General features: G+C 56.5%; 443 protein-coding genes, 6 tRNA genes, 10 pseudogenes and 1 riboswitch (2 of these 460 running past the window's edge). Of the genes and pseudogenes, 192 read left to right on the top strand and 267 right to left on the bottom strand.

The window, feature by feature from the left end; all coding sequences use genetic code 11:
- The 6 genes from HB779_RS10060 to coxB form a co-directional block, all read right to left on the bottom strand.
- Positions 1–655, bottom strand: the 5' portion of a protein-coding gene (locus HB779_RS10060) for a cytochrome c oxidase subunit 3 (RefSeq protein WP_188345561.1). 224 nt of this gene lie to the left of the window's left edge; only the first 655 of its 879 coding nucleotides appear in the window; its start codon is at positions 653–655; its stop codon lies off the left edge, out of view.
- 58 nt (positions 656–713) lie between these two features.
- Positions 714–1,352, bottom strand: a complete 639-nt coding sequence (locus HB779_RS10055) for a cytochrome c oxidase assembly protein (RefSeq protein ID WP_244642514.1) — start codon at positions 1,350–1,352, stop codon at positions 714–716.
- Positions 1,352–1,507 carry a hypothetical protein gene (locus HB779_RS10050; RefSeq protein WP_188345560.1) on the bottom strand — a complete coding sequence of 52 codons (156 nt, stop codon included), beginning with the start codon at positions 1,505–1,507 and terminating at the stop codon, positions 1,352–1,354. Before HB779_RS10050 ends, HB779_RS10055 begins: the two co-directional genes overlap by 1 nt.
- Position 1,508: 1 nt before the next feature.
- Entirely contained in the window at positions 1,509–2,453 is a 945-nt protein-coding gene (gene cyoE, locus HB779_RS10045; protein ID WP_188345559.1) for a heme o synthase, read from the bottom strand.
- Between the two features lie 77 nt (positions 2,454–2,530).
- The gene (ctaD, locus tag HB779_RS10040) at positions 2,531–4,183 is read right to left on the bottom strand and encodes a cytochrome c oxidase subunit I (protein WP_188345558.1); all 1,653 of its coding nucleotides are present in this window, start codon (positions 4,181–4,183) and stop codon (positions 2,531–2,533) included.
- Positions 4,184–4,221: 38 nt separating this feature from the next.
- The gene (coxB, locus tag HB779_RS10035) at positions 4,222–5,064 is read right to left on the bottom strand and encodes a cytochrome c oxidase subunit II (RefSeq protein ID WP_188345863.1); all 843 of its coding nucleotides are present in this window, start codon (positions 5,062–5,064) and stop codon (positions 4,222–4,224) included.
- A gap of 384 nt (positions 5,065–5,448) precedes the next feature.
- On the opposite strand from coxB, the gene HB779_RS10030 reads away from it, so the two are divergent.
- Together HB779_RS10030 and tldD are read left to right on the top strand one after the other, a co-directional pair.
- Complete coding sequence (locus HB779_RS10030) at positions 5,449–5,967, top strand: invasion associated locus B family protein (RefSeq protein WP_244642513.1); 519 nt, start codon at positions 5,449–5,451, stop codon at positions 5,965–5,967.
- Positions 5,968–6,047: 80 nt separating this feature from the next.
- Positions 6,048–7,460, top strand: coding sequence for a metalloprotease TldD (tldD, locus tag HB779_RS10025; protein ID WP_188345556.1), 1,413 nt, complete (start codon positions 6,048–6,050; stop codon positions 7,458–7,460).
- A 10-nt stretch (positions 7,461–7,470) separates the two neighbouring features.
- Here the strand turns inward: tldD and HB779_RS10020 are convergent, their stop codons facing one another.
- The 6 genes from HB779_RS10020 to HB779_RS09995 form a co-directional block, all read right to left on the bottom strand.
- The gene (locus tag HB779_RS10020) at positions 7,471–8,700 is read right to left on the bottom strand and encodes a class I SAM-dependent RNA methyltransferase (RefSeq protein WP_188345555.1); all 1,230 of its coding nucleotides are present in this window, start codon (positions 8,698–8,700) and stop codon (positions 7,471–7,473) included.
- Between the two features lie 7 nt (positions 8,701–8,707).
- A complete protein-coding gene (locus tag HB779_RS10015; protein ID WP_244642512.1) occupies positions 8,708–9,454 on the bottom strand; it encodes a TlyA family RNA methyltransferase in 747 nt (248 codons plus the stop codon).
- A 6-nt stretch (positions 9,455–9,460) separates the two neighbouring features.
- Positions 9,461–11,380 (bottom strand): 1-deoxy-D-xylulose-5-phosphate synthase, encoded by a 1,920-nt coding sequence (dxs, locus tag HB779_RS10010; RefSeq protein ID WP_244642511.1) that lies wholly within the window; start codon positions 11,378–11,380, stop codon positions 9,461–9,463.
- Positions 11,381–11,485: 105 nt separating this feature from the next.
- Entirely contained in the window at positions 11,486–12,409 is a 924-nt protein-coding gene (locus HB779_RS10005) for a pirin family protein (RefSeq protein ID WP_188345554.1), read from the bottom strand.
- 64 nt (positions 12,410–12,473) lie between these two features.
- Positions 12,474–12,728: an exodeoxyribonuclease VII small subunit gene (locus tag HB779_RS10000; RefSeq protein ID WP_188345553.1), complete on the bottom strand. Its 255-nt coding sequence runs from the start codon at positions 12,726–12,728 to the stop codon at positions 12,474–12,476.
- Between the two features lie 4 nt (positions 12,729–12,732).
- A complete protein-coding gene (locus HB779_RS09995) occupies positions 12,733–13,659 on the bottom strand; it encodes a histone deacetylase family protein (protein ID WP_188345552.1) in 927 nt (308 codons plus the stop codon).
- 245 nt (positions 13,660–13,904) lie between these two features.
- On the opposite strand from HB779_RS09995, the gene HB779_RS09990 reads away from it, so the two are divergent.
- The 4 genes from HB779_RS09990 to HB779_RS09975 are packed head-to-tail and all read left to right on the top strand — an operon-like array spanning position 13,905 to position 16,280.
- The gene (locus tag HB779_RS09990; RefSeq protein ID WP_188345551.1) at positions 13,905–14,672 is read left to right on the top strand and encodes a hypothetical protein; all 768 of its coding nucleotides are present in this window, start codon (positions 13,905–13,907) and stop codon (positions 14,670–14,672) included.
- Positions 14,673–14,686: 14 nt separating this feature from the next.
- Positions 14,687–14,932, top strand: coding sequence for a hypothetical protein (locus HB779_RS09985; RefSeq protein WP_188345550.1), 246 nt, complete (start codon positions 14,687–14,689; stop codon positions 14,930–14,932).
- 5 nt (positions 14,933–14,937) lie between these two features.
- The gene (locus HB779_RS09980; protein ID WP_188345549.1) at positions 14,938–15,594 is read left to right on the top strand and encodes a hypothetical protein; all 657 of its coding nucleotides are present in this window, start codon (positions 14,938–14,940) and stop codon (positions 15,592–15,594) included.
- A complete protein-coding gene (locus tag HB779_RS09975) occupies positions 15,591–16,280 on the top strand; it encodes a hypothetical protein (protein ID WP_188345548.1) in 690 nt (229 codons plus the stop codon). Before HB779_RS09980 ends, HB779_RS09975 begins: the two co-directional genes overlap by 4 nt.
- Before the next feature lie 12 nt (positions 16,281–16,292).
- Here HB779_RS09975 and HB779_RS09970 read toward each other — a convergent pair whose 3' ends face one another.
- The gene (locus tag HB779_RS09970) at positions 16,293–17,576 is read right to left on the bottom strand and encodes a cystathionine gamma-synthase family protein (RefSeq protein WP_188345547.1); all 1,284 of its coding nucleotides are present in this window, start codon (positions 17,574–17,576) and stop codon (positions 16,293–16,295) included.
- 126 nt (positions 17,577–17,702) lie between these two features.
- Here HB779_RS09970 and HB779_RS09965 point away from each other — a divergent pair, with 126 nt between their 5' ends.
- On the top strand, positions 17,703–18,161 hold the full coding sequence (locus HB779_RS09965) for an Lrp/AsnC family transcriptional regulator (RefSeq protein WP_188345546.1): 459 nt from the start codon (positions 17,703–17,705) through the stop codon (positions 18,159–18,161).
- Between the two features lie 16 nt (positions 18,162–18,177).
- Here the strand turns inward: HB779_RS09965 and ribB are convergent, their stop codons facing one another.
- Together ribB and aroC are read right to left on the bottom strand one after the other, a co-directional pair.
- On the bottom strand, positions 18,178–19,281 hold the full coding sequence (ribB, locus tag HB779_RS09960; RefSeq protein ID WP_188345545.1) for a 3,4-dihydroxy-2-butanone-4-phosphate synthase: 1,104 nt from the start codon (positions 19,279–19,281) through the stop codon (positions 18,178–18,180).
- A gap of 15 nt (positions 19,282–19,296) precedes the next feature.
- Positions 19,297–20,391 (bottom strand): chorismate synthase, encoded by a 1,095-nt coding sequence (gene aroC, locus HB779_RS09955; RefSeq protein ID WP_188345544.1) that lies wholly within the window; start codon positions 20,389–20,391, stop codon positions 19,297–19,299.
- 170 nt (positions 20,392–20,561) lie between these two features.
- Between aroC and HB779_RS09950 the strand changes: the two genes are divergently transcribed.
- Positions 20,562–20,816 (top strand): DUF1344 domain-containing protein, encoded by a 255-nt coding sequence (locus HB779_RS09950; RefSeq protein WP_188345543.1) that lies wholly within the window; start codon positions 20,562–20,564, stop codon positions 20,814–20,816.
- A 16-nt stretch (positions 20,817–20,832) separates the two neighbouring features.
- Here HB779_RS09950 and HB779_RS09945 read toward each other — a convergent pair whose 3' ends face one another.
- The 4 genes from HB779_RS09945 to HB779_RS09930 all read right to left on the bottom strand — a co-directional run bounded on the left by HB779_RS09945 (position 20,833) and on the right by HB779_RS09930 (position 23,786).
- Positions 20,833–21,423 (bottom strand): histidine phosphatase family protein, encoded by a 591-nt coding sequence (locus HB779_RS09945; RefSeq protein WP_188345860.1) that lies wholly within the window; start codon positions 21,421–21,423, stop codon positions 20,833–20,835.
- A gap of 14 nt (positions 21,424–21,437) precedes the next feature.
- On the bottom strand, positions 21,438–22,256 hold the full coding sequence (gene fabI / locus HB779_RS09940) for an enoyl-ACP reductase FabI (RefSeq protein ID WP_188345542.1): 819 nt from the start codon (positions 22,254–22,256) through the stop codon (positions 21,438–21,440).
- Between the two features lie 110 nt (positions 22,257–22,366).
- On the bottom strand, positions 22,367–23,287 hold the full coding sequence (locus HB779_RS09935; protein ID WP_188345541.1) for a DnaJ C-terminal domain-containing protein: 921 nt from the start codon (positions 23,285–23,287) through the stop codon (positions 22,367–22,369).
- Between the two features lie 148 nt (positions 23,288–23,435).
- Complete coding sequence (locus HB779_RS09930; RefSeq protein ID WP_188345540.1) at positions 23,436–23,786, bottom strand: RT0821/Lpp0805 family surface protein; 351 nt, start codon at positions 23,784–23,786, stop codon at positions 23,436–23,438.
- A 144-nt stretch (positions 23,787–23,930) separates the two neighbouring features.
- Here HB779_RS09930 and pdxH point away from each other — a divergent pair, with 144 nt between their 5' ends.
- Positions 23,931–24,551 carry a pyridoxamine 5'-phosphate oxidase gene (pdxH, locus tag HB779_RS09925; RefSeq protein WP_188345539.1) on the top strand — a complete coding sequence of 207 codons (621 nt, stop codon included), beginning with the start codon at positions 23,931–23,933 and terminating at the stop codon, positions 24,549–24,551.
- Between the two features lie 10 nt (positions 24,552–24,561).
- On the opposite strand, the gene HB779_RS09920 is transcribed toward pdxH, so the two are convergent.
- Both HB779_RS09920 and HB779_RS09915 read right to left on the bottom strand, forming a co-directional pair.
- Positions 24,562–25,314, bottom strand: a complete 753-nt coding sequence (locus tag HB779_RS09920; RefSeq protein WP_188345538.1) for a crotonase/enoyl-CoA hydratase family protein — start codon at positions 25,312–25,314, stop codon at positions 24,562–24,564.
- A 10-nt stretch (positions 25,315–25,324) separates the two neighbouring features.
- A complete protein-coding gene (locus tag HB779_RS09915; protein WP_188345537.1) occupies positions 25,325–27,097 on the bottom strand; it encodes an acyl-CoA dehydrogenase in 1,773 nt (590 codons plus the stop codon).
- A 288-nt stretch (positions 27,098–27,385) separates the two neighbouring features.
- On the opposite strand from HB779_RS09915, the gene HB779_RS09910 reads away from it, so the two are divergent.
- On the top strand, positions 27,386–28,645 hold the full coding sequence (locus HB779_RS09910; protein ID WP_244642510.1) for a glycoside hydrolase family 25 protein: 1,260 nt from the start codon (positions 27,386–27,388) through the stop codon (positions 28,643–28,645).
- A 175-nt stretch (positions 28,646–28,820) separates the two neighbouring features.
- On the opposite strand, the gene HB779_RS09905 is transcribed toward HB779_RS09910, so the two are convergent.
- The 5 genes from HB779_RS09905 to HB779_RS09885 all read right to left on the bottom strand — a co-directional run bounded on the left by HB779_RS09905 (position 28,821) and on the right by HB779_RS09885 (position 33,217).
- Entirely contained in the window at positions 28,821–29,639 is an 819-nt protein-coding gene (locus HB779_RS09905) for a calcium-binding protein (protein ID WP_188345535.1), read from the bottom strand.
- A complete protein-coding gene (locus HB779_RS09900) occupies positions 29,623–30,561 on the bottom strand; it encodes a calcium-binding protein (protein ID WP_188345534.1) in 939 nt (312 codons plus the stop codon). The genes HB779_RS09905 and HB779_RS09900 overlap by 17 nt, the downstream gene beginning before the upstream one ends.
- A gap of 72 nt (positions 30,562–30,633) precedes the next feature.
- On the bottom strand, positions 30,634–31,689 hold the full coding sequence (locus tag HB779_RS25655; RefSeq protein WP_305848991.1) for a calcium-binding protein: 1,056 nt from the start codon (positions 31,687–31,689) through the stop codon (positions 30,634–30,636).
- 180 nt (positions 31,690–31,869) lie between these two features.
- Positions 31,870–32,049: a hypothetical protein gene (locus HB779_RS09890; RefSeq protein WP_188345532.1), complete on the bottom strand. Its 180-nt coding sequence runs from the start codon at positions 32,047–32,049 to the stop codon at positions 31,870–31,872.
- A 238-nt stretch (positions 32,050–32,287) separates the two neighbouring features.
- Positions 32,288–33,217: an ornithine cyclodeaminase family protein gene (locus HB779_RS09885; RefSeq protein WP_188345531.1), complete on the bottom strand. Its 930-nt coding sequence runs from the start codon at positions 33,215–33,217 to the stop codon at positions 32,288–32,290.
- Between the two features lie 160 nt (positions 33,218–33,377).
- Between HB779_RS09885 and HB779_RS09880 the strand changes: the two genes are divergently transcribed.
- Both HB779_RS09880 and HB779_RS09875 read left to right on the top strand, forming a co-directional pair.
- Positions 33,378–34,124 carry a nucleotidyltransferase domain-containing protein gene (locus HB779_RS09880; RefSeq protein ID WP_188345530.1) on the top strand — a complete coding sequence of 249 codons (747 nt, stop codon included), beginning with the start codon at positions 33,378–33,380 and terminating at the stop codon, positions 34,122–34,124.
- A gap of 194 nt (positions 34,125–34,318) precedes the next feature.
- Positions 34,319–35,941: pseudogene (locus HB779_RS09875) on the top strand (peptidoglycan D,D-transpeptidase FtsI family protein); the annotation flags it as partial.
- On the opposite strand, the gene HB779_RS09870 reads toward HB779_RS09875, so the two are convergent.
- Entirely contained in the window at positions 35,938–36,462 is a 525-nt protein-coding gene (locus tag HB779_RS09870; protein ID WP_188345528.1) for a GNAT family N-acetyltransferase, read from the bottom strand. The pseudogene HB779_RS09875 and the gene HB779_RS09870 sit on opposite strands and share 4 nt — an antisense overlap.
- 6 nt (positions 36,463–36,468) lie before the next feature.
- Positions 36,469–37,038, bottom strand: coding sequence for a helix-turn-helix domain-containing protein (locus HB779_RS09865; RefSeq protein WP_188345527.1), 570 nt, complete (start codon positions 37,036–37,038; stop codon positions 36,469–36,471).
- A 448-nt stretch (positions 37,039–37,486) separates the two neighbouring features.
- Between HB779_RS09865 and HB779_RS09860 the strand changes: the two genes are divergently transcribed.
- The 5 genes and pseudogenes from HB779_RS09860 to HB779_RS09840 all read left to right on the top strand — a co-directional run bounded on the left by HB779_RS09860 (position 37,487) and on the right by HB779_RS09840 (position 41,542).
- Complete coding sequence (locus tag HB779_RS09860; RefSeq protein WP_188345526.1) at positions 37,487–39,028, top strand: sodium:proton antiporter; 1,542 nt, start codon at positions 37,487–37,489, stop codon at positions 39,026–39,028.
- Between the two features lie 54 nt (positions 39,029–39,082).
- Positions 39,083–39,481 (top strand): VOC family protein, encoded by a 399-nt coding sequence (locus HB779_RS09855; RefSeq protein ID WP_188345525.1) that lies wholly within the window; start codon positions 39,083–39,085, stop codon positions 39,479–39,481.
- A gap of 79 nt (positions 39,482–39,560) precedes the next feature.
- Positions 39,561–40,424, top strand: coding sequence for a protein-L-isoaspartate O-methyltransferase (locus tag HB779_RS09850; protein WP_188345524.1), 864 nt, complete (start codon positions 39,561–39,563; stop codon positions 40,422–40,424).
- On the top strand, positions 40,393–40,818 hold the full coding sequence (locus HB779_RS09845; protein ID WP_210302615.1) for a DUF4440 domain-containing protein: 426 nt from the start codon (positions 40,393–40,395) through the stop codon (positions 40,816–40,818). The genes HB779_RS09850 and HB779_RS09845 overlap by 32 nt, the downstream gene beginning before the upstream one ends.
- A 90-nt stretch (positions 40,819–40,908) precedes the next feature.
- Positions 40,909–41,542 (top strand): annotated as a pseudogene (locus HB779_RS09840) (LysE family translocator).
- Here HB779_RS09840 and HB779_RS09835 read toward each other — a convergent pair.
- From HB779_RS09835 to HB779_RS09825, 3 genes are all read right to left on the bottom strand, one after another.
- Positions 41,543–41,980, bottom strand: a complete 438-nt coding sequence (locus HB779_RS09835; protein ID WP_188345523.1) for a VOC family protein — start codon at positions 41,978–41,980, stop codon at positions 41,543–41,545.
- Between the two features lie 54 nt (positions 41,981–42,034).
- A complete protein-coding gene (blaOXA, locus tag HB779_RS09830; protein WP_188345858.1) occupies positions 42,035–42,814 on the bottom strand; it encodes a class D beta-lactamase in 780 nt (259 codons plus the stop codon).
- Between the two features lie 185 nt (positions 42,815–42,999).
- The gene (locus HB779_RS09825; protein WP_188345522.1) at positions 43,000–43,578 is read right to left on the bottom strand and encodes a TetR/AcrR family transcriptional regulator; all 579 of its coding nucleotides are present in this window, start codon (positions 43,576–43,578) and stop codon (positions 43,000–43,002) included.
- Between the two features lie 224 nt (positions 43,579–43,802).
- Between HB779_RS09825 and HB779_RS09820 the strand changes: the two genes are divergently transcribed.
- Positions 43,803–44,636 (top strand): SDR family oxidoreductase, encoded by an 834-nt coding sequence (locus tag HB779_RS09820; protein WP_188345521.1) that lies wholly within the window; start codon positions 43,803–43,805, stop codon positions 44,634–44,636.
- A 214-nt stretch (positions 44,637–44,850) separates the two neighbouring features.
- Here the strand turns inward: HB779_RS09820 and HB779_RS09815 are convergent, their stop codons facing one another.
- Together HB779_RS09815 and purD are read right to left on the bottom strand one after the other, a co-directional pair.
- Positions 44,851–46,296: a TolC family outer membrane protein gene (locus tag HB779_RS09815; protein WP_188345520.1), complete on the bottom strand. Its 1,446-nt coding sequence runs from the start codon at positions 46,294–46,296 to the stop codon at positions 44,851–44,853.
- Between the two features lie 50 nt (positions 46,297–46,346).
- Entirely contained in the window at positions 46,347–47,630 is a 1,284-nt protein-coding gene (gene purD, locus HB779_RS09810; RefSeq protein WP_188345519.1) for a phosphoribosylamine--glycine ligase, read from the bottom strand.
- 426 nt (positions 47,631–48,056) lie between these two features.
- On the opposite strand from purD, the gene ubiA reads away from it, so the two are divergent.
- Positions 48,057–49,067, top strand: coding sequence for a 4-hydroxybenzoate octaprenyltransferase (gene ubiA, locus HB779_RS09805; RefSeq protein WP_188345518.1), 1,011 nt, complete (start codon positions 48,057–48,059; stop codon positions 49,065–49,067).
- On the opposite strand, the gene HB779_RS09800 is transcribed toward ubiA, so the two are convergent.
- From HB779_RS09800 to HB779_RS09785, 4 genes are all read right to left on the bottom strand, one after another.
- A complete protein-coding gene (locus tag HB779_RS09800) occupies positions 49,064–50,359 on the bottom strand; it encodes an aminotransferase class V-fold PLP-dependent enzyme (RefSeq protein WP_188345517.1) in 1,296 nt (431 codons plus the stop codon). The two genes, ubiA and HB779_RS09800, sit on opposite strands and share 4 nt — an antisense overlap.
- A 92-nt stretch (positions 50,360–50,451) precedes the next feature.
- Entirely contained in the window at positions 50,452–51,024 is a 573-nt protein-coding gene (locus tag HB779_RS09795; protein ID WP_188345516.1) for a DUF6101 family protein, read from the bottom strand.
- A gap of 286 nt (positions 51,025–51,310) precedes the next feature.
- Positions 51,311–52,726: an FAD-binding oxidoreductase gene (locus HB779_RS09790; RefSeq protein ID WP_188345515.1), complete on the bottom strand. Its 1,416-nt coding sequence runs from the start codon at positions 52,724–52,726 to the stop codon at positions 51,311–51,313.
- Positions 52,723–53,706 (bottom strand): L-threonylcarbamoyladenylate synthase, encoded by a 984-nt coding sequence (locus tag HB779_RS09785; RefSeq protein ID WP_188345857.1) that lies wholly within the window; start codon positions 53,704–53,706, stop codon positions 52,723–52,725. The genes HB779_RS09790 and HB779_RS09785 overlap by 4 nt, the downstream gene beginning before the upstream one ends.
- A gap of 177 nt (positions 53,707–53,883) precedes the next feature.
- Here HB779_RS09785 and HB779_RS09780 point away from each other — a divergent pair, with 177 nt between their 5' ends.
- From HB779_RS09780 to HB779_RS09770, 3 genes are all read left to right on the top strand, one after another.
- Entirely contained in the window at positions 53,884–54,300 is a 417-nt protein-coding gene (locus HB779_RS09780) for a hypothetical protein (RefSeq protein WP_188345514.1), read from the top strand.
- 178 nt (positions 54,301–54,478) lie between these two features.
- Positions 54,479–55,267, top strand: a complete 789-nt coding sequence (locus tag HB779_RS09775) for a thioredoxin family protein (protein WP_210302627.1) — start codon at positions 54,479–54,481, stop codon at positions 55,265–55,267.
- Between the two features lie 42 nt (positions 55,268–55,309).
- Positions 55,310–55,594, top strand: a complete 285-nt coding sequence (locus HB779_RS09770; protein WP_188345512.1) for a hypothetical protein — start codon at positions 55,310–55,312, stop codon at positions 55,592–55,594.
- Between the two features lie 44 nt (positions 55,595–55,638).
- Here the strand turns inward: HB779_RS09770 and glyS are convergent, their stop codons facing one another.
- From glyS to HB779_RS09745, 5 genes are all read right to left on the bottom strand, one after another.
- A complete protein-coding gene (gene glyS, locus HB779_RS09765) occupies positions 55,639–57,933 on the bottom strand; it encodes a glycine--tRNA ligase subunit beta (RefSeq protein WP_188345511.1) in 2,295 nt (764 codons plus the stop codon).
- Positions 57,934–57,998: 65 nt separating this feature from the next.
- Complete coding sequence (locus HB779_RS09760) at positions 57,999–58,481, bottom strand: endonuclease domain-containing protein (RefSeq protein WP_188345510.1); 483 nt, start codon at positions 58,479–58,481, stop codon at positions 57,999–58,001.
- Positions 58,482–58,490: 9 nt separating this feature from the next.
- Complete coding sequence (locus HB779_RS09755) at positions 58,491–59,456, bottom strand: glycine--tRNA ligase subunit alpha (protein WP_188345856.1); 966 nt, start codon at positions 59,454–59,456, stop codon at positions 58,491–58,493.
- A gap of 183 nt (positions 59,457–59,639) precedes the next feature.
- Positions 59,640–61,457 (bottom strand): tetratricopeptide repeat protein, encoded by a 1,818-nt coding sequence (locus tag HB779_RS09750; RefSeq protein ID WP_188345509.1) that lies wholly within the window; start codon positions 61,455–61,457, stop codon positions 59,640–59,642.
- A gap of 146 nt (positions 61,458–61,603) precedes the next feature.
- Positions 61,604–62,620 carry a polyprenyl synthetase family protein gene (locus HB779_RS09745; protein ID WP_188345508.1) on the bottom strand — a complete coding sequence of 339 codons (1,017 nt, stop codon included), beginning with the start codon at positions 62,618–62,620 and terminating at the stop codon, positions 61,604–61,606.
- Positions 62,621–62,819: 199 nt separating this feature from the next.
- On the opposite strand from HB779_RS09745, the gene HB779_RS09740 reads away from it, so the two are divergent.
- The 7 genes and pseudogenes from HB779_RS09740 to moaB all read left to right on the top strand — a co-directional run bounded on the left by HB779_RS09740 (position 62,820) and on the right by moaB (position 67,107).
- Positions 62,820–63,380: a chorismate mutase gene (locus HB779_RS09740; protein ID WP_188345507.1), complete on the top strand. Its 561-nt coding sequence runs from the start codon at positions 62,820–62,822 to the stop codon at positions 63,378–63,380.
- 48 nt (positions 63,381–63,428) lie between these two features.
- Positions 63,429–63,650, top strand: a complete 222-nt coding sequence (locus HB779_RS09735; RefSeq protein WP_188345506.1) for a DUF2007 domain-containing protein — start codon at positions 63,429–63,431, stop codon at positions 63,648–63,650.
- Positions 63,651–63,653: 3 nt separating this feature from the next.
- A complete protein-coding gene (locus tag HB779_RS09730) occupies positions 63,654–64,427 on the top strand; it encodes a tRNA1(Val) (adenine(37)-N6)-methyltransferase (RefSeq protein WP_188345505.1) in 774 nt (257 codons plus the stop codon).
- Positions 64,428–64,506: 79 nt separating this feature from the next.
- Positions 64,507–65,376 (top strand): S49 family peptidase, encoded by an 870-nt coding sequence (locus HB779_RS09725; protein WP_188345504.1) that lies wholly within the window; start codon positions 64,507–64,509, stop codon positions 65,374–65,376.
- A 101-nt stretch (positions 65,377–65,477) separates the two neighbouring features.
- A pseudogene (locus HB779_RS09720) lies at positions 65,478–65,662 on the top strand (hypothetical protein).
- Positions 65,663–65,668: 6 nt separating this feature from the next.
- Positions 65,669–66,553 (top strand): 4-(cytidine 5'-diphospho)-2-C-methyl-D-erythritol kinase, encoded by an 885-nt coding sequence (locus HB779_RS09715; protein WP_188345503.1) that lies wholly within the window; start codon positions 65,669–65,671, stop codon positions 66,551–66,553.
- Positions 66,554–66,555: 2 nt separating this feature from the next.
- Positions 66,556–67,107, top strand: coding sequence for a molybdenum cofactor biosynthesis protein B (moaB, locus tag HB779_RS09710; protein ID WP_188345502.1), 552 nt, complete (start codon positions 66,556–66,558; stop codon positions 67,105–67,107).
- A 6-nt stretch (positions 67,108–67,113) separates the two neighbouring features.
- On the opposite strand, the gene HB779_RS25720 is transcribed toward moaB, so the two are convergent.
- Positions 67,114–67,419, bottom strand: coding sequence for a hypothetical protein (locus HB779_RS25720; protein WP_371823902.1), 306 nt, complete (start codon positions 67,417–67,419; stop codon positions 67,114–67,116).
- A gap of 346 nt (positions 67,420–67,765) precedes the next feature.
- Between HB779_RS25720 and HB779_RS09700 the strand changes: the two genes are divergently transcribed.
- A complete protein-coding gene (locus HB779_RS09700) occupies positions 67,766–68,917 on the top strand; it encodes a PA0069 family radical SAM protein (RefSeq protein ID WP_188345501.1) in 1,152 nt (383 codons plus the stop codon).
- Positions 68,918–69,043: 126 nt separating this feature from the next.
- Positions 69,044–69,709 (top strand): ribonuclease HII, encoded by a 666-nt coding sequence (locus tag HB779_RS09695; protein WP_188345500.1) that lies wholly within the window; start codon positions 69,044–69,046, stop codon positions 69,707–69,709.
- Positions 69,710–70,284: 575 nt separating this feature from the next.
- On the opposite strand, the gene HB779_RS09690 is transcribed toward HB779_RS09695, so the two are convergent.
- The 9 genes and pseudogenes from HB779_RS09690 to HB779_RS09650 form a co-directional block, all read right to left on the bottom strand.
- Positions 70,285–70,764, bottom strand: a complete 480-nt coding sequence (locus tag HB779_RS09690; RefSeq protein ID WP_188345499.1) for a F0F1 ATP synthase subunit B — start codon at positions 70,762–70,764, stop codon at positions 70,285–70,287.
- An 11-nt stretch (positions 70,765–70,775) separates the two neighbouring features.
- Positions 70,776–71,401 (bottom strand): annotated as a pseudogene (locus HB779_RS09685) (F0F1 ATP synthase subunit B).
- Positions 71,402–71,495: 94 nt separating this feature from the next.
- On the bottom strand, positions 71,496–71,723 hold the full coding sequence (locus tag HB779_RS09680) for a F0F1 ATP synthase subunit C (RefSeq protein ID WP_008125314.1): 228 nt from the start codon (positions 71,721–71,723) through the stop codon (positions 71,496–71,498).
- Positions 71,724–71,796: 73 nt separating this feature from the next.
- Complete coding sequence (locus HB779_RS09675) at positions 71,797–72,549, bottom strand: F0F1 ATP synthase subunit A (RefSeq protein ID WP_188345498.1); 753 nt, start codon at positions 72,547–72,549, stop codon at positions 71,797–71,799.
- Between the two features lie 35 nt (positions 72,550–72,584).
- Positions 72,585–72,995 carry an AtpZ/AtpI family protein gene (locus HB779_RS09670; protein ID WP_244642506.1) on the bottom strand — a complete coding sequence of 137 codons (411 nt, stop codon included), beginning with the start codon at positions 72,993–72,995 and terminating at the stop codon, positions 72,585–72,587.
- A 641-nt stretch (positions 72,996–73,636) separates the two neighbouring features.
- Positions 73,637–74,752, bottom strand: coding sequence for a cell wall hydrolase (locus HB779_RS09665; RefSeq protein ID WP_188345496.1), 1,116 nt, complete (start codon positions 74,750–74,752; stop codon positions 73,637–73,639).
- Between the two features lie 251 nt (positions 74,753–75,003).
- Positions 75,004–76,476: a ribosome biogenesis GTPase Der gene (gene der / locus HB779_RS09660; RefSeq protein WP_188345495.1), complete on the bottom strand. Its 1,473-nt coding sequence runs from the start codon at positions 76,474–76,476 to the stop codon at positions 75,004–75,006.
- Positions 76,477–76,493: 17 nt separating this feature from the next.
- Positions 76,494–77,174 (bottom strand): tetratricopeptide repeat protein, encoded by a 681-nt coding sequence (locus tag HB779_RS09655; RefSeq protein WP_188345494.1) that lies wholly within the window; start codon positions 77,172–77,174, stop codon positions 76,494–76,496.
- A gap of 155 nt (positions 77,175–77,329) precedes the next feature.
- On the bottom strand, positions 77,330–77,911 hold the full coding sequence (locus HB779_RS09650; RefSeq protein WP_188345493.1) for an NnrU family protein: 582 nt from the start codon (positions 77,909–77,911) through the stop codon (positions 77,330–77,332).
- Between the two features lie 148 nt (positions 77,912–78,059).
- Here HB779_RS09650 and HB779_RS09645 point away from each other — a divergent pair, with 148 nt between their 5' ends.
- The gene (locus HB779_RS09645; RefSeq protein WP_188345492.1) at positions 78,060–79,100 is read left to right on the top strand and encodes a polysaccharide deacetylase family protein; all 1,041 of its coding nucleotides are present in this window, start codon (positions 78,060–78,062) and stop codon (positions 79,098–79,100) included.
- Here HB779_RS09645 and HB779_RS09640 read toward each other — a convergent pair.
- The 5 genes from HB779_RS09640 to HB779_RS09620 form a co-directional block, all read right to left on the bottom strand.
- A complete protein-coding gene (locus tag HB779_RS09640) occupies positions 79,097–79,531 on the bottom strand; it encodes a type II toxin-antitoxin system HicB family antitoxin (RefSeq protein WP_188345491.1) in 435 nt (144 codons plus the stop codon). The two genes, HB779_RS09645 and HB779_RS09640, sit on opposite strands and share 4 nt — an antisense overlap.
- 360 nt (positions 79,532–79,891) lie before the next feature.
- Complete coding sequence (gene sbmA, locus HB779_RS09635; protein ID WP_188345490.1) at positions 79,892–81,142, bottom strand: peptide antibiotic transporter SbmA; 1,251 nt, start codon at positions 81,140–81,142, stop codon at positions 79,892–79,894.
- A gap of 109 nt (positions 81,143–81,251) precedes the next feature.
- Positions 81,252–82,403, bottom strand: coding sequence for a YbfB/YjiJ family MFS transporter (locus HB779_RS09630; protein WP_188345489.1), 1,152 nt, complete (start codon positions 82,401–82,403; stop codon positions 81,252–81,254).
- A gap of 102 nt (positions 82,404–82,505) precedes the next feature.
- The gene (locus HB779_RS09625) at positions 82,506–83,093 is read right to left on the bottom strand and encodes a class I SAM-dependent methyltransferase (protein WP_188345488.1); all 588 of its coding nucleotides are present in this window, start codon (positions 83,091–83,093) and stop codon (positions 82,506–82,508) included.
- 128 nt (positions 83,094–83,221) lie between these two features.
- Positions 83,222–84,244, bottom strand: a complete 1,023-nt coding sequence (locus HB779_RS09620; protein ID WP_188345487.1) for a HAMP domain-containing sensor histidine kinase — start codon at positions 84,242–84,244, stop codon at positions 83,222–83,224.
- Between the two features lie 392 nt (positions 84,245–84,636).
- Here HB779_RS09620 and HB779_RS09615 point away from each other — a divergent pair, with 392 nt between their 5' ends.
- Together HB779_RS09615 and HB779_RS09610 are read left to right on the top strand one after the other, a co-directional pair.
- Positions 84,637–84,999, top strand: coding sequence for a helix-turn-helix transcriptional regulator (locus tag HB779_RS09615; protein WP_188345486.1), 363 nt, complete (start codon positions 84,637–84,639; stop codon positions 84,997–84,999).
- Complete coding sequence (locus tag HB779_RS09610) at positions 84,996–85,472, top strand: SRPBCC family protein (RefSeq protein ID WP_188345485.1); 477 nt, start codon at positions 84,996–84,998, stop codon at positions 85,470–85,472. The genes HB779_RS09615 and HB779_RS09610 overlap by 4 nt, the downstream gene beginning before the upstream one ends.
- 60 nt (positions 85,473–85,532) lie before the next feature.
- Here HB779_RS09610 and HB779_RS09605 read toward each other — a convergent pair whose 3' ends face one another.
- Both HB779_RS09605 and HB779_RS09600 read right to left on the bottom strand, forming a co-directional pair.
- Entirely contained in the window at positions 85,533–86,123 is a 591-nt protein-coding gene (locus HB779_RS09605; protein WP_188345484.1) for a 2'-5' RNA ligase family protein, read from the bottom strand.
- Between the two features lie 134 nt (positions 86,124–86,257).
- Positions 86,258–87,247, bottom strand: a complete 990-nt coding sequence (locus tag HB779_RS09600) for a zinc-dependent alcohol dehydrogenase family protein (RefSeq protein WP_188345483.1) — start codon at positions 87,245–87,247, stop codon at positions 86,258–86,260.
- A 102-nt stretch (positions 87,248–87,349) separates the two neighbouring features.
- On the opposite strand from HB779_RS09600, the gene HB779_RS09595 reads away from it, so the two are divergent.
- Positions 87,350–88,249: a LysR substrate-binding domain-containing protein gene (locus tag HB779_RS09595; protein ID WP_188345482.1), complete on the top strand. Its 900-nt coding sequence runs from the start codon at positions 87,350–87,352 to the stop codon at positions 88,247–88,249.
- 6 nt (positions 88,250–88,255) lie between these two features.
- On the opposite strand, the gene HB779_RS09590 is transcribed toward HB779_RS09595, so the two are convergent.
- From HB779_RS09590 to HB779_RS09560, 7 genes are all read right to left on the bottom strand, one after another.
- The gene (locus HB779_RS09590; protein WP_188345481.1) at positions 88,256–89,404 is read right to left on the bottom strand and encodes a serine hydrolase; all 1,149 of its coding nucleotides are present in this window, start codon (positions 89,402–89,404) and stop codon (positions 88,256–88,258) included.
- A 146-nt stretch (positions 89,405–89,550) separates the two neighbouring features.
- Entirely contained in the window at positions 89,551–89,967 is a 417-nt protein-coding gene (locus HB779_RS09585) for a GFA family protein (protein WP_188345480.1), read from the bottom strand.
- 31 nt (positions 89,968–89,998) lie between these two features.
- Positions 89,999–90,766 carry a thioredoxin family protein gene (locus HB779_RS09580; RefSeq protein ID WP_188345479.1) on the bottom strand — a complete coding sequence of 256 codons (768 nt, stop codon included), beginning with the start codon at positions 90,764–90,766 and terminating at the stop codon, positions 89,999–90,001.
- 83 nt (positions 90,767–90,849) lie between these two features.
- Entirely contained in the window at positions 90,850–91,332 is a 483-nt protein-coding gene (locus tag HB779_RS09575) for an SRPBCC domain-containing protein (RefSeq protein ID WP_188345478.1), read from the bottom strand.
- Positions 91,329–91,658 carry a helix-turn-helix transcriptional regulator gene (locus HB779_RS09570; protein ID WP_188345477.1) on the bottom strand — a complete coding sequence of 110 codons (330 nt, stop codon included), beginning with the start codon at positions 91,656–91,658 and terminating at the stop codon, positions 91,329–91,331. Before HB779_RS09570 ends, HB779_RS09575 begins: the two co-directional genes overlap by 4 nt.
- Before the next feature lie 37 nt (positions 91,659–91,695).
- Positions 91,696–92,409, bottom strand: a complete 714-nt coding sequence (locus HB779_RS09565) for a hypothetical protein (RefSeq protein ID WP_188345476.1) — start codon at positions 92,407–92,409, stop codon at positions 91,696–91,698.
- A gap of 147 nt (positions 92,410–92,556) precedes the next feature.
- Positions 92,557–92,787: a hypothetical protein gene (locus tag HB779_RS09560; RefSeq protein ID WP_188345475.1), complete on the bottom strand. Its 231-nt coding sequence runs from the start codon at positions 92,785–92,787 to the stop codon at positions 92,557–92,559.
- 130 nt (positions 92,788–92,917) lie between these two features.
- On the opposite strand from HB779_RS09560, the gene HB779_RS09555 reads away from it, so the two are divergent.
- Positions 92,918–93,502: a TetR/AcrR family transcriptional regulator gene (locus HB779_RS09555; RefSeq protein ID WP_188345474.1), complete on the top strand. Its 585-nt coding sequence runs from the start codon at positions 92,918–92,920 to the stop codon at positions 93,500–93,502.
- Positions 93,503–93,550: 48 nt separating this feature from the next.
- Here HB779_RS09555 and HB779_RS09550 read toward each other — a convergent pair whose 3' ends face one another.
- Positions 93,551–94,333, bottom strand: coding sequence for a hypothetical protein (locus HB779_RS09550; protein WP_188345473.1), 783 nt, complete (start codon positions 94,331–94,333; stop codon positions 93,551–93,553).
- A gap of 187 nt (positions 94,334–94,520) precedes the next feature.
- Complete coding sequence (locus HB779_RS09545; protein ID WP_188345472.1) at positions 94,521–95,114, bottom strand: TetR/AcrR family transcriptional regulator; 594 nt, start codon at positions 95,112–95,114, stop codon at positions 94,521–94,523.
- 158 nt (positions 95,115–95,272) lie between these two features.
- Here HB779_RS09545 and HB779_RS09540 point away from each other — a divergent pair, with 158 nt between their 5' ends.
- Positions 95,273–95,671 (top strand): RidA family protein, encoded by a 399-nt coding sequence (locus tag HB779_RS09540; RefSeq protein ID WP_188345471.1) that lies wholly within the window; start codon positions 95,273–95,275, stop codon positions 95,669–95,671.
- A 44-nt stretch (positions 95,672–95,715) separates the two neighbouring features.
- Here HB779_RS09540 and HB779_RS09535 read toward each other — a convergent pair whose 3' ends face one another.
- Positions 95,716–96,612 carry a LysR family transcriptional regulator gene (locus tag HB779_RS09535; protein ID WP_188345470.1) on the bottom strand — a complete coding sequence of 299 codons (897 nt, stop codon included), beginning with the start codon at positions 96,610–96,612 and terminating at the stop codon, positions 95,716–95,718.
- 275 nt (positions 96,613–96,887) lie between these two features.
- Between HB779_RS09535 and HB779_RS09530 the strand changes: the two genes are divergently transcribed.
- Entirely contained in the window at positions 96,888–97,622 is a 735-nt protein-coding gene (locus HB779_RS09530; RefSeq protein ID WP_188345469.1) for an SDR family NAD(P)-dependent oxidoreductase, read from the top strand.
- Between the two features lie 134 nt (positions 97,623–97,756).
- A complete protein-coding gene (locus HB779_RS09525) occupies positions 97,757–98,359 on the top strand; it encodes an NADPH-dependent F420 reductase (RefSeq protein ID WP_188345468.1) in 603 nt (200 codons plus the stop codon).
- Positions 98,360–98,831: 472 nt separating this feature from the next.
- On the opposite strand, the gene HB779_RS09520 is transcribed toward HB779_RS09525, so the two are convergent.
- The 8 genes from HB779_RS09520 to HB779_RS09485 form a co-directional block, all read right to left on the bottom strand.
- On the bottom strand, positions 98,832–101,882 hold the full coding sequence (locus HB779_RS09520; RefSeq protein ID WP_188345467.1) for an AAA family ATPase: 3,051 nt from the start codon (positions 101,880–101,882) through the stop codon (positions 98,832–98,834).
- A gap of 684 nt (positions 101,883–102,566) precedes the next feature.
- Positions 102,567–103,424, bottom strand: coding sequence for a hypothetical protein (locus HB779_RS09515; RefSeq protein ID WP_188345466.1), 858 nt, complete (start codon positions 103,422–103,424; stop codon positions 102,567–102,569).
- Positions 103,421–105,094, bottom strand: a complete 1,674-nt coding sequence (locus HB779_RS09510; protein WP_188345465.1) for an AAA family ATPase — start codon at positions 105,092–105,094, stop codon at positions 103,421–103,423. The genes HB779_RS09515 and HB779_RS09510 overlap by 4 nt, the downstream gene beginning before the upstream one ends.
- A 1-nt stretch (position 105,095) precedes the next feature.
- Positions 105,096–106,649 carry a restriction endonuclease subunit S gene (locus HB779_RS09505; RefSeq protein ID WP_188345464.1) on the bottom strand — a complete coding sequence of 518 codons (1,554 nt, stop codon included), beginning with the start codon at positions 106,647–106,649 and terminating at the stop codon, positions 105,096–105,098.
- Positions 106,646–108,061 (bottom strand): N-6 DNA methylase, encoded by a 1,416-nt coding sequence (locus HB779_RS09500; protein WP_188345463.1) that lies wholly within the window; start codon positions 108,059–108,061, stop codon positions 106,646–106,648. Before HB779_RS09500 ends, HB779_RS09505 begins: the two co-directional genes overlap by 4 nt.
- Before the next feature lie 156 nt (positions 108,062–108,217).
- Entirely contained in the window at positions 108,218–108,811 is a 594-nt protein-coding gene (locus HB779_RS09495) for a DUF6088 family protein (protein WP_188345462.1), read from the bottom strand.
- 60 nt (positions 108,812–108,871) lie between these two features.
- The gene (locus HB779_RS09490) at positions 108,872–109,744 is read right to left on the bottom strand and encodes a nucleotidyl transferase AbiEii/AbiGii toxin family protein (RefSeq protein WP_188345461.1); all 873 of its coding nucleotides are present in this window, start codon (positions 109,742–109,744) and stop codon (positions 108,872–108,874) included.
- Positions 109,737–110,342, bottom strand: coding sequence for a type IV toxin-antitoxin system AbiEi family antitoxin domain-containing protein (locus tag HB779_RS09485; RefSeq protein ID WP_244642505.1), 606 nt, complete (start codon positions 110,340–110,342; stop codon positions 109,737–109,739). The genes HB779_RS09490 and HB779_RS09485 overlap by 8 nt, the downstream gene beginning before the upstream one ends.
- Before the next feature lie 195 nt (positions 110,343–110,537).
- Here HB779_RS09485 and HB779_RS09480 point away from each other — a divergent pair, with 195 nt between their 5' ends.
- The 6 genes and pseudogenes from HB779_RS09480 to HB779_RS09455 all read left to right on the top strand — a co-directional run bounded on the left by HB779_RS09480 (position 110,538) and on the right by HB779_RS09455 (position 121,372).
- Positions 110,538–110,879: a helix-turn-helix domain-containing protein gene (locus HB779_RS09480; RefSeq protein WP_244642596.1), complete on the top strand. Its 342-nt coding sequence runs from the start codon at positions 110,538–110,540 to the stop codon at positions 110,877–110,879.
- A gap of 195 nt (positions 110,880–111,074) precedes the next feature.
- A pseudogene (locus HB779_RS09475) lies at positions 111,075–112,269 on the top strand (DUF932 domain-containing protein).
- A 175-nt stretch (positions 112,270–112,444) separates the two neighbouring features.
- Positions 112,445–114,580 (top strand): ParB/RepB/Spo0J family partition protein, encoded by a 2,136-nt coding sequence (locus HB779_RS09470; protein WP_188345458.1) that lies wholly within the window; start codon positions 112,445–112,447, stop codon positions 114,578–114,580.
- 304 nt (positions 114,581–114,884) lie between these two features.
- On the top strand, positions 114,885–119,075 hold the full coding sequence (locus HB779_RS09465) for a strawberry notch family protein (protein WP_244642504.1): 4,191 nt from the start codon (positions 114,885–114,887) through the stop codon (positions 119,073–119,075).
- A complete protein-coding gene (locus tag HB779_RS09460; protein ID WP_188345457.1) occupies positions 119,075–120,121 on the top strand; it encodes a toprim domain-containing protein in 1,047 nt (348 codons plus the stop codon). The genes HB779_RS09465 and HB779_RS09460 overlap by 1 nt, the downstream gene beginning before the upstream one ends.
- A gap of 315 nt (positions 120,122–120,436) precedes the next feature.
- Positions 120,437–121,372, top strand: coding sequence for a DUF2493 domain-containing protein (locus HB779_RS09455; RefSeq protein ID WP_188345456.1), 936 nt, complete (start codon positions 120,437–120,439; stop codon positions 121,370–121,372).
- Positions 121,373–121,386: 14 nt separating this feature from the next.
- Here HB779_RS09455 and HB779_RS09450 read toward each other — a convergent pair.
- Positions 121,387–121,944: pseudogene (locus HB779_RS09450) on the bottom strand (flavin reductase family protein); the annotation flags it as partial.
- A gap of 334 nt (positions 121,945–122,278) precedes the next feature.
- Here HB779_RS09450 and HB779_RS09445 point away from each other — a divergent pair.
- The 31 genes and pseudogenes from HB779_RS09445 (at position 122,279) to HB779_RS09300 (ending at position 146,192) form a co-directional block, all read left to right on the top strand.
- Positions 122,279–122,446 carry a hypothetical protein gene (locus HB779_RS09445; protein ID WP_188345455.1) on the top strand — a complete coding sequence of 56 codons (168 nt, stop codon included), beginning with the start codon at positions 122,279–122,281 and terminating at the stop codon, positions 122,444–122,446.
- 144 nt (positions 122,447–122,590) lie between these two features.
- Complete coding sequence (locus HB779_RS09440; protein ID WP_188345454.1) at positions 122,591–123,031, top strand: hypothetical protein; 441 nt, start codon at positions 122,591–122,593, stop codon at positions 123,029–123,031.
- Between the two features lie 610 nt (positions 123,032–123,641).
- The gene (locus HB779_RS09435) at positions 123,642–123,971 is read left to right on the top strand and encodes a DUF736 domain-containing protein (protein ID WP_188345453.1); all 330 of its coding nucleotides are present in this window, start codon (positions 123,642–123,644) and stop codon (positions 123,969–123,971) included.
- A gap of 189 nt (positions 123,972–124,160) precedes the next feature.
- Positions 124,161–124,406, top strand: a complete 246-nt coding sequence (locus HB779_RS09430) for a hypothetical protein (protein WP_188345452.1) — start codon at positions 124,161–124,163, stop codon at positions 124,404–124,406.
- 123 nt (positions 124,407–124,529) lie between these two features.
- Positions 124,530–124,796, top strand: coding sequence for a DNA -binding domain-containing protein (locus HB779_RS09425; RefSeq protein ID WP_188345451.1), 267 nt, complete (start codon positions 124,530–124,532; stop codon positions 124,794–124,796).
- Between the two features lie 96 nt (positions 124,797–124,892).
- Positions 124,893–125,219 (top strand): transcriptional regulator domain-containing protein, encoded by a 327-nt coding sequence (locus HB779_RS25410; protein ID WP_371823901.1) that lies wholly within the window; start codon positions 124,893–124,895, stop codon positions 125,217–125,219.
- 154 nt (positions 125,220–125,373) lie between these two features.
- Positions 125,374–125,688, top strand: a complete 315-nt coding sequence (locus tag HB779_RS25405) for a DUF2285 domain-containing protein (RefSeq protein WP_371823918.1) — start codon at positions 125,374–125,376, stop codon at positions 125,686–125,688.
- A 140-nt stretch (positions 125,689–125,828) separates the two neighbouring features.
- Positions 125,829–126,110, top strand: coding sequence for an AlpA family transcriptional regulator (locus HB779_RS09415; RefSeq protein WP_188345449.1), 282 nt, complete (start codon positions 125,829–125,831; stop codon positions 126,108–126,110).
- A 20-nt stretch (positions 126,111–126,130) separates the two neighbouring features.
- Positions 126,131–127,255 carry a replication initiator protein A gene (locus HB779_RS09410; protein WP_188345448.1) on the top strand — a complete coding sequence of 375 codons (1,125 nt, stop codon included), beginning with the start codon at positions 126,131–126,133 and terminating at the stop codon, positions 127,253–127,255.
- On the top strand, positions 127,252–127,890 hold the full coding sequence (gene parA, locus HB779_RS09405; protein WP_188345447.1) for a ParA family partition ATPase: 639 nt from the start codon (positions 127,252–127,254) through the stop codon (positions 127,888–127,890). Before HB779_RS09410 ends, parA begins: the two co-directional genes overlap by 4 nt.
- Positions 127,887–128,141 carry a hypothetical protein gene (locus tag HB779_RS09400; protein ID WP_188345446.1) on the top strand — a complete coding sequence of 85 codons (255 nt, stop codon included), beginning with the start codon at positions 127,887–127,889 and terminating at the stop codon, positions 128,139–128,141. The genes parA and HB779_RS09400 overlap by 4 nt, the downstream gene beginning before the upstream one ends.
- Positions 128,138–128,656, top strand: a complete 519-nt coding sequence (locus HB779_RS09395) for a DUF2840 domain-containing protein (protein ID WP_188345445.1) — start codon at positions 128,138–128,140, stop codon at positions 128,654–128,656. The genes HB779_RS09400 and HB779_RS09395 overlap by 4 nt, the downstream gene beginning before the upstream one ends.
- A complete protein-coding gene (locus HB779_RS09390; protein WP_188345444.1) occupies positions 128,653–129,198 on the top strand; it encodes a S26 family signal peptidase in 546 nt (181 codons plus the stop codon). Before HB779_RS09395 ends, HB779_RS09390 begins: the two co-directional genes overlap by 4 nt.
- A 46-nt stretch (positions 129,199–129,244) precedes the next feature.
- A complete protein-coding gene (locus HB779_RS09385; RefSeq protein ID WP_188345443.1) occupies positions 129,245–129,580 on the top strand; it encodes a DUF736 domain-containing protein in 336 nt (111 codons plus the stop codon).
- 4 nt (positions 129,581–129,584) lie between these two features.
- Positions 129,585–130,361 (top strand): lytic transglycosylase domain-containing protein, encoded by a 777-nt coding sequence (locus tag HB779_RS09380; protein ID WP_188345442.1) that lies wholly within the window; start codon positions 129,585–129,587, stop codon positions 130,359–130,361.
- Positions 130,362–130,608: 247 nt separating this feature from the next.
- Positions 130,609–132,366: a DUF3363 domain-containing protein gene (locus HB779_RS09375; RefSeq protein WP_188345441.1), complete on the top strand. Its 1,758-nt coding sequence runs from the start codon at positions 130,609–130,611 to the stop codon at positions 132,364–132,366.
- A 28-nt stretch (positions 132,367–132,394) separates the two neighbouring features.
- On the top strand, positions 132,395–134,386 hold the full coding sequence (locus tag HB779_RS09370; protein ID WP_188345440.1) for a conjugal transfer protein TraG: 1,992 nt from the start codon (positions 132,395–132,397) through the stop codon (positions 134,384–134,386).
- 9 nt (positions 134,387–134,395) lie between these two features.
- Positions 134,396–134,833 carry a ribbon-helix-helix protein, CopG family gene (locus tag HB779_RS09365; RefSeq protein WP_188345439.1) on the top strand — a complete coding sequence of 146 codons (438 nt, stop codon included), beginning with the start codon at positions 134,396–134,398 and terminating at the stop codon, positions 134,831–134,833.
- 83 nt (positions 134,834–134,916) lie between these two features.
- A complete protein-coding gene (locus HB779_RS09360) occupies positions 134,917–135,171 on the top strand; it encodes a hypothetical protein (RefSeq protein ID WP_188345438.1) in 255 nt (84 codons plus the stop codon).
- Positions 135,172–135,202: 31 nt separating this feature from the next.
- The gene (locus HB779_RS09355) at positions 135,203–135,961 is read left to right on the top strand and encodes a hypothetical protein (RefSeq protein ID WP_188345437.1); all 759 of its coding nucleotides are present in this window, start codon (positions 135,203–135,205) and stop codon (positions 135,959–135,961) included.
- Between the two features lie 481 nt (positions 135,962–136,442).
- Positions 136,443–137,426, top strand: a pseudogene (gene trbB, locus HB779_RS09350) (P-type conjugative transfer ATPase TrbB).
- Entirely contained in the window at positions 137,423–137,755 is a 333-nt protein-coding gene (locus tag HB779_RS09345; RefSeq protein ID WP_188345436.1) for a TrbC/VirB2 family protein, read from the top strand. The pseudogene trbB and the gene HB779_RS09345 overlap by 4 nt, the downstream one beginning before the upstream one ends.
- The gene (locus tag HB779_RS09340; RefSeq protein ID WP_188345435.1) at positions 137,755–138,036 is read left to right on the top strand and encodes a VirB3 family type IV secretion system protein; all 282 of its coding nucleotides are present in this window, start codon (positions 137,755–137,757) and stop codon (positions 138,034–138,036) included. Before HB779_RS09345 ends, HB779_RS09340 begins: the two co-directional genes overlap by 1 nt.
- A 12-nt stretch (positions 138,037–138,048) precedes the next feature.
- Entirely contained in the window at positions 138,049–140,517 is a 2,469-nt protein-coding gene (gene trbE / locus HB779_RS09335) for a conjugal transfer protein TrbE (RefSeq protein WP_188345434.1), read from the top strand.
- The gene (trbJ, locus tag HB779_RS09330) at positions 140,514–141,278 is read left to right on the top strand and encodes a P-type conjugative transfer protein TrbJ (RefSeq protein WP_188345433.1); all 765 of its coding nucleotides are present in this window, start codon (positions 140,514–140,516) and stop codon (positions 141,276–141,278) included. The genes trbE and trbJ overlap by 4 nt, the downstream gene beginning before the upstream one ends.
- A gap of 10 nt (positions 141,279–141,288) precedes the next feature.
- Positions 141,289–141,642 carry a putative entry exclusion protein TrbK-alt gene (trbK-alt, locus tag HB779_RS09325; protein WP_188345432.1) on the top strand — a complete coding sequence of 118 codons (354 nt, stop codon included), beginning with the start codon at positions 141,289–141,291 and terminating at the stop codon, positions 141,640–141,642.
- A 4-nt stretch (positions 141,643–141,646) separates the two neighbouring features.
- Complete coding sequence (trbL, locus tag HB779_RS09320) at positions 141,647–142,954, top strand: P-type conjugative transfer protein TrbL (protein WP_188345431.1); 1,308 nt, start codon at positions 141,647–141,649, stop codon at positions 142,952–142,954.
- Positions 142,954–143,643: a conjugal transfer protein TrbF gene (gene trbF, locus HB779_RS09315; protein WP_188345430.1), complete on the top strand. Its 690-nt coding sequence runs from the start codon at positions 142,954–142,956 to the stop codon at positions 143,641–143,643. The genes trbL and trbF overlap by 1 nt, the downstream gene beginning before the upstream one ends.
- Positions 143,640–144,689 (top strand): P-type conjugative transfer protein TrbG, encoded by a 1,050-nt coding sequence (gene trbG, locus HB779_RS09310; protein WP_188345429.1) that lies wholly within the window; start codon positions 143,640–143,642, stop codon positions 144,687–144,689. The genes trbF and trbG overlap by 4 nt, the downstream gene beginning before the upstream one ends.
- Positions 144,686–145,924: a TrbI/VirB10 family protein gene (locus HB779_RS09305; protein ID WP_188345428.1), complete on the top strand. Its 1,239-nt coding sequence runs from the start codon at positions 144,686–144,688 to the stop codon at positions 145,922–145,924. Before trbG ends, HB779_RS09305 begins: the two co-directional genes overlap by 4 nt.
- A gap of 1 nt (position 145,925) precedes the next feature.
- Positions 145,926–146,192, top strand: coding sequence for a DUF2274 domain-containing protein (locus tag HB779_RS09300; RefSeq protein WP_188345427.1), 267 nt, complete (start codon positions 145,926–145,928; stop codon positions 146,190–146,192).
- On the opposite strand, the gene HB779_RS09295 is transcribed toward HB779_RS09300, so the two are convergent.
- From HB779_RS09295 to HB779_RS09245, 11 genes are all read right to left on the bottom strand, one after another.
- On the bottom strand, positions 146,098–147,105 hold the full coding sequence (locus HB779_RS09295) for a LysR family transcriptional regulator (protein WP_244642502.1): 1,008 nt from the start codon (positions 147,103–147,105) through the stop codon (positions 146,098–146,100). The genes HB779_RS09300 and HB779_RS09295 overlap by 95 nt on opposite strands.
- A 9-nt stretch (positions 147,106–147,114) precedes the next feature.
- Positions 147,115–147,678, bottom strand: a complete 564-nt coding sequence (phnN, locus tag HB779_RS09290) for a phosphonate metabolism protein/1,5-bisphosphokinase (PRPP-forming) PhnN (protein ID WP_188345426.1) — start codon at positions 147,676–147,678, stop codon at positions 147,115–147,117.
- Between the two features lie 5 nt (positions 147,679–147,683).
- A complete protein-coding gene (locus HB779_RS09285; RefSeq protein ID WP_244642501.1) occupies positions 147,684–148,439 on the bottom strand; it encodes a DUF1045 domain-containing protein in 756 nt (251 codons plus the stop codon).
- Positions 148,436–149,281 (bottom strand): carbohydrate ABC transporter permease, encoded by an 846-nt coding sequence (locus HB779_RS09280; RefSeq protein WP_188345424.1) that lies wholly within the window; start codon positions 149,279–149,281, stop codon positions 148,436–148,438. Before HB779_RS09280 ends, HB779_RS09285 begins: the two co-directional genes overlap by 4 nt.
- A complete protein-coding gene (locus HB779_RS09275) occupies positions 149,278–150,234 on the bottom strand; it encodes a carbohydrate ABC transporter permease (protein ID WP_244642500.1) in 957 nt (318 codons plus the stop codon). The genes HB779_RS09280 and HB779_RS09275 overlap by 4 nt, the downstream gene beginning before the upstream one ends.
- Complete coding sequence (locus HB779_RS09270; RefSeq protein ID WP_188345423.1) at positions 150,231–151,406, bottom strand: ABC transporter ATP-binding protein; 1,176 nt, start codon at positions 151,404–151,406, stop codon at positions 150,231–150,233. Before HB779_RS09270 ends, HB779_RS09275 begins: the two co-directional genes overlap by 4 nt.
- A gap of 56 nt (positions 151,407–151,462) precedes the next feature.
- Positions 151,463–152,521, bottom strand: a complete 1,059-nt coding sequence (locus tag HB779_RS09265; RefSeq protein ID WP_188345422.1) for a succinylglutamate desuccinylase/aspartoacylase family protein — start codon at positions 152,519–152,521, stop codon at positions 151,463–151,465.
- Between the two features lie 51 nt (positions 152,522–152,572).
- Entirely contained in the window at positions 152,573–153,670 is a 1,098-nt protein-coding gene (locus HB779_RS09260) for a hypothetical protein (protein WP_188345421.1), read from the bottom strand.
- A gap of 71 nt (positions 153,671–153,741) precedes the next feature.
- Positions 153,742–155,010 carry an extracellular solute-binding protein gene (locus tag HB779_RS09255; protein ID WP_188345420.1) on the bottom strand — a complete coding sequence of 423 codons (1,269 nt, stop codon included), beginning with the start codon at positions 155,008–155,010 and terminating at the stop codon, positions 153,742–153,744.
- Between the two features lie 91 nt (positions 155,011–155,101).
- The gene (locus HB779_RS09250; RefSeq protein WP_188345419.1) at positions 155,102–156,355 is read right to left on the bottom strand and encodes an extracellular solute-binding protein; all 1,254 of its coding nucleotides are present in this window, start codon (positions 156,353–156,355) and stop codon (positions 155,102–155,104) included.
- A gap of 10 nt (positions 156,356–156,365) precedes the next feature.
- Positions 156,366–157,187: an aminotransferase class I/II-fold pyridoxal phosphate-dependent enzyme gene (locus HB779_RS09245; protein WP_256440638.1), complete on the bottom strand. Its 822-nt coding sequence runs from the start codon at positions 157,185–157,187 to the stop codon at positions 156,366–156,368.
- A 447-nt stretch (positions 157,188–157,634) separates the two neighbouring features.
- Here HB779_RS09245 and phnF point away from each other — a divergent pair, with 447 nt between their 5' ends.
- Both phnF and HB779_RS09235 read left to right on the top strand, forming a co-directional pair.
- On the top strand, positions 157,635–158,369 hold the full coding sequence (gene phnF, locus HB779_RS09240; protein WP_188345417.1) for a phosphonate metabolism transcriptional regulator PhnF: 735 nt from the start codon (positions 157,635–157,637) through the stop codon (positions 158,367–158,369).
- Positions 158,370–158,410: 41 nt separating this feature from the next.
- Complete coding sequence (locus tag HB779_RS09235; RefSeq protein ID WP_188345416.1) at positions 158,411–159,283, top strand: phosphonopyruvate hydrolase; 873 nt, start codon at positions 158,411–158,413, stop codon at positions 159,281–159,283.
- 53 nt (positions 159,284–159,336) lie between these two features.
- Here HB779_RS09235 and HB779_RS09230 read toward each other — a convergent pair whose 3' ends face one another.
- On the bottom strand, positions 159,337–159,501 hold the full coding sequence (locus tag HB779_RS09230) for a hypothetical protein (RefSeq protein ID WP_188345415.1): 165 nt from the start codon (positions 159,499–159,501) through the stop codon (positions 159,337–159,339).
- An 895-nt stretch (positions 159,502–160,396) separates the two neighbouring features.
- On the opposite strand from HB779_RS09230, the gene HB779_RS09225 reads away from it, so the two are divergent.
- Positions 160,397–160,693, top strand: coding sequence for an AlpA family transcriptional regulator (locus HB779_RS09225; RefSeq protein ID WP_188345414.1), 297 nt, complete (start codon positions 160,397–160,399; stop codon positions 160,691–160,693).
- Here HB779_RS09225 and HB779_RS09220 read toward each other — a convergent pair.
- The 8 genes and pseudogenes from HB779_RS09220 to katA all read right to left on the bottom strand — a co-directional run bounded on the left by HB779_RS09220 (position 160,647) and on the right by katA (position 168,712).
- On the bottom strand, positions 160,647–161,903 hold the full coding sequence (locus HB779_RS09220; RefSeq protein ID WP_188345413.1) for a site-specific integrase: 1,257 nt from the start codon (positions 161,901–161,903) through the stop codon (positions 160,647–160,649). The genes HB779_RS09225 and HB779_RS09220 overlap by 47 nt on opposite strands.
- Positions 161,904–162,195: 292 nt before the next feature.
- Positions 162,196–163,759, bottom strand: a pseudogene (gene guaA / locus HB779_RS09215) (glutamine-hydrolyzing GMP synthase).
- 253 nt (positions 163,760–164,012) lie between these two features.
- The gene (locus HB779_RS09210) at positions 164,013–164,342 is read right to left on the bottom strand and encodes a type II toxin-antitoxin system HicB family antitoxin (RefSeq protein WP_188345412.1); all 330 of its coding nucleotides are present in this window, start codon (positions 164,340–164,342) and stop codon (positions 164,013–164,015) included.
- A complete protein-coding gene (locus tag HB779_RS09205) occupies positions 164,339–164,599 on the bottom strand; it encodes a type II toxin-antitoxin system HicA family toxin (RefSeq protein WP_188345411.1) in 261 nt (86 codons plus the stop codon). The genes HB779_RS09210 and HB779_RS09205 overlap by 4 nt, the downstream gene beginning before the upstream one ends.
- A gap of 59 nt (positions 164,600–164,658) precedes the next feature.
- Positions 164,659–165,303, bottom strand: a complete 645-nt coding sequence (locus HB779_RS09200) for a 5'-methylthioadenosine/S-adenosylhomocysteine nucleosidase (RefSeq protein WP_188345410.1) — start codon at positions 165,301–165,303, stop codon at positions 164,659–164,661.
- A gap of 1 nt (position 165,304) precedes the next feature.
- A complete protein-coding gene (locus HB779_RS09195) occupies positions 165,305–165,763 on the bottom strand; it encodes a TspO/MBR family protein (protein WP_188345409.1) in 459 nt (152 codons plus the stop codon).
- Positions 165,764–165,811: 48 nt separating this feature from the next.
- Positions 165,812–167,101, bottom strand: coding sequence for an RsmB/NOP family class I SAM-dependent RNA methyltransferase (locus HB779_RS09190; protein ID WP_188345408.1), 1,290 nt, complete (start codon positions 167,099–167,101; stop codon positions 165,812–165,814).
- Between the two features lie 114 nt (positions 167,102–167,215).
- Positions 167,216–168,712, bottom strand: coding sequence for a catalase KatA (gene katA / locus HB779_RS09185; protein WP_188345407.1), 1,497 nt, complete (start codon positions 168,710–168,712; stop codon positions 167,216–167,218).
- A gap of 145 nt (positions 168,713–168,857) precedes the next feature.
- Here katA and HB779_RS09180 point away from each other — a divergent pair, with 145 nt between their 5' ends.
- Entirely contained in the window at positions 168,858–169,787 is a 930-nt protein-coding gene (locus HB779_RS09180; RefSeq protein WP_188345406.1) for a hydrogen peroxide-inducible genes activator, read from the top strand.
- A gap of 177 nt (positions 169,788–169,964) precedes the next feature.
- Here the strand turns inward: HB779_RS09180 and HB779_RS09175 are convergent, their stop codons facing one another.
- Both HB779_RS09175 and HB779_RS09170 read right to left on the bottom strand, forming a co-directional pair.
- Positions 169,965–170,390, bottom strand: coding sequence for an MAPEG family protein (locus tag HB779_RS09175; protein WP_188345405.1), 426 nt, complete (start codon positions 170,388–170,390; stop codon positions 169,965–169,967).
- Positions 170,391–170,721: 331 nt separating this feature from the next.
- Complete coding sequence (locus HB779_RS09170; RefSeq protein ID WP_188345404.1) at positions 170,722–171,624, bottom strand: LysR family transcriptional regulator; 903 nt, start codon at positions 171,622–171,624, stop codon at positions 170,722–170,724.
- 106 nt (positions 171,625–171,730) lie between these two features.
- Between HB779_RS09170 and HB779_RS09165 the strand changes: the two genes are divergently transcribed.
- Positions 171,731–172,789: an SDR family oxidoreductase gene (locus HB779_RS09165; protein ID WP_188345403.1), complete on the top strand. Its 1,059-nt coding sequence runs from the start codon at positions 171,731–171,733 to the stop codon at positions 172,787–172,789.
- 11 nt (positions 172,790–172,800) lie between these two features.
- On the opposite strand, the gene HB779_RS09160 is transcribed toward HB779_RS09165, so the two are convergent.
- From HB779_RS09160 to HB779_RS09145, 4 genes are all read right to left on the bottom strand, one after another.
- Positions 172,801–174,990: a mechanosensitive ion channel family protein gene (locus tag HB779_RS09160; RefSeq protein WP_188345402.1), complete on the bottom strand. Its 2,190-nt coding sequence runs from the start codon at positions 174,988–174,990 to the stop codon at positions 172,801–172,803.
- Positions 174,991–175,115: 125 nt separating this feature from the next.
- Positions 175,116–175,652, bottom strand: a complete 537-nt coding sequence (locus HB779_RS09155) for a DinB family protein (protein ID WP_188345401.1) — start codon at positions 175,650–175,652, stop codon at positions 175,116–175,118.
- A 16-nt stretch (positions 175,653–175,668) separates the two neighbouring features.
- Positions 175,669–177,174, bottom strand: coding sequence for an IMP dehydrogenase (gene guaB, locus HB779_RS09150; RefSeq protein WP_188345400.1), 1,506 nt, complete (start codon positions 177,172–177,174; stop codon positions 175,669–175,671).
- Positions 177,175–177,349: 175 nt separating this feature from the next.
- A complete protein-coding gene (locus HB779_RS09145; RefSeq protein WP_188345399.1) occupies positions 177,350–177,769 on the bottom strand; it encodes a lysozyme inhibitor LprI family protein in 420 nt (139 codons plus the stop codon).
- Positions 177,770–177,949: 180 nt separating this feature from the next.
- On the opposite strand from HB779_RS09145, the gene HB779_RS09140 reads away from it, so the two are divergent.
- A complete protein-coding gene (locus tag HB779_RS09140) occupies positions 177,950–179,266 on the top strand; it encodes a chloride channel protein (RefSeq protein ID WP_188345852.1) in 1,317 nt (438 codons plus the stop codon).
- On the opposite strand, the gene HB779_RS09135 is transcribed toward HB779_RS09140, so the two are convergent.
- On the bottom strand, positions 179,251–180,234 hold the full coding sequence (locus tag HB779_RS09135; RefSeq protein ID WP_188345398.1) for an MBL fold metallo-hydrolase: 984 nt from the start codon (positions 180,232–180,234) through the stop codon (positions 179,251–179,253). The genes HB779_RS09140 and HB779_RS09135 overlap by 16 nt on opposite strands.
- 250 nt (positions 180,235–180,484) lie before the next feature.
- Here HB779_RS09135 and HB779_RS09130 point away from each other — a divergent pair, with 250 nt between their 5' ends.
- Positions 180,485–181,897 carry an MFS transporter gene (locus HB779_RS09130; RefSeq protein ID WP_188345397.1) on the top strand — a complete coding sequence of 471 codons (1,413 nt, stop codon included), beginning with the start codon at positions 180,485–180,487 and terminating at the stop codon, positions 181,895–181,897.
- A gap of 8 nt (positions 181,898–181,905) precedes the next feature.
- Here the strand turns inward: HB779_RS09130 and HB779_RS09125 are convergent, their stop codons facing one another.
- Together HB779_RS09125 and HB779_RS09120 are read right to left on the bottom strand one after the other, a co-directional pair.
- Positions 181,906–182,619: an RlmE family RNA methyltransferase gene (locus HB779_RS09125; RefSeq protein ID WP_188345396.1), complete on the bottom strand. Its 714-nt coding sequence runs from the start codon at positions 182,617–182,619 to the stop codon at positions 181,906–181,908.
- A gap of 20 nt (positions 182,620–182,639) precedes the next feature.
- Positions 182,640–184,109, bottom strand: a complete 1,470-nt coding sequence (locus HB779_RS09120; protein ID WP_188345395.1) for a Ppx/GppA phosphatase family protein — start codon at positions 184,107–184,109, stop codon at positions 182,640–182,642.
- Between the two features lie 308 nt (positions 184,110–184,417).
- Between HB779_RS09120 and HB779_RS09115 the strand changes: the two genes are divergently transcribed.
- A tRNA-Gln gene (locus HB779_RS09115) sits at positions 184,418–184,491 on the top strand.
- A gap of 43 nt (positions 184,492–184,534) precedes the next feature.
- Here HB779_RS09115 and HB779_RS25400 read toward each other — a convergent pair.
- The gene (locus HB779_RS25400; RefSeq protein WP_244642498.1) at positions 184,535–184,768 is read right to left on the bottom strand and encodes an N-acetyltransferase; all 234 of its coding nucleotides are present in this window, start codon (positions 184,766–184,768) and stop codon (positions 184,535–184,537) included.
- A gap of 1,004 nt (positions 184,769–185,772) precedes the next feature.
- Here HB779_RS25400 and HB779_RS09105 point away from each other — a divergent pair.
- Complete coding sequence (locus HB779_RS09105; protein WP_188345394.1) at positions 185,773–186,402, top strand: hypothetical protein; 630 nt, start codon at positions 185,773–185,775, stop codon at positions 186,400–186,402.
- Positions 186,403–186,575: 173 nt separating this feature from the next.
- Positions 186,576–187,514 (top strand): glycosyltransferase family 2 protein, encoded by a 939-nt coding sequence (locus tag HB779_RS09100; RefSeq protein WP_244642497.1) that lies wholly within the window; start codon positions 186,576–186,578, stop codon positions 187,512–187,514.
- A gap of 46 nt (positions 187,515–187,560) precedes the next feature.
- Here the strand turns inward: HB779_RS09100 and HB779_RS09095 are convergent, their stop codons facing one another.
- Complete coding sequence (locus HB779_RS09095) at positions 187,561–188,307, bottom strand: ABC transporter ATP-binding protein (RefSeq protein ID WP_188345393.1); 747 nt, start codon at positions 188,305–188,307, stop codon at positions 187,561–187,563.
- A gap of 35 nt (positions 188,308–188,342) precedes the next feature.
- Complete coding sequence (locus HB779_RS09090; protein WP_244642496.1) at positions 188,343–189,155, bottom strand: ABC transporter permease; 813 nt, start codon at positions 189,153–189,155, stop codon at positions 188,343–188,345.
- Between the two features lie 208 nt (positions 189,156–189,363).
- Here HB779_RS09090 and rfbA point away from each other — a divergent pair, with 208 nt between their 5' ends.
- The 5 genes from rfbA to HB779_RS09065 all read left to right on the top strand — a co-directional run bounded on the left by rfbA (position 189,364) and on the right by HB779_RS09065 (position 194,271).
- The gene (gene rfbA / locus HB779_RS09085; RefSeq protein WP_188345392.1) at positions 189,364–190,248 is read left to right on the top strand and encodes a glucose-1-phosphate thymidylyltransferase RfbA; all 885 of its coding nucleotides are present in this window, start codon (positions 189,364–189,366) and stop codon (positions 190,246–190,248) included.
- Complete coding sequence (rfbC, locus tag HB779_RS09080; protein ID WP_188345391.1) at positions 190,241–190,813, top strand: dTDP-4-dehydrorhamnose 3,5-epimerase; 573 nt, start codon at positions 190,241–190,243, stop codon at positions 190,811–190,813. The genes rfbA and rfbC overlap by 8 nt, the downstream gene beginning before the upstream one ends.
- Complete coding sequence (gene rfbB, locus HB779_RS09075; protein ID WP_188345390.1) at positions 190,813–191,883, top strand: dTDP-glucose 4,6-dehydratase; 1,071 nt, start codon at positions 190,813–190,815, stop codon at positions 191,881–191,883. Before rfbC ends, rfbB begins: the two co-directional genes overlap by 1 nt.
- Positions 191,880–192,764 carry a dTDP-4-dehydrorhamnose reductase gene (rfbD, locus tag HB779_RS09070; protein WP_188345389.1) on the top strand — a complete coding sequence of 295 codons (885 nt, stop codon included), beginning with the start codon at positions 191,880–191,882 and terminating at the stop codon, positions 192,762–192,764. Before rfbB ends, rfbD begins: the two co-directional genes overlap by 4 nt.
- 82 nt (positions 192,765–192,846) lie before the next feature.
- Positions 192,847–194,271 carry a phosphomannomutase gene (locus HB779_RS09065; RefSeq protein WP_188345388.1) on the top strand — a complete coding sequence of 475 codons (1,425 nt, stop codon included), beginning with the start codon at positions 192,847–192,849 and terminating at the stop codon, positions 194,269–194,271.
- A gap of 44 nt (positions 194,272–194,315) precedes the next feature.
- Here the strand turns inward: HB779_RS09065 and HB779_RS09060 are convergent, their stop codons facing one another.
- Positions 194,316–194,915 carry an NADPH-dependent F420 reductase gene (locus tag HB779_RS09060; protein WP_188345387.1) on the bottom strand — a complete coding sequence of 200 codons (600 nt, stop codon included), beginning with the start codon at positions 194,913–194,915 and terminating at the stop codon, positions 194,316–194,318.
- A gap of 119 nt (positions 194,916–195,034) precedes the next feature.
- On the opposite strand from HB779_RS09060, the gene HB779_RS09055 reads away from it, so the two are divergent.
- Entirely contained in the window at positions 195,035–195,964 is a 930-nt protein-coding gene (locus HB779_RS09055; protein ID WP_188345849.1) for a LysR family transcriptional regulator, read from the top strand.
- Between the two features lie 35 nt (positions 195,965–195,999).
- Here HB779_RS09055 and HB779_RS09050 read toward each other — a convergent pair whose 3' ends face one another.
- Complete coding sequence (locus HB779_RS09050; RefSeq protein ID WP_188345386.1) at positions 196,000–196,200, bottom strand: hypothetical protein; 201 nt, start codon at positions 196,198–196,200, stop codon at positions 196,000–196,002.
- Positions 196,201–196,571: 371 nt separating this feature from the next.
- Between HB779_RS09050 and HB779_RS09045 the strand changes: the two genes are divergently transcribed.
- Positions 196,572–196,838, top strand: coding sequence for a hypothetical protein (locus HB779_RS09045; protein WP_188345385.1), 267 nt, complete (start codon positions 196,572–196,574; stop codon positions 196,836–196,838).
- A gap of 45 nt (positions 196,839–196,883) precedes the next feature.
- Positions 196,884–197,015 (top strand): hypothetical protein, encoded by a 132-nt coding sequence (locus tag HB779_RS25575; protein WP_256440636.1) that lies wholly within the window; start codon positions 196,884–196,886, stop codon positions 197,013–197,015.
- Positions 197,016–197,089: 74 nt separating this feature from the next.
- Here the strand turns inward: HB779_RS25575 and HB779_RS09040 are convergent, their stop codons facing one another.
- The gene (locus HB779_RS09040) at positions 197,090–197,662 is read right to left on the bottom strand and encodes a dihydrofolate reductase family protein (protein WP_188345384.1); all 573 of its coding nucleotides are present in this window, start codon (positions 197,660–197,662) and stop codon (positions 197,090–197,092) included.
- Between the two features lie 266 nt (positions 197,663–197,928).
- Between HB779_RS09040 and HB779_RS09035 the strand changes: the two genes are divergently transcribed.
- The 6 genes from HB779_RS09035 (at position 197,929) to HB779_RS09010 (ending at position 201,966) form a co-directional block, all read left to right on the top strand.
- On the top strand, positions 197,929–198,126 hold the full coding sequence (locus tag HB779_RS09035) for a hypothetical protein (protein WP_188345383.1): 198 nt from the start codon (positions 197,929–197,931) through the stop codon (positions 198,124–198,126).
- A 50-nt stretch (positions 198,127–198,176) separates the two neighbouring features.
- Entirely contained in the window at positions 198,177–198,443 is a 267-nt protein-coding gene (locus HB779_RS09030) for a hypothetical protein (RefSeq protein WP_244642495.1), read from the top strand.
- Between the two features lie 366 nt (positions 198,444–198,809).
- Positions 198,810–199,019: a cold-shock protein gene (locus HB779_RS09025; protein WP_091881096.1), complete on the top strand. Its 210-nt coding sequence runs from the start codon at positions 198,810–198,812 to the stop codon at positions 199,017–199,019.
- Positions 199,020–199,276: 257 nt separating this feature from the next.
- Positions 199,277–200,533, top strand: a complete 1,257-nt coding sequence (locus HB779_RS09020; protein WP_188345382.1) for a D-amino acid dehydrogenase — start codon at positions 199,277–199,279, stop codon at positions 200,531–200,533.
- Positions 200,534–201,221: 688 nt separating this feature from the next.
- Positions 201,222–201,428, top strand: a complete 207-nt coding sequence (locus HB779_RS09015; protein ID WP_188345381.1) for a hypothetical protein — start codon at positions 201,222–201,224, stop codon at positions 201,426–201,428.
- A gap of 208 nt (positions 201,429–201,636) precedes the next feature.
- Complete coding sequence (locus HB779_RS09010; RefSeq protein WP_188345380.1) at positions 201,637–201,966, top strand: RcnB family protein; 330 nt, start codon at positions 201,637–201,639, stop codon at positions 201,964–201,966.
- A 51-nt stretch (positions 201,967–202,017) separates the two neighbouring features.
- Here the strand turns inward: HB779_RS09010 and pbpC are convergent, their stop codons facing one another.
- The 3 genes from pbpC to HB779_RS08995 all read right to left on the bottom strand — a co-directional run bounded on the left by pbpC (position 202,018) and on the right by HB779_RS08995 (position 210,724).
- Positions 202,018–204,102: a penicillin-binding protein 1C gene (gene pbpC, locus HB779_RS09005; protein WP_188345379.1), complete on the bottom strand. Its 2,085-nt coding sequence runs from the start codon at positions 204,100–204,102 to the stop codon at positions 202,018–202,020.
- A 202-nt stretch (positions 204,103–204,304) separates the two neighbouring features.
- Positions 204,305–209,752, bottom strand: a complete 5,448-nt coding sequence (locus HB779_RS09000; RefSeq protein WP_188345847.1) for an alpha-2-macroglobulin family protein — start codon at positions 209,750–209,752, stop codon at positions 204,305–204,307.
- A 75-nt stretch (positions 209,753–209,827) separates the two neighbouring features.
- Positions 209,828–210,724 (bottom strand): LysR substrate-binding domain-containing protein, encoded by an 897-nt coding sequence (locus HB779_RS08995; RefSeq protein ID WP_188345378.1) that lies wholly within the window; start codon positions 210,722–210,724, stop codon positions 209,828–209,830.
- A gap of 110 nt (positions 210,725–210,834) precedes the next feature.
- On the opposite strand from HB779_RS08995, the gene HB779_RS25330 reads away from it, so the two are divergent.
- Entirely contained in the window at positions 210,835–211,026 is a 192-nt protein-coding gene (locus tag HB779_RS25330; RefSeq protein ID WP_210302614.1) for a hypothetical protein, read from the top strand.
- A gap of 59 nt (positions 211,027–211,085) precedes the next feature.
- Here HB779_RS25330 and HB779_RS08990 read toward each other — a convergent pair whose 3' ends face one another.
- From HB779_RS08990 to urtA, 13 genes and pseudogenes are all read right to left on the bottom strand, one after another.
- On the bottom strand, positions 211,086–214,583 hold the full coding sequence (locus tag HB779_RS08990) for an autotransporter domain-containing protein (protein WP_188345377.1): 3,498 nt from the start codon (positions 214,581–214,583) through the stop codon (positions 211,086–211,088).
- A 363-nt stretch (positions 214,584–214,946) separates the two neighbouring features.
- Positions 214,947–216,602: an OFA family MFS transporter gene (locus HB779_RS08985; protein WP_188345376.1), complete on the bottom strand. Its 1,656-nt coding sequence runs from the start codon at positions 216,600–216,602 to the stop codon at positions 214,947–214,949.
- 164 nt (positions 216,603–216,766) lie between these two features.
- Complete coding sequence (locus HB779_RS08980; RefSeq protein WP_188345375.1) at positions 216,767–217,015, bottom strand: formate dehydrogenase subunit delta; 249 nt, start codon at positions 217,013–217,015, stop codon at positions 216,767–216,769.
- On the bottom strand, positions 217,008–217,940 hold the full coding sequence (gene fdhD, locus HB779_RS08975; protein WP_188345374.1) for a formate dehydrogenase accessory sulfurtransferase FdhD: 933 nt from the start codon (positions 217,938–217,940) through the stop codon (positions 217,008–217,010). Before fdhD ends, HB779_RS08980 begins: the two co-directional genes overlap by 8 nt.
- Positions 217,941–217,942: 2 nt before the next feature.
- A complete protein-coding gene (gene fdhF / locus HB779_RS08970) occupies positions 217,943–220,828 on the bottom strand; it encodes a formate dehydrogenase subunit alpha (protein ID WP_188345373.1) in 2,886 nt (961 codons plus the stop codon).
- 9 nt (positions 220,829–220,837) lie between these two features.
- Entirely contained in the window at positions 220,838–222,394 is a 1,557-nt protein-coding gene (locus HB779_RS08965; RefSeq protein WP_188345372.1) for an NADH-quinone oxidoreductase subunit NuoF, read from the bottom strand.
- Positions 222,391–222,864, bottom strand: coding sequence for a formate dehydrogenase subunit gamma (locus HB779_RS08960; RefSeq protein WP_188345371.1), 474 nt, complete (start codon positions 222,862–222,864; stop codon positions 222,391–222,393). The genes HB779_RS08965 and HB779_RS08960 overlap by 4 nt, the downstream gene beginning before the upstream one ends.
- A gap of 102 nt (positions 222,865–222,966) precedes the next feature.
- Positions 222,967–223,863, bottom strand: coding sequence for a LysR family transcriptional regulator (locus HB779_RS08955; RefSeq protein ID WP_188345370.1), 897 nt, complete (start codon positions 223,861–223,863; stop codon positions 222,967–222,969).
- 66 nt (positions 223,864–223,929) lie between these two features.
- The gene (gene urtE, locus HB779_RS08950; RefSeq protein ID WP_188345369.1) at positions 223,930–224,625 is read right to left on the bottom strand and encodes an urea ABC transporter ATP-binding subunit UrtE; all 696 of its coding nucleotides are present in this window, start codon (positions 224,623–224,625) and stop codon (positions 223,930–223,932) included.
- A 21-nt stretch (positions 224,626–224,646) separates the two neighbouring features.
- Positions 224,647–225,393 carry an urea ABC transporter ATP-binding protein UrtD gene (urtD, locus tag HB779_RS08945; RefSeq protein WP_188345368.1) on the bottom strand — a complete coding sequence of 249 codons (747 nt, stop codon included), beginning with the start codon at positions 225,391–225,393 and terminating at the stop codon, positions 224,647–224,649.
- A gap of 4 nt (positions 225,394–225,397) precedes the next feature.
- Complete coding sequence (gene urtC, locus HB779_RS08940; RefSeq protein ID WP_188345367.1) at positions 225,398–226,585, bottom strand: urea ABC transporter permease subunit UrtC; 1,188 nt, start codon at positions 226,583–226,585, stop codon at positions 225,398–225,400.
- Positions 226,582–228,205, bottom strand: a pseudogene (urtB, locus tag HB779_RS08935) (urea ABC transporter permease subunit UrtB). Before urtB ends, urtC begins: the two are co-directional and overlap by 4 nt.
- A 116-nt stretch (positions 228,206–228,321) precedes the next feature.
- Positions 228,322–229,626, bottom strand: a complete 1,305-nt coding sequence (gene urtA / locus HB779_RS08930; RefSeq protein WP_188345366.1) for an urea ABC transporter substrate-binding protein — start codon at positions 229,624–229,626, stop codon at positions 228,322–228,324.
- A gap of 314 nt (positions 229,627–229,940) precedes the next feature.
- Between urtA and HB779_RS08925 the strand changes: the two genes are divergently transcribed.
- Both HB779_RS08925 and HB779_RS08920 read left to right on the top strand, forming a co-directional pair.
- Positions 229,941–230,279, top strand: coding sequence for a TIGR01244 family sulfur transferase (locus HB779_RS08925; RefSeq protein ID WP_188345365.1), 339 nt, complete (start codon positions 229,941–229,943; stop codon positions 230,277–230,279).
- 84 nt (positions 230,280–230,363) lie between these two features.
- The gene (locus HB779_RS08920) at positions 230,364–231,656 is read left to right on the top strand and encodes an aminotransferase (protein WP_188345364.1); all 1,293 of its coding nucleotides are present in this window, start codon (positions 230,364–230,366) and stop codon (positions 231,654–231,656) included.
- A gap of 7 nt (positions 231,657–231,663) precedes the next feature.
- On the opposite strand, the gene HB779_RS08915 is transcribed toward HB779_RS08920, so the two are convergent.
- Both HB779_RS08915 and HB779_RS08910 read right to left on the bottom strand, forming a co-directional pair.
- Positions 231,664–232,515 carry an MBL fold metallo-hydrolase gene (locus tag HB779_RS08915; protein ID WP_188345363.1) on the bottom strand — a complete coding sequence of 284 codons (852 nt, stop codon included), beginning with the start codon at positions 232,513–232,515 and terminating at the stop codon, positions 231,664–231,666.
- Between the two features lie 2 nt (positions 232,516–232,517).
- Positions 232,518–233,708, bottom strand: a complete 1,191-nt coding sequence (locus HB779_RS08910) for an acyl-CoA dehydrogenase (protein WP_188345362.1) — start codon at positions 233,706–233,708, stop codon at positions 232,518–232,520.
- Positions 233,709–233,848: 140 nt separating this feature from the next.
- On the opposite strand from HB779_RS08910, the gene mutL reads away from it, so the two are divergent.
- The 3 genes from mutL (at position 233,849) to HB779_RS08895 (ending at position 236,475) form a co-directional block, all read left to right on the top strand.
- On the top strand, positions 233,849–235,714 hold the full coding sequence (mutL, locus tag HB779_RS08905; RefSeq protein ID WP_188345361.1) for a DNA mismatch repair endonuclease MutL: 1,866 nt from the start codon (positions 233,849–233,851) through the stop codon (positions 235,712–235,714).
- A gap of 65 nt (positions 235,715–235,779) precedes the next feature.
- Entirely contained in the window at positions 235,780–236,016 is a 237-nt protein-coding gene (locus HB779_RS08900) for a DUF2093 domain-containing protein (RefSeq protein ID WP_188345360.1), read from the top strand.
- A 3-nt stretch (positions 236,017–236,019) separates the two neighbouring features.
- A complete protein-coding gene (locus HB779_RS08895) occupies positions 236,020–236,475 on the top strand; it encodes a hypothetical protein (RefSeq protein ID WP_188345359.1) in 456 nt (151 codons plus the stop codon).
- On the opposite strand, the gene lpxK is transcribed toward HB779_RS08895, so the two are convergent.
- From lpxK to HB779_RS08865, 6 genes are read right to left on the bottom strand one after another with little or no spacing between them, the layout of a single operon-like run.
- Complete coding sequence (gene lpxK, locus HB779_RS08890; protein ID WP_188345358.1) at positions 236,470–237,501, bottom strand: tetraacyldisaccharide 4'-kinase; 1,032 nt, start codon at positions 237,499–237,501, stop codon at positions 236,470–236,472. The two genes, HB779_RS08895 and lpxK, sit on opposite strands and share 6 nt — an antisense overlap.
- Entirely contained in the window at positions 237,498–238,820 is a 1,323-nt protein-coding gene (waaA, locus tag HB779_RS08885; protein ID WP_188345357.1) for a lipid IV(A) 3-deoxy-D-manno-octulosonic acid transferase, read from the bottom strand. Before waaA ends, lpxK begins: the two co-directional genes overlap by 4 nt.
- Positions 238,817–239,590 (bottom strand): lysophospholipid acyltransferase family protein, encoded by a 774-nt coding sequence (locus HB779_RS08880; RefSeq protein ID WP_188345356.1) that lies wholly within the window; start codon positions 239,588–239,590, stop codon positions 238,817–238,819. Before HB779_RS08880 ends, waaA begins: the two co-directional genes overlap by 4 nt.
- Before the next feature lie 28 nt (positions 239,591–239,618).
- Positions 239,619–239,867, bottom strand: coding sequence for a DUF4170 domain-containing protein (locus HB779_RS08875; protein WP_188345355.1), 249 nt, complete (start codon positions 239,865–239,867; stop codon positions 239,619–239,621).
- 48 nt (positions 239,868–239,915) lie between these two features.
- Complete coding sequence (locus tag HB779_RS08870) at positions 239,916–240,725, bottom strand: 3'(2'),5'-bisphosphate nucleotidase CysQ (protein ID WP_188345354.1); 810 nt, start codon at positions 240,723–240,725, stop codon at positions 239,916–239,918.
- The gene (locus tag HB779_RS08865) at positions 240,712–242,055 is read right to left on the bottom strand and encodes a TldD/PmbA family protein (protein ID WP_188345353.1); all 1,344 of its coding nucleotides are present in this window, start codon (positions 242,053–242,055) and stop codon (positions 240,712–240,714) included. The genes HB779_RS08870 and HB779_RS08865 overlap by 14 nt, the downstream gene beginning before the upstream one ends.
- Positions 242,056–242,198: 143 nt before the next feature.
- On the opposite strand from HB779_RS08865, the gene HB779_RS08860 reads away from it, so the two are divergent.
- Complete coding sequence (locus HB779_RS08860) at positions 242,199–244,028, top strand: monovalent cation:proton antiporter-2 (CPA2) family protein (RefSeq protein ID WP_188345352.1); 1,830 nt, start codon at positions 242,199–242,201, stop codon at positions 244,026–244,028.
- A 2-nt stretch (positions 244,029–244,030) separates the two neighbouring features.
- Here HB779_RS08860 and HB779_RS08855 read toward each other — a convergent pair whose 3' ends face one another.
- Genes HB779_RS08855 through HB779_RS08835 form a run of 5 tightly spaced genes read right to left on the bottom strand, consistent with a single transcriptional unit; the run spans position 244,031 to position 250,251 of the window.
- Positions 244,031–244,924 (bottom strand): patatin-like phospholipase family protein, encoded by an 894-nt coding sequence (locus HB779_RS08855; protein WP_188345351.1) that lies wholly within the window; start codon positions 244,922–244,924, stop codon positions 244,031–244,033.
- A gap of 34 nt (positions 244,925–244,958) precedes the next feature.
- Entirely contained in the window at positions 244,959–246,278 is a 1,320-nt protein-coding gene (locus HB779_RS08850) for a pitrilysin family protein (protein ID WP_188345350.1), read from the bottom strand.
- Complete coding sequence (locus HB779_RS08845) at positions 246,275–247,741, bottom strand: pitrilysin family protein (protein ID WP_188345349.1); 1,467 nt, start codon at positions 247,739–247,741, stop codon at positions 246,275–246,277. The genes HB779_RS08850 and HB779_RS08845 overlap by 4 nt, the downstream gene beginning before the upstream one ends.
- Before the next feature lie 39 nt (positions 247,742–247,780).
- Entirely contained in the window at positions 247,781–248,338 is a 558-nt protein-coding gene (rsmD, locus tag HB779_RS08840; RefSeq protein WP_188345348.1) for a 16S rRNA (guanine(966)-N(2))-methyltransferase RsmD, read from the bottom strand.
- 11 nt (positions 248,339–248,349) lie between these two features.
- Complete coding sequence (locus HB779_RS08835) at positions 248,350–250,251, bottom strand: pseudouridine synthase (protein WP_188345347.1); 1,902 nt, start codon at positions 250,249–250,251, stop codon at positions 248,350–248,352.
- 108 nt (positions 250,252–250,359) lie between these two features.
- Here HB779_RS08835 and HB779_RS08830 point away from each other — a divergent pair, with 108 nt between their 5' ends.
- Positions 250,360–250,791, top strand: a complete 432-nt coding sequence (locus tag HB779_RS08830) for a nucleoside deaminase (RefSeq protein WP_188345846.1) — start codon at positions 250,360–250,362, stop codon at positions 250,789–250,791.
- A 58-nt stretch (positions 250,792–250,849) separates the two neighbouring features.
- Here the strand turns inward: HB779_RS08830 and HB779_RS08825 are convergent, their stop codons facing one another.
- From HB779_RS08825 to HB779_RS08795, 7 genes and pseudogenes are all read right to left on the bottom strand, one after another.
- A complete protein-coding gene (locus HB779_RS08825) occupies positions 250,850–251,836 on the bottom strand; it encodes a DUF4105 domain-containing protein (protein ID WP_188345346.1) in 987 nt (328 codons plus the stop codon).
- A 143-nt stretch (positions 251,837–251,979) separates the two neighbouring features.
- Positions 251,980–252,638: pseudogene (locus HB779_RS08820) on the bottom strand (hypothetical protein).
- A 192-nt stretch (positions 252,639–252,830) separates the two neighbouring features.
- Complete coding sequence (ileS, locus tag HB779_RS08815; protein WP_188345345.1) at positions 252,831–255,749, bottom strand: isoleucine--tRNA ligase; 2,919 nt, start codon at positions 255,747–255,749, stop codon at positions 252,831–252,833.
- A 283-nt stretch (positions 255,750–256,032) separates the two neighbouring features.
- Entirely contained in the window at positions 256,033–256,878 is an 846-nt protein-coding gene (locus tag HB779_RS08810; RefSeq protein WP_188345344.1) for a MipA/OmpV family protein, read from the bottom strand.
- 104 nt (positions 256,879–256,982) lie between these two features.
- Positions 256,983–257,963 (bottom strand): bifunctional riboflavin kinase/FAD synthetase, encoded by a 981-nt coding sequence (locus HB779_RS08805; protein ID WP_188345343.1) that lies wholly within the window; start codon positions 257,961–257,963, stop codon positions 256,983–256,985.
- Between the two features lie 12 nt (positions 257,964–257,975).
- The gene (locus HB779_RS08800) at positions 257,976–258,824 is read right to left on the bottom strand and encodes a TIGR01459 family HAD-type hydrolase (RefSeq protein WP_188345845.1); all 849 of its coding nucleotides are present in this window, start codon (positions 258,822–258,824) and stop codon (positions 257,976–257,978) included.
- Between the two features lie 129 nt (positions 258,825–258,953).
- Positions 258,954–259,286 carry a helix-turn-helix domain-containing protein gene (locus HB779_RS08795; protein ID WP_188345342.1) on the bottom strand — a complete coding sequence of 111 codons (333 nt, stop codon included), beginning with the start codon at positions 259,284–259,286 and terminating at the stop codon, positions 258,954–258,956.
- A gap of 134 nt (positions 259,287–259,420) precedes the next feature.
- On the opposite strand from HB779_RS08795, the gene HB779_RS08790 reads away from it, so the two are divergent.
- From HB779_RS08790 to HB779_RS08775, 4 genes are all read left to right on the top strand, one after another.
- Positions 259,421–260,125, top strand: coding sequence for a glutathione S-transferase family protein (locus HB779_RS08790; RefSeq protein WP_188345341.1), 705 nt, complete (start codon positions 259,421–259,423; stop codon positions 260,123–260,125).
- Positions 260,126–260,256: 131 nt separating this feature from the next.
- Complete coding sequence (locus tag HB779_RS08785; RefSeq protein ID WP_188345340.1) at positions 260,257–261,285, top strand: cation diffusion facilitator family transporter; 1,029 nt, start codon at positions 260,257–260,259, stop codon at positions 261,283–261,285.
- Complete coding sequence (locus HB779_RS08780) at positions 261,285–261,587, top strand: helix-turn-helix transcriptional regulator (RefSeq protein WP_188345339.1); 303 nt, start codon at positions 261,285–261,287, stop codon at positions 261,585–261,587. The genes HB779_RS08785 and HB779_RS08780 overlap by 1 nt, the downstream gene beginning before the upstream one ends.
- 85 nt (positions 261,588–261,672) lie before the next feature.
- Positions 261,673–262,917 carry an MFS transporter gene (locus HB779_RS08775; RefSeq protein ID WP_188345338.1) on the top strand — a complete coding sequence of 415 codons (1,245 nt, stop codon included), beginning with the start codon at positions 261,673–261,675 and terminating at the stop codon, positions 262,915–262,917.
- A 49-nt stretch (positions 262,918–262,966) separates the two neighbouring features.
- Here HB779_RS08775 and HB779_RS08770 read toward each other — a convergent pair whose 3' ends face one another.
- Positions 262,967–263,983: a zinc-binding alcohol dehydrogenase family protein gene (locus HB779_RS08770; protein WP_188345337.1), complete on the bottom strand. Its 1,017-nt coding sequence runs from the start codon at positions 263,981–263,983 to the stop codon at positions 262,967–262,969.
- Positions 263,984–264,083: 100 nt separating this feature from the next.
- Between HB779_RS08770 and HB779_RS08765 the strand changes: the two genes are divergently transcribed.
- The 3 genes from HB779_RS08765 (at position 264,084) to groL (ending at position 266,720) form a co-directional block, all read left to right on the top strand.
- On the top strand, positions 264,084–264,458 hold the full coding sequence (locus HB779_RS08765; RefSeq protein WP_188345336.1) for a helix-turn-helix domain-containing protein: 375 nt from the start codon (positions 264,084–264,086) through the stop codon (positions 264,456–264,458).
- Between the two features lie 252 nt (positions 264,459–264,710).
- Entirely contained in the window at positions 264,711–265,007 is a 297-nt protein-coding gene (gene groES / locus HB779_RS08760; RefSeq protein ID WP_115055216.1) for a co-chaperone GroES, read from the top strand.
- Between the two features lie 66 nt (positions 265,008–265,073).
- Positions 265,074–266,720 carry a chaperonin GroEL gene (groL, locus tag HB779_RS08755; protein WP_188345335.1) on the top strand — a complete coding sequence of 549 codons (1,647 nt, stop codon included), beginning with the start codon at positions 265,074–265,076 and terminating at the stop codon, positions 266,718–266,720.
- 180 nt (positions 266,721–266,900) lie between these two features.
- Here groL and HB779_RS08750 read toward each other — a convergent pair whose 3' ends face one another.
- Positions 266,901–267,308 (bottom strand): helix-turn-helix domain-containing protein, encoded by a 408-nt coding sequence (locus HB779_RS08750; RefSeq protein ID WP_188345334.1) that lies wholly within the window; start codon positions 267,306–267,308, stop codon positions 266,901–266,903.
- A gap of 92 nt (positions 267,309–267,400) precedes the next feature.
- Here HB779_RS08750 and HB779_RS08745 point away from each other — a divergent pair, with 92 nt between their 5' ends.
- On the top strand, positions 267,401–267,961 hold the full coding sequence (locus HB779_RS08745) for an NADPH-dependent FMN reductase (protein ID WP_188345333.1): 561 nt from the start codon (positions 267,401–267,403) through the stop codon (positions 267,959–267,961).
- 68 nt (positions 267,962–268,029) lie between these two features.
- Positions 268,030–268,710, top strand: a complete 681-nt coding sequence (locus HB779_RS08740) for a glutathione S-transferase family protein (protein WP_188345332.1) — start codon at positions 268,030–268,032, stop codon at positions 268,708–268,710.
- A 10-nt stretch (positions 268,711–268,720) separates the two neighbouring features.
- On the opposite strand, the gene HB779_RS08735 is transcribed toward HB779_RS08740, so the two are convergent.
- Positions 268,721–269,074: a VOC family protein gene (locus HB779_RS08735; RefSeq protein WP_188345331.1), complete on the bottom strand. Its 354-nt coding sequence runs from the start codon at positions 269,072–269,074 to the stop codon at positions 268,721–268,723.
- A gap of 9 nt (positions 269,075–269,083) precedes the next feature.
- Positions 269,084–269,491: an SRPBCC family protein gene (locus HB779_RS08730; protein WP_188345330.1), complete on the bottom strand. Its 408-nt coding sequence runs from the start codon at positions 269,489–269,491 to the stop codon at positions 269,084–269,086.
- A 231-nt stretch (positions 269,492–269,722) separates the two neighbouring features.
- On the opposite strand from HB779_RS08730, the gene fumC reads away from it, so the two are divergent.
- On the top strand, positions 269,723–271,114 hold the full coding sequence (fumC, locus tag HB779_RS08725) for a class II fumarate hydratase (protein ID WP_188345329.1): 1,392 nt from the start codon (positions 269,723–269,725) through the stop codon (positions 271,112–271,114).
- 104 nt (positions 271,115–271,218) lie between these two features.
- Complete coding sequence (locus tag HB779_RS08720) at positions 271,219–271,635, top strand: DoxX family protein (protein ID WP_188345328.1); 417 nt, start codon at positions 271,219–271,221, stop codon at positions 271,633–271,635.
- 68 nt (positions 271,636–271,703) lie between these two features.
- Here HB779_RS08720 and msrA read toward each other — a convergent pair whose 3' ends face one another.
- The 6 genes from msrA to HB779_RS08690 form a co-directional block, all read right to left on the bottom strand.
- Positions 271,704–272,390: a peptide-methionine (S)-S-oxide reductase MsrA gene (msrA, locus tag HB779_RS08715; protein ID WP_188345327.1), complete on the bottom strand. Its 687-nt coding sequence runs from the start codon at positions 272,388–272,390 to the stop codon at positions 271,704–271,706.
- 20 nt (positions 272,391–272,410) lie between these two features.
- Positions 272,411–272,905, bottom strand: a complete 495-nt coding sequence (gene msrB, locus HB779_RS08710) for a peptide-methionine (R)-S-oxide reductase MsrB (protein WP_188345326.1) — start codon at positions 272,903–272,905, stop codon at positions 272,411–272,413.
- Positions 272,906–273,018: 113 nt separating this feature from the next.
- A complete protein-coding gene (hisG, locus tag HB779_RS08705) occupies positions 273,019–273,717 on the bottom strand; it encodes an ATP phosphoribosyltransferase (protein WP_188345325.1) in 699 nt (232 codons plus the stop codon).
- The gene (locus HB779_RS08700) at positions 273,714–274,844 is read right to left on the bottom strand and encodes an ATP phosphoribosyltransferase regulatory subunit (protein ID WP_188345324.1); all 1,131 of its coding nucleotides are present in this window, start codon (positions 274,842–274,844) and stop codon (positions 273,714–273,716) included. The genes hisG and HB779_RS08700 overlap by 4 nt, the downstream gene beginning before the upstream one ends.
- A gap of 6 nt (positions 274,845–274,850) precedes the next feature.
- On the bottom strand, positions 274,851–276,362 hold the full coding sequence (gene hisS / locus HB779_RS08695; protein ID WP_188345323.1) for a histidine--tRNA ligase: 1,512 nt from the start codon (positions 276,360–276,362) through the stop codon (positions 274,851–274,853).
- Between the two features lie 152 nt (positions 276,363–276,514).
- Positions 276,515–277,162, bottom strand: a complete 648-nt coding sequence (locus HB779_RS08690; RefSeq protein WP_188345322.1) for a DNA-3-methyladenine glycosylase I — start codon at positions 277,160–277,162, stop codon at positions 276,515–276,517.
- Between the two features lie 197 nt (positions 277,163–277,359).
- Between HB779_RS08690 and HB779_RS08685 the strand changes: the two genes are divergently transcribed.
- Positions 277,360–278,148 (top strand): L,D-transpeptidase, encoded by a 789-nt coding sequence (locus tag HB779_RS08685; RefSeq protein WP_188345321.1) that lies wholly within the window; start codon positions 277,360–277,362, stop codon positions 278,146–278,148.
- Positions 278,149–278,231: 83 nt separating this feature from the next.
- Here the strand turns inward: HB779_RS08685 and glcF are convergent, their stop codons facing one another.
- The 5 genes from glcF to HB779_RS08660 form a co-directional block, all read right to left on the bottom strand.
- A complete protein-coding gene (gene glcF, locus HB779_RS08680; protein WP_188345320.1) occupies positions 278,232–279,557 on the bottom strand; it encodes a glycolate oxidase subunit GlcF in 1,326 nt (441 codons plus the stop codon).
- Position 279,558: 1 nt separating this feature from the next.
- A complete protein-coding gene (locus HB779_RS08675) occupies positions 279,559–280,770 on the bottom strand; it encodes an FAD-binding protein (RefSeq protein ID WP_188345319.1) in 1,212 nt (403 codons plus the stop codon).
- Between the two features lies 1 nt (position 280,771).
- On the bottom strand, positions 280,772–281,341 hold the full coding sequence (locus HB779_RS08670) for an ASCH domain-containing protein (RefSeq protein ID WP_188345318.1): 570 nt from the start codon (positions 281,339–281,341) through the stop codon (positions 280,772–280,774).
- 3 nt (positions 281,342–281,344) lie between these two features.
- On the bottom strand, positions 281,345–282,841 hold the full coding sequence (locus HB779_RS08665; RefSeq protein WP_188345317.1) for an FAD-linked oxidase C-terminal domain-containing protein: 1,497 nt from the start codon (positions 282,839–282,841) through the stop codon (positions 281,345–281,347).
- 155 nt (positions 282,842–282,996) lie between these two features.
- The gene (locus HB779_RS08660; RefSeq protein ID WP_244642494.1) at positions 282,997–284,301 is read right to left on the bottom strand and encodes a DUF3422 family protein; all 1,305 of its coding nucleotides are present in this window, start codon (positions 284,299–284,301) and stop codon (positions 282,997–282,999) included.
- A 214-nt stretch (positions 284,302–284,515) separates the two neighbouring features.
- On the opposite strand from HB779_RS08660, the gene HB779_RS08655 reads away from it, so the two are divergent.
- The gene (locus tag HB779_RS08655) at positions 284,516–285,298 is read left to right on the top strand and encodes an FCD domain-containing protein (RefSeq protein WP_188345316.1); all 783 of its coding nucleotides are present in this window, start codon (positions 284,516–284,518) and stop codon (positions 285,296–285,298) included.
- Positions 285,295–286,032, top strand: coding sequence for a metallophosphoesterase family protein (locus HB779_RS08650; RefSeq protein ID WP_188345315.1), 738 nt, complete (start codon positions 285,295–285,297; stop codon positions 286,030–286,032). The genes HB779_RS08655 and HB779_RS08650 overlap by 4 nt, the downstream gene beginning before the upstream one ends.
- Positions 286,033–286,035: 3 nt before the next feature.
- Here the strand turns inward: HB779_RS08650 and HB779_RS08645 are convergent, their stop codons facing one another.
- Both HB779_RS08645 and HB779_RS08640 read right to left on the bottom strand, forming a co-directional pair.
- Complete coding sequence (locus tag HB779_RS08645; RefSeq protein ID WP_188345314.1) at positions 286,036–286,176, bottom strand: hypothetical protein; 141 nt, start codon at positions 286,174–286,176, stop codon at positions 286,036–286,038.
- Between the two features lie 177 nt (positions 286,177–286,353).
- A complete protein-coding gene (locus HB779_RS08640) occupies positions 286,354–287,052 on the bottom strand; it encodes a type 1 glutamine amidotransferase (protein WP_188345843.1) in 699 nt (232 codons plus the stop codon).
- 72 nt (positions 287,053–287,124) lie between these two features.
- On the opposite strand from HB779_RS08640, the gene HB779_RS08635 reads away from it, so the two are divergent.
- A complete protein-coding gene (locus HB779_RS08635) occupies positions 287,125–287,739 on the top strand; it encodes a hypothetical protein (protein WP_188345313.1) in 615 nt (204 codons plus the stop codon).
- A 12-nt stretch (positions 287,740–287,751) separates the two neighbouring features.
- Here the strand turns inward: HB779_RS08635 and HB779_RS08630 are convergent, their stop codons facing one another.
- On the bottom strand, positions 287,752–288,279 hold the full coding sequence (locus HB779_RS08630) for a GNAT family N-acetyltransferase (RefSeq protein WP_188345312.1): 528 nt from the start codon (positions 288,277–288,279) through the stop codon (positions 287,752–287,754).
- An 82-nt stretch (positions 288,280–288,361) separates the two neighbouring features.
- The gene (locus HB779_RS08625) at positions 288,362–289,261 is read right to left on the bottom strand and encodes a DMT family transporter (protein ID WP_188345311.1); all 900 of its coding nucleotides are present in this window, start codon (positions 289,259–289,261) and stop codon (positions 288,362–288,364) included.
- A gap of 132 nt (positions 289,262–289,393) precedes the next feature.
- On the opposite strand from HB779_RS08625, the gene HB779_RS08620 reads away from it, so the two are divergent.
- From HB779_RS08620 to HB779_RS08595, 6 genes are all read left to right on the top strand, one after another.
- Complete coding sequence (locus HB779_RS08620) at positions 289,394–289,831, top strand: Lrp/AsnC family transcriptional regulator (RefSeq protein WP_188345310.1); 438 nt, start codon at positions 289,394–289,396, stop codon at positions 289,829–289,831.
- A gap of 48 nt (positions 289,832–289,879) precedes the next feature.
- The gene (locus HB779_RS08615; protein ID WP_244642493.1) at positions 289,880–290,614 is read left to right on the top strand and encodes a 16S rRNA (uracil(1498)-N(3))-methyltransferase; all 735 of its coding nucleotides are present in this window, start codon (positions 289,880–289,882) and stop codon (positions 290,612–290,614) included.
- 107 nt (positions 290,615–290,721) lie between these two features.
- Entirely contained in the window at positions 290,722–292,095 is a 1,374-nt protein-coding gene (locus HB779_RS08610; RefSeq protein ID WP_188345309.1) for a glutamate--cysteine ligase, read from the top strand.
- An 11-nt stretch (positions 292,096–292,106) separates the two neighbouring features.
- Positions 292,107–292,850, top strand: a complete 744-nt coding sequence (locus tag HB779_RS08605; RefSeq protein WP_188345308.1) for an SDR family oxidoreductase — start codon at positions 292,107–292,109, stop codon at positions 292,848–292,850.
- 74 nt (positions 292,851–292,924) lie between these two features.
- Positions 292,925–293,863, top strand: coding sequence for a phosphoribosylaminoimidazolesuccinocarboxamide synthase (locus tag HB779_RS08600; protein ID WP_188345307.1), 939 nt, complete (start codon positions 292,925–292,927; stop codon positions 293,861–293,863).
- A gap of 274 nt (positions 293,864–294,137) precedes the next feature.
- Positions 294,138–295,121: a DUF937 domain-containing protein gene (locus HB779_RS08595; RefSeq protein WP_188345306.1), complete on the top strand. Its 984-nt coding sequence runs from the start codon at positions 294,138–294,140 to the stop codon at positions 295,119–295,121.
- A gap of 106 nt (positions 295,122–295,227) precedes the next feature.
- Here HB779_RS08595 and HB779_RS08590 read toward each other — a convergent pair whose 3' ends face one another.
- Entirely contained in the window at positions 295,228–295,515 is a 288-nt protein-coding gene (locus HB779_RS08590) for a DUF1127 domain-containing protein (RefSeq protein ID WP_188345305.1), read from the bottom strand.
- A gap of 204 nt (positions 295,516–295,719) precedes the next feature.
- Here HB779_RS08590 and HB779_RS08585 point away from each other — a divergent pair, with 204 nt between their 5' ends.
- Entirely contained in the window at positions 295,720–296,676 is a 957-nt protein-coding gene (locus HB779_RS08585) for a LysR substrate-binding domain-containing protein (protein ID WP_188345304.1), read from the top strand.
- Between the two features lie 6 nt (positions 296,677–296,682).
- On the opposite strand, the gene HB779_RS08580 is transcribed toward HB779_RS08585, so the two are convergent.
- On the bottom strand, positions 296,683–297,261 hold the full coding sequence (locus tag HB779_RS08580; RefSeq protein WP_188345303.1) for a DUF2585 domain-containing protein: 579 nt from the start codon (positions 297,259–297,261) through the stop codon (positions 296,683–296,685).
- A gap of 96 nt (positions 297,262–297,357) precedes the next feature.
- On the opposite strand from HB779_RS08580, the gene xseA reads away from it, so the two are divergent.
- Together xseA and HB779_RS08570 are read left to right on the top strand one after the other, a co-directional pair.
- Entirely contained in the window at positions 297,358–298,941 is a 1,584-nt protein-coding gene (gene xseA, locus HB779_RS08575; RefSeq protein ID WP_188345302.1) for an exodeoxyribonuclease VII large subunit, read from the top strand.
- 133 nt (positions 298,942–299,074) lie between these two features.
- A complete protein-coding gene (locus HB779_RS08570; RefSeq protein ID WP_188345301.1) occupies positions 299,075–300,154 on the top strand; it encodes an esterase-like activity of phytase family protein in 1,080 nt (359 codons plus the stop codon).
- A 4-nt stretch (positions 300,155–300,158) separates the two neighbouring features.
- Here HB779_RS08570 and HB779_RS08565 read toward each other — a convergent pair whose 3' ends face one another.
- From HB779_RS08565 to HB779_RS08555, 3 genes are read right to left on the bottom strand one after another with little or no spacing between them, the layout of a single operon-like run.
- Positions 300,159–301,256 (bottom strand): ABC transporter substrate-binding protein, encoded by a 1,098-nt coding sequence (locus HB779_RS08565; RefSeq protein ID WP_188345300.1) that lies wholly within the window; start codon positions 301,254–301,256, stop codon positions 300,159–300,161.
- A complete protein-coding gene (locus HB779_RS08560; protein ID WP_188345299.1) occupies positions 301,253–302,641 on the bottom strand; it encodes a sensor histidine kinase in 1,389 nt (462 codons plus the stop codon). Before HB779_RS08560 ends, HB779_RS08565 begins: the two co-directional genes overlap by 4 nt.
- Positions 302,628–303,305: a response regulator transcription factor gene (locus HB779_RS08555; protein ID WP_188345298.1), complete on the bottom strand. Its 678-nt coding sequence runs from the start codon at positions 303,303–303,305 to the stop codon at positions 302,628–302,630. The genes HB779_RS08560 and HB779_RS08555 overlap by 14 nt, the downstream gene beginning before the upstream one ends.
- A 169-nt stretch (positions 303,306–303,474) precedes the next feature.
- Here HB779_RS08555 and HB779_RS08550 point away from each other — a divergent pair, with 169 nt between their 5' ends.
- Positions 303,475–303,921: an acetyltransferase gene (locus HB779_RS08550; protein WP_244642492.1), complete on the top strand. Its 447-nt coding sequence runs from the start codon at positions 303,475–303,477 to the stop codon at positions 303,919–303,921.
- Positions 303,922–304,033: 112 nt separating this feature from the next.
- Here HB779_RS08550 and HB779_RS08545 read toward each other — a convergent pair.
- Positions 304,034–304,110, bottom strand: a tRNA-His gene (locus HB779_RS08545).
- A gap of 223 nt (positions 304,111–304,333) precedes the next feature.
- Positions 304,334–304,789, bottom strand: a complete 456-nt coding sequence (locus HB779_RS08540; RefSeq protein ID WP_188345297.1) for a phasin — start codon at positions 304,787–304,789, stop codon at positions 304,334–304,336.
- Positions 304,790–305,081: 292 nt separating this feature from the next.
- Between HB779_RS08540 and HB779_RS08535 the strand changes: the two genes are divergently transcribed.
- Complete coding sequence (locus HB779_RS08535) at positions 305,082–308,300, top strand: PAS domain S-box protein (protein WP_188345296.1); 3,219 nt, start codon at positions 305,082–305,084, stop codon at positions 308,298–308,300.
- A 294-nt stretch (positions 308,301–308,594) separates the two neighbouring features.
- On the top strand, positions 308,595–310,538 hold the full coding sequence (locus HB779_RS08530; RefSeq protein ID WP_188345295.1) for an AsmA-like C-terminal region-containing protein: 1,944 nt from the start codon (positions 308,595–308,597) through the stop codon (positions 310,536–310,538).
- A gap of 11 nt (positions 310,539–310,549) precedes the next feature.
- Here the strand turns inward: HB779_RS08530 and HB779_RS08525 are convergent, their stop codons facing one another.
- From HB779_RS08525 to HB779_RS08500, 6 genes are all read right to left on the bottom strand, one after another.
- The gene (locus HB779_RS08525) at positions 310,550–311,368 is read right to left on the bottom strand and encodes an ABC transporter permease (RefSeq protein WP_188345294.1); all 819 of its coding nucleotides are present in this window, start codon (positions 311,366–311,368) and stop codon (positions 310,550–310,552) included.
- 1 nt (position 311,369) lies between these two features.
- Positions 311,370–312,281: an ABC transporter permease subunit gene (locus tag HB779_RS08520; protein ID WP_188345293.1), complete on the bottom strand. Its 912-nt coding sequence runs from the start codon at positions 312,279–312,281 to the stop codon at positions 311,370–311,372.
- Positions 312,282–312,294: 13 nt separating this feature from the next.
- Positions 312,295–313,440 (bottom strand): ABC transporter ATP-binding protein, encoded by a 1,146-nt coding sequence (locus tag HB779_RS08515; RefSeq protein ID WP_188345292.1) that lies wholly within the window; start codon positions 313,438–313,440, stop codon positions 312,295–312,297.
- Between the two features lie 69 nt (positions 313,441–313,509).
- A complete protein-coding gene (locus HB779_RS08510) occupies positions 313,510–314,601 on the bottom strand; it encodes a polyamine ABC transporter substrate-binding protein (RefSeq protein ID WP_188345291.1) in 1,092 nt (363 codons plus the stop codon).
- Between the two features lie 166 nt (positions 314,602–314,767).
- Complete coding sequence (locus HB779_RS08505; protein ID WP_371823900.1) at positions 314,768–315,715, bottom strand: DMT family transporter; 948 nt, start codon at positions 315,713–315,715, stop codon at positions 314,768–314,770.
- Between the two features lie 100 nt (positions 315,716–315,815).
- A complete protein-coding gene (locus tag HB779_RS08500; RefSeq protein WP_188345290.1) occupies positions 315,816–317,237 on the bottom strand; it encodes a short-chain fatty acyl-CoA regulator family protein in 1,422 nt (473 codons plus the stop codon).
- Between the two features lie 248 nt (positions 317,238–317,485).
- On the opposite strand from HB779_RS08500, the gene aceA reads away from it, so the two are divergent.
- The 4 genes from aceA (at position 317,486) to HB779_RS08480 (ending at position 322,240) form a co-directional block, all read left to right on the top strand.
- Positions 317,486–318,775 carry an isocitrate lyase gene (aceA, locus tag HB779_RS08495; protein WP_188345289.1) on the top strand — a complete coding sequence of 430 codons (1,290 nt, stop codon included), beginning with the start codon at positions 317,486–317,488 and terminating at the stop codon, positions 318,773–318,775.
- A 126-nt stretch (positions 318,776–318,901) separates the two neighbouring features.
- Positions 318,902–319,135, top strand: a complete 234-nt coding sequence (locus tag HB779_RS08490) for a hypothetical protein (protein WP_027230260.1) — start codon at positions 318,902–318,904, stop codon at positions 319,133–319,135.
- Between the two features lie 184 nt (positions 319,136–319,319).
- Positions 319,320–320,753, top strand: coding sequence for a glutamine synthetase family protein (locus tag HB779_RS08485; RefSeq protein ID WP_188345288.1), 1,434 nt, complete (start codon positions 319,320–319,322; stop codon positions 320,751–320,753).
- A gap of 200 nt (positions 320,754–320,953) precedes the next feature.
- Complete coding sequence (locus HB779_RS08480) at positions 320,954–322,240, top strand: FAD-binding oxidoreductase (RefSeq protein WP_188345287.1); 1,287 nt, start codon at positions 320,954–320,956, stop codon at positions 322,238–322,240.
- A 78-nt stretch (positions 322,241–322,318) separates the two neighbouring features.
- Here the strand turns inward: HB779_RS08480 and HB779_RS08475 are convergent, their stop codons facing one another.
- Together HB779_RS08475 and HB779_RS08470 are read right to left on the bottom strand one after the other, a co-directional pair.
- Positions 322,319–323,038 (bottom strand): YiiX/YebB-like N1pC/P60 family cysteine hydrolase, encoded by a 720-nt coding sequence (locus HB779_RS08475; RefSeq protein WP_188345286.1) that lies wholly within the window; start codon positions 323,036–323,038, stop codon positions 322,319–322,321.
- A 1-nt stretch (position 323,039) separates the two neighbouring features.
- The gene (locus HB779_RS08470; RefSeq protein ID WP_188345285.1) at positions 323,040–324,164 is read right to left on the bottom strand and encodes a beta-ketoacyl-ACP synthase III; all 1,125 of its coding nucleotides are present in this window, start codon (positions 324,162–324,164) and stop codon (positions 323,040–323,042) included.
- A gap of 138 nt (positions 324,165–324,302) precedes the next feature.
- On the opposite strand from HB779_RS08470, the gene HB779_RS08465 reads away from it, so the two are divergent.
- Positions 324,303–325,907: an inorganic phosphate transporter gene (locus HB779_RS08465; protein WP_188345284.1), complete on the top strand. Its 1,605-nt coding sequence runs from the start codon at positions 324,303–324,305 to the stop codon at positions 325,905–325,907.
- Between the two features lie 59 nt (positions 325,908–325,966).
- Here HB779_RS08465 and HB779_RS08460 read toward each other — a convergent pair whose 3' ends face one another.
- From HB779_RS08460 to HB779_RS08450, 3 genes are all read right to left on the bottom strand, one after another.
- Entirely contained in the window at positions 325,967–326,809 is an 843-nt protein-coding gene (locus HB779_RS08460) for an oxidoreductase (protein ID WP_188345283.1), read from the bottom strand.
- A gap of 295 nt (positions 326,810–327,104) precedes the next feature.
- Positions 327,105–327,854, bottom strand: coding sequence for an SDR family oxidoreductase (locus HB779_RS08455; RefSeq protein ID WP_188345282.1), 750 nt, complete (start codon positions 327,852–327,854; stop codon positions 327,105–327,107).
- Between the two features lie 56 nt (positions 327,855–327,910).
- On the bottom strand, positions 327,911–329,386 hold the full coding sequence (locus HB779_RS08450) for an aldehyde dehydrogenase family protein (protein WP_188345281.1): 1,476 nt from the start codon (positions 329,384–329,386) through the stop codon (positions 327,911–327,913).
- A 157-nt stretch (positions 329,387–329,543) separates the two neighbouring features.
- On the opposite strand from HB779_RS08450, the gene zwf reads away from it, so the two are divergent.
- The 3 genes from zwf to edd are packed head-to-tail and all read left to right on the top strand — an operon-like array spanning position 329,544 to position 333,558.
- On the top strand, positions 329,544–331,013 hold the full coding sequence (gene zwf, locus HB779_RS08445) for a glucose-6-phosphate dehydrogenase (protein WP_188345280.1): 1,470 nt from the start codon (positions 329,544–329,546) through the stop codon (positions 331,011–331,013).
- A gap of 17 nt (positions 331,014–331,030) precedes the next feature.
- A complete protein-coding gene (pgl, locus tag HB779_RS08440; protein ID WP_188345279.1) occupies positions 331,031–331,729 on the top strand; it encodes a 6-phosphogluconolactonase in 699 nt (232 codons plus the stop codon).
- Between the two features lie 11 nt (positions 331,730–331,740).
- Positions 331,741–333,558 (top strand): phosphogluconate dehydratase, encoded by a 1,818-nt coding sequence (gene edd, locus HB779_RS08435; protein WP_188345278.1) that lies wholly within the window; start codon positions 331,741–331,743, stop codon positions 333,556–333,558.
- Here the strand turns inward: edd and HB779_RS08430 are convergent, their stop codons facing one another.
- On the bottom strand, positions 333,559–334,521 hold the full coding sequence (locus tag HB779_RS08430) for a GlxA family transcriptional regulator (RefSeq protein ID WP_188345277.1): 963 nt from the start codon (positions 334,519–334,521) through the stop codon (positions 333,559–333,561).
- A 37-nt stretch (positions 334,522–334,558) separates the two neighbouring features.
- Positions 334,559–335,458 (bottom strand): bifunctional methylenetetrahydrofolate dehydrogenase/methenyltetrahydrofolate cyclohydrolase FolD, encoded by a 900-nt coding sequence (gene folD / locus HB779_RS08425; protein WP_188345276.1) that lies wholly within the window; start codon positions 335,456–335,458, stop codon positions 334,559–334,561.
- 210 nt (positions 335,459–335,668) lie between these two features.
- Between folD and HB779_RS08420 the strand changes: the two genes are divergently transcribed.
- Entirely contained in the window at positions 335,669–336,922 is a 1,254-nt protein-coding gene (locus HB779_RS08420; RefSeq protein WP_188345275.1) for a sarcosine oxidase subunit beta family protein, read from the top strand.
- On the opposite strand, the gene HB779_RS08415 is transcribed toward HB779_RS08420, so the two are convergent.
- Positions 336,919–339,051 (bottom strand): GumC family protein, encoded by a 2,133-nt coding sequence (locus tag HB779_RS08415; RefSeq protein ID WP_188345274.1) that lies wholly within the window; start codon positions 339,049–339,051, stop codon positions 336,919–336,921. The two genes, HB779_RS08420 and HB779_RS08415, sit on opposite strands and share 4 nt — an antisense overlap.
- 245 nt (positions 339,052–339,296) lie before the next feature.
- Between HB779_RS08415 and proC the strand changes: the two genes are divergently transcribed.
- From proC to HB779_RS08395, 4 genes are all read left to right on the top strand, one after another.
- Entirely contained in the window at positions 339,297–340,112 is an 816-nt protein-coding gene (gene proC, locus HB779_RS08410; protein WP_188345273.1) for a pyrroline-5-carboxylate reductase, read from the top strand.
- 64 nt (positions 340,113–340,176) lie between these two features.
- A complete protein-coding gene (locus HB779_RS08405) occupies positions 340,177–340,983 on the top strand; it encodes an urease accessory protein UreD (protein WP_188345272.1) in 807 nt (268 codons plus the stop codon).
- Between the two features lie 36 nt (positions 340,984–341,019).
- On the top strand, positions 341,020–341,322 hold the full coding sequence (locus HB779_RS08400; protein WP_188345271.1) for an urease subunit gamma: 303 nt from the start codon (positions 341,020–341,022) through the stop codon (positions 341,320–341,322).
- A gap of 12 nt (positions 341,323–341,334) precedes the next feature.
- Positions 341,335–341,640: an urease subunit beta gene (locus tag HB779_RS08395; RefSeq protein WP_188345270.1), complete on the top strand. Its 306-nt coding sequence runs from the start codon at positions 341,335–341,337 to the stop codon at positions 341,638–341,640.
- Positions 341,641–341,744: 104 nt separating this feature from the next.
- Here HB779_RS08395 and HB779_RS08390 read toward each other — a convergent pair whose 3' ends face one another.
- Positions 341,745–342,119 (bottom strand): hypothetical protein, encoded by a 375-nt coding sequence (locus HB779_RS08390; RefSeq protein WP_244642491.1) that lies wholly within the window; start codon positions 342,117–342,119, stop codon positions 341,745–341,747.
- A 196-nt stretch (positions 342,120–342,315) separates the two neighbouring features.
- Between HB779_RS08390 and ureC the strand changes: the two genes are divergently transcribed.
- From ureC to ureG, 4 genes are read left to right on the top strand one after another with little or no spacing between them, the layout of a single operon-like run.
- A complete protein-coding gene (gene ureC / locus HB779_RS08385) occupies positions 342,316–344,028 on the top strand; it encodes an urease subunit alpha (protein ID WP_188345268.1) in 1,713 nt (570 codons plus the stop codon).
- Between the two features lie 13 nt (positions 344,029–344,041).
- Positions 344,042–344,551 carry an urease accessory protein UreE gene (locus HB779_RS08380; RefSeq protein WP_188345267.1) on the top strand — a complete coding sequence of 170 codons (510 nt, stop codon included), beginning with the start codon at positions 344,042–344,044 and terminating at the stop codon, positions 344,549–344,551.
- Positions 344,487–345,212 carry an urease accessory protein UreF gene (locus HB779_RS08375; RefSeq protein WP_371823899.1) on the top strand — a complete coding sequence of 242 codons (726 nt, stop codon included), beginning with the start codon at positions 344,487–344,489 and terminating at the stop codon, positions 345,210–345,212. The genes HB779_RS08380 and HB779_RS08375 overlap by 65 nt, the downstream gene beginning before the upstream one ends.
- Positions 345,209–345,832 (top strand): urease accessory protein UreG, encoded by a 624-nt coding sequence (gene ureG, locus HB779_RS08370; RefSeq protein WP_188345266.1) that lies wholly within the window; start codon positions 345,209–345,211, stop codon positions 345,830–345,832. The genes HB779_RS08375 and ureG overlap by 4 nt, the downstream gene beginning before the upstream one ends.
- Here ureG and HB779_RS08365 read toward each other — a convergent pair.
- The 6 genes from HB779_RS08365 to HB779_RS08340 all read right to left on the bottom strand — a co-directional run bounded on the left by HB779_RS08365 (position 345,829) and on the right by HB779_RS08340 (position 351,708).
- Positions 345,829–346,848, bottom strand: a complete 1,020-nt coding sequence (locus tag HB779_RS08365; RefSeq protein ID WP_188345265.1) for an LLM class flavin-dependent oxidoreductase — start codon at positions 346,846–346,848, stop codon at positions 345,829–345,831. The two genes, ureG and HB779_RS08365, sit on opposite strands and share 4 nt — an antisense overlap.
- Before the next feature lie 125 nt (positions 346,849–346,973).
- A complete protein-coding gene (locus HB779_RS08360; RefSeq protein WP_188345264.1) occupies positions 346,974–347,183 on the bottom strand; it encodes a hypothetical protein in 210 nt (69 codons plus the stop codon).
- 337 nt (positions 347,184–347,520) lie between these two features.
- A complete protein-coding gene (locus HB779_RS08355) occupies positions 347,521–347,913 on the bottom strand; it encodes a hypothetical protein (RefSeq protein WP_188345263.1) in 393 nt (130 codons plus the stop codon).
- 779 nt (positions 347,914–348,692) lie between these two features.
- Positions 348,693–349,949: a glycerate kinase gene (locus HB779_RS08350; protein WP_371823898.1), complete on the bottom strand. Its 1,257-nt coding sequence runs from the start codon at positions 349,947–349,949 to the stop codon at positions 348,693–348,695.
- A 5-nt stretch (positions 349,950–349,954) separates the two neighbouring features.
- Positions 349,955–350,266, bottom strand: a complete 312-nt coding sequence (locus HB779_RS08345) for a Dabb family protein (protein WP_188345261.1) — start codon at positions 350,264–350,266, stop codon at positions 349,955–349,957.
- A 146-nt stretch (positions 350,267–350,412) separates the two neighbouring features.
- Complete coding sequence (locus tag HB779_RS08340) at positions 350,413–351,708, bottom strand: amidase (protein WP_244642490.1); 1,296 nt, start codon at positions 351,706–351,708, stop codon at positions 350,413–350,415.
- 191 nt (positions 351,709–351,899) lie between these two features.
- Here HB779_RS08340 and HB779_RS08335 point away from each other — a divergent pair, with 191 nt between their 5' ends.
- A complete protein-coding gene (locus tag HB779_RS08335; protein ID WP_188345260.1) occupies positions 351,900–352,043 on the top strand; it encodes a DUF1127 domain-containing protein in 144 nt (47 codons plus the stop codon).
- A 55-nt stretch (positions 352,044–352,098) separates the two neighbouring features.
- On the opposite strand, the gene HB779_RS08330 is transcribed toward HB779_RS08335, so the two are convergent.
- The 4 genes from HB779_RS08330 to HB779_RS08315 form a co-directional block, all read right to left on the bottom strand.
- Positions 352,099–352,944, bottom strand: a complete 846-nt coding sequence (locus tag HB779_RS08330) for a MipA/OmpV family protein (protein WP_188345259.1) — start codon at positions 352,942–352,944, stop codon at positions 352,099–352,101.
- Positions 352,945–353,185: 241 nt separating this feature from the next.
- Positions 353,186–353,902 carry a Stf0 family sulfotransferase gene (locus HB779_RS08325; protein ID WP_188345258.1) on the bottom strand — a complete coding sequence of 239 codons (717 nt, stop codon included), beginning with the start codon at positions 353,900–353,902 and terminating at the stop codon, positions 353,186–353,188.
- A 235-nt stretch (positions 353,903–354,137) separates the two neighbouring features.
- Positions 354,138–354,821: a class I SAM-dependent methyltransferase gene (locus HB779_RS08320; protein WP_188345257.1), complete on the bottom strand. Its 684-nt coding sequence runs from the start codon at positions 354,819–354,821 to the stop codon at positions 354,138–354,140.
- 380 nt (positions 354,822–355,201) lie between these two features.
- Positions 355,202–355,277: transfer RNA gene (locus HB779_RS08315), tRNA-Phe, on the bottom strand.
- 192 nt (positions 355,278–355,469) lie between these two features.
- On the opposite strand from HB779_RS08315, the gene HB779_RS08310 reads away from it, so the two are divergent.
- Complete coding sequence (locus HB779_RS08310) at positions 355,470–356,555, top strand: Gfo/Idh/MocA family protein (protein ID WP_188345256.1); 1,086 nt, start codon at positions 355,470–355,472, stop codon at positions 356,553–356,555.
- Positions 356,556–356,586: 31 nt separating this feature from the next.
- Here the strand turns inward: HB779_RS08310 and yacG are convergent, their stop codons facing one another.
- From yacG to HB779_RS25395, 9 genes are all read right to left on the bottom strand, one after another.
- Positions 356,587–356,796 (bottom strand): DNA gyrase inhibitor YacG, encoded by a 210-nt coding sequence (gene yacG, locus HB779_RS08305; protein WP_371823897.1) that lies wholly within the window; start codon positions 356,794–356,796, stop codon positions 356,587–356,589.
- A 13-nt stretch (positions 356,797–356,809) separates the two neighbouring features.
- Positions 356,810–357,436: a Maf-like protein gene (locus tag HB779_RS08300; RefSeq protein ID WP_188345254.1), complete on the bottom strand. Its 627-nt coding sequence runs from the start codon at positions 357,434–357,436 to the stop codon at positions 356,810–356,812.
- A gap of 57 nt (positions 357,437–357,493) precedes the next feature.
- The gene (infA, locus tag HB779_RS08295) at positions 357,494–357,712 is read right to left on the bottom strand and encodes a translation initiation factor IF-1 (RefSeq protein ID WP_188345253.1); all 219 of its coding nucleotides are present in this window, start codon (positions 357,710–357,712) and stop codon (positions 357,494–357,496) included.
- A 137-nt stretch (positions 357,713–357,849) separates the two neighbouring features.
- A complete protein-coding gene (locus HB779_RS08290; RefSeq protein ID WP_188345837.1) occupies positions 357,850–358,317 on the bottom strand; it encodes a low molecular weight phosphatase family protein in 468 nt (155 codons plus the stop codon).
- Between the two features lie 8 nt (positions 358,318–358,325).
- Entirely contained in the window at positions 358,326–358,811 is a 486-nt protein-coding gene (locus HB779_RS08285; RefSeq protein WP_188345252.1) for a UPF0262 family protein, read from the bottom strand.
- Between the two features lie 7 nt (positions 358,812–358,818).
- A complete protein-coding gene (hisD, locus tag HB779_RS08280) occupies positions 358,819–360,111 on the bottom strand; it encodes a histidinol dehydrogenase (RefSeq protein ID WP_188345251.1) in 1,293 nt (430 codons plus the stop codon).
- A gap of 21 nt (positions 360,112–360,132) precedes the next feature.
- Positions 360,133–360,570 carry a DUF2948 family protein gene (locus HB779_RS08275; protein WP_188345250.1) on the bottom strand — a complete coding sequence of 146 codons (438 nt, stop codon included), beginning with the start codon at positions 360,568–360,570 and terminating at the stop codon, positions 360,133–360,135.
- Between the two features lie 119 nt (positions 360,571–360,689).
- A complete protein-coding gene (gene murA / locus HB779_RS08270; protein WP_188345249.1) occupies positions 360,690–361,979 on the bottom strand; it encodes a UDP-N-acetylglucosamine 1-carboxyvinyltransferase in 1,290 nt (429 codons plus the stop codon).
- Between the two features lie 117 nt (positions 361,980–362,096).
- Positions 362,097–362,294 carry a hypothetical protein gene (locus tag HB779_RS25395; RefSeq protein WP_244642489.1) on the bottom strand — a complete coding sequence of 66 codons (198 nt, stop codon included), beginning with the start codon at positions 362,292–362,294 and terminating at the stop codon, positions 362,097–362,099.
- A gap of 154 nt (positions 362,295–362,448) precedes the next feature.
- Here HB779_RS25395 and HB779_RS08265 point away from each other — a divergent pair.
- Positions 362,449–362,523, top strand: a tRNA-Thr gene (locus HB779_RS08265).
- 289 nt (positions 362,524–362,812) lie between these two features.
- On the opposite strand, the gene HB779_RS08260 is transcribed toward HB779_RS08265, so the two are convergent.
- The 17 genes from HB779_RS08260 to HB779_RS08180 form a co-directional block, all read right to left on the bottom strand.
- Positions 362,813–363,826, bottom strand: a complete 1,014-nt coding sequence (locus tag HB779_RS08260; RefSeq protein WP_188345248.1) for a type VI immunity family protein — start codon at positions 363,824–363,826, stop codon at positions 362,813–362,815.
- Between the two features lie 19 nt (positions 363,827–363,845).
- Positions 363,846–364,883: a PAAR-like domain-containing protein gene (locus tag HB779_RS08255; protein WP_188345247.1), complete on the bottom strand. Its 1,038-nt coding sequence runs from the start codon at positions 364,881–364,883 to the stop codon at positions 363,846–363,848.
- Complete coding sequence (locus HB779_RS08250) at positions 364,880–365,917, bottom strand: hypothetical protein (RefSeq protein WP_188345246.1); 1,038 nt, start codon at positions 365,915–365,917, stop codon at positions 364,880–364,882. Before HB779_RS08250 ends, HB779_RS08255 begins: the two co-directional genes overlap by 4 nt.
- A complete protein-coding gene (locus tag HB779_RS08245) occupies positions 365,917–366,939 on the bottom strand; it encodes a DUF2169 domain-containing protein (protein WP_188345245.1) in 1,023 nt (340 codons plus the stop codon). Before HB779_RS08245 ends, HB779_RS08250 begins: the two co-directional genes overlap by 1 nt.
- Before the next feature lie 11 nt (positions 366,940–366,950).
- Positions 366,951–367,202: a hypothetical protein gene (locus tag HB779_RS08240; RefSeq protein WP_188345244.1), complete on the bottom strand. Its 252-nt coding sequence runs from the start codon at positions 367,200–367,202 to the stop codon at positions 366,951–366,953.
- Between the two features lie 232 nt (positions 367,203–367,434).
- The gene (locus HB779_RS25390; RefSeq protein WP_244642488.1) at positions 367,435–368,415 is read right to left on the bottom strand and encodes a hypothetical protein; all 981 of its coding nucleotides are present in this window, start codon (positions 368,413–368,415) and stop codon (positions 367,435–367,437) included.
- Between the two features lie 206 nt (positions 368,416–368,621).
- Entirely contained in the window at positions 368,622–369,263 is a 642-nt protein-coding gene (locus HB779_RS08230) for a hypothetical protein (RefSeq protein WP_188345243.1), read from the bottom strand.
- A 193-nt stretch (positions 369,264–369,456) separates the two neighbouring features.
- The gene (locus HB779_RS08225; RefSeq protein WP_210302613.1) at positions 369,457–370,179 is read right to left on the bottom strand and encodes a GAD-like domain-containing protein; all 723 of its coding nucleotides are present in this window, start codon (positions 370,177–370,179) and stop codon (positions 369,457–369,459) included.
- A gap of 37 nt (positions 370,180–370,216) precedes the next feature.
- Positions 370,217–370,954 (bottom strand): PoNe immunity protein domain-containing protein, encoded by a 738-nt coding sequence (locus HB779_RS08220; protein WP_188345241.1) that lies wholly within the window; start codon positions 370,952–370,954, stop codon positions 370,217–370,219.
- 100 nt (positions 370,955–371,054) lie between these two features.
- Positions 371,055–371,477 carry a hypothetical protein gene (locus HB779_RS08215; protein WP_188345240.1) on the bottom strand — a complete coding sequence of 141 codons (423 nt, stop codon included), beginning with the start codon at positions 371,475–371,477 and terminating at the stop codon, positions 371,055–371,057.
- Between the two features lies 1 nt (position 371,478).
- Positions 371,479–371,871, bottom strand: a complete 393-nt coding sequence (locus HB779_RS08210) for a hypothetical protein (protein WP_188345239.1) — start codon at positions 371,869–371,871, stop codon at positions 371,479–371,481.
- Between the two features lie 3 nt (positions 371,872–371,874).
- A complete protein-coding gene (locus HB779_RS08205; protein WP_188345238.1) occupies positions 371,875–373,092 on the bottom strand; it encodes a DNA/RNA non-specific endonuclease in 1,218 nt (405 codons plus the stop codon).
- Between the two features lie 2 nt (positions 373,093–373,094).
- A complete protein-coding gene (locus HB779_RS08200; RefSeq protein WP_188345237.1) occupies positions 373,095–373,481 on the bottom strand; it encodes a hypothetical protein in 387 nt (128 codons plus the stop codon).
- A gap of 10 nt (positions 373,482–373,491) precedes the next feature.
- Complete coding sequence (locus HB779_RS08195) at positions 373,492–375,621, bottom strand: type VI secretion system Vgr family protein (protein ID WP_188345236.1); 2,130 nt, start codon at positions 375,619–375,621, stop codon at positions 373,492–373,494.
- Between the two features lie 445 nt (positions 375,622–376,066).
- Positions 376,067–377,071, bottom strand: coding sequence for a glycosyltransferase family 2 protein (locus tag HB779_RS08190; protein WP_188345235.1), 1,005 nt, complete (start codon positions 377,069–377,071; stop codon positions 376,067–376,069).
- A gap of 2 nt (positions 377,072–377,073) precedes the next feature.
- Positions 377,074–377,775 carry a polysaccharide deacetylase family protein gene (locus tag HB779_RS08185; protein ID WP_188345234.1) on the bottom strand — a complete coding sequence of 234 codons (702 nt, stop codon included), beginning with the start codon at positions 377,773–377,775 and terminating at the stop codon, positions 377,074–377,076.
- Between the two features lie 383 nt (positions 377,776–378,158).
- Positions 378,159–378,344 carry a hypothetical protein gene (locus HB779_RS08180; RefSeq protein WP_188345233.1) on the bottom strand — a complete coding sequence of 62 codons (186 nt, stop codon included), beginning with the start codon at positions 378,342–378,344 and terminating at the stop codon, positions 378,159–378,161.
- A gap of 146 nt (positions 378,345–378,490) precedes the next feature.
- Between HB779_RS08180 and HB779_RS08175 the strand changes: the two genes are divergently transcribed.
- A complete protein-coding gene (locus tag HB779_RS08175) occupies positions 378,491–378,979 on the top strand; it encodes an MgtC/SapB family protein (RefSeq protein WP_188345232.1) in 489 nt (162 codons plus the stop codon).
- A 13-nt stretch (positions 378,980–378,992) separates the two neighbouring features.
- Here the strand turns inward: HB779_RS08175 and galE are convergent, their stop codons facing one another.
- Positions 378,993–379,985 carry a UDP-glucose 4-epimerase GalE gene (gene galE / locus HB779_RS08170; protein ID WP_188345231.1) on the bottom strand — a complete coding sequence of 331 codons (993 nt, stop codon included), beginning with the start codon at positions 379,983–379,985 and terminating at the stop codon, positions 378,993–378,995.
- Between the two features lie 154 nt (positions 379,986–380,139).
- Between galE and alc the strand changes: the two genes are divergently transcribed.
- Together alc and hemA are read left to right on the top strand one after the other, a co-directional pair.
- Positions 380,140–381,150 carry an allantoicase gene (alc, locus tag HB779_RS08165; protein WP_188345230.1) on the top strand — a complete coding sequence of 337 codons (1,011 nt, stop codon included), beginning with the start codon at positions 380,140–380,142 and terminating at the stop codon, positions 381,148–381,150.
- A gap of 123 nt (positions 381,151–381,273) precedes the next feature.
- Complete coding sequence (gene hemA / locus HB779_RS08160) at positions 381,274–382,551, top strand: 5-aminolevulinate synthase (RefSeq protein WP_188345229.1); 1,278 nt, start codon at positions 381,274–381,276, stop codon at positions 382,549–382,551.
- Between the two features lie 55 nt (positions 382,552–382,606).
- Here the strand turns inward: hemA and HB779_RS08155 are convergent, their stop codons facing one another.
- From HB779_RS08155 to mscL, 3 genes are all read right to left on the bottom strand, one after another.
- Entirely contained in the window at positions 382,607–383,659 is a 1,053-nt protein-coding gene (locus HB779_RS08155; protein ID WP_188345228.1) for an AbrB family transcriptional regulator, read from the bottom strand.
- Complete coding sequence (locus HB779_RS08150; protein ID WP_188345227.1) at positions 383,656–384,822, bottom strand: pyridoxal phosphate-dependent aminotransferase; 1,167 nt, start codon at positions 384,820–384,822, stop codon at positions 383,656–383,658. The genes HB779_RS08155 and HB779_RS08150 overlap by 4 nt, the downstream gene beginning before the upstream one ends.
- A 172-nt stretch (positions 384,823–384,994) precedes the next feature.
- A complete protein-coding gene (mscL, locus tag HB779_RS08145; protein ID WP_188345226.1) occupies positions 384,995–385,408 on the bottom strand; it encodes a large conductance mechanosensitive channel protein MscL in 414 nt (137 codons plus the stop codon).
- A 224-nt stretch (positions 385,409–385,632) separates the two neighbouring features.
- On the opposite strand from mscL, the gene HB779_RS08140 reads away from it, so the two are divergent.
- On the top strand, positions 385,633–389,127 hold the full coding sequence (locus HB779_RS08140) for a PAS-domain containing protein (protein WP_188345225.1): 3,495 nt from the start codon (positions 385,633–385,635) through the stop codon (positions 389,125–389,127).
- Between the two features lie 6 nt (positions 389,128–389,133).
- Here HB779_RS08140 and HB779_RS08135 read toward each other — a convergent pair whose 3' ends face one another.
- A complete protein-coding gene (locus HB779_RS08135) occupies positions 389,134–389,802 on the bottom strand; it encodes a response regulator transcription factor (protein ID WP_188345224.1) in 669 nt (222 codons plus the stop codon).
- Between the two features lie 228 nt (positions 389,803–390,030).
- Between HB779_RS08135 and pip the strand changes: the two genes are divergently transcribed.
- Positions 390,031–390,981: a prolyl aminopeptidase gene (gene pip, locus HB779_RS08130; RefSeq protein WP_188345223.1), complete on the top strand. Its 951-nt coding sequence runs from the start codon at positions 390,031–390,033 to the stop codon at positions 390,979–390,981.
- A 48-nt stretch (positions 390,982–391,029) separates the two neighbouring features.
- Here the strand turns inward: pip and HB779_RS08125 are convergent, their stop codons facing one another.
- Together HB779_RS08125 and HB779_RS08120 are read right to left on the bottom strand one after the other, a co-directional pair.
- Positions 391,030–391,473, bottom strand: coding sequence for a VOC family protein (locus tag HB779_RS08125; protein WP_188345222.1), 444 nt, complete (start codon positions 391,471–391,473; stop codon positions 391,030–391,032).
- Positions 391,474–391,617: 144 nt separating this feature from the next.
- The gene (locus tag HB779_RS08120; protein ID WP_188345221.1) at positions 391,618–392,070 is read right to left on the bottom strand and encodes a hypothetical protein; all 453 of its coding nucleotides are present in this window, start codon (positions 392,068–392,070) and stop codon (positions 391,618–391,620) included.
- A 132-nt stretch (positions 392,071–392,202) separates the two neighbouring features.
- Here HB779_RS08120 and HB779_RS08115 point away from each other — a divergent pair, with 132 nt between their 5' ends.
- The 3 genes from HB779_RS08115 (at position 392,203) to HB779_RS08105 (ending at position 394,821) form a co-directional block, all read left to right on the top strand.
- On the top strand, positions 392,203–392,550 hold the full coding sequence (locus HB779_RS08115; RefSeq protein WP_188345220.1) for a DUF952 domain-containing protein: 348 nt from the start codon (positions 392,203–392,205) through the stop codon (positions 392,548–392,550).
- Positions 392,547–393,644, top strand: a complete 1,098-nt coding sequence (locus HB779_RS08110) for a quinone-dependent dihydroorotate dehydrogenase (protein ID WP_188345219.1) — start codon at positions 392,547–392,549, stop codon at positions 393,642–393,644. Before HB779_RS08115 ends, HB779_RS08110 begins: the two co-directional genes overlap by 4 nt.
- A 100-nt stretch (positions 393,645–393,744) precedes the next feature.
- Positions 393,745–394,821 (top strand): D-alanine--D-alanine ligase family protein, encoded by a 1,077-nt coding sequence (locus tag HB779_RS08105; protein WP_188345218.1) that lies wholly within the window; start codon positions 393,745–393,747, stop codon positions 394,819–394,821.
- Positions 394,822–394,831: 10 nt separating this feature from the next.
- Here HB779_RS08105 and HB779_RS08100 read toward each other — a convergent pair whose 3' ends face one another.
- The 6 genes from HB779_RS08100 to HB779_RS08075 form a co-directional block, all read right to left on the bottom strand.
- Entirely contained in the window at positions 394,832–396,187 is a 1,356-nt protein-coding gene (locus HB779_RS08100) for an MATE family efflux transporter (protein WP_188345217.1), read from the bottom strand.
- A gap of 107 nt (positions 396,188–396,294) precedes the next feature.
- On the bottom strand, positions 396,295–396,543 hold the full coding sequence (locus HB779_RS25385) for a CAP domain-containing protein (RefSeq protein WP_244642487.1): 249 nt from the start codon (positions 396,541–396,543) through the stop codon (positions 396,295–396,297).
- A 332-nt stretch (positions 396,544–396,875) separates the two neighbouring features.
- Positions 396,876–397,142, bottom strand: a complete 267-nt coding sequence (locus HB779_RS08090) for a DUF6460 domain-containing protein (protein WP_188345216.1) — start codon at positions 397,140–397,142, stop codon at positions 396,876–396,878.
- Between the two features lie 148 nt (positions 397,143–397,290).
- Positions 397,291–397,364, bottom strand: a tRNA-Gly gene (locus HB779_RS08085).
- A gap of 98 nt (positions 397,365–397,462) precedes the next feature.
- A complete protein-coding gene (locus tag HB779_RS08080) occupies positions 397,463–397,771 on the bottom strand; it encodes a hypothetical protein (RefSeq protein ID WP_188345215.1) in 309 nt (102 codons plus the stop codon).
- Positions 397,772–397,865: 94 nt separating this feature from the next.
- Entirely contained in the window at positions 397,866–398,957 is a 1,092-nt protein-coding gene (locus HB779_RS08075) for a 2'-deoxycytidine 5'-triphosphate deaminase (RefSeq protein WP_188345214.1), read from the bottom strand.
- A gap of 83 nt (positions 398,958–399,040) precedes the next feature.
- Positions 399,041–399,120: riboswitch (SAM riboswitch) on the top strand.
- 63 nt (positions 399,121–399,183) lie between these two features.
- Here HB779_RS08075 and HB779_RS08070 point away from each other — a divergent pair.
- From HB779_RS08070 to HB779_RS08060, 3 genes are all read left to right on the top strand, one after another.
- Complete coding sequence (locus tag HB779_RS08070) at positions 399,184–400,371, top strand: O-succinylhomoserine sulfhydrylase (RefSeq protein WP_188345213.1); 1,188 nt, start codon at positions 399,184–399,186, stop codon at positions 400,369–400,371.
- Between the two features lie 169 nt (positions 400,372–400,540).
- Positions 400,541–400,933, top strand: a complete 393-nt coding sequence (gene apaG, locus HB779_RS08065; protein ID WP_188345835.1) for a Co2+/Mg2+ efflux protein ApaG — start codon at positions 400,541–400,543, stop codon at positions 400,931–400,933.
- Positions 400,933–401,241 (top strand): hypothetical protein, encoded by a 309-nt coding sequence (locus tag HB779_RS08060; protein WP_188345212.1) that lies wholly within the window; start codon positions 400,933–400,935, stop codon positions 401,239–401,241. The genes apaG and HB779_RS08060 overlap by 1 nt, the downstream gene beginning before the upstream one ends.
- An 8-nt stretch (positions 401,242–401,249) precedes the next feature.
- Here the strand turns inward: HB779_RS08060 and HB779_RS08055 are convergent, their stop codons facing one another.
- The 4 genes from HB779_RS08055 to HB779_RS08040 are packed head-to-tail and all read right to left on the bottom strand — an operon-like array spanning position 401,250 to position 404,645.
- Entirely contained in the window at positions 401,250–401,462 is a 213-nt protein-coding gene (locus HB779_RS08055) for an alkylphosphonate utilization protein (RefSeq protein WP_371823896.1), read from the bottom strand.
- Positions 401,463–401,488: 26 nt separating this feature from the next.
- On the bottom strand, positions 401,489–402,490 hold the full coding sequence (locus HB779_RS08050; protein WP_188345211.1) for an Hsp33 family molecular chaperone: 1,002 nt from the start codon (positions 402,488–402,490) through the stop codon (positions 401,489–401,491).
- 1 nt (position 402,491) lies between these two features.
- Positions 402,492–403,430 carry an ornithine carbamoyltransferase gene (gene argF / locus HB779_RS08045; RefSeq protein ID WP_188345210.1) on the bottom strand — a complete coding sequence of 313 codons (939 nt, stop codon included), beginning with the start codon at positions 403,428–403,430 and terminating at the stop codon, positions 402,492–402,494.
- Between the two features lie 9 nt (positions 403,431–403,439).
- A complete protein-coding gene (locus tag HB779_RS08040) occupies positions 403,440–404,645 on the bottom strand; it encodes an aspartate aminotransferase family protein (protein WP_188345209.1) in 1,206 nt (401 codons plus the stop codon).
- Between the two features lie 483 nt (positions 404,646–405,128).
- On the opposite strand from HB779_RS08040, the gene HB779_RS08035 reads away from it, so the two are divergent.
- A complete protein-coding gene (locus HB779_RS08035; RefSeq protein ID WP_188345208.1) occupies positions 405,129–405,656 on the top strand; it encodes a GcrA family cell cycle regulator in 528 nt (175 codons plus the stop codon).
- A 51-nt stretch (positions 405,657–405,707) separates the two neighbouring features.
- On the opposite strand, the gene phoR is transcribed toward HB779_RS08035, so the two are convergent.
- Positions 405,708–406,985 carry a phosphate regulon sensor histidine kinase PhoR gene (gene phoR / locus HB779_RS08030; RefSeq protein ID WP_188345207.1) on the bottom strand — a complete coding sequence of 426 codons (1,278 nt, stop codon included), beginning with the start codon at positions 406,983–406,985 and terminating at the stop codon, positions 405,708–405,710.
- A 96-nt stretch (positions 406,986–407,081) separates the two neighbouring features.
- Here phoR and ppk2 point away from each other — a divergent pair, with 96 nt between their 5' ends.
- Positions 407,082–407,990: a polyphosphate kinase 2 gene (gene ppk2 / locus HB779_RS08025; RefSeq protein ID WP_244642486.1), complete on the top strand. Its 909-nt coding sequence runs from the start codon at positions 407,082–407,084 to the stop codon at positions 407,988–407,990.
- A 256-nt stretch (positions 407,991–408,246) separates the two neighbouring features.
- On the opposite strand, the gene HB779_RS08020 is transcribed toward ppk2, so the two are convergent.
- A complete protein-coding gene (locus HB779_RS08020; protein ID WP_188345205.1) occupies positions 408,247–410,070 on the bottom strand; it encodes a glycosyltransferase in 1,824 nt (607 codons plus the stop codon).
- Between the two features lie 162 nt (positions 410,071–410,232).
- Between HB779_RS08020 and HB779_RS08015 the strand changes: the two genes are divergently transcribed.
- From HB779_RS08015 to HB779_RS08005, 3 genes are all read left to right on the top strand, one after another.
- Positions 410,233–411,270, top strand: a complete 1,038-nt coding sequence (locus tag HB779_RS08015) for a transporter substrate-binding domain-containing protein (RefSeq protein ID WP_244642485.1) — start codon at positions 410,233–410,235, stop codon at positions 411,268–411,270.
- A 109-nt stretch (positions 411,271–411,379) separates the two neighbouring features.
- Positions 411,380–413,038: a lysine--tRNA ligase gene (locus HB779_RS08010; RefSeq protein ID WP_188345204.1), complete on the top strand. Its 1,659-nt coding sequence runs from the start codon at positions 411,380–411,382 to the stop codon at positions 413,036–413,038.
- Between the two features lie 35 nt (positions 413,039–413,073).
- Positions 413,074–413,457: a VOC family protein gene (locus HB779_RS08005; protein ID WP_188345203.1), complete on the top strand. Its 384-nt coding sequence runs from the start codon at positions 413,074–413,076 to the stop codon at positions 413,455–413,457.
- 10 nt (positions 413,458–413,467) lie between these two features.
- Here HB779_RS08005 and HB779_RS08000 read toward each other — a convergent pair whose 3' ends face one another.
- The 6 genes from HB779_RS08000 to HB779_RS07975 all read right to left on the bottom strand — a co-directional run bounded on the left by HB779_RS08000 (position 413,468) and on the right by HB779_RS07975 (position 421,786).
- Positions 413,468–414,346, bottom strand: a complete 879-nt coding sequence (locus HB779_RS08000; RefSeq protein ID WP_188345202.1) for a thermonuclease family protein — start codon at positions 414,344–414,346, stop codon at positions 413,468–413,470.
- 15 nt (positions 414,347–414,361) lie between these two features.
- Positions 414,362–415,006: a helix-turn-helix transcriptional regulator gene (locus HB779_RS07995; protein ID WP_188345201.1), complete on the bottom strand. Its 645-nt coding sequence runs from the start codon at positions 415,004–415,006 to the stop codon at positions 414,362–414,364.
- Between the two features lie 274 nt (positions 415,007–415,280).
- A complete protein-coding gene (locus tag HB779_RS07990) occupies positions 415,281–417,503 on the bottom strand; it encodes a 3-hydroxyacyl-CoA dehydrogenase NAD-binding domain-containing protein (RefSeq protein WP_188345200.1) in 2,223 nt (740 codons plus the stop codon).
- A 13-nt stretch (positions 417,504–417,516) separates the two neighbouring features.
- Positions 417,517–418,725: an acetyl-CoA C-acetyltransferase gene (locus HB779_RS07985; protein ID WP_188345199.1), complete on the bottom strand. Its 1,209-nt coding sequence runs from the start codon at positions 418,723–418,725 to the stop codon at positions 417,517–417,519.
- A 26-nt stretch (positions 418,726–418,751) separates the two neighbouring features.
- Positions 418,752–419,924, bottom strand: coding sequence for an acyl-CoA dehydrogenase family protein (locus tag HB779_RS07980; protein ID WP_188345198.1), 1,173 nt, complete (start codon positions 419,922–419,924; stop codon positions 418,752–418,754).
- A gap of 68 nt (positions 419,925–419,992) precedes the next feature.
- Positions 419,993–421,786, bottom strand: coding sequence for an acyl-CoA dehydrogenase C-terminal domain-containing protein (locus HB779_RS07975; protein WP_188345197.1), 1,794 nt, complete (start codon positions 421,784–421,786; stop codon positions 419,993–419,995).
- Positions 421,787–422,132: 346 nt separating this feature from the next.
- On the opposite strand from HB779_RS07975, the gene HB779_RS07970 reads away from it, so the two are divergent.
- From HB779_RS07970 to HB779_RS07955, 4 genes are all read left to right on the top strand, one after another.
- Complete coding sequence (locus HB779_RS07970) at positions 422,133–422,723, top strand: demethoxyubiquinone hydroxylase family protein (protein WP_188345196.1); 591 nt, start codon at positions 422,133–422,135, stop codon at positions 422,721–422,723.
- A gap of 288 nt (positions 422,724–423,011) precedes the next feature.
- Positions 423,012–426,464 carry an SEL1-like repeat protein gene (locus HB779_RS07965; RefSeq protein WP_188345195.1) on the top strand — a complete coding sequence of 1,151 codons (3,453 nt, stop codon included), beginning with the start codon at positions 423,012–423,014 and terminating at the stop codon, positions 426,462–426,464.
- A gap of 233 nt (positions 426,465–426,697) precedes the next feature.
- Entirely contained in the window at positions 426,698–427,633 is a 936-nt protein-coding gene (locus HB779_RS07960; RefSeq protein WP_188345194.1) for a sulfite exporter TauE/SafE family protein, read from the top strand.
- Positions 427,630–428,430, top strand: a complete 801-nt coding sequence (locus HB779_RS07955; protein WP_188345193.1) for a TIGR02186 family protein — start codon at positions 427,630–427,632, stop codon at positions 428,428–428,430. Before HB779_RS07960 ends, HB779_RS07955 begins: the two co-directional genes overlap by 4 nt.
- Here HB779_RS07955 and HB779_RS07950 read toward each other — a convergent pair.
- Positions 428,427–429,338: a methyltransferase domain-containing protein gene (locus tag HB779_RS07950; RefSeq protein WP_188345192.1), complete on the bottom strand. Its 912-nt coding sequence runs from the start codon at positions 429,336–429,338 to the stop codon at positions 428,427–428,429. The genes HB779_RS07955 and HB779_RS07950 overlap by 4 nt on opposite strands.
- 6 nt (positions 429,339–429,344) lie before the next feature.
- Positions 429,345–430,457, bottom strand: a complete 1,113-nt coding sequence (locus HB779_RS07945; protein WP_188345191.1) for a hypothetical protein — start codon at positions 430,455–430,457, stop codon at positions 429,345–429,347.
- 309 nt (positions 430,458–430,766) lie between these two features.
- Between HB779_RS07945 and HB779_RS07940 the strand changes: the two genes are divergently transcribed.
- Positions 430,767–431,729 carry a nitronate monooxygenase family protein gene (locus tag HB779_RS07940; RefSeq protein ID WP_188345190.1) on the top strand — a complete coding sequence of 321 codons (963 nt, stop codon included), beginning with the start codon at positions 430,767–430,769 and terminating at the stop codon, positions 431,727–431,729.
- On the opposite strand, the gene HB779_RS07935 is transcribed toward HB779_RS07940, so the two are convergent.
- Positions 431,726–432,235: a GNAT family N-acetyltransferase gene (locus HB779_RS07935; protein ID WP_305848990.1), complete on the bottom strand. Its 510-nt coding sequence runs from the start codon at positions 432,233–432,235 to the stop codon at positions 431,726–431,728. The two genes, HB779_RS07940 and HB779_RS07935, sit on opposite strands and share 4 nt — an antisense overlap.
- Before the next feature lie 38 nt (positions 432,236–432,273).
- On the opposite strand from HB779_RS07935, the gene HB779_RS07930 reads away from it, so the two are divergent.
- Positions 432,274–432,843, top strand: coding sequence for an XRE family transcriptional regulator (locus tag HB779_RS07930; RefSeq protein WP_188345188.1), 570 nt, complete (start codon positions 432,274–432,276; stop codon positions 432,841–432,843).
- 22 nt (positions 432,844–432,865) lie between these two features.
- On the opposite strand, the gene HB779_RS07925 is transcribed toward HB779_RS07930, so the two are convergent.
- A complete protein-coding gene (locus HB779_RS07925) occupies positions 432,866–433,795 on the bottom strand; it encodes a DMT family transporter (RefSeq protein WP_188345187.1) in 930 nt (309 codons plus the stop codon).
- Between the two features lie 97 nt (positions 433,796–433,892).
- Here HB779_RS07925 and HB779_RS07920 point away from each other — a divergent pair, with 97 nt between their 5' ends.
- Positions 433,893–434,372 (top strand): Lrp/AsnC family transcriptional regulator, encoded by a 480-nt coding sequence (locus HB779_RS07920; RefSeq protein ID WP_188345186.1) that lies wholly within the window; start codon positions 433,893–433,895, stop codon positions 434,370–434,372.
- Between the two features lie 12 nt (positions 434,373–434,384).
- Here HB779_RS07920 and HB779_RS07915 read toward each other — a convergent pair whose 3' ends face one another.
- The 3 genes from HB779_RS07915 to HB779_RS07905 form a co-directional block, all read right to left on the bottom strand.
- A complete protein-coding gene (locus HB779_RS07915) occupies positions 434,385–435,185 on the bottom strand; it encodes a xanthine dehydrogenase family protein subunit M (protein WP_188345185.1) in 801 nt (266 codons plus the stop codon).
- Between the two features lie 12 nt (positions 435,186–435,197).
- A complete protein-coding gene (locus HB779_RS07910) occupies positions 435,198–437,543 on the bottom strand; it encodes a xanthine dehydrogenase family protein molybdopterin-binding subunit (protein ID WP_188345184.1) in 2,346 nt (781 codons plus the stop codon).
- Between the two features lie 87 nt (positions 437,544–437,630).
- Positions 437,631–438,119: a (2Fe-2S)-binding protein gene (locus tag HB779_RS07905; protein ID WP_188345183.1), complete on the bottom strand. Its 489-nt coding sequence runs from the start codon at positions 438,117–438,119 to the stop codon at positions 437,631–437,633.
- A gap of 279 nt (positions 438,120–438,398) precedes the next feature.
- Between HB779_RS07905 and HB779_RS07900 the strand changes: the two genes are divergently transcribed.
- From HB779_RS07900 to HB779_RS07880, 5 genes are all read left to right on the top strand, one after another.
- A tRNA-Thr gene (locus HB779_RS07900) sits at positions 438,399–438,474 on the top strand.
- A gap of 154 nt (positions 438,475–438,628) precedes the next feature.
- Entirely contained in the window at positions 438,629–439,273 is a 645-nt protein-coding gene (locus HB779_RS07895; protein WP_188345182.1) for a hypothetical protein, read from the top strand.
- A complete protein-coding gene (locus tag HB779_RS07890) occupies positions 439,255–439,938 on the top strand; it encodes a hypothetical protein (protein ID WP_188345181.1) in 684 nt (227 codons plus the stop codon). The genes HB779_RS07895 and HB779_RS07890 overlap by 19 nt, the downstream gene beginning before the upstream one ends.
- Before the next feature lie 110 nt (positions 439,939–440,048).
- Positions 440,049–440,666 carry a hypothetical protein gene (locus HB779_RS07885; RefSeq protein ID WP_188345180.1) on the top strand — a complete coding sequence of 206 codons (618 nt, stop codon included), beginning with the start codon at positions 440,049–440,051 and terminating at the stop codon, positions 440,664–440,666.
- A gap of 104 nt (positions 440,667–440,770) precedes the next feature.
- Complete coding sequence (locus HB779_RS07880) at positions 440,771–441,265, top strand: MrcB family domain-containing protein (RefSeq protein WP_188345179.1); 495 nt, start codon at positions 440,771–440,773, stop codon at positions 441,263–441,265.
- On the opposite strand, the gene HB779_RS07875 is transcribed toward HB779_RS07880, so the two are convergent.
- Positions 441,224–441,990 (bottom strand): IS5 family transposase gene (locus HB779_RS07875; protein WP_371823908.1). Its coding sequence is split into 2 segments (ribosomal slippage): positions 441,224–441,669 and positions 441,669–441,990, totalling 768 coding nucleotides; the frame shifts between segments, so codons are not numbered across the junction. The genes HB779_RS07880 and HB779_RS07875 overlap by 42 nt on opposite strands.
- Positions 441,991–442,290: 300 nt before the next feature.
- Here HB779_RS07875 and HB779_RS07870 point away from each other — a divergent pair.
- Positions 442,291–442,716: a protein NO VEIN domain-containing protein gene (locus HB779_RS07870; protein WP_188345178.1), complete on the top strand. Its 426-nt coding sequence runs from the start codon at positions 442,291–442,293 to the stop codon at positions 442,714–442,716.
- Positions 442,717–442,936: 220 nt separating this feature from the next.
- Here the strand turns inward: HB779_RS07870 and HB779_RS07865 are convergent, their stop codons facing one another.
- Positions 442,937–443,149 (bottom strand): helix-turn-helix domain-containing protein, encoded by a 213-nt coding sequence (locus HB779_RS07865; protein ID WP_188345177.1) that lies wholly within the window; start codon positions 443,147–443,149, stop codon positions 442,937–442,939.
- 96 nt (positions 443,150–443,245) lie between these two features.
- On the opposite strand from HB779_RS07865, the gene HB779_RS07860 reads away from it, so the two are divergent.
- Complete coding sequence (locus HB779_RS07860; RefSeq protein WP_188345176.1) at positions 443,246–443,572, top strand: hypothetical protein; 327 nt, start codon at positions 443,246–443,248, stop codon at positions 443,570–443,572.
- A 137-nt stretch (positions 443,573–443,709) separates the two neighbouring features.
- Here the strand turns inward: HB779_RS07860 and HB779_RS07855 are convergent, their stop codons facing one another.
- Positions 443,710–444,288, bottom strand: a complete 579-nt coding sequence (locus tag HB779_RS07855) for a TetR/AcrR family transcriptional regulator (protein ID WP_188345175.1) — start codon at positions 444,286–444,288, stop codon at positions 443,710–443,712.
- A 140-nt stretch (positions 444,289–444,428) separates the two neighbouring features.
- Between HB779_RS07855 and HB779_RS07850 the strand changes: the two genes are divergently transcribed.
- Both HB779_RS07850 and HB779_RS07845 read left to right on the top strand, forming a co-directional pair.
- Complete coding sequence (locus tag HB779_RS07850; protein ID WP_188345174.1) at positions 444,429–444,986, top strand: DUF308 domain-containing protein; 558 nt, start codon at positions 444,429–444,431, stop codon at positions 444,984–444,986.
- Between the two features lie 260 nt (positions 444,987–445,246).
- A complete protein-coding gene (locus tag HB779_RS07845; RefSeq protein ID WP_188345173.1) occupies positions 445,247–447,043 on the top strand; it encodes a M23 family metallopeptidase in 1,797 nt (598 codons plus the stop codon).
- Between the two features lie 177 nt (positions 447,044–447,220).
- Here the strand turns inward: HB779_RS07845 and HB779_RS07840 are convergent, their stop codons facing one another.
- The gene (locus HB779_RS07840; protein ID WP_188345172.1) at positions 447,221–448,225 is read right to left on the bottom strand and encodes an aldo/keto reductase; all 1,005 of its coding nucleotides are present in this window, start codon (positions 448,223–448,225) and stop codon (positions 447,221–447,223) included.
- 116 nt (positions 448,226–448,341) lie between these two features.
- Here HB779_RS07840 and HB779_RS07835 point away from each other — a divergent pair, with 116 nt between their 5' ends.
- A complete protein-coding gene (locus HB779_RS07835) occupies positions 448,342–449,247 on the top strand; it encodes a LysR family transcriptional regulator (protein WP_188345171.1) in 906 nt (301 codons plus the stop codon).
- 59 nt (positions 449,248–449,306) lie between these two features.
- Here HB779_RS07835 and HB779_RS07830 read toward each other — a convergent pair whose 3' ends face one another.
- Positions 449,307–450,503 carry a diaminopropionate ammonia-lyase gene (locus tag HB779_RS07830; RefSeq protein WP_188345170.1) on the bottom strand — a complete coding sequence of 399 codons (1,197 nt, stop codon included), beginning with the start codon at positions 450,501–450,503 and terminating at the stop codon, positions 449,307–449,309.
- Between the two features lie 103 nt (positions 450,504–450,606).
- Between HB779_RS07830 and HB779_RS07825 the strand changes: the two genes are divergently transcribed.
- On the top strand, positions 450,607–451,080 hold the full coding sequence (locus tag HB779_RS07825; protein WP_188345169.1) for an Lrp/AsnC family transcriptional regulator: 474 nt from the start codon (positions 450,607–450,609) through the stop codon (positions 451,078–451,080).
- Positions 451,081–451,089: 9 nt separating this feature from the next.
- Here HB779_RS07825 and HB779_RS07820 read toward each other — a convergent pair whose 3' ends face one another.
- From HB779_RS07820 to HB779_RS07810, 3 genes are all read right to left on the bottom strand, one after another.
- Positions 451,090–451,938 carry an alpha/beta fold hydrolase gene (locus HB779_RS07820; RefSeq protein ID WP_188345168.1) on the bottom strand — a complete coding sequence of 283 codons (849 nt, stop codon included), beginning with the start codon at positions 451,936–451,938 and terminating at the stop codon, positions 451,090–451,092.
- A gap of 134 nt (positions 451,939–452,072) precedes the next feature.
- Positions 452,073–452,897 (bottom strand): DUF2189 domain-containing protein, encoded by an 825-nt coding sequence (locus HB779_RS07815; protein WP_188345167.1) that lies wholly within the window; start codon positions 452,895–452,897, stop codon positions 452,073–452,075.
- 170 nt (positions 452,898–453,067) lie between these two features.
- Positions 453,068–454,606 (bottom strand): MDR family MFS transporter, encoded by a 1,539-nt coding sequence (locus HB779_RS07810; protein ID WP_188345166.1) that lies wholly within the window; start codon positions 454,604–454,606, stop codon positions 453,068–453,070.
- 119 nt (positions 454,607–454,725) lie between these two features.
- Here HB779_RS07810 and HB779_RS07805 point away from each other — a divergent pair, with 119 nt between their 5' ends.
- Entirely contained in the window at positions 454,726–455,262 is a 537-nt protein-coding gene (locus tag HB779_RS07805) for a MarR family winged helix-turn-helix transcriptional regulator (protein ID WP_188345165.1), read from the top strand.
- 9 nt (positions 455,263–455,271) lie between these two features.
- Here HB779_RS07805 and HB779_RS07800 read toward each other — a convergent pair whose 3' ends face one another.
- Positions 455,272–456,252 (bottom strand): AI-2E family transporter, encoded by a 981-nt coding sequence (locus HB779_RS07800; protein ID WP_244642484.1) that lies wholly within the window; start codon positions 456,250–456,252, stop codon positions 455,272–455,274.
- Between the two features lie 213 nt (positions 456,253–456,465).
- Between HB779_RS07800 and HB779_RS07795 the strand changes: the two genes are divergently transcribed.
- Positions 456,466–457,848: an efflux RND transporter periplasmic adaptor subunit gene (locus HB779_RS07795; RefSeq protein WP_188345164.1), complete on the top strand. Its 1,383-nt coding sequence runs from the start codon at positions 456,466–456,468 to the stop codon at positions 457,846–457,848.
- Positions 457,845–457,914: the 5' portion of an efflux RND transporter permease subunit gene (locus HB779_RS07790; RefSeq protein WP_188345163.1), read on the top strand. Its footprint extends 3,041 nt past the window's final position; only the first 70 of its 3,111 coding nucleotides appear in the window; it begins with the start codon at positions 457,845–457,847; its stop codon lies beyond the right edge, outside the window. Before HB779_RS07795 ends, HB779_RS07790 begins: the two co-directional genes overlap by 4 nt.

Raw genomic sequence — 457,914 nt, 5'->3', positions numbered from 1 at the left:
TCGCGCCATAGATCGAGTCTTTGAACGCGAACGGTGCATGCACGTACTCGTAGCCCTGTACGAAGGAAAAGAGCATGCCGAGCATCACAGTCAAAGTCAGACCGGTAATCAAGCCCTTACGGTCCTTGTGGATCAGCGCATGGTGCGCCCAGGTTACCGTCGTACCGGATAGTAGCAGGATGATCGTATTGTAGAGCGGCAGGTGCAACGGGTCGAGAACCTCAATGCCCTTGGGCGGCCAAATACCACCCGTGAAGGCGGTGCGGGCAACCTGCTCTACTTCTGCCGGGTAAAGACTGGCATCGAAGAACGCCCAGAACCATGCAACGAAGAACATGACTTCCGATGCGATGAACATGATCATGCCGTAGCGCAGATGCAAAGAAACCACGCGGGTATGGTGACCTTCCTTGCTCTCCTTGATCGTATCCGACCACCAGCCGAACATGGTGTAGAGCACGATGGCAAGACCGATCAGGAACAGCCACGGCTGTGCCAGATTATGCCCGAACAGCGGCAGTTCACCGCCATTGTGATAACGCATGTAAGCAATACCACCGATGGCCATGACAAACGCACCGACCGAGCCAAGGAACGGCCAAGGGCTTGGGTCGATAATATGGTAGTCGTGGTTCTTTTGGTGCGCTTCGGCCATTTTAACCCCCGCAAGTTCTGTTCATCTGTTTAGCCGCTGACGGATCGTCAGAGCAAGTTTAGAGCTGTCCTGATGCCTTGTCTTTCTTCACGTCCGCACTGGCAGCAACTGGTGCCGGCATCGCGATTGGAAAGAATGTATAGGACAGGGTGATGGTATTGACGCCCTTGAGTTCAGGCGAGTTGACGATATCCGGATCGACAAAGAAAACGACCGGCATCTGCATGTCTTCGCCCGGCTTCAAAACCGTATCGGTGAAGCAGAAGCATTCAACCTTGTTGAAATAGGCACCCGCAGCTTGCGGGGTCACGTTGAACGCAGCACGTCCAGCGGTTGGCTTGTCCAGAATGTTCTTTGCTTCGTAATGAATGAGCTTGGTTTCACCAATATTCATCGTCACGTCACGCTGCACCGGTTTGAACTGCCATGGCAATCCATCCGAGGTATTTGCGTCAAAGCGTACGGTGATCTTCTTGTCGAGGATCGTATCCGACATCTGCTCAACACGCTGCGTCGTACCGCCATATCCTGTGACCTGACAGAACATCGCGTAGAGGGGGACGGCGGCAAAAGCCATGCCGACCATACCAAAGAAAAACGCCAGGCACGAAATCGCAATCGTCGTATCGGAAACACGGCGTTTCACCGGTACCGGCTCCCCTGCATCTGGTGTCTGGTTTTCCATCGGATCACTCATCACATTTGCCGGTCGAGAATTCTTGCGCCGAGTTTGGCCCAGGTGCCGACATAGACAAGAATAACAAAAGCGGCCAATGCCAAAGCCAGCGCAATCGAGCGGCTGCGCTGCGCCCGCTTCTGCTTCGGTGTCAGTGTAACGCGATCATCGCTCATGTCAGGCACCTGCCAGTAAAAGTGCTTTGCGCACAAGAATCTCGCCGAGAAGCACGGCATAGAGGCTGAAAAGATAGAAGATCGAGAAGGCAAACATCTTCTTGGCCGGTTTGATCATCGGCGCGCCGACCGGCGCACGCCAAACAACCCATGCATAGAAAATGAACAGGGCACCGACGGCAATCGAAAATACGCCGTAGACACTACCGGCAAATCCCATGACCCAAGGCAGGACGGCAACCGGAGCAACCAGAAGCGTATAGAGGAATATCTGGAATTTTGTCGATGCCTCGCCCCAGACATTGGGCATCATCGGGATCTTGGCCTTTTCATAATCATCGGACATGAACAGCGACAGCGCCCAGAAATGCGGCGGCGTCCACAGGAAGATGATGAGGAAAAGGACAACGCTTTCGATGCTGACCGAGTTGGTCACCGCAGCCCAGCCGATCATCGGAGGAAATGCACCTGCAGCACCGCCAATGACAATGTTTTGCGGCGTCGAGCGCTTCAGCCACATTGTATAAATGACGGCATAAAAGAAAATCGTGAAGGCCAGCAGGAAAGCCGCCAGTTCATTGACGAAAAGGCCCATCGTGACAACGGAGAAAGCCGACAGCAGCAGACCGAAGGTCAGCACTTCTTCACGGCTAATCCGGCCAGCAGGAATAGGCCTGTTGGCAGTGCGCTTCATGACCGCATCGATATCGGAATCGTACCACATATTCAGCGCGCCGGATGCGCCTGCGCCAACAGCGATGCAAAGAATGGCGATAACGCCGAGAATTGGATTGATATGGCCCGGTGCGGCCATCAGGCCGACAAAGCCGGTAAACACCACCAGCGACATCACACGCGGCTTGAGCAACGCAATATAGTCCGATGCATTGGCTTCTGACAGCTCAATGACGGTATCTACAGTTGCATTTTTCTCAATCAGGGACATTCGCTCAGTCTTGTTTCTATCGTAGCATTTTGAAGAAGCCCGGACCGCTGAGTGCAGCGGTCCGGAGTTTTATGGTCTTACTTGATACGTGGAAGCTGTTCCCACTGATGGAAGGGCGGAGGTGAAGACAACTGCCATTCGAGAGTGGTCGCACCTGGACCCCAAGGATTGGCACCGGCTTCACGCTTCTTGGCAAAAGCTTCGAAGACGCCGAAGAGGAAGATCAGGACAGCAACACCGGAGATGTAGGAACCGATCGACGACACTTCGTTCCAGCCTGCAAATGCATCGGGATAGTCGATGTAGCGACGCGGCATGCCAGCAAGGCCAAGGAAATGCTGCGGGAAAAACACCAGATTAACGCCGATGAACATAACCCAGAAATGTGTGTGGGCGATGGTGTGGTTATACATGTAACCGGTCATCTTCGGGAACCAGTAGTACCAGCCCGCGAAAATACCGAACACAGCACCCAGCGACAGCACGTAATGGAAGTGTGCAATCACATAGTAAGTATCATGCATAGCGCGATCGAGACCGGCATTGGCGAGCTGCACGCCCGTCACACCACCAACGGTGAACAGGAAGATGAAGCCAATTGCCCAAACCATAGGCGGTTTGAATTCGATCGAACCGCCCCACATCGTGGCAATCCATGAGAAGATCTTCACGCCTGTTGGAACAGCGATAACCATCGTTGCGAAGACGAAATAGCGCTGCGTGTCGAGCGACAGACCCACGGTATACATATGATGCGCCCAGACGATGAAGCCGACAACACCAATCGCGACCATCGCGTAAGCCATTCCGAGGTAACCGAAAATCGGCTTGCGCGAGAATGTCGAAACGATGTGGCTGACGATGCCGAACGCCGGCAGGATCATGATGTACACTTCAGGGTGACCGAAGAACCAGAACAGATGCTGGAACAGGATCGGGTCGCCGCCGCCTTCAGGAGCGAAGAACGTCGTTCCGAAGTTACGGTCGGTCAGCAGCATGGTAATGCCACCTGCCAAAACAGGCAGAGCCAACAGCAGCAGGAATGCGGTGATCAATACCGACCAGGCAAACAACGGCATCTTATGCAGTGTCATGCCGGGTGCACGCATGTTGAAGATCGTGGTGATGAAGTTGATCGCACCCAGGATCGAAGAGGCACCGGCAATGTGCAGCGACAGGATAGCAAAATCCATCGCAGGACCGGGCTGACCCGATGTCGAATAGGGCGGATAGATCGTCCAGCCACCACCCGTACCGTAACCACCGGCAGGACCGGGGACGAACATCGACAAAAGCAGTAGAAGGAGCGCAGGCGGGAGCAGCCAGAACGAAATGTTGTTCATGCGCGGGAAAGCCATGTCAGGCGCACCGATCATGATCGGCACCATCCAGTTGGCAAAACCACCGATCAGCGCAGGCATGACCATGAAGAAGATCATGACCAGACCATGTGCTGTCGAGAACACATTGTACATCTGCTTGCCACCATCGATGGCGGCATCACCCTGGAAGCCGTAAACCATCGACGCAAGACCACTGAATATCTGGATGCCGGGCTGTTGCAGCTCGGCACGCATAGCGATCGAAAGGCTGCCACCGATGATACCGGCAATGATCGCGAAGATCAGATAGAGCGTGCCGATATCCTTGTGGTTGGTCGAATAAACCCAGCGCGTCCAGCCTGTCGGCTTGTGAGCGGCATGGTCATCGTGAGCTGCAGAACCTGCCATCAAAGTGCTCCCGTTCCTCAATAATTCGCGTTACCGGCTTAGTTGCCAGCTACGGATACATTCTTGTTTGTTTCGATTGCTGCAGTGAGCGCCTTGTAAGCACCCGGCAGGTCTTTTCCAGCTGAAGCGAACCAAGCATCATACTGGCTCTGCGAAACAACGTGGATCGCGATCGGCATGAATGCGTGATCCTTGCCGCAAATCTGCGAGCACTGACCGTAATACATGCCTTCCTTGTCTGCCTTGAACCAAGTCTCGTTGCTGCGACCTGTGACGGCATCCATTTTCACGCCGAATGCCGGCATCGAGAAGGAGTGGATCACGTCGGCGCCGGTAACGAGCAGACGAACAGTCGTGTTCACAGGAACAACCATCTCGTTGTCGACGGCCAGCAGCCGTGGATAAGCCTTGCGGTCTTCTTTGCCTGCAGCTGCACGGTCAGTGTCTTTGAGCATAACGGAGTCAAACGAAACAGGCGCATCAGCCTGGTACTCATATCCCCAGTACCACTGGTACCCCGTAGCCTTGATCGTCATCTTGGCTTCTTCCGGCGAGTACTGCGCCGTCAAAAGCTGAAAGGATGGAATTGCCAGGAACAGAAGAATAACCACGGGACCGACAGTCCAGACAACCTCTACGGCCGTGTTGTGGCTGGTCTTTGACGGAACAGGGTTGCGACTGGCGCGATAACGCACCATCACCCAGGCCAGAAGGGCCATCACGAACAGTGTAATCGGGACAATGAACCACAATGTGTAGCGCTCGAACCAGATGATCTGCTCCATGATGGCAGAACCAGCAGGCTGGAACGTCATCTGCCAAGGCTCGGGCTGCGCAGCATATGCAGTACCGGCACTCAACAGGCCACCCAGGACACCCATCAGCGTGACAATATTCTTCTTCACCTAGAAATCTCCCGAATGAAGCTTCAATTCCATACGTTAATACCGGGCGTTAGGATGGCCCGGTCATATGCCGCGTTCAAATCACACATTAGCCCACATCGCAAGGAAGGCGAACGTGATGTCGTGCGGCATTTTTGCGCGCAGCTTGCCGTCTGTGGATGACAGCATCTTGTAAACATGCATCTTTTTTAGCATTCGCAGCGGTTTTACTGCATACAGAACCGGATGGCTCACAATCCGGCCATTTTTGCGCTACAGGACAGATAGTAGAACCGCTGTATGCTGGGGAGTGTTTCAGCGGCATTCTTTTCATCCGGGCTGTGGCGGTTTAACGTCTGGATGATTCGTTTTGGAGCCTACATGTCCTCTTTCGCGCTACGTAGCATCGCCCTTGGTCTGCTCTCTCTCTCGTTTGCCGGTTTTTCCGGCGGTGCGATGGCAGCGCAGCAAAGCGGCACCGTCAAATCCACCCACGGCGCATGGTCCATCCTTTGCGATACACCAGCGGGCGCAAAATCAGAGCAATGTGCGCTGATTCAGAATGTCGTGGCGGCTGACCGCCCCGAGATGGGTCTTTCGGTTGTGGTTCTCAAAACCGCCGACAACAAAGCGAAAATCCTGCGCGTGCTGGCACCCCTCGGTGTCCTCTTGCCAAATGGCCTTGGGCTGAACGTGGACGGCAAGGATATCGGCCGCGCCTATTTCGTTCGCTGCTTTGAAGATGGCTGCTACGCTGAAGTCATTTTAGAAGATCAGCTGGTCCAGACCTTCAAAACCGGCAAAGCCGCGACCTTCATCGTTTTCCAGACACCGGAAGAAGGTATCGGCATTCCCGTCGAACTCAATGGTTTTGGCGAAGGTTTCGACGCTCTTCCCTGAGCTTTCAACAAATTATCAGTTGTCGCGGGCCGGGCGAGGCCCTACATCCGCTTCACAGATATCTGAACGGATGAACAACCATGAAAAGCCTGATCGACAGTTTTGACGCTCCACGCGAAAAAATCCTCGAAACCGTCAAGCAAAGCCTTGATGGCGCCGATGATGGCGAGCTTTTCATCGAATATCGAGAATCGGAAGGCCTGAGCTTCGACAATGGCCGCCTGAAGAATGGTACTTTCAATCAAGACCAGGGTTTTGGTTTGCGGGCTGTGGCCGGTGAAGCAGTCGGTTACGCCCATGCGGGCGAGCTTTCGCTTGGCGCGCTCAAGCGCGCTGCGGACGCAGCGTCAGCTGTGCGCACCGGATACACGGGTGCTTACACCGCTGCGCCTCCCGGAACGAACCGTAGCCTTTATGGCGATGAAAACCCCATCGGTTCACCCAGTTTTGAAGCCAAGGTGCATTTGCTGCAGGAAATCGATGCTTATCTGCGGGCCAAAGATCCCAAGGTGCGGCAGGTTTCGGTTTCGCTGGCCGGATCATGGCAGCAGGTGGAAATCCTGCGCGCCGACGGTCATTTTGTCCGTGATATCCGGCCAATGGTTCGTCTCAATGTTTCTGTGGTTGTCGGCGACGGCGACAGGCAAGAAAGCGGTTCGTACGGCGCTGGCGGACGTAAGGGCTTTGGTGAATTCATTACCACAGAGAAGTGGCAGCACGCGGCCGACGAGGCGTTGCGTCAGGCACTGGTCAATCTGGAAGCGATCCCTGCCCCGGCCGGAACATTTGATATCGTCCTGTCCAATGGCTGGCCGGGTGTGATGCTGCACGAGGCAGTCGGTCACGGTCTTGAAGGCGACTTTAACCGCAAGAAGACATCAGCATTTGCCGGGCTGCTGGGCCAAAAAGTTGCGTCCAAAGGTGTGACGGTTGTCGATGACGGCACGATTTCCGAACGTCGCGGCTCCCTGACAGTCGATGATGAGGGCATGCCGACCAACAAGACGGTCCTCATTGAGGACGGTATTCTCGTTGGCTACATGCAGGACCGGCAGAACGCCCGTCTGATGGGTATGCAGCCAACCGGCAATGGACGGCGCGAATCCTATGCCCATGCGCCGATGCCACGCATGACCAACACCTATATGCTCGATGGCGACAAAACACCGGAAGAAATCATCGCTTCGGTCAAAAACGGTATCTATGCCGTTTCATTCGGTGGCGGTCAGGTCGATATTACCTCCGGCAAATTCGTCTTTGGTTGCACCGAAGCCTACATGATCGAGAACGGCAAGATCGGCGCGCCGGTCAAAGGTGCAATGCTGATTGGCAATGGTCCCGATGCCATGCAACGCATCTCGATGATCGGCAACGATCTGCAGCTTGATACCGGGATGGGCAATTGCGGCAAGGGCGGGCAATGGGTGCCTGTCGGCGTTGGCCAGCCACATCTGCGTATGGACCAGATGACTGTGGGTGGAACGGCGGTCTAACCGCCCTTCCCTATTTCTTCGACAACAGGACTACCGTTTCAACGTGCGATGACCAGAGGAACTGGTCAATCGGCACCACGCGGTCAATCTTGTACCCACCTTTGACGAGAATGCTGAGGTCGCGACCCAAAGTAACCGGGTTGCAGGAAACAGCAGCAACTTTCGGTACCGATGATTTGGCGATCTCGATGGCCTGTGCTTCGGCACCGGCACGCGGCGGGTCAAAGACGAGACCGGTGAAGGGCGCCAGTTCGCGTGCCAGAAATGGCCTGCGAAACAGATCACGGCGCTCGACACTGACTGGTTTCAGTCCCTGCACATGGCGCGCACCACGATCCAGCGCATCGAGCGCCATCTGATCACTTTCCACCGCGTGGACTGAGGATTTTTCCGCAATTCTGAAGGCAAATGTGCCGGATCCACAGAACAGATCGATGGACTTCTTGGCTTTGCCGAGATGCGCCGCTACCAGCGCCGACATCGCTTCTTCAGCCTCTGCCGTTGCCTGCAAAAATCCACCGGGCGGAATAAAAACCGGCACCTTGCCGAAATGCACCATCGGCTTTCTTGGTTCGACGATGATTTCACCCTCGAAGCTCAACCGGGCGAAACCTTTTTTGAGCACGAGAGTCGTGAGAGCCTGCCGTTTGGCAGAATCCGGCGCCCCACATCCTGAAGCGGTGATGTCGAGCCCTGAAGTCGTTGCCGTAACAGTCAGTTTGAACGGCTTCATGCCACCGCCAAGAACTGCAACAAGATCGCGCAGATCATCCAGACGCGAGACAATCTCGGGGACAGTCACCGCACATTCTGTAATATCGATCAACTCATGGCTTTGATGCCTGTTAAAGCCAAGCACAGCGCCATGCTCGCTGGTGCGAACAGCAAAAACCGCGCGACGGCGGGTTTGCGGCGCACAGGCGAACAGCGGATCAAGTTTGAACTGCAAGCCGCGGCCACCAAGGGCTTCCTGAACCAGTAAGCGCTTCCAGTCCTGATAGGCACTCTCCTGCCAATGCTGCAAAGCACAACCACCGCACTCTTCGAAATGACGGCAGGCAGGTTCGATACGCTCCGGCGATGCTTCAAGCAAAGCCATCATCGTTGCGCGGCCATTTTCCAGCGCGACATTGGCAATTTCGCCCGGCAAAGAGAAAGGTACGTAGGCGCTGCCTGCCGCCGTTGCGGCAATGCCATCGCCACCGGCGCCCATCCGCTCAATTGTTACGCGCGTGCTCATCAGCTCTTCAATCTTTTCTCTTCAAACCGGCCAGAAGATATTCGCGATTGCCATCGCCGCCCTCTATGGGCGAAGGGCATAGCCCCAGAACTTTCCAGCCCGGCAATCCATCCAGCCAGTTCCTTAGAGCATTTGCAACGCGTTCGCCATCCATTGGATCGCGTAAAATGCCGCCCTTGCCAATCGCCTCACGCCCGGCCTCGAACTGCGGTTTGACCAGAAGAACACAGTGGCTGCCCGGCTCTGCCAATTCCAGTGCTGGTGGCAGGGCGAGTTTCAGTGAAATGAAACTGACATCAGACACCACCAAATTGATCGTTCGACCGCCGAGATGATCACGAGATAGCTCGCGCGCATTCAGCGCCTCCAGATTGGTAACCCGGGAATCAGTGCGCAAACTGGGGTGGAGCTGGTCATGGCCAACATCGACGGCCGTAACATGCACCGCTCCGCGCTCAAGCAATACTTGCGTAAATCCGCCGGTTGAGGCGCCAATGTCCAACGCCGAGACACCATTCGCATCAATGGAAAAATGATCGAGCCCGGCGATCAGCTTCAACGCCGCACGCGAAACATAGCCGCTTGCCGGATCATCAACGGTGATGACGGCAGCGTCACCAAAGGTAGCTCCGGGCTTGGTTATGATGGATCCTTCAACGGTCACTGTGCCGCGCACAATGGCATCGCGCGCCCGCGAACGGCTGGCAAACTGACCCTTTTCTACAAGTAACTGATCCAGACGCATCACAGACATGCCGGCTCAGGCGCGAGCCGGAGCGGCCAGATACTCGCGGCCAAGAGCACCAAAAACAGCCTGAATGATGCCTGCGCTATCAAGTCCGGAACGCGCATACATGGCTTCCGGCTTGGCATGATCGAGATAAACATCCGGTAGTGTGAGTGCGCGCACCCGCAAACCATGATCCAGAAGAGCATCGCGGCTGAGAAAATGCAGTACGTGCGAGGCAAAGCCGCCTATTGCGCCCTCTTCCACAGTCACAAGGACCTGATGCTCACGCGCCAGACGGCGAATCATGTCCTCGTCGAGCGGCTTGGCAAAACGGGCATCGGCAACAGTCGTCGAAAGTCCTGCGGCATCAAGCTCATCGGCAGCAGCCAAACATTCCTGCAAGCGCGTGCCAAAAGACAAAAGCGCAACTTTTGACCCTTCGCGGACAATCCTGCCCTTGCCAATCTGAAGTATTTGGCCCCGCTCCGGCATATCGACACCAACGCCATCACCCCGGGGATAACGGAAGGAAATTGGGCCTTCATCATACTCTGCGGCTGTGCGCACCATATGGCGCAATTCCGCTTCGTCCGACGCCGCCATAACGACAAAGCCCGGCAAAGCTGCAAGAAAACCCGTATCGAAAGAGCCTGCATGGGTGGCACCATCGGCACCCACAAGCCCTGCCCGGTCGATCGGAAACCGAACCGGCAGGTTCTGCAACGACACATCGTGCACGACCTGATCATAGCCGCGTTGCAGGAAGGTCGAATAGATTGCCGCAAAGGGCTTGAAGCCTTCCGTTGCCAATCCTGCGGCAAATGTCACTGCATGTTGTTCAGCAATACCGACATCAAAAACCCGGCTGGGAAAAGCTTCACCAAAGAGATCGAGCCCTGTACCGCCCGGCATGGCGGCAGTGACAGCAACGATTTTGTCGTCGTGCCGCGCTTCTTCAATCAGGCTTGTCGCGAAGACTTTGGTATAGCTCGGCGCATTGGCAGGCGGTTTGGCCTGCGCACCGGTGATCACATCGAACTTGTTGACACCATGATATTTGTCGGCAGCCGCTTCAGCCGGGGCGTAGCCTTTGCCCTTTTGCGTAACCACATGAATGAGCACCGGGCCATCCATCGTATCGCGGACGTTTTTCAGAACTGGCAGGAGATGGTCCAGATTGTGCCCGTCGATGGGCCCGACATAGTAGAAGCCCAGCTCTTCGAACATCGTGCCGCCGGTCCAGAAACCCCGGGCATATTCTTCCGAAAGGCGGGCTTTTTCCTGCAGGAATTTCGGCAGTTTCTTGGCAAGCTGTTTGGCTGTTTCGCGGAACGAACGGTAGGTCTTGCCTGAGACCAGGCGGGCCAGATAAGCGCTCATCGCACCCGTCGGCGGCGCAATCGACATGTCGTTGTCATTGAGAATAACGACAAGCCGCGCATCGAGCGCGCCGGCATTGTTCATCGCTTCGTAAGCCATGCCCGCTGACATGGCGCCATCGCCGATCACCGAAATCACATTGCGCTTGATGCCGGAAAGATCACTTGCCACCGCCATACCCAATCCGGCTGATATGGATGTGGACGAATGCGCCGCGCCGAAGGGATCATATTCACTTTCGCTGCGCTTGGTGAAACCGGAGAGACCACCCTCCTGCCGCAGGGTGCGGATACGGTCGCGCCGACCGGTCAGAATCTTGTGCGGATAGGCCTGATGGCCGACATCCCAGATAACCCTGTCATGCGGTGTATCAAAAACATGATGCAAGGCGACGGTTAGCTCGACGACACCCAGTCCGGCACCAAGATGGCCGCCCGTGGTGGAAACCGCATCAACCAGTTCCATGCGCAATTCCTGCGCCAGCTGTGGCAAGTCCGATTCCGGCAAATGGCGCAAATCCGAGGGGATTTTAACGCAATCAAGCAGCGGTGTTTCAAAATTCTTGGCCAAAGCACAGGTTCCAGTTCCAAGGTCAAATCTTGCCAGAGGGCTGGCGCCGTTTCCTAGAGGAATTCCAGTCAAGCAGCAAGAAAAACAGCTTTCTCCCCGCCCATGTCAATTTTCAGGCAGTGGTATAAATTCTTCTTCGTCGCCCGGCACGATATCGAAGCGGCCTGAGCGCCATTCTTCCTTCGCCTGTTCGATCCGCTCTTTCGATGATGAAACAAAGTTCCACCAGATATAACGCTTGGACGGCAACGTAGCGCCGCCAAACAGCATGAAATGCGCGCCTTGCGGTGCCGAAATGATAATCTCGTCGCCTGCCCGGAACGCCAGCAGGCGATCCGCCGGAAAGCTTTCGCCAGCAATTTCCACGGATCCGTCCAGTGTATAGATGGCGCGCTCCTCCGCAGCATCCGCCGGTATCTGGATATGGCCGCCGGGCTGCAGGCGGATATCAACATACAGCGTTTCGGCATGCTGTTTGACCGAAGAACCAACACCATGGAACGTGCCCATGACAACACGGCCTTCAAAACCGGCTTCGTGCAAAACCGGCAGGTCACCCGCTCCGGTATTGGCAAAGGTTGGATCAATTTCTTCAAGATGATCAGGCAGCGCCAGCCAGGTTTGCAAACCCGATATGGGCAAGGGCTTGGTGCGCAACTCTTCCGGCGAGCGCTCGGAATGGACGATGCCGCGGCCTGCCGTCATCAGATTAACGTCCCCGGGGCGAATGACCATTTCGGTGCCAAGGCTATCGCGGTGGCGGATATTGCCATCGAAGAGATAGGTTACCGTTGAAAGACCGATATGCGGATGCGGGCGCACGTCGAGCGCGTCGGTGGGACGCAAGATCGCGGGGCCCATACGGTCGAAGAAAATGAACGGGCCAACCAGGCGGCGCTTGGCTGTTGGCAAGGCGCGGCGAACCTGCAAGCCGCCAACATCGCTCGTGCGCGGAATGACCAGCGTTTCTATGGAATCAACCGCAGTTGCATCGCCGGGTTCCGGGTCTTTACCGGGAAAAAAGCTCATCAACACCGCTCCGTTTCAACAGAACCGTATGATAGCTTTTCGCAGCAGGTCTGAACAGCGCGCTCTATTCCGGATCGAGCGGCTCGGTACCCACTGGCTGGCCATCGCGGCCCAGACGGATTTTCTCCACCTTATCTTCGGCGGCGCGCAGCAGCGTATCGCAATGTTTCTTCAATGCTTCGCCGCGTTCATAAATACGGATTGACTGCTCAAGCGGCACATCGCCGCGCTCAAGATCATCAACGATCTTTTCCAGCTGATCGAGTGCCTGCTCGAAGCTCATGGCGGCGATATCGGAATTGGTCTGCACGTCAGCCATGGTTTCAACCTTTCATCAAACGTTGGATATGCGCGCCTGCGGAAAGCGACATTCCCTTGAGGTCGTAGCCCCCTTCCAGCAGGCTGACAAGCCGGTTCGATGCATACTTCCCAGCTCTTTCCAGCAAAACGCCGGTCGCCCAGTCAAAATCATCCTCATCCAGATTGATCTCAGCCAGCGGATCACGGTGATGCGCGTCGAAGCCAGCCGAAATGATGATCAGATCCGGCTTGAAACGATCAAGGGACGGCAAAATGCGCGAATTGAAGGCCTCGCGGAAATCATCGCTGCCGGTCTGGGGAGCAAGAGGCGCGTTGACGATATTCCCCGCGCCAATTTCGTCTTTCGCACCTGTTCCGGGATAGAGCGGCATCTGGTGCGTTGAACAATAGAGCACCGAAGGGTCGTCCCAGAAGATATCCTGCGTGCCGTTGCCGTGATGCACGTCCCAATCAACGATAGCCACGCGCTCGGCGCCGTGGGCCTTTTGGGCATGGCGCGCCGCAATGGCCGCATTGTTGAACAGACAGAAGCCCATCGCCCGGTCCCGTTCCGCATGGTGCCCCGGGGGACGCGAGGCAACGAAGACATTGTCGGCCCTGCCCGCAAAAACATCATCCACCGCCGCATTGGCTGCACCGATGGCAGTCAGCGCCGCCTCCCAGCTTTTGGGACTGACTGACGTGTCCGCATCAACCCGCGTGATTCCCTCATCCGGAATGGCTTGCCGCACCCGCTCAAGGTAGTTTTCCGGATGGGCATAGAGGATTGTTGCTTCATCCCCGAGCGGCGCAAGAATGCGGTCCAAAGGATCAAATGCGTCGCTCTCCAGCACCTTGTTGAGGGCGCGCAAACGGTCCGGCCTTTCGGGATGACCGGTTGGCGTCAGATGTTCAAGATAGATCGGATGCGAATAAAGACGGGTGACCATATCGGCTTTCTGCAACGGGGTTGAATATCCGCACAGCCTCACGGCCGCGCCGATGGAATTTGCATCAAGCCTCAAGCTCAGCACAAGAGGCAAAAGCGCGAACGGGCTTTATTGCAGCAATCTCGATCCGGTATCGCCCCTCAGTCTTGATGTAAATCCGGCGGGATTTATCAAAACACCAACCAATGTCTAATTGACGATTACCTCCTCAATGTAGGAATATTATCCTTTTAAGGATAGTATTCATGACATTATCAGGTGACCCTTCTCCCAGAAATCTCCGCCTTCAATGGCACATTTCCGCCAACGACCTTCAGCTGAAGGCACTCAAAGCCGCTCCATTCAGTGAGGCCCGCCGTGAGCAATACCGGCAGCTTGAGCATGAACGCGCATTGCTACTGGCTGAGCTTAAGCTTGGGGCGGAAGTGGATCTGTTGCGGAAGTTTGATCCTGATCAGCCGCGCGTTCCTGCTGGTAATCCAGATGGGGGACAGTGGACGGGTGGTGGGGCTGGGAACGACGGCACTCTCTCTATCGACGATCCATATGGGGCTCAGTCTTACCCCGGCGTTGCAAAGCCATTTGTCAACGTTAAGCCGTTGATTAATATGGGACGTGCATTCTTTCGACGAACCACTCCAGCATTTCGCGCGTTGGACTCCCTTATCCAACTCCTTCCCGATCCTGAGCTTGCCCTTCCTCTTCACGAGGCACTTAATCAATACAACACTGCTGTTGCACAAAACGACAGCGACAGTGTCGCCGCAATTAGCTTTCGCGCTTGGGGATTTGAACAAACCAAAACGCCAGAAAAAGTTCTGGCAACCACAAAAGAGCTGGCACGAGATGACGTCGGAAGACTTTGTCCAAAATACTGGACTGTGCAGACGCAAACAGACCTTGCGGCCTTCTCGGCTGGATCTGTTGCAAATTATTATTCACCAGCCACCTACGGAACCGCTGTGCATAGCCGCCTTGAACATCAAATAAAATCGATGAACGATCCGATTTAAAAACAGAATTGTCCATGATGAAGTCTGTATTTGAAATACCCGATAAGATAAGGCGAGGTAAGAAAGGCAGCATTCGTATTGATGTTCTTGAAAAAGTTCACCAACAGATGGTCTGCGTTTACGATATAAAAACTGGTCGAAGCGGCCTTAGTCCAGCGCGTATTGGTGAAATTTCAAAATCGGTCGCAAAGCACTTCGGAGCGGCTAATTTTACGATCATTGAAATCAGACCAAACTCAAGTATCAACGGATCCTATTGAAGACAATGACAACTGTCGCGCAAGTCCGTCGAGCGGTTCAACCTCTCATACAGCGAAATCAAGATCTGGAATCTATCGGGAGGTTTATCTTCATTAAACCTGTCGAACACATCTGGCGCGGAGTCTACCTCGAAAGTAGCCGCGATCCCAACGAATTCGTACCCCATACGGCTGTAGGATTGCTCATTCCTGCCAGATCAACAGTCGATCTCGGGACCGGGCAGCAATTGTTCAAAAGCGTATATGGCCCAATAGACTTTGGAAAACCTCAATGGGATGTCAGTCGGCCGGAGACTGTCACACGCATGTTGGAGATGATTGAGGACGAAGCCCTGCCTCAACTACGACCGATACAAACATTCAGTGACTACATGGCATTTGTATACCGAAGCTACTCTTGGGTTGATGGGCCAAGAAGAATCCCATTTAATAAGATTCTTGTTTATGCGGCTGAAGGAGAGCTCGATTCTTGCTTACGAGAGATCGAGGAAAACGAAGATAGTTTTGCCTATATTTCCAAGATCGCACCTGAATTCCGCCAGTTCCTTATAAAAAGGGACTATATAGAGCTTGCGCGCATTCTTCACGAATGGGAGGCACAGTCAGTCAAAGTTTTTAAACTAGAGAAAATTTGGAAACCAGCGCCCTTCCCGTTTGAATGACCACAGTCGCGCAGGTCAAACAAGTTGTTCAACCCCTTCTCCAGCGCCATTCCGATTTGGCGTTGGTCGGACGATATCTCATCCTTAAACCAGTAACTCATTTCGTCCGCGGTGTATTTATTGACCGCAGTATCGATCCAAAATCTTTCATGCCGTCTGTCAGCGTCTGCTTGACATTTGACGGCAGCGATTCTGATGGCATCGGTTGGGGCAACCGGCTCAATTATTTTCACTTTGAGGCCCTGGACCCCAAGCTTATCGATATAAAAGAAAACGTCTATGGTTTTGCCAACTGGGGTGTCGATCGCCCCGAGACTGTTGAACTCATGCTGCTATTTATTGAAGCGGCGCTGCGGCAACTGCGGGACCTCATCACTTTTGAACAACTGGTCGCTTTTGCATCGAAGAATGAAAACAACTTTCATCCATTCAAGATCAAATATTACGCGCGACTTCTCATGGCAGTTGCGGCCGGTGATTTTGATGCCGCAGTGGAGATCATCAGCCAAAGTGCTGGACTTCGAAGGGCAATGGATGCCGAACACCCATCCTTCTGTCCCGCACTCTTTGCTCGGGACCGGCTGGAGCTCTCGAGGTTTTTGCAGACCATGGAGGCAACGACAATCAAGAATCTAAAACTCGAAAAATTCTGGGAGCCCACGCCGTTTCCGCTTGAGCTCCCCTAATATTTCGAACGGTTACGCCACTGCCAAAGCTTGCGTCAAATCGGCGATCAAATCGTCCGGGTGTTCGATGCCGATGGACAGCCGGATGGTCGAATCCAGCACGCCGATCCTCTGGCGCACATCCATCGGCACACCCGAATGGGTCATTGTCGCGGGATGACTGGCAAGAGATTCGGTTCCTCCGAGGCTGACGGCCAGTTTGAATATCTGCAGGGCATTCAGGAACTTGAAGGCTGGCGGTTGACCGCCGTGAATATCGAACGAAAAGGTCGAACCTGCGCCGGTACACTGTGCCGCAAAGGTGCGGCCAAGCGGTGAATTCGCATCATTATAGGGCAAATAGTGGATCTTCTCGACCTTTGAATGATCACGCAGGAAATCCGCCACCGCCAAGGCGTTGTTGTTGGCCTTTTCCATACGGATGCTGAGGGTTTCGAGTGAGCGGCCAAGCATCCAGCAGGAATGCGGATCAAGTTGCGTACCGATGGCACCGCGTAGAGCCTTGACCTGCTTCATGACGGCTTTTGAACCCAAGGCAGCCCCGGCAATCAGATCGGAATGGCCGCCGACATACTTTGTCAGCGAGTAGAGAGAGATATCAGCGCCATGTTCAATCGGGCGCTGAAATACCGGTCCGAGCAAAGTGTTGTCACAGGCGATCACAGGTGGATGCCCCTGCTTCTTGCCAATGGCATCGGCAATGCGGCGGATCATGGCTACATCGACCAAGCTGTTGGTCGGATTGGCAGGGGTCTCGATCAAAATCATCGAAACACGGCCCTTGGTCATCGCTTCATCGGCGGCGGCCTGCACGGACGCTTCATTCACGCCATCGGCAAAACCGACAGCAGCCACGCCCATGTTCAGGAATGTCCTGGCGAGCAGGGTTTCCGTGCCGCCATAGAGCGGCTGCGAATGCAGAACGCAATCGCCGGGGCGGACAAAAGCCAGCAAGGTCGTGGCGATGGCTGACATGCCGGATGAAAACAGTGCGCAGCTTTCCGTGCGTTCGTAGACAGCCAACCGGTCCTCGACGATCTCACTGTTGGGGTGGTTGAAGCGCGAATAGACGAGACCCGCGCCAACGCCCGCTGGTGGCTCCTTGCGGCCGGAAACGAAATCGAAGAAGTCACGGCCTTCCTCAGCCGATTTGAACACAAAGGTCGACGTGAGAAAAACCGGCGGCTTCACAGCACCTTCCGACAGCTCCGGATCGTAGCCGTAGTTCAGCATCAATGTTTCAGGATGCAGCTTGTGATTACCGATATGGGTTTTGGAAGGATGGGGAGCGACCATGCGAATCTCCTCGCGTCAATGTTAAGTCCGTTGCCAAGCAAATTATATCAAACTGTGCGATCAATCCTTGCTATTTGCGATCAAATTGAATTGAGTTCAGCAAACAATTGCCACGAATGAGAGATTATGACGCAGAAAATTGCTGACGACACCGATCGCCGGATTTTGAGAGAATTGCAGGCCGATGCCCGCATCACCAACAACGAATTGGCAGAGCGGATTGGGCTGTCGGCTTCGCCCTGTTTGCGTCGCTTGCGGCGGATGGAAGAGGCGGGAATTATCCGGGGTTATACGACACTCGTTGACCCCATCATTCAAGGCTGGACCATGGCTGCGATAGCAACCGTGCGCCTCAGCCGGCAGCATGAAGATGAAATTGTTATGTTTGAAGAAGCCATTCGCGGCTGGGACGAGGTGCTCGAATGCCACCTCGTCACCGGCTCACGCGATTATGTGCTGAAGGTGATGAGCGCCGGACTGGAACAGTACGAGCGCTTCATCAAGGAAAAGATCGCGCGGCTGAAATGCGTCGCCTCTATCGAGACGAGTTTCATCATGAATACGATCAAGGAACGGCGGATTTAAACTACCCACCGCCGGTTCAAATAATATCCGTCTTGGTGATCTGGATGCCAAAGCCTTCCAGACCGACATAGTGCCTTTCACGGGAAGACAGAAGCCGGATCGAGGTGATGCCAAGATCCTTCAGTATCTGTGCACCGAGGCCGATCTGCCGCCATTCTTCATCGCGCACTTTGGCTTCCGCATGGGCTTCGCGATCCTGCAGATTGGCGCGGTTGCGATCATCGTCACGGCCAACGCCAACAGAGCCTTCGCGCAGATAGACGATAACGCCGCGTTTCTCCTCGGCGATGCGTTTCATGATGCTGTCGAGCGTGTTCCTATTGCCAAACACATCGCTCAGAATATCTTCACGCTGCAGCCGCACAGGGACATCTTCGCCATCGCGGATATCACCGTAAACAATCGCTGCGTGGTGCATCGGTTCCCATGGCAGCGCGTAGGTGATTGCTTTGGCTGTTCCGGCACAGGTATCAATTTCATACTCGCCAATGCGCTCGATCAGCGTTTCCTTGCGCTGGCGATAGGCAATGAGGTCGGCAACTGTCACCTGATGCAGATTGTGCGTCTCGGCAAAGCTTGCCACCTGCGGGCCGCGCATGACCGAACCATCGTCGTTCACAAGCTCGCAGATTACCCCAACGGGCGGCAGGCCAGCCAGCTTGCACAAGTCGACGGCGGCTTCCGTATGGCCGGAACGCATCAGCACACCGCCTTCGCGCGCCACCAGCGGAAAAATATGACCGGGGCGGACGAAATCCACCGCGCCAGCATTGGGATTGGCGAGATTGCGGACAGTCAATGTGCGGTCATCAGCCGAAATACCCGTGGTTGTTCCGTGCTTGTAATCGACCGTCACTGTGAACGCAGTGGAATGCGGCGCATCATTGTCGGCGACCATCGGCGCGAGGTTGAGGCGTTTGGCATGTTCGCGCGGCATGGGTGTGCAGACGATCCCGGATGTGTACCGGACGATGAACGCCATTTTCTCCGGGGTACAATGAACAGCGGCAACGATCAGATCGCCTTCGTTCTCGCGTCCATCATCGTCCATGACGACGACGATTTCTCCGCGTTCGAACGCGCGCAGCGCATCGACGACCCGTTTTTGATTGTAAGCCATGTATGCGCCTCTTGATTAAATACGGCCGGTCTGGCCACGATGTCTGAGATAGTGATCGGCAATCGCACAGGCAACCATAGCCTCGCCGATTGGAACGGCACGAATGCCGACGCACGGATCGTGCCGGCCCTTGGTCATCACATCAACCTGCTTGCCATCCGCATCAATGCTCTGGCGCGGCGTCAGGATCGAGGAGGTCGGCTTGACCGCAAAGCGCGCCACTACCGGCGCACCGCTGGAAATACCGCCAAGGATACCGCCCGCGTGATTCGACAGGAAGAACGGCTTGCCATCATTGCCGGTACGCATCTGATCGGCGTTTTCCTCACCGCTCAGTTTAGCCGACTCGAAACCATCGCCGATCTCGACACCCTTCACGGCATTGATGGACATGAGATAGCTGGCAATATCCTGATCGAGCTTGCCATAAACCGGTGCACCCAGTCCGGCCGGGACATTCTCTGCAACAATCTCGACAACAGCCCCAATTGACGAACCAGCCTTGCGGATGCCGTCGAGATATTTGGCAAAAGTATCGACCGATCCCGGATCCGGTGTGAAGAACGGGTTGTTGTTCACTTCGTCCCAGTCCCAGCGGTCACGATCTATGGTGTGAATGCCCATGCCAACCAGCGCACCGCGCACGACCAGACCGGGTACGACCTTGCGGGCAATGGCGCCAGCGGCAACCCGCGCCGCCGTTTCGCGGGCAGACGAACGCCCACCGCCACGATAATCGCGGATGCCGTATTTCACATCGTAGGTGTAGTCGGCATGGCCCGGACGGTACTGGCGGGCAATATCGCCATAATCCTTGGACCGCTGGTCCGTATTCTCGATCATCATCGAGATCGGCGTGCCGGTGGAAATCATCGTCACGCCGTCTTCCTGCAGCATAAAGCCGGAGAGAACACGCACCTGATCCGGCTCACGCCGTTGCGTCGTATATTTCGACTGGCCGGGCTTGCGCTTGTCGAGATAGGCCTGAATTTCCGCTTCCGAAAAACTGATACCGGGCGGGCAACCATCAACCACGCAACCAAGCGCGATTCCGTGGCTTTCACCCCAAGTGGTGACACGAAAAAGATGACCAAAAGTGTTATGCGACATGAGGCTACCCGAGGTTATGTCAGGGGGTTTTATGGGCGTTTACGCCTGTGGTCAAACCCGCCGCTGAAATTCCTTCTTCCGTTACGAAAAAAGCAATTGTTTTGCCACAAATGAACGCTTTAACATGACCAACAAATCAGCCGGTCGATTTTGATCAAGAGGATATCAAAATGCGTTTCATCGTCGCAGCATTCATGTTTGTCGCTTCCCTGTTTCCGGTAGGCGCCCTGGCGGACGATGCTAAGGGTACAATCACCAAGATCGACGCGGACAATTCCACGATCACTCTCGATGATGGCAAGGTCTACAAACTGCCAGGTGAATTCGATTTCAGCGCCATCGAACAGGGCATGAAGGTCACGCTGATGTTCGATCTGGTCAATAAAGAACGCTTCATCACCGACATCGAAGAGACGGTCGAATAAGTATTCGGACAGGCGATTAAAGCCAGGTTAGACGACCTTCTTCAAAGTGTAGAATGTGGTCCTGCGTGATCGGGAGGTTAGCGGCGTCATGCCCGTCCAACCCCTCAACCATCTGGAAAATTGTTCTGAGGCATCCACCATGGGTAACGCACACTGTGGGGCCTTTAACCTCTGACAGCCAGTCCGCCACACGGGCGCCGAGCATTGCATAGCTTTCAGCGGTTTTTCCCGGCGGGACAAAATTCCACTTGTCTTTGGCCCGCGCCATCACAAGTTCAGGCGATTTGGCTTCGATGTCTTCCATCATATAACCCTGCCAGTCGCCGAAATTGACCTCCATAAGGCGGTCATCCGTGCGGTAAGCTTTGGGATCAACATCCATGCGGGTCCTGATCCGCTCCATCGTATCACGGGTGCGGCGCAAAGGGCTGGCGACAAAGTCAAAGCCCTCACCATTCCCAATCAAGGATTTCAGCAAATCACCATTGCGATCGGCCTGTTTCCGGCCGCGCGCGTTTATATCAACGTCTTCCTGCCCCTGAATTCGCTCGGACACATTCCAGTCCGTCTCGCCGTGACGCGAGAAATAAATAATCGTGTCAGGCAAATGCACTTTGGGGATTAATCCTTGACGACTGAGATATCAGGAGCGTCCACAGCTTTCATGCCCACGACATGATAGCCGCTATCGGCATGGTGAATTTCGCCTGTTACCGAGCGGGAAAGATCGGAAAGGAAATACAGACCGGCGTCGCCGACTTCTTCAATGGTCACGGTACGGCGCAGCGGCGCGTTGTACTCGTTCCATTTGAGAATATAGCGGAAATCGCCGATACCGGAGGCTGCAAGTGTCTTGATCGGACCGGCAGAGATTGCATTGACGCGGATATTGTCCGGGCCGAGATCCACCGCCAGATATTTGACGCTGGCTTCAAGCGCGGCCTTGGCAACACCCATGACGTTGTAGTTCGGCATGACTTTTTCAGCGCCGTAATAGGTCAGCGTCAGGATCGAACCGCCATCGGTCATCAGCTTTTCAGCGCGTTTGGCAACGGCTGTCAGCGAAAATACCGAAATCAGCATGGTTTTGGTGAAATTGGCTTCCGATGTATCGACATAGCGGCCTGTCAGCTCATCCTTGTCGGAAAAGCCGATGGCATGAACCAGAAAGTCGATCTTGCCCCACTTTTCTTCCAGTGTTGCAAAGCATGCATCGATGGTCGCAGCATCCGAAACATCGCAATGGCCACAAAGAAATGCGCCCAATTCCTCAGCCAGAGGCTCGACGCGTTTCTTCAAGGCATCGCCCTGATAGGTAAAAGCAAGTTCGGCACCGGCATCATGCGCCGCCTTGGCAATGCCCCAGGCGATCGACCGATTATTGGCAACGCCCATAATAAGTCCGCGTTTACCTTGCATCAAACCAGTTTTGGCGGTCATTTACCAACCCTTCACGAAAGACATATGATTGATTTGCGGTATCGCACAGCCCGCGCCGGGCTTCAAGCATCGTGTCAGTTTCGTCAAGGATTTTCGGGAACCGTTGATTTTCAGAGACTCGAATCGCGCAGAAATGCTTCCAATGCGGCATCACCATGCTCGGGCAACATGACGCGAACATGAACAAACAGATCGCCATGCCCATCTGTTTTTTTCGGCAATCCCTTGCCTTTCAGGCGTAAAACCCTGTCAGAACTGGTCCAAGGCGCTATTTTTACCGCTACACGGCCACTCAAAGTCTCGACTTCCTGCCGCGAGCCAAGCGCGGCATCCTTCAAGGACACCGGCAAATCGAGATGCAGGTCCTGACCTTCCACCCTGAATTTTGGATGTGGCTTAAAACGGATTGTTACCAATGCATCGCCCGGCGTGCCACCTGAAACCGCCTCGCCCTGTCCTTTCAGGCGAATCGTTTGACCGTTTTCGACCTGTGCAGGCAGTTTGATTGCCAGTCTTTTGCCATTCGGGAAGACTGCTTCGACCTTTTCAGCCCCGGCCGCCTGTTCGAGAGTGATATCAATGGTCGCCTGAATATCCGTGCCCTTGCGCGGAGCGCCGCGCCGGGCGCCACCGCCGCCGAAGGCACCTGCGCCTTCACCAAACAGGCTGCTTAGAATATCTTCGGCACCAAAGCCCGAACTGCCGCTGCGATAATCAAAACCACCCGGACGCGGCCCGCGGGCACCGCCGAAGCCAGCAAACGGGTCTCCGCCGCCGGAGAAACCCTCGAAGCCCTGTGGAGCCCTCTGTTTGCCCTCTGCGTCGATTTCGCCGCGATCAAACTGCCCCCGGCGATCCTTGTCGCCGATGATTTCATAGGCCTGATTGATTTCCGAGAAATTTGCCTGCGCCTTCGGATCATCCTGATTTTGATCGGGATGATATTTTTTGGCGAGCTTGCGAAACGCCGACTTTATTTCTTCAGGCTTCGCCGTCTTGGCGACGCCCAGCACGGTATATGGATCGCGCATGTGTGTGCCTTTCCTCGCATAGAACGGAAGTGCATTGGGAGTGTTCGCCCGTTATATGCTCACCAATAGGAAGAAATTCCAGACTTTCCGTCAAGAAATCTGCGAATATCTCGCGATTCGATCAGAATTATCACTCAATCGCAGATAATCACATCGGGGCGAAGGATTTCAATGCCCACTGACCGCCGTTCTGCATGCAGGTCTCACCCTTGTAGAGCATGACGCCATCAAAAGATTCGCGTGATGTCTGGAATTCGCGGCAAAGGCCCGCATCGGTCTTTTTCTCGGCAATGGCTGTGATAGTGCCCTGACTGCCGGTTTCCGGGTTTGACCACGGCACAGGCTTGTTGCCCCATTCCGTGAAGTTCAAGGCCGAGACAATGTTGCGGACTGTTGACTGGTCTGCCGCACCTTTGGCATCAGCCTGAGGCGCTGGAGCGACCGAACCGGTGACGGTCGCCTTGTCAGGAACCGCATTCTCAATGCTGAAACTTTTCATGGCACAGCCAGAAAGAAGAAAAAGCGCAAAAACAGCCGCGAACGGCGCTGTCCGCACCGTAATTTTCGCCCTGTTGTTCTTGATATCTGGTATTGCCAGTGCCAAACGCATATCTCTCTTTAACAAGCTCAATCAGGTATGACTATGGGTGAAATGAAGTTAACAACCGATGACTTTACCGAAAAAAGCGAACCTTTCGCCCTCTTCGATGAATGGCTGAAGGACGCGGTGAAGACCGAACCCAACGATCCCAATGCTGTAGCGCTCGCCACAGTGGACGCGGATGGATTACCAGATGTTCGCATGGTTCTTCTTAAAGGATTTGATGAACAAGGCTTTGTTTTCTATACAAATTTTGAAAGTCAAAAGGGTCAGGAAATTCTTGGTTCTATGAAAGCTGCCATGTGTTTTCACTGGAAAACACTGCGCCGTCAAGTGCGTATCCGGGGACCGGTGGAGATTGTCAGCGACGCGGAAGCCGACGCCTACTACAAGACACGCCCGCGCGGAAGCCGTATCGGTGCCTGGGCATCAAAGCAGTCACGCCCGCTCGAAAGCCGCTTTGCCCTGGAAAAGGCGGTGGCTGAATACACCGCCCGTTATGCCATTGGCGAAATACCGCGTCCGGAACATTGGTCCGGCTTTCGCATACGCCCGACTTCGTTCGAATTCTGGCACGACCGGCCATTTCGGCTGCACGACCGTGTTGTCTTCAGTCGCGAGGCGGCGGAAGGCGATTGGGGCAAAACCCGCCTTTACCCCTAAAACGCGCGCTTTAGCCTTTCTTGCGCGTCAGAAAAGCCATCAGGGCGTTACGGGCCTCCTCTGATTGAAGCCGCTCAGCAAAATGACCGGCTTCAAGCTTGATGCGTTCCACGGTTTCGGCGCGCGGCATGCGCAACAGATCGCGCGAAATCTGCATGGCTTCCGGCGGCTTGGCGGCAATTTCTGTCGCCACGGCCAGAACGGTGCTTTCGAGTTGATCAGCCTCGACGATCTTGTAGACGAGACCGGCTTCTTTGGCTTCCGCAGCGCTCAGACCGGTGCCGACGGCGAGAAAGGCAAACGCCTGCTGACGGCCCATCAATGCGGGGCCGAGCAGGCTGGAACCAGCCTCGGGCACAAGGCCAAGATCAACGAACGGCGTCTTGAACAGGGATTGCGGCGTGGCAAATGTCAGGTCGCAATGGAAGTTGAGCGTGGTGCCGATACCAATCGCCAAACCATCGACACCGGCAACAACCGGTTTCTTGCCATTCGCTAAAGCAATAAGAAAATCAAAGACTTCAGTTCCCATAGTCCCCGAAGTGGTAAAAGCCATGAAGTCCTGCAGATCATTGCCGGACGAGAAGGCACCGGGCACGCCGAAGAAGACATTGGCGCGGATTTCCGGGTTCGCATCGGCATCAACGAGCGCCTTGGTCATGGCCGCATACATGGCGCGGGTCAGGGCGTTCTTCTTGTCCGGCCGGTTCATGCGAATGACCTGCACGGCGCCATGACGCTCGATAACAATATGATCTGACATGGTTTTTCCTTTATTGGAGAGCCGCACGGGCACCGCGCAAGCTCGGCGCACCATGGAGGACGCGATCTTTCAGTGCCGACGTTTCATTGAGAAGATTTTCGGCAAAGAATCGCGCCAGAACTGTACGCCCGGCATTGTCTCCGCCCAGCGCACCCTTGGCGAGATAGGTCGCACCGGCGGCCAGACCAAACAGGCGCAGATAAGGCGTTGCACCAGCCAGCGCATCGCTGATCTTACCGTCAGCAAGGGTTTGCTGCAGCCAAAGCGTGGCGGCTTCGAGATCGTCGAGCCCGGCCTGCAGACGCTGGCCTGTTTCGCCGAAGTCAGCGCTGTTGCTGGCCGACACGGCTTCAGCGACGGCGCGCAGTTCGGCAATGTAATCCTTCACATGGCTTCCGCCGCTAAGTGGCAGTTTTCTTTGAACAAGATCAATGGCTTGAATGCCGTTTGTACCCTCATAGATCGGCGCTATCCGGGCATCGCGCAGGAACTGCGCTGCGCCCGTCTCTTCGATAAAACCCATACCGCCATGGATCTGGATACCGATTGAGGCAACATCAACGCCGATATCCGTCGAAAACGCCTTGGCAACCGGGGTCAGAAGATTGGCACGGTCGGCCCAGTGCCGGTTATCCTCGCCGGAAGCGGTCCTTGCCATGTCCAAAGCATGGGCGCAGGCATAGGAGATCGAACGCGCAGCGCCGGTTAAACCCTTCATTGTCAACAGGTTACGCTGCACATCGGGGTGTTCGATGATCGGGCTCATGCCCTCATCTGTCCAACCCGGCGCGCGCATCTGGCGGCGCTCCTGCGCATAAGACAGCGACTTCTGATACGCGGCTTCGGCGACTGCAACGCCCTGAATACCGACTGCAAGGCGGGCATTGTTCATCATGGTGAACATGCAGGCCAGCCCGCGATTTTCCTCGCCGATCAGCCAGCCGATAGCGCCGGGTGTACCGGATTTCGGGAAGTCGTCGCCATAGATCATGGTACAGGTTGGCGAGCCATGAATGCCCATCTTATGCTCGACACCGCTACAGAACACGTCGTTGCGGTTCCCAAGCGAGCCGTCAGCGTTCACAAAGAATTTGGGCACCAGAAACAGCGAGATTCCCTTGGTTCCGGCAGGGGCGTCCGGCAGACGCGCCAGCACCAAATGTATAATGTTATCAGTAAGATCGTGCTCACCATAGGTGATAAAAATCTTCTGTCCGAAGATGCGGTAGGTGCCATCATCCAGCCGCTCGGCACGGGTGCGCAGGGCGCCCACGTCGGAGCCTGCTTGCGGTTCGGTGAGGTTCATCGTGCCCATCCATTCGCCGGAAACCAGCTTCGGCAGATAGGTTTGTTTCAGTTCATCCGTAGCATGGGCTTCCAGCGCTTCAATCGCGCCGAGCGTCAGGGTCGGTCCGATACCGAAAGCCATGGAGCCGGAGTTCCACATCTCCAGCGCGGCAATGGCCAGCATCATCGGCAGGCCCTGCCCGCCAAATTCCTCTTTGCCCGTCAGAGCATTCCAGCCAGCGCCAACCCATTCATTATAAACGTCTTTCCAACCCGGAGGCATGGTGACTTCCGCATTCTTCAGCGGCGTTCCATGTTTGTCGCCGACTTCCAGCAACGGCGCAACGCGGGTCGAAGCGAACTTTCCGGCTTCCTCCAGAATGGCATCGACCAGATCATCGGAAAGGTCGCCAAAACGCCCCGCGGCGATGGCCTCATCCAGTCCGGCAATTTTCTTGAGAGTATGTGCGATTTCGTCGACGGGCGCCCGGTACATTGATCACATGTCTCCTCATCCAGTGATGGCGCGACATTGCAATTCCCAAACGGTCAAGGCAAGTGGATTTTTACGTAAACGTAAGAAAAACCGCCGTCCAAGTCTTTCACCGGTTATTTCCAAGTCACTCACGTCAGTGATTTCCACCTTTTCGCCACAATTGGGCGGGCCTTGCCGTGAAAAAGGTCCCTGTACCCGATGGTTTACTGCTTTTTAACCATAGTAAACGACGCTGTTCTTTCGGGCTTTTGCGACAACTCAACAACGAGGTGTGAGGGGAACCAACATTTGACGATCCGCACACAGGTTTTTGCCTTTGCTGCCATTGTCACTGCGCTCCTTTCCAGCGCCTCCTCCCGCGCGGACTCGCAATTCCAGACGCCCTGGTCCAATCAGGATCGCGCTATCGTTCTCGATGGCTATGAACACAATTCCTTCGATCTGCCAGAGATCGTAAAAGACCCGCGTGTCGCCGCCTTTATCCACAAAGGCTCGGACGGCATGCCGGCCAATTATCATTGCAGCCGCATTGCCGATGTCAAGGATCAGGAAATCTGCCGTCGCATCTGGCGCAACTATGCCGTGTCGCGTGAGCTTTATCACACGCGCCGCGCACTGGCGAAGGCACTGGGACTCAAATGGGGCTCCTACCACCTCGCCCGTCCCGGTAATCCGATCGAACAGGCCAACCATTTTATCGACTATGCCGAACCGGCCAGCGACGAACTGATGGCGATCGATATCGAAGACAATGACCCGGCGAAATTCATGTCGCTGCAGGACGGTCAGATATTTGTCGAGCAGATCAAGTTGCGCACCGGCCGCTATCCCGTTCTCTATACCAATGGCACGACGGCAAAATACATTGCCGATCACCGGCTGGAATATCCGGTGCTCTCACGCCTGCAACTTTGGTATGCACGTTATGAGACCGACATCGCCCCACATTTTCCGAAGGGCAACTGGCAGGACTATGCATTGTGGCAATTCACCTCGCAAAACAATTGCACGAAGACGCGCTGTCCCTATCGCCCGGCGGGCACCAACCGGGATATCGACGTGAACATTGCGGATATGAGCGTGGCGCAGCTGAAACAGGCGTGGCCGTTCGATAATCTGGTTCCTGCCATACTGCCGGATGACATGCCGATGCCGGGCGAGCGTCCAACAGCACCGGACGACATCCTGATGGCCTCAATGGAACCGCCGTTGCTTGATTATCGCGCTCTGTTGCAGATACCGCAGATGCTTGCCAGTGCAACGGCGCGCCTGTTTGCCGATGGTCAGGATTATTTTGATCATATGAGCGAAACCCCGGAGACCATCGATACAATGCTGACGGCGTCAGTCACGAACAGCCCACCCAGCCAGAAGCCACTCAAGCTGACTGTGGACACCGTCCGCGCGAGCTTGCAGAAACCGGTGGAGAAATCTGACCACCCTGACAGCAGGCTTGTCGCCAGCATGGTAGGTTTCTGTTTTGATGAAATCGGCAGCATCCATGTGGACTGGCCGGATTATATGCAGACTACTTTAGCTCGAAATTGAGCTGCATTCCCATTATGCGTGGTTCGTGGTTCGACAAGCTCACCATGAGGGAGAGTGATGATTGCAGGGAGTCATATTCTGCAATGCAGATGATGTGCGGGTTCTGTAATGTTGCCGATTAGTTTTGCAGCCCACCCATCTCCCTCATGGTGAGCTTGTCGAACCACTCGCAGCGCTAACTGAACATCACGTCGTCCGCAGACAGATCAGCCAGCGTCACCCCTTCGATAAGGATGCCATTGGTGTCGCCATCGAAGCTGACATAGACACCTGCGGCAGTATCGTGGGAGGCAGCCAGAAAGCTGTCGAAATCGTGGATGCCGGTGCTGCTCGAAGCAAATCCGCGCAGGCTGATCACATCGCCGCCCGCCGTATCAAAGTCGGTAATGTGGTCGATGCCGCCGTTCAGGCGGGCTGTGGCTTCATCCCAGACGAAAGTATCGGCACCACTGCCGCCATTCAGCGTATCGGCGCCGATCCCGCCATCGAGGATGTCCGACTCCAGACCACCATAAAGGGTGTCATTACCAGCGCCGCCTTCCAGCGTGTCGGTATAGATGCTGGGAATGCCCGAAACACCGTAGTCCCCGTCAAGGATATCATTGCCGTCGCCGCCAATCAAATGATCCGCACCGCTACCGCCGTAAAGCACATCATCGCCGCCACGGCCATCCATATAATCATTGCCGCTCGGTCCGCCCTTATAAGAGTCATAACTTGCGAACTGATCGTTGCCATCGCCGCCATATAGCGTGACACCGTTATAGCCGGTGGTCACCGTTACCTTGAACTCTTCGATCGTGGCGTAGGGTGCAGCGTCGAATACGAAGCCTTGATCCGGCGCGTGGAAATCAATGACAGCCTTGTCGTAGCCCTCACCGCCATCCAAAACGCCCACCATGCCCTCGGAATACACGTAAAATGTATCGTCTCCAGCGCCGCCATGCATGTCTGCACCGCCGCCCAGATACACTTCCTCACTGCCATCGACCAAAGAGTCGTTGCCGTTGCCCCCCCTCAAGCGTGGCCCAGCCGCCGCCACTTTCAAGATAATCGTTGCCTTCACCGCCTTCGAGATGATCCGTGCCGCCACCGCCATAAAGGCTATCGCTCCCGTCACCACCCATCAAATGGTCGTCTCCGGCGCCTCCATACAGGCTGTCGATACCGCCGCCGCCTTTGATAATATCATCACCATCGGCCCCTTCGAGCCGGTCATTGCCGTCACCGCCGTTGAGATTGTCGTTGCCGATGCCGCCGTCGATCTGATCATCACCGCGCCCGCCCGCTAGGCTGTCATTGCCCGCGTCGCCCCAAATCCGGTCATTGCCGTCACCGCCATCAATGTAATCATTACCGGCGTCGCCATGCAGTTCCTCATTGCCGCCGCCGCCGAACAGCATATCGCGGCCATTGCCGCCAAACACGACGTCATTGCCATTGCCGCCTTCGACACGGTCGTCGCCCGCGCCGGTATGAACATTGATTTCGCCGATTGTGGTGGCGATGATCCGGTCATTGCCACTGCCGGTGGTGAGTTCCAGCCGTTCGATATCCACAAAATAGAGATGATTGGCAGCAATTGCCGGATCGCCAAAACTGCCGTGGCCACTGGAACCGTTGAAGGTAAATCCGGCACTCTTGCCGGAAAGATCAACGGCCAGCGTGTCGAACCCGGCACCGCCACGTGCCGCGCCGCCAACGCCATTGAAAACAAGCCGGTCGTCACCATCTCCGCCCGTCAGCTGGTCGAAACCGCTTGAGGTGGTCAGCGTATCATTGCCTGCGCCGCCATCGACAATATCGTCACCCGCGCCGCCGTCCACGACATCATTGCCGCCGAGAGCCCAGATGCGATCGCTTTCATCCGTTCCGTTTAGAGTATCACTTGCTCCAGTACCGATAATCTTCGCCATAGCATCCGTCCTCCCAAATGCCTCGTGAAACGTTGCGCCCGCCCCAGGTTTGGGACGGGCGCAATCTCAAACTCAACTGAAGGTCACGTCGTCATGCGACAGGTCCGCCACCGTAACGTGGTCGATGAAGAAACCGTTCGTGTCACTGCCATCGAAGCTGACAAAGACGCCGCCTGCCGTGTCATGCGAGGCCGCAATGAAGCTGTCAAAATCGTGGATCTGACTAAAATTATGCAGATTGATCACATCGCCGCCATTCGTATCGAAATCAGTGATGTGATCGACGCCATTGCTGGAGCCCGAGGCAAATTCAAATACATCCGCGCCTGTTCCGCCGCTCAGGGTGTCATTGCCTTCACCGCCGCTCAGATGGTCGATGCCGCTGCCGCCCTTGATGGCGTCATCACCCGCGCCGCCAAGCAGGATGTCATTGCCATCACCGCCATTGATGGCATCGTTGCCGGTTCCGCTGTCGATCATGTCATCGCCGCGGCCGCCACCGAGATTGTCATTGCCTTCGCCGCCCCAGATGCTGTCGTTGCCGTTGCCGCCTTCAATCTTGTCGTTACCGCCTTCGCCGAACAGCGAGTCGTTGCCGCCGCCACCGAGCAACACATCCTTGCCATCGCCGCCCCAGATACTGTCATTGCCATTGCCGCCCTCAACATGGTCGGTACCGGCGCCGGTATGCACATTGATCTGGTCGAAGGTGGTTGCGATGATCGTGTTGTTGCCATCGCCGGTTGCAAGTTCCAGGCGCTCGACATCGACGAAATAGAAATGATGAGCGGCCACTGTCGGGTCGCCAAAGCTGGCATGGCCGCTGGTGCTGTTGAATGTGAATGCATCATTCTTGCCGGAAAGATCGATTACGAGCGAGTCAACGCCCGCGCCGCCACGGGCCGCACCGCCGACGCCATTGAACACCAGCTTGTCATCGCCGTCGCCGCCGTCAAGCTGGTCAAAACCGCTTGAACTGGTCAGAACGTCATTGCCGGCACCGCCATCGATGATGTCGTCACCGTCGCCGCCATCCACGTGATCATTCCCGGCGAGAGCCCAAATCCGGTCGCCCTCGCTGGTTCCGGCCAGCGTATCACCCGCACCTGTTCCTACGATCTTTGTCATTGCCTTCATCCTCGTTGTCGGCGTCACACGCCAGAGCCACAGTTTTTCATTTTACGCGTCCTGCACGAGCACTTTTCGCGCAGGAATCCTCACCCAGCACCGATCATCCGCTGCTTCACTCCACACAAATACCGGCAGCGGCAAAGGGGAGCTTATCCCCTTGACGGTGTTGTCAGTTGTTCAAAGGATGGGGCTGTTCTGAAGAGATGAAACCGTGCACGTCATGCCGTCGCTGCCACAGGGAACATCATCCCCGAGACCATCGTCGGGATGATGATTGCCGTCAAAACCGCTGGAATTACCGCTCTTGTCCGTCCCTTGCAGCGCGTTGCCAGCGCCAGTGTCCACCATCTCCGCCATTGCACCCACCCCCCGAAAACTGACGGAAAGGAAGCATAAGAAATGTGAATTCGCAAGTAACTATCAGCAACAGAACGCTCTATTAATTTAGTTGTACTTTAGTGATTAAATAATACTTCAAAAATAGAAATAATATGGTTTGATCTTTGAATTGTATTGAGCGACAGCTTGGTAAGTGTCTGCTTTCATATAAAAAATTCATACCCAATATTCTCATCTATTCCGCTGACAAAAGACTTTACCGGTTAAGGGCGAGAATACGCGCCGCCACCAGGACCTCGGTTCCGGCAAGGCCGGTGGAGCAGAACAGAGTGATGTCATTGGCGCTGCTACGGGCAGGCATTTTGCCAGAGACAATGTCCGCCAGATCCACCATGCGCGCATAGGCTGGCGACCCTGCGAGGAAGAAGGGCGGGTTATAAGCCGCATTCTGTTCCGGCGAGTCCGTTGCGATGGTATTGGCACGCTCGGCGACGTCGAGGCCCAATTCGTGCGCATGGACAAGCTTCGGACCGACCGTGTTGATGTGCGCACCCGGCTTCAACCATGCAGCCTCAACCACTGGCGTCGTGCTCTTGGTTGCACAGATGACGATATCGGCACCCTCCACTGCTTCGCGCGCCGTCGCAACCGTCTGAATCTTTATATTAAGAAGCTCACCCATCTCGGCAGCAAATGCATTGCGGTTTTCTTCGCTGCGGCTGAAGACTCGCACAGATTGCAATGTACGCACGCAAGCCGCCGCCTCCAGCTGGGTGCGGGCCTGAACTCCGCTACCGATAATGCCGACGCTCCCGGCATCCGGTGCGCTCATATGGCGGATGGCAACGCCGCCGATGGCGCCGGTACGGATATTGCCAAGTCGTGACCCAAGGATGATGCCTTGAAGCTCGGCATTATCCGCCGACCACACCGCCACAATCTGTGTCTGCTGCGGGCCCTTGAAGGTGTCGTAAACACGAAACCCGGCAAGCGGCGCATTGCCGACCGTGCCGCCGATGGTGAAGGTGAAGACGAGATTGCCGTGCGGAGCGAAAGATACATTGTGGCGAGGCGGCGCGACAATTTCACCACGCGCCTTGGCAGCGAACGCCGCTTCCACTGCCTCGATGGCCACTGGCATGATCGACGTTCCCGCCAGATCCTCGTCTCTCAATACACGTGTCATGTCCATCTCCGCTCATCGCCGGTCCCTTCTACCGCCTCAAGTGCGGTTGAGGAAAAGCACTTTTTCGTGGAGCGGCCATCTTTGAAAATGCCCATGTCTCGTCACTGGAGCCGTCCGGAAAATTCAACTAAGTCTGTGCTCGAGAATGGAGAGAGGCGATATGGGCAACAATACACAGATTGAAAATGCGCTGGCGGCGGCCAGACATGTGCTCGCTTTGCGTTATGAAGGCGCGGCCTGCGCCTTCGCTGCTGGGTCCATCATACGTGGCGAGGGCACGGCGTCCTCGGATATCGATCTCGTGGTGGTGTTCGACCGGGTGGACAGGGCTTGGCGCGAGTCCTTTGTGGACCATGGCTTTCCGGTGGAAGCCTTTGTGCATGATCCTGAAACACTTGCCTGGTTCATCAACAATGATGCGAAGAGCGGCCATCCCCTGATGCTCGATATGATTGCTTCCGGGACGTTGATGGGAACGGATGTCGTCCGCGCTGATACACTGCAGGCGGCGGCGAGAAGCCAGCTTGCCGCTGGGCCACGGCCGTTTGCGGGCGAACACTGCGATAGTATCCGCTATCAGATCACTGACCTGCTCGACGATTTGCGGGGCGAGCGCAGCCCTGCTGAAATCAGGGCTATCGCGGCACAACTCTATCAGCCCCTCGCCGATCTTGTGCTGCTTGGCCGTGGCACATGGTCCGGCAAGGGCAAATGGATACCAAAACTTCTCGGCAAGCTGGATCAGGAATTGGCGCAGGGTTTTGATGATGCGTTCCGGATGGCTGCAAACGGGGAGTGTGCGGCTATTGTTGGATTCGTCGAACGCGAACTCGCGCCACATGGCGGGCCTTACTTTGCCGGAGACAAGCGTATGGCACTGGCAGAAATGCGGCACAGGCCTGACTGAACACCCTCAACATCCGCTATACGCAACTTTGTTTTCAAAAAGTTATTCACGCTAAAATTCATAATTTACGACCTGTTAGGGTTAACTGGATATTTCCGGAATAATGAGAATTGGAGCGGTACAAAGGATGCTAAATTGGGCATATCCGCCACAATTCGCACATTTGCATCGAGACCATGATCAAAAGCAGACCACGCGCCCAGAACCGCATCCTCATAATCATGGCCTGTTTTATCGGGATTTTCAGCATTATCGGCGGACGGCTGGTCTTTTACGGCATGAAGGATGAAGCGGCCGATTATACCGGCCCAACAGGCTCGATAATGGCTGCCCGTCCGGATATTCTCGACCGCAACGGCGAAGTGCTGGCGACGGATATCAAGACCATGTCGCTCTATGCCGAGCCCCGTAAGATCATCGATCCCGACGAAGCCTTCGAGCTGCTCTCAACCGTACTGCCCGATCTCAATTTCGAACAGACCTATAGCCGTCTGAAGGGCGAGGCCGGGTTTGCCTGGCTGAGGCGCGGCCTGACACCCAAACTCAAAAGCCAGATCATGGCCCTCGGCATTCCCGGCATCGGGTTTCGCACGGAAACATCGCGCATTTATCCCGGCGGGCCGACTGCCGCGCATATTCTCGGCCTCGTCAATGTCGACAATCAGGGCATTGCCGGGATGGAGAAATATATTGACGGGCAAGGCCTGACCGATTTGCGCGCTGCCGGTCTTGCCCATGGCCGCTCGCTGGAACCGGTCAGGCTCTCCGTCGATCTGCGCGTGCAGCATGTGGTGCGTGATGTTCTGGTCAATGCCGTCGAACGTTATCGCGCCATTGCCGCAGGCGCCGTGGTGCTGGATGTCAGCACGGGCGAAGTGCTGGCAATGGCTTCCATACCGGATTTCAACCCGAACAATCCATTCAATGCGCTGGAAAAGGATCGTCTCAACCGCATGTCTGCCGGTGTTTACGAGATGGGATCGACGATCAAGAGCTTTACCACCGCGATGGCGCTGGATTCCGGCCTGGCGACGCTGAACAGTACATTTGATGCCACCCGCCCGATCACCATCGGCCGCCAGACCATCCATGACTTTCACGGCAAGCGGCGGGTGCTGACGCTGCCGGAGGTGTTCCTGTTTTCCTCGAATATCGGTTCGGCAAAGGAAGCGGATATGGTGGGCATCGAGGGTCACCGCGAATTCCTGCAACGGCTGGGTCTGCTTGATCCGATGAAAACAGAGCTGCCCGAGGTTGCAAAACCGTTTTCTCCCAAAGTATGGAAAAAGGTGCATTCGATCACAATTTCCTTCGGCCATGGCATGGCAACCACGCCCTTGCAGACGGCCGTTGGCGCAGCGGCGCTGATGAATGGCGGCTTGCTCCTACCGCCAACCTTCCTGCCGCGCAGCGCAGAAGAGGCAAAGAAGCTGGCAAAGCGGGTTGTGAGCCAACGGACGAGTGATGATTTGCGCTATCTCTATCGCCTCAATGCGCAGAAAGGCACCGGTGGATCGGCCAGCCGCACCCAGGTTCCGGGCTATCGCGTTGGCGGCAAGACGGGTACGGCAGAAAAAGTCATCAACGGGCGTTATTCGAAGGAAGTGCGCTTCAACACCTTCATCGCCGCCTACCCGATTGAAAATCCGCGCTATGTGGTCTTGACGATTATCGATGAGCCCAAGCCCGTCGACGGACAGGCGGCAGCGGGTGCTGGTCTCAACGCAGCGCCGATGGCCGCAGAAATCATCCGCCGTTCCGCCAATATACTGGGCGTCATGCCGTCGTTCGAGGAAGCGTGCCGGGATTCCTGTTAAAGTGTTTTGTACATGATGGTCGTCGCATCGAGATGGCCATGATGCGCGTCACGGCAGTAGCCGGGGATGATGCCAGCGGTCTGATAACCCAGATCCGTGTAAAGCGGCTCAGCCGTGTCGCCCGTGCGGGTGTCGAGTGTGATCAGGTCCCGGCCAAGTTCACGCGCCAGATGTTCAAGCTCGGCCATAAGCGCCTTGGCGATGCCGCGGCGGCGAAAATCCGGATGCACCATCAGTTTGCGTATCTCCGCCCGGTGCGGCTGATTGGGCGGCGTGTCATAATCCAGCTGACCAGCTCCGGCGATGCTTCCCCCTGCCCGCACGACCAGTAGAATGCGCTTGCCGCCACGCAGAGCTGGCAGCACGTTGTCGCGCCACAAGGCCTCGCTGTCCTCCACTGAAAACGGCAGGATGAAACCGATGCTGGCGCCGTCCTGCACGCAGGCACGCAGCAGCATGCCCAAATCCTTGATATGGTGAGAAAGGTTGTCAGCGGTAAAAATCTCGATGTCAGTGGTCATGGGGCCTCAAAGGATAAAAAGCATGTAGCGCGCCGATTGCCCCGATGTGGCAAAGGCACTGGGGCCAAAGAGCTGGTAGCGCAGGCAATCGCCCGGGTGCAGATCGTGCGTTTGGCCGTTGACTGTTACCTGCAGCCGCCCTTCAAGCATTACCAGATGGTGTTCCAGACCCGGCCGTGGCGGCTGTTCATAGGTGATGCGTGCGCCGGGATCGATCTCGCATTCCAGCGCCTCGCCTGCCAGCGTCTGGGCCGGCGGGGACACGGAACGGCGGCGGAAGCCGACGCTTTGATCGGTCCAGACCGGCTGCGCCGCATGGCGGATCAGCGGCACGAAATCGTCCTCCACCATATGCATCAGCCGCGACAGGGTGAGGCCGTAAGCAGCGCAAAGTTTGCCCAGCACATTGGCTGTGGGGCTCACCTCGGCATTTTCCAGCCGGGATAGTGTGGCACGGCTGACAGCGCTACGCTTGGCAAGCTCATCCAGCGACCATTCCCGTTCCGCCCGCAAACCCTTGAGGCGCCGGGCAATCAATTGGTCGATAGTGTCGGTATCTGCCGCTGCTGTTTCCATATATGGGAAATTATCTCTATAATGAGATATAGTCAATCTGCGAAAGCATTTTGACGAATAAAGGCTTCCCTCTTTATTCAACAGATGATGGCGCTTGGCGGTTGCCAATAAACCAATTGCGCCGGGCTCCAAAGGGAACCCGGCGCAATCGCTATTCTTCAAATTGGTCAGTATAAACTGCCGGCTCTTTGGTCAGGTCAAACCCCAAACCGTTCGAACCGAATGTTCAATATTTTCCTGTATTTAACAGCTTTATAAAAATGTACAGCCGGAGAAGAGCACAACAGGACGGCTGTGAATAATGACTTTAAATCATGGCATGAATGCCTCACGGGAATATCTAACGTTCCGCCATGCAGCAGTGTACACGGCCGCACTCAAATAAAACCGTTGCAACGCGCGGCTCCAACGATCACAGATATCACATCGACCCGGGGGAAATCAGCTGATGGCGCTGTTCGAAAACATGCTGGTTCTGATGCTGGTGGCAATCATTTTCCTCCAGCTCTCCCGAACGCTTGCAGTGCCCTACCCGACCATGCTGGCCGTGGCAGGTGTTATAGTCGCTTCGCTGCCATGGGCACCGGATATTTCCATCGACCCACAGCTTGCCATGGCGCTTTTCATCGCCCCGGCGCTGCTTGATGCGGCCTATGACCTGCCGCCACGCACCATCCGCCGCGACTGGGTACCGCTGGTGTCGCTGGCTGTGTGGGTGGTGATTCTCACGACCGCTGCAGTGGCATGGGTTGGCGTATCCATCGGCGGCCTGCCGCTCGCCGCCGCCATTGCACTGGGCGCTATCGTTGCGCCGCCCGATGCCGCAGCCGCAGCCGCCATGTTGGGACGGTTTGCCCTGCCACGGCGGGCGGTGGCGATTTTGCAGGGTGAAAGCCTGCTCAACGACGCCACATCGCTGCTGATTTTCAGTGCGGCCGTCGGAGTTGCCATGGGTGCAAGCACCCTTCTGCATCTCATTCCGCTGCTGATTATTGCCGTGCCGGGCGGTCTTCTTTTCGGATTTGTCTCCGCCAGAATAGCGATGCTGTTTTCCCGGCATCTGGCGGGAACGCTTGGGGGCACCCTGTTTGAATTCGTGGCGGTGTTCGGCACGTGGATCATTGCCGAGCACCTGCACCTTTCGGCGATTCTTGCTGTCGTGGCCTTTGCAATGACCACCGCTCATTATGTGCCTGCCCGGCAGGCGCCACGGGCCCGGCTGCATTCCTATTCCGTCTGGCAGGCCTCGGTGTTTCTGCTCAATGTGCTCGCTTTCCTGCTCATGGGATTGCAGGCGCGCGCCATCGTTCTGGACCTTGCTCGGGAAGAGCTGTCCTTCGCGCTGATGTTTGCGGGCATTGTGTTCGTCACAGTTGTGCTGGTGCGCATTGCCTGGGTGCTCACCTATAACCGGCTGGTGCACTACCTGCTCTCATCGGAAAGCCGGATTCCGCGCCCGCCCCTACGGATGAGCCTTGTAGTGTCATGGTGCGGCATGCGCGGGCTGGTGACATTGGCGACGGCGCTGGCGCTGCCCGCCGCCTTTCCATCGCGTGAACTGATTGTGCTGAGCGCGCTGGCCGTGGTGCTTGGCTCGCTCATCGTGCAGGGGCTGACGCTCGGGCCGCTGATCCGTCTGCTGGGTTTCAAGCCGGATACCTCGCTCGAGACCGACCTTGCCAAAGCCCGGGTCACGCTGCTCGACACAGCCATTCGGGTGCTGGACAAGCGCGATGACAATGTGGCGAACCGTCTGCGCGAAACCTATGAAGAGGCGCGGGCTCTGGCTGCGGACGGGCGCAATCCACGGGCAGTCAGCCAGACCGACCAATTGCAATTGACGATGATTGCAGCCAAGCGGGAAAAACTCGCAGCCATGCGTCACAGCGGCGCCATTGACGATGATGTTTTCCATGCGCTGGAGCAGGATCTCGACTTTGCCGAACTCGCTGCACTGCCACCGGAAAAACTGGAGATCATCGACGGCTGATCCATATCCCGTTTCTGCCCGCCATTTTTTGTTCAACACCGGAAGGCTCGTCCCATGCTTCATCACATTTCATTTGGCGTCAGCGACCTTGACCGCGCGGCGGTGTTTTATGATGCGGCCCTTGCGCCGCTCGGATATGTCAGGGTCTGGGAGGATATCCGCCTAGGCGAGCCGGATCAGGCCGTTGGGTATGGGCTTCCCGGCGGCGGTGACAAGCTGGCACTGAAACACCGGCCGGAGGGTCAGCGCCCGCCCGGCCCCGGCTTTCACCTCGCCTTTGCTGCGCCGAACCGGCAGGCTATCGATGCATTTCACGCTGCTGCGCTGGCACACGGCGGCAAGGACAATGGCGGGCCCGGCCTGCGGCCCGACTATGGCCCGCATTACTATGCTGCCTTTGTGATCGAGCCGGACGGGCATCATATCGAAGCGGTTTTTAATGCGTCCGCGTAATAGGCGCTTGCCATGAAATCCCACCGCTGCGCAAAATCAGCAGCAGAATGAGTTTGGAACACAGGAGCCGTTTTTGCTGATGACCCCAGACGAACTCAAGATCGTACGCCGCGCCTATGCCATGCAAATTTCCGCCGCTGCCCGTATCACCAACAAGCGCATTGAGGATGCTTTCGCTACGGTGCCGAGAGAGGCATTTCTTGGGCCGGGTCCGTGGCCCATTCTCCGCAGGCTCAAAGAATATGTCCGGACACCGTCAGCCGATCCGGTTTATCTCTATACGAATGACCTTGTCGGCATTCTGCCGGAGCGGCACATCAACAATGGTCAGCCTTCGTTGCACGCATATCTGCTTTGGCAAGCCGCGCCGCGCAACGGCGAGCACGTGGTGCATATCGGTGCCGGAGTCGGCTATTTCACGGCCATCATGGCAGAGCTTGCAGGCCCAACCGGCCGTGTGACGGCAATCGAGTTCAACCCGGAACTGGCTGCCCGTGCTGCGGTCAATTTGGCTCCGTATCCGAATGTATCAGTGATTCAGGGTGATGGCAGCAGCGTTGCCTTCGACGACGCTGATGTCATCTATGTCAATGCCGGAGCAACCCGTCCCACCGAAACATGGCTCGACAGGCTGAAGGATGGCGGGCGGCTGATCCTCCCGTTGACCACGAACGAAGGATTCAGCCGAAGTGATGCCAATATACGCCGGCACGGCGCGGTGTTTCTGATCACCCGTGCGGCGGAAAAATTCCTGGCGCAATGGATATCACCCGTGTCGATCTTTCCATGCGAAGGCATGCGCGATGCGGAATCGGAAAAAGCGCTCGCCACTGCATTCAAATCAGGGGATTACCGGCGCATGACGCGGCTTTACAGGACCGGTGATATCGCGGCAGAACAATGTTGGCTGCATGCATCTGATTGGTGTCTTGCATATGAGTGATACCCCGAAAGATATCGCGCACCTGTTGCAGTTGCTTGAAGAGCGACTCCTTGACCAGGCCGTACGCAAAACGCCCCTGATCGTAAACCACCTGCTGGCGGACGATTTTATCGAATTTGGCACCTCCGGAGGTGTGTACAACAAACAGGAAATCGTTGACGCACTTGCAAATGAACCCATGGAGAATGCACCAATCCTTTCAGCATCCGATTTTGCCGTTCGCACACTCGCAGAAGGCATTATTCAGGTGACCTATCGCAGTGTTCGCAGAGTTCGCGATACCGGACAGGAACGGCATTCATTGCGAAGTTCGATCTGGAAGTTTATCGGCGGCCGCTGGCAGATGATATTTCATCAGGGCACCTGGATACCTCAAGCCCGCGATAAGATATGAGCGCGCAACAAGTACGCCACTTGCCTCCCTTACCAAGGCATTGTTTATAGTCTGTATTGAATTTACCGGGATTGCAGGGGGAGCCACGACATGCCGTCTACCGAATTGCTTATCGCCTTTCTCGCCACCACGGCGATCTTTGCCTATATCCCCGGCCCGGCCATGCTTTATGCGGCGGCGCAGACCATTGCGCGGGGGCGCTGGTCAGGGTTGATGGCGGCATTGGGCATTCATCTGGGCGGCTATGTGCATGTGTTCGCTGCTGCAGCCGGATTGTCCGTGCTGTTTCACGCGGTGCCGCTGCTCTATCTCGTGGTCAAATTCTGCGGTGCGGCCTATCTGGTCTGGCTCGGCATTTCGCTGTTTCGCGCCAAGGCACATGGCGATGTTGCCGTGCCCGGTGTTGAACCCAAATCCGGACGCCGCGCCTTTTTCGAAAGCATCAGCGTCGAGATCCTCAATCCCAAGACAGCGATTTTCTTCATGGCGTTCCTGCCGCAATTCATCGATGCGTCCGCAGCGTTTCCCGTCTGGCTGCAGTTCGTTATCCTTGGAACCATCGTCAATCTGATGTTCTCCTCAGCGGATATCGTCTGCGTGTTTCTGGCCGGGGTGATGATTGCGCGGCTGCGGCGCTCCAGCCACGCGCAGCGTCTGATGCAACGCGCCGGCGGCACAGGTGCTGGTTGGGCTCGGTGTCCACCTTGCCCTGCAGAAGAGCTGATCAGCCGCGCCCATCGGGATAAACCGCAGGTCCCTTAAGCTCGATCTTGTTGTCGAACGGGTCGCGGAAATAGAATGAATGGCCCATGCCGCGTGCGCCGCCATGCATGGCCTCACGCTCGATTTCCACATGATGGGCGGCGAGATGAGCGCGCAACGCATCATGATCGAACGGGCTGGTGGCAATGCAGACATGATCGACATTACGCCCGCTCGCGACCGGCGGGACCGCACTTTCCGCGCCCGGATGGGTGATATCCCACAGCACGATCAAGGCCGACCCGCACCAGACCTGCTCCATGCCGAGAGCCGGATAGGTATAGCCAAGCTGGCAGCCGAGCACGCCTTGATAGAAGGCGAGCGCTTTCGCCATGTCGTCAACGAGAAAGACCACGTGGTCGATCCCGACGAGGGAAAACGGAATGCTCGCTGAAGTCATGGCAATCTCCGTGGATGGTCGCCGTGTCGAAATGCACGGTATCGCGTCCCATTCCTATCTATCCAGTATCGTCGGCAGTTCCTGCAAAAACGCATCGCGAGCGCGATAGCCGGCAGTCTGCGTATCTTTCTTGTCATCCTGAATGAGCCGTGCAAACACCACGACGTGCTTGCCCTTCACCGCCCATCCGACAAACCAGCCATAGGCGCGGGCTTCGTCAGGCGTTCCGTCCTTCTTTCGGGGAAACGCTGTTCCTGTCTTGCCATGTACATCCCAATCATTGGGGAGATGCCAGACCTCCACGATCTGGTTCGTCATGTCGTAAGCCTGCGGGGTCACGGGCAATTGCCGGTTGACGAACTTGCGCAGAAAAGCAACCTGCTCCAACGGCGAAATCTTCAACGAGGAACTTAACCAGGCCCGGTCAAGACCATTGTTCTTGCCGGGATCGCCCGAAACATCCGCATTGCCATATTCAAACTTCCTCGCATAGGCGTGCAGGCGCTTTTCGCCCAAAAACTGTGTCACCTGCCGCGAAAACCAAACAACGGAATATTTCATCCACCGCTCCGGATCTGTCGTCTGACGCCAGTTTTCACCGCCCCAATCGGCATATCCCTCGCGATACGGCAGTTCCGGCGTATGGGCATCTTTAAGGAAGCCGGAATCATACCCCATCAGGCTGAGCGCGATCTTGAACGTCGATGCCGGTGTGACAAGTTCACTGCAATAGCCCTGCCGGACGACAGTGTTCCCGGTTGCGGCATCGGCAATGACGGTGCAGATTGTCCGCGATTGGGATAAGGCTGGCCCAGCGCCCAGTCCAATCATCATTGCGGCTGTCAAAGACCAAAATTTCAGTCCGGCGGTGGTTTGCGGCATCAAAAAACAACTCCAGTTTCCACGCGCAATTTCCCGGCTCAATTTGTTCGCAAAATGACCGATCCGCCCAACAGAATATTACCCCCGGCAGATTGTAAATATCCCGCCCGAGACGAAAGCTACGGGGACCGCATATTTTACCCCTGCTGTGGAGAGGAAGACCCGGTCAACCCGGCCAGAACATCGCTCAAAATCTCCTGCGACAGGGTTTCATCGGCCACGGCGCGAGCGATGACAAGACCGCCAACCATCGAGGCGATTGTCTGGATAGCCTGCTGGCGGGCGGATTTATCCTCCGGCCAGGGAAATTGCATCGCCATCTGATCGATAAAAGCCGAGAGATGGCAGGTCAACGGTTCGCGCACGCCCGGCTCCCGGCTGATTTCGGGCGCCAATGCGGCAATCAGACAGCCATCGCCGGGGGTGTCGCGGTGCGAAGGGCTGAGGTAACTGTTGATGAAGCTGTTCTTCCCCTCCTCGCTCGGCTCGATGGTTTCAAGCTTGCTCAACGCCTTCTGCGACGTGTGCCGCATGCTTTCGGCCATCAGCTCTTCCTTGGAAGCGAAGTGATTGTAGAACGGGCCGTGGGTCAGACCCGTTGCCTTCATGATTTCACCGAGACTGACACCGGAAAAGCCGCGCTCGCGAAACAGCCGCGCGGCCTGCTCCAATATGCGTTCATGTTTTTCTGCGGTTTCTGCGGCGGGGTAGCGCATGGGTTTTCCAATTTTCTGACCGGGTATCTTGACACCAAGCATGATAGTCGTCATGTATAGAAAATTCAAGCATGATGATCATCATGTTTAGTGAACAATGTGCAACAGATCGACAGGACACCTCTCTTCCGGCCACCCGGAAGCGCGATTGCGGAGCTTTGACCGGCAATTTCGCTCCCAATGCCGGTTCCGAACGCCTGCCAGAACACTGGATTGGAATGACAATGACAAACACCACTGAAAAGACGTCGACACACAAAGCGGGCGGCAAAGAGGGTACAGCACTCGTGACGGGTGCTTCTGCCGGACTTGGCAAAATCTATGCGGACAGGCTAGCTGGACGTGGCTACGACCTCATCCTTGTTGCCCGCCGGGAAGACCGGCTGGAAGCTTTGGCTGAAGAATTGCGTGGCCGCTACGGCGTGAATATCGCTACGATTATGGCCGATCTGGCCAACTCCGGTGATCTCGACAAAGTTGCCAAGACATTATCCACCAGCGAAACCATCACCATGCTCGTCAACAATGCCGGTACGTCAACGCTCGGCAGCCTTGGCGATACGCCGCTTGCCAATGTGGATTCGATGACCGATGTAAATATTACGGCACTCGTCCGGCTCAGTCTTGCGGCACTCCCGGCTTTCAAGCGGCGCGGCCGTGGCACCATTATCAACCTTGGCTCCATTCTCAGTTTCCACACCCTGCCGCACAGCAGTGCCTATAGCGGCACCAAGGGTTACGTGATGAATTTCACCCGTGGATTGCAACAGGAAGTGGCTGAAACCAATGTGCGCGTGCAGCTCGTCCTGCCAGCCGCGACAGCGACGGATATATGGGAACTCTCCGGCGTGCCGCTGGACAGACTGGATCCGACCACGGTCATGGATCCGGAAGCCTGTGTCGATGCTGCACTTGCGGGTCTCGATCAGGGGGAATTGATCACCCTGCCATCGCTCGAAGATATAGAACTGTTCAATGAATATGATGCAGCGCGCTTGAAGCTGCTGTCCGCTACGCAGCGCAGCGCACCCGCCACACGCTATACCGTTGGTAAATAAGGCATGGGCTAAAACAAAATTCGGAGCGTCCTCTGGGCGCTCCGAATTGTATCTTGCAATACCTGCATGCGTGGTTCGACAAGCTCACCATGAGGGAGAGTGAGGGTTGCAGTGTGTTCACATTCTGCAATGCTGATGACCAGCCTGCAGCCAACCCATATCCCTCATGGTGAGCTTGTCGAACCACGCACTCTGGAAATACAGCTTTTAAGAATTACCGGCCGTCTGGGGTTTTGACACCGCCCCATTTGTCCTCGACGGCTTGATAATGCTCTTCCGGCTTGTATTCGGCGACCTGCAAACCCACGCCCTTGGCGGTCAGACGGCCCAAGGCTGAAACAACCTGATAGCTGTAGACAACGCTGTCGCGCTCGGCCTGCACCAATGCCAATTGAGCGGTGATAACCGTGCCCTGTGCTTCCAGCACGTTCAGCGTGGTGCGCTGGCCGACTTTGCGCTCTTCAATAACGCCTTGCAGCGCCAGTTGCGCCGCCGACACCACCGACCTCTGCGCGGCGATGGAAGCACGCGCCGCCTCAAGGCTTGCCCACGCCGATGCCAAGGTCTGACGGACGCTGTCTGACGACACGTCCACTTCGACACGCCGTTGCGCCAGACTTTCCTTGGACTGGCGAACAGTTGCAGCGGTCTTGCCGGCGCCATAGATCGGAATCGTTACATTAAGCGAAGCCGAGCCCAGTGTATTGTTCGGCGTCACCTTGGTCCTGCCCTGGAAAATATCGGTGCGGGTGACTGTGCCGGTCAGATCGGCGGATGGAAGCAGTGCGCCCTCATTGACCTTGACCTTGTATCCGGCGGAATCGGTGTTGAATTTTGCCGAGCCGATCGACGGATGGTTGGCCTGCGCAATCGAATAGGCTTGCGTGAGCGATTTTGGCAGCGACTTGGCTGGAGCGGCGGCCGACAGCGATCCCGGCGTGGAACCGGTCGTCTGGATATAGGTTGCCTCAGCGATTTTCACATTGGCGCGGGCGGTGTTGCGGTCGTTAACAGCGGTTGCCTGCGATGCTTCAGCCTGCGCGACGTCGGTGCGTGTTCCCTCGCCCACATCAAAACGCGCACGGTTTGACCGCACCTGTTCATTCAGGAAGGCCAGGTTCTTTTCGCGCAAGGCGACGATCTGGCGGTTGAGGTACACATCCATATAGGCCTGAACGGCAGTCAAAAGGATCGTCTGTTCGCTGCCGCGCAGATCCTCACGCGCCGCCAGCACACCGGTTTTGGCTGCGGCAACATTGTTCTTGGTCTGAAAACCATCGAACAGCATCTGGTTGACCTGCAGCGTATCCGTCGCCGTACCCCGCGTTCCGGCATCCTGGCCATCAACCTTCGAACGGGTCAACCCAGCCTTGACCTGCCCATTTACCGTGGGACGATAGCCGGATTTGGCAATGGCAACGTTCTCGTCCGTCACGCGCACGCCGGCACGGTTGGCGTTCAGAGTGGAATTGTTCTGATAGGCCTTCGACATGGCACCAAAGATCGTTTCGGCCATGGAGGGCGTCGCCGTCAGAACCGAAGTCATCAGCAGGATCGCAGTAAGGCTTCGCTTGGCTGTTATGGACACGGTCAATTTCTCCGACAGTTTGAACACGGACTCGCGCTGGCCGAACCGTTCGTTCCGATTTGAAAGAGACATTGCGCTCCGAACCGCCGATGTCAATGTTGAAAACCGGTTCAACGGTGTTTTTACAACGCTTCACCCTTTTCGCGTGCAATGGCGCGCCAGCCAATATCCCTGCGGTAAAAGCCCTCAGGCCAGTCTATTTTCGCAATTGCAGCATAGGCAGCGTTCTGTGCTTCCTCAACCGTTTTGCCGCTCGCCGTGACATTAAGGACACGCCCGCCATTGGCAATAAGGTCGCCATTCTTTTGCGCGGTGCCCGCATGGAAAATCTGCACGCCGTCCGGCTGCGCTGCATCGGCACCGCGAATAGTGCTGCCCTTTTCCGGTGCAGCGGGATAACCGCGGGCGGCCATGACGACGGTCAGAGCGGGATCGTCATACCAGCGCACCGACATCTGATCGAGCGCGCCATCGGCAGCAGCTTTCAGGAGCAGCAGCACATCGTCCTTCAGCCGCAGCATCAGCACCTGTGTTTCCGGATCGCCAAAGCGGGTATTGTATTCGATGAGCTTCGGACCGTCCTTGGTGATCATCAGACCGGCAAACAGCACGCCGCTGAACGGTGCGCCGATTTCCGCCATACCGCGCATGGTCGGTTCAATCAGTTCGCGCATCGTGCGGTCGATGATTGCCTGTGTCATGACGGGTGCGGGCGAATAGGCACCCATGCCGCCAGTATTGGCACCGGTATCGCCATCGCCAACGCGCTTGTGATCCTGCGCCGTGCCAAATGGCAGCGCGGTCTTGCCATCACAGAGGCAGAAGAAGCTGGCTTCCTCACCGTCGAGAAACTCTTCCACCACCACTTCCGCACCCGCTCCGCCAAAGGCACCGTCGAAACAGGCATCCACCGCGTCAAGCGCTTCCTGCACCGTCATGGCAACGACGACGCCTTTGCCTGCCGCCAGACCATCGGCCTTGACCACAATCGGCGCGCCCTGCTTTTCCACATAGGCGCGGGCGGCGGCAGCATCGGTGAAGCGGCCATAGGCACCGGTCGGGATATTGAAACGGGCGCAGAGATCTTTGGTGAAACCCTTGGAGCCTTCGAGTTGCGCAGCAGCTTTGGACGGGCCGAACACGGAAATACCCGCCGCGCGCAGATCATCGGCGATACCGGCGACCAGCGGCGCTTCCGGGCCTACAACGACGAAATCGATGGCCTTGTCCTTGCAGAAGGCAACAATGGCCGCGTGATCGGCTGGATCGAGCGCCACACACTCGGCTTCGCGCGCGATGCCTGGGTTGCCCGGCGCGCAGTAAAGCTTGGTCAACACGGGCGATGCCGCGATCTTCCAGGCGAGAGCGTGCTCGCGGCCACCGGAACCAATCAGCAGGACGTTCATCGTTTTATGCTCCGCGCATGAGGGAATTGCTGTTCGGTATGGCCTTGAGGCCAAGGGGTCAAGCATGCAATCGCACATTTGCCCGGAAAAGGTGTTTGATGCGTGGGTTGAGCAGCTCTGATTTGCACTGTCTTCACAAGCTATTCTCTCTCCGTCATCCTAGGGCTTGACCCGAGGACCCACGACAAAGGGGCAAGAACTTAATACCAGCCTCAATGGGATCCAGTTATTTGGGCCATGGTGTCATCTGCCAATAAGGATACACATCACTGGAATACACCGAGCAAACTTCCCTCTCGGCACTCCTCAGCCATGGGTCCTCGGGTCAAGCCCGAGGATGAAGGAGAGAGAGGAGCCATCAAAGTTAGAAAGCCAAATCCTGCAATATTTACTTGACTGGCGAAGCGCTCGCTGCAAGGTCACGGCATGACATCAGAAAAAGATATTATCCAGTCGACGCAGGCGCGGGGCCGCGTTTTCGATGCGCCCTCGGGGCATTGGGTTTACCGGGTTTTGCCCGCATGGATATGGCCCTACGCGCAGCTGGCGCGCTGGGACCGGCCCATCGGCTGGATATTGCTGCTCTGGCCCTGCTGGTGGTCGGTGGCATTGGCGTCAAGCGCCGGTGCCAAGGTCGGCGATCCCATCTGGTCTATCATTCCCTCGCCGTATCATCTGGTGCTGTTTCTGATCGGCGCGATTGCCATGCGCGGCGCGGGCTGCACCTATAATGATCTTGCCGACGAGGATATTGACAATCAGGTGGCCCGCACCCGTTCGCGGCCGCTGCCATCCGGACAGGTTACTCGCAAACAGGCCAAAATTTTCATAGCGCTTCAAGCGCTTGTGGGTTTGCTGGTGGTCATCCAGTTCAACCGTTTCACCATTCTGCTTTCCATTGCCTCGCTGGTGATCGTTGCGATCTATCCCTTCATGAAGCGTATCACCAACCTGCCGCAGCTGGTGCTGGGTCTTGCCTTTTCCTGGGGCGCGCTGGTGGGCTGGTCCGCGCATTTCGGCGCTCCGGCAACCTTGAAGGACTTTCTACCGCCGCTGCTGCTCTATGCGGGATCAATCCTGTGGGTTATCGGCTATGACACGATCTACGCCCATCAGGACAAGGAAGACGACGCTCTTGTGGGCGTTGGTTCAACTGCACGGCTGTTCGGCAGCCGCACCCGCGAAGCGCTGATGGTGCTGTATGGCGGCTCACTGGTGCTGTTCCTCTGGGCCTTTGCCGTGGCTGAGGTGCCCATGCCCGCTGTTGCGGGACTTCTGGCTGCGGGTGCGCATATGTACCGCCAGATCATGGTGCTCGATATTGACGATCCGGCACAGTGTCTGCGGCTGTTCCACTCGAACAAAACCGTTGGCTGGCTGATTTTCGCCGGGCTGGTGCTCGGCGCGCTGTGGACCGTGGTCAAGCCGTTTTTCTAGCTTGAACTGATCGCGTTCAAACCTTCCACCAGCTGGTCAAGCTCGGCCTCGGTGGTATAAAGCGCGGGGGAAACGCGCAGGCACTGGCCTTTGGCTATGCCGGCGCGGCGTACTGTCAACACCTTGTGCTGGTCGCGCAACGCCACCATCAAAGCGTTGTTGTCGTCCTTGCTGATTTTCCCCTTGACGCGGAACGAGGTGATACCGGCATGCATGGCAGCGTCATCCGGCGTCAGGATTTCAATCGTATCGATGGCGCGGGCTTTTTTGACCCAGTAATTGCGAAGATAGGTCAGCCGCGCCTGCTTGCGCTTCGAGCTGATCATCGCGTGCAGATCCAGCGCCGCCGGAACGGTGAGGGTCGCGGCGAAATTGGTCGTTCCGGTGTGAATGCGCGAGCGGATATCGTCCTTTGGCCAATCTTCATCGGCGAGGTCGCGGTCAATATCGGCGAGCCGGTCCTTGCGGATATAGAAGAAACCCATGCCGATTGGTGCACCGATCCACTTGTGCAGATTGAACCCAACGAAATCGGCGCCGAGATCAGCAACGTTAAAATCCATCTGCCCCCAGGAATGAGCCGCGTCCACCACCACGTCAACGCCCCGTGAACGGGCCATATCGGCGATTTCGCGGATCGGCATAACCAGACCGGTGCGATGGGAAAGATGCGTGAGCATCAGCAGCCTGGCCTTTGGCGTTGCTTCCAGCACGGCGCGGTAGGCCTCAAGCACGGCTTCCCTGGTTGCCGGCTCGGGAATGGCAAAGGTCTTGACCTCGACGCCGCGACGGGGTGCCAGCGCATTCATCGCATATTGCATCGAGTCATAGTCGAGATCGGAATAGATCACCGCATCGCCCGGCTGCAGCTTGTTATAGCCGGTAATGAGAACTTGCAGGGCTTCCGTTGCACCGCGTGTCAGCGCAATTTCCTCAGGCGCGGCACCGACTGCGGCGGCGACACGATTGCACACATCCTCGGCATCTTTGCCAAAGGCATTGCGGGCATAGACCGTATTCTGCCTGTTCACACGCTGGGTATTTTCCAGATAGGCCTGCAGCACCGGACGGGCCATGATGCCCCAATAGCCGTTTTCCAGATTGGCGATGGACCGGTCGACGTCATAGAGATCGCCGACAGCCGCCCAATAGGCTTTGTCAGTGGCAATCGCAGCGTCGTCTACTGAGGGAAGCGCAACTGTCTCAGCGGCCGACGCTTTTGCAACTGTCGCTGCGGCAATGGCCGTTACCGCGCTGCCAAGCAGGAAATGACGGCGTTCAATGCCCGACATCTGACAATCCCTTCATACGTTGTTTCATTGGAATCCTGATTAGGACCCTAATGTCACAACTGCATGAAGGGAATGACGATGAGCGGGATGGTTCAGCGGCGGCCAGAAGCGATGATTTCTTCACCGCCAACAACCAGACGCAGGCCGAGATCACCCATCTTGCGGCGCGCAAGGAAGCGCGGACGGCGGCGGCGCGGTTCACGGCCCTGACGCCGCTCCATGGGTTCGCCCACGGCAACCGGTCCGATACTCTGTTCAAGCTGCCGGGCTTCGCCGTCTTCTTCAACCATCATCATCGGCAGTTTGAACAGGGATGACCAGGCACGCCAGTCGGCGGCAATGTCATTGAGGTCATGTGCTACCAGCAATGGCACGGACAGGTGCGGATCGCTGTGCATGAGTTCGAGCGTCACGGTGATATCGCCAAGCTCATCTTCGGCGGCACGGGCCGTAACACCCAGAAAGGCGCAGGCCGGCAAAGCCAGCGATACCGGGAGGTGGCTGTTTGGCAGCACACGCTTGACCACGGCACCCCGCTCGTGCAGCGAGAAGGTGATGTCGCCCCGATCATCACGCGTGGCGTAGGTTACGGTCTGTGGCAGGTGGAATGGGTCAAGCCGGAATTCCCGACCTGCCCAAACCGGCTTTGCTCCGGCTTTTTTCATGTGACGCCTTCTGTCGATCCTGAGAGCCGGTTTTCCGGTCTTCTCTTTGGTATTTCCCTGTAGAAGCGGACCAATTTTTTCTGGTCTCGTATGGGGAAACAATAGGCGCCAATCCCCCCGCTTCCGCTTAATGAACGCGGTTAACCGTTTGTCATCGCGGGGAATGGTTATCGAAATTCGACCATCGGTAAGGTTTCAAAAAGAGAGATAAACAAAGACTTACGGGGAGGTTCGATTTGCATCGAAACGCCTCCCCGCCTCCAATAAACGCTGGTCCTTTGGTTTGTCAGATCACCTTGCCGGGATTCATGATACCGGCAGGGTCGAAGGATGTTTTGATACGGCGCATCAGATCCAGCGCCACCGGCGACTTGGTCTCGGACAGTTCCTTGCGCTTCAGCTGACCAATGCCATGCTCAGCGGAGAAAGAACCTTTATAGGCACGGACGATGGCGTGGACGCGGGCATTGACCTCGCTCCAGCGGACAAGGAAGGCTTCCTTGTCGGCACCGACAGGCTGGGTGATATTATAATGCAGGTTGCCATCACCCATATGGCCAAAGGAAACGATGCGGGCGCCGGGGATCATCTCGAGCACAGCCGCATCGGCTTCGGCGATGAATTCCGGAATGCGCGCAACCGGCACCGATATGTCGTGTTTGATCGAGCCGCCCTCGGGTTTCTGCGCCATCGACATGGCTTCACGCATGTGCCAGAAGGATTTTTCCTGGGCTGTGCTGTCAGCAATCGTTGCGTCTTCGACAAGCCCGGCTTCAAAAGCTTCCGTGAGAATAGCTTCGATGGTCTCGCGCGCATCTTCAGCGGAACGCGACGAAGAAATATCGATCAGCACATACCATTTGTGGACACCCTGCAACGGATCGCGCACGCCTTCAGTGTGGGCAACCGAGAACTCCACGCCGACGCGCGGCATCAATTCGAAGCCCGTCAGCGCCGGACCCGCATGGCTTTGCGCCAATGCCAGCAGTTTCAACGCATCGCCAGGACTGTTCAGCCCGGCATAGGCGACGCCCTTGCCCTTGGGCAATGGAAACAGCTTCATCACAGCAGCGGTGATGACGCCGAGTGTGCCTTCCGCACCGACGAACAGATCTTTCAGATCGTAGCCCGTGTTGTCTTTCTTGACGTAGCGCAGGTCATTGAGCACCTCGCCGGTGGGCAAAACCACTTCCACACCCAGGCAAAGCTCGCGCGTATTGCCATAGGCGAGCACCGCTGTACCGCCGGCATTGGAGGATAGATTGCCGCCAATCTGGCACGAGCCTTCCGAACCCAGCGACAGCGGAAACAGACGCCCGGCCTGTTCAGCGGCTTCCTGCAGCTTTTGCAGGACGACACCGGCCTCAACGATAATGAGGTTGCCCGCGGGCTCAACCGCGCGGATCTTGTTGAGACGCGACAGGGAGAGAATAACCTGCTGGCCCGATGCATCCGGCATCTGCCCACCGACAAGCCCGGTATTGCCGCCTTGGGGCACAATGCCCGTGCCGGTTTCCGTGGCGAGTTTGAGGATGGCCTGAACTTCTTCAACTTCGGAAGGACGCAGGACCAGTGTGGTCTTGCCACCAAACTTTTCGCGCGGTTCGATCAGATAAGGCTCGATGTCATGCGGATCGCGCAGGGCATTCTTTTCGCCGACAATGGCGATGAAGCGGGCGACAAGGTCTGGCGTCAGGGTCATTTGATCTGTTCCAACTCTGCAATGGGAGGGACACGCGGCGCCGCAGCGCGGACAAGACGGTCGTTGATAGCCTCGCCCAGTCCATTGAACGGGATCGGTTCGACGGCGATGACAGCACTGCCGAGACGATCGAGGCGTTTCATATAGTCAAAGAGATTGGCGGCCGCTTCACGCAGATTGCCGGTCTCGCTGAGGTTGAGATGTGCGGCGGCTGCCTGGGCGTTGATTGCGCGGGTCGGTCCGAAGGCAAGCAGTGCCTCGCCGTGACGAACCTCGTGCACATTGAGCCGCACACCTGCAGCAGGGGCATAGTGCGAGGCGAGCATACCAGGCGCTTCGATGGCCGCGCGCTGATCCATGCGCTGCAGCTTTTGGCCAATGACAGCCTCGACGTCTTCAGCGGCAAGCCCGCCCGGACGCAACAGCAGCACCGCATCGCCATCCACCTTGACGATGGTCGATTCCAGACCGACCTCGGAGGGGCCTGCATCAAGAATGAGAGCAATCTTTGCACCGAGATCATCGGCAACGGCCTGTGCGCTGGTGCCGCTGATCTTGCCTGATGTATTGGCACTGGGAGCGGCCAGCGGGTGGCCGAGTGCGGCGATGATCTTGCCGGCAATGCCGCGCGGCATGCGTAGCGCCACCGTCTCAAGTCCGGCTGCGACGAGCGGATGAATGTGCGTATCGGGGCGCAGCGGCAGGACCAAGGTCAGCGGTCCCGGCCAGAACGCATCCATCAACTTGCGCGACAGGGGATCAATCAATGCATAGCGCCCGGCCATGGCGATATCCGAGACATGGCAGATCAGCGGATTGAAATGCGGCCTGCCCTTCGCTTCGAAGATACCGGCAACCGCATCGCCATTGGTGGCATCGGCGGCAAGGCCATAGACGGTTTCAGTCGGGATAGCCACGAGTTTGCCTGCAGCCAGTGTCCTGGCGGCTTGCAGGATCGATCGTTCGTCTGATGTTATCATCTCGGCCAAGGGCGCGTCTCCGGTAGGCGGTATTGCCTACACGATGCGCGGGGCCTGCTGCAAGTAGAGGCTGATGAACTCACCGTATGAGGTGATGCGTAAAATTGAATCTGTCGATGGTAAAACTTGGCAAGGTTTGGCTGATATGGATGGGCGGTCAACAAGGATCACACCCGCATGTTCCGCCGTTTGCTTGCCACAACTGCCGCCGTTCTCGTCGCTTCCTTTGCCGTTGCGCAGGCGGGAGAATCGATCAAGCTTAAGGGACCGTTCGCCCGGCCGAACTCGGTTTCCTATGTCGGCTATGACAGTTTCGATGCCAACGGCAACCCCATCTGCACGCCATGCATCGAGCAGAAGGCCAAGGAAGCAGCCAAGCTGCAAGCCTATCTGGAACGGCGGGAACGCTCGCGCCAATATATGGCCCGCCTGCAGGGCAATGGTCCGAAGCCTGACTCTCTCGTTGCCACTGCCAATGCGGCCACCCTGCCTGCTGCAAATGCAACACCGGTTGCACAAGCCCCGGCGCTGGCAAAACCGGCTACCGGATTGCTCGCCGTCGGCGCCACTCCGTTGCGCGCCAGCATGGAATAGCTGAACCAACGCAATCTTCCACCATCTTGCCTGTGTTGCCGTCTGATCCTCCGGGGATTGGTTCGGCCATGAGCGATTTCGTATCATCGCGGTTTGCCACTCTTGACCGACCTCCTTTTCAGATGTATTTAACCAATAAGTTATTTAACTAATAGGTAATACAAAGGAGGACATGATGTTGCAGCACCAGACGGTTTCCCGCGATGAATGGCTTGAGGCACGCACCACCCTGCTTGCCAAGGAAAAAGCCTTTACCAAAAGGCGCGATCAATTGAGCGCCGACCAACGCTCCCTGCCCTGGGTCAGGATCGAAAAGGAATACACGTTCGACAGTCCGTCAGGGAAAGTGACATTGGCCGATCTGTTCAATGGGCGCAGCCAGTTGTTCATCAAGCACTTCATGATGGGTCCCGGCCAAACCCAGCATTGCGTCGGATGCTCGCTCGAAGTCGATCATCTCACGGGTATTCTCGTGCACCTGCAAAATCACGACGTGTCCTATGTCGCCATCGCGCGGGCGCCCATTCAGGAGATCGAAATTCTGCGCCGCCGCATGGGTTGGCAATTCCCGTGGGTCTCGTCCTTCAACAGTGACTTCAATTACGATTTCAACGTGTCGTTCACACCGGAAGATATCGCCAAGGGCAAGACCTATTATAATTTCCGTGAGGCCGATATCGGCATGGAGGAGCTTTCCGGCGACAGTATTTTCTACAAGGAAGAAGACGGTCAGATCTACCACACCTATTCGACCTTTGGCCGCGGCGGTGAACAATTCCTCGGTATCTACCGGTTTCTCGACGTGATGCCGAAAGGCCGCAATGAAAACGGCCCGCACCACGCGCTGGGTGATTGGGTGCGCCCGCACGACATGTATGGCAAGGGCGGTACTGTCGAGGCTACCGGCCGGTTCCATCCGGAAGGCTGTGGCTGTACAGTGCACAGCAATGAAGAAGCGCTGGCCTGATCCGGATCGACGGGAGGAACGGCAATGTGCTGTGCAATTGCAATGTTGGTTATCGCAATAGCAGCCGCATGGCGGCGCGGCCTAAAAGCCATAGTCGGCTGGCAGCCCTTGGCAAAGCGGGTGGCGATTGTTGCGGCATTGGCAACACTACTGATTTCGAGTGCAACGCTGGCAGCACATCACTACGAGCATTATGCCGCAAGGGCGCAGATACATGACCGCAGCGTGCTGGCGGAAATTCTCGCGCAGCCCATCTGCACCACGCGCTCGCCGGACGCGCATGCCAGCGGGCTTGCCTCAACTGCGCAGGCACCTACAATCAGGTGAGCGCAGAAGAAGACAGGCGCGAAGTTTTCACGCCTGTCTCTTGATTACCCAGCGATTTTCGAGAAATCCGCCACGGTATTGGTGGCGGTGCGGATGCGCGCGAGCAGGGCAAGCCGATTGGCCCGAATCTCGGGATTCTCGTCATTCACCAGCACTTCTTCAAAAAATGAATCAACCGGTTCACGCAAAACGCTAAGTGCGATCATCGCACCGGAAAAGTCTTGCTTTTGAATCGCTTGCGCCGCGTCGTTCTCAGCCTGATTCACGGCCGCATACAGCTTCTTTTCCGCATCAAGCTGGAACAGCCCGGCGTCAACCGTAGCGGCAACGGCAGTGCCCTTTTTCTCTTCAGCGGCAAGAATATTGGCTGCGCGCTTGGTTCCGGCCAGAAGGTTTTTGCCGTCTTCCGCATTGAGAAAAACCACCAGCGCTTCAACCCGGCGGGCAATGAGCAGCAGGTTATCGGCACCCTCCGTCAGCACAGCATCGATGAGATCGTGACGGGCGCCGAGGTCACGCAGATGCACTTTCAGGCGTTCATGGAAGAAGCCGAGAAGATCGCGCAGAACAGGTTGGGCGTGCTGCGAAACCTCGCCGCGCACCTTCTTCTCATAACCGGAAATGGCATTGGCGACGTCTTCTTCGCCGTCAACATCACCGGAATGTTGCGCTGCCTGATGCTCTTCAAAATGCTCGATATGCTTTTCGACCGCGTCCTCACGCAACTGCGCAAAGGCAGCCTGGAAAACCGGCATAAGCTCGATCTGCCAGTCGCTCGACAGCAGCAAACGAATGACGCCGAGCGCCGCGCGGCGCAGGGCATAGGGGTCTTTGGAGCCCGTCGGTTTTTCATCGATCGCCCAGAACCCGACCAGCGTGTCGATCTTGTCGGCGAGCGCGACGGCAACCGAAACGGGATCGCCCGGCACATTGTCCGACGGCCCCTGAGGCTTGTAATGTTCCTCAAGCGCCGCCGCCACGGATGGATGCTCGTTCTGCAGCAGGGCATATTTGCGGCCCATGCCGCCCTGCAGTTCAGGGAACTCACCGACAATCTCGGTGGTCAAATCCGCCTTGGCCAAAACCGCAGCGCGAGCGGCAAGCGCCGGATCGGCACCCACAAGAGGCGCGAGATCGCGTGCCAGCGCTTTGATACGGGTCACACGTTCGCCCTGTGTGCCGAGCTTGGCATGGAATGTAACATTGAGCGCATCGAGCCGCGCCATGCGCTGGTCGAGCGGCTTCTTCAAATCAAGATCAAAGCGAATGGCGGCTGCGGCCAGTTTTTCCATATCCGGCAAATCGTGCTGATCGGTGTTCCAGAAATAGAGCGCATCGGACAGGCGAGCGCGCACAACCTTGCCATTGCCATAGGCGATTTCCTGGCCGCCATCGCTTGCAACAATGTTGGAGACGAGGATGAATTTGTTGGAAAGTTTGTCTGTCTCACCGGACCTGCGGGTTACGAAGCATTTCTGATTGGTCTTGATGGTCAGGCGGACAACTTCAGGCGGGATGGCGAGGAATTTCTCCTCGAACTCGCCCATCAGCACCACTGGCCACTCGACGAGGCCCGACACTTCTTCGAGCAGACCTTCGTCTTCGACCAGTTCCAGGCCGGAGGCAAAGGCGATGTTCTGGGCATCGGCGAGGATGATCTCCTTGCGCCGGTCGGCATCCAGAACGACCTTGGCCTTTTCCAGCTTGGCGACATAATCATCAAAGCGGCGGACGGTGATCGGCTCCCCGTCACTGAGGAAGCGGTGACCATAGGTGACATTGCCGGAACGCACGCCGCTGACTTCGAAATCGACAATAACGGGCTCTTCGGTTTCCGGGCCGAATGTGCAGACAATGGACTGAAGCGGGCGCACCCAGCGCAAGCTGCCCGCCTTGGCCGAAGCTTTGCCCCAGCGCATGGATGTCGGCCACGGAAACTCACGAATGATCTTCGGTAGCAGTTCCGCAATGATCTCTTCCGCCGCACGCCCGCGTTTGGTCAGATGTGCGACGTAAAAATCGCCCTTTTTCGGATCGGTGTGAACGTGGGCTTCGGAAATGTCATTAAGGCCTGCCGAGCGCAGAAAGCCAGCAATCGCCTGCTCCGGAGCGTTGACGCTTGGGCCCTTGCGATCTTCGTGCACGTCTTTCGAACGCGCTGTCAGGCCGCGAATATCCAATGTCAGACGGCGCGGCGTCCAATACTCGCCAGCGGCCTCATAGGTCAGCCCGGCCTCAACGAGACCATCGGTAACAAGCTTCTTCAGATCACCCGCCGCCTTGCGCTGCATGCGGGCGGGTATTTCTTCGGAACGAAGTTCAAGTAAAAGATCAGGCATAGTGGCTCCTGCCCTCAATGGGGTTCCAAATTTCGGGGGAGAAGAATTTTTTAGGCAGCATATTGTCACCCCCCACCCGCACCTTCGGTGCGACCTCCCCCATCAAAGGGGGAGGTGGCGATGCCATTGCCACGGTCACCCTCCCCTCGATGGGGAGGGTCGGACCGCAGGTCCGGGGTGGGGTGAAGGATCATCTGTTCCTGAACAATCGCATAAATCGTATCAAGCACGCTATCGAGTTCAGTGCGCACTTCATGAGTCCAGAAGCGCAGCACACGATAACCGTTCCGTGCAAGCCAAGCCGTTCTTTTGGCATCATGGCGGCGTTGCGGTTCGCGTCCATGCTGAAATCCATCCACCTCGATCACCAGCTTAAGCCGATGCGAGAGGAAATCTGCACAATAGGGACCAATGGGAGCCTGCCGTCTAAAATGCGAACCGGCCAATGGAATACGCCAAAGATGACGCCAAAGTTTTCTCTCTTCGTCGGTCATAGCCACCCGCAACTTTCGGGCAGATGCAGTCTTGAAAAGTGAGATATCCGGCATTCCGATCGCTCACATATTATCCGGTTTGCCGTTACCGCTGCCCGCGTCAACCGGCTGATAATTCACGCCACCGGCTTCCGTCAAAAGGAAGGCCTCGCCGCATTGCTGGGCAAGATTGCGCACGCGCAGGATGTAGCTCTGCCGTTCGGTCACCGAGATCACGCCGCGCGCATCGAGCAGATTGAACGCATGCGAAGCCTTGATGCACTGGTCATAGGCGGGCAGCACCATCTTATGCATCGGACTGTTTTCGCCTTCCTTTGGCGCCCCGGCGCGTAAAAGCGCAGCGCATTCGGCTTCTGCATCTTCAAAATGCCGCAACAGGACCGCCGTGTTGGCGTGCTCGAAATTGTGCCGCGAATATTCCTGCTCGGCCTGCAGGAAGACATCGCCATAGGTGACCTTTTCGTCGCCCTCAAGACCGTTGAAATTCAGATCGTAGACATTGTCGACACCCTGCACATACATGGCAAGGCGCTCCAGACCATAGGTCAGTTCGCCCGAAACCGGTGAACATTCAATGCCGCAGACCTGCTGGAAATAGGTGAATTGCGAGACTTCCATGCCATCGCACCAGCATTCCCAGCCGAGACCCCATGCACCCAGCGTCGGGCTTGCCCAATCGTCTTCCACAAAGCGGATATCATGCAGCAGAAGATCAAGGCCAATGGCACGCAGCGAGCCAAGATAAAGCTCCTGCAGGTTGGCGGGCGATGGCTTCATAATCACCTGATACTGGTAATAATGCTGCAGGCGATTGGGGTTTTCACCATAACGGCCATCCTTGGGACGGCGCGACGGCTGCACATAGGCAGCCTTCCATGGCTTGGGACCAAGTGAGCGCAATGTCGTCGCCGGATGGAACGTACCCGCGCCGACTTCCATGTCATAGGGCTGCAGGATAACGCAACCGTGCTGTGCCCAATAATGATGGAGCGTCAGGATGAGACCCTGGAAAGAACGGGTCGGGTGCATATGATCGGGCAGTGGGACGGTCACAGGACAGGCCTTTTTGACGAACGGGAATGGAGTGCACGTCCTAAAACGTGGCGTGTAGCCGGTCAAGCGAAAGGAAGACGCAGCGGATGCTTTCGCAAACGCTGAAGGTAGGACCGGCGGGGAGCGGCGGATAGTCCACCACTCCCTCGGGAGAAACGATCAGCCCTTGTTGCCGGGTACTGGCGCTGGCGCTGGTTCAGGCGCAGGTGCGACGGGCGGCTTGGGATCTTCAGTGCCATTCTTGGCAACGCCCGGCTGTTTTTCGTCGGGAAGGCCGTTTTTCAGCTTGTCCTCGATCTTGACCAGATCTTCCGGTTCCGGCTTGGAATCGCGGGCGTGGCTCCACTGGAATGTTGCTTCCAGCTTGCGGCCCACACGCCAATAGGCATCGCCCAAATGATCGTTGATCGTCGGGTCCTGCGGCAGCAGCTTGATCGCCAGTTCGAGCTGTGTAACGGCATCGGCGTAGTTGCCCAGCCGGTAATAAGCCCAGCCGAGAGAGTCGACGATGTAGCCATCCTGCGGACGCGAAGCGACGGCCTTCTTGATCAGATCCAGACCCTGTTCCAGCTTCATGTTCATGTCGATCCACATATAGCCGAGATAGTTCTGCACCTGGGGCTGATCGGGATAAAGTTCGAGAGCCTTGGTGAAATTCGGCTCCGCCTTGTCCCATTGCTTCAGCCGCTCATAGGAGATGCCGCGCTGATAGAAGAGCATCCAGTCGTTCCGAACCGGCGTCTTGATTGAGGCAACGGCCTTGTCATAGGTCTCGGCTGCCTTGGCGAAATTCTTGTCCTGCGCATAAATGCTGCCGATGGCAAGGTACGTGCGCAAGTCATCCGGATTGGCTGCAAGCAGGCCATCCAGATGCGCGATTGCCTCGTCATGCTTCTTGAGAATAGCGAGATTGATGGCAATCTGCATCTCAGCATCGCGGCTATAGGCGGAATCGGCGGGAATGCGCTTGAAGTAGTCGACAGCCTTTTCCGGCTGTTCAAGCTTGGCGCTGATATCGCCGATCTGGAACAGGGTCGCGTCATGTTCGGGACGCAATGGCAAGGCCATCTGCAGGTAAAGCTTGGAAAAAGCTTCGGCGCCGCTACGGTTGATGGCTGTTGCGAGCGTATAAAGCACTTCGGCTGCGCCCTGCTGCGGGGTCTGTACCAGCGGCTTCACGCTTTTGGCTGCCGAGAGCTGCTTGCCGAATTCAGCCAGCACCATACGGCCCGAAAGCACTTCCGACGCGTCCTTGATCAATGTTTCTGCACCGGCCTTGTCGCCATTGCGCATTTTAAACGAGGCATAGGCTTCGACCAGACGTTCGTAAGTATCGGGCGCAGCGGCAAGGCTTGGGCGGTCCTCAAGCGCGCTCTGGTAGAACGCAGCCGCCTTGTCCTTCTGGCCAGCCATATCGGCGATAAGCGCTGAGTTGTAAATCTTGAACAGCGCGAAACCATCCGGTCCCTTCAGCTTGCTGATCATTGCAATGGCGTCATTGGGCTTGCCAGCGCCGGCCTTGGCCCAGGCGGAGATCAAACCGGTGATCATTTTGTCGAGATCAGACTGCAGCGATAGCATCATCAGGTTTTCAACCTTCTGATACTGCTTCTTGTTCATCGCATCGATGCCAAGAGCCAGACGCGAGAAACGCTCGATCTCGGGAACGGATTTCAATTCCTCGGCGATTGGAAGCGCTTCCTTGAACTGACCATCGGTCAAAAGTACGAGGAGAAGGCTCTGGCGCAGCTCCGCATTCTTAGGATCATAGGCCAGCGCCTGCCGGTAATAGGAAATGGCGCCGTCGAAATCGTTGCTGCGCTCGGCGGTGCGCGCGGACAGGAAGGCTCCGGACAGGGTTCCGGCATTGGGGACAGCTTCTTTCCCGGTGGCGGCGGAGACGGGAATGACGCCCACAGCCAAGGCAGCAGCAAGTGTTGCGCCCATAACGGAGCTGAGCAATTTACTGCGCTGCATATCCAAAATCCCTCTTCATTGTCGTCATACTGAAATGATCACCCGAATCCTCAGGAAAAGCATGGCCTCTTTTCGGTCCTCTCTCAAGTTTCATTGAAAGATTTCGCGATAAAGTCCAAGCGGACTGGATGCAGCGGTCAGAATTATCAATTCACCCGGCTGATGCAGAAATCGATAACCTCCAGAAGCGCGTCCTTCTGCGGCGACTGGTCAAGCGGTGCCAGCGCATCACGGGCAATGCCGCCGAAATGCCGGGCCCGCTGGATCGTATCGCTGAGCGCCCCGTAGCGCGTCATCAATCCCTTGGCCTTTTCCAGCCCCTTGTCGTCATTGGAGCCGTTTTCCAGCGCGTCTTTCCAGAACAGACGCTCTTCCGCCGTGCCCCGGCGATAGGTGAGAATAACAGGCAGTGTGATCTTGCCTTCGCGGAAATCATCACCGGTGTTCTTGCCGAGATCCTTGGCATTGCCGCCATAATCCAGCGCATCGTCAACCAGCTGGAAGGCAAGGCCGAGATTGAGGCCGTAGGAGCGCAGCGCCTGACGATCTGTCTTCGAGGAGGAGGCAATGATCGGGCCGACTTCGGCGGCAGCTGAAAACAGCGCCGCAGTCTTGGCCTTGATCACAGATAAATATTCATCTTCGGTCGTTTCGAGATTTTTGGCGGCGGCGAGTTGCATGACTTCGCCTTCGGCAATCACCGAGGCGGAGGTGGCGAGCACATCGAGCGCTTCAAGCGAGCCGACATCCACCATCATCTTGAAAGCCTGACCGAGCAGGAAATCGCCGACGAGAACGCTGGCCTGATTGCCCCAGATCATGCGAGCCGTGCTTTTGCCACGGCGCAGATCACTTTCATCCACCACATCATCATGCAGCAGCGTTGCCGTGTGCATAAACTCGACGCTGGTGGCGAGCTTGACGTGACCATCGCCCTCATAGCCGAACATGCGGGCCGCAGCGAGGGTGATCATCGGGCGCAGGCGCTTGCCGCCGGAAGAGATCAGATGGTTCGCCACTTCGGGAATCATTTCGACGTCCGAACCGGCTTTTGACAGGATAAGCTCGTTGACACGGGCCATGTCGGCCTTGGTAAGATCGATCAGCGGTTGTACTGATCCCGTGCTGTTCTTCTTATCGTCCAGACTGACAACAACGCCCAAAACGAAACTCCTAAACTTCTCGCAGAATGCGGCGACACCTTATTTTGTGAGGGTATAACCCGCAAGCGGCGAATTGGCGCGCAAAAATGTTCGGGTTACAAATTCGTGATAGGCCTCGCCCCTATTCCTGCAACTTCATGCCCCCAAACTGGTGTGCCGTAGATAGGGCACACAGAGTAATTTTGAAAGGACCTGTCCCATGAAACTGACAAGCCGCTGCGTGATCGTTCTGGCTCTGGCAATGAACTCCACCCCGGTCCTTGCCCAGTCACCCTCTTTCGAAAAACTTGCGGAAGTCGTCGCCGGGCGGTTGCAATTTGCTGACAAGGTTGCCCTGTCCAAATGGGATTCTGGCCGCCCCGTCGAAGACAAGGAACAGGAAGCGAAGGTCATATCCGGTGCCGCCGCCCTGCCCGGCGCCGACAAGCTCGATCCGGCGCTGCTCCAGCTTTTCTTCACCAGCCAGATTGAAGCAAACAAGCTCATCCAGTATTCACTGTTGGCCGGATGGCACCGCGACGGCGGCGCGCCGAATACTCCAAGACCGGATCTGGTGAAAGAAATCCGGCCCGCCCTCAGCCAGTTGAGCGAAAAGCTTGTGCACGAACTGGACGGGGTTTCCGGCATGCGGGATGCCAAGGATTGCCCGGCTGCTCTGGCAAAGGCAGCCGGCGAAGTGGTGAGGGCGGAGAAGCTTGATGCATTGCACGCCATAGCGCTTGACCGGGCGCTGGCCGGTCTCTGCATTGTGAAAAAATAGTGAGAACCTATATAAGAATTCGCAACCGCGAACCGAAGGGGGACTTCCATGATCGAAATCGTCCGCACGAATGACCTGGTTCTCATTTCCTTTGTCGAATCATTGCTGAAAGATGCCGGTATCAGTCATTTTGTCACCGATTCGAACATGAGCATTCTGGAAGGCTCTGTCGGCGCCATCGCGCGCCGAGTCCTCGTCGATTCTGACCGGGAAGCTGAAGCCCGGCAATTGCTGAAAGATGCCTGCCTCGAGCGTGAGTTGCGTACCTGATTTATGCCGTCATCCGATACTCCCCATACGCTGGATGCATTTCATCGCGGACGTTTTCATCTGCTGCAACCAGCGCTCAAAGGCCACCGGTCGGGCGTCGATGCAATGGTGCTCGCCAGTGTGGTGCCCAATGATTTTTCCGGCCGCGTGGCTGATCTTGGAGCCGGTGCCGGGGCGGCGGGATTTGCCGTGCTTTCCCGCTGCACCAAGGCCAGTGCGGTTCTGATCGAGCGCTCCGACCTGATGGCGGATTTTGCCCGCAAATCTCTGGCGCTTCCTGAAAACAAAAGTATCGCGGAGCGCGCGGAAGTGGTGGTGGCGGACGTCACGCTGACCGGCAAGGCACGCGGCGCGGCAGGGCTTGCCGATAACAGCTTTGATTATGTCATCATGAACCCGCCCTTCAATCTACCGACTGATCGGGCCACGCCGGACCCGGTCAAGGCGGAAGCCCATGTGATGACCGATGGCATGATGGAGCAATGGATCCGTACCGCCGCCGCCATTGTCAAACCGGGAGGATCGCTCGCCATCATCGCCCGCCCAACCTCCATGGCCGAATTGCTCGAAGCCCTGCAACGACGATTTGGCGGGCTGGTGATCGTGCCTGTACAGCCAAGGCCGCAGGATGCCGCGATACGCATCATCATCCGCGGCATTCGCGGCAGCCGTGCCGGATTGACGCTGGCCCCCGCGCTGATCATGCATGGCGAGACGGGCAATGGCTTTACCGAGCGCGCCACGGCCATAAACAACGGTTTGTCGGGGCTTTTTTAGCATTTCAGGCCCGTTGCCATTGTGATTTGCCATGTATCGCCTACATGCTCAACACTGCAACAGGTGCAAGGAGAAAGCATTGGCCCGATTGATCAGAAAATTACTGCCGCGCCGCTGGCGCCCCGATTTTGTGGAGATACCGGTGGTTCGCCTGCATGGCGCCATCATGTCTGGCGGCGGTCAATTCCGGCAGAATCTTTCTCTGGCATCGACTGCTTCTGTGCTGGAAAAAGCCTTTGAAGATAAAGATTCGCCAGCGGTAGCGATCTCGATCAATTCGCCCGGCGGCTCACCGGTGCAATCGCGGCTGATCTACCGGCGTATCCGCGATCTGGCCGCCGAAAAGAACAAGAAGGTCTATGTCTTCGTCGAGGATGTCGCCGCCTCCGGCGGTTACCTGATAGCTGTTGCCGGGGATGAGATCATCGCCGACCCCTCTTCTATCGTTGGCTCGATTGGCGTGGTTTCGGCTAGTTTTGGTTTTACCGAGCTGATCAAGAAAATTGGTGTGGAACGGCGTGTCCATACGGCAGGCAAGAACAAGGCGACGCTTGATCCGTTCAAGCCGGAAAACAAGGCGGATATCGACCATCTGAAGGCATTGCAGCTGGAAATCCACGAGACTTTCATCGATCTGGTGAAAGAGCGGCGCGGTGATAAACTCACCGACAGCATCGATCTTTTCACCGGTCAGTTCTGGACCGGCGTTCGCAGCGTCGAACTCGGGCTCATTGATGGTCTCGGCGACATGCGCTCGTATCTGCAGTCGCAATATGGCCCCAAAACCAAGCTAAAGCTGATTTCACAGCCGCGCGGTCTGTTTGGCCGGAGAATTCCATCCGCCAGCACAAGGATCGAAGGCTTGAGCGCCGGTCTTGCCAGCAATTTGGCCAATGGTCTGGTGGACGCCGCCGAAGAACGGGCGCTGTGGTCGCGTTTCGGGCTTTAAGGCGGACACCCATAAATCGGCTCAGGATTTTTTGGCAAGGCCAAAACTCCGTGCTATTGATGCGGGCGAGGAATATTACCGGTAGTTGAGGTTTACGCACGATGCCACAATTGATCTTTTTGCCATTGTCGGCGCCGCCGCCTATTACGGTTACCGTTCGTTCAAAAAGGAAGCGCAACGCGTGTCACAGCGCGTGCGCGAGGCCGAGAAAGAAAAGCAGAATAGCGCGCAGGGGACCTTGGTTCAGGATCCTGAAACCGGTGAATATCGCCTGCGCAAAGATTGAGCCCCGATGCTCGCCAGTCCTGATCACACCATCAGCCTGATCGCCCCGGCCAAGGTCAACCTTGCGCTGCATGTGACCGGCAGGCGCAGCGATGGATATCATCTGCTCGACAGTCTGGTGGTTTTTGCGCGGTTTGGCGACCGGGTAACCGTGACCAAAGCCGCCAGTGATGCGTTTTCCATATCCGGTCCCTATGGTGAGGGACTGCCCGACGACGCCACAAATCTCGTGCTTAAGGCGCGCGATGCCTTGCGCCAGCACTATCCGGCGCAGGCCGCCCCTGTTGCCATCCATCTGGAAAAACATCTGCCTGTGGCCTCCGGCATCGGCGGTGGCTCCAGCGACGCGGCCACGGCGATGCGCGCACTTGCTTCATTGTGGAATATCGGAGCCAGTCTCACCGAGCTGGCAGCCATTGGTCTGCCAATGGGCGCCGATATTCCGATGTGCCTCTATGGTGAGGCGCTGATTGCGCGCGGTATCGGCGAAGAAATCGAACGGCTGGCCAGTTTTCCCAGCCTGCCCATGGTTCTTGTCAACAATGGTGTGACGATCAGCACGCCGCAGGTTTTTGCCGCACTCGCCCGGCGCGACAATCCGCCTTTGCCGGCCCTGCCCGCATTGACCAGCGTTGATGATGTTTGCAGCTATCTGGACCAGACAGCCAACCATCTGTTTAGCGCGACCCAAATGCTAGCGCCCTCGATCAATGACAGTATGCAGGCCCTGCGCGATACCAATCCGCGCCTTGTGCGCATGTCCGGCTCCGGCGGCACTTGTTTTGCAATTTACCCCAGCGACAGCGCTGCAGAGGCAGCAGCGACAGAACTGCGCAAACGCCAGCCCGACTGGTTTGTTGTCGCAAGCACCAGCAGCATCGAAGGGAACTGAACTTGGCCCGCATTGACGAAACGCGCCCCTTCGTGCCGGTTGGCATCGCCGTCCTGACCGTTTCCGATACACGGACGCTCGAAGACGACAAATCCGGCACGACACTTGCCGACCGCATCACCGCAGCGGGCCATCGCCTTGCCGCGCGCGCCATTGTCACGGATGATCGCGACAAGATACGCGGTCAGGTGCTGGCATGGACCGAAAGCCCGGAGATTGACGTTGTTATCACCACGGGCGGCACTGGCTTTACCGGCCGGGATGTGACACCCGAAGCGCTGGAACCCATTTTCGAAAAGCGCATGGACGGCTTTTCCGAAGTGTTCCACCGCATTTCCTATGACAAGATCGGCACGTCGACGATCCAGTCCCGCGCCACGGGCGGGGTGGTCAATGCGACTTTTGTCTTTGTGCTGCCCGGCTCCCCCGGCGCCTGCAAGGATGCATGGGATAATATTCTGCAGTTTCAGCTGGATTACCGGTCGATGCCGTGCAATTTCGTCGAGATCATGCCACGGCTGGACGAGCATCTGAAGCGTGGCGGAAAGAGCTGATGCAGCTTACTTCAATGCCGCCGGAATGATTTCCGCGCGCAGGCGTTTCATGGCGAGGCCCCGCGCCAGATCGACGGCATTTTTCCCTGGGCTCGACAGGGCCATCGCCTGACGCTTTGAAATCAGCAGACCATCGGCCAGCGGATTGCCCGGCGAAAAGACACGGGCAAAAAGCGGCCGCCGATGCGCGTGCGAGCGGGTGAAGCAGGCCGGGCCCTGCATGCGCTCCACATGTACCGCCATTGCTTCGATCCAGCCATCCACCAGACGTGCGCCGGGCTCCAGAAACAGAGATCCAGTCACTGCGTGCACGGCGCAACCCGTCGATCAATGTCTGGTCCTGCAGGAAAATACAACCGGCCGCGTCGGCCACCCGATGGGTCTGGTCCATCGAGCCGCGATCGACAATGATCACATCGCTGAGCAACCCCTCGACAGCTCCGCCAACCAGTCCGCCGAGCGTTCTGGCCAAGGGTTCATCCGCATTGCGGGTTTCAATCAGAACCGAGATCATCAATTCCAGTTATAGTATTATGATTGAAATTTCCATCACCCTTTTTATGTAAATTGTTCTTGCTTTGTTCTCATAACTTGCTAGGAATACATTCATGTTGCGATAGCGACGAGCGACTCAGCTCCCCTCCCAAGGAGAATGCCGATGAACATCATGGTGCAAGCGGACAAGGCGGCTTTCGGGCAAGGCCGGACGGAGCATGCCAATGCTGTTGTCGAGGAAGCCGGCCTGCGGATTAATCACGAGCGCCGCCGCGGACGTGGCGCGGGCATGAACCCATCCGGCCGGTTTGAGCCCGAAACCCGACATGTTTTTGACGATGGCTGGGAGACGCTTGAAGATTTGCCGGCGTTCAAAACCGAAGTGCAGATCGAGAAGCCGCGCACGATCATCACGCGCAACGATTCCCCCGATGTCGGGTTTGACCGATCGATCAACCCCTATCGCGGCTGCGAACATGGCTGCATCTACTGCTTTGCCCGGCCCACACATAGCTATATGGGGTTTTCCGCTGGCCTCGACTTTGAGTCGAAACTGTTTGCCAAGCCGGATGCAGCCAAGATGCTCGACCGGGAATTGTCCAAGCCGGGTTATACGGCAAAATCCATCGCGATTGGCACCAATACAGACCCGTATCAGCCGATCGAGAAGAAATGGCGCATCATGCGCGAGATCCTGCAGGTGCTGGAGGAGCACCAGCATCCGGTTAGTATCGTGACCAAATCAGCGCTTATCCTGCGGGATCAGGATATTCTGGCGCGCATGGCGGAAAAGGGTCTCGTCAAGGTTTTCCTGTCAGTGACGTCGCTGGATGGCAAGCTGGCACGGACGATGGAGCCACGCGCCTCGACACCGACGCGCCGGTTGCAGGCCCTGCGCAGCCTTTCCGATGCCGGCATACCGACAGGGTCTTTGGTGGCCCCGATCATTCCCGGTCTCAATGATCATGAGATCGAGCGCATTCTCGACAGCGTCTATGCCATGGGCGCGCGCCAGGCTGGCTATGTGCTGCTTCGCCTGCCGCTGGAAGTAAGCCCTATTTTCAAGGAATGGCTGCTGCGCAACTATCCCGACCGCTACCGGCATGTGCTGTCACTGATACGCTCCATGCGCGGCGGCAAAGACTATGACGCGGAATGGGGCAAGCGCATGCGCGGCGAAGGTCCCTATGCCTGGCAGATCGAGCGGCGTTTCGAGATTGCCGCCAAACGCATCGGCCTCAATCTGGCCAGACAGCGACTGCGCACGGACCTGTTTGTGCCAACACCCAAGAGCGAGCAATTGTCGTTGTTTTAAGCGGCAACGGCTCGGTCATCCCCTTCCGTCAGGCGACCCCCATCCCCCTGACGGACGCTCTGATGCTCGCCCCATCGCATCAGGGCCTTGCAGAGAATCAGAACGAATGCGAGTCTGCCCCGCAACATGGCTCGATCGCGTTCTGATTCTCTGCTTCTTCCTCTCGACCCTGGCAAACCGGATTTTGCCACGGAGCGGCGGCTTTTGCGCGACGGCGTGCCGTTTGTCGTCGGGATTGATGAGGCAGGACGCGGGCCGCTGGCAGGACCTGTTGTGGCTGCAGCTGTTATTCTCGACCCGAAGAAAATCCCCGACGGGCTTGATGATTCCAAACGCCTGACCGCCAAACGGCGCGAGGAGCTGTTCGATATTATTCTGGCTACCGCGCTCGCATCCGGCATTGCCAGTGTGTCAGCGCCATCCATCGACGCCAGCGATATTCTGAAGGCCGCTCTCGAGGCCATGCGGCGTGCCACCTGCGGCCTTGCGGTTCTGCCGGGCCATGCACTCATTGACGGACGCGATGTGCCACGCGGCCTTCCCTGCCCCGGCACGGCCATGATCAAGGGCGACCAGCGATCGGTCTCGATTGCCGCTGCATCCATTCTTGCCAAAGTCAGCCGCGACCGCATGATGGCGCAGGCTGGCCGCTGTTACCCTCTCTATGGGCTGGAAACGCATGCGGGCTACGGAACCGAATTCCACCGCAACGCCATGGAAACCCACGGGCCGGTTGTTGGCCTGCACCGCTTCAGTTTTGCCCCTTTGAAGAATCGGGAAGTGGTGGGTTAAACAACACATCTGATCCCCGTTTGCTGGAACGATATTTTCTGCTGCAAAACCAGAGTGCGTGGTTCGCCCTTCGGTAAACTCAGGAATCTCACCATGAGGGGTGGATGTTGCTCCCTCTTCGTCATGATAAAACACCCCTTTCTGCGATCCTAGGGCACCTCTTTTTCCGTCATCCTCGGGCTTGACCCGAGGACCCAAGGCAAAGGAGCACAAACCTATCCACACACATGATGTGGTCCAGCAGAGAAATGAAGTAAATTTAGGCTTAGTTTAGCTCAGCAATCTGGAATACATTCAGCGAGCTGAAACTATGGTACTCCTTTGCCGTGGGTCCTCGGGTCAAGCCCGAGGATGACGGAAAAAGAAGTGCCCCGGGCTCCCTGTGCTTTATGATGCCAGAAAGGGATCAACCAGCACTTTCCCTCATGGTGAGCTTCCTGAGCTTGCCGAAGGGCGAACCACGCACGATCGTTCTGCAATCATTCTCCATTCCGAATGGGATTAGGAGAGCCACCATAGACCTAAAAGAAAAAGCCGCCTTGCGGCGGCTTCATCCAATTCAATTTTTGCCAAAATCAGTTCAGGCGCGATTTTACTTCGCTCAGCGACGACTTGAACAGGTCGGACGAAACCTTCGTGTCAACCTTATCCTTCAAAAGACGGCTTGCAGCGGCGACAGCGATATCCACAGCAGAAGCGCGGACTTCGTTGACAGCCTCGGTCTCGGCCTGGGCGATCTTCTGCTCGGCAAGCTTGTTGCGGCGGGCAACATATTCTTCGGTCTTCTGCTTGGTTTCCTCAAGGATGGCATGGGCTTCGCGCTGCGCGGCGGCAACGATCTCGCCAGCTTCCTTTTCGGCTTCCTTGCGCTTGCGCTGATATTCGGCCAGCAGGGACTGTGCTTCTTCACGCAGGCGGCGGGCTTCTTCCAGCTCATCCCGGATACGGTCGGCACGGCCGTCAAGCGACTTGCCAACAGTGCCCGGAACCTTCAGATATACCAACAGCGCCAGGAAAATAACCAGACCAACCAGGGCCCAAAATGTTGCGTCCATAATGGTTCTCCTTAGCCGCGAACAGCTTTGACCGCAGCGGAAACGCTTGCCTTGTCGACAGTTCCACCGATGATCTTCTTGACGATTTCAGTCGCGGTTTCCTCGGCAATAGCGCCGACACCAGCCATGGCTTTGTCCTTGATGGAGGCAATGCTCGCTTCGGCTTCAGCCAGCTTCTTTTCAGGGCTGCGGAGATCTCCGCAGTTTCAGCATCGGCCTTTGCCTTGGATTCGTCACGGGCGGTCTGAGCGATACTGCCGGCCTTTTGCTGGGCTTCGGCCAGTTCCTGCTCATAGGCGGCAAGCGCCTCATCCGATTCCTGCTTCATGCGGGCAGCCTGATCAAGATCGGTGGCGATACGATCGCGGCGCGTCTCGATGATGCCGCCGATACGCGGCAGAACCACGCGCGACAGGAACAGGTAGAAAAATGCGAATGTCAGCGCCAGCCAGAGCAGCTGTGAAGCAAAGTGGCTGGAATCAAAGGGCGGGAAAACACCTTTGTGCGCCACACCCGTTTCGGAGTGGGTCGCGGTAGCGTGAGCATCAGGCGCGGCACCCGGTGCAGCCGTTTCGGCATGCGCAGGCGTCTCGGTCTGAGCGGTTGTGGATGCGGCTTGAGCCGAAGACACAAACATATGTTGTCCCCTTGGTTCGGGCATTTCCCGATCTGCTGACTATAAATGTTATACTGGCCGCGCAAAGCGCAGCCAGTATGAAGTTGTCTGCTGATTAAACAGCGAACAGAAGCAGAAGAGCGATGAGCAGCGAGAAGATGCCCAGAGCTTCAGTAACGGCGAAGCCGAATACCAGACGGCCGAACTGGCCATCAGCTGCGGATGGATTGCGCAATGCACCGGAGAGGTAGCTGCCGAAAATGTTGCCAAGGCCGAGGGCCGTTCCGGCCATACCAAAACAAGCGAGACCTGCACCGATGTACTTTGCTGCTACGGGATCCATGTTAAACTCCTTTGGATAGAATAGGTTATTGGTAGATTACGTTTGGCGGAGGCCCCGCCGGCGAAGTTTTTTCTTAGTGACCACCAGGATGCACTGCATCATTCAGGTACATGCATGTCAGCACCGTGAAGACGTAGGCCTGCAGGAAAGCCACCAAAAATTCGAGACCGGTTATCGCGACAGTCATGATAAGCGGCAGGATTGCGCCACCGATGCCGATTGCACCCAGACTGCTCAGCGACACCACGAAACCAGCAAACACTTTCAGCGTAATGTGGCCAGCAAGCATGTTGGCGAACAAACGTACGGAAAGGCTGATCGGGCGGGACAGGAAAGAAATGATTTCAATCGGCACCACGAGAATAAGCAGCAGAGCCGGCACGCCCGAGGGCACAAACACCCCAAGGAACTTGAAGCCATGCTTGGCAAACCCATAGACGAGAACCGTACCGATCACGAGAACAGCCAAAGCGAACGTGACGATGATCTGGCTGGTGATGGTGTAGAAATAGGGGAACAGTCCGAGCATGTTGGCCGTCAATACGAATATGAACAGCGAGAAGACGAACGGGAAGAACTTCATCCCGGCAGATCCGGCCGAATCACGCAGCGTCGAAGCCACGAACTCATAGGCCATCTCGGAAACCGACTGCAGACGCGTCGGGATGAGGCCGCGATTGGAAGAAGTCAGATAGAGAAATGCCGACGCGACAGCCACCGTAGCAACCATGAAGGCTGACGAATTGGTGAAGGACAGATCAATTCCACCGACATCAATGGGAATCCATCGTGCAATCTGGAATTGATGGATCGGATCGTTGGCCACGCTAACCTCGTCTATATCGTTCCATGCCCGCAGGCTTATTCCGGTTTCTCGCGGTCCTTGCCCTTGTCAGGCTCAAAACCACGGTTTTCCGCCACATGTCCTGCAGAGCGCAGGATATTCAGCGTTCCGGCACAAAAACCAAGGAGGAGCAGAATGATCAGCCCCCATGGTGACGTGCCCAAAAATCGGTCAGTTAACCAGCCCAACCCCGCCCCCACCAGAACGCCTGCGATAAACTCGCTCGACAATTTCATGGCCTGCGCGACACCGGAGGCGGTCCCCGTCCCCTCGTCTTTCGAACTGATCTTCCGGCCAACACCCTTGGAAGCAAGTTTTGCTTCCAGATCGCGGCTGCGGTTTTCCAGTTCAACCGAAGTCAGCGGCTTTCCGGCATCCGGCGTGTTACCGACAGAACCTGACTGATCGGGGTCGTTTCCCGTGGCCAATGGCATGTCCTTTACACGCTGAATGCAGGGCTTCACCCCCGCTTCGAAGTCGCGCGCAACATATTGTTACGACCCGCGCTAGTCAAGGCGCAGAAGCAGAACTCTCCAAGGTAATTTTCGTGGTCAATTTCAATATGTTAGGTAAATATGACTTTATGTCTCACCTCTGGGGGCAAAAATCCCCGCCCGAATCCTGTGGATAGGAGAAGCGCCGGGCACGGATGTGAGAGGCAATCCGTCAGCGCAGCAAAGCGATTTCCAACTATATGCCTAGTCCAACTCAACCTTGCGTTTCTTGCGGACGCTTCCCAAGCCCACAATAAATAGCGATGCACGCAGACAACATAATAGCGATTTGAGGGCGAAGCAGAAAGCACCGAGCCAGCCGGTGCATCGGGACGATAGGCCTCCCGACCTTGGCAAGGGCCTTGCTCTCAAACTTGGAGGTGAACTATGTGGCGTCTGCCATTTAGCATCACCCTGATATTGAAAAGAACCCGGAGCAGCTGGTCACTGAGCTTCCGGGTTCATTTCACATAGCAGGAACGAGGGGTGGGCGAGAGCCTATCCCTCACTCCAAGAGCGATAATAGCAGTTTTTGCTCAGCTTCCAAGTGGCCTAAGGTCGAAGACCGGCGACGCTCAGATCCAGCCGCCGCCATAGGTGCGGTAGAAGACATGCATGCCGATTTTGTCGACGCGCTTCATCGTGTGGGCCCAGTTCGGCCGGACATAGGTAGCGTGGTAATGGGTGGCGGAGCCGACCTCGGGCAGGAAAATGCGACCGGCGGTGACAGCCATGGCGATTTCCTGCGCCATCTTCCAATATCTTGGCTCGGTGACAACCAGCTTGCGGCCCTCGCAGGCAAAGGAGAACTGGCAGCGGTTGATCCAGTCATCATTCTGGTAAACGACGCCGCAAATCGTCTTCGGATAGGCCGGGTTGCGGACGCGGTTGAGAATAACCTGCGCAACGGCGGCCTGCCCCTTCAAGCTTTCGCTTCTCGCCTCAAAATAAATGCCCGTCGCCAGGCATTTTTGTTCTTCCTTGGTGAAAACAACGGGAGGCAATGGTGATGCCAGCCAGGCGTGGTCGCCTGCGCCCAGTTGCGGAATGAACCGGCCGGGTTGTTTTGGTTCATTCAGGATGTTGTCGAAGGGCGAGGTCTTGGCATAGTCGGGCGCAGCGGGCGCATAACCCAGCGCCAGAACATCCGGCGTGTTGCTGGTGATGAGGCTTGCCAGCATCGGCGAAATCTGCGGATCAGCTTTGGCAGGCGCGCGGTTATGGAAAGCCAGCGCAATCTGGATTTCCTTGCCTGCGATTTTCGGCTTCGCAAAAGCCATCTCGACTTCGATGCCATGCGTTGGGCGGATCAGCATGCTTGAGCGCTGCAGAATCGATCCGGCGCTGAATGCCTTTGGTGGCGCTTTTTTGCTGATGGTAACGATACGGCCCTGCTTTTCAGCGCGGTTGATGCGCTCTTCGTCGGGTGTCGCATCGGGAGATTTTTGCGTGCCATTGACGACGATCGGGCCAATGCCCGGAGCATTGATGCCGCTTGCTGGAATGCCCGATGTGATTGCCTTGTCATCGACGAAGGACATGTTGGCTTTCTGGATGGAACCGGCAGGGGACTTTTCCAGATAGGCAGTCCAGCGGCCATTGCCCGATTCGGAGCCCGACAACATGCTGGCCATATCCTGATAGGCAACAACGGTCGGCGATAACAGATAGATCGCCGCTCCGATGATCATCGGACCCGTAAAGTTCCTGTTTGTCCGATTCTTTCGCCGGGGGCTGGATGCCCGAAAAAACGCAGAAAAACGCACGCCGATACCCCACTCACAACCGAACACTACTGGCCATAAAAATGAAGCATTAACCTTGATGGAGAGTTAACGGGCTTGGGAAAGAACGCGCGGAATAGCGCCTTCTATACCCAAAACGACAAACGCCCCCAAGCTGGACTTGAAGGCGCTGGCAAATATTGGCAGTCGGAAAACGTTCAGCGCTTCTTCTTTGCGCGTCCGGCAAAGGGATTGTCGGAGGTGCGAAGGACCAGCCGCAGCGGCACACCGGGCATATCAAACGTCTCGCGCAGACCATTGGAGAGGTAGCGCACATAGGACGTCGGGAACGCTTCCGGGCGCGAGCAGGAGATAACAAAGCCCGGCGGGCGGGTCTTCACCTGTGTGATGTACTTGATCTTGAGACGGCGGCCGGCCACGGCCGGCGGCGGGTGATGCGTGGTCACACCCTCGATCCAGCGGTTGAGGCGGCCGGTGGAAATACGGCGGTTCCAGATCTCGTCGGTGGAGGCAACGGCGGCCATCAGCTTGTCGATGCCCTGATTGCGTTCGCCGGAAATCGGCACGGCGCGAATGCCGCGAATCTGCGGCAGCAGGCGCTCGGTCTTTTCGCGCAGGTCAGCCAGAACCATTTGACGGTTCTCGACCAAATCCCACTTGTTGAAAGCGATGATCGGCGCACGGCCTTCCCGGATAATCAGATCGGCGATCTGCAAATCCTGCTTTTCGAAGGGGATCGTCGCATCAAGCACGATGATGACCACTTCGGCAAAGCGGATAGCGCGGAGCGCATCACCAACCGAGAGCTTTTCGAGTTTGCCCTGAACGCGCGACTTACGGCGCAGACCGGCGGTGTCGAAGAGCTTGATCTTGCGGCCCTTCCATTCCCAATCGACGGAAATCGAATCGCGGGTAATACCCGCTTCCGGTCCGGTCAGCAGGCGGTCTTCGCCGAGCATGGTGTTGACCAGCGTCGACTTGCCGGCATTCGGGCGGCCAACAATGGCAATGCGCAGAGGCTTGTTTGAATCGTATTCCGGGATGTCTTCGGCATCTGGATCGTCAATATCATCGCCGATCAGATCGTCTTTTGGTCCGGCAACGGCCGGAATAGTGACCGCAACAGCATCACTGTCGGCGTCTTTGGTCTCATACTCGTCCGGAAAGACGCGTTCTTCGCCCAAGGCTTCGACAATCGCGTCGCGCAAATCAGGGAAACCCTGGCCGTGCTCTGCAGAAATCGGGCACGGTTCACCAAGACCCAGCTGATAAGAATCGTACATGCCGGATTCGGCGCCGCGCGCTTCAGCCTTGTTGGCCACGAGGATCACTGTCTTGCCCGAACGGCGGACAAGATCGGCAAAGGTCACGTCAGCAGGCGTAATGCCGGCCTTGGCATCAACGATGAACAAAATGACATCCGCTTCGCCAATCGCCAGTTCCGTCTGGGCGCGCATGCGGCCTTCCAGCGAATCGCTAGGCACTTCTTCCAGACCAGCCGTGTCGATAACATCGAACTTCAGATCATAGAGTTTGGCGGCATGCACACGACGGTCGCGCGTAACGCCCGGAAGGTCATCCACCAGCGCAATCTTGCGGCCGACAAGCCGGTTGAACAGGGTGGACTTACCGACATTCGGACGGCCGATAATGGCGAGGGTGAAGCTCAAAGACTCAAATTCCTGTGTTAGCCGGCTGCCGCAGCAGGTGCTGCGCCGGTGCTGCGCAGCATGTCGAGCATCGTGTCGGCAAACTGGCGAATATTGGCGGGAGCGGCCTGATCATCGGAAATCTGTTTGAACAGTTTTTCCGCATCACCGCCGCGACCAGCTTTCCATGCCGCAAGACCCAGAGCCTCGCGAGCGGAGTGGCGCATCGGATTGCCATCATTTGACAGCGATTCAACGCGGCTGGCGACATCATCATAGGTGCCGGTATCAACGAGCAGCAGAGCTGCGCGCAGCTTGGCAAGATCGCGAATAGATTGAGGCACCGCCGTATCGGCAGAGACCTTGTCGAAGGCAGCAACGGCGGCAGCCGGGTCGCCCTTCTGCGCCTGAACGCCGGCGGCCCGCATACGCGCCAGCACCGGATAGGCGCCGTAGCCGTTCTTTTCCAGATCATCGAGGGTTTTCAGCGCCTCGTCATTCTTGCCGTCGCGGACAAGGTTGAGGGCAGCCAGAAATTCATCACCGGATTTGGATGCCTGCTTCTCGGTCCAGTATTCGTAAAAGGCAAAGATGCCCGTACCGACAACCAGAGCAACAGCAGCGCCAATGAACAGGCCGCCAAAACGCTTCCACGCCGCCCGCATTTTGTCGGAGCGCAGTTCCTCATTTACCTCACGGAAAAAGCCGTCGTCAGTCATAGTGCCTCATCGGTGCCCTTCAGGGGCCTGCCTTGAATGAAATATGGACACGCAAGGCAGCATTCGCCGCTCCGCGCGCACAGAGTTAAGGGGCTTTTAGTCGGAAAATCACCGGGATGTAAGGGCTAAGTGAAAAATACCCCGTGACGGCACATTTAAATCGGTGAAACGCCGATCAGCCAAGCATGCAGTTTCCACACGAAGAGGATGTAGAGAACCACACCGGCGATAATTGCCACGACGTCATTGGATACCGGTCCCGGTACGATAATCGTCTGGGTAATGCCTGCCCGCTCCTGCCGCTTGATGGCGATCCGGTCCGCGACGGCCCACGCGAGGAAAGACAGGAACAAAATCAGCGAGGCAAGATCGCCATTGGCCAACACATGCGCCAGCGCCCAGATTTTGACGGCAAGGAGCATGGGATGTTTGAGGATCGGCTTGAGTTTTCCGGGCTTGAAGTTGGAAATCATCAGCGAAATAAACGAAAACAGCATGAGCAGCAGGGTGATGTGTTTCATCCATACAGGCGGTTCATAGATGAACGGCGAATAGGGCCGCGCTAAAATCCAGCCCCAGATGATCAAACCCAGACCAAGCAGGGAAACAAGGGAATAAAGACCCTTCCACGCGTTTTCACCCCATGCAGCGATCTTGGCCAGACGCCAGCGCGGCGCAACAATGCGCACGGAATGAATACCGAGAAAAACGACAATACCCAGAATCAGTACCAGCATGACGCTCTCCACCGCTGTTGAACGCAGACTATAGCGCCTTTAGAACAGTTCCAAGGCACGCCCTTGCGGTGGATCGACGCGTCCGATGATCGCCACAATTGGCCTGTAGCGAGAAGCATCTCTCCCATTGATTGTGTTGTGCCTGCCTATGCGTCTGTTTTCCCGAGTCCTCGTTGCGTCCCTTGCCATTTCGGCATGTGCGCCCGCCTATGCGGGTGACGATAACGGCTTGCGGGGTTCCATCGGCAGCAAACCGCAATATGTGCTGATCTCGTTTGATAATTCCGGCAGCAATGCCCTGTGGGAGCGTAGCCGGGCATTGGCGGAACGCTCCAACGCAAAATTCACCTACTTTCTCTCCTGTGTCTTTCTGATCGACCGCAGCGACCGCAAGACCTATCAGGCGCCGGGCGAAACTTCCGGCCGTTCCAATATCGGCTATGCCGCCTCGAAGGACGATATCGCCAAGCGGCTCGACAATATCTGGCGGGCGCACAATGAGGGCAACGAGATTGCCAGCCATGCCTGCGGCCATTTCGATGGACGGACATGGACAAAGGCGGATTGGGTGCGCGAGTTCACCACTTACAAGCAGGTGCTGCGCAGCGCCTGGGCCAAATATGGCGGCGATCCCGAGCCTGAAGGCTGGAAGAGCTTTGTTGACAAGGATGTGCGCGGGTTTCGCGCTCCTTACCTCTCGGCAAGCCCCGCGCTTTTGTCCGCTTTGAAAGAAATGGGCTATGCCTTTGATGCCAGCAGCGTTTCCAAGGGCCCTGCCCTGCCGGTGCATGCGGGCGGGCTGTATCAGTTTGCCCTGCCGACCATCAGCGAAGGCCCGGAACACCGCCCTGTAGTCGCGATGGATTACAACATGTTTGTGCGCCATTCCGGCGGTTTCGAGCGGGCAGACCATCTGAATGAGTTTGAAAACCGCGCCTATGATGCGTTCAAGGGCGCTTTTGAACGCCAGTACAACGGCGCGCGCATTCCTTTCCAGATCGGCATTCATTTCACGCTAATGAATGGCGACGCCTATTGGCGGGCACTGGAACGCTTTACTGCCGAGGTCTGCATCAAGCCGGAGGTGCGTTGCACGACCTATAGCGATTACCTCAAGCAAACCGGCGCCGAAGCGCCGGTCACGGGGGCTGCACTCAACAGTCCAAAGGTTTCGGGCAGCGGGATTTAAGCGGCATCAAGAACGGAAATCAGTATTTTCTTGCCCAGCGCCGCCAATGCCGCCTCAAGCAACGGCAATTTGGTGGGATGATCGGGATCAAGAATGCGCCTCGCTTCTGTTTCACCTTTACCCAGCTGGCGGGCGAGCTCGGATTTCGAAAGCCCTGATGACTTGAATGCAGCTATAACCGCCAATTTCAGAGCGTCGGTGGCCTCCACCGGAATTTCTGCCATGCCCTTGCTCCGGCCAGCGCTTGGCATAGGCGGATCTTTGCCATAGGCCAGATAGCCGCGCAGCGCCAATCCCAGAGCCTCGGTGGCATTTTCGCGTGCCTCGCAGAGGTCTCCGCCATGGGTGAGAGCCTCCGGAACATCGGGAAATGTCACCAGAAAACCTCCGTCAGGGTCAGCTTCGATCTTGGCGCGATAGGAATATTGCATCATCTGTTCCCGGTCTTTGTTTCAACCAACGCCCAATTGCTTCCTGATGAGCCTGACATAGCCCGGTGTTAGTTCTCCGGATTTAACGGTGGTAAATCTGTCACCCAATCGAACACGATAATGGGAGCCTTTACCCCGGTTCTCCACCACTTCGAACGTCATCTCTAATCGTCTGGCTATATCGCGAAGTTCACGCAACAAGGCTTCTCTTTTCATGCCTATGTCTTTCATGCCAACTATCGCACATTTTTGTGTGATAAGCAAAGACTACAATGACATGGATGAAGGGCACCGATCTATGGAACGTTGGTATGAGAAAATAAGAGGCGGCGCTATTTAAGCGCCGCCAGCTTGTGGCAGTTAATGCTCAACACCGGTTTCAAGATAGTGCTGATCGATAGATGGAAGGGGTTCGTCATAGATGACAGCTTCGAAAGCCCTCAGACGTTTATAAATTGACAAAAGCTCAACGATTGTTGACCACGATGCGACGAGATATTGAAATGAACTTCTTACTTGTTCAAAAACGTTCATTATTTGCGTCATGAGACCAAGTGTTAGTTTTCCAGCGGCAATCGACGGAATAAGCACCAACAACGAAAACAGATTGTCGGTCCAAGTATAAAGAAAGCTAGCTGCATTGAAATATAGATAGTTGAAATACAAACGAAAGTAATTTTTACGAACGTTTGCAAATAGCTCTGCTACCGTTGGTGGCTGCGCTCTATTCTCATCATCCTCACCATAAACAAGTTCTTTTCTGTATGCAGCTTCAACACGCTGATTCTTAAATTCCAACCCCGGTAGCTTGTAACCAACGAGCGCTAGAAAAATAGTACCAAACACAGACCATCCTATTGCAGCAAAAACCAGCGCGTAGGGTATCTCACCAATTATTGGAAGCTCCGTTACATCTTTGGAGAGAACAAACAGAACGGGCAAAAAAGCGATCAGCGTCATTAGAGCCCTTACAAGACTAACGCCTAGCCCCTCAACGGTTCTCGAAAATCTCATCGTGTCGTCTTGAACACGTTGTGATGCACCTTCGATATGTCGGAGTTTTTGCCAATGCTCCATGTAAAAATCATTCATTGCTGTTCGCCAACGAAAAACATAATGGCTGACAAAAAACGCGTTAAGCGAACCAACTGCGATAGCAAGAAGCGCGATGCCGGTAATGTCTACGAGACCAAGATAAAACTGCTTTGCCGTCACAGGTGCTGTTTTAGCCAAAGCAGCCTGAATAAGATCATAATAGGGGCCGTACCAAGCATTGAACGCAACGCTCACTTGAACGGAAAAATACGTTACAAAGATAATGAGTGCCGATCCTAAAACGGACCATTGCTGCCATTTATGTGGACTATAAAATGCCCAAAACCCATAAAAGGCGAAAACAACGACGATGTAGTAAACATAAAACCAAAGGAACGGTGTCGATAGAAAAAGTGGAATGCCGCTAATCGCTGGCGCATCTGGTGCCGCAGGCGGCAGTCCAAAATGGGCACCAAAATTTCGCCCACCGAAGTACCATAATAATACCGCTGCAAGCGACCAGAGTACCGCAGATGTGAAAAACAGCTTTGGCTTGGGGAAAAATGAGACAAACACGGTGGCGGGTTCCTCGTATAAATGACGTCAAATCAGAGTTGATTTGGTCTGAGACTACCACCACGAATAGGGCAAAGCGTGTGCAGCAGCAATTAAATTGCTGTAATATTCAACGCCCGGCAAGAAACGCAAAAACAGCGCCAATGACGAGGCTTGCCGCTGCCGCAAGGGTCGCTGCGGTAAAATTCCCCGTGGTATTGGCGAGATAGCCGCCAACCAGCGGTCCGATGATCTGGCCGATACCGAAGGCGGCAGTCATGACCGCCATGACGCGGCGCGGTGATTGCGGCAGGATCGACCGGCCGGCCTGAAAGCCAAAGGCGGTAATCACGATGAAGGTGAGGCCCAGAAGCACGCCGCCGAGCAGTGGCCCGACAGGCACGGGCAACACCACGCTGGCCGCGACACCAGCCGCCTGTATCAGGCAGCCCAACGCCACCGCGACAAAGGGGCCGACGCGGCGCAGCACTGGTGTCCATAACCAGACAGATATGGCGGCAGTCGCACCGGTAAGCAGCCAGACCATTGCCTCCATAAATGTGCCGCCATGGCTGTTACGGATAATGGCGATCAGGAATGTGGCCGTGATGATGTATCCGAAACCAAAAATGCCATATGTGATATTGATCTTGATGAAATCCGCCGTCCAGCGCACCGGCGGTTCCTTTACCACCGTTCCGGTTCGCAAGGGGCCTTCCGGGATAAGCCAGAAAACCGCCAGCAAGCCGAGAAAGGAGAAGATCGCAGCGGCGATCCAGTCCATGCGCCAGCTTAATCCCATGATATCACTGGCGGCTACGAACACGGCTGACAGCGCGATACCAGCACCGACACCGGCAAAATGCAGAGCCTGCAAATCCTGCCGGTTGGCAGCGGCAAGATGGCTGAAGACGATGGTGGCGCCAAGGACCAGCATGAAAGCACTGACAATCCCTGCGAAAAAGCGCAGGACTGCGACCTCAAAAACGTTGTTGCTCAGCCCCACCACGAGGCAAAGCATCGCGCTTACCGCCAGCGAAATGAGGACAACCCGGCGTTCGATGCCCGATGCCCAGCCATAACCAGCGACAATGGCACCAAGGAGATAGCCGATATAATTGGCTGATGCGATGACCCCGGCTGCGGCCGGGGTGAAGTAAAGGTCTTGCATCATCGCAGGCAGAACCGGCGTAAAAATAAAGCGGCCAATGCCCATGGCAACGGCCATGGTGACGAAACCGCCAAGAGCAAAGCGAACGGGGGAATATGCCTGCGAACTCATGCGCCGGACATTATCGCTGCATTGCAACATGACAAGACAATAAATTTGATGGACCCGTCACCATTGGTGATCAATCGCTGCTCGATCCTATGAGCGCGGATATCAGATGCTGACAGGTGCCGTCACACCCCGGCGGCTGATTCTATATACCGCAGCGGGTGGAAGGTTGCGGAAAGCGCGGCCAATACAGACGGATTCCAAATCCAGCTGCTCAAGCACCGCCTTGGGCACAGGGCAGCGAAAACCATAGGTGAACTGGTAATAGGCGCCGTCAGGGCGAAGATTGCTGAAAGCACCACCGAGAATAGCGGCGACCTTATCCGAGGTCATGCTGAGAAGCGGCAGGCCGCTAACGACCGCACCCGCAGGTTGCATGTCAAAGAATTCGTGCAGATCGAGCTGGGCCGCATCCATTTGCAGGATGCGCATGCCGGGAAAGCGCGACTGCAGCAATCGGGCGAATTCAGCGCCATATTCGATAAGCGTCAAATCCTTGGGGCGAACACCCCGGGCCAGCAAAGCATCGGTAAACACACCCGTGCCCGGTCCAAGCTCCAGTACTGGGCCGGAAGTGGAGGAAATTTCACTGGTGATCAGTCTGGCGAGGGCTGCACCCGATGGCGCGATGGCGCTGACGCGAAACGGATCGCTGAGCAAAGCCCGCAGGAAAGTCAAAACGCTACCCGTCATAAAAATTCATGCTCCAACGTTTTTAACGCAGCCCGCTTATTACGCGCCAGAATTGTGGGAAGATTGCGGAAATTCTCAGCGACAAAGATATCCACAGCAGTTTCTTCAGGCAGCATGTAGAGATCACATCACGATATTACAGATGCGGATGCGAATTTGATAGTGAAACAGGCACCTCCACCCGGTGCCTGCGTCACAATAACCTTTCCCCCATGCAACTGCACGGCTTCCCGCACAAGATTGAGGCCACGACCCGCGCCGCGACCCCGCCCGCGCAGGCGGTAAAAGGGTTCGAAAATCAGGTTTCGTTGTCCCGGAGGAATGCCCCGCCCTTCGTCCTCAACGGAAATGCTGGCCGGATTGGCAACGCGGATGGTGATCGTGCCTTTGCGCCCGCCATGTTGGATGGCGTTCTGCACGAGATTGATCATGGCCCGTTCGAGTGCCCTCTCATCCCCGTTCACCCTCGCCCGGTTCGTATTGGGCTCAAGCGATAGGGCATAACCGGCCGAAACGGCCATCGGTGCAAGTTGAGATGCCACCCGTCGGCTTAAGGCAAGCAGATCAACCGCTGCAAATTGTGCACTGGCGTGGCTGAGACGCTGCAGGTCCAGCAATTGTTCAGCGAGGATGGCAAGATGCGCGACACCTTCGAGCAAACGGACGTCGGCTGCGCCGGGCGGTAACGATTCCAGCCGGGTTTGCAAAACAGCAATGGGCATGGTCAGCTCACGTGCTGCATCGAGCAGAAAGCGTTTGTGACTGTTATAGCCAATATCGAGCTGCGCGAGTGCCGTGTTGATGGCATTCACCAGCGGCGTGACCTCGCGTGGCACTCCATCCAGCCGCAGACGGGCGCCGCGTTCATTGATATCGATACGCGCCGCTTCGGCCGCCACGTTTGCCAGACCGATATGGGCGCGGCGCACCACAAAATGAGTGATCAGGAACATAGCAAAAGCGATCAGAAGCACATCAGGAAAAACCACGCGCGCCAACACCGCGCCGGGAGCATCCACAGCTCGCAAGAGCCCCGTGCACGCCAGGGTGCCGATGACCAATGTAATGCAAACGACCAGCATCACGCCCTGCATCAGAAGCAGGCGTTTCATCAGATGCCATGTCAGAGAATGCGGCCTGGCATCATCCATCAGACGAAGCACATGAATAGATGCGTAACGCCGGCGTGGATTTTATCATCGATGCTGCAGAGCGGATCTTCCACCAACAAAATTCGCAACACTTTGAACCAATCAATACAGGGTTTCAGACACGTCAGCAGAAATACCGGGCTTGCACTTGCGTGTCGCAAGGATCGGAAGTGGCCCGCATCCAGTTCCCAAAGCCCGGCATATCTGTTCGTGCCGTAAATTAAGCGATGCACATTGCACAAAGGTTGCGCCGTGACGGCCTGCGATTCCGTATGGTGTTTCTCTCGGGCACTCCCGGTGCATAAAATAACACTAAGGTATTGCCCTAAGTTTTAATCCGATTTATCGTGGCCTTGAAAAGCAGATGCAACACAATCGGAAAAGCCGCCACCATGACGCCGCGCACCGCCCTTCCAGATCCAGCTATCCCTCCGATTGATGCGGTATTTCGCGCGCTGGCTGATCCGACCCGGCGGCATGTGCTGGAGCGCCTGAACAGAAGTCCGGCTTCGGTGAGTGAACTCGCCTCGCCTTTCGATATGGCGCTGCCATCTTTCGTTGAACATTTGCGGGTTCTGGAAGGCTGCGGCCTCGTGCACTCGCGCAAAACAGGCCGCGTGCGGACTTATCAGATCGCCCCGGCCCGCCTGAAAATGGCCGAGGACTGGCTGAGCGAACAGCGGGCGCTGTGGGAGCGCCGTCTCGATCAGCTCGATGATTATCTGTTGACCCTCAAGGAGGAGGAAAAACCATGACACGATTGCCCAAACCCGATCCGAAACTTGATCTTGTGCTTGAACGCACGGTCGATGTGCCGCCCGAACTGGTCTGGAAGGCCTGGACCATGCCCGAGCACGTGGCACAATGGTTCACGCCAAAACCCTGGCACATCCCGGAATGCGAGATTGACCTGCGCCCCGGCGGCATTTTCCGTACCGTGATGCAGTCACCAGAAGGCGAGCAGGCCATCAATCTCTTCTGCTATCTCGATATCGTGCCGAATGAGCGGCTGGTATGGACCAATGCGCTGCTTCCCGGTTATCGCCCGTCCAGCCAGCCATTCATCACCGCAATCACCACCTTCGAACCGCATGGCAACGGTACGAAATACACCGCGATGGCGATGCATGTAGACGAAGCCACCCGGCAAAAGCATGAAGATATGGGCTTTTACGATGGCTGGGGCACGGTGCTTGATCAGGTCAGGGATTATGTGAAGACGATCTAAGCAAGCTATTGATGGCGGCAGTCCCGTAACCAGCGAAGCTGCGGGACTGCCAGCCTGACTTCAATGCAATGTCCAGCGGTCCAGTATTTCGTATTCGGACAATCCCCGTTTGCTATGGATAAGGAAAAACTCATTCACCTTGAAACGGATGGGCTCAATCTCCTGCTGTGTAACGAAGCGTTGGTCGTAGAGGAGCGTTAGATGCGGGCAGTAATCACCCATCCTCGTCCGCAAACCGTTAGCGATCATGGCTGATCCGAGCCGCTGATAAAGTTGTCGGACACCGTCACCTTCCCCGAGCAGCACAAACGGGCAGTGGTTTCTCTTACCACCTGGAAAGCTGCGGGCCCTATCGAAGGTGAGCTCGAACGGCGTCATGGCCACCGCATTGCCTGCCAGCCTGGCCGCAAGCACTTCCTGGGACCGCAGGCGCTCACGATCACTCACCCATAGCAACGAGACATGAAACCGATCCTCGCTGATATATCCCCGGGCATCCAAGTTTAAAGCGCTGACGAGCTGCGTCCTTCGTGTGCTCACGCGATCAGAAATTGAAGATCCAGTCATCAGACCGAAGAACATCCGGTCCGCATTTTCAGGTTGCCACGGCCTATTCGCCCAGCCATCGTTCAAATCAAACTCATGTTGCATGTGCGTACTCCTGCAACGGGCATGAGAAATGAAGGAAACAAATTAGAACAAAATATGAACATTGACAAGATGGAGGGTGCGCGTGCCGTCCACAACATCACAAAAATTGCGCTGCTTTAGACGGCACTCGGTCTTCAAACCGTCACGACAATCTTGCCGAATTGCTGGTTCGACTCGAGATAGCGGTGCGCCTCGACAATCTGTTCAAACGGAAAGATCCTGGCGATGACCGGCTTAAGCGAACCTGTCGCCAGACCGTTGAGAATGAATGTCTTGGCAGCGGCAAGCCGCCCTGCATCCTGTGTGATTTCGTAAACACGATAGCCGCGCAATATCAGGCTCTTTTTCAACACCGTGAACAGTGGAAAAGGAGTCGCTTCAGGGCTCAAGCCACCATATTCAAGCAGAATGCCGCCAACCGACATCGCCGCTGTCAGCGCTTCAAATATCGGTCCGCCAATGGGATCGAACACCACGCGCACTCCATCAGGGCCAGCAATCTCGTGCAGCCGCGTTTCGAGATTTTCTTCCGCCAAGGCAATGACATGCGCAGCACCGGCGTCGAGCAAGGCCTGCTTCTTTTCCGATGTCCGGGTCACCGCGATAGCTGTCGCACCAGCCATATTGGCAATCTGGATAGCAGCAAGCCCGACACTGCTGGAGGCAGCGGTGATAACGACAAAATCGTCGGGACAAATGTTTGCGATATCGACCAGCGCGCCGTAAGCGGTGAGATATTGCATCCAGACCGCCGCCGCCGTTTCCCAGCCAAGTGACGGCGGATGCTTGATGACAAGCGCCTCGGGATAGGTGGCAAGCTCGCCATAGGCTGGCCAGCGGAACATCTGGACCGGCGGCACAACACTGACCGCATCGCCCGCTGCAAAGTCCGTCACACCCTCGCCCACTGCCGCGACGATGCCTGCTGCTTCAAGGCCAAGACCGGAGGGCAAAGGCGGGTTCTCGATATAAGTGCCTGAACGCATCAGGCTCTCGGCCCGGTTCAGACCGATTGCCTTGACGCGGATTTGCACCTCGCCCGGACCGGGCAAAGGAATATCGATATCTTCGATGCGCAACACATCAGGGCCACCACGCTCATGAAAGCGAACAACACGGCTCATCGTCATAACTCCAAAATAATTGAACTGAATGAGCTATGACAGCGCGGGATAACGGGATAAATGGGTGTATAAGCACAACAGTCGAAACTGAGAGTTTTGAATATGGACCGTCTCGTCAGCATGTCCGTGTTTGTCAGAGCCGTCGATCTAGGCTCGTTCGCGGCAGCAGCCGATGCGCTCAGCCTGTCAGCACCGATGATCGGCAAACATGTCCGCTTTCTGGAAGAGCGCCTTGGCATGCGCCTGCTCAACCGCACTACGCGCCGCCAGAGCCTGACAGATTTTGGACGTGCCTATTACGACCGCTGCCGTATTGTGCTGGCTGAAGCGGACGCTGCGGATGCATTGGCAGCCGATCACCTGACCGAGCCACGCGGCAAACTGCGCGTCACCATGCCTGTTCACTTCGGACGGCGCTGTGTTGCCCCGGTTTTGATGGAGCTGGCACAGCGATATCCGGCGCTGGAACTCGATTTGTCATTGAGCGACCGCTTTTCCGATCTTGCCGAGGATGGTTATGATCTGGCGATCCGCACCGGCGAACTTGAAGACAAGGCCGGACTGATCGCGCGCCGTGTCGCCCGCCAGCGCATGATTGTTTGCGCCTCACCTTCTTATATCGAGAAGCATGGCAGTCCCGAACAAATAGAGGATCTAAGCAGACACAGGGCCGTTGTCTATCACCGGTCCGGCCGGCTTCGCCCGTGGGTGTTTCAACATGAGGACCAGCCTCCGATAGAGGTCATGCCGGTCTCCCGGCTGAGAATCGACGATCTGGATGCTGTGGCCGACGCCGCATCGATCGGCTTGGGGCTGGCGTGGCTGCCAAGCTGGCTGGTGCGCGAGCGGCTTCGGACAGGTACACTGGTCCAGCTTTTGCGGCATGAGCCGGAACTGCCCTATGACTGCCACGCCCTATGGCTGCAGACACCGCATCTGCCGCTGAAAGTGCGGTTTGCAGTCGATGCATTGGCAGCGGCTTTACCTAAGATGATGGATTGAAAACAGTTACGTACCCAAAGCCTGCCACATGGCGTGGATGATGCGAAACGAGCGCTCGTCGCCAATAAACGAAAAGCGCATTTTGTTCATGGCATAGGCAAAGGTCGTACGCGCATCCATGTCGATAAGAATGAAGGAACCGCCGCCGCCAGCCCAGAACAGACTGTTGGGATTGGGGGGCGCAAGGGTCAAAATCGGACTGGGAAGACCAAAACCCAAACCAAAGCGCACCTCCATGTTGCGCATGACCAGATCAGGGCCATCGATCTGCTGTTCCAGCGCTTTGCGGCAACCCGCTTCAGACAGGAGGCGCTTGCCTTTGGCCACGCCGCCATTGGCGAGCAGGGCATGAATTTCCGCGATGGAACGGGCATTGCCATGCCCGTTGACGGACGGGATTTCGGTACCCCGCCACGCACGGGTGCGGGTGGATGCAACCTCAGTCTGCGTGTCGATCCATGTGATTTTCTGCACATCGCTCATTTCAACACCCGCAGCGCTGGGCACAGAACCCGACGGCACGAGATCGGCGACGCGGTCATCCTCCGTTTCCGGCAAACCGATGGAAAAGTCGGCACCCAGCGGCTCGGCGATCTCCTCGCGGAAAACGGTTCCAAGGCTCTTACCGGTGATGCGGCGCACCACTTCGCCGATGAGAAATCCGAATGTATAGACGTGATAGCCCGATGCCGTTCCCGGCTCCCACAGGGGCGCTTGTGCAGCGAGCATCGACGTTACCTTTTCCCAGTCATAAAAATCCTGGCCGCTCACTGCCGGATGCCAGCCTGACAGGCCCGACGTGTGGCTCATCAGCTGGGCAACAGTGATCCCGCCCTTGCCGTTTGCTGCAAATTCCGGCCAGTATTTGGCCACAGGCAGAGAAAAATCGAGTTCACCCCGGTCTGCCAGAAGCAACGCGGTCAGCGCCGTCATGGTCTTGGTGGTGGAGTAGACATTGACAATGGTATCGCTCTTCCACGGCCTTGTTTTCGTCTCGTCGGCATACCCGCCCCAAAGGTCGATAACTGTCTCGCCTTCGACAGTTGCGCAGAATGAAGCACCGATTTCTTCGCCATTGGCGAAGTTGGCTTCGAAGGCTTCCCGTGCAGCGGAGAATTTCTCGTGAGCGAATCCGCCGATGCTGCCATATGTCATATCTGCCCCCAAACCTGCCCGCTCGAGAACATTTGCCCCGGCGCGAGGCGGAAACTACACCCGCATTCCGCGCCCTGACAATTCTTGAACGGAACTCATTTGTCCCCATCTAAGAAGGAGAGAGGCTTTCCCGACATCGCCGCGTTTCAGGCTGACGGCATTTTGTCGAATTTCGGCAGGGCCGGATCAAGATGATCCCACGCATAACCACGCATGGCGTAGGTCACCGCTTGCGGCTTGTAGCGGCTCGGATCATCAAGGCTTGCGGCATGGATCGTGAAGAAATCCGGCATCGCGGCGAAGGTCAGATAGACCGGTGAACCGCAGGTGGGGCAAAAGGCGTGTGTCTTGATGTTACCGCTGTCACCAGCAACGTCCCACTGTGTCGCCTTGCCTTCGAGTTTCACATTCCGCTTGTCCGGGAATGTCAGATACGAACCATGTCCCGTACCACTCCTGCCCTGACAGTCGAGACACTGGCAATCATTCATGAAGATGGGTTCCGCCGCTATTTCATAATGGATCGCGCCGCAGGTGCAGCCGCCGGTATAGGTCTTGCTCATGTCTGTTCTCCTCCTCTAAAAACGTGGGCTCTCAGCCTTGTGTGTATTCATCGTGGCGACGCCACCAGACGCCATTTTCGTTGCGTCCTTTTGGTGCGCGGTCGAACCATTGGTACATGCCCCACAGACCGTCCACGCCGCGCGAATAGGACGAATAGGTGTGGTAGACGACACCATCCTCCAGCACGAAGGTACTGATTCCAGGGCGCTCGCGCGCATAGGTTGCCGTGTCGGTTCCGGACATTGCTGCAAACGTTGCGGTTCCATCCGGCGTTGTGCGTGAGGCGATTTCGACGACCGGTTCCTCGCGCTCGTAATTGTATTCGACGGTACCGTTGCGCTGTGCTTCTTCGGTCAGCGAAACATTGAAATCGAAATTGAAATCGCTGCCGTAAGAAGAGGCCCATGGGAATGTCCAGCCCATGCGCTGTTTGTATCCTTGAAGCTTCTCCAGCGGCGCACGCGATATCGCCATCAGTGTCACGTCGTGGTTTGCCAGATGCACCACGAAACCATCGAAGCCATCGGCAATGGAAGAACAGGACGGGCAGCCAGCTTTGTAATCCGGACCGAACATGAAGTGATAGACGAGAAGCTGCGAGCGCCCTTGAAAGAGGTCCGGCAGCGATGCCTTTCCTGCCTCGGTCTCGAACTGGTAAGTCTTGTCGATCCGGACCCACGGCAATTCCTGCCGCCGCTGTGCCAGCGCATCGCTGCGCCGCGTCAAATCTTTCTCTGCTTTGAGCAGCTCAATTCGGGCAGCAAGCCACTCTTCACGCGAAACCACAGGGTTTTGCATGGTAACCTCCTCTTGTTAAGGCTGTCTCTTTTAACCGTTGGCTTCGGCACCAACGGCCAATGTCATCAGGTCTTTGACTGGGATTAGTGCAGTTTTTTCGACGAGACCTGTTCGTCGACGATAGCGCCAAGACGCGGGACGACCTTCTTCCAGCCATCACTCATACTGTTGAATGCCGTATTATTCCTTGGCAGCACGAAGCCGGAATGGACGAGGCGGACGCGCGTACCATTCTCGACTTTGGAAAGGGTCCACGTGACTATGGTTTCGAGGCGTGAACCATATCCGACATTGCCGTCGTGTCCGCCCTTCCAGGCGTAGACGAACCGTTCATTCAGTGCCACTCCCAACACTTCACAGCGAATGATGCCGTCCCATGCGCCAGACGGGGTGGTCTTGTAGGTGAAGTGATTACCCTTAACGGCTTCAAACCCTGTGGGTTCCATCAGCCAGCGGCCGATCAGTTCGCCAGATGTGAGCGCCTTCCAGATCGTTTCCGGAGCATGCGGAAAGACCTCGTCAACCACAATGTCCTGCGTGTGGGGTTTCAATACGGTCTCATTCATGGATCAATCTCCTTCAGGAGGCTTCGAAGATCGGCGAACCGGTCGCGCCAGAAGACGCCGTAGTGCCCCATCCAATCGACCAGCGGGGCAAGACCTTCCGGCTCGGCGCGATAATACACCTTGCGACCCTCCGGCCGCTCAATCACCAATCCGGCCTGTTTCAGCGATTTGAGATGCTGGGATATGGCACCCTGGGTTACGCCGCTCCCCTGCGTCAATTCAACGACGGTTATTTCGTCAGATTTCACAACACGCTCGAACAGGGCCCGGCGGGTGGGGTCAGCAAGGGTGCGTAAAACGGTGGTGATGGTGGCGGTTTCGATCATGCATTTCAATTAGCCTATGCTAATCAATTAGTCAATTCTAATTTGTCAGAGGCTCGACCTGCCCGTCTGCAAACACCATCAGAATCTTTTGAAAGCCGGACGAAATGCCGGACTGTAAATAGGCCTGCCTATATGTCTCGATATATGTCGGTCCTTCCGCACAGGCGAGAACGAGCCATCGCTCACTCGCCAACTCCTCAGACCGAGGGCTAGCGGTTGCCGTACCGACATGCAGGAGCAGGGATTGTGTGAGGTTCAGGAGAATATCTGCGTCCGAGTCGGGATTGTGCACGAAACCGATCACCTTCTCCGCTGGTGCCAAAACGCCTTTTACAAAGCGAATACGGACCTGATTCCCGTGGATTGTGTCCTTGATCTCCACCGGCAGAGACGGGCGCGTAAAACAGTCCCAGACAAGGCTTTCCAACATGGCGGTCGTCTTCGAGGCCAACCGAATGGGTGCGGTGACAGTTACAATCACGGCATTGCCGTCCGGGACGAACTTTGACAGCGAGATTTGCAAACGCGCAACAAGCCGCAGTGCGACTTTGTCGAACCGCAAACGCGGTTTTGCGGAATTTTCCGATTCAGCAAGTGTCTGAGATATGGCCGCAATGTCGACGGCGATGCGTTTATCAGCGATTGTCAGACAGGTATCAGCCTCACCACTGTCACCCTTTTGCCAAGGCACCGAAAAGCGCTTGGCGACTGCCTCGATAGCGGCCTGTTTCCGTCTCTCCAATGATGTCATGGGCGCATCCATTCAGACAGCTTGCATTGCCGCTTGATCATTTCAAGCGATCATATCGTGCTGATCCGGGAAAAGAGAGACGCCCGATGAAAAGCGAATGGCTCTGAACTGCTTCAGAGCCATTCGCTTCATGGAGAGTATGGAGCTTTAGTTTATGCCGCCAATGGCCTGTGTTGCTGCAAAACCGGTAAAGCCAAGGCGAGGCTCCTTTGCCAGGGCTTCATGCCGGATTACCGGCTTGGCATTCCTGTCATGAATACCGGTCTTGAATGCATAGGCCGTGTTGGTTTTATAGCTTGCAGTCTGCGTGCCAGGTCCGGTCGTTGAGCAGGCTGCGAGAGAAAGGACAATACCTGCGGTGAGAAGTAAGCGCGTCATGGGAACACCCCTCCTTGGGGTTGAATGTGTAGATTGGTAAAGACGGTTGCACTGCAATTGCATTACGACTATAATATCACATTACGATCATAATGCAATAGCGTTTGCGCTATGCAATCGGGAGGCCCGGATGCGTTACGAAAAAGGACATAAGGAAAATACCCGCCAGCAGATCACCGAGGTAGCTGCAGAGCAGTTCAGGGATCAGGGCGTCTCGGCGGTTGGGCTTGCTGCCATCATGGCCGATGCTGGCCTGACCAACGGGGCGTTTTACACCCACTTTTCGTCAAAGAATGATCTGGTCAGGGAATGCGTTGAACGCACACTGGATGCACAGTACGAGTCCATGGCACGAACCATCGGTCAAAACGACCTGGAAACAATTTTACGCCAGTATTTGAGCCCGAGCCACCGCGATGACCGCGGCCATGGCTGTCCGTCTGCCGCTCTCCTGCCGGAGATCAGCCGCCAGTCACCCGAGACGAGGCATGCTTATACGGTTCGTTTCAATGCAGTGGTGGATCTGATCGCTAGGCATTTAAAGGGGCGGGAGCCTGAGGATGCCAACCATACCGCTCGATCGATATTTGCCCTGGTTGTGGGATCGCTGCAGCTCGCACGCGCCGTGGATGATCCTGCACTTTCCGATGACATTCTCGAAGGCGCCATTGCGACGGTCCTGAAGCTGGCGCGAAATCCATCAGCTACGCAGTAACCAGCGTGTACAAAGCCTGCCTTTGAAGAATGGGGCCGCGACCGTCTCTTACTGCGCTCCGACCGGCCGGGACGGATAAACAGGCGGCACCTGCGCAGATTTGGGTGCGCTGGATATCGCGCCTGTCGCCATGCTCGAAATGCCGGAACGGGATTTTCCCGCAATCAGCAGGTCTTCGTGCACCCAGCCGATCATATCGGTGGCTGGCACCACAATACGGTGCCACTTGCCGGTTTTGCTGTAGGAACGCATTTCACGGCCCTTCTCGACAGTACCCACTGGATCGGATTTATCCCAAGCATTGCGCCGCAGGGTGAGCCTTTCCCTGGCGTAAACGACTGAGGGCGCCATATTGGGCATGTTGATGCCGCGTGGCAGATGAATACTGGTTTTTTCAGTAGTGCCCACCGCAACATGCGGGCGCTGCAGCAGCGGCACGGACTGCAGTGCAGCCTGCTGCACTGGCTTCGTTGCCACAGGATTTTGCGGTTGTACGCCGACCGAAACGGATGGACGCGGTATAGGAGCAGTGGAAGTGCTGACGCGGCTATTGTCCTGGCGAGGCTCGCTTTTTGCAGACTGTTTCACATCTACATCCGGCGCCGCTGGCGCTGGCTTGCTGATGCGCGTGGCGGGTTGATCGAACCATCGAGTGAAGTTTGTCAGCGTGCTTTTGTGCTGCGTCACGCCCCATACGCCCAGAATGCCGATTCCAACGATGGCTGCCAGAGCCACCAACGAGCCGTTTGAAGATTTGCGCGACGAAGACCGCGAAGACGATCGCTTCGGCGAACGCGATGATGAACGGGTGCTACGCTTTTTGCTGGCCATAAAGATCCTGCCCTCTTCAGCCCGGTGATGATGGGGCTTCGTCAAAGTCGGGTTTGATAACATTCGCGAGCGCCGAATCGCGACGCTATCAAATGTGACAGGGCTTTCTTGGTATTTCGTTACCGGCTGCAAACGCCGTGATATACCGGACCGGGTAGCAGGCTCCGGTGAAGCCGATAATGCGGGGTCATTTCGGTTTTGCAAGCAGACCGGTGGCCAAATGCCGGAAGGCCTCAACGGCTTTTGGTAAAACCTCTTTCGGATTTCCACTGGCCGCAATCCACAGCGCCGCGTTGAGTGCGGCGCCATTGATGAGCCGGGCTGCGGCCTCTGCGTCCACGGGCTTGAGAACTCCTTGCGCGATCAGCCGCTCAACAGTTTCTTTCGTCACCTGCAAGCAATTGTTCTGACTTGGCCATTGTGAGGGATCCCCCAGAACAGCCGGCCCATCAAGCAAGACAATCCGCTGGACTTCGGGATTGAGCGCCATCTCGATATAGGCTGCGCCCTCAGCCAGCAGGCCGTTCCAATCGTCTCCTACGCGAGCGCCAATCTCCTGCGCCTGCGAAGCCATCTCAACATCGATCTGTTGAACGACGGCTGCCAGAAGTCCACGCTTGTCCCCGAAATTGTGGTAAAGCGCGCCGCGGGTCAGACCGACGTCGGCCGTCAGCTCATCCATGGAAGCAGCAGAATATCCCTTTTCGGCAAAGGCCTTTCGTGCGGCACCGATCAGCTTTGCGCGGTTCGCTTCCATCGTTTCAACGCGTCGCTTCGCCATCTTTGCCCTCGTTCACATATTTCACATACGTGCCGTATATGGATTGACATACGACACGTATATTCCTATATCGCATACACAACGTATGTCAAACCGTGCGCGGCGAGAGCCTTGATATCCCCTTGCGCACCCAACAATGATGACAAGGAAATCATAGGATGACGCAACGCGAGGCGATTTTTCCAGCAAACCGGCATGCACTTTATGAGGCACATGGCTATTCAGCCGCGATACGCTCCGGCGACCTGCTCTTTGTTTCAGGACAAGTTGGCAGCCGTCCCGACGGGACGCCTGAACCGGATTTCGGACGTCAGGTCGAATTGGCCTTCGACAACCTGAGGGCAACGCTGGAAGCGGCCGGCTGCTCCTTCGCCGATCTCGTCGATGTGACCACGTTTCACACAGACCCGGAAAACCAGTTCGAGACGATCATGGCCGTCAAAAACCGGCTCTTCAGTGCCCCGCCCTATCCCAACTGGACGGCGATAGGCGTGAACTGGCTTGCCGGTTTCGATTTCGAGATCAAGGTGATCGCCCGGATTCCCGAAGCGGCATAACGCATTGATCATCCGCTAAAACGGCGGCTCCAGTCCGCTGGGCGTCAGTCGCGTGATATGGAGAGCCCCGAGAGAAGCGGAGCGTATGCGGCGAACCTGCGGGATACGAACTCCGTGAAGAGCCGCACGCGCTTCGTCTTGCGCGTCTCCCCCTGCGTGAGAAGCCAGAGCGTTCCGTACATGTGCAGGTCGGTGCCTGGCACCCGCACCAGCAGGGGGTCGGCATCTCCGACGAAGCACGGCAGTGTCGTGATCCCGAGCCCCTGCCGTACAGCAACGATCTGCGCCTCGGCATCCGTGACCCTGAATGGAGCACCCGTGGTGCGAACTTCACCCGCGCTGGCCCAATCCGGAATTCCATGCATGCTTATGACAATCCACCGGATGGGATCAGGCGCACTGGCACGCCATGCTGCTAGTCGATCCCGGGACATGTAAACGCCGCCGAACACCTCCGGTCCCTTCAGGCCGTGAAGATTGAGCGGCAAGGTTTTGCGGTCGTAGACAACGCGGATCGCCACGTCGGCCTCTCGGTTGGTCAGATTTGCCAGATCGCCGGACGACAGGATTTCCATCTCAATGTCCGGATGCAGCCGCGCGAAATCAGCGAAGTCCGGCATGAGCAGGTGGGTTGCAAGAGGCGGTGGCAATGTCACCCGCAGGAGCCCGCGCACGCTTTGGTCGCGCCCGAAGACGCGCGTCTCCAGCTGGTGCGACGACGCTTCCATCTGGTTCGCAAGCTCAAGGACCTCCTCGCCCGCAGTCGTCAGACGGTAGCCCGAAGGCAGTTTTTCGAACATGTGCGCCCCGAGGCGTTCCTCAAGCTGAGCGATGCGCCGCAGCACGGTCGAGTGATACACGCCCAAGCCCTCGGCGGCAGCCCGCACGGAGCCTCCGCGCGCTACGGCAAGAAAATAGCGAATGTCATCCCAGTCAGTCATGGTGCAATCCTGCACCGCGCGGTGCACCTTCCAAAGCCCATATCTAACGTATCGTACAACAGTACGGGTGATCATCATAGCTTGTGTCGACGAGTTTGGCCCAATTCCCAAGGGCGGGCAGCGATCATCGCAATAGGCGCCAATCGTCCAACCGGATCAAATTTGCACCACTGATGTGCGCCCTTCCCCACTCAACAAGTGATGCCACCGAACCCATTTCGAGGGTCTCGGGGACGACCCCGAACAACCAAAGGCAGAGCCTAGAAGGAGAAATCATGGGAAAGCTTGAAGGTAAGGTTGCCGTCATCACGGGTGGATCGAGCGGCATGGCGCTGGCGAGCGCCAGGCGATTCGTTGAAGAAGGCGCCTATGTTTTCATCACGGGCCGGAGACAGGAGGTGCTGGACGAGGCCGTCAAACTGATCGGCCGGAACGTGACTGGTGTGCGCGGCGACGCGGCCAATCTCGATGACCTCGACCGCCTGTTCGATACAGTCAAGCGGGTAAAGGGCAGGATCGACATCCTGTACGCGAGCGCCGGCATCGGCGAAGCCGTCCTTCTGGGCGAGATCACCGAGCAGCATTTCGATGCGACCTTCGGCCTGAATACGCGTGGCACACTGTTCACGGTGCAAAAGGCGTTGCCGCTGTTCAATGATGGCGGATCGATCTTCATGACCGGATCAGTTGCTTCGGTGAAAGGTTTTCCTGGTTACAGCGTGTATGCGGCGAGCAAGGCGGCGTTGCACGCATTCGCACGTGGATGGCTCAACGAGTTGAAGGGCAGGAATATCCGGGTGAACGTGCTGCACCCGGGGCCGATCGCCACACCGATGCAGGACGAAATTCTTACTGAGGAGGCGAAGCTGATGTTCGAATCCCTGATACCGCGAGGAAAGATGGGGCGTCCTGAGGAAATTGCGACGGCCGCGCTGTTTCTTGCTTCAGACGATTCGAGCTTCGTGAACGGGCTGGAGTTGTCCGTCGACGGAGGTTTCTCGGCCATCTGAAATCGCGCCCGAACGAGGGAAGCGGCTGACCGGCGGAACGCCTGCGCGAAGATCACCACACAGCAGAACGGATAACCCCGCGCCGTTGAAGACCGGGCAATCAAAGCAATATCAACACAAATCGGAGAAGTATTATGAGCTATGCAATTGTAGGATTCGGTTCGATAGGCCAAGCTCTCGCCCACGCCTTCGCCCGTAAAAACATCAAGGTGGCCGTTGCAAGCCGCCAGCCGCCTGAGGCCTTGGCGCCGCAGGCCCGGGCGATTGGACCCACGGTCATCGCCAAGTCGCTGCAAGATGCACTCGAGGCCGACACAATCATCCTGGCGGTGCCGTTCGGGGAGCATCGCGAGGTTGCGAAGGCCCTGCCGAGCTGGGAAGGCAAGACAATCATCGACGCGACGAACGGGTTTGGCGTTCTCCTTGAAGAGCTGGACGGCGTCCCGTCCTCCGCCTTCGTCGCGAAGGCTTTCACCGGCGCCAAGCTCGTGAAAGGTTTCAATCACCTGGTTGCGGCCACATTGGCTATCGATCCGGTCGTCGAGGGCGGACACCGGGTCGTCTTTCTGTCGAGCGACGACGAGGACGCGATCGCTCCCGTGGCGGCCTTGGCCAAACAACTCGGGTTCGCACCTGTCAATCTAGGAAAGCTCAACGAGGGTGGCGCGCTGGTGCACGCACGTGGCCGCATTTGGGGCCAGCTGATCTTCCAGGATTTGTTCAAGAAGGAACAGTAATCAATCTGCGACCTCGTGATCGATGCCAAGAACTGGTCGCGCGTTAACTGCTTCGAGCAGCGCGCGACCGGATATTTGAAAGCCACAAGTCGCGAAAATGGGAGACGCCCGACAAATCTGCGGTCGCCTGGAATCTATCGAGTGCTACGCTCCGACACTATTCCACGCTATTCCCATTCACTCCCACTCGATTGTTCAAACTGCATATAACCAATTGAAATCACTGCTAAATTTATTCTGCCAGCGACAAAATTCCGACACGGGGACCGTCAAAAAACTACGCTTTTGATTTTAAAGGGAAAATTGCCAAAAAAATATTTTCGGCGTTTCACCAACTATCGCGGTCAATCGGCGAATTCCTGCATTCTAAAGCGCCGCTCGCCGCGTCTACATTATCTCTAAAAGGGCCGTCAGAAGCAATATCCCCAATTGCACCAGCGGGCTCGAGATGCCCAAGATTGCTGACTGAGGTTTAATCCAATGCCGCCTGCACCAGCGCAATCGTAGCCCTCAATGTAGATGAGTCTAGCCCCCCGCGCTCATCATCGACGGAGGTAAAAAGGTTTCGGCCAAGCGCAAAACCGTTAGCCTCGTACCACCGTAGTTTCCACTCCCAACCCCTCCGGTAGTCCTCACGATGTAACATCCCTAGATGTTCCCAAACAATGAGATCGCCATCAGGCGTGACGAACGAGAAATCCGGTCGTAGCCGCCCAGCCTCCGCCTCCCCTTCAAGTACACGCTCGTAGTCATAGTCGATGCTCGATTGGAACAGCATATTCGCGATGACGAGTTCAGATTTGCTGCGAACGAGATGGCCCTTCTCGGTGCGATGGATGAGGTTCTCAGCGTAGGGCACTTCAGCCTCGACCCGACGAAGCACACCTTGAAAGAGGTTGGTATTACGACGAGCCGTTTCCGACCGTTCCGGTCGAGTGTAGTCGAATAGGATCGATGCATTATCTCCCTCGATCAGAAGCACAAGCTGGCGCCGTGACCGTGTGAGCGCGGTATAAAGAAGCTCCCGCGACAGAGGGCGGCAATTCTTCGGCAGAACTACAAAAACCTTTTGAAACTCACTTCCTTGCGACTTGTGAACCGTAATCGCGTAGGCAAGTTCGAGCGGACCCGACCCCCCTGGAAAATCGCGACCGCTATAACCGAATGTCAAGTTCGGCCTGCCTGCGAACAGGACATTTAGCCAAGGTGATTTGCCGCCGGCCACAAGCCCGACTTCGCCATTCGCCACATAATGTTTGTCCGATTCAGAACCGTCGTAAGCATCGCGCCACTGGTTCGAGACTTGTATCACCTTGTCCCTGATAACGACGCTCTCATCGCCCAGACTGACCACCCAAGGGTCGGCGGCCGCCTGAAGCTCCCGCGCCCGAAAGCGCCGCTGCGTCCACCTCTTTAGGTCGTGAACACCGTGAGGATGTAGCCTCACGGGTGACAGAATCTGCCAACGCTCTGATCCATCAGGCGCATCGAACGGAACCCAGCCACGATCGTCCAGTCCGAGCGAAGAATTGAAACCGGCCACGTCCAGCGGAGTGGAAAGACCGAGGTGTAACTGGAACGCTTCTCCCAGTCGCTTGCGTAAATCGTCCGGAGTCTGCCAGAAGAGCAAATCCAGATCGTTGAACGGCCGACCAAGTTCTAGGTCGCTGAGAACCCGATCCGCATCGACGGGTTGTGGTTCGCGCGTGAACCAGGATGCGAGCCGAAGCGTATCGGAGGGGTCGTCTGCGCCGGCGACGGCGCGAACCTCGACCGTCAACCGGGCAAGTGCGTCGCTCAGTGGGAACCCTGCTTCATCCTTGACAGATGTGGTTTCGAGGAAGGAAGCAAGATCGGCGAAGGGGCGGCCTACGCCGATCGGCGGCAGCTGGTTAGGATCGCCAACAAGAACGACGCGCTGGACATGTGCGAGATCGAGGGCCTCCAACACAGCAACCAGATCGTCCATGGTAAGCATGGAGCATTCGTCAATGACAACTGTTCGCTCCTTGCGATACTTCTCGTCACCCGTGAAACGAGGACGTTGACGCGCACCGTCGTATCGACCTAACTCGTTGAGAAACTGCGCGACCGTTTTGGCCTCGCCTTTCGCAGCCTTGCCAAGTCTTACCCGGGCCTTCCCAGTGGGCGCCAGAAGCAGAATTCCGCCTCGCGCTAGCTCGTCGTTCAGCAGAAGAGCTCCCATGACGGATGTTTTTCCGGTGCCTGCACGCCCAACCAGGGCCGTAAGCCGCCGTCCGGTAATACGGCCGAGCGCCGCCGCTTGTTCATCGATTGCGAGAGAGTGGCGCTTGTTCGCGGGGTCATAAGTTCCGCCTGCATTCGTGATCGCCTTGACGAGTAAGGCCTTCCAGTCCGCGAGAATCGTCGGTGCAGCGCGCGCTGCCCGCTTACTCAGCAGGGACCGGAGCCGGTCTTCGCGAGACTTTAGGTCGGATAGTTGGAGCGCGCTAATGGGTGTTCGGTTGGCCTCTCCACCAGACACCTCAACGATTTCGACTACACCAGCCAAACCTACCGCGTTGGCTGCCGGCCAGTCCGTGCCGATCAGACAAGGATGCGCGAGTTCAATGGTCGCAACCCTATCCAAGGCCTCGGTAGCGCTTAGGAGAGCGTCGCCGCTGTCCGCAGCACGCCTCAGGACGGCGACGATCGCAGCACGGAAGCGCCTCGGGTCATTGGCCGACGCTATGCGTGACGGCTCAGGTAGCGGATGCTTCGCGGCGATCGTCGCGTCGGGCAGCACGCCCCTATCGATCGTGCCCACTGAAACCGGGGCATCCTTGGCATCTCCGAGGTCGAGTTCGCTAATCCGATAGGGATTTGCGAGGATTCCCTCGTCGGTTACTGCGCTCGTCACCGCCGGTCGGCGCTTGGCGGGATCAAACCATCGCAATGCCTGAGCTGGTGTAAGTGAGAAGCGTGATAACAGTTTGAGAAGCGCTCTCCGCTCCTCGCCGAGATTGATCCAAGTGGCCTGAACGGCTTCGAGGTCTGCCACGTAGGCTTCCTGAGGTGGCGCCTCGATCCCGCGAAGAAGGGCGTCGGCCAGAGGCCATGGATCGGCGTCGCTAGCGATAGCACCGGTCGCCAAGAGTTCGAGACTCAGCGCTGTGCCAAGTCGCATCCCAAGGGCTTCGAGAGCGGACCCAAGCCCGGGAAACGCGCCGCGATCAGTCCAGGCGAGGCCGATCTGAGTATTTAACCATTCTTCCCGTCGCTCCCAGGGCCCCTTTGCGATCCCATGCTTGCGAATTTTCCGGACCGCATCCAAGCACCGGATCAGGGTCGACAGAGCGACATCGGTAGGAGCGAGCTCCGCCGCGAATGAGAACATACGCGTATGAGCGGGATCTGCAGACACCGCAATCTCGTTCAGGAGATCTGCACGGCGCGCATCTTCTTCTGCATCGCCGGTCGACTCTAGATATTCATGGTAGGGTAGCAGGAAGCCATCGGAGCCATCGGGCCGGATCGAATGGCGAAGCAGACGATCCCACATGGGATAAGTGGGCTTCCCGCTTGGTACGTCATACTGCTTAACGGGGGGAACCGTTTCTATTCGTCCGACGCCAACTATAAGCCGTGAGATCGTGTCCCCGAGCGGCTGCCCCTCCTTACAATAGAAGAACACAAGCGAACGCTCTGGCATTAGGCGTCCGAATACGAGATCAACAATGGCTGTCTGCCTGGCCCGACCGAAGACCCAAGGGCTCGCGAATGGCGACTTTTCGTCAGGTGGCAGGGGGGTCGGCAGTCTCGCATCGATTGCCGGCTGCTCACTTCTGAGCATCCATCCAAATGGCACGGCGAATGCCGCGTATTCGGGGACCCTGACGATGGTAGGTTTCAGTGCGCCGTGCGTCTCGGCCGCTTTCTTGATCGTTGAATAAGGGTGTTCGAATCGGCGAAGCCACGGCCGCTCGTTCATGAACGCGCCTGATTCGGCTTGACAGGGCGGAAGCTGCTCAGGCGCAAGCTCATCCCAGGCCATGCCGGCTATGGCATCTAACGCATCGTCATCTTTCTCTTCTCGAATTCGATCTAGCGCCACACAAAACGAATTGGACGAAGGCATCGGACACACGCGGCCATTCCATTTGGACTCGTGCCAAGCAACCCGCATAGTCAGATGAAACACTCTATACCCCCCTCAAGTGATCGCTGAACTCAGACAGAACTGATCTTAACCCCCAGCGCTAAGTACGTTCTCGATCCAAGGGTGATCTGGCGAACGCTGCCCCTGAAGCAGGAAGTGCATCTCGCCGCTGAAAGGAGCCTTCACCCTGATCATGCGATGTATCTCGACCGAAAGCTGCTTAAAGCGCCGCGTTGTTTTTAGATCGGTCTCATCAATTTCAAGGAATGCCTTTTTTGCCTCGCGCACTTTTTCAAGAAGCTGGCCCGCGGTCGTGTGACGCCGTTTGCACGTCGGCTCATAGTCGAGATGATACACCTCGATTGACTGCTCAACGCGGCGGATGGCGGAAGGGTCGGCGGTGGTAGCGCACGGCTTCCCGTTCTCGCGCTTACACCCGAGCAGAAGCCAGTCATCAGGATCACATGGATCGAGGATTGCTGGATTTTCAGCCTCTACTGTGGCAATCAAATCGTCGTAGTCAATTAGCCCTGGATCAACGGCGTACACCCGGGCCCCCTCGTCGACGAGGGGAAACCGATCCGCTTTGCCACCAGCAGTCCCATTGTCGACATCTACCCGCCGACTATTGCAGAAAGTACATGCAAAACGGAAATTACGAGATTCAAAGCTCAGCCACCGGTATCCGCTGTGCTCAAGCAGAGCGTCTGCTACCCTACCTTTGGGACGGAAGTGATCGACCGCATTGTCTGATCGATCGACAGGTGTCTCGCAAAACCAACATTTGTCGTGAAGCAATGCACCGAGGCGCTTCTTAGCGTCGCGCCATATATTGTCATGGTCGGCGATACTAGCGCCGTTCTCCACGACGTCTCGACAGGCCGCTTCCGCAAGCGCGGGCCAACCATCCTCTAAACGGAGATCACCGATGTCAACATATCTCACGCTTTATCTTCCTGATCTTCCTCAAGCGTGGATATGAGGCGACGAGCAAGATCCTCTCGCTCTTCCAAAGTCATATCGACAACTCTACGCGCCAGCACTTCCACATTCTTTGTCTTGAAAATCCGCTCCAGTTCTTGATTCCGGATTCTGAGATAGCGAGAGTATTCATCATCCGGAAAGAAAAAACGGAATCCCAATTGGTCCAGCCGCGCATTGACGGCATCCAGCTCCGTCGCCTCGTCCGCAGTTAATTTCTCACGAGACGCTAGGTGGCGTTGACGCTCAAGATCGAGCTGTGTCGTTTCATCGAGTTGTGACGCTATTCCGAACATACTGCTCGTCACAATTGAAGCGTATCCCATCCCTCGCGGATGTTCGTCTGGGAACGAAACCATCACCTTGCGCCGCCCGGACTCGATCTTTGTCTGAAGAATTTGAACTTGTTGCAGAGACAATTCAGCAATCGCGATTGGATTATGTGTCGTCATGATCACATGGCTTGTTTCTTGCTCGCTGGCTGTATTGCCGATGAATTGTCGAAGAAACTCTAGGTATTTCACACTCCATTTAGGATTAAGGTGGGTGTCGGGTTCATCGAGTAAGATTAGACTTTCTTCCTCCGCGGTGAAGCGAAGCAGGCCGAGCACCGTGAGAAGCTGCTGCTCGCCTTCGCTCAGCTCACGAAAGGTCACGGTCCCATCCCCGCTGTCGACCTTAATTTTTATCCGCACTTCCTCGACCAACTGAGAGACGTAGGTACTCTCAAGGTCGCGGAAAAAGTGCCCCGGGGGCTGATCACCCACCAGCTGGCGCAGTGCCGCGATATCCTTGATGTATAAATATTTGAACTCCAGCCGAGTCTTGTTCCAAAGTGACGTGTTCACGCGCCGCTGCACATTGATCGGCGCGAGCGCTACCTCCTGAAGCCTATCGAGGAAGCTGCTTACAACCCCGCGGGCGCCCCAAAACCGCGCATCCCCGTCTCGGTGAGGAGGCCAGGGCGGCTGCCGCAACACGAAGAGAACCGACTCGAAGCCGTGCTCCGGATCGATACCCAGATGATCGCGTAGTAGGCTTTCGGCCGCGGACGATCCTCCAATAAGAAAAGCAAGAAGGACGAATTGGCTATGGACGGGAAGAGCGTAAAACAGTCTCTTGAGCCCGGGATCTCGACCTTTCCGCAACTGCTCATCGTACCATTGAAGATAGGGAGCGAAGACCTCACCCATCCGAGGGCTCTCGCCTGAGTAGTAGCTAAAGACATAGCGTGGTAGGTTTGAGTCGTCTTTGAGGAAGGTTCCAATCCTCATGCGCTTCGGAGGCAGTGCCGGCGCATCTTCTGTAAGAGAGGCGAAGGTTACGACAATGTTGAATGGTTCTTTTTCGTCGGGATCATGTGATATGGTAACTGATCGATGGAGGTCACCACTGCCGATCCGATACTTGAGAACAAACGCAAACTCGATCTTTGGAGAACGCCTGGTATCGATTAACTCCCGGAATATCACTGCGAGAGCTTCAAGTACGTTCGACTTCCCGGTGCCATTCCAACCGATAACGATCGTCACCCAGTCATCCTGATCAAAGTCGATAGTGACGTCCTTCAGGTTTTTGAACCTGTGGGTGGGGCTATCCTTCGGGGATCCAATCGTGAGCTTATCTACACGCATCTCAGCCGGCAGCTTTCAGTTGGAGGCGGTCACCGAGTTTCGCGCCGTCAGCATCTTTGAAGGGCTCCGCTACCAGCCGTCCATCCTGGTCAAGCGCCCGAAGCTCGGCATAGAACGGCTCCACCTCCTCAGGCGCCGCCCCTTCTTTTATGCCATAGAGCTCCGCAACTTGCTGGGCTGAGACCGGCGCTTTGGCTTCCTGCAAGATCTCCAATACCGTGCGCTTCATAGTCTTCGCTCCGATCCGCCGTGTTAGTGCGCGGATTTTGGGTTTTTGCTTCATGGCGATTAGTCGATCGAGTTGCATGCTCGCTGGCTCGTCGCTGCTGTGATTGGTGCTAAGCCGACCCGTCAGGGCCTCGTCCAGCATGCGACCATTCAGTCGCTCTAGCATCTGAAAGGCCTGCGCCACAGCGGCCTCGCCGGTCGCAAGCCGTCGCATGCCAGATCGCACCAAATCCACGATGGCTTGCTGTTCCTCAAGACCGGGACACCGCAACTGAAATGCCGCCAGTTTCTTCGCGTTGATATTTGATTGGCCTGCACTGTCGCTTCTAACGGCGAAGCAGTGTTCGCGACCAGCGGGACTGTTTAAGCAGTAACCAAGATAATCTGGAAGAACGCGTTCGGCGCATCTAATCCGAATGAGGTAACCCGCATGGATCGCCGGCTTCTCCCCATGGTAGACCGCCGTCTTTCCGACCAGTTGTGGACTTCCGTTGGTACGGTTGAACAGAACATCACCCGGCTCTAGCAGGTAACGATCGATTTCCTTCTCGTCCGATGTAAAGACGAGATCAGTCCAGTCGAGTTCCCCGCGTTGAATATTACCCATTCGAAGAACAACAACCTTGCCTGTCGGAGCAGACTTCGCGCTTGAGCCGTAGGCGATGCTAAGGGCGATATCCCCGACCGAAACCAACGGCGCCTTATCAATGGAGCTATATGCTCTCCCGGAAGGAAGTAGAGTTAAATCGTAAGCTGCTGCCAGGAGCGCGGAGCGCCCCTTCTCCACAGCGACGGCCCCCTCATCAAGGCTAGAGCGGATCGCGGCTATCCGCTGCTCGTAGGCATTGAGCCGCTCCACGATGCGGTTCTGCTCGGCCAGAGGAGGAAGCACAATCGGCGTGGCCTCGAAAGCTGCTTTTGTGACATGTCGTAGCCCAGCCCCGCCATGAGCCTTAGCGATCTGCTGATCGAGGGTGTGGTTGATTGCGGCTCTAAAGAACTCGCGGTTGATCGCCTCTGGATCTACACGGACATTGAATATGTGCTGGTTGAGCACCGATTCCTGGCCGCGCCAGATGTGCGCGCCAAAGGACGTGCCCGGCGTACCCGACCACGCAAACAACAGATCACCATCGCGGACGAGATGCCTCTCATCGACGTCTCCCGGGAAGTGGTTGAAGGGTGTATTCTGACGATTGAGATTTTGGATACGTATGATCGGCAGACCCTTCGTTCCCCAGTCGGAGGGCTTAAAGGCCCGACCGTTTATAAGATCCGCGATTGCGCCAATGGAGGTTTGCACCCAGCCGGGAGGAAGCTTCTTCATCGCTCCACCTCGTCCGCCGGCAGATCTTCCATCAGCGATTCAATCTCTGCTATCGCGGACTGGAGATGAAAGAGAATGGTCGATGCCACGTCCTGCAACGTCGAACTGTCCGGTTCGTCAGCGTCACGCGGTGTCATCCATATCAAGTCGAGATTGTCTCCCGCTGCCGCAATGTCTTCGCGTTTGAATGACCGCCAACGGGCAATGTCGGTAGATTCGGGACGGCGCTCCCTACCAAAAGGGTCTGCTCCGTAGACATCCTCGAACTCTTCAAAGTGCTCAGGCCGCAAGGGACGTGTCTTGCCGAAACGTGGCATTTCCGTTCGTAAGTCGTAGACCCAGATACGGCTCGAGTTTTGCGGATTCCTTGTCCGACGCGTAAAGAAAAGGACGTTCGTGTTCACGCCTTGGCTATAAAATATCCCATTCGGCAGTCTGAGAATAGTATGGAGGTCGCATTCTGCCATGAGGTCGACGCGGATTGCCCGCCCCACTCCCCCTTCAAACAGGACGTTGTCCGGAACGACTACTGCAGCGCGGCCGCCTTCCTTCAGCGCAAGCCTAATGTGCTGAAGAAATGCCAACTGCTTATTGGTAGTCCGATGCGGCAAGTCCTCTCTTATTTTTCGCGCGCTGCCTGCTTTGTTGCCGAATGGGGGGTTAGCTAAAATCACGTCGGCGGGCGCGAGTGCCGCCGCGTCCGCGGTTAGGGCATCGCCAAGTATCAGTCCTGCATTTAGCCCATGCAAGAACGAGTTCATTTGGCAGATGCGGTAGGTCCCTTTCTCGATCTCGACACCCTCGAAACGAGGTGGGGTAGATCCAGGAGAAGCCGCTTTGGAGAACTGCTGAGCTGAGATCAAGAAGCCGCCACTTCCGCAGGACGGATCTTGCACGAGCTCACCAGCAGCAGGACGCATCAGGCGTACCATTGAGTCGACCAAGGGCCGGGGCGTAAAGTATTGCCCGGCTCCCGATCGCGCATCCTGAGAGTTGCGGGCGAGGAGCCCCTCATAGATATCCCCCATCCCGTCGGCATCAACGGAATGCCAGTCAAGCTTGGCGATTCCATCGATGACTGCACGCAAGTTCTCCGAATGCGAAAAAACTGTCGTCGGGAATGCATAAATCTCTTGGACCACGCGATTCTCTGCGTGACCACCTAAGTATGTCAGCATGTCGCGATAGAAAGTCAGCAGGTCAGGCCCGCGGTACTCTATAAGATCTCGCCAGCGGTAGCCCTCTGGTAAAGCTCTATCGGTATCAGTTTCCTCCGCGATCTTTAAAAACAGGAGATAGGTTAGCTCAGAAATGTACTCGTGATAACTAACCCCATCACCTCTCAGTATATGACAAAGACCCCAAATTCTCTTGACTAAGTCTCCGCTAGTTTTTATCTGCGCCGCCTTCATTCTATTTCTCCGATATTGGCTATTTCCTGATCTCGCATTCGATCAGGCGAACAGCCTTCAGGCATCTGCGGCAGAACAGCGGAATACATAGTCTCTTGTGGAATTAAAGCCGGAGGGAATGAACCCCGGGCGAAGATCAACTGCCGGAGGTGGGGATCAGCCATGAGCGGCCTTTCCCACGCTGCGCGCGAGCCAAGTCGGTAGCTGCGGCGCTACCGCAACAAGTTCGTTAAACGTGGACGGCGGAATCTTACGCTTCAGTGCCACGAGAGCAGCATCGGCCTTCTCAGGACCAAGCCAGGCAAGCGCTCGAACTACCGCGCCAGCAGGCCTATTCGCCAGAGCAAGCTGCCAGCGAGGCGCATGTCTCAGTTCGATTGTTTGCTTGCCGAAACACATGGTCCGACTACGGCCCGACGTCAGGTAGACCAACCGCACCGGCACCTGCGTCGTAAGACCAAGCGTATTGGCAGCCGCGGCACCGCTAGACACGATGACCTCGCCTCTCTGGCTTGCGAGCGCCTCGACGGCCTTTTGCACCGAGGGCGAGCGGATGCCGTGTCGACTCGAAACGGGACGTAGATAGAGGCCGCGCCCGGCGCGGATCAACTGACCTCGCTCGGCAAGGCGCGACAATGCCTGGTCCACTGCAGCGCGGTTGCCGAGGTGGAGCAAGCTTTTTGCCGCGATAGGACTTCCCTCGGGCAGCCCACCTGCATGATCAAGAATCTGTTCGGTCAACCGTTGCACGCCATTCTCCTGTCAGAAATCTATGACGTTTTCTGACAGCTATCAAGAAGAATGTCACCTTCATTGACCCAAGCTCCGGGTGGAGGTCACTCGAGGCATGAGGAAAGTGGCAATATCTTTAATGACAACGGCAAGTTCCCCCGGATCGTGGGCTACTACTCCCTCGACGAAAGCGCGCCATTGTCGCTTCTTCTGCGCGTCCTCGGCGAAGACCGACGTCAGCGCATCCGGCAGGTCTTGAGGTATTGCCGTTCCGCGCCGCGCGAAAGTGGCGGCGATCGCGCGGGGCAACCTGTCATCGTCGAAGGTGAAAGACCGGCTGAGAATCCAGATGTCGTAGAAGTCCTTCATCCGGGTATTAGCCCGTCCCAGCGCCACCATCGCCTGGAATTTCTCGGCAATGACGGTCTCGCGCGCATAACCCCGCAGCCGGGGCATGGGAAAGTCCAACATGGACGGATAGTCCAGTTCTTCGGCGCCGGGCTCCACCGCATCGCCAAAGCCGATATCGATCGTCAGACTGATCCGGGCGCCGCCGATCGATGCTGTTGTCCGCAGTCGCAGGCCGCCATATTCCCGTTCTTCGCGGATTCGATCGACACGAAGCGCATCGACGTCGAACTCCACACCGTCGGCCGCACCCTGCGCCAGGATATCCCGAAACGTCGCCAGCATCGGCTCCGCGCTCGGATCGCCGAAGCCCAGCAGATCAAGGTCGCGCGTGCCGCGGTGCGGGTCATCGAACCAACTCATCATCAGCATCGCGCCCTTCAGAACGAAGCGGTCGGCGTGGGGTGACTGGCTGAGCCGGAAGAGCAGCCGCTCCAGCGCGAAACGGGTCAGGACAAGATCGAAGGTCTGGCCGCTCGTCTTGGAGACCTGCAACAGGCGGGCGCGAACCGAGGCGCCGATATTCTTGATCTCCTTAGCCATTGGCGGTCAGCGCCTCGAGATAGGGCCGAACGATCGTGGCGACTGTTCCTCGCTCAGCCTGCCTGGCAATCTCGCCCGGCGTCGTCTTGCGCTGACGCAGCGCTTCCTGAAGGCCTTCGATCGCCACGGACAGGCCAATCTTGTTCCGATAGCGGAAGCAATCGGCGACCGTCTTCGCGACGCCGAAGACCTTCACGGCCACTCCCTCGACAGCGTGGGTTTCAACACCCTCCGTTAGGAGGCGATCCGTGAAACGTACCAGCCGAATGGGCGTGCCTTCGGCTTTCGGGGACCAGTCCTTCTGACCCACGGCGAGCCAAACCTGCCTCGGGAGCTGATCGGTCAGACCATGGAAAGCCAGGGCCGAAACGAGGCAAACCACGCCTTTGGGAATCCGTTTGGCGGCCTCTGCGAGACTGTGGTGAACGTCGAGGGGCGCATCGGAAAGTTGATAAAGTCCTCGCGCGAGCCGAAGCACCTCTCCGTCGCGTTCCATGCGACTCATGGTTGCGGCCGTTACGCCCGCCTCGCGCAGCTCCGCCAGGCGCGAAATTCCGCGCGCGGTCAGTACGGTATGGGCAATCTGGCGTTGGGACATGGATGGTGGCACGATACGAAAACTCGGAACATAGGAGTTGTTATCCGAGGATTTGTATCACTCTTCGTATGGCGAGGAAAGGTGCCAGATCAAAGAGGTTGTCGCTCTGGTTCGAGCTCAAGCCGTTGGAGGCAGGAAGCGATGACACCTTATGTCAGCTTCGTGCTACATTAAAGATGATAACGTCGCACGAAGATATCAGATGCCACACCGCATTACCCATCTGTCGGGGTCAGACGCGCTTTGCGCAAGCTTGGGGCCGACCTACGGGATGCCCGCCGGCGACGTCACTTGCCGATGGCGGTCGTCGCGGAGCGCGCATTCACATCCCGATCCACACTCCAACGCGTCGAAGCTGGCGATACCGGCGTGAGTATCGGCATCTATGCCGCAGTCATGCATGCTCTTGGCTTTCTTGCCCACCTGCAGGAAATCGCTGACATCAGCCGTGATCCTGTGGGGCAAGTTTTGGCCAGCGGAGATCTGCCGAAACGCGTTCGGATCAAACGGACACCTGGACCAAAGAGCGACGACTGATCTTTGCAGAACCTTCGACGTCCGCACCGGGAGGGGAACGCCTTCCCCTGCGTCCGAGCCCTGCGGTCTCGGCCGACCCCCTTCTGCGGGAGGCCCCGCAACGCCCCTTTGAGAGGAAGAGGACGGACCGGCTTTGCCGTGACGGGTTGAGGGCTGGAGAAGAGGTCTCCGGCGCCCGTCATGGAGATTGGTCCCATGAACATGCAAGTTCTCGATGCACGCTGCGACACGACCGGCGGTTACAAAGTCGATGTCAACCGCGGCGAGCGGGTCGGCCGCGTCTCGTCCGAATGGTTCTCGCGTCCGGCCGACGAGCGTTATCTGTCGCTGTCCGAGTTGGCGCGCTCGGTCCGCGACCGCGCCGATCGCAGCCGGACCTGCGTGGTGGAGAGCGCGCTGATCCATGTTGAGGCGAACCGCAATGACCCGGAGCGGCTGGCGTTGATTCTCCCGGGCACGGATGTGCCTATCGCGCCGACACACTGGTCCTTCGGACAGCTCGCCAGCCTGGTCGGCGCACCCGCCGCCTACCTGCGCCAGCTCCCGGCGGCGCTCGCCGCCATCAACCTGCAATACGGCCTCACCTCCAACCGGGCCGAGCAGATCAAGACGCTGGAAACCGACGATGGCCGCACGGAGCTGCGCGCCGTCACCGGCCCAGATTATGGGAGGATATTCGATGCAGAACTCGTGGAAGCCGTGCAACGCATTGCCGGCAACGGCACGGGCGACACCCGCTGGAAGGTGCCCGGCGTGCTCAACTGGTCGACCGGCGTCTACAATCCGCGGGTCGATATCACCAAGGACACGACGACGCTCTATGCCTCCGATCGCGACGTCTTCCTGTTCCTGGTCGACGACCTGAATCCGATCGAGGCCGGCCGATTGCCGGACGGATCGCCCGACCTCTATTTCCGGGGGCTTCTATTGCTGGAATTCCGAGGTCGGCGCCAAGACCCTCGGCATGGCGAGCTTCTATCTGCGCGCGGTTTGCCAGAATCGAAATCTCTGGGGCGTTGAGGATTTCGAGGAGATCACCATCCGCCATTCCAAATATGCCGCCAATCGGTTCGCCCATGAGGCGGCCCCGGCGCTCCTGAACTTCGCGAACTCGTCGCCGCAACCCTTCGTCAACGGCATCAAGGCGGCGCGCGAACGGATCGTGGCGAAGACCGACGAAGACCGCACCGACTTCCTGCGTCGTCGTGGTTTCTCCAAGGCCGAGACCGGCAAGATCATCGACACGGTGCTGGCCGAGGAAGGTCGCCCGCCCGAGAGCATCTTCGATTTCGTGCAGGGCATCACCGCCGTCGCGCGCGACAAGCCCCATCAGGACGCCCGCCTCGACATGGAGGCCAAGGCGAAGAAGCTGCTCGACCGAGCGGCCTGATTTCCGTGAAGCCGGGGATGCGGTTTTCCGTGTCTCCGGCTTTGCGCTTCCGTGTCTTTCCGGTTTGCCGGTCCGTGGCGCTGCCCCCTTTAGAGGAAGAGGGCGGCGCTGCGCTTCGTGACGGGTTGGAGGTCGAGAGAGAGGCTCTCGGCCGCCCGTCCTGGAGTATCCCGATATGGCAACCGCCGTTCAGAAGATCGCGTCCCTTGGCGAGCGTCGCGACATCCCCTTCAACAAGCTCATCCTGAGCCAGGCCAACGTCCGCAAGACCAAGGCCGGCGTCTCGATCCCCGAACTAGCCGAGGATATCGGCCACCGCGGTCTTCTTCAGAACCTCAACGTTCGCCCTGTGCTCGACGGCGAGGGCGTGGAAACCGGCATCTTCGAGGTCCCGGCCGGCGGTCGCCGGTTCCGGGCGCTCGAACTGCTGGTCAAGGCCAAGCGTCTCGCGAAGACCGCACCGATCCCCTGCAACGTCCGCGACGCGACCTCCGCGATCCCGGCCGAGGAAGACAGCCTCGCCGAGAACGTCCACCGCGAGGCGCTCCATCCGCTCGATCAGTTCAAGGCCTTCCAGGCGCTGATCGGGCGCGGCATGGGCGAGGAGGATATCGCCGCCCGCTTCTACGTGACCCCGGCCGTGGTCCGTCAGCGCCTGCGGCTCGCCTCGGTCGCTCCGGCGCTGCTTGACGTCTATGCCGAGGACGGCATCGCGCTTGACCAGCTCATGGCCTTCACGGTGTCGCATGACCATGCCCGGCAGATGGAGGTCTGGGAAACCATCCAGCGATCCTACAGCCGCCAGCCCTATGAGATCCGCCGCATGCTGACTGAGGGTGCTGTCCGCGCGTCCGATCGTCGTGCGCAGTTCGTGGGGGTCGAAGCCTATGAGGCGGCCGGCGGCGCGACCCTTCGCGACCTGTTCCAGGCCGACGACGGCGGGTGGCTGCAGGACCCGGCCTTGCTCGACAGCCTCGCCACCGCGAAGCTCGGCACAGCCGCTGAGGAGATCGCGGCCGAAGGCTGGCGCTGGATCGATGCCGCGCTGGACTTCCCCTACGGCCACACCACCGGCTTGCGCCGGATCGCGGGCGAGCGCCCCGAACTCACCGCCGACGAGCAGACCGCCTACGAGGCCCTGACCGAGGAGCTGGATCGGCTCTACGCCGAGCATGACGATGGCGAGGATTTGCCGGAGGCGGTCGATCTGCGGCTCGAGGAGATCGAGACCGCGATCGCCGCCTTCCAGAACTGGCCGACCCTCTACGATCCGGCCGAGATCGCGCGCGCCGGCGCCTTCGTCAGCATCGACAGCTCGGGCCGACTGACCATCGAGCGCGGCTATGTCCGTCCCGAGGACGAGGCGCCGATCGCGTCTCAGATCGACGGCGACGGCGAGACCGAAGGCGCGGCGCCGAACGCGCAGCCGATGCGGGCGGTCATCACCATCGGCGGTAAGCCCGAACCGGAGGATGAGGAGGACGATGTCATCAAGCCGCTGCCCGAACGCTTGGTCAGCGAACTGACGGCGCACCGCACCCTCGCTCTGCGGGATGCGCTCGCCGGCAACCCGCACGTCGCGATCACGGCGCTGCTGCATAAGCTCGTGCTCGACACCTTCCACCGGACCTCGTCTTCCGGCGGGTGCCTGGAGGTGTCGGTCCGCCACGTCTTCTTCTCCGCCCAGGCCGCCGACCTAAAGGACAGCACGTCCGCCAAGTCGGTGGCGGAACGGCAGGAAGGCTGGGAGGCCGACATCCCGCAGGACGAGGATGCCCTTTGGGACTGGCTTGTCGATCTCGACGACGTCAGCCGGACCGCCCTGCTGGCGCATTGCGTCTCCTACGGCGTCAATGCGCTCTCCGAGAAAGTCGACCGTTATGGCGGCTCCGGCATCTCACAGCACGGGCTGGAACGTCGGCTGAAGCAGGCCGACCGGATCGCGCGCGCCGTCGGTCTCGACATGGCGGAAGTGGGATGGCGCCCGACCATCGACAACTATCTCGGTCGGGTGACCAAGCCACGCATCCTCGAAGCGGTGCGGGAAGCCAAGGGCGAGGCGTCGGCGCAGCTCATCGATCATCTGAAGAAGGGTGACATGGCCAAGGAGGCTGAGCGGCTGTTGGCCGACACCGGCTGGCTGCCCGAGCCGCTTCGGCTCGCAGACCTCGCAGGCGATTCTGCATCGGACGCTGAGAGCGGCGGAGAAACTGAGGGGGCCGAGCTGCCGGAATTCCTCAGCACCGATGACGAAGAGGAAGCCCCGGCCGATTCCGAGGACGACGAAGGTCACCTCATCGCCGCCGAATGATGGGCTTGCGGGGCGGTTTCGGCCGCCCCGCACCTTCCTTCATGCCCAAGCCAGAGTGAGAGGACGGCCGGGACGGGTTCGAGCCGGTCCGGTCGAGAGAGAGCGCCGCCGGTTCGTCCCGATCCGCTCTCCGAGGTTCTTCCGATGACGACGATCCCTGTATCCGCGGCAGCTCCGCTCGCCGCGCTGCTTCCCCCTCGGCCATGTCCCCGATCCTTCTGCCGCGATTTTCCAGGCCGCGCAGCTACTGCTTCCCCATCTCGAACACGGCCAGCGGGTCGATGCCGCTGCCCTGCGCACCGCCATGAAAACCACCTTCGGCGCATCCGACACCTCCGGCGCCTGGGACTGGAAGACGGCCTATGAGGCCTGCGAAGTAGCGACGATCCTTTTCTTGCGCAAATACGGCAACGCGCTTTTACGCAAAGCCGGGTCTCCGGCTGCTGCCCTGCCGATGCTGGTGAAGATCGCCAGCCTTCTTCCCACCCACACGCGGAGATCGGAGGAAAGCCAGTCCTTCCAGCAGTTCTCGACGCCACTCCCGCTCGGCGTCGCCGCGCTAACCGCTGCGGCTATCACACCAGCCGATCGCGTGCTGGAGCCGTCCGCCGGCACGGGCCTTCTCGCTGTCCTAGCGGAGATCACCGGGAGCGCGCTCGTCCTGAACGAGCTGGCCGACACCCGGGCCGATCTCCTGTCCCACCTCTTTCCGGCCATTCCCGTCACCCGCTTCGACGCGGCCCAGATCGACGATCATCTCGACGCGGGCATCGTGCCGAGCGTCATCCTGATGAACCCGCCGTTCTCCGTGATGGCGAACGTCACGGGCCGGATGACTGAGGCCGCCTATCGACACGTCGCCTCGGCTCTCGCTCGCCTGGTCGACGGCGGGCGCCTCGTGACGATCACCGGAGCGAGCTTCGCACCCGATGCGCCGGCATGGCGGACCGCATTCACCCGCCTGCAGGAACAAGGCCGGGTCGTATTCACGGCCGCGATCGACGGCGCTGTCTATGCCAAGCACGGCACGACTATCGACACCCGCCTGACCGTCATCGACAAGGCGCCGGCCGATGATGCGGCGGCATTCCCGGCTTCGCCTGGCGTCGCGCCCGATGTCGCAACACTCATCACCTGGATCGGCGAACACGTCCCCGCGCGGCTGCCCATCGATCCGGCCGTGGCCGTCGCCGTGGCTTCGCCCGCGCAGGCTCCGCGGACCGTTCGCGGCTATGTCGCCCGCGCCGCCGCCACAGCAGCCCGCACCGTTACCGAGCTTGCGGGCGTCGAACTCGCCTATGAGACCGTGGACTGGACGCCCGCCGAAGACGGCCGCATCACCGACGCGATCTATGAAGAGTACGGATTGCAGGCGATCCGTATTCCCGACGCTCAAGCTCACCCGACCAAGCTCGTGCAGTCGGTGGCGATGGCCTCGGTCGCGCCGCCGAAGCCGAGCTATCGGCCCAGGCTGCCCACCAACATCGTCACCGACGGCCTTCTCTCCGACGCGCAACTCGAAACCGTCATCTACGCCGGCGAGGCGCATTCCGACTTCCTCGCAGGCTCGTGGACGCTCGACGACACCTTCGACATCGTCTCGGCCGCGCCGGACAATGCGCCCAACGCCGTGCGCTTCCGCCGGGGCTTCATGCTCGGCGATGGCACTGGCGCCGGCAAGGGTCGCCAGTCGGCCGGCATCGTCCTCGACAATTGGATGCAGGGCCGTCGCAAGGCGGTGTGGATCTCCAAATCCGACAAGCTGCTGGAGGACGCCCAGCGCGACTGGTCGGCGCTCGGCATGGAGCGCCTGCTGGTCACGCCGCTGTCGCGCTTCTCGCAGGGCAAGGACATCCGCCTCTCGGAAGGCGTCCTATTCACCACCTACGCCACGCTACGGTCCGACGACCGCGGGAGTAAGCTTTCCCGCGTCAAGCAGATCGTCGAATGGTTGGGCTCCGACTTCGATGGAGTGATCATTTTCGACGAGAGCCATGCCATGCAGAACGCCGCGGGCGGCAAAGGTGAACGCGGCGATGTCGCCGCCTCACAGCAGGGACGAGCGGGCTTGCGCCTTCAGCACGCCCTGCCGAACGCCCGTATTGTCTATGTCTCGGCGACCGGCGCAACCACCGTTCACAATCTCGCCTATGCCCAGCGCCTCGGTCTCTGGGGCGGCGAGGACTTCCCGTTCTCGACCCGCGCCGAATTCGTCGAGGCGATCGAGGACGGCGGCGTGGCGGCGATGGAGGTGCTGGCCCGCGACCTGCGCTCGCTCGGCCTCTACACGGCACGGTCGCTCTCTTACGACGGCGTCGAATACGAGCTGCTCGAGCACCAGCTTACGCCTGAGCAGACCGGCATCTACGACGCCTATGCCGGGGCCTTCGCGGTCATCCATAACAATCTCGACGCCGCGATGCAGGCGGCGAATATCACCGGCGACACCGGCACGCTGAACCGCCAGGCGAAATCCGCCGCCCGCTCGGCCTTCGAATCCGCCAAGCAGCGGTTCTTCGGTCATCTCCTGACCTCGATGAAGACGCCGACCCTGATCGGCTCGATCGAGCAGGACCTGGCCGACGGCCATGCCGCCGTGATCCAGATCGTGTCGACCGGCGAAGCCCTGATGGAGCGCCGCCTTGCGGAGATCCCGACCGAGGAATGGAACGACGTCCGGGTGGACATCACGCCCAGGGAATATGTCCTGGATTATCTCGCCCATTCCTTCCCGGTGCAGCTCTACGAGCCCTTCACCGACAGCGAGGGTAACCTGTCGTCGCGGCCGGTGTTTCGCGACGGCCAACCCGTCGAGAGCCGCGACGCCGTCGCCCGCCGTGACCGCCTGATCGAGACGCTGGCCTCGCTGCCGCCGGTCCCGGGGGCGCTCGACCAGATCGTCCAGCGCTTCGGCACCGACGTCGTGGCGGAGGTGACCGGACGCTCGCGCCGCATCGTCCGCAAGATCAGCCCCGGCGGTATCGATCGCCTCGCCGTCGAGAACCGTGCCGGGTCGGCCAACCTCGCCGAGACGCAAGGCTTCATGGACGATCAGAAGCGTATCCTGATCTTCTCCGACGCCGGCGGCACCGGGCGCAGCTACCACGCCGATTTGTCGGCGCGGAACCAGCGGCTGCGCGTCCACTATTTGCTGGAGCCAGGCTGGAAGGCCGACGCCGCCATTCAGGGCCTGGGCCGCACCAACCGGACCAATCAGGCGCAGCCGCCGCTGTTCCGGCCGATCTCGACGGACGTGAAGGCGGAAAAGCGGTTTCTGTCGACCATCGCCCGCCGGCTCGACACCCTGGGCGCGATCACGCGCGGCCAGCGCCAGACCGGCGGTCAGGGCCTGTTCCGGCCCGAGGACAATCTGGAATCGCACTATGCGCGCGACGCGCTGCGCCAGCTCTATCTGCTGCTGGTGCGCGGCAAGGTCGACGGCTGCTCGCTCCAGATGTTCGAGGACGCCACCGGCCTGTCGCTGACCGATTCCACCGGCATCAAGGACGAGTTGCCGCCGATCACCACCTTCCTCAACCGGCTGCTGGCGCTGACCATCGAACTCCAGGGTGTCCTGTTCACGGCGTTCGAGCGGCTGCTGAACGCCAAGATAGAAGGCGCTATCGCGTCGGGCAGCTATGACGTCGGGCTGGAGACCCTGCAGGCCGAGAGCTTCATCGTCACCGATCGCCGGACCATTCATGTCCATCCCGGCACCGGAGCCGAAGCCCGGCTGCTGACCATCACCCAGCGCCAGCGCAACCGGCCGGTGATGCTGGCCGAGGCGCTCGACCATCTCGACGATCCGCGCGCCAGGCTGCTGATCAACGAACGCTCGGGCCGCGCCGCCGTGCAGATCCCGACCACCAGCATCATGCTGGACGACGGCGAGATCGAACGGCGCGTCCGGCTGATCCGGCCGATGGAGGCGCACAACCTCCCCATCAGGATGATGGACGAGACCCATTGGATCGACGCGGACCGGACGGGCTTCACCGCGGCATGGGATGCCGAGGTGGCCGAAGTGCCGGAGTATGCCGACAGCACCATTCACGTCGTCAGCGGGTTGTTGCTGCCGATCTGGAAGCGGCTGCCGAACGAGTCGACGCGGGTCTATCGGCTCCAGACCGACGACGGCGAGCGCATCGTCGGCCGTCGGGTCTCTCCCGCATGGGTGGCCGGCGCGCTCGCCACCGGCACATCGACCCTGACGCCGGACGACGCCTTCATGGCGCTGATGGACGGCAAGACCATCCTCGACCTCGCCGAGCGGCTCCAGCTTCGTCGTGTCCGGGTCATGGGCGCCAACCGCATCGAGCTGTCCGGCTTCACCGACGCCATGCGCGATCGCCTGCGCGCCTATGGCCTGTTTCACGAGATCATCTCGTGGAAGCTGCGGATGTTCGTGCCGACCGATACGACCGGCCGCGCGATCCTGACCAAGGTGTTGGAGCGCTATCCCGTCGAGCGCGTCAGTGAGCGAGAGGTGGCGTGATGGCACGGCACGACGCTTCCGAGTTGGCGATCCGTCTCGGCCGACAGGCCGAGGCGGTGTGCCGCCATTACCTGACTTCCGGCCATCGCGAGGGCCGCTATTGGATGGTCGGCGACGTGCGCAACACCCCCGGCCGCTCGATGTTCGTGCGGCTGAAGGGCGGCGAAACCGGCAAGGGCGCAGCCGGAAAATGGACCGACGCCGCCACTGGCGAGCATGGCGACCTGCTGGACGTCATCCGTGAGAGCTGCGGCTTTGTCGACTTCAAGGACGTCGCCGATGAGGCGCGCACATTCCTGTCGATGCCGCATCCTGAACCGGACCGTCCGCATGGTGGCGAGCGTAAGTCACCGGCGCCATCAGGATCACCGGAAGCGGCACGACGGCTCTTTGCCATGGCGCAGCCGATTTCGGGCACACTCGTAAAGACGTATCTCCGCACACGCGGCATTACCGATTTGCACGAAACCGGAAGCCTTCGCTTCCATCCCCGCTGCTATTATCGGCCCGACGAGCATTCCCCGACTGAGACCTGGCCGGCGATGATTGCATCGGTCACCGATCTCGACGGGCGTCAGACCGGCGCGCATCGCACCTGGCTCGCCCCGGACGGGACGGACAAGGCCCCTGTCGACACGCCGAGGCGAGCGATGGGCGACCTCCTGGGGCATGCCGTTCGCTTCGGTGTGGCGGGTGAAGTGATGGCGGCAGGCGAAGGTATCGAGACGATGCTATCGCTCAGGATGGCGCTGCCCTCCATGCCAATGGCGGCGGCGCTCTCGGCGGCACATCTCTCGGCCATCCTGTTCCCCGACACGCTGCGCCGGCTCTACATCGCCCGCGACAATGATCCGGCCGGCGACGGTGCGATGGCAACGTTGATCGAACGGGCGAACGCGGCCGGGATCGAGGCGGTCGTGGTGTCTCCAGCCTTAAGCGACTTCAACGAGGATCTCCGCTTGGCGGGTCTGTGCAGCCTCCGGGCAGCGGCCCGGGTGCAGATCGCGCCACAGGACGTCGCGCGCTTCATGGCGCTTGCGGCATAGGCCGACAGGAGAATGCAGGCGGCGGGAGCGCCGTCGTCGGCATCGCTCGGATGATCCCCATGTCGGAGAGAACCGCGCCCCGGCCTTCGAGAGGGCGATCGGCCAGCAAACGGCCCGGACCCGCAATGTCTGCGGCGGACTATTTTCCGGCGCGGCCGACGGCCGCTTTCCATCGCGAAACAAAATAGCCCGCCTTCGTCATCCTCCGCTGTGCTCCGGCCCTCCGCTCCGCTGCGGATGCAGGTCCGGCCCGCCCGCCGGCTTTCGTCGCCATGAAGGCCGCGAGGGTCGCGGTCAAATCGACGGAGCATCCCGATGAGCGAGCACGACGACTACGAACCGCACCACGCCTCTTCCCCCACCGACCATGTCCTCAGCGAACTCCAGCTTTACGGCTACCGTCCCTTCACGGATGAGCCCGATCCCCGACCGCTTCCGGAGGGCGACCACGTCGCCGGCGCCATCGCCGACATCTTCGACGCCCTGATCGCCACCCTGGAAGACACCCGCCTCGAGCCCGATCTCGACGATCTCCTCTGGTCGACGGTCAACGTCTTCCACCGGGCCACCGACCGGATCGAGCGCGAGTTGGACGACAATGAACAGGCGCAGCGTCGCGGCCAGCGCGAACAGGACGGTAGCGAAGTGAAGGCCGTCGAGCTGGAACGCCTGACGGCCGAGGGCCAGACCATGATCGAACGCCGCAACGCCTTCGAGCTGATGCGCGACCAGGCCGCCGAACACTACGAACGCCACACGGGCTCGAACTGGCGACCGCGCAGCGGATCGATGGTCAACCACCGCAACCTGACCTCGGCGATGATCGACAGCCGCGACTTCCTCGCTGCCAAGAAGCGTGCCGACAATCAGGTGCTGCTCCCCGCCGGTCCGAAAATCGCCTTCACCGGCGGGCTCGACTTCAACGATCACCACCTTATCTGGGCCAAGCTCGATCAGGTCCACGCCAAGCATCCCGACATGGTGCTGCTGCACGGCAAGTCGCTGAAGGGCGCCGAGAAGATCGCGGCCAAATGGGCCGACGCCCGCAAGGTGCCCCAGGTCGGCTTCGCCCCCGATTGGACGAAACACGCCAAGGCCGCACCGTTCAAGCGCAACGATCAGATGCTCGACGTCCTGCCGATCGGGGTCATTGTCTTCCCCGGCACCGGCATCCAGGACAATCTCGCCGACAAGGCGAGGAAGCTCGGCATCCCGCTGTTCGATTTCCGTCCGAAGGGAGGCGGCGCGTAAGCGCCGTTCTCTCGCAGCATCTCGGGTCGGAACAGCGACCTGCGACTGATGATCTTGCCGGACACCATGAACACGCCATCGCCGGTGTAATGCAGCGTCTCGGGATGTTTTGGCGATGCGGCGACATGCGCCTTCACCACCTCGAAGATGAAGAAATTGTACTTCTCGACCAGCGCATCGTCGTGAAGGCGGCATTCGAAGCTGGCATGGCATTCGCCGATCAGCGGCGCATCAACCTCGCTCGCGTCTTGCGCCGTGAGATTGAACTTGGCGAACTTGTCGATCTCGACCCCCGATGTGTTGCCGATCCCGACCACCGTATCGGTCAGCGCCGTCGTCGGCAGGTTGATCACGCATTCCCGGCTTTCGCGGATCATGCGGTGGCTGTGATTACCGCCGGAGATCATCAGGCCGACAAGCGACGGCGAAAACTCCAGGATCGTGTGCCAGCCAAGCGTCATGATGTTGGTCGCGCCCTTCCAATTTGACGACACCAGCACGATCGGGCCTGGCTCCAGATAGCGCCGGACCTGGCTGACGGGGAAATCGGTCTTCTTGGGAAGCTTCGGCACTGGCGTTCTCTTCGGCTGTTGCGCTTTGCATGACCATACCGGCCCGTGTCGGCAGCATCACGACCGGCAGCACGGCGACGATGCTAGGGCGTGAAAGCATTGAACGGGCGTTTCCATCGTGGCCCTGGTCATGGCGGAAAACCATCTCCCGCTTCCATTGCGCTAATCCTTGGTCCAGCCGCTGGCCTGACGCCATCAACCCGTAAAGGGTCGGCTATGCGAGCATGCCGCCGCTCCAGCTTCGCCTACACGGTGATTGCGGCCCCCGGCCGGACACATCGGGCGCCTGTCGCGCGGGAGATGGTCTCCCGCCTCCAAGACAGGAGCCGGTCAGATGTCCCTCAAGCAAGCTCACGCCTTCGCCTTCAGCCTCGCCACCACCCTCATGGTCTCGATCGTCATCTTCCAGGCCGGCGATGGCACCATCGGCGTCATGCCCGCCGGCGAATATGATGGCGAAGCCGCCGCCATCGTTCACGAGGTCGATCCCTTCGCCCGCTGATCGCGGGCAAAGGCGTCACGGCAGCAAGCGGGGATCCGACTGGATTTCCGCTCCCGCCCCGCCTTCTCTTCGGCTATACTGTTGTCGCGCCGTGGTGGTGGTGGAGGCGCAACCGTCGGACCTTTTCTCACGGAGACCACCATCATGATCTTCATCGGCATCCTCTCCAGCATCGCGGCAATCGGCGCTCTGTGCTGGCTGTTGTTCACACTGGCTGTCTTCGCACTGCCGTTCTTTGCAGGCGTCAGCGCCGGGACATGGGCCTATCAGACCGGCGCCGGCTGGCTCGGCACGATCATCGTCGGCCTTGTCGCCGCCGCACTGACGCTGGGGCTCGGGCAGGTCCTGCTCGCCTTCATCCGTCCGCTCTGGATGCGCCTCGCGATCGCACTCGCCTTCGTCGCACCCGCAGCGCTCGCCGGCTACCACGCGACGCACGGCATCGTGAAACACACCATGCCCTCCGACACCTGGCAGATTATCTTCTCCGTCATCGGCGCAATCGCCGTTGGCGCCACGGCGCTGATCCGAGTGACAGCAATGGCCGCGCCCGGGCCAACCGGGCAGAACGTCGCGCGCGCCTGACATCGTTGCAGGCGGCGGCAGGACGGCGAGTTGATGTCTTACCTGTCGCGCTCGCCTCGTCAGGGTCGTTTGCAATCGCGTTGATCGGATCGACGGCTGACCCAACCGACGCGCTGTGCCCTCGGTGACGGTGCTGGAGGCAATGCTTTGACACGCTCCCGACGGTGCGAGTGCCGGGAGGGGGCGATCTCGCGGGCGGCGGCAAGGAGACGGCGGGACGTAGCGTCTGACGGAGCTGGTTGAACCGCGGTGTCGGGCGTCGTCACGGTCATATCGGTCCCGGGTGGTCGCCACGTTCTCCTGTGATGCATCTCTGTCAGGTCGACCGCTCCAAAACGGCCTCTTCAATGGGCTGATCTGGCCGAAGGTCGGCTGCGCCTCGATCGCCTATGCCGCAACAGCGGCGTCGAAACTTTCTTCCCCTGCCGGAACCCACCCCACGCAGCAAGCTGCGCGGGGACCCCGGATCGCCGTCATTCCTCGCGAGCCAAGAAAGCCCCTCCTTTGCTGTCAGGCCCCTGCGGGGTGCGCCGTCAATCGCCTCCGGCCTGTCGATCGCCATCGAGGCCGCAATAGTGCGGGCTCGGAACAGAGTTCAAGGAGAACGACCATGGCGACCATCGGCACTTTCAAGAAGACCGGCAACAACGACTTCACCGGCGAAATCGTCACCCTCAGCCTGCAGACCAAGAACGTCCGCATCGTCCCCGAGGCCCGCGCCACCGGCGAGAACGCCCCCAGCCACCGCGTCTTCGTCGGCCGCGCCGAGATCGGCGCCGCCTGGTCCAAGACCTCCAACGAGGGGCGCGCCTATCTGGGCCTGAAGCTCGACGATCCCAGCTTCAACGCCCCGATCTACGCCAACCTCTTCGACGACGAGGAAGGCGAAGGCTTCAGCCTCATCTGGTCCCGTCCGAACGGCCGCCGCAACGGCGAGTAAGGTCAGCGCGACGCCCCGCCCGGACAGTCCGGGCGGGGCCAAATGCCTAGGGGCGACCGAATCAGTTTCCGACAAAAGGCGTGGGTTCGGATTTCAGAAGGCAGTATCAGGTAGCGTCAGGCGGCTAGAACGACTATTATAGTCGTAGTTCTGGCGTGTGCGTTCGTGTCGGTGGGAGGTGATCAATGCATGATCACCGCCCAACAATCACGGGCCGCACGCGCGTTGCTCGGATGGAACCAGGAGACGCTCGCTGACAAGGCCCAGGTATCACTGACCGCGCTGAAACGCCTCGAATCCTTAAGCGGTCTCGAGGTGTATGAGACCACGCGCGACCAGGTCCGGCGGGCGCTTGAAAGCCACGGTATCCTCCTCCTGACCACCGACCAGGGCGAAGGAGTGATGGTGATCCGTGGAAAAACCAACAAGCGATAGAGCCCCTTTGACCATTGGCTCGCCCTGGCGTTGTCACTGGCGGCGCGGGTTGCGCTGCGGTGCAACCGAAGAACGGTTAACAAATCCCTCCGGAATGGATAAGAATGATTCCAGGGGACGGTTGTGACCAAGACAGACTTTTTAGATGAGCCGCCAGAGAGCGCGGTGCTCACGACATATGATCGTGAGCACATGAAGCTCTATCTGCGGCTGCTCGACGCCGCCACGGACGGTGCCGACTGGCGCGAAGCTGTCCATATTCTCTTCGGTCTCGATCCAGAATGCGACCCTGACCGGGCGCGGCGCGTCCACGACACCCATCTCGCCCGCGCCCGCTGGATGACCACCCACGGCTATCGCGAGCTCGTGCGTGAAGGCTACCGCCACTAAGGCGGTGATGCCGCTGCGGCAACACCCGTTGCCGGCTCAGGGACTTCCTCACCGTCGCTTAACTGGGAATCGTATCCAGCTCAAAACGCACGAATAATGCGAGCTAGGAGGATTTCGATGTCGCCCGACACATCCCGGTGGCGATCGTCATCAAGTTACGATTACGTCGACCAGCTCACCGCTCCAGACATTGGCTGGGAATGGCTGCGACGAAACGAGGACTATCAACGCGACTATGCCGAACTCAGCGGTGCGCCGAGAGAGTCACCATCGCTGATCGCGCGCGCCGGCAGCCAATGGGGGTTGCGATTTCCTTGTCGCCCCTGCTCTGAACTCCGCCGAGGCGCAAGTATTCTGGCTTCCGGAAGAGAATACCGGATCGGTGATACTGACGCCGGCGCCGGCCTCCATCGCTGCCGATAGCACGCCCTTCCTGCAGCCCGGCCGACCGCTGGATCACCCCACCGAACACAACCTTCACATCCTGCACGACCTGAGCAACGGGCAACGCCTGCACCTGGCGCTTCCCCGCGACGGATCGGCCGCGCAGCCACTCGTAGCGGTGATCCCACTCGGCATGGAGGGATTCGATCGCATGGAAGCCGTTGCTCGGCTGCTTGCCTCCCTTCACGGGCGCGCCGTTCCACCCGACACGCGCCTCACGCGTCAGCAACTGGCCCGCGCGCGGCGCATGCTGCAAGCAATCGATGGATTTCGGGCCGGAGCGACCCAGCAGGAGATCGCCGAGGTTATACTGCGCATCGGCAAACTCACCCGTGACGAATGGCAAGCCGCTTCCGCCCGCCACGTCGTCGCAGGCCTCCTCGGCGGTGCACGCGCGATGATCGCGGGCGGCTATCGCAAACTGCTTCGTCATCGCCGCCGATCCTAGCCGGATCGCACGCGGCTCATGGTGTGGGGATTTAGTACCCCCCAAAATCCCGCTGCAACTCGCCGGTTTCCCTTCGCCATCGTGGCCTTCGTCAGCCGCTGAACGCCAGCGGCCCCCACGGACACCACGGAGGCCCGATCATGACACCCAATCTCAGCGCATTGCCGCCGCGTTTTCTACGCACCCAGGAAGCAGCGCACTTCCTGGGCCTGTCCGCCCGCACGCTGGAGAAGCATCGCACCTACGGGACCGGCCCGTCCTATCGCAAGCTCGGCGGCCGCGTCGTCTACGCCGTCGATGACCTGCAGGCCTGGACCGAACGCGGCGCCGTCACCTCGACCTCCGATCCGCGCGGCACGCTGCTTCCCGCCAAGCGCCATGAGCCCGCGCCGCCTGCACACACCGGCCGCTACGCGCGCTGATCGTCTCGGGCTCCCTCTCAATGACGACGCGATATCGCCCACTCTCGGAGCGCGGACAGCTCGATCTGTTCCACGCACTTCCCGGCGACTTCGCGCCTCGCGATACGCAGGATCTCATGGCCTATCCGTTCTTCTCCCTCTCCAAATCCCATCGCACCGCGCCGATCGACTTCGTCGCCGGCGACGTGTCGATCCGCGTCGAGGCTGTACCCGATCATGGCATGGCCACCATCTGGGATGCCGACATCCTGATTTGGGCGGCAAGCCAGATCGTCGAGGCACGCGACGCCGGCTTACGCACCTCGCGCCTGATGGCGGCGACGCCCTATGAGATATTGAACTTCATCGGCCGCGGCGTCGGGCTGCGTGACTACCAGCGGCTGAAGGCCGCCCTCGACCGGCTCCAGTCGACCACCGTCGCCACCTCGATCCGCCAGCCGACGGAAGGTCGCCGGCATCGCTTTTCCTGGATCAACGAATGGCAGGAGCGCACCGACCGCCAGGGCAAGCCGGCCGGAATCGAGCTGATTGTCCCCGACTGGTTCTATCGCGCCGTCCTCGATGACGCGCTCGTGCTTACGATCGACCGGGCCTATTTCGATCTCACGGGTGGCCTCGACCGCTGGCTCTACCGTCTGGTGCGCAAACACGGCGGCAAGCAGCGCAACGGTTGGCGCTTCGATTTCCGGCATCTCTACCAGAAATCCGGCAGCCTCTCGCCGTTCAAGCGCTTCGCCTTCGAACTACGCGACATCATCCGCCGCCAGCCGCTGCCTGGCTACACGCTGTTCATCGAGGTCGAAATCGGCGGCCGCGTGCTGCTGGCATTTGAACCGTCAGTGCCCTGTGGACAAGCTGTGGATAGCCTCGTGCTATCGGGAACCCGAACTATCGTGCCATCGGGAACCGCTGGCACGTGCTATCGGGAACCCAAACAGGGCATAAGCCACGAAAAACAAAGCCGGAATCGCGCCCTTAACTTAGAGTCTAACCCAGAATCTAACTTTAGAAGACACGCGCGCGATGTGGAAAACATCGCCGACCGTCCCAAAAAGACATCCGGGACGCTATCGAAAGGCACGCGCACCGATACTTCTAGCACGCCGCGTCTCCCTCTCGATCGAGCATCGGGAGAGTCGGAATGATCGTCGCGCTCCTCAATCAAAAGGGCGGCGTCGGCAAGACGACGCTGGCCCTGCATCTCGCCGGCGAATGGGCCGCCAAGGGGAAGCGCGTCACCCTGATCGACGCGGATCCACAAGGCTCCGCGCTGGACTGGTCACAGCAGCGCGCTCGCGAAGCGCATCCAAGGCTCTTCGGCGTCGTCGGTTTGTCGCGCGACACGCTGCATCGCGAGGCCCCGGAGCTGGCGCGCGACGCCGATCACATCGTCATCGACGGTCCGCCGCGTGTCGCAGGGCTGATGCGCTCGGCGCTGCTCGCCGCCGATCTGGTGCTGATCCCGGTGCAGCCGTCGCCGTTCGACGGCTGGGCCTCGGCCGAGATGCTATCGCTGCTCAGCGAGGCGCGCATCTATCGCCCGCAACTCATCGCCCGCTTCGTGCTGAACCGCTGTGCTGCGCGCACCGTCATCGCCCGCGCGACGGCCGAGACCCTTGCCGATCACGACCCACCGGTGCTCGCCGCCACCGTTGGCCAGCGCGTTGCCTTCGCGGACGCCGCGCAATCTGGCCGCCTCGTTTCCGAAGTGGATGAGGACAGCCCCGCCGCCCGTGAAATCGCTGCGCTCTGCGCCGAGGTCGGAAGGATCGCGTCATGACCGAGCGAATTTCGAAGCGCAGTTTCGCCGCGCGTCCCGCCGACCCCGAAAGCTGGATCAAGGCGCCCGATACGCCCTCGGCGCGCGGATCGGCCGATGGCGGTTACAGCGCCCGACTGACCATCGACATCACGCCCGACCTGCGCGGGCGCATCAAGATCGCCGCCTTCCAGCGCGGCATCACCGTCACTGAGATGCTGCGCGAGCTGCTCGCGCGTGAATTCCCCACCATCGAGGGAGACCCGTCATGACCGGCATCGCGGCCCCTCGCGTGCGCAGCAGCGCTGCGCCGGCCAGCCCGCCACCGTCCACAACACTGGTCGAGCTGACCTGGATCGAGAAGACAATCGAAAACTGGATCCGCTTCGGCTACGACATCCACGAGCAGATCCTCGATCGCCGCCGCCGTGTCATAGGCTTTGCGCCAAACAGCACTTTCGCCTTCGTCCGCTGGGCGTCGAACGAGTTCGGCACGATCATCTCGCGCATCGACATCTTGCGCGCTGTCGGGACTGGCGAGCCGTTTCAGACGCTGCCCTTCGTGCGGCCCGGTGGCGACATCCTGCTGAAGATCGAAGGCTGGCCCAAGGTCGAGCGGGTGCTGCAGGCGATCGACGCGATCGAGTCGATCGGTGTCGATCCGGCAGATGTATCGTCTGATCACTGGCGCCACGTCCACAACCGCCTGACCGCTGGCGAAGAGCCGCGCGCCTACAGCGCCGAGCAGCATCGCGCCTTCCTGCTGCGCCGGAGGGCCGAGCCATGAGCCGCTTCGGCTACGTCATGGCGACGTATTTCGCGACGATGGGCATCGTCATGGCAGCCGTCCTGCCACTGCCGCTCAAGCTCATCTGGAACGCCTCTGCGAGCGTGCCGATCGGGCTCTACGCCATCGATTCCGATGATCTGCCCGAGGTCACCGACCTTGTCGCCGTCGATGCGCCCGAACCGCTCGCGACCTTCCTGTCCGATCGCGGTTACCTGCCGCGCGGTGTGCCGCTGATGAAGCGCGTCGCCGGCGTTGCCGGGCAGCGCGTCTGTCGCATAGGCCGCATGGTTTCGGTCGACGGCGTGGACATGGCCGAGGCGCTCGAGCGGGACCGATCGGGCCGCCCCTTGCCGAGTTGGCAAGGCTGCCGGCTGCTGGGAGTTGGCGACATCTTGCTGATGAACTGGCAGGTCCGCGACAGCCTCGACGGCCGCTACTTCGGCCCCGTCTCGACCGACACGATCATCGGCCGCGCGACGCCTCTCTACACCGATGAAGACGGCAACGGCCGCTTCGAATGGCGCGCGCCAACGCGGTGACGCGCACTCCCATCCCGTCCTCAACCGCACAGCAAAGGAACTTCCCATGCCCCAGATCGGAGAATTCACCCGCACGAAGTCCGGCTATTCCGGCCGCATCCGGACCTTCTCGCTCGACATCGAACTGACGGTCGTTCCGGCCGAACCGTCAGACGCCGAGAACGCGCCTGACTACCGCATCCACCTCCGCGATGAAGACGGGCCGGAGGTCGGCGCCGGCTGGAAACGCACTGGCGAACGTGCCGGCGACTACGTCTCATTGCAGCTCGACGATCCCGTCTTCGCACAGCCGATCCGCGCCAATCTGTTCCAGTCGGGCGACGACAAGAGGGCTTGGGGACTACACTGGAACCGCCCACCCAAGCGTGGCGATCGGGATTGAGCCGATGCGCTGGCCATCCCCATCAGGCCGCCGTGTCACCGCTGCCGGTCGTCATCGCGCCGCCCGGCAAGCGGGCCTCCTTTTCCTTTCCGGCCTGTTTCTTGTCGGCGCGCCGTCGGCCGTCACGCTGGCGCAGAGTGCGCCCGTGGAACGTCCCAGTCAGATCGATCCCTATGCCGTCCACATCGCGGAGGCCGTACAGCGCTTCGGCATTCCGGCGGCGTGGATCAGGGCGGTGATGCGGGTCGAAAGTGCGAATGACATGCGCGCCGTCTCGCCGAAGGGCGCGATGGGTCTGATGCAGATCATGCCCGAAACCTGGGCCGGTCTGCGCGTCCGTTATTCGCTCGGCAGGGATCCCTATAATCCGCGTGACAACATCTTGGCAGGCGCGGCGTATCTGCGCGAACTACACGATCGGTACGGCTCGCCCGGATTTCTCGCGGCCTACAATGCGGGACCCGGTCGATATGAGAACTATCTCGCCGGCCGTCCCTTGCCGGCGGAGACACGTGCCTATGTGGCCGCCCTCCTCCCTAGCCTCAGTGGCGGTGAACTGACCGCTCCGGCGACCGTCGTTGCCGCCGCTGGTCCGCACGCCTGGATGCGCGCGCCGCTGTTCATCGGGCCGTCCGAGCGCACAACGGCTGCCGATCCTGTGCAGCGCCGCGGTACTCAGGACGATGCGCCGACCGCAACGACCGTGCGCGATGTCTCCGCCATCGTCCCGCGGTCGCGCGGCCTGTTCGTCGCCCGCAATCGTCCGGGAGAGCCGCAATGAGGGCATTCGCACTATGGCGCGGCGTCGCGGGCTTCCGGTCAGGTTGGGCGGGAAGATGGAGATGGCAGGGAAACACGACCAACAGACGGCGAGATAAAAGCGCATGCCCGAAACGCTGTAAGCCTCTGAAGAGGCTTGCGTTTTGGCGTGCATGGCGGTCGGTCGCGGGCATGAAGCCCGGTTTTGTTGAGGAATTTCAAAGCCTCGGGATGCACGGCCCCGAAATGCTGCTCCTCGGAGCTGCGTCATGACCAAGGGCGACAGCGATTTTCGGGTCCGGCCTGGCCGCATCAAAACCACGCGTGCGCCGAAGGCGAAGAGCTTCCTCAACCAGGTGCTGCGGGCCGCGAAAAAGGCGGGCCATACCGGCGCCTCGGCGTCAGGCAGACGCGCGTCCGGGCATAGTCGCTCGACCTTTGGCCGGGGGCGCGGCAGTTTCAGCCGCAGCCGCCTGTTCAACTCGACCCGCCGCGTCGTCGTCAAGGCGCGCGTCGTGCGCCATCAGGGCCGATCCTTCCGCTCCGCGCCGCTGTCGGCGCATCTGTCTTACCTCAAGCGCGAAGGCGTCAGCCGGGACGGAGAAAAAGGCGTGATGTTCGACGCCGGCTCCGATCGCACTGAGGATCTCGCCTTTGCCGACCGGTGCAAGGACGACCGGCACCATTTCCGCTTCATCGTCTCGCCTGAGGACGCCGGCGAGATGACCGACCTCAAGGCCTTCACGCGTGATCTCGCGAGCCAAATGGAAGCCGATCTGGGCACACGGCTCGACTGGGTCGCAGTCGATCACTGGAACACCGACAATCCGCACGTCCATCTGCTCGTGCGCGGTGTGGACGAGCGAGGGGCCGATCTCGTGATCTCGCGCGACTATATCAGCCGCGGCCTTCGGTCACGCGCCGAGGATCTGGTGGCGATCGAGCTTGGCCCAAAACCTGAGCACGAAATTCGCAACGTCCTGGAGAAGGAGGTCACCGCGGAGCGGTGGACCCGTCTCGATGTCGAGATCCGGGGCCATGCCGACGATGTCGGCGCCATCGACTTACGTCCCGATCCCAGCGGTGCGGCCAACCCGGAGATCCGCCGCCTGATGATCGGCCGTCTTCAACATCTGGAGAAGATGGGGCTCGCCACCTCGGCTGGCTCCGGGGAGTGGATGGTCGGCATGGAAGCCGAACCCCATCTTCGCGACCTCGGCATGCGCGGCGACGTCATCAAGACCATGCACCGCGCCTTCACAGAGCGTGGCCAGGATCGTAGCGTCGCCGACTATGTGATCGACGGCGGGGCCGGCTCGCCGATCATCGGCCGGCTGGTCGACAAGGGTCTCCACGACGAACTGACCGGCGAAGCCTATGCCGTGATCGACGGCATCGACGGCCGCGCCCATCATGTCCGCTTTCGCGGCATCGAAGCCTTTGAGCATACGCCACCTGCCGGTGGCATTGTCGAGGTCCGGCGCTTTGGAGGGGCGGAGGACCAGCGGCCAACGCTGGTGCTCGCCATCCGGTCTGATCTCGATCTGCGCAGCCAGATCACCGCGCCGGGCGCCACGTGGCTCGACCACCGTCTGGTGGAGCGTGAGCAGATGCCGCTCTCCATGGGTGGATTCGGCCGCGAGGCGCGCGACGCAATGCAGGCCCGTGCCGAACATCTCGCTGACGAAGGGCTCGGTCGCCGCCAGGGCCAGCGCATCATGCTCCAGCGCGATCTCCTCAGCACGCTGCGCCGCCGCGAGTTGGACGCCGTGGGCGAGAAGCTGTCGACCGAGACTGGCCTGCCTCATGTGAAGGCTGCGGCCGGCGAGCATGTCTCGGGCACCTATCGCCGGCGGCTGACGCTCTCCTCGGGCCGCTTCGCCATGATCGACAACGGGCTTGGCTTTCAACTCGTGCCCTGGTCGCGCGAGATCGAACGCAAGCTCGACCAGCACATCGCCGGCGTCGCCCGCGATGGCGGCGGCATCGAGTGGAGCCTGGGGCGCAAGCGCGACCTCGGCCTCTAGCCACGAACAAGAGACAAGGAGGACGCCTATGTCCGCGACCAAAATCCTCTGGGGCCAGATCATCATTGTGTTCCTGATCGTCCTGATCACGACTTGGGGCGCCACGCAGTATGTCGCCTGGCAGCTCGGATTTCAGGCCCAGCTCGGAGCGCCCTGGTTCAGCTTCGCCGGCATGCCGGTGTATTTCCCGCCGGCCTTCTTCGCCTGGTGGTTCTCCTATGACGCCTATGCGCCGGAGATATTCACACACGGCGCCTTCATCGCCGCGTCGGGCGGCTTCATCTCGATCGCGGTCGCGATCGGGATGTCGGTCTGGCGGGCGCGGGAAGCCAAGAATGTCGAGACCTACGGCTCGGCGCGTTGGGCCGAGAAGGGAGAGGTGAAAGCGGCGGGTCTCCTTGGCCCGGATGGTGTCGTGCTCGGTAAGCTGGAGCGCGACTATCTGCGCCATGACGGTCCCGAGCACGTCCTGTGCTTCGCGCCGACACGCTCCGGCAAAGGCGTTGGCCTGGTCGTGCCGTCGCTGCTGACCTGGCCGGGTTCGGCCATCGTCCATGACATCAAGGGCGAGAACTGGCAGCTCACCGCCGGTTTCCGGGCGAAGCATGGCCGCGTGTTGCTGTTCGATCCGACCAACCCGAAGTCCGCCGCGTACAATCCGTTGCTCGAGGTCCGCCGCGGCGACTGGGAGGTCCGCGACGTCCAGAATGTCGCCGACGTGCTGGTCGACCCGGAAGGCTCGCTCGACAAGCGCAATCACTGGGAGAAGACCAGCCACTCGCTGCTGGTCGGCGCGATCCTGCATGTCCTCTACGCGGAAGCGGACAAGACACTTGCCGGCGTCGCTGGCTTCCTGTCCGATCCGAAGCGGCCCATTGAGGCGACGCTGAAGGCGATGATGACGACGCCGCATCTTGGGCCGAACGGGCCGCATCCCGTCGTCGCCTCCACGGCGCGCGAACTCTTGAACAAATCCGACAACGAACGCTCCGGTGTGCTCTCGACCGCCATGTCGTTTCTCGGCCTCTATCGCGATCCCGTCGTCGCCCAGGTGACGCGGCGCTGCGACTGGCGGATCGCCGACCTGATCACCGATCCGCGTCCGGCGACGCTCTACCTCGTGGTGCCGCCATCCGACATCTCACGGACCAAGCCGCTCATCCGCCTCGTGCTCAACCAGATCGGCCGCCGTCTGACCGAGGACCTGCACGCCAAGGAGCGAAAGCATCGCGTGCTGATGATGCTGGACGAGTTCCCGGCGCTCGGCCGTCTCGACTTTTTCGAGTCCGCGCTCGCCTTCATGGCCGGCTATGGCATCAAGAGCTTCCTGATCGCGCAGTCGCTGAACCAGATCGAGAAGGCGTACGGGGCGAACAACTCGATCCTCGACAACTGCCATGTCCGTGTCAGCTTCGCGACCAACGACGAGCGGACAGCGAAACGCGTCTCCGATGCACTCGGCACCGCGACCGAAATGAAGGCGATGAAGAACTATGCCGGGCACCGGCTTTCGCCTTGGCTCGGCCACCTCATGGTTTCGCGCTCCGAAACCGCTCGCCCGCTGATGACCCCAGGCGAGGTGATGCAGCTTCCGCCGACCGAAGAAATCGTCATGATCGCCGGCACCGCGCCGATCCGCGCGCAAAAGGCGCGCTATTATGAGGACTCCCGCTTCAAGGAGCGGGTGCTGTCGCCACCCGATCCGCAGACGTCCGGACGTACGTCCCGCGCGGACGGCTGGTCGGCGCGCTCCCCACAGAAACCCGACGCGCTGCTGCTCGCCGAAATGGAGAAGGCGGAAGGCGATCCGGCCAATAGCGGCCTGCGCCGCGAACCCGAGCTTCCCGATCATGTGGCCATCGTCAAGGAGACGACCGACCAGCAGCCGGCGGAGGAGTTCGCGGTTCTGCTCGACGAGGAGACCGAAGATGTCGCCCGCCAGCGACAGGCGCTACGCCGCCAGATGAGCGGCGTGGCCCGTCAGGTCACGCTCGATCCCAATGACGGCATGGACCTGTAGGAGGCGATGATGCGAGACCGCTTGAACCTGACCTTGCCCGTCGAGATGATCTCCCGCATCAACGAGCTGTCGGAGCGCAAGAAGATACCGCGATCGGCCATCGTCGAGGCGGCCGTGGCGTCGTTCCTGTCTCCCGACGCCGCCGATCGACGCGAGGCCGCCTTCACCCGCCGGATGGATCGGCTCTCGCGCCAGGCCCAGCGGATCGAGCGCGATCTCGGCGTTACAGCCGAGACGCTCGCGCTATTCGTCCGCTTCTGGCTGACGATCACGCCGCCGTTGCCGGGTGACGCGCAGGCCGCAGCCCAAATCAAAGGTCGGGAGCGCTTCGAAGGCTTTGTCGAGACGCTCGGCAAAAGGCTTCAGAAGGGGCAAAGTTTTCTCAGGGAAATCCCCGATGATATCGTTGCAGAGCTTCACGCTAAGGAAGCAACAGGGAAAATCTAACTATTAGTGCTCGCCGTAGCATGCCCACGCCAAATGGGGATAGTATCGCAACCTGTTATTATCCAGCAAATTGGGAGGGGCGTATGCCGACTATCGCCATCAATCTACGGAATAAGGCCATCGCCGAACGGTTGTTCGCATACCCCAATGAGGGGCATGAGAATGATACTCTCGAGGAGACAATCCACCACTATTTCAGTGATAGCCTTTCGCGTGAGGGATTGGCCAACTTCACCATCGCGCCTGGCGGCGATGACGCTGGCTATCTGGTTCAGATTACCCTCGCAGACGCCTCCGTCGCCGAGCAGATCTCGATCACATTATCAGGCTTTTTTTGACGTTGGTTTGATCGGTTCCCAGGATGCAGAAGTGTTCAAGGCGACCGGGCATTGGGCTACGACCTGGAAATTCCTGCTTCCGCTCGGGGTCCCCATCGCCTTCGCGCTTGCGGTTGAGATAATGGATTTCCCGCCGCTGACACTTATCAACAATCAAGACTATCTGAAATCCAAGACCACAAGCCGCTGGTGGGAATTACTCATCGCCAATGGGGTCAGCGAGGCGGAGAAAGCACGATATAGCTGCATCTGCGACATCGTCCCGGTCGCCGCTAAAGCAAGTGACGGTGCCGTGCTCGACAAGTCCGGTATCTATAACGGGCCGTTCGACTCTTACAGCCTTTCTCTACTGGAGCTGCTTGCCGCGTCTCAAGTTTCAGGAGCCCAGCGTCCCCTCATGGCGCTTGGCATGCCGATCAGGACGTGGATCCTGCGTCTCTGGAACCTCGCCATTAATGTCGGGGATGTTGGTATAATCAAGCTTGCCAATAGCGCGAGCTGCGCGGTGATGGCCTCAAACCATCCAAGTTTCTTCTATTATGCTGTCCACTCGAACACCGGGCCAGGTTCCGACGCAAAAAATCTGGCTGCGGGACTAGCTGTCCTGAAACAGGATATCGTCGCAGCGGCCTGGCAGGCGAAAATGGGCAGCAATCCGCAACGCGATCCCCACACAGCGCTGATCCAGTGCCAGCAAGATTGGGCCAATCGCGACGACGAACTGATCGAGATCGTGAAGCGCCAAGGCGGTATCACCGCCCCCCCACACGCTAGATTTCTCGCCGGCTGACATAGTCGAGTTTCTGCCGAGCGCGCCTGATCTGCGATTGCTTGAACGACAATTCTATCTTGAGGGTCGCAAGAATTTGCCCGAGCAATTCTGGTGAATGTTAGCCCGCTGGACCGCACTGTTGTTCGTTAAACCACCATATTGTCGATGTCCGCCTTCTGGAACTACGCGTTGGTGTCGTTCCTCTGGAACGGCTACTTTCGGGTCCCTTGTTTCCGCCTTGGGCTGCGACGGATTTCCAGCCTGACCGACCTTGGTCGTTGTTGTCGAGTTGCACGCATAAGAATCTTGTCAATGGCGGAGTGCCGATAGAGTCCGCCAGTCGTCGGTCAAGGCGGAACCAATGCCGCCGTTCTCCTGTATTTGCACGCTAGGCTACTACGACGATCTAATCTTGTTGAACCGGCCTGATTTCTGGCTCTTTTAATCACCCCGATCCAGGGCCGCGTGTTGTGCGCGCCCGCGATAGAACGGGGACGACGTGGCGACAACTCACCAGAAATCCGAAGCGATCGTGCGGGGTGCGCGTATGTTGCGCGCCGCCCTTGGCCCCGCCATCGCCCGGTTTCTGGAAGATCCCGCGATCGTTGAGGTGATGCTCAACCCCGACGGACGGCTCTGGATCGACCGACTTTCCGAGGGGCTTTCCGATACTGGTGAGCGGCTTTCGCCCGCTGACGGCGAACGGATCGTGCGCCTGGTCGCGCACCATGTCGGCGCCGAGGTCCATGCTGGTAGCCCGCGCGTTTAGGCCGAACTGCCTGAGACGGGGGAGCGGTTCGAAGGCCTGCTGCCTCCTGTCGTCTCATCGCCTGCATTCGCAATTCGCAAGCCCGCAGTCGCCGTCTTTACTCTCGATGATTACGTCGCCGCCGGCATCATGACGAAGGCGCAATCCGAGGCGCTACGAGACGCCGTGGCGTCCCGGAAAAACATCCTCGTCGCCGGCGGCACCTCGACCGGCAAGACGACACTCACCAACGCGCTCCTGGCCGAAGTCGCCAAGACGGACGATCGCGTCGTCCTGATCGAGGACACGCGCGAGCTGCAATGCGCAGCACCCAATCTCGTTGCGCTGCGCACCAAAGACGGCGTCGTCTCGCTCTCCGATCTGGTGCGCTCCAGCCTGCGGCTCCGACCAGACCGTATTCCGATCGGCGAGGTCCGCGGCGCTGAAGCCCTCGACCTTTTGAAAGCCTGGGGCACCGGCCATCCTGGCGGTATCGGCACCATCCACGCCGGCACCGCGATCGGCGCGGTGCGCCGCCTCGAGCAACTCATCCAGGAAGCCGTCGTTACCGTCCCGCGCGCGCTGATCGCCGAGACCATCGATCTCGTCGCCGTCCTTTCCGGCCGCGGCACCCAGCGACGCCTGACCGAACTCGCCCGTGTCGATGGGCTCGGCCCGACCGGCGACTATCGCGTAACCCTCGCAGCATCCGAACCCTCGGGAGATCCTCCATGATCCGTTATTCGCACCGCATACGCCGTCACATCGCAACTGCGGCGGCCGTCACCTTCCTGTCGATCGCCCTGACGCCCGCCGCCTATGCGTCGGGCTCGTCCATGCCGTGGGAACAGCCGCTCCAGCAGATCCTCCAGTCGATCGAAGGCCCGGTCGCCAAGATCATGGCGGTGATCATCATCATCGTCACCGGTCTGACGCTGGCCTTCGGTGATACGTCAGGCGGATTCCGCCGACTGATCCAGATCGTCTTCGGCCTGTCGATCGCGTTCGCCGCCAGCTCGTTCTTCCTGTCGTTCTTCTCGTTCGGCGGTGGGGCGCTCGTCTGATGGCCGTTCCGACCGAACATGCCGGCGAGGTGCCGGGCTTCTCCGTTCCGGTCCACCGGGCGCTGACCGAGCACATCCTGCTCGGCGGCGCCCCGCGCGCGATCGCCATCCTCAACGGCACGCTGGCGGCGGCGCTCGGTCTCGGGCTGCGTCTCTGGCTGGTCGGCCTCGGCCTTTGGGCCATCGGCCACTTCGCCGCCGTCTGGGCAGCCAAGCGCGATCCACAATTCGTCGATGTGGTGCGCCGCCATCTGCGCATCCCCGGCCACCTGGCGGTCTGAGGAGACGCATCGATGTTAAACCTTGCTGAATATCGCAATCGTAACACAAGGCTTGCCGACTTCCTGCCCTGGGTCGCCCTGGTCGGCGAAGGCGTCGTTCTCAACAAGGACGGATCGTTCCAGCGCACGGCCCGTTTCCGCGGCCCCGATATGGATAGCGCCGTGCCGGCCGAACTGGTCGCCGTCGCCGGCCGGCTCAACAACGCCTTCCGGCGTCTCGGCTCCGGCTGGTCGATCTTCGTCGAAGCGCAGCGCCATGCGGCCGGGACCTATCCCGCCAGCATGTTCCCGGATTCAGCGTCGGGTCTGTTGGATGCCGAGCGCAAAGCCGACTTCGAGGAGGCGGGCACGCATTTCGAGTCGGGCTACTTCCTGACCTTCCTCTATCTGCCGCCAGCCGAGGATGCCGCGCGCACCGAAGCCTGGCTCTACGAAGGCCGCGAACAATCGGGCGTCGATGCCCATGAGATCCTGCGCGGCTTCATCGACCGCACCGATCGCGTGCTGCAGCTCGTCGAAGGTTTCATGCCCGAATGCCTCTGGCTCGACGACGGCGAGACGCTGACCTACCTCCATTCCTGCGTCTCGACCAAACGCCACCGCGTGCGCGTTCCCGAGACGCCGATGTATCTCGATGCGCTGATCGCCGACCAGACGCTCACCGGCGGGCTGGAGCCTAGATTGGGAACGGCGCATCTGCGCATCCTCACCATCGTCGGCTTTCCGACGGCAACCACGCCTGGATTGCTCGACGATCTCAATCGGCTGGCCTTTTCCTATCGCTGGTCGACCCGGGCGATCCTGCTCGACAAGACCGATGCGACCAAGCTGCTGACGAAGATCCGGCGGCAATGGTTCGCCAAGCGCAAATCGATCGCCGCCATCCTGAAGGAGGTGATGACCAACGAGACGTCCGCTCTCGTCGACACCGATGCCGCCAACAAGGCAGCCGACGCCGATCTAGCGCTTCAGGAACTCGGCGCCGATTATGCCGGCCAGGCCTATGTGACGGCGACCGTCACGGTCTGGGACGAGGATCCGCGCATCGCCGCCGAGAAGCTGCGGCTGGTCGAGAAGATCGTCCAGGGTCGCGACTTCACGGCAATGCCCGAGACGATCAATGCCGTCGATGCCTGGCTCGGCTCGCTGCCCGGCCACGTCTACGCCAATGTCCGGCAACCGCCGATCTCCACGCTCAATCTCGCCCACATGATCCCGCTGTCGGCGGTGTGGGCGGGGCCGGAACGGGATGAGCACTTCGGGTCGCCCCCCTTGCTCTACGGCAAGACCGAGGGAAGCACCCCGTTCCGGTTTTCCCTTCACGTCGGCGATGTCGGTCACACGCTTGTCGTCGGCCCCACCGGCGCCGGCAAGTCGGTGCTGCTGGCGCTCATGGCGTTACAGTTCCGCCGCTATGTTGGCGCCCAAGTTTTCGCCTTCGACTTCGGCGGCTCGATCCGCGCGGCGGCGCTCGCCATGCGCGGCGACTGGCACGATCTCGGCGGCGGGCTGACCGAGGGATCGGACACCTCAGTCTCGCTTCAGCCGCTGGCCGGCATCGACGAGGTGCCGGAACGCGCCTGGGCATCCGACTGGATTATCGCGATCCTGATGCGCGAGGGCGTGCCGATCACGCCTGATGTGAAAGAACATCTGTGGTCGGCGCTGACCTCATTGGCCTCCGCCCCGATCAACGAGCGCACCATCACCGGCCTCGCCGTCCTCCTGCAATCGAACGACCTGAAACAGGCGCTGCGGCCCTATTGCGTCGGCGGCCCCTACGGTCGGCTCCTTGATGCCGAGGCCGAGTATCTGGGTGAAGCCTCAATGCAGGCCTTTGAGACCGAGGGCCTGATCGGCACCGGCGCCGCACCTGCCGTTCTCGCCTATCTCTTCCATCGCATCGAGGATCGGCTCGACGGCCGCCCCACATTGCTAATTGTCGATGAAGGCTGGCTCGCCCTCGACGACGAAGGCTTCGCCGGCCAGCTCCGCGAGTGGCTGAAAACGCTGCGCAAGAAGAACGCCAGCGTCATCTTCGCCACGCAGTCGCTGTCGGACATCGACAATTCCGCGATCGCGCCAGCAATCATCGAGAGCTGCCTGACCCGCCTGCTGCTGCCGAACGAGCGTGCGATCGAGCCGCAGATCACCGCGATCTATCGCCGCTTCGGCCTCAACGATCGCCAGATCGAGATTCTCGCTCGGGCCACGCCGAAGCGCGACTATTACTGCCAGTCACGGCGCGGCAACCGACTGTTCGAGCTGGGCCTGTCCGACGTCGCGCTGGCGCTCTGCGCCGCATCCTCGAAGCAGCACCAGGCTCTGATCGCCGAGGTGTTCGCCCGGTCCGGCCGTGACGGCTTCCTGCACGAGTGGCTCGCCGAATGCTCGCTCGGCTGGGCGTCGGATCTGATCGCCGATCTCACCAACGTCATTCCCCAGACCGCCATCCCCACCAGCCAGGAGGTATCGTCATGACCCGTTATCGCTCCCGCACGCGCGCCGCTCGGCTCGTCTTCTCCATGCTGGCGGCGCCGTTGGCGCTGGCGCCGCTGCTGACCATGCCGGCGCACGCCATCATCGTCTTCGACCCCACCAATTACGCGCAAAATGTCCTTCAGGCGGCCCGCGCGCTTGAGCAGATCAACAACCAGATCACCTCGTTGCAAAATCAAGCGACGATGCTGATCAACCAAGCCCGCAATCTCGCAAGTCTGCCCTTCTCATCGCTCCAGCAGCTTCAGCAATCCGTCCAGCGAACGCAGCAGCTCCTCACCCAAGCGCAGAACATCGCCTACAGCGTCCAGGATATCGACAAGGCATTCCAGACCAAATACGGCAACATCTCGCTATCGGCATCCGACCAACAGCTTGTCGCTGACGCGCGTTCGCGCTGGCAGAACACGGTCGGCGGCCTACAGGACTCCATGCGCGTCCAAGCTGGCGTCGTCGGCAACATCGACACCAACCGGACGCAGATGTCGGCGCTGGTCGGTCAAAGCCAGGGCGCGACCGGAGCCCTTCAGGCCACGCAGGCCGGCAACCAGCTCCTCGCGCTGCAGGCGCAGCAACTCGCCGACCTCACGGCCGTCGTCGCCGCCAATGGCCGGGCGCAGGCGCTCCAGTCCGCCGAGCAAGCCACGGCGGCCGAACAGGGACGCGAGCAGCGCCGTCGCTTCCTTACCCCCGGCTCCGGCTATCAGCCCGGCAATGCCCGGATGTTCCAGAGCGGCAACTGAGGGTGCGATCATGGATGGAAAGATGTTCGTCCGCATCGGTGCCATCGTCTTCATCGCCGTGGCCGTCACCGCCACGGCGGTCGAGATGACCAGACACGAGGACGCGCCGATCTATCGACGTGTCGATCGTTCCAGTGACGAGGCCGCCGACCCCTTGCGGGCCGAACTCACCCGCTGCGCAGGGATCGGCGAGGCCGGTCCGCGCGACCCGTCCTGCCTAAGCGCCTGGGCCGAGAACCGCCGCCGCTTCCTGGCTCCCGGATCTCGCCCCGCCGAGCGGTTGCCCGACCCGCCGCAGTCGCCGCACCCGACGGCGACCATCCCGGCGCCTGTCGTTCCGCTCCAACCCGAAGAAGTCAGGTAAAACCATGGGCGGCTCCGGCGTCATCGACCACTTCCTGGAGGTCTTCACCCGCTACATCGATAGCGGGTTCGGCCTGCTGAGCGGTGAAGTCGCGTTCATCGCCACGACCCTGATCGTCATCGACGTGACGCTCGCCGCCCTGTTCTGGAGCTGGGGTGCCGACGACGACATCATTGCGCGGCTGGTGAAGAAGACCCTGTTCGTCGGGGTGTTCGCCTACATCATCGGCAACTGGAACAATCTCGCCCGCATCGTTTTCGAGAGTTTCGCCGGGCTCGGCCTGAAGGCGAGCGGCACCGGCTTTACCACAGCGGATCTGCTGCGTCCCGGCAAGGTGGCGCAAACCGGGCTCGATGCCGGCCGGCCGCTCCTCGATTCTATCTCCGGCCTAATGGGCTATTGGAGCTTCTTCGAGAATTTCATCCAGATCGCGTGCATGTTCTTTGCTTGGGCACTGGTGCTACTCGCCTTCTTCATCCTCGCCATCCAGCTCTTCGTGACGCTCATAGAGTTCAAGCTGACGACGCTCGCCGGCTTTGTTCTCATTCCCTTTGGCCTCTTCGGCAAATCCGCCTTCATGGCGGAGCGGGTCCTCGGCAACGTCATATCGTCCGGCATCAAGGTGCTCGTGCTCGCCGTCATCATCGGTATCGGCTCCACCTTGTTCTCGGAATTCACCGCTGGCTTCGGTGGCGCGACACCGACGATCGACCAGGCCATGGCGATCGTGCTCGCAGCGCTCTCGCTGCTGGGCCTCGGCATCTTCGGTCCTGGCATCGCCAACGGCCTCGTCTCCGGCGGACCGCAGCTCGGCGCGGGCGCGGCGATCGGCACCGGGGTTGCCGCCGGGGGCATGGTCGCCGCCGCCGCGCGCGGTGGAGCCGCTCTCGCAGGTGGAGCGTCCAGCGCCTACAGCCTCGGCGCGGCTGGCCAGTCCGGTGCGGCGGGTGTCGCTTCCGGCCTCGGTGGCGTTGCCCGCGCCGGCGCGTCCGCTGCAGCCTCTCCGCTGAAACGCGCCGCGTCGCGTGCGGCGGACAGCATGAAGTCGAGCTTTTCCGCCGGAGCCAAGTCCGCCTTCGAGGCAACCGGCGGCTCTTCGACCGCAGGCACGATCGGCGGCGACACCGAGGCCGCCAACGACTCCTCTACTAGTCAGAACGCGTCTTCCCGTCAGGGGCCGCCCGACTGGGCCAAGCGCATGAAGCGCTCTCAGAACATCACGCACGGCGTCCAGGCCGCCGCGCATGCCGTCCGCTCCGGCGACAGCCATGGCGGCGGCTCTTCCATCAACCTTTCCGAAAGCGAACGCTGATGAGCCTCTTCAAACGACCGGCAACCCACTATGGCACATCACCTGAGCCCGAAACGCCCTACCAGCGCGCCGGCCAGGTCTGGGACGAACGCATCGGCTCGGCCCGTGTGCAGGCGAACAATTGGCGTTGGATGGCGTTCGGCTCGCTGATCCTCTCGGCCGGCTTTGCCGCAGCGCTTGTCTGGCAGTCGGCGCGTGGAACGATCGTGCCCTGGGTGGTGCAGGTCGATCGCCTCGGGCAGTCGCAGGCTGTCGCGCCCGCCACTGCCGACTATCAGCCGACCGATCCTCAAGTTGCTTGGCATCTCGCTCGCTTCATCGAGCAGGTTCGCTCGATCCCGGCCGACGCCATCATTGTGCGGCAGAACTGGCTGCGCGCCTATGAGTTCACGACCTCGGCCGGCGCCATGGCGCTCAACGACTATGCCCGCGCCAACGACCCCTTCACCAAGGTCGGCAAGCAGCAGATCTCGGTCGATGTCTCGTCGGTCATCCGTGCGTCGCCCACGAGTTTCCGCGTCGCCTGGGTCGAGCGCCGCTATCAGGACGGCGCGCTTGCCGAGACATCACGCTGGACCGCCATCCTCACCATCGTCGTGCAGCCGCCGCGCGACGCCGAAAAACTCCGGGCCAATCCGCTCGGAATCTACGTCAACGCCATCAATTGGTCACGGGAGCTGGGACAATGAAGTCGTCTTTCCGTAAAGCCGGAAACCCGGCTTCACATACATCCGCATCGTCGGTTTTGCGCAAAGCCGGGTTGCCGCTCATCCTCCTGGCGACGACCGCACTCGCCGGCTGCGCCACGACGCATAAGCCGCCCGAGATCAGCTATGACGACGCCGCGCCGGCCGTGCAGACGGTCGATCCGCCGGCGCCGGTCACCGTGGTCGAACTTCCCCGGCCACTGCCGCTACCTGGCCAGATGAAGCCGGTCGAGACGAAGCGGAGAGCGCCTGAGGCGTCCGATCCGACAGCGCGGGTCAACCAGGCCAACGCCGCTGCTCGCATTCAGCCGGTACGCAACGGCTTCATCAACTCGATGCAGATCTATCCGTTCACACAAGGCGCGCTGTATCAGGTCTACACCGCCGTCGGGCAGATCACCGACATCGCGCTCCAGCCCGGCGAGCAGCTCGTCGGCTCCGGTCCCGTCGCCGCGGGCGACACCGTGCGCTGGATCATCGGCGACACCGAAAGCGGAACGGGTGCGACGCGACAGATCCATATTTTGGTGAAACCGACCCGCGTCGAGCTGATGACCAACCTGGTCATCAACACCAACCTGCGCACCTACTACATGGAGCTGCGCTCGACCGAGCGGACATATATGGCGTCCGTTTCCTGGCAGTATCCGCAGGATCAGCTCATCGCGCTGCGCCGTCAAAATACCGAGGCCCAGGCAGTCCAGCCAGTCGCCACTGGCATCGACATTTCCCGCGTCAATTTCCGCTACGAGATCGACGGCGACCGCGCGCCGTGGCGGCCGCTTCGCGCCTTCGACGACGGCCGTCAGGTGTTCATCGAATTTCCGCGCGGCATTGGTCAGGGTGAGATGCCGCCACTCTTCGTCATCGGCCCTGAAGGCAACACCTCCGAGTTGGTGAACTACCGGGTTCGCGGCAACCACATGATCGTCGACCGCCTGTTCGCCGCCGCCGAGCTGCGCTTCGGCGCCGCCAAAAACCAGAAGCGCGTGCGCATCACCCGTACCGACGGGAGGCCGGCATCGTGAGCGACATCGGAACCAGACAAGAGGAAGGGCCCGAGCCGGAAAACGTCGAGCAGCCCCTGACCGGCGAACCGGTGCCGCCAATGCGGCTGCGCGCTGAGGCGCCGCGTGTCACGCGCTTGTCGAGGAAGGTGTTGACCGGTCTCGGTTTCGTCGCCAGCGTCGGGATCGGCGGCGCGCTGATCTACGCCCTCCAGACCCGCGACGGCGGTCGGCCGAATGAGGAGCTGTATTCGACTGACAATCGCGCCACCGCCGACGGCCTTGCCGGCCTGCCGCGGGACTATACGGGGCCGGTGCTGGGCCCTCCGCTGCCCGGCGACCTTGGCCGTCCCATCCTCGACGCTCAGAACCGGGGGCAGCAGGTCCCCGTTCCTGGCATGGCGACACCCAACCCCGGCCTCAGCGCCGAGGAACAGCGCCGGCTGCAGGAATTGGAGGCCGCGCGCACGGCGCGCCTGTTCGCCTCGACAGAAACCAGGACAAGCACGCCCGCGGCGGCATCACCTGGGGCGACACCGGCCGGCAATCCCCAACTGCCTCTGCCCGACCTGACCAGCCTCGGCCTTGCACCACAGCCGGCCACACCGACCGCACAGGATCGCCAGCTCGCCTTCCTCAACGCTGCCGCCGATCGACGGACCGTCTCCCCGGATCGGGTCGCTGCGCCGGCGTCGCCGAACATCCTGCAGGCCGGAGCGGTGATCTCGGCGGCGCTGATCACCGGCATCCGCTCCGATCTGCCCGGCCAGATCACTGCTCAGGTCACTGAGAACATCTATGACAGCCCGACCGGCCGCATCCTGCTTGTGCCCCAAGGCACCAGATTGATCGGCCAATACGATAACGGCGTCGGCTTCGGCCAGCGCCGCGTGCTGCTGGTCTGGAACCGGCTCATCATGCCGAACGGACGCTCGATCGTGCTCGAACGCCAACCAGGCACCGACTCCGAGGGATATGCCGGTCTGGAGGATGGCGTCGACTATCACTGGGGCGAACTGTTCAAGGCCGCCGCGCTCTCCACCATCCTTAGCGTCGGTGCAGAGGCAGGATCTTCAGGCCAGGACAGCGACATCGTGCGCGCGTTGCGCCAAGGGGCATCGGACAGCGTCAATCAGACCGGTCAGCAGATCGTTAGCCGACAGCTCAACATTGCGCCGACGCTTACCATTCGACCTGGATTCCCAGTCCGCGTGATCGTCATCCGCGATCTCGTCCTCGAACCATACAGGGGCTGAAATGACCAAGCTGAAACTCGGCCCGATTACCGAAGACAAGCCAGTCAAGATCACAATAGACTTGCCTGGTAGCCTGCATCGTGATCTCGCCGCCTATGCCGAGGCCCTGGCCAGGGAGAGCGGTCAGCCCGCTGCCGATCCAAAGCGGCTGATCGTGCCGATGCTGGAACGGTTTATTGCGACGGATCGGGGCTTTGCAAAGGTGCGGCGAGCGCTGGATCAGAACCATTCATCCCGCTTTCCGAAGGACCAGTCACGCCCGTCATGACAACGCTGGCCTCACCGCGTTTCGAAATGACTTTGGCCAAGCTGAGAAGCCGCCGGAAGGCCGGATTGTCATTGCGGGGCGACCATACCGCGCAGAAAGGCAGCACTTCTCCGGTAAGAGGGCGATAGACGACACCGGGAAACTGCGCAGCGATCGTCGCTTCGCTGGTGAGCGTCAGACTGCTTCCGCCGGCGACGATCTGCATCAGTGTGTCTCGATAGACCGCATGCTGTTGCACACTTGGACTATGGCCGAGTTCGGCAAGATGCTTCACCAAGTAGTCGTGAATCTCCTGCCCCGACTGCGCTTCGCTGACGATGAACTCCCGGTCTCGAAGATCGCTCCACGCGATACCCTCTTTTCCGGCCAGTTCATGTCTGCCCGACATCGCTACGAAAACCCGCTCGTTCCACAGATGCAAAACGTCGCAGTCTTCGGCCGCAGGCGTGCCAGTCAGGAAGGCGACATCCAGCCGGTGCTGCTGGATCGCCGGAACATGTTGAGAAGCTTCACCTTCGACATATTCGATCCGCACCTCGGCATGAGTGACACCATAGGCACCTAGAAGCGTGGCGATGAAACCGGAAGCAATCGAGGACATCAGGCCGATCCTGATGATGCCCGCTTGGCCTCGCCCTATAGCGTTGGCATCAAGGGTAGCATGGGTGAGTTGGTTCAGCGCTCTGCGTGCCCTTCGGATGAAGCGCTCACCTGCAACAGTGAGACTGACGCCACCATGAGCGCGAATGAACAGGGCAACGCCAATGTCGTCTTCCAGATCGCGGATGCGGCGACTGATCGTCGATGGCTCGACGGAAAGGCTGCGAGCAGCCCGCCGAAAGCTTCGCTGCTCCGCCGCGGCTAGGAAATAGCGCAGATGACGAAACTCGATAGAAGGATGCTCCTTTGCCACCGACGCACCTCATAATTTCTTGCCAATTTGCACCGTGAGCACGGCAAGAAAGAATTCTTCGGCAATCTCCGGCGGGCCGGAATTGTCGATCTGGACAACATCAGCACCTTCGACCGGATGCTGGTCGCCTCGGATCAAACGCTGCCTCACACTTTCCAGGTTTTCGCTTCCCCGTTCGACCAGGCGCTTCGCCAATACATCCATTGGCGCGGTGACATGGACCACGAGCAGTTGCGGGTAACGCCGCCGCGCTTCCGATAGAACGGCGCGCGAGCCATTGGCCACCACGACATCGCTGCGTTCCAGCCAGCCGTCGATCTCGGACGTAATGCCATAGGAGAGGCCATGCGCCTGCCAGTGAAGGGCGAAACGACCTTCGAGAACACGACGGTCGAACTCGTCCCGGTCCACGGGCTGGTGGTCCTCGCCGGCCCCTGCCGGCCGGCTGATGATCCGGCGCACGAAATGAAAGCGCGGATCGGCCCGAAGGCGGTCGCGCGCATAGTCGATCAGCCTGTCCTTTCCGGCACCGCTGGGACCGACATTAAGGACAACACGGCCATGCGACGCCATGGCCTTCAGACCGCCGTCTTGAGAGCCGCGCCGGTCTTCAGCGCGAACTGCGAACGGACGACGAAATCGGCATCGCGGCGTTGCTGCACAAACAGCGACAGGACATCGATACGATAGTCCTCTGACAGATACGGTTGGAAGACCGCATCCAGCCGATCCCGCATTCCAGCGCGCTGTTTTTCCGGTACGCGATCCGTCAAGGTCATGTGGAAGCGGAAGCGGTCGCGGACGTAAGGATAGCCCCAGGTGACGAGATGGGTCGTCTCGACGTCGTCGAGCTGATGGCTCATGCGTCGCTTGAGGTCGTCTCTATCCATCGGCGCCCGGAACCGATCGAATTCCTCAACGACGCGCGTCGCGAAACCCCGAAGCGTTGGCAATGGGTGGATCGGAACGAGCGCGAAGAGCCCGCCCAGGAGGTCGATCCGCAGGGGACCGATTGGGCAGGCTTGCGTCTTTGCCGCAAAGCCGCGAAGCGCCAGCTCGAGGGCTTCGCCGGAAGCTCCTTCCCTGAGCCGAAAGGGTGCCTTGATGGTCGCGTGAAACCCATATCGCCGGGGCTCGGAAATGAAAGCGGCCTCGCGGGTGTCGGCGGTGCCTGTCCCTGGCGCGAAAGCGTCGCGCCCAAGCCAGGCCCTTGCCGCGACCGTCAACGGATGTTCCGGTGCTGGTGTGTAGTAGATCGCAAAGCGGGGCTCAAGTGCCTTGGCTGGCAGGAAACCGGCCGTCTGCCCCGGCTTGGATCCCTTGACGCTTCTCACTTCACAGCTCCTCCTGTCAGTCCTTCGACGAACCATCGTTGTGCGGAGAGGAATGCGATGATGAGGGGAGCGACGACGAGGGTGGACGCAGCCATAAGGGGGCCGTAGTCGTTGCCAGCTTCCTCGTTCTTGAAAGCCATGATGCCGAGCGGCGGCGGCATGAGGTTCTGGTCCCGAACGGCAATCAGCGGCCAGAACAGGCTGTTCCAGTGGCCGACAACCGAAAAGATGCCAAAGGCGATGATGGCCGGCAGTGCCATCGGCACCATGATGCGCCAGACGATAGCAAGTTCGGAGAGACCGTCGAGACGCGCGGCATGGATGACGTCATCGGGGATGGTCTTGAAGAACTGCCGGAACAGGAAGATGCCGAAGGGCGAGACGACATACGGAAAGATCAGCGCCGCATAGGTGTTGAGAATGCCGAGTTGATAGCCGAGGACGAACAGCGGCAGGGACAGAACCTCGTGCGGCAGGATCAGCGCGATTAGCACCATGGCGAACAGCAGGTTCTTCCCCGAAAAATCGAGCTTGGCAAGCGCATAGGCGGCCGGCGCGCAGACGGCGATCTGGGCGATCAAGATCATGGCGCATACGATGACACCGTTAAACATGTACTGGGGCAGCGGTACCTCAGTTAACGCCCGTGTGTAGTTCTCGACGCCGTAGAACTGATGCGGCCAGAAGGAGAACGAGGCGCGGAAGATCTCTCCCGGCGGCTTGATCGACAGGGAGACCATCCACACGAAGGGGATGAGGATCAGTGCGCCGGTTACGAGCAGGATTGCATGGCGGGTGATGGCAGCCGGTACGGCAAGGCCTCGGAGCTGGGATATGCTCATTGATAGTGAACCCTTTTGTCCATGACGCGCACCTGGATGAGGGTGAGCGCCACGACGATGAAGAGGAAAACGACGGCAACCGAGGCGCCATAGCCGGTGCGTAGGTACTGGAAGCTCTCGCGGTAGAGGGTGAAGAGCAGCATTTCGGAGGAGTGGCCCGGTCCGCCCTGGGTGAGGATCTGCACTGTGTCGAAGGTCTCGAAGGCACGTAGCGCCACGACGATGAAGACGAACATGGTGACGGGTCCAAGCATCGGCAGCGTCACCGTCCTTAACCGGTCGAGCCACAGATCAGCGCCGTCGATGTCGGCAGCGTCGTAAAGGTCCTGCGGGATCGACTTCAAACCGGCGAGGAACAGCACCATGGCATAGCCGAGGTTCTGCCAGATGCCGATGATGGCGAGCGTTGGAAGCACGGTCTGTTCGTCGCGCAACCAGTTGGCGGTCGGCAGGCCGACGCTCATAAGCGCCTGGTTGACGAGGCCGATGGTTGGATGCAGCAACGCCTCCCAGGCGATCGCCATGGCTGTCAGCGTGGCCATGAAGGGCAGGAAGTGGATGGCGCGGTAGAAGGCTCGGCAAGACTTGCCGCTTTCGATCAGAAGCGCGATCACGAGGCCGAGGATGATCGTTCCGGGCACGACGATGATGACATAGAGGATGGTGTTGACAAGCGAAGCGCGGAAACCTTCGTCGGCGAAAACTTCCTCGAAGTTGCCGAGCCCGACGAAGGAGAGCGAGTTGGCGCCGAACTGCCAGTCGGTTAGCGCAATGCCAAAGACGGCAAAGACCGGCAGGAAGAACAGAGCGACAAGCAGGACGAGCGCCGGTCCGGCCAATGACCAGGCCACGAATATTTCGGCGAGCCTGTGATTGCGCAGCGCCTTACGGGTGCCGTGCCGGTCTGCCGCGGAGCCGGCAGGTTTGATTGCGGTGGAAGCGGCGCTGCTCATTGCACGTGCTCCTTGATCCGCAGCACGGTCGCGCCCGCATGGTCATGGGCGCGCAGGCGGCGTCCGTCGGCGGAAAAGAGCAACAGGCGCTCCGGCTTGACGCCGAGATGCAGGGTCTGGCCCGAGACGATCTGCGGTGCGCGTTCGGCCAGGAGCCGGGCAATGACCGGATGATCGGTTCCCGGGACGTTAAGATGGACGAAGAGGTCAGACCCCATGTGCTCGACCAGCCGCACCGCGCCAGTCAGGATATTCGGGCCACCGGCATCGACGAGATGGAACGCTTCGGGGCGGATACCCAGGGTCAGGGCTGTTCCCGGTCCGATATTGCCGGCGATAGAAAAGCTCGTGCCGGCCGTATCGGCCAGTCCGTCTTCGCGCAGCCTTGCGTCCAGCATGTTGATCTTAGGTGAGCCGATAAACTCGGCGATGCGCCGGTCGTCGGGATCGTCATAGATTTCCTGCGGCGGGGCGACCTGCAGCAACTCGCCGTCGAGCATGACCGCGACCCGGTCCGACATGGTCATCGCCTCGGACTGGTCATGGGTGACATAGACGAAGGTGACACCGAGTCGATTATGCAATTCCTTGATCTCGGCGCGCATCTGCACTCTGAGCTTGGCGTCGAGATTGGAGAGCGGCTCATCCATCAGGAAGACCGCCGGCTCGCGCACCATGGCACGGCCGACGGCGACGCGCTGGCGCTGGCCGCCCGACAGCTGGCCAGGCTTGCGGGCCAGCAGATGGCCGATGCCAAGCGACTTGGCCGTGCGGGTGACGTCCCGCTCGATCTCCGCGGTTGTGGCGGTCGTTCCCGGCATAAACCGACCCAGCAGCGGCAGCCGCTGCCAAGAAGAAAGCCGCCGCATGCGCAACGGCAGAGCCATATTCTGAGCAACCGTCATATGCGGGTAAAGCGCATAGGACTGGAACACCATCGCCACGTCGCGGCGCTTCGGGCGCACTCCATCGACTACCCGATCGCCAATCGAAATCGAACCGCCGGTCTGCACCTCGAGACCTGCGAGGATGCGTAATAGCGTCGACTTCCCGCAGCCCGACGGGCCAAGCAGCGTTAGGAATTCCCCGTCTGCTATCGACAGCGAAACTTCGCGCAAAACGGATATTGTACCAAACGACTTCACGATTTTTTCGATGGTGATCGATGCCATGGCGGCTTTACCCCTTCATGCCCATGGTGAGGAAACTTCTGCCGTAGTGGGGATTGTCAGTCACTCCACGGCACCGAAAGCATGAAAAGGTTATCTCCCATCTCGGTGCGGGCACGAGTACGTATCGCGTAAACGGTTCCGTTATCGGAGAATTTGGCAATCCAAGGATCGCGCCACGGCTCTTCGGGAAAATGGATTGCGCCTGCTTCCTGCCCGGAATGCACATCTTGCCCAACTTTCACGAAGGGCTCAAAAATGCCAGAAGCCATGGCATACACGTATTGCTTGTTCGGAAGTCGGCGCACGAAATCTGTCGGTGGGGCAGGCTCGTCTGTGATCGGGGTGCGGAGAACGCCTAGATCGAAGAGCAGGCGCGCCAATCCGGTTTCCGCTAGCCTCAACGCATCTAGCGTGATGCCGCCTCCGCCGCCCAATTCAGTTGCGAACCGGAGAACCCCCAGCCTGTCACACACGTTGATTGCTTTCTTGTCGTGATCTATCAAGCCTTGCAGAACGGTACTCTTCGGCATTCCGAAGACAGACATCATGTGAAGGAGCTGTTCGAACTTCTGCCGGTCATCCGTGTGGTAGATATGCGAGGTGGGCGTAATGAAACGGTCGTCTTCGCCGGAATGGAAATCCAGCAGGTACTCAACACGCGGCAACAACACATTGCTGATGAAGAAGGCTATTTCCTCAGTTGGGGAACCGTTGGGATTGCCTGGGAAGGCCCGATTGAGATTGACACCATCCAGTGGCGAGGTTCGTGTTCCGGCGAGCACCGCGGGCGTGTTGGTCGCTGATAGGATCAAGATCTGCCCGCGCACATTGGCTATGTCTAGCGTGCGCATAAGTTTCATGAGCATTACCTGGCCTTCGTACTCGTCGCCGTGCACGCCGGCGAGAAGCAGAATCCTGGCGCCGGGGCCGTTTTTGAAGGAAGCAACTGGGATTGGAACGAACGCGGCGCCGCGGCCATGCGTTGAAACGTTTAGTCGCAAATAGCCGAACTGCCGGCCTTCGGCGTCGAAGTTGATGTCTGTCCAGATACGCGATGGGCCCATCTGTTGAGTTTTCTCGGGAGCATGTTGTACTCCAGGTTCGGCGGCTTCCAATTTAAACTCCTTACAGTAATCGTAACGTGGTTTGATGCATATACATTTGTACTATGCTCCCGGTTCTGGCTGAGATTGATCCAATACTCGCGACAGATTTTCTCTAATACCGGCAATCTCCTGGATTAGTTCTGCAATAGCCCGCGCTGTTTTCCGCGCACCGAACTTTCCAATAAAGAATATATGGTTGCCTTGTACCGTCCGCGTCAGCAGTCTAGGCATGGCATCGAAGATTTTCTTAAGATGTGATACGCAAGTGTCGCTCACATTCTGGCTTTGACTTCGATGAATGCGCCAAAGAATTCCGTGATGATTTATGAACGTCCAGGTCGAGGCGTCGGAAAGCGCATGCCTAAGATCATTGCGAGAGTTTGGAATCACACAACCAACCAAAGAATAGCTGCCGAAGTCGAAAGAGCGCATATCTTCCGTAGCTTCAGCAATGTCTTTGACTAAGGTACCGGCCCTGTAGCGCATCACCTCGCCATTAAGGTTAGCTGGATGATTGCCGCAAAAGTCCCGCCGATAGTCCACCTCGCTTAAGATGGACCGACCATTGATCTGGGCGAGTTCATCGAGAGCGGGACCGATCCAGCCGAACCTGTGATGGTCTCGGTAATGAGCCGGCGGATTCAATGCTTCTCGCATGCCATTGGGAGCCAGCCAGAAGGTATCGTCGACGTCCGAATTAACGAAAAGGGGTGGCGTTGCCGCCAACGAGACGAAACCTTCTACCTGCAGGCCTTGCTTCGCGGATGCCAGGTTCAAAGTGGGCACCACCCTCCCGGCCATACTCCAGCCCGCGTAGGCCACCCGCCCGGTGAGTTTTTGCAGCTTGACTACGTCAGCGACCACGGCCGCGACCATCCTGCTCCAATCAGCGACTGCCATGTCAGGGTACAACGATTCGAAAACTGGGTGGTCGAGCGGATAAGAAATAGCAAGTACCGAAAACCCCAGCTCGCCAAGCCAATGAGCAACGAAGTCTTGCGACTGCCCTTCGGAGTGTCCGTAGAACACGCGTGCGAGATGATACCCGCCAGGCAGGAGTACAATGAGAGGTTTCTCAGACGAACCGCGCCGAAAATAGACCAGAGCAGGGTAGCCTTCTGCTTTGGTGAGGGATTCGCCCGTTAGTAATTGTTCCATATCGCTCGTCTTTTTTACAGGAAGGGAGTGGGAGGGAGTCGTGGCGAACGCCACGGCTCCCCGCCCGAAAGTCATTTTCCGATGACAGCATCGATCTGCTGGTTCAGCTCTTGTGCGCCATCTTCCGGCTTAAGCTGACCGACTACCACGCGCTGGAGCACGTCCACGAACATCTGGTTAACGCGAGCGGCGTTACCGTCGCCCGGAAACACGTAATAGGGAACTGATAAAGGCAGCGTATCCAGAGAGGCCTGAATACCGGGAACCGACTTATAGTAGTCGCCCAAGACGTCGCTACGCTGAATTGCTATCTTGTTGGCCGGGACATAGCCGGTCTGCCGACCAACCATGTTCTGCCCTTCCGGACCTGCAACGAATTTCATAAATTTCCAAGCCGCCTTTTGCCGCTCAGCGTCCTGAGTATGCATCACCGCTATAAGCCCGAATGCCGGCATTTTGGATTTCTCGATGAACGGGAAATGCGCTGTTGCCAGACGAAAGACGCCGGAACTCTTCTCGGTGTAACTTTGCAGCGAGCTTGCCGAATCCAACATGATAGCAAGCTTCCCAGCTAGGAACTGCTGCCGGGCCTGATTGTCGCTGAGGCCAAGCTTCCCCTGACCGGCTTTGCCGAAATCGGCGATCAACCGGATTGCCTCTAACGCGGGTTTTTCCGTGAGAGTTGCTGCCGTACCATCAGGCTTACCGATCGTTCCCCCCATGCTCATGATGAGACCTTGCGCAACGAGAGCGTTGTAGCGCGTATAGATCCCAAGCACATCCGGATGCGCAGCCTGGATCTTCTTTGCGAGCTCCAGCATCGCTGTCCAGTCAGCGGGTAGCGCGGACTTCCCGTTTTGCGCCTCCGCAACAAGATCGGCGTTGTAATAGATGATTGGCACTGTAAGGGCCACACCTAGTCCCATGGTCTTGTCGCCAACCTTGGCAATCTCGCTCACAGAGGGGGAGTAATTTTCATTGGTCCATTCAGAATCGTGGACGATGAAATCATCGAGCGGAACGACATACCCGCGATCCACTAGCGGCGTGGTGTAGTTGACCCCTTGGAAGCTGACATCCGCCAGATCATTCACAAGACCCTGACGCAAGGCTAATTGGATCGCATCGGTTTGATCGCCATTCGGCGTCTCGAGCTTGACTTTGACATCGGGGTTACGTTCCTGAAATGCCGCGGCAAGTTGTTTGAAGAGGCTTGCATAGATGAGAGGGGTGGATGAGACTCGGATAGTCACTTCTTTCGCTTCGACAGCACTCGCAAGCGCAGGCTGAACCAAAATCGAGATTGCTAGGAGAGTTGATGTAAAGAGCTTCGAGCGCATAAAGACGTCCCTTTCGTTTCGGCTGTTCATTCAGGGCATTCGTTCTGGCTCGCGGGACATCTAGTCGCCGCCGCGATCCCGATGAATGTTCTCACTTGTTTGGAAGCATTTGCCCGACTTTCTTCCGAAGCTCCTGGACAGCAGCTTCTGGATCAAGCTTCAGAGTAGAGACGCGCTCGACAATGTCTCCTATAGTCACGTCGATCTTCGCAGCGTTCGCACCAGGGAAAGCGTACCAAGAGGTTGCGTAAGGAGCACTTTCGAGAACCGGGCTGAGGAGCGGCTCCGCATCGATTTGTGCCTTGAGAGTCTTGGACTGCTCGACTACGACTTCGTTGGTCGGCATATAGGATGTTTCACGGGCCAAGATTTCTTGCCCGTTAACCCGAGCAAGATATTTCAGGAACTTCCACGCCGCCTTTTGGCGAACAGGATCTTTTGTACTCATGATGGCAGCAATCCCAGCAGCCGGGATTCTGCCGGAAGCGGCCGGAATGGGAAATCTCGCTACACCCAATTCGAAATTGCCGGCAATCTGCTTTTTAAAGCTCGCAATTTGCGAACTCATGTCCGACAGCATCCCGACGGTACCGCTTGTAAATGCTTGGCGAGCCTGTTCCCGCTGCATCGGCACTTTTGCTTGTCCGGCTTCACCTATTGATTTGATCAATGCGAACGCGGATTGCGCAGCGTCATTATCGGGCAAGATAACGGTCTCTTTGGAGTCCATGTAGCCCGTGCCCCTAGAATTGAGTTGGGCTTGAAAGAAGAGGGCGTCGGTCCGATAAAAGCCTCCGACAACGCGTTCGTTCGAACCTTCTATCTTCTTCGCAAGCTTGATGATCTCGTCCCAAGTTTTGGGGAACGGCGCGTCACCGCTAGCCTGTCGGACCAGATCAGCATTGTAGTAAAGGACCGGTACCGAAAATCCGACACCTATACCTTGGATCTGCCCATCGATTTTGGTGCTGCCCACGACAGAGGGGGAAAATGTTTCCGCTGTCCACTCGGGATCGCTTGCAATAAAGTCGTCCAGCGGAACGGGGATATCTCGCTCCACAATCGTGCGCAAAAAATTGTATCCCTGGAATGAAACGTCGGGCAAATCGTTGACCACCGCCTGACGCAACGTGGCTTGGACGATGTCTTCCTGGGATCGGAAGGACGCGTTGATGCGTACTTTTATGTCTGGATTATCTCGTTCAAAATCAGTGGCGAAAGCGTCGAACATCGATTTGAAGATCGAGGGCGTAGCGTCTACTCGCAAGGTTATTTCTTCGGCTGCGGCCGCTTGGACCGAGATTGCCAAGACCCACAGTGCGGAACTGATAAACTTTGTCAGCATGGGAATTCCTTCAGGAACTTGAGACTAGTCCAAGGGTTGAGGCAACCGTCCTGAGCCCACATTCGACTTCGGCTCGAGATGGTGGTGAACTGAGCGATAGACGCACGGCGTTTTCCGGCGGGTCGCCATCGACGGCGAAGAGATCAGAGGGGCGGACGAGAACACCCTGCCGTTCCAGACTTGCCACAAAATCGTGACGGTCACGAGAAGCGTCCAGGCGTAACCACACATGCAGTGCTTCGGAAGTTGCTGCCAGGTCAGCGCCATCTAAAATACGACGTGCGAGTTGGACACGCTCCCGGCTTTCGTCCCGGATGGCCGCACAGATGGCCTCAGCAGTACCCTGCTCTATCCAATAAGTGGCGATTGCAGCTGAAAGCGCTGCAGGCGCCCAGAACGACAATCGACGCGCTGGCCCGAAGACACTCTCCATTTCGGTAGCCGAAGGGGCAACGACATAGGCCATACGCAAGCCATGAGCCAAGCACTTCGTAAGTCCCATGATGTACCAAACGACATCTGGCGCCATGGCAGCCAAGGGTGGCGGCGCGTCTGAAACCAGACGGCCTAAAGTATCGTCCTCAATGATCAAAACACTATGGCGTCGGGCGATATCGATGAGCTCACGCCGCCTCGTCTCCGACATCACTGCCGTCGTTGGATTGTGGTCCGTGGGATTGCAGTAGAGGGCCTTAGGCCTCTCTTTGAGGCAGGCTGCCTCGAAGGCGTCGGGGATTATTCCTTCGCTATCTATCTCTAGTCCCCGAACACGAACATGAGCGCGCTGAGCCAGACTAGCCATGGGACCCCACGACAGTCGCTCCGCCAGCATCAGCCCCCCTGACCAACCAATTCCTCTAGCAGAATTAGAAAAGCGCTCTGGGTACCATTTGTGACCGTTATCCGCGTTTCGTCGGGCTCTAATATGAGCCTTGGTTTCAACCACTTCGCTGCCGCACGACGATCTGCTAGGCTGCCGCCGGATTGGGCGACATGCACAACAGCGCCTGGATCATCCCCTTGAGAGAGCGCAACAAGAGCCTTTCTCAGCTCATTACCGATATTGGGCAACATAGGCGGCACTGAACGCCTGAAGTCGATCGGCTTGTTGATCAAGCTGCCAAGTGGGTTCGCCTCATGGTTTCCGAACATCCGAGATAAAAACCTTTCATTCTAGACTACTATATGCTTTTTCATTCTAGACAGCTATTACTAATCGTATATGAAAGAAATATGACACTTGACCGCTTCGAGCGAGAAACGGAAGGCGGAGATCGATATGGATGATTCAGGGCTGGCTCTTTGGCGGCAGATCGGCAACGTGCTGAGCGACGAAATCGAACACGGTGATCTTTCACCTGATCAGCGCCTCCCTTCGAGCGAGGCTTTAGCGGCACGCTTCGGAGTTAACAGGCACACTGTCCTAAAGGCGATCAACCATTTGCAATCTCAAGGCAAAGTGCGAATTGAGCGCGGTCGCGGATCTTTCGCAGTGGTAAATAAGCTCGATTACAACATTGGCTCGCATCAGCTCTTTGAGCAGAACTTAGCAGCCAGTAACATGGCGCCATCGCGCACGGTTCTAGCTGTCGCCGAATGCCATGCACCTGGTCCAGTAGCGGAAGCTCTGAAGCTTGCGAAAGGCAGACAGGTGTTGCTGGTGACGACGCTTGGCGAGGCGGATGGCATCACCGTCAACTACGGCAACCACTATATCGCAAGTGATCGGCTGCCGGGCATCGTACCGCTTTTCAAAACCCTCGTTGGCAAAGAGCGGCAGGCGTTTTCGTTCCGTTCTCTCTTCGAGCAATGTAGTGTGCGCGACTATCACCGAAAGGACGTCACAGTCCGCTCGCGTCCGCCAACCAATGAAGAGACCCGGTATCTGAATATCCCCACAATAGAATACGTGCTGACGACGCTGGCGATTGGAGTGGGCACGGATGAAGTTCCGCTCACTTATGCGGAAATGGCGTTCGCGAGCAGCCGAGTGTCATTCAAGGTCAGCTTCTAAACGTTTTTGAACACAATAACCCAAACCGCGAGGTGAAATTTATGAGCAAAGCGAAGCAACTGCGTGAACGTCTCGCTAAGCAGGGCCTCACTCATGTCATGGCCGCCCACAGTCCTCTTTCTGCTGTGCTTGCGGAGGAAGCCGGCTTCGACGGCCTCTGGGCCTCGGGCTTTGAGCTTTCTGCCCTTTACGGCCTGCCAGACATGAGCCTTGTTTCAATGACGCAGCATCTTGATATGTTGCGGGCGATTGCTGGGCGTTCTTCGCTCCCAATTGTCGCAGATATTGATACCGGCTATGGTAACGCAATTAATGTCGTTCATACCATTGCAGAATATGAGCGGGCTGGAGCAGCGGCAGTCGTCATCGAGGATAAGACGTTTCCGAAAGTGACAAGCCTCGCCGCCGGTGGTCGGCAGGAACTGCTCCGGGTCGAAGAATTTCAGGGCAAGGTAGAAGCAGCTATCGGCGCCCGCACCGATCCTGACTTTTTGGTGATTGCTCGCACCGAAGCACTGATCGCAGGCCTCGGCGAGGAAGAAGCGCTCACGCGTGCTAAGGCCTATGAGGACGCGGGCGCCGATATGATCTTGATCCATTCTAAAAAGAAGGATCCCGCAGAGATCGAGAGCTTTGCGCGCGCTTGGAAAGGCAATGTGCCGCTCACAATCGTACCGAATGCATATCCCGAACTCGACGCTGCCCGAATCGAGGCACTCGGCAATATTCGCATGGTGATCTACGGCAATTACGGCATTCGAGCTGCGACGACAGCCATGCAAGAGGTGTTCCGGCGGATTATCTCCGATCGAGGTGTGCAGAACGTCCACAAGGACATAGTGCCCGTTGAGGAGGTATTCCGGCTTCAAGGAATGGAGAGGGTCAAAGCCGATGAAAAACTCTACTTGAGGTAGTCAGCACCAACAAGCAAGGTCGGCCCAATCGTCGATGGGAGCCCGCTCAGCCGCTATTCCGCCGCGTCATCGCCGACGGAGGTGTCCAGAACGTTCACCGGGATATACTTCCGGTCGAAGAAATCTTTCGCCTCCAAGGCATGGAGCGGATCAAATCCGACGAAGAGCGGTTTCTTCGATAGAGTGATCAAATCTGCTGCTGTTTTGACCGGCGGCACGGTCCGGCTAGCGCCGCCTCTGTCTGCACGAGAGCCCCCGTTACGGCGGCTTCAAGAATCACAGAATCTTGCTAAATGGTGCGTGCTAGCGCCGAAGCAAGCGCTCCTTGCGCAACCGTGATGTCGGCAAGGCGGCGCTCTGCCTCGTCTACTATCCGTTGCTGTTCGACGAGGGGCCGTAGAGGAAAAGGCATCTGAGCGAGCCGCGCCGAGATGCGGGATGCCTACGCCACGTGCCGCTTCGGCAAACGCGCCACTTTCCGCCATATGCCGGAAAACGAGAAGAGCGAACTCTGGAATAACAGCGTGCGGACGAACCCGAATAACTGTGTTTTGAAAGCAGCAGTCTGGTATCTCGCCTTGCCAGATCCGCTTCCAGATGCCTCTGCGAGCAAAATCTCGCCAACTTGAAGCTGGAATATCTCACGCTCTGTCGGTGAGAAATCCATTTCAAGTGCTTCTGCGCGGTCCCAGTCACGTTTTCGCATTTGGTGCGGCTGTGGCGGGTTCCGCCGTAGCGCAATAGCGAATTCGTATTTCTCGGCTTCATCGGCTCCGGCGAGCCGGGCGAGATCCGAACCCCGTGGGGCCGTCGGGTTCACTTGAGATAACTGGTGGTGCGGGTGGCCGGGGTCGAACCGGCACTCCTCTCGGAACTGGATTTTGAAGGGAGTCGCGTTTACAAAAAAGCGGCGCCGTTGCTGTAGTCCGGTGCTTCAACAGATCCCGATTTCCGTGATCCACGCACCTGTGCGGCACCTACCTCAACGACAACGTCACCGTCCTATGTGCGCGCCATAGCCCTCTATTTCCCGATTGATCAACGTGAGGGCTTCCACTGTTCGCGATCTATTGTTTTCTATCTCCTCACCCACCCATCGAGAGGAGTTGCAACATGAACGCGACGGCGAACACACACATCGGAAGAACGATTAGACGACGGCAGTTGCGTGAGATGGTGCCGTTAGCTGACAGCACGATCTACGAAATGGAACAGCGGGGGGAATTTCCGCGGCGCTTCGCTTTGACCCCACGGTGCGTGGTTTGGGATCTGGGCGAGGTTCAGGCATGGCTCGCGGCCCGTCGCTCAAAACCAATTCTCCGTGCGCCCGGCCCCGACGTGAAACAACGTCGAGCCCGCCCGGTCAAAGAGCAGGATCGGGCGCCAAGATCGGCATCGACGGCGGAATAAGCGTTGGCACGTACTTCTTGCCATCGACCCAGGCGTCCAAGATGTCCGACCACTCCTGCATCATGTGCCTTCGCTGCACCTCATACTCGGCTTTATTATAGACGCCGCGCGACGAGCGCCCGTCCTCATGCGCCAGGCACTTTTCGATCCAGTCGCTGTTGAAGCCCAGTTCGTTCAGCAGAGTTGAACCTGTCCGCCGCAGATCGTGCACTGTAAACGGTTCCAGGGGCAAACCGTCCGCCTTTGCCCGTTCGACAACTGCGTAGGTCACCCGGTTGAAGGTGGCACGCGACATCGGGGCATCTGCATCGTACCGCGACGGCAGAAGGTATCTTGAATTTCCCGCGCAGGTCTTCAGGGCAATCATGATGTCGAGCACTTGGCGCGACAGGTAAACGTTATGCGCCTTCGAGCGCTTCATCCGCTCCTTCGGGATCGTCCAAACCGCATTCTCGAAGTCAACTTCGTCCCAAACCGCGTCCTGCAGTTCGCTCTTCCGTACCATCGTGAGGAGATAGAGCCGCATTCCCAGACGGATCGTGGGAAGCGTGGCGACGTGTTCGAGCTGCTTCAGCATCACCCGAATTTCGGAGGGCGAAAGCGAGCGGTCCTTCGGCACAAAAGTGGCGATTGATGCCGGCCCCACTTCGTCGGCTGGGTTGGCGACCTTCTCACCATGCAGGATGGCGAAGCCGTAGATCTGCTTCAGGATGTCTCGCACATGGATAGCCGTCGCCGGGGCACCACGTTCAACGATACCGCCGCAATGGGCTCTTAGATCGTCTGGCGTGATCTCAGTCAGGAGACGATTTCGCCAGACAGGCAGAAGCTCTCGCTCGAAGATGGAACGCCGCATGGCACGCGTGCTGTCTGCCATCGGCGCGGCGGTGAGCCACTTCTCCCCGAACTCTCCGAAGCTCTTGGCCTCTTTCAAGCGGCGCTTATCGCGCTGCTTCTCTATCGCCGGCGATCGTCCTTCGCCAACAGCGCGCCTAGCGTCGATGCACTTCTCGCGCGCTCGGGCAAGCGAGATGCCGTCTCGCCCGTACCTGCCCAGATAGACGGTCTCCCGGCGGCCGTTGAGCCTGTAGTCCAGGCGAAATGAGATCGCACCACTGGGCATGACGCGCACATACATGCCGTCCCGGTCGGCGATTTTGTAAATCTTCTCTTTTGGTTTCAATGCCTTAAGGGCGGCGTCCGTCAGCATTCCTACTGCCTCCTGAAAAGTACCGTCAGTACAAATTCGGGGCTCAGCGACCGATATTTTCCATTGAATTCAATGATTTAATCCGCAAAAAGTACCGTCATGAGCCTCGTTGCCCCTGACGGTACTTTCAAAAATGCAGCTAAGCAATATGGCCGAGGTCCGTCAGGCGGACCGCCAGCGCCAAACTCTACCCACCGATAGCTGCCGATCGCTATCGACATGATTTATTTTTGTTTTCAGTGACTTACGTCGTATTATAGCGTAAATTCGGTGGGGTTCGGATAGGCCTGAATCATTCCCACTCGATGGTGCCCGGAGGCTTGGACGTGACGTCATAAACGACGCGATTGATGCCTTTGACCTCGTTGATGATCCGCGTTGCCGCCTGACCGAGGAAGCTCATGTCGTAGTGATAGAAATCTGCCGTCATGCCATCGACCGAAGTCACGGCGCGTAGAGCGCAGACGAATTCATACGTACGGCCATCCCCCCATGACGCCGACTGTCTGCACCGGCAGCAGCACGGCAAAGGCCTGCCAGATCACGTCGTACAGACCAGCCTTGCGGATTTCATCGAGATAGACCGCGTCAGCTTCCCGAAGGATTTCCAGCTTATCGCGGGTAATGCCACCCGGGCAGCGGATAGCCAGGCCCGGACCGGGGAACGGGTGACGGCCAATGAAGGAGTCCGGCAAGCCGAGTTCCTTGCCGAGAACACGCACTTCGTCCTTGAACAGTTCGCGCAATGGCTCGACCAGCTGCATGTTCATGCGTTCCGGCAGACCACCAACATTATGGTGCGACTTGATCGTGACCGATGGACCGCCGGTGAAGGAAACGCTTTCGATAACGTCGGGATAGAGCGTGCCCTGCGCCAGAAAATCAGCACCGCCGAGCTTCTTGGCTTCTTCCTCGAAAACTTCGATGAACAGCCGGCCGATTGTCTTGCGCTTCTTTTCGGGATCAGCCTCGCCTTCAAGCGCATCAATGAAACGGTCCTGCGCATTCACGAGGATGAGCGGCAGATTGTAGTGCTCGCGGAACATGGCAACCACATCGGCCGCCTCGTTCTTGCGCATCAGACCATGGTCAACGAGGATGCAGGTCAGCTGTTCGCCAACTGCTTCGTGGATAAGCAGCGCGGCAACTGAGGAATCAACACCGCCGGACAGTGCGCAGATAACTTTCTTGTCGCCAACCTGTTTGCGGATTGCAGCAACGGCCTGTTCGCGATAGGCGGACATGGTCCAATCGCCCTTGATGCCGGCAATGCGGTGCACGAAATTCTGCAGCAGCTTGGCGCCATCGGGCGTGTGCACGACTTCCGGATGGAATTGCACCGCATAGAATTTCTTGGCTTCATTGGCGATGGCGGCAAAAGGCGCGCCAGTCGATGTACCGACAACCTTGAAACCCTCGGGAATGGAGACAACGCGGTCGCCGTGGCTCATCCAGACCTGATGCCGGGTGCCTTTGGCCCATACTCCGTCGAACAAGGCGCATTCTTCCTGAATATCAAGGAAAGCACGGCCAAACTCACGGTGATGCCCACTTTCCACCTTGCCGCCAAGCTGGGCGCACATGGTCTGCTCGCCATAGCAAATGCCGAGAACCGGGACGCCGGCTTCAAACACGCCCTGCGGCGCACGCGGGCTGCCGATATCGACGGTGGAGTGCGGGCTGCCGGACAGGATCACGGCTTTCGGCTTGATACGGCGGAAAGCTTCGTCAGCGGATTGGAAAGGAACGATCTCGGAATAGGCACCAGCTTCGCGCACGCGGCGTGCAATCAGCTGCGTTACCTGGCTGCCGAAATCGACGATGAGGACTGTATCGGGATGAGTGGGTGTGTTCATGGCGGGCCTTTAAAGCAATTGCCGAGTCGATGCAATGGGTCACTCCACCACACTCAGATGCTCGTTTCATTTGTTCACAATTTGGGGATCTGGAATCAGTTGCATGAACTTTGTGCGTGGTTCGACACGCTCACCATGAGGGAGATGGATAATTGCAGGGAGCTAGATTCTGCGACGCTGCCGATTGGCTTGCAACCCATCCCTATTCCTCATGGTGAGCTTGTCGAACCACGCACAAAGTTCATGCAACCGCTTAACCCAGCGACCGTTCCAATGTTGTTACCACCCATTTGTTCAGGCTGACCCCTGCCCGCCGCGCAGCACTGGATATGGCCTTGTGCAGAAGAGGTTCCGTACGCACAACGAATTGACCGGAGAACGGTTTTTCCGGCTCCTCGCCCCGCTCGGTGCAGAAGGCCAGATAATCATCGACAGAGCCGGCAAGCGCCTCTTTCAACTGCGCCGCCGAGGACCCTTGAAAGGTGATCACATCGCGCAGATTGATAACCTCGCCGTGAAAAAGACCGGCGTCTTCATCAAACTCTATGACGGCTTCATAGCCCTTGTAGTGCATTGTGTTCATGGTCTTATCTCCGCTTCCAGCAGGAAACGCCTTACCGATTTTACTGCACCCTTGTCCGTTTCCTTTTGCGGATGAGGACGATGGAATACGGCCCGTGCACCATTGAGAGCAACGCGTACCCGTGAACCTTGTCCTTCCGTCACATCCGCGCCACACGCCACAAAAAGAGCTTCAATGTCCCGCCACACAATCCCGGCTTGGACTGGTTCAGCAAATATGGCGGCAAGCGTCGCCTGATGCTTCCTGCTGAGCTTCATATAGTAGTATCACTTTTCAGTATCAATAAAAATATAGAGCAACTAAAATTCAGCAGAAATTACAGCACGATCTCTCCGGCCTCAAGCGCGCTACCCATAGCCTCCACTGCCTTGGCGAGCTTTTCATCGATCACATGCAGGTATTCGGTCCAATCGCCCACATGGCGCAGTTCGGCTGCGCCGTCCGAAATGCCGCGCAGGCCGATAAGCGGCAGGCCAAAGCGCTGGCAGGCACGCAGAATGGCAAAGGTTTCCATCTCGACCATATCCGCATCGATCAGGTCGTAGGCGCTGCCCGAAACAATATTGCCGCCGGTTGAGAGGGAAGCTTCCTTCACACCGGGAATGCGCAGGGGCAAAGGCACCGTGACCGGCAGATCGAGAAAGGGCGTGGCACCCTTCACGAAGCCAAGTGGTGAGGCATCCATATCGCGATAGGAAACGCTGGTGACCTGATAGACTTCCGTCTGCTCCAGCGTACGCGACCCTGCCGAACCGAGCGAGACGACGAGATCTGGAACAATGTTGCTGCCTTCGATAGCGGCAAGATTGGCGGCAAGGCTCACCGCAGCTTCAACCGGACCAACGCCGGTGATCAGCGGTTTGAACAGGCGTTGCAAATGCGGACCATATTCGGCATCCACTGCCATGACAAACAGAAGCTGCTTGCCGCCAATGGCGGCCAATGCATAGGGTAAACTCATGTCAGACCACCGGGTTGAGCAGATATAGCGAGGCGTTGAGGACAGTGGCGAAGGCCACCCAAGCGAGATAGGGCAGGAACATGATCGCGGCAGGGCGCTCAGATGCCCATGTCACACGGATAAAGCCGACAATGGAGATCAGCAGCAAGGCAATGACAAGAAGCCCGAACCCCATCTGGTGAAGGCCAAAAAATGTGGGCGACCACAGGAAGTTCAGCACCAGCTGCGCCCACCAGAATTGCTGGGACGTTGTCAGGTCCCGGTCCCATACGCGCCAGCCGGCAATAGCGATCAGCACGTAAAGGATGGTCCAGGCCGGTGCAAAAATCCAGTTGGGCGGATTGAACGAGGGTTTAACCAGCCCCGCATACCATTCACCCGGCAGCGTTATGTAACCGATGGCCAGGCCGCCACCAATCGTCACCACGAGAAACAACAGAAACGCCATAGACCGGGACATGGGTGGAACCTTTCCTGCCGACAACTGGTATCGCGGAAAGTTGTACTGTTATTTTTCCCGTCTGAGAACAGAAATGAAGAAGCCATCTGTGGACGTGGATAACGGCGACAGGATGGTGCTTCCGTCCTTGAACAGCGGCGCCAGTTTCTCGTCGGCTACTACAGCCTCCTGCCAGAGGGGACGGGTATCAACTATGCTGTAATCCGTGTTGTTTTCGAGGAATGAAGCGACCTGACGGCCGTTTTCCGGCGCAAACAGCGAGCAGGTGATATAGACCAGCCGACCGCCCGGTTTGACATAGGCCTTGGCTGCATCCAGTACCTCACGCTGCTCGACTTCACGCCGTTCCATCTGCTGATCGCTGAGACGCCATTTGGCATCCGGGCGGCGGCGCCATGTCCCGGAACCTGTGCATGGCGCATCTACGAGAACGAGGTCCATCTGGCCTTCGAGCGGCACAAGTTCACTGAGATTGGCATGAGCTTGCGCATTGCGTACCCCTGCCCGCTTCAAGCGGTCGAAGATCGGCGCGAGGCGGGCACGCTCAGCGTCATAGGCGTGAATCTGGCCCTTGTTGCCCATCAAGGCCGCGAGCGCCAGCGTCTTGCCACCAGCACCGGCACAATAATCCAGCACCTGTTCACCCGGCTTGGCATTGCTGAGTCTGGCCGCAATCTGTGAGCCAAGATCCTGCACCTCAAACAGACCACGCTGGAATGCCGGCTCCGCCTGCACATTGGGGTGACGGCCCATGGCGCGCAATGGCGGTACGCGCACGGCAGTATCCAGCAGCGGCGCCGGGTTGGCCCCTGCCCGCACCAGTTCCTTCAGCACCTTTTCGCGGTCAGCTTTCAGCGTGTTAACGCGCAGATCGACCGGCGGGCGGGCACTGAGCGCCGCTGCCTGTTCCACCCAGGCATCACCGAAGATCGCCTGAAAATGTGGAATACACCATTCGGGCACATCGGCACGAACATGATCCGGCGCAGTGGCAAGATCACGCGCCTGCCAGATGGCCATACGTTCGGCCTCCAGCGGTTCGGGTGCGAACTTGTCGCCTTCCAGCGCGGCATTGATGTCGTCAATAACCAGTTCCGCATCGGAGAGAAGCACGCCGAACGCGATATGGCGTGCGGCATCGCTGTCCATACGCCAGCCGAGCGACAACTTGCGGCGCAGCGCGTCGTAGACGATGTTGCCTATAACCGCGCGATCGCCCGCACCGGCAAAGCGGTGTGACAGGCCCCAATCCTTGAGCGCATCGGAAGCCGGGCGTTTACGGGTCTCAATATCGTCCAGTACTTCGATTGCCGCCTGCAGGCGTCCGCCAAGTCGCATGGGAATTCCTTATTTTGATCTACCGGCATCGCATACATGGCAAAGCCGATAAAGAAAGCCGGAGCGTGATGCTCCGGCTTTCACATTGAACAACAAAGATGGCGCAGGCGGCGATTATTCGGCCGCTGTCTGCTTCTCTTCATTGGAAATCGCATTGGCTTCATAGCCATGCGCTTCCTTCAGGGCTGCGCGTACGCCAGCTTCGTATTCCGGGTGAACCTGCCGGAAATGCGCGAGCTGACGCTCGAGGATATAACCGGGAACGCCGCCCATCGCCGCAGCGATGTTGGAGAACAGACGCGAGCGCTGGCCCGCATCGAACAGGTTGAACAGAGCTGTCACCTGACCATAGTCATCGTTGCCGATGCGATGGTTATAACGGTCCGCACTGCCGGAGATTGCCAGAGGCGGCTCTTTGGCCGAAGGCTGTTCAACGGCCCCGGAGAAGCTGTTGGGCTCGTAATAAGCATCAACATTGCCGGTTTTCTGGCCAATGAAGTTCATCTGGCCATCCTTGTGATAATGATGGACCGGGCACTTCGGCTGGTTGACCGGCAGTGCTTCGTAGTGGGTGCCGAGGCGATAGCGATGGGCATCCGCATAGGAGAACACGCGAGCCTGCAGCATCTTGTCAGGCGAATGGCCGATGCCCGGAACGACGTTGGACGGCGAAAACGCTGCCTGTTCGATCTCGGCGAAATAGTTGTCGGCGTTGCGGTTGAGTTCCATAACGCCGATTTCGATTGGCGGGAATTCGCCGTGCGGCCAGACTTTTGTCAGGTCAAACGGGTTGTACGAGGTCTTTTCCGCGTCGCTTTCGCTCATAATCTGAACCTGAACGGTCCATTTCGGGAATTCGCCGCGCTCAATGCCGCCGAACAGTTCTTCCTGATAGGTTTCGCGCGACTTGCCGATCAGCGTTTCCGCTTCCGCATTGGTGTAATGCTTGTGGCCCTGCTGGGTCTTGAAGTGGAATTTGACCCAGAAACGCTCGCCATTGTCATTCCAGAAGGAATAGGTGTGTGAGCCGTAGCCGTTCATGTACATCGGGGCGACCGGCAGGCCGCGATCCGACATCAGGATGGTGACCTGATGCAGGCTCTCCGGCGACAGGGACCAGAAGTCCCACATGGCTGTGGCCGAACGCATATTGGTGCGCGGATGACGCTTCTGCGTGTGGATGAAATCAGGGAATTTCAGCGGATCGCGGACGAAAAATACCGGCGTGTTGTTGCCGACCAGATCCCAATTGCCTTCGCTTGTGTAGAATTTCAGCGCAAAGCCGCGCACGTCGCGCTCGGCATCGGCCGCACCGAGCTCACCGGCAACCGTGGAGAAACGCAGCAGCAGCGGCGTTTCAGTACCGGGCTGCAAGGCTTTTGCCTTGGTATAACGGGAGATATCGCCGGTGATTTTCAGCGTTCCGAATGCGCCCCAGCCCTTGGCGTGAACAACGCGCTCAGGGATACGTTCGCGATTCTGATGGGCAAGCTTTTCAAGCAGCTGATAATCGTCCAGCAGAACCGGGCCGCGCTCGCCGGCTGTCCTCGAATTCTGATTGTCTGATACCGGTGCACCGGCAGTGGTTGTCAACGTCGGACGGTCAGCCATTGGCTTCTCCCTTGAATTTCGTGTTGTGACACTATTTCAAAATCGCGCAGCACACGGCTTACAACGATCTCATCATCACAATAGAACTATTCCAATCATAGTTTCCAATTGAATTTAGAATTATTATTGATAGGATTTGGTTATCATGTTTTCTGTCCGGCAAATGCGCTATTTCGATATTCTCGCCACCACGTTGCATTTCCGCAAAGCGGCGGAATTGGCGCGGGTTTCTCAACCTGCCCTTTCGGCGCAAATCGCCGAGATGGAGCAGCGGCTCGGAACAACGCTGTTCGAGCGGACACGCCGCAGCGTGGTCCTGACCGATATGGGCAAACGGCTTCTGCCGCGTGTGCGCGGCATTTTGAATGGCATACGCTCGCTGGAAGAACTCGCCTCGCAAAAGCGCGGCATTCTGCAGGGGCGGCTGCGGCTGGGGATTATTCCGACCATTGCACCATACCTGTTGCCGATACTCATTCCGGCACTGCGCGAGGCCTATCCGGAGCTGACCATAGAGTTGCGCGAGGCGGTAACGTCGAAGCTCGTTGAAGATTTACGTATGGGCGATTTGGATGCTCTGATCGCAGCACTGCCAATCGATAGTGACGGGGTGGTGGCAAGGCCGCTGTTTCGCGACCGCTTTCTCATCGCTACGTCAAGCAATGATATCGATATTCTGACGTCCCCCATGACGCAGGAGAGCGTGGCGCTGGAACGCCTGCTGCTGCTGGAAGAAGGCCACTGCCTGCGCGATCAGGCGCTCGCTGTATGCACCAGCGTCAAACAGCGGCAGTTGGTCAACTACGGCGCAACCAGCATGGCGACGCTGTTGCAGATGGTCAGCCACGGTATGGGGCTTACATTGATCCCGGAAATTGCCGTGCGCACGGAAGCCAGCCGCAACAATGTCCGCATCATCGCCTTCGCCGATCCGGAACCATCGCGGGAAATCGGCCTGATCTGGCGTCGGCAAAGTGAACGGCGGGATGATTTCGAGGCACTGGCCACAACGATCGTCGATTGCAGTCGAGGTTTGCTGATTTCAGCGGAGGAACTGGGGGGATTGGCGGCTTAGCGTAGGGACTGAGCCGCTGCTGCAACCCACCCATCTCCCTCATCGTGAGCCTGTCGAACCACGCACCATGCTTATGCACCTTGCAAATGTCTACGCCGTTAACACCGCCATAGTGCGTGGTTCGACAGGCTCACCATGAGGGAGAGGGAGGATTGCAATACGTAAGCTGGCCACCCCCTAAGCAGTGGCCGGTATCGCCAGATGCAATGCCAGGATCACCCACAAAATGCCATTCAGAATAAACCCGATGGTAAAGATCGGCTGGCGCAGTCTGAGCCGGTTGGATGTCACATGCACCAAGGTATGGGCAACGCGCGCGGCCACGAACAGCCACGCAACCACCACCGCTAGAAATGACACACCGTTGACCACACAGAGCGAGATGCACACCGCGTAGAACAGTACCGGCAGTTCGTAGAGGTTGTTGAGGTTGCGGATAACCGTGACGCTGGCTTCCGGTTCATTAAGGGGCAGCCTGAAATCGCGGGCGGATGCCTGCCCCAACTTGATCGCATCCCGGCGGCGCAGGAAAATCAGGAGGTAGACGATGTAAACCAGCGCTGTCAGTGCGATCAGCGGCCAGAAAATTGCGGTTTGTGACATGGTTTCCTCCTGTTTCGCGCATCTTACGTCTGCGTGCATTTTTTGCGCAAGGCGTTAGGTCGTAAACTCATAAATCTGGCTGAAATGGCGCCTGAAACGGCAAGAAGATGCGAGGAGAGATGCGAAGGGCGGGGCCTTTTCCCCGGCTGAGCGGCTCGACACTGCAGCTTGCAGCCGTTTCGGCGTCCGGAGGATGTGGTCCATTTGCCCGGCTACAGCGTCGCAAAGGCTCGAGAATGGATAAACATTCCCATCGCCTTTGCTCCTTGTATCCGAACAAATGGCCTCATACCATTTCAGCCAGATTTATGAGTTTACGACCTAGTTCCGATCACGAATTCAAGCCGGGAATTCCTTTGATACGTGCGGCGAGATGATCGACGAAAGCGCGCACCTTGCGCGGCAGAAACTTTGCCGTGGGATAGACGACGTGCATATCCATCGGTGCATAGCGATAGGCCGGGAGCACACGGACCAGCGTACTTTCATCGAGAAATGACTGGACCAGTGGCACCTGTGCGCCGCCGATTCCCAGCCCCGCACACAAGGCCTGATTGAGGACAAAGGCGTTGTTGGCGAGAAAACCGGAGCGAACCGGCACTGTGACCGGCCCTTCAGAACCCACCAGCGGTATAACCTCTCCCTGCGGCGCCCAGACAAAGCGCACATGCCGGTGATCCGACAATTCGCCCGGTGTCTGCGGGTTGCCGTGCCTCGCGATATAATCCGGCGAAGCCACAAGAATACGCTCAAAACTGGCAAGTTTGCGCGCCACGAGCCCGGAAGATGCCAGCGCGCCGAAGCGAATGGCAACGTCAACGCCTTCAGCTACAAGATCGGCAAAGCGGTCATCCAGAATGAGTTCGATGGACACATCCGGGTGCTGTTTCTGAAAATCAATGACAATAGGGGCAAGGTGCATCTGACCGAAACCCACCGGCGCATGCACGCGCAGATTGCCTTGCACGCCGGTGGAGAGCCCAGCGGCTTCCTCCTCCGCTTCTTCCACCGTTTGCAGGATATGGCGCGCGCGCTGGTAATAGGTCTCGCCGCTTTCCGTCAATGCCAGCTGGCGGGTTGAGCGATGCAGCAGGCGCATGTTGAGATGCCGTTCCAGCGCCGCCACCTGCTGGCTAATTGCGGGCTGTGTGAGGCCGAGCTCCCGCGCGGCTGCCGACAGCGTGCCAAGCTCCGCCACCCGGACAAAAGTCCTCATCGCTGCAAACCGGTCCATCAATCACCTCAAAGAAAATCTTATGAATGTTATCAATTTATAACGTCTATGCAAACATTAACAAATGAATGAGGATCACCAGCACAAACCAAACGGAGCTGTTGCAATGACACAGGAAACGAAAAAGGCAGTGATTGTTGGTGCCAATGGTATCATTGGCGGCAATCTGATCCGGCATCTCGTCGAAATCGGCGGCTGGGAGATTATCGGCCTGTCACGGCGGGGCGGAGCCTCGGAAGGCAAACTCCGTCATATCGCGGTTGATCTGCTCGACGCCGCCGATGCCAAGGCGAAACTCGCTCATCTCACCGATGTGACCCATATTTTCTACGCGGCCTATCAGGACCGGCCGACATGGGCGGAACTGGTGCCGCCGAATCTTGCCATGCTGGTGAATGTGGTCGAAGCGATTGAACCCATCGCGCCCAGGCTTGAGCACATCAGCCTGATGCAGGGTTACAAGGTTTATGGCGCCCATCTCGGGCCGTTCAAAACCCCGGCGCGCGAGAGCGACGCCAACCACATGCCGCCGGAATTCAACATCGACCAGCAGGATTTCCTTGAAGCCCTGCAGAAGGGCAAAAGCTGGACATGGTCGGCGCTGCGCCCATCCGTAGTGATTGGTTATGCCTTGGGCAATCCGATGAATCTTGCATCCGTCATTGCCGTCTATGCCTCCATGTCGAAAGAGCTTGGCATTCCCTTGCGTTTTCCGGGAAAGCCCGGTGCCTATCACAGTCTGCTGGAGATGACCGATGCGGGATTGCTGGCACGCGCCACGGTGTTCGTTGCCACCAATCCGTCATGCGGAAATCAGGCCTACAATATCAACAATGGCGATCTGTTCCGCTGGAGCGAGATGTGGCCGAAAATCGCCAGGTTCTTTGATCTGGAGGTCGCGCCACCTCTGCCGATGTCGCTCAATGTGGTGATGGCCGACAAAGAACCTTTGTGGAATGCGATGGTCAAAAAGCATCGCCTCGCCCCAACGCCTTATGCCGATGTTTCCGCATGGGGATTTGGCGATTTCGTTTTCGGCTGGGATTATGATTTCTTTGCCGATGGCACGAAACTGCGCCGTGCCGGATTTCACGACTATGTCGATACGCAAGAGATGTTCATGCGGGTTTTCGCCGATCTGAGGGCCCGCAAGATCATCCCCTGAATCGGCTTCCCTTATGCCGCATCTGCCGCTTTCGCCACGGCGGCGCGCTTGCGCCGCGCCGTTACGGTTTGTGCAATGGCAGTGGGCGCGTCCTCGCCTTTCTGCACATGCACAGTCGGGAAAGGCAGTTCGATATGGTTCTCCTTGAAGGCCTTTTGCACGGCGATGAAGAATTTGCGTTTCATCGCAAAGGCACCGCCGGGTTTGGTGGTCATCTTCATGCGCAACACAATACCGTACTCGCCAAACTCCTGAACACCCTGCATCTTGATCGGTTCGATCACCCAGGGTGCAAATTCCGGATCTTCGGCAAGCTGTGCGCCGACGCGTTTGACGAGCTTGCGTGCAACCTCGACGTCCGTATCAAAGCCGACCGTAATGTTGAACTTGTCGGTCGTCCAATCCCGGCTCTGATTTTGCACCGCGCCAAGTTCGCCAAAGGGTATGGTGAAGATCGGGCCGCGATGGTGGCGCAGCTTGATCGAGCGCAAGCTGAAGCTTTCCACCGTACCCATATACTTGCCGCTGCTGATATATTCGCCAATGCGGAACGCGTCGTCGAGCAGGTAAAAAACACCTGATATAACGTCTTTGACCACGGTCTGTGCACCAAAACCGATGGCCACGCCGACCACGCCCGCGCCCGCAATCAACGGTCCTATCTGAATACCGATCGATGACAGGATCATCAGGATTGCCATGATCACGATCGACGCGAAGAGAATGTTCTGGATGATCGGCAGCAGCGTGCGAAGCCGCGCCTGCTGGGGATCTATCTCTGCCTGTTCGTCTTCCGGATGGCGATGAATGCCAAGCTTCCGCTCGATCAACGCCTTGATGATGCTCCAGCCAAAATCGGCTGCGAGCGCAATGACAAGCGTGTTTAAAAGACCGCGCATGATCAGCGTTGTTGTCGGATTTTCCGGGTTTTGCATGCTCGACATGCTGACACCCCACATGCGCGCCGCAAAAAATACGGCAAGCACGATAAGGGCGACCCGGATACCGCGATCAATAACAGCGAGAGTCACTGCCGGGATCGTTGCTCCGCCTGCTTCGACCGATGCCGGCCGCAATATGAAGTGAACCGCCTTGTGAGCCACAATAACCATGAGAGGTATGGCGAAGGCGAGAAGAACAACCGAAAACGCTGTCCATGATCCCGTCAGTTGCAGCAACCACAGACCGATGAAGTAGACGGTCAAAAGCCAGGTCGCAGCTGTGTGACTGACAAGCTGGCGCTTTCCTTCAATGCGGGGAGCATGCGGCCGCAGCCAAATTGCAACGAGGACCAGGCAGAGCAGGACAAAATAGGTCGGGATCGTCAGAACGACTATGCCGTCAGAGTTCAACCCGAGCAGCGGAAGCAGGGAGAATGTCGCTTCAACGAAGAAGAACCAGCCAGCGATGATGACAAGCCAGCGGCTCCAGTGATCGGCTGTCTCGTTGGATATTGGCAATGCACGCACTTCTTCGGAATGCGCCACATGCATCTTGGATGTAATCAGCCCGGCTTTGCAGAACATGTTCACTGCCCATGTACCGGTTGCCGCAGTCAGGTAGGCCAGAACGACTTCACGCAGCAATGGCGGCCAATCGAAGATCATGAAGGCGCCGGTGCTGCCAAGACTGAATGCGAGGATCAAGAGGATCGAGTACAGGAAGCGAGCACTGATTTTCTTCGCACGGCCTTGAGGGGTGTCCTTTGACAAGCTGATGAGCCACCGGCGGAACCGGACAGTCAGGTGAAAAACCAGCCGTGTCATCGCGATTCCTGCCGCAATGAATACGGCCACAAGCAGAAAAACGCCCAGCAGCCCGCCCCGCGCGCTGAGATCCTGCATGACCGTTGAACGTGCCTGCATAAATTGCCGCGGCAGATCGGGAATGGTTTGGCCAACGCGTTCGACATGCCGTTTTACGGTTTCCAGCGACGAGGACACCATCGACTTTGCCATTGGGCTGGTTTCAGTTGACTGAGCATCCGCAGCCGCAGCCGGAGAGTCCGGTTTTGCCAGCTCTTTTTCCAGCCATGTTTTCACCTCGGGATCAGACAGAAGCTGGAGAAACTGATCCACCTTCGGCGTAGCATGCGGTTCTGCAGCGGGTGTCGTCTGTGCAAACACGGGTGACGCCAGCAAAAACAATGCCGCAAAAATGCCAATCAAGATTTTCAGCAATGAAGAATGAAAAAAGCTCATGGTCTGCCATCAACAAAAGAGTGATCATGCCTGCACGGACTGTTGCCACTCAGCCCCCGCAGATTATGATTTATCTATCACATTCCGGCATGCATTGTCTGTCAACAAAGAAGCCTCGTTGCCTGTCAGGCAAACGGTTCGCCCTTGCGGCGCGGCTTGTCATAATTGAGGAAAAATTCATCGAGTTGCGGCGGTGGAACCTTGGTTCCTGCCAGCATGGCATGTGCCTGACCACGATGGTGGATCTGATGCACGAACAGATGTGACAGGACGTGTCGGACCGGTTCCTGGGAAATGGTACCGTCATGCCATTCGATGGGAACAATGCGATCCATATCCGCAGCGTTCAGGCCATCGCAAAAGGCGATGAGATCGGCATCAAACGCTTCTTGCGCTTTCTTCAGATCAGCCAGTTTGGGATAAGGAATATCGCCGACAAGGCTGATATTCCTGCGGCCAAGACCGGTCATATCAGCCAGATAGATTTGATCGACGATGAGATTGTGGTTGAGCGTCATCTGGATCGATGGAAAGAAACTCGTGCGCTCCTGCGCAAATTCCGCATCGGTCAACCCGGCGCAGGCACTGAGCAAACGGTGGTTTGACCAGGCGCTGTTACGCGCCATGGCCGAGAAGTGATCGCGGAGGGTGTTGTCAGACATGACCTCCGCGCTCCGGTCAGTTACCGCCCGGATAGTTCGGGCTTTCGCGGGTGATCGTCACATCATGCGTATGGCTTTCGCGCAGGCCCGCATTGGTGATGCGCACGAATGTTGCCTTTTCACGGAACTCTTCAAGGTTCTTGGCACCGACATAGCCCATCGAGGCGCGAAGACCGCCTGCGAGCTGGTGCAGAACACCGGAAACCGGACCCTTGTATGCAACCTGACCTTCAATGCCTTCCGGCACCAGTTTCAGCTCGTCGCGTACTTCGGCCTGGAAGTAACGGTCTGCCGAACCGCGTGCCATGGCGCCAACGGACCCCATGCCGCGATAGGCTTTGAACGAGCGCCCCTGATAGAGATAGACCTCGCCGGGGCTTTCCTCGGTACCAGCCAATGCGGAACCGGCCATAGCGGCCGAAGCACCGGCGGCCAGCGCCTTGGCGAAATCGCCGGAATATTTGATGCCACCATCGGCGATGACGGGAATACCTGACTTGTGTGCGGCTTCAACCGCCGACATGATCGCGGACAACTGCGGCACGCCAACGCCGGCGACGATACGCGTGGTGCAGATAGAGCCAGGGCCGATACCAACCTTGACCGCGTCAGCACCCGCATCGATCAGGGCCTGGGTTCCGGCAGCAGTGGCGACATTACCGGCGATGATACGCACCGCATTCGACATCTTCTTGGCGCGGGTGACTGCATCGAGCACACGCTGCGAATGTCCATGTGCCGTGTCGATGACGAGAACGTCCACACCGGCAGCGATCAACCGCTCGGCACGCTCGAAGCCGTCTTCGCCAACGCTGGAAGCGGCAGCAACGCGCAGGCGTCCCTGGGCATCCTTGGCAGCATTGGGATTGAGCTGCGACTTTTCCATATCCTTGACGGTGATCAGGCCAACGCAGTGACCCTTGCCATCAACAACCAGCAGTTTCTCGATGCGGTGCTGGTGCAAAAGACGCTTGGCTTCTTCGTGCTGAACGTTGTTTTCGCGCACGGTGATGAGGTTTTCACGCGTCATCAGTTCGTAAATCTTCTGATTGGGATCAGAAGCAAACCGCACATCGCGGTTGGTCAGGATACCAACGAGACGGCCCGGCTTGCGGCTGCCTTCGCCTGCATTTTCAACAACGGGAATACCGGAAATGCCGTGCGCGCGCATCAGCGCCTGTGCATCGGCAAGCGTCGCGTCCGGGCCGATGGTGACGGGATTGACGACCATGCCGGATTCGAATTTCTTGACCTGACGGACCTCTTCGGCCTGCAGTTCCGGTGTCAGATTGCGGTGGATGACGCCCATGCCGCCCGCCTGTGCCATGGCGATGGCAAGACGCGACTCGGTGACTGTATCCATGGCTGCAGAGAGCAGCGGCAGGTTGAGTTCAATATCAGCGGCGATGCGGGTGCGAATGTCGGTCTGGCCGGGCATGACCTCGGAATGACCTGGCTGAAGCAGGACATCGTCAAAGGTCAGCGCCATTGCGCCTGTCGCGGATTCAACAATTTTTGCCATACCAATTCCTTAAAATGCGACAAGCGCACCACGATGGCGGTGCGCCGAGTCAGTAATGTTCAGGTGAATTGGCACGGGCTGGTAACATGGATATGTCGGTTTGGAAAGATGGAAACGTATTTATCCCTGAAACAGTCTTGCGAGCGCAACACGCTACCGGTGGTAGAAACCGTATTCACTGCGCATAATATTGTAGTTCTTTGATGCGGGCGCGCACGGCATCGACATTCATCGCCTCGATATCCATGCTGGCAATCGTACCGCGATCAGCCCGCCATGGACCATCATCGGCCTTGATCTGTGCCTCGCGCCACGCCACCCATTTGCGCTGGGCATCTTTGATCAGTTTGGCGGATTCAGGATCAACCGAGGCCAGAACCTTCTTGTACGTCTCGTTCAACTGCTTGTCGTAGGCGACAAAAGCCTTGTGCGAACAATCGACCATTCCCGACGTCGTCTGTCCTGCAGGGCTGTTCAGACATTCGGTTGCCGCCTTGTCGATCGGATCAACCTTTTCCTCCGGGGAAGCGGCAAAGGCAGGCGAAACGGCACTGAGGGCCAGTGAGAGCAGAACCAAACCATAGAATCGTTGCATGATGTCCTCCTTGGGCGGCAAAATGCCCTGTGCATCTTGGCAAGAAAAGGGCGAATTGTCGGGACTGCCGTGGCATTTTCCAGCATATTGAAACAATACCCGCCCATTCATTGCCGATCGTCAGGAATTGCCGTGCGTCCGATTTACCGAAAAGTTTCCTTCCTGCGCCGGTCCCGCGCCATGTGGGGCAATACCCGCGTCTGGCGGCCGCGCCTTGTATTCTGGGCGGGTGCAATCGCCATCGGCGTCATCAGTGTGCTCTTCGCCAAGCTGGCTGATCTTGCCCAACAGAGTTTTCATGGAGTGATCGGCACAACCGGCTGGACGACATTCCTGCCGCTGATCATCACCCCGCTTGGCTTCGTCTTATGCGCCTATATGGCCTACAGCTTTTTCCCGAATGCGCAGGGCAGCGGCATCCCGCAAGCCATTGCGGCGCGGCATCTGAACGACCATGACGACCGCGTAAAATTGCTGTCATTGCGGATGGTCTTCGGCAAAATCCTGTTAACGGTCGTCGGATTGTTTTCCGGTGCTTCTATAGGGCGCGAAGGCCCCACCGTGCAGGTCGGTGCATCGCTGATGTTGCAGGTGGCGCGCTGGGGCGGCATGGCGCAGGCGCGCGGTCTTATTCTGGCGGGTTCAGCGGCAGGCATTGCCGCCGCGTTCAACACGCCGCTCGCCGGTATCGTCTTTGCCATTGAGGAAATGGGCCGGTCCTATGAGGCACGCACCAACGGGCTGGTGCTGACGGCGGTCATTTTGTCGGGCCTCGCGGCCATTGGTCTTGTCGGCAACTATACTTATTTCGGTTCATCGGGAACCATCGCCACCAGTTTTTCCGATTGGCTGCTGGTGATCCTGTGCGGTGTGGGCGGCGGCGCCTTCGGCGCCTGTTTCAGCGCGGGCGCAGTGAAAGCCCTGCGCCGCATCAAACGCTGGACAACGCCGGATCCCTTCCGCCGGACATTGCTGCTGGCAGGCATTTGCGGGTTTGCTGTCGCGGCCATCGGCGTTGCGTCAGGTGGCACTACATTCGATACAGGTTACGAGCAGGCACGCGGCGCCGTCGAAGGGCATGCGCTGCCCTGGTACTTCTTTCTGGAAAAGCTGCTCGCAAGTTTCCTGTCGATGGTTTCAGGCATTCCCGGCGGCATCTTCGCGCCGTCTCTTTCCGTCGGCGCGAGCTTCGGCAGCTCTGTTGGCTTGCTGACCGGCAGCAATATCGGCCTTGCCGCTGTGCTCGGCATGGCCGGATATTTTGCCGGAGTGGTGCAGGCACCAATGACTGCCTTCGTCATCATTCTGGAAATGACCGGCAGCCATGACAGTGTTATCGCGCTGATGTGCACATCCATGCTTGGCTACGGCACGGCGCGGATCATCTCGCACGAACCCCTGTATCACGCGCTGTCACGCGTCTTCATTGCCGATGCGATCCGGCGCAAACGCGCCGAAGCCGCCGCAGCAGCAGCACAGGATCAGACGTCGAACTGATAGGTTACCGGGACAAAGCGGTAACCGCTGCCGAGCCGTTCGAGGTAACCGGCTGACGGGAACGGCATATGGTAGCCAATGAATGGCACCTTATCGGTGGCAATCATATCCAGCACGCGCTTGCGGGTTTCGATGCCTTTGGCGCGATCCGTGTCGAACGCCACTTCCCATTCCGGGCGCTGCAGGGATGCGACGTAATGATTGGCGGTATCGGCCGTCAGCACCACGCGCTTGCCCTCTGACTCCACATGAAAAATCATATGGCCGGGGGTGTGGCCATAGGCGGCTTCGCTGGTGATACCCGAAACGATTGAAGCACCTGCCTTGATGAAGGTGGTCTTTTCCGCCAGCGGCTTCACCTTCGCCGCAACACCCTTGGCACCAGCCTCAGCCGGAGTCCCTGCACGGGCAGGATCAGTCCAGAAATCATACTCAATCTGCCCTGCGACATAGCGCGCATTGGCAAAGCCCGGCGTGTCGCCATTCATCAAGCCGCCGATATGATCGCCGTGCATATGGGTAAGCACGACAATGCTGACCTGATCGGGCGTGTAACCCGCCGCTTTCATATTGGCTTCGAGCTGGCCAAAACCGTTTTCGCGACCAGCAGCACCGAAACCCGTATCAAACAGGATAAGTTCGGAGCCCGTATTGATCAGTACCGGCGCGAAACCATTGACGAATTTCGTCTCCGGGAGGAAGTTGGCGCGCATCAATTCGCCGACTTTTTCCTGGCTCTGATCGGCGCCGAAGGTGGGGAAAGGCCCGCCAGACGGGCGCAAACCATCGAGAAGCGTGGTGATTTCAAACGAGCCAAGCTTGAAACGCTTGAACCCCGGTGATTTCACATCCGATTGCGGAACCGGGGTTTCGGCAGCAACTGCCATGCCCTGCGACAGGGCCAACCCTCCAGCGATAGCGCTCGAAGCAAGAAACAGGTCACGGCGGGAAATTTCATAGGGAGTCATGGGAATATCTCCATCAAACGTCTTGGGATTGCGATTGGGATATCACTGCGTGCAACGCTGCCGCTGCTGAACTGTTCCTCTTTGCATAACCGAAAAAAGCCCCGCGCTGGATCACATCTGATTGATCGGTGCTTGAGCGGCTGGCGCGCCGGTGCTATCGCAACCCCCAGCAATACAGGGTTATTATTCTGAGTCCCACGACGGACCCATGTTTGTTTTCCGAACCCTTTCTTGAGAACTGGAATTCATTGTGAACCGCATTGTTCCGCTCGTGCTGGCGATTGCCCTGTTCATGGAACAGATGGACTCGACTGTCATCTCGACATCCCTGCCCGCTATTGCCGCCGATATCGGCACCAGCCCGATTGCGCTGAAGCTGGCCCTAACTGCCTATCTCGTGTCACTCGCGGTGTTCATTCCGGTCAGTGGCTGGATGGCCGACCGTTTCGGTGCCAAGAATGTCTTTCGCGCCGCCATTGTTGTGTTCGTTCTCGGCTCCATCGCCTGCGCCGTTTCCAACTCGCTGCTTGCCTTTGTCGTCTCGCGCTTTGTGCAGGGGGTCGGCGGCGCGATGATGACGCCGGTCGGACGGCTGGTTCTGGTGCGCTCCACCCCGCGCAGCGAACTTGTCGGTGCCATGGCTTGGCTCACTGTACCGGCACTGGTTGGTCCGCTGCTCGGGCCACCCATCGGCGGGTTCCTCACCACCTATTTTACCTGGCACTGGATTTTCCTGATCAACGTGCCAATCGGCCTTGCGGGTATCTGGTTTGCCACGCGCTATCTGCCGGATGTAGAAACGCTGATCCAGCGCAAGCTGGATGTAACAGGCTTTTTTCTTAGCGGGATTGCCGCTTCCGGCGTGGTTTTCGGGCTGTCCGTTGTCAGCCTGCCTGCCCTGCCCGCGTGGGTCGGGTTCTCAACGCTGGCCATCGGCATTGTCTCGACAGTTCTTTATCTGATCCACGCGAAACGCACACCGGAACCATTGCTGGCGCTTGATTTGTTCAAGAACCCGGTATTCCGGGCTTCGATTGTCGGCGGCAGTCTGTTCCGGATTGGCGTTGGCGCAACACCTTTCCTGCTGCCGCTGATGTTTCAGATCGGCTTCGGCATGACGCCCTTTCAGTCCGGTCTCATCACGTTTGTTTCAGCGGCAGGCGCCATCGGTATGAAGCTTGTGACCACATGGTTCTTCCGCAAGACCGGCTTTCGCAATGCGCTGATGTATGGTTCGCTGGTCGCCGCAAGCTTCATTGCCATGAATGGCTTTTTCACACCGGAGACACCAACGGCGATCATCATTGTGCTGCTGCTCGTCGCTGGCTTTTTCCGCTCGCTGTTCTTCACCGGCACCAATGCGCTTGGTTATGCGGAAGTGCCCAATGAGCAGACCAGCCTCGCCACACCTATCGCGTCAGTGGCGCAGCAAATATCGATTGCGCTGGGTGTTGCCGTTGCCGGTGGCATTCTTGAAGTCACCACCAGCATGCATGGCGGACCGCTGCAGCTGTCAGATTTCCACACGGCGTTCTTCCTGGTTGCAGCCGTGTCGTCGCTGGCATTCTTCTCATTCGTCCGCATGAAGCCGGACGCGGGAGCCGAAGTATCCGGCCACCGGGTGACGGCACAAGCAACACCTGTTGAAGAAACTGTCGCCTAGTCCTGGCTCTAGTCTTGAGATTTGCCCTTGAAGTCGCGGGCGAGCAGGTAAAGCTCGACCGACTCCGCACGGGATGCCGGCGGCTTGACGTGATGCACGGATTTGAAGTGCTTCTTCAACAGCGTCAGCACTTCGTTCTCCGTGCCGCCCTGAAACGTCTTGGTGAGGAAATGCCCGCCCGGACGCAGCACGGACACGGCAAAATCCGCAGCAACTTCGCACAGATGCGTCGTACGGATATGATCGGTGCGGCGGTGGCCAGTTGTCGGCGCAGCCATGTCGGACAGAACGATGTCAGGCAGGCCGCCGAGCGCTTCGATCAGTTTGTCCGGTGCCGCGTCATCCAGAAAATCCATCTCCAGCAATGTCACACCCGGCAGGGGATCGATATGCAGGTAGTCGATACCGACCACAGTCGGCACATCTTCCGGCGAGCCGACAATGCTGGCAGCAATCTGGCTCCAGCCACCGGGAGCCGCGCCCAGATCGATGATGCGCTGACCTTTTTTCAAAATCTTGTAGCGGTCATCGATCTCGATGAGCTTATAGGCGGCGCGTGACCGGTAGCCATCGGCCTTTGATCGCTGCACATAGGGATCGTTAATGTGACGCTCGAGCCAGCGGCGTGACGATTCCTTGATCGTGCCTGCCTTCTTCTTGATCTTGGTATGAAGGCCGCGCGTACCTGTACCGCCGCGCCCGCCCGTTGTTGTTTTAGCCATTGGGAAATTACGCCCCTCTTTTACGCGACATTGGCGCGAAACCAGCGATTGCGCCACGCGCCATCGCGCGACATGAGTTCAGTCAAAATACCTTCGCGCAGACCGCGATCCGCCACGCGCAGTTTCTGGCTGGGCCAGACATTGCGGATGGCATCGAGAATGGCGCAGCCGGCAAGCACAAGATCCGCCCGGTCGGCCCCGATGCAGGGATTGGCGACGCGCTCGTCAAAACTCCACGACAGCAGCCGACTTGTCATCTCCGTCACATCGTCATTCTGCATCCAGATACCATCGATGCGGCGCCTGTCATAGCGATCAAGGCCCAGATGAATGCCGGCAAGGGTCGTAACCGTGCCAGACGTGCCGAGCAGATGAAAGTTCTGGCTCTTTACGAGATCGCCGAGCTTGTGCCGTTCGGTGAAATCATTGATCAGTTCCGCCACGTGATTGACCATGACGGCGAAATTATCGACGGTGACGTCGCGCCCGCCAAACCGTTCGGCCAGCGTGACGACACCCACAGGCAGCGAGGTCCACGCAATGATATGCTCGGCGAGCCGCGGCGAGCGGCGTTCCGACAGATCGATCAGGGCAATCTCGGATGAACCACCGCCAATGTCGAACAGGACAACCGCATCGGTTTCACGCTCGACCAGCGTACCGCAACCGGACACTGCCAGACGCGCCTCGGTCTGGCGATTGATGATTTCGAGATCGAGACCGGTCTCGTGCTTGACCTGATCCAGGAATTCTTCGCCGTTTTCCGCCTGACGGCACGCTTCAGTAGCAATGAGACGCGCTTTGCGCACATCATGATTTTCGAGCTTGTCCCGGCATATTTTGAGCGCTTCGATGGCCCGGCTCATAGCGTTCTGGCTCAGGCGGCCGCTCGCGCCAAGGCCTTCGCCGAGCCGGACAATGCGCGAGAACGCATCGATGACGCGGAACTGGCCCGGCCGTGTGGGCGTTGCCACAAGCAGGCGGCAATTGTTGGTGCCAAGATCAAGCGCAGCATAAAGCGGCGCACCGGCATAGCGGGGCTCACGCCGGGTGCTATCCGCGTCGATGGGCTTGGTCGGTCCTTCGGGTGCAGCAACAGCTGATACGGCAATCGCCGCTTCCAGTTGCTTTGCTCCGGCCCGGCCGCGGCGTCTGTGGCGGTTGGGGCGGCGCTTTTTGCCGGTCTTGGCCTGCGCCGCCACACTTGGTTCACTGACTGCTTCCGGTGCAACAGTTGCGGCAACAGGACTTTCCGCCGAAACAACGCCGTGCTTCGACTTGCCGCGCCGACGGCGGCGTGCACGTTTCTTGGGGTTCTTGTCGAAGCGTCCTTCATTGGAATCGGGCTGGTTCGCCTGCGACTGGTGCGCAGGTCCCCCTTGAGGCCCGGGTCCGTTCTTGGCGGGATGCGTGATGCCATTTGACACCGGATCACCGCCAGACGCCCCTTCTTTCGACGCCTTGCGAGCGTCCGATTCGGGGTCTTTCAAAATCTTATCCTTCGGGCGCCGCGCGAACCTCAAAGAGGACGCAGGCAAGGCGCTTGTTCATTAACGTTGAAGCCAATGTAACATCATTTGCCGAATATAAAAGTGCTTTGGGCAAATTAGCCCTTGGCACCATACATATGGACGGTTTACGGAGCGCATCGACAATATGCCGCCAGCCGGAATTGGTCTGCCTGTGAAAAAGTCATGCGATTGACAAAAACCATGCGATGAGGGGTTTGCATATCAGGCGAATTGGACTATATGACCCCCGCACCGGCCAAATCGGCTGTCGCTTTTCAGGCGATTGTTGGGGAATAGGTTAACGGTAGACCCACGGACTCTGACTCCGTTAGTCCTGGTTCGAATCCAGGTTCCCCAGCCAAACTTTTTCACGATAAATCAACCGGTTACGCTCGCTGCGCTGACTAAAACGTCTTCTTCATCCAGATCGTCGCATGTCCGGGCGGATAATTGTCGATACGACCGAACTCCTCATATCCAAATCGCCTGTAGAAATCGGGTGCCTGGAATGTGAATGTTTCCAGATGTGCGCCAAGGCACCCTCGCTCACGGGCGACAGCCTCGGCCTTTTCGAGCAGTCGCGTCCCCAATCCGGTTTTACGGCTTGAAGGCCGAACCCAGAGCCAGTCGACAAACATCCACGCATAAGCAGTTTGGGCCTTCAGCCCTGCCTGAACGATTCCATTTGCGTCGCGCGGTAACCCACAATTCCTCGTGATTGTATGGCCCGCCTCTCGCGATATTGTATTCGTCCAATCCTTCGCCGATGAGGTCTTCAATGTCTGCGTCGACGATTGTGCTGACCGTCAGGGTTACCATGAATTCCAGCCTTACATTGAATGTTGTTGTGTTCGCAGCGTTTCGCAGGGCATTCAAACACGAACTTCCCCAGCCCTCTATAAGTCTTGTCATTGTTCAGATATATCAAGCGCGAATGAAACGAAGTCGCGAAGCAAAATATGGACGACGAACCAACATCAAAGAGGAAGAATGTACGATTCTCGCATGTCGAGCTTCTCGTGTGCCGCAAGCTCTATCCTCACTTTGAAACGATGAGACAGGCTCTCCCCCCATAGATCCATGGCTGCAATCAAAAGCCAGTGTCAGCTCATGGGTTTGACCAGACCGGACCATAAATGGACACATGAGGAGATTGAGCGGCTTCGCGCGCTTTATCCCTCCACGCCTCCGTCTGAAATCGCCAAAGAGTTTCCATTCGCAACTCTGGGTATGTTGAGAACTCAGGCCAACAAGCATGGGATTTACCGATTAACCAAACGCAGACAGTAAATGTGGGCTCTCTCATGTAGGATGGTGCGTTCAGGGGACGGTATTTTTTGATATCGTTCGCGTCTCGAAGAATGCTGCGGGATACACGATAAGCAAAAATCACTGGCAAATTTGAATAAAAACGCGATATTCGTCATGTTGCTGTATTTTATAATTATTATAACTTAATTTTACAAAAAGTTTATTTTGGCATCTCGTATATTATAGAAAAGTATACACGCAGAGCAATTATGTATTGCATATCCTGCTGAATACATATGCAACATTACCGGCGAGGGTGACGAATGTGAAAACAGTTACTTGGGAAAGCGACACTAGTGACACCTTGTGGCTAAGCCCTGGCGACTGCTTTATGAACGCCGTCCATTCCCGCACCGATGAAGCTGATGACGTCATTCATACGCATACCGAACTCAATCACCATGAAATCGCAATCGCAAATGGCTTGTTCATCCAGAATGCCCCTGCAGAATATCGCCTGCCCTGGAACGTGGGCGAAATGAGCGTCCAAGCGAAGGCAAGTCCCCGCCATGCGCAGCTGTCCAACGCCACTGATGCGGACATTCACCTTCTGGTTGATGGCATACGGATCGACCCGGAACTTGGCGATGGCGTGGCTGGCTTTCTCATTCCGGAGTGGGCCAGGGAGGTGCGGCTTATATCGGAAACTTTCATTCCTGCGGAATGGTCTGATAGCGGAGACAGTCGCCGGCTTGGCATCTCCATCCATGGGCTTCATATCAACGACGGCCGGCACTGCAACCGCGAGATCAGCATCAACGACTCCCGGCTTGGTGAGGGCTTTCATTATCTGGAAACGGAAAACGGCACGTCATGGCGCTGGACCAACGGTTCGCTGCGGCTGCCAAGGGAACTCTGGGCCGATTGCAGTTCCCACATCTTTCTGCGCGTGACCATGGATCCCGGCGGGCGACCCTATTGGGTAGCGCTATCGAATGACAAGGCGCAGCGCGCGGCATGAGCCGGGTACGGGTTCGCAGGCATAACTTTTGACTATCGCAATGCCCTCTCCTGCCGCTTTGCACGTTCGCGGCCATTCTGCACGCACGGATTAAATTTGAATGGCAAGCAAATCGATGTTCCGGTAAGGCGTAGCTTCATGTGCGATCAGACAATGACCAGGACCTTGAGACTTTGACCCAACAACAATCCAGCGGCGTGGTTTCGGTCCTGCTTGCAACATACAATGGCGCTGAGTTCCTTGACGAACAACTGGCTTCAATCGAAACACAAACCTATGCTCATATCGATATCTGGGTATCGGATGACGGCTCGTCGGATACGACACTACAACTGCTCGAGGCCTGGCGCCTGAAATGGGCGAAGGGCAAATTCACGGTTTTGCCGGGTCCGCGCAAGGGTTTTGCCGAAAACTTCCGCGCGCTCATCACCAATCCTGATATCATCTCCGACTACTATGCCTTTGCCGATCAGGACGACATATGGGAGCCGGAAAAGCTGGCGATATCAGTGCGATGGATCGCACAGCACGCCCCAGCGAAACCAGCCCTGTTCGGCTCACGCACATTGGCGATTACTCAGGATGGCGCAGTGCTTGGTCCCTCGCCGTTGTTTGCACGTCCGCCAAGTTTTGAGAATGCTCTTGTGCAAAGTCTCGCTGGCGGCAACACGATGCTGTATAACCGTACAGCACAACAAATATTGGCAAAGGCTTCAGGCCGGACCAAGTTTGTCAGCCATGATTGGTGGATTTATCTCATCGTCGCTGGCGCAGGCGGTACGGTGCATTATTCACCGGAAATGACGGTGCGCTATCGTCAGCACGTCAACAATCAGGTCGGTTCCAACATTGGGATGCAGGCCCGACTGCGACGCATACGCTTGCTGTTCAGCGGACGCTTTGTACAATGGACGGAACTCAATATTGAGGGACTTCTCGCCAATCAGGATTTGTTGACCGATCAGGCACGCCGCTCCTTCCAAGTATTTCGCAAGGTACGGGCGAACAATGTGTTCACCCGCGTTTATAACCTCGTGAAGTCGGGTGTCTATCGGCAGACAATCCTAGGTCAAATAGGACTGTATGTTGCCGCGCTGACGCGTCGGATATAACAATGAAAGGCGCCTCACGGGCGCCTTCTCTGCAATTGAGGTTCGGCTATGAAGGGCCGAAATAGGCATTCGCCACTGTTTCGGCATCTCCGTCCATACGGACCTTGCCGTGCTCCAGCCAGATGATGCGCGAGCAGTTTTTCAGGAGAAGTTCTTTGGAATGGCTTGCGACAATGAGGATCTTCGTCTTGTTGACGAGATCGTGCAACCGCTCGTTGGCCTTTTCCTTGAACCCCTCATCGCCCGTTGCCAGCCATTCATCCATGATGAGAATTTCGGGCTGAATAACGGTGGAAATCGAGAAGGCCAATCGAAGCTGCATACCCGTCGAATAGGTCCGTACCGGCATGTCAAGAAAATTACCGAGCTCGGAGAAATCCTCGATTTCCTGCTGGCGTTCAGCAATATCGCGTTTTCTGAGGCCCATGAGCGCACCACGGATTGCGATGTTCTGACGGCCGGTTGCTTCCGGATCAATGCCAAGGGAAATATTGATGAGCGACGTGCATTTTCCATTGATGACAATGTCACCCGCTGATGGATGATAAACGCCGCTCATAACGCGCAACAACGTGGTTTTACCGGATCCGTTATGGCCAATCAGGCCAAGACGATCGCCTTCCTGCAATGACATGCTCACGCCATCCAGCCCGCGGATAACCACGTGGCCATCGGAATTGGACCCGATCGTGCCACCAGTTGCCATGCTGAGGACCTGATTTTTCAACGATCTGCTTTTGGCATTGTAGATCGGAAAATCAACGGTAACGTTTTCAAGAAGCATAGAGGTCATAGGGGCCTGCGCAGAATCGTTTGAAGAATTGATCATCATAGCCAGTAGGTGATGCGCGAACGGTAGCGGTTGAGGAACAGCAGCGCGACGATCCAGCCAATAACTGCCATTGCTGTAACAACCAGCCAGTTCAGGCCTGTACCGGGATCACCGAGCAATGGATTTCTGATGACACTGATCAGGTGGTAAAATGGGTTGAGATCCATCATCAGTGCGGATGCCTTGCCGGGTAAATGGTTGGGCATCCACATGATCGGCGTTACATACATGCCGACCTGCATGATATTCTGCACAATTTGCGTGAGATCGCGGTACCGCGTGCACAAAATCGCGAGTACGACCGCCACCCACAACAAATTCAACGAAACAAGGATAAATCCTGGAATTGCCAAAAGTGCGTAAAAATTGACAAATTGCGCAAAGATGAGAAGTACGATCGGAAATATAACCAGATTATGTGCAAGAATGATTGTATTCCGCCACCAGGTCCTCAGGATAAACGTAAAAAAGGGAACAGGAAGCTGCAACATCGTATCGCTGCTGGCAATGAACGTTCCACAACCGTCATTGATAATTTGGGAGAAATAGCCCCAAAAAATCAAACCAAGGCATATGAATGGCAGAAATTCTGCCATTGGGGTGCCAAAGATCGTTCCGAAAACCAGACCGAGAGCACCGATAAGAACGCCCATATTGATTGTCAGCCAGAAGGCGCCAAGACTGGACCTGCGATAGCGTTGAGCCACATCCTGCCAGCCAAGCATGGCGGCGAGCTGGAAATTCGCAATCGAGCTGGATACATCCTCCCAGGCAGTGATCTTATGCGAGGTCGTTCTGGCCATAGACATGCAATCTTTCATTCAATGTATGTTTGAGGCAGCCGTTAGCACATTAGAATTGGACATAATAGTGGCTGTTGGTCGTAGTCATCCCCTGTGGATGAATCGCCCTCTCACCAGATCTCCTCTTAAGTGTGCTCGGCCTTGTATATTGCCCAACCAATGCGGATAGGCTAACGGTGCCCTCATATTTGGCGATTACAAGGATGTGCTGTCAATGAAAGGTATCATACTCGCAGGCGGGAGCGGCACGAGGCTCTACCCGCTGACTATAGCGGTATCGAAGCAAATACTTCCCATTTACGACAAGCCCATGATTTTTTATCCGCTCAGCGTGCTTATGCTGGCCGGGATCCAGGACATCCTTATTATCTCTACACCACGCGATTTGCCGGTGTTTCGCGACCTGCTGGGTGACGGGGCCGATTTCGGTTTGAATCTGTCCTATGCGGTTCAGCCCGAGCCCAAAGGCCTTGCCGAAGCTTTCATCATTGGTCGTGAATTCATCGGCAATGACCATGTCGCCATGGTTCTGGGCGATAATATTTATTACGGTGATGGTTTGTCGCGTCTGTGCAAGGAAGCGGCCGACCGTGAAAGCGGCGCGTCGGTCTTTGCCTACCATGTCGAAGATCCGGAGCGCTATGGCGTTGTCGAGTTCGATAAAGTGACCAAGCGAGCTATTTCCATTGAAGAAAAACCGTTGAAACCAAAATCCAACTGGGCGGTGACGGGCCTTTATTTCTATGACAATGACGTGGTCGATATTGCGGCGAATATCAAACCGTCTGCTCGCGGCGAACTTGAAATTACTGCTGTGAACAATGTGTATCTGGAGCGCGGCGATCTGCATGTCCAGAAACTTGGCCGGGGGTATGCATGGCTTGACACCGGCACCCATGACAGCCTGCACGAAGCTTCGTCGTTTGTGCGAACAATCGAACACCGCCAGGGCGTGATGATTGCCTGCCCCGAGGAAATCGGCTTCCAGCACAACTGGATTTCGGCCGAACAGGTTCTCGAACGTGCGTCGAAACTGGGTAAAACTGCTTATGCCGCGTATCTGCGGCGCCGTATCGCGGAGTTGGCTGCCGATGCTTGAGGTAAAAACACTTGCCCTTGATGGCGTTCTCGAAATTACACCAAAGAAATTTGGTGATGACAGAGGTTTCTTCTCGGAAACCTATAATGCGGCGCGCTTCACCGAAGCGGGCTTGAACCTCACATTTGTTCAGGACAATCATTCGCTCTCCGCAGCCAAAGGTGTTTTGCGCGGTCTGCATTATCAATTGTCGCCCAGAGCACAGGACAAACTGGTGCGGGTTGTCAGAGGATCGATCGTTGATGTCGCCGTGGACATTCGCAAGGGTTCGCCAACCTTTGGTCAATGGCTTGCGCTGGAGCTTTCCGCCCATAAATGGAACCAGATTCTGGTGCCCAAGGGCTTTGCCCATGGTTTCATGACGCTCGAGGAAAACACCGAAGTTGTCTATAAGGTAACAGACTATTATTCGCCCGAGCATGACCGGTCGATCCGCTTCGACGATCCGCAAATTGGCATTGAATGGCCCATTGCTGCCGATCAGATCCAACTGTCGGAGAAAGACCGCGCGGCGCCCTCTCTCGCTGATGCCGAGGTGTTCACTTTTAACGAAGGAACCTTTTAATGAAGATTCTCGTAACGGGTGGCGCGGGTTTCATTGGCTCGGCTGTGTGCCGCCAGCTGGCGGCAAATCCGCAGAACCAGGTGATCAACGTTGATAAGCTGACCTATGCCGGCAACCTGACCTCACTGCGCCAGATCGAAAACTATCCGAATTACCGCTTCGTACAGGCTGACATTTGCGACGACACTGCAATCCTCGATCTTCTGCGGGCGGAAAAGGTCGACGCGATCATGCATCTGGCGGCTGAAAGCCACGTGGACCGGTCAATCGATGGCCCGGCAGCTTTCATCGAAACCAATATTGTCGGAACATTCCGGTTGCTGAATGCCGCATTGGCCTATTGGCGGGAACTGACACCCGACGCCAAGAACACCTTTCGCTTTCATCACATTTCGACCGATGAAGTCTTTGGCGACCTGCCATTCGACAGCGGTATCTTTACCGAAGAAACGCCGTATGCACCGTCTTCGCCCTATTCCGCGTCGAAAGCCGCGTCGGATCACCTTGTCCGCGCCTGGCACGAGACGTATGGTCTGCCGGTTGTTCTGTCGAATTGCTCGAACAATTACGGGCCATTCCATTTCCCGGAAAAGCTGATCCCGCTGGTCATTCTCAATGCGTTGGATGGCAAGCAGCTTCCGGTCTATGGCGCAGGTGCGAATGTCCGCGATTGGCTTTATGTTGAAGACCATGCCCGCGCGCTCGAAGTTGTCGTGACCAAGGGCACGGTGGGTGAGAGCTACAATATTGGCGGGCATAACGAGAAAACCAACCTCAGCGTTGTCGAGACGATTTGCGATATTCTCGACCAGAAACGCCCGCGTGCGGGCGGTGCACGCTATCGTGACCTCATCACCTTTGTGTCGGATCGTCCCGGCCATGACCGGCGCTACGCCATCGATGCATCAAAGATCGAGCGTGATCTTGGCTGGAAGCCGGTCGAAACATTTGAAAGCGGCCTTGCCAAGACCATCGAGTGGTATCTCGCCAATGATTGGTGGTGGGAACCTATCCGCAGCGGAACCTATGCGGGTGAGCGTCTCGGTGCGGAAGTTAAGGCAAAAGCATGAAGGTCCTTGTCACGGGTAGAGAGGGTCAGGTTGTTACCAGTCTGATTGAACGGGCTGCATCCCATCCGGCAATCGAGTTGATTGCTCTTGGGCGCCCTGACCTTGACCTGTCTGACACATCGACCATTGCGGCGGCTATTTCGGTAGTCAAACCGGATGTGATTGTCTCTGCCGCCGCTTATACGGCCGTCGATCAGGCCGAGGACGAGCCTGCTCTGGCACATGCGATCAATGCGGACGGTGCTGGAGCTGTTGCCCGTGCAGCGGCAGAACTCGGTATTCCCGTGGTTCAAATTTCGACAGATTATGTGTTCGCCGGTGATGGTACCGAGCCCTATGTCGAGACCGACAAGACCGGCCCGCAGGGCGTTTACGGCCAGAGCAAACTTGATGGCGAGATCGCTGTTGCCACAGCCAATCCACGTCACATCATCCTGCGCACGGCTTGGGTTTACAGCCCGTTTGGCAAGAATTTCACCAAGACAATGCTCCGGCTTGCCGCCGACCGGCCAACGCTTTCCGTCGTCAGCGATCAATGGGGCAATCCCACGTCAGCACTCGATATTGCCGACGGGGTTTTGCACATCGTCCGGCATCTGCACGACAATCCGGATTTTGCCGATTACGGCATCTATCACCTTGCTGGAACAGGCAATACCAACTGGAGCGGCTTTGCCCGCGCAATTTTTGCGGCCAGTCAAAAGCGAGGCGGCCCCTCTGCCGAGGTAAAGGATATTCTGACGGCGGATTATCCAACCAAAGCCAAACGCCCGCTTAATTCACGCCTTTCCACGCAGAAACTGGCTGATGTCTTTGGCTGGAAGGCTCCGGACTGGCAACAATCCACCGATGCCGTTGTGGAACGTCTGCTCGCCAATTGACGGCAATGACCGGTTGACTTGAAATCGTTCAACCGGAAAACTGCTTTTGGAGAACCTAATAATCCATAGGCAGTGATTCCCCATGACAAGTCTGAAGTTTGGAACGAGTGGCCTGCGCGGGCTGGTAACCGAGCTGACCGATTCCATCTGTTTTGCTTATGTGACGGCCTTTCTCAAACATATGAAAGGCCACCACGGCACGCCGGAAAACAGCTTGGTTCTCATCGGCTATGATCTGCGCGCCAGCAGTCCGCGCATCACGGCAGCAGCCATTGCAGCCGTGCAGGCAAGTGGCATGCAGGCGGAAAACTGCGGCCCCTTGCCGACACCGGCATTGGCACTGAGGGCGCTTTCCTCAAAGGTTCCGGCCATCATGATCACCGGCAGTCACATTCCCGATGACCGCAATGGCTTGAAGTTCTACCGGCCGGACGGAGAAATCGACAAGGCCGACGAAGCCGGCATTATCGCGCAGCTCGATCTGGCAGGTGCCCAATTGCCGAAAAATATGCCGGATCTGCCAATAGCGCCTGACGCATCACAGGAATATATCAACCGTTGCACCCATCTGCTTGATACATTTGCACTGAAAGGCAAGCGCATTGGCATCTATCAGCACAGTTCCGTTGCGCGCGATGTGCTGGACAATGTTTTGACGGCAACCGGCGCGACAACGCTCCCATTGGGCCGGTCGGATATATTCATCCCTGTCGATACCGAGGCGCTGCGCCCGGAAGATGTCGTTCTTGCCGAACAAGCAGCACGCGAATTTTCGTTCGATGCGCTCGTTTCCACCGATGGGGACGCTGACCGTCCGTTGATTGCCGATGAAAATGGCACCTATATGCGTGGTGACAATGTCGGGTTACTGACGGCGCATTTTCTCGGTGCTGACGCGGTTGTCACGCCTGTAACGTCCAACACGGCCATCGAACTCAGCGGGTTTTTCAAAAAAGTTTACCGGACCCGCGTTGGCTCCCCCTTCGTCATTGCTGGCATGCAGCAGGCGATTAGCGACGGTTACACACGTGTTATCGGCTTCGAAGCCAATGGCGGTGTTCTGCTCGGCTCAACCATTGACATGGACGGGCGGACGATTGCCGCATTGCCCACGCGCGATGCGATGTTGCCGATCCTGAGCATTCTCGGTATGGCAGCCAAAAATGGGACCAAAGTTTCTGAATTGTTGAACGGCCTGCCATCGAGGTTCACACGCAGCGGCCGTCTTGAACATATTTCGTCTGATCTGAGCGGACCGTTTCTGCAAAGCCTCCTGAGTGCAGAAAAATGCCAGAGCTTTTTCGCACCTATTGGAACGGTGGAAGAAAGCGATTCCATCGATGGCACCCGGGTGGTTCTGGCAGGCGGTGATGTCATCCACTATCGCGCCTCCGGTAATGCGCCGGAACTGCGGTGTTATGCCGAAGCTTCAAGCGATGTCAGGGCGATGGAACTTCTCGACTGGGGCTTGAATCAGGCCCAAGAGGCGATGCAGAAGCAAACGTAACGAAAAGGGCCCACCGATTAGGCAGACCCTTGCTTGCATCATCGTTAGCCGAACTTGACGAAGTTATGGATGGCAAGCGGACCACCGGGAAATCCGGCCATCTGTCCGCCAACGGCAAGGCTGCCGAGATCCAGTGCGAAGAAGCCAAGCTGCTCGAACAGGGCGGCCACGTCGGCTTTGGCACTTGCATCATCACCCGAATAAAACAGAACGCGCTTGCCGCCTTCAGCTTTTGGATCGCTGGAGACAATCTGGGCTGGAAGATGGTTGAGTGCCTTAACCAGCCGGGAGCCGGGCACGAGATCACCAACCACCTCGCTTGAAGCGCGCCCCTTCAAATCGAATGGCTTGAATGCTGGAGCCTCGATGGCATTGTTAGCATCGATGACAATACGGCCTTCCCAGTTTGGCAGGCCTGCCAGAGCCTGCGGTAATTTCGTCCAGTTGACGGCGATCAGCACGATATCTGCGCTGGCGGCCTGCTGGACAGTGCCTGCGTTGATCGACGGTCCAATTTCCCTGACCAAATCCTGAAGCGATTCCGGTCCGCGGCTGTTGGCGATGGTCGCCTCGATGTTTTCCCGGGCAAGCGCCCGGGCAAAAGCCGAACCGATCGAGCCAGATCCAATAATACCAATGCTCATGATGCTGTTCCTGTCCAATGAAAGAGTGGGTTGCGTCGAGCAAAGATGGTGCACGGATTCATTGACGAAAAGCAGGTAATGACTTTAAGTAATTTCAAGCAATCGTTGAAAGATGAATGATGGAAACACTGGCAAATCTGGAATCATTCGCTCGCAGCGCGGAAAGCGGAAGCTTTTCAGCAGCGGCCCGCCGTTTATCGCTGACGCCAGCTGCTGTCAGCCGGAATGTCGCCATGCTCGAACGCAATCTGGGAGTACGGCTGTTTCACCGCAGCACACGCAATTTGACATTAACGGAGGAAGGCGAACGCTTCTTGCAGGCGATCGGGAGCAATCTGGATGAACTGCAAGCTTCAATCGCCAATATTTCAGCCCAGCGCGACGAACCTGCCGGTATATTGAAAGTCAGCATGAGCCCGACGCTCGGTATCGGCTTCGTCATGCCGTTGCTTCCGGATTTCCTGCAGCGCTATCCGCTGATCCGGCCGGAATGGCTTTTTGAAAACCGGCAGGTGGATCTGATTGCCGAAGGATTTGACGCGGCTATTGGCGGGGGTTTCGAGCTGTTGCCCGGCGTGATCTCCCGGTCACTGGCGACGTTGCATCTCGTGGCGGTTGCCTCGCCCGACTATATGGCGGGGCGAACTGCGCCAGACGATCCGGCAGCCCTTGCCGATATGGAGGGCATTGTCATGCGCCAGCAGCGCACTGGACGCATTCCCACCCGGATCATGCGCAACAGAACCGGGGTAGAAATACCGGTACCGATTCGGCAGCGGATTGTGGTCAACGATCCAGCCGCCATGCTTCAGGCAGCACTGCTTGGGCTGGGTGTGACTATAATCTCCGCACCTGTGGCCCTGCCCCATCTGGAAAACGGCAATCTCATCCGTCTGTTGCCGGATTGGTATGCAGATGCCGGGCCCGTCTCAATCTATTATGCCAGCCGCACATTGTTGCCGGCAAAGACGCGGGTGTTCGTGGATTTCATTGCCGAGGCCTTCCGGCAAGGCAAACTCGCACACAGTTTTGCTGGCGTTCTGGGTTAGAGTGGAACAGCTGTAAAACTGCTTCGCTCGCGTTTTCAGATCAGGCGATTGCTCTCAACCATATGCTTCTGGCGGCGGATTTTGCCATCGCTGTCGGTCGCCTCCCGCCGTACTTTGCTTTTAGCGGCTACCAGCAGTTTTACGGGCTTCGGAACGACAATAGCCAATTTTGCAATCGGTGATTGCAGACTCGGCATCTTCATCTCTTTCAGAAAGTTCATGGCGCGTTTTAACATCTGGATCTTCTCCTCCGTGCGCAAAGCCACAGGGCCGCAATGGACCGGTGGTCCAGCGGAAACATCTGCAGCATTTTGGCAAGTCATGCCACTCTAGCACCCTTCTGTGACAAGAGATATGGGGCCGCAATTAAACCGCAAAGGATGGTGATTGTTTTGATGCAGGCTTTTGGATATCCTTCGGTTCAGTTTCAGATTTGGCCCTTCGCCGCGTTAGAGGTTTCGACCAGCCAATCTCACTTCAAGCTGCCGATAGGCCAAGTTGCCGACGGGTTTTTAAACGTTCTATGACGACTGATCTCCGGCGTCCGCCGGGATGAGAACACAGCAGGCGGGATTCCGCTGCTTGCCACTTCCAAAGGAGGGTTGGCATGTTCACACGCACCACACACTCCATCGTCCATTTCGACGCGCCATTTGTGCTCAAGGGCGTGGATAAAACGCTGCCTGCAGGGGATTATGACGTTGATCAGGACGAAGAACTCATCGATGGTCTGTCGAGAGCAGCGTACCGCCGCGTTGCCACGTTCATTCATGTTCCGGCCCGCTCATCCAGGTTGAGTACCAGCCAGCTTTTTACAATCGATCATTTCGACCTTGAAGCGGCCCTTCTCGAAGATCAGTCCAAGGCCGAATAACCGTTTCCCGCCCGTTCCACCAATCCAACCTGAAGGAGAACCATCATGGCTAAAGGTCAACAACGCAGCAACAAAGAAACGCGCAAGCCGAAGAAGGAAAAGGTCGTGGCAAAGGCCGAAGTACCGTTCAGCAGCTCGATCAACAAGCAGGCAGACGGCAAGGGCAAGCCCAAATAAGGGTGGTGCCAAATTTGCGGAATGTCTCATTTTTTGACGCGGCGCGATGGTTCACATCGCGCCGCGTCATTAATTTATTTGGCAATCTCGAAGGTCATGTGTGTAACCGCAGCTGATTCCAGCACGCGGGTGGTTTTCAGCTCTATCGGCTGGTTGCCGATATAGTCAAACAACCGGCTGCCAGCACCGAGCAGCACCGGAACAATCTGCAGAACGATCTCGTCAGCCAACCCTGCTTTCAACATCTGCTGCGCCGTATTTGCACCCATGACGATAATGTCCTTGTCCCCAGCCGCAGCTCGTGCCTGTGCCAATGCGCTTTCAATACCATCGTCGACAAAGACAAAGCGCGCGCTTTTCATCGGTTGCGGATCGCGTTTTTCGTGGGTCACGACAAAGCTTGGAACCGGATAGGGCGTGTCACCCCACAGATCCACGCCTACATCGAATGTTCTCCTGCCAACAATGACTGCACCCACACGTTCCGCCGGTTCGCGCAACATCTGCGCATTGGCTGGCGATACGTTTTCAAACATCCATTGATGCAACCGCTCACCACCTTTCCCCAAAGGGTTCTTCACGTCGACCTGCGGACCGGCAATAAAGCCATCCAGTGACATGGAGAAAAAGAGCACTGATTTTCCCATGCGTATCCCCCAATTGACCCCTGCAACGAACACTATTGGATAAATGTGATTGCAGGATGCGCCATTGGCAGATTCCCCATGTAATGCGTTCATTTCAAACGAATATTTTTGAAGTGTCTCATGTTTTCAGCGCTGCGAAACATTGCCGTGTTCCTGGAAATGCCACCCGATAACAATCGTCAAGGGGTAAAATTAGAACAAAACAGGAACAAATTTCTTTTCAAGTGTTCCAGGTTGTGGCAATCTTGATGCCAAAGGAGATTTCTATGAACGCCATATTAAAACAACCGGAAGATGAAATTGATGAAGCTCTGGCCTATCATCAGGGCGATACGAGAGCGACGATTGCTGCCCTTCTGGCCGAACGGGAGTTCCTGCTGCGCGAGATTGAATATGCCTCTTTAGCCATGTCTTACGGCTTCGCACGCGGTTGGACGCCCGGACACAATCGGAATGCACGATAGACTTGTGGAGCTGCGCATGCGATGATTGTGGCTCAAAAATGCGAGACACGATGAAACATAGTCCAAAACAGATGCCTGAAGTTGGTGTCCGCCCAAAGCGGGTCCTGAGCCCTTCAGAACAGAAAAGCCTGGCAACAACCGCCGCTGCTTCCGCCATCATCAATGATGAGACAAACAAGTGGGAAAGCAAGACCGCACGCCTGAAAGCGCTGCGTCTGGCCAAGGAAGCGGCTGAAGAAGCAGAGAGCGCCTTGAACCCGCCGGCAAAGAAGCCTGCGAAAGCCAAGGCGAAGGTAACGCTCGCAACCAAAAAATAGACCAGAGAGCTGCAACAGAGCAGCAGTGACGCCGTTTTTGCGGCGGCACCAGAAGTAAATTTACCAGAACTGAGAAATGCTTGCGCCCCGATAAATGGCTTCTTGTATTGCTGTAATATTGTTCAGTAATAATATCAAATGTTCTAGTTGAACCACGCTAAGTTTTTATAATTAAATTATTTTTTCCACTCGAGCATTGACGGAATGACCTTCAGACCCTATGTATGCCCCATCGGTATTTGGTAGTTTGTAATTAGTTTTATTGCGCCACACGCGCTCTCAACGATCCTTCTTCAAAAATCGAGCTAAAACTGTCGTGCAATCGCATGGCAGGTGACCAAAATATATTCCTTGAAAGGGTTCATTATGAGCACTGGAACAGTAAAGTGGTTTAATTCCACAAAAGGCTTCGGCTTCATTCAGCCAGACGATGGTTCAGCAGATGTGTTCGTACACATCTCTGCAGTTGAGCGCGCTGGTATGCGCAGCCTCAACGACGGTCAGAAGATCAGCTTTGAGCTGGTTCGTGACAACAAGTCCGGCAAGATGACTGCTGACCAGCTTCAGGCTGGCTAAAAAATAATTCGTCTTAGCGTCTTTGACCACGGATGTACTGGCACTGAATGCAGAGATGAATTTGAGAAGGTCGGGTTTACCCGGCCTTTTATTTTGTCTAAATTTTGAATTTTCAGCTGAAAACGCGAGTTATTTCAGCGCAGCCGCCAAGAAAGCTCTGGAAAGAATTTTTCCGGCATTCCACAGTGCGATTCATTCCTATGCCCTGATCTGAAAAAGATATGGCATAGCCGCATTGTCTAAAGGAGCCTCCGGCTATGAAAGTTCTCGTCCTTGGAAGTGGCGTCGTTGGCGTCACGTCAGCTTGGTATCTGGCACAGGCAGGGCACGAAGTGGTTGTGGTTGATCGCCAGCCCGGTCCCGCTCTTGAAACCAGCTTTGCCAATGCTGGCGAGATTTCACCCGGCTATTCCTCCCCCTGGGCTGGCCCCGGTGTTCCTATCAAAGCTATCAAATGGATGCTGATGCACTTTGGCCCGCTCGTCGTGCGGCCGAAATTCGATCCCTATATGGCGCTGTGGCTGGTGCGGATGCTGCGCAATTGCACCTCTGCCCGCTATGCCCGCAACAAGATCCGTATGGTGCCGATTGCCGAATATAGCCGCGACTCGCTGCGCGATTTGCGGGCTGAAACCGGCATAGCCTATGACGAACGCAGCCAGGGTACGTTGCAATTGTTCCGCAAGCAGAGCCAGTATGACGGCACGGCGGGCGATATAGAAGTGCTCAAGCAATTCGGCGTTCCCTACGAGCTTCTTGATCCGGCTGGCTGTATCGCCGCCGAACCGGCGCTGGCAAATGTGCGCGAGAAATTTGTCGGCGGTCTGCGCCTGCCGGGAGATGAGACCGGCGATTGCAAGATATTCACGGAAAAACTGGCGGCGATGGCAGCGGAAAAGGGCGTGACCTTCCGCTTCAACACCACCATCACTTCGATCAATACCAGCGCCAACCGCATTGCCAGTGTGTCAACGGAAACTGAAGAGCTCACCGCCGATGCCTATGTCGTGGCCTTCGGCAGCTATTCGCCGTTCCTGCTGCGCCGTGCAGGCGTGCACGTCCCGGTCTATCCGATCAAGGGCTATTCCATCACCGTGCCGATTGCCGATGCTGATGCAGCGCCGGTTTCGACCGTCATGGATGAAACCTACAAGGTGGCAATCACCCGGCTTGGGGATCGCATCCGCGTGGGCGGTACGGCGGAAATTTCCGGTTATGATCTCACCTTGCGCGATGCCCGCAAAGCCACGCTGCAGCATTCGGTTGGCGATCTTTTCCCGGGCGGCGGCGATCTTGAGAAGGCGAGTTTCTGGACCGGCCTGCGCCCGATGACACCAGACGGCCCGCCCATTATCGGCGGCGGTACCAAGTACCAGAATCTCTACCTTAATACCGGTCACGGCACACTTGGCTGGACCATGGCTTGCGGTTCCGGACGAGTTCTGGCGGATATTGTTTCCGGCAAAACACCTGATGTGGATGCATCAGAGCTCGGCATCAGCCGCTACGCTTAAGGTAAGTTCATTGCGCATCATCTGCCCGGATAAGTTGTTTTTCGGGCAGACAAAGCAGGGAACATGTTGTAACACGCAAGAACGGTTGGCAGTACGGGCCTAAATTGTCTTAGGCGGACTTAGCTGTATTTCTGTTGTAAAACAGAGACTTAGGCTGCCTCTCGGAAAATGACGGCGGGCGGCAATGCGCAAGTTCACCTGGCACTGACAAGTGAACTTGCGTCGGCAGGCAAGGTAAAAACCCTGAAATATCAGGCACTTGCAATATTGTGGTGTCTACCAAAGATGGCAGTAACGGCGCGAGTGGACACCATAATAAAATCAATGACTTATGTGAGAATCGGCTTATTTGGCCACTGTTGTGGTGTCCCCTCGAAATGCGCCGGTTTGTGGCGTCGATTACCGCGCTTCTGCGGATTGCCTCGCCTGGCGAACCTTCCGGCGCGCGCGCTTGTGATAGGCCCTGACCGTATCGGGCGACAGACCGAAAAAGGCGGACAGATGCCCGTAAATCTCATCAAGCGGCATGGGACTGCATTGATCTTCTCGGCTTTGTGGCCCATAAATTCGGGCTGATCGTGGTCGAGGAGCGCTATCAATCCTTGATCAATTTTTACCTTGCCAAAGAGTCTGCGCAGCGCATCGAGCGGTTCAAACAGGTCAAAAAGGTCAAATGGGGGGCAACTTGATGGACATTGCTTCTCCCTCTTCCATGCAGGTCTGGTTTACCGCCAGCGAACTTGCGGCCGCCGCCGAGGGGCCGCTCAAGGGCCTGCCCGAATCGAAATCCGGCATGCACAAGCGCATCCAGAGCGAAGGCTGGGACCGTTCCCATTTTGCTCTGCGCGGCACCGGCGCCTACCGCTTCATCGGACGCTGCTCTACTGCCAACTGATCTTGCGCGCCGTGCCAACCGATTTTGCGCCCTACAACAAGTGCAGGCAGTTCCTCAGATCACCGGCAATCCTTTGGCCAACATTTTTCCACCTAACTCATTTAAAACATTACAAATTGTTTAGATTAGCGTTCAGTTCTCATTCATGTCCGGCCTCGTAAAACAGCATGGTGTTTCGATTAATCCATGCAACTGACGAGGAAACAAAATGAAAAAGATCGCATTGGCAGCTCTTGCCATTTCCCTGATTGCAACGCCTGCAGCCTTCGCGCAACAGCAGCCAAACGGCTATGGCCATCAACAGCAGGACCGCATGGTCAAGAAGCGGGTCATCCATGAGCGCACCGTCATCAAAAAGACGCGCTGGGTGCGTGGCCATCAACTGCCCAATAGCTATCGCCGCAATGTTGTGCGCGACTATCACCGCTATCATCTAAAGACACCGCCACGCGGCTATCACTGGGTGCGCGTCAACAATGACTACGTGATGATCAGCATCGCATCAGGCGTCATCGCATCGATGATCAACGGACGGTAAATCTGCCCGACAGATTGCAAAGGCGGCGCCTGTGGCGCCGCTTTTTGTTTGCTAATCCACGAACACCCGCACGCTTGCAGCGCGGCCGGCGGAATCGATCACCGTCAGGGTGGAATAGCCGCCGCCATCCGGCACCCATTCATTGACGCGGCGGCGCGAAGTGTCCGGCAGCGGTTTGCCATTGGCAAGCCAGCGGAATGGCGCCCGCCCGCCCTGCAGCTTCAAGGCAAGCGGCGAGAGAGCGCCGCCAGTCTTCACGCCGAGTTCAATACGCGCGCCTTCCGGTGGATAGATAATCTGCGGGGCGGGTTCGCGTGTCGATGCGGATAGCAGGCCGCTGGATGTTTTGGTGAAGCGTCTTTGGCTGATTGGCAGTTGTGCCTGAGCAATACGCACGGCACCACCAGGCGCTTTTGGCAATGGCGTGACGGGAATGCCGGATTTGACAAAACCTTCAAACAGAATCGGTGCGGCTGTTCCAAAACCGGTAATGCCCGGAACCGCGCCATTGTCCGGGCGGCCAACCCAGACACCAAGCGCGTAATTGCCGTCAAAACCAACCGACCAGGCATCGCGATAGCCATAGCTGGTGCCGGTCTTGTAGGCGATGCCGCGCTGGCTCGCACCCAGAGGCGGCATGACGCCCGAGAGAACATCAGCCACATTCCACGCCGCGACCGGTTCCAGCAGTGGTTCCGCCTCGATGGGTTGCGGCTTGCCCTGAATACCATCGCCAAGCAGCACCGGTCTGCCGCGATTGGCAAGCGCCGCGTAAAGCTGCACCAGATCTTTCAGTGTAATGCCGACGCCGCCAAGCCCAATTGCAAGGCCGGGTGTTTCATTGGACGGCAATACTGGCCGCACATCCGCGCGGCGGAAGCGTACCATGAGCCGCGTTGGTCCCACGGCATCCAGTAGGCGGACGGCGGGCACGTTCAGCGACAATTGCAGGGCCTGCCGGATGCTGACATCGCCCTGATAGCTCATATCGAAATTGCGCGGACGGTAGCCGAAGAAGTCGGCGGGCCGATCCTCGATGATGGTTTCCTGCGAGACCAGCCCGTCCTCGAAGGCCAAACCATAGATGAAAGGTTTCAGCGTCGACCCCGGGGAGCGCATGACCCGTGTCATGTCGATCCAGCCGGAGCGGCTGGCGTCGAAATAATCCGCCGACCCCACCTCGCCGACAATCTCGCCGGTGCGTATATCCGCCATAACCATCGCCATGGAGACTTTCGGTCCGAGCTTGCCTGCCGCGCTTTTGGCAACGGCTTCAAGCCCCTGTTGGATGGGACGGCGCAGGGTTGTCTGGTGACGCCGGACCTGCGGTTCCTTGCGCAGGGCGGCCTCCGCCAAATGCGCCGCATAAGCCGGAAGCTGCATCCGGCGCGCTGGGATGGGAACAAGTCCCGCGCGCTGCAACTCATCATCACCGACAATATTGGCAACCGCTATCCGTTGCAGGACCCGGGCGCGCGCTATGTTTGCCGCCGCCAGATTACGGTCCGGCCGGCGTTTTTCCGGCAATTGCGGCAGCGCTACCAGCAAAGCAGATTCGGCAACACTCAGACGGTGTGGTTCCTTGCCAAAATAGGCGAGGCTAGCAGCGCGGATGCCCTCAAGATTGCCGCCATAGGGCGCGTGGGTCAGATAGAGATCAAGGATTTCCGCCTTGCTCAAGCGCCGCTCGATCTGCATGGCACGAACCAGCTGGACGAATTTTGCCGTAAGCGAGCGCCCTTCCCGCGGTTCGATCAAACGGGCCAGCTGCATCGAAAGTGTAGAGGCGCCGGAGACGATACGCCCGTTGCTGACCAATTGCAGGGCTGCGCGTGCCAGCGCGCGCGGATCGACACCGCGATGCTGCCAGAAGCGCTGATCTTCATAGGCCACCAGCATGCGGACAAATTGCGGATCAACGTCGGCGGCAGTGGTCTGCAAGCGCCAGCGCCCTTCCGAGGTGGCGAAAGCGCGCAACAATTGGCCGTCGGCATCGACGACTTCGGCCGAGACTTCGCGCGCGTGCTGCAACGGTGGTGGAAACGTCTTGTCCGCCAGATCAAGACCAAATGCCAAAGCCGTTGCTATCACCAGATTGGCGGACAGGCCGATGCAGAATGTGCGCCACGTGATCATCAGAATAAAAGCCGTAACGTGAAGACTGGAGAGCCTGCCCCACCCTCCCCCTTGCGGGGAAGCTCGCTGCGTAGCGGCGGGGTGGGGGTGTCAGACATAAAACGACCCCCCACCCCGGACTTGCAGTCCGACCCTCCCCACAAGGGGGGGTGAAGGGGTGCGAAATCAGCATATTCTGCATCAACACTGGTCTCTTCCCGATTTACTGTGCCGCCACAACCTCCATCCGGCCCGTTGCTGTACGGGCCGAGAATTGCGGGCGGTACATGTCTTCAACGCTTGCAGCCGGATGATCATAGGTTCCAGGTGTCACCGCGCGGACCACATAAGCCAAGGTGATCTCCCGGTTGTCGCTGGTGTTCCGATCAAAGGCGGCAACAAAGCGGTCACTGCGGAACTCCGTATGGGCGGCTTCAACCTCACCGATCCATTCGAAGTTCGACAGCTTCGCGCTATCCACCAGACCCGGATTGTCGATCTCGAAACCGGCTGGCAGCAGGTCGGTGATCAGCACTCGCGATGGCCATTTGTTGTTCTCGGTCACCTTGAGGACAACCACATAGCGCTCGTTCTGCTTGGCTTCGCTGACATTGGCTTCCGCCCCATCGAGTGTGTAATAGGTGCGCTGGATATTGAAGCCGTCACCACCAGCTGGCAAAGGCTGGGCAGGCGCAGCAACCGTCGTTACCACCGCCGATACAGCCTCGCTTGTGTTGTTGGTAATGCTCACGGGCTGTTCGATCAGCTGCTCGCCAGTCATGCGCGCGGCATAGCCACCCGTATGCGCCACATCATTGATGCTGAGCTTCAGATCACTGTCGCCGCCTTGAATGGCGCGTGCAGCCAGAAGCATCCAAGTCTGTTCCTGCGTGCTTGTGTAAATCTTACGCTCCCATTCCTTGGCAACAATCTTCGACAATTGCGGAATGATCGCCGGTACCGGACGGCTTTCGGCCGCCAGCGCCAGAACCGCCGCATCATCACGCAAAGACGAACCGTAATCCGAGCGAACGAGACTGACATTGGTGGCTTTGGTCGACATTTGCAGCGAGTCGGTGAAGACGCTCTGCGACCGCTGTGCATCGCCATAAAGCGCCAGCGCCGCAGCCAGATGGGCGCGCGACAGCGGCGTCGGGAATTCCTGCAGCTTCGTATCGGCATAGTAGCGCAGATCGCTGACCGCGGCCTTGCGGTTGCGGGCGAGAACATAAAGCGCATAGGCAATCTGATTGCCCTGATCCTTGACGTTCACATCATAGCTCAATGAGTTCTGCAGATTTTCCAGTGCCTGCACGAGTGCCTTTTCAGGCACGTCATATTTCTGTTCGCGGGCGCGGGTCAGGAAGTCGGTAACATAGGCATCCAGCCATAGATCACCCGAGCCAGGGCTCCACAGGCCAAAGCTGCCGGTCGATGACTGATAGGACAGGACGCGGAAGATGGCTTCCTGTACTCGCTTCTGCACGTCACCATCATCGGCAAGACCGGATTGTTTGGTCATTTCGCTGAGATAAAGCAGCGGCATGGCCCGGCTGGTCGTCTGCTCGGCGCAACCATAGGGATAGCGATCAAGCGACATCAGCAAGGCTGGAATATCGAAGGCTGACGAGCGCGAGACGTTCAGGCTGACCGAAGCGCCCTGCAAAATGCTGCCCGCCAAGAGTTCCCGATCGATTTTCAAAGTGCTGTTAGGCGCAATCTTGATGGGATTGCGCACCGTGACAGGCAATGATGCAGGCCGCACCGGAATGTTCAGCGACTGTTCAAGCGAGATGCCAGCCGCATTGGATAGCTTGACCGAGACAACACCGTCGCCGGACTGACTTCCATTGAGTGGCAATGTAACGTCAAACTTTCCACCTGCCGTCAATTTGACGGTTTGCGACGCGGCTTTCTGATCCACTGCAACTGCCGGATTGCTGGTCACCTGCAACTGATAGTCACCAGCCGGAGCATCCGTATTGGCAATATCAAGCCGCAAATTGGCCTTGTCGCCGGGAGCCATGAATTTCGGCAAACTCGCAGTAACCACGACCGGATCACGGATGATCACATCCTTGCTCGCATGGCCAACACCCGCTTTTGACCAGGCCACAGCCATCACACGTGCCGTGCCGTTGAATTGCGGAATGTCGAAGCTGACATTGGCTTTCCCATCCTTGTCCAGTTTGACCGGTCCGGAGAAGAATGCGACGAGCTTTTCGGTGGGCGGACTGCCCTGCAACGGCATTTGCGCGCCATCGCCGCCGGTGCGCAACCGGCCGGTAACACCCTGTGAGCCATCGATCAGACGGCCATAGAGATCGCGGATTTCGAGCCCGAGCTGACGCTGACCGAAGTACCAGCTGTCGGGATTGGGGGCGTCATATCGAGTCAGATTGAGAATACCGACATCCACTGCGGCAACGGTAACAAACGCCGTATCGCCTACCCCCGCACCCGTCACCTGAACAGGTATGTTCAAAGGCTGGCGTGGCAAGGTTTTTTCCGGCGTGTCCAATTTCACCGCAAGGTTGCGGTCGGCAGGGTTCACCCCAAGCCATTTCACACCGATAGCGCGCATCGGCATATGGCTTTCCTGCGCATCGCCCGGACGGAAAAGCGTCGCGGTGACATAAGCGCCGGCACCCCAGTCGGCGGTCACAGGAATTTCCACCTCGCCGCCTTCCGCCGGTATGCTGGCATGTTTGGTTGTCAGCAGATTTTCCGCGCCGATGGTCAACAGCAATTCACCGGCAAAGCGCGGCGATACTTTCAGTTTTGCGGTATCACCAACCGCATACATGTCCTTGTCCAAAGCGATTTCGAGGCCATCCGGCGTTTCAGTGGATGTCGCGGCCACGTAGTAACCGGCATCGAACTCAACGCTGGACGTCGGGCCATCCGCCTCTGCTGTTTCCACCTCAAGCCGGAAGCGGCCCCAGGTGACAGGCACAGAAATTTCAGCGCCATCCGCTGACGCATCGACTTTGCCATTGGCGATCAGCTTGGTCGAAACAATGGGCTCATACTTCCACGAGCTGCCGTCACGGTACCATTGATAGTTGCGCTCGACGCCAACCAGTTTCCAGCTGAGGCCGCTCATGGCCTGCTTCTGGCCATTGCGGTCAACACCGATGATGTGGAACTTACCCACGGAGTTTTCGGCAAGATCACCGTCAAATTCCGGCTTGATGCCGATCATCGGGCCCTGCGACCTGACGGGTAGCGTCAGGGTTCGCTCAATGGCGCGGCCACCGGCTTCCTGCATACGCACCACAACGTTGGCATTGAGCAATTGTGTGGTGGATGGGACTTCGTTCAAAGTCACGTCAAACGTCGTCTTGCCGTTCTCATCGAGAGCCTGCAAATCCTCAAGCGGAATACGCGTGTCTTCATTGGCCTGCTCGTCGGCCAAACCGAAACGGTAGCCCTTGAAGTTGGCATCTTCATGCGTCGTTTTGAGGCTGACTTCGCCTTCAAGATTAAGGCCTGCCGCCGGAGCACCGTAGAGGAAACGGCCATCGACAGTGACTGGCGCCGGGGCACCCACCTCGATCGCTTTCGCCTCGCTGGTCATGTCGAATTCGATCCGGTCCGGCACAAAATCCTCAACCATGAACGATTTTTCGCCGATGGGCGCACCCTTGGGATCGGTATAAATCTGCATGTTCCACGTGCCGCGCATGGCATTGGCCTGCAGCACCAGATCAAGCGTATGACCGCCAAGCTGCGCACCATCGCTGACCATGCGGCGATCCTCGACGCCATCTGGCCGCCGGAACACGAAAGTCAGCGGCAGGTTTTCGATGGCATTGGCACTGATATCGCGCGCAAGTGCCGAAGCGTGCACAGTTTCACCGGCGCGGTATATGCCGCGTTCAGTCCAGGCGAGTACGTCGATAGCACCCGGCGCGGCGCGGCCTGTAACGCCACGATCAGACAGATCAAAGCCGGCACGCGTCATATCAAGGAAAACATAATCCGCATCGCCATTCTTGGCGGTGATGACAGCGGGCGTCATGGCGGCGGTGCCGCGCAGCAACCCGGCGGTAAACGTTGCCCGGCCATCCGTATCGGTAATGGCTGTGCCAAGAATTTCATTGTTTTTGGCCAGAAGCTGCAACTCAACGCCAATCAAAGGCTGGGCGCTGGCGAGCGAGCGGGCGAACACGTTCAGGCCGTCGGTCCCTGTATAGGTGGAAAGACCGATATCGGAGACGACAAACCACTGGGTTGCCTGTGAATCCCATTCACTGCCACGGGCATCGGGCGAGACAGCGGTCAGCACGTAGACACCGGGCTTGCGCTTGGGCAAAGCCTCGTCAACCGGGAAGCTCGTTACCACGTCCTTGTTGAGATCGGATTGGATGTCGATAGCACCCTGCCAGACGAGTTCACCCGATTCATCCTGCAGTTTCTGGGCATTGTAGCTGTCGATCTGGGTCAGGAATTGCGAGCTGGTCAACAACGAGGCGATACCGCGATCACCGATCCTGTACAGCTTCAGGTTGGCACTGGTTGTATTCACGGACACAATAGGGATGCCCCGGCGTGCGGTGCCTGGCAGGACGAAACTGTCACCGGTAAACCGCACCGTGGCTGAACGATCCTTGACGTAAATATCCAGATCGACCTGACCTTCCAGCGGCTCCCCTACCGAGGATGGCAGGCCTGCACGAAAAGCCATCTTGTAGCGCTGACCATGGGTGAGACCTTCAACACAAATCTCGTTGCCCTTGGCTTCCAGCGCCTTGGGCGCGGCACTGTCCAGCGTGACAAAAGGGGTGTAATCCGTACCCATCTTGACCAGCGGTTCGGAAAACTGCACGCAAGCCCGTGGCGTTGCACTGTCCGCATCAATTGTGTGATTGACGATACGGAATCCCTGACGCGCCTTCAGATCGAGATAGACCGCGTTGACGGTTTTGGCATCGACAAGCGCAAGGCTGGCCTTGTAGGCATTTAGCGCCGTCCGGTAATTCTGCGCATTCTGCAGAGACGTTGCCAGTACAGCCAGCGCATCGGCGCGGCTCTGCTTGGTTCGCGTCAATTGATAGCCATTCAGCGCAGCAAGCGCAGCCTGCCCGGCAATGTAGGTATTCTTGTCAGCCTTGTTGGCCGCACGGGCAGTCTCGATCCACAGATCGGCATCATCCGGTGATACAGCAAGCGCGTTCTTGAAGGCATTGAGCGCGTTTTCGATGTTCCCGCCTGCCAGCTGGTCGCGCGCGGCTCTTTTCAACGCGTCGACACCCTGTGCCTTCAGCTCATCGGTTACGCCAAGCCGCAGCTTCACCTGACGCGCATCCTGAACAATCTGGTCGGAAAGGAATGCCAATTTGGGCGGCGCGCCAATATCCGGCTCGCTGGTTGTCTCGACAACCTTGCCGGCGATGGCACCGGGAAAACTGTGCAATTGGTTGAAGTCCGACTTCATAAAGCACCACTTCACCTTGGGATTATAGGTGAAGGCTTTGCAGTCACTTTCAGCAAGGCAAACGGCTTCGCATTGTTCCAGCGTCACATCCTGTTCTGTACGCAGGTCGAAACCGAAATAGTCGCCATCTTTCGTCGTGACGATGTCGCGATTCGTTTCAGCAGCGCCAACAGGAATGGCGGCAGCCAAAGACGTGAAAAGAAAGGCTGAAAAGCCGATAACCGCGCGCATAGACATGAAGTCCTCCCAACGCTACCCATGGTGGTGAGCCGCACTCTTCAAACTTCAGTATAACTTGTCAACAGATCATGCGGTAGGCGCGCGGATGTCTTCGGCGATTTCGAAACGTATCCATCGTTGAAAATGCTGCATTTGTGGCGTCGGCTTACGATTTTTGGGAGAAACCAGCCAATAAGCGATATCGGAGGGCACGCGCAGCGGAAAAGGCGCAACCAGCCTCCCATCGGCCAGCGTGTCTTCAACGAAGAGTTCCCAGGCCAGCATGATGCCCTGCCCGCTGATTGTTGCTTCAATGGCAAGCCACGGATCGGAAAATGTCGGGCCGTCAAATGCCAGAGGACCATCAAGCCCTGCTGCTGCCTGCCACTCATCCCAGCTGAACATCGGGTTCTCGTAGCAAATGATCGGCTGACTGAAAATATCGGCCGGACCGCGCAGCTGTTCGGCAAAGGCACGCGTGCAGACCGGAAACATTTTTTGCGGCAGGAGGCATTCTGGCTCGCCATCCAGCCAGTCACCGCTGCCAAGCCGGATCGCCAGATCGATATCCGAATTCTTCAGATCGAGAATACCCGGCGACGGATCGATGCGGATTTTCATATCGGGATGAGCCGCCCGTAATCGTCCCAAGCGTGGCACCAGCCATTTCGATGCGAAGGTTGGGGCAACCGAAAGCAGCAAAGTTTGATCAACACCATCCGCCATGGCCACCGCCTTTGACAGATGCTGAAACGCTTCCTCCAGCCGGGCAATAAACGATTTTCCGAAGAATGTCGGCACCAGCCCTGCCCGCGTCCGGTCAAAGATTGCATGGCCAATCTGCCCCTCGGTGCGGATCAGATGCTGACTGACGGCACTGACGGACACGCCAAGCTCCGCCGCCGCGCTTGGCAGCGAGCCCAGCCTTCCAATGGCTTCGACAGCTTTCAACCCGTTGATGTGAACCCTATTCAAGTTCTTCATATCAGTACTCTTCATCAAGTTTTTCTAAATGACGATATCACCATTCTTGATTGATGATCACCATAAACAAGAACAAAATAACACATTCCTCGATTCATAGGAGCTGTTTGATGAAGATTTTCTGGCTAACAAACTTGTTCACGGAAACTCTGGCAGCGACCCGGAAACACCATGAGATTGTCAACGACGCCGCAGCCGACAATTGGCGGCGCGATCCACTCTCTCACCCGGCGCTGCAAGCCATGTGCCTTGACGAATTGTCGGACTTGCCGTTCGAACCCCGTGCGTTGCGCAGTTGCTGACACAATAAAACAGGCCCCGCGAGCGGAGCCTGTTTAAATGTTCGCGCCGTTGACGCAGATCAGAACTTCACGGTCAGATCGGCTTTGACGGCATTGTCATGAGCATTTTCTGAGAACTGGCCGTTATAGCTGATGCCAAGGTTGGTGGCTTTACCGATATTGACATCAAACCCGGCTTCGACCAGTGCGGTGTCCTGTGCAATCGGCAGTCCGTCGATGGAGAAAGCCGAACCACCCGCAAAGGCGAGATTGGCCGTGGGTGCCGTATCGCCAAAAGCATGCCGCCAGCCCGCCATGCCATGGGCGGTAAGGATGGTGGCATCGGAGATGGCAAAGCCGTGCGAAGCCCTGAGCCCGAGCGTTGTGGTGGTGAGGTCCGTGCTGTCGCCAGCGGATGAGAGCGCCGTCAAGCCGCCGGTCTCGGCAAAGCCATCGGTTTTCAGATGCACGTAAGCTGCCCCGGCAAAGGGTTCGAGTGCAGCATAGGGCGTATCGATGCGGTAGGAGGCTTCACCGAACACCTGCACGGACTTGGCCGTATAGGTGGCATCATCGCCTTCATCAATGGTTAGAAGATGCGCCCTGCGGCTGGTGTCGATTGCATGATGGGCAAGACTGGCACCAAGGCTTAAGGTTATGGCATCCAGCTTGGTGCCGCCATAGACACCGACCTGATAGCTGTCGGCGGAGCCATGACCGCGATCCGTATGGATGGATGTGTTGCCATAGCCGGCCAGAAGGCCAAGACGCCAATCGGAATGGAACAACCCGTCGGCAATGATGCCATCAAGCCCGGTGACGAAGCCGCCGACATTGCGGGAAAGCCCGGATGCATTGCTTGTCCCATCGCGCTGGCTCCATGAACCATAGCCTTCGGCCCAGATGGCAGTGGTTTTGGTATCGGCTGAAGCCAGTGCCCCTGCTTGCTCCGCACCATCCGGACCATAGGCCAGCACCGGTGCGGATGCCTTGGCACCTGTTCCGTCCCCGAAGGCTGCCCTGATGCGGCTTGATGCTGCATCGCGGACAAAGCGGCTGTCTTCGGCAAGCACACCCTGGACCGAGGCATGGATCTCGCCGGAGAGGCTGTCATAATTGAAGACGTCACCGACTTTCGAGAACAGCACCGCATCCAGCAGCGGATTGCCCAGATCGAGCATCTTGATGGCAGCGCCGACACTCTTTTGGTTTCTGGTATCGGCACCAACCAGCACTAGGTTTTTGACGCGCTCTTTCAAGGCGCTGATTCGTGCCTGCTCGTCAGCATCTGCCTTGGCTTTTTTGGCTCCGTCGGTCAGATCGAAATCGAGGCTAACTGCATTGTCGGTATAAAGGAGCGATGTGGTGATGTAATTGTACTGGGGCAGAACCTGTTCAAAAATTCCCTTGTCCTTGATACCGCCCGCTGCCGTGAGGATAGCGTAGTTCTGGTGAAACAGCCCGGCGATTTCGCCTTCACTGAGCGTTGTTTTGGAGCCTTCCAGAGAGACCGAAACCACGCCGCCCAGCAGAATGGCCTGACCGCCCACGGCCAGCTGATCGGCGCGGTTCATGTCCTGCGTAATCTCGACCGCAAAGGCACTGCCCTTTTCGAACGTCGCATCGCCGTTAACGCCAAGCTTGCCAACCGAATTGCCCGGCGCAACCGTCCCGCCCGCATGCACGGCCAACCCGCCGACAAAACCATTGCCGCCAAGCGTGCCGCCGCTGTTTACTGCCGCGTTGCCGCTGTGTCCGTCAATTGAAGCCATGCCACCATTCAGCGTCACATCACCGGTCACACCCGATGTGTTGACCTTCAGCCATCCACCCTCATTGATAGTGGCTGCCGCCGCCGTGCCATCGACACTCAGCAAGCCCGTTGCATTGACGAATGAGGCTGAAGTGATCGATCCGCCCGCACCAATGGCCAGTTCGCCGCCATTGACAATCGTATCGCCCGTATAGGTGTTTTTGCCTGTCAGGGTTAGCTGGCCGTCACCGGATTTCGTCAACCCACCGACATAGATGCGGGAGAGGTAAGCATTATCGCGGTCTGTGCCGATCTGGTAGGCGAGCTTGTCCGCATCGCTGGCCCCGGCGGGAAGACCGCTCTGCCAGCCTTTGGCAATTTTGGTCTGTTCCCATGTATCGTGCTCGGCCTTGTCTTCAACCTGCCGGGCGCGGATGGCAACATCGGATATGTTGTTCGACCATTCGTCTGCAAGGCCGGAACCCAGATTGGCATCAAACCGCCCCAAGAATTGACCGGGGCCATTCATGGCTTTTTGCAAATCCACAAGTCCCCAGCCAGTCAGAGCATTTGGAATACCATCTTCACTCGCTTTGAGAGGAGTGACTATGGTGTAGAGAGTATCGTTATCATGAGGAGATTTACTGGGATCAGCCACCATATTCTGAGCTGTGGTGAATAGCACAGACAGTGCCTGTTCATTGGTCATATAGGGAAAGCGCTGCATGATCAGCGCCAAAGCCGCAGACGCGTGTGGTGCCGCTGCCGATGTGCCGTTAAAGCCATTGCTCAGAACGCCATTGATACCGGTAGTTTGCACTCCGGTTGGTGCCATTACGCACCAGTATTTGGCAATACCGCACTTGTTGTAACCTTGCGCGCCCTCTTCAGCATAACCAGTTGTCGTCATCCAGTGCCCTTCGAGTTCCGGGCGGAAATAGGGTAATGAACCGCGCATACTGGCATTATCGTAACCGGAGTTGCCTGCGCTGAAATTGTTGATAACGCCTTCCTTGCCGTCCTTGCTGGTGGACACCCGAGCAGCGCCGTCGATCCAGGTATTCTTGCCATAGTGCTGCTGATAGGCCGCAACCAGATTGGCCAGTGTGGAGTAATTCTCAGTCGGCGGCTGACTGCCCCAACTGTTGCTGATGATTCGCACACCCTGTGCAGCCACTGCATCGTAAACAGAGGCCAGATAACTCGCTGTTGAATTCGAATAGGCTGGTTGGGGAGCCGGGCCAAACCACAGCGAATCTGTGCCTCTGGTATTGCCGACGTAAATATCGGCGTCGAATGCTACCCCGTGCATGCCCTTACTGTCTCTGGCAGCACTGATGACACCCGTAACTTTCGTTCCATGGCTATCGTTTGCACCCCTGATCCAATTGCCCGAAATGCCATCCGGATTATAAGGGTCAGCCGGTGCATTGGGATCTTTGGCGAAGACTGCATGAAATCTCGACGTCGGCGAAAACTCATAGTGCATATTATAAAACCCGGAATCGACGATGCCGATTTTGATGCGCTCGCCGGTGGCCAGATTTTTGCCTGTGAGTCCCCGCGCATAGGCATATTCGGCTTTCATTGCGCCCAAGCCCCACTCGGAATTGAATTCTAGGGTGCGCCAAGTCGCAGCCGCCGCCTCAAGATCATTGGTTCTTGAACCATCCGCATTGAAATATTTGCCTGGTGCGGCCTGCGCGATGGCCTGTGAGCCAGCTCCGGCGATAAGTGCGGCGGAAAGCACAACGCTGGCGTAAAGGCTTGCCTTCAAATTGCCACGGTTCGTGAGACGGCGTCGTGGTATGGCTGAAATATGCATAAAATGAAGTCCCCTCTGACTTACTGTTTTCAAATTTTCATTGAGTAATGCGGTGAAATGGCTCTCGAGCCGGAGCGCGCGCAACGGGACAAAGCCGCTGGTCAATTGCGCAGAAAATACTGTTCGTTCTGGTCAATAATCCGATCTCGCATTCGCCCTTGCCATATGGGCTGGCAACGGCGCCCCGAAATTAAATACGCATAACCGGAAGCCGGTGAAAAATGATATTAAGTTATCGGATCAATAGACCAGAGGAATATCTATGGCTGGTGTTTCCCCTCCGTGCGACATGCATGCCGCCCGGGACTCAAACGAAAACAGGCCCCGTCTCCGGAGCCTGTTTTGTTTCTTAAACCTCTGATCTTACTTGAACAGGATCATTGCCTGCTGCAGCGTCATCCACACACCCCACAGGATCGGAATGCCTACAGCCGCCCAGGCCAGCGCGGCCTTGGCATCCAGCCCGCCGTGACCGATACCAAAGGAACCGGATGCACCCGCATCCGCCGTTTTGGTCTTTGCCTGCAATGCCGCCACTTCCGCGTCCGACATGAACCATTTCGAGGCTAGTGGACGCACGAAGAAGTTGGCAATGAAACCCAGTGCCAGCATACCCGCCAGAATATACATGGTTCGATCATAAACCTGTGCACGCGGCACACCGGCCTTGATCTGGAATTCACGGATATAATTGACGAGGAAAGGGCCAACGATGCCCGCCGTTGCCCATGCCGTTAGCAGACGGCCATGGATAGCGCCGACAAACTGCGTACCGAAAATATCGGCGAGATAGGCTGGCACGGTAGCAAAACCACCACCATACATTGACAGGATGACGCAAAATATCGCCACGAACAGCGCCTGGCTGCCCAAATGCGCTGCTGTCGGCGCGAGCGCATAGAGCACAATGCCAAGAGCAAAGAACGTAAAGTAGGTTGCCTTGCGGCCCAGACGGTCAGACAGCGAAGCCCAGAAGAAGCGGCCGCCGATATTGAAGAGCGACAGCAGTCCGAGGAAACCTGCCGCAATGGTCGCAACCGCCGTTTTCTGACCAGTATCAAGCTGGGCAAAGCCAACATCCGGCAAGCCGAGCAGCTTGCCCGCGAAGATTTCCTGCAGCATGGGCGACGCCATTCCAAGAACACCAATACCAGCGGAAACATTCAGGCAGAGCACGGCCCAGATGAGCCAGAATTGCTTTGTCTTGTGCGCATCGCGCAGATGGACGTGACGGGTGGTGATCATCGCCTTGGCATCGGTTGGCGGTGTCCAGCCTTCCGGGCGCCAGCCTGCGGGCGGGATCCGATATCCAAAGGCACCACAGATCATGAAAACGAAATAACCGGCAGCCATGACCAGAAAGGTCTGCCAGACACCGACGGAGTCGGGGGTTTTGAAATGGTTCATCAGGAGATTGGCAAGCGGTGATCCGATCATCGCGCCGCCGCCAAATCCCATGATGGCCATACCCGTTGCCATACCACGGCGATCCGGAAACCATTTGATCAGGGTCGAGACTGGCGAGATATAACCAAGACCAAGGCCGATACCGCCGATGACGCCAGCGCCAAGCCACATCAGCCAGAGCTGGTGGATCATGACGCCGATTGCAGCCAGCACCATGCCGCCGCACCAGCAGAGAGCGGAAACAACACCGGCCTTGCGCGGTCCGGCGCGTTCGAGCCAGCCGCCCCAGATGGCAGCGGAACAACCAAGCAGCACGAAGAACAGAGTGTAAATCCAACCGAGATCGCTGACACGCCAGTCGCAACTGGTCGTGAACAGGGCGGAAACAAGGTTGAGATCAGCACAGGCAACCGGCTGTTGAATACCGATGGCCTGCGCCAGCGGCAACCAGAATACACTGAACCCGTAGGCCATACCGATACAAAGATGGATGGCAAGCGCTGCGGGTGGCACCAACCAGCGGTTGAAACCCGCCTTGGCGACAATGCGCTCGCGATCAAGAATGCCCGGGTTTGCGTAGACTCCCGGTTCTGCTCTGTCTGTTGCTGACATGTGAATCTTCTCCTCCAAGCCCCTGTGGCGGTAATTCAAGTTTTAATATTTCAGTTTGGATATGGTCCGGATCGTGTTCTTGTTTTTGATGCCTATGCGTTCGCTCCCCCGAACGGAAAGGCACATCATGATAAAGCCCTTGAAAAATAGGGCTTAAAAAAGCATCAAGCCGGGACAGATCCCGGCTTGCGAATATGGGCAGCTGCCTCAATCACAAGCGGATCAAGGCCGTTGTCTTCTTTTTCGAGTATGATGAAAAGCTGGGTGCGCATGCGCGATTCCCAGAAAAGATTGATATGGTTGGAGACACCTTCCACAGCCTCATCCTTAGGTTGCGTGTGGAAGAAGGTTGCGATCTGGTTGGCCATGTAGACGAGCTTGTCAGCTGTCGTCTTGTGATTATCATTATCCATATTGCACCAATCGAACGTTTGGACTCTGCACGAGGGTTGACGTAGCGGCATCGGCATTCGGGCTTGCGGGCGCGGTATCTGCCAGCGTCGGTTCAAGCGCGGCACCGATGCCGGAAATACGCTCGGGCCGGGTAAAGACATCAAATTCGTTGCCACGCACCAGCGCCACAAGGGTCATCCCTGCCGATTGGGCAGTGCGGATGGCAAGCGCTGTCGGCGCTGAGACTGCAATGAGCACCGATGCACCGGCTATAGCGGCCTTCTGCACCATTTCGATAGATATCCGGCTGGTGATCACAACCGCTCCGGTTTCACCCTTGATCCCGGAAAGACAGAGCGCGCCCGTCAATTTGTCGAGTGCATTGTGCCGACCAACGTCTTCGCGCGCCAGCACAACACCCGTACCCGGCACATAGAAGCCCGCAGCATGAACTGCACCGGTTTCGCTGTGCAGCGGCTGCATAGCCGACAACAGGCGAACAGCCTGTGAAATATCGTCAGGCGTCAGGCGCAGTGATGCTTTGTCGACGGAGGCAACCGGTTTCAGAGCCTGTTCAATGGATTCAATGCCACAGAGCCCGCAACCGACTGGTCCAGCCATGCGGCGGCGGCGGTCGGTAAGCTCCTGGCCTGCTGCATCGGCCAAGACCAGTTGGACATCGATGCCTTCGCCGTGATCTTCAATGGCAATCTCGCTGATCTCGGCGAGTTTGCTGATAATGCCTTCTGACAGACTGAAGCCAATGGCAAAATCCTCGATATCGGCAGGACTTGCCATCATCACCGCATGGGTCGTGCCATTATAACTGAAAGCGATGGGCGTTTCCTCGGGCACCATACGGCTGTCGGTCGCATAGACATCACCCTCGCCCTTGCGACGGCGGGTTATGCGCGGAACAGTCAGCCGTGTGGAGCGCCCGGCCATCGCTATTCTGCCGCGTCTAGAGTTTGAACAATGCGCCGGCTCTTGCGGGCTTGTTCATCATACTCAATCTGCCATTTGCTGGGCCCATTGGAGGCACCAACCTGAACTGCTGTGACCTTGTATTCAGGGCAGTTCGTCGCCCAGTCGGTAAAGTCCGTGGTGATCACATTCGCCTGCGTCGTCGGATGGTGGAAGGTCGTATAGACCACACCCGGCGAGACACGATCGGTGAGAAGTGCCCGCAAGGTGGTTTCGCCCGAGCGGCTTGATATTTTTACCCAGTCTCCATCATGGATACCGCGCTGTTCGGCGTCGTGCGTGTGGATTTCCAGCCGGTCTTCCTCATGCCAGATAACATTATCCGTACGGCGCGTTTGCGCACCGACATTATACTGCGACAGGATGCGGCCGGTGGTGAGAAGAAGCGGGAAGCGCGGTCCTGTGCGCTCGTCAGTCGCAACATATTCGGTACGGACAAACTTGCCCTTGCCGCGAGCAAAGCTGTCAATATGCATGATCGGTGTGCCCAAAGGCGCCTTCTCATTGCACGGCCACTGAACCGAGCCTTCTTTTTCCAGCAGCTCATAGGAAACACCGGCAAAGCTGGGCGTGGTCAGAGCCACTTCATCCATGATCTGCGATGGATGCGTATAATTCCAGTTCATACCCATGGCCTGCGCCAGATGCTGCGTGACTTCCCAATCGGCAAAACCATTCAGCGGCGACATCACCTTGCGCACGCGGTTGATGCGGCGCTCGGCATTGGTGAACGTGCCATCTTTTTCGAGGAAGGTCGAACCCGGCAGGAAGACGTGCGCATAATTGGCGGTCTCATTGAGGAAGAGATCGTGAACCACAACGCATTCCATCGCGGCGAGACCGGCAGCAACGTGCTTTGTATCCGGGTCGGACTGAAGAATATCTTCGCCCTGAATATAGATGCCCTTGAACGTACCATCGACGGCTGCATCCAGCATATTGGGGATGCGCAAACCCGGCTCGTCCTGCAGCTTCACGCCCCAGAGTTTGTCAAAGATATCGCGGGTGGCTTCACCCGAAACATGGCGATAGCCCGGAAGCTCGTGCGGAAACGAGCCCATATCGCAGGAGCCCTGCACGTTGTTCTGGCCGCGCAGCGGATTCACGCCCACGCCCTTGCGTCCGATATTGCCGGTCGCCATGGCAAGATTGGCAATGGCCATGACTGTTGTTGAACCCTGGCTGTGTTCAGTCACGCCAAGGCCATAGTAGATCGCGCCATTTCCGCCGGTAGCGAACAGGCGGGCTGCCTCACGCAGTGCCTGCGGCGGCACACCTGTCAGCTGTTCGATGGCTTCGGGGCTATGTTCAGGGGCCGAAACGAAGGCAGCCCAATCCTGGAATTCATCCCAGCCGCAACGTTCGCGAATGAATTTTTCGTTGAAGAGACCTTCGGTGACAATCACATGCGACAGCGATGTGAGGACAGCCACGTTGGTACCGGGACGCAGAGGCAGATGGTGCGCGGCGGCCACATGAGGCGAGCGCACCAGATCAATCCGACGCGGATCGATGACAATAAGCTTGGCACCCTTGCGCAGGCGTTTCTTCAGGCGCGAGGCAAAAACCGGGTGGCCATCTGTCGGATTGGCGCCGATGACGATGACCACATCTGTATGCTCGACACTGTCGAAATCCTGCGTGCCTGCGGATGTGCCGAAGGTCTTGTTCAGACCATAACCGGTCGGCGAATGGCAGACGCGGGCACAGGTATCCACATTGTTGTTGCCAAAACCGGCCCGAACCAGTTTCTGCACGAGGTAGGTTTCCTCGTTGGTGCAGCGGGACGATGTAATACCACCGATGGAATTGCGGCCATACTGATACTGGATGCGCCGGAATTCACTGGCGACATGTTTATAGGCCTCGTCCCACGTGACTTCGCGCCATGGATCGGAGATCTTTTCGCGAATCATCGGATTGAGGATGCGATCCTTGTGGGTGGAATAGCCATAGGCAAAGCGGCCCTTGACGCAGGAATGGCCGCGATTGGCCTTGCCATCCTTGTAAGGCACCATGCGGACAAGTTCTTCGCCGCGCATTTCCGCCTTGAACGAGCAGCCGACACCGCAATAAGCGCAGGTCGTCACTTTTGAATGTTCCGGCTGGCCGATCTGGATGACCGATTTTTCCGTCAGCGTTGCTGTCGGGCAGGCCTGCACACAGGCGCCGCAAGAGACGCATTCGCTATCGATGAAATTCTCATGCATGCCGGGCGAAACGCGGCTGGAGAAACCCCGGCCCTCAATGGTCAGCGCAAAGGTGCCCTGCACTTCCTCGCAGGCACGAACACAACGCGAGCAGACAATGCACTTGGCCGGATCATAGGTGAAATAAGGATTGGATTCGTCCTTGGGCATCCAGCGGTCATTGGAAATATCATCAGTCTTGGACTTGGCGAAGACGTGGTTGTCGCCCTCATAGCCATAGCGCACATCGCGCAAACCGACGGCACCTGCCATATCCTGCAATTCACAATCGCCATTGGCAGCGCAGGTCAGACAATCCAGCGGATGGTCCGAAATATAGAGCTCCATCACGCCTTTGCGGATATCCTTCAGGCGCTGGGTCTGTGTGTGGACGACAAGACCTTCCATTGCAGGCGTGGTGCAGGATGCCGGCGTGCCATTGCGGCCTTCGATCTCAATCAGACAAAGACGGCAGGAACCAAATGCATCAACCATATCGGTGGCGCAAAGCTTGGGAACCTGAATGCCGGCTTCCATCGCGGCGCGCATAAGAGAGGTACCCTCGGGAACCGTGACTTCATTGCCATCGATCGTCAGCGTGATGAGCTTTTCGGATTGGGAGGCCGGTGTACCGAAATCAATTTCGTGGATCAGGGACATCTTGATCTCCTATTCCGCCGCTTCTGCGACAGGCGCAGGGCGAAAATCTTCAGGAAAATGCGTCAGCGCACTCATGACAGGATAGGGCGTGAAACCACCCAGCGCGCAGAGCGAACCGAACTTCATCGTATTGCACAGGTCGGTGAGAACCTTGATTTGCTTTTCCGGTTCGATATTGGCGGCGAGCCGGTCCACGACCTCGACACCGCGTGTCGAACCAATGCGGCAGGGCGTACACTTGCCACAGGATTCGACGGCACAGAATTCCATGGCGAACCGTGCCTGCTTCAGCATATCGACACTGTCATCAAACACAACGAGCCCGGCATGGCCGATCAGCCCGTCTTTGGCGGCAAACGCTTCATAGTCGAAGGGTGTATCGAAGAGTTCACGCGGGAAATAAGCACCGAGCGGACCACCGATCTGCACGGCCTTAACCGGGCGGCCGGTTGCTGTGCCACCGCCGATATCATCGACGATTTCGCCAAGCGTGAGGCCGAAAGCGGTTTCGAATAGTCCGCCATACTTCACATTGCCCGCAATCTGCAGAGGAATGGTACCGCGCGAGCGGCCCATGCCGAAATTCTTGTAAAACGCAGCGCCCTTGTCGAGAATAATCGGCACAGAAGCCAGCGAGATCACGTTGTTGATGACGGTTGGCCTGCCGAACAAACCCTTATGTGCGGGCAAAGGCGGCTTGGCACGGACAATGCCGCGACGGCCTTCCAGACTTTCCAGCAGCGCGGTTTCCTCGCCGCAGACATAGGCACCGGCACCGACGCGCACTTCGATATCAAAAACATGCGCCGAACCCAGAACAGAAGTGCCGAGAACACCCGCCTTGCGGGCAACGGCCAGCGCTTCATTCATGACGGCAATGGCATGCGGATATTCCGAACGCGTATAGATGTAACCCTTGGTGGCACCGACCGCGATGCCGGCAATGGTCATGCCTTCGATCAGAACAAACGGATCGCCTTCCATGATCATGCGATCGGCAAATGTGCCGCTATCGCCTTCATCGGCGTTGCAGACGATGTACTTGCGCTCGCCCGCCGTATCGAGAACGGTCTTCCATTTGATGCCGGTGGGAAAGCCTGCGCCGCCGCGCCCGCGCAGGCCCGACTCTGTCACCTGCGTGACGATTTCGAGCGGCGTCAGAGCGAGGGCTCTTTCAAGACCCTTCAGGCCATCATGCGCCCGGTAATCATCAAGCGAGAGGGGATCTGTAATGCCACAACGGGCAAAGGTCAGGCGGGTTTGTTTTGCCAGAAACGGCAGTTGGTCCGTCAATCCAAGCCAGAGCGGGTGCACCCTGCCCTCTACCATACCGGTATCCAGCAGTGACGCCACATCAGACGGTTTGACCGGGCCGTACGCCACGCGGCCGGATGGCATTTCCACCTCTACCATCGGCTCCAGCCAATAGAGGCCGCGCGAACCATTGCGCACGATTTTAGCATCAAGATGACGCGCGGTTAGTTCAGCCTGCAGCTTTTGGGCGACTTTTTCAGCGCCAAGCGAAAGCGAACCAGAATCGCGCGGGACATAGATCGTAACGGTCATAGCCGCACCTCGGAGGCTAGGGTTTCAAGCTTTTCAGCGTCCAAACGGCCAATCACCTCGCCATCGAGCATAGCGGCGGGCGCGCAGGCGCAAAGCCCGAGACAATAAACCGGTTCAAGCGTCACCGCGCCATCAGCGGTTGTTCCGTGCCAGTCGATACCAAGAAGCTGGCGCACCCTGTCGGCCATGGCATCACCGCCCATCGACTGACACGCTTCCGCGCGGCAGAGCTTCAGCACATGCCGGCCAGCGGGATGATCACGGTAGTCATGATAGAAGGTGACAACGCCATGCACTTCGGCGCGGGAAATATTCAAAGCCTGGGCAATCAGCGGCAGAGTTTCCTGCGGCACATAGCCAAATTCGCCCTGCAACTCATGCAGAATCGGAAGAAGCGGCCCTTCTTCACTTTTCAACTGATTGATAATGCCTATCGCTCTTTTGGCGATATCGGTACTTGCGGTCTGCATTTTGTGCAGCGCCCTCCCTAAATTCCCCTCGTAGGTTAGAAGAGATCAAAAGCGCGCCGACAAATCAATATATCAGTCCCGTTAAACGATAGAAGATTTCTATCAAAACATATCAAGGTCAAGGGCCAATGCCCGGGCCTCGTGCAACAGCGCCGAGACGAGCGGCGTATGGGGCTCCCGGTCTGCGGCAACCAGCCCGACCAAATGGCGCGCATCGGGCTCAACAATGGGAATCGCACGGATCGGCTCCGAAAAGCCCAATGTTTCCGCAAGGTTAAGCGGCATGATGCTTGCCCATTTCCCGGTTCGGATATGCGAAAACAGCACAATCATGGAGTTCGATTCGAGCGTCGGGTGCACCTCGACACCGGCTTCCCGCAGATGTTTGTTGATGATGCGCCGATTCTGCATGTCCATTGTCAGCAGGCAAAGCGGCAATTGACCGACTTCGGCCCAGGTCACAAATTCGCGATCAGCATAGGTGCTGCCAGTCGATGTGATTAATTGATAGCGTTCCGAATAGAGCGGAACCGACGTAACCCGGCCCAATGGCTCATTGTCGAGGTAGCTGATTCCCGCATCGATCTCGAAATTGCTGAGCAAGGTGAGCACTTCGAGGGAGGTGCGCGACGTGATGGAAAAGGTTACATCGGGATGTTTTTCGCGAAAAGGCGTTGTCAGGCGGGAAACCATGGCAAGTGCCGTGGGAATAGCAGCGATTTTGACGTGGCCGGACAGGCCAAAGCGCGCGGCGCGGATTTCCTCGCGCATGGTGCGTGTGTCTCCAACGATGCGGCGCGCCCATTCCAGCACACGCTGGCCTTCCGGGGTTAGTCCCTTATAACGCGACGCGCGCTGGACCAGCACCACACCCAGCGTGTCTTCAAGCTGACGGATAGCTGCCGACAAGGTGGGCTGCGTCACTCCGCACTCTTCCGCCGCGCGGCCAAAATGCTGGTTGCGCGCCAAAGCGATAAAAAATTCCAGCTTGTCGATCATCGAAAATGGTCCTCTGAACGGACTCTATCGATGATTACCCGCAGGCGGCAAGTACCGGGTGGTTTTTCAGACAGTCAAAAACTTGCGGACTTCCGGTTTGTCCAAACTCGCAGCATCGCCGGAATGCACGATCTCACCGCGATCCATGATATAGACATGATCGGCCAGCTCACGGCAGAAATCGAGATATTGCTCGACCAGAAGGATCGCCAGACCGGTCTGGTCACGCAGAAACCGGATGGCGCGGCCGATATCCTTGATGATCGAGGGCTGGATGCCTTCAGTCGGTTCATCAAGAACCAGCAGTCTCGGCCGGGTGACCAGTGCGCGGCCGATGGCGAGCTGTTGCTGCTGGCCGCCGGACAAATCGCCGCCGCGGCGGCCGAGCATGGTCTTGAGAACGGGGAACAGCTCGAAAACCTCAGGCGGTACATTGCGGTTGCCGCGCTTGGCCGCTGCAAACCCTGTCGCAAGATTTTCGCGCACGGTAAGCAGCGGGAAAATCTCACGTCCCTGCGGCACGAACGCTATGCCCGCACGCGCCCGGTCATAGGGTGGCTTTTTGCCAAGCACCGTACCATCAAAACTGATCGAGCCGGATGAGAGCGGATGCTGACCGACAATGGCGCGGAGCATGCTGGTTTTGCCGACGCCATTGCGGCCAAGCACACAGGTGATGGATTTTGGCTTCACCTCGAGCGAGACGCCGCGCAGAGCCTGTGCAGCACCATAATGCAGAGAGGCGTTTTCAACCGTGAGCATGGGATCGTTCCTTTGTCATCATCATCGCCCGAGATAGACCTCGATTACCCGCTGATCATTGCTGACGTGATCAAGCGAGCCTTCGGCAAGCACCGAGCCCTCGTGCAAGCACGTGACCTTCACATCAAGTTCGCGAACGAAATGCATGTCATGTTCCACAACGATAACCGAGCGGGTGCGAGCGATGTCGCGTAAGAGTTTTGCTGTTTCTGCCGTTTCCGCATCAGTCATACCGGCGACTGGTTCATCCACCAGCAACAGTTTGGGGTCCTGCGCCAGCAGCATGCCAATCTCCAGCCATTGCTTCTGGCCGTGGGATAGATTGGCGGCCAGCCAGTGGCGTTTTTCAAACAGCCGTATGGTGTAAAGAATTTCCAGAATGTGGTCGGCTTCGGCTTGGCTCTGACGATGAAACAGAGCTGAAAAAGCCGAACGCGGACCGGCAAGGGCCAGCATAAGATTGTCTTCCACCGTGTGACTTTCGAACACGGTCGGTTTCTGGAACTTGCGGCCGATGCCGAGCATGGCGATTTCCGCTTCATCATGGCCGGTCAGATCGACAGTCCCGTTGAAATAAACGTCGCCTGTATCAGGCTTCGTCTTGCCGGTGATGATGTCCATCATCGTCGTTTTGCCCGCACCATTGGGACCGATGATGGCGCGCATCTCCCCCGATTGCAGCACAAGGGAGAGATTGTTGATGGCGCGAAATCCATCGAAGGAAACTGAAACGCCGTCGAGATAAAGCAATGTGTCCTTGGCCTTCATGGGGCTACTCCGCGGCCTGAGGTTCGGGGGCTGGCACGAGCCTGCTGCTTTGTTTTACCAAAGGCGGCTGTGCATCATCATCTTTCAACGCTGCACGCGTCGCGCGGCGGGCTTGCCAGGAACCGTAGAGGCCAAGAATACCTTTGGGTAAAAACAGCGTGACAAGAATGAACAGAGCACCCAGCGCGAACAACCATATTTCGGGGAATGCGGCGGTGAAATAAGTCTTGCCGAAATTAACCAGCACGGCGCCGAGGATCGGGCCAATGATCGTGCCGCGACCACCCACGGCCACCCAGATGACCGCTTCGATGGAATTGGCCGGTTCGAATTCGGACGGGTTAATGATGCCCACCTGGGGCACATAGAGCGCCCCGGCAATACCGGCGAGCATTGCAGAAATCGTCCAGACAAAAAGCTTGTAGCGCTCCACCCGGTAGCCAAGAAAACGCATGCGGCTTTCCGCATCGCGCACACCGACCAGTACCTTGCCGAGTTTGGAGCGGATGATGAAACTGGCAAGGAAAACCGCCAGCGCCAGAAACAGCGCCGTGGCGGCAAACAGCGCCGAACGCGTGGTTCCAGCCTGCACATTGAAGCCGAGAATATCCTTGAAATCGGTCAGACCATTATTGCCGCCAAAACCCATATCGTTGCGGAAAAACGCCAAAAGCAGCGCATATGTCAGGGCCTGTGTGATAATCGAGAGGTAAACGCCGGTAACGCGCGAGCGGAAGGCCAGCCAGCCGAAGCCAAAGGCCAAAATGCCGGGCACCAGCACCACCATCAGTGCAGCAAACCAGAAATTGTCAAAGCCGTACCAAAACCAAGGCAGTTCCTTCCAATTGAGGAACACCATGAAGTCGGGCAGAACGGGATTGGCATAGACGCCGCGCGGGCCGATCTGGCGCATCAGATACATGCCCATGGCATAACCGCCGAGGGCGAAGAACGCGCCATGACCGAGCGAGAGAATGCCGCAGAAGCCCCAGACCAGATCCAGCGCGACTGCGAGCAGCGCGTAGGTCAGGTATTTGCCGAGCAACGACACGAGATAAGTCGGTACGTGCAAGGCTGAGGTTTCCGGCACCAGCAGATTGAGAACGGGCACGAAAAACGCAATCGCCACCAATAGGGCAATGGCGAAAGCACCGCGCCGGTCAACATGGGTGAAAAGCCATTGGGTAATCATGCCTCGATCGCCCTTCCCTTAAGTGCGAAGAGACCGCGCGGACGCTTCTGGATAAACAGGATGATGAGAACGAGCACGAAGATTTTGCCGAGCACCGCACCGGCAAACGGCTCAAGGAACTTGTTGGCGATGCCAAGCGACATGGCGCCGACCAGCGTACCCCAGAGATTGCCCACGCCGCCAAAGACCACGACCATGAAACTGTCGATGATATAGCCCTGCCCGAGATTGGGACTGACATTGTCGATCTGGCTGAGAGCAACACCGGCGATGCCTGCAATGCCCGAACCCAACCCGAAAGTCAGCGCATCCACCCATGGCGTGCGAATACCCATGGATGAAGCCATACGCCGGTTCTGCGTGACAGCGCGCATACGCAGGCCGAGCATGGTTTTCTTCAGCACCAGCTGCAACGTAGCAAAGACAGCCAGTGCAAAAACGATGATCCACAGGCGCGACCAGGTCAGCGTCAGCATACCGACGTCGAAGGAACCAGACATCCATGATGGGCTGCCCACCTGCACATTGGACGCACCGAACCATGAACGCGTCGCCTGTTGCAGCACCAGTGAAATGCCCCATGTCGCCAGCAGGGTTTCCAGCGGTCTGCCATAGAGAAAACGGATAATGCCACGCTCGATAACCACACCGATCGCACCGGAGACAAGAAAGGCGGCTGGCAGTGCGATGAGCAGCGAATAGTCGAAAAGGCCCGGCGCAGAGACGCGAATGATCTGCTGCACCACGAATGTCGTGTAAGCACCGATCATGACCATTTCGCCATGGGCCATGTTGATGACACCCATGACACCGAAGGTAATGGCAAGGCCAATCGCCGCAAGCAGAAGAACCGACCCAAGCGACAGGCCGTAGATAATGTTCTGAATGCCGTTCCACAGTTCCAGTTCGGAATTGATACTGGCAATTGCCGTGCTCGCGGCTTCGCCCACGGGGCCCTGGACGGTGGCCAGCGGCGTCAGGGAAACCAAGCGCTTCGCGGCCATTGCCGGATTTGATTTCGGCAATGGCTGATATCTTGAGGTCATCTGGTGCGTCGGAATTCAGAACCGCAGCAGCCCTGGCCCGCTGCATCACCACTTTAATACCCGCATCTTTCTCGGCCGTGATGGCCTGATCGAGCAGCGGGATCGATTCCGGGTCGCGGGTTTTGAGGATGGCTTCTGCCGCGGAACGGCGCTCGGCCGCATCGGTGCTCATCAAAGTGAGCCCGCCGATAGCGGCCGCGATATCACGGCGCAACTTGTTGTTGACCTTGATCTTCTCCGCAGCACTGCGCGGAACAGGCGTCAGCTTTGTACCCGTCAGCGGATCTGTTGCAGCGTAATCCGATCCTTCACGGGCGCCAATGAAAACAGACTTGTCGGCCTTGGAAACATAAAGATCACCGCTACTCAGTGCATTGAGAATGACCGAGGCACGCGGTGCGCCACTCTTGGCAAGTTCGGAAATCGCCTTGCTCGTATCATCGAAATTGTCGCCAGCCAGTGCTTCCACCAACGGTTTGAGTTTGGCGTCATCCACGGATTGCGCACCGGCAGGAACTGCCAACAGGCAGAGACCCAACATCGCAATGGCGGACAGGAGGCGGCTCAATGTCATTCAACAATCCTGCGTTTGAAATTCTTTTGGGGGAGCTCCATCCCCGCCACAAGACGGGGATGGAGATGGCTTCGGAGTTGTCGCCCCCGACCCGAAGCCGAAGCTTGATTTAGCGCTTAGTTGGTCTTGGTCACACCGCCGCACTTGCCAGTGGCAACGTTGAAGTTGCCGCATGACATCGGCTTGCGCCAATCAGAGATGAGGTCCTTGGAGCCCGGAAGATAGTCAGACCATTCATCACCGACCACGAGGCCCGGTGTCTTGTAAACAATGTCGAACTGGCCATCCGCCTGCACTTCACCGATCAGCACCGGCTTGGTGATGTGATGGTTCGGCATCATGGTTGCCGAGTCACCGGAAAGATTGGGAACGGAAACACCAACGATGGAGTCGATCACTGCATCAGATTTGGTGGTGCCTGCTGCCTCAACCGCTTTCACCCACATATTGAAGCCAATAAAGGTTGCTTCCATCGGGTCGTTGGTTACGCGCTTATCGTTCTTCGTGTAGGCATGCCATTTCTTGATGAACTCGGCATTGGCGTCGGAATCAACCGATTCGAAGTAGTTCCAGGCGGCAAGATGGCCGACGAGCGGCTTGGTATCGAGACCGGCCAGTTCTTCTTCGCCCACGGAGAAAGCGACGACCGGGATGTCTTCAGCCTTGATGCCCTGGTTGGCCAGTTCCTTGTAGAACGGCACATTGGCATCGCCATTGATGGTGGAGACAACAGCTGTCTTCTTGCCGGCCGAGCCGAACTTCTTGATATCGGAGACAATTGTCTGCCAGTCGGAATGACCGAACGGCGTGTAGTTGATCATGATGTCCTCATCCTTGACGCCTTTGGCGTTGAGATAAGCTTTCAGGATCTTGTTGGTGGTCTGCGGATAGACATAGTCTGTACCGGCCAGAACCCAGCGCTGCACACCTTCTTCTTTGGCAAGATAATCCACAGCAGGGATTGCCTGCTGGTTCGGCGCTGCACCCGTATAGAAGACGTTGCGCGAGCTTTCCTCGCCTTCGTATTGCACCGGATAGAAGAGCAGCGAGTTCAACTCTTCAAAGACGGGCAGAACGGATTTACGCGATGAGGATGTCCAGCAGCCAAACACTGCGGCCACCTTGTCCTGCTCGATCAACTGACGCGCCTTTTCGGCAAAGAGCGGCCAATCGGATGCGGGATCAACCACAACGGCTTCGAGTTTCTTGCCGAGAACGCCGCCCTTTTTGTTCTGCTCATCAATGAGGAAGAGCATCGTATCCTTAAGCGTCGTTTCGGAAATCGCCATCGTCCCGGACAGCGAATGCAGAATACCGACCTTGATCGTATCTTCTGCCGCTTTTGCCGGCGCAAGGCTCAGCGTCGCACCCACTGCGGCAGCCGCCAATGTCCCAATAAATCTGGCTGTTAGACTGAACATTCAGGTAAACCCCTTTTTATGGTTGTTTGTACCGAAGTGATACAAAGCAATGACCGTGCCAACCCAGGGAGTTACGCTGCACTATCGAGAATTCTTTTAATCTATCAGTATATTACAACTTTTGCGGGACGATCAGCGCCGATCCTCAGCCTCAAACAAAACTTCTGGTTGATTATTATTTTATCAATATATCTTTTGTGCCTAATAATAGTGCAATTTGATCAAATGTCGGTCTAAATCAATATGCTTTGATATGGCATTGGCAGATGTTTGATGTATGGTGCTGGCACCAATCACATTTTCAAGGACATAAAATGGATATCCGTCAGATTGACGAAGGCTTTGCCGTGACCGGTCAGATTTCCCCCGATGATGTCAGGGATATCGCTGCGGCGGGCTATCAGACCCTGATCTGTAACCGCCCGGATGGTGAAGGTCCGGATCAGCCCGACTTTGCCGAGATCGCCAAGGTTGCTGAAAAAGCGGGCATTCCCATCTATTACGTGCCGGTTATCTCAGGCCAGTTGACGCAGGACGATGTGGACGCGATGGCCGCCGCCCTCGACAAATCGGAAGGCCCTGTGCTGGCCTATTGCCGGTCCGGTGCCCGTTCCACCAATATTTATGGCATCGTTCAGCAACAAAAAGGCTGACGATCAAAGATAAGGGCTGCTGAACAGTGGCCCGGCTTTACCCCGACTTTCCCTCAAGCCTGACACGATAGAGCTGACTTTCCCATGAGCCGAATTGCCGACCTGAACAGTGAAGACCTTGCCGACCTGCGCCAGCAGACATTGAACGAATACGAGGCCTTCCGTGCACGCGGACTGAAAATCGATATGACCCGCGGCAAACCCAGCCCCGAACAACTGGCGCTGGCCAATGGCATGCTGACCTTGCCGGGCAATGGCGATCATTTCAGCGAAGCCGGTGAAGATGCCCGCAATTATGGCGGCCTGCAGGGTCTGGCGGAAGTGCGCGCGCTGTTCTCGTCCATGCTCGGCGCATCGCCGGACCGCATTGTTGTCGGTGACAATTCCAGCTTGGCAGTGATGCATGACACCCTGCTCTGGGCTTGGGTAAAGGGCGTTCCCGGCGGCACGGAGCCATGGCAGAAGACAGAATCGCCAGCTTTTATCTGTCCGGTGCCCGGCTATGACCGGCATTTCTCCATTCTGGAGGAATATGGCATCCGCATGCTACCGGTTCCACTCGTCGGCGACGGTCCGGATATGGATATGGTCGAGGAGCTTGCCGCCGATCCAAGCGTGAAGGGCATGTGGTGCGTTCCGAAATATTCCAACCCGTCGGGCGAGACCTATTCCGACGCGACCATTGCGCGGCTTTCTGCCATGAAAACCGGCGCACCGGATTTCCGGCTGTTCTGGGATAATGCTTACACCGTGCATCATCTGACCGAGGAAGAGCGTGAGATCGCCGATATTCTCGATCTTTGCGAGAAGGCCGGAAATCCGGATCGTGCCTTTGTCTTCGCCTCGACGTCTAAGGTGACGCTGGCCGGTGCCGGTCTTGCATTCTTTGCCTCTTCACCCGCCAATGTGCGCTGGTATATGGCTAGTGCCACCAAGCGTACCATCGGCCCTGACAAGCTGAACCAGTTGCGGCATGTGCGATTCCTGAAAAACAATGATGGCATCCGCAAGCATATGGCGGCGCATCGCAACCTGATTGCACCGAAATTCGCCACGGTCATCCGGGCGCTCGAAAAGCGTCTGACGGGAACTGGCGTCGCCGAATGGACAAGTCCTCAGGGCGGCTATTTCATCTGTGTCGATGCGATGGAAGGCACAGCCAGGCAGGTTGTCGAGCTTGCCAAGCAGGCGGGCGTCGTCCTGACACCAGCCGGTGCGACATCGCCTTACGGCAAAGACCCGCATGACCGGACGCTGCGGCTGGCGCCGACCTTTCCGTCACTGAAGGAAGTCGAGCTTGCTTCGGAAGGTATTGCTTTGTGCATCTTTCTGGCTGCGGTCGAGAAACTCTACGCCGACAGCAAACAGGACGTCTGATTGCTTTTTAAAGCGGGATGGCCAGACCGTCACGGCTGACAGTCAATCGCCCATACCACTTGCCGTTCAATGCTTTGATCCAGTCGGCTTCGCCAAAATTGGGGTCGTCGGCTGGAATGAGGTGGTGCAGGACAAGGTGTTGAACACCAGCTGCACTGGCGATCCGCGCGGCATCTTCCACCATCGTGTGACTGGCAAGCAGGTGTTCTTTCAAACGCGCGCCATTGCCTGTGCGGGCAACCAGCCGGTCAACGCCCTCCGGCAGCATCGCTTCATGCACGAGAATATCACTACCTCTGGCAAATTCGGCCAATGGCGGGAAGTATGCCGTATCCGCTGAGAACACGATGGATCTGCCGTCCGCTTCGACTTTCAGGGCAAAACAGTCGATAACCGGCGGATGATCAACGCGTAGTGCGGTAACCGTCAGACCGGCATCCTGATGAACGGTGCCATCGGCATAGATTTTGAGATCAACGAGATCGCGCAGATCCGGCCGACCTTCATCATCAATGCGCAGATCAATATCGTAGCGCATGGATTGCAGAAAACCGCCCCAGTAATCCTCGATCCCGGCAGGACCATAGACCGTGACCTTGCGGGATAGCCCCGATGTCCATGCGGTATGCAGCAGCGGGCCGAATTCCAGGCCGTGATCGGAATGCAGATGGGTAATGAGGATCAGATCGAGATCCTTCAACGACATATCCGCATTGACCAGACCACGGGTGACACCAAGGCCGCAATCAATGACGATCCGCCGTCCGGCTATTTCCAGCAAAGACGAGGTCGGCGATGGGCCGCCGGGACGGATTGCCGGGCCACCCTTTGTTCCAAGCAGGACGAGCCTGTCAGCCATGTCTAGAAGAACGCCTGAATGCCGGTCTGGGCGCGGCCAAGGATGAGCGCATGCACATCATGCGTGCCCTCATATGTATTGACCGTTTCAAGGTTCTGGGCGTGGCGCATGACGTGATAGCCGATCTGGATACCATTGCCGCCATGCATATCACGGGCAACGCGGGCAATATCCAGTGCCTTGCCGCAATTGTTGCGCTTGACGAGACTGATCATTTCCGGCGCCATCTTGTCTTCATCCATCAGGCGGCCGACGCGCAGACTGGCCTGCAGGCCCAGCGTGATTTCGGTCTGCATGTCGGCAAACTTCTTCTGGAACAGCTGCGTCGCCGCCAATGGCCGGCCGAACTGCTTGCGGTCGAGCCCATATTGCACCGTGCGCTGCCAGCAATCTTCCGCTGCGCCAAGCACGCCCCAGGAAATGCCATAACGGGCACGATTGAGACAGCCAAACGGCCCCTTGAGGCCGGAGACATTGGGCAGAAGCTGTTCTTCGCCGACCACCACGCCATCCATCACCACTTCGCCGGTGATCGACGCACGCAGCGACAGCTTGCCGCCGATCTTCGGTGCCGAGAGGCCCTTCATGCCTTTTTCCAAAACGAAGCCGCGTATCTGACCGTCATGCGCATCGGACTTGGCCCAGATAACAAACACATCGGCAATGGGGGCGTTGGAAATCCATGTTTTTGAACCGGTGATGCGGTAGCCGTCAGCCACCTTCTCGGCGCGTGTCTTCATACCCGCTGGATCGGAACCAGCATCGGGCTCGGTCAGACCAAAACAGCCGATCCATGCGCCGGAAGCCAATTTCGGCAAATACTTCTTACGCTGATCTTCAGAGCCATAGGCATAGATCGGGTACATAACCAGCGAGGATTGCACGCTCATCATCGAGCGATAGCCACTATCAACACGCTCGACCTCGCGCGCCACAAGACCATAGGCAACATAGGATGCACCGGCAGTGCCATATTCCTCCGGCAGCGTCACGCCGAGCAGACCCGCCTCGCCCATCATGGCGAACAGGCCCGGATCAGTCTTTTCTTCCAGATAGGCTTCCTCGATACGCGGTGCCAGCTCTGCCTGCGCGAAAGCCCGCGCGCTGTCACGGATCATCCGTTCGTCTTCGGTCAGCTGCTCTTCCAGCAGAAACGGATCCGTCCAGACAAAGGAAGCTTTGGAATTGGCCATGTAATTTCCTCCATAATGCGTCGAACAGACCTAGCACCAAAATCGCGTCGATGACCAGATACTTTCGGCTTAAAATATATTCCGGTGCGGTTTGAAAGCTGACAATTTCCGTTGGCGGACGAATCCACTATATGTAACGCATGGCCATCAAACAGCTCACCGAAACCATCATCAACCAGATTGCAGCCGGCGAAGTCATTGAACGCCCGGCCAGCGTGGTGAAAGAGCTTGTCGAAAATGCGATTGATGCCGGGGCAACCCGCATCGAGGTGGTAACGGCAGGTGGCGGCAAGAACCTGATCCGCATCACCGATAATGGTTCAGGCATTCCATCGGACGAGTTGACGCTTGCCGTATCGCGGCATTGCACATCGAAATTGACCGACGACGTGCATGATATTCGCGCGCTGGGTTTTCGCGGTGAGGCCCTGCCCTCCATCGGCTCGGTTTCGCGGCTTTCGGTGAAATCCCGCACACCGCAAGCCGATTCCGGCTTTGAGATCAGCGTTCATGGCGGCCGCATGGAAGGCCCGCGCCCGACCGGCATGAATGCCGGGACAATCGCCGAAGTGCGCGACCTGTTCTTTGCCACACCGGCGCGGCTGAAATTCATGAAAACCGATCGGGCGGAAGCCTCGGCTATCAGTGATATTGTCAAACGGGTCGCGATTGCCTTTCCGCATATCCGTTTTTCGCTGGCAGGCAGCGACCGGACGCCGCTTGAACTGGCCGCAACGGGGGTTGGTTCTGCCGGAATGCTCGACCGTATCTCACAAGTTCTCGGCAAGGAATTTCCGGAAAATGCCATTGCCATCGATGCGGAACGTGACGGGGTGCGGCTGACCGGTTTTGCCGGTATCCCCGCATTCAACCGTGCCAACAGCCTGCATCAGTTCGCCTATGTCAACGGACGCCCGGTGCGCGACAAGCAGATATGGGGAGCGATCCGCGGTGCCTATGCGGATGTGATCTCGCGTGACCGGCACCCGGTCGTGGTGCTGTTTCTTAATCTGGATCCAGCTCTGGTGGACGTGAACGTTCACCCGGCCAAGGCCGATGTGCGTTTCCGCGATCCCGGGCTCGTGCGCGGTCTGATCGTGGGCGCGATCCGGCAAGCGTTGGGCCAATCCGGCATTCGTGCAGCCACCAGCGGCGCCGAGGCCATGCTGCAATCGTTCAGATTGGGCGGTGCACAACCATTGCGCCCTGCGCCGGCAGCTCAAGCATCGCGCTGGCAGGATTCAGCAGCGGTCAACCAGAATTACAACGTACAACAATCAGCATTCAGGCCCTTCGAGCAGGAACAGGCACCGTCCTATGCCGGCAATGGCCTTGCAGAAGCAGCACGCAGCTTCCTCTCCGAATCCGAAGTTCTGGCAACGGATACACGCGCCAGCACAGCCGAAGTACCGCAAGCTTTACTGGCTTCGCCGCTCGGCGCAGCAAGGGCACAGATCCACGCCAATTATATCGTCTCACAGACGGAAGACAGTTTGATTATCGTCGATCAGCATGCGGCGCATGAACGGCTTGTTTATGAGGCACTCAAGAACGCCTTGCATTCCAGACCCCTTCCCGCGCAGATGCTGCTGATCCCTGAAATCGTTGATCTGCCCGAAGAAGACGTGGAGCGGCTTGTGGCTCATGCGGAGACGCTGTCGCGGTTTGGCCTTGGTGTAGAGGCTTTCGGCCCCGGCGCTGTCGCCGTGCGCGAAACCCCATCCATGCTCGGCGAGATCGACACGCAGCAACTCATTCGTGATCTGGCGGATGAGATTGCCGAACATGACACATCTGACGGTCTGAAAGCCATTCTCGACCACGTCGCCGCGACCATGGCGTGCCATGGATCGGTGCGTTCCGGAAGGCGATTGAAGCCGGATGAGATGAATGCGCTGCTCCGGCAGATGGAAGACACGCCAGGCTCCGGCACATGCAATCATGGCCGTCCGACCTACATAGAATTGAAACTCTCTGACATTGAGCGGTTGTTTGGCAGACGGTGAAGTCTTGACCCGCAGGGTGTCAGCCGCCTAAATGAACGGAATATGCCAATTGCGAAAGCGACAGAATGAACAGGTTTGAAGGACCCGGCTCCCGGGAAGCCAAAGTGCGTTACCTCGATGGAGACTTTCAGGTGCTTTCGCCGGGGTCTTACGTGCTTTGCGCCGTGACGTCGGAAAAGATACCGCTGGACGAGCTGAAATACTGGAGCGTTGCCAGGCAGGAAGCCTATGCCGACGCGACAATTTCACTGGAGCGCGAACTTCAAATCAACCCGTCCCTGCGCCAGCGCAACAAAGCCTGATTGATGATCCAGCGCCGGGCTGCCTTTTTCGCGCTGGTTGCGACAGCTTTGCTGGCCAGCGGCTGCACCACGACAGGCGCAAAACACGAGCCTGCCTATAGCGGTCCGACAAAGACCATCAAAGGTTATCTGCGCGGTTCACCGCTTGCCCGGCTGTCGCCAAGTTCCGTTGTTTACATCACCGCCTATGATGCGACCAATGGCAATTCCAAGCCCATGCCCTTCATTGGCGAGACAAGTTTCACGCTGGGTCAAAGTGGCTATTTCCCCATTGCCTACGAAATCGAAATTCCGGCATCAAAATCCGCACCCAAAGTTGCCTTGTCGGTGCAACTTGGCCAACCCGGACGAATACTCTTTGCCAACGACCGCCTATACAGCCAGACAACCGGGCGGAAGATGGATATTCCCATGCGCGAGGCACCGCCACGGCTGCGAAATTTCCGTCACGGACTATGACTGGCGAATAAGCCTTGAACGGGCTCGCTCGCGGGTTTCACTGATGATACGCGCTGCAGTCTGCGGATGGGGAAAGACCAGCTCAACATCAAGTACCAGCGTCCGCGCCGCCAAAGCCCTTGCGGCTTCGCTGCCATCCAGCAAACGGACGTGATCCTTCGCCGTTGTGGTCAGTGTGAGCCCTTCAGCATCAGCGCTTCTGACGAGATCGGCAATTTCATCATCCGTATAGGGATGGTGATCGGGAAACGATCTGGTGTGACCGATGATGCCGCCAGACTCTTGAAGCGTTTTGAAGAATTTCGAGGGATCGCCGATCCCGGCAAAAGCCAGCAGCGATTTGCCCTCTATATCCTTGACACTTGTTGGTATCAGCAAGGCTTCATAGACCGGCTTTGCTGCCCGCGCCGCATTGCGCACGACCTGATCGGCGCCACTGGCTGAGCCGATCTTGAGCAAAGCGTCGGTGCGCACCAATTGATCGGTCAATGGTGCACGCAAAGGCCCGCCCGGAATAACATGACCGTTGCCAATACCACGGCCGGCATCGACCACCATCAACGCGTAATCAAAATACAGACGGGCGCTTTGAAAGCCATCATCCATGATGATGAAATCACATCCTTCGGCCTGCAGTGCCTTGGCACCGGCAAAGCGGTCAGCTGAGACCACGACCACCGCATGACGGGCCAGCAGCATGGGCTCGTCGCCCACATGCCGGGCACTGTCAAGATCCGGGTCTACCCGGTGTAAGCCGGAAAAGGCTCCCCCATAGCCACGCGAGACAATGCCGGGCTTGAGGCCCAAAGCAGCAACCGCCTGCGCGAAGGCAATGGATGTGGGTGTCTTACCCGCACCGCCGACAGTGAAATTGCCGATGCAAAGTACAGGCAAGGAAATCGTTGGCGGCTTGGCGCGGCGTATGCGCCGTCCCGCAACCATGCCGTAAATTTTAGACAAGGGACTAAGTGCCCGTGCGCGCCAATCCGGCTTTTCCCACCAGAATGGAGGCGCTTCGCTGGTCATTTCCAGCCACCTTCACGCGCACTCAGCCGCGACTGAAGCACAAGCGGCTGGATGAACGGCTCAAGCGCAGTCATGGTCCTGTCCAGCGAACCGCGCATATCTTCAACTGTCTTCGTGCCCGCATCGATCATCACCTGACGCTCGGCCGGATTATTGAAGAGATAATTGACAGCACCGGCCAGCATATCCTTGTCACGAACAAGCTTAGCAGCGCCGTTCTTGATCAGACGCTGATAGGAATCGCGGAAATTCTGCACGTTACGGCCGGACAGAATGGCTGTTTTCAGCATGGCCGGTTCCAGCGGGTTCTGCCCGCCCTGGGCGGTGAGCGAGCGGCCGACAAAAGCGATCTCTGTCAGTCGCAAATAAAGCCCATACTCGCCAATCGTATCGCCGAGATAAATATCCGTATCCGGTGTGATGGCATCCCCGCGACTGCGCAAAGCCACTTTCAAACCCAGTTTTTCGATTTCTGCGGCGATGGCAGGCGCACGGTCCGGGTGGCGCGGCGCAATGATGGTCAGGAGATCGCGATGCCGCACCTTCAGCATGTGATGCACCTGCGCAACGATATCTTCCTCACCCTGATGGGTGGAGATCGCGGCCCAAGTCTTGCGCTTGCCGATTTGCCGCTGCACGGCAAGAAGCTCTGACTGCACAACGGGCGGTATTGCCGTATCGACTTTCAAATTACCCGACACCGTAACGGGTCGGGCACCAAGCGTCCGGAAGCGTTCGCCATCCACATCAGACTGCGCCACCACATGAGCGAGGTTTTCGAACAAGGCCTCGGCAATGGATGGCCATTTCTGCCATGAAGCAAACGAACGGTCAGACATGCGCCCGTTGACAAGAACCTGTGGCACCCGCCGCAAGCCAAGCTCGAGGATCGTCATCGGCCAAATCTCGGATTCGCAGATCACCGCGAGATCCGGCTGCCAATGGCTGAGAAAGCGGTCAACGGCGGGCTTGAGATCAAGCGGTACATATTGATGGATAACGCGGTCGCCGAGGCGTTCCTGCACCATTTTGGCAGACGTCACAGTGCCGGTGGTCAGGACGACATTAATACCCATATCGACAATGGTTTCGACCAGCGGCGTGACCGCCATGGTTTCGCCCACACTTGCCGCATGCACCCAGACCAGCGGTCCCGCCGGGCGGGCGACACTGGCAACGCCATAACGTTCGCCGTGGCGGCCGCGCTCTTCCTTGCCCTTGCTTGAACGGAAGGCGACATAGGCACCGACAACAGGAAACACCATGGCACCCACCCAACGGTAGGTGCCCAATGCTATGCGGGCCCAGCGCTCGCTCACGCCTTGCCATCCACAAGCATATGTACCCGTGCCGTATTGGCGTTCAGACTGGCGGTCAATTCGACACGCTTGGTTTCAAGCATTGCATCATCAGCATCCTCGGGGACAAAGATCGGGTCGCCGACAATCAACCCTGACCTGCCGAATGGCAAGGGAATGGTTGTCTTATCCCAGCTCTTCTCCAGAATTTTTCTGCGCGAAGTCGTGTAGCAAATAGGAATAATCGGGCGGCCGGAAAGTTTGGCAAGAAGAATGACGCCCAGACCGGAGTCGCGGGGTGTTCCGTGGGGAATATCAGCAATCATCGCCGCAGTCTTACCGTCCTTCAAGGCCTTTTTCAGGGCAAGCAATGCCCGCACACCGCCCTTTTCAATACTTTTTGTCGGCTCCCGGCCACCGGAGCCGCGAATGATCTCAACCCCGAACCGCTCGGCTACGCGGGCGTTGAGTTCAGCGTCCTTGCTCTTGGAAAACATGGCAACAAAGCGCACGCCGCGCGGCATCAGAAACGGCGCCATCAGATGCTGGCCATGCCAGGCAACCGCAATGAACGGCTCGCCGCCGCGCTTCATGTCGTCGAGATCAGATGATCCGGGCAGGCGCGGATTGGTGGCGTTGACCAGCCGGAAAAACTGAGTAATCAGCCAGACCACGGCCGCACGGACAAAGCGCGATTTCGCCAAGGGTCCGCGGACCGACCGCCAAAATCGCTTCAGCACCCCACTCTTCTTGCGGGGGGCCTTCGCCGTTGCTGTGCTGTTATCACTCATGCCGCTATCAATGCTGACCGGAAACGGATCAGCTTGCCTTGCCCGTGGTGGGATCAAGCAGCTTGTGCATGTGGACAATAAAATAGCGCATATGGGCGTTATCGACAGTCTGCTGCGCTTTGGACTTCCAGGCGCGCTGTGCCGTTTCGAAATTCGGGTAAATACCGACAATGTCCAGATTGTCGAGATCGCGGAATTCAACGCCGCCCAGCTTTTTCAGTTCGCCGCCAAATACCAGGTGAAGCAGCTGTTTCGGCTCTGCCGTATTTTCGCTCATGGTTGCCCATCCGTTCAAGTGTTATCAGTCGTTAAAATTTTAGCCTGTTTAACCGAAGGCGGTTTCAGCGACAACGTCCAACATGTTGTCCATCAGCAATCCGCTGGCAGCAACAAGTGCGCCATGACGGTAATCGCCTGTTTCATTGTTGCGCAAACCATAGGTCAGCGGCTTGCCATCCGCCGTCAGCACATGCCCGCCTGCTTCCGCCAGAATCAGATCCGCCGCCGCCAGATCCCAGTCATGCGAGCTGGGGCGCACAAAGGTGCCCGCAATGTCGCCGCGCGCCACCATGGCTATCCGATAGGCCAATGACGCAATATAGGGCGCCGCAATCATGGATTGCTGGAAACGTTCCGGCAGTCTTTTCAGGAATGGTCCGGGTCCGGCAACCTTGAACGGTGCATCATTGGCGCTGACATGGATGGCACTGCCATTCTGTTCCGCGCCCTGCCCCGGAAGCGCTGATATGGTCTGCCCTCGTGCCGGGCATTCGAGCACGCCTGCAACCGGCCTGCCATCTTCAATCACCGCAACGCTGACGCACCAGACATCCGACCCCTCAATAAAGGCCCGCGTGCCGTCGATCGGGTCAACCACAAAAAACCGCTGGCGCGGCGTTGCCGCCCGATCATCCAGTGTTTCCTCCGATATCCAGCCATAATCAGGCCGGGCTGTCAGCAGCATGTCCTTCAGATATTTGTCCGCTGCCAGATCAGCTTCCGATACCGGCGAATTGCCTGTTTTCATCCAGACCTGCGGGTCTTGCCGGAAGTAGGACAAGGCAATCCGTCCGGCGCCTTCGGCGGCTTCCCGGATCAAAGCAAGATCAGCGCGGTTTTTTTCACTTGCCGGCAAGAGTCATGCCTTCGATTACGAGTGTCGGACTGGCGACACCAAAATTGCGGTCGATATCATTCGCTGCCACCATGTTCAGGAACATGTCCTTGAGGTTGGAGGCAAGCGTAACTTCACTCACTGGATAGGCAAGCTCGCCATTTTCGATCCAATAACCGGAAGCGCCCCGGCTGTACTGGCCGGTGATCATATCAACACCCTGTCCGAAAAGCTCGGTGACATAGAAGCCGGTCCCAAGCGCACGGATCAAATCTTCCGGTGTCTGTTCGCCTGGCTCAATGGCAAAGTTGGTGGATGACGGCACAACGCCCGAACCGGAGCGGACACCACGACCATTGGTGGTGAGGCCGAGTTCCTTGGCGGTCGACGTGGACAAGAACCAGTGCTTCAAAACACCGTTCTCGATCATGGTCAGCGCTTCACCTTCGATACCCTCGCCGTCGAATGGACGTGAGGAAGAACCACGAACGCGCAAAGGGTCATCCGTCACGCTGATGGCATCAGCGAGAATCTTTTCGCCCATGCGGTCTTTGAGAAAACTGGTCTTGCGGGCAACAGACGAACCGTTGATGGCGCCAGAGAGATGACCGGCAATGCCGCGCGCGACGCGTGGATCATACACAACATTCACGAGGCCAGTCTTGGCCTGCCGCGCGCCGATGCGCTTGACTGCGCGTGCCCCGGCGGAACGGCCAATGGCTGCCGGGTCCTGCAGCGCATCGAAATGCTGCCGCGACGAGAAATCATAATCACGTTCCATGCCTGTGCCGGTACCGGCAATGGCGCTGACTGAACGCGAAAACCGCGAGCCCATATAGTGGCCGACAAAACCGCCTGACGTGACCAGAACCATGCCGCCAAGACCAGCAGATGCTGACGCACCGCCCGAATTGGTGATCCCTTCAACCGCAAGCGCAGCTTCCTCGGCGGCCAAAGCATCCTGTGTCAAACGTGCAGCTTCAACAATTGTCGAATCGAAAAGATCAAGGTCGCGGATCGTACGCACAAGCCTTGCAGAATCGGCCAAGCCTTCGAACATGTCATCGGGCGAGACCTTGGCCATGGCGACGGCGCGCTCGGCAAGAATTTTCGGGTCGGAACCGGCAGTTGCCGATATGCTTGCCACTTTCCTGCCAACAAAAACGCGCAGGGAGAAATCGTCACTTTCCGAAGATTCGGTCGACTCGACTTTGCCAAGCCTGACGCTGACACCTGTTGAACGCGAACGCACGACAACAGCATCGGCGGCGTCTGCTCCGGCACGGCGAGCGGCCTCTACCAGCGCAGCAGCATTGTCAACGAATTCGCGGGAATTGGCGGGCTCGATCATATTCATCCCTAGAGTTGATTGCATGATAGGATGCAAGGACATATCTGACCAATGACCAGATGACGCACTGCCTCCTATATGGTGCAAATTGGGGTCTATCAAGGCAAACACCGGCAACATTCGCAACAGACTGGGTCAGGCACATGCTTTCACAAAGCGGCAATCTCTATTTTCAGGCTCTTGCACTGCTGGCTGGGGCGATTATTGCCGCGCCGTTATTCAAACGGCTCGGGCTTGGGACCGTACTTGGCTATCTCGCGGCGGGTCTTTTGATCGGGCCGCTGGCCAACCTGATTACCGATGGCGAACAAGTCCTGCATTTTTCCGAATTGGGCGTGGTTTTTCTGCTGTTTGTGATAGGTCTTGAATTGAAGCCCACGCGCCTGTGGAACATGCGCCACGCGATTTTCGGTCTGGGCGCGGCGCAGGTCATCGTCTCGGGAGCGGCACTGACCGGTTTGATCCTCGCATTTCAGCTGATGAGCTGGCAGGCGGCCGTGGTGATCGGTTTCGGGCTTGCACTGTCATCGACCGCTTTTGCCATGCAGATTCTGGAGGAGCGCGGCGAGACCAATATGCCGCATGGCCAGACGTCTTTCGCCATACTGCTGTTTCAGGATCTGGCTATCGTTCCCTTGCTGGCGATGATTCCCGTGCTTGCTCCCGGTTCCGCGCAGCACGAGGCCGATCCGCTCGGCAAGTTTCTCATCGCCATTATCTGCATCGGCGCGATTATCGCGGTGGGGCGTTATCTGCTCAATCCGCTGTTCCGGTTTATCGCCAATACGGGCGCTCGAGAGGTGATGATCGCGGCGGCATTGTTCGTGGTGCTCGGTGCGGCATTGCTGATGCAGTTTGCCGGGCTTTCCATGGCTATGGGTGCTTTCATCGCCGGTGTGCTCTTGGCAGAATCATCTTACCGGCATGAACTTGAAGCCGACATCGAACCGTTTCGGGGCATATTCCTCGGCCTGTTTTTCATGGCCGTCGGATTGTCGATTGATCTGAAAGTCATCCTTGCCGACTGGCCGATGATCCTTCTGGCCGTGCCGGTATTCATGGCAATCAAGGCGCTGGTGGTCTACGTGCTGGCGCGGCTGTTCCGCTGCAATCACAATGATGCGATCCGCATCGCCTTCTTCCTCCCGCAGGGTGGTGAGTTCGGGTTTGTGCTGTTCACGACGGCAGCTGCAGCAGGATTACTAAGCAGTTCCACAGCCTCGGAAATGATCGCCGTTGTCACGCTTTCCATGGCGGTCATGCCGCTGTCGGTTGCCCTTGGCAACCGCTTTCTGGTTGATCCCAATGCCAAGGAAGAGATCGACGAAGATTTTGACGGGGCGGCGGGTGCCGATGTTCTGATGATCGGGTTTTCGCGCTATGGCCAGATTGCCGCGCAAATTCTGCTGGCGGGTGGCACCAGTGTTACCCTGATCGACGCTTCGGCCGACCGTATCCGCGCTGCCTCGAAATTTGGCTTCCGCATCTATTTTGGCGATGGCACACGCAAGGAAGTGCTGGAAGCGGCCGGTATCCGGCAGGCCAAGATTGTCGCGGTTTGCACCCATGCGCGTGAAACAACCGACAAGATCGTTGACCTGGTGCAGTCGGAATATCCAGATATCAAGCTTTTCGTGCGGTCCTATGATCGCGGTCATACGTTGAAATTGCGGGCACGCGGTGTCCAGTATGAACTGCGGGAGACCTTTGAATCCGGGTTGCTTTTTGGCCGCCGGACGCTCGAGGAACTCGGCACCAGCGAAGATGTCGCCTATGAGATCATGGAAGACATTCGCAACCGCGATGAGGACCGGCTGCATATTCAGGCCTCGGAAGGTCTGATGGCTGGAAACGACTTGTTGCTGACCCGTCCGGTTACGCCAGAGCCACTGATCAAACCGACACGCGAATCCAAGCGTATCGATACGGTCGAAGACGAAGCAATGATCCCGGATCCGGAGCCTGCCGAGTAGGCCTATTCCTGTTCGACGTAAGTGATGGCGGCATCCACGGCACGCTTCAACTCGTCCTTGATACCAATCGATTCGTTCAGCACCTGCTCGACGCGCAAGAAATCCAGCACGCCGAAACGCGCCACTGCTGGCCGCAGAAAGATAGCCGGCGGGTCCGTCCGCAAGCGCGTCGCAATGATCGATTGCATCATGAGCTGGCTTGCGCCGAACATTGCATCAATCGATGACGGGAATTTGCGCCCGTCGCCTTCCGGTCCCCCAACCACGTCAATGCCGATGACGAATGTCGCCTTGCCCTTCAGATGGTCAAACGGCACCGGATTGTAAATTCCGCCATCGATCAGCACACGGTCGTCGCGGCGCACCGGGCGGAAAAGCGCAGGTATGGCCGCCGATGCCGCGATCGCGTTGAACAAGTCGCCTTCATCGATCGGGATTTCCCGCTGTCCGTAAAAGTCGGTTGCCGTCACGCTCAACGGAATCGCCAGTTCTTCAAACGTTTCGGGTATCTGCTCGGGCAAAAATGTCTTGAGGATTTTTTCGATGTTGAACTGGCTCAGACGAATGCCGCCGCCAAACATTTCGCCGAATGTTGCCGGGCGCAGACGCCACAGGCGGGCAGCTATTTCGGCACGCCGGGACAGGGTTGCAATGGAATATTCGCGGATATCACGGCCGGACATGCCCGCCGCCATACCTGCACCCATGATCGCGCCAATGGACGAGCCGGAAATCGCCACGGGTTTGATGCCGAGTTCATCCAATGCTTCGATCACATTGATATGGGCAAGCCCCCTCGCCCCGCCGCCGCCAAAGGCTATGGCAAAGCTCGGCGTGCTGCTGGCGAGGCTTGTGCCTGCAGTCCCGTATGCACCTTCAAGATCCCGTGCGCTCATGGCGTATCCTTTGCCGATCAGACCCCTTTACCGGTCAGGATTGGGGCGGACCAACGATCAAAATGGCCGGTTCAGTCTCCAGCAGCTTTTTGGCCGCTGCCTTCACCTGTTCCAGCGTCACCGCATTGATAAAATCGGCGCGCTTGTCGATGTAATCTCTGCCGAGGTGTTCATCCTGCAAGCCTATCAACGTACTGGCAACGGCCGACGATGAATCGAGATTGTTGATGGCGTAGGAGCCGACCAGATATTTCTTGGCTTCAACCAATTCGTCTTCGGTCGGTCCGTCCTTGGCCATGCGCGCCACTTCATCCTTGAGGATTTGCAAGGTTTCCCCGGCACGATCCGAACGGGTCGCTGTGGATATGGTCAGGGCCGCCATGTGATCGCGGCTGACCAGTGCCGAGCCTGCGGAATAAGCCAGACCGCGCTTCTCGCGCACTTCATTGTAGATACGCGATGAGAAACTGCCGCCACCCAGAATATGGTTCATGATGAAAGCCGGGAAGAAATCGGGATCCTGACGGCGCACGCCGGGATAAACCATGGAAATGGAGGTCTGCGGCAACGGATAATCGACGCGGGTCGTCTTGCCCAGGGCAAGTTTGGCATCCTGGATCGGATCAAGAGTGGCCTTGTCAGGCAGATCGCCAAACACCTTGTCCAGCAATGGTGCCAACTGTTCGGGGCTTATCGAACCGACAACACCGACAATCAGCTTGTCGCGGGCAAAAACACGTTTGTGATAGGCGGCAAGATCATCATGGGTGATCGCGGCAAGGCTTGCTTCCGTACCCTGCGACTGGCGGCCATAGGGATGATCACCGTAGAGAGTTTCCGCAAATTTGCGGCCGGCGATGGTGTTGGGATCGCGCTCGGACGATTTGATACCGGCAACAATCTGCTGACGGATACGGTCAATGGGCGCCTGATCGAAACGCGGCTTGTTGATCGCCAGCGCAAGCAAATCAACCGCCTCATCCCGCTTGTCGGAGAGCATGCGCATGGCACCGGCAATACGGTCGTCGTCAGCGCTGAACCCCATTTCAGCGCCGACATTGTCGAGCTTTTCCTGAAATGTATCCGAATCCATATCACCGGCACCTTCGTCGAAGAGACCAGTCATCAAATTGGCAAGACCTTCCTTGCCTTTCGGATCCTGTGCCGAACCACCCTCAAACGAAAAGCGCAGGGCAATCAACGGTACAAAATCATCCTGCACCAGCCAGGCACGAATGCCTTTGGGCGAAACAACTTCCTTGATCTCGACCGCGTAGCCAGGTGCCGCAGCAACGATAAGCAACAGGAACGCGGCAGCGATCCGAGCGAAAACGGGTGTCAACAATCTGGTCATTGCACGACTCCCTGTGTCTGCGGTTCAATCGGTTCTGCTGGCCCATTATTTGGCGTCTTTTCATCGGGCTTGCCGTCTTCCGGCATCAGATAGCTGGTGACGGAACGGGCATCGACGAGGTAGCGCTTGGCCACATCCTGAATATCCTGCACCTTGACCGCCTGAATACGGTCCGGCCATTCCTGAATATCCTTGATCTTCTGTCCGGTCGAAAGGGTCGAACCATAGATTCGGGCCATACCCGCCTGACTATCACGGGCGAAGATAACACTCTTCAGGAAGCGGTTGCGGGCCTTCTCCAGTTCGTCTTCAGTCACACCGTCTTTGATGATCCGGGCAATTTGCGCATCCACACCAGCCTCAACCTGCTGCAGCGAAGCGGAACCGCGTGGAGAGCCGTAAACGCCGAAACTGCCATCATCGAGCGATCCGCCGCTGTAATAAACACCGGCGCTGGCAGCCAGACCGTCCTTCACAACCAGAGCCTGATAGATACGGCTGCGGGAGGAGCCTCCAAGAATTTCGCTCAAGAGATCAAGCGCTTCCGCCTCACCCGGCTTGGCGCTGTTATAAGACGGCACCAGCCACATTTTCTGGAAACTCGGCTGCGAAACACGCGGGTCCGCCAGCGACACCGTGCGCTTGGTGTTCTGTTCAGGCTCCTGCGGCCGTTGCCGTTTACCCGGTTCGGAGCGGCGTGGCACCTTGCCATAGGTCTTTTCAGCCAAAGCTTTGACGGTATCCGCATCGACATCGCCTGAGACAACGAGTGTCGCATTGTTCGGTGTGTAGAACTTCTCGTAAAAGGCCAAGGCATCCTTAAGATTCAGCTGCTGCATTTCGTGCAGCCAGCCGATCACCGGGAAGCGGTAAGGGTGATTCTGATAGAGCGTCGCATTGACTTCTTCGGAGAGCAGCGCGGCGGGATTGGTGTCTGTGCGGGAACGGCGCTCTTCCAGAACAACATCGCGCTCTGTCTTCACCACATCCTCGTTGAGGATCAGGTTTTCCATGCGGTCCGCCTCGTAGGTCATGACCATTTCGAGCGCCTGCGGCGAAACCTGCTGAAAGAAGGCGGTATAATCGTAGGAGGTAAAGGCGTTTTCTTGACCGCCAATCTCGGCAACTTTCCGAGAAAACTCGCCAGCCGGATAGGTCTTGGTCGCCTTGAACATCAGATGTTCGAAGAAATGGGCAATGCCGGATTTACCGGGTTCTTCATCGGCCGAGCCAACGTGGTACCACAGCATATGCGTGACGACGGGCGCGCGATGATCGGGAATAATCACCACTTCCAGACCATTTTCCAGATGAAAGGACGAAACGCCTGAACTGTCGGCGGTTTTGACTTCAGCGGAAAGCTGGGTCGCGGTCTGGGCATTTGCAGGGAGGATAAAACCCGAGGCTGACAGGGTTCCGGCCAAAACGAACGCCGCAACGGTGCGGCCTAATATTTGCGACATCAAGCTTCCTTCGCAATCTTGCCCTGTAGCCGAGTGATTCTAGCCGCTCAACGTGACAAGTCTTATGATTGTTCCGCCATAGTGGCGTTCTTCCACAACCGAGAATCGCGGATCAAGGGCGATCACGGCTTCGGCCTCCTCTTCAAGCACGAGAAGTGTGTCGGGATTGAGCCAACCGCCTTCGAGAGCGGATTTGAATGCCTGCTCGCCGAGCCCCTTGCCATAGGGCGGGTCGGCAAAGACCAGATCAAAAGGCTCGATTGTGCCGGCCTCGCCGAGCTTTGCGGCATCACGGCGGAAAATCTTGGTGTTGCCAAGCAGACCGAAGCTTTCAACGTTGGTGCGGATCAATCCGCGCCCTTCCGTCGATTCCTCGATAAACACACCGTAGCGGCAGCCGCGGGACATGGCTTCCAGTCCCAGGGCGCCCGTCCCGGCAAAAAGATCAAGGACGCGGGTCGATTCAAACTTTTCCGGATAGCTATGCGCCAGAATGTTGAACAGGCTTTCCCGCGTCCGGTCGGTTGTCGGCCGGATAGCATTGGAGTTGGGCGTGGCAAGCGCCCTTCCGCGAAATTTGCCGCCGACAATCCGCATCAAGTCCACGCCTATGGTTTAGGCTTGCGCGGCGGACGGCCTGCACCGACACCGCCAGAACCACCACCACGCGGACCTTTCGGAGCGCCTGACGGTGCACCACGTGGCGCCGCGCCTTGGGGTCCACCATAGGGACGATCGCCGGAGCGCCCATCCTGGCGGGTTGGCCGGCCACTGGTTCCATACGGGCGCTCGGAGCGATTTGGACGTTCTGAAGCGCTGCCGCCGCTGGCTTCACGCTCCTTCAACTCGGCACGCTCACGCTTGCCAACCCGTGGAGGACGAGGCGGACGCGGGCCATCGCGTGATCCTTCGGACCGCTCGGCTCCAAATGCACGCTTTGGACGATCAGCACCATCCGCATCACTGCGTGGCGGACGCGGGGAATAATTGCCGCGCGGTTTGTCACCACCGGCATATCCGCCAGAAGACCGGCCACCAGTCGGGCGATCCCCTGAAGGACGATCGCCGGATGGACGATCATTGGATGGACGGGCAGAACCCTCTTCGAAACGCCTTGGACGGTCTGTCCGAGGTGCGTCGGAATGCTTGCGCTCACCGCGTGCTTCGCCGCCAGCTCTTGCTTTGGGCTTGCCCATCGGACGGGCACCGGGCGCCATCCAAACATTAGCTGAACGCGGGCGCGGCGGCGCTGCTTCTTCGGCTTTGGCGCCACGGGCACCCTTGGAGGGTGCAGCGTCACGCGGCGCACGGGGCTTGCGGTCATCATCGCGTGGCGGACGGGCGGGGCGCTCATCGCGGCCACCGCGTGGCGCGGATGGCCGTTCATTGCGATCCGTCGTCAGGCGCGACAGTGAATCTTCACGCTTTTCGTCCTTGGATTTGCGCGGGCCACGGCTTTTGGCGACGGGCGCGCTGGATATCCATTCAGATCCACCACGAACCGGACGCTCACGCGCTTCCGGCTGCTGAACGGCTTCGCCTTTTACGGCATCATTGGAGAACACATTGATGATCGGCGCATCGAAATCTGCACCTGATTCCTCGATTAGGCGTTCACCGAGCTGATCCCGCAAAGTACGGCCGTTCATTTCACGGACGGAACCCTCGGGCAAATCGCTCAGCTGGAATGGACCATAGGAAATGCGGATCAGGCGGTTGACCGAAAGTCCGAGTGCGCCAAGCACATTCTTGACTTCGCGGTTCTTGCCTTCGCGCAGCCCAACCATGATCCAGACGTTGGAGCCCTGCTCGCGTTCAAGCGTGGCTTCAATTGCGCCGTAGAACACGCCATCAACAGCAATGCCATCCTTGAGTGTATCGAGCTTTTCCTGCGTGATACTGCCATGGGCGCGAACGCGGTAGCGGCGCAGCCAGCCGGTGGATGGCAGTTCCAGTGCACGCGACAGGCCGCCATCATTGGTCAATAGCAACAGGCCTTCAGTGTTGATATCAAGCCGTCCAACCGAAAGAACGCGCGGCATATCCTTTGGCAGGGATTCGAAAACCGTCTGGCGCCCTTCGGGATCACGGTTGGTGGTCACCAAGCCAGCAGGCTTGTTGTAGAGCCAAAGCCGTGTGCGCTCCTTCTGCGGCAAAGGCTTGCCATCAACCTCAATACGATCATCGCGCTTGACGTTGATCGCCGGGCTGGCAAGCACCTTGCCATTGACCGAGATACGGCCTGCAGCAATCATCGTTTCGGCTTCGCGGCGTGAGGCTATGCCTGCGCGGGCCAGTCGTTTGGCAATACGTTCGCTGTCATCGACGGGCTCTGCGTCATGCGATGGTCTGCGCGAGTCTGAACTGCGCGTCGCGGGATCCCGCGTGCCGCCATCGAATTTGCGCGGAGCCGGACGGCCACCGCGACCGCCATCGGCGCCCTTCTTGTCGAAGCTGCGCTTTTCAAAGGGACGTTTACCGCCCTTTCCGTCATCATTAGAACTGGTCATGGAATGTTTGCCTTTCAGCGGGGCTAACTACCAGCTATGACGGCTGCTTGCGAGTAAATTCTGGACAATGAGTGCAGCGTGAACCAAAAAACTGATCCTGTAGGCCCGATGGACCTTGCATTGAGCGAAGCGAAAGCGGCGGCAGCGCGCGGTGAAGTGCCGGTTGGCGCCGTATTGGTCAAGGATGGCAGGGTGCTGGCGCAGGCTGGAAACCGCACGCGTGAACTCAACGATCCGACCGCTCACGCCGAGATTTTAGTGATCCGCGAAGGCTGTACAGTACTTAGCGATGAAAGACTGACAGGCTGCGATCTCTATGTGACGCTCGAGCCTTGCACCATGTGCGCAGCGGCGATTTCCTTCGCACGTATCCGGCGACTCTATTATGGCGCGCAGGATATGAAGGGCGGCGGGGTGGAAAACGGGGCGCGATTTTTCGCGCAGCCCACCTGTCACCATGCGCCCGAAGTTTATTCGGGCTTTCGCGAACAGGAAGCGGAGATCATTCTTAAAGAGTTTTTCCGCGAGCGGCGGCTCTAGCACGTAAACTCATAAATCTGGCTGAAATGACTTGCGGCCAGGTTTATGAGTTTACGTGCTAGTTATCCGCTCTGATTTTCTCGGAGAAATCGTCCGCCTTGTCCGCATCCAGTGCGCGCTGGTTGATTGAGGCGGCCTGAATGGTCTCGTCGAGCGAATTCTTGCGGTCGATTGCCCCGAGATCGTAGAGGTATCCCGGCAGGTAACCGGAGAGAATAATACGGTAATCAACTGGAAGGCCTGGAGTGATTGCACGGATCATATCGAAGATTACTGTTGTGCAGTTGGCGGTAATCGTATTGTAAAACTGCGCAGCCTTGGACAGCCGGTTGCCATTATCCAGATAGGACAGGAAGAGTGCCTGGCGCATTTCCGGTGAAAGATTGACGCGATACCGGTAAACGTCCTCCTTGCGGATATTGGTCCGCAGTCTGATGATGTCGCGCTCGTCCGCGGCAATCATCGCAAGTTCGAATTCTTTGAAAAATCCGCCAATCTCGGAAAATTGCTCGTGGCGCTTTTTGCGGATTTCGGCCGAGAATACAACGTGATCGCCATCGCTGAAGCCGAAACTTACCAGCGTGTGGGCAATCGCCGGGCTGGACCAATAGGACAAAAACACGTCCACCGAGTCCAGTTTTTCCAGATCATAGGATCTGACTTCCCAGCGCGGCGTATAATCAGTGTCGGTTCGCCATTCGAAATTGCGGACATTGGCCAGCGTCACATGATTGCCGGCGAGCGTACCCGTCACCGTCTGCGCCACGTCGTCAGCCCAAATCCGGTTCAGCGACGGCGTGATCGTGCCCCACCAGAACAGCAGGGCAAGCATGACAGGGATCAATACGAGCAGTGCCCGGCGCACGCGCCCCTTTAATTCGAGCCACAGAACAACGAGAGCAATGACAATCCAGACAATGAGCGCGCCAATGACACCTGCAGTGCCAAAAGGCAACTGATACCAGAACGCGAAACCACCCCAGATAAAGGCAAAAGCAGTCAGCAGGAAGAGGATGATCAATGCGGGAATACGAAAGAGACGCAAGATGGCCAACCCTCAACTGACGGAACGATGGAGAGCAGTTTTCTTGCAAGCCAAGGCAATAGCAAGGCGGAACATGCGATTCCAAAAAGAAAGGCTCCCTTGAGGAGCCATTCTTTTACAAAATGCGTTCTAAAGCTTTGAGATCAGTTCCAGGGAATAAGATTCTTGAAGCTGAAACCCTTGTCCTTACGGGCAGCGGCCTTGCGTTCACGTTCTTTTTTCGCCTCGTCTTCACCCAACTCATCGGTAGCAGCTGTGGCGGCTGGAGCACGATAGGCCAGCGGCGGCTCGCTCAGATAACGGCGCGTCGTCGGGGAGCCTGCTGTCGAAGCAAGCTTGCGGGCGCGATATTCAGCCGACTGGTCGATTCGTTTGCCGTTGGGGGGCGGATTTCTGTCGTTGAAGAAACCATGCTCACCAGTGTCCGCCGTTTTGGCAGCGGGCATATCGTTTTCGATCTGCGGCACGTAGTTCGGATTGTTCTGGTTGGCAGTGGCCTCATCACGCAGCCGTTTGCGGCGCGCCTCAGGTGATTCCGGCCAGTTTGAATTGCTGGCTACGGCATTTTCTTGCGGTGCAGGCAATTGACCCGGCGTACCAACAACCGGACGAACAAGTTCAGGCCGTGGGTTGTAACTGATCTTGTCTTTTTCTTGGGCCCGAACGAAGCGATATTCGAGACGTCATCCAGCAATTGGCTGCCGGACGTCTTGTCGGTGCCATAGGTTGGTGACGTGCAGCCGGCAAGCGTCAGGGATGCCAGCATTGCACCGATAACCGTAATACGTCCGTTCAAATTCATACTCGCCACTTTCACCTCAAGCTTCTATTGCCGACTCTGCCGATTCAATATGCTTGATCAATGCCCTGCCTGTTAAATCAGGCAACTCAATGGCAAGCCTTTTACATGAGGCGGGTCCCAATAAGCAAGCCGACGCAAGCCTTTGTTAAGCAAAATGCGGATCACCTGGGGATGATCCGCATTTTTATACACTTAAATGGCGAGTTTGCCGAGCTTTGCCAATTCATGCAGCGCTGCCGCATCGCGTGCAGAAACATCTGGATATGCCGGATCGGAACCAACATCATCGGTATAACGCCATGAACGGGCACATTTTACTCCGGAAGCACGTTGCGGGACAACAGCCACACCTTTGACATCGTCCGTTACGAACGCACCTGATGGAGCAGTGCCTTCCTTGATGGTGATAGCACTGGTGATGCAGATTTCAGCCATATCCAGACCGGCAACAGCAGCAAGCAGATCGGCATCGCTGATGAAAACCAGCGGAGCAGCTTCCAGCGACGAGCCGATACGCTTGTCTGCGCGTTCGAGTTCGAGCGCACCTGTAACGACACGGCGGACATCACGGATCTTACGCCACTTTTCTGCCAAGGCCTCGTTCTTCCATTCGGCAGGCACAGGGCGGAACTGCTCAAGATGCACCGACACCGCATCCGGATACTGATCGAGCCATGCTTCTTCCGTCGTGAATGGCAACATCGGCGCAAGCCATGTCACCAGACGATCGAAGAGGTGACGCACGACCTGCAGGGAGGCGCGGCGTTTTACGCTCGATGGCGCATCGCAATAAAGCGCATCCTTGCGGATATCGAAGTAGAATGCCGATAGTTCGACATTCATAAAATCGATCAAGGCGCGGGTGATGCGCTTGAATTCGAACGCATCATAGCTGGAGCGCACGAGATCATCGAGCTCCGCAAGGCGATGCAGCATCAGCTTTTCGAGTTCCGGCATATCCGCATAGGCGATCTCTTCGCCGGCATCATGGGCGAGTGTGCCCAGCATCCAGCGGATCGTGTTGCGCAGCTTGCGGTAAGAGTCGATATTCGTCTGGATGATGTTCTTGCCCAGACGCTGATCTTCCCAATAATCCGTGGTCATGACCCACAGACGCAGGATATCAGCGCCGGAATCCTTGATCACATCCTGCGGCGTCACTGTGTTGCCGAGGGACTTCGACATCTTGCGGCCTTCCTCGTCCATGGTGAAACCATGGGTCACGAGCGTGTTGTAAGGCGCACGGCCACGCGTGCCGCAGCTTTCCAAGAGCGACGAATGGAACCAGCCGCGATGCTGGTCCGAGCCTTCGAGATAGACGTCGGCAGGCCATTTCAGATCAGGACGATCTTCCAGCGTGAAAACGTGGGTGGAACCGGAGTCGAACCAGACATCGAGGATATCGCGGACCTGCGTCCACGGTTCATTGGCCTTTTCGCCAAGGAACCGCTCACGCGCACCTTCGGCAAACCATGCATCGGCGCCTTCAAGTTCAAAGGCTTCAAGGATACGGGCATTGACCGCGTCGTCCTTGAGAACATTGCCATTCTCATCGGCAAAGACGCAGATCGGCACGCCCCAGGCGCGCTGACGCGACAGGACCCAATCCGGGCGGTCTTCGATCATGGCGCGCAGGCGGTTCTGGCCGCCGGCCGGCACGAAACGTGTCTCGTCGATTGCAGCCAATGCACGCGAACGCAAGGTGGTCTGATCGCCAAGGTCCTTGTCCATATAGACGAACCATTGCGGTGTGTTGCGGAAGATTACAGGCTTTTTGGAGCGCCACGAATGCGGATATGAGTGCTTGATACGCCCGCGCGCGAACAGCATGTTGCGGGCGATCAGCTCATCAATCACGGCCTTGTTGGCATCACCCTTTTTGCCATTGTCGTCGATAACGCGTGCGGGGCCGCCATCGCGATCCGGACCAAAGCCCGGCGCATCCTTGGTGTAGAAGCCCGCATCATCAACCGTAAACGGGATCGCTGTGGAGATACCTTTTGCTTCAAGTTCGCGCGTGGCATTGGTCCATGCATCAAAATCCTCGCGGCCATGGCTTGGTGATGTGTGGACAAAACCTGTACCAGCATCATCGGTGACGTGATCACCGGCAAGCATGGGGACGACGAAGTCGTAGCCGCCTGCAAATCCTTTGAAGGGATGTGCCAATGCTATTTCGGCAAACTCATCACCCGTAACGGTTCTGATCCGCTTGAATGTTAATTTGGCTTTTGTTGCCGATTCCTCGGCAAGCGCATCGGCAAAGATAAGCTTTTCGCCAGAGCGTGGTCCAAAATCATTCTCGGCGGCAGTGACCTCATAAAGACCATAGGCAACGCGCGGCGAATAATTAACCGCGCGGTTGCCCGGGATCGTCCAAGGCGTCGTCGTCCAGATCACGACATGCGCGGAATGCAGATCAGCCGGGCCGGTAACGACAGGGAATTTCATCCAGATCGTGTCGCTCTCGACATCCGCGTACTCGACCTCGGCTTCCGCCAGCGCCGTACGCTCGACGACGGACCACATGACCGGCTTCGAGCCGCGATAAAGCTGCCCGGACATGGCGAATTTCAGCAATTCGCCAGCGATGCGGCTTTCCGCATGGAAGGCCATCGTCGTGTAGGGATTTTCGAAATCGCCCTCGATGCCGAGACGCTTGAACTCGGCGGACTGGATCTTGATCCAGTTCGCGGCGAACTCGCGGCATTCCTTGCGGAATTCGTTGATCGGCACTTCGTCCTTGTCCTTGCCCTTGGCGCGGTACTGCTCCTCGATCTTCCATTCGATCGGCAGACCATGGCAATCCCAGCCCGGCACATAGTTCGAGTTGAAGCCGCGCATCTGGAATGAGCGGGTGATGACGTCCTTGAGGATCTTGTTCAGCGCATGGCCGATATGGATATTGCCGTTGGCATAGGGAGGACCGTCATGCAGGACATAAAGCGGACGATCTTTGCCGTCCTCCCGCAATTTCTTGTAGAGGTCCATCTCCTGCCAGCGCTTGACGAATTCCGGTTCCTTGGCAGGCAAGCCTGCGCGCATCGGAAAGTCAGTCTGCGGCAAATACAGGGTTTTTGAATAGTCGAGTGGCTTGGGCGTGTCGGTCATTTTTCCAGCTTATGAACGGGCCCGCGCGTGATCGCTGCAGGCGATGATGGTAGGAAAATCAAAAAAGAGCGCGATGGCGCATCCGGAAACCCCGGACCTTCCGCACCCGCAAGCCTTAAGCTTCAGGCAAACCGGAAGGCCGGGCCAGTAATTCGCGGTGTCTGACGTGGTATGGACAGCGTGAGCGCCCAGGAAATAGTTTTCATGAGCGCGCTTTTAGCAATCACTGCTTCCAGAATAAAGGGGCTGACGCAATAAACTTCGCGTCAACCCTCGAACTTGCCTAAAGGGCGAAGTCGAAACGATAGGTTGCCTGCAGGCCAAAGGTTGCCTGATTGGCTGAACCCTTATCCTTGACGAGACTGGAATCGGACGCAGGTCCCATTAGGCGGCTATATTCGGCATAAGCGCTGGTTTCGATCTTGTCTGTGGCTTTCCAGGTAATCTGGCCGCCGATGCCAAGTGATTTGAGACCACCACCCGGTTTATATTGGGCCAGCCCCGTTGCAGCCGATTCCGTTGCGTTCACGCCGTAGTACTGGCGGAAATATTCCTTGGTGGCGACGGTCGCGCGGGGACCAGCGGAAACACGAACAGTCGGCGTCAGATCCTTGAATGCATCAATGGCAAAGTCGGCAACCACGCCTTCGTGCGCGCTGATGCCCCGGCGCACTTCAACGCGGCCGCGAATATTATCGGTCGGGTAGAATTCGGCAAAACCACCCAGTTCAACACCCCAATCCGCTTTGCGAAGTCCCTTGATGTGGGTATCGCCGCTGTCACGGCCAGGGATCAACTTGCCGGTCATACCCGCGCGGAAAACGCCGGTATCGACAAAGCCGATGGACGCATTGTCGTTGAGCGAACTAAAACGTGTCGTCGATCCAGCCCGTCCAATGGAAATCACCGGCGCTGCCCGCAGCAGGTAATCCTTGGCACCTTCATAGCGCGGCGCGACAAAGCCCTTGGCGCCCAGCGTCAAATACCAGTCGCCGGACCACCAATGTTCGCGCGGGGCAGTGGTGGTCTGATTCTGTGTCTCACCCTGATAATATTCATCGGCAAGACCAGGCGTAGCTGCGGCAATAACAAGTGCGCCCGAAAGAGCGGCGACAAAACGAATATGCATTAAATCACTCCAAATTTTTGCCTGGGAGGGCGGCAGATTTGAGGATGACGCTACCGAAGGATAGATAAAATTGGATTTATTCTTATGGTAAACGATTTACCGTTTCATGGAAAATTAATCGTGCCGTCAAGAGCGGAAAGTGGCTTTACGCCCTGAAGAAGCGCCCTTGCCTCCTCTTCGTCGCGTTTGATCTGTTGCATCATTGGCTCAAGTCCATCGAACTTTTCTTCGCCGCGCAGATAGGCAAAAAACGAGACTGAGCAGATTTCGCCGTAGAGCTCACCGGTAAAATCAAACACGTAGGTTTCCAGAAGCGGTTCGCCATTCGTATCAACGGTCGGCCTGCGGCCAAAACTGGCCACTGCATCATACAATGTACCGTCGGCACGGCGGAACCGAACCGCGTAAATGCCTTCCTTCAGATGGGTTTCGGGCGGCAGCACCATATTGGCCGTGGGAAATCCGATTGTCCGGCCGAGCTGCTTGCCATGGATGACTTCTGCACGCACCCGGTGACGATATCCCAGCAAACCCGCCGCCTCTGCCACGTCGCCCTCACCCATGAGCGCACGGATGCGGCTGGACGAGATTGCCTGACCGCCTTCGTCACGGAATGCATCGACGAGCGTTACCTGAAAGCCGCGCTTTTCGCCGGCATCCATCAGAAAAGCCGGACCACCCTGGCGTCCCTTGCCGAAATGAAAATCAAACCCCGCCACAATGCGGCTGGCACCCAGACCTTCAACGAGAATCTGGTCGACAAAAACGTCGGCGGTCAGTTGAGAAAAATCCCTGGTGAAATGGCATTCGACCACAGCGTCGAAACCGAGCGCTTCCAGGATGGATGCCTTTTCGGCAGCAGGCGTCAGCCGGTCAACCGGCTGATCCGGGACAAAAACACTGCGCGGATGCGGCTCGAACGTCAGGACAAGCGATGGTTTGCCTGCTGCATGGGCTGCATCAAGCGCCCGTTCCAAAACTGCCTGATGACCCCGATGCACGCCGTCAAAATTGCCGATCGCCACTACCGCACCCTTCAGATGCTGCGGCAGGTGAGAAGGGTCCGTCAGGCGTAAAATCGGCATGATACTATTACCTCAGGCAAGAGCCGGCATGGTCGCGACAGGATTGCTGCCATGCTTTTTGAGAAAGGCCAGCAGTTTTTCAAGATCAACACCACCGTCCATTGCATAATCACCAGCATGAATGCCGCCGGAAATATAGAGAACATCGATCCCGAAAAGATCGGCGCCCTTGACGTCCGTCAACATGCCGTCTCCAATAGCAAGCACGCGCGTCAGATCGACAGGCTTACCGCGCACGGCCTCGGCAGCAGCGATAGCCGCCTCGTAAATGGGACGATGCGGCTTTCCGGCAATCAGAGTGCGCCCGCCAAGCTGGCCGTAATCGCGTGCGAGTGCACCCGCACACCAGACCAGCCGGTCACCACGTTCCACCACAATATCGGGATTGGCGCAGATGAAGGGCAGATCACGCGAGCGAAAGCGCGTCAGCATGTCGGCGTAGTCTTCCGGACCTTCGGAATCATCATCAAAGAAACCGGTGCAGACAACAACATCCGCCTCACGCTCCTCCACGAGTTCGACATCAAGACCTTCATAAAGCGTTTCGTCCCGCTCCGGGCCCAGATGAAATAGACGGCGCGGCGCGTTGCGGATCAACTCACGGGTGACATCGCCCGAGGTGACGATACGGTCGTAAGCTGAATTCGGCACGCCCAGCATCTCAATCTGCTGGGCAACACCCGCGAAGGGACGTGGCGCATTGGTGATCAAAACAACCGTCTGGCCGGATTCACGCGCCCGCTGCAACGCCTTCGAAGCAGAGGCAAAGGAATCAACGCCATTGTGCAAAACACCCCAGACATCGCACAGGAGCACATCATAGTGATCTTTGAGTGCATCGAGACGCTGCAAATGTAGCATGTCGGTCATGCCGATCCTTTCAGATTGCCAAAGGCAGATTGTGTTGGCGATTTGAACCAAAGTTCCGATGGCATCGCTTAACCGATCACGGCAATCGTGTCACCTGTGATTGTGCCAACGTTGTGAGGATCAAGCGGCGACCATATAGCCACGCGCTGCAAGCCGGTCACCGCATTCGCCGAGCACATCAACCAGTGCTTTAAGCCGCCACCCCTCTTCCGTCAGGCTGTATTCAACCCGGACCGGAACTTCAGGGAAAACAGTGCGCGTGACATAACCGGCTTCTTCCAGCGCGCGCAGATCAAGCGTGAGCATACGCTGGGAGATTTTCGGCATGTCGCGCCGAAGGTCGCTGAAGCGCTTCGTTCCTTCCAACAGATAGTAGATCAGCAGCATGCGCCAGCGGCCGCCCAGAACCAGCATGGTATTTTCCAGAGGGCACTTTGAAACCCGATCTTTCATGGCCGGTATTCCCATCAAATGTTGGTATAAAATTTGTACCAACATGACATTTTTGTGCCTTCTTTACAATAGTAACCGACATAGCCATGTTCCATTTCACCGCGGTTTGACATTCAAAAAACAAGGAAATGAAAATGGAACCTGTATTGTTTTATGGCGTGCCGCATGGCTGTTCATTCGGCTCGATCGTCGCGCTGGAATGGCTCGGCCAGCCCTATCGGCTGAGCCGCATCGACATGCTGGCGAAATCGAAAAGCGATATCTACCGCCGCGTCAACTCCATGCATCAGACACCGACATTGCTTCTCGAAGACAGCACAAGCCTTCGCGAAAGTTTTGCCATTCTGCAGAACATAGCTGCCCGTGATCTGGACCGGAAACTTGGATTTGCGCAGGGCACCAAAGCCTATGACAGTCTCAACCAGATGCTGGCTTATCTGCACACCAGTTTCCACTCAGCCTTCGCACCGGCATGGGCTGCCTACAAACTTGGAGAAGGCGATCCTGCAATCGCAATACTGCGCGATCTGGCCAAGGAAAAAGCCGCAGCGGGCTATGCCACCCTGCAATTGCACCTGCAAGGCCGAGACTGGCTTGTCGGCGAGACCAAGACAATCGCCGATGCTTACCTCATCGGAATTGCCCGGTGGGGCGAAGATCTTGGCTTGTTTGACCTGAAGACGGACTATCCGGGCCTCCACCGCTATCTGCAGAAACTTGAAGCAGATAAAGCCGTCATTTTTGCCCATGCCATCGAAGACGCAACTCCGGCAATCACGGCCGGCAAATTTCTCGGCCACGTGACGCTGGACGATGTTGGAACACACCTCGCCGCCTGACATCCATTGACAATAATCCATCGGGCAAACGCCCGGTGGATTGACACAATCGCACGCAGCCATTCAGTTGACATGCAACATATGAATATGTATTTATATGTTTGACATTATCAACAGATCGAGCCCGCACCATGTCCCAATCGCACGAGGGTCACGACCACGCCCCCAGGATCACCAGTGATAATCAGCGCAAGGTGCTGATCGCCTTCGTCATCACGTTCAGCTACATGATTATCGAAGTTATTGGCGGCCTCATGTCTGGCTCATTGGCGCTGATTGCTGATGCCGGACACATGTTGACTGATGCAGGCGCGCTCGCATTGTCTTATGCCGCTTTTCGGTTTGGCCAACGAACCGCCGACGAAAGCCGTACCTATGGCTATCTGCGCTTTGAGGTAATCGCCGGCCTGATCAACGCAGTGGCGCTCTTTGCCATTGTCGTCTGGATTGCCATGGAGGCCTTCAACCGTTTTCGGGCGCCAGGCGAAGTTCTGGCCGGACCAATGTTCCTCGTTGCTGTCGTTGGGCTTCTCATCAACATGCTGGTTTTCTGGATCCTGACGCGCGGCGACAAGGAGCACGTCAACATCAAGGGTGCGGTACTGCATGTGATGGGTGATCTTCTGGGGTCGGTCGGCGCGATTACGGCCGCTATCGTGATCTATTTTACCGGCTGGACACCGATCGATCCGATCCTGTCCATTGTCGTATCCATACTGATCCTGCGCAGTGCCTGGGCGCTCTTGCGCAACTCGCTGCACATATTGCTGGAAGGCGCGCCGGAAGACGCCAAGCCCGAAGAAATCACACGCCATCTCATGACAACGATTACCGGATTGGCTGCCGTGCGCCATGTCCACGTCTGGCTCATTACATCAGGCAAGGCGCTGGCGACCCTGCATGTGGAACCAAAGGCCGACGTCGATCCGCGCACGCTTGTCCGGAACGTCGAAGTAGAGCTGGTGAAGCGCTTTGACATCCGGCACTCCACCATTGCCATCGACTGGCCAGATGCCCCGGATGAAGAATGTGTCATCGCTGAACCCACGGGCTCCAAGGCGCCCAATCATGACCACGCAGATCATGGCCATGGAGATCATGATGAAAGCGGCGGGGATCATGCCACTCATGATCATAGCCATGCGGGACACAAGCACTGATGATCCCGCATATGCCACCCGAAGCCGATACAACTGTGCTCGCAGAGACATTCAGACTGCTTGGCGATCCTACGCGGCTGCGCATCCTGTTTTATTGTCTGGAAGCACCGCGATCCGTCGGCGATATCGCGGAAAGTCTGCAGCTTTCGCAATCACTGGTCAGTCACCATTTGCGGTTGCTACGCGGGGCGCGGCTCGTACGCGGAAACCGGGTATCCAAGCAAATATTCTATGAACTGGCCGACAAGCATGTGAGCGATATGCTTGCAGACATGGCGCATCACGTCGGTGAAGACTACTGACAAAATAGGTAAGAACGTCATATTCGATGGAAATATTATGCGCTAACCTGCGGCGGTTGCCACTCCACCAGCGCGTTTTCATCTCATGCAATTCATCAAACTGCTTTCCCGCCGCTCCATCGGTCTGCTCTGGTCCGGCCTTGCCCTCTCGGCTATAGGCGACCAGCTTTACACAGTTGCGCTTAGCTGGATTGCCGTGGATATTTTTGGCCCCTCGGCCGGTTATATAACGGCGGTCAAGTCGGCCATTATCCTTGCTGTGCTGTTTTTTGGCGGCACAATGTCCGACCAGTGGGACCGCCGCCGCACCATGATCGGCGCGGATCTTTGCCGCTGCGCTGTTCTCGTGCTCGTGGTGGCGGTCTGGATGGTTGAAGGGCAACCGGACCCGTGGGTATTGGCCCTTGCCGTGGCGGTCCTTGCTGCTGGCGAAGCGCTGTTTCTGCCCGCACTGCAAACTATCCTGCCCCAGCTTGTCGCTAAGGAGCCTGAACTTCTTCCGGGTACCAATGCCCTGCTCGACGCAACGAACCGGCTGGCACGATTACTTGGACCCGGTCTGATCGCTCTTGCAGGGGCGATTATCGCACCTATTCATTTCTTCACAGCCAATGCTTTGAGCTTTCTGCTCTCGGCAGCAGCCATAGCAGCTTTGCCGCTGCAGAGCAGACTACCTGCCCAGCCCGCCAGCAGTGAACGAAAACACCCGTTCTTCAGTCTGTTGTATGGTTATCGTGCCATGCACAGACAGCCGATGCTCGGCTTTCTGCTCGACAGCAACGCCTTCATCAGCGGCGCGTGGTACGTGGCATTCTTCCTTGCCGTTCCCCTGATCATATCCAGCCAGTTCGATGCATCGCTGACAACAGGCTTCGGGCTTTATGGGCTGGTGATCGCGGCATTCGGTGTGAGCAATCTGATCGCCAACCTCATCGTCGGCAACCGCCCGATGCCTGAACAACCGGCGCGAATGATTTTCCTCGGTGTGTGCGCGACCGGGACAGGCATTCTTCTCATGGCGCTGGCCTGCATTGCCCCTATATCTGACCATTGGCGGCTTTCCGCCTTTATCCTGGCATCCGGATTGTCGGGGTTTGGCGGTCCGTTCAAAGACATTGCCTTTGCCACATTGCGCCAGACCTTGCTGCCTTCTGCTGATATTGCACCGGCAACGCGAGCCTATATCGTCACCACCCATATCGGTATGTTGTTCGGCATGCTGGCCGCTCCACTAGCCAGCCACGGCGGCAGCCCGACGAATCTTTTGCTGATCTGCGGCGGTGTCTACTTTGTGGTGGCTATTACCGGCGGCTTGCGTTTTGCGAAATAAGTCATGCGAAGAACTTGCGGGCAGAGCATACGCCCCGCCCGCTTAGCCATCAGAAGCCGGATAGAACGATCTTTCCACGAGCACGACCGCTTTCGATCAGCGCATGCGCTTTCTTCAGATTGGCTGCGGAGATTGTGCCGAGGTCTTCAGCAAGAGTGGTGCGGATCGTCCCGGCATCGACAAGTTCCGACACCCTGTTAAGCAGGTTGTGCTGCTCTTCGACATCAACCGTATGATAGTGCGAACGGGTGAACATCATTTCCCAGTGGATGGAGACGCTTTTCCATTTGAAGGGCAGGACATCATAAGTCTTAGGATCGTCGATCAGGCCGAACCTGCCCTGCGGGGCGATCAGCGCAGCGATTTCCGTGCGATGATCATCGGAGTTTGTCGTCGCAAAGACAAAGGCCGGGGCACCGATCCCAAGGGCTTCGACCTGTGCAGCAAGCGGCTTGGAGTGGTCGATGACATAATGGGCACCCAGTTCTTTTACCCAATTTTGCGTTTCAGGGCGTGAGGCCGTGGCGATGACAGTGAGATTGGTCAATTGCCGCGCGAGCTGAACAGCAATGGATCCGACACCGCCAGCGCCGCCGATGATGAGGATAGCATTGGCAGCACCGGCTACCGGCGTTTTAATCTGAAGCCTGTCAAACAGCATTTCCCATGCGGTCACTGACGTCAGCGGTAAGGCGGCGGCAGCGCTGAAATCGAGAGACTTTGGCTTCTTTCCGACAATGCGCTCATCAACAACGTGAAACTCCGAATTCGTTCCGGGGCGATCAATACTACCCGCATAGAAGACTTCATCACCCACTTTGAAATGTCTGGCATCCGGCCCTGCGGCGACAACGATCCCTGCGGCATCCCATCCGAGAATTCTGGGCTGCCCTGCTTCCGGCTTCATACCCGCGCGCACTTTCGTATCGACCGGATTGACGGAAATGGCTTTTACCTCGACCAGAAGATCGCGCCCCTTCACCCCGTCTGGCTTGGGCAGATCGATGTCGACAAGTGATGTTTCCGCAGTGATTGGCTGTGATTCGTAATAGGCAACGGCACGCATAGGCGTTCTCCAATTGAATTGACGCTGTTTAAATGCGGCCTATATTCAAAGAGTGCAAGAATGCACATAAATTGCATATAGTGTCATAAAGGATACCGTGATGCCGCGCGTACGCCATACAAGTTTTGATTGCGCTCCGAGTTGCCCTGTTGAAGGAACGCTTAATCTGATCGGCGGCAAATGGAAAGGCATGATCCTTTATCATCTCATGTCCGGCACGCTGCGTTTCAACGAAATCCGCCGCCACCTGAACACTGTGACTCAGCGCATGCTGACCAACCAGTTGCGCGAACTGGAGGCCGATGGCTTTATCAATCGCAAGGTCTATGCGGAGGTGCCGCCCAAGGTGGAATATTCCCTGACCGAGCACGGTCGCAGCCTTGAGCCAATCATTTCCGCGCTGAAAGCATGGGGCGACACGAACCTGATATCCCAATCGGCAAAGCCTGATACTGCGGATCAAAAAGCAGCTTAAGTGCCCGCGCATCCTGGATGTGCGTCATTTTTGGTTCACAATTTCATGAGATGAATTCCGCGTCTATTTGATCATCTGGCGGCTCTATTTTTATCCGTGCCCGCAAATATTCGACCAACGTCTCCCTTGACTCTTCAACCTCCTCCCACTATCTCCGAGCCCAGTTAGCACTCACCTATGAGGAGTGCTAATAACGCGGATGGCACAGCCGTTCGCGACAACGTTTTGACACCAACTTCAAGGGTTCTAACCATGGCCAAGACCAAGTTCCGCCCGCTTCACGACCGCGTCGTAGTACGCCGCGTCGAATCTGAAGCAAAGACTGCAGGCGGCATCATCATTCCGGATACTGCCAAGGAAAAGCCACAGGAAGGCGAAATCGTCTCCGTAGGCACTGGCGCTCGTGACGAAGCCGGCAAGCTCATTCCACTCGATGTCAAGGCAGGCGATCATATCCTGTTCGGCAAGTGGTCCGGCACGGAAGTCAAGATCGGCGGCGAAGATCTGCTGATCATGAAGGAATCCGACATTCTGGGCATCCTCGGCTAATCCAGCCGGTTTCCCGTTCATCAACGAATTTAAGATCAAACCGGGTTCAATCCCAGGAGAGATAAAATGGCTGCCAAAGAAGTAAAATTCGGCCGCGACGCGCGCGAGCGCATGCTGCGCGGTGTCAACATCCTTGCTGACGCTGTCAAGGTAACGCTCGGCCCGAAAGGCCGCAACGTTGTTATCGACAAGTCCTTCGGCGCTCCGCGCATCACCAAGGACGGCGTAACTGTTGCCAAGGAAATCGAACTTGAAGACAAGTTCGAAAACATGGGCGCACAGATGGTTCGTGAAGTCGCTTCGAAGACGAACGACATTGCCGGCGACGGCACCACGACCGCTACTGTTCTTGCCCAGGCTATCGTTCAGGAAGGCGGCAAGGCTGTTGCTGCTGGCATGAACCCGATGGATCTGAAGCGCGGCATCGATCTTGCTGTTGCTGAAGTTGTCAAGCAGCTCGGCAAGAGCGCCAAGAAGATCAAGACTTCGGAAGAAGTTGCGCAGGTTGGCACGATCTCTGCCAATGGCGAAACTGAAATCGGCGAAATGATTGCCAAGGCAATGCAGAAGGTCGGCAACGAGGGTGTTATCACCGTTGAAGAAGCCAAGACCGCTGACACCGAGCTCGAAGTCGTCGAAGGCATGCAGTTCGACCGCGGCTACCTCAGCCCATACTTCGTCACCAACCCTGAAAAGATGGTTGCTGACCTCGAAGACGCTTACATCCTTCTGCACGAAAAGAAGCTTTCGAACCTTCAGGCTCTTCTGCCGGTTCTCGAAGCTGTCGTTCAGACCTCCAAGCCACTCGTTATCATTTCTGAAGACGTAGAAGGCGAAGCTCTTGCAACACTCGTTGTCAACAAGCTGCGTGGCGGCCTGAAGATTGCTGCTGTCAAGGCTCCTGGCTTCGGCGATCGCCGCAAGGCAATGCTCGAAGACATCGCGATCCTCACCGGTGGTCAGGTTATTTCCGAAGATCTCGGCATCAAGCTCGAAAGCGTTACGCTCGACATGCTCGGCCGCGCCAAGAAGGTGTCGATCACCAAGGAAAACACCACGATCGTTGACGGTCATGGCAAGAAGGGCGAAATCAACGCCCGCGTCGGCCAGATCAAGCAGCAGATCGACGAAACCACTTCCGACTACGACCGTGAGAAGCTGCAGGAACGTCTTGCCAAGCTCGCTGGCGGTGTTGCCGTTATCCGCGTTGGCGGTGCTACGGAAGTTGAAGTGAAGGAAAAGAAGGACCGCGTCGACGACGCTCTCAACGCAACTCGCGCTGCTGTTGAAGAAGGTATCGTTCCTGGCGGTGGTGTTGCTCTTCTGCGCGCTTCGGCAAACCTGACACTCAAGGGTGCAAACGCTGATCAGGACGCTGGCATCAACATCGTTCGTCGCGCTCTGCAGGCTCCGGCCCGCCAGATCGCAACCAACGCAGGTGATGAAGCTTCCATCGTTATCGGCAAGATTCTTGAGAACAAGAAAGACACCTACGGCTACAATGCAGCCAATGGCGAGTACGGCGATCTGATCGCTCTCGGCATCGTCGATCCGGTCAAGGTTGTTCGTACTGCTCTGCAGGACGCAGCATCGGTTGCTGGTCTTCTCGTAACAACAGAAGCCATGATCGCCGAAGCTCCTAAGAAGGACAATGGCGGCGCTCCCCAGATGCCAGGCGGCGGAATGGGCGGCATGGGCGGTATGGACTTCTAAGAAGTCTTATCCAAGCACATACGGGAAAGGCGGGTTTCGACCCGCCTTTTTTGTTGTCTGGACTTTGCAGCGCTCTATCTCAGTGCGCATGTCGATGAAATTATCGCTCATACGATTTTATCAACCTGACAACAGCTCAACAGCCACACCACCTGTTTCAAATAACGACGGTGACAGCATTTACTCAGCCGCCTCGGCGAACGTTTCAGCAATCTGTGCAATGCCGTGGGCTGCGTCGAATTTGGCACGGGCATTGCCAACGCGCTGCTCGTTTGCAATCGCCCAATCAGCCAGACCGCGGACCGGAACGAGCAGTTCGCGTCCCAGATCAGTCAATTCATAATCCACCCGCGGCGGTATCGTCGGATAGACCGTCCGGGTCACGAATCCGTCACGCTCAAGCCCGCGCAAGGTACTGGTCAGCATCTTTTGTGAAATACCGTTGATGGTGCGCCTGAGTTCATTGAAACGCATTGAACCATTGCCGAGATAGTTGATAACCAGCACCGTCCACTTGTCACCAACGCGAGCCAGAATGTGGTTCACTGCCGTGCAGGCGGAGGTTACTTCAAAGTGCTTCGGTTTCAAAAAAGTGCCTCCTTGCGGGTATTTTATACAGTCACTTATATAGCGCCAGTAACCAATAGTTACCATAGCAAAAACCCTGAGGAATATTGAACATGACGAAACTGAAAGTCGGCATCATTGTTGGCAGCACGCGGATTGGCCGCTTTGCCGAATTTCCGGCCAAATGGGTCGCCGAAGTCGCTGGCAAACGCGACGATGTGGAAGTTGAGATCCTTGATCTTGCGGATTATCCCATGGCGTTTTTTGGCGAAGAGCGGGCTACAACGGCTCAAACCGAAACGGCAGAACGCTGGAAGAAGAAGCTGCGTGAACTCGACGCCTATGTCTTCACTGTGGCCGAATACAACCATGGCCCAACAGCTGTTCTGAAGAATGCCATCGATCTGGGTGAATTCATCCACAAGCCAGTTGGTTTTGTTGGTTACGGCGGCGTCGGCGGTGCCCGCGCCATTGAGCATCTCCGCGTGATTTTCGTCGAAATGAGCGCAGCTTCCGTCAAGACCGGCGTGCATATTTCCTTCCCGGAATATCTGACCGTCGTCAAAGGCGAAAAGTCACTCAGCGACTATACCCATCTGAATGAAGCAGCAAATGCACAGCTGGACCAGTTGGTCTGGTGGGGCAATGCGCTGAAAGCAGCGCGCACAGCCTGATGCAAAGGAGGGTGGTCGCTTCGGCAACCACCCTTTTTCGTTCAACACGAATTCTGGAGAACCCGTCCATGTCCAAGAAGCTTACGTTGATCAGTCACCTTCTCTGCCCCTATGTGCAGCGGGCTGCCATCGCCCTTGCTGAAAAGGGTATCCCGTTCGAGAAAATCTATATCGATCTTAATGCCAAGCCAGAGTGGTTTCTAAAGATTTCGCCGCTTGGCAAAGTGCCCTTGTTGAAGGTGCCGCAAGATGATGGCAGCGAAGCTGTTCTGTTCGAAAGCTCCGTCATCGCCAAATATATCGAAGAGACCCAAGGCGAACCACGCCTGCACCCGGACAATGCGCTCGATCGTGCCCGTCATCGCGGCTGGATGGAGTATGGATCAACCATCCTTGCTGATATCTGGGGCCTTGAGACCACCAAAGACGCTGCCGTCTTCGATGAAAAGCTCAAAGTGCTGACACAGAAATTTGGCCGCATAGAAGATGTTCTTGGCGAAGGACCATTCTTTGCCGGAGCAAAATTCAGCCTTGTTGACGCAGTGTTTGCACCGGTCTTCCGCTACTTCGACACTTTTGATGAAATCGCGGATCAGGGCGTATTCACCAGCTATCCGAAAGTGCGGGCCTGGCGTCAGGCACTGGCTGAGCGCCCGAGCGTCAAGGCGGCAGTGACACCCGAATATCCACAGCTTCTGCGCCAGTTCATGGAACGTTATGACGCGCATATGCTGAAACAGGCGGCGTAAGCGTCAGCGCTTATTTGTCTGACCAGACCGCCAGTTCATAACCTTCCGGGTCGGTGAAATGAAAACGACGCCCTCCCGGAAAATCGAAAATGGGGTTGACGATTGTCCCGCCCGCAGTTTCGACCCGGCTTTGCGTGTCGGCAAGATCATCGGCAAACAGGATAACCAGCGGCCCACCCGGCTTGATCTCGCCGCCCTTGGCGAATCCGCCATTCATATTGCCATCGGAGAATTCGCAATAATCAGGACCATAATCAGTGAAGGACCAGCCGAAAGCATCGCCATAGAACGCACGCATGCGGCCGATATCGCTCACATTCAATTCGATATAGTTGATGCGTTTATCCCTGCCTGAACCGGCCATGTCTTTTCCTCACAACTTTTCTGATTCTAAAACAGCGCGTAATGCATTGAGATCCCGCATAACCCATGCCGCATCTTCTGCAAACTTTGCTTCGTTCATATCCGGCATGCGGAACAGGGTGAAACTGATTTCACACCCCGCATCGTTGGCAACCACCCGCAACGGAACATAGACTTCTTCCCCGGTTTCGGTGATTACCCAATGATCAAGAACGCCGTAATCATTGCGGGGTGCGAACCGGATACGCAGCTTTCCAGCCGGGCCATCGGCAAGCCATTCATTGCCGGACTTTTGCAGACCCGAGGCCAGTCCCGATGCCCATTTCGGCACATTCTCCGGATTTGACGCATAATCATAGGCTGACCGCCATTCGCGGTTGACGGAGATTTGAAGTGTTCGTGATTCCCGGATCGTCACGGCCTGTCCTCCCGAGTGAATCATGCAGCATCTGTCATTTACCAGCATTCCGCGCCGTTTCGAGCGCATTGATCAATGATGGTGTCCAAATTTTCGTTTGGATGAAATACTCTATAATCGATTTTATCGTATTGCCGGGTGATTTCCAGAACAACATTTCCCTCGCTAACCTTGCCTCCCATCAAGGTTAGCAGTAGTGCTTCCGGCAACTCCCAACAGGAAGAGAACACAATGAGCAATACCCGCACCGAAACAGATACTTTTGGGCCAATCGAAGTCGCCGCGGACAAATATTGGGGCGCACAAACCGAACGCTCACTGCACAATTTCAAGATCGGTAACGAAAGAATGCCAATCCCGCTCGTTCGGGCACTTGGTATCGTCAAGCGTGCTGCGGCCGAAACCAATATGGCATTGGGCAAGCTCGACGAAGTAACAGGCCGTGCAATCACAGTTGCTGCCGAGGAAGTCATCGAAGGCAAGCTCGACGAGCACTTTCCGCTGGTTGTCTGGCAGACGGGCTCGGGCACACAGTCCAACATGAATGCGAATGAAGTCATCTCCAACCGGGCCATCGAAATGCTCGGCGGCGTCAAGGGATCGAAAAAGCCGGTTCATCCGAACGACCACGTCAATATGAGCCAGTCGTCGAACGATACGTTCCCGACAGCGATCCATATCGCAACAGCCGTTGAGGCCACCAAGCGGCTCTACCCTGCCCTTGATCATCTGACCGCCGCACTGGCGAAGAAGGAAAAGGCATTCGCTGACATTATCAAGATCGGCCGCACCCACACACAGGATGCAACGCCGGTCACGCTCGGTCAGGAATTCTCCGGTTATCGCGCCGCTCTTGAATACGCGCGCAAGCGGATCGAACAAAGCCTTGCCGATGTGTTTCTGCTTGCACAGGGCGGTACCGCCGTCGGTACCGGGCTCAATGCACCAATCGGTTTCGAAACGGGCTTTGCCGAGGCGGTATCCGATATTACAGGCCTTAGCTTCAAGACCGCTCCGAACAAGTTCGAAGCACTCGCCAGCCACGGCGCACTTGCCAATTTCCACGGCAGCCTGAATTCACTCGCCACAGATCTTTTCAAGATCGCCAATGACATCCGCTTCCTGGGTTCCGGTCCGCGTTCAGGTCTTGGTGAACTGAAGCTGCCGGAAAACGAGCCGGGCTCATCAATCATGCCTGGCAAAGTCAACCCAACCCAGGCGGAGGCACTGACCATGGTTGCCGCGCAGGTTTTCGGTAACCAGACGACAGTCACCGTTGCTGCGAGCCAAGGCCATTTCGAACTCAATGTGTTCAAGCCGGTGATTGCCCTTAACGTTCTGCAATCGATCCGCCTGCTTGCGGATTCGATGGTATCTTTCGCCGACAATTGCGTTGAAGGCATTGAAGCGGACGAGGTGCGCATCAAGGACCTGCTGGAGCGCTCGCTGATGCTGGTTACCGCCTTGGCACCTGCTATTGGCTATGACAATGCAGCCAAAATTGCCAAGACTGCACACAAGAACGGCACCACCTTGCGCGAAGAAGCATTGGCCAGCGGCCATGTTTCGGCCGAGGATTATGACCGCCTTGTGCGCCCGGAACGCATGATTGCACCGGAGTAAAAGAGAAAATCATTTCATTGTGAACAATGTGTCGAGAAAATAGTGACTTTGTTTGACAATCGATTTTAGTTATCGATTGTCACGACAAACTCGGAGAACCACCCATGTCAGACAACGCACTTGCCAACTCGACAACATCCAGCAATGCCATTGTAACTTTGGTCAGTCGCATTCTGCTGACGCTTCTGTTTATTCCTGCGGGATATGGCAAGCTGACGAACCTTGCCGGTACGGCAGAGTATTTTGCTGCCAAGAGCCTGCCTTTGCCGACAGTGACTGCGGTCATCGTTGGATTGGTTGAACTTGTTGGCGGCCTTGCTGTTCTATTCGGCTTCAAGACCCGCTATGCCGCAGTTCTTCTGGGTGTCTTCACCATCGGTGCGGCACTCGTTGCCCACATTGCTCCATGGGATCAGGCAAACCAGACCCAGTTCTTCAAGAACCTTGCTATTGCTGGCGGTTTCTTTGTGCTGGCTCTGCACGGCGCCGGTGCATACTCGATTGACGGCAAGCGCGGTTAATTACTGATTGCATGTCCAAAATGAAAAGGCCGCTTCTCAGCGGCCTTTTAGTTGTCCACGGCTACCGTTTAGTTGGAAGCCTTGACTTCACTCACCAGCACCGGTTTGGCGCGGTAATCCTGCGGAAAGTATTTGCTGAGGCCCTCGATCTTCGGCAGATCATTATAGGCGATATAGGGCTGGGTTGGATTCAGAGTTGCGTAGTCCTGATGGTAGCCTTCCGCAGGGTAGAATTTATCCAGCGTTGAAATCTTGGTAACGATCGGGTCCGAATAAACCTTGGCCTTGTCGAGCTGGTCCACATAGGCCTTGGCAATCTTCGCCTGATCATCCGTTGTGGTAAAAATAGCCGAGCGATATTGTGTGCCTGAATCAGGGCCCTGCCGGTTGAGTTCCGTAGGGTTATGAACCACGGAGAAATAGACCTGCAGGATCTTGCCGAGGCTCACCGTTTTGGGATCGAATGTCACTTCAACGGATTCCGCATGGCCGGTGGTTCCAGAGCTGACGGTCTCGTAACTGGCAGTTTCTTTCTTGCCGCCGGAATACCCGGAGACTGCATTGGTGACACCCTTCAGATGCTGGTAGACACCTTGTACGCCCCAGAAACAGCCACCTGCCAGAACAATGGTTTCGGTTTTGGCTGCAGCGGTCTGGTCCATCGCGGGCGGCGGCACCATGGTTATCTTTTCGGCGGATGCCGTCGCCGGGGCGAAGGCCAGACAAGAGGCAAGCAGTAAATGACGCAGTTTCATGTTGGTTTCCTATCGTAAAATCAGGCGGCAGCCGGGGTGAACTTCATTGCGACACCGTTCATGCAATAGCGAAGGCCCGTCGGCTTGGGTCCGTCATCGAACACATGACCGAGATGGCCGCCGCAACGATGGCAATTGACCGCAGTGCGTGACATGCCAAAGGACCTGTCTGTTACCTCGGTAACAGCGCCTTTGATCGGCGACCAGAAGCTCGGCCAGCCGGTGCCACTGTCAAATTTCGTATCGGATTCGAAGAGCGGCAGATCGCACCCGGCGCAGGCAAATGTGCCTTTGCGCTTTTCGTGGTTGAGCGGGCTGGTGAACGGGCGCTCGGTACCTTCCTGCCGCAGCACATCATACTGGTCGGCGGTCAGCAGCTTTTTCCACTCAGCATCCGTATGCTCAACTTCAAACGTGCCTGCTGCATAGGCCTTGGGCGTGTTGGAAAAGCGCGATGCGATCAGCGCTCCAAGTCCCAGAACAGCTCCGCCAAAAAGTGATCGGCGTGTCATCATGACAATGTCTCCCTGAACAGGATGACCGAAGCATATCAGTCATCTGACAGGGAATACGTATGGCAAGCCATAAAAGTTACAGAACGGGGGCAGAATCACGGATAGTTGATAGATCAACGTGAGCCGAGAGCATCCTTGATACGCTGCGCCAGAGCAGCAACGGCAGCCGGATCGGCATTTTTGCGTGAGGAAATCAGGCACGCCTCGGATTTGAGGATCACGCCGTCTTCCAGCACTTTCAGATGGTTGGCCTGCAGTGTGGAGCCGGTTGAGGTGATATCTACGATGATATCGGCAGAACCCGAAGCAGGCGCTCCTTCGGTGGCACCGAGGCTTTCCACGATGCGGTAAACCTGAATTCCGTGCATCGTCGAGAAAAACTGCTGGGTCAAACGCCAGTATTTGGTGGCAATGCGCAGGCGTCTGCCGTGACGCTGGCGGAATTCCGCAGCCACGTCATCGAGATCAGCCATTGTCGAAACGTCATGCCAGACTTCAGGTACGGCAACGACAACATCCGCGTGGCCAAAGCCAAGGCGCGCTTCGATCTGCACGCGCTCATCGGCGGCGGACAATGTTTCACGGATCAGGTCCTCGCCGGTGACGCCGAGATCAACGCTGCCATAGCCAAGCTCACGGGCAATCTCGGAGGCCGACAGAAACAGGATATCGATCTTGCTATCGCCGTCGACCTGCGCACGGTAATTGCGCTGGTCTTTTGGCAGGATGACGGTCAGCCCGGCCTTTTGCAGAACCTCGAGTGCCTGTTCTTTCAGGCGGCCTTTGGAGGGAAGCGCAAGCGTAATGGTCATTGCGCGCCTCCGGCAATTTTCTCCAGCCGGTCGAGCCAGATGGAAAATCCGACACCGGGAATGGAATCGACTGCACCGAGCATCGTCAGCAGACGGTCATAACGCCCGCCACCGACGATAGCGCCAAGATCAAGGTTGTTCAGAGCGCGCGTTTCGTAAACAAGGCCCGTGTAATAATCGAGCGGACGGCCAAACGCAGCGTCATAAACGATGTTTTCCTGCCCGATGCCTGCTTCCCTGATGGCGACAACACGCGCTTCAAACTGATCGAGCGCCGGGCCGAGATCAAATTCGTTGGCGCGCGCGAAGGTACGCAGATGCGTGGCAGCTGTCTGAACCGGCACGCGAATGGCCAGAAATGTTTCTAGCGCAGCAAAGGCCTGCGCCGGCAGTTTGACCGAAGCAAGATTGGCCTTCTCGATCAGGCGGCGCGCGATCTCATGGGGACTGCGGCCAGCGCCCGGCGAAATACCGGCAGCCTGCATGTCCTGTTCAAGTTCCGCAGCAAGTCCGGCCTCATCGCCTTTTGCAACCAAAACAGCTAGTCGTTCGGGCAACGAGCCATTGTTCTGGTTCGATGAGAGATCAGCGAGCAGGCTTTTCAACTGACCCGGATTGCCGAAAGCACGCGCCAGCTTCTTCTGCCAGCCGCGCGGTAGTCCAAGTGCGGCAAGCACGGCCTCGAAGATGGCCTGATCGCCAAGCAGCGTTTCCAGCTCGGCATTCGGTGCGACAAGACGGATGGACGCAATTGCATCGGCCACAGAACGGGCATCGGCACGGGCGCGGTTGGCATCGCCCAGATCTTCGATCCCGGCCTGAAAGAACTCATTGCCACCCTCGCGCCGCTGCCGGAACACTTCGCCGAGATAGGCATAGCGCTTGGGGGTCGCTGCATTCAGCTCAATGTGGTTGCGGCAGACTGGAATGGTGAATTCCGGACGCAGGCACAGGCTTTGGCCGTTTTCGTTTTCGGTCAGAAAAATGCGGCGCCGCAAGTCCTCGCCTGCCATATCAAGAAACTGGTCCGCAGGCTGGATCACCGGGATATCGACAAGCTCCGCATCCCGCGCTGAAATCAGCGCGGCAAGATCACTGGCAAAGACGGGAGCGCGGGAACCTGTCATATTGGATTAGCGCGCCTTGAGCACGGCACGATCCTCGGCCTGAGCATCGAGAATCTTGCGCACTTCCGTTACAAGATCGGTTTCCTTGGCAGTGATCTGAGCCTGACGGCCTTCACGCCAGGTCACATTGTCCTCGATTTCAGCGGATAGGCGCGCGCCTTCGATCAAATCCTTGATCTGCACTTCGCCATTGTCGCGCTCCTGCGAGCCCTGAATGATCACGCAGGGCGCTCCACGGCGATCCGCATATTTCATCTGCGGCTTCATGCCGGAACCGCCGAGATACATTTCGGCACGGATGCCTGCCTGACGCAGGTCGGAGACCATCTTCTGGTAGCGGCCAAGGCTTTCCGTGTCGCGGTCCATGACCAGAACAACCACGGGTCCAACATTGTCTGACGTGTCGAGCTTGCCGAGATTGGTCAGCGCCGTCATCAGACGCGAGACGCCGATCGAAAACCCGGTTGCCGGGGTTGGCTCGCCGCGGAAACGCGACACGAGGCCGTCATAACGGCCACCACCGCCGACAGATCCGAACACAACCTTTTCGCCCTTTTCGTTGGTAACGTCGAAGGTCAGTTCAGCCTCGAAAACCGGGCCGGTGTAATATTCAAGACCGCGTACAACCGAAGGATCAACGCGGATGCGCTCGCCGTAGCCGGCGGCAGCGGACAGTGCTTCGATTGTTGCGAGTTCCGCAACACCTTCCACACCCTTGTCATTACCAGCAACGACTTGTTCCAGATTGGTGATGGTCTGGCTGCCATTGGCACCGCCAGCCGAGGTGAAATCAAGCACCTTGGAAATGGCCTCCTCATCGAGACCGGCACCCTTGGTATAGTCGCCGCTTTCGTCCAGACGGCCTTTGCCGAGCAGCTGGCGTACACCTTCAGGACCGAACTTGTCGAGCTTGTCGATGGCCCGCAGAACAACCAGACGCTGGCCCATTTTGTCATCACCGCCAAGACCAATGGATTCCAGAACACCGTCGAGAACCTTGCGGTTGTTGACGCGGATCACGTAATCGCCGCGCTTGATACCGACGGCTTCCATGACGTCCGCCATCATCATACACATTTCCGCATCCGCCGCGACGGAGGGCGCGCCAACGGTGTCGGCGTCGAACTGCATAAACTGACGGTAGCGGCCGGGGCCAGGCTTTTCATTGCGGAACACCCAACCGGCGCGATAGCTGCGATAGGGCTTGGCAAGGCTCTCGAAATTTTCCGCAACGAAACGCGCCAGCGGCGCTGTCAGGTCGTAGCGCAGCGACAACCACTGCTCGTCATCGTCCTGAAAGGAAAACACGCCCTCATTCGGGCGGTCCTGATCCGGCAGAAACTTGCCGAGCGCATCGGTGTACTCAATCAGGGGGGTCTCCACAGGTTCGAACCCATAGAGTTCGTAGACCTTGCGGATCTCCGTCATCATCTTTTCGGCAGCGCGCAAATCGTCCGGCACACGGTCTACAAAACCGCGCGGCAGCCGCGCTTTCAATCTGTCTGCCTTCGTTGTCATGATTCTGATCCGATACCCTGAGATTTATTGATTGCCGAAGCGCGTTTGCCTTAGCTTATCAGGCCATCGAGGGCAAGGAAGGAAGCGCTAACGGCTCGCAATTGCCGCAGCAAAGCAAGTCCACAGGCGGTTTTCAACTTGGAGTCGAAAGATCAGACAGGCCGCTTGAAGTTCGCGCGAATCTTTTCGATCTCCTCCCGGCATTTACAGCCTTCGAAGTGATCGTTCACCAGTCCCATCGCCTGCATATGCGCATACATGGTGGTTGGGCCGACAAAGCTGAAGCCGCGCTTTTTCAAATCCTTGGAGAGGCGCACCGATGCGGCTGTCGAAGGATTGGCAATCACGGTAGCATAATCCACGCGCTTGGGCCGCTCTTCGACAGGTGGTTCAAAGCTCCAGAAATATGCTGCCAGAGAGCCTTTTTCCTCGATTAGTTCGATGGCGCGTTTGGCGTTGTTGATCGTCGAGGTGATCTTGCCGCGATGGCGAATGATCCCCGCATTGCCAAGCAGCCGTTCGATATCCTTGTCGCCATAGCGGGCTATGCGCTCGAAATCAAAGCCCTCAAAGGCCTCACGGAAATTTTCGCGCTTGCGCAGGATGGTTAGCCAGGACAGGCCCGACTGAAAGCCTTCAAGGCAGATTTTTTCGAACAGGCGGTAGTTGTCCGTAACCGGGCGTCCCCATTCATGATCATGATAGTGGATGTATTCGGGCAGCGCACCCGGCCACGAGCAGCGTGTGTGACCGTCCTCGCCGGTGATCAATCCGGTCTTTACAGGAGCTGGCTCTTGCATGGCGTCTGTCCCTTCGGTACATTTTCACTCTGGATTAACCAGTCATTGAAACCATCCGGTAACCACAACAAATAGTTTCCGAAAAGAATCGTTTTTTATTGATCCTGATTCACTTTTTTCTACCCAGCTACGGGCAAACTCAATCCGAAACCTGACAAATCATGTCAGGAGTGTCGATTGCCAAGAGAATTATCCCGATGAAGACTGCATTGCTGCTTCTGACCACCTCCTGCCTGACCGTGTTTTCATCCCATGCGGGGGCCAGTGACCGTTATGCGACGCGGCCACCCGTGGTCATGAGCCCGGACCTTTCCGCGCCGTGGGTCACACAATTGCGGCAGCGCCCGGTTGGCACGGCGGTCAATCCGCGTGGCTATGTGGTGTTCACCGCGCCGCCAGCGCGCCGCGCCATTGTCAATCGGCGGGCACGCGACCCATTTGCCGATGAAGCAAATCCAGCAAAACGTGAAGTTTCGTTCCGGCGCCCGGCAGAACCAGCAGCAGAAACGCCGCGCAAACAACGCACGATGGACCCCAAATTCCTGCCACAGACCATCGCCTATAGCGGCTCGGAAGCGCCCGGCACGATTGTTATCGATACATCCCAGCATTTCCTGTTTCTCGTTGAAGCCGATGGCAATGCCCGCCGTTATGGCGTCGGCGTCGGCAAGGAAGGCTTTGGCTGGAGCGGAACCAACAATATTTCGCGCAAGGCGGAATGGCCGGACTGGCGTCCACCCACCGAGATGATCAAACGTGAAAAAGAGAAGGGCCGCATTCTTCCCGTGCATATGGAAGGCGGACCAGCCAATCCGCTTGGCGCGCGTGCGCTCTATCTCGGCGATACGCTGTACCGCATTCATGGCACAAACGCGCCCTGGACCATCGGCCAGTCGGTTTCCAGCGGATGCATCCGCATGCGCAATGAAGATGTCACCGATCTCTATGAGCGGGTCAATGTCGGCACCAAAGTTGTGGTGATGTAAGAGTTTAAAAGTTAGTGGGGACGGCACCGGGGCGGTGCCGAAACTGGGCAGCGGTTCCTGATGGGCCGCTGCCCTTCTTTTGCCTATTCCGCGGCCTGCAGGGTGAGTGCGGCCACACCTTCCGGTCGTGGTCCGCCATAGACCCAATCCAGCAATTCCACCGTGTGAACAATCGGCATTTTCGCAGCGCTGGCAATCTGCGTGATGCAGCCGATATTGCCCGTAGCAATGATGCTGGCTCCTGTCGCCTCGATGTTCTTCACCTTGCGGTCGCGCAACGTCTTGGCGATCTCCGGCTGCATGATGTTGTAGGTTCCGGCTGAGCCGCAGCAAAGATGGCCCTCCGCCGGGTCCTTCACCGTGAAGCCAGCCGCTTTCAGCAGGTCTTTCGGCTGATGCGTCAGTTTCTGGCCATGCTGCATGGAACAGGCGGAATGATACGCGACGACAAGTCCTGAAGGCTGCTGCGGTGCAGGCAGATCAAGTGTCGTCAGATACTCGGTAATATCCTTGGCAAGACCGGAAACGACTGAAGCTTTTTCACTGTAAGCCGGATCAAGCCGCAGCATGTACCCGTAATCCTTGATTGTGGTTCCGCAGCCGGAAGCAGTGATCACAATCGCATCGAGACCGCCATTTTGCAGCTCGCGTGTCCAGACGTCGACATTGCGGCGCGCGTCGTCCAGCGCCGCGTCTTCCCGGCCCATATGATGGACAAGAGAGCCGCAGCAGCCCTCGCCTTTCGGCACCACCACTTCAATACCGAGACGGGTCAAGAGCCGGATTGTGGCTTCATTGATACCGGGCTTCAGCACCGGCTGGGCACAACCGGTCAGAATAGCCACCCTGCCGCGCCTGGTTTTCGTTGCCGGGTGCAGCCCGGGTTCAGCAAAATGCGACTTCGCCGGAACAGATTTGGGCGCCAAGGCGAGCATGGCGGCGATGGGTTTCAGCGCCGAAACAGAATTGAACAACGGCAGGAAAGGCCGACCCAGTTTTGCAGCATTCAGTGACAGACGCAGGCGCGAGGGATGCGGCAACACGAAAGCCAGCAGCGCACGGGACAGACGGTTCATGAGTGGACGTTTATAGGTCTTTTCAATGTGGGCGCGGGCATGGTCGACCAGATGCATATAATTCACGCCGGACGGACACGTGGTCATGCAGGCAAGGCAGGACAGACAGCGATCCACATGTTTGACGATCTGCTCATCAGCCGGACGGCCATTTTCCAACATGTCCTTGATCAGGTAAATGCGGCCGCGCGGACTGTCGAGCTCATTGCCAAGCGTCACGTAGGTCGGGCATGTTGCGGTACAAAATCCGCAATGCACACATTTGCGCAGGATTTTTTCCGACTCGGCAACATCAGGGTCGAGCAATTGTTGCGGCGTGAAATTGGTTTGCATCCTACACTCCTGCAACCATACGGCCCGGATTGAGGATAGCCTCCGGATCAAATTGCTGTTTCAGCCGCGTTGACAGGGCAGCCAGCGCTGCGGCCTGCGGTTCGAACACCGGAATGGCGGCACGTATCGCCACCGGCGCACGCACAAGCGTTGCGTGGCCGCCGCCGAACTTCTTGACGAGAACGCGCACAGCCTCGGCTTCCGGATCACCGTCGAGCCGCAACCATACCAATCCGCCCTGCCAGTCATAGTAGGCATCGACCGCCGCCCCCATGCGCATGGAGGCCACGAGTTTATAAGCTTCCATCGGTGCCATGGAGACACGCCAGACCGGACGTTCCGTACCATCGGCAAAAGGAATAACGTCGCGCACTTCCTGCCAGAGCTTGCGCGAGACATCGCCGGATATTTCCTGAATGGAGCCGGCAGAGCCGAGCAGGCCTTTCAACATGGTTACCCGGTCGGCAACGGAAGGCGCAAAGCCTTCGAGCCGCAGCAGCGTAGAAGCATCACCCTTCAACAGACCATCGATGACACGGGAACAGATATTGAGCGGCAGGTGCGCGGCGGACGCGACTTCACCGCTTGAACCCATGGCGATTGCCATGGCGCGTGTCGCCTCGTCATCGGTAAGACCACGAACGATGAGCGTTGTTTCCGTTTCCGGTGCCGGCAAAACCTTGAAGGTGATTTCCGTGGCAATCCCGAGCGTACCCCAGGAATTGGCCATGCCCTTGGACAGATCGTAACCGGTGACATTCTTGACGACACGGCCACCGGATTTAAACAGTTCACCCCGGCCCGAAACAACCCGCACACCCAGCACATGATCGCGTGCGGACCCAGCCTTCAACCGGCGCGGACCGCAGAGATTGGTGGCAAGCACACCGCCAAGACTGCCCTGCCCGGCAGCTTCGCCCAGCAGCGGACCATAATCCATGGGTTCGAACTGGAATGCTTGCCCCTTGGAGGCGAGCAGGGCTTCAAGTTCAGCTATCGGCGTTCCCGCCTTGGCGCTCAGAACGAGTTCATCCGGTTCGTAAAGTGTCACGCCGGAATAATCTGTCAGCGCAATCGTATGTTCTGTCTGCAAGGGACGGCCGAGCTTGCGCTTGGAACCATGGCCGCAAACCTCGACAGGCGCACCCTCAGCCAGTGCCCATTGCACCGCATCAACAATTTCGGCCTCGGTTGCGGGGGTAAATGTTGTCATTTCATTGCGCATCCAGAAAGCTTTTGCCGCGTGGCGACAGCCGGTAGCCAGTGCCGAGACTGATGGTCAAACCGACTTCCTTGAGCTTGCGGACATCGCGCTTGAATTTTGCTGTTTCCACATTGAACTGCCTGGCCAGATCAGCAGCCACTGTTCCGGGATGATCGGCAATCAGCTGCAATATCTGGCGGTGATATCCGGCTGATGATGCCGCGCTGTCCCAGCGTGCAAGACGCATCGCCAGTTCGGCGATGTCCGGTTCCAAGAGAGCTTCTTCGCGTAAAGTGGTTCGTTCGTCGGGCTCAACGCCGGTGATTGATATGCGGTAGAGTGTTCCGTCGATGGCGCGCAGTTCTCGGGTGAGTGCATCGACAGTGGCAAAACCGGCACGTCTGGCGTCTTCCGCTGTGAGTTTGTCTGAATCAATGGCTATGACGTCGCCGATGACAACAACACCGATGAGTGTGCGAAGGCGGGTGCCCGCCTTGACGGTCGGACGGGTCCAGCGCCGGAACGCCAGATCAACGTCGCCGCGTGCAATGGCCTCGAGTGTTTGCGCCTTGAAGAGCATCGCCTAAAATCTCGGAATATCTGGAAACGGCACCTGACCGCGATGCACATGCATACGGCCAAGTTCGGCGCAGCGGTGCAATTGCGGAAACACCTTGCCCGGATTGAGCAGGTGCTTGTCGTCAAAGGCGCATTTCACCCGGATTTGCTGGTTCAGGTCAATCTCGTTGAACATTTCCGGCATGAGGTCGCGCTTTTCCACACCCACGCCATGTTCTCCGGTGAGAACGCCGCCCACCTTGACGCACAGCCGCAGAATGTCTGCGCCAAAGTCTTCCGCCTTGCGCAATTCATCCGGGATATTCGCATCATAAAGGATAAGCGGATGCAGATTGCCATCGCCCGCATGAAACACGTTGGCAACGCGCAAACCGTATTTTTCCGAAAGCTCGCGCATTCCCGCCAGCACCTTCGGCAATTCCTTGCGGGGGATCGTGCCATCCATGCAGAGATAATCTGGAGAGATACGCCCGACAGCCGGAAAGGCCGCCTTGCGGCCCGCCCAGAATGACATGCGCTCTTCTTCGCTCTGCGAAATCACGCAGGACGAAGCATCGTTTCTGTTGGCAATGGTCTCGACCATATCAATCAGATGATCGACCTCGATTGCCGGTCCATCAAGTTCGATGATCAGCAGCGCTTCCACATCAAGCGGATAACCCGCATGAACGAAATCCTCAGCCGCATGGATTGCCGGGCGGTCCATCATCTCCATGCCGCCCGGGATGATACCGGCAGCGATGATATCGGCAACGCATTGCCCCGCTGCTTCGCTGGTGGGAAAGCCCACCATCAAGGCGCGCGCCGTGGCGGGCTTTTGCAGGATGCGGACCGTCACTTCAGTGACCACGCCGAGCAGGCCTTCCGAGCCGGTCATCAACCCGAGAAGGTCATAGCCCTCGGAATCCAGATGCTTGCCGCCAAGCCGGATGACCTCGCCTGAAATGAGCACAATTTCGAGGCCGAGGACATTGTTGGCGGTAAGTCCATATTTCAGGCAATGCACGCCGCCGGAATTTTCAGCAACATTGCCGCCGATGGAGCAGGCGATTTGCGAAGAAGGATCTGGAGCGTAGTAAAAGCCTTCGTGCTCCACGGCTTTCGTGATGCCAAGATTGGTCACACCCGGCTGCACAACGGCAACACGGTTGGGATAATCGATTTCGAGAATACGATTGAACCGCGACATGACCAGCAGCACCGCATCTTCCAGCGGCAGCGCACCGCCGGAGAGCGAAGTGCCGGAGCCGCGCGGCACGACTTTCACGTTGTTCTCATGGCAATATTTGAGGATTTTAGACACCTGAGCGACTGTCTGGGGCAGAACGACAACCAGCGGCAGCTGGTGATAGGCCGTCAGGGCATCGGATTCAAAAGCCCGCATTTCGTTGGTCACATCAACGACGCCTTCGCCGGGAACAATAGCACGCAGGGCGGCGACGATTTCGCTGCGGTGCGACATGGTCGCCGCATCGGCTTTCGGCATCACCAACCCGGACATGCACCCTCCCTCTCCAGTAGATAGCGGCCACTGGTAAAATATGTTTACCAGTCACCTCTCCAATTTGTAAACAGTCTAAACTTTTGCCACGCCGCCGTCATGCATTTGCTCACAGCCAAAGTGACGCGCAGTTATGAGAAGAGCAGCGCATTCAATCAATCATCATTGTGGGATTTGCGGATCGACTTCACCACGAACCACATGGCGATGATCGCAACGGGCACAAAGGCGGCAGTCAGCACCGAAGAATGCAAATCCGGATTGTAGCTTTCCGCCCCTTTGGCAAGGTAGAAAAACAGACCAACAACATAGTATGAAATTGCTGCGACCGACAGGCCTTCCACCGTATGCTGCAGACGCAATTGCAGCTGTGCACGCCGGTTCATGGAGCTTAAGAGATCACGGTTCTGCCGCTCCAACTCGACATCCACCGACGTGCGCAGCAAGGTTGCGGCGCGTGACAGTTTCTCGGAAAGGTTTTCTTGTCTGCCACTGACAGAACGGCAGGTGCGCATGGCAGGTGCCATACGGCGCTGGATGAATGCCGCCCAGGTTTCGTAGCCTGTTACCGGTTCTTCCTGCAATGCCGCCAAGCGCTCCAGTACAATACCGTTATAGGCGCGGCTGGCACCAAACCGGTAAAGGCTCGAAGCTGCGTCCGCTTCAAGTTCCGCCGCCAGCGATGTGAGCTCATCAAGCAATTTGTGATTGTCAGCATCCGGCGCGCGCATTTCCGTGGTCAGGCCCGCCAGACGATCCTCAATACGGCGGATGCGCGGTGACAGGGAATGCGCCAGCGGCAGCCCCAGCATTGCCAGCGTGCGGTAGGTCTCGATTTCGATCACACGCTGAGAGAGTGCCCCGGCGCGCGCCGGCGACAAGCCGTTATCGAGAATGAGAATGCGGGTCATACCGTCGCCATCCTGGCGGAAATCCGTAATGATCGAGGCAAGGCCATTCTCAACATCGCTGTAACAGAGGCTTGTCGGATCAAATTCCTCGATCAACGCCGCAGCATTGCTGTCCTTGCGGATGATCTCCAGCCGTACGCCATCAATGACCGTGCCGGGCGGATTGAAACCGTGCCCGAATGGATGTTGCGCCGTCTGGCCAGCGCGCGGCATCGGTCCTTCCCACAAATAAGTCGAGAACTCCGTATGACGCTCCCAGCGCAAGGTACCATTGCCCCATGGCATAATGTGATGTCTTGCATCGCGGGCGGGAGAAGCTATGCCGATACTGCGGGAAAGTTCCGCCAGAACCGCATGATCAACTGTCGATCCGCCTTCGGTCATGAAAGCCAACTGAATCAGCAGGCGCGGTGTATCCACGAGAGGATAGGGTCTGGCGTGGACTTCGCCCAACGCCACGGAACGCTCCGCGTGGGCCGGAAAGCCCATGACGCCACCCGAACTTGAGGCAGCGCTTGCCGCTGCAGTTCTTAGTCTTTTCCCCTTCATATCAACCGGTCTTTCCCCTTGATCGGCATTCACAGGATGGTGAACGCAATACCATGGTGTTTCAATGCGCCTTTGCGCCACGAGACTGCGGCTATGCGACGCTTATGCGAGCGACGATGCCAAGGCGCCAGGCAAAGTGGATCAAAGAATTGACCAGTTCGCCGATTTACCGATACGCTGCGGCAGAAAATCATTCGCACGGACCAGTTTGACTATGAGCCGCCTCGTCTTTGCCCGCATCCAATCTTCGCGCACGGCCGATGACATTGTCAGCCAAATCGAGATGCTGATCCTTGAAGGCGTGTTGCGGGTCGGGGATCAATTGCCGGGCGAACGGGACCTGGCTGTTCAGTTCGACGTGTCGCGGCCAATACTGCGCAGTGCTCTGAAGACATTGGAAGCCAAGGGCCTGCTTGTCGCCCGGCATGGCGGGGGTACTTTTGTTGCCGACGTCATCGGCGAAGTCTTTTCCAAACCGGTGATGGATCTGATTTCCAGTCACCGGAAGGCGGCGGCCGACTATCTTGAATACCGGCGGGAAATCGAAAGCATAGCGGCGGAATATGCCGCACGGCGGGCAACCGAAGACGACCGCTTACTGTTGCAGCATATCATGGACGCGATGCAGCACGCCTACGACACCGACGATTTCAAGAAAGAAGCGGAGCTTGATGTCGAGCTCCACAGCACCATCGGCGAATGTGCGCACAACATCATTCTTCTGCACACGCTACGCTCATGTTACCGGCTTCTGGCTGATGACGTGTTTTACAACCGCACGCTCATCTACGGCTTTCCAGGTGCACGGGAACAATTGCTGCACCAGCACAAGGCTATTTTCGATGCGATCATGGCGTCAGACCCGGTCAAGGCGCGGGCGGCGGTGCGGCAGCACATCGATTTCATTGAACAGGCACAACAGGAAGCAGCCCGCAACAGCGCGTGGGAAAACACGTCGCGTCTGCGCCGCAGTCAAAGAGAGTCGGACCGGACATGAAAACTGTCGACTTCAAACATGCCCGAGGTCCCGAGCGAATGCGCGTCTATGCCATCGGTGATGTGCACGGCCGGCTCGACCTGTTGCAGGAGATGCACCGGCGTATTCTCGCCGAGAATGAAAAAACTCCACCCTTTGACTGGGTTGTCGTCCATCTGGGTGATTATGTCGATCGCGGCCCGGATTCGCGCGGTGTGCTGGAGTATTTTGTCAATGCACAGAAGAAGACACATCGCATGCTAACGCTTGCCGGCAATCACGATGTCGGATTTCTGGATTTTCTCAACGGCAGCGATGTAAACGGTGTTTTCGCCCGTCATGGCGGCAAGCAGACTGCAAAATCCTATGGCGTTACCATTGATTTCTATGATCCGGCATCCGTTGCTGCCGGGCGCAGTGCGCTTCTGCGCGCTATACCCGCCGCACATGTGGAGTTTCTGCAAGGACTAAGGCGCTCAACCATTATGGGTGATTTTTTCTTTTGCCATGCTGGCATCCGGCCCGGTGTCGATCTGGAGCGGCAAAATCCCGAGGATTTGATCTGGATACGCTGGGATTTTCTTGACGATCCGCACCTGCATTCCAAGGTGATCATCCATGGCCATACACCGGCCAGCGATGTTGAAGTGCGGCAGAACCGGGTTAATCTTGATACCGGCGCTTATGCCAGTGGTCGCCTCAGCGCCATCAGGATTGACGCCGAAGCCAAGTCTTTTCTCGAAGCAACCGCTTAAATGTTAACGCGCTGAGGAGCTGATGCCGTAGCCGTCTGTGGAAACTGTGTGGCCACCGGCATCAACGGATACCAGTCCAGCGCCCATGAAAAGGATGGATGCAAGCATCACGGCAGTCAAAAGGGCAGCACTCTTGGTAGTCATTTGGGCGTTTCCATCATTGTCTTCGGTCTGGCTTGATGCCAGCTAACCGGCCCGGCAACTACAGCGCACAATTCTTTCCAGCAAGTGAATCAAAGACACGCTCCACATGAATACCGGCGATGCAATTTGATTCAAATGCTGGCTGTTGCAGAGTTGCAACTGAATCTGCGGTGAGGCTTAAATGAGCGCGACCCAGGCGCGGGCCAATGCCAACCCAGCCGCGTCCGCTGCTGCCCCGTTTTTGGCGACAAGAGCGGAATAATTCTCCAGCCAATCGGGATTGTTCGCTTTGATCTCAGGTTCGAAGACGTGCTTCCACTCTTCGACCAACGCGGTGTCGGCTTCAAAGTGGAACTGGATGGCATAGACGGCACGGCCAATCCGGAAAGCCTGATTCTTCGTGATCGTGCTCGACGCGAGATGCACCGCTCCCTCCGGCAATGAAAATGTATCGCGGTGCCAATGAAAAATCGGAAACTGCTGCGGCGTGGCGCCGAGAACCGGGTCTGAAGTGCCTTCGGCGGTTGACGTAATGTCATGCCAGCCGAATTCGGGTGGCCGGTTAAGCAGATTTTCGGCACCATAACCACGCGCAACAAGCTGACTGCCAAGGCAAATGCCAAGCACGGCTTTATCGGCATCGCCAAACCGTTTGGTCAGACGAGCAAGGTCAGGGAGATAAGGAAATTCATCATCGGCGAGCGCATTCTGATCGCCACCTAGCACGATGAGCGCGTCATAGTTGGAGTCATCTTGCGGCAATGCTTCACCAAGATGCGCTTGTACGATTTCAACCTCTGCATTCACCTCGTTCAAAGCGCGCCCGACCAGACCCAACCCGGTATTCTGATAATTCTGAACGACAAGAACCCGCATTATACCTGCCTGATGATCGCGTTGAAGATATTCTTGCGATAGCATGGTCCCCTCACAGCCGGAAGCCATCAAATGCCCCTGCAAAACCGTGTCACACCCTTTGGCGAGATCGTGTCCGTGCCACAACGCGGCACATTCATGGGAAATCGCGGCATTATTCACGACCCGGCAACCCGAACGCTGTTCAAACGGTGCTGGACACTCAAGGCCTGGATCATCTGTGTCTGCGAATACAAGAACGTCCGCCGTGCGGTGATGGCCCGGCAAAGCTGGACCGAACTGTTCTTTACAGATGAAGCCACCGCACTCAGTGCCGGTCACCGCCCCTGCTTCTATTGCCAGCGGCAACGAGCCAATGCCTTCAAGGCTGCGTGGGCCGAAGGAAATGAAGTGGAGAAACCTTCGGCACCACAGATGGATGCAGTGCTTCATGGCGAGCGTCTGGATGCGAGCGGCGGCAAGAAACGCCATCCGTTGCCAATGCCGGTGACCAGCCTGCCCGATGGCAGCATAGTCACATCAGGCGACAATGCTTATCTGATCCGCGATGGGCAGACCTATCGATGGTCTTGGGACGGCTATACGCTTTGCCCAGCACCAACGCAGGGTGTCAGCCTGCTCACGCCGCCATCAACGGTGCGGGCATTGGGCGCTGGATATATCCCGGTCATTTCAGGGATATACTGAATATGCGTTATTCTATTTGAAAAGACATTCCAGGGGGATGTCCTCCGGTTCGAGTGCAGACAATTCTGCATCGGGTGTCTCTGTGACGACACAACGCAGACGGCGGTAGAAATCCACTGTATTTTCTGACGGTATTGCCGAGACATAAAGCCCCTTGGCACCCATGTCTCTGGCAACATCCTTGCAATGTTCGAAGAGGCGGACGCCCAGGCGCTGACCGCGATAAGCATTGCTGACATGCAGGAAGGTCAATTGCAAAAGCTCCTGCTTTGGACCGCGCCAGATTGTATCAACCGCACCAACACCAGCCACTTTATCGCCATCGAAGAAGCCGAAGAACTGTCCGCCACGGTCAAAACTTGCCTGCAGCAGGGGCGTGTATTTTTCCGCCTCGCCATCTTCCCAGCCGGGAACATCAAAATAGTGTGGTTGCAGGACCAGTTTGCCATCCAGCAAGACATAAATGTTTTCAATGATCTCGCTGCGATCGATGGTCCAGACCTGTTCGATCTCGCTGCGTTTTAGTGCCCGGAGTTCCATGTGCTTGCTCTATATGTCAGATTGATATGCTCTTTAGTGAAATATAGAACAAAACTCATCTCGCAATCAAGCGATATCCAGATCAAACTTTGACACTTGCCGGTGCAGCCCTCCCGATCTTCCAACCAAGGCTTGTACCTGCCGCAGCGATCAGAATCGCCGCCGACCCGATAAACTGGCTGGGCTGCAATTGATGACCGAAGGCAAAGTAATCAACCAGAATGGCAGCAATCGGATAGATAAAGGAAAGAGATCCGGTCAGATGTGTCGGCAGTTTCTGGATGGCGCTGTAAAGCAGAATGTACATCAGCCCGGTATGGATGACACCGATGGTAACGATGCTGCTCCATTGACCCACGCCATTTGGCAACACACTGAAATCCGCAAGCGGGATCATCAGCACAATCCCGACACAGACTTGAATGAGCGCGATCAGATGTGGCGGCGTCCCCTTGAGGCGCTTGGCTACGATGGCGGCAATCGCATAGAGAAAAGCCGCGCCCAGTGACAGGCCAATGCCTGCAATATAATCGGTGCCCGTATAGCCACCGCCCGGTTTGGCCTGCACGATCAAGAGCATGCCGGCAAAGGCCAGAGCCAACCAGAACAGTTTGGTAAATGTCAGCTTTTCCTTGAAGATCAGAGCACCGAGCCCAACAAGCATGAAGGGCTGGACGTTATAAACGGTCGTGGCAATGGCGATGGATGCGCGGGGATAAGCGGCAAAGAGCAAAACCCAGTTGAAGACGATGGCCACACCGCCAAGCACGGCAAGACCAAACAATTTCAGTGAAATGACATTGGGCCGCAACAGCCCGAGCGCGGCACAGATACCAAGCAATGTCAGCGCCCCAATCAGGCAACGCCAAAAGACCACTGACAGGACGGGCTGGCCCGACATCAGCACAAACCAGCCGATGGTGCCTGAAATCATCATTGCAGCGGTCATCTCGACGCTGCCCCTTACAATATCCCGTTCCATGCCATTACCCCGTTGTCTGTTGATGCAAGACTATTCGTTGCAAACACGATTTGATATATTCAGGAGAAGGCAAAACATGTATATTTCCTGTATAATGCAGGCTCAAATCATAAAACACCTTACGAGGATAAAATGCTCGACGAAATGGACAAGACGATTCTCGGGATTCTCATTGAGGATGCGCGGATATCCCTGAAAGAACTCAGCCAGAAAGTCGGGCTGTCTTCCCCAAGCGTATCGGAGCGATTGCGGCGGCTGGAAGAGAAGAAAGTCATTCGCTCCTTCACCGTCGACATCGATCCGGTAGCTCTCGGTTACCATCTGACAGCCATTGTGCGGGTAAGACCCTTGCCCGGAATGCTGCACATCGTTGAAAAGCTCATTCAGGACACGCCTGAGATTACCGAATGCGACAAGGTGACGGGCGACGACTGCTTTATCGGCAAGATCCATTTCCGCACCATGGAACAGCTCGACAAGTTGCTGGACCGGCTGGCGGAAAAGGCAGAAACCAACACGTCCATTGTCAAGGCATCAACGATCAAAAGGCGTTTGCCGCCGCTGGGATGAAACATCCTGTACTTGACCTTTCCACCCGGTCTCTGGCATCGGTTTTCCATGCGCGCAAATTACAAGATGCAACGGCTTTATATTACGGCGGATCTGTCAGCGGGAAAGCGGGCTGAAGCGCCTGCTGAAGCGGTCAATTATCTCGCCAATGTCCTGCGGATGAAGGAAGGGGATGAAATTCTCGCCTTCAACGGTCGTGACGGCGAATGGCGGGCTGCGCTGCGCTTTGAAAGCAAGAAGAAGCTGGCACTTGAACCGCTGGAACAGACACGCGAACAGCCCATGTCGCCTGATCTGCTTTATTGCTTTGCTCCGCTGAAGCAGGGACGGCTCGATTATCTCGTACAGAAAGCTGTCGAAATGGGTGCAGGCGTCTTGCAGCCGGTCATCACCCAGCACACGCAGGTGTCACGCATCGGGATCGATCGAATCGAAGCCAATGCCATTGAAGCGGCGGAACAATGCGGGGTTCTGGCCATTCCCACGACGCGGGAGCCGGTCAAACTGGAAAAGTTACTGGAAGGCTGGGACTCAAACCGCCGCCTGATTTTCTGCGACGAAGGTCATGATACCCATAATCCCCTGCCGCTGTTACAAAGCCTGCCGCGCGGGCCGCTCGGCGTGCTCATTGGACCAGAAGGCGGCTTCTCGGACGCTGAGCGCGAAACCTTGCGCAAACTGCCATTTGTGACTGCTATTCCACTCGGCCAACGCATCCTGCGCGCCGATACCGCCGCCGTTGCCGCACTCGCTCTTGTTCAGGCGACGATCGGCGATTGGTGAGATACAAATTCTCTTGATGAGTGCATCAGCGAAATTTGCTTGCGCTCGTTTCCGAAAACAGCCAATCACGCCACAAGCACGATAATTCTAGTGGGGAAGCACCATCCATGGCGCGCGATACAACAGACGAGACGCCCCTTTCCGGCACCGAAGAACTGGCAACCTATCTTGACCAGGGCTCAAAGCCGCAATCCGCATGGCGCATCGGCACAGAGCACGAAAAATTCCCGTTCTATACCGAAGACCACAGCCCGGTACCCTATGATGGTCCCCGTGGCATCCGGGCCATTCTTGAAGGCATGCAGTCCAAGCTGGGCTGGGAGCCAATCATCGATGAAGGCAATATTATTGGTCTGGTTGAGCCAACCGGTCAGGGCGCGATCTCGCTTGAGCCGGGCGGACAGTTCGAACTATCAGGCGCGCCGCTCTCCACCATCCACCAGACCTGCCGAGAAACCAACGCGCATCTGGCGCAGGTGCGCGAAATAGCCGAGCCGCTTGGCATCCGCTTTCTCGGCCTCGGTGGCAGTCCGAAATGGACGCTGGCCGAAACGCCACGTATGCCGAAATCGCGCTATAACATCATGTCTAACTACATGCCGAAAGTTGGCAAGGATGGTCTGAACATGATGTATCGCACCTGTACCATTCAGGTGAATCTCGACTTTGCTTCGGAAACCGACATGCGCCGCAAGATGCAGGTCTCCGTGAAACTGCAGTCCATCGCCACCGCCCTGTTTGCCATGTCGCCATTTACCGAGGGCAAGCCCAATGGTCTGCTCTCCTGGCGCTCAGAAATCTGGCGCGATACGGACAATAATCGCTCCGGCGTTCTGCCCTTCATTTTCAATGAAAATTTCGGTTTTGCCGACTATGTCGAATGGGCACTCGATGTCCCAATGTATTTCGTGCTGCGCCATGGCCGCTACCATGACTGCACTCATGTGACCTTCCGCCAGTTCATGAACGGCGCGCTGAAAGATTCCATTCCAGAAGGCACGCCCAATATGGGCGACTGGACCAACCACCTTTCGACGCTTTTCCCGGAAGTCCGGTTGAAGCGCTTCCTTGAAATGCGCGGTGCCGATGGCGGTCCATGGCGGCGTATCTGCGCCCTGCCCGCATTCTGGGTTGGCATTCTCTACGATGCCGAAGCTTTGAACGCTGCCGAAGCATTGACCCGCGATTGGACCTACGAAGAAGTACAAGCTTTGCGCGACGACGTACCGGCAAAAGGCCTGCGCGCCACGTTGCGCAACCGCTCGGTGCATGACATTGCGCGCGATGTGCTGGCAATTTCGCGGCTTGGACTCAAGAACCGCGCTTTGCTCAACAGCGAAGGTTTCGACGAGACCCACTATCTGGCCTCACTTGAGGAAGTTATTGCCCGTGGCACAACCTCGGCCGAACAGATGCTGAGTCAGTATAACACCGTCTGGGGCGGTTCAGTGGAACCGGCCTTTCTGGAGTATGCCTACTAGAGGAAACACGTATGACCAAGACCATCCTGATCACCGGCGCAAGCCGTGGCATAGGCCGTGCCGCAGCCATTCTTGCGGGACAACGGGGCTGGTCAGTTGGCGTCAATTATGTGGGCAATAAGACAGCGGCTGATGAAGTGGTTGCGGCAATTATCGCTGCAGGCGGCAAAGCCAAGGCGATTCAGGGCGATGTGGCCAGCGAAGCCGACGTCATTTCCATGTTTAAACAGGCCGATGAGCTCGGCACGCTGGACGGGCTTGTCGTCAATGCCGGTATCGTCGCGCCCGCGTCCAAGCTCATGGATATGGACGCTGATCGCATGGGGCGCATGTTTGATGTCAATATTCTCGGCGCTTATCTCTGCGCCCGCGAAGGCGTTCGCCGCATGGCACGTTCTCGCGGCGGCAAGGGCGGATCAATTGTCATCCTGTCATCGGCAGCAGCGCGCCTCGGCGGGCCATCTGAATATGTCGACTATGCCGGATCGAAGGGTGCGATGGACACGCTCACAATTGGGCTCTCCAAGGAAGCCGGCCCCGAAGGCATCCGCGTCAATGCCGTGCGCCCCGGACTGATCGAGACCGACATCCATGCCAGTGGCGGCCAACCGGACCGGGCGCAACGTCTTGGCGTGACAGCGCCGCTGGGCCGTCCAGGAACGGCCGATGAAATCGGCGAATCCATCGTGTGGCTGCTCAGTGATGCAGCATCCTATGTCACCGGTGCTCATCTGGATGTAACCGGTGGCCGCTAGGTCGATTTTGACTCCCGTTTACTGACTTATGTGTTATGCGAAAGTTAGATTGTCTGACGCGGATTCTTCACACCATGCCCACTCACAAAGCACTGACCGAAGCTTTCATCCCCGAGCTGCCGAACTATTACCGTGGCAAGGTCCGGGAGAACTATGACCTGCCGGATAGTCGGCGCATCATTATTGCAACAGACCGTATCAGCGCGTTTGATCGCATATTGGCCTGCATTCCGCTGAAAGGTGAAGTGCTCACGCAGACGGCACGGTTCCAGTTCGAACAAACCAAAGATATTTGCCCGAATCATGTGCTCGAATATCCGGACCCGAACGTTGTTGTTGCCCGCAGGCTTGATATTCTTCCCGTGGAAATCATCGTTCGTGGCTATCTCGCAGGAACAACCGGTACGTCCATCCTGACACTTTACAAGACGGGTAAGCGCGCAATGTACGGCACGACGTTTCCCGATGGCCTCAAAGACAATGAAAAGCTCCCGGCACCGATCATCACACCGACCTCGAAGGCGTTCGATGGCGGCCATGACGAGCCTTTGACTGCAGATGAAATTCTCAGCCAGAAGCTGCTGACCAAAAAACAATGGGAGACTGTTTCCGGCTATGCGCTGAAACTCTTTGCGCGCGGCCAGGAAATTGCCGCGAGCCGCGGTCTCATTCTGGCTGATACCAAGTATGAATTCGGCACCGATGCCGATGGCAACATTGTTCTGGCCGATGAAATCCATACGCCAGATTCCAGCCGTTACTGGTTTGCCGACAGCTATGAAGCGGGCAAGCGCCCGGTCAGCTTCGACAAGGATTTCGTGCGCAACTGGGTGGTTGAACGCTGTGATCCGTACAAGGATGACATTCCGGAAATTCCTCAAGACGTGATCGACGCCACCACCAAAGTCTATATCCACGCCTATGAGACAATCACGGGTGAGACTTTCGTGCCGGGCGATGCATCGGTTGATCCGTTGCAGCGGATTCGGAAGAATCTGGCGAAGTATTTTTAGGATTGGCGATCGGGTCCACTGCAGTAATATCGTGCGTGGTTCGTGGTTCGACAAGCTCACCAGGAGGGAGAGTGGTGCTGTAAGGCTGACCAGAAATATTGCAGAATATAACTCCCTGCAATCCTCACTTTCCCTGATGGTGAGCTTGTCGAACCACGCACAATCGTTGTGCAGTCAATGCACTCTCACACTCTAAGCTGATAAAAAGATTGAACTTCATGCCTTTGCGGCGCTAGTCTTCCCTTGTGCATCAGCCCGAAGGAGGATCGGCGCCATGAATCTTGTAGACATGTTCCTGAAGGGACAAGGCGGGCAGGCTGTCGAAGCTCTGTCCCGGCAGTTTCAACTCTCGCAACAACAGACGATTGCCGCAATCGAAGCACTGATGCCTGCCTTTTCACAGGGCTTGCAGCGCAATACCGCTGATCCGATGGGCGTCGGCGCATTCATTCAAGCGCTGTCTTCCGGCCAACACGTCAACTATTTTGATAATCCGCAGGCCGCTTTCAATCCGGCCGGAATTGCCGACGGCAATGCCATTTTGAACAATCTCTTCGGTTCGAAAGAACTGTCGCGGGCGGTTGCCGACCATGCAGCACGGATGACCGGGATTGCAGTAAGCACGCTGCAACAGATGCTGCCGGTTCTGGCCTCGATGATGATGGGCGGGCTTTACAAGAAATCCACCGGCCAGTTTGCTGCAGCCGGTCTCGGGGGCGGCAATGTCATCGGTGATCTGATAGAACAGATGATGCGGCAAGGCGGCGGTATTGGCGGTCAGACTGCGCCGAACCAGCAGGCTGGCAATAACCCGTGGGGACAGATTCTGGAAGGCATGTTGGGCGGTGCCGGTGGCGGACAACAACAGCCACAAGGACAAGCCAACCCTTGGGGTAACAACCCCTTGGGCCAGATTTTGGAGCAAATGACACGGGGTGGTTTTCCCGGTGGAGCAGCACCACAAGGGCAGCAGACCGGAGGCAATGCCCAGGCACAGAACCCGTTTGGAGATAATCCATTCGGCAAGATCTTCGGAGAAATGCTCGGCGGCGGTGCACAGCAACAGTCCGCCCCTGAACCTCAAGCAAAGCCGCAGCGGCCCGAAGAACCGGCTGCCGCCCCTTCAACGCCTGACAATCCGTTCAAGGATGTCTTTGGCCAGATGTTCGAAACCGGACGCAAGACCAGCGAACAATATCAGAAGGGTGTTGAATCCATATTCGACCAATACCTGAAAGGGATGGACCGCAACAAATAGCCATTAGAAAGAAAAAGCCCGGCCGTAAGGCCGGGCAGTGGGCAGGCGGGGCGTCGGGAGGGGATTCCGACGTGAATGGGACGCCTGCTAACTCTTCAATCGATGCTTAGCTGATCGAGCGTGCTGCGCGGACACGGGCCCTTACGTCGGCCAATGCGCCCAGTCTTTCGCTTGGATCGTCAAGCAGCGAGGTGCCAAGGGCAGCATGCAGATCACCGCGCGTGACACCGATGTCATGCAGCATTTGATCGTTCCACTCGCCGAGGCTCAAAATCGATTTGCGATTGCGACGGGCGACGATCATTCGGGTGACAAAGCCAGCAGCCTGCACCAGCGCGGATGTGATCGCGGGTACAAATCCAGTTACTTCAGTCGTTCTCGTTGTCGTCGTCATCGCCCTACTCCTTTATGAATGGCGCTGATCAAGAAGGGTTGAATTTTGTAGAAACCATTTTCTACGCATCACGCTTGGGCTCGTTTAGAACCAGCGTTTCCTGAACATCTGTAGAATGATCCATAAAAATTGATTATTCAAACGAATGTTTTTCATATAAAGCTTCAATAATAGTGATGGATCGAATGATCCGGGAGCAAAGCCATGAATGCACCACTTGATCTCGACCAATTGCAGACATTTATCGCCATTGCCGACAGCGGCAGCTTCACCAGAGCCGCCGATGCGGTCAACAAGACGCAGTCAGCGGTTTCCATGCAGATGCGACGATTGGAAGAGCGGGTATCCAAGGCACTCTTCGAGCGCGACGGGCGCACCAACAAACTGACTGAAGATGGCGAGCGCCTCTTGGCCTATGCCCGCCGCATGATGCAGCTCAACGGTGAAACAATCGCCGCTTTTGATGACACGCAATTGCAGGGGCATATCCGTATCGGCACCCCTGATGATTATGCCGATCGTTTCCTGCCTGAGATCATGGCGCGCTTTTCCCGCTCCAATCCTCGCGTCGAGCTTTCTGTTGTCTGTGAACCCACTGTCAATCTGGATGAAATGATCCGCAAGGGTCAGCTTGATCTGGCGCTGGTGACGCAATGCGATGATATGCGCCGCTCGGAAGTGGTGCGTAGCGAACAGCTGCTTTGGGTGACGTCAGCCCATCACACGGTGCATGAGGAAAAGGTTCTGCCGCTCGCCGTTGGCCGCCCGACCTGCATCTGGCGTGCTGCAGCAATCGACGTGCTCGACACCATGCATCATGATTATCGCATTCTGTTTACCAGTTGGTCGGCCACTGTTCTTGCAGCTGCGGTGCTGGCAGGCCTTGCAGTGTCAATCCTGCCGGAATGCGCCCTACGCCCGGGTATGCGCGTTCTCACAGAAGCGGATGGGTTTGGCCGCTTGCCCGAGTTCGGCATCGGCATCATGCGTGGACATACCAAGCCGTCAGCCATTGTGGACGCATTGGCACAGCATATTGTCGAAAGCCTTGACAACCTGTCCATGCCCACTCCCGTCAGCATGATACAGTCACAGGTACCGGCGCTGGTAAATCAGCGCCTGCGGCAGGTGCGCTCCACAGAACTCGTGCCGGGCTGGTGAGCAGGCCTACAGCCCGCCCTGCCAGACCTTGATCGCGTCCAGCGGATAAAGCAGCATCACTATGTTGAGCGTGAGGTTGTCGCGGATGACGTATCCGGCAAGCAGTTCAAAGAAGATCGCGATAATGATCGTCAGCCATAATGGCGCGCGCGACGCGAAGAAAAAGCCGATGACCATAAACAGGATATCGCAGACTGAGTTCAGCACACTGTCGCCAGTGTAGCCCAGCGCAATCGTTGCCTCACGGTAGCGGTTGATCACCATGTCGGTATTTTCAAAGATTTCCCAGGCTGCCTCGATCAGAATGGCAAAGAGCAGGCGAAAGCCGACCGGCTTGCTACGGGCAATGACCCAAAGAATGCCATAGAACAGAAATCCGTGGATGATGTGCGAAAGCGAATACCAATCGGAAATATGCTGGGAATTATCCGAGGAGTTGGTTTCGCCCACCCACAATCTGATATTGCCGCAGGTGCAGATGGGGTTGCGCCCCATAAGCAGCAGAATAATTGCGGCAAGCGCGATCATGGCGGCGCCGATCAAGAGATAATGGCGCAGGCTCAGACGCCCTATGGTTGCGGACATGTGTATTTCCCCTTTTATCCCCCGGCCCATGTCCATAGTTCTGGAAGCAAGCCACCCGAGACTTGACGCCATTCACGACCCCGGTAGGAATAGCAAATGACCGAAAAGTCCGAATCAACATCCAATGTCGCTGAATATTCCGTATCTGAAATCTCGGGAGCGCTAAAGCGCACTGTTGAGGATACGTTCGGACACGTGCGCGTGCGGGGTGAAATTTCCGGTTATCGCGGTCCCCATTCCTCAGGGCATGCCTACTTCTCGTTGAAAGATGACAAGGCCCGCATCGAGGCTGTTGTCTGGCGCGGCAGTATGAGCCGCCTGAAATTTCAGCCTGAAGAGGGCATGGAAGTCATCGCTACGGGCAAGCTGACGACCTATCCGGGATCATCGAAATATCAGATCGTCATCGAGCAGATGGAGCCAGCGGGCGCAGGCGCGCTGATGGCACTCCTTGAAGAGCGCAAGCGCAAGCTCGGTGCCGAAGGCCTGTTCGATCCGGCCGCCAAAAAATTGCTGCCATTCATGCCGCGCATTATCGGTGTTGTTACGTCGCCGACTGGCGCAGTCATTCGCGATATTATCCACCGCATTACCGATCGCTTCCCGCTGCACGTGCTGGTCTGGCCTGTGCGCGTGCAGGGCGAGACGTCAGGCGCGGAAGTGGCGGCTGCGGTCAACGGGTTCAATGCATTGCAACCCGGTGGCTCGTTGCCCCGCCCCGATGTTCTGATCGTCGCGCGGGGTGGCGGCAGTCTGGAAGATCTCTGGGGCTTCAACGATGAAATCGTGGTGCGTGCGGTTGCGGCATCGGAAATCCCGGTTATCTCGGCAGTGGGTCACGAAACCGACTGGACGCTGATCGACCTTGCCGCTGACGTGCGGGCGCCCACACCGACTGGTGCCGCTGAAATGGCTGTGCCTGTGCGGGCAGACCTGCAGGCCAGCGTTGCAACCTATGGTGCACGGCTGGCTGCGGGCATGTCGCGTTATCTCGACAACCGTCGGCAAGCACAGCGGGCACTGTCGCGTGCCCTGCCCTCAGCCGATCAGTTGCTGGCCTTGCCGCGGCGGCATTTCGATGAAACAGCGGCCCGGCTTGGCCGCGCCTTGCAAGCCAACACGCAAAAGAAGCGCGCGCATTTTGATGGCCGCGCCAGGCAATTGTCGCCCCGCGTCCTGCAACAGCGTTTCCGCGAAAAGCAGCGTGAAGTCACGATGTTTGGGGATCGCCTGCCGCGCAGCCTGTCAGTCTTCCTGCGTGACCGCCGCGCCATCTTTGCCCGCCATATCCAACGCCTGTCACCGGAACCCATTTCCCGTCTGGCCGTGCGTGGCCGCCAATCACTTAACCAATTGATGCGCAGGCAGGATCAGGCCATCGGACTCACGCTTGACCGTGCCAAGCGGCGCGGTGTTGAGTTGGAGCGGCTGATGAAGACGCTTTCACACACGAGCGTGCTGGAACGTGGCTTTGCCATTGTCCTCGACCCGTCAGGTGCGCCGGTTAAACGAGCAGCGGCGATAGCAGCTGGCGATGATCTGACCCTGCGCTTTCAGGATGGTGATGTGCTGGCCCTCGCCAAGAGCGGTGACGCAGCGCCAGCGCAACCAAAGCCGGAGCGTCCTGCAACGGTTAAAAAATCTGTGGTTCCCGGCACCGATCAGGGTACGCTTTTCTAGTCCGCAGAGCGAATAATACCCCTTTTTCTGCCGGACGATCAGGCAGTGACGTATTCATCCATCCGTCAAACTCGACTGCTACGGGTAAACCGAAGCGCTGCCGCGTATTTGCGCTCATCCATGGACCGTCATCATGAAGACATTCTCTTTATCCGCCGCGATCCTGTTTTGGGCTGCGATCACCAACGCCTCGGCTCAGGATTTTGGCAAGCTTTCCCTCATGGGCGAGATCGTCCTCCCCACTGGCCTCAAAATCGCCGGTGTAGAGTTCGGCGGTATTTCCGGGCTCGACTATGATGCGGCACACGACATCTACTACGCCATCTCCGACGACCGCTCGGAGAAAGCGCTTGCGCGCTTTTACACGCTCAGGATTGCCATGGACGAGAAGGGCATCCATGGCCTTGATATTGTCGCGACCCATACAATGCTCGATGCCGAGGGTAAGCCTTTTGCTGCAAAGGATGTGGATCCGGAATCCATCCGCTTCAATCCAGCAACCGGCACACTCTATTGGACAAGCGAAGGCGATCTGAACGGCAAGCCTGCCGTGCGCGAGTCCCGTGCGGACGGCACATTTGTGCGGGAGTTCGTTTTGCCCGATGCCTATCTGCCCAATGGCGACAAGACGCGCGGCGTCCAGAATAATCTGGCCTTTGAAAGCGTGGCCATTTCGCCCGATGGCAAAACCCTGCTGGCGGGAACCGAGAATGCACTTGTGCAAGATGGCCCAAAGGCCACACTCGAAGCAGGCAGCCGTTCCCGCATCATTGCTTTCGACATCGGTTCGGGCACCGCAACCGCAGAATATGTCTACGACACCGGTCCGATTTTTGCTCAGGCAACGCAGGCACCCTACTGGAACGACAACGGCATGTCGGAGTTTGTGCCGTTCGGCGATGGTTTGCTGGCGGTCGAACGTGCTTTTGCGCTGGGCGTCGGCAATCAGATCAATTTCTACCGGACAAGCTTCACCGGTGCGACCAATATAAGCGGCGAACTATCACTGAAGGACAAGCCGCTCGTCCCCATGAAGAAGGAACTTGTGCTGAAGCTTGGTGAGGGTGATTTTGGCCTCGACGTCGACAATATCGAATCGGCAACCTGGGGTCCTGAGATTGGCGGCAACAAGACGCTTGTGATTGCATCCGACAACAATTTCAATCCGGCGCAAGCAACGCAGTTCGTGGTCTTCAGATTGTCTCATCCATAGGCTTCTATTCCCGGGTCCATTCCGGACTGTTGAGCTCGATCAGCGAGCGCGACCAATCCTCAATAAACCGCTGACGCTGTGCCCTGTCCTGCACGGCGAGCAAGGCCGGTCCGATACGGATGGGCTGTGCAATACCCGATTCCTTCAAGTTCTGCGGGCCATCGACATCCGGTGGCAATCCGCCAGTTTCGGAGAAATAAAACGCATTGCTGCGTGCAATTTCCTGCCCGCGCTCTGATAGGAGAAAATCGAGAAACTGCGCGCCAAGATCACCGCGCACGGCGGATTTGGGCACCAGCGCGCCACGGCTGAGTACCAGCGTATAATCACGCGGGACCACAATCCGCAGATCAGGATGTTTGCGCGCCGCGTCATAAGCGTAGGAGCCAAGCATGTTATAGCCGATATAAAGTCGCCCGCTTGCAACTTCCTCGAGGATTTCCCCGGTGCAACACCGCGCAACCGCCGAGGCGCGTGCCATACTTTCCAGCAAACGGCCAAACACCGTGTTTGTCTGCCGCGCATCGTAGAAGGCCAGGAGATAGCCGATACCGGACAAACGGATATCGTAGGTACCAACCCGGCCGCGATAATAATCCAGACGCTCGCGCAGCAGGTCAGCCAATTCCACATGAGTGCGCGGCACTTCGGCAGGCGGTACCTTGCGGGTATTATAGACAAATACCGCAGGTTCATAGGTGAAGCCAAAAACCTCATCGCGCCAGTTTGCCCAGTCCGCTACACCAGCGGTTTCCGGCGAGGTGTGCGACGCAGCGCAACCATCATTGGCAAGCTTCAGCAACTGATCAACCGACGATGAAAGCAGCAAATCGCCCAAAGGCTGATCCTTGCGGCACGCCTCGTTGGCAAGCGCGTGCAGTTCATTGGTCAGATACTCGATATAGTCGATGGCTATGCCTGGAGACGATTTCTGGAACTCATCAATCAGCGGCTTCATCGCCGCAAGATCCGTGGTCGAATATATGGTCAGCCTACCGGTTTCTAACTGCAGTGCTGGGAACTGTGTGCGATTATCCTCAACTGCCATTGCCTGTGAGGCAAATGACAGGAGAGCAAAGACGGTGATGCAAAGCCGAATCATTTCGCTAGGCCCTTATACAGCGGCAATGTCAAAATCACCGTAAATCCCCGTTCGTTGCGGGCGCGGAAACCCAGCGTGCCGCCGTGAGCATTCACCACTTCCTGCGCAATCGCGAAACCAAGTCCCGAACTTCCCTCGTGGGATTTAGACGTGGCAAAGCGCTGAGTGGCTTTCTCCCACCCTTCAGGTGGAATACCGGGCCCGTCATCCTCAACTTCGACGTAAGCGTCGATAGCATCGGAACGCACCCGCACTTCCAGTCGCTGATCCGTGCCATGGCGCAATGCGTTGTCGATAACATTGACGATCGCTTCCCGCAGGCTCACGGCATCCCCCAGCACAAAGGGCCTGTCATCGGGCGCCTCGAATGAAATGACAATATCAGGATCAACGGTGATCGGGATGGCAGCGCGATAAGCCCGCCGTGCCACATCCACAAGGCTGATCGGCTCAAGCTGGATCGAATCCGCGCGATGAATGACCATTGCATGACTGAGCAACTGGTTGGTCAGCCGGGCCAGCTCGCCGGTGCGCTGCTGCACACGCTCGAAATGCTGACGTCCAGCTTTATCAAGCTTGTCCTGCCCCAGAAGATCAATCTGAGCAGAAAGCGCCGTCAACGGGGTCCTGATCTGATGAGCAGCATCGGCGATGAACCGTTGCAGCAGATCCACCCGTTCATTGAGACGCCCCATAAAATGGTTGATGGAACCGACAAACGGATCAAGCTCACGCGGTACATCCACCGAGACCGGCGTCAGATCATGCGGATCGCGGCGGCGAACAGCCGCGCCAAGCCGTTCGACTGGTTGAAGCGCATAGCGGATGGCCAGCATGGCACCACCGAAGGCCAAGAGGCTCATGACAAGAACGAGAATGGTGGCACGAAGCGTAAGCTCGCGCGTGAGGGCGGAGCGCGCCTCGTTGGTCTGCGCAACAATCACATAGGCATGACCCGCCACTGATGGATCAGCCAGAACGCGCGTTGCCCGGGCAATGCGGACCTCCTCGCCTTTATACACGCCCTCGGTGATGCTCAGCGCATCGCGGTTGCCGGCTGTCAGTTCCGGGCTCTGCAAATCGTCATAACCGGTAACGGTTTTACCTTGGGTATCGATGACGCGATAGAAAATCCGGTCGCGTTCAGCCAGACCAAGCAGTTCGAAGGCAGAGGTTGGCAGACGCACACTGAGAGCACCATTTTCCACCGAAAGGCTCTCGGCCATCTGCAGCGCCGCGCCGACCAGCAGGCGGTCATAGGCCTTGTCCGCTGCAGTCTCCGCATAGTACCAGGCTGCACTGACAAGCAGTGCCGCGCCGATGCCCAGCACCAGTGAAATGCGCCGCGCCAAACGCGCAAAAAGCGAAGGTTCACGGCGTGTCATGGGACACCAGTTGATAGCCCAGTCCACGCACCGTCACGATGCGGGCTTTGGCACCTTCGAGTTTCTTGCGCAGGCGACCCACGTAAAGCTCGATGGCATTGGCATTGGCAGCCTCGTCAAAACCAAAAATCTGATCAAGCAATTCGTCCTTGCTGAAGACTCGCCCCGGGCGCGCTGCCATCACCTCGAGCAAGGTCAACTCACGGCGTTTCAGCTGAACTTCGCGCTTGCCGACATGCACGGAGCGCGCGCTGCGATCGATGGCGATATCACCGCATTTGATCAGGTTCGTCGCCTCACCGCCCGTGCGGCGGCGGATCAGAACCCGCGCGCGCGCCTCGAGCTCGCGGAAGTCAAATGGTTTGACCAGATAATCGTCGGCACCCAGATCGAGCGCTCCAACCCTGTCTTCAATCTCGGAACGTGCGGTCAGAACCAGTACAGGGACTGTATTACCGGATTTGCGCAAGCGTTTGAGTATCTCGAAACCATCCATCCCCGGCAGCATGACATCGAGAATGATCAGGGCATATTCGGTGAAATCGATGATCTCGGACGCATCCCGGCCATTGGTTTCCCAATCCACAGCATGGCCAATCGCCTCAAATCGCTTGGCGATGGCCTCCCCGACATCATGCGTATCCTCAACCAGCAATATGCGCATGCGGTTTCATTGGCATGAACGCTGCAAGGGATCAATTGGAGATCATCGTTTTGAAAATAACTTGTCGTGCCGCAAACCTGCCTTCGGCTTGGCAAAGACTGAATCGCGCGATATCGAGACGTTGCATTTGCTGCGCAATGCAAGCCCGAATTGTATGAAAAATACTGGAATGAAGACAATGATTATCCGGCCGAGAGAGAATGATGACATACCGGAACTGGTGGCGATCTGGGAAAGCGCCGTGCGTGCGACGCACCATTTCCTGTCCGAAGATGACATTCAGTTCTTTTTGCCATTGGTGCGTGAGGAAGCCCTGCCCGGTATGGAAGTATGGGTGGCCGAAACACCATCCGGCAAACGTCTTGGCTTCATGGGGCTGGACGAAGCAAAAGTCGAAATGCTGTTTGTTGATCCGGCCCGGCATGGTCAGGGAACGGGCAGGCGGCTGCTTGATCACGCGCGCACGCTCAAAGGCCCACTGAGCGTTGATGTCAACGAACAGAATCCCGATGCTCACGGCTTTTACCTGAAGTACGGCTTCGTCCAGACCGGCCATTCTGAACTGGATGGATCAGGCCGGCCATTTCCCCTGATTCACATGGAGCAGCCAGCTTAAGCCACTGCGATTCCGGCTGGGGCCAAGCGCGTGCAGAATACGCGAAAACAATCGCGCTGCTTTTGGGCAGTTGCGATGCTAGGCCTTCAAAACATTGGGGGTTTTTCAAGAATGGTACGGACGGGTGGATTCGAACCACCGACCTCAGGAGCCACAATCCTGCGCTCTAACCAACTGAGCTACGACCGCGTACCGTCTTCTTTTCGACAGGCGTCACATACGGAAGATTGACGCTTTTGGCAAGCGCTCGATGCAACAGAAAGCCAAAAACAAACAAAAAGAAAAGGCCGGGGGAGGATCCGGCCTTTTCCATTAATGCAAGACCTACGCGGGAGGAACTATGTGGTCTTGCGTCTCCAGCGACTGGGAGGAGGAATGCCGCTGGAGTATTTTCTGCATCACAGGTCTATAATTAGGCGACCTTGACGTCCTTGATTGCCTTCTCGACAGCCGACTTGACCGGAGCGGAGATTTCTTCAACAGCCTTGGTTGCAACTGTCTGGAAGTCCTTGGCCTGGTCTGTCAGAGCTTCAGCCTGCTTGCGAACGAATGCGCTCTGCAGTTCGATAACTTCGCCGAAAGACTTTACGCCGATCAAAGCTTCGATATGAGCAAAGCTGGCTTCGGTGTTGGTGCGCAGAGCAGCAAGAGCCTTGAGCGAAAGAGCAGCGGTGTTGGACTGCGCTGTTTCGAATGTGCTTTCGAGTGTCTTCTGTGCAGCTTCAGCCTGATCCTTGATCTTGGCATAAGCTTCTTTGGACTGGGCAACGCCCTTTTCAGTGAATTCGCGAACCTGATCGGTTACAGCGGTTGCATCAAAGGTAGGGATCGAGAACGCATCAGCAGTCTGTTTTGTAGTCTTGCTCATAATATGTTCCTTCCGGTGTTGCAGCAGTCTTTGCCGCTGCTTGTGAATTCATGAATTGTATATAGCTGCATTTATTGTGCATTGCAACATTTCTTTTGCATCGCACAATCAAGCACCTGATTTTCCATCAAAATATTTGTGTGGACGGCTTCCGGAGTTAACTAAACCAAGAGAAAGACGTGTGAGGAAAGGCAGTGTGAGTGGACGATTGATCGCCAAATCTTTATTAACAGAGTATTAAAGACAGCCCGCGCCGAAGCGGGTGTCTATTGCGGAGTGCACCAGTCAACTGATGACGTCTGGAACCTACCCATTCATTGACATTGCCGTCCTGGATGAAATCCGGGAGCATTTTGCCAATGGCGATGCGCTTGTGGTTATTTCGCCGGATCTCGAAAACGTCGTTTGGGCCAATGGCCAGGGCGCAGCCGCGCTTGGCTACGCGAGCATCGATGATATTCTGGATGGTGGCGCGGTGCTCAATGTTCAAGCCCGACGGCAGCTTATGGCGCTCGATGGCTTTCCGGCAATCGGCCATGGCCGTACGGTTTCGCTGCGCGTGGCTTTCGGACTTGCCAGCCGTATACTGACCTTTCAGGCCAGCGACCTGACATTGCCGCGCGGCGAGCCGGCCATTCTCTTGTCCATTGCCAATACCGCACGCATGATATCGGAGGACAACGTTGCAGCGCTGGCGATCAAAGGTTTTGGCGACAGCACGACCCACGCAGCAATGATCGACTCGACGGGCAAAGTATTGGCCGCTTCGGACCAGTTTCGCGCCATCGGTTTCAGCGACAAGATTTTGGGCGATCTGGTGCGGGAAGTGCGGCTGGAACGCAATCGTCTCGTCAAACGCCCTGTCCAGACCGCCAGGGGTGCCGTGCCAACCGGCATTGCCCGATTGACCGACAGCCCTGCCCTGCATTTGCTGTTTGCCATTGAGGACGTTGCCAGAGAAGCAGCTGAACCAGCGCCCGCAGCTTCAACAGAACAGAAGTCTGATCCTGCATTGGCTGCGGATATTACTCCCGCCGTCGATCAGATCGAACCTGCAGTTGAGCCTACGGAAGTACTGATAAGCGCACCAACAGCCCAGTCCGTCGAAGAACCGCCTTTGGAAACAGCGCCGGAAACTGTTGAACAAATGCCCTTGGTCTCCGGCTCTGCAAACACAGCTTTCCAATACAAGCCTTCCGACAATCCGGTCCGCTTTGTCTGGAAGGTTGATGCCGATGCCAATTTCGATGAAGTATCACCGGAGTTTGTTGCGGCGGTGGGGCCAAATTCTGCGGCTGTTATCGGCAAGTCGTTTCGCGATGTTGCCAAGGTCTATGGGCTCGACCACAGCGGTGAGATTGCCGAACTTTTGGAACGCCGCGATACATGGTCCGGACGGACCGTCCTGTGGCCGATAGAGTCGACAGATCTGCGCGTTCCGATTGAACTGGCTGCGCTACCGATCTATTCGCGCGATCGCGTTTTTATGGGGTTCCGCGGTTTTGGTGTTGCCCGGATGGGCGATGTTACTGTTGATCCCGAAGCGATAGGCAAAGCGCTCGCGCCCAAAGCATCTGAACCCGTTGATGCTTTCAATGGTGAAACGCCGGCGCTCGTCATTACGCCGACCGTGCCTGTTGCAACAAAACGCCCGGACGCTGCGACTGAAACAATCGACGGCAATGTCATCCCGCTGAAGACCAATCGTCCTGCACGTGACGATGGCCGCCTCAATGAGACAGAGCGCAATGCATTCCGCGAAATCGCCGAACGGCTGCGCCGCGAAGTGCTCGCGGATTACACCAGGGATGATGATATTCCTGCATCTGCAGTGGAAGTTGCTGCCGAGGCAAAAGCCAGCGCAATTACCAAGCTTGATCGTGATCCGCCGTCAGTGCCAGAGGCCGAAATTGTCGGACCAGGTTTTGCTGAACCATCGCCGGTCGGTGAAAGTGATGATAAACCAGAAGCTGGCGGTTTGGCCCACGGAGACTTTGCCGAGAATATCCGTACACAGGCACGTCAGGGCGTCGATACGGCGATCCTCGCCGCTCTGCCGCTTCCGGTTTTAATCCATCGCCATGGAATTCTCGTCTATGCCAATAAGGCGTTGCTTGAGACCACGCATTACGACTCGCATGATGCCATCAACGCTGCAGGCGGGTTGAATACGCTTTTCGCCGATGCACCTGTCGGAGATGAAGCTGATCACGCGGGTGGTGTCAATCTGCGCCGCAGCGATGGAACAACGAAACGCGTGCAAGCCCATCTTCAGGCGGTACGCTGGGACGAGGACGGCGAACGCGCGCTGCTTCTTGCACTTTCGCCCGAGGCCCCGGTTGCAATCGTACAATCGCAGGAACAGCGATTTGACGACAGCGAGCGGCAATTGCTGCAGACCCGTATCGACGAGCTCAACGCCATTCTGGATACCGCAACGGACGGCGTTATCCTGCTGGACTCTGCCGGAGCAATCCGCTCGATCAATCACTCGGCTGCGGCACTCTTCGGCTATAATCCGGAAGAGGTAGAGGGCAAGGCGTTTTCGCTGTTGTTTGCCATCGAGAGCCAGCGCGCGGCGATGGACTATGTCAGCAGCCTTTCCGACAATGGCGTTGCCAGCGTTCTGAATGACGGTCGCGAAGTTATTGGCCGCGAGAGCAAGGGCCGGTTCATTCCCCTGTTCATGACCATCGGCAAATTGGACGCCTCGAAGGGCTTTTGCGCGGTCTTGCGGGATATCACCCACTGGAAGCAGGCCGAAGAGGAGCTTGTCAGCGCCAAGCGCGAGGCCGAACGGACCTCCAGCCATAAGAGCGAATTCCTCGCACGCATCAGCCACGAAATCCGCACGCCGCTTAACGCCATCATCGGATTTTCCGAACTGATGGCGGACGAAAAATTCGGCCCAATCGGCAACGAACGCTATCGCGATTATCTGCATGATATCAGCCGCTCCGGCAATCATGTGCTCTCGCTCGTCAATGATCTTCTGGATATCTCCAAGATCGAAGCTGGTGCTGTCGAGTTTGATTTCCAGGCAGTATCGTTGAACGAAGCACTGACCGAAGCCGTTGCCATCATGCAGCCGCAGGCAAACCGTGAACGGGTGATTATTCGTTCCAGCCTCACATCAAAGCTGCCTGATATTGTCGCCGATCATCGCTCAATCACGCAGATTGCGCTGAACCTGTTGTCGAATGCCATCCGGTTTACCGGACCGGGTGGACAGGTGATCATTTCCACCAGCTACGAGCCAAGCGGCGACGTGTTGTTGCGGGTCCGGGATACGGGTATTGGCATGACCCGGCAGGAAGTTGAGCAGGCCCTGCGCCCATACAAGCAGATTACCACGCCAAAGCACGCAAGGACTGACGGCACCGGTCTTGGCTTACCTTTGACCAAAGCCATGGCCGAAGCCAACCGGGCCAGTTTCTCTATCGATTCGACACCGGGACGGGGCACTATGGTTGAAATCAGCTTCCCATCAACGCGGGTCCTCGCCGACTAAAGCTCATCACGCGGATAATGTGAGACACAACCATCCGCTGGCATGCGGCCTGTCTGCCGTGCAAGCAGATGCATGCACAAGCGTTGCACAATGCACTCACTTTGAGGCTGGACCCATTTGCCTCGAAACCCCTTGCCTCATTGAATCCGCATTACGCTGGCACATGCCGAAATAACAAATTGGCTGCAAAAGTGCATAGGCCTTGAATTGCAATCTGTCATCGCTAACCGTAAAGGGTGAAGCGTGGAATTCTTCCGGCATGCGCCGAAAGTATATCGAACATCGGAAATATTCATGTCCTGGTACCGGCCGAGGAACATTCTCGTAACGATCATTCTGCTGGCACTTGTTGCGGCGGGAATTCTTGCCGCAGCACCTTACCTCGTCAGCACGGATCTGATCCGGGTGCGTTTGATTCAGGAAATTCGCAATTGGACCGGCTATACCGTTGACTCCCGGCAGACGCCGCAAATTTCATTCTTCCCTGTCTTTTCCGCTTCACTTGGTGATGTGACCATTCGAAACCCCTGGCAGAATGAAGGCACGCCTTTCATGCGGGCTGAACGGATTGAAGTCGATCTTTCGCTTATCTCGGCGCTGATGGGCCGAACTGAATTCACCGAGACCAAGATCATTCGCCCGCGGTTCGTGGTTGATGAACCGATCAAGAGCCTGTCGCAGATCGGCGAATCTCTGGCCAACACCGACGGACGCATCGGCGATGTCATGCGTGAAGCGCGTTTGGCAATTGAAGCCAACCCCGCCAAACCGGATATGAGCAATGTCTCCTCGCAGCCCTTCGGGCGTATCCGGCTCGAACATGCTATGGTCACTTTCAAACGGCCGCTCAATGGCGCGGAAGAACAGATTTCGAGTATCAGCGGCGTTTTCGAATGGCCGCAGACGTCTGGCGTCGCGAGCTTCAAAGGAAATGCAATCTGGCACGGCGAAGAGACGGAAATCGACACTTCCGCCAGCAAGGCGCTATTGCTGTTAGCCGGCGGCACCAGTCCGCTTCAAATCAATCTTACCTCCACACCCCTGACGCTTGCCTTCAACGGGTCGGCCAATATTTCCAAAAATCAGTTCTTTGAAGGCACATTGTCCCTGACATCACCTTCCCTGCGCCGGACATTGGAGTGGTCCAAAACACCCACTATTCCGGGCGCACCGATTGGCAGCTTCGCGCTGGATGCATCGGTTTCCGGTTCGGCCAACCGTATGAAACTTGACCGGATGACGGCAACTCTCAACGACAATCCGGCCAAGGGCGGTATCGAGGTTGTGCTTAATGATGGCACGCCAAGTGTTACCGGCACCCTTGCCTTTGAAAACCTTGATCTTCACTCCGTGCTATCGGGTTTCATGCCGCTACCGGACGGTTCGGCCAATTCAAATGCGGTTGTTGACACGAAATTCCTGAAGCAGGCAAATGTCGACCTGCGTGTCTCCACTCAAAAAGCAACCGCAGGGTCGGTTAATCTGACGAACGTTGCCGCAACCGCGCAGGTGCGCAATGGACGCGCTATTTTTGACATCGGTGAAGCCTCGGCATTTGACGGTTCCATTGCAGCAAGTTTTCAACTCGCGGCAGAGGGCGATGGCGGTGCGACCGGTGAGCTGCGCCTCAACGGGACCGACGTCAACAGCACGCTGATCGCACCCTTGCTTGGGTTGGGCCAGCGCTTTGATCTCGGTAAAGGCACGATGTCGCTCGTGCTTAAGGGACCGATTACACGCTGGTCCTCGGCGCTGGAAAGCGCTAAGGGAACGCTGAGCATGCGCTTTGCTGCGGGGCAGATCAAAAGTCTCGATTTCAACAACCTGCTCAACAAGGCAAAAACGGACAGGTTCTTCAGTCTGAACGAAAAGACCAATGCATGGCTGGCGTTCGATCGCATGGAAATTAAAGCCAACATCATGGACGGCGTCGCGGCCCTTGACACTGCGCAAATTCAGATGAAATCCGGTGTGCTCAGCTTTGCCGGTATTGTGACGTTGATTGGCAAGAGCCTGGCGCTGACGGGTGACTATGCTGTGCCTGTCGCTGCTGCTGTGGTTCCAGCACCCGCGCCGGCGGCTACCACGCCTGTGCCAACGGACGGCACCACGCCGCCCGCCACAACGCCTGCACCAGCCGAGCAGAAGCCCGTGCAAACTTTCGATCACACACGGTTCTTTATTGGCGGTTCCTGGGACAATCCCTTCATTTCGCCGATTATCGCTCCGGCGAACTGAGCTGGCGCTTTTTAGTGACGAGCTGCGGCCTGCTCGTCACGGGCTTTCTGCACTTCCCGGCGCTTATTAGCGATGGATGCGATGACCACGCCAACGGCCACGATAGCAATCAGAATTGTACAGGCTGCGTTGATTTCCGGCGTCACACCAAGACGAACCTGCGAATAGATACGCATCGGCAGTGTTGTCGCGCCAGGCCCGGATGTGAAGCTCGAAATCACCAGATCATCGAGCGAAAGCGTGAATGCCAGCATCCAGCCCGAAACCACGGCGGGGAGAATAACGGGCAGCGTCACCTTGAAGAACGTTGTGACCGGTGTGGCACCAAGATCCATGGCCGCTTCTTCAAGCGAGCGATCAAACGAGACAAGGCGGGACTGGACCACCACGGCGACAAAGCACATGGTGAAGGTGATATGGGCGAGCGTGACAGTCCAGATACCCCTGTCAAAGCCGATGGCAACAAACAGCAGCAGCAGGGAAAGACCGGTAATCACCTCCGGCATAACCAGCGGTGCATAGATCATGGCCGAAAACAGCATCCGCCCACGGAAGCGCGTGTAGCGTGTCAACGCCAGAGCACCGAGGGTTCCCAGAACTGTAGCGCAGGTCGCCGAGATCAATCCGACGCGGATGGTGACCCATGCCGCATCAATGAAGCTCTTGTTGTTGAACAGGGAGACGTACCATTTGGTCGAGAATCCGGCCCAGACAGTGACCAGACGCGACTCGTTGAAAGAGAACACAACCAGCAGGACAATCGGCAGATAGAGAAACGCAAAACCGATAACCAGCGAGACGATATTAAAGCGGGACCAGGTCGTGTTCATATCACTTCTCACTTTCCTGGGCTTTGGCTTCCGACCGCTGGAACAGCACGATGGGCACGACCAGCAGAGCAAGAAGGACTACGGCAACAGCAGACGAAAGCGGCCAGTCACGGTTGGCTGAGAACTCGTTCCACAGAGTTTTACCGATCATCAGCGTCTCGGAACCGCCGAGCAGATCGGGGATAACGAACTCGCCGACGGCCGGAATGAAGACAAGGAAACATCCCGCAACAACGCCCGGCAGTGAAAGAGGAAAAGTGATTTTCCAGAAAGCGGTGATGGGCGGACAGCCAAGATCTTCCGCCGCTTCAACCAGCGAATAGTCCATCTTTTCCAGAGTCGAATAGATCGGGAGTACCAGGAATGGCAGATAGGAATAGACAATGCCGATCAAAACAGCAGTGTTGGTGTTGAGAATATTCAGCGGCGTATGAATGACATTGGCCCAGATCAGAAACTGATTGAGCAGGCCTTCCGGTTTCAAAATGCCAATCCAAGCATAGACCCGGATTAGAAAGCTCGTCCAGAACGGCAGGATCACCAGCATCAGCAGTGTTGAGCGCACTGTTGCCGGTGCACGTGCCATGCCATAGGCGATGGGATAACCGACAAGCAATGTCAGGAACGTGGAAATTCCGGCAATGATCACACTCGAAAGATAAGCCTTGTAGTAGAGCGGATCGCTGGCAAGGAAGGTATAATTGTCCCAGTTGAACTGCGACACGCTGTTGATCAGCCCCTGCCAGCCCGCCGCGATGTCAATCGTCGGCGTATAGGGTGGTATCGCCATCGTCACTTGCGACAGCGAAATTTTAAAGACAATGATGAACGGAATGAAGAAGAATATCAGCATCCACAGGTAGGGAACGCTGATAACCAGCCGGCTGGTGATGGAGGCGATCAGTTTTTGCATGACATCGCCCTCCTCACGCGGTCAAAAGGATACCGGCATCGGTATCGAAATTCACCCAGACCATATCGTCGTAACCAAGCGGGTCTTCGACTGTGCGCACCGCATTCAGGCTGGCTGCCTTGATAATACGACCACTTTCGAGCCGGACATGGAAAACGGTCATGTCGCCAAAATAGGCGATATCGTACAACTCGCCATGCGCTGAATTGATCGCGGAGTTTGCCGGTTCCTTGCGGCTTACGCGAATTTTTTCCGGCCGGATAGCAAACCCAACTTCTTGACCAGAGGAACAATCGCGCGTGGCATCCGTGCGGATGGTGATCTTGTCAGCAGCGATATCAATATCGACCTTGCCGTCCACCACGGTCGAGACCGGCCCCTCGAACATGTTCACGTTGCCGATAAAATCAGCAACGAACTTGGAATTTGGCGCTTCATAGACTTCCGCAGGAGTTGCGACCTGCATGACCTTGCCCTTGTCCATGACAGCAATACGGTCCGCCATGGTCATGGCCTCTTCCTGATCGTGCGTTACCACCACGAATGTCAGGCCGAGCTTCATCTGTAGATCCATCAACTCGAACTGCGTCTCTTCGCGCAGCTTCTTGTCGAGTGCACCCAGCGGCTCGTCGAGAAGCAGAACCTTTGGCCGTTTGGCGACACATCGCGCCAGCGCCACGCGCTGACGTTGACCACCGGACAGCTGATGCGGCTTGCGTTTGGCAAACTGCTCCAGCTTCACGAGTTTAAGCATCTCGGCAACACGTGCCGCAATCTCGTTCGCAGGCATGCCGTCCTGTTTAAGACCAAAGGCAATATTGCCTTCAACCGTCATGTGCGGAAACAAGGCGTAGGACTGGAACATCATGTTGACCGGGCGCTTGTAGGGCGGGATGCCGCGCATATCCTGACCATCCAGCAGGATACGGCCTGACGTCGGCTCCTCAAACCCTGCCAGCATGCGCAGCAGCGTGGACTTGCCGCACCCGGACGCACCAAGCAGGGCAAAAAACTCACGGTTATAGATCGTCAGGGACAAATCATCGACGGCGGTAAAATTACCAAACTTCTTGGTAACGTTCTCGATGGAAATATAGGGTTTTGCTTCAGGATCGTTCCAAGGTGCGAACTTACGGCGAAAACTGCCCAATGATTTCATGATTTGCCCCGGTATTTTTGCTCTAGACGTTAAAAACCCCGGCATTGGCTGCCGGGGTTTTCTCGAGATTTACTGGCCTGTTACCACTTTGGTCCAGAGCCGCGTTACCGTTCGCTGCGTTTTTGTATCGTATGGCGTCACGGTGAAGAGCTTGGCCAACATGGCTTCATCCGGGTAGACAGCCGGATTTTCCAGAATTGCCTTGTCAATGAACTGCTGCGAAGCCTTGTTGCCATTGGCATAGGACACAAAGTTCGAAGCCTTGGCGGCGACTTCCGGACGCATGATGTAGTTGATGAATTCATGCGCTTCTGCCACGTGCGGTGCATCGGCAGGAATGGCCATCACGTCAAACCACATCTGCGCGCCCTGCGACGGGATGGCATAATCGACCTTCACGCCGGCATTGGCCTTTTCTGCACGATCCTTGGCTTGCAGAATGTCGCCGGAATAACCAAGCGCCAGACAGATATCACCGCTTGCAAGTGCATTGATGTATTCAGATGAATGGAACTTGCGGATGGAAGGACGAACCGCCGTGAGCAGGTCCGCACCTTTGGCGAGTTCATCGGGGTTCTTGCTGTCCGGATTAAGACCGAGATAGGCCAGCGTGGAAGGCAAGACGTCCGATGCGGAATCCAGAACGTGGATACCGCAATCCTTGAACTTGGCTGCCATTTCAGGCTTGAACAGGATGTCCCAGCTCGGACGTTCATCCGTGCCGAGAATTTCCTTCATCTTGTCGACATTGTAGCCAAGACCCGTGGTTCCCCACATATAGTCAACGGCATACTGGTTGCCCGGATCGTACTTCTCAATGCGCTGATTGATTACATCCCACATGTTCGACAGATTCGGCAGCTTCGACTTGTCGAGTTTCTGGAAGACACCTGCAGCAATCTGGCGCTGGAGGAACGATGCCGTCGGGACTACGACGTCGTAACCTGTACCGCCCGCAAGCAGCTTGGTTTCAAGGATTTCATTGGAGTCAAAGGTGTCATAGACCACTTTGATGCCAGTTTCCTTGGTAAAATCCGCCAGAATACTGTCATCGATATAATCGGACCAGTTATAGACGTTGACAACGCGCTCCTGCGCGCCCGCCGCCGTTGCTAGTCCAAGCGCGAACGTAGCCGTTAAAAGGATGGATTTGATACCCATAAAATGCCTCCATGCTGCTGGCACCTGATCTTTCAGCCGTGCCACGGGTTCCCGTTTCCCCTACCTTTTTAGATTGCGATCACTTCGTCAACTGGCTTGGCGCAACTCCTTTGACGAAAGTTGGCAATCAACGAAATTTTGACTGCCGCATTTTGGCGCATGAAGTTCAAGGACGCTGCTTTAACGCGGTTGTCTTGCGCTGACGCACATATTCCCAGCCAAGGTGGAAAAGCAGCGCGCAGAGAATAATGGCGCCGCCAATGATTGTTCGCTCTGACGGCACTTCATTGTGCAGCAGCCAGACCCATACGGGCCCCAACACTGGCTCCAAAGTCCCGATCAGTGCGGCCAGGGCCGATGGGATCAAGCGGGCACCGCTGACGAACAGTGCAAGACCCAAACCAAGGTTGATCGCGCCCAGTGCAAAGAGAAACGCGAAATCATGGGTGCCGACGGAAAATGAACCGGCCATCAGGGATGCGGCGCAAGCGGCAATGACCACGCCGAGAAATACCGCCGGTGTCATGCGTAAATGCGCTTTGCGCCGCGTAATCACCGTTGCGGAAGCAAACGATATGGCAATCAGCAGTGCGAGAAGATCACCAATGGGCGAAACCTCGCCATCAAGCGAATCTGACACCATGATGGCAACACCTGCAATAACCACAACAATCGCAAACCAGGTGGCCAAACTTACCTTCTCCCGAAACAGCACCCATGAAATCAGCGCCGCGAGCAATGGCACACCCGCCTGCAAGAGCAGCACATTCGCAACAGTCGTATAAGACAAGGCGAGAATGAAGCAGGATGAGGCGATGGCAAAAAAGACAGCAACACCGACCCCTGCCAGACCCATATGCCTGAAAAGCTGCAAGGTCCCGCGCGGCCCATCACGGATCAGCATGAAGCACAGCAGAAACAAGGCAGCAAAAACCGAACGCCAGAACACGACGGTCCAGTTGTCGGTGGTTTCCAGAAACCGTGTCAGTGCGCCGCCGGTGCTCCACGCGATGGCCGAACCAGCAACGAGAAGGCAACCCACGGCGCCCTCGGTTGAACTTGGGGCTGGTGTGGGCCCGGCAACGGGCGGCATTGGAATGGCGGAAGCGCTCATGACGATACAATGCCAAGATTTGAAGTAATTTTGAGGTTGGGAAACGACCGGAGATTGTCGCTTTTTTTGCACACTTGGTACGAGCAATTCCAGTGCAATTTTATTGGAAATCAAAAGCACTCAGACCAGAGACCATTTCATCCAGACCGAGCGGCCGGGTCACGGGTGGTTCAGCACGGGACAGACATGCAGAACGCTCGCACAGCCGACAGGCGGGACCCACCGGCGTTGCGCCAAATCCCTTGCCAGCCAGCGCCGCCCCATAGACGGTTTCATCGGCAAAACCGATATCACAGCCGAGCAGAATTGCCGTGCGCCGAGGGCGCTCATTGAAGCCGCCCTGCGGCCCCTCCAGTGTGCGGGCAATGGTCATGAATTCTGCGCCACCGGGCATTTCGACTGATTCAACGAGAATTTGCCCCGGTTGCGCAAAGGCGGCATGGACTGGGAGTTTCGGGCATTCACCGCCAAAGCGTGATTGCGGATAGCCCTGAGCTCCCGCCCGGCGGAAGCGATTGCCAGCGTGGTCTACCTCGAGCATAAAGAATGGAATTCCTGCAGCGCCTTGTCTTTGCAACGTTGTCAGCCGGTTTGCCGCCTGCTCGAACGACACGTTAAAGCGCGAACGAAGCACATCCACATCGTACCGTGCGCGCAGCGCAGCGGTCTGGAACGCCTGATACGGCATCATCAATGCCTGAGCCGCATAGCGCGCCAATTCAAAACGGGCGATACGGCGCGCTTCATCACTGGCGAGCTTCAATTCCTGAATCTCCGCTGCAATCACCACCTGCATGCGAATGAGAACAGCTTCAATCGCCAATTCGCGCAACTGGTCAAACGGCGACAGCCGCTCGGAAATGAACAACCGCTGCGAATGGCGATCATAGCGACGCCGCCAGTTCGGCATGGTTGCAACCGGCAGGATACGCACTGTAATTCCATGTTCGCTCTTGAGCCACGCTCTCAAAGCCCCTGCAAGATCGTCGCCCGGTTTGATCAGGTGAAGAAAACTATCCACTTCCCCTTCAATCCGGGCGAAATGGTTGGCCTTGCGTTCCAACACGTCCCGAACTTCATTGAACGGCAGGCGCGTGGTGGACAGTGACGGCGTATGCCCTTCCTTGGCCAGAAGGCCAGAAAGATCAGACAGACGCTCCAGTGACTCGCGATAGGCGCGATAGAGTTTGATGACGCCAGCCGCCGCATTGGGTGCGGCGTCTCCGATTTCGATCAGTTCCTGATCACCGGGCAGCTCACCGTTCAACAGCGGATCGGAAAATACTTCCTTCAACGCGGCCATCGATGAACCCGTCTCGACCTGTAGTGTATCGAGTTCGATCTTGTAGGTGGACGAGAGTTTCAGCAGCAACTGCACAGTCAATGGCCGCTGATTACGCTCGATGAGGTTGAGATAGGACGGCGAGATGCCAAGCGCTTCAGCCATGGCTGTTTGTGTCAGCCCCTGCTCATTACGGATGCGCCTGATGCGCGGACCCGCAAAGATCTTTCCTTCAGCCATCAAAGCCTCGTATGTCAGCATTATTGACAAAATTTATAGTTTTTACCGCAGCAATGACTATTACAATATTTACAAATTTACAAATCAAAACTGTCAAAGTCACGACAGCATAACTCGATAAATCTCCCATATATCGAGATATTTATTGGATTTACTGCGGCGCAATGTAAATTCAGTCACAGAACGTAGCCATCAAAACTCCCATTGAACTGTCTGCGATCCCATGAAATCGAGCTTGGAGAAAGAAAATGACTGATTTTTACAACCTTGTACCAAATGCGCCCGGAGGTCGTTTTGATGGTATTGAACGTCCCTATACGCCTGATGATGTCAAAAGACTGCGCGGTTCAGTTCAGATCAAATATACTCTTGCGGAAAATGGCGCCAACCGCCTGTGGCAGCTCATCCACGAAGACGATTTCGTCAACGCCCTTGGCGCGCTCTCGGGCAATCAGGCGATGCAGATGGTGCGTGCGGGCCTTAAGGCGATTTATCTCTCCGGCTGGCAGGTTGCAGCTGACGCCAACACCGCTTCATCCATGTACCCAGACCAGTCCCTGTACCCTGCAAACGCTGCTCCGGAACTTGCCAAGCGCATAAACAAGACGTTGCAGCGCGCTGACCAGATCGAAACAGCGGAAGGCAAAGGCCTGTCGGTTGACACCTGGTTTGCACCGATCGTTGCCGATGCGGAAGCAGGCTTTGGCGGCCCGCTCAACGCTTTCGAGATCATGAAGGCCTTTATCGAGGCTGGTGCTGCCGGCGTGCATTATGAAGACCAGCTGGCATCGGAAAAGAAATGCGGCCATCTCGGCGGCAAGGTTCTGATCCCGACCGCAGCACATATCCGTAATCTGAACGCTGCACGGCTTGCCGCTGACGTGATGGGAACGCCGACACTGGTCATCGCCCGTACGGACGCAGAAGCGGCCAAGCTTTTGACCTCGGACATTGACGAGCGTGATCGTCCTTTCGTCGATTACGATGCAGGCCGGACCACGGAAGGTTTCTATCAGGTCAAGAACGGTCTGGAATCCTGTATCGCCCGCGCCATTGCCTACGCACCGCATGCGGACATGATCTGGTGCGAAACATCGAAGCCCGATCTGGAACAGGCCAAGCGGTTTGCCGAAGGCGTGCGCAAGGCACATCCGAACAAGCTGCTGGCCTACAACTGCTCGCCTTCGTTCAACTGGAAGAAGCATCTGGACGAAGCAACGATTGCCAAGTTCCAGCGCGAGCTGGGTGCGATGGGCTACAAGTTCCAGTTCATCACGCTGGCCGGTTTCCATCAGCTCAACTTCGGCATGTTCGAACTGGCACGCGGCTACAAGGAACGGCAGATGTCGGCCTATTCGGAACTGCAGGAAGCGGAATTTGCAGCCGAAGTGAACGGCTACACCGCTACCAAGCATCAACGCGAGGTTGGCACCGGATATTTCGATGCGGTTTCGCTGGCCATCACCGGTGGTCAGTCCTCGACAACGGCGATGGGAGAATCCACCGAGACGGCACAGTTCCGTCCGGCAGCCGAATAAGACATCCAAGATGGACAGGCGGCGAGGCCCTTACATGCCGCCGGTCCAAATGGGGACAATCATGGTGACTGTCCCGGGCGATCAAACCGATTGCCCACTGCAACGCCAGCAACAAGGAGCATGATCATGGCACCGCAGACACGCGTGAAGGAACGGGCCGAGGAGCAATCATCGGCCATGAATGCAGACCAGCAGGCTGTCATTCGCATGGTCGCGAATGATCTGCATCGCCTCAACCAATCCGTCATGAAGGCAGTGGATGCCGGTGTGTCCGTGGAGCTGGTCCGCTCTGCCCGCCATCATGGCGGTGACGGCAACTGGGGCGATCTTTTGATCCCGGTCGTTGTAACCAGACAATAGCTCACCGTGGCCTTCTCTGGTTTCGGTCTGGGACCAGCACGGCGCGCCGAACCGTCCGCAAGCAATTGCGGACGGTTTTGGTTTTTGGTCGAAACAGCTCCCCTCACAATTTTCTTTTGCCCGCCCTCCCATAGTGACCGGTTTTGCTCTATCATCCTCAAACTGCAATAAATTCTGGTGATTGATGCCTTCCGAAACTCCTGAGAAGAAAACCGCACGGACTGCAACGCGGCGGCGCACGCCCGCCTATGTCAAAGCCACGCGCGGCGTAAAAAACTGGCGTGAAGCTTCCGAGTGGCTGGCCTGGCGGGATATTGAAGACATCGAATGCATCACCCCCGATCAGGCTGGTGTCGCGCGCGGCAAGATGATGCCGTCGAAGAAATTCACCTCCAATACGTCGCTGGCATTGCCTTCCGCCGTGTTCATGGCGACAATTTCCGGCGACTATCCGGAAGACGGTCACGGCTTTTCCTATCCGGAAGATGACGGCGATCTGAAGCTGATGCCTGATCTGTCCACACTCTCGGTGGTACCGTGGGAGACAGACCCGACCGCGCAGGTCATCTGCGATCTCGTCAACAAGGACGGAGAAGCCGTCGAGTTCACGCCGCGCAATGTGCTGAAGCGTGTCGTCGCTGCCTATAACAAGAAGGGCCTGAAGCCCGTTGTAGCGCCGGAAATCGAATTCTATCTGGTCAAGAAAAACCCGGACCCTGATTATCCGCTCACACCGCCAGTTGGCCGGTCCGGCCGCGCCATTGGCGGTGGTCAGGGTTATTCCATCGCTGGCGTCAACGAATTCGACGAACTGATCGATGATATCTATCATTTCTCCGAGAGTCAGGGTCTTGAGATCGATACACTGATCCATGAAGAAGGCGCGGCGCAGCTTGAAATCAACTTGCGTCATGGCGATCCTGTCGAACTTGCCGATCAGGTTTTCCTGTTCAAGCGCACCATTCGCGAGGCGGCGCTGAAGCACGATATGTATGCGACGTTCATGGCCAAGCCCATTCAGGGACAGCCCGGATCGGCCATGCATATTCACCAGTCAATCGTTGACAAGAAGACCGGCCGGAATGTGTTTTCCAACCCGGATGGTACGGAGAGCGAGGCGTTCCGCCACTTCATCGGCGGCATGCAAAAGCATGTTCCGGCCTCGCTGGTCATGTTCGCGCCTTATGTGAACTCCTATCGCCGGTTGACACCTGCTGCGTCGGCGCCGGTCAACGTCAAATGGGGTTATGATAACCGCACGACAGCCTTCCGTGTCCCACGTTCCGATCCCGCTGCCCGGCGCGTGGAAAACCGCATCCCCTCATCCGATGCCAACCCCTATTTGGCCTTGGCCGCGTCACTTGCTTGCGGTCTGCTTGGCATGAACAACAAGATCGAGCCGGACGCTCCGGCATCGACCACGGTCAACGACAATCTGATCGAACTGCCGCGCGGATTGATCGAGGCAACATTGTTGTTCGAACAGGACAAGGACCTGACGGCCATGCTGGGGCAATCCTTCGCGATCACCTATGCAGCGATCAAACGGGCCGAGTTCGAGACTTTCATGGAAGTGATTAGTCCTTGGGAGCGTGAATTCCTGCTGTTGAACGTCTGATTTGAGTGAGGTTGCTTTGGTTGCAAGAGCACTGTGCGTGGTTCGACAAGCTCACCATGAGGGAGATGGGTTGGCCGCAAAGCCAATCGCTGAGATTTCACAATCAGACTCTTTGCAATCCTCAATCTCCCTCATGGTGAGCTTGTCGAACCACGCGCACCGGTCGCGCAGCAAACCAGCAAACAAGATTGCATCATAATATGCCCTACCAATCCCCTATCTCCCCCGGCATCTCGTGGTATGAATCAACCATCGCCGATCGTGCTGAATATCCGGCATTGGACGGCTCGCGAACGGCGGATGTGGTTATTGTCGGCGGTGGCTTTACCGGCTTGTCGGCGGCGGTTCATCTGGCTTCTGCAGGCGTCGATGTCGTGCTGCTGGAAGCCTACCGCTTTGGCGATGGTGCGTCCGGCCGCAATGGTGGCCAGCTTGGCACAGGCCAGCGGGCGTGGGCTGAAGAACTTGAAGGCCAGTATGGATTCACCCGCGCCAAGGCTTTGTTCGACCTTGCGGAAGAGGCCAAAGCGCAACTGCTCGAATTTGCCGATACACACAAGATTGATATCGAATTTGTGCCGGGACAGATGTCCGTCGTGCACAAGCCGCGCTACCTCAAGGATTATCAAGCCCATGCGGAGCTGATGACCACCCGGTTTGGCTACCCGCACATTCATTATATGGACGCCGGAGAAACAGCGGAACGGCTTGGCTCGACGCGCTATCTTGGTGGCCTTTACGACAGCGGCACAGGTCATATTCAGCCGATGAAATTGGTTGTCGGCACGGCCAAGGCTGCGGCGAAAGCTGGCGCACACCTTTTCGAGAACACCCCGGCCACCGGGATAACCTCTCAAAATGGCCGTGTCACCGTCACCACGGCAAAAGGCAGCGTCACAGCTGCGAAATGTCTCATCGCTGTGAACGCCTATGGCGGCAATCTTGAACCGGTCAGCGCATCACATGTCATGCCGATCCGCTCTTTCATCGGCGCGACTGTGCCGCTTGGCAATGACAGTCCGGTATTACCCGGCGGCGAAAGTGTCGACGACTCGCGCTTTGTCGTGCGCTATTTCCGCCGTTCGAAAGACGGACGGCTGCTGTTTGGTGGACGCGAAGCTTATACGGCCGACAACCCGCTTGATATCAGCACGCATATTCGCAGGCAGATCGCGGAGATTTATCCAGCCCTTGCCGATGTGGAGATCACGCAGGCCTGGGGCGGCTCAGTTGGCATCACCATGCCACGGCAACCTTTCGTGCGTGAAGTCATGCCCAATGTAATTTCGGCAGGGGGTTATTCCGGCCACGGCGTGATGCTGTCCAACTATGTGGGCAAGCTCTATGCCGAGACGGTGGCGGGCAATCGCGACCGGTTGAAACTGCTGGAAGATCTGAAGATTCCGGCGTTTCCCGGCGGGCGCACATTCCGGGCACCGTTGCTGTTCCTCGCACTCAGCTGGTATGCCTTGATGGACCGCATCTAACTGCTGGTGTACACTGGACGCGCCGTTCTCCGCGTTGAGAGCCCCATGTATCCCGTAAGGGCGCCACACGGTCCAGCTTCAATGATTCAAATAGCTTCCTGGGCTATAAAGCACTTGAACTCGGCTGGCGTTCATCAACTGTTTGGGTGAAAACCAAAAGTATCTCTTGCTGTCTGAATTGCCATCTATGGCAAAATGCAACTTGCGAAAAATAGCAAGCCAGACAAGTTTAGAACAATAGAACCCAGCGTCGTCATTCAAATCGAGATTAAAGAATTCATAGGGGCGGCCGACATACTTTTTCGCTTCAGCCGGTATTTCTGAACGCTGCTCCTTCGACAAATCCGTGACGCGGCCATGCCAGACCTCTTCGCCAGGACGTGACGAAAGCCAATCTTCATAGGAATGCCTAATCACCCCTTGGCCCGAAATGGCCTCAATCACAAATGGCTTACCATCCAGAATTTCGATGATAGCCACATGGCCAACGTAGACGATTGATCCAGATCCCAAGGATTCCTTATTCAGCGCTTGAGACCCGTGATATCGTTTTGCAAAGGCTTCAAAATCCAGTCGATTTAACTGATCTTCTTCCAACGCCGTAAAATCTGGATCGGCATGTGCCTGCTTCAAATAGGCGGTTTTCTCGAACTCAAACTTCTGCTTGTCGTAAAAGTCAGTCGGAACCTGCTGCATGTGAGGCGCGTAGCCTGCAGAATAGGGAACGATAACGCCCGGCTTCTTAGGCCAAATAAGATCGCCTGACTCAAATGTTGAGGGATCAGGGCGCGATACCAAGCTATATCTTTCTAACAATCACGCTGCCCACGGAATATCCCGCGCCAAAGGAGCAGATAACGCCCAGACTTCCCGGCGCCAGATCGCTGGAATATTTGGAGAAGGCGATGATCGAGCCCGCTGAGGACGTATTGGCATAATCCCGCAGGATGTTCGGCTGCTCGCCCGCTTCCGGCTCACGGCCCAGCACTTTCGAGCCAATCAGATCGTTCATCCCCTTGTTGGCTTGATGCAGCCACAGCCGGGACAGATGCGCCGGGGCAATGTTTTCATCGGCTAGGTGGGTCAGGATCAAATCGGACACGATCGGTACGACCTGCTTGAAAACCTTGCGGCCCTCCTGACGAAACAGCATGTCGCGGCGGTCCGTCATGTGCCCTTCGCGGGTACGGCGCAAAAAGCCGTTATTGTTGCGGATATTGTTGGAAAACTGGGTGAGGCAGCGGGTCGAGATAATTTCGAAACGATCCGGCGCTGTTGCCAGATCATCGCGCTCCAGAAGCACCGCCGTGCAAACATCACCGAAGATGAAATGACAGTCACGATCGCGCCACTCGAGATGTGCTGAACAAATCTCAGGATTGATCATCAGAATGGCGCGCGCCGAACCCGAGCGGATCATATCAGCGGCGGCCTGAATACCAAATGTTGCGGACGAGCACGCGACATTCATGTCAAAACCAAAGCCCTGTATTCCCAATGCTTCCTGCACTTCAATAGCGATGGCCGGATAAGCCCGTTCATGATTGGACGCTGCGCAGATCACCGCGTCCACGTCAGCAGCAGTCCGCCCGGCTTTAGCCAAAGCGTCCGTCGCAGCTTTGGCCGCCATCTCGGCCATGACAGATGGCTCGTCATCGCTGCGTTCGGGCAAAACCGGATGCATGATATCAGGATCGAGAATGCCCGACTTGTTGAGCACATAGCGCCGCTCAATACCTGAAGCACGGAAAATGAAATCTTCGGCGGACATGGTTAGCGGTGCACGCGTACCGGCCGCAATTTCATCGGCATGGATTTCGTTCTGCCGCGTGGCATAGGTATTGAATGCCTCGACCAATTCAGCGTTGCTGATGGAGAGTTCCGGGGTGAACACACCGGTACCGCTGATGACGACCTTATGCATGGCGTTTCCATAGTTTTTATCTGCCTCAGCGTTAGACGCTCAAGGAGGCGCGCGCAAGTAATCTCATATTGTCATCAAGAGTTCATGCGCCAGTCTTAGCCTTCTCCAGCGTTTGAATTAAATACTGGGGATTTTGTCATGACGGTAAGCAATGCAACTGACGCTGGTCTGTTGAAAGACGACCACCCGCTCGACAAGCCGAGCAATCTGGGCAATTGGCCAAATTATGCGGTGGTTGCCATCCTCATCGGCGGCCTTGCCTATGTTGGTTATTCACTCACGCAGGATTTGACCAGCTCGGTCGCTGTTCCGTGGATTCTCCTTGGCCTGGCGCTCGTTACGGCGCTTGGATTCGAATTCGTCAACGGCTTTCATGACACGGCAAACGCTGTAGCGACGGTGATTTACACCAATTCTCTGCCTGCAGAGATTGCGGTTATCTGGTCCGGGGTGTTCAATTTTCTCGGCGTCATGACCGCCAGCGGCGCTGTCGCTTTCGGTATCATTTCCCTGCTGCCGGTTGAACTGATCATGCAGGTCGGCTCGAGTGCCGGTCTCGCCATGGTGTTCTCGCTGCTGACGGCAGCCATTCTTTGGAACCTCGGCACCTGGTATCTCGGCCTGCCCTCTTCGAGTTCGCATACGCTGATCGGCTCGATTGTTGGTGTTGGCCTTGCCAACCAGTTCCTTGCTCCAGGCGGCACGGCTACGAGCGGCGTCGATTGGTCCAAGGCGACTGAAGTTGGCATGTCCCTGCTGATCTCGCCGCTCGTCGGTTTCGGTATGGCCGCTCTTTTGTTGCTGGTCATGAAGGTTTTGATCAAGAACAAGGCGCTTTATGAAGCACCGAAGGGCAGCACACCGCCCCCACTTTGGATCCGAGGCCTTCTGATTTTCACCTGCACCGGTGTCAGCTTTGCCCACGGCTCGAATGACGGGCAAAAAGGCATGGGTCTGATCATGCTTATCCTGATCGGTGTTGTGCCCACATCCTTTGCCCTCAACCGCACACCCGATGTCAATTATCTGGAAGCCTATAAGTCTGCCGCTACAGCTGCGGCCACCACATTGCGCACATACGAAAAGCCCGGCGTGACCGTGACGGATGCCAATGCCGTTGTCAGCAATGCCGTTCGCAGCAAGGCCTGGAGCGATGAAACCACTGTTGCATTGCGCCAGTTCATTGACCAGACGAATGCCAGTGTCTCACCTTACGGTTCCGCATCGACTGTACCGGTCGGCATGGTCAGCAATACGCGCAACAATATGTATCTGACCGGTGAAGCGCTCAAGCTGATCGACAAGAACAAGCTGCTGCCCATGCAGCCTGCAGATCTGGCAACCATCAAAACCTACCATCAGGCCATCGACAACGCGACGAAGTTCATCCCGACCTGGGTGAAGGTTGCCGTTGCTCTGGCATTGGGTCTTGGAACGATGGTTGGCTGGCGGCGCATTGTTGTCACTGTCGGTGAAAAGATCGGCAAGACCCACCTCACCTATGGCCAAGGTGCTTCGGCCGAACTCGTCGCGATGGGAACGATCTTCACCGCTGATACACTTGGCCTGCCGGTCAGTACCACGCATATCCTGTCTTCAGGTGTCGCCGGTTCGATGGTGGCGAATGGTTCCGGTCTGCAGATGTCCACCGTTCGTAACCTGCTGATGGCCTGGGTGCTGACACTGCCGGTGTCGATTGCCCTGTCCTTCACACTGTTCGTGATCCTGCGCCAGTTGATCTAGCAGCCGTACAATATGAAAAGGGCCGGCAATGCCGGCCATTTTCATTTGATCAAAAGCAATCAGGCTTTTGGTGCATCTGCACCTTCAGTTACATCTGCCCATGCATCGAAATCCCGCTGCAGTTCGGTGATCTTGTTGCGGGCACCAGCCAGTGCGGCTTTGCCAAGCAACAGACGCAGCGGTGGTTTTTCCGCTTCAACAGCTTGAACGATCGCTTTCACGGCCCGCACCGGGTCACCCGGCTGATTACCGCTGGAATCGCGGATCTGCTGTGCACGCTGATCCGACGTTTCGCGATAATCTTCGATGGTTTTGGGTGCTTCATTGGCAGAGCGGCCCGCCCAATCGGTGCGGAAGCCGCTTGGTTCGACGATCAGAACCTTAATGCCGAGGTGGGCGGCTTCTTTCGACAGGGCTTCCGAAAGCGCTTCGACGCTGAACTTGGTAGCGTTGTAAAAGCTCACGGCCGAATTGGCTACAAGACCGCCGATGGACGAGATGTTGACGACCGTACCTGAACGTTGTTTGCGCATGATCGGCAAGGTCGCCCGGGTCATGTTGACGAGGCCCCAGACATTGATCTCGAACATTTTGCGTACTTCATCCATATCGCTTTCTTCAATCGACCCGAAGTAACCGATACCGGCATTATTGACGAGGACGTCGATCCGGCCAAAGCGAGCCTCGGCGGCTTTGACGGCACTTGCGATCTCGTCGGGCTTGGTCACGTCAAGCTTGAGAACGAGAGCATTGTCTTCATGGCCCTTGGCCAGATCTTCGATTTGCGCTGTATTGCGCGCCGTGATGACGGTGGGATAACCGAGTTCAAGCGTATGACGCGCAAGTTCGCGGCCAAAACCGGTTGAACAGCCCGTGATGAACCAGACAGGTTTCGTTGTCATGATGATGTCCTTGAAAGATGAGTTGGCCCGCCAACCGGGATTCGATCAGCCAGACACAACCATTGGGGGAAATTGGACGGCACATTGGATGTAGGCCGATAGGGGCTTGTTTCAAGACAAAATCGTGTGATTTACATTTTGTCTGCAAGACGATTGTGCGTGGTTCGACAAGCTCACCATGAGGGAGAGTGGTGCTGTAAAGCTAACCGGAAATATTGCAAAATATAGCTCCCCGCAATCCTCACTCTCCCTCATGGTGAGCTTGTCGAACCACGCACCAGAGGAATGCAGCGTTCTAAATACAGCGCCCGCCATCCACTTCCAGCGCCACGCCCGTGATGAACCCGGCTTCATCGGACGCCAGCCACAATGCAGCATTGGCAATGTCGAGCGGCGTTGAAAGACGGCCCAGCGGAATCGACGCTTTGAACTGCGCGCGCTTTTCCGGGGTATCCTCGCCCATGAAAAGGCTGAGCATGCCGGTTTCACCCGCCACAGGGCACAGGCAATTGACCCGGATGTTCTTCGGCGCCAACTCGACCGCCATGGATTTGGTCGCCGTGATTGCCCAGCCCTTCGATGCATTGTACCAGGTGAGGCCCGGACGCGGGCGTAGTCCCGCTGTCGAGGCCGTCGTGATGATAGAGCCGCCGCCCTGCATTTCCATAATCGGGATAACCGCCAGCGCGGCGTAATAGATCGCCTTCATATTTACGGCAGTGATCAAATCGAATGTATTCTCGTCAACGTCCAACATCGAACCATTGCGGTGCGTAAATCCGGCATTGTTGATCATGATATCAACCCGGCCGAACGTATCCATCGCTGCGGCAACCATGGCATCCACGTCATGCTTGCGCGACACATCCACTTCTATCGCAATCGCCTTTTCACCGATGGCTGCAGCGACTGTCTCTGCACCTTTGTGATTGAGATCAGCCACGACAACATTCGCCCCCTCTTCGGCAAAACGCTTGGCCATCCCCTCGCCGAAACCAGATGCTGCGCCGGTGATGATCGCTGTCTTGCCTGCCAAACGGGTCATGTCTTTTCCTCATGCTTGCTGATTTTTGATTGGTAGATCTTGGAGAATGGCCGCAATCAATCGTGACGAAAGATAATCGTCTTGGTTGCGGACATATCGTAGAGCGCTTCAAAACCTTTTTCGCGTCCGTGCCCGGATTTCTTGAAACCGCCAAAGGGCAATTCCACACCGCCGCCAGCACCATAGGCATTGACGAAGACCTGACCGGCACGCACGCGCTTGGCCATACGGTGCTGGCGCGCACCATCGCGGGTCCAGATACCCGCCACAAGGCCATAATCAGTTCCATTGGCGAGCCGGATCGCATCGGCTTCATCGTCAAAGGCGAAGAGCGACAGGACCGGGCCAAACACCTCTTCCTGTGCCAGCACCGCCGCTGGGTCGACCGCTCCGAAAAGCACCGGCGCAACGTAGTAACCATCCACCGACGCATCCACGTGGATGGAGCCGCGGGCAACAACTTCAATGCCTGTTTCTGCCGCAGAGGTGATGAAATTCTCAACCTTGTGCTTTTGGGCCGGATTGACCATCGGGCCGAGGTCAAGGTCCATGTCGTGCGGCCCCGCGACCAGTTTGCTGAAGCGCTCACCGAGCGCTGCCGCAACATCATTGTAAATGGTACGCTCAATCAGGATGCGGCTGCCAGCCGAACAGGTCTGACCGCCGTTCTGGATGATCGCATTGACCAGAACCGGGAGGGCTTTCTCCACATCGGCATCGGCGAACAGGATTTGCGGCGACTTGCCGCCAAGCTCCATGGTGACACCGCGATTGTTGGTGGCAGCGGCCTGTTGGATGGCTGTGCCGGTTACTGTTGAGCCCGTGAACGTGACATAATCAATATCGGGATGCGCCGAGAGCGCCGCGCCGGCTTCGCGGCCATAGCCGGTAATGACATTCAGAACTCCGTCGGGAAAGCCTGCTTCAATAGCAAGTTCGCCGATACGAATGGTTGAAAGCGAGGCGTCTTCTGCGGGCTTGATCACCAGGGTGTTGCCCATGGCCAGCGCTGCACCGACCACACGCGCCATGATCTGCATTGGATAGTTCCACGGAATAATGCCAGCGACCACGCCGTGCGGCTCGCGCAGCGTCAGCGCGGTGAACCCTTCGAGAAATGGAATCGTATCGCCATGAATCTTGTCACCCGCGCCGCCATAGAACTCGTAATAACGCATGGTTGCCGCGACATCTGCCTTGCCCTGACGAACAGGTTTGCCCGTATCGCGTGATTCCAGCGCCGCAAGCTCATCGCCATGTTCTTCAACGAGTTGGCCAAGCCTTGTCAGCAGACGGCCACGTTCGAATGCCGGCATACGGCTCCAGGGCCCGTGCTCAAAGGCCTCGCGTGCGGCCTTCACTGCACGATCCACATCGTCAGTATTGCCCGCCGGAATGGTGGCGAACGGCAGACCATCGGACGGACACAAAACAGTGATCGTTTCCTGCGACAGTGCCGGAACGCGTCGGCCATTGACAATATTCAGGAAATTCTTGTCCTGGGCGACGATTCGGGAGAGATTCTGATCCATGATTGCTTCCTGCTTTGTGGCAATCGTATTGGAATTAGACCGTCTTGGGAATGCATTTTGACGCAGAAGCTTGATCAGGACTGGTCTTTTTAAATCGATTAGATTATATAATCCGACATCTGCGAACGCGTAATTTTGGCATAGCGAGACTCATCTTATGACAAGTCAGATCATCCCGGTTGAACCCTTTGACTGCATCGTATTTGGCGGCAGCGGCGATCTTGCCGAACGCAAGCTGATACCGGCGCTTTACCAGCGTCAGAGGGACGGCCAGCTTTCCGAACCAACCCGTATCATCGGCGCATCCCGTTCAGCCATGCCCGACGCCGATTATCGCAAGTTTGCAGAAGCTGCGATCAAGGAACACGTCAAGCCGGAAGAAATCGACAAAAAGCAGGTCGAGCAGTTTCTGAGCCGCTTGTCCTATATCGCCGTTGATGCGACATCGGAAAACGGCTGGGATGAACTCAAAGCGCAGGTTGGTGACGCGTCACAGAAAATCCGGGCCTTTTATCTGGCGGTCAGCCCTAGCCTCTTTGGCGATATTGCCAGCCGCCTGAAGAAATATGACCTGATCACCGATCAGACCCGCATCATCGTCGAGAAGCCGATTGGCCGCGATCTGAAATCAGCCATCGCGCTGAATGACACGATCGGCAGTGTGTTCAATGAACAGCAGATTTTCCGTATCGATCACTATCTCGGCAAGGAAACTGTACAGAACTTGATGGCACTGCGTTTCGCCAACGCGTTGTATGAGCCGCTGTGGAATTCGGCTCATATCGATCATGTGCAGATAACGGTTGCCGAAGCTGTCGGCCTCGAAGGCCGCGCCGGTTATTACGATACGGCAGGTGCACTGCGCGACATGGTACAGAATCATATGCTGCAACTCCTGTGCCTCGTCGCCATGGAGCCGCCAGCGTCCATGGATGCCGATGCCGTTCGCGACGAAAAACTGAAGGTGTTGCGTTCACTCGCCCGCATCGACGCCAAGAATGCGGAAGAGCTGACTGTTCGGGGCCAATATCGTGCCGGTGCATCGGCCGGTGGTCCGGTTAAGGGTTATCAGGAAGAACTCGGCGGCAAGAGCAACACCGAAACCTTTGTCGCCATCAAGGCGGAAATTGCCAATTGGCGCTGGGCGGGTGTGCCTTTCTATCTTCGCACCGGCAAACGCCTTGCAACGCGCGCTTCGGAAATTGTTGTTTCCTTCAAGCCCATTCCGCACTCGATCTTTGGTGAAACGGCGGGCCGGGTTGTCGCCAACCAGCTGGTTATCCGCCTGCAGCCGGATGAAGGTGTCAAGCAGTGGATGATGATCAAGGATCCGGGTCCGGGTGGCATGCGACTGCGCCATGTGCCGCTCGACATGAGCTTTGCCGAGTCGTTTCAGGTGCGCAGTCCTGACGCCTACGAGCGCCTCCTCATGGACGTGGTTCGCGGCAACCAGACGCTGTTCATGCGCCGCGACGAAGTGGTGGCTGCATGGCGCTGGGTTGATCCGATCCTCAAAGCCTGGACAGACAACGAACAACCTGCCGCAGGCTACACGGCCGGAACGTGGGGACCGTCGGCAGCCATCGCCCTGATCGAACGCGACGGACGCACCTGGCACGAAACATGATTGCACGGGAAATGGTCATGCAACAGACATTGAACAGTTTCGCCGATGGAAATGCTCTTGCTGAAGCTCTGGCAACGAGCGTTTCCGAGCACCTGCAAGCGGCGTGCGATGCCCGTGGCACGGCAGTGCTGGCTGTATCGGGCGGAACAACCCCTGCCCGCTTTTTTAAGGCACTGTCAGTCAAAAACCTGCCTTGGAGCAAGATCACCGTCACGCTGGTAGACGAGCGTTTGGTGCCCCCGGACAATGAGCGTTCCAATCAAAAGCTCGTCACAGACCTGTTGCTGCAGAACGCGGCTGCCGAGGCCAACTTTGTCGGCCTCTACAATGCGGCAGCAAATGCTGATGAGGCTGCGAAATCGGCGGCTGGTACCATCGCAAAGCTCAGCGAACCCTTTGACGTTGTTATTCTTGGCATGGGCGGCGACGGCCATACGGCATCGTTCTTCCCCGGCGGCGACCGCCTTGCTGATGCGATTTCGACCGATCAACCCGCCCTCGTGCTGCCGATGCAGGCAGAAGGCGCTGGCGAGCCACGCCTGACATTGACACTGCCTGTCATCGTCAAGTCCCGCTTTGTTGTGCTGCATATCGAAGGCGACAGTAAAAAGGCCGTGCTGGAGAAAGCGCTTGGCGATGGCGCTATCACCGACATGCCAATCCGCGCAGTTCTGCGCCATCAGCCAATCAATCTGGAAATTTTCTGGGCTCCATAAGGAGAGAACCAATGACCGTCCTGCAAAGGGTCAAAAGCATTACCAACCGTATTCGTGAGAGGTCGATACCGACCCGCGATGTCTATCTCGACCGCTTGCGTGAGGCCGCTTCCCATAAGCCAAAACGCTCGGCCCTCGCCTGTGCCAATCTTGCCCATGGGTTTGCCGCTTGCGGACCTTCCGACAAGGCAGCCTTGGCGGGCGATGTGCTGGCCAATATCGGTATCATCACGTCCTACAATGACATGCTTTCGGCGCATCAGCCGTTTGAAACCTACCCGCAACTGATCAAGGCTGCCATTAACGAAGCTGGCGGTGTTGCGCAGGTTGCCGGCGGTGTACCCGCCATGTGCGATGGCGTTACGCAAGGGCAGCCGGGTATGGATCTGTCGCTGTTCTCCCGCGACGTCATCGCCATGGCAACGGCTGTCGGCCTCTCGCATGATATGTTTGACGCAGCGATCTATCTCGGCGTCTGTGACAAAATCGTACCCGGCCTCGTCATCGGTGCCTTGACCTTCGGCCATCTCCCGGCGGTTTTCATACCGGCGGGGCCAATGACGACCGGGCTTCCAAACGACGAGAAAGCGAAAACACGCCAGCTCTATGCGGAAGGCAAAGTTGGCCGCGACAAGCTTCTGGAGTCGGAATCCAAATCCTATCATGGTCCCGGCACATGCACCTTTTATGGTACTGCCAATTCCAACCAGATGCTGATGGAAATCATGGGCCTGCACACACCAGGCTCTTCCTTCATCAATCCCGGCACGCCGTTGCGCGATGCACTGACACGCGAAGCAGCGAAGCGCGCGCTCGCTATCACAGCGCTTGGTAATGAATATACGCCCGTCGGCGAAATGATTGACGAAAAAACCATCGTCAACGGTGTCATCGGCCTGCACGCAACGGGTGGCTCGACCAACCATACAATGCACCTCGTAGCGATGGCTGCTGCCGCTGGCATCAAGCTGACATGGCAGGATATTTCCGATCTTTCCGATGTGGTTCCCCTGCTTGCCCGGGTTTATCCGAACGGCCTTGCCGACGTGAACCATTTTCATGCCGCTGGCGGCATGGGCTATATTATCCGTGAATTGCTCGATTCCGGCCTTTTGCATGAAGATGTCAAAACGGTCTGGGGTGAAGGCCTGCGTGCCTATACGATCGAGGTCAAGCTCGGCGAAAATGGCACCGTGCAGCGCGATCCCATCCCGTCAGAAAGTGCCGACAAGAAAGTGCTCTCAACGGTCAAGGAGCCTTTTCAGGCAACTGGCGGACTGAAGATGCTCAAGGGCAACCTTGGCACGGCCGTTATCAAAACTTCCGCTGTGAAGCCGGAGCGGCGCATCATCGAAGCGCCTGCCATTGTTTTCGACAGTCAGGCAGCGCTGCAGGATGCCTTCAAGGCCGGAAAACTCGATCGTGATTTTGTCGCTGTGGTCCGTTTCCAGGGGCCGAAGGCCAATGGTATGCCGGAACTGCACAAACTGACACCGCCGCTCGGCGTGTTGCAGGATCGCGGCCACATGGTTGCGCTGGTCACAGACGGGCGCATGTCCGGCGCTTCGGGCAAAGTACCTGCGGCGATCCATGTGACCCCGGAAGCATTGAGCGGCGGCATTATCGCCAAAATTCGCGATGGCGATATCATTCGGCTGGATGCGGAAATCGGCACGCTTGACGTGCTGGAAGACCCGGAGGTACTTGCTGCACGTCCTGACCCTGTCGTTGATCTCAGCCGTAACAGCTATGGCATGGGCCGAGAGTTGTTCGCAGCATTCCGCAACGTCGTCGGCCGTGCCGATGAAGGCGCATCGGTATTTAGCTGATCAATAGGTGGTACGGCGCTCATCGGAAGGTGAGCGTCCGAACTGTGCCCGGTAGCTCTGGGCGAAGTACGAATGAGACGTGAAGCCTGTCGCCAGTGCCACGTCCAGAATCGGCGAGTGGGTTTGCCGCAGCAATTCCCGCGCGCGTTCGAGCCGCAGGTTCATGTAATAGCGGCCCGGTGTCATGTTCAGATGGCGCAAAAACAGTCGCTCAACCTGCCGAACCGAAAGGCCTACTGCTTTTGCCAGTCGTACAGCCGATTTAGGCTGTTCGAGATTATCGGCCATCAACTCGACGATCTTGCGCAGCTTTTCCGATTTTCCGGTGAGGTCGCGTTCCGGGCCGATACGCTGACGGTCCGTTTGCGAGCGGATGCGCTCGTGGTGGAACTGGTTGGCAACCTCATTGGCAAGGCCGGGATCAAAATCCTGCCGGATGATTTCCAGCATCAGATCGATTGATGTCGTGCCGCCCGCGCAGGTGTAACGCTTGCGGTCAATCTCGAATACATTGCCGGTGCAATCGATTTGTGGAAACCGCTCCTGAAAGCCCGCCCGGTTTTCCCAATGGATCGTACAGCGATGCCCTTCCAGCTGGCCGGCCTCGGCGAGGATATAGCTGCCGACATTGAGACCACCCAGCGCAGCACCGCGTCGCCCCAGATTGCGCAGGGTCGCGATAACCTTTGGTTTTTCCGCGAACTCCGTTGTCAAACCGGCACAGATGAAGACAATATCGGAGGCGGGCAATTCAGCTAAAGAATATTGCACATTGATCTGTAAGCCATTCGAGGCGGTGACCGCCTCTCCAGTCGCTGACACGATGACCCACGAATAGAACTGCTCTTCGGCCATACGGTTGGCCGTGCGCATTGTGTCGATCGCAGCGGCAAGGCTGAACATCGGGAATTTGTCGACGAGCAGAAAAGTAAAGGTTCTGCCGACCTTAAGGGCTTCGGGCATGTGCTTTTCTACGACAATCCTTTTGCAAATCCGTAAATCAGAAACGCGGCGGGGTTTTTCCGACGCTGCGATGGGCAGCGACAAGTGTATTGGCCATCAACATGGCAATCGTCATCGGGCCGACGCCACCGGGGACGGGAGTCAAGGCACCGGCAACAGGCGCAACATCGCCAAAATCAACGTCGCCAACGAGGCGTGTCTTACCCTCCCCGCGCTCCGGCGCCGGAATGCGGTTGATGCCGACATCAATGACCGTTGCACCGGGCTTCACCCAATCTGCCTTGATCATCTGCGGACGGCCAACGGCCGCAACCAGAATATCCGCGTTGCGGCAAAGGCCGGGGAGATCCTTGGTCTTGCTGTGCGCGATGGTAACGGTGGCATTATGCGCAAGCAGCAGGTTGAACATCGGCTTGCCAACGATGTTTGAGCGTCCGACAACCACCGCGTTCAGTCCCGATAGATCACGGCCCCGAACCCGGTCGATCAGGAGCATGGAGCCTTCTGGCGTGCAGGGTACGAACGCGGTTTCCAGTTCACCCGTGCCGAGCTTGCCGACATTAATGAAATGAAAGCCGTCGACATCCTTGTCGGGCGAAATGGTCTGAATGATGCGGCCGGAATCAATGTGCTTCGGCAATGGCAATTGGACAAGAATGCCATGAATGCGCGGATCAGCATTCAGCGTCTCGACCAACGCAACGAGATCGTCTTCCGATGTCTGCTCGGGCAAAGTGTGCTGGACGGAATGAAAACCACATTCCTTGGCTTTGCGTCCCTTGGATGCGACATAGACCTGACTGGCCGGGTCTTCACCAACGATGACCACGGCAATACCCGGCGTGACACCACTGGTCTCAATCAGCTCGGCGGCGGACGCCTTGACCTTGGAAACCACGTCTTCGGCAATCTGCTTGCCATCAATCGTCACTGTCATGTGCTGCTCCTGGGCATCTCGCTTCGGGAATGGCGTCATTCTGAGGATTCTGAGGCAATACAATACCGCCAGAACGGCGTTCACTGACGCAATAACGAAAGCGGCAGAGAAGGGCAATGCGATGATGTGACCCAAGGATCGTTCTGGGGCTTGCGAATGCGCCAAATCCACGCATGATCACACTATTCCGCCTGCAAACTGGATTCGTCGATGCGCTATTCCGCTTTCTCCCTGCTCAAGAACGCCCTCAATGGCAACAAGGACTGGAAGCCTGCATGGCGCAAGCCCGATCCCAAGCCTGCCTATGACGTGGTGATCATCGGCGGCGGCCATGGATTGGCGACTGCTTATTACCTTGCCAAGGAACATGGCGTGCGCAACATCGCTGTTGTGGAGAAGGGCTGGCTCGGCTCCGGCAATATCGGGCGCAACACGACAGCCGTGCGCTCCAATTATCTCCTGACCGAGAACCAGCACTTCTATGAAGCATCGATGAAGCTGTGGGAGACCATGTCGCATGATCTCAACTACAATGTGATGTTCTCGCAGCGCGGTGTGGTTAACCTTGCACACAATCTGCCGCAGCTGGATGTCTATGTCAGGCGCGGTAATCAGATGCGACTGAACGGCATTGACTGCGAGTTGATGAATCCCAAACAGCTGGAAAAGCTGATCCCGGGCCTTGATATCAGTGGTTCGGCGCGGTTCCCGATTATTGGCGGGCTGATGCAGCGCAGCGCAGGCACCGCGCGCCACGATGCGGTGGTTTGGGCCTATGCCCGCGCGGCAGATCAGCTCGGCGTTGATATTATCGAGAATTGCGAAGTGACCGGGTTTATGAAGGATGGTGACAAGGTCACCGGCGTCATGACCACGCGCGGTCCGATCAAAGCCAAAAAGACAGCCTGCGCCGTTGCCGGACATACCAGCGAGTTGATGCGCCGGGCGGGTGTTGACCGCCTGCCGCTTGAATCCCACGTTCTGCAGGCTTTTGTTTCGGAAGCATTGAAGCCTGTGGTGGATACTGTTGCCACGTTCGGCGGGGGACATCTCTATTTCAGCCAGTCAGACAAGGGCGGCCTTGTGTTTGGCGGTGATATTGACGGTTATAATTCCTACGCACAGCGCGGTAACCTGCCTGTCGTGGAAGACGTCATGAGCGAATTTGTCGCCCTGATGCCTGCCTTGGCACGGGTCAAGCTGTTGCGCTCCTGGGGTGGCATCATGGACATGTCCATGGATGGCTCGCCCATTATCACGACCGGGCCGCTTCCAGGCATGTATCTGAACACAGGCTGGTGCTACGGTGGCTTCAAGGCGACACCGATTTCTGGCAAATGCTTTGCCTGGACTATCGCCAAGGACGAACCGCATCCGCTATCCGCGCCGTTTACACTGGACCGGTTCTACCGGGGCTATGTGATCGACGACAAGGGCATGGGGCCAACGCCGCGATTGCATTAATGTCCGGCGCGTTGCCGTAAGATTTCCCGGATATCAGCGATATCGCTCAGCATTTCTTCGATATTCGAATTGTCGTGATGCCGTTCGGCAAGATGAACATCGGCATATTCATACAGGAACTGAGCAACCGCGATCTCATCATCGATTGACGATTGCGCATCTTCGTCGCGCATATCATCAAATTCTGCGGCGAAACCGCGGGTTTGCGCCTGTTTGATCGCCGCACCCAATCGGCTTTCCGATCCCGCGGCGGGGATATTCTCATCAACGGGTTGAACGCGCTTTGTGCCAGCTGGTGAATTGGGGTCGACTGGATCGTCACCGTTGCCGCCTTGCAGACCGTTCCTCATTCTGCGCAGCGCGGCAATGCCAAGCCCGGCCAGCAACCCGGCCAGGAAGCCACCGGCAATGATAATGTTGCGCGGGCCGCCAGTGGCTTGCGTTGCAGGACTTGCCGGGGAAATAACGCGGATATTGCTGTTATGCACTTCTGGCAGGCCTGTTGCCTTGGCCTGTAGCAACAACGCCTCATACGCCGCCCGTCGGGCAGAAGCTTCCCGTTCGAGCTCGCGCAGCTTGATCACATTTTCATTCGGATCAGCTGTGCGGGACTTCAGCTGCGCCAATCGTGCCGCAATATCCTGCTCCTGCTGTACCGAGCGCTTCAACCCGATCTGCACCGATGAGGCAACGCGATCCAGTTCGCTGCGGATTTCTTTACGGACTCCATCCGCTTGAGACCGCGCCTGAATCAGCTGCGGATGCCGAGGCCCCAACTTGATGGCAAGCGTGTCAGCCTGCTGTTTCAGCTCGGCATATTGTGAACGCAACGCCACAAGGGCATCGGAGCGGAATTCTTCAGGCAGCGTGTTTAGAGAAATAGCGTCAACCGGACCGCCACGCAGGGATGCCGCTAGTGCATTCAACCTCGTGGTTCGGTCCCGAGCCGCCACCAGCTCATCACTGGTCCGCGCAATCTCGTCATCGCTGATGACACGCCCCTGCGCATCGACAAGGCCATTGTCTACCCGGTATTTTTGAAGAACGTTTTCAGCCTGTTCAGCGGCAATACGCAGCTCGGTTTGCCGCCCGGCCTGCAAATCTGTTGCCTGCCTGGCTACGCCAGACTGACCATTGCTTTGCTCCTCGAGAAACACATCAGACACAGTGTTGGCAATAAAGGCAGATTTTTCCGGATCACGCGATTTGACGGTGATATTGAAAACAAAATTCTTGGAGCTTCGGTCGACATCCACATGCTCTGCAAGATTGCGCAAAAGCAGCGTTTCCCGCGCTGTGGCATCGGGCGTGCTGTCCGTCGAGAAGAGTTCGCGCAGGCCGGCAAGCATGCCTTTGTCCTTCAGGCCGCCATTGAATTCCGGGTCTTTTGCCAGCCCTGCCCGGTCAATCACTTTGGACAGGACGTTGCTCGACTGGATGACACGCAACTGACTTTCCGCAATGGCAAGTGATGCATCCACCGGCAACTGGCCGGGTGCCACTTCCGTACCGGTCAGCTTGAGATCACGCGGATCAACCAGCAGTTCAACATTCGAAGAGTACAGCTTCGGCATAGTCATGGCGTAGCCAAAGCCGAGGAGTGTACCGATCAACGTCGTTGCGATGATCAGTTTTCGGGAACTGCCAATGCGGTTGACGGGAGCTGGCTGTTCGACAGGTTGTCTCCATTCATCATCGTCTTTTTCCGGCTGACCAAGCTGCTTTTGAAGAACAGGCTTTGACGCTTCAGGTTTCTTGCCCGGCAGAACAGGCTTTTCTTCAAAGGACAGTGGCAAGACCGGTGGATTGTCGTCAATGCGCCGGTTTAGTTCGGCCTTGATCGCAGCCATATCTGCGCGCATGCGGTTAACAGCGTCCTGTTCCGCTTCTTCTGCCGACAGCGCCATTTCTGGCTCGACGACGGGAGGCTGGGCCAGGTCATTGCCTGCCGCCAAGCGCAAAGCGCGCATGCGTTGATAGTGTTCAAGATCATCTTCGTGGTGCAGGGATGGGCGCGTTTCGGGGATTTCAACGCGAACAGGTTCGTCCGCCGCCGTTTCCGGCTGGCTGGCAAACGAGAGAAGCGAGCGCCGAGGCCGCTTTCCTGTCTCGTTGTCCCGATCACCCATTCCCATTCGCACTCCACAATCGAAACTCAGCACAATATAACCCGAGCCGATGGCTCACGGTTAATCCAACCTAAAGTTCTATGGAAAATAAATCGTTAATCTTCGGTGAAAGAGCCTCGGCATTCCTGTAGAGAAATTTCCGCTGACCGCGTGTAATCACGACCCATGTCTAAAATTTGCTGACACTGTTGACCCGACCCAACAGACCAGATCAAAGTGCGACCACTTGAAAAGGGAGAAGAAGAATGGTTGACGGCGTGGTTCTGGTTGGTTGCGGCAATATGGGTTTTGCCATGCTCAAGGGCTGGTTGGATGCCGGCATATTGAAGCCGGAACAGGTCCATGTTGTTGAACCAACCGATGTGCTGCGGGACCGCGCGGCAACGCTGGGCGTGAATGCGGTTTCCGATGCGGCGGCGCTTGCCACCGATCTTCAGCCGCGCGTGATCCTCGTTGCTGTCAAGCCGCAAGTGATGGGCGATGTACTGCCTGCCTATAAGCGTTTTGCGGACAAAGCGACCTTTGTCAGTGTTGCGGCAGGCATCACCGTCAGCTTTTTCGAAAAGCATCTGGGCAGTCAAACCGCCATCATCCGCACCATCCCCAATACACCTGCGGCCATCGGCAAGGGCATGATCGTTACGTTCCGCAATGCACATGTCAGTGATGATGACGCGGCGTTCGTTGATGCGCTTCTAAAAACCAGTGGTGCCGTGGCTTCCGTTGATGACGAAAGCCTGATCGATGCGGTAACAGCAGTTTCCGGGTCGGGACCAGCTTACGTGTTTCATTTTATTGAAGGCCTGACCGAAGCGGGCGTTGCTGCGGGACTCACCCGCGATATCTCCGCCTTGCTGGCCATGCAGACGGTTTACGGCGCCGGTGCGCTGGCAGCAGCGAGCGCCGATACGCCAACGACGTTGCGTGAACAGGTCACTAGCCCCAATGGTACAACGGCAGCAGCGCTGAAAGTTCTGATGGGCGACGATCGTTTGAAGAACCTTTTGACGGAAGCCGTGCATGCGGCACATCAGCGTGCGATCGAGCTTGGAAAAGTTTGAGCTTTCGCGCTTCATCGGGCTGCGCTAGCCTGCCGAAATGAATGTTCACTCATCCACAGATCTGATGCCACTGGCGAAGCCGCAACGTGCCTACGGGCATGCAAGGCTTGCTGTCAAACCAGTGAATGGACGCACACGCATTGCCACTCTCTATCAGGAAGGCTGCGCCAAAATTCGTCTGCCAGACAGGGATGATGCTTCGCTAGAAGCTGTCTTGATCAACACCTCGGGCGGGCTGACGGGCGGCGACGAGATGCGCTGGCAGATCGATGCCCTTAACAATTGTCATGCTCAAGTTACCACGCAGGCATGCGAGCGCATTTATAAGGCATCAGCCGGCGTGGCTGATGTAACAACCAATCTCTCCGTTGGCGAGAACGCCAGTCTCTCCTGGCTGCCACAGGAAACGATTCTCTTCGAACAATCGGCATTGAAACGGACACTGACGATAAACCTCGCAGCAACAAGCCGTGCGCTGATCGTCGAGCCCGTTGTGTTCGGACGTAAGGCAATGGGCGAAGACGTGCAGACTTGTCTCTTTCGTGATCGCTGGCGTGTTTACCGGCAGGAAAAGCTCGTTCATGCCGAAGACTTTGCCATTGGCCCGGATACGGCATCTATGCTGGTCCGCCCTGCTCTGCTTGGCGGAATGCGGACCATGGTGACAATTCTTCTCCTGGATAGTGACTCAGAACGCTATCTGGAGCGGGCCAGAAAAATAATTGGCGAAAAAGGTGGTGCTTCGGTCTGGTCTGGCAAGCTTCTTGCGAGGCTGGTTGACGACGATGCCTATTCCCTCCGGAAACGGCTGATACCACTGATCGACCTGCTGAATGAAAAGGCAGGCGTGCCTAAAGTCTGGTCAATCTAGACCCATACAACAAACAGGGATGGCCAAGGGAACACGATGAATCTGACGCCGCGTGAAAAAGACAAACTCCTCATCTCCATGGCGGCGATGGTCGCCCGCCGGCGCCTCGAACGCGGCATCAAGCTGAACCATCCGGAAGCCATTGCCCTGATTACCGATTTTGTCGTTGAGGGCGCGCGGGACGGCCGCGCCGTTGCTGACCTTATGGAAGCGGGTGCCCATGTCATTACCCGCGAGCAGGTGATGGAGGGCATCCCCGAAATGATCCACGATATTCAGGTGGAGGCGACATTTCCGGATGGAACCAAGCTTGTCACTGTCCATGAACCAATCAGGTAGGAGAGACAGATCATGATTCCCGGCGAAATCATTCCTGCCAAGGGCGATATTGAACTCAATACCGGCGCTACGAGCATCACACTCAAGGTCGCCAATACAGGTGACCGCCCTGTGCAGGTCGGCTCGCATTATCATTTCTTTGAAACCAACAACGCGCTGATCTTCGACCGCGCTCAAACGCGTGGCATGCGGCTGGATATTTCGGCGGGAACTGCAGTTCGTTTCGAGCCGGGACAAGAGCGCGACGTGACGCTCGTACCGCTTAGCGGCAACAGGGTCGTCTACGGCTTTCAGCAAAAGATCATGGGAAAGCTTTGATCAATCCGCTTTCCCATAATTTCTGCTTCAGCAGCGACCGGACTCTATCCGATCGTGATGACGTTATCGAAGCTGGACTGGCGGAAGAGCGTGAAGCGCCGCGATCAACTTGGCTTCTTGGTTACCAGAGTAAGAAGGCCCTTGGAGTCAAGACTGGCAACAACCACGGCAGCGGACGTCAGGCCCTTTTCCTTCAGAGCGGCAGAAACCTGCGGCGATGCGTCGATGGAGGTGCGCAACTGCTGCATGTCTTTATCAGTGCGCTTGGATACGGCGTCATTGACCTGGGTTTTGGTACCCGCGGGCAATTCATTGATGTCAACGATATTGATCGTCGTGATTGGAACCGTGCCGGACTGCGCCGGTTTAGCGCCCTTGGTGGCGGGTTGTTCGGCGGTTGGGGTCTGTGGCGCCGCAGTTTGGGCATAGGCAACAGATGTGGCGAGCGGGAAAGCAGCGCACATTGCCAAAATCATCATTTTTCGCATCGTTTTTCCTTTCGAATGATTGGCGAACGATCATCTTTTGATGACTGGCGCAGTTCACATGCCGAATTCGATCTGAAGCGGTCCATTGTTGGGTTATTTGGAGGCAATATGGCGACGAAACCGTGGCGTCTCATACCAGTTGCATACTTGATCCTGCTCATTGAAGGCCATTCAAAAGGGAAGTCCCATGCCCGCTAAAATTACCCGTTCCGCCTATGCCCGCATGTTTGGTCCGACTGTCGGCGATAGGGTGCGCCTTGCCGATACAGAACTGTTTATCGAGGTGGAGAAGGACTTCACGGTCTACGGCGAAGAGGTGAAATTCGGGGGCGGCAAGGTTATTCGCGATGGCATGGGGCAAAGCCAGATTGCGCGCGCCGACGGGGCTGTCGATACGGTGATCACCAATGCGCTGATCGTCGATCATTCCGGCATCTACAAAGCCGATGTGGGTTTGAAAAGCGGACTGATCGTTGCAATTGGCAAGGCAGGCAATCCTGACACCCAGCCGGGCGTTACGATTATCATTGGCCCCGGTACCGAAATCATTGCCGGTGAAGGCAAAATTCTGACAGCCGGCGGCGTAGATGCGCACATTCACTTTATCTGCCCGCAGCAGATCGAGGAAGCCTTGATGGCGGGTATAACCACCATGCTCGGCGGCGGCACCGGTCCAGCCCATGGCACACTTGCAACGACCTGCACGCCAGGGCCCTGGCATCTGGCTCGGATGATTCAGGCCTTCGATGGCATTCCGATGAATCTCGGTCTTTCCGGCAAGGGCAATGCCTCGCAGCCTAAAGCTCTGGAAGAGATGGTCCTCGGTGGTGCGTGCTCGCTGAAACTGCATGAAGACTGGGGGACTACGCCTGCCGCCATCGACAATTGTCTTAACGTTGCCGATCAGTTCGACATTCAGGTTATGATCCACACCGATACATTGAACGAGAGCGGTTTTGTCGAAGATACAGTTGCGGCTTTCAAGGGCCGCACCATCCATGCATTTCATACGGAAGGCGCAGGCGGGGGACATGCGCCTGATATTATCAAGATTTGCGGTCTGCCGAACGTCATTCCGTCATCGACAAACCCGACGCGGCCTTACACCAGAAACACTATCGCTGAACATCTCGACATGCTGATGGTCTGCCATCACCTGTCGTCGTCCATTCCAGAAGACGTCGCCTTTGCCGAGAGCCGCATTCGCAAGGAAACGATTGCTGCCGAAGACATACTGCATGATATCGGCGCGTTTTCGATTATCTCATCCGACAGTCAGGCCATGGGCCGCGTCGGTGAAGTGGCCATCCGAACCTGGCAGACCGCCGACAAGATGAAACGTCAGCGCGGCAGCCTGCCGCAAGAAACCGGCGACAACGACAATTTCCGCGTCAAACGTTACATCGCCAAATACACGATCAATCCGGCAATCGCGCAGGGCATGTCAAAGCATGTCGGTTCGATCGAAGTCGGAAAGCGGGCTGATCTTGTCCTATGGAACCCGGCATTCTTCGCGATTAAACCGGATATGGTGATCCTTGGCGGTTCTATCGTAGCCGCACCAATGGGTGATCCGAATGGATCAATCCCGACACCACAACCGGTACATTATCGTTATATGTTCGGTGGCTTCGGCAAGAACCTCACCAATTCTTCCGTGGTGTTTGTCAGCCAAGCCTCAATCGATGCGGGACTTCGTCAATCTCTCGGCACAGACAAACAATTGGTCGGTGTTGAGAACACGCGTGGTGGGATTTCCAAGGCATCGATGATCCACAATGATGCGACCCCACACGTTGAGGTCGATCCAGAAACCTATGAAGTGCGCGCCGACGGCGAACTTCTGACATGTGAACCGGCAACAGTGCTGCCAATGGCACAGCGCTATTTCCTGTTCTGAGGAGAATGAACCTATGAAACGCGTCACCGGGCACGACCATGCCGGTCACTATCACGGCACACCTTTTGATCAGATCGTTCTGGCGCACGACGAGCGGCATCTGCGCCGCAAAGTACTGACACTCATTAAGGGCGAACAAATTCTCGTTGACCTGCCAGACCCGATCGCCTTTGCCCATGGCGACGTTCTCATTCTGGAAGACGGCCGCATCGCCGAGATTGTTGCGGCCGAAGAAGCGCTTTACGAGGTGACGCCGCGCAACCGGCAGCATCTGACAGAACTTGCATGGCATTTGGGCAACCGGCACCTGCCAGCCCAACTGGAAGAGGCGCGTATCGTCATCCTGCGCGATCATGTCATTAAAGCAATGCTGGAGGGGCTCGGAGCAAAGGTCACCGAAATCAACGCTCCATTTCACCCTTTGCGCGGCGCCTATCACAGCGGCCACGGGCATTCCCATGATGATCATGACCATCACGATCACCACCATGATCACGGGCACCATCACCACGCCCATGACTGATATGGGCTCAAACCTTGCGCTGCTGCGCCTCATGACATGGCTATCGCCAGCCTTTCCCGTTGGCGCTTTTTCCTACAGCCATGGCATTGAGCGCGCTGTGCATGACGGTCTGATCCACGATAAAATCTCTCTACGCGATTGGCTGGTCGATCTTCTGCATCACGGCTCTGTCTGGAACGATGCTGTTCTGTTTGCTGCAAGTTGGCGCGCGACAAATGACGGCTATGCTTGCGAGGATATCATTACGCTTGGCGAGGCTATGGCCGGTTCGAAAGAGCGGCATATGGAAACCATGCTTCAGGGCAGCGCTTTTGTCCAAGCAGCCGAACATTGGCAGACTGATGACCTCAAGCTTGCAAATGAAATGCCCTACCCGGTAGCGGTCGCTGTCATTGCCGCACGCAACGGGATTGCTCTCGAAGCGGGGCTGGCTGCCTTCCTGCATGCCGTTCTCTCCAATCTCATTCAAGGTTCTGTGCGATTGATACCGCTTGGCCAAAGCCATGGCGTGGCGCTTATGGTCGAGATGGAACAGCATATTTTGACAATCACCGCTCGCGCGGCCGCATCAAGCCTTGATGATTTAGGATCTGCTGCGATCTTGTCCGAGATCATGGCCATGCAACATGAAACACAATATTCGAGGATTTTTCGCTCATGATCTCGCAAAATGGACCACTTCGCGTGGGAATTGGCGGGCCTGTCGGCTCGGGCAAAACCACGGTGACCGAGATGCTGTGCAAGGCATTGCGTGACCGGTATTCGATAGCTGTCGTAACCAACGACATCTATACCAAGGAAGATGCACTCATCCTCAATCGGCTACAGGCTCTGGCGGAAGACCGGATCATGGGTGTGGAAACCGGCGGCTGTCCGCACACCGCCATTCGTGAGGATGCGACGATCAATCTTCAAGCCATTGCCGAGATGAACAAACGCCACCCGGATCTCGATATCGTTTTCATCGAATCCGGCGGGGACAATCTTGCCGCGACATTCTCGCCTGATCTCGCCGATCTGACGATTTATGTAATTTCAGTTTGCCAGGGCGAGAAAATACCCCGTAAAGGCGGTCCCGGCATCACGCGCTCTGATCTCCTGATCATCAACAAAAAGGATTTGGCGCCCTATGTCGGCGCCAATCTCGATGTGATGGAATCGGATACCAAGGTTCAGCGTAAGGGAAAGCCTTACGTCTTCGCCGATATGCTGCGGCGCGATGGCCTCGACGAAGTGATTGCCTTCATCGAGGCGGCTGGTGGTCTGCGTCAGGCCGCCTAAGCGTTGGCGCGGACAGGCTCCGGCTGTTTCTGACCAAGCATGACGTCGGCCAGAATCTCGTAGGAGCGGATACGCGCCTTGTGATCGAAGATATGACCCGTCACCATGACCTCATCAGCGCCGGTGCGCTGGATGAACTCCTGGACGCCCGCCTTCACTGTTGAAGGCGATCCGGCAACCGTGCAGGACAATGACTGTTTCAGAATTGCCCTTGCATGCAGATCGAGCGTTTCCTCATAGCCTTCAAGCGGCGCAGGCAATGGTCCGGGATTGCCGGTACGCAGATTGACGAAAGCCTGTTGCTGCGAGCTTTTCAGCAGATGCGCTTCAGCGTCTGTTTCTGCAGCAAAGACGTTCAGCCCCAACATGACATAGGGCTTCGCTAATTGTTCCGATGGTTCAAAACGAGCCCGGTAAATGTCGACGGCCCGCTCCATTTCCGCTGGCGCGAAGTGCGAGGCGAAAGCGTAGGGTAAGCCAAGTGCCGCCGCGAGCTGTGCACCAAACAGGCTCGAACCCAATATCCAGATCGGCACATCAAGTCCTGCACCGGGTACGGCCTGCACCTTCTGCCCCGGTTCCGGCTCGCGGAAATAGCCCATCAACTCGACCACATCCTGCGGGAATCCGTTGATATCCTGCTCAAGATTACGGCGCAATGCATGCGCTGTGATCTGATCAGTTCCGGGCGCGCGGCCAACACCAAGATCGATACGTCCAGGGTGGAGGGAAGCCAGCGTTCCAAAAGCTTCGGCCACCATCAAAGGCGCATGATTGGGCAGCATGATGCCACCCGAGCCAAGGCGAATCGTCGAGGTTCCCGCCGCTACGTGAGCGATGACTACCGCTGTCGCAGCGCTGGCAATACCGCGCATATTGTGGTGCTCGGCCAGCCAGAGGCGATTATAGCCAAGGCGTTCGGCATGCTGCGCCAAATCGAGCGAATTGCGGAGAGATTGCGCGGCATTGCTGCCAACGGGAATCGGTGAAAGGTCGAGAACTGAAAGCGGGGTCATTGCCTAGATATAGGCTGCCGATCTTCGCGTACAATGCGCTAAAACCGATTCATGATTCACAAAAATTGAAGTTCTGTTCAATGGAGAAGAGGTCGTCCGCGATAAGCAGCACTTATTATCGGCAGCTAATTCTTGAGAACGCGCAATCCGGCAACTTCAGCATGCAATTCCATTCCAACAAGCGCACGTGTTTCCTGTGACAATTGCTCATCGGATTCGCGGATAGCAGTCTCAATGAAATAAGCGATCATTTCGAAACCTTCACCATCGGCAATAGCACATAGTTTTGAGAGTTCTGCTTTCAATATTCTTAGTGTCTGAACTCTTTTATTCATGCTGTTCTCTCCACAACCCACGAACTGCAATACTATTTTTCTTTTCACTGAAATCTTCACACTATTACAGACAAAAATCCATGCCACCTGCGGGAAGATCAACAAATTCCGCGATGCATCGGATGGATATTTGGCACGTTAGTTAATTGTTCTTACTGATTATGGTGAAAGTTTCTGCTGAACATTAGTCGTAAAATGTACAATTTGAAAAGCCCTAAACCGATCACAAGTTGTAGCTCTTCATCTTACTTTAAGTTAAATTTATTTAAAAATGTAATGACCTATCGACAACGCCATGAATGCATTCAAGTATTTTATTTACTATGAGAAAAGCCGATTAAAACCGCGACATTTGTACCTGTGGTTTTCCGCATATTTCTTTCGATCCGGACTTCATAGCCTTGTCGATAATGCCGGAAGCGAGGTCTGAAACTACTTCCACGGCAATATCTTCCGGCAAACCCGTCTCGGCCATTCCTGCTTTCATCGCCGACTCGCTCGCAGCACTATCCGTGCCGCAGAGATAAGCCTTGGCATCCAGCATGGCGGCTTGTTCAAATTTCCTGTTGTTGACGTCGCTATCTTCTGATTGAGCCAGAGTCTGGCCTTTCATACTGAAAGCACCAGCAGACGGGACAGCAAAAGCAGACGCAACCAGCGCCATAACAACGATTGGCATAGATGTTTTATGATTAAGCATCTCTCCAGCCTCGCGATTTCCAGAGCACAACGTGTTTTGTCATGGCTCTTTACGCATTATTAACGAGCAGAAGACGGCAGAAGTTCCCAAACGACGGTCAAGAAGGCGTGATGGTCGCTTGATCAGCACGTCATTTATGCTGCATTGCACCAGACGCATTGCTGCTATGCAATATTATCTGTATTAAATCATTCCAATGGAGTTATTCTGACATCAGGAATTTTCGACAGCGTCACCTCCTCCCGGCTCTGTCGAAACGGTCGGCCTCTTCTCCTCCCAGAAGGCCTTCCATAACCAACGAAGCCCAGCGCACCTCCTCCCGCGCTGGGTTTTGTTGTTTCTGGACCTCCCCAAAGATCATTTTAAAATCTCAGCCATCCATAGAAACAAAAACACCGCCCGAAGCAGTGTGCTTGAGGCGGTGTTCTAAAACCCGAATAACGTCTGTGTTTTGCTCAGGCCAAAACCTTATTGCACGGCGTTTTGGGCACCCGGCGTTTCCGGGACCTTCGAAGGCGTGGCCTTCTGAGTCAAAGACTTGGGCGGAGGCACAAAATGCGTGTCCTTCGCTGCGAAAGACGTCCCGGTTTCCGATTTTGATCCACTCGTGCAGGCCGCAAGGACCGTAAGAGACAAGACAGCCAATGGTAATGCAATGCGCATTCAACATTCCTTCGTTTGCGTGAGAACCGCCCAAGCGACACTTAAGACAATCGCGCTGGATTGACCACCCAATCATGGCGATTAGACGTCACATAGGAGTGCTGTCCGATTTATACAAACTCTTATGCGACGGCCGTGGCCATTCTCTAACGGATAAGAATCGCTCTCAGATCATTGACATTCGTCCCTGTCGGTCCCGGCACGAAGAGATCATCAATTGCATTGAAGGCGGACCAGGCATCGTTGCTATTGAGATAAGCCGAAGCATCAAGCCCTTTTGCCAGCAGCCGCGAAATAGTACCGCTATCAGCAAAGGCGCCCGCATTGTCTTCTGAACCATCGATACCGTCCGTATCGGCGGCAAAAGCAGTGATACCATCGGCTCCATCGATATCTATAGCGAGCGACAGCAGAAACTCACTGTTGCGCCCGCCCTTGCCCTTGCCCCGCACCGTAACGGTCGTTTCACCGCCGGAGAGGATAACAACAGGCTTCGTAAAAGGCTGGTTCTTTGTCAGCACCTGCTTGGCAAGCGCAGCGTGCACATGCGCCACTTCGCGCGCTTCGCCCTCAATCGCGTCAGAAAGGATTACAGCGTCAATACCAAGATCGCGAGCTACCCTTGCAGACGCCTCCAGCGATACTGCTGCCGAGGCGATGACATAATGCTCATGCGCCGCGAATTCTGGATCGGAGGGCTTGGGAGCATCGGCATTGGCCGATTGAAGATGTTTCAGGGCAGCAGGCGGCAGAGCGAGATTGTAACGTTCGACAATCCGCAATGCATCTTCCCGCGTGGTCTCATCGGTGACGGTCGGACCGGAAGCGACAAAAGCTGGATTATCGCCGGGAATGTCTGAAACGATCAGTGAAAATACGCGGGCGGGATGCGCCGCAGCCGCGAGACGCCCACCCTTGATGGTAGAGAGGTGCTTGCGCACCGCATTCATAGCGGAAATCGGCGCCCCTGATGCCAGCAGCGTTTTGTTGACGGCGATCTCGTCTTCGAGTGTCATGCATTCCGGCGGGGATGGCAGCAAGGCCGAGCCGCCACCGGAAATCAGCGCAATAACCAAATCATCTGCCGTCAGTCCGGCAACGGTTTCCAGCAGCCGTTTGGACGCGACAAGGCCTGCAGCATCCGGCACCGGATGTGAGGCTTCGATAATTTCAATGCGTTCGCAGGGCGCGCCAAACCCGTAGCGCGTGACGACAACGCCTTCAATTGGCCCGTCCCAGGCTTTTTCAAATGCCCGCGCCATCTGCGCTGAGCCCTTCCCCGCACCAATGACAATCGTCCGGCCCTTGGGCTTGGGTGGTAAATGTGCGGCGATGGTACGTTCCGGATCAGCAGCCTCAACAGCCGCTTCAAAAAGCTTTATAAAAAATTCCCTGTCCTGCATTCGCGTCACATATCCAGATCAAAAACAAACACACCGTCAACGCCACCCACGGCAGACGCGACAATGCGCGAGCCAAGAGCTTGATGTCTGTCGTCAACGAGATAGGCATCGCGGGCCCCGGCATCCGAAAAATCGATAATGAAGCCGTCAGAAAAACCTTTATCCATGCCAATTTCCGGGCTCACATTGGAACCGGCCCGAAAGGCCAGAACACCTGCAAGTTTTGTGCACAAAGCATCAAGGTCACTGTAAATTGCTTGCCGATCCGAGGCGCTGGCCTCTTCGCGAAAGCGAATGAAAACACAATGGCGGATCACTGGGACAGCTTTCGTATTTTGTGAGCCGGTTGCCTCGATACACAGTGGAACCAGCCTTGTTTGAACTCAATCGACGCGCATCCTGACGAGATTGCCGAAAATTGCGAGCGCTAATTCCGCTTCTACCAAAATAAACTCTTTATCAATTATGAGAGCAATCGCTCCACCGAGAGTGCCATCGCCAAAAGACGGCGATCGGCTCCATGGCGTGCCAACAGCATCAATCCTCCCGGCATCGCCAGATCAGGCATGGGTAGACTGATCGCTGTCAGGTCGAACTGGTTGGCAATTTGGGTATTGCGCAAAAGCAGCCCTTCCGTTTGCTTGTAGAATTCGTCGCTCTCAACCACCGAGGCAATCAGGGGCGCCGTAATGGGCGTCGCCGGCATGGCTAAAAAATCATAGGACGCAATGAACTGATCCATCTTGAGCACAAGAGCCCGCCGCTTTTGAATGACGTCAATATAGGCCGCCTCGGAAACCGCCAGACGCCGCAACAATGGCCGTTGAACACGTTGATCGACATTGAGATTGCTATCATTCAACCAATCCGCGTGGACGCGGCTGCCTTCGATCCCGGCAATAGAGCCGGCGGCAGTGGCATCGGCCATTTCATGGATCAAACCGTCAAGCGAACATTCGACCAGAACAGCGCCTGCCTTCTGGCACGCCTGCAGACTGCTTTCCAATGCCTTTGCTATGGCTGGTTCCAGCGCGTCGAGCACATGGCCCTGTGGAACGCCGATACGCAGCCCCGTCAGCGATAGAGGCTGGAGCGCCAACGGCTGCTCCCCGGCCATAATGGCATCGGCAGATGCACAATCTGCGACCGATCGAGCCAAGGGACCAATTGAATCAAGCGTCGGGGACAATGGAAACGCGCCCTGCAACGGTATTCGGCTTGCGGTTGGCTTGAACCCGACAACGCCGTTAAGCGCGGCAGGAATGCGGATGGAGCCACCCGTATCCGACCCAATGGAGATTTCGCTCGTGCCATCCGCCACGGAAATGCCCGCACCAATGGATGACCCGCCTGCCACATTTTTTGCATCAACCGCGTTTCCGGCAACCGGATAGTGTGGATTTAGCCCAACTGCGGTGAAGGCAAATTCAGTCATGATCGTTTTACCGGAGATAACAGCACCGGCATCACGTAAGCGCTGGACAATCACCGCGTCCGCTGTGGCGGGCGGCGCATTCCGGCGCATAACCGAGCCGGCCAATGTAGGCTCACCCGCCACATCGAATAAATCCTTGATGGAGACGATTTTGCCATCCAACAACCCAAGGCTTTTCCCCGTTCGTGCGCGTTCGTCCGCTGCATCAGCTTCTTTGCGTGCCGTCTCGGGATAGAGTCGGACAAATGCTCGACCGTCTTCTTGGGAAAGACGCTGCAGACTTTGCTCAAGCCGGTCGCGCGCAGAAACAGCTGATTGAGACAAACGCGTCCTCCCCTTTATATCGCAGATATTGTCTATCACTGCATATGCCAGGAAATCAAAAGAGTTTCCGGGAGCAAAAATGCTGCTATGCAACATAGTCAATGCTGCCATGCAACATTAGCAATTTCCAATCGTTTGAATAGGCATCACTATTTCCCTGGGAGGTTTATCAAAAATAAGGGGAATACCAGATGAAACTCCGCAATCGCATCCAGAAATGGCGCCAGTATCGTCAGAACCTGCACGAACTTCGGCTGTGCTCCGATCGCAATCTTGCTGATCTTGGTATTGCACGCTCCGACATCCACCGTGTCGCGTGGCAGGCTTGCAACTAATGCTTGAGCGTCTAGCATATGTTTGATTGTTATAGCAGGCCAAGGCTGGCCTGCTTCAGTGGCCAATACCGAATGAATAGTTCCAGGTAACGCCGACCGCCGTTTGATTCTTGGAACCAAGTCGCGGCACAATCGGGCTTTCCGCTGCATCGCCTGCGAGGCGATCATATCTGCCGAAAACTTGAACACTCCACGCATTCGAGAACGTATAGGTAGTAGCTGCCACAACGCCATACGACTTGATGCCCCCACCGGGGCTGTAGGCTTCAACACGATGGTTGGCCTGGGCTTCCGCCTCGCTCACGCCAAAGGCGTTCTTCATATAGGTTTGGTCAGCAATCGAGAGACGCGGACCCACCGAGAACAGAAAACTGTTATAGCGCTGGAAAACATCCGCTGACAGATCCGCGACCAATCCGCCTCTGTCCTTGAAGGCTTGTCTGATTTCGGCGCGCACACGCAAACGATCTTCTATCGGCCAGTATTGCGCAAACACACCACCGTCGACTGTAAACGAGACGCGATGGAGCCCGACAAAAGCCTTGTCATCAGAATGACTGCGACCAGAGCGCAATCCAACAACGGGCCCCAATTCCACCCCGCCAAGGGTAAAAAGCGTATAATCGATATTATCATCGGGCGCGCTCATGCCCTCCGGCTCATCGCCGCGACGAATGTCAAAGGAAGGCATGAAGCCAAATCCGTTGAAGCGTGCGCCTTCGAACTTGCTGCCATATTCGACACTGGCACCCAGCGTGACGATCCAACGAGCTGGATTGACCGGCTTACCGTCACTGGCAACTGGGTCCTTATCAGCCGCCAGAGCGCCGCTGAAACAGCCCGCAACAAGACCGGCGCATGCCAGTGCCGTAGCAAGTTGTCTTTTACCCAGATACGTCATGGTACGCCGGCTACCCCAAAATCGCAGCAATCGAACTGCCTGTGTAATTATAGACGGCTTCAGTAGCAAGTGCTTGTCATTTTAGATCGATTGATTGGCCGCCAATTCCACCTTCAAATGCCCCAGGTTCGATGGAATTTGCTTGGCTTTTCATTGAGCTATAGATGAATTCTTTGAAAACTGTTGCTCAGGAAACTATCAGATACGAAAAACCAAGTTAACTGATTTCCTCCTCTTCACGCTAAGCATAGCAATCGCAGAGGCGATGCAGCTTCTCGCGATCTTGATGGTCTGCAATAAATCGCTCTTTCCACGAGCAATTTAACTTTGATCTTTGTTTCGAAATCACCACTGACGATAGGGTAGGTAGAGGAGATTCATTTAAGCCCATCAACGCGCCTAACTTGGCCAAAGATTGTTTCGGATCAGAGATCACATCTTCGTAAACAAAACTAAGGGGCTGTATACCGGCCGCAGCGAAATACAGTTGCCATCTTGCATTCTCTTTGACAATTTCGAGCAGCAGCTCTTCTATAAGGTCCGAATCGTAATCCGGCTCGCCAAAAGCGTCCTGATTTGAACGAAACTTGCCCGTTTGAACTGCCAGTGCCCATGATATTGCTTGGCCAATGAGGTCGCGTCTTGTGAGGAACACGAACGAGAGATTAGGTAAATATGACCTCCAATGTATTTTACTGGAGATAATATCGTGCTGGTGAGCGAAAAGCTTTAAACCGTAGATTCCGTTTTGAGTTTGTCCATTTGAAAGCGCAATTCTCAGGCGACCTTCGACACTATCATCGTGAGCAGGATCATCCACCAGGCGACCCTCTGGCCAATTAAAATATTCATCAGGATTACCCAAAACATTTGTGCTGCTGATGAGTTCACACAGATAGTTACTACCAGTTCTAGGTGATGTGCATATAGCAAACCCCTTCAGGTCTTCCGGAATCATTTCCCTCTTTCCGGCGCTTTGCGCCTTAATTTATGTTCCCCATAACATTTAGATTCGCCGATGGTTCTTGTGCAACATTTTCGGCTCTGTTGACCTATCAAAATGCTGTGATTTTTTGCGTCGACTTGACGCTGGATTCGCCACGAACTTGCACGCGCCCGAGCGTGGCCCAGGGCGCTGCATTATCTATGAAAACTGTCCGCTGGCGGAATGCTCTGTGCGTACGGGCTATGAATTAGCCTACCAATGGAGGCTGTGTAACGGTAAGGCTCTCTTTGCCCTGTCCTAGTTGGATATTAAACGTGTGGCCTATCGAGCCCTTCTCGAAAACGGCCAAAGCATTGTACATGCTCATCGAGAGGGTAGTTTTCGAGAAATCAGATTCTTGAACGGATCCTCTGGAATACTGGGCATTTAATTCGTCCATAAGGTCTTTGCACAATTCAATGAATGTTCCCGGTCGCTTATGTCCACCGCCAAATTCATCCCAGTACGCCGTCTGAAGATCTTCGACAAAGTAAATCCCATCTCTCGTCACATGGGGATAGAGAAACTGAAATGACGCTACAACGTGCTTTGTGATGTGACTCCCATCATCCAAGACAATATCCGGAGGGCCAAACTCCCGGAGGACGGTTCCTAGAAAATCCGGGTTAGACTGATCGCCGATCCTGACCTGTATCTGATCTTCTTCGAAAGCTTTGCATTCGGGGCGAATATCTAGCCCGACGATAGTTGCCAGAGGCCCCAGATATTGCTTCCAGAGCTGAAGCGATCCGCCTTCGCCACAGCCAATCTCGAACATGACCACTGGTCTGTTTATGTATCGGGAGAAATGCTTTTCATATACTGGAAAATAATGCTTCCATTTATGAGCAATTCGACCTGGATGATTAAGAAAAAGCGACCATAACATCATCGATGATTCCGTATGAATAATGTTTCAAGCTAAAACATGGATCGCTTGTTTCCAATGCTGCTTTTGATTTCACCAAAATTATTTCGTATATTCCAGAAAAAGCACGTAATTCTCGGTTACACAGCGCTCTGCACTTAGCTCCGAGTTGTTCCATGTGCTTTTTCTTTCATACTACCCTCCGCAATCAGGGCGATCACCGGTCACACCACCAGTAAAACGAACCAATACACAAGGACAAGCCATCAGTAAGTTACTGAATAGGTTCGAGCGATTTCATGGAAGAAGGAGAACGGAGATATTTGTCCCAGCTTCTGATGAGCAGAAGGATGGCTGGCCGAATTTGCCAGATAGTGCATAGGGCGATAATAAAAGAAGAAAAGTGGTGCCCAGACGCGGATTCGAACCACGGACACGCGGATTTTCAATCCGCTGCTCTACCAACTGAGCTATCTGGGCACTTCAGGCATTTCCGTTATCCGGCAAGCCTTTCTGGCGGTGTTGACTTTCCGTCAGAAGCGGGTGGGTTATAACACTAAAAATCCCCCTGTCCAGCATCAACTCGCGAATTTTTTGCCCTTTTTCTGCCTCTTGCAAACAGCATGCATTGGTGCGTTTGTTGAAGCTGTTACGGGATAGGATTCGCATTCCATGAGTGAAACGGGGGACAAGGCCGCCAAGAGCAGTGTTTTTGGCTGGGGAATCGTCGGAAGCGGTGAAATCGCTCAGCGTTTCGCCGCTGATCTCGCACATGTGCCCGATGCAGCCCTTGTGGCCAACCACTCCCGGTCGCTTACCAATGCCGAACAATTTCGTGACGCGTTCGGTGGCCGGACCGCCTATAGCGATTATGATTCTTTTCTGGCCGATCCCGGTATCGACGCCGTTTATATCGCAACGCCCAATTCCGTCCATCTGGCGCAATCGCTGAAGGCTGTGCGTTCCGGCAAAGCAATTTTGACAGAAAAGCCCCTGGCCCCATCCCATATGGAAGCCGCAGTCATCCAGCGCGAAGCGGCACGAATCAAGGTCTTCGCAATGGAAGGGCTGTGGGTGCGGTTCCTGCCCGCTGTCATTGCTGCAAAAGCCAAGATCGACGCGGGCGGGATCGGTACGATCCGCCGGATCACTGCGGAACTTAGTTATGCCCATGACTTTGAAACCGAAAGCCGGCTGTTCAATCGTTCTCTGGGTGGCGGCGCGACGCTTGATCTGGGCATTTGCTGCGTGTCGCTTGCCATGCATTTCCTTGGTCAGCCGCAGAAAGTATCCGGCTTGTGGCATGCCGCGCCCAATGGCGTTGACATGAGTTCCGATATCACCCTGCATTATGACGAGGCTGAAGCTGTCCTTTCCTGCGGCTTTGACCGGGATGGAGCGAATCATTTTGTCATTGAAGGCGCACAGGGCGCACTCCGGCTCGACGGGGATTTTGTCAAAGCCCAGCGAATAACGCAGTACAGGCCGTTTCTGGCTGCAACGCCGTTTGGCCCTCTGAAGCGGCCTCAGGGCTTTCTGGGCAAGCTGCTCGACCGGTTGCCTGTACCCGGACGCCATAGCGAAGACTATCCGTTTGAGGGCAGCGGCATGCAATTTGAAGCCATGGCGGTGATGGACGCCATTCGAAATGGTGAAAAGACGTCGAAGATCATGCCATTGATCGATAGTATCAACGTGCTGCGAGCGATCAACATTGTGCTTGGGCAACCCGCCACAACAAAAATTATCAAACTTTAGAAGGCGGTTGCGGGCCGCAGATCTCAGGAACTCAGTCTTCGAGATCAGTCTCGCTGTCGTCGGCGCTTTCAACGGCAGGCAGCACATAAGCGCCACTCAGCCAGCGATTGAGGTCAACATTCCGGCACCGGCTCGAACAAAAAGGATAATGCTCGCGCTGGGATGGTCGTTTGCACTCGGGGCACGGCCGCGTCGACCGCAATGGCGTTACGTTCGCCGCGCTTTTGTTTTCGTCCGTCAATTGATCGTCCCGTTTAATGTCTTGACGATTGCCAGTTGGCATAGACCGGATAGCCTTCGCCATGCAGGAGGCTGGCAGTCTCATAGAGAGGCAAACCAACCACATTGCTGTATGAACCCACGAGCTTGACGACAAAGCCGCCCGCAAGCCCCTGAATGGCATAACCACCGGCTTTGCCGCGCCATTCGCCCGAAGCAAGATAGCTTTCCAGCTCTTCGCGGGAAAGACGCTTGAAGCGCACGCGCGTCTCAATCAAATCCTGCCGGATCTTGCCCTTGGGTGTCACCAGGCAAAGACCGGTATAAACACGATGCGAGCGGCCGGACAAAAGCCGCAGGCAGCTTGTCGCGTCATCAAGAATTTCAGCCTTTGGCAAGATGCGGCGGCCAACAGCCACCACCGTATCGGCAGCAATAATATAGGCATTGCCAAGCTCGGCGTCGCCTTTCAGCTCGCCTGCTACCTTTTCAGCTTTCGTACGGGACAGGCGGCGCGCCAGCGAACGCGGATGTTCCGCACGCAAAGGCGTTTCATCCACATCGGCAGGCAGCAGCCGATCCGGCTCCAGGCCGATCTGACCCAGCAGCGCCAGCCGGCGCGGTGAACCAGATGCCAGAACCAGTTTGTGTTGATCGCTCATGAACGCATTCCTGGAAATTCGTGTCCAGCGGACAAGCCGGGCCGAAGCCCCTAGGACTTATTTGAAGCGGTAGGTAATGCGACCCTTGGACAGATCGTATGGGGTCATTTCAACAAGAACCTTGTCACCTGCGAGAACGCGAATGCGGTTCTTGCGCATACGGCCGGCCGTGTGAGCAATAATTTCATGATCATTTTCGAGCTTTACCCGGAACATCGCGTTGGGCAACAGCTCCGTCACGAGACCGGGAAACTCTAGTACTTCTTCTTTCGCCATGCGTAGTTCTATCTCCAAAAAACAAATTTGCGGTCACACTCGACCGCAATTTTGCGCGGAACCTATAGTATTGCGCGCCATTTGTGAACAAGGGAGTTTGATGCAACTGTGCACGGCCTCACAAGGCCGCAAATTGCCTAGCCAAAACGCTCTTGAATATGATGTTTGAGGTTATCGCGCACGTCGCGATAGGCCTCCATGATCTGATCACGCCGCCCACGCACCAGCGTTGGATCGGGTGTCGGCCAGTATTCGACATTCACTGAGGTCGTCCGCGTCAATTCCAGCACCATGTGATGGGCCTTGGGGGACAACGTGATGATCAGGTCGAAATAGTCATCTTCGAGCTCCTTGAAAGTGCGGGGATGCGAAGAAATGCGTTTCAAGCCCAGTTCTTCCAGCACCGCATCGACAAAGGGATCCGGTTCACCCTTCTCTACACCGGCAGATGCGATATAGACGCGTGGCGGCAGAAGACTCCGCGCCAGGGTTTCAGCGATGGGCGAGCGGATGGAATTCATTCCGCAGATGAAGAGCACTGCGGTCGGCATCACCCGTTTGGCAGGATCCTGTTCGTCCGGGAGCTTTACCGGCTCGATGCCCATAGGATCGCTCATCCCCGCCAATGCAGCACACAAACCAGGGTAAAAAGGCGGCGAGCCGTATCGAAATCCACTTCGATCTTGCCGTTCAGCCGGTCCATCAGCGCTTGCGACCCCTCATTATGCAACCCCCGGCGGCCCATATCGATCGCTTCGATCTTGCTCGGGCTGGAGGAGCGGATAGCCTCGTAATAGCTCTCGCAGATCAGGAAATAATCCTTCACAACCTTGCGCAGTGGCGTCAATGACAGAATATGGGTCACGACATCATCGCCGGTTTCACGCGAAATGGCGAAAACCAGCCGCGACTCGATCAGGGAAATCTTGAGGCGATAGGGACCCGCCCCCTCATCGCTGACCGGGCGGAAACTGTTCTCTTCGATGAGATCGAAAATGGCAACGGCGCGCTCATGCTCGACATCCGGCGTAGAGCGGCCGATGGTCTCGTCCAGCTCCACATCAATCAGTCGCGCATCGGCATTGCCCGTTGCTGTCATTATCGTCCTATAGGTTCAATCGTATGGCGACGGAATTGCCATGTGCATCGAGACCTTCGGCGCGCGCGAGTTCTATCGCCGCTGGTCCCAGAGCACGCAGTTGTTCCACACCCAGCTTCAGGATGGACGTTCGCTTCACATAGTCAAGCACTGAAAGGCCAGACGAGAACCGCGCCGACCGTGCCGTCGGCAGAACATGGTTGGAGCCCCCGACATAATCGCCGATCACTTCAGGCGTATAGCGGCCAAGGAAAATAGCACCGGCATTACGCACACCGGCCAGCAATAATTCGGGATCAACCGTTGCAATCTCCAAATGCTCCGCAGCAATGCGGTTGACAAGCGGCAGAGCGGATTCGAAATCCTGAACGTAGATGACCGCGCCGTAATCGCGCCAGCTCGCGCTGGCAGTTTCGGTGCGCGGCAGTGTTTTCAACTGGCGTTCGACCGCCGCGATAACCGCCTCGCCAAAGGTCTCGTCATTGGTGATCAATATCGATTGCGATGCGGTGTCATGTTCGGCTTGGGCCAGAAGATCGGCGGCAATCCAGTCCGGATTGTTATCGCTATCGGCAAGAATCAATACTTCGGAAGGTCCGGCAATCATATCGATGCCAACCGTGCCGAAAACGCGGCGCTTGGCGGCGGCCACGTAGGCATTACCGGGACCAATGATCTTGGCAACCGGAGCGATCGTTTCCGTGCCATAGGCCAGGGCAGCAACGGCCTGTGCGCCGCCAACACGATAAATCTCGGATACACCGGCAAGACGGGCAGCAACCAGAACCAGCGGATTGAGCTTGCCATCGGGCGACGGCACCACCATCACGATGCGTTCCACACCGGCAACCTGAGCCGGTACGGCGTTCATCAGAACCGAACTCGGGTAGCTGGCCGTGCCCCCAGGCACGTAAAGGCCAACCGATTCCACCGCAGTCCAGCGCGAGCCCAGTTCCACGCCCAGCGCATCGGTGTAACGGTCATCCTGAGGCATCTGGCGTTGATGGTGGGAATGAATGCGGTTACGCGCCAGCTTGAGTGCTTCGACGGTTTCGAGTGGAGCAGCGGCAACAGCCGCGTCAATTTCGGCTTCAGTTATGGCGATACCATGCTGAACGAGGTCAATACGGTCGAAACGCTTTGAATAGTCGATGAGTGCCGCATCGCCCTCAGTACGAACCCGGTGGATAATATCAGCCACCACCCGGTCAACGTCCTCCGATATCTCGCGTTTCGTCAAAAGAAACGCGGCAAAACGGGATTCAAAATCGGGTTCGGATTGCCTTAACACCAATGCCAATGTGATCGCTCCTCTTGCCCGTCAGGCATCATGTTCCGGCTTGAATTCGGTATCCCAGGCAGGGCCGAGATCGGCAAATTGTGCTTCGATCGCCTCCACTTCCAGCCGCAACGCCTTGTTGGCTGCAAATGTCAGCTCGATCACCCCTGACGGGGCATCCCCAAGAATGAAGCGGATTGACAGAAGCGAAAGAACATCGTCCTTGAACTGACGGTCTATGCCGGTGGCTTTGAGGCTGTTCACGCGCGCGAAATGCAGCGCTGTGCGGCGGCGTTCAAAGCTGCGGTGACGCTTGCCGTTGGCGGCCTGCTCCCAGACAAAGCGGTTGACACCAAGCACTAGCCGCTTTTCAGCGGGCAAATAATCGATATCGCCAATCTTCAGCACGGAATCCTGCAGATGCGCAGAAAGGATTTGCAGATCTTCCTCATCAAGCGCGATGAGTTTGAGAGTGTCCATGTCTACCCTTTGCATGACTGTTCAGGCTCATGGCGCGCGCAACGCGCGCCACATTCCCTTTCCTGTTAGAGGAAAGTACAGGCAAATGGAATTCTACTGTTGGGATAAAGTGCAGCAGATCAGTCGCTGATGCGCTCAACCACTGCGCCGCAACGGGAGAGTTTCTCTTCCAGACGCTCAAATCCGCGATCGAGATGATAAACGCGGTTGACCGTCGTTTCGCCCTCAGCCGCCAGACCGGCGATAACGAGAGATACGGACGCACGCAGATCGGTCGCCATAACCGGCGCACCTTTCAGGCGTTCCACGCCTTCGATCTTTGCTGTCTGGCCCGACAGGGAAATCTTTGCGCCAAGACGCGCCAGTTCCTGCACGTGCATGAAGCGGTTTTCGAAAATGGTCTCGGTAATGTGCGATGTCCCCTTTGCCTTGGTCATCAGGCCCATGAACTGCGCCTGCAGATCGGTTGGAAAACCGGGGAAAGGCTGCGTTGTGACATCAACAGGCATGATGCCGTGGCCATTGCGCACGATGCGCAGGCCGGAATTGGTCTCGGAAATTTCCGCCCCAGCCTGACCAAGTGTCGTCAACGCTGCGGTCAAAAGGCTGGCATCGGCGCCTTCGAGAATGACATCACCACCCGTCATCGCAACGGCCATGGCATAAGTGCCCGTCTCGATACGGTCAGGGATAACGCGAACGCGTGCGCCCGAGAGACTGGTGACGCCTTCAATGGTGATTGTCGGCGTACCAGCACCACTCACACGCGCACCCATGGCATTCAGGCAATCGGCGAGATTGACGACTTCCGGTTCCTGCGCAGCGTTTTCGATAACGGTTTCACCCTTGGCAAGGGTCGCAGCCATCATCATGACGTGTGTGGCACCGACCGATACTTTCGGGAATGTGAAGCGGGTGCCGATCAGGCCGCCCTTGGCGCTGGCTTTGACATAGCCATTCTCGATCTCGATATTGGCACCAAGCGCACGAAGGCCATCAATGAACAGATCCACCGGACGCGTGCCAATGGCGCAACCACCCGGCAATGACACCGTGGCGACACCCATACGGGCCAAAAGTGGGCCAATGACCCAAAAGCTCGCACGCATCTTGGACACAAGTTCATAGGGAGCGACCGTATCTACGATATTGCGTGCTGTGAAATGAATGGTGCGGGAATAAGCGCCATCCTGACGTTCGCGGCGGCCGTTGACGGAGTAATCAACGCCATGATTGCCAAGAATGCGGATCAGCTGCTCGACATCCGCCAGATGCGGTACATTTTCGAGTGTCAGCGTGTCATCGGTCAAAAGCGACGCGATCATCAACGGCAATGCCGCATTTTTGGCACCGGAAATCGGAATGATGCCATTCAGCTTGTTACCGCCAACAATCTTGATGCGATCCATAGTGTGTCACTTTCGCGGGGATATACCCGTCCTGTCGTTGAGACCCTTTGCAGAGCCGGTGATCTAAACCATAGAAGAGAATGGTTCAAGAAAGGCTTTCAATCGATGCACAATCGATCATGATTCCGAAGATGCGGTATCTGAAGGCAACTTTTCGGCTGCAGTGATTCCCTCGTCGCGTTCATCTGCCTCCCCCGAACGGCGTGAGCGGGTTTGGTGCTTTCGCCGCGCCAGATTCGCCCGCAACTGCTCGGAACGCCGCTTTTCACGACTTGATTGTTCGGAATTCGGGTTTTTCGAAGACGGCGACGTCATATTCTGTCTTTCCAGTCCAGGCCCGGCAAATGGGACTTTTATCCACATGAATACAGGGCTTTTGGGCAATAGTGTTATTTTGCCAAAGAGATTACGAATGCTTGCTTGCGATTTGAGCAATGATATGGCAGAAGTCCGCCGCGTTCGCAAATCAGCTGCGGTAGCTCAGTGGTAGAGCACTCCATTGGTAATGGAGAGGTCGAGAGTTCAATCCTCTCTCGCAGCACCATCCCATCTATTTGAAATCGTTGAAGTCCTTGCACTCAAGGGGACTTTTGATCGTTCTAAGGTTGCGACGTTCGCCACGAATTCCAAATTTCCAGTAGTAGGCAAAGGCTCGCGTTTTTTAAATGCTGCCGGCAAATATTTTGCCCGAATCGTTATTCTCTGAGACTTACGTCCTTACCTCGAAAATAAAACTGCAAAGCCTCACAATGAAACGCATTGTCATTGCCTTTGCTCATCGTATCCAAACAAATGGCCGCATAGCATTTCAATCAGATTGACGAGTGCACGGTCTAGTCAAACCGGCTTATCCATTCCATGGTTTCTTCAAGGGCATCCAGCGGCTCCGGAACGGGAAAAAGGCCAATCTTGTAATCTTCGAAACGAATTGGCTTTACCGCACTCGCGACGCGCCGATAATCGTCGATGACCAAACCCCGGTTAACGTCACCGATTTGAGCCTGGTCGCCTGCCTGAATGATGATCCCCCCACTATATTCGTGAATGGGACACGTCTCTCCCATAGCCGCCGCCAATTTTTCCACCCCACCCACTCTGTGGGAAAAATCCGCCGACAGGACAGTCAGCCAGTTGGTCGTAAAAAGGTATTGACTGTTATGGGGCTGAATTTCGACGGTAAACATACTGCTGTCGCCGCAATGCAGACCGGGAAACCGCTTGAGATAAGGAAAAGCATGAAGTTTCGTGGCAGTGCTGCCATAGATGATATCAAACAGGATACTCAAACCGCAAAAGCCATGCAAGGGCTCCAGCTGCGAGCTCCAATCGCGCACCAATTCAAGCAAACGCGCGTGACCATGTTTTATTACCCAGCCTGCCGATATAAACGCCGAGATCGAGGATCTATCAACTGGCATGAGCTCGCCGGGCTTATCGGGAGCCACACAGCTGGCTGCGAAACCAAAATGGCCCACACCATCGTCTTCCCCGCCTTTTCCCGTCGGCCCGTGGGAGAAAACTGCAAAATCGACAGGTTCCTTTTCCGGAATTTTTTCGAGTTTTGACGCACTGCTCTCGAGGAAAGACAGGTCTTTAAGCCGGCGAACGCTATCAGAACCGGGGGCCTGATAATGGCTCAGATGATCTACGAACAGATGGCAATACTGCTTATAGATATTGAATGCAGCCATGCGCTTTGGAAGTGTGCCGCCCTGGTCAAAAAACAGGGTAACGCAATATCCGATGCGAGCCGCCACATTGCCCTGATTATCCCTTATTTCGAGGTGATCCAGCTCCGCGATAGCCGCTTGCTTCGCCTCACTGCGCCCATGGTCGGATGCGTTCACCAATCTCTCCTTTTCAACATCATGAACCAGCCGCGGCTGTGACCAAGGTACCGATACCTAAAAATGCCGCCGTCGCCGCTGCAGCAGTGGCCGCTCCACCGGCGACAATCGCTCCGCAAGGTTCCAGAACAATGCAGGCGATCGCACCGACCACCGCAAGGCCCCCTGCCCCTACAGCCACCTTCTCTCCCGTCGTCAGTCCGGCGCTGGCGGGTGCTTCTTTCTTCTCTTCTTCCGTTGCCGGGACCTTCACCGGCTCCGGTTTCGAATCGGTGCAAAGGCAATCCGTAGCAACGGTAATTTCGTTCAGTTGTTTGCCATTTTGTGCCGCGATCGCCTGATAGCGGGACCGTTGACTGCCTCTGAACCGGTCGCCGGGGAATTTCATTTCGACAAAGCTGACCGGCTGTCCGCCCGCAACGGCAATAACATCCAGCCGCGAGCCCGGAACACCCATGCGGGTCATCGGCGTGCCGTCGGGCATGGTGTACATCTTGCCTGAGGGATCGAACGTCACTTCGGAGAAAATGCCGTTTTGCGGCGTGTGCGGCATTGCCTTGACGGCCAGATCGACACAGGTTTGCTGGGCGGTACCGGCTACCTTGCACTCACATGCGATATTGCACAAAATATCAAGCAGAGGTTTGTCTGGTCCTGTCACTGGTCCAGTATAGTACCCGCCTGCGGAAATCGTATTGCCCTTGTTCATCAACATGCGGTCGGTAAGCCGGGTGACCGGCTTGCCTTCCATGAAAACATTCGGCGACCAGGACAAAAAGGTCGCACGGTGTTTGTTGACGCCTGATATCACACCGCCGCCAACTCCGGGCTCATCGCCATAGGATATCGAGAACTCCGAGCCCTTGATACCATTCATCGCTCCGCCGTGTGAAAGCACGGTCGTTGTGCCCTTGGCGAGATCCCGGGCAAACGCGATATTTGTATAGGGCACCGGTATTGTCGGGCTCTTGCAGACATCCGGCAATGTGGAACGAACCCAACCGGTGGAATTTTTGTGGCACAGGGTTATGCCGTTGATCGCGACTGTCTCGTTCACACCGGATTCTCCCCCACGTAACGCTCTGTGACGCCGACACAGCGCAACCCGCTGCGCTGGCTGATGGCAATATGCGTGATAACACTTTTGGAAGACAGGTCTTCCGACATGTCGGGCGGGGGAACGAGCGACAGCGCGGTCATGATCGCGTCCGTTACAACACCGCATTCCCCGCAATAAAGCGGCGGCGTTTCAAAATCCCCAGCCAGATGATCCGGCAGTGACGGCGACGCCGAGAGCGCAAAAGACAAGTCTTCCGAACGCCACCGCTCGCCATTGAGATTGACCATGAACCGGTCGGGCTGCCAATCACGCAGTGCGAGCGTCAATGGCTTGGCAAGCCCCCGGCCAAGGATACCTTGCGGTTGTCTGAAATTTTCCTCCTCAAACCCCCGATAGGCAGCAAGCACCGTACCCAGATTGCCATTTATCCCTTGCTCACCAGGCGTGACATAAGCAATGACTGCACCTTCGCCGGGGATAACGCCATGCGGGTTGTCCTTAGTCAGAAGGCGGTCCTGCAGCGCCAGAATGTCGATGAATTCAGCGTGCATCAAACTATCGAGGGCTCCGACAAAGCAGCTGTTGCAGTTTCCATCATTGACCGACTGGAGAGCGAGCGCCAGTTCCACCAGGAAGACGGTCTCCTTGCCGGAAAGAAAGGTTACTGTGGCAAACCAATTGCCAAACTGTTCAAGGATCCAGCTTTGCAGCGGCTCGCGCAAGGGATTTTCCATGAACCAGTCGGGAACCAGCAATCGCAGATCAGCCCGTTCGGCATTCTCGGGCAGTTGTGATTTCAAGTCGTCAACGGCCGCCTCGAACAGCCGTTGCAAACGCAGCTCAAAATTGCGCGGTTTACCAAAGGCGAAGACGCAGGCAATGCGGACAGGCAAACCGTCTGGCCCTATCACATCGGAGGATTTTACAAAATTGCGCTCACCCTGCCGATAGGATTCGGCCGTTTCCTTGAATGACATGCCCAGAGGGCAGCATACGCCGAGGGCGCGAATACCGGCGAGCGATCCGACCATCAGGTCACTCCCGCCATTTGCTTCAGGATGACACTGCAATTCCTTATTGCCGTATCGCGTCCATTACACGGAACTGTTGAGTTCCAGACCATATCGATCCGCTTGTCTTTCGTATTCAAGGTAACAGCGATCAGACGGAACCGCGTCTCAGATGCCGATTGTCCCATCCATGTGGTGGCGCGCAGCACGATTTGCGGCAGACGAAACGAGAAAATGCCGTCCGGGTGCAACCCTTCGGCTTCGATGGTTTCTCCACCTTTCATATCAAATATCTGGTCCTGGGGTGCAGACTGGTAAAAACGATCGGAAAAGTCATCCGGAAGCAGCGGGGCTTTCGTTGCGCGCCACTTTTCATCATAGGTCCCGGCGTGACTGCGCCTTGGCTCCCAGGCCGGTTGAAGCGGACCAAAACCATGCGGTTTTGGCAGCGGCCGGTCATAGCTTATCAGGTTCGCGGGATTCTCGATCAAAGGCAGCGCGATTTCCGACCCTGAGGCGAGCTTCCCCCAGGAAGCCGTCCAGCCGGTCCCAATCGGATTATGCGAAAGCGGTTCGGCACCTTCGCGCTGATCAAACGGATCGGCACCGCCAAGACTGTTCTTCCACGTCAGAGCGACACCGCCAAATTCCTCGGGGCTGGAAATAGCGGCGCCGTTCCGCGAAACATTCAGACGGCGCTGACCGAACGCCACTGCGTGTTTGTGAACATTGTTGACCGAGACGCGCACGGGCAGCTGTCTCACGGCGGCCATATCCGGGGCGCAGGCAAAGCCCTGAACTGTAAAATCGGTTTGGGGCCGAAACGGAGAAATGTCTGTTTCAGCTGTCAATTCCGCAGCATCTTCCTTCCTGTAGGTCGGTACCAGCCTCACGGGGCCCGGCGCATCTGACAGCTCCACCAGCCCGCTCTTGAGCACTGAGAATGATCCCCGAACCGCGATGACCCAATGCTCCGCGCCATGCCTGTCGCGCGCGAAATAGCCCTGTTCGGAAAAGGGTGTCCGGTTGGTGACGTCCCACATTGCGGATATACTCAGTTGAGATCGATAACGCCGGCATCAAGGACAATATTGCGAGCGGCCAATTGCCTGATCGTTTCGCCTTCAATGGTAATCATACCGTCTTGACGCAGCACGATGCGCGACTTGCCGTTCTGGATTGTCAACGTTCCCGTCGTCTCATTGACCGAGATCAACCTTGCCAGCGCCATCAGCGAAGACCATGCATCGTTCGCCGTGCCGTGCGAACTTGCGTTCAGTTTGTCAAACTTAGGCTTGTCGTTCACGTTGTTCTCCTATCAGCCCCGACGGTCAGAATAACTGCGAAACATCTCAAGTTTATAGTACCGAAATCCCACTCAATCACAGCCCGCAACCCGGGTCAAACGGTCAGACAGAGGTACAATCCGGTTATTGTATCCTGTCCGCAAATGCCGAAGGATTTCGCGACAAATCAATACAAGCGCACCTCATAAAAGTCGCGGCTATGGTTGCACCTGAGTAATTCATAGGTAGTTTTCAGGACTGTTCTGAGCGTAGCCGTGGTAAATCAGCGAGCGTCGGCGTCGCCGGAAACATTTTCCTGAATTTTGCATCGACAGCATCATAGAATTGGTCCGATGGTACAGGAGGAATCTCTGGCAACCGGCCTAGGGGACTGACCCAGAAAAGGTCGTGCGTCAGTTCGGGGTTTTTGATGCCTTCCCACTCTCGCAACCTTAGCACAGCCAAAAGCAGAACCGGGAATATCCAGTACTTGTCCTCTTCGATCTCGAAGTGTTTCAGGACATAATCCGGGTCATCGTCCCGGCCTTGTTCGACCATGTCATGGCTCTGCTCAACATGAAAATCTGCTGCTCTGTTGAGAATATCGTTGAACTTTTCCAGATTATGTTCGCGCCAATTTTGGAAAAGCTCCGACCATCCGCCCAGATCGGGGATTTCGTCCTGCCTGTATGTTGTCAAAGTGCTTATATTGGCCCCAAGCCAGTCCTTGGCTAGGTCCATCATGAAATACGGAAATGTCTGGTCAAACGTAACACCTATACCAAGCGCTCCGCCCGCATAATTGCCGCGTTTTATGCCGAAGCGCGCAAGTTGTTCTAAGCCATACCGTGCATAGAGTTCCGCCTGCTCCCGCCAGCCCACCGTGATCAGAAGCGCCAACGTGTTGCTATAGTTTTGAAATGAAATGCCACTGTTGGTATTCTTATCTTGTACAGCAACGCTATATATAAACCCGCGCATCGACAGCAATGCGATCAAGCCAAGTTCATTGGCATCTGAGCCTCCATTAAGCGCGGCAACGATATATTCCTTCAATTTATAATGCGAAATTTGATACTGATATCGTCCAATAGAATATCGGTGATCATCTCCGTCTTCCAGCCACTCTTTTAAATCATCTATATCCAATTGATGTGGAACATTTTTTGAACTCTCCAGCCACTTCGGAAATATCGAAGCAACGATGGAGCGAAGTTCGGACGGTGTAGTCATATAAATTAACTCCTAAATACCAGAACTCATTATTCTAAACCCCTAAAAGTATGTGCTGACTTATCGCTGAGTGCTGGGGTGTTATCGAGACGTTTTGGCCCAGGTTCTTGCAAGGATAGTTTTACCCTGACCTGCGGAAATTCACTTAAAACAAAGTGGTCAGGAGTGCGTTGCAACGCATAAAATGGCACAGCTCATTGATAACTTTATGCTTTCCCATATTCGCACAGCATCAGTATGCGATCGGCAAAGAAATAAACGTCGCCGCCAGCTTTCCACAGATCATAATATGGCTTGTGCTCAAGAGGGAAACCAACGACATCTTCGAGCAAATATCGCGTTACAGCTGGGTATTTCGTGAGCCCCAATATAGCCTCGTTCAAAGGAAACATGTATTTTCCGATTTTGTTCATCCAGACTATGAACTGGTATTCAACTTCGGCCAGTGCCTCAGAGTGAGGGAAAGGCTCATCGTGAATGGCTTGGTAGAATGCATCATTTGTGTATACGACCTGAATCTTGTCATTGCGAGCGTGTGATGCCAGTTCTGGATTGCTGATTTGATCAAGATAATTGGCCACGTTCGTACAACACGCGCGCAACATTGTGGTTATTTCGGTCTCTGGCCTATGGTTCTCTTTCTTCGGAATGACGTAGAGCCCAGAATTGTCGTTCTCGCTCAACAACCGCTTGATGCGCTCAATCAAGATTTGTCCATTAGGCAGCGTCGCAAATGCTTCCTGCATAAACTGCTCATTGCCATCGCGTGGAATTAAATCAGCAAACTCGCTCTTCTCCAAACCACTGTGGCCCGCAAGCTTTACTTTCCAATCTTCAAGTGTAGCCATTTTTGCTATCCATCACCTGTTTTAATCAGTTCCCTGAGTGCCGACGGAAAGCTGCCTGGCTTTGCAACAGCGGTTCAAATGCAAGTCTGCCACCAATGCGGTCAATCGGCTGACGATCTATCAAACCAACCTTATTTTGTGCAGAAAATGTTACTGCGGCGATTATGCAATAAGGTTTTCGCATATCTGTATATTATTCGGTTTGAGGAGCACCAATCTCACGCTTGTATTCATAGCCTTGGCTTGACATGCGGGTCAAAAAGAACGGTTTCATCTGCGCAGTCATGGCAGAATGTTCCAATGCCTGAAACCGTTTGACATTCTCGACCACGCGAAGCGGGCTTTCAAAGCCTAGCAGACCCAGGGAAGGGACAAAACCAAAACACTCTCCCTCTTGAAGGGGGCCATGTTGTTTTATGCATTGGGAAAACATAGGTTTTTGATGGAAATCCCAGCATTCACGGTCATCTTTTTCCCGCGGCAGAAGGCTATGAGCCGTTGAATCTGCGGTGATTTGCCTGATAGCCATCGACGGCAACGATGGCGCCTTAAATTCGGTTGCGAACAACTTATGGCACCAGATCTGATATTGAAGCAGGTCAATCGTGACGAGCCAATGCCGTTCAGACCAGACCTTTAGCTTTCCAAAAGCGGAGTATGAGATGACGTGGCAGTCGTTGTGATTGAAATCGGGATCCGCCTTAAAAATGAGCGCTAGAACGGCACGAAATCTTTGCGGATCAACAAATTGGACACCACGGTCGAAGTAATTGCCAAAACCGAATTGTTCCAGAAAATCGACAAAACTCGATGGTAGGTGGCCCCGCGCAAATGCTAGTTGTTCGGCAGTGGGATGCACACCATCTTCGGGAAGGCCAATTCGTGAAATGCGGTATTCAAAATCATCGTTAAGCATCCACTCTCCCGGATAGACGAGTTGCATTCACTTCTACTCAACTTCTGCTTACCAGATCGTAGGGGAAATAAGGTGTGTTCTTGAAAACATCTGGATCAAGCCCAAGCACCTTCACAGCAGCGGCAGCCTCAAAACACCAGTAGCCAAAATAAGTATCGTGCTTGGATTTGTGATTGTCGATCCATGCCACATTCATTTTGCGTAAAGTGGGGTACCAGTTTTTGAGAAATTGACTGATAGCGACTTCCTGTTGTCCGGAATTTTCCGTCTCAAGCGCCTGCAACAATGGTTCAAAGGCAGACTTGCCGCCAAGGCGATCTACTGACTGGCGGTCTATCAGCCCGGCCTTCGACAGCATGATATCGCCAGGCTTTTGCTGGCCAAAAAAGTCAAGATCTTCGACGAATTCTTTACGCCGTTCTAAATCGACATTGAACAGAATCGCCCAAGCCATAATGCGATAATACTTGTCGAGACTGTAAGCATAGTTTTCTTTAACGTAGCCTATATCCTTATGGGCGATGTCCACAAGGGCCCAGAAATCGTCAAGAAATTCGAGATAAACAATGTTAATATCCGCAATCACATCTCCGCGTGTGTACATGGCGACGATTTTTTCCTGATATTCCATATTCTTCGCGAATGCCCATCGCATCTTGTCTTCAATCGACGCATCGGGGGATTTGTCAAGAAGATCCGATAGTTTTTTGATTCCAGTATTATTCTCAGCAATGAGTTCGTCCAAAAACGCTTTTGATTTCAAATTGTCACGCACGGGCTAGTCCTGTTGCTCTTCTCTAGACCGACGACGCTGCTATGTTCTCTGGTTGCGTTTTCCATAACAAAGTAGACGAGCACTTCGGCAGACCCTACCCTTATCCGAGATTGGGCCGCATTGTTTCAATCATAGCGCGTGCATTGTCCGGTGTGATGAGCCATCGAGCGGGCACATCCATGGATTGATCAACGCGGATATAGCCGTTTTCGCGGTTGTATTGAAACAATACCTGGATCAATCCGTCGGGAAGGGGATTTTGGAAATCGTGCAAATAACCAAGCACTAATGGCCTGATTTCTTCGACGGAGAAGCTTATCGCCCACCAAGCATACTCCTCTCCATAGGCATAACCGCTATTGCCAAAACTGCGTCCGTCCCCAGAAAGAGAAAAGACAACCGCTAGTTCATTCCATCGGGGATCATCAAGTTCATCACTCGCAATCAAGGCTGCCGCTATCTTTGACAGATGCTTACGCTTAGCTTCAGAAACTTCAGCAGCGGTCGATGGATGATTGCTCATTTCAACCGCCGAGATTTGGACGTAATTCTTCTACGATGGTATCAATATTTTTTGGTGTCACCTGCCAGCGCGTGGGGTCTTCAAACTCGAACAGCGCGTTGACTTTGCGGCTCTTCCGGTTGAACTGGAAAAGCATTTTAATAAAGCCTTTGTCACCTTCCAAACGAAGCCATTCCCGATAGGCACTAACGGCTGGGCGGACATCACGAGGGCGAACTGAAATTGCCGTGGCTTTATTATCTATGTCATAGGCGTAGCCGTAGGTTCCATCGACTTTCCCATCGGGATTAACCTCAAACACCACGGAAACTTCATTCCAGTTTAGCTCTTTTAAACTGTCTGATGAAAAAGTAGCACGAGCAATATCTTCCAGCAGCTCTATATTTTCTGACATTTGTTACTCCATGTCTCTGAATCGAATACGGTCAAAAGTCTCGCCAGCTTTGTTTTCAAATTCTTTGCTTTTCTGGTATTTTATCTGGCCGGTTTTTGGGTCTTTCACGGCATATGACACATCAAAGGAGTCTGGCCTCACTGAGCCGGGGGGATAAACATCGATATTGTAGTCTACTTCGTAACCTTTATTAACCCAATCCGCCCATTCGTTTTCCATTGTCTTCCAAGCACCTTGATTCAGGTTTCCAGCTTGGGGCGCGATACCGTAATCTGGGGTATCACCCATAAATCGATGGCCTACAAGATGCCCGCCTTGATCGCCTGATTGTCCCAGCTTTCCAACAGCTGTCGCATTATCACCTCGCGGGCTCGATCCAAAATCCGTACGCAGTGTACCTTTTGCGTTAATTGGACGGCCAGTTTTGGGATCATAAGTAATTTCGTTCTCGTTAGTTTTCAGACCCTTTGAGCGTGTCATCTTGTGTTTGCCATTGGCCGCGGAGCCAGCGGCAACGGCCTTATTTTCGTCAGGGCTTAGAATTCCGGTGTGATTGTCTTCCGGCGCCCCGTATTTAGCTTCTAATTCGTGCTTCGTGAATGCTTTTTCGAAATGGCCACCATTTGGATTCTCGACGCGAATTCTGATATGGCCTTCAAGAGTCTTGCGGAAGAAAAAGCGCAAGCTTTTTATTACTTTCGAGGCAGCGCCAGCGATGCCTGCGCCAATAGCCAATTCTCCTAAAGTGAACGCACCATCTATAGCGACAGTTGAAAATGCATAGGCTACACCACATTCGCGATAGCGTTTTACAATCTCATTGTAGTACCCAAGCAAGGAGTCCTTCAGGGATTCAAGAAAGCCATCTCGGTGGCTTGTCCATTCTTCTAAAGTTCCTTTGGCTTTTTCACGTGCCTCTTCAGATTTAGCAGGGTCACCAAACCAGCGCTCTTTTAAAAATTCATAGGTCCAACCCAGCGTTTCCGATCGTTTTTTTTGCCACTGCCAGAAATCACTTCCTTCAATACTCTCAAACAGTTGCTTTCGAGCATTTTCGTCTGTAGCCAAGACGTGGAGCATCTCTATTACAGCTACATACGCGTAAAATTTTTCACCAACAAAAGCTCCGTATGAGCAATTGCCCAAATGTGAATTCGCAGTGTGATCAAGCCCAACTCCAGGGTTGCTACCCGATGGTGAAAGACCGGAAACATCACCCATGATCAGCGATCAGCCTCAAATTCCGACCATTCATAAGATGTTTTTTCATTTGTTATGAAGTACTTACGTAGGCTCTGTGGTGCCAAAAGCATCATATCCACCGCAAGATTCGCACCGTGAGAAAATGAACCGATTGCCAGATTAGCGGTCTGGGTGCCTGCAAGTAATGTGATATCTTTTAGATTCACATCATCTTCTTTGCCGGATGTTGTTTTTTGTATCAACGACTGTAGAAGATCACTACGCGAAGACGGAGTGATGTCTATATCAGATGTATTCTTTGCCGGTTTGATCCCACACTCTTGCCAAAACTGTGTTCGCAATGCATCCCGAAGGGTCTTGTTCTCCTGTTCGGCAGCTTGCCACTCTCCCGTAAGTAATTTCATCATGATAAGGACCTCAGTTCCAATTGATCTTGCCTGCTTTAACGTTCATTTCCTTTTCTTCCTTGATGAGTAGCTTCACACCTTCAAGTGTGATCGTCCCATTGCGCTCCATCAGAATCCGGGACTTGCCGCAAACAATCTCATATTTGTGGCCAACAACTGTAACCTTGGTTTGGCCAACCTCTTCCCAAGAACCAATGGCAACGCTTTCATTTTTGACGCCGCCAACGGTCACCTGATAGCCTCCGCCTACAGTCAACGCCTTGGCAGCTCCAACGATTTCCGTCGAACTGACCATCACTGTCTCAGCCTTGTTTTTGCCGACGCCGATGACCATGTTGCCTTCGCCCATGGTCAGATCGGAGAGGAAGCCCAGCTTATCGGTGAATGCGCCGAGATTGGATGACAGAAGATCGCGCGTTTTGGAGCGCAGGACCTGCATGGCCGCCGTTACGCCCTTTTGCAGAATGTTGGGACCGACCATCAGCGTCATGTTGCCGCCGATTACTTCGTGATGGTTGTTGCCGACTTCGATCGTCTTGTTGTGGCCGATGCTTTCGGCCTGATTGTTATCAACGCGCTTGGAGCGGCTGTTGCCGACATGCACGCGATTGTCGCGCTGCGCATGCATGTAGATTTCTTCCTGACCGTTCTCATCCTCGAAAGTCAGTTCGTTGAAACCCTCGCCCTTGTGCGTGTTGGTCCGGAACGTGCTCTTCGTCTTGTTGCCTGGTAGCGTGTACGGCACCTTCGTGCTCGGATTGGGCACAATGCCAGTCACGACGGGTCTGTCAGGATCGCCTTCGAGGTAAGTGATCATCACCTCCATGCCGATGCGGGGGATGACCTGCGCCCCGAAACCACCACCAGCCCAAGACTGCATGACGCGGATCCAGCAGGTGTCGGAGCCGTCCTTCTTGGCGCGTTTACGCTGCCACGGAAACCAGACCCTGATCCGTCCATATTCATCCGGGTCAATTTCTTCACCATCAGGACCGGCGACGATGGCCACCTGCGAGCCATCTATGCGTGGTTGGGGTGTTGCCCGGTGCGGTGTTGCCGGAAGCCTGCTTGGCAGCGCTATAAAGCTGTTGGAATAGTCCAGCGTGCCGTCTTGCACCGTTTCATAGGAATGGTCGACAATCCGGTGGACAATGGCGGTGACCACATATTCTTCAAACGCGTGGTCAGGATGAGCGACTTCATAGGGTTTGAACTTCCGTCCCGCTGCCAGCGTTCTGACCGTCGATGAGCCCTCGATCTTCTCATGATCAGCTTCTACCGCCTGCATGCGCAGTTTGGACGCCTGTTCATTGGACGACTGATCCAAGGCCTTCGAGGGATAGTGGAACAGTTCATATTCCGCATTCTTCGGCAGTGAAACCGTTGAAGGGGTTATGGCGCCCTGCGGTCCTTGCGGCTTTTCAAAGTTCCAGTCGCCGCCAGCACGTTTGCCCGGCGTGAACTGGTAATCTCTGGCAAATTCACTGATGTGGTTGCGGTCGGTTGAGCCTGCCGCAAAACGCACGTCTGTCTCGGGGCCTTCCGTATAACCAAAGGGATGGCTGGCCACATGCAAAGTGTGCTGACCGTCCTCATGCTCGAACCAGAAGAACAGCCCGTCATATTCCAGCCGGCGGGTGAGATAGGCCAGATCCGTTTCATTCCATTGAACTGAATAATGGATCGGGGCCGGAGGATTGATGACACCGCCCGTTACAGCCGCTTTGATATTATGTTCAGAAAGCAGGGTTTCCACGATCTGCAGCGTGGTCATATCCATCCAGATGCGGCAATCGGAGCGCTGCGACAGCAGCCATAATTGCGGACGAATGACCAATCGATAGGAGCGCAAACCGCGCGAGACGGGCGGCCCTTCCCGAAATCCGGTGATCAGTCCGTTCCACGGACGCCGCTGGCCATAGGCGATCTCAAGCGAAACATCGGCTATGGTGCCGACAAGCTCTTCCGGCTTGATGTCGGTGCGTTTGGATTTGACATCCACATGCATCTCGAAGAGGCCATTGACCTCTTCCCTGATATCAACCTTCTCCGCCAGAAGCACGTCGGTCCCGAGAGGCGTCGAGATACGAAGAATGCGGTCGGCCTGGATCAAACCTGCGTCGGTGAAATCAAATTCCATTTTGGTCCGATACTCTAAGATTGAGATAAATCGAATGGGCTAAAGTGGACGATCCCTTACTTAATAACAAGCAGAACGGATATCAGTCCACCCCCGCTTCCTCTTGTTGTTTTCACGTCACTCCGGTTGTGATTTTGGTCGAGACAAATTTGCTATTGGTCGGTGCAGATGCAAAGTCAGTCGATCTGCTAGTAAATCAGCATCGTCCCCCTTTGTGCGCCCTAGCGACAAATTGCCAGCAATACTGAAGTATCTTTTAAAAGGATAATGGAAGCAAGATACAATGCGGTGACGATTATATGTCAGTTATTTCCTGCACATATTGTACATATCGCCAAATCGTAGCGGTTGGCGAAATAGCCATAGTGTCCGGTACTCTTAACGATCAGTAAGGCACCGAAGTTAATCTGGAATTGGAGCGTGGCGGCTGCGAGAGCAGCCAGCATTACGATCCGCTAATTCGGTTGTAGTGCGAGGAGTCCCTGCCGAAAACAGCCAGAGCCAGTCCTGCCATGCTCCCAACGCACAGGATTGCCCGCACAAGCGTTTCGCCGCGGGTAAAAGGGATAGCCGCGACGTAGAAAAATAGGGATATCGTTCTACCGATAAACGAGCCCGGCAGACGAAGCAGGGTCATGATTCTCCGCTTCTTCAATTTGGCTTTCAAAGCCACGACAGTGTTGTCCCGGCTGCGTCTGTATTGATATTCCAAGCTAAGCCGGTCCAGCGGAACGGTTTCGTAAGCGACCGCATGCGGTGTCCAGCCGGTTTTGGCATCAAGTTTGCGGGCGTCTGCCCAAAGACGCCAGTCTTCTCCCCCTGCCAGCGCCAAGCCATTGTCAAAACGCAATCCAGTGCGGCGAAAGAATGCCAGGTTCCCCATCCAGCTGCCGGTTGCGATGCGTATGCGATCAACCTGGCCGAGACTGCGGCTATACAGAGCTTTGATTTCGCCGCGCCGGTTACGCCTATCCATTCCCGACCAGACCAGCTTTTCCCAATAGGATGCATCCAGTGCCGGAAGAGCAACGCGCACCGGCGATCCCACGATATCCAGATCGGCCGAGTCCCGTTCTGTTAAAAGTTCAATAAGCCAATCTGACGCCACGAATTCGTCGTCATCGGCAAAAGTGAGAAGATCATTGCCGGCATCCAAAGCACATTCGAGCACGCGGTTGCGTGCGAAAGCGATGCCAAGACGCGGCTCAACCTCATACTGGACTGTCCATTGCGGCACCCGCTGGCGAAATGCGGCAACAATATCTGTCAGCGTAGGCTCATCATTGTTTTCAACAATGACGAAGTGCAACCGCACGTCTTCGGGCACAAGCATTTCCGCATAGGATTGCAACAGCTCTTTCAGCATAAGCGGCCGATTGCGTGTAACGGTTCCGATACAGATGCGGCGCAGGCCGTGTGTTGTCCCATTCAAAAGCACAGTTTCAGACATGATCAATTGCTCCAACACTTACGAATGGTATTCAGCCAGCCATCCGTACGCCGTATGATTTTACGCGGCAGAAGCAACATATCGTCCTGATATTGGGCTTTTCCGCGGCGCGTTGTTGTGGCGCTCGTATACCCGGCATCTTCCACCATCTGTCTGACTTCAGGCGATAGATCACCATAGGGATAGCAGAACGCATCGACTGCCTCTCCCGTCATATCCTGCAGAGCTTGACGCACATCCGTGATCTGACGGCGCGCTTCACTCAACGAAACAGCTGGCAGATGAACATGATCAAGTGTATGCGCGCCGACCTCGTGGCCACGCGCTGCCCATTCACGCATTTCAGCTTTTGACATGCAGGCCGCGTATGGAACGCCAACGGGCGCATCCCATTCGTTAAAGCCGCCGATCTGGTTGCTGACGAAATAATTCGTGGCGGTAAAACCAGTTTCTTCAAGGACCGGCAAAACGTGGGTGTGCACGTTGCGGAATCCATCGTCAAAGGTAATGCCGACCACCTTCCCTGACTTTTCGCCAAGCAAATAAGGCATGAGATCGCGCATCGACAGGCCAGTGTAGCCCATTCGTTTGAGCCATTTCATCTGGCGGCGAAAATTATCAGGTGCCACCGTCAAGTAGCGAAAAGGGGTGCCACGTCCGGCGGGCTTGTCGATCTGATGATACATCAGGATGGGTATTGGCATCGTGTGCTGGCTCGAATGAATGAATGGGAAAATGAACGCGGATTATTCCGCAGAAAATGCGATGCCGCGCCAGTATGCTATGGCGCCTCTATTCTAAAATATTCAGCCTCTACCGCGGCAATTATCATTTTTACCAACCACATTGCTCATTTATGACGGCGAGCCTGAATCGCCCTTAGATTTTGGCATATCACACAAAATTCATGGTGAATTCATGACCGTTGTGTTGCGTATCGAAGGGGCACTCAGAAGCGATTGCCAATGCGCAGGAACAGAGGGCCCGGATGATGCTGGCGGCCTGTAAAGTGACTCGAGGGGATGGATTTTAATCCCCACTCCGGCGCATTTTTACGGAACTGTATGCGGCGGAAACCGCAGTCCCGTTACTTTAATTGCTTCTGTTCCGCGACATCAAGGCGGCGAAGCTGATCGAGAAGGCTCTCAGGCACGGATTCTTCGATCTTGTAAATACCGGCTGCGCGTATGGCAGTGCGGTAGGACGACTGGGATATCTGTCGTCGCAAAATACGTGATAGCTGTTTTTCGTTGGTCCGGGTGGCGCCGTCCATCGTATTACTCCAACTCTTCTTCATGGTTTTACAACACCTTCCCACCGAAGAAGGTTCCCCTTTTCTAGACTTAAGTCCATTAAGACAATGTGTCTCTCCGCCGCATGCACGAAATGCAGGTGGAAATCGGGAACCGATCCCGAACAATGGGCGTTGTGAAGCAACGTTCTTATATTCGGGGGTGTGCTTTGCTTGAAACTTTTCAGTACCTTAACTCTTTGCCTATCGTTCCTCACGCGTTTGCACTGGCTATTGCCTATATCCTGGCCTTCCCAATTGGCTGGGAGCGGGAAATTGAAGAACGCAGCGCTGGAATGCGAACCTTTCCTCTCGTTGCACTTGCAAGCTGTGGATTTATTCAAGGGGCTGAAGGTCCTATGGGCGATCATCCGGAAGCCATGGCACGGATCATCGAAGGATTGATTACCGGCGTGGGTTTCATTGGCGGCGGCGCTATTCTGCAGATGAAAGATTCAGTGCGGGGGACCGCTACGGCAGCCAGCATCTGGGCGACAGGCGCGATTGGGGTGGCCGTCGGGCTTGAAAGCTATGACGTTGCTTTCATTATTTCGCTCTTCACCTTTTTGACGCTGCGCCTGATGCTGCCACTCAAAAAGGAAACCAAGGGGAAATAGTGCTTTTACACAATCAGCGGGCGGTATTGCGGCTCTTCAAGGATTTCTCCCACTTCAGTGCCGATTCGACGATTGTATCGAGATTGTCCAGATCTGGAACCCAGCCCAAATCTTTTCGAGCCCTAGAACTGTCGGCGACAATCGAGGCAGCGTCACCGGGGCGGCGATCAGTCAGGCGCGCATCAATCGGCGCGCCATGGACGCGCTCAACGCTCTCGATAACTTCGCGAACGGAATAGCCGCGGCCATAGCCGCAATTGGCAACAAGATTGCTTGCTCCATTTCTGAGGCGTTCCAGCGCGAGGCGGTGGGCAACGACAAGATCACTCACATGAATATAATCACGCACGCAGGTGCCATCCGGCGTCGGAAAATCATGGCCGTAGATTTCCATATAGGGCCGTTTGCCCAGAGCTGTTTCGCAGGCAACCTTGATCAGATGCGTTGCGCCCCGCGTTGATTGCCCGGACCGGCCTTTGGGGTCCGCACCGGCAACGTTGAAGTAGCGCAAAGCCGTGTAGCGGAAATCATGTGCTGCAGCGGTATCGCGCAGCATCCATTCGGTCATGAGTTTGGAGACGCCATAGGGAGATTCAGGCTGGAGCCTTGTATCTTCCGTCACCGGCGCCATCCCGCCGTCGCCATAGACGGCGGCAGTTGATGAGAAAATGAAATTTTTCACATCAGACTTCACGACTGCTTCAATGAGCGAACGCGATTTGGATGTGTTGTTTTCATAATAAGTCAGCGGATCACGAACTGAATCCGGGACGACGACGGAACCGGCAAAATGGATCACGGCATCAACGTAGTTGCGTAAAATTGTTTCACGCACAAGCTGTTGATCAGCGATATCACCCACGATCAGCTTGGCTTCTGCTGGCACGGCCCATTCGAATCCCGTTGAAAGCCGGTCGATGACAACAACAGATTCACCGGAATCCAGCAATTCCCAGACCATATGGCTGCCGATATAGCCCGCACCGCCGGTCACGAGTACTGTCATGCACTTTCCCCCGAAACATCAAGTTCGCTGTTCACTGGCCATCTTGCCGCATTTTGGCAGGTGTGCAAAGCTCTGAACAGACATCATAAGTCCGACATACGCAGTGCAAATCAGGCTGCCGGTTCTAAAACATGAAGGCAAGGCAAAGGCAAGAATGGTTCCCCCAATTAACCTCCTCCCCGAATTCACAAAAGATCGCATCAATCTAGCCTCAGCGGGGCTGGGCGCACAGGCGGTTTTTGCCACGGATGAGTTTTTTGCACCTTTGGAACGATTACTCCATGATGCGCCAGCCATATTCTATCCGGACAAATATGACGACCATGGAAAATGGATGGATGGATGGGAGTCCCGGCGCCGGCGCGGCCCCGGCCATGATTTTGCGGTTGTAAAACTCGCCGCCCCCGGAATCATCCATGGCTTCGATGTTGATACAAGCCATTTCACCGGCAATTATCCGCCTGCTTGTGCCATTGAGGGTTGCCGCGTCGAGGGCAACCCAACGGAGACAACCCAGTGGATGGAGTTGTTACCACAAAGCCCGCTTGGAGCTTCCAGCAGCCATTTCTTTGCCCACACAAGCCACGAGGTCTGGACCCATGTGCGGCTGCATATTTATCCCGATGGCGGCGTTGCACGGCTGCGTGTTTATGGCGAACCATGGCGTGACTGGTCCGCGGTTGCCAAGGGCGAAGAGATCGATCTGGCATCAGCGCTGAATGGGGGGCGTGTACTCGCCTATTCCGATGCGCATTATGGTGCTTTGCACAGATTGCTGTCGCCCGGGCGCGGCATCAATATGGGCGATGGCTGGGAAACCCGGCGGCGGCGCGAACCCGGCAATGACTGGCTGATTGTTCAGCTTGGCCATACCGGCACTATAAGCCGCATCGTTGTCGATACTGCCCACTACAAAGGCAACTATCCTGATCGCTGCTCGGTACACGGTGCCAATCTTGGCCGGATAGCAGGCGGTCTTTCGCAGTCTGTTGTCACCTCTTCCATGTTTTGGCCGGAGATTTTACCGGAAAAGAAGCTCTCGATGGACGCCGTCCATGACTTTGCGATGGCTGACTTATTGCCAGCGGGACCGGTAAGCCATGTTCGCCTGAATATTTTTCCAGATGGCGGTGTCAGCCGGCTGCGAATTTTCGGAACTATTTGAAAACATGGGCGTCCTTGCACCTAGGGTGCCCTGTCATTTGCCAAGCGTGGCAAATTGCCCACCTACTCATCATGGATTTTAACCGGCAAAAACGCTAGTAAGTCCATGATACAGGAGCAGTTCATGGACTATCGTCGGTTTTTCGAAGACGCGATCGACCAATTGCACGCTGAAAAGCGTTATCGGGTCTTTGCTAATCTGGAACGGATCGTGGGGAAATTTCCCCGCGCGCTTTGGCGTACGGCGGATTCCACACGTGAAATCACCGTCTGGTGCTCAAATGATTATCTCGGCATGGGTCAGCATCCTGCTGTTATCGCGGCGATGCACGATGCGTCGAGCCGTATGGGTTCCGGCGCCGGTGGTACACGCAACATTTCAGGCAACAACCATCCGCTTGTCGAGCTGGAAAGCGAGCTTGCAGACCTGCACAACAAGGAAGCCGGTCTGGTTTTCACTTCCGGTTTCGTTTCAAATGAAGCTTCTATTTCGACCATTGGGCGCCTTCTGCCGAACTGCCTGATTCTTTCGGACGAGCTGAACCATGCTTCAATGATTGAAGGTGTGCGCCGCTCCGGGGCGGAGAAGAAAATCTTCCGGCATAATGACGTCGCTCATCTTGAGGAACTGCTCAAAGCAGCAGGAAAGGAACGTGCCAAGCTGATCGTGTTCGAATCCGTCTATTCGATGGATGGCGATATTGCACCGATCGCGGCGATTGCCGATCTGGCCGAAAAGTACAATGCGATGACCTATATTGATGAGGTCCACGCGGTTGGCATGTACGGGAATCGCGGCGGCGGCATCACCGACCAGGAAGGCCTCGCGGACCGGATTGATATCATTGAAGGAACATTGGCTAAGGCCTTTGGTACACTTGGCGGCTATATCACCGGTTCCAAGACCGTGATTGATGCTGTCAGGTCCTATGCTCCGGGTTTCATCTTCACGACCGCCCTTCCGCCTGTTATTGCCGCTGCAGCGACGGCGTCGATCCGGCATCTCAAAGTTTCGCAGGAAGAGCGCCGGTTGCATCAGCGCCAGTCGCAGCTTGCCAAGGATGTCTTGGCTTTAGCCAATCTGCCCGTTATGGAATCGCAGACACATATCGTGCCGGTTCACGTCGGCGATCCGGAACTGTGTAAGATGGCAAGTGACCGCCTTCTTGAAGTTCATGGCATCTATATCCAGCCGATCAATTACCCGACCGTTCCACGCGGCACCGAGCGCCTGCGCATAACACCAACGCCATTCCATTCCGATGAGCTCGTTGTTGAGCTGAAAGAAGCGTTGGTAGAAGTCTGGACGGCTCTTGGCATTCCATTCGCCAAAGACAATTTACCGGTTATCGAAACAAATACGCGGGTTGTCACACTTGCTGTATCGAAAGCTGGCGGCTGATTTAGCCACTTTATAAAAGCGTTTTCAGAACCGGCATTTCTCCGAAATGCCGGTTTTATTTTGATCCGTTGCCTGTGTTGAGCCAACGGGCCAGAAAAGGGACGGCAAGCGCGATCATCAGAAAACGCGCCACATGGTGCGAAGCAACATAAGACGGATCAACGCCCAGTGAAAACGCGATAACCGTCAAGGCTTCCAGCGCGCCGGGAGCAAAAGCCAGTGCGATCTGTGCGGGATGGATATTGAGCGTGTACCAGACCGCCAGAGCCGCAAGGAACGAAGCCGCTGTACCGATGAGGAACGCGCAAAGTGCAGCAGGCAGATAACGTACGAGCTTTGTTCGATGTTCAGCCCCCACACGTGATCCAATCAACACCCCAAGAATAATCAGACCGAGATCGGCGATGGAGCGCGGCACAGCCGCTGTCACAATCGACGCTCCGTGCAGGGCAGCGCTTGCCATCAAAGCACCAAGCATCATACCCCCCGGAACCCGCGTCAAATGACCCAGCACCGCGCCGAGAAGCCCGCAGACAGCCAGAACAACCGCTTCGGTGACTGTCCAGCTGTAATTCATCTCCACCACCACATGCGGGGCATTGCGGGCGATGATCGCGAGCAACGGCGCAAGAAATCCGATCAACAGAAGCAGCCGGATACACTGGACGACCGTGATCTTGACCATGTTCGCCGATGTTCCCATCGCAGCAACCAGAACAAATGAAAGCGCACCGGGCAGCGATGAAAACAGGGCAGTTGGACCGTCCCACCCGAAACCCTTGCGCAACATCAGGTAAGTCAGGCCCGTCACCAGAACGAGGGCAACAAACAGCATGAGAAAACTGAAAGGCCAGAGCACCATCTGATTGATTGTATCAGGCGAGACTCCCGAGCCGGCCTGGATGCCTAGCATGAAAAATACGAAAACACGCAACCAATCCGGCAGATGAATCCGTACGCCTGCAAGCGATGCAGCCGTCACGGCGAGAGTCGATCCCAGCAAAAACGGAATAGGCAGGCCAACAAAGCCGGCGCTAAAGGCACCTGCCGAAGCAATCAGAAGCGAGATGATCGTGGCTTGGGTATTATTCAGGTGTATGCGATTCAACGTTTCCGGATCCAGTCAGCAAGGCGGTCAGCTGCCTCCTCGATCTGATCGATACGCCTGGCGAAACACAGGCGCAGGAAGGCTTCGCCACCATCGCCAAAAGCCGTTCCCGGCGCAAGGCCAACCTTGGCTTCATCGACGATATCAAAGGCGGCACGATAGGAATCCGTGATCCCTTCAATACCAAACAGCACGTAAAATGCCCCGGCAGGCGGTGACAGCCGCACCTTGCCCGTAGCAGCAAGCTTGGCACAGAGGATATCCCGCGCTTTATGGGCACGCTCGACCTGCATACGGATAAACTCGTCACCCTGATTGAGCGCGGCGACAGCACCGCGCTGCATGAACTGCGCAACACCCGACGTGGAATATTGAATAAGGTTTTCGACGGTTTTCCCGAGCGAAGGATGCACGGTCATCCAACCAACGCGCCAGCCGGTCATGGCCCAGTTTTTCGAAAAACTGTTCACGAAAATGATGCGGTCATCCGGGTCCATAATATCGAAGAATGATGGTGCCCGGCGCGCGCCGTAATAGAAATGCGTATAGATCTCGTCTGCAACGATCCAAAGACCATGCTGGCGCGCAATGGCCAGAATTTCCTTCAGAGTCTCGATATCAGCGGTCCAGCCGGAAGGGTTCGAGGGCGTGTTGATAAACAGCACTTTGGTCTTCGACGTGATTGCATCGCGAATTTTCTGCGGATCAAGCGTCCAGCCATTACCGGTAAAATCCTGTATGACCGGCACGGGCGTCGCACCGGCGATGCCGGCTGCCGCGGCAAAATTCGGCCATGCCGGTGACAGGTAGACAACTTCATCTCCCGTTCCCGCCGTCGCTTGAATTGCAAGCTGGATCGATTGCATTCCAGACCCGGTTACATAAAAATGGTCAACCGGCAAATCTACATTGAAGTGGCGCTTGTGATAATCGGCAAGCGCTTGGCGCAACTCCGGAATACCCGCCTGCCAAGTATAAAACGTCTCACCGTTGGCGAGCCCGCCACTGGCAGCATCGCGAATGAAATCGGGGGTCGGCAGATCACCTTCACCAGCCCAGAGCGGAATCACTCCCTCCTGACGCCTGCCATGGTTCATCACGGCAACAATACCACTCTCCGGTGCCACCGCCGCTTCGTGACGCAAATGTTCGATCAAACCCATCCGATTTCTCCGCTTTTGTTAGGGCAGACCTAACGCAACAAAGCTCAATAATCACGTGTATATTTGTGATGTTCCCATCAGCGCAAATGATGGTCTCCTGACGCATTGCTGACAATTGTAAAAACAAAAACCCCGGCGCCAGGCCGGGGTTTCGAAACAGATAAGCGAACTCTCAGCGCTTGGCCAAAAGATCGCGAATATCGGTCAACAGCGCTTCTTCCTTGGTTGGAGCAGCTGGAGCTTCAGGAGCAGCAGCTTCCTTCTTCTTCAGTCTGTTCATAGCCTTTACAACCATGAAGAGGACCCATGCGATAATCAGGAAGTTGATGAGCAGGGTAATGAAGTTACCGTAAGCCAATGTAGCGCCGGCTGCACGTGCAGCTGCCAGCGTTGCGGCTGGCGCTCCCGCCAGCTGGATATACATGTTGGAAAAGTCGATGCCACCGGTAACCAAACCGATAATTGGCATGAGAAGATCAGCTACAATCGAGTCAACCAGTTTGCCAAAGGCAGCACCGATGATCACACCTATGGCGAGATCAACCATGTTGCCCTTCAAGGCAAATTCTTTGAATTCCTTCAGCATGATATACCACTCTCCAATATTCTGTGTTAATTCGAAATTGTCAGTCCCCGGTGGTGCACATTGCAACACTGATTGACAGTAACAGATGTTCCCAAATTATTAACAAAAAGTTTTATCGTCGAAGCAACCTGACCCTCGAACCCCAAACGGTTTTTCGTGATACCGGTTTGAAATCAGTATATTTTAAATGAACGCGCCTCGCGAATTGACAGAGGGGGAGGTCCATGACGGGCTTGGCAGGAACGCTCGTTACTTTTGTATACTTCCTGACACAATATATGCGGATCAGAACCGTTGATCGGCGAAACGAAACTCAAAACGCTGCTGACCGGCCCTTCGTCTATGCATTGAGTGTTGCATCAAGCGGCAGCAGTTGGCTGTTTTTTGGTGCTTTGGGTTATGCTGCGCAAAATGGTGTTGAGTTTGTGGGCTTGTTTATCGGCATTGTCCTCGCCTTTACAATTGGCTTCCCATTCCTGCAGAAAGTCGTCAATCTGGCGAAATCGGAAGGCATTACATCCATCGCCGATTTGATTGGCGCCCGTTACGGCAAAAGCTTTTCAGTCACAGCTCTGGTGACATTCATCGCGACAATAGGGCTTATTCCCTATTTGTCCCTCCAATTTATAGCTATCCATTATCTGTATGATGCCGTCTGGGGAACGTATGCCCCTCATACGCATGGAGAGGTCCACCAATCCGAGTGGTTGCTCCTGTCGCTGCTGTGCTTTCTGTCTTTCTTTGCTATTTTGAATACTGGAAAATCCATTCGGGCCGTCGACCGCTATGAAGGCGTTGTGCACGCGTTGGCATGGGCATCCGGATTTAAGTTCCTCGTTTTTCTCTTTATCGGAATCGCTGCCATAGCTTTTTTGTTCGGCACGCCCACCGAAATATTAGACCGGTTGATAATAAGTCAGGCACAGATTCCAGCCATTCACCTCACTCCTTCGATTGGCAATATAATCGCACTTATTCTCATCGGGGCAGCTTCTGTCTTGCTTCTGCCAAGCCAGTTTTACCTCACCGTCGTTGAAAACCGCAGCGAACGCGAGTTACGGATGGCCCGCTGGCTCATCCCCGTTTGCTTGTTCATCACCGGATTGTTTGTACTGCCTTTGGCGGCAATAGGATCTTTGGTGTTTCACGGCCTGGGCCAAGCATCCCCTGATCTCTATTTTCTTTCGCTGCCCCTTTTTGCCAATCAGAACTGGTTGAGCGCGATTGCGTTTACGGGAGGTATCTCCGCAGCATCGTCAATGCTGGTTTTGCCGGCAATTGTCCTGTCCATCATGATATCGAACGATCTGGTTTTACCGGTGCTGTTGAGATGGTCCGCGCGCAAAGGGCGGGATGCCGTTTCGGATTTTACACATATCATTCCGAAAGTGCGGCGACTTGTCATTATAGGCATCATGCTGACCGCCTATTTGTATCATTTCACGATTTTTGGCAAAGTCGACTTTTCAGAACTGGCACTCATTTCCGCTGTTGGCATGATGCAACTGGTTCCACCGTTTGTGGGCGGAATCATCTGGCGACATGCCACCGCCCGGGGCGCAGCCTGGGGCATGATTGCCGGATTTATTGTCTGGACTTATACAATGATCCTGCCCGCCTGGTTTGACCATGCAGCTTCATTTATTCAGAATGGCCCAATCGGAATAGCATTTTTACGGCCACACGCTCTGTTCGGGCTTGAAGCAAGTCAGTACGCGAACGGTCTGGCATGGAGCCTTTTCGCCAATCTTTTGTTCTTCCTGATCGGCTCATTCTCCAAAAATGCAACACCGCTGGAACGTATCCAAGCATCCGTATTCATGGCCGAGAACAGCACATCGCCTGTATCCATCAAGAACCTGCAATCAAGCGTTACTATCGGCCAGCTCAAGCAGACCATATCCAAATATATTGGTTCCGAGCAGGCCCATCTGGCGTTCAAGGCATTTCAGGAACAGGAAAGGAGTGTGCTGGATGAAGAAGACCCGGCAGACTTCAAAACCGTTCATTTTTCCGAACAGTTGCTGTCAGGCATTGTTGGTTCTCCCTCAGCACGGATGATCCTGTCACTTGCCATGGGGCCGACGAGCGTATCGCAGCGGCAAGCGCAAATTTTGCTTGACCATGCCACGGGTGCTTTGGCGCAAAACCGGTACCTGCTGCAAACGGCGCTGGACCAGATGGACCAAGGGATCGGCGTTTTTGATCAGCAATACCAGCTCATGTGCTGGAACAGACAATTCCAGCTCATTCTGCATCTTCCTGAACGATTGCAACGCATGGGCACGCCGTTCAGCAGCATCATTTCCTATCTGTTTGCGCGCGGCGACATGACCGATATGAACGAACAGCCTCTTCCCGATGAGTTGGGCAGGTTTGCTGCTCAATGGCGCATCAAACTTAAAAACACGGACCAGACGATCGAAATTCGTTCCAACGCCATGCCCGACGGCGGATTGGTTACAACTTTTACCGATATAACCAGTGCTGTTGAAACAGACACTGTCTTGCGCCAAACCAACGAATATCTGGAATTGCGGGTGCGCGAGCGTACTGCAGAACTGACGCTTGCAAACCAGCAGTTGGGGCAAGCACAACGCCGCGCTGAAGAAGCCAATATCAGCAAGACCCGTTTTTTGACCGACGCGGGCCACGATATTCTGCAGCCGTTGAACGCTGCACGGCTCTACTCATCAGCCTTGAACGAAAGGCTGCGGAAATCACGCGAGAAGGAGCTGGTGGGTAATCTCGATTCATCGCTTGAGGCGGTCGAGTCCATTTTCAACGCGCTTCTCGACATTTCAAGACTCGATGCCGGTGCGCTCAAACCCGTCATTTCAGTTTTCAAAATTGATACAATCCTGCAGCAGATCGTTCGGGACTTTCAACCTGCAGCGCAAGAGAAGGGTCTGGAACTCAAACTTGTTAAGAGTTCAGCCATTGTCGCGACGGATAGCAATCTTTTGCGTCGCCTGCTCCAAAACCTGGTCTCGAATGCCATCAAATATTGCAAGTCAGGCAAGATTCTTGTCGGTGCAAGGCGTCGCAATGGCCAGATCGAGCTTCAGGTCATTGATACGGGTATTGGCATTCCAAAATCAAAATTGAATATCATCTTTCGTGAATTCTCCCGACTCTCAGAAGGTATGAAAGAATCCGATGGCTTGGGGCTCGGTCTTTCCATCGTCGAGCGCATCGCCAAGGTTCTTGATCTGCCCATTCATGTTTCTTCCGTTATTGGAAAAGGCACCGTCTTCTCACTCAAAATGCCCATCTCGAAGACATCCACATTGACCGTCAATGAAGAGCATCCCGCCACGGAGCGCTATGGCCGTTTGGACGGGCTGGTCGTTCTTTGCGTCGATGATGACGAACGCTCACTGACCGGTATGAAAGAGTTACTGGAGACGTGGAAATGCGTGGCCCATGGCGTCAGCAGTGGTGCAGCTTTAAAAGAATATTGTACAAAACAGGCCGCGAGTCCGGGGGTTATTCTCGCTGACTACAACCTTAAGGATGAGAATGGTCTTGATCTCGTGCGCTTTGCACGTGGTCACTTTGACTGCCACATCCAAGCAGCACTCGTTACCGCAGAGCGTTCGGAGCAATTGCGAGACCGCGCTGCTGCCGAAGATGTTTCCATCATCAACAAACCAGTGCGGCCAGCTATTTTGAGAGCCCTTCTCTCACATTTCCAGCAAACGTCGAACAGCGATTAAACCAACCTACTGCAACTCAGCAACAGCAGTCGCTGGCTGACTTTCGCTCTGGAAACGCGACAAACGGATAACGGCCTGGGTTCGGCTTTCTACTCCCAGTTTGAATAGAACAGCCGACACATGCGCTTTGATCGTTGCTTCCGAAACATTCAGTTCGTGTGCAATTTGTTTGTTCAGCATGCCATCGGCCATCATACCCAGAACCCGGCCCTGCTGGGGTGTCAGTCTGCGCATGCGATTAATAAGTTCAATAAGTTCCTGGTCAAGTTCACCATCGTCCCTCCCATCGAGAGGTGACCATATTTCGCCTCTCAAAATGGAATTGATGGCGTGGCCGATCTGTTCGGGGCTGGAGGATTTCGGAATGAACCCCGAAGCACCAAGCGCCAAAGCGGTGCGAATGGTAATCGCGTCTTCGGTGGCAGAAACAATTGCAATCGGCACGGTTGGCTGCAACGCGCGCAATGTAATAAGACCCGTCAGACCGCTCACACCACTGAGTGCAAGATCAAGTAAAACAAGATCAATATCGGCATCGTCAAGAATCAGTTTTTTGGCGGTTTCCAAATCACCAATTTCAATAATTTCTGCATCACTCGTCTGTGAGGATAGCGCCAATTTAAGCGCTCCTCTAAAAAGCGGGTGATCATCTACAATAATGAATTTAAATCTCATCCGTTATAGTCCTTGTTGCTGAAATTGCAGCAGACGTAATCTAATCGTTTTAATAATAGCGACTAAATCCTATTTCTCTGATATATCAAGAGAAATCTAATGCCAAAAAAGGATTTAAACTCCTGCTGATCATTTGGTAATAGCCATTAGACTAATGAATTGCCTTGGCAAAACCGCATTCCAAACTGATCATACGCTCATTTCGGATAATCTTTGAAAGAAAGATGCATGATAATCAACACTCTTTATCCTGATATTCAGCCCTATTCCGAGCAAATGCTCCAAGTCTCTGATTTGCACAGCATTCATGTTGAAGAGTGCGGCAATCCGAACGGGAAGCCCGTCATTATGATCCACGGCGGACCGGGAGGCGGCATCAATCCGACCATGCGACGTTTGCACGATCCGGAACTGTACCGGATCATACTCTTCGACCAGCGCGGTTGCGGGAAATCGACACCTTATGCAGAGTTGCGTGAGAACACGACTTGGGATCTCGTCGCTGATATGGAGCGTATCCGCAATCATTTCGGCGTCGACAAATGGCAAGTTTTCGGTGGCTCCTGGGGTTCAACCCTGGCGCTGGCCTATGCCCAAACCCACCCTGCCCACGTGAGCGAGCTTATCCTGCGCGGTATCTTCATGATCCGGCGTTTTGAGATCGACTGGTTTTATTCAAATGGCGCAAGCATCATCTATCCTGACCGGTTCGAGGCTTATCAGGAGCATATTCCGGAAGCCGAACGCGGCGATATGATTGCTGCATACTACAAACGCCTTACGGATGAAGATCCAGCAGTGCGTCTGGCGGCAGCAAAATTATGGGCGCGCTGGGAAGGGTCTGCGCTTTCGCTTCTGCCTGATCCGGCACGCGAGGAAGCATTTTCCGGAGATCATTTCGCCATCGCGTTTGCGCGTATTGAATGTCATTATTTCCAGAACAAGGGCTTCTTCGATACGGATGATCACCTGCTCCGCAACGCCCATCTGATCCGGGACATCCCGGGTGTTCTCGTTCATGGCCGTTATGATATGTGCACACCGCTATTGAATGCCTGGCATCTGAAAAAGGTCTGGCCGGAAGCAGATTTGCGCATTGTGGAAGATGCAGGTCACTCGGTCACTGAGCCCGGTATTGTTCATGAACTGATCGCCGCGACCAAGAAATACTCTGTCTGATCTGAATATTCAGCAGCCAGTCTCTGCAAAGGGACTGGCTGAATTATTTCAAGCTGCCAGATGTTTACGCCGTGATTTGACCACCCAGAGATGGCCGAACGGATCAGTCAGCACGCCGACACGATCGCCGCTGTCGAGTTCTTCAATGGCATTGCGTACATACCCGCCTTCAGACACGGCATGATGCATCACGCGATCGACATCATCCACATGGATATCAAGCATGACCGGCGTTGCGCCGATAGCATGAATGGAACGCGGACCGCCCAAAGACGCATCGGCATCACGCTTCGGGTTCGCGCCAACGATCATGATCACCGACGCCCCCATGCGCATTTCCGCGGCAATCAACTCACCTTTGTGCAGGTAAGGACGCCCGACCACGCTTCCGCCAAACACGTTTTCATAAAAATCCATGGCTTTTTGCTGGTCGCCATGACGCACAAAAAGCCTGATGGAAATCTCACCGATCAATCGTGGCCCCTCGTTCATCCCGTCTCTCCAACGTCCAATAATTGAACGACCAAAGTCGTATAATTACGTGAACAAATCAAGAACAAAATGACTCTGGTCCATCACAATTTGCTGTTTACCGTGGATAAAGGGCGTTTGTTTGAAGGGGAAATTATCGCCCCGTCACGTCTTTTGCGGTGTTTGAGTATCAGACTTCGAGCCTTTGTTTTCATCGTCAAATTCCTTGGCGATGCCCATGAAACGCCGCATGAATTTCTCCATGTAGCTCAAGCCTTTTTCGAACTCTTCGTCGGATGGAAGCGCGTCACGAACCACCGGTGGAAGTTTGCCGATCCCAGCCACTGTATCCTCAAGCTTGGCGACCCGTGACTTCAGGTCTGCCACATCATCCTCATAGGCCTTACGTTCTTCCGTTGCCAGTTTGCAGATGAGCTGACCTGACTTCTCCTGACAGATAGACATTTCGCCGGTCTTGTTGTTCATGCGGACATAGCCATTCTCGGTCTTTTCAAGCGAGTAGCTCACCGTCTCTTCAGCAGCAGCGCCATGTGCAGCGATCATGGACAAGAACGGGATAGACGCAACCGCGATAAGCAGGGTTCGTGTTCGTGACATAACTGACCTCCGAAATACAGGACTTCAACCTTGGTGGAATAATACGCCGAAAATAGGAATGGCGGTCGAGATTTCTGTTACAGACGCCACTCTACTCTTTGCGCATGGCGGTTTTGCGTCTAGTAAAACCTCATGGCCCAGTTGATTTACAAGATTGCACCGCGCTCACTTTGGCAAACTGCCGAAGCCACCGGTATTTTTGATGGCGCACCGATTGATCACGCCGATGGATACATTCACTTTTCCACTGCAACGCAGGCGGTTGAGACTGCGGCAAAGCATTTTGCCGGTCAGGATGATCTGCTGTTGATTGCCGTTGAAACAGACAAGCTTGGTGAAGCGCTCAAATATGAAGTTTCACGCGGCGGTGATCTCTTTCCGCATCTTTATGCCTCACTGCCGGTAGGTGCCGTGCTTTGGGTCAAGTCTTTGCCGCTTGGCGCGGATGGCAAACATCAATTTCCAGAGATGGATGCATGAGCCAGCTGTTTCAGGCTCTGGGGCGCAAGGTCCTCTTTTCGTTCGATCCGGAAGATGCCCACGGCATATCCATCAAAGCTCTCAAAACCGGACTGGTGCCCGGATGTGCACCGCAGAATGATCCAGCCCTCCGGGTCAAAGTTGCCGGGTTGCAGTTTCCCAATCCATTGGGGATGGCCGCAGGCTATGACAAAAATGCCGAAGTTCCCGACGCTCTGTTGAAATTGGGCTTCGGCTTTGCCGAGATCGGCACACTGACGCCGCTCGCACAATCCGGCAATCCCAAGCCGCGCATTTTCCGGCTTTTGGAAGATAATGCCGTGATCAACCGGCTTGGCTTCAACAATGAAGGACATGAGGCGGCATTCCGGCGCCTTTCGTCCCGCAAGACACAGCCGGGTATCGTCGGCGTAAATATCGGTGCGAACAAGGATTCCACGGATCGCGTCGCAGATTATGTGGCGGGTATTCGCACATTCCATACGCTTGCCAGCTATTTCACAGTCAACATCTCCTCCCCCAACACGCCGGGCCTGCGTGATCTGCAGGCGCGTGACAGCCTGAAGGAATTGCTCGGCAAAGTGCTCGACGCGCGCGATGAAGTTGCCGCCCAGTCGGGCACAAGGCGACCGGTGTTCCTGAAAATCGCGCCCGATCTTCCAGAAGCCAGTCTTGATGATATTGCCACCGAAGTTGCGCTGCATTCGCTGGACGGTTTGATCATTTCTAACACCACTCTCTCCCGCACCGGCCTGCGAAGCTCCAAAAATGCCGCTGAAACAGGCGGTCTGTCTGGTGTTCCGCTGTTTGAGCGCTCAACGATTGTGCTGGCCAAGGTGCGTCAGCGGATTGGCTCGGATCTTCCTATCATTGGTGTTGGCGGCATCGATAGCGCCGCCACAGCAATTGCCAAAATCCGTGCAGGCGCCGATCTCGTTCAGCTCTACACCAGCATGATTTATCGTGGCCCAGGCCTTGCTGCTGAAATCCTTCGAGATATGTCAGCAATGTTGAAGCGTGAAAATATTGGCAGCGTTGCTGAATTGCGCGACCGCGATGTTTCAATCTGGGCAGCGAAAAATATTCCGGCCTGATTTCAGAGCGTAATTTTGACACCAAGAGATTTGATGTTCCTTCAGCCAGCGATGGTCACGGACATTCCTCACACAAATTCAAGCCAGTGGAAACGAATCGATGACAAGCAAAAGACGGATTGCAGTGCTGTTTGGCGGACGCTCTGCCGAGCATGATGTTTCGCTGCTATCTGCCAGTAACGTTGTCAAAGCCATCGACACGCAGAAATATGAAATTGTTCCGATTGGGATTACCCGTTCAGGGCAATGGCTGCTTGTTGAGTTGGAAGATGGAAATCTGCCCAAGGCTGTCCCCGACCAAGGATCGGAAGTCAGCCTGCTGCCGGGCGGCAAAGGACGGCTGCTTGTTCTTCCAGAACATGGCGCGGCGTATGAGTTGCCACCTGTCGATGTGGTTTTCCCCGTTCTTCATGGTCTTTTTGGTGAAGATGGATCGGTGCAGGGACTGGCCGAAGTCGCCAATGTTGCCTTTGTCGGCTGCGGTATTTTGGGGTCGGCGATAGCCATGGACAAGGAAGTCGCCAAGCGGCTCCTCAAAGAGGCCGGTTTGCCTGTGGCGCGCGGCATAACAATCCAGTTGGGCGAAACAGCAGCCTTCGACGATGTTGCACGCGAACTTGGCAGCCCGGTCTTCGTCAAACCGGTCCGGCAAGGCTCATCGGTCGGCGTTGGCAAGGCGGCGACAAAGGAAGCCTTTGATGCGGCCGTCAGCGAAGCTTTCAAGCATGACCGAAGAGTCATTGTCGAAGAATTCGTTCAGGCGCGGGAGATTGAATTCGCCGTGCTGGAGCACAATGACAGCGCGTTGACTGTCTCGGTTCCTGGAGAAATTGCACCTGCCGCAAGCCACGGATTTTACACATACGAAGCCAAATATATCGATGCCGACGGTGCAGCGCTCTCCATTCCGGCCAATCTTCCGGAAACGCTTGTGCAAGACCTCCAAATCATGGCGCGCAAAGCCTTCCGTGCCTTGGGGTGCGAAGGTATGGCACGCGTCGATTTCTTCTTGCGGCCGGATATGAGCGCCGTCATCAATGAGGTCAACACCATACCGGGCTTTACCAATATCAGCATGTATCCCAAAGCGTTGGGCGCCAGCGGCATATCCTACCCGGAGCTGGTGGATCGGTTGATAGATCACGCCCTTGCCCGTGCAGGCCATCAGACAGCCTGAATAGCATTGATCAGCTAGCGAACTGCAGCCGCGCCCGCCGCGGCAAGATTGCCAGCAGCGACAGGCCACGCAATCCGAGGAAGAGATGGAGCGCCAGCCAGAGGCCATGATTACCCATGAAATGCGGCAGGGTATAGTAAGCTATGAAATAGCCGGCCAGCGAAAGGATCATCATGTTGCGCATGTCCCGTGACCATGTGGCGCCAATGAAGACGCCGTCCATATGGAAGGCCAACAACCCGGCAACAGGTGCTAGAGCGGCCCATGGCATATAAAGTGCAGCCATGGCCTGAACGTCGGCGGACTTGATCAGTAGTGCAACGATGGCGTTGCCATAGGTCAGGAAGAACAATGCCATCAGCGATGCCAGCACCAACCCCCACAGGAACGACAGCTTGATGCCTCGATCAAAGGCCGGCCGATAGTGCGCACCAACAGCGCGTCCGGAAATCTGTTCGGCTGCCGTGGTCACGCCATCGATCAGATAGCCCGAGATCAGCAGGAAATTCATCAACACGGCATTGGTTGCCAGGGTAACCGCACCGGCTTCAGTGCCAGCGCGGGTGAAATATGCATAGGCGATCAGCAGGAAGAAGGACCGCAACATGATATCGCGGTTGACCGCAAACATGCGGCGAATGGCGTGCATATCCAGAATGCGGGCGCGTGATGGATTTGGCACGGCGCGAAACTGCCAATAGACCATGAACAGCCCGACAATCAGCGCAACACTTTCGCCAACGAGCGTTCCCCAGGCGATACCTGCCACCCCCCAACCCAGAACGAGGCCGAGCCAATAGGTCATGACAACGTTAACGCCGTTCAAAAGAAACTGGAGGTAAAGGCCCTGCATGGCTTTACCCTGCCCAAGCAACAGACCGAGCACCACGAAATTGCCCAAGGCCATGGGCGACGACAGAAGCCGGATCGACACATAGGTCGACGTCGCATCGGCAACTGCCTGATCCGGGTTCATGAAACGCACTGTTGCGGTCAAAATCAGCGGCGTCGCCGCGATGAAAACAAAGCCTGCAACCACCGCAATGCCAATGGCCCGCCAGAACACCGCCTGCTGCTCGACATTATCATGCCGCCCCATTGCCTGAGCCACCAGACCCGTAGTCCCGGCGCGCAGAAAATTCATGGTGGAGAACAGAAAATCAAACACCAGCGCACCGATGGCAAGACCGCCGAGCAGATGCGGATCACCGACCTGACCGATGACCGCCGTGTCGACAAGCCCGAGCAGCGGTGTTGTCAGGGAGGCGAGCATAACCGGAATCGTGATCGACAGCATCAGGCGGTTGGTCACCTCGAACGGGCGAACAACCTTGGATCCATCAGGACTGGAGACTTGCGTTGACATTGAAAGCACCGGAGAAGTGGCTTGTTGCCACCGATGCTCTATGCCACCCGCTGATGCGCTTTGCCAGTGGTTTCAGAAACTATGCTGACAGTGGTGCAAAGTCGCACCTAACTTGCCAGAACAAGAGCCCAATAGCGTTGGCTGCTGCCGCTGGCAGCTTCCGAATAAGCAAGGCCGAACCGCGTGAATCGCTGATCAAGCATATTGCGGCGATGCGGCGGCGATGCCATCCACATGGCAAACAGCTTATCCAGTCCCATACGGCCAACAGCGATATTTTCCGCAGCCGCTCCATGGATTTCATTGTCCTTGACCCGCGTGGCAAAGTCGCGGCCCCAGCCTGTCGTATGCGACATGCGACATGCGGCCAGCGCCTGCCATATATCCGGCCTGCTGTAAGGCAGCACTTTCAAGAAGCGGGTCGGACGTCAAACCACCAAGCCCGTTGGAAGAACGTATATTCTGCACGAGTGACGCAGCCGATGCAGACGCGCCCTCCCCCTTGCCGGGCGCACGTGTCACCGTCTGACACGCTGCAAGCGGGAGCAATGTGGTGACTGCGGCAAAGCCGATAAAGTGACGGCGGGATAACAAAAACTTCTGTTCGGACATTGGTTATTCCTGAATGAGACGCACTGCCGATATCCAGCAATTGTGGCTCATTCAGGCCAAAGATGGAGTTTTGTACTCAGCGCCGGTAACTCAGCAAGCGCAAAATGATGAAACAGGGAACAACGATCACGGCACCGAGCAGGAAATAACCGGCGAAGCGTTCGACCGCGCCGAAGCCGAGATACCAGATACGATGGAAAAAATTCTCGATGCCGTAGAGAATATCAAGGGGTGACCAGTTGAAGGCACTCATGACCACGCCGACGAACAGCGACACAAGGATAAGCTTGAGCAAAACACGACCTGGCGTGTCTCCCAGAAAGCGGTTCATCTTGTCAGACATGGATACTCCGATATTGGTGACGTCTGTTGACGGCTGTGCCCCTCACATATGGTGATATGCGATCCTGTTCAAGCAAATGGATGATTTCGGAACTTTCCGTTTGCCGCCAAAACGGAGCATCAGACACCGGCGGCATTGAAAAGATTGATGGAGCGGGTGAAGGGAATCGAACCCTCGTATGCAGCTTGGGAAGCTGCCGTTCTACCATTGAACTACACCCGCATAATCAAAAGACCGGCCTTGCCGGGTAATTGAAATCAAAAGCAGCCGAAGATGATAGTCAACCGGTTTTGTTCGATGCCCGAAAAACGGTCTGTATATCAGTCCCGGTGCAGGTGCCTCACGATCGAGACAACACCAACTGCAATCCAGCCAAGCACAGCAATCAACAACAAAGGAGCCGCTGGAATCATCAGCCAGCCCATAACGCCCATCGTATAGAGCAGATCGCCAATATCCAGACCGGCCATCAGACAAGGATGGACACTCCCCTCATCCACTGAACACCCCAACGCCGTGGCAAGCATATAAGTGGTTAGCACAGAGAAAAGCGGCAGGAGAGCGATGATCGTCAAGATAGCCAGGACGATCATTGCCACGCGCCGTTTTGATTGAAAGTCCTGAGACATTACGGGCATCCGCGTCTGTTGGTTTGCATTGAGGCCAAATCCTGGCGCATATCAATGTTGGCCAAGCCCGGGTCTGTCAATCTCCCATCATTTGCTAGCGGAAATGCTTGGAGAGCTTCAGTCCCTGCGCCTGATAATTTGAGCCGAGGTCAGTACCATAAAGCGCCTTTGGCCGCTCGAGCATATGCTCGTAGATCAGCCTGCCGACGATCTGGCCGTGTTCGAGAATGAAGGGTACTTCATGGCTGCGCACTTCAAGCACGGCACGGCTGCCTGTTCCGCCAGCTGCCGTATGCCCGAAACCGGGATCAAAGAATCCGGCATAGTGAACACGGAACTCTCCGACCAGCGGATCAAACGGTGTCATCTCAGCGGCGTAGAGCGGCGGTACGTGTACTGCCTCGCGCGAGACGAGAATGTAGAATTCGTCCGGATCCAGCACCAGTTCCCGAGCCCCGCGGTCGTGGATCGGTTCCCAGAAGTCGAACAGGTCATGGGCGCCACGCTTGTCGACATCCACAACGCCGGTGTGATGCTTGCCGCGATAGCCAACAAGGCCGTTTTTATCGCCGGTCAGATCAATGGACAGCGCAATGCCGCCACCAGAAATATTTGGCGTGTCTGAAGCAACAAGTGTTTCGCCCGCATGCAGTGCTGTGAGCTCAACCTCGTCCAGTTGTGCCCGGCCAGTGCGAAAGCGAATTTGCGACAGGCGTGAGCCCGTGCGTGCTACAATCGGGAATGTGCGGGGGCTGACCTCAAGATAGATCGGGCCATTATATCCGGCTGGAACCTTGTCGAATTCCTGCGCCCCATCAACAATGACCCGCGTGAAAATATCCAGCCGGCCTGTCGAGCTTTTCGGGTTTGCGGATGCCGAAACGCCGGCCGGCAGCGCCAGACTTTCCAGCAACGGCACGATGTAGACACAGCCAGTTTCCAGCACGGCACCCTGACTGAGATCGATCTCGTGCAGCTTTAACTTTTCCAGTTTATCGATGACAGGTGTTCCCGGACCGGGCATGAAGCTGGCGCGAACACGGTATGCTTTCGTGCCAAGCCGCAGGTCGAGACTGGCAGGCTGAATTTGGTCCACGTCAAAATCGCGTTCCGTTTTCAGCGCACCTGCCTGATGCAATGCCCTGATACCACTATCCGCCAGAATACCCGCTGCAAGTATGCTCATATCAACCGCCGAAACCTTACAAAATTTCACAAAAGCTTTAGCGTCTCACCCGATTGACGCAAGCCGCCAAGAGGATTAAAGCACTTTTATCCCGTGGTGATTTGGCCGGCCGGCTTGCAGCCACGTAAAATAATTTGCTAAAAGAGGCCCGGTCTCGTCCGGCCTTTTTGCGATTCCCGCAAGGCCGGTTTTTTATTGGCCAGATTTCTGGCAGATTGAGAAGACGATGACGACGACCCGTAAGCTGCGCCCCGCGACACAACTTGTACATGCCGGAACCATGCGCTCCGGTTTCGGTGAAACATCGGAAGCTTTGTTCCTAACGCAAGGCTTCGTTTATGACAGCGCTGAAGCCGCCGAAGCCCGTTTCAAAGGCGAGGAACCCGGCTTTATCTATTCGCGCTATGCCAACCCGACCACCGATATGTTCGAAAAACGCATGTGTGCCCTTGAAGGCGCAGAAGATGCCCGAGCAACGGCTTCCGGCATGGCAGCAGTCGCTGCCTCGATCCTGTGTCAGGTCAAAGCTGGAGACCACGTGCTGGCAGCGCGTGCGCTGTTCGGCTCCTGCCGCTACATCATTGAAACGCTTCTGCCGAAATATGGCGTTGATTTCACCCTGATCGACGGATCCAAGACTGAAAATTGGGAAAAGGCCATTCGGCCGAATACCAAGGCACTGTTTCTGGAAAGCCCGACCAACCCTACCCTTGAGATTGTCGATATCGCCGCTGTGGCCAAGATTGCCAATTCCGTTGGCGCCAAGTTGATCGTTGACAATGTCTTTGCGACGCCGCTGTTCCAGAAGCCGCTGGAGCTCGGTGCACATATCGTCGTCTATTCCGCAACAAAGCACATTGAAGGTCAGGGCCGCTGCCTCGGCGGCGTCATCCTTTCGGACAAGAAGTGGATCGATGAAAACCTCCACGAATATTTCCGGCATACGGGTCCGGGCCTCAGCCCCTTCAATTCGTGGATCATGCTGAAAGGCCTTGAAACTCTACCTGTGCGCGTCCGCCAGCAAACAGAAAGCTCGGCGAAAATTGCTGACTTCCTTGCTGATCACCCGGCGATCGCCAAAGTTATCTATCCCGGCCGTGCCGATCACCCGCAAGCCGACATCATCGCCAAACAAATGACGGGCGGCTCGACACTCGTTGCGTTTGAACTGAAGGGCGGTAAGAAGGCAGCCTTCGACTTTGAAAATGCGCTCGAAATCGTACGTATTTCCAACAATCTCGGCGATTCAAAGAGCCTGATCACGCACCCGGCAACAACAACGCATAAGAACCTTACGGATGAAGCCCGCGCCGAGCTTGGCATATCAGACGGATTGCTGCGCTTGTCCGTCGGACTTGAAGATGCAGAGGATTTGATTGAAGATTTTGACACCGCACTTAAGGCAGCTAAATAATGGTTTACCAGGATCGCGTTGAAACCAGTTTCAGCGCGATTCTGGTATATTTAAGTATAAATTTAGCAGTAATATTGAAACATCACATTAAATTTAATCATCATTATGTATTGTAATGGTTGACGAGGCAGCCGTGACCAGCAATATCAGTGATGAAACAAGGTTTATCATGTATCGCGCTGTTACCCAGGATATCGAAGTTATTGTAGAACCATTTTATCTGGAGGAGCAGTCTAATCCAGAAGAAAACCGATATGTCTGGGGCTATCGGATTACAATCGCCAATGAATCAGATGGCACGGTTCAGCTTCGTGCACGCTATTGGAAAATCACAGACGGGAATGGTCAGATCGAAGAAATTCGTGGACCGGGCGTCATTGGCGAGCAGCCGGTGCTCAACCCCGGTGATTCATTTCAGTATTCGTCCGGCTGTCCTTTGACCACAACATCGGGCGTGATGGTCGGGCGCTATTCCATGGAAACCGAAGCCGGCAAGCTTTTTGATATCGAAATTCCAGCTTTTTCGCTTGATTTGCCTGACCAATTGCGGACACTGAATTAATGTTTGATCAAACTCAAATGCCTTATGTGAAGGCACTCGCCTGCTCCCTTTTTGTGTGCGTGATCGCTGTAGGTGCGCTGTTTATGGGCTACACCCTGCCGAGCATTCAGGCCGGTAAGGCTGGTTTGCCCGAATTGCTGGCACTGGCGCTTGTTCCTGGTCTTGTCGTGGGCTTGTTTGCCAAACGTTCAGAAAAGCCATGGCCGTTATGGCTGATTATAGCTGCCTTCATCATTCTGCTGATTGGCGTCACGCTCGCCCACGAGGCCGTAGTATCCTGGAAAGCTGGCAACACGTTGTTGCCATAGGGATAGCGTCAGGCCTTCTTGACGAATTCAGTTTTCAACACCAGACCTTTGACCTGTTTGGTGTTGCACTCAATTTCACCTTCGCGGCCATTGAGACGGATATTCTTGACAAGCGTTCCACGCTTGATTGTCTCGGACGTTCCCTTGACCTTGAGATCCTTGATCAGAGTGACGGAATCGCCGTCCTGCAATTCGGTTCCGTTGCTGTCTCTTACGTCCACAATGGCGATCCTTGTTGCGCGAAAAATCAGTTTTTTGGCAGGAATTCCGCAGGATCAAATTCGTAGTGGGTCGAGCAGAACTCGCAGGTTACACTGATCTTGCCGTCTTCAATGCTGTCAGTGATCTCTTCGGCCGTAAAACCTGAGAGGACACCCGCAATTTTTTCCCGCGAGCACGAGCAATCATCATTCACCGTAACCGCATCAAACACGCGGACACCGCGTTCGTGAAACAGACGATAAAGCAGGCGTTCCGAGCCGACCTGAGGATCTGTCAGTTCGGAACTTTCGATGGTTGCAACCAACGCCTTTACTTCGGCCCAGTCATCATCTTCCTCAATCTCTTCATATTCCAGATCGCTGTCAGGAATATCACCAGCGGGAAGGTCCGGCTGGCGCATGCGCAGCGCGGATTCCGGCAAAAACTGCACGATCACGCCACCGGCGCGCCATTGTTCAACCGGCTTGCCATCCTCACCGCGTTCGATCAGCTTTGCAACAGAAAGGCGGATATCGGTCGGTATCTGTTCTGATTGGCGGAAATAGGTTTTTGCAATTTCCTCAAGGTTCGACCCATCCAACGCAACGATACCCTGGTAACGCTGGGTGTACTCGCCCTGATCGACAGTCAAAGCCAGCGTCCCGCCGCCCATCAACTGAACAGGCGAAAGCTTGTTCTCCGCCATTGCTTCCGCCAGACGTTCATCATCGTAGCGTGCATAGGCGCGCACTGAACTGGGCGTACGAAAATCAACCACAAGCATGTCGACAGGACCATCGGACTGCGACTGGAAGATGAATTTTCCGTCGAACTTCAGCGAAGTTCCCAAAAGAACGGTCAGCACAATGGCTTCGGCCAGAAGTTTGGCAACCGGATCGGGATAGTTATGCCGACTGAGAATATCGTCCAGTGTCGCGCCCAATTGCACCGCGCGGCCGCGCGCATCCAGCGCCTCGACCTGAAATGGAACAACAGCGTCATCCCCGGCGAAAACATATTCGTCGGGGCGATTTGCGACATCAGACATATTAGACACTCGGGCGACCTCCTTCGAGACACCAGGCTAGAATAGCCTTTTGTGCATGCAGACGGTTTTCGGCTTCATCAAAAACCACTGAATGCGGGCCGTCAATAATGGAATCCGTTACTTCCTCGCCGCGATGTGCCGGAAGACAGTGCATGAACAGCGCATCCGGATGAGCATGCTTCATCAACGAGTCATTGACCTGATAGGGCATGAACACATTGTGGCCGCGTGCACGGCCTTCCTGCCCCATCGACACCCATGTATCCGTGAGGATGCAATCGACGCCTTCGACCGCGGCAACCGGATCCGATGTTAAGCGAACTTTGCCGCCGGCATTCTTTGCCCAATCCAGATATTTGGCTTCGGGCTCGCTGCCTTCGGGCGTCGCAATGTTCAGATTGAAATCAAAGCGCGCGGCAGCCTCAACAAGCGAATGCAACACATTGTTGCCATCGCCCGTCCAGGCAAAGGTTTTGCCTTTGACCGAACCGCGATGTTCTTCGAACGTCATGATATCGGCCATGATCTGGCAGGGATGGGTATCATCTGTCAGCGCATTGATAACCGGCACGGTGGCGTTTTCGGCCATCTCCACCAGACGATCATGGGTCGTTGTGCGCATCATAATGATGTCGACATAGCGCGACAGCACCTTTGCCGTGTCGGCAATGGTCTCGCTGCGCCCAAGCTGCATTTCCGAGCCGGTAAGCATGATGGTCTCACCACCAAGCTGACGCATGCCGACATCGAATGAAACACGCGTACGGGTCGATGGCTTGTCGAAAATCATCGCCAGCACTTTGCCTGCGAACGGCTTTTCGATGTTGCCAGCCTTCAAACGGGTTTTACGGGCACGGGCATCATCGAGAATTGAGCGCAATACGCCTGACGAAAGCGCCGAGATATCCGTGAAGTGACGGAGGTCCTGCTTGAATGTCATGACAGTCCCCTACGCGATCTTCTGCCGGGCTGTAACCGACAAACGTTCGGCAGCCGCTTCGATCTTCGAAAGAGCCTCGCGTGCTTCTTCTTCGGTAACAACAAGAGGCGGCAGCAAGCGAATGACGTTGTCACCTGCGCCGACGGTCAACAGGTGTTCATCACGCAAAGCCTGCACGAAGGTCGTGTTGGGAACGACACTCTTGATGCCCATCAGCAGACCACGGCCGCGGATTTCCGCAACGACCTCGGGAAAACGGTCGATGATTGAAGCAAGCCCCTGTTTCATCACAAGAGCCATCTGCTGAACATGTTCAAAGAAGCCATCAGCCAGAATGACGTCAAGCACCGCATTGCCCACAGCCATAGCAAGGGGATTGCCACCATAGGTAGTGCCATGAACGCCTGCGGTCATGCCCTTGGCTGCTTCGGCTGTCGCGAGGCAAGCACCCAGCGGGAAGCCGCCGCCAATGCCTTTGGCAACAGCCATGATATCAGGTGTGATGCCCGACCATTCGTAAGCAAAAAACTTACCCGTGCGTCCAACGCCTGACTGCACTTCATCAAGGATGAGCAGCAGGTCATTCTCATCACAAATCTTGCGCAGACGGCGCAACTCTTCGTCCGGAACCGGGCGAACACCGCCCTCGCCCTGGATCGGTTCGATCAGGATCGCAGCAGTCTGCGGACCGATGGCGGCCTTCAGCGCTTTTTCATCGCCAAATGGCACCTGATCGAAACCTTCAACCTTGGGGCCAAAGCCTTCGAGATACTTGGCCTGACCGCCAGCGGCGATGGTCGCCAAGGTGCGGCCATGGAAAGCGCCTTCAAAGGTGATGATATGGAAACGTTCCGGATGTCCATTCACGTAGTGATAACGGCGCGCGGTCTTGATCGCACATTCCAGAGCTTCGGCACCGGAATTGGTGAAGAACACCTTGTCGGCAAAAGTATTGTCAACAAGACGCTGACCGAGCCGCGTCTGCCCTGGAATCTCATAGACATTGGACAGATGCCACAGTTTTTCAGCCTGCGCCTTCAGGGTCTCAACGAGATGCGGGTGCGAATAGCCAAGCGAATTGACGGCAATGCCGGCTGCGAAATCGAGATAGCGTTCACCATTCTCGGTTATCAACCACACGCCCTCTCCTCGCTCAAAGCGCAGATCCGCACGAGCAAAAGTGTCGTATAGCGGTTGCGCGTTTGCGTCCGTCATGTCGTTTCGGGCCTCCAATACCCTGTTTGAACCTGCTGTTTACTCAGAAGAAACCGGCAGCGATGAAATTAAAAAGCCGCCCACAAGGGCGGCCTGACCAGGGTAATATCGTCATTCGAATTGCAATTGTCAAATGAACACTTCGAAACCTTGCTTACATATTACCCCTTGAGAAAAAAGGGCTTTCTCCAAGATTTTCAGATCTCTAGGCGCTTTCTCATCCGGAAAACGACATATTCCTCTGGAAATGTCATTTAAGTCACGTTTCCGCGCGCAAGTTGGGGAAAACCCAAAAAAGCATAGCTGCTACCCATGCCTGACTCTTGTCACAGAGTCATCGCATATTGTAGCTTGAGAAACGGAATAACTAGATTTCGTGCGGCGGACCTCGTCACCTGGATAGATATAGTATCTGCAATCTGGAGCAATCCAGATGCGAGGAAGGATTCAGTTTAGAGTCCGCACAAGACGGAGCCAAGGAAGATGAACTGGACAGATGAGCGCGTAGAACAGCTTAAAAAGCTCTGGGCCGAAGGTCTGAGTGCAAGCCAGATCGCAGCACAACTGGGTGGCGTCAGCCGCAACGCGGTCATCGGTAAGGTGCACCGGTTGAAATTGTCGGGACGTGGCAAGACCACATCGACCCAGACGCGCAGCAAGAAAGTCAACACGACCGCTTCAAGCGGTCATCGCAGTGGCGTGAGCTCTTCCGTCCAGATGACCAGCCGCGTGGTAACCAAGAGTGTGGGTGCAACTGCTCTGCAGCAGGAATATTTTGCAGATACGGTAACACAGACGGTTATGAAGCCTTCGACCGACGTGGTGGTGCCGATTTCGCGCCGCCTCGAATTGGTACAATTGAGCGAACGCACCTGCAAATGGCCGATGGGCGATCCGCTGCAGCCGGATTTCCATTTCTGCGGCAATGATGTGAGTGAAGGTGGACCATACTGCTCTTATCACTCGCGTCTGGCCTATCAACCGGCGTCGGATCGCCGCCGCCCGCGGTAATTTGAACTCAGCTTTTCAATCAAGGCGCCGTCAGGCGCCTTTTTTGTTGGCTTAACCTTTGATCTTCTGTGGAGCAAACGCGACAGTGAAGGATGATCCCTCGCCCACACGCGAGCGGACAACCAATCGGGCACGGTGCCGCGTCAGAATATGTTTGACGATCGCCAATCCGAGCCCGGTACCTTTTTGGGCGCGGCTCGTCTCAATATTGACCCGGTAGAAACGCTCCGTCAGGCGCGGGATATGTTCTTCGGGGATACCGGGACCAAAGTCCTGCACGGTTGCCTTGATCCCTTCACCGTTGTTCTTGAGCTCAACGATCACTTTCTTGCCGGATTGACCATACTTACAGGCGTTTTCCAGCAGGTTCTGGAAAACTTGAGTAAGCTCATCGCGATCGCCAAGGACCATTACCGGACCGGAATCAATATTGCGCTCGATGGCGATATCAAGACCCGCAGCAAGCGGTTTCAATGAGTCAACGACGTGATTGAGAATAGTTGTCAGATCGACCTGATCTTTAACGGCGATGTGAGCTTTCATTTCAATGCGGGAAAGCGACAGGAGATCATCGATCAGCCTTGCCATGCGCTCGGCCTGCTTCTGCATGATTTCGAGGAAATTGTCGCGGGCAACGGCATCATTGCGGGCTGGTCCGCGCAAAGTTTCAATGAAGCCACTGAGCGAGGCAAGGGGTGTGCGTAACTCATGGCTTGCGTTGGCGATGAAGTCCGATCGCATGCGCTCCAGCCGGTGCGCTTCCGTCAGATCGCGAAATGACAGCAAATATTGCCGGTCCGGACCACCTGCCTGATCAAGCCGCAGAACCGTCGCCCGATACCAGCGCTCCATCGGCACACGTTCGGAATAGTCGATCGAACCAGCTTGTGCATCTGCCATCACCGACTGAACCAGAGTCTGCATTTCGGGTGCGCGAAAATGCAGGAGAAGCGTGCCGCCCCGTGCCAGAGGACCAAACGCCCCGTTTGCTGCGGGATTAACGTAAAGGATTGTCCCTTCATGGTCGAAGATGATGAGCGGATCCGGCAATTGTGCAGCAAGCTGTTGGCCCGACAGCCTAAAAATTGCGGGGTCATTCATCGGCTCAGTCGGGCTGGCGTCAATACGCGGAATGCTTGCCGATAAAGCAACCACACCCAGAAGCAGCAGCACAAGGATTAGAAAGCTCACCCAGCCGGAGGCGCCGGAGATGAGCACGAGTGCCGTGAGAAAAGCGGCGGCGGCGAGAATAAAGCGCGAGCGGATGATCCGCTGCAGCGCTCTTTGCCGTAAACCACGGCTTTCCTGACCCCAACCCCAAATGCTCATGCGCTCAACTCCCTGCCCTGCCATGCTTGTCATCGACACTGGACGCCATAACGCTGTCCCAATAACATGGCTTCATGTCAATTGAGGGAGACTGTCTTGGCCAAGAATTCAAAAAAGAAATCCGATCATTCAGAGAACGGTAAGACGACGCTTAAACTCAAGGTTGATGGGAAGAAGCGCAGTTTCAACATTGACGATCCTAAATTACCAGATTGGATCGATGATGGCGCCCTTGCATCCGGTGATTTCCCCTACACCGAAAAAATGGACAAGGATGAATATGCAGAAACGCTGGAACGCTTGCAGATCGAGCTGGTAAAAATGCAAAGCTGGCTGCAGGAAACCGGCGGCCGCGTCATATCGGTTTTCGAGGGCCGGGATGCTGCAGGCAAGGGAGGCACCATTTTCACATTGCGGCAATATATGAACCCCCGCAATGCGCGCAATGTTGCCCTGCCCAAACCCAGCGAGACAGAGCACGGCCAGTGGTATTACCAGCGCTATGTCTCCCACTTTCCGACCAGTGGCGAGTTCGTTACCTTCGATCGCTCCTGGTACAACCGGGGTGGGGTGGAGCCTGTTATGGGATTCTGCACGCCGGAACAGCATGAATCCTTTTTGGAAGAAACGCCGGGCTTCGAGCGCATGATCGTGGCCGATGGCATTTTCTTCTTCAAATTCTGGCTTAATATTGGTCAGACCATGCAGTTGAAGCGGTTTCATGATCGCCGTCACAGTCCGCTCAAAAATTGGAAGTTCTCGCCCATGGATATTGCGGGAGCGGAAAAATGGAGCGATTACACCAAGGCACGCGATGATATGATGGCACGCACCCATACGGCCCACGCACCATGGACCGTGGTAAGGTCCAATGACAAGCGGCGGGCCCGCATCGCTGTCATCCGCCGCGTGCTGTTGAGCCTGCCATACAAGGACCGTGACCTCAATGTCATCGGCAATGAAGATGCGTTAATTATCGGATCGGGCCCGGGTTTTATTGATTAGGTCGTACACTCCTAAATCTGATTGAAATGGTATGCGGCCATTTGTTCGGATACAAGGAGCAAAGGCGATGGGAATGTTTATCCATTCTCGAGCCTTTGCGACGCTGTAGCCGGGCAAATGGACCATATCCTCCGGACGCCGAAACGGCTGCAAGCTGCAGTGTCGAGCCGCTCAGCCGGGGGAAAGACCCCGCCCTTCGCGTCTCTCTTCGCGTCTTCTTGCCGTTTCAGGCGCCATTTCAGTTAGATTTGTGAGTTTACGACCTGGATTTTGAGGGCCGATGAGGCGTCTTTTCCCAAAGGAAAGGCGCCTTGTTTAACTGCCAGATTGCTCGCCATGCGGCAAAAGACATCAGGAGCCAATAGAACGGTATCCAGAGCAGCACGGCACCATGCATCGGCCTGCCGGCCAAGGCGCGACTGCCTAATATATGGTACGACCAATACCCGACAATGATGTTGATGAGATCGATAGCAATGATATTCGGGCGCAGTATCAGGACGTTGCTGCCAATCAGCCAATAAACTGCGGCCGTCACAAGGAAGGCCAGCGTAACAGGGTAGAGCAGAGCCGAAATGATCATTCCGGCCGCCAGAAGGTGGTAGACCAGAAACCGCCATATGCCGAATTGCCGAAGCAGGATTCCCGGTTGCCGCATCTGCACGAGCCAAGTTTGCATCCATCCCTTGAACCAGCGCGTGCGTTGGCGAAACCAGACATCAATTTCCGTGGGTGCGTCTTCGACCGTCGGCAGCGAGATCATGTCTGTCCGATACCCATGGCGTGCCAGTCTGGTTCCAAGCTCAGCATCTTCGGTGACGTTGTAAGGATCCCATCCACCAGCTTCTACCAGACACTCATAGCGAAAATGATTTGAGCTGCCGCCGAGGGGAAGCACCAGCCGATGCTGCGCAAGCCATGGCAGGAAGCCGTGGAAGTGTGCCGCATATTCAAAGGCAAACAGCCGAGAGATGACACTTTCGTGCGGGTTTGTGATCATCAAAGGCGCCTGCAGACAGCCTAGTTTCCCGTCGTTCGCACTGAAATAGTGAAAAGCTTCCAGCAACTGATCGGGGTGCGGCCGGTCTTCAGCATCATAAACAACGAGCAGATCGCCTCTTGCCAATTGCAGGCCGTAATTCAAGGCACGCGGTTTCGTGCGGGGGCCAGGTCCCGATATTGGTACAACGCTGAAACCGTACGGCAGCGGTTCGCATCTAAGCGCGTCCAATGTTGGGTGGTCATCGCTCTCGCAAAGCAACAGAACCTGCAGTTTTGATTGCGGCCAATTCAGGCGCGTCACCGCATCGATCAGTTGCGGAACGATCTCAGCTTCTCTGTAAAGCGCGATCATAACGGTGTAGACCGGCAATTCCCCAACGGAAATATTGGGCAATGGCCGGGTCAGGCGGCCGCGCGCACGTCTTCCCGCCAGGATACGCATGAAAACGCAGGCGAAAAAGAACACGGAAAAGAGGATGTGCAGGGACTCCCAGAGCAATTGCTGTTTACCAAATATCGTCAGCAGCAAACATACGAGCAATATGCCCACGAGCACGCCCTGCCTGCCCGTTAACACGACCTTTGCGGAATAGATCTGGTTGCTGTCTTCGACCATTCTCACAGCGCCATCTATCAACCTTTTTGCATGGCTTGACGCCAAAAGTTCAAAGAGCCTGGAGGGCGTGGTTATTCGCATGCGGGCGGCGATATCTGCTGCGGTGGGAAGACGGTCCTTAAGGGTAACGATATCGTCGATCGTCGGCACAACATAAATCAGTGCGTTCTCGTCACTCGCCAACACCCTGACGTGCCTTGTGTGCCGCAGAGCTGCAATGCTGAAATCACCAGATAAAACCACCTCCGCAGCATCTGGAATATCCGCAAAAACCAGCCCGACTTCGTCCGCAATGCAGCGGCCGATCATTGCTTCATCGTCGCATGCAGATGCGTAGAGCTCATCGATAAAGGAAGTTTTGTTGCTGATAGACTGCTTGAAGGCCCGCTGGATCAACGCCTTCGGCAAGCCGGCGTCATAAAAGCGCGCTGCCAGCCGAGCTTCGATTTCTCGATGTAGCACGCCGTTTAATATTTCATGGGTTTATTTGGCCGAGTTCCAATCACTGGAACGGCAAGTGATTGTACAAAACGCACAATTGTCATCGCGTGAATCCACAATTCAGAATTGAAAATGAATTAAAGTACAATCTACTAAAAACGCGCTTTGGCAGTATCCTTACCATTGGCGTCTGTATATTCAATTTCAAATCATAAAGCTGGTTATGCTTTTGAAACAATAGGCAAAAGGTCGTATTTATACTTTATTTTTGCCCCACATCATTCGTTCAACTGGACAACAGGGCCAAGGCCTATGAAACCTGTCATGTCTGCAACGCTCATGCTAAACTTCCGGCAAATCACCTGGCCTTATCGAGATCGAATGCATATCCGAACAATCGCTTTTTGCGCTGCAAGTCTGGTCCTGCCGGGCATATCCCCAACCAATGCCGCATCGGATTTCCCTCACTACTGGGACGGACGTGAACATGTGGCAAAACCTGATCTTCAAGCTGTTCAACGTATTCGTTTCGTTACAACAGTTGACTACCCGCCATTCAATTTCATCGATAGTACGGGGCGTATTTCGGGCTTCAATATCGATCTGGTGCGTGCCATTTGCAACGAGCTCAAGGCCACAGCGATTTGCCAGATCGAGGCGCGCCCGTGGAACGAGCTGCAACAGACCGTGGAAAACGGCGAGGCTGAGGCAATTATTGCCGGCTTGAAACCAACAGCGGCGCTGCGGGAAAAGTTTGCATTCACAGCGCCCTATATGCGCCTGCCTGCGCGTTTTGTTACGTTGAAAGAGACTGTGCTGGAAGAACCCCTTGCCGACAAGTTGGACAAGAAGGTGGTGGGCGTGGTGGCGGACTCCGTGCATCAGGCTATCTTCACAGATTATTTTCCCAACGATCGGTGGGTCGGCTATCCTACACGCGAACTGATGCTCAAAGATCTGCGGGACAAGAAGATCGACGCGGTGTTCGGCGATGGGTCCGACCTGTCTTTCTGGATTGGCAGTCCCGAGGCGCAGAATTGTTGCGCCTTTGCCGGTGGTCGTTACATCGCGCCACAATTTCTGGGCGATGGTTTAATGATCGCGACCACCACGAAAAATGCCGTCCTGATCGATGCTTTCAACTTCGCATTGAAATCCATGGAAGAAAAAGGCACGACTGCTGAACTCTATCTGCGCTACTTCCCCGTCAATTTTTACTGAAAACCCGCAGCCAGACACGGTCGAAAAACCTTGCAGCGATTGACGCGGCGAGGCTCCCGCCATAGTGTCCGCCCGCTCCACCACATGCCAGGAAAACAGGAAACCGAGAATGACTTCGCGCCCCGATACCCACATCGAACTGACCCCCGATCTGATCGCGGCGGCAGCGGAGGCCAAAGCATGGCCGTTCGAAGAGGCGCAGAAGATCATCAAACGTTATGAGAAGAGCGGATATCCGGAGACGATCCTGTTCGAGACAGGATATGGTCCTTCCGGTCTGCCACATATCGGTACGTTCGGCGAAGTTGCGCGCACCTCAATGGTCCGCCATGCTTTCCGTGTCCTGACCAAGGATGCGGTGAAGACCAAGGTTCTGTGCTTCTCCGACGACATGGACGGCCTGCGCAAGGTACCGGACAATGTACCGAACCGCGATATGATGGCCGCCCATCTGGGCAAGCCGCTGAGCCGAATTCCGGATCCATTCTCAAATGAATATCCGTCATTTGGTGCCGCCAACAATGCCCGGTTGCGCGCGTTTCTGGATCGCTTCGGTTTTGATTATGAGTTTGCGTCAGCGACCGAATATTATGCGTCTGGCCGGTTCGACGAAACTTTGCTCAAGATGCTGGCCGCCTATGACGATGTCATGAACATCATTCTCCCCACATTGGGAGAAGAGCGCCGCGGTACCTATTCGCCTTTCCTGCCGATCAGCCAGAACACCGGTGTCGTTCTGCAGGTTCCGATGATTGCACGTAACGTGCAAAAGGGCACCATCACCTACGAAGACCCCGATACCGGCGAACATATTGAAACGGAAGTGACCGGCGGCAAGGTCAAGTGCCAGTGGAAGGCCGATTGGGCTATGCGCTGGACGGCACTTGGCGTTGATTATGAAATGGCAGGCAAGGATCTCATCGACTCCGTTACCCTGTCGTCCAAGATTTGCCGCGCTATCGGCGGACGCGCACCGGAAGGCTTCAACTATGAGCTTTTCCTTGATGACAAAGGCCAGAAAATTTCGAAGTCGAAAGGCAATGGCCTGACGATTGATGACTTGCTGACTTATGCGCCAACGGAGAGCCTCGCGCTCTATATGTTCCAGAAGCCGAAGACCGCCAAGAAGCTGTATTTCGACGTCATTCCGAAGGCTGTGGACGAATATTTCACATTCCTTTCAGCCTATCAGCGGCAGGAATGGAAGGAACGGCTTGGCAATCCGGTCTGGCATCAGCATTACGGCAACCCGCCAGTGCTGGATATGCCGGTTCCCTTCGCCATGTTGCTCAACCTTGTCAGCGCGTCTAATGCTGAAAATGCCGACGTGTTGTGGGGCTTCATTTCGCGCTACGCACCGGGTGTGACAAAAGAAAACAATCCGAAGCTTCATGAACTCGTCACCTACGCGATCCGTTACTTCAATGATTTCGTCAAACCGACGAAGAAGTTCCGTCCAGCCGATGCGGTTGAACTTGAGGCATTGAAGGGTATTGACGCGCAGCTTGCATCCCTGCCTGCCGAGGCCGATGGCAATGTCATCCAAAACGCTATGCTCGATGTTGCGCGCGCCATAGAGCGGTATCAGGATCACACCAAGAAAAGTCCTGAGGGCGGGCCAGGTGTTTCGGTGTCATTCTTCCAGATGCTGTATGAAGTGCTGATCGGACAGGAACGCGGACCCCGCTTCGGTTCATTCGTGGCACTTTATGGCATCGCCGAAACACGCGCGCTCATTGCAAAAGCACTGGCTGGTCAGCTAGCATAAGTCAGGACAAGCATACAAAACCGGGGGAGCCATTCATGATCGACCATACAGGCGTTACCGTCAGCAATTTTGAGCAAAGCAAGAAATTCTACAAGGACGCGCTTGCGGCCATTGGCTATGAGTTGATCATGGAAATCCCTGCATCGGTGACTGGCAGTGCCGATGTCGCCGGTTTCGGTGAAGGCGGCAAAGCGGATTTCTGGATCGCCAGTGGAACACCGAACAATCCTCCCATCCACATCGCGTTTCGCGTCAATAGCCGGGCAGTCGTTGACGCTTTTCACAAAGCTGCTTTGGCGGCTGGGGGAAAAGACAATGGCCAGCCGGGTTTACGCCCGCATTACCATCCGGGCTATTACGGTGCCTTTGCTCATGATCCCGACAATCACAATATCGAGGCTGTCTGTCACGAAGGCTAGGTCTCGACCGCTATTGCGGTTTGGGCGGAAAACCGGTGTCCGGGACAGATGCCGGAGGTGCAGCAGGCTCTGAAAAGAGATCCGGCACATTATCGGAAGAATCCAGCGATGGCGTATCTCCAAGAGCGGGAAGCATGGCGGGCGGGCTGCCGAAAATGCCAAGTTTCGCCTCTTCGGCTTTTTTCATACTATCGGCCATGGGCGTGCCATCATGGGCGCGGGCCCAGCCATTTTCAACAAGCCATGCGGCCAGATCGATTGTGCCAAGCTTGCACTGTGTAGAAATGACACCTTCAGGCGGTTGATCAGGCACATTGCATTCAACGGCTCGCGTCCGGAGCCAATTGCGAAAAGCCGTGCGTGCAGCCATGCCGCATGGCCACGATGCACCATTCTCAACTGCGCATGTTTGCTCCGGCGGTATGATGTCAATCCCATCGAGAGAAACACGGTAGCCCGAAGCTTCGATGCTTCCTGCCGCAGTTGCCACCGGACGATAAAGCAGTTTGGGTCGCGCGGTGGTATCGACAGGCACTGGCGGGGGTGGCGGTGCGGGCGGCGATGCGTGCCCTATTTCGCTTAAGGGCTGGCGTGGCTCGATGCGTTGCAATGGCGCCGCCGGCTGTTTGGAAAAGACGAAGCCATCCGGATCAACTTGCCGTGCCTGCGGTGAAGCTGGAGCAGGATTTGTTTTCTCGTCCGGGGCTGGAACCGCATCTGAATTCGTACCATCCGTATCATCCGGCACCTCAAAATTTTCAGGTGCAATCGTAACTTCCTGTCCCCCGACTACCGGCCCCGGCAACCCGCCTTTGAATGGGGCAATGAAGACATAGGCCAGACAGAGCCCGACCAGAATGGTCAGGATATAGAGCGGTATCTGACGCATGGGAAAGGCTCCCTGCTATTGGCTGGCCCACAGGATCCGGGCGATCCAGTCAATATGAACCGCATCAAATGTGCGGTTCGCATGTTCCGGGTTCATGGATTGCAATTCAATGGTACGCGGTGTTTGACGGGAAAGAATCTTGGCCATGACCTCACCATCTTTGGTGCGAACCACAACACGGTCGCCGCGACGCACTGCGGCGCCGGGAGCAACAATAATCGTATCGCCATCGCGGTAAAGCGGCAGCATGGAGTCGCCGGAGACTTCCAAGGCATAAACAGCATCACCGGAGCCTACCGGAAATTCCACCACGTCCCAGCCTTGCCCGACCGGGAAACCACCATCATCGAAAAAGCCGCCCGCACCCGCCTGGGCAAACCCGAGCAGTGGCACGGAGCGCATCATGCCGTCACCTGTTTTGCCGCTTTTGCCACCCACAACCAGTGTCATGAACTCGTCCAGAGAGGCGCCGGTCGCCTCCATTATCTTTGCCAATGACTCTGTCGAGGGCCAGCGGGCACGCCCGTCAACAGCATACCGTTTGGACTTGTTGAATGTGGTTGGATCGAGCCCGGCACGCTTCGCCAATCCAGACACAGAAAGCGAATGGCGGCTTGCGAGCGCATCAATGGCAGCCCAGATACGATCATGTGAGAACATGAGACTCTTCCGGATAAAAGGAAAAAATACCTTCACATTCGTTTTATGAGGGAATTGCGGAAAAGTCGAGATGAAGTGCGGAAAAGTTTCTTATATTGCAATGCGATTTGTACGTGGTTCGACAAACTCACCATGAGGAATTTGGATGCATTGCAGGAAGGTAGGTTCTGCAACGTTGACGGTTGGCTTTGCAGCCATCCATCCCTCATGGTGAGCTTGTCGAACCACGCACAATCAAATGAGGGGATCAGCAAGTGATCCCCTTATTGTTTCGTCAGGCGGCCTTTTTCTTCTTGGCTTCAACCGGATAGGGATTGAAGCGCTCGTAGAAGGTGTCGCCCTTTTCGGCCATATCGATGAGAAGCTTCGGCGCCTTGAACTGCGCACCGTATTTGCGTTGCAACGCCTTGGCGATTTCCACAAACTTCGCAGCGCCAATGCCATCGATGTAAGACAATGTCCCGCCCGTATAAGGCGCAAAACCGAAGGCCAGGATAGAGCCGACATCTGCTTCACGCGGATCGGTGACAATGCCTTCTTCCATAACGCGCGCTGCTTCCAGAGCGATGGTGAAGAGGAAGCGCTGCTTCAAGACTTCCACATCGATCTTGTCTGCATCCTGTTGCGGATAGAGCGTCTTCAGCTCTGGCCACAGGTGCTTCTTGGCTGGCTTGGCGGGGTAGTCATAGAAACCCTTGCCATTCTTGCGGCCACGGCGGTCATACTTGTCGACCAGCGTGTTGACCAGCTCCACATGGCGCGGGTCGACAGCCTTCGGGCCAAGATCGGCCAAAGTTGCCTTCAAGATTTTCTGCGACAGGTCAATTGCGGTCTCATCATTCAGAGCCAGCGGCCCAACCGGCATGCCCGCCATACGCGCAACATTCTCGATCATTGCAGGCGGAACGCCTTCAACGAGCATGTTGTAGGCTTCGGACATGTAACGCAGGACGCAACGGTTGACGTAGAAGCCGCGTGTATCATTGACGACGATAGGCGTCTTCTTGATCGCACGCACATAATCCAGCGCAACGGCCAATGCTTTTTCCGACGTCTTCTTGCCGAGAATAACTTCAACGAGCATCATCTTGTCGACAGGCGAGAAGAAGTGAATGCCGATAAAGTTCTTCGGGCGCACCGACACTTTCGCAAGACCGGTGATTGGCAGCGTCGATGTATTCGATGCAAACACAGCCGCAGGCTTCAAGACGGCTTCCGCCTGTTCCGTCGCCTTGCGCTTGACTTCGCGGTCTTCGAACACGGCTTCAATAACAAGGTCGGCACCATCCAGCTCAGCATATTCCGTCGAGGCAGTGATGAGGCTGAGCAGTTTTTCCTTGTCTTCCGCTGTCGCCTTGCCCCGCTGGATATCCTTGGTGATGAGGTCGGCGGTGTGTGCCTTGCCTTTATCGGCAGCTTCCTGACTCTGATCAAGCAGAACGACCGGGATGCCCGCCTTGGCTGTGACATAGGCAATACCTGCACCCATGAACCCGGCACCAATAACGCCAACCTTCTTGAACTTGGTCGGCTTGACGTCTGCCGGACGGCGCGCGCCTTTGTTCAATTCCTGCAAGGAGACGAACAGCGAGCGGATCATCATTCCGGCTTCTTTGCTCTGCAGGATATTGGTGAAATAACGCTGTTCGATCTTCAGACCCGTATCGAACGGCACGAGAAGACCTTCATAGACGGACTTCAGGATCGCTGCGGCACCTGGATAATTGCCATAAGTCTCACGGCGCAAGATCGCTGTCGCGGCTGGCCAGAGATTGGCACCGGCTGCTGAATAGATTGCACCACCGGGGAGCTTGAAGCCCTTTTCATCCCAAGGCTGCACTGGCTTCAAACCGGCCTTGATCATTTTCTTGGCGGTTTCGACCAATTTCTTTGCCGGAGCAATTTCATGCACCAGCCCCATGGCCTTGGCACGGGCAGCGGTCAGGCTAGAACCTGTCGTCATCATCTGCAGGGCGTCCTGCTGATTGGTCAGACGCGGAACACGCTGCGTGCCACCTGCACCCGGGAAAATACCGACCTTGACTTCAGGCAATGCCATTTTCACCGACGGATCATCGGAAACAACACGGCCATGGCACGCGAGTGACATTTCGAACGCGCCGCCCATGCAGGTGCCGTTAATGGCTGAAACCCAAGGCTTGCCGGAGGTTTCCAACTTGCGGAACAGGCCGCCCATCTTGCCGGTGTTCTCGAACAGGAGCTCGACAGCCTTTTTCGGGTCTTTGGCTTTCTCGTCCTGGAACAGCTGGAACATGCGCTTGAGCATGGTCAAGTCAGCGCCGCCGGAGAATGTGTCTTTGCCGGATGTGATCACGGCACCCTTGATAGCTTCATCCTTGGCAACACGATCAACAATGGCGTCGAGTTCTTTCATCACCTCTTCGGTGAAGACATTCATCGACTTGTCGGGCATGTCCCAGGTAACCAGCGCAATGCCGTCCGCGTCGACGTCGAATTTGAAGTTTGTATAGCTCATCTTCTGCTCTCCCTCAGACGCGTTCGATAATGGTTGCAGTGCCCATGCCTGCACCGATGCACAGTGTAACCAGCGCAACGTTGAGATCGCGGCGTTCCAGCTCATCAAGGACAGTGCCGAGAATCATGGCACCGGTTGCACCGAGCGGATGACCCATGGCAATCGCGCCGCCATTCACGTTGATCTTGTCGCGCGGAATGTTGAACGCCTGCATATAGCGCAGCACAACAGCGGCAAAAGCCTCGTTCAATTCGAACAGATCAATGTCAGAAATCTTCATCTTGGCGCGCTTGAGCAGCTTTTCAGTCACATCGACCGGACCGGTCAGCATCAATGCGGGATCAGAACCGATATTGGCGAAGGCGCGAATACGGGCGCGCGGCTTGGAACTGAGCGCTTTGCCCGCGCTTTTCGAGCCGAGCAGAACGCCTGCGGCACCGTCCACGATACCGGACGAGTTACCGGCATGATGCACGTGGTTGATGGTTTCGACTTCCGGATGCGCCTGAATGCCGACGGCATTGAAGCCGCCCATTTCGCCGGGCATCACAAAAGATGGATTGAGCGAAGCCAGCGCCTGCATGTCGGTTGTCGGGCGCATGTGCTCGTCATGATCAAGAATGGTCAGACCGTTCTGGTCCTTGATGCTGAGCACCGAGTTCCTGAAGTAGCCGTTCTTCCAGGCTTCACCGGCGCGCTTCTGGCTTTCGACGGCATAAGCGTCGACGTCATCACGGGTAAAACCATATTTCGTGGCGATCAGATCGGCTGACACGCCCTGCGGCATGAAATAGCCCGGCAGGCCAACAGAGGGGTCCATGTACCAGGCGCCACCCGACATGCCCATGCCGACACGCGACATCGATTCAACACCGCCGGCAATGACGATATCATCGGCGCCTTGCACGATCTTGGCAGCCGCAAAGTTGACCGCATCAAGACCTGAAGCGCAAAAACGCGAAATCTGCATACCGGGTGCCTTGAAGTCATAACCGGCTTCAAAAGCCGAGGAGCGCGGGATCACTGCACCGGCTTCACCGACGGGATCAACACAACCATAGATAATGTCATCAACCAGACCCGTATCGAGACCATTGCGGTCGCGCAGGGCTTCCAGCACCTTCGCACCAAGGCGAACGGCGGGAACCTCATGCAGGCTGCCGTCCTTCTTGCCTTTGCCGCGCGGGGTGCGGACGTGATCATAAATATATGCTTCGGCCATTTCATTCTCCCTTTTCGAACCGCGGCTCAGAGGCTGCGGGCGATCAAAAGCTTCATGATTTCATTGGTTCCGCCATAAATCCGCTGGACGCGGGCATCGCGGAACATGCGTGCGATGGGGTATTCATTCATATAGCCATAGCCGCCATGCAGCTGCAGGCATTCATCGACGATCTTGTTCTGCAGGTCGCTGAGCCAATATTTCGCCATGGATGCAGTCACCGGATCGAGCCCGCCATTGACATGACGTTCCACGCAATGGTTGTAAAAGACCCGGCCAATGGTTGCTTCCGTCTTCATTTCGGCCAGCTTGAACTGGGTGTTCTGGAAGTCGATAACTGCCTTGCCGAAAGCCTTGCGTTCCTTGACATATTCGGAGGTGATGGCAATGGCACGTTCAGCCATGGCAATCGCAGTTCCACCAATCTGCAGGCGTTCCTGCGGCAATTGCTGCATCAGCTGAACGAAACCTTGGCCTTCCTCCGTGCCAAGAAGATTGGCCGTCGGCACGCGGACATTGTTGAAGAACAATTCCGATGTATCGTTGGATTTCAGTCCAACTTTATCCAGATTGCGGCCGCGTTCAAAACCCTCTTGTCCATCCGTTTCGATAACGATCAGCGATGTACCCTTGGCACCGTGAGCAGGATCGGTCTTGGTGACCACAACCACCAGATTGGCAAGCTGGCCATTGGTGATGAAGGTCTTCGATCCATTGATAACGTATTGATTTCCATCCTTTTTGGCGCTCGTCTTTACGCCCTGAAGATCGGAACCGGCTCCCGGTTCGGTCATGGCAATCGCGCCGATAAGCTCGCCCGTGGCCATCTTCGGCAGCCACTTTTTCTTCTGCTCTTCCGATCCATAATGCAGGATATAGGGAGCCACGATCGAATTGTGCAGGGCTATGCCGAAACCATCGACACCCACATGGCTGATCGCTTCGAGGATGGCGCTTTCATGGGCGTAAGTACCGCCCGCGCCGCCATATTCTTCCGGCATCGAGGCACAAAGCAGGCCATTCTCGCCCGCCAGTTCCCAGACGGAGCGGTCAAAGATTTCCTGCTTCTCAAAACGGTCATAGTGCGGCAGAACCTCGGCTTCGAGAAACTTCGAAGCCATGTCCTGCAGCATCACCACATCGTCGGTTTTCCAGTCAGGCTTGGGTACACCCAACACGTCTTCCGGCCGAATTGACATCACTCACCTCCCTCGATTCCACATTTTAGCCACAAAGGAAGGCCCTCCGCCTTCTTTTGGCTGTAAAATCAGAACGCTTCCGCGCCCAAAGTCATCATGGTTTCCGCGCCGGTCTGGATGCGGGCAAGATGGGCTGATGTCTCAGGCATGACGCGTTCCATGAAGAACTTTCCGGTGACCAGCTTGGTCTCGTAGAAGTCTTTCTTGTCTCCGCCTTCGGCAAGCTTGGCATTGGCAGCTTTGGCAATCTGCGCCCACATATAGCCGAGCGAAACCAGACCGAAGAGATGCATGTAATCGGTCGAAGCTGCACCGGCATTGTCCGGGTTGGCCATGCCGTTCTGCATCAGCCACATGGAAGCAGCCTGCAGGTCGTTGAGACCCTTCTTCAGATGTTTGGTGTAGAAGCCGAGTTTTTCATCAGCCCGGTTTTCTTCGCAGAAATCACCGACTTCCTTGAAGAACGCCATGATGGCACGGCCGCCATTGGCACCGAGCTTGCGGCCAACAAGGTCCAGCGCCTGAACGCCATTGGCGCCTTCATAGATCATGGCGATACGGGCATCGCGCACATATTGGCTCATCCCATGTTCTTCGATGTAACCATGGCCGCCATAAACCTGCTGGGCCATGACAGCGTGTTCAAAGCCCTTGTCGGTCAGCACGCCCTTGAGAACGGGTGTCATCAAGCCAAGAATATCATCGGCAATCTGCTTGTCACCCTCAACTTCGGAACGATGCGCCACATCGGACTTCAGGGCTGACCACAGAATGAAAGCGCGGCCGGCTTCGTTGAACGACTTGATCGTCATCAGGATGCGGCGGATATCAGGATGCACAATCAGCGGATCGGCCTTTTTGTCCGGTGCCTTCGGCCCTGTCAGCGCCCGGCCCTGAATACGCTCACGGGCATATTCGACTGCATTCTGGTAAGCAACTTCGCCGATGGACAGGCCCTGCAAGGCAACGCCAAGACGCGCCTCGTTCATCATGGTGAACATGGCGCGCAAGCCCTTGTTCTCACCGCCGATGAGATAGCCGGTAGCCTCGTCATAATTCATGACGCAAGTCGAATTGGCATGGATGCCCATCTTCTCTTCAATCGAACCGCATGACACACCATTGCGCGTGCCGGCATTGCCGCTGTCGTCGAGATTGAACTTTGGCACGATGAAGAGCGAGATACCCTTCACACCTTCCGGCGCACCCTCGATACGGGCGAGCACCAGATGGATGATGTTCTCGGCCATGTCATGTTCGCCGGCCGAAATGAAAATCTTCTGGCCGGAAATCTTGTAGGAGCCGTCGGCATTCGGGACGGCCTTGGTGCGAAGCAAGCCAAGATCGGTGCCACAATGCGGCTCGGTCAGATTCATGGTGCCGGTCCAGGTACCATCGACCATCTTGGGCAGATAGGCCTGTTTCTGGTCATCGGTGCCGTGGGTCAAAATGGCGGCAATCGCACCCTGTGTCAGACCGGGATACATGACCAAAGCCATATTAGCCGAAGACATATATTCGCCAACGGCAACATGCAGCGCATAAGGCAGGCCCTGCCCGCCAAATTCCGCTGGTATGGACAGGCTCATCCAGCCGCCTTCGCGATACAGATCAAATGCGGCCTTGAAACCTTTGGGTGTTGTAACCGTGCCGTCCGCATGGCGCACGCAACCTTCGTGATCACCTGACTGATTGATCGGGAACAGCGTGTTCTCGGCAAGCTTGGCGCCTTCGCTCAGGATCGCTTCGACAATGTCCGGCGACGCATCAGCAAATCCAGGCAGGTTGTTGTAGCGTTCATAGCCCAGAACATCATTCAGAATAAAAAGCGTGTCTTCGACGGGCGCGCGATAACTCGGCATCAGTTTCCTCCAAAACATAAACGAGCAAAACGGCACGCGGACGCTGGTGCCGTCAGAATTTCTTCCTCTCTAACAAATTTTGACGTTTCCGTAAACGTCAAAATTTTGTGAAGTTTTGCTTCCGTCGATCAATCTTTCTGAATTGGATATTTCATTCAATGAGGATGTTACGAAAAGAGTGGAGCAGAAACAGCTTCTGATTAGTATAGCCTTCGGCACGCTACCACATTTTTTGGGTTTGTCGTGCCCGGCTTTGACGCATTAAATCAGTTGAAACGGTAGGCCCCTTCTGTTCGAATAGAAAGGGAAAAGGGACGCAACTTTACAGGAAACGTTGGCGGGGACATTGGATTTATATCACGCAGAACCGATTTCTGTACGGGACAGACTCACTATCGGACGGATCGCGCGGGTCAATCACGCAGGTGAATTTGGCGCGATACGGATTTATTCGGCACAAATTCTTGTGTCGAAGTGGTGCTGGCCTGATTGCGTTCCGGCATTGACCGAAATGCTTGAGGATGAGCGCAATCATTGTCGAATCTTTCGCGTCGCCATGCTCTCGCGGAAATCCCGCCCTTGCCGCGCTATGTATCTTTGGAGCTATGGCGGCTGGCTGCTTGGGTTTCTGACCGCACTTCTCGGCCGCCAAGGCATATGGGCATGTACAGCAGCGGTGGAAGCCGTCGTACATCGGCACCTTGATGACCAGATTCACTTTCTCAAATCGCGCGACCCTGAACTGTACGGGATCATCCAATCTATTCGCGACGAGGAACTTGCACATCTGCAACACGCGGAAGAACGGCTGATATCGCGTGGTATCATTCTTAAATCGTTGCGTGGGATTATATCGTTAGCCACCGGCTGCCTGATCTGGCTGTCGACATGGGGCGATTCAGCCCGAATGGCACGGGCTCTAAAGGCAAATAATTAACACTTCGAGCTGATCTCTTAACCAGTTGTTTACCACGTTTCGCCAATGTCACGGTGTCGGTGAACCGTGTCTATAAGTGATTTGTTTTTCACGGCTTGTCGGACCGCATGGGGTGAAAGTCCCGGCTTTCCGGATTGGCATTGTGCAGAACGCATTTTTTAGCTTCGGAAGACCGAGACCAGACGATGCCAAAGTGACAGGCGAGAATCGCCAGCGCTTCCGGCCCTGCCCCGTAGGACAGAATTAACCCGCCGGATATCTGGCGTAACCACGGCAAAGCAGGCGTCCATGACGAACCACAGGTCACTACTGGAACAGGTCAATGTGAACCGTTCACGCCGCGAGACCACGTCGCTCGACAATATAAACCGCACGCTTGAAGCGCTGGAAGCCCAGCTGCGCGATACGATGGAACCGCAATATGTCGAGACTGCCGAGGATAATGGCGATATTGCCGACCGCTTTGCCGCCCTTGCCTCGCGCGCCGGTGGTTCGCAGACCCCGCGCCATGTATCTTCCGACGACTTGCCATCCTTTGCCAGCAAGCCGCACAACGGTAAGCATGACCTTTCAGCCATAGCCGCCCGGATCAAACAATTGCGTGAAGAAATGCGCGATGAGGCCCCGGCGCGCGCGCATAACGAACCGCATGGCGATACATTGCATCGCCTGTATCAATCCGCTGCGCCGAGCCGCAGCATGAATCATTCCACTTCAAATCGCACCGATAACGGGCATCTTTCGATGCTGCGCGGCGATCTCGATGATCTGAAGCGTACCGTCACCACATTGGCGCGCGAAGAATCGGTCAAGAGCCTCAACAATCGCTGGGATGCGATGGATGAGCGTTTCGATTCGTTCCGGCAGGACCATCCTTTGGGCGGTCGTCTCGACCAGATCCGTCAGGCTGTCGATGTCCTGCCGCAGTCGCTGCCAATGAAAAAGGTTGAAGACAAACTCAAGACTCTGGCCAGCGCTGTCGAGCAGATGTCACGCAAGAATGCCGAACCGGTCAATGGCGACTTCATGCGTCAGATCGATGAGCGGCTTGATGAAATCAGCCGCGCCATTGTAGCGACCGCACGTCCGGCATCGACGAACTCTGTCGATACGGATGCGTTTGAGCGGCTTGAGGCCCGCATCGCCACATTAAGCAGCAAAATCGAAAACGTGGCCTATGACCGCGCATCTGACACATTGCTGCAGCGTATGGGCGAACTTGCCGAACGTGTTGACCGTCTTGCCGCCCGGCCTGCTGCTCCGGCCGCCAATCTCGATGTGCTGTCAGACCAGCTTGCGGCAATCGTGCATCATCTGGAAAACGTTCCTGCTTCCGTAAGCGCCACGGATTTCCGCAATCTGGAAGACCGGGTTCTCAACATCGTGCATCATCTGGAAACAGCGCCGCAGGCGCCTGTTGCCGATCCGGCTTTCATGCACCAGATCGACCAGCGTTTTGAAGAATTGACCCGGCGTCTCGACGATCATCACACGATAGCCGAACATAGCGGCATCCGCCTGACCGATAATCTGGAAGCACGCTTCGATGACATGGCGCGTTACATCGCGCAGAATGTTCCAGCAGGCGACGGCTCAAACGATGCTATCCGCAATCTCGAATTACAGATTGCCGGATTGGCCGAACATCTTTCGCATTCCAATGACCGCTACGCCGAATTCGCGGCCATTCCGCCACGTCTCGAAGCAATCGAGGAAACCTTGGCTGTTAATCGCGATTTTGTTGTGGAAGCAGCCCGGCAAGCCGCATCGGAAGCCATTCGCAATTCAGCCAGTTTTGGCAATACCCATGATGGCGCCATCGCCCGCGAACTCGCTGACGATCTGAAGACGCTTGAGGGGCTCGCCCGCAAATCGGAAGACCGTAACACCAAGACGTTTGAAGCCATTCACGACACACTGTTGAAGATTGTCGATCGACTAGGTTCTCTCGAGAGCGGCAACGTCGCAGCGCCCGTTAAAGCCGCAGTGCCGGCAATGGAAGCCGTGCCTGCCTATCATCCGCCCTATGCGGAAACAGAACCTGCCTTTGATACGCCAGTGTTTTCCAAGTTTGCGGATGCTTCGCCCGAAGTAACGCTGGCCGGTACCAGCGAGATGGAAGAGACTGCTCCTGCACGCAAGTCGTTGCTGGGTAGCCTAACGCGGAGCATAAAGTCCCGCGGCAAGCCTGATGTCGTGCACAAGGAACCCGAGATCGAGACGGTGGACAATTCTGACCGGATTGATGACAAATCCGAGATTGACTCCGAGCTTCTAAACCGTCCGCTTGAGCCCGGCTCCGGCATGCCTGACCTGAATTCCATTCTCAAGCGGGTGCGCGACGAACGCCGTGAAATGAACCTGGCAGGCGACATGGGTGCGGGTAAGGCTGATTTCATCGCCGCCGCACGCCGCGCCGCACAGGCCGCCGCAGCGGAGGTCGAAAGCCAGACACGCGGTCCCGTCCGCAATAAAGACGGCAAGAAGGGCAGCCTGTTAGCCCGTCAACGCAAACCCATTCTGCTCGCCATTGGCGCGATCATGATCGCCATTGCCGGACTGCAATTGAAGAATGCATTTATCAGCGGCCCGGCGGCCGTCACGAACGATACAAGTTCAACGGCTGAGCCGGTTGTGCCGACCGTTGCCCCCCAGGCACAGGTCGCCGCCTCAATGGCCCCGGCGGCTGCCCCACAGCAGACCCCACCGGCCGCAAGTGCTCCAGCAGAAGATCAGTCCACTGCCCCCGCACCAACGCAGGAAACCGTTGGCAGCCTGATTGCTGCAGCGCAGCCAACCGAAACGGCGGTCCAGCCGGCTCCAGCGAAGACGGCAACGGATGTTCTCGCCGTTGCTCCCAGGGCGGATGTGACCACCAGCACCATTCCGGCCATTCCTGCAGAAGCCGGTCCTGAGCTACTGCGCGAAGCGGCAGCCAATGGCAATCCGAAAGCTCTGTTTGAAATCGGCGACCGCTACATGGATGGGCGCGGCGTTACCAGCGATTACGCCAAGGCGGCTGAATGGTATACTCTGGCCGCTGAAAAAGGCTTTGCTCCGGCACAGTACCGCTTGGGCAATTTTGCTGAAAAGGGTCTCGGCGGCGCACGCGACCTCGCCAAGGCCAAGACCTATTACCAACTCGCAGCGGCACAGGGTAATGCCAGTGCCATGCACAACCTTGCCGTATTGTTTGCCGCTGGCGCCGATGGCACGCCGGACAATGAATCCGCAGCGCTCTGGTTTACCAAAGCGGCCGAACTCGGCGTGAAGGACAGCCAATTTAACCTCGCTATCCTGTCAGCCAAGGGCATGGGCATTCCGCAGAGCCTTGAAGAAAGCTACAAGTGGTTTGCGCTCGCCGCCAATGCCGGAGACAAGGATGCAGGCCAGAAGCGCGATGAAGTCGGCAAAGCCATGACGCCCGATCAATTGACCCGGGCACGCGAAGCCACAGAATTGTGGAAGGCGAAGCCGATGAACCCGGAAGCGAACGCCTTGAGCGTTCCGGAAGAGTGGCGGACGAGCCCTGCAACCACTGGTTCCGTCGATATGGAAAAGGCCACCCGCAACATCCAGCTGATCCTGAACAAGAACGGCTATGATGCTGGCGGTTCGGACGGCAAGATGGGTGCCAAGACCCGCGATGCGATCATGGCTTTCCAGAAGAGCAATGGTTTGAAGCCAACAGGCAATATCGACAAGGATCTGGTCAAGGCGCTCCTCCAAAAGAACATCTAAACCGGCCCTTATGACTGATGCGACATAGGGTTTCGTGTTTGGGGCAATATGTTAAGCGTTAAGCGGTCATTGTCGAACTTGGGGTCCAACTTCGGTTTGACTTGACGCCCGCCTAAAGGCAAGAAACTTCAAGGCGTTCTGTTCCAGTCTCGTGCGCAGAATGCATTAAAGAATTGCTGTCATCATGGTGTGCGAACAATCGCCATAACACCGTGACGGGTTCGGGGTCTGAATTGGGTATCTACCTGCCTATAGCCGAGATTTCGGTCAATATCTTCGTGCTGTTCGGCATGGGGGCAGCGGTTGGATTCCTGTCCGGCATGTTCGGCGTCGGCGGCGGCTTCCTGATCACGCCGCTATTGATCTTCTACAATATCCCGCCCGCCGTTGCCGTTGCCACCGGCGCTAACCAGGTTATCGCATCTTCCTTCACCGGGGCGCTGACGCATTTCAAACGCGGTTCGCTCGACGTGAAGCTGGGGACGCTGCTGGTCATAGGCGGTATTATCGGCGCGGCAGTCGGTATCTACGTCTTCGTGCTGCTGCGCCAGCTCGGCCAGCTCGATCTCATCGTATCGCTGCTCTACGTCATTTTCCTCAGCACCATCGGCGGCCTGATGCTGGTGGAAAGCATCAGGGCCATGCGCCGGACCAAGGCCGGACAGCTTGCCACGCTGAAAAAGCCGGGGCAGCATAACTGGGTGCATCGTCTGCCCTTCAAGATGCGCTTCCGCGCCTCGAAGATCTATGTGAGCATAATCCCGATCCTGACGCTCGGTGCGGCCATCGGCTTTCTCTCCTCGATCATGGGTGTCGGCGGCGGCTTCATCATGGTTCCGGCCATGATCTACCTGCTGAAAGTGCCGACCAACGTGGTTATCGGCACGTCGCTTTATCAGATCGTTTTCGTGACAGCGTTCACCACAGTCATGCAGGCAACGACCAACCAGTCGGTTGATATCGTGCTGGCGTTCCTGCTGATGAGCGGCGGCGTCATCGGCGCGCAATATGGCACGCGCATCGGCCAGAAACTGCGCGGTGAACAATTGCGCGCGCTACTGGCCACGCTGGTTCTGGCGGTAGGCCTGCGGCTTGCCATCGAGCTGTTTGTCACACCGGACGATCTCTATTCCATTGCTATTGCACTGGCCACGCCGGGGTCATCATGAGAACCCTCGCTGTCACTGTCTTCGTGCTGATTGCGGTGATACTTGCGGGCAACACACCTGCAATGGCACAGCAGGTCGAGGGCAACAAGGAGACGGTGGAAATCGGTCTCTCCACCGATACGATAGCCATTACATCTGGCTTTCGCGGCACCGATCTCACAGTGTTTGGTGCACTCGACAATGCCGATCCGCTGATCCAGCGGCAAGGGCGCTATGACATCGTGGTGATCCTTCAGGGCCCGGAGCGCAGTTTTGTCGTGCGGCGCAAGGACCGGTATTTTGGTATCTGGATCAATTCGGAATCCGTCAATTTCCAGAATATTCCCGCATCTTATTCATTGGCATCCACCCGCCCCCTGCAGGATATTGCGGTTCCCAAGACTTTTGCCCAGCTGGCACTTGGCGTGAACAATATTTTCTATGAACCCATGCCCGATGGTTTCAACTCCAGCGCGTCGCTGCGCGAGTTCACCAAGGAACTGCCACGGCTCAAGCTCAAGCAGAACCTTTACAGCCAGCGCCCGGGCGAGGTGCAGTTCCTGTCATCAACATTGTTCCGCGCCACGCTGTCGCTCCCCGCCAATGTGCCGGTGGGCAAGCATATCGCGCGGGCGTTCCTTTTCCGCAACGGCGAGTTCCTGCGGCAAAGCTCGACCAGCCTCAACATCGTCAAGGCCGGACTTGAGTACCGCATCTACAAGGCAGCGCATGAGAACAGCTTGCTCTATGGTCTGTTTGCGGTGTTTCTGGCTGTTGTCACCGGCTGGATGGGCCGGTTGATGTTCCGCAAGGACTAGGCGCGTTTTGCCACGACAATAAGCCCTTGCAGAGGTTCACCCCGGTCAAAGCGGATCGCCTCGCGCGCAATGGTGAGTGGTGTCAGGCCATGCTCAGCCAACAGGCGGCGGACATAGGTTTCGGAATGGGTATAGCGCAGCGAGGACTGCAGGATCAGCTCGCCCTCTTCGCTATGGTTCTCCACCGAGAACGCCAACAGGCCATCGGCGCTCAATGCGTTGGTGATGCAGGCAAACGCCTTTTCGAGATCACCGACATAGACAAACACATCCGCAGCGATGATCAGATCGGCTGAACCGGCGGGATAGTCGAGTGCATTGATGTCACCTTTAAACAGGCGGTCATAAATGTGCTTTTCCCCGGCCTTTTGCAGCATGGCTTCGGAGAGGTCCATACCAGCCATATGATCGGCGCCGGTGCGGAAATAATCACCCATCAATCCGGTGCCGCAGCCAATATCCAGCAGCGAGCGATAGTGCCGTGCAGGCGCTGCCGTCTTGATCGCTGCAGCCAGAAGTTCCGGCACGCGGTAATGCAGTTTTTGCAAAAGTGCCGTCTCGAAGGTCGGCGCATAGGCGTCGAACAGAGTTTCGACATAGGCGGCGGGCGGATTGTCCGGCACTATCGCATAACCGGAGGCCGCAAGTTTCAGCGTGGCGCCAAACCTGTCACCCGGATCAAGTTCGAGCAGACGCCGCCATGTCCCGGCAGCGGCATCCTCGTCCCCCGCAGCCTCTTCCATTTCGCCGAGGCGAAACAGACCGGCGGTCCAGTCCGGCACAATTTCCAAAGCCTGGCGCATCAGATCGGCGGCGGCCACGTGATCGCCGGACTCAAACAGCATATCGGCGTAGGACGCACGGCGGTCCGCGATCAGATCACCGGAGGACAGAAACGCCCGCGCCATTCGAGTTCAGTTCGAGACCAGAACGCGGATCGAAAAGATGTCGATCGCCTTGCCGGTGCGGGCTATGTCCGAATTGATCTTGATCAGACCGCCAGTGCTGGCCTTCTTGCCGTCGGGGAATTGCAGTTCAAACAGATATTCATTGCTCGCATCCGTGACGTCGTAGCGTTTGCGCCCACACTCGGCGAGCCCGCCAAAATCACAGCTGACAGCCATCTGCGTGCCTGTTCCATCCTCGGCCTTGGCAATAATATCAAAAATAGCGTGCTTGCCCACCAGCTGCTGAAGAACGCCTTGTCCCACCTGAAAGGTAATGTCATCGGTTTCGCCCGGTGATTTGATCTTCAGGGATTTTTGCAGATTGTCGCCTGTAACGGTGGCAGTCGCCCGGCCCGCCACGGAGACGCGTGTCATATCGGACGGATCGAAAATCGTAATCCAATTGCCTTCGGCCGAAAGTTGGCCTCCCTTCATGGGCTCGTGGCTGCCTACGGCAGGGCCACTGCTTGACGCTGGAGGCGTGCTGTTGCCGGCGGGTTTGGAATGGATCAGCCCCGACGCGACAAGCCACAACAGGCCAAGGGCAACCAAAAGGATGACGAAAATGATGACGAACTTGGTAAGGCCGCTGGCCTTTTTGCGCTCGCGCGTCTTTTTCTGCCGTGGCTGCATATGCGCAGGGCGGTAATTATCGGCCCGGCTGCGGTCCGGTGATTCCAATTCCGGCGCAGCGGCACCGCTCAGGCTGGGTTCCACCCGGCCGGACGCTGGTTCGCGCCGTTGCGCAGGTTCAACACGCTGTGCCGATTCAACGGATAGGGAGGGCTCGCGCCGTTCTGCAACCGGTTCGGGCGCAAGACGCGAGGGATCCCGGGATTCAGCCTCAATGCGGGTAATAGCCGATTTCAGGCGTTCACGCCGCTCTTCGCGCTCGACCTCGTCCAACGCGCCATTGGCGGTCAAAGAACGCTCGTGTGCGGTCCAGGCTGATTCGTAAATTTTCTGACGAACGGCAGGGTTGCTTACATCCGCTTTGGCGAAAGCATTCCGGATGGCTTGTTCAATCGCTTCCAACTCGACGATTTCCCCTTCAGAGCAGCTCGTATGACCGGTAGCCATAGACGATTTGACTGCTTATTCAAGAGTACCACGGCGCAATGATGGCGCTTTTCGTCTTAAGCTAAATTCAGTTTGAAACGGTTGCCAACGGTTTTAGCGGTTATCTGTGCCAAGGGGGACTTGCGGTGTATCGCGCGGATCATCTTTACTAGATTCAACTGAAAGCTGCATGGACCTGTCTGCAACGGTATATTTGCCGGATCAAACAGGGAAAATCGCCACCAACCTTTCGCTTGATCACGCCACACGGTCTGCTAAAAAGAGTTACGTTTACGGAAACGTCAATATTTATCCCATGGGAGGAAAAACATGGCATTGCCCGAAATCCTGACGAAGAAGCTGCGCATTCCTGTCGTTGGCGCGCCGCTGTTCATCATTTCGCACCCGGCGCTGGTGCTGGCGCAATGCAAGGCTGGCATTGTCGGCTCTTTCCCTGCTCTCAATGCCCGTCCGGAGGCCCAGCTTGACGAGTGGCTGGCCGAAATCACCGAGGGGCTGCGCGACTACGACGCGAAGAACCCGGATCGACCCGCCGCTCCCTTTGCCGTCAACCAGATCGTTCACCGCTCCAACAAGCGGCTTGAGCACGATCTGTCGATGTGCGTGAAGTACAAAGTGCCGATCGTCATTTCCTCCCTCGGCGCTGTGCCTGAAGTCAATGCGGCCATCCACTCCTATGGCGGTATCGTGCTGCATGACATTATCAACAACCGTCATGCTAATTCCGCCATCCGCAAAGGCGCGGATGGATTGATTGCGGTTGCTGCGGGTGCGGGCGGCCATGCCGGACCCTTGTCGCCTTTTGCGCTCATTCAGGAAATCCGCGAATGGTTTGACGGGCCGCTGCTGCTCTCCGGCGCGATTGCCACCGGCAAAGCGGTGCTGGCGGCGCAGGCCATGGGTGCCGATCTTGCCTATATCGGCTCGCCCTTCATCGCGACAAAGGAAGCCCGCGCCGTCGATGCCTACAAGCAGATGATCGTCGACTCGGCCTCGTCCGACATCGTCTATTCCAATTACTTCACCGGCATTCACGGCAACTATCTGAAGCCGTCCATTATCAATTCGGGGATGGACGCGGATCACCTGCCGGAAGCCGATCCTTCAAAGATGGATTTTGAAGCGGCGACCACCGGCGCCAAGGCCTGGAAAGATATCTGGGGCTGCGGTCAGGGTATCGGCGCGATCAAGGAAGTTCTGGGTGCTGGTGAATATGTCGAGCGCCTCGGGCGCGAATACCGCGAGGCCAAGGCCAGGCTCTGCGCGGCCTAACGCGCCGCGGCTTTGTCGAGTGTGATCTGCATGAAAGTCAGATCAAGCCATTTGCCGAATTTGGTCCCGACCTCCGGCAAATGGCCAACCGTCTGAAAACCCAATTTTTCATGCAAGCGGATAGAGGCTTCGTTGCCGGATTCTATCCCGGCAACCATCACATGCTTGCCAAGCTCGCGCGCCTTGTCGATCAGCGCCAGCATCAGTGTCTTGCCGATGCCGCCGCCACGCGCGTCCTTATGGACATAGACCGAATGTTCGACCGTGTGGCGATAGCCATCAAAGGCACGCCAATCGCCAAATGAGGCATAGCCGGTGATTTGCCCCGCGTCATCGACGCTGATAAGCACGGGAAAACCTTTTGACAGCCGGTCCTGCAGCCACGCCTTACGGTTGTCCAGATCGACCTGCGTTTCATTCCAGATCGCGGTCGTATTGAGCACCGCGTCATTGTAGATTTCCAGAATGACGGGAAGATCAGGCTCCACGGCCGCACGCACGATCACAACTTGCATCCTTTATATTCGTCTACTATAGTTTCAATATGTCTCATAAAATAGATAATGTCGATGAGAAAATTGGTGCCCGTATCCGTATCGAGCGGGAGGCGCGCAGTTGGTCCTTGACCGACCTTGCAGAAAAATCCGGTGTCTCCCGCGCCATGATCAACAAGGTGGAGCGCGGCCAGAGCAGCCCAACGGCGATGCTGATGGCGCGGTTTTCCGGCGCATTCGGACTCAGCATGTCAACGCTGATGGCGCGGGCTGAAATGCAGGAGGGACGGTTACTGCGCCACAAGGACCAGCCCGTCTGGATCGACCCGGACAGCGGCTATATCCGCCGCCATGTCTCACCTGCCTCGGACCTGCCGATGGATGTGGTGCATATCGACCTGCCCCCAAAGACGCGTGTCCCGCTGCCCGCTTCGGCCTACATTTTCCTGCGCCAGCTGATCTGGGTTTTGAGCGGCAGACTTACCTTCACTGAGGGCGATATTACCCACATCCTGGAACCGGGCGATTGCCTGGAACTCAGCACACCCAATGATTGCGTGTTCGCCAATGACGGCAATGAACCGTGCCGCTATGCGGTGATCGTGTTGAGTAAGAGGTAGCGTGAGTATTGTGGATTGAGTCTTAACTGCTGACAATACGCGGACGGATTGACCGCGCGAATATTGCTATCGCCGTAACAACGCCCACACATTGCAAACCACAGCCAAGCCATTCAGCTTGTGTCGGCCAGCGCTGCTCAAAAGTGAAGCCAAGCAAGAGACCAAATACCGTTTCAGCGACAACCAGTTGCGCCGACAGTGCAAGCGGCAAGCGACGGGATGCGAAAACCCAGCAGAAAGTGGCCAGCCAGGAAGCCGCTATGGCCATGATCAGCACCCACATTAGAAAACGCGAACCGTCGGCATCCCAGAACTGCGTAGCGGAAGTGAACGAGGTAAATGGCGCCAAGGCAAGGCCAACCAGACCCGCACCCAAGCCTTGGACACCGGTCCAGCGCAAGCCATCGGGAGCATCCGGCATTTTCATGATGGCGGCGTTTGCCATCCCGTAAATCACCCAGATCGCCAGCGCCATGGTTGCGAAAAAGATACCCAGCCAAAGGTTTGTGCGGTCTTCCACACCGATTGTGCCAACAGTGCTGAGATTGACGAGGAGAATTCCTGACGCCGTCAAACCAAGAGGCAAAAGGAGCGACCGCCATGGGATGGTTTTATCACGGGCATTTGCAATGACCGCGAGTACAACTGGCATGGTACCGATGATGAGCGGTGGAATGGCCGTACCCGCCAATCGAACCGCATAAGCCACGCAGATAAAATAACCAACATAGCCTAAGCCGCCCAGCGCGCAGCCAATAGCTATTCTTCTCCAGCCTAGACGTCGCGGCTGAAAACGCGGATGCAGCATGAGCAAAACACAGATGAGGCCGAAGAGACCATAGCGCGCGACCGTAATATCCCAAGCAGTAAACGGTGCAACGATACGCGGGGCGATGAATGACAGGCTCCAGAGGGCCCCGGTCGCAAGACCGGCAAGAATACCAAGAAACATGGGGGGACTCGCGATTTTAAAAATGATCGCCGATAATCAATGATTTGAACACGTAATTATATGGTGAGAAATTGAAATATGGAGCTAATATTGAACAATGTCGAAAATCAAAAAGCATAAAAATCTTCATTCTGAAGATTCAGCGTTTGACGTTACGGATGCTCGAATCCTCGTGCTTCTCAATTCCAACGCACGGCTGCCGATGAGTGAACTTGCACGGGAAATGGGCATGACTGCCCCCGGCGTGTCCGACCGTGTACGCCGGTTAGAAGATGCAGGGATTATTCGCGGTTTCGTACTTGATGTGGATCCAAAAGCGCTGGGCTACCAAATCCGCGCGATGGTCAGGATCAGACCGTTGCCGGGAAAGTTGCATATCGTCGAGAAGATTATTCAGGAAACGCCACAATTCATCGAATGCGACAAGATCACAGGCGACGATCCATTTTTGGGACGATTGGTTGTCCATTCCATTGAAGAAATGGATCGCGTGCTGGAAGCGCTTTCGGAACACGCTGTGACCAGCACGTCGGTGATCAAATCTTCAAGTGTGCTTCGCCGTTTGCCACCGCTTTGAACGGATATATCCTCACCCCGCAATCTCGGCCACTGCACGCTTGGCCATGACCTTCACCAAATTGGCGCGGTAATCGGCCGAGGCATGCATATCCGACATCAGGCCATCGGCTGAAACCGTCACGTCATCCAGCGCCGCAGCGTTAAAATTCTTTGTGAGCGCCGCTTCCAGTTCATCCGCCCGAAACACGCCGTTCTCGCCAGCGCCGGTCACAGCAACGCGCACGTCATTGCCGGACTTGGCCACGAATACGCCTGCGACCGCATAGAGCGAAGCGGGATTGGGGAACTTCTTGTAAGCCGCTTTGTCGGGTGCGGTGAACTCGATAGCAGTAACAATCTCGTCGGGTTCCAACGCCGTTTCGAACAGACCAACGAAAAACTCCGACGCGGGCAGCGAGCGCTGGCTGGTCACGACGGTTGCATCCAAGGCCAGCAGCGCGGTAGGGTAATCCGCCGCCGGATCATTGTTGGCAACCGAGCCGCCGATCGTTCCCATGTTGCGCACGTGCGGATCGCCGATATGCCCCGCCAGAAACGTGATCGCCGGGCAGAGTTTTGCCAGTTCGGCATGGGTCGAGACATCGGAATGCGTCGTCACCGCGCCGATGCGTACGGTCCGGCCCGTGATGGTGATGCCTTTCAGACCCGGAATATGGCGCAGGTCAATCAGATTGCTGGGCGACGCCAGCCGCTGTTTCATCGTCGGGATCAGCGTCATGCCGCCCGCGAGGAATTTTCCATCCTCCGCAGCGTTCATGTTTTTGGCGGCGTCCTCGACCGAAGTGGCCCGATGATAGTGTGTCTCATACATGGCGCTTCTCCCTTACTTTGCCGCCTGAATGGCCGCCCAGACCTTTTGCGGTGTCGCAGGCATGGTGAGGTTGTTGTTGTGGATCGCATCGGTGATGGCATTCATGACAGCAGGCGGCGACCCGATAGCTCCCGCCTCGCCGCAGCCCTTGATCCCGAGCGGATTGGACGGGCACGGCGTTTCCGTCGTCATCACCTTGAAAGACGGCAGGTCCAGCGCCCGGGGCATCGTGTAGTCCATATAGCTGGCGGTCAGAAGCTGGCCGGTTTCGTCATAATGCGTGCCTTCAAGCAGCGCCTGGCCGATGCCTTGCGCCAAACCGCCATGCACCTGCCCCTCGACAATCATCGGGTTGATGATCTTGCCGAAATCATCGGCGGCGACGAACTGGACAATCTGCGTGGCGCCGGTATCGGGATCAATCTCCACTTCGCAAATATAGCAGCCCGCCGGGAAGGTGAAATTGGTCGGATCGTAGAAAGCGGTTTCCTTCAGGCCCGGCTCCATGCCCGAGGGCAGATTGTGAGCGGTGTAGGCCGATAGCGCCACCTGAAACCATGGCAGCGATTTGTCAGTACCGGCGACGCGCACGTCACCATTCTTGATTTCGATATCGGCCTCATCGGCCTCGAGCAGATGTGCAGCAATTTTCTTGGCCTTGGCCTCGACCTTATCCATGGCCTTGACCACGGCGGACATGCCGACGGCACCCGAGCGGGAGCCATAGGTGCCCATGCCCATCTGCACCTTGTCCGTATCGCCATGGACAATGGAAATGCTGTCGAGAGGCACGCCGAAGCGCTCGGCGGCGAGCTGGGCAAACGTGGTTTCATGCCCCTGCCCGTGCGAATGCGAGCCGGTGAGGATCTCGACGGTGCCCACCGCGTTGACGCGCACCTCCGCGCTTTCCCACAGGCCCACCCCCGCACCGAGCGATCCGACCGCCGCCGATGGCGCAATGCCGCAAGCCTCGATATAGCAGCTCATGCCGATGCCGCGCAGCTTGCCGCGCCCGGCGGCTTCGGTGCGGCGTTGTTCAAACCCGGCATAATCAGCCGCCTTCATGCTGGCATCGAGCGTCGCGTCGAAATCACCCGCATCATAAGCCATGATGACAGGCGTCTGGTGCGGGAAGGAGCGGATGAAATTCCTGCGGCGCAATTCGGCCGGCGACAGTTTCAGTTCGCGCGCCGCCGTTTCCATGATGCGCTCGAGCACATAGGAGGCCTCCGGCCGCCCCGCACCGCGATAGGCATCCACCGGTGCCGTGTTGGTATAGACCGTCTTCACATTGGCGTGGATGGCCGGAATGTCATACTGGCCCGACAGCAGCGTCGCATAGAGATAAGTCGGCACCGAGCTCGAAAACAGCGACATATAGGCGCCGAGATTGGCGATCGTTTCAACCTTCAGACCGAGAATTCTATGGTCCTTGTCGAAGGCTATTTCCGCATGGGTGGCATGGTCGCGGCCATGGGCATCGCAGAGAAAACTCTCGCTGCGGTCCGCCACCCATTTCACCGGCACGCCGGTCTTCTTCGATGCCCAGAGGCAGACGATCTCCTCGGGATAAATGAAAATCTTCGAGCCGAAACCGCCGCCGACATCGGGCGCGATCACCCGCAGCTTGTTCTCCGGCGCAACATTGTAAAACGCGCTCATGACAAGGCGGGCCACATGCGGATTCTGCGAGGTCGTCCAGCAGGTGTAATGATCCTCGGCTTCGTCATAAAGGCCGAGCGCGGCGCGCGGCTCCATCGCATTGGGCACGAGACGGTTATTGTCAATATCGAGCCGGGTGACATGCGCCGCTTTGGCGAAAGCCTCCGCCGTGGCCTTTTCATCGCCGATATCCCAGTCGAAAATCAGATTGCCCGGCGCTTCCGGATGCAGCTGCGGCGCACCTTGCTGCAAGGCTGCGGTGGCATTGACCAAAACCGGCAATTCCTCATAGGCAATATCCACGGCCTCGGCAGCATCGCGCGCCTCGCCCTTGCTATCGGCAACGACAATCGCCACCGCATCGCCGACATAGCGCACGACGTCCGTCGCCAACGGCGACCAAGCGCCCATTTTCATCGGCGTGCCGTCCTTGGAATGCACCATCCAGCCGCAGATGAGATTGCCGATCCCGTCGGCCTTCAATTCCCTGCCGGTGAGAACGCCAATAACCCCCGGCATTTTCCTCGCCGCATCCGTATTGATCCCGGTGATTTTGGCATGGGCATGGGGACTGCGCACAAAGGCGGCGTGTTTCATGCCCGGCACCACCATATCATCCGTATAGCGGCCCTTGCCGGTCAAAAACCGTTTGTCTTCCTTACGAAGAACGCGCGCTCCAATTCCTTCGACACCCATGACATTTCCTCCCTGTCGCAGGCGCTTGGCCAAAATGTCTTAGGTGTCTTTGGCCGAAAGCGGTCTGCAAGACTGAAATCACATTGATCAGGCGGCCTTGACGGCGCCCTTGCCCATTTTGTCCGACGCGTCGAGCACGGCCTGGACGATGTTGTGGTAGCCGGTGCAGCGGCAGATATTGCCTTCCAGCTCGGCCCGCACAGTGGCCTCATCGAGCCCTTCCGGGTGACGGCGGATCATATCGACGGAAGACATGACCATTCCGGGGGTGCAGAACCCGCATTGCAGACCGTGATGTTCGCGGAAGGCGACCTGTACCGGATGCAACTCCCCGTTGAGAGCCAGCCCTTCAATGGTGGTTACCTCGGAGCCGTATGCCTGTGCGGCCAGCATGGTGCAGGATTTGACGGCCCTGCCATCCACATGGACGACGCAAGCGCCGCATTGCGAGGTGTCGCATCCCACATGGGTGCCGGTCAGTCCGAGATTTTCACGCAGGAAATGTACAAGCAGGGTGCGGTCTTCAGCTTCGCCTTTGACGGCGCGCCCATTGACCACCAGTTCGACTTTGGCCATCGGTTCCTCCCAGAACGCTTGGTCAGTGCCACTTCCCGGGCCGCATGACCACGCTGCAAAGATTAACCGCTCCAGCGCACATGTCTATCGGCAAAATAGAAAAATTCTAATTTGGCTTCGCCGCAGCCAACAAGTATTTGTGAAAGTAGAAATTTTGACGCGCCGGGCCTAAACCTCTCGTCTGCGGGGCTTGCAATCCGGCTGCAATGACGGTATCAGGCGCGTCATCCTCCGGCACATTTCTGATGGCCGGATCAAGGATCGGGAACTTGCTTCCCTGCCGCTTTAGCTCAGTTGGTAGAGCACATCATTCGTAATGATGGGGTCCTCGGTTCGATTCCGGGAAGCGGCACCATTTATGCATACAACTTTTCGCGAAGCCTTCTCGCCGAGTCAATTACAACAAGTAATAACCAGAATTTTGGCTTCTCAGAGATACCCATAATGGTTAATATTGACGCTGTTAAATCCAGCTGCCAAAGTAATTCCTGGCTGGAGCGCGATAACAATTGGGAAAAACATCAGAAAAATTTATAGATATAATTGCGGCAACTTTCCCCATCGCCTTTGTATATTTAACTGGGATAATTTATCTTTCTGCATATTTATCCAGTTTTTCGATATCAATCCACGAAGTCGACCTGCCGATTCCTGTCGTCCTTGCTTATTCGTTCAACGTCTTCTCCCATTGTCTCTTCCTCATGGGTTTTGGTTTGGCGATTCTGATCGCCGTAGGGCTCTTTGCAACTAAACGTGGGAGATTCGTTTGTTTGAAAGCCTCTCCCTATATTTCTAACTGGGTATTAAAGGCATCTCTAATAGCAACATTTTCAGTTCTAATGTTAGAATTTATTTATTTTGTTGCGAACCAATCAGCAACGGAGCAGAGCGACAAAATCTGGAAAGATAAGGCAGCTACCGTCTTTTTTCGCCAACCATTTAGTGCACATGATTTTGTCATGGGAGAACGCACGAGCCAAATGTTCAACGAATGCAAAAAACAACACTTATACAAGCATATTATGTCTACGCAGAAATTTACTTATGCCCTCTGCCCGGTCAAAGATGATGAAGGCATTCTCTTTGCGCAGTCTATTGATGGAAATAACTTCCTACCGTTGCGAGGGCTGAAGCGATGGAAAAGAGAACAATAATATTCCTAGTTTTACTGAATACAAATTCGCTGGCGCCCGCCCAGACCAGTTTAATCGAGGGCGGTCAGAACGAGATGGGGTTCTATAAAGGAATCGATATGTCGGTGGCCGCCTCAGGGGATAATATTAAGTATGCTGTCTTAATGAATGGGCAATTTGACCTCGGTTTTTACTACAGCTTTGGAAACTCAAAGATAGTAAAGTTTCGCATTTGCGGTTCCGAAACCACCCAAGATGTGCAAATGGATCAATTGCAAGAGACAACCGAAAACTGTCGAAGTCTGCCTGGAGAGCCGATAAAACCTTTAACAAACTCAGCACAGTGGCGATATGATGGGGAAAGAAACTCCTATTTCGTTGTCCTTGATGGAATAAAAGCTGGACAAGTCCCATGTGCTAAAACGCCAATTAGCGTCATCAAAGCTGCACAGCATGGCATCGCGGAAAAATCGGGCCTAGTCGCTACAAAGAATAGCAAACTAGCTAAATCGATCGCATCCGAATGGAGCATTAGCAATATTGACTACGTCGGGGATGGTTCAGTCCCGGAGGCGTCGGACTGTGCTGCCGCTCCAGAATTTTGGACAACACCCATATCTGGTTTGAGCGCGTCGCCCGGCTTTCTCGCTGTTACTGCAAAAGAGCCCGTTAAGTCAGGTCGATGATACTGATCTAACTTGAAGCTTAAAATACACTGCGGTCAGCCATTTGAATAGTTGCTATGCACGTCGGAGGTAGGGCGTAATTATGTTCGGCCTATGGAGGAGAAACAAGAATGTCTCGTGCTAATGATGCGTACGTTGCAGAGGCTGCAGGCCGGCTTTTTCGAGCCTATCAACGTCAATGCGTTAAGGCAGATGCAGATACGCTTTTCGGTGTATTAAATGCCACCCATAGTCTCAACGATAAGCTGAAAAACGCGACTGGCGCCGACTTTCACCAATTCCAGGAGTTTATGGCACTTAAGGCGCTCCGCAATTTGACCCATCACGTCGAGGAGGTCCGTGCAAATGTTCGAGTCGTACCCATGACTGGCATAAGCGACCTATCCGTGCTCTGTATTCTTCGTCGAGATCAAGTGGAGCGTGCAATTGAAGGTACTGTGGAAAAACGGCGAGAAAGTACTAGGGCTGCTTGTGCAACGAAATTTCACTGGTACGGACTCGCCGTTAACATCAATCCTTGCCTCTTTAACTTCATGGTTCACGCTTACGAAATGTTGGGCAAAGAAGGCGTAGACATCCCGGAAGATGCAGTACGAGATTTTGAGACTTCGTACATATTTGAGTCTGAGAACGGATATCCACATTTCATTGATGGCCGCATTTCATCTGGAGCGTCCAACATCAGCAAGATTCTAACCTCTATAGCTGCTGAAATGCCTGGCGTCTAAATACTCAACAGACACCACCCATTCCCCTAAAAGTTGTTTTCATAAGCAGTATTTAACAAACCATATGCAACCTAAGCGCGTTTCTACGGCTTGGGGTTAGTTGCATGTTGGACATTATTAAAACGATTATCGATCTCCAAGCTGAATGGTCATCCGACAATACACCCGCTATGCAGGAGCGAGGCGGATTAGTGCGAAACTCCTTGCCTATCGCACTTCGCCGTTTCACGCCTCAATTTTCAACGATACTAGACATTAGTGAGGCCGATATTGGTATCGTTGGCCGTGACGGCTCGGGTCGTAAGACCGCTATTCCATGGGTTAGGATATTCTCTCAAGAACGTTCTCCCAATCCTCAAACTGGGTGGTACATCGTCCTTCTGTTTCACTCAGAGGGAGAAAAGCTTTATTTGTGCATCAGTCACGGGTCAACCGACTGGATCGATGGTGAATTCAAACCAAAGCCGGCGTCAGAAATTGCCCCCTTGATGCATTGGGCAAGCACACTATTGGAGCCATTTTTCAAGTCTTACCCTGATCTCAAATCAAAGATAAGCCTAGGAGGCGTTGACAAAGTGGCGCATCCACAGGCGGATTGAGACGATGTGGACGAAGCCGAGATAACTGTCGGCGGTTTTGTCGTATCGGGTTGCAAGCCTTCGAGCGTTTTTCAACTTGTTGAAGCAACGTTCGACCATGTTGCGCAGGGCATAGATAGCGGTATCGATGGGAAGCTGGACGAGCCTGTTGCGTTTGGTCGGCACCAAGGCGATACCACCGCGCTTTTCCATGTCCTGACGAATAAAATCGGCATCGTAACCCTTGTCAGCCAGTAGCACCTTTGGCGCGGGTCCGTCGGCGTCCATAACGGGCATGTATCCCTTGAAGTCCGAGACTTCTCCGCTAGTCAGTGTGAAGGCTATGGGCAGGCCCATCGCATTGATACGGAGATGGATTTTGGTCGTAAAGCCACCTTTTGAGCGGCCAAGACCCTGACGCGGAGTCCCCCTTTAGCGCCGGCTGAACAATGATGTGCCCGGATGATTGTGCTGTCGATCATTTGCAGGCTGGGATTACCGTCACCACTTTCGTTAAAGGCCTCAAGCAGCACATCCCACAAGCCCGACAGTGTCCAGCGCCGGAACTGGCGGTAAACTGATGACCATTTGCCAAAGTGTTCATGCAAGTCGCGCCAAGCGACACCTGTCCGTGCGATCCAAAATACCCCATCCAGAACAAGCCGGTGATCTCTTGGTCGTCGCCCACTGCGAGCGCCTCGTTCAATCACAAATGGTTCCAGGCAGGCCCATTCCTCATCGCTCATCAAACCTCGGATCAAGATAACCTCCGTGAAAGCTACCTTGAATCAAAACCTACGTGATTTGAAAACCCTCTTTGTCAACACGTCCTAGGTCGCCGAGGAAAGTTGGGCGGTCCCTACGAAGCCTCCACTCCGGTTGCCAAGCTATATGATATCTCCGACTTGCCGGCAGAGACTGAGTTCGAGAGTGATCTCTTACTTTTTGCCGAGATGCTGCATAGCATTTAAGACCAGGACGACCTTGGTTGCTTACCGAATTCTGAGACTTCGGAATTCGAAAAAGCACAAGAAGAGTTTAAAGTTGTGGTCGAAGGAACCCGTTCCCGTGGCGGTCAAGGATTCGGTTTGACAACATTGGAGCGGCGCGCTGTTGAAGAGCACGCCATGAAACTCGCCGAAAATCATTTAACCAGTAAGGGCTACTTCTGCGAGATTACGAGTGCATACAAGCCATTCGACATACTCGCGAGTAATAGTACTGAAAAATTCATCGTTGAAGTCAAGGGCACAACATCGACCGGTGCTCATATCATTATGACCGCAAACGAGGTTAAAGTTCACCGGGAACAATCGCCAAACAACGCACTCTATGTTGTCCACAGCATCCAGCTTATAAGGGAATCAGCTGGTTTTTCGCCTGCTGCAAAGGGTGGAGTGCTGGTGATCTCTAAGCCTTGGAATATTGATCAACATGAGATGAAAGCATTGGCTTATCAAGTGAAGCTCTAATTTGGTGGAAGTTGAAAATTCGACTGCTTTCATTGACATCGCGCTTCCAGTCAATTGATAATCTCATTTCCTCTCCAACCCTTTCACCTCCTCCCATTTCCCACTATGATTCCCGCTAGGGCCGGTCGAAACGGATCGGGCTTGGGGCGGCGGAAACCCCTCCAAAAGCGGACGGTGGAAAACGCAAGGACATCCTCCCCTTTTGTAAGGCTGGGCAGATCTACCCAATCTTCCCAAGCAACTCTGCCACATTGGATTGAACAGCCTCTGCCACCTGTTCAGCTGTTTCCAGTGTGACGTTCATCTGGCCAGCTTCGATGCGGCTAATATAAGCTTGGTCGGCGCCAATGCGCATGGCCAATTCTTCCTGCGAGATGCCTAAGGCAATCCGCCTCTCCTTCACAGCCAGTCCAAATCGCTTCTTGATATCCATAAGAGGCACGAAGCCGCTTGACGGAACTTTCTTCCATGTATTTTAATACATATTTGTTGGATTATGAAGGCTCGTATTCGTGCGGAGCGTAACGGGATGAACGATTACAATTTCTGGTCAGACCTGCTCGATACGTTTCAATCCTCGCCGGACTGGATCAAGGCCCTATGGCTGCTGATCCCGCCCAGCTTTTTGCTCGGGCTCGTGGCGATGGCGATGCGCTTCAGCATGGCAAGCAAACGGATGGATCATGGCTCGAAAGGCGAGCTGATTTACTCGGTCCATCGGGACATCAGAAATCAGCTGCATGTCGTCAGTCATTTGCCGCTAATCGATGGCAGCCCGGCCTTGCTCCTGCTTGATCCACATGCCAGCGGCGAACCTGCATCGCAAGAACCAGACCGCCTTGCGCCGCCCGCATAGGAGCCGGCAGAGCGCAAAATGGGGAAGGACGGTATTGCCGGCCAACAGGTGTCACATGCCGCGAATACGCTCAGGGCACCTGTCCGTGGCATAGTAATGGTCGCACCGAATTGCTTTTCGGCTCGTGTCTGCGCTGACTATCTGGTCAGCTTGGCGATCTGGGTGGTGGCGATTGTGGTGAACAGTGCGGGATCACCGAAAGCCCGGGCGGAGAGCATGGCCCCATGGACCGATGCCATCAGCATGTGCGCCTCCTCCTCGGGCCTTTTGTTCAACCAGAACAGGCCCTGCTCGGCTCCGGCGCTCAGCACCGATGTCAGCCATGCCGCGAGACTATGGAAATGAGCGCGCACGCGCGATGCGACCTCATCCGGCAGCATCTGCATTTCGCCAGCCAGCATCGCGCAGACGCAAAACGGCTGCGAGGCATCGCGAATGCATGTGTCCCAGTAGTTCAGGTAGGATTGCAGCTGTTCGGCAGGGCTTGCGACCCGCGCCCGGAGATAATTCAGCCCCGCTTCGGCCTGCTGCCTGTAACGGTCCACCAGCGCCGAGACCAGTTCGGCCTTTGTCGGAAAGTGATGGTGGATGCTCGCCTTCCGGATGCCGATCGCGGCCGAGATATCGGCATAGCTGAAGCCATTATAGCCTCCCGCGACGATGAGCGACTGCGCGATATCTAGAATCTTTTCTGACGTCGAAGCCATTGATTTCATGGCGCTGCCTACCTTCTGGTAGGCTGGATGTCAAGACCGTGTATCGCTTCCCGCTTTTCACAATGAGGTGTTCAAACATCGGGTTGACTCACTCGCCCAACCTTCCTACTGGTAGGTAGATAACAATAGGAAATCTACCGATGCAAACTCAATCTTCCCTCCAATCCAGCTGGCTACGATCCTACTATTTCGCACGCGCCATCTTCTCCATCGCGTGGGTTGCCGCCGCGATTCTCTTCAGCGCGCAGCCCAATCTCGTCGTGCTCCTGCTCGTCATCTACCCCGCATGGGATGCCCTCGCCAATCTGGTTGATGCACGGGTGAATGGCGGCCTGAAAGCCAACCCCTCCCAGGCATTGAATGTCGCGGTCAGCACGATGACGACGCTCGCCGTCATCATCGCGGTCAGCAACAGCATGTATGCCGTTCTCGCCGTGTTTGGCGTTTGGGCGATCTTTTCGGGTCTGCTGCAACTGAACACGGGCATAAAGTGCTGGCGTCATTACGGCGCGCAATGGCCGATGATCCTGAGCGGCGGACAATCGGCCCTCGCTGGCGGCTTTATGATCAGCCGGTCGATCGGCAGTGCTGTGCCGACAATTCTGGACATCGCTCCCTATGCGGCGTTCGGTGCGTTCTATTTCCTGCTTGCCGCACTCTGGCTTGTGGTTACGGCCTATCGCAAAGCAGAGGCGTAGGTTTTGTGAGGCTCCATCGGAGGCGGCTGCCATGGGCCGTTGCAACTTTAAGCCAGTTCGACTTCCCGCTTTACAACCTGAGGAATGTAGACAGTCGTGCGCTGCCGAAGGACAATCCACCTTCAGCGAACCGGGTGCGAAAATGAAAACCGTATCCGGCATGGAGGGAAGATAGTTGGGGATTCAGGCAGCGCCGCCTCTTTATTGCCACGTTATGTCATAACCAATCGCGCGCAGGTGCAGCGTTTTTAACGGAACAGATGACGAGACCAGGCCTTGACCACACGGATGAGCTGATTGTGGATCGCCGGTTTGGCGTGATCGGCCAGAGCGCGCGGGTCATCCGGTTTTCGCTTGTCACCCATGCACGTCTGCTGGTTGCTATTGTGCTCGCCGCCGCCGGAGCCTTCGGCATGTTTGCCGGTGTGTTGCACGTTGTCGGAAAACGGCCGCCTGTTGCGCTTGCCTCGGCACAGCCGCCGCAGCGTTCACGGCAAAAGGCGGCTGCCAAGGGTGACAGACTGCCACCGCCGCTGGCTCAAGCGATGCCCATTGCCAAGATCATCGAAAGCCAGGCAGACGGGTCGACCGAGCAATATGCCTATCATCAGGTCAAGATTGGCGCGGAGAACACCACTGCAATAGTCCCCGGGCCTGCAAGCGGCGTTCCGGCGCGTTTCGACCAAGCAACGGCCAAATCTGGTCCCAATCCGTTCGAGGCCGTGCTGGCGCCGGGCATTGCGAAGCCGAAAATCACATCAACAGCCATGCCTGCCGCGCTGGCCAGCTTTGGTGAAGAGCGGATTCTGGTGCGCGGCACACCCGTCAATGTCAGCACTGCGAAGGTGCAGCCTGCGCCTGCCATTGAACAGGTGGTGGCTTTGCCGGGTCAGGATGGCGACGTTGCCAATCTTCTGGCGGCGGCAAACATGAGCGATGCGGACAGGGCCGCTCTGAAAACCGCTGTTACCAGCAGTGCAGCAGCATCGCCGGATCGTATTGAACTCCTTTTGGAAAAAGCCGCGCCGAAGGGTGAGCCTGAGCGCCTGCTGATGGCGCGGCTTTTCCATCATGACAGCCCACCATCGGACTTTGCCCGCGATGATAGTGGCATCCTGCAACAGGTGAACAATCCCCGCCAGTTCGAGCGGCTTGCCCATGATGTGCATGCGGCAGGGCCCGTTTCCGCCAATCCCGGCACGCAGGTGACGGACCAGCAGGCACTCGCCGCCGAAAAGGAATTCCCGGCCGCGATGCACCAGCTTGAGACGCTGAACGTCCCGACTGTCATGGCCGCGCGCATCCTCAAGCTGGCCAAGGAAAACGGCATCAAGCTGACCGATGACGCCCTTTTGGACAAATCCGTCGATCTGGTGTTCCGCACCAATGACAAGGGCGAGTCAGAGCCCGTCGCCGTTACATTCAACACGAATGGGAAAACCAAGCGGTTTTATCATTATCGGGCCGCACCCGGTAACAAGGCGGAATTTTTCGACGAAGAAGGCCAGTCGGCATCCAAGGTCCTGATGAAGAACCCGGTGCCCAATGGCCGTCTTGGTGATGGTTTCGCCTGGCGGATGCATCCGATCCTCAAGGTGAGAAAACATCATAATGGCGTGGATTACACCGCGCCATTCGGCTCGCCTATTCTGGCGGCCGGTGATGGTGAAGTCGTCGTCATCTCGTCGGAATCCGGTTACGGGAAATATGTCCGCATCAAGCATGATGGCGGGTTCTTCACCACCTATTCGCATATTTCCGGCACGCCGCCATCGCTCAAGGTTGGCCAGCGGGTTTCGCAAGGTCAGGTGATTGCCTATATCGGGTCGACCGGTCTTTCGACCGGACCGCATCTTTATTACGAATTGCGCGTTGGCGAAAAATATTATGACCCGACATCAACGCAATTGCCTGCCGGAACAGATCTGGAAGGCGAGAAGCTGAATGATTTCCGCAAGCAGGTCAGCCACGTGGAAAATATCGAACATTATATCGACGCCCGCGTTGCCAATGCATTCGGCCCAGAACCGATGCCGCTCAGAACGAGTTTTCACTGAGGGCAGACCGATAATCCCGGCAGGCGGGATTGTTGAGCAAACCAATGCACAACAGCCAATGCCATGTGCTTTTGACAAAGACCACCGATACCGATGGAGCCGTCCTTCAATCGGATTGATCGCCGGATGCGCTGATCTTGGTGATCACCACCAAGATCAGCGCATGTTCAGCGGCAATCAGTGCTGAGCGCCTGCTTCACTGTCGAGATGGGCCATTTGAACTGCCGCATAGCGGGTGCCAGCAGCGGCGCCCTTTGGTACAGCCCGTTCGATCCGGGCCAGATCATCAGCGGAGAGAGACACATTGAGAGAGCCCAGAGCTTCGGCCAGGCGGTCGCGGCGACGGGCGCCGATAACGGGAATGATGTCCTTGCCCTGCGCTGCCACCCAGGCAATCGCAATCTGTGCAACTGTGACGCCCTTGGCATCGGCAATGGCTTTCAAAGCCTCGACCAGACGCAGGTTGGCATCGATGTTTTCTGCCTGAAAACGCGGGCTATGCGTGCGGAAGTCTGTCGGATCGGCAGCACCCTTCTGCCAATGGCCGCTGATCAAGCCGCGCGAGAGCACACCATAGGCGGTGATGCCGATACCAAGCTCCCGGCAGACCGGAAGAATGCGATCCTCGACACTGCGCGAAATCAGGGAATACTCGATCTGCAGATCAACAATCGGATGCACTGCGGCGGCGCGGCGGATGGTCTCTGGGCCGACTTCCGACAGGCCGATATGTTTGACATAACCGGCCTTGACCATATCCGCGATGGCGCCGATGGTTTCTTCAATCGGAACATTGGGATCAAGGCGGGCGGGGCGGTAAATGTCGATATAATCAACACCCAGCCTTTGCAGAGAATAGGCGAGAGCGGTCTTCACCGCGACAGGCCGTGTATCGATGCCAATCCAGCCTGCGGATGGATCACGCAGTGCGCCAAATTTGACGCTGATGATGGCCTTGTCGCGGTCCTTGCCCTTCAACGCTTCGCCGATCAGCATTTCGTTGTGACCCATACCGTAGAAATCGCCGGTATCGAGCAGGGTAATCCCTGCCTCAAGCGCCGCGTGAATAGTTGCTATGCTCTCGGCGCGGTCGGACGGACCATACATGCCGGACATCCCCATGCAGCCAAGACCCAAAGTCGAAACCTGCGGGCCGGTCGCACCCAGTGGATGAATTTGCATTTGTCGAACTCCTTATTGCCACCGCGCTGACCGCGGCAGATGGCCTATCTTATAAATCAAGATTATTTGTGCGATAATCCTACCTACTATGGACAGGTTGTACGGAAAATCGAACAATGACCGAACCTAATCTCAGTGATCTTGATGCACTCGTTGCCGTCGCCGGAGCCCGCAGTTTTAGGGGTGCCGCGACTTTAAAGGGCGTGTCCGCCTCATCGCTCAGCGATGCGATCCGCCGGCTTGAACAGCGCGTCGGCGTGCGTCTGCTCAACCGGACCACACGCAGTGTGACGCCAACAGAAGCAGGTACCCGGCTTTTGGAACGGCTGACGCCAGCTCTGGGTGAAATTGCCGGAGCACTCGATGCGCTGAACAGCTTTCGCGACAGCCCAAGCGGCACATTAAAGCTCAATGTGCCATCTATTGTTGCGCAACGGGTGCTTCCGGTGATCGTCAATCGCTTTCTTGCGATCCACCCGGGCATTACGCTGGATATAACGACGAACGATACTTTTATCGATGTGCTGGCTGCGGGGTTCGATGCCGGTATCCGCTATGACGAGAGCCTTGAACTCGACATGATCGCCGTACCCATTGGCCCAAGGGTGCAGCGTTTTGTCTGCGTTGCCGCACCATCTTATCTTGAAAAACATGGTCAACCGCAGCACCCGAAGGACTTGCTGGAGCATGCCTGTATCCGGCACCGGTTTGCCAGTGGTGCGATTGCCGTATGGGAACTCGAACGGGATGGTGAACTGATCAAGGTCAATCCCTCCGGTCCGCTTATTGCTTCTTCAGGCGAACTTGAACTCAGTGCAGCCAAGGCCGGGCTTGGTATCGTCTGTTCGTTCGAGGAGTTCATGAAGGACAGCCTCGAAACCGGCGCTTTGCAACCGGTGCTACCTGAATGGTGGCAGAGTTTTTCCGGCCCGTTCCTGTATTATCCAAGCCGGACCCACATGCCTGCTCCATTGCGCGCCTTTGTGGATTTCATCAAAAGCGGCGCAGGCCAATGGCCCTGAAAACTTAGGTAGACGCCGATATGTGTCGGGCCCGCCTGTCCGGCTCAATGGTGATTTGATCAGGCAATTTCCCCAAGCACGGTCTGCGGGGTCAGACCTACCAGCTGCGTGTAACGTTGGGGATCGGTGGCGCCTTCTGTGTTTACGACAAAGACGCGCGCCTTCTCATCAAGCCCGATGGCTTGGCGTGATTGGCTGTTTTTGGCGATGGCTAAAAGACCGGCAAGGCCAGCGCCGCCGCTTTCACCGGCAACTATGGGCGTATCGCCATGCAGAGGCCGCGCCAGACGGTTCATCACCGCGACAGCATCGCTTTCATCCACCGTCATGAAAGCATCTGCGGTCCGCGACAGCACCCGCCATGCAACCTGCGATGGTTCATAACATTCCAGCATCGCCATGACTGTGGGCTCGCCATGACCGATCTTGACAGGCTCACCCGCCATAGAACTGGCAAAGATACAAGCAGCGCGGGCAGGCTCCACCACAATGAAGGTCGGACGCTGTTCACCCAGCAGCAAAGCAAGATATCCGGCCAAAGCCGCAGCGATCCCGCCAACACCCGCCTGTATCAGTATGTGCGTGGGCGCTTCCGGAAGGTCGCGCAGTGCTTCGCGAATAATGGCGGTGTAACCCTGCATCACCAATCCGGGAATACGCTCGTAACCCGGCCAGGATGTGTCGGAGACCACTGCCCATCCTCTCGCCTTGCAAACCCGCGCAGCTTCGAGGACAGAGTCGTCATAGGTGCCGCTGACGCGGATCATCTCGGCGCCATAGCGAGCTATGGCTTCGACACGTTCGCCGCTTACTCCGGCATGAACGAAGATTGCAGATTTCGCTCCGACAAGCTGCGCGCCCTCGGCAACCGAGCGCCCATGGTTGCCATCGGTGGCACAGCCGAAGGTCATGCGGCCGGCAACAGCGCGAACCTCGGGCGTTTGAAGTTCATCAATATCCACCGGGCGACCCAATTGTTCTCCAGCTTGTTCCAGCACAAGCCGGATAACCGCATAGGCCCCACCCAGCGCCTTGAAGCTGCCAAGGCCAAGCCGAAAACCTTCGTCCTTGATGTGGATTGCAGCGATCTTCAGCTCTGATGCCAGACCCGGCAATCCATGCAGGGGTGTTGGCCGGTGATTGTCACGGTAAGACAGAAAGCGTTCCACCTCTGCAGCAGCCGACACACCGAGCGTCTCCGCATCCTGGGGATCAAGCGGTCTGTTGTAGTCGGGATGCCGGTTGAGGATCAACATTGCTATTTCACTCCTGCCTAAGCTGCATTTATAGTGCGCGATGAACGATCATTGCGCTCTATCTAACGCTTCTTTATGCAATTTTGTTTCGTGAAAGAACCAAATGTCCACTGATCTTGACAGTTTTGATCTCGCAATCCTCAATATTCTGCAAAAGGACAATGCCACGTCACAGCGCACAATCGGCGAAGCGGTCAACCTGTCAGCCCCGGCGGTGCAGCGCCGTATCAAACGCATGGAAGAGAGCGGAATTATCCAAGCCAATGTCGCTGTTCTAGACCCGGCGAAAGTCGGGCAACCCATTACGATCTTTGTCGGGGTGGAATTGGAAAGCGAGCGCATCGATCTGATTGATGCTGCGAAGAAAAGTTTCGCAGCTGCACCTGAAGTGCAGCAATGTTATTACGTGACCGGCGAGATGGATTTCATTCTGGTGGTCACAATTGCCAGCATGACCGCCTATGAAGCGCTGACGCGGCGGCTGTTTTTCGGCAACCATAACGTCAAGCACTTTCGCACGGTGGTGGTGATGGACCGCGTCAAGACAGGGCTGACGATACCGCTGGCCCTGTCTTGAAGGCCTTGTTCACTTGTCGATGAAATCCCGCACAGCTTTGTTATAACCAGCCGGGTCTTGCAGCATGGCAAAGTGGCTGGCGTTTTCCAGAATGACGAGTTTGGCACCCGGAATGGCCTTGACCATATAATCCGTATGCTCACGGGTGATCGCTTCGTCATGATCACCCAGCACGACAGCGATCGGGGTTTTGATCTTTTTCAGATCGTCATCCGTCCAGTTGGGCTCGCTCGCCCACATACCGCTGATCTGCTCGACAAAGGCATCATATTCCGTCGGGGTCGGCGAAATCTTTTTATAAACTTCACCGGCTTTTTCGATGTACCCCGCGAAGGTTTTGTTCTGCATCACATCCGCCTTGACGCCGTCCACCTTGGTGTTGGCAGCCTGAGCAAATACTTTGGTCAAGCGTTCCGGGTGATGCATGGCGATGTCGATACCGATAATGCCGCCATCGCTCCACCCAACCAGCGCCGTCTTGTCCACCTTGAGGTAATCGAGCAGCGCGAGATAGTCGGATGACATCAGGTCATAGCTGAATGGATCGGCATTGCGGGTGGAACGTCCGTGACCACGGCTATCGGCGACGATGACCATATGGTCCTTGGCGAGATCCGCGACTTGGGCACCCCAGACGTCGCTATAGCCAAGGCCCCCGTGGATCAACAGGACCGGCGAGCCGGAGCCATAGACCGCATAATACATCTTGATACCGTTGACTGGCGCGGCACCACTTTTCACAGCTGTAGGCATAGGTGCCGGATCAGGCAACTGCTCCCAGCGTTCCGCGGCATTTGCCGCCGCAGCGCCAATGGCAAACAGAAAACCGAGCGATAGGACGATGGTTCTGAGGTTCATGGAAGCTCTCCATTCCAGCAAGGGAAGGCCAAGATCAGCACTTTTTACCTATGGCTGCAATGGGCAGGGAGGTCGATTGGTACAAGCAAAAGGTGCGGCGATGATCGCCGCACCTTTGAACTCCAGGAAGGTGATTAACGCGCAGCCCGAGCGGTGCGGATACCTTCAGGTACAATCAGCTTGCGATAGAGATGCCATGTGGCATGACCAAGCACCGGGATCACCACAGCAAGCCCGGCGAAGAAAGTGACAAAGCCAACAAGCAGCAGTGCCGCAACGATCAGGCCCCAGAGCGCCATGGTCACGGGGTTCGCCGCGACGGCCTTGATGGAGGTGTATATGGCAACCGCTGCACCCACATCGCGGTCAAGCATCAGCGGAAAGGCAATCACAGTCATGCAGAGCACGACAACGGCAAAGAGGAAGCCCACCGCATTGCCGATCAGGATCAATCTCCATCCTTCCGGCGTGTTGAAGACCTGACTGATAAAGGTGGATATCGAGACTGGTGCATCCGGGCCAAACAGCCCTTCATAGAGATTTTCCGCGGTCAGCAGCCAGGCGACGAAAAGGACAAACAGCAAAATGCCCACTGCGATAATGGACGGGATTGCCGGTGACCGCCGAACATCAAATGCATGTTGCCACGATGTATCGAGGTTGAGTTCACGTCTGCGGCTGATCTCATAAAGGCCAAGTGCTGCAAACGGCCCAATCAGGGCAAAACCCGACATGAGCGGATAAAGCAATGCCAGCGCATTCGAGCCTGATGTCCACCGCATCAGCACGATACCGGCGATAGGATAGATCAGGCAGAGAAAGACGTAGTGCGAAGGCTTCGCCCAGAAATCGTCAAACCCTTCACGAAGGGCCGCAAACAGGTCCGATACGCCGATGCGACGTATCTCGGGCACGACGGGCGTATCTGTTGCACCTGCGATGACATGGAATTGCGCCATAACCATTTCTCCCAATCTGGTTCGGGGAAGTAGCGGCTTGCCAACGGCACAATGCGAAGATGGAGCCCTTGGGACCGATACCTGCACGTGCAAAAGATACGCCCATCGGCTGCAAAATACCAGCGGCCGATGGGCGTCTGACGGTAAGTTGAACGAAGCGCAGAAACGGCCTATTCAGCCGCCTCGGCAACAGCCGGTTCAAGTTTCTTGGCCGCGCCGGCACCGGGTAATTGTACCGGCTTCAGGAGCATCGCCATCAGCAATCCGAACAAAGCGATACAGGTCGCCGTCAGAAACAGCGGGGTGAATGCTGCGGCATAGCTGTCAGCAAGCATCCGGCGTGCTTCTTCGGGAAGCGCCGCCATCATCTTAGGTGTCAATTCCCCGATATTGCTGACGCCCGGAATACTTCCGGCATTGTGCGGCAGGTTGGCCGCGATGATCGCCCCATAGGCGGAAATAGCAATCGAGGCTCCGGCCATGCGTGCCAGAGACACTGACCCGGTTGCGGCACCCACATCCCGGCTGCCCGCCGCATTCTGCACACCGATAATGGGAAGCTGCTGCCCAATACCGATACCGACACCGTGCATCAGCATCAACAGACCAATGATAATTACCGGTGTTCCCGCATGAACCTGCGTGAGCAATGCAAAGGCGATGGCGCTCAATGTAAGGCTGGTCACGGACAGGTATTTGTAGCGGCCGGTGATCGAGATCAGACGGCCGGTGAACAGCGAGCCGCCGACAATACCACCCGTCAGGAGGATGAACAGCAGGCCTGCAAGCGATGGGGAGAGGCCCGTTGTGGTCTGCAGGAAGAAGGCGAAATAATTGACCATGCCGATTGCTATAGAACCGCTGGCGATCGAAATGATCAGGAACAGGGTAAAAGTCGAGTTGCCGAACAGCGACAATGGAATGATCGGTTCGGGCGCGCGGCGCTCGACAAAAACCCAGGCCATTGCACACAGGGCAGCAAACACGACAAGCGAAACAGTCTGAGGTGCCAGCAGTGAACCGAACAGCTGCGCGCCATCGGCCGCCAGAACGAGGCTGGTCGTTGTCAGGGCAAGCAGGACAGCACCGGCATAATCGATCTTCGGCTTCCGTGCCGGTTTGCGGTAGGGAAGCATGAAGACCAGCCCGGCAATGACAATGAGCCCGATGGGCAGATTGATCAGGAAGATCGAACGCCAGCCGAACAGGTCGCTCATTGTGCCGCCGAGCACCGGTCCGATGGCGCCGGAGGCCATGAACACAAGGCTGATGTAACTCTGATAGCGTGCGCGCTCGCGCGGTTCGAACAGATCGGCCGTGACGGAGAAGATAGAGACCATGACGCCGCCGCCGCCAAATCCCTGCAGTACCCGCGCCGCAATCAACGTGTTCATGGAAATCGCAAGACCGCAGACTGCAGAGCCAAGGGTGAAAATGGTTATGGCGACGATCATTACATATTTGCGCCCGAACAGATCGCCCAGCTTGCCATAAACCGGCATCACCGCACTGACCGCGAGCAGATAGGCAGAGCCGATCCACGCGAAGCGCTCAAGCTCGCCGAATTCCCCAACAATGGTTGGCAAGGCTGTAGAGACAATCTGGTTGTCGAGTACGGCCATGAACATAGCCGCCATCAGAAAGAAGAAAAGCGTCAGCCGTTTGCGCGGGTCCGCAACGAGCGGCTCAAAAGTACTTGTAGCATCCATGGGATTGGGTATCCGGTTTGAATTGGCGCAATTTATGTGCTATCAGCATACATATGTCAATGGCACTTTTATGACTTTCACATATTTCAATGCGCGCTGGCATCTGCTATGGTGGAATCATGACAACAACCACGGCAACACAAACACTTGAAACCCCAGAAACCGGAACGAATGACGATCTTCTGCGCATTGGACAGGTGATGACCCGGATGCGGTTGATGACCGGCAGACGGGTCATTGGCCGACTTGCCATCCAGAAGATCGCGCCCGGTCTGGAACTTACTCATCTCGATGTTCTCGATGCCGTCCGGCGCGGTGAGCTCAATGGCGAAGTCACGGTCGGATTGATTGCCGACACGCTGCGGATCGATCCTTCACGCGCCAGCCGCATCGTGGCCGAAATGGTTGCCAAGAACGTGTTGCGCCGAAAGGCATCGCAGACAGATGCGCGGCGGATTGTCGTGGTCATCACAGCGCTCGGACAACGTCTGGTCACCGAACTTCACGCGCTGAAACAATCTATTGTCGAAAGCGTGGTGGCAGACTGGTCTGCCGAAGAAATCGAAATCTTTGCCAAACTTTTTGACAGGTATGTCACCGGGTTTGAACAGCTGTTTGCGCGCAACGTGACGGATGCGACAGAGCGGATGGATTAGCCTCGGGGCCTAAATCAGCTTGCGCGCGCTCAGTTCGTCTTTGAGGTAGGCGTAATAGATTGGCGCTGCAATAAGCCCGGCTATACCGAACCATGCCTCCATCACGACCATTGCCAGCAGCAATTCCCACGAGCGGGATTTAATCCGTGCGCCGATAATCCGGGCATTCAGGAAATATTCCAGCTTGTGGATGATGACGAGGAAAGCCAGCGAGCCGAATGCAGCCACAAAGGAAACGCTGAGTCCGACGATAACGATGATCGTATTGGAGATCAGATTACCGATGACGGGCAGAAGACCGGCGACGAAGGTGACGACGATCATCGTCTTGACCAATGGCAGATGGACCCCGAGAAGCGGCAGGATGACGACCAGATAGATCGCCGTGAAAAATGTGTTCAGTGCCGAAATCCGGATCTGCGAGAAAACGATGTTACGGAAAGCGCCGCTGAGAACATCGGCACGGTCGATAAGAGCCACGGCCAAAGGCCCGGGTTCACGCGATATATTGACCGAGCTCAGGGCGATCAGGCCGCCAATAACCATGCCCACGATGATACGGACGATCAGCACCCCGAAATCACGGCCGACAAGCTGCAACTGACCGGCATGTTCACGCAGCCATTTGGCAGCAATGGATTCCAGCTCGTCGAGGTTGGACGGGAAATACTCCTTCGCCCAGGCGGGCACATGCACCTGCGCCGTATCGATGATTTCCGCCATCTTCTTGAACAATGACACAACGCCCTCGGTACCATTGTTCAATTGGCTGAGACCGCTGATAACAGCCACCACGATCAACAGGATGAAAATCCCCGCCAGCAGAGCCAGAGCAAGGGTTTTCGTCAAACTGTTGGAGACGCCCAGCTTACCAAGCAGCGGTGCTGCAAGGTGCACGAGATTGTAGACCAGCAGGCCGGATAAAAGGGCCGAAAGCAGTCCAAGCTCAAGGACAGCAATGAGAGCGATAAGCGTCATTCCGAATGACACGACATAGAGCCTTGTGGCAGTCAGCAAAGGGCACCTGAGAAGGGCTATCTGTTACAAATCGTTCCTAGCCTTGATCCCCGTATATACGCAAGCAAAAGCCGCACAAATATGGACAAAATTTAATGGCAAGAGCAATTTCCATGGTGGGCCTTTAACCGCTAATGTGCTGTTTCTCTTATACCCTTTCGGGGAAAGACAAGAACAGGTGAGTTGATGGTATCGAAAACGCGCGTCCTGATGTCGATCGTGGTGGTTGCAGCCCTTGGCGCGGCCGCATACGTGACGCGCGACCGCTGGTTGAATATGCAGGGCGTTTCCGCGCAGAATGCGGGTGGAAACACTGGCAACCAGAATGGGCGCCGTGGCGGCTCGCGGCGCGGCGGCGGACAGAGCCTCGGCCCGGCAAATGTTCTTGTCGCGGAAGCCAAGTCCGCTGATGTTCCTGTCTATATCGATGGTGTCGGATCGGTCCGGCCGTTGAATACGGTTGTGGTCCGCTCGCAGGTCAGCGGCAAGCTTGCCACCATCGAATTTCAGGAAGGCCAGGATGTAAAAGCAGGCGATGTACTGGCCCGTATTGATGACGCAATTTACCGGGCCCAGCTTGACCAGGCGATCGCCAAGAAGGCACAGGACGAGGCACTTCTGGCCAATTCGAAGCTGGATCTGGAGCGCTATGTGCGCCTCGCCCAGACCAATGCCGGCACACAGCAGCAGGCAGATACGCAACGAGCCTTGGTTGCGCAGTATCAGGCACAGATTCAATCGGATCAGGCATCCATTGAAAGCGCACAGGCTACATTGGACTATACGGTTATTCGTGCGCCGATTGGCGGGCGAACCGGCATCCGCAATGTTGATGTCGGCAATATTGTCAGCACCGGCGACGCGACGGGTATTGTGACACTGTCGCAGATCAAACCAATTTCAGTGCAATTCGCAATCCCGCAACAAAAGCTTGCCAAGATCAACCGGGCAAGCGCCGCCAACACGTTGAGTGTGGAAGCCCTGTCGGGTGACGGAAAGACGGTCATCGACAACGGCACTCTGGCTGTTATCGACAATCAGATAGACCCGACCACGGGCACCGTGAAACTCAAGGCGAACTTTCCCAACGACAAGCTCGTGCTGTGGCCGGGCGCCTTCGTCAATGCCCGTCTTCTGGTCCAGACCTTGACTGGAGCAATTGTGGTTCCGACGGCTGCAGTGCAGCGCGGCCCTAACGGAACCTTTGTCTACATCCTTCAACCGGATGATACTGTTGCGATGCATCAGATCACTGTCGGCCAGCAGGACGATGTGCAAGCCGTAATCACCGATGGCGTGGCCGCAGGTGACCGGGTTGTCACGACAGGTTTTGCCCGTCTGCAGGACGGTGCCAAGGTTCTGATATCCGATGGCTCCGATCCAACGGCAGCTCCCGCTGGTCAGCCGGCTGCGGATACCAAACAACCTGATGCAACACCGAAAAGCGGAGAGCGGCAGCATAAGCGGCGCAATCAGCAAGGTGGTCAGCAGGGCGGCGCGACCAATGGCACAAATGGAGAAGCGGCAACCGGGAATGCGCCTGCAAGCTCGCCCGGCACCCCGCAATGAGTATCTCGACGCCCTTCATTCACCGGCCAATCGCCACCTCGCTTTTGGGGATTGCGGTACTGCTCG

Origin of the sequence: Phyllobacterium sp. 628 (assembly GCF_014189505.1) — a bacterium.
GTDB lineage: Bacteria > Pseudomonadota > Alphaproteobacteria > Rhizobiales > Rhizobiaceae > Phyllobacterium.
Note: the sequence above shows the minus strand (reverse complement) of the source record. Positions and strands in the feature narration are given on the sequence as shown.

Excerpts from the sequence above, each read along its gene's own strand:
- HB779_RS10055 (WP_244642514.1), bottom strand. The coding sequence starts at position 1,352 with ATGAGTGATCCGATGGAAAACCAGACACCAGATGCAGGGGAGCCGGTA.
- HB779_RS10050 (WP_188345560.1), bottom strand. The coding sequence starts at position 1,507 with ATGAGCGATGATCGCGTTACACTGACACCGAAGCAGAAGCGGGCGCAG.
- cyoE (WP_188345559.1), bottom strand. The coding sequence starts at position 2,453 with ATGTCCCTGATTGAGAAAAATGCAACTGTAGATACCGTCATTGAGCTG.
- ctaD (WP_188345558.1), bottom strand. The coding sequence starts at position 4,183 with ATGGCAGGTTCTGCAGCTCACGATGACCATGCCGCTCACAAGCCGACA.
- coxB (WP_188345863.1), bottom strand. The coding sequence starts at position 5,064 with ATGGGTGTCCTGGGTGGCCTGTTGAGTGCCGGTACTGCATATGCTGCG.
- HB779_RS10030 (WP_244642513.1), top strand. The coding sequence starts at position 5,449 with ATGTCCTCTTTCGCGCTACGTAGCATCGCCCTTGGTCTGCTCTCTCTC.
- tldD (WP_188345556.1), top strand. The coding sequence starts at position 6,048 with ATGAAAAGCCTGATCGACAGTTTTGACGCTCCACGCGAAAAAATCCTC.
- HB779_RS10020 (WP_188345555.1), bottom strand. The coding sequence starts at position 8,700 with ATGAGCACGCGCGTAACAATTGAGCGGATGGGCGCCGGTGGCGATGGC.
- HB779_RS10015 (WP_244642512.1), bottom strand. The coding sequence starts at position 9,454 with ATGTCTGTGATGCGTCTGGATCAGTTACTTGTAGAAAAGGGTCAGTTT.
- HB779_RS10005 (WP_188345554.1), bottom strand. The coding sequence starts at position 12,409 with ATGAGCTTTTTTCCCGGTAAAGACCCGGAACCCGGCGATGCAACTGCG.
- HB779_RS10000 (WP_188345553.1), bottom strand. The coding sequence starts at position 12,728 with ATGGCTGACGTGCAGACCAATTCCGATATCGCCGCCATGAGCTTCGAG.
- HB779_RS09995 (WP_188345552.1), bottom strand. The coding sequence starts at position 13,659 with ATGGTCACCCGTCTTTATTCGCATCCGATCTATCTTGAACATCTGACG.
- HB779_RS09990 (WP_188345551.1), top strand. The coding sequence starts at position 13,905 with ATGACATTATCAGGTGACCCTTCTCCCAGAAATCTCCGCCTTCAATGG.
- HB779_RS09985 (WP_188345550.1), top strand. The coding sequence starts at position 14,687 with ATGATGAAGTCTGTATTTGAAATACCCGATAAGATAAGGCGAGGTAAG.
- HB779_RS09980 (WP_188345549.1), top strand. The coding sequence starts at position 14,938 with ATGACAACTGTCGCGCAAGTCCGTCGAGCGGTTCAACCTCTCATACAG.
- HB779_RS09975 (WP_188345548.1), top strand. The coding sequence starts at position 15,591 with ATGACCACAGTCGCGCAGGTCAAACAAGTTGTTCAACCCCTTCTCCAG.
- HB779_RS09970 (WP_188345547.1), bottom strand. The coding sequence starts at position 17,576 with ATGGTCGCTCCCCATCCTTCCAAAACCCATATCGGTAATCACAAGCTG.
- HB779_RS09965 (WP_188345546.1), top strand. The coding sequence starts at position 17,703 with ATGACGCAGAAAATTGCTGACGACACCGATCGCCGGATTTTGAGAGAA.
- ribB (WP_188345545.1), bottom strand. The coding sequence starts at position 19,281 with ATGGCTTACAATCAAAAACGGGTCGTCGATGCGCTGCGCGCGTTCGAA.
- aroC (WP_188345544.1), bottom strand. The coding sequence starts at position 20,391 with ATGTCGCATAACACTTTTGGTCATCTTTTTCGTGTCACCACTTGGGGT.
- HB779_RS09950 (WP_188345543.1), top strand. The coding sequence starts at position 20,562 with ATGCGTTTCATCGTCGCAGCATTCATGTTTGTCGCTTCCCTGTTTCCG.
- fabI (WP_188345542.1), bottom strand. The coding sequence starts at position 22,256 with ATGACCGCCAAAACTGGTTTGATGCAAGGTAAACGCGGACTTATTATG.
- HB779_RS09935 (WP_188345541.1), bottom strand. The coding sequence starts at position 23,287 with ATGCGCGATCCATATACCGTGCTGGGCGTCGCCAAGACGGCGAAGCCT.
- HB779_RS09930 (WP_188345540.1), bottom strand. The coding sequence starts at position 23,786 with ATGAAAAGTTTCAGCATTGAGAATGCGGTTCCTGACAAGGCGACCGTC.
- pdxH (WP_188345539.1), top strand. The coding sequence starts at position 23,931 with ATGGGTGAAATGAAGTTAACAACCGATGACTTTACCGAAAAAAGCGAA.
- HB779_RS09920 (WP_188345538.1), bottom strand. The coding sequence starts at position 25,314 with ATGTCAGATCATATTGTTATCGAGCGTCATGGCGCCGTGCAGGTCATT.
- HB779_RS09915 (WP_188345537.1), bottom strand. The coding sequence starts at position 27,097 with ATGTACCGGGCGCCCGTCGACGAAATCGCACATACTCTCAAGAAAATT.
- HB779_RS09900 (WP_188345534.1), bottom strand. The coding sequence starts at position 30,561 with ATGGCGAAGATTATCGGTACTGGAGCAAGTGATACTCTAAACGGAACG.
- HB779_RS25655 (WP_305848991.1), bottom strand. The coding sequence starts at position 31,689 with ATGACAAAGATCGTAGGAACAGGTGCGGGTGATACGCTGGCCGGAACC.
- HB779_RS09890 (WP_188345532.1), bottom strand. The coding sequence starts at position 32,049 with ATGGCGGAGATGGTGGACACTGGCGCTGGCAACGCGCTGCAAGGGACG.
- HB779_RS09885 (WP_188345531.1), bottom strand. The coding sequence starts at position 33,217 with ATGACACGTGTATTGAGAGACGAGGATCTGGCGGGAACGTCGATCATG.
- HB779_RS09880 (WP_188345530.1), top strand. The coding sequence starts at position 33,378 with ATGGGCAACAATACACAGATTGAAAATGCGCTGGCGGCGGCCAGACAT.
- HB779_RS09870 (WP_188345528.1), bottom strand. The coding sequence starts at position 36,462 with ATGACCACTGACATCGAGATTTTTACCGCTGACAACCTTTCTCACCAT.
- HB779_RS09865 (WP_188345527.1), bottom strand. The coding sequence starts at position 37,038 with ATGGAAACAGCAGCGGCAGATACCGACACTATCGACCAATTGATTGCC.
- HB779_RS09860 (WP_188345526.1), top strand. The coding sequence starts at position 37,487 with ATGGCGCTGTTCGAAAACATGCTGGTTCTGATGCTGGTGGCAATCATT.
- HB779_RS09855 (WP_188345525.1), top strand. The coding sequence starts at position 39,083 with ATGCTTCATCACATTTCATTTGGCGTCAGCGACCTTGACCGCGCGGCG.
- HB779_RS09850 (WP_188345524.1), top strand. The coding sequence starts at position 39,561 with ATGACCCCAGACGAACTCAAGATCGTACGCCGCGCCTATGCCATGCAA.
- HB779_RS09845 (WP_210302615.1), top strand. The coding sequence starts at position 40,393 with ATGCATCTGATTGGTGTCTTGCATATGAGTGATACCCCGAAAGATATC.
- HB779_RS09835 (WP_188345523.1), bottom strand. The coding sequence starts at position 41,980 with ATGACTTCAGCGAGCATTCCGTTTTCCCTCGTCGGGATCGACCACGTG.
- blaOXA (WP_188345858.1), bottom strand. The coding sequence starts at position 42,814 with ATGATGATTGGACTGGGCGCTGGGCCAGCCTTATCCCAATCGCGGACA.
- HB779_RS09825 (WP_188345522.1), bottom strand. The coding sequence starts at position 43,578 with ATGCGCTACCCCGCCGCAGAAACCGCAGAAAAACATGAACGCATATTG.
- HB779_RS09820 (WP_188345521.1), top strand. The coding sequence starts at position 43,803 with ATGACAAACACCACTGAAAAGACGTCGACACACAAAGCGGGCGGCAAA.
- HB779_RS09815 (WP_188345520.1), bottom strand. The coding sequence starts at position 46,296 with ATGTCTCTTTCAAATCGGAACGAACGGTTCGGCCAGCGCGAGTCCGTG.
- purD (WP_188345519.1), bottom strand. The coding sequence starts at position 47,630 with ATGAACGTCCTGCTGATTGGTTCCGGTGGCCGCGAGCACGCTCTCGCC.
- ubiA (WP_188345518.1), top strand. The coding sequence starts at position 48,057 with ATGACATCAGAAAAAGATATTATCCAGTCGACGCAGGCGCGGGGCCGC.
- HB779_RS09800 (WP_188345517.1), bottom strand. The coding sequence starts at position 50,359 with ATGTCGGGCATTGAACGCCGTCATTTCCTGCTTGGCAGCGCGGTAACG.
- HB779_RS09795 (WP_188345516.1), bottom strand. The coding sequence starts at position 51,024 with ATGAAAAAAGCCGGAGCAAAGCCGGTTTGGGCAGGTCGGGAATTCCGG.
- HB779_RS09790 (WP_188345515.1), bottom strand. The coding sequence starts at position 52,726 with ATGACCCTGACGCCAGACCTTGTCGCCCGCTTCATCGCCATTGTCGGC.
- HB779_RS09785 (WP_188345857.1), bottom strand. The coding sequence starts at position 53,706 with ATGATAACATCAGACGAACGATCGATCCTGCAAGCCGCCAGGACACTG.
- HB779_RS09780 (WP_188345514.1), top strand. The coding sequence starts at position 53,884 with ATGTTCCGCCGTTTGCTTGCCACAACTGCCGCCGTTCTCGTCGCTTCC.
- HB779_RS09770 (WP_188345512.1), top strand. The coding sequence starts at position 55,310 with ATGTTGGTTATCGCAATAGCAGCCGCATGGCGGCGCGGCCTAAAAGCC.
- glyS (WP_188345511.1), bottom strand. The coding sequence starts at position 57,933 with ATGCCTGATCTTTTACTTGAACTTCGTTCCGAAGAAATACCCGCCCGC.
- HB779_RS09760 (WP_188345510.1), bottom strand. The coding sequence starts at position 58,481 with ATGCCGGATATCTCACTTTTCAAGACTGCATCTGCCCGAAAGTTGCGG.
- HB779_RS09755 (WP_188345856.1), bottom strand. The coding sequence starts at position 59,456 with ATGCACCCGACCCGTTCTTTCCAGGGTCTCATCCTGACGCTCCATCAT.
- HB779_RS09750 (WP_188345509.1), bottom strand. The coding sequence starts at position 61,457 with ATGCAGCGCAGTAAATTGCTCAGCTCCGTTATGGGCGCAACACTTGCT.
- HB779_RS09740 (WP_188345507.1), top strand. The coding sequence starts at position 62,820 with ATGAAACTGACAAGCCGCTGCGTGATCGTTCTGGCTCTGGCAATGAAC.
- HB779_RS09735 (WP_188345506.1), top strand. The coding sequence starts at position 63,429 with ATGATCGAAATCGTCCGCACGAATGACCTGGTTCTCATTTCCTTTGTC.
- HB779_RS09730 (WP_188345505.1), top strand. The coding sequence starts at position 63,654 with ATGCCGTCATCCGATACTCCCCATACGCTGGATGCATTTCATCGCGGA.
- HB779_RS09715 (WP_188345503.1), top strand. The coding sequence starts at position 65,669 with ATGCTCGCCAGTCCTGATCACACCATCAGCCTGATCGCCCCGGCCAAG.
- HB779_RS09700 (WP_188345501.1), top strand. The coding sequence starts at position 67,766 with ATGAACATCATGGTGCAAGCGGACAAGGCGGCTTTCGGGCAAGGCCGG.
- HB779_RS09695 (WP_188345500.1), top strand. The coding sequence starts at position 69,044 with ATGGCTCGATCGCGTTCTGATTCTCTGCTTCTTCCTCTCGACCCTGGC.
- HB779_RS09690 (WP_188345499.1), bottom strand. The coding sequence starts at position 70,764 with ATGGACGCAACATTTTGGGCCCTGGTTGGTCTGGTTATTTTCCTGGCG.
- HB779_RS09680 (WP_008125314.1), bottom strand. The coding sequence starts at position 71,723 with ATGGATCCCGTAGCAGCAAAGTACATCGGTGCAGGTCTCGCTTGTTTT.
- HB779_RS09665 (WP_188345496.1), bottom strand. The coding sequence starts at position 74,752 with ATGATCATCGGAGCGGCGATCTATCTGTTATCGCCGACCGTTGTTGCC.
- HB779_RS09655 (WP_188345494.1), bottom strand. The coding sequence starts at position 77,174 with ATGACTGACGACGGCTTTTTCCGTGAGGTAAATGAGGAACTGCGCTCC.
- HB779_RS09650 (WP_188345493.1), bottom strand. The coding sequence starts at position 77,911 with ATGCTGGTACTGATTCTGGGTATTGTCGTTTTTCTCGGTATTCATTCC.
- HB779_RS09645 (WP_188345492.1), top strand. The coding sequence starts at position 78,060 with ATGCGTCTGTTTTCCCGAGTCCTCGTTGCGTCCCTTGCCATTTCGGCA.
- HB779_RS09640 (WP_188345491.1), bottom strand. The coding sequence starts at position 79,531 with ATGCAATATTCCTATCGCGCCAAGATCGAAGCTGACCCTGACGGAGGT.
- HB779_RS09630 (WP_188345489.1), bottom strand. The coding sequence starts at position 82,403 with ATGAGTTCGCAGGCATATTCCCCCGTTCGCTTTGCTCTTGGCGGTTTC.
- HB779_RS09625 (WP_188345488.1), bottom strand. The coding sequence starts at position 83,093 with ATGACGGGTAGCGTTTTGACTTTCCTGCGGGCTTTGCTCAGCGATCCG.
- HB779_RS09620 (WP_188345487.1), bottom strand. The coding sequence starts at position 84,244 with ATGGATGATGCCAGGCCGCATTCTCTGACATGGCATCTGATGAAACGC.
- HB779_RS09615 (WP_188345486.1), top strand. The coding sequence starts at position 84,637 with ATGACGCCGCGCACCGCCCTTCCAGATCCAGCTATCCCTCCGATTGAT.
- HB779_RS09610 (WP_188345485.1), top strand. The coding sequence starts at position 84,996 with ATGACACGATTGCCCAAACCCGATCCGAAACTTGATCTTGTGCTTGAA.
- HB779_RS09605 (WP_188345484.1), bottom strand. The coding sequence starts at position 86,123 with ATGCAACATGAGTTTGATTTGAACGATGGCTGGGCGAATAGGCCGTGG.
- HB779_RS09600 (WP_188345483.1), bottom strand. The coding sequence starts at position 87,247 with ATGAGCCGTGTTGTTCGCTTTCATGAGCGTGGTGGCCCTGATGTGTTG.
- HB779_RS09595 (WP_188345482.1), top strand. The coding sequence starts at position 87,350 with ATGGACCGTCTCGTCAGCATGTCCGTGTTTGTCAGAGCCGTCGATCTA.
- HB779_RS09590 (WP_188345481.1), bottom strand. The coding sequence starts at position 89,404 with ATGACATATGGCAGCATCGGCGGATTCGCTCACGAGAAATTCTCCGCT.
- HB779_RS09585 (WP_188345480.1), bottom strand. The coding sequence starts at position 89,967 with ATGAGCAAGACCTATACCGGCGGCTGCACCTGCGGCGCGATCCATTAT.
- HB779_RS09580 (WP_188345479.1), bottom strand. The coding sequence starts at position 90,766 with ATGCAAAACCCTGTGGTTTCGCGTGAAGAGTGGCTTGCTGCCCGAATT.
- HB779_RS09575 (WP_188345478.1), bottom strand. The coding sequence starts at position 91,332 with ATGAATGAGACCGTATTGAAACCCCACACGCAGGACATTGTGGTTGAC.
- HB779_RS09570 (WP_188345477.1), bottom strand. The coding sequence starts at position 91,658 with ATGATCGAAACCGCCACCATCACCACCGTTTTACGCACCCTTGCTGAC.
- HB779_RS09565 (WP_188345476.1), bottom strand. The coding sequence starts at position 92,409 with ATGACATCATTGGAGAGACGGAAACAGGCCGCTATCGAGGCAGTCGCC.
- HB779_RS09560 (WP_188345475.1), bottom strand. The coding sequence starts at position 92,787 with ATGACGCGCTTACTTCTCACCGCAGGTATTGTCCTTTCTCTCGCAGCC.
- HB779_RS09555 (WP_188345474.1), top strand. The coding sequence starts at position 92,918 with ATGCGTTACGAAAAAGGACATAAGGAAAATACCCGCCAGCAGATCACC.
- HB779_RS09550 (WP_188345473.1), bottom strand. The coding sequence starts at position 94,333 with ATGGCCAGCAAAAAGCGTAGCACCCGTTCATCATCGCGTTCGCCGAAG.
- HB779_RS09545 (WP_188345472.1), bottom strand. The coding sequence starts at position 95,114 with ATGGCGAAGCGACGCGTTGAAACGATGGAAGCGAACCGCGCAAAGCTG.
- HB779_RS09540 (WP_188345471.1), top strand. The coding sequence starts at position 95,273 with ATGACGCAACGCGAGGCGATTTTTCCAGCAAACCGGCATGCACTTTAT.
- HB779_RS09535 (WP_188345470.1), bottom strand. The coding sequence starts at position 96,612 with ATGACTGACTGGGATGACATTCGCTATTTTCTTGCCGTAGCGCGCGGA.
- HB779_RS09530 (WP_188345469.1), top strand. The coding sequence starts at position 96,888 with ATGGGAAAGCTTGAAGGTAAGGTTGCCGTCATCACGGGTGGATCGAGC.
- HB779_RS09525 (WP_188345468.1), top strand. The coding sequence starts at position 97,757 with ATGAGCTATGCAATTGTAGGATTCGGTTCGATAGGCCAAGCTCTCGCC.
- HB779_RS09520 (WP_188345467.1), bottom strand. The coding sequence starts at position 101,882 with ATGTGGGATCGTCTGCTTCGCCATTCGATCCGGCCCGATGGCTCCGAT.
- HB779_RS09510 (WP_188345465.1), bottom strand. The coding sequence starts at position 105,094 with ATGCGTGTAGATAAGCTCACGATTGGATCCCCGAAGGATAGCCCCACC.
- HB779_RS09505 (WP_188345464.1), bottom strand. The coding sequence starts at position 106,649 with ATGAAGAAGCTTCCTCCCGGCTGGGTGCAAACCTCCATTGGCGCAATC.
- HB779_RS09500 (WP_188345463.1), bottom strand. The coding sequence starts at position 108,061 with ATGAAGGCGGCGCAGATAAAAACTAGCGGAGACTTAGTCAAGAGAATT.
- HB779_RS09490 (WP_188345461.1), bottom strand. The coding sequence starts at position 109,744 with ATGGCTAAGGAGATCAAGAATATCGGCGCCTCGGTTCGCGCCCGCCTG.
- HB779_RS09485 (WP_244642505.1), bottom strand. The coding sequence starts at position 110,342 with ATGTCCCAACGCCAGATTGCCCATACCGTACTGACCGCGCGCGGAATT.
- HB779_RS09470 (WP_188345458.1), top strand. The coding sequence starts at position 112,445 with ATGGCAACCGCCGTTCAGAAGATCGCGTCCCTTGGCGAGCGTCGCGAC.
- HB779_RS09465 (WP_244642504.1), top strand. The coding sequence starts at position 114,885 with ATGAAAACCACCTTCGGCGCATCCGACACCTCCGGCGCCTGGGACTGG.
- HB779_RS09460 (WP_188345457.1), top strand. The coding sequence starts at position 119,075 with ATGGCACGGCACGACGCTTCCGAGTTGGCGATCCGTCTCGGCCGACAG.
- HB779_RS09455 (WP_188345456.1), top strand. The coding sequence starts at position 120,437 with ATGAGCGAGCACGACGACTACGAACCGCACCACGCCTCTTCCCCCACC.
- HB779_RS09445 (WP_188345455.1), top strand. The coding sequence starts at position 122,279 with ATGTCCCTCAAGCAAGCTCACGCCTTCGCCTTCAGCCTCGCCACCACC.
- HB779_RS09440 (WP_188345454.1), top strand. The coding sequence starts at position 122,591 with ATGATCTTCATCGGCATCCTCTCCAGCATCGCGGCAATCGGCGCTCTG.
- HB779_RS09435 (WP_188345453.1), top strand. The coding sequence starts at position 123,642 with ATGGCGACCATCGGCACTTTCAAGAAGACCGGCAACAACGACTTCACC.
- HB779_RS09430 (WP_188345452.1), top strand. The coding sequence starts at position 124,161 with ATGATCACCGCCCAACAATCACGGGCCGCACGCGCGTTGCTCGGATGG.
- HB779_RS25410 (WP_371823901.1), top strand. The coding sequence starts at position 124,893 with ATGCGAGCTAGGAGGATTTCGATGTCGCCCGACACATCCCGGTGGCGA.
- HB779_RS25405 (WP_371823918.1), top strand. The coding sequence starts at position 125,374 with ATGGAGGGATTCGATCGCATGGAAGCCGTTGCTCGGCTGCTTGCCTCC.
- HB779_RS09415 (WP_188345449.1), top strand. The coding sequence starts at position 125,829 with ATGACACCCAATCTCAGCGCATTGCCGCCGCGTTTTCTACGCACCCAG.
- HB779_RS09410 (WP_188345448.1), top strand. The coding sequence starts at position 126,131 with ATGACGACGCGATATCGCCCACTCTCGGAGCGCGGACAGCTCGATCTG.
- parA (WP_188345447.1), top strand. The coding sequence starts at position 127,252 with ATGATCGTCGCGCTCCTCAATCAAAAGGGCGGCGTCGGCAAGACGACG.
- HB779_RS09400 (WP_188345446.1), top strand. The coding sequence starts at position 127,887 with ATGACCGAGCGAATTTCGAAGCGCAGTTTCGCCGCGCGTCCCGCCGAC.
- HB779_RS09395 (WP_188345445.1), top strand. The coding sequence starts at position 128,138 with ATGACCGGCATCGCGGCCCCTCGCGTGCGCAGCAGCGCTGCGCCGGCC.
- HB779_RS09390 (WP_188345444.1), top strand. The coding sequence starts at position 128,653 with ATGAGCCGCTTCGGCTACGTCATGGCGACGTATTTCGCGACGATGGGC.
- HB779_RS09385 (WP_188345443.1), top strand. The coding sequence starts at position 129,245 with ATGCCCCAGATCGGAGAATTCACCCGCACGAAGTCCGGCTATTCCGGC.
- HB779_RS09380 (WP_188345442.1), top strand. The coding sequence starts at position 129,585 with ATGCGCTGGCCATCCCCATCAGGCCGCCGTGTCACCGCTGCCGGTCGT.
- HB779_RS09375 (WP_188345441.1), top strand. The coding sequence starts at position 130,609 with ATGACCAAGGGCGACAGCGATTTTCGGGTCCGGCCTGGCCGCATCAAA.
- HB779_RS09370 (WP_188345440.1), top strand. The coding sequence starts at position 132,395 with ATGTCCGCGACCAAAATCCTCTGGGGCCAGATCATCATTGTGTTCCTG.
- HB779_RS09365 (WP_188345439.1), top strand. The coding sequence starts at position 134,396 with ATGCGAGACCGCTTGAACCTGACCTTGCCCGTCGAGATGATCTCCCGC.
- HB779_RS09360 (WP_188345438.1), top strand. The coding sequence starts at position 134,917 with ATGCCGACTATCGCCATCAATCTACGGAATAAGGCCATCGCCGAACGG.
- HB779_RS09345 (WP_188345436.1), top strand. The coding sequence starts at position 137,423 with ATGATCCGTTATTCGCACCGCATACGCCGTCACATCGCAACTGCGGCG.
- HB779_RS09340 (WP_188345435.1), top strand. The coding sequence starts at position 137,755 with ATGGCCGTTCCGACCGAACATGCCGGCGAGGTGCCGGGCTTCTCCGTT.
- trbE (WP_188345434.1), top strand. The coding sequence starts at position 138,049 with ATGTTAAACCTTGCTGAATATCGCAATCGTAACACAAGGCTTGCCGAC.
- trbJ (WP_188345433.1), top strand. The coding sequence starts at position 140,514 with ATGACCCGTTATCGCTCCCGCACGCGCGCCGCTCGGCTCGTCTTCTCC.
- trbK-alt (WP_188345432.1), top strand. The coding sequence starts at position 141,289 with ATGGATGGAAAGATGTTCGTCCGCATCGGTGCCATCGTCTTCATCGCC.
- trbL (WP_188345431.1), top strand. The coding sequence starts at position 141,647 with ATGGGCGGCTCCGGCGTCATCGACCACTTCCTGGAGGTCTTCACCCGC.
- trbF (WP_188345430.1), top strand. The coding sequence starts at position 142,954 with ATGAGCCTCTTCAAACGACCGGCAACCCACTATGGCACATCACCTGAG.
- trbG (WP_188345429.1), top strand. The coding sequence starts at position 143,640 with ATGAAGTCGTCTTTCCGTAAAGCCGGAAACCCGGCTTCACATACATCC.
- HB779_RS09300 (WP_188345427.1), top strand. The coding sequence starts at position 145,926 with ATGACCAAGCTGAAACTCGGCCCGATTACCGAAGACAAGCCAGTCAAG.
- phnN (WP_188345426.1), bottom strand. The coding sequence starts at position 147,678 with ATGGCGTCGCATGGCCGTGTTGTCCTTAATGTCGGTCCCAGCGGTGCC.
- HB779_RS09280 (WP_188345424.1), bottom strand. The coding sequence starts at position 149,281 with ATGAGCATATCCCAGCTCCGAGGCCTTGCCGTACCGGCTGCCATCACC.
- HB779_RS09275 (WP_244642500.1), bottom strand. The coding sequence starts at position 150,234 with ATGAGCAGCGCCGCTTCCACCGCAATCAAACCTGCCGGCTCCGCGGCA.
- HB779_RS09270 (WP_188345423.1), bottom strand. The coding sequence starts at position 151,406 with ATGGCATCGATCACCATCGAAAAAATCGTGAAGTCGTTTGGTACAATA.
- HB779_RS09260 (WP_188345421.1), bottom strand. The coding sequence starts at position 153,670 with ATGGAACAATTACTAACGGGCGAATCCCTCACCAAAGCAGAAGGCTAC.
- HB779_RS09255 (WP_188345420.1), bottom strand. The coding sequence starts at position 155,010 with ATGCGCTCGAAGCTCTTTACATCAACTCTCCTAGCAATCTCGATTTTG.
- HB779_RS09250 (WP_188345419.1), bottom strand. The coding sequence starts at position 156,355 with ATGCTGACAAAGTTTATCAGTTCCGCACTGTGGGTCTTGGCAATCTCG.
- HB779_RS09245 (WP_256440638.1), bottom strand. The coding sequence starts at position 157,187 with ATGCTGGCGGAGCGACTGTCGTGGGGTCCCATGGCTAGTCTGGCTCAG.
- phnF (WP_188345417.1), top strand. The coding sequence starts at position 157,635 with ATGGATGATTCAGGGCTGGCTCTTTGGCGGCAGATCGGCAACGTGCTG.
- HB779_RS09235 (WP_188345416.1), top strand. The coding sequence starts at position 158,411 with ATGAGCAAAGCGAAGCAACTGCGTGAACGTCTCGCTAAGCAGGGCCTC.
- HB779_RS09225 (WP_188345414.1), top strand. The coding sequence starts at position 160,397 with ATGAACGCGACGGCGAACACACACATCGGAAGAACGATTAGACGACGG.
- HB779_RS09220 (WP_188345413.1), bottom strand. The coding sequence starts at position 161,903 with ATGCTGACGGACGCCGCCCTTAAGGCATTGAAACCAAAAGAGAAGATT.
- HB779_RS09210 (WP_188345412.1), bottom strand. The coding sequence starts at position 164,342 with ATGAACACAATGCACTACAAGGGCTATGAAGCCGTCATAGAGTTTGAT.
- HB779_RS09205 (WP_188345411.1), bottom strand. The coding sequence starts at position 164,599 with ATGAAGCTCAGCAGGAAGCATCAGGCGACGCTTGCCGCCATATTTGCT.
- HB779_RS09200 (WP_188345410.1), bottom strand. The coding sequence starts at position 165,303 with ATGAGTTTACCCTATGCATTGGCCGCCATTGGCGGCAAGCAGCTTCTG.
- HB779_RS09195 (WP_188345409.1), bottom strand. The coding sequence starts at position 165,763 with ATGTCCCGGTCTATGGCGTTTCTGTTGTTTCTCGTGGTGACGATTGGT.
- HB779_RS09190 (WP_188345408.1), bottom strand. The coding sequence starts at position 167,101 with ATGCGACTTGGCGGACGCCTGCAGGCGGCAATCGAAGTACTGGACGAT.
- katA (WP_188345407.1), bottom strand. The coding sequence starts at position 168,712 with ATGGCTGACCGTCCGACGTTGACAACCACTGCCGGTGCACCGGTATCA.
- HB779_RS09180 (WP_188345406.1), top strand. The coding sequence starts at position 168,858 with ATGTTTTCTGTCCGGCAAATGCGCTATTTCGATATTCTCGCCACCACG.
- HB779_RS09175 (WP_188345405.1), bottom strand. The coding sequence starts at position 170,390 with ATGTCACAAACCGCAATTTTCTGGCCGCTGATCGCACTGACAGCGCTG.
- HB779_RS09170 (WP_188345404.1), bottom strand. The coding sequence starts at position 171,624 with ATGGACCGGTTTGCAGCGATGAGGACTTTTGTCCGGGTGGCGGAGCTT.
- HB779_RS09165 (WP_188345403.1), top strand. The coding sequence starts at position 171,731 with ATGACACAGGAAACGAAAAAGGCAGTGATTGTTGGTGCCAATGGTATC.
- HB779_RS09160 (WP_188345402.1), bottom strand. The coding sequence starts at position 174,990 with ATGAGCTTTTTTCATTCTTCATTGCTGAAAATCTTGATTGGCATTTTT.
- HB779_RS09155 (WP_188345401.1), bottom strand. The coding sequence starts at position 175,652 with ATGTCTGACAACACCCTCCGCGATCACTTCTCGGCCATGGCGCGTAAC.
- guaB (WP_188345400.1), bottom strand. The coding sequence starts at position 177,174 with ATGGCAAAAATTGTTGAATCCGCGACAGGCGCAATGGCGCTGACCTTT.
- HB779_RS09145 (WP_188345399.1), bottom strand. The coding sequence starts at position 177,769 with ATGCAACGATTCTATGGTTTGGTTCTGCTCTCACTGGCCCTCAGTGCC.
- HB779_RS09140 (WP_188345852.1), top strand. The coding sequence starts at position 177,950 with ATGTGGGGCAATACCCGCGTCTGGCGGCCGCGCCTTGTATTCTGGGCG.
- HB779_RS09135 (WP_188345398.1), bottom strand. The coding sequence starts at position 180,234 with ATGACTCCCTATGAAATTTCCCGCCGTGACCTGTTTCTTGCTTCGAGC.
- HB779_RS09125 (WP_188345396.1), bottom strand. The coding sequence starts at position 182,619 with ATGGCTAAAACAACAACGGGCGGGCGCGGCGGTACAGGTACGCGCGGC.
- HB779_RS25400 (WP_244642498.1), bottom strand. The coding sequence starts at position 184,768 with ATGTTTGTCGACTGGCTCTGGGTTCGGCCTTCAAGCCGTAAAACCGGA.
- HB779_RS09105 (WP_188345394.1), top strand. The coding sequence starts at position 185,773 with ATGAACGCCGTCCATTCCCGCACCGATGAAGCTGATGACGTCATTCAT.
- HB779_RS09095 (WP_188345393.1), bottom strand. The coding sequence starts at position 188,307 with ATGACCTCTATGCTTCTTGAAAACGTTACCGTTGATTTTCCGATCTAC.
- HB779_RS09090 (WP_244642496.1), bottom strand. The coding sequence starts at position 189,155 with ATGTCTATGGCCAGAACGACCTCGCATAAGATCACTGCCTGGGAGGAT.
- rfbA (WP_188345392.1), top strand. The coding sequence starts at position 189,364 with ATGAAAGGTATCATACTCGCAGGCGGGAGCGGCACGAGGCTCTACCCG.
- rfbC (WP_188345391.1), top strand. The coding sequence starts at position 190,241 with ATGCTTGAGGTAAAAACACTTGCCCTTGATGGCGTTCTCGAAATTACA.
- rfbB (WP_188345390.1), top strand. The coding sequence starts at position 190,813 with ATGAAGATTCTCGTAACGGGTGGCGCGGGTTTCATTGGCTCGGCTGTG.
- rfbD (WP_188345389.1), top strand. The coding sequence starts at position 191,880 with ATGAAGGTCCTTGTCACGGGTAGAGAGGGTCAGGTTGTTACCAGTCTG.
- HB779_RS09065 (WP_188345388.1), top strand. The coding sequence starts at position 192,847 with ATGACAAGTCTGAAGTTTGGAACGAGTGGCCTGCGCGGGCTGGTAACC.
- HB779_RS09060 (WP_188345387.1), bottom strand. The coding sequence starts at position 194,915 with ATGAGCATTGGTATTATTGGATCTGGCTCGATCGGTTCGGCTTTTGCC.
- HB779_RS09055 (WP_188345849.1), top strand. The coding sequence starts at position 195,035 with ATGGAAACACTGGCAAATCTGGAATCATTCGCTCGCAGCGCGGAAAGC.
- HB779_RS09050 (WP_188345386.1), bottom strand. The coding sequence starts at position 196,200 with ATGTTAAAACGCGCCATGAACTTTCTGAAAGAGATGAAGATGCCGAGT.
- HB779_RS09045 (WP_188345385.1), top strand. The coding sequence starts at position 196,572 with ATGTTCACACGCACCACACACTCCATCGTCCATTTCGACGCGCCATTT.
- HB779_RS25575 (WP_256440636.1), top strand. The coding sequence starts at position 196,884 with ATGGCTAAAGGTCAACAACGCAGCAACAAAGAAACGCGCAAGCCGAAG.
- HB779_RS09040 (WP_188345384.1), bottom strand. The coding sequence starts at position 197,662 with ATGGGAAAATCAGTGCTCTTTTTCTCCATGTCACTGGATGGCTTTATT.
- HB779_RS09035 (WP_188345383.1), top strand. The coding sequence starts at position 197,929 with ATGAACGCCATATTAAAACAACCGGAAGATGAAATTGATGAAGCTCTG.
- HB779_RS09030 (WP_244642495.1), top strand. The coding sequence starts at position 198,177 with ATGAAACATAGTCCAAAACAGATGCCTGAAGTTGGTGTCCGCCCAAAG.
- HB779_RS09025 (WP_091881096.1), top strand. The coding sequence starts at position 198,810 with ATGAGCACTGGAACAGTAAAGTGGTTTAATTCCACAAAAGGCTTCGGC.
- HB779_RS09020 (WP_188345382.1), top strand. The coding sequence starts at position 199,277 with ATGAAAGTTCTCGTCCTTGGAAGTGGCGTCGTTGGCGTCACGTCAGCT.
- HB779_RS09015 (WP_188345381.1), top strand. The coding sequence starts at position 201,222 with ATGGACATTGCTTCTCCCTCTTCCATGCAGGTCTGGTTTACCGCCAGC.
- HB779_RS09010 (WP_188345380.1), top strand. The coding sequence starts at position 201,637 with ATGAAAAAGATCGCATTGGCAGCTCTTGCCATTTCCCTGATTGCAACG.
- pbpC (WP_188345379.1), bottom strand. The coding sequence starts at position 204,102 with ATGATCACGTGGCGCACATTCTGCATCGGCCTGTCCGCCAATCTGGTG.
- HB779_RS09000 (WP_188345847.1), bottom strand. The coding sequence starts at position 209,752 with ATGCGCGCGGTTATCGGCTTTTCAGCCTTTCTTTTCACGTCTTTGGCT.
- HB779_RS08995 (WP_188345378.1), bottom strand. The coding sequence starts at position 210,724 with ATGAAGAACTTGAATAGGGTTCACATCAACGGGTTGAAAGCTGTCGAA.
- HB779_RS25330 (WP_210302614.1), top strand. The coding sequence starts at position 210,835 with ATGAAGATTTTCTGGCTAACAAACTTGTTCACGGAAACTCTGGCAGCG.
- HB779_RS08990 (WP_188345377.1), bottom strand. The coding sequence starts at position 214,583 with ATGCATATTTCAGCCATACCACGACGCCGTCTCACGAACCGTGGCAAT.
- HB779_RS08985 (WP_188345376.1), bottom strand. The coding sequence starts at position 216,602 with ATGTCAGCAACAGACAGAGCAGAACCGGGAGTCTACGCAAACCCGGGC.
- HB779_RS08980 (WP_188345375.1), bottom strand. The coding sequence starts at position 217,015 with ATGGATAATGATAATCACAAGACGACAGCTGACAAGCTCGTCTACATG.
- fdhD (WP_188345374.1), bottom strand. The coding sequence starts at position 217,940 with ATGGCCGGGCGCTCCACACGGCTGACTGTTCCGCGCATAACCCGCCGT.
- fdhF (WP_188345373.1), bottom strand. The coding sequence starts at position 220,828 with ATGTCCCTGATCCACGAAATTGATTTCGGTACACCGGCCTCCCAATCC.
- HB779_RS08965 (WP_188345372.1), bottom strand. The coding sequence starts at position 222,394 with ATGACCGTTACGATCTATGTCCCGCGCGATTCTGGTTCGCTTTCGCTT.
- HB779_RS08960 (WP_188345371.1), bottom strand. The coding sequence starts at position 222,864 with ATGCAGACCGCAAGTACCGATATCGCCAAAAGAGCGATAGGCATTATC.
- HB779_RS08955 (WP_188345370.1), bottom strand. The coding sequence starts at position 223,863 with ATGATCGACAAGCTGGAATTTTTTATCGCTTTGGCGCGCAACCAGCAT.
- urtE (WP_188345369.1), bottom strand. The coding sequence starts at position 224,625 with ATGCTCACGGTTGAAAACGCCTCTCTGCATTATGGTGCTGCACAGGCT.
- urtD (WP_188345368.1), bottom strand. The coding sequence starts at position 225,393 with ATGAAGGCCAAGGACACATTGCTTTATCTCGACGGCGTTTCAGTTTCC.
- urtC (WP_188345367.1), bottom strand. The coding sequence starts at position 226,585 with ATGATTACCCAATGGCTTTTCACCCATGTTGACCGGCGCGGTGCTTTC.
- urtA (WP_188345366.1), bottom strand. The coding sequence starts at position 229,626 with ATGTTCAGTCTAACAGCCAGATTTATTGGGACATTGGCGGCTGCCGCA.
- HB779_RS08925 (WP_188345365.1), top strand. The coding sequence starts at position 229,941 with ATGGATATCCGTCAGATTGACGAAGGCTTTGCCGTGACCGGTCAGATT.
- HB779_RS08920 (WP_188345364.1), top strand. The coding sequence starts at position 230,364 with ATGAGCCGAATTGCCGACCTGAACAGTGAAGACCTTGCCGACCTGCGC.
- HB779_RS08915 (WP_188345363.1), bottom strand. The coding sequence starts at position 232,515 with ATGGCTGACAGGCTCGTCCTGCTTGGAACAAAGGGTGGCCCGGCAATC.
- HB779_RS08910 (WP_188345362.1), bottom strand. The coding sequence starts at position 233,708 with ATGGCCAATTCCAAAGCTTCCTTTGTCTGGACGGATCCGTTTCTGCTG.
- mutL (WP_188345361.1), top strand. The coding sequence starts at position 233,849 with ATGGCCATCAAACAGCTCACCGAAACCATCATCAACCAGATTGCAGCC.
- HB779_RS08900 (WP_188345360.1), top strand. The coding sequence starts at position 235,780 with ATGAACAGGTTTGAAGGACCCGGCTCCCGGGAAGCCAAAGTGCGTTAC.
- HB779_RS08895 (WP_188345359.1), top strand. The coding sequence starts at position 236,020 with ATGATCCAGCGCCGGGCTGCCTTTTTCGCGCTGGTTGCGACAGCTTTG.
- lpxK (WP_188345358.1), bottom strand. The coding sequence starts at position 237,501 with ATGACCAGCGAAGCGCCTCCATTCTGGTGGGAAAAGCCGGATTGGCGC.
- HB779_RS08880 (WP_188345356.1), bottom strand. The coding sequence starts at position 239,590 with ATGAGTGATAACAGCACAGCAACGGCGAAGGCCCCCCGCAAGAAGAGT.
- HB779_RS08875 (WP_188345355.1), bottom strand. The coding sequence starts at position 239,867 with ATGAGCGAAAATACGGCAGAGCCGAAACAGCTGCTTCACCTGGTATTT.
- HB779_RS08865 (WP_188345353.1), bottom strand. The coding sequence starts at position 242,055 with ATGATCGAGCCCGCCAATTCCCGCGAATTCGTTGACAATGCTGCTGCG.
- HB779_RS08860 (WP_188345352.1), top strand. The coding sequence starts at position 242,199 with ATGCTTTCACAAAGCGGCAATCTCTATTTTCAGGCTCTTGCACTGCTG.
- HB779_RS08855 (WP_188345351.1), bottom strand. The coding sequence starts at position 244,924 with ATGAGCGCACGGGATCTTGAAGGTGCATACGGGACTGCAGGCACAAGC.
- HB779_RS08850 (WP_188345350.1), bottom strand. The coding sequence starts at position 246,278 with ATGACCAGATTGTTGACACCCGTTTTCGCTCGGATCGCTGCCGCGTTC.
- HB779_RS08845 (WP_188345349.1), bottom strand. The coding sequence starts at position 247,741 with ATGTCGCAAATATTAGGCCGCACCGTTGCGGCGTTCGTTTTGGCCGGA.
- rsmD (WP_188345348.1), bottom strand. The coding sequence starts at position 248,338 with ATGCGGATTGTCGGCGGCAAATTTCGCGGAAGGGCGCTTGCCACGCCC.
- HB779_RS08835 (WP_188345347.1), bottom strand. The coding sequence starts at position 250,251 with ATGACCAGTTCTAATGATGACGGAAAGGGCGGTAAACGTCCCTTTGAA.
- HB779_RS08830 (WP_188345846.1), top strand. The coding sequence starts at position 250,360 with ATGGACCTTGCATTGAGCGAAGCGAAAGCGGCGGCAGCGCGCGGTGAA.
- ileS (WP_188345345.1), bottom strand. The coding sequence starts at position 255,749 with ATGACCGACACGCCCAAGCCACTCGACTATTCAAAAACCCTGTATTTG.
- HB779_RS08810 (WP_188345344.1), bottom strand. The coding sequence starts at position 256,878 with ATGCATATTCGTTTTGTCGCCGCTCTTTCGGGCGCACTTGTTATTGCC.
- HB779_RS08805 (WP_188345343.1), bottom strand. The coding sequence starts at position 257,963 with ATGCCGATTTTACGCCTGACGGACCCTTCTCACCTGCCGCAGCATCTG.
- HB779_RS08800 (WP_188345845.1), bottom strand. The coding sequence starts at position 258,824 with ATGCTACATTTGCAGCGTCTCGATGCACTCAAAGATCACTATGATGTG.
- HB779_RS08795 (WP_188345342.1), bottom strand. The coding sequence starts at position 259,286 with ATGAAAGATCGGGTTTCAAAGTGCCCTCTGGAAAATACCATGCTGGTT.
- HB779_RS08790 (WP_188345341.1), top strand. The coding sequence starts at position 259,421 with ATGGAACCTGTATTGTTTTATGGCGTGCCGCATGGCTGTTCATTCGGC.
- HB779_RS08785 (WP_188345340.1), top strand. The coding sequence starts at position 260,257 with ATGTCCCAATCGCACGAGGGTCACGACCACGCCCCCAGGATCACCAGT.
- HB779_RS08780 (WP_188345339.1), top strand. The coding sequence starts at position 261,285 with ATGATCCCGCATATGCCACCCGAAGCCGATACAACTGTGCTCGCAGAG.
- HB779_RS08775 (WP_188345338.1), top strand. The coding sequence starts at position 261,673 with ATGCAATTCATCAAACTGCTTTCCCGCCGCTCCATCGGTCTGCTCTGG.
- HB779_RS08770 (WP_188345337.1), bottom strand. The coding sequence starts at position 263,983 with ATGCGTGCCGTTGCCTATTACGAATCACAGCCAATCACTGCGGAAACA.
- HB779_RS08765 (WP_188345336.1), top strand. The coding sequence starts at position 264,084 with ATGCCGCGCGTACGCCATACAAGTTTTGATTGCGCTCCGAGTTGCCCT.
- groES (WP_115055216.1), top strand. The coding sequence starts at position 264,711 with ATGGCCAAGACCAAGTTCCGCCCGCTTCACGACCGCGTCGTAGTACGC.
- groL (WP_188345335.1), top strand. The coding sequence starts at position 265,074 with ATGGCTGCCAAAGAAGTAAAATTCGGCCGCGACGCGCGCGAGCGCATG.
- HB779_RS08745 (WP_188345333.1), top strand. The coding sequence starts at position 267,401 with ATGACGAAACTGAAAGTCGGCATCATTGTTGGCAGCACGCGGATTGGC.
- HB779_RS08740 (WP_188345332.1), top strand. The coding sequence starts at position 268,030 with ATGTCCAAGAAGCTTACGTTGATCAGTCACCTTCTCTGCCCCTATGTG.
- HB779_RS08735 (WP_188345331.1), bottom strand. The coding sequence starts at position 269,074 with ATGGCCGGTTCAGGCAGGGATAAACGCATCAACTATATCGAATTGAAT.
- fumC (WP_188345329.1), top strand. The coding sequence starts at position 269,723 with ATGAGCAATACCCGCACCGAAACAGATACTTTTGGGCCAATCGAAGTC.
- HB779_RS08720 (WP_188345328.1), top strand. The coding sequence starts at position 271,219 with ATGTCAGACAACGCACTTGCCAACTCGACAACATCCAGCAATGCCATT.
- msrA (WP_188345327.1), bottom strand. The coding sequence starts at position 272,390 with ATGAAACTGCGTCATTTACTGCTTGCCTCTTGTCTGGCCTTCGCCCCG.
- msrB (WP_188345326.1), bottom strand. The coding sequence starts at position 272,905 with ATGATGACACGCCGATCACTTTTTGGCGGAGCTGTTCTGGGACTTGGA.
- hisG (WP_188345325.1), bottom strand. The coding sequence starts at position 273,717 with ATGACCATTACGCTTGCGCTTCCCTCCAAAGGCCGCCTGAAAGAACAG.
- HB779_RS08700 (WP_188345324.1), bottom strand. The coding sequence starts at position 274,844 with ATGACAGGTTCCCGCGCTCCCGTCTTTGCCAGTGATCTTGCCGCGCTG.
- hisS (WP_188345323.1), bottom strand. The coding sequence starts at position 276,362 with ATGACAACGAAGGCAGACAGATTGAAAGCGCGGCTGCCGCGCGGTTTT.
- HB779_RS08690 (WP_188345322.1), bottom strand. The coding sequence starts at position 277,162 with ATGCAAGAGCCAGCTCCTGTAAAGACCGGATTGATCACCGGCGAGGAC.
- HB779_RS08685 (WP_188345321.1), top strand. The coding sequence starts at position 277,360 with ATGAAGACTGCATTGCTGCTTCTGACCACCTCCTGCCTGACCGTGTTT.
- glcF (WP_188345320.1), bottom strand. The coding sequence starts at position 279,557 with ATGCAAACCAATTTCACGCCGCAACAATTGCTCGACCCTGATGTTGCC.
- HB779_RS08675 (WP_188345319.1), bottom strand. The coding sequence starts at position 280,770 with ATGACAACATTTACCCCCGCAACCGAGGCCGAAATTGTTGATGCGGTG.
- HB779_RS08670 (WP_188345318.1), bottom strand. The coding sequence starts at position 281,341 with ATGCTCTTCAAGGCGCAAACACTCGAGGCCATTGCACGCGGCGACGTT.
- HB779_RS08665 (WP_188345317.1), bottom strand. The coding sequence starts at position 282,841 with ATGTCCGGGTTGGTGATGCCGAAAGCCGATGCGGCGACCATGTCGCAC.
- HB779_RS08660 (WP_244642494.1), bottom strand. The coding sequence starts at position 284,301 with ATGAAGGGGAAAAGACTAAGAACTGCAGCGGCAAGCGCTGCCTCAAGT.
- HB779_RS08655 (WP_188345316.1), top strand. The coding sequence starts at position 284,516 with ATGAGCCGCCTCGTCTTTGCCCGCATCCAATCTTCGCGCACGGCCGAT.
- HB779_RS08650 (WP_188345315.1), top strand. The coding sequence starts at position 285,295 with ATGAAAACTGTCGACTTCAAACATGCCCGAGGTCCCGAGCGAATGCGC.
- HB779_RS08645 (WP_188345314.1), bottom strand. The coding sequence starts at position 286,176 with ATGACTACCAAGAGTGCTGCCCTTTTGACTGCCGTGATGCTTGCATCC.
- HB779_RS08640 (WP_188345843.1), bottom strand. The coding sequence starts at position 287,052 with ATGCGGGTTCTTGTCGTTCAGAATTATCAGAATACCGGGTTGGGTCTG.
- HB779_RS08635 (WP_188345313.1), top strand. The coding sequence starts at position 287,125 with ATGCCCCTGCAAAACCGTGTCACACCCTTTGGCGAGATCGTGTCCGTG.
- HB779_RS08630 (WP_188345312.1), bottom strand. The coding sequence starts at position 288,279 with ATGGAACTCCGGGCACTAAAACGCAGCGAGATCGAACAGGTCTGGACC.
- HB779_RS08625 (WP_188345311.1), bottom strand. The coding sequence starts at position 289,261 with ATGGAACGGGATATTGTAAGGGGCAGCGTCGAGATGACCGCTGCAATG.
- HB779_RS08620 (WP_188345310.1), top strand. The coding sequence starts at position 289,394 with ATGCTCGACGAAATGGACAAGACGATTCTCGGGATTCTCATTGAGGAT.
- HB779_RS08615 (WP_244642493.1), top strand. The coding sequence starts at position 289,880 with ATGCGCGCAAATTACAAGATGCAACGGCTTTATATTACGGCGGATCTG.
- HB779_RS08610 (WP_188345309.1), top strand. The coding sequence starts at position 290,722 with ATGGCGCGCGATACAACAGACGAGACGCCCCTTTCCGGCACCGAAGAA.
- HB779_RS08605 (WP_188345308.1), top strand. The coding sequence starts at position 292,107 with ATGACCAAGACCATCCTGATCACCGGCGCAAGCCGTGGCATAGGCCGT.
- HB779_RS08600 (WP_188345307.1), top strand. The coding sequence starts at position 292,925 with ATGCCCACTCACAAAGCACTGACCGAAGCTTTCATCCCCGAGCTGCCG.
- HB779_RS08595 (WP_188345306.1), top strand. The coding sequence starts at position 294,138 with ATGAATCTTGTAGACATGTTCCTGAAGGGACAAGGCGGGCAGGCTGTC.
- HB779_RS08590 (WP_188345305.1), bottom strand. The coding sequence starts at position 295,515 with ATGACGACGACAACGAGAACGACTGAAGTAACTGGATTTGTACCCGCG.
- HB779_RS08585 (WP_188345304.1), top strand. The coding sequence starts at position 295,720 with ATGAATGCACCACTTGATCTCGACCAATTGCAGACATTTATCGCCATT.
- HB779_RS08580 (WP_188345303.1), bottom strand. The coding sequence starts at position 297,261 with ATGTCCGCAACCATAGGGCGTCTGAGCCTGCGCCATTATCTCTTGATC.
- xseA (WP_188345302.1), top strand. The coding sequence starts at position 297,358 with ATGACCGAAAAGTCCGAATCAACATCCAATGTCGCTGAATATTCCGTA.
- HB779_RS08570 (WP_188345301.1), top strand. The coding sequence starts at position 299,075 with ATGAAGACATTCTCTTTATCCGCCGCGATCCTGTTTTGGGCTGCGATC.
- HB779_RS08565 (WP_188345300.1), bottom strand. The coding sequence starts at position 301,256 with ATGATTCGGCTTTGCATCACCGTCTTTGCTCTCCTGTCATTTGCCTCA.
- HB779_RS08560 (WP_188345299.1), bottom strand. The coding sequence starts at position 302,641 with ATGACACGCCGTGAACCTTCGCTTTTTGCGCGTTTGGCGCGGCGCATT.
- HB779_RS08555 (WP_188345298.1), bottom strand. The coding sequence starts at position 303,305 with ATGCGCATATTGCTGGTTGAGGATACGCATGATGTCGGGGAGGCCATC.
- HB779_RS08550 (WP_244642492.1), top strand. The coding sequence starts at position 303,475 with ATGAAGACAATGATTATCCGGCCGAGAGAGAATGATGACATACCGGAA.
- HB779_RS08540 (WP_188345297.1), bottom strand. The coding sequence starts at position 304,789 with ATGAGCAAGACTACAAAACAGACTGCTGATGCGTTCTCGATCCCTACC.
- HB779_RS08535 (WP_188345296.1), top strand. The coding sequence starts at position 305,082 with ATGACGTCTGGAACCTACCCATTCATTGACATTGCCGTCCTGGATGAA.
- HB779_RS08530 (WP_188345295.1), top strand. The coding sequence starts at position 308,595 with ATGTCCTGGTACCGGCCGAGGAACATTCTCGTAACGATCATTCTGCTG.
- HB779_RS08525 (WP_188345294.1), bottom strand. The coding sequence starts at position 311,368 with ATGAACACGACCTGGTCCCGCTTTAATATCGTCTCGCTGGTTATCGGT.
- HB779_RS08520 (WP_188345293.1), bottom strand. The coding sequence starts at position 312,281 with ATGCAAAAACTGATCGCCTCCATCACCAGCCGGCTGGTTATCAGCGTT.
- HB779_RS08515 (WP_188345292.1), bottom strand. The coding sequence starts at position 313,440 with ATGAAATCATTGGGCAGTTTTCGCCGTAAGTTCGCACCTTGGAACGAT.
- HB779_RS08510 (WP_188345291.1), bottom strand. The coding sequence starts at position 314,601 with ATGGGTATCAAATCCATCCTTTTAACGGCTACGTTCGCGCTTGGACTA.
- HB779_RS08505 (WP_371823900.1), bottom strand. The coding sequence starts at position 315,715 with ATGAGCGCTTCCGCCATTCCAATGCCGCCCGTTGCCGGGCCCACACCA.
- HB779_RS08500 (WP_188345290.1), bottom strand. The coding sequence starts at position 317,237 with ATGGCTGAAGGAAAGATCTTTGCGGGTCCGCGCATCAGGCGCATCCGT.
- aceA (WP_188345289.1), top strand. The coding sequence starts at position 317,486 with ATGACTGATTTTTACAACCTTGTACCAAATGCGCCCGGAGGTCGTTTT.
- HB779_RS08490 (WP_027230260.1), top strand. The coding sequence starts at position 318,902 with ATGGCACCGCAGACACGCGTGAAGGAACGGGCCGAGGAGCAATCATCG.
- HB779_RS08485 (WP_188345288.1), top strand. The coding sequence starts at position 319,320 with ATGCCTTCCGAAACTCCTGAGAAGAAAACCGCACGGACTGCAACGCGG.
- HB779_RS08480 (WP_188345287.1), top strand. The coding sequence starts at position 320,954 with ATGCCCTACCAATCCCCTATCTCCCCCGGCATCTCGTGGTATGAATCA.
- HB779_RS08470 (WP_188345285.1), bottom strand. The coding sequence starts at position 324,164 with ATGCATAAGGTCGTCATCAGCGGTACCGGTGTGTTCACCCCGGAACTC.
- HB779_RS08465 (WP_188345284.1), top strand. The coding sequence starts at position 324,303 with ATGACGGTAAGCAATGCAACTGACGCTGGTCTGTTGAAAGACGACCAC.
- HB779_RS08460 (WP_188345283.1), bottom strand. The coding sequence starts at position 326,809 with ATGACAACGAAACCTGTCTGGTTCATCACGGGCTGTTCAACCGGTTTT.
- HB779_RS08455 (WP_188345282.1), bottom strand. The coding sequence starts at position 327,854 with ATGACCCGTTTGGCAGGCAAGACAGCGATCATCACCGGCGCAGCATCT.
- HB779_RS08450 (WP_188345281.1), bottom strand. The coding sequence starts at position 329,386 with ATGGATCAGAATCTCTCCCGAATCGTCGCCCAGGACAAGAATTTCCTG.
- zwf (WP_188345280.1), top strand. The coding sequence starts at position 329,544 with ATGACAAGTCAGATCATCCCGGTTGAACCCTTTGACTGCATCGTATTT.
- pgl (WP_188345279.1), top strand. The coding sequence starts at position 331,031 with ATGCAACAGACATTGAACAGTTTCGCCGATGGAAATGCTCTTGCTGAA.
- edd (WP_188345278.1), top strand. The coding sequence starts at position 331,741 with ATGACCGTCCTGCAAAGGGTCAAAAGCATTACCAACCGTATTCGTGAG.
- HB779_RS08430 (WP_188345277.1), bottom strand. The coding sequence starts at position 334,521 with ATGCCCGAAGCCCTTAAGGTCGGCAGAACCTTTACTTTTCTGCTCGTC.
- folD (WP_188345276.1), bottom strand. The coding sequence starts at position 335,458 with ATGACAGTGACGATTGATGGCAAGCAGATTGCCGAAGACGTGGTTTCC.
- HB779_RS08420 (WP_188345275.1), top strand. The coding sequence starts at position 335,669 with ATGCGCTATTCCGCTTTCTCCCTGCTCAAGAACGCCCTCAATGGCAAC.
- HB779_RS08415 (WP_188345274.1), bottom strand. The coding sequence starts at position 339,051 with ATGGGTGATCGGGACAACGAGACAGGAAAGCGGCCTCGGCGCTCGCTT.
- proC (WP_188345273.1), top strand. The coding sequence starts at position 339,297 with ATGGTTGACGGCGTGGTTCTGGTTGGTTGCGGCAATATGGGTTTTGCC.
- HB779_RS08405 (WP_188345272.1), top strand. The coding sequence starts at position 340,177 with ATGCCACTGGCGAAGCCGCAACGTGCCTACGGGCATGCAAGGCTTGCT.
- HB779_RS08400 (WP_188345271.1), top strand. The coding sequence starts at position 341,020 with ATGAATCTGACGCCGCGTGAAAAAGACAAACTCCTCATCTCCATGGCG.
- HB779_RS08395 (WP_188345270.1), top strand. The coding sequence starts at position 341,335 with ATGATTCCCGGCGAAATCATTCCTGCCAAGGGCGATATTGAACTCAAT.
- HB779_RS08390 (WP_244642491.1), bottom strand. The coding sequence starts at position 342,119 with ATGATGATTTTGGCAATGTGCGCTGCTTTCCCGCTCGCCACATCTGTT.
- ureC (WP_188345268.1), top strand. The coding sequence starts at position 342,316 with ATGCCCGCTAAAATTACCCGTTCCGCCTATGCCCGCATGTTTGGTCCG.
- HB779_RS08380 (WP_188345267.1), top strand. The coding sequence starts at position 344,042 with ATGAAACGCGTCACCGGGCACGACCATGCCGGTCACTATCACGGCACA.
- HB779_RS08375 (WP_371823899.1), top strand. The coding sequence starts at position 344,487 with ATGATGATCATGACCATCACGATCACCACCATGATCACGGGCACCATC.
- ureG (WP_188345266.1), top strand. The coding sequence starts at position 345,209 with ATGATCTCGCAAAATGGACCACTTCGCGTGGGAATTGGCGGGCCTGTC.
- HB779_RS08365 (WP_188345265.1), bottom strand. The coding sequence starts at position 346,848 with ATGACCCCGCTTTCAGTTCTCGACCTTTCACCGATTCCCGTTGGCAGC.
- HB779_RS08360 (WP_188345264.1), bottom strand. The coding sequence starts at position 347,183 with ATGAATAAAAGAGTTCAGACACTAAGAATATTGAAAGCAGAACTCTCA.
- HB779_RS08350 (WP_371823898.1), bottom strand. The coding sequence starts at position 349,949 with ATGCAGGACAGGGAATTTTTTATAAAGCTTTTTGAAGCGGCTGTTGAG.
- HB779_RS08335 (WP_188345260.1), top strand. The coding sequence starts at position 351,900 with ATGAAACTCCGCAATCGCATCCAGAAATGGCGCCAGTATCGTCAGAAC.
- HB779_RS08330 (WP_188345259.1), bottom strand. The coding sequence starts at position 352,944 with ATGACGTATCTGGGTAAAAGACAACTTGCTACGGCACTGGCATGCGCC.
- HB779_RS08325 (WP_188345258.1), bottom strand. The coding sequence starts at position 353,902 with ATGATTCCGGAAGACCTGAAGGGGTTTGCTATATGCACATCACCTAGA.
- HB779_RS08320 (WP_188345257.1), bottom strand. The coding sequence starts at position 354,821 with ATGATGTTATGGTCGCTTTTTCTTAATCATCCAGGTCGAATTGCTCAT.
- HB779_RS08310 (WP_188345256.1), top strand. The coding sequence starts at position 355,470 with ATGAGTGAAACGGGGGACAAGGCCGCCAAGAGCAGTGTTTTTGGCTGG.
- HB779_RS08300 (WP_188345254.1), bottom strand. The coding sequence starts at position 357,436 with ATGAGCGATCAACACAAACTGGTTCTGGCATCTGGTTCACCGCGCCGG.
- infA (WP_188345253.1), bottom strand. The coding sequence starts at position 357,712 with ATGGCGAAAGAAGAAGTACTAGAGTTTCCCGGTCTCGTGACGGAGCTG.
- HB779_RS08290 (WP_188345837.1), bottom strand. The coding sequence starts at position 358,317 with ATGGGCATCGAGCCGGTAAAGCTCCCGGACGAACAGGATCCTGCCAAA.
- HB779_RS08285 (WP_188345252.1), bottom strand. The coding sequence starts at position 358,811 with ATGACAGCAACGGGCAATGCCGATGCGCGACTGATTGATGTGGAGCTG.
- HB779_RS08275 (WP_188345250.1), bottom strand. The coding sequence starts at position 360,570 with ATGGACACTCTCAAACTCATCGCGCTTGATGAGGAAGATCTGCAAATC.
- murA (WP_188345249.1), bottom strand. The coding sequence starts at position 361,979 with ATGGATCGCATCAAGATTGTTGGCGGTAACAAGCTGAATGGCATCATT.
- HB779_RS25395 (WP_244642489.1), bottom strand. The coding sequence starts at position 362,294 with ATGACGTCGCCGTCTTCGAAAAACCCGAATTCCGAACAATCAAGTCGT.
- HB779_RS08250 (WP_188345246.1), bottom strand. The coding sequence starts at position 365,917 with ATGGTCGGATCGCTCGCCGGTATTCGCGCCCTCGGCGTATGCTGCCCT.
- HB779_RS08245 (WP_188345245.1), bottom strand. The coding sequence starts at position 366,939 with ATGTGGGACGTCACCAACCGGACACCCTTTTCCGAACAGGGCTATTTC.
- HB779_RS25390 (WP_244642488.1), bottom strand. The coding sequence starts at position 368,415 with ATGACTACACCGTCCGAACTTCGCTCCATCGTTGCTTCGATATTTCCG.
- HB779_RS08230 (WP_188345243.1), bottom strand. The coding sequence starts at position 369,263 with ATGGCTACACTTGAAGATTGGAAAGTAAAGCTTGCGGGCCACAGTGGT.
- HB779_RS08225 (WP_210302613.1), bottom strand. The coding sequence starts at position 370,179 with ATGCTTAACGATGATTTTGAATACCGCATTTCACGAATTGGCCTTCCC.
- HB779_RS08215 (WP_188345240.1), bottom strand. The coding sequence starts at position 371,477 with ATGAGCAATCATCCATCGACCGCTGCTGAAGTTTCTGAAGCTAAGCGT.
- HB779_RS08210 (WP_188345239.1), bottom strand. The coding sequence starts at position 371,871 with ATGTCAGAAAATATAGAGCTGCTGGAAGATATTGCTCGTGCTACTTTT.
- HB779_RS08205 (WP_188345238.1), bottom strand. The coding sequence starts at position 373,092 with ATGGGTGATGTTTCCGGTCTTTCACCATCGGGTAGCAACCCTGGAGTT.
- HB779_RS08200 (WP_188345237.1), bottom strand. The coding sequence starts at position 373,481 with ATGATGAAATTACTTACGGGAGAGTGGCAAGCTGCCGAACAGGAGAAC.
- HB779_RS08195 (WP_188345236.1), bottom strand. The coding sequence starts at position 375,621 with ATGGAATTTGATTTCACCGACGCAGGTTTGATCCAGGCCGACCGCATT.
- HB779_RS08190 (WP_188345235.1), bottom strand. The coding sequence starts at position 377,071 with ATGTCTGAAACTGTGCTTTTGAATGGGACAACACACGGCCTGCGCCGC.
- HB779_RS08185 (WP_188345234.1), bottom strand. The coding sequence starts at position 377,775 with ATGCCAATACCCATCCTGATGTATCATCAGATCGACAAGCCCGCCGGA.
- HB779_RS08180 (WP_188345233.1), bottom strand. The coding sequence starts at position 378,344 with ATGGACGGCGCCACCCGGACCAACGAAAAACAGCTATCACGTATTTTG.
- HB779_RS08175 (WP_188345232.1), top strand. The coding sequence starts at position 378,491 with ATGGGCGTTGTGAAGCAACGTTCTTATATTCGGGGGTGTGCTTTGCTT.
- galE (WP_188345231.1), bottom strand. The coding sequence starts at position 379,985 with ATGACAGTACTCGTGACCGGCGGTGCGGGCTATATCGGCAGCCATATG.
- alc (WP_188345230.1), top strand. The coding sequence starts at position 380,140 with ATGGTTCCCCCAATTAACCTCCTCCCCGAATTCACAAAAGATCGCATC.
- hemA (WP_188345229.1), top strand. The coding sequence starts at position 381,274 with ATGGACTATCGTCGGTTTTTCGAAGACGCGATCGACCAATTGCACGCT.
- HB779_RS08150 (WP_188345227.1), bottom strand. The coding sequence starts at position 384,822 with ATGGGTTTGATCGAACATTTGCGTCACGAAGCGGCGGTGGCACCGGAG.
- mscL (WP_188345226.1), bottom strand. The coding sequence starts at position 385,408 with ATGCTGAAGGAATTCAAAGAATTTGCCTTGAAGGGCAACATGGTTGAT.
- HB779_RS08140 (WP_188345225.1), top strand. The coding sequence starts at position 385,633 with ATGACGGGCTTGGCAGGAACGCTCGTTACTTTTGTATACTTCCTGACA.
- HB779_RS08135 (WP_188345224.1), bottom strand. The coding sequence starts at position 389,802 with ATGAGATTTAAATTCATTATTGTAGATGATCACCCGCTTTTTAGAGGA.
- pip (WP_188345223.1), top strand. The coding sequence starts at position 390,031 with ATGATAATCAACACTCTTTATCCTGATATTCAGCCCTATTCCGAGCAA.
- HB779_RS08125 (WP_188345222.1), bottom strand. The coding sequence starts at position 391,473 with ATGAACGAGGGGCCACGATTGATCGGTGAGATTTCCATCAGGCTTTTT.
- HB779_RS08120 (WP_188345221.1), bottom strand. The coding sequence starts at position 392,070 with ATGTCACGAACACGAACCCTGCTTATCGCGGTTGCGTCTATCCCGTTC.
- HB779_RS08115 (WP_188345220.1), top strand. The coding sequence starts at position 392,203 with ATGGCCCAGTTGATTTACAAGATTGCACCGCGCTCACTTTGGCAAACT.
- HB779_RS08110 (WP_188345219.1), top strand. The coding sequence starts at position 392,547 with ATGAGCCAGCTGTTTCAGGCTCTGGGGCGCAAGGTCCTCTTTTCGTTC.
- HB779_RS08105 (WP_188345218.1), top strand. The coding sequence starts at position 393,745 with ATGACAAGCAAAAGACGGATTGCAGTGCTGTTTGGCGGACGCTCTGCC.
- HB779_RS08100 (WP_188345217.1), bottom strand. The coding sequence starts at position 396,187 with ATGTCAACGCAAGTCTCCAGTCCTGATGGATCCAAGGTTGTTCGCCCG.
- HB779_RS25385 (WP_244642487.1), bottom strand. The coding sequence starts at position 396,543 with ATGTCGCATACGACAGGCTGGGGCCGCGACTTTGCCACGCGGGTCAAG.
- HB779_RS08090 (WP_188345216.1), bottom strand. The coding sequence starts at position 397,142 with ATGTCTGACAAGATGAACCGCTTTCTGGGAGACACGCCAGGTCGTGTT.
- HB779_RS08080 (WP_188345215.1), bottom strand. The coding sequence starts at position 397,771 with ATGTCTCAGGACTTTCAATCAAAACGGCGCGTGGCAATGATCGTCCTG.
- HB779_RS08075 (WP_188345214.1), bottom strand. The coding sequence starts at position 398,957 with ATGAGCATACTTGCAGCGGGTATTCTGGCGGATAGTGGTATCAGGGCA.
- HB779_RS08070 (WP_188345213.1), top strand. The coding sequence starts at position 399,184 with ATGACGACGACCCGTAAGCTGCGCCCCGCGACACAACTTGTACATGCC.
- apaG (WP_188345835.1), top strand. The coding sequence starts at position 400,541 with ATGTATCGCGCTGTTACCCAGGATATCGAAGTTATTGTAGAACCATTT.
- HB779_RS08060 (WP_188345212.1), top strand. The coding sequence starts at position 400,933 with ATGTTTGATCAAACTCAAATGCCTTATGTGAAGGCACTCGCCTGCTCC.
- HB779_RS08050 (WP_188345211.1), bottom strand. The coding sequence starts at position 402,490 with ATGTCTGATGTCGCAAATCGCCCCGACGAATATGTTTTCGCCGGGGAT.
- argF (WP_188345210.1), bottom strand. The coding sequence starts at position 403,430 with ATGACATTCAAGCAGGACCTCCGTCACTTCACGGATATCTCGGCGCTT.
- HB779_RS08040 (WP_188345209.1), bottom strand. The coding sequence starts at position 404,645 with ATGACGGACGCAAACGCGCAACCGCTATACGACACTTTTGCTCGTGCG.
- HB779_RS08035 (WP_188345208.1), top strand. The coding sequence starts at position 405,129 with ATGAACTGGACAGATGAGCGCGTAGAACAGCTTAAAAAGCTCTGGGCC.
- phoR (WP_188345207.1), bottom strand. The coding sequence starts at position 406,985 with ATGAGCATTTGGGGTTGGGGTCAGGAAAGCCGTGGTTTACGGCAAAGA.
- HB779_RS08010 (WP_188345204.1), top strand. The coding sequence starts at position 411,380 with ATGACTTCGCGCCCCGATACCCACATCGAACTGACCCCCGATCTGATC.
- HB779_RS08005 (WP_188345203.1), top strand. The coding sequence starts at position 413,074 with ATGATCGACCATACAGGCGTTACCGTCAGCAATTTTGAGCAAAGCAAG.
- HB779_RS08000 (WP_188345202.1), bottom strand. The coding sequence starts at position 414,346 with ATGCGTCAGATACCGCTCTATATCCTGACCATTCTGGTCGGGCTCTGT.
- HB779_RS07995 (WP_188345201.1), bottom strand. The coding sequence starts at position 415,006 with ATGTTCTCACATGATCGTATCTGGGCTGCCATTGATGCGCTCGCAAGC.
- HB779_RS07990 (WP_188345200.1), bottom strand. The coding sequence starts at position 417,503 with ATGAGCTATACAAACTTCAAATTCGACGTCGACGCGGACGGCATTGCG.
- HB779_RS07985 (WP_188345199.1), bottom strand. The coding sequence starts at position 418,725 with ATGGCCGAAGCATATATTTATGATCACGTCCGCACCCCGCGCGGCAAA.
- HB779_RS07980 (WP_188345198.1), bottom strand. The coding sequence starts at position 419,924 with ATGTCAATTCGGCCGGAAGACGTGTTGGGTGTACCCAAGCCTGACTGG.
- HB779_RS07975 (WP_188345197.1), bottom strand. The coding sequence starts at position 421,786 with ATGCCGAGTTATCGCGCGCCCGTCGAAGACACGCTTTTTATTCTGAAT.
- HB779_RS07965 (WP_188345195.1), top strand. The coding sequence starts at position 423,012 with ATGACGAACCACAGGTCACTACTGGAACAGGTCAATGTGAACCGTTCA.
- HB779_RS07955 (WP_188345193.1), top strand. The coding sequence starts at position 427,630 with ATGAGAACCCTCGCTGTCACTGTCTTCGTGCTGATTGCGGTGATACTT.
- HB779_RS07950 (WP_188345192.1), bottom strand. The coding sequence starts at position 429,338 with ATGGCGCGGGCGTTTCTGTCCTCCGGTGATCTGATCGCGGACCGCCGT.
- HB779_RS07945 (WP_188345191.1), bottom strand. The coding sequence starts at position 430,457 with ATGGCTACCGGTCATACGAGCTGCTCTGAAGGGGAAATCGTCGAGTTG.
- HB779_RS07940 (WP_188345190.1), top strand. The coding sequence starts at position 430,767 with ATGGCATTGCCCGAAATCCTGACGAAGAAGCTGCGCATTCCTGTCGTT.
- HB779_RS07930 (WP_188345188.1), top strand. The coding sequence starts at position 432,274 with ATGTCTCATAAAATAGATAATGTCGATGAGAAAATTGGTGCCCGTATC.
- HB779_RS07925 (WP_188345187.1), bottom strand. The coding sequence starts at position 433,795 with ATGTTTCTTGGTATTCTTGCCGGTCTTGCGACCGGGGCCCTCTGGAGC.
- HB779_RS07920 (WP_188345186.1), top strand. The coding sequence starts at position 433,893 with ATGTCGAAAATCAAAAAGCATAAAAATCTTCATTCTGAAGATTCAGCG.
- HB779_RS07915 (WP_188345185.1), bottom strand. The coding sequence starts at position 435,185 with ATGTATGAGACACACTATCATCGGGCCACTTCGGTCGAGGACGCCGCC.
- HB779_RS07910 (WP_188345184.1), bottom strand. The coding sequence starts at position 437,543 with ATGGGTGTCGAAGGAATTGGAGCGCGCGTTCTTCGTAAGGAAGACAAA.
- HB779_RS07905 (WP_188345183.1), bottom strand. The coding sequence starts at position 438,119 with ATGGCCAAAGTCGAACTGGTGGTCAATGGGCGCGCCGTCAAAGGCGAA.
- HB779_RS07890 (WP_188345181.1), top strand. The coding sequence starts at position 439,255 with ATGGAAAAGAGAACAATAATATTCCTAGTTTTACTGAATACAAATTCG.
- HB779_RS07885 (WP_188345180.1), top strand. The coding sequence starts at position 440,049 with ATGTCTCGTGCTAATGATGCGTACGTTGCAGAGGCTGCAGGCCGGCTT.
- HB779_RS07880 (WP_188345179.1), top strand. The coding sequence starts at position 440,771 with ATGTTGGACATTATTAAAACGATTATCGATCTCCAAGCTGAATGGTCA.
- HB779_RS07865 (WP_188345177.1), bottom strand. The coding sequence starts at position 443,149 with ATGGATATCAAGAAGCGATTTGGACTGGCTGTGAAGGAGAGGCGGATT.
- HB779_RS07860 (WP_188345176.1), top strand. The coding sequence starts at position 443,246 with ATGAACGATTACAATTTCTGGTCAGACCTGCTCGATACGTTTCAATCC.
- HB779_RS07855 (WP_188345175.1), bottom strand. The coding sequence starts at position 444,288 with ATGAAATCAATGGCTTCGACGTCAGAAAAGATTCTAGATATCGCGCAG.
- HB779_RS07850 (WP_188345174.1), top strand. The coding sequence starts at position 444,429 with ATGCAAACTCAATCTTCCCTCCAATCCAGCTGGCTACGATCCTACTAT.
- HB779_RS07845 (WP_188345173.1), top strand. The coding sequence starts at position 445,247 with ATGACGAGACCAGGCCTTGACCACACGGATGAGCTGATTGTGGATCGC.
- HB779_RS07840 (WP_188345172.1), bottom strand. The coding sequence starts at position 448,225 with ATGCAAATTCATCCACTGGGTGCGACCGGCCCGCAGGTTTCGACTTTG.
- HB779_RS07835 (WP_188345171.1), top strand. The coding sequence starts at position 448,342 with ATGACCGAACCTAATCTCAGTGATCTTGATGCACTCGTTGCCGTCGCC.
- HB779_RS07830 (WP_188345170.1), bottom strand. The coding sequence starts at position 450,503 with ATGTTGATCCTCAACCGGCATCCCGACTACAACAGACCGCTTGATCCC.
- HB779_RS07825 (WP_188345169.1), top strand. The coding sequence starts at position 450,607 with ATGTCCACTGATCTTGACAGTTTTGATCTCGCAATCCTCAATATTCTG.
- HB779_RS07820 (WP_188345168.1), bottom strand. The coding sequence starts at position 451,938 with ATGAACCTCAGAACCATCGTCCTATCGCTCGGTTTTCTGTTTGCCATT.
- HB779_RS07815 (WP_188345167.1), bottom strand. The coding sequence starts at position 452,897 with ATGGCGCAATTCCATGTCATCGCAGGTGCAACAGATACGCCCGTCGTG.
- HB779_RS07810 (WP_188345166.1), bottom strand. The coding sequence starts at position 454,606 with ATGGATGCTACAAGTACTTTTGAGCCGCTCGTTGCGGACCCGCGCAAA.
- HB779_RS07805 (WP_188345165.1), top strand. The coding sequence starts at position 454,726 with ATGACAACAACCACGGCAACACAAACACTTGAAACCCCAGAAACCGGA.
- HB779_RS07795 (WP_188345164.1), top strand. The coding sequence starts at position 456,466 with ATGGTATCGAAAACGCGCGTCCTGATGTCGATCGTGGTGGTTGCAGCC.